The organism is Citrobacter sp. MNAZ 1397 (assembly GCF_023613995.1).
Lineage (GTDB): Bacteria > Pseudomonadota > Gammaproteobacteria > Enterobacterales > Enterobacteriaceae > Phytobacter > Phytobacter ursingii.
Genome location: NZ_JAKIVH010000001.1, coordinates 2,589,501 through 3,050,873, shown reverse-complemented (window position 1 = coordinate 3,050,873; position 461,373 = coordinate 2,589,501). Strand labels below are relative to the sequence as shown.

425 protein-coding genes, 1 tRNA gene, 1 other RNA gene, 2 pseudogenes and 1 other annotated feature (2 of these 430 running past the window's edge) are annotated in these 461,373 nt (G+C 53.7%); of the genes and pseudogenes, 188 read left to right on the top strand and 241 right to left on the bottom strand.

Features of this window, described 5'->3' with window-relative positions:
* Both L2097_RS14290 and L2097_RS14285 read left to right on the top strand, forming a co-directional pair.
* Window positions 1–720: the 3' portion of an MFS transporter gene (locus L2097_RS14290; protein ID WP_502799300.1), read on the top strand. It extends 636 nt beyond the left edge of the window; the window shows 720 of its 1,356 coding nt (coding positions 637–1,356); the start codon falls outside the window, past its left edge; its stop codon occupies window positions 718–720.
* A 77-nt stretch (window positions 721–797) separates the two neighbouring features.
* The gene (locus L2097_RS14285; RefSeq protein WP_250353073.1) at window positions 798–4,514 is read left to right on the top strand and encodes a tetratricopeptide repeat protein; all 3,717 of its coding nucleotides are present in this window, start codon (window positions 798–800) and stop codon (window positions 4,512–4,514) included.
* A 6-nt stretch (window positions 4,515–4,520) separates the two neighbouring features.
* On the opposite strand, the gene L2097_RS14280 is transcribed toward L2097_RS14285, so the two are convergent.
* The 7 genes from L2097_RS14280 to L2097_RS14250 form a co-directional block, all read right to left on the bottom strand.
* Window positions 4,521–7,358 carry a DUF4062 domain-containing protein gene (locus tag L2097_RS14280; RefSeq protein ID WP_250353072.1) on the bottom strand — a complete coding sequence of 946 codons (2,838 nt, stop codon included), beginning with the start codon at window positions 7,356–7,358 and terminating at the stop codon, window positions 4,521–4,523.
* A 28-nt stretch (window positions 7,359–7,386) separates the two neighbouring features.
* Window positions 7,387–9,078, bottom strand: a complete 1,692-nt coding sequence (locus L2097_RS14275) for a hypothetical protein (protein ID WP_250353071.1) — start codon at window positions 9,076–9,078, stop codon at window positions 7,387–7,389.
* A gap of 269 nt (window positions 9,079–9,347) precedes the next feature.
* On the bottom strand, window positions 9,348–10,043 hold the full coding sequence (locus L2097_RS14270) for an ABC transporter ATP-binding protein (RefSeq protein WP_047371673.1): 696 nt from the start codon (window positions 10,041–10,043) through the stop codon (window positions 9,348–9,350).
* On the bottom strand, window positions 10,036–10,818 hold the full coding sequence (locus L2097_RS14265; protein ID WP_047371672.1) for an ABC transporter ATP-binding protein: 783 nt from the start codon (window positions 10,816–10,818) through the stop codon (window positions 10,036–10,038). The genes L2097_RS14270 and L2097_RS14265 overlap by 8 nt, the downstream gene beginning before the upstream one ends.
* Complete coding sequence (locus L2097_RS14260) at window positions 10,805–11,854, bottom strand: branched-chain amino acid ABC transporter permease (RefSeq protein ID WP_085006173.1); 1,050 nt, start codon at window positions 11,852–11,854, stop codon at window positions 10,805–10,807. Before L2097_RS14260 ends, L2097_RS14265 begins: the two co-directional genes overlap by 14 nt.
* Window positions 11,854–12,753 (bottom strand): branched-chain amino acid ABC transporter permease, encoded by a 900-nt coding sequence (locus L2097_RS14255; RefSeq protein ID WP_047371670.1) that lies wholly within the window; start codon window positions 12,751–12,753, stop codon window positions 11,854–11,856. The genes L2097_RS14260 and L2097_RS14255 overlap by 1 nt, the downstream gene beginning before the upstream one ends.
* 26 nt (window positions 12,754–12,779) lie before the next feature.
* The gene (locus L2097_RS14250; protein ID WP_047371669.1) at window positions 12,780–13,916 is read right to left on the bottom strand and encodes an ABC transporter substrate-binding protein; all 1,137 of its coding nucleotides are present in this window, start codon (window positions 13,914–13,916) and stop codon (window positions 12,780–12,782) included.
* 651 nt (window positions 13,917–14,567) lie between these two features.
* Here L2097_RS14250 and dgcN point away from each other — a divergent pair.
* Genes dgcN through L2097_RS14235 form a run of 3 tightly spaced genes read left to right on the top strand, consistent with a single transcriptional unit; the run spans window position 14,568 to window position 17,421 of the window.
* Window positions 14,568–15,569, top strand: a complete 1,002-nt coding sequence (gene dgcN / locus L2097_RS14245) for an N-acetyltransferase DgcN (RefSeq protein ID WP_103280340.1) — start codon at window positions 14,568–14,570, stop codon at window positions 15,567–15,569.
* Window positions 15,569–16,546, top strand: coding sequence for an N-acetyl-D-Glu racemase DgcA (gene dgcA, locus L2097_RS14240; protein ID WP_250353070.1), 978 nt, complete (start codon window positions 15,569–15,571; stop codon window positions 16,544–16,546). The genes dgcN and dgcA overlap by 1 nt, the downstream gene beginning before the upstream one ends.
* A 26-nt stretch (window positions 16,547–16,572) precedes the next feature.
* Window positions 16,573–17,421, top strand: coding sequence for a D-amino-acid transaminase (locus tag L2097_RS14235; protein WP_142516470.1), 849 nt, complete (start codon window positions 16,573–16,575; stop codon window positions 17,419–17,421).
* Between the two features lie 385 nt (window positions 17,422–17,806).
* Here L2097_RS14235 and L2097_RS14230 read toward each other — a convergent pair whose 3' ends face one another.
* Window positions 17,807–18,640: a glycosyltransferase family 8 protein gene (locus L2097_RS14230; RefSeq protein ID WP_047371665.1), complete on the bottom strand. Its 834-nt coding sequence runs from the start codon at window positions 18,638–18,640 to the stop codon at window positions 17,807–17,809.
* Window positions 18,637–20,019 (bottom strand): D-arabinono-1,4-lactone oxidase, encoded by a 1,383-nt coding sequence (locus L2097_RS14225; RefSeq protein WP_047371664.1) that lies wholly within the window; start codon window positions 20,017–20,019, stop codon window positions 18,637–18,639. Before L2097_RS14225 ends, L2097_RS14230 begins: the two co-directional genes overlap by 4 nt.
* Before the next feature lie 431 nt (window positions 20,020–20,450).
* Here L2097_RS14225 and L2097_RS14220 point away from each other — a divergent pair, with 431 nt between their 5' ends.
* Window positions 20,451–21,479, top strand: a complete 1,029-nt coding sequence (locus L2097_RS14220) for a LacI family DNA-binding transcriptional regulator (RefSeq protein WP_250353069.1) — start codon at window positions 20,451–20,453, stop codon at window positions 21,477–21,479.
* A gap of 74 nt (window positions 21,480–21,553) precedes the next feature.
* Here the strand turns inward: L2097_RS14220 and L2097_RS14215 are convergent, their stop codons facing one another.
* From L2097_RS14215 to hemB, 19 genes are all read right to left on the bottom strand, one after another.
* Window positions 21,554–22,318 carry an HpcH/HpaI aldolase family protein gene (locus tag L2097_RS14215; RefSeq protein ID WP_142516466.1) on the bottom strand — a complete coding sequence of 255 codons (765 nt, stop codon included), beginning with the start codon at window positions 22,316–22,318 and terminating at the stop codon, window positions 21,554–21,556.
* A 30-nt stretch (window positions 22,319–22,348) separates the two neighbouring features.
* Window positions 22,349–23,131 (bottom strand): 2-keto-4-pentenoate hydratase, encoded by a 783-nt coding sequence (locus L2097_RS14210; protein WP_250353068.1) that lies wholly within the window; start codon window positions 23,129–23,131, stop codon window positions 22,349–22,351.
* A 40-nt stretch (window positions 23,132–23,171) separates the two neighbouring features.
* A complete protein-coding gene (locus L2097_RS14205) occupies window positions 23,172–24,131 on the bottom strand; it encodes a D-2-hydroxyacid dehydrogenase (RefSeq protein ID WP_085006166.1) in 960 nt (319 codons plus the stop codon).
* 69 nt (window positions 24,132–24,200) lie between these two features.
* Window positions 24,201–25,511 carry a tricarballylate/proton symporter TcuC gene (gene tcuC, locus L2097_RS14200; RefSeq protein ID WP_085006165.1) on the bottom strand — a complete coding sequence of 437 codons (1,311 nt, stop codon included), beginning with the start codon at window positions 25,509–25,511 and terminating at the stop codon, window positions 24,201–24,203.
* A gap of 131 nt (window positions 25,512–25,642) precedes the next feature.
* A complete protein-coding gene (gene eno, locus L2097_RS14195; RefSeq protein ID WP_229221541.1) occupies window positions 25,643–26,914 on the bottom strand; it encodes a phosphopyruvate hydratase in 1,272 nt (423 codons plus the stop codon).
* On the bottom strand, window positions 26,911–27,939 hold the full coding sequence (locus tag L2097_RS14190; protein WP_250353067.1) for a phosphotransferase family protein: 1,029 nt from the start codon (window positions 27,937–27,939) through the stop codon (window positions 26,911–26,913). Before L2097_RS14190 ends, eno begins: the two co-directional genes overlap by 4 nt.
* Before the next feature lie 540 nt (window positions 27,940–28,479).
* On the bottom strand, window positions 28,480–28,920 hold the full coding sequence (locus L2097_RS14185) for a DUF421 domain-containing protein (protein ID WP_047371657.1): 441 nt from the start codon (window positions 28,918–28,920) through the stop codon (window positions 28,480–28,482).
* A gap of 10 nt (window positions 28,921–28,930) precedes the next feature.
* On the bottom strand, window positions 28,931–29,440 hold the full coding sequence (locus L2097_RS14180; protein WP_047371656.1) for a hypothetical protein: 510 nt from the start codon (window positions 29,438–29,440) through the stop codon (window positions 28,931–28,933).
* Window positions 29,441–29,549: 109 nt separating this feature from the next.
* The gene (gene eutC, locus L2097_RS14175) at window positions 29,550–30,320 is read right to left on the bottom strand and encodes an ethanolamine ammonia-lyase subunit EutC (protein ID WP_085006162.1); all 771 of its coding nucleotides are present in this window, start codon (window positions 30,318–30,320) and stop codon (window positions 29,550–29,552) included.
* On the bottom strand, window positions 30,317–31,705 hold the full coding sequence (locus L2097_RS14170; protein WP_047371654.1) for an ethanolamine ammonia-lyase subunit EutB: 1,389 nt from the start codon (window positions 31,703–31,705) through the stop codon (window positions 30,317–30,319). The genes eutC and L2097_RS14170 overlap by 4 nt, the downstream gene beginning before the upstream one ends.
* A gap of 9 nt (window positions 31,706–31,714) precedes the next feature.
* Window positions 31,715–33,094: an ethanolamine permease gene (eat, locus tag L2097_RS14165; protein WP_142516864.1), complete on the bottom strand. Its 1,380-nt coding sequence runs from the start codon at window positions 33,092–33,094 to the stop codon at window positions 31,715–31,717.
* Window positions 33,095–34,356: 1,262 nt separating this feature from the next.
* Window positions 34,357–35,403, bottom strand: coding sequence for a ferric ABC transporter ATP-binding protein (gene fbpC / locus L2097_RS14160; protein WP_250353066.1), 1,047 nt, complete (start codon window positions 35,401–35,403; stop codon window positions 34,357–34,359).
* 12 nt (window positions 35,404–35,415) lie between these two features.
* The gene (locus L2097_RS14155; protein WP_250353065.1) at window positions 35,416–37,494 is read right to left on the bottom strand and encodes an ABC transporter permease; all 2,079 of its coding nucleotides are present in this window, start codon (window positions 37,492–37,494) and stop codon (window positions 35,416–35,418) included.
* 100 nt (window positions 37,495–37,594) lie between these two features.
* Window positions 37,595–38,626 carry an ABC transporter substrate-binding protein gene (locus L2097_RS14150; protein ID WP_142516456.1) on the bottom strand — a complete coding sequence of 344 codons (1,032 nt, stop codon included), beginning with the start codon at window positions 38,624–38,626 and terminating at the stop codon, window positions 37,595–37,597.
* Window positions 38,627–38,630: 4 nt separating this feature from the next.
* On the bottom strand, window positions 38,631–39,941 hold the full coding sequence (uhpC, locus tag L2097_RS14145; protein WP_085006155.1) for an MFS transporter family glucose-6-phosphate receptor UhpC: 1,311 nt from the start codon (window positions 39,939–39,941) through the stop codon (window positions 38,631–38,633).
* Between the two features lie 86 nt (window positions 39,942–40,027).
* Window positions 40,028–41,569, bottom strand: coding sequence for an MASE1 domain-containing sensor histidine kinase (locus tag L2097_RS14140; RefSeq protein ID WP_250353064.1), 1,542 nt, complete (start codon window positions 41,567–41,569; stop codon window positions 40,028–40,030).
* Entirely contained in the window at window positions 41,569–42,198 is a 630-nt protein-coding gene (locus tag L2097_RS14135) for a response regulator transcription factor (RefSeq protein ID WP_085006153.1), read from the bottom strand. Before L2097_RS14135 ends, L2097_RS14140 begins: the two co-directional genes overlap by 1 nt.
* A 173-nt stretch (window positions 42,199–42,371) precedes the next feature.
* A complete protein-coding gene (gene olsF / locus L2097_RS14130) occupies window positions 42,372–44,090 on the bottom strand; it encodes a bifunctional ornithine lipid synthase OlsF (RefSeq protein ID WP_250353063.1) in 1,719 nt (572 codons plus the stop codon).
* A gap of 132 nt (window positions 44,091–44,222) precedes the next feature.
* Complete coding sequence (gene hemB, locus L2097_RS14125; RefSeq protein WP_047371643.1) at window positions 44,223–45,194, bottom strand: porphobilinogen synthase; 972 nt, start codon at window positions 45,192–45,194, stop codon at window positions 44,223–44,225.
* Window positions 45,195–45,661: 467 nt separating this feature from the next.
* On the opposite strand from hemB, the gene L2097_RS14120 reads away from it, so the two are divergent.
* Together L2097_RS14120 and L2097_RS14115 are read left to right on the top strand one after the other, a co-directional pair.
* On the top strand, window positions 45,662–48,502 hold the full coding sequence (locus L2097_RS14120) for an autotransporter YaiT-related protein (protein ID WP_250353062.1): 2,841 nt from the start codon (window positions 45,662–45,664) through the stop codon (window positions 48,500–48,502).
* Between the two features lie 94 nt (window positions 48,503–48,596).
* Window positions 48,597–49,223, top strand: a complete 627-nt coding sequence (locus tag L2097_RS14115) for a helix-turn-helix domain-containing protein (RefSeq protein WP_250353061.1) — start codon at window positions 48,597–48,599, stop codon at window positions 49,221–49,223.
* A gap of 17 nt (window positions 49,224–49,240) precedes the next feature.
* Here L2097_RS14115 and ampH read toward each other — a convergent pair whose 3' ends face one another.
* Window positions 49,241–50,398: a D-alanyl-D-alanine-carboxypeptidase/endopeptidase AmpH gene (gene ampH / locus L2097_RS14110; protein WP_250353060.1), complete on the bottom strand. Its 1,158-nt coding sequence runs from the start codon at window positions 50,396–50,398 to the stop codon at window positions 49,241–49,243.
* A gap of 196 nt (window positions 50,399–50,594) precedes the next feature.
* On the opposite strand from ampH, the gene L2097_RS14105 reads away from it, so the two are divergent.
* The 3 genes from L2097_RS14105 (at window position 50,595) to L2097_RS14095 (ending at window position 53,618) form a co-directional block, all read left to right on the top strand.
* Window positions 50,595–51,128 (top strand): isochorismatase family protein, encoded by a 534-nt coding sequence (locus L2097_RS14105; RefSeq protein ID WP_250353059.1) that lies wholly within the window; start codon window positions 50,595–50,597, stop codon window positions 51,126–51,128.
* 128 nt (window positions 51,129–51,256) lie between these two features.
* Window positions 51,257–52,477 carry a peptide antibiotic transporter SbmA gene (gene sbmA, locus L2097_RS14100; protein WP_047371638.1) on the top strand — a complete coding sequence of 407 codons (1,221 nt, stop codon included), beginning with the start codon at window positions 51,257–51,259 and terminating at the stop codon, window positions 52,475–52,477.
* 13 nt (window positions 52,478–52,490) lie between these two features.
* Window positions 52,491–53,618 (top strand): DUF1615 domain-containing protein, encoded by a 1,128-nt coding sequence (locus L2097_RS14095; RefSeq protein ID WP_250353058.1) that lies wholly within the window; start codon window positions 52,491–52,493, stop codon window positions 53,616–53,618.
* Here L2097_RS14095 and L2097_RS14090 read toward each other — a convergent pair.
* On the bottom strand, window positions 53,615–53,917 hold the full coding sequence (locus L2097_RS14090) for a DUF2755 family protein (protein ID WP_250353057.1): 303 nt from the start codon (window positions 53,915–53,917) through the stop codon (window positions 53,615–53,617). The genes L2097_RS14095 and L2097_RS14090 overlap by 4 nt on opposite strands.
* Before the next feature lie 275 nt (window positions 53,918–54,192).
* Between L2097_RS14090 and L2097_RS14085 the strand changes: the two genes are divergently transcribed.
* On the top strand, window positions 54,193–54,429 hold the full coding sequence (locus L2097_RS14085) for a DUF2754 family protein (protein WP_047371635.1): 237 nt from the start codon (window positions 54,193–54,195) through the stop codon (window positions 54,427–54,429).
* On the opposite strand, the gene ddlA is transcribed toward L2097_RS14085, so the two are convergent.
* Window positions 54,426–55,526 carry a D-alanine--D-alanine ligase gene (gene ddlA, locus L2097_RS14080; protein WP_250353056.1) on the bottom strand — a complete coding sequence of 367 codons (1,101 nt, stop codon included), beginning with the start codon at window positions 55,524–55,526 and terminating at the stop codon, window positions 54,426–54,428. The two genes, L2097_RS14085 and ddlA, sit on opposite strands and share 4 nt — an antisense overlap.
* Window positions 55,527–55,610: 84 nt before the next feature.
* On the opposite strand from ddlA, the gene L2097_RS14075 reads away from it, so the two are divergent.
* From L2097_RS14075 to L2097_RS14045, 7 genes are all read left to right on the top strand, one after another.
* Window positions 55,611–56,294, top strand: a complete 684-nt coding sequence (locus tag L2097_RS14075; protein ID WP_250353055.1) for an extensin-like domain-containing protein — start codon at window positions 55,611–55,613, stop codon at window positions 56,292–56,294.
* 170 nt (window positions 56,295–56,464) lie between these two features.
* Entirely contained in the window at window positions 56,465–57,655 is a 1,191-nt protein-coding gene (locus L2097_RS14070; RefSeq protein WP_047373381.1) for a multidrug efflux MFS transporter, read from the top strand.
* Window positions 57,656–57,912: 257 nt separating this feature from the next.
* Window positions 57,913–58,173 (top strand): anti-adapter protein IraP, encoded by a 261-nt coding sequence (gene iraP, locus L2097_RS14065; protein WP_085006147.1) that lies wholly within the window; start codon window positions 57,913–57,915, stop codon window positions 58,171–58,173.
* 100 nt (window positions 58,174–58,273) lie between these two features.
* Entirely contained in the window at window positions 58,274–59,692 is a 1,419-nt protein-coding gene (gene phoA, locus L2097_RS14060; RefSeq protein WP_350028997.1) for an alkaline phosphatase, read from the top strand.
* 92 nt (window positions 59,693–59,784) lie between these two features.
* Window positions 59,785–60,105 (top strand): phosphate starvation-inducible protein PsiF, encoded by a 321-nt coding sequence (gene psiF / locus L2097_RS14055; RefSeq protein WP_103280303.1) that lies wholly within the window; start codon window positions 59,785–59,787, stop codon window positions 60,103–60,105.
* A gap of 90 nt (window positions 60,106–60,195) precedes the next feature.
* Window positions 60,196–61,308: a diguanylate cyclase AdrA gene (adrA, locus tag L2097_RS14050; protein ID WP_250353054.1), complete on the top strand. Its 1,113-nt coding sequence runs from the start codon at window positions 60,196–60,198 to the stop codon at window positions 61,306–61,308.
* Window positions 61,309–61,448: 140 nt separating this feature from the next.
* On the top strand, window positions 61,449–62,972 hold the full coding sequence (locus L2097_RS14045) for an FAD-dependent oxidoreductase (protein WP_047371628.1): 1,524 nt from the start codon (window positions 61,449–61,451) through the stop codon (window positions 62,970–62,972).
* A 42-nt stretch (window positions 62,973–63,014) separates the two neighbouring features.
* On the opposite strand, the gene proC is transcribed toward L2097_RS14045, so the two are convergent.
* Complete coding sequence (gene proC, locus L2097_RS14040) at window positions 63,015–63,821, bottom strand: pyrroline-5-carboxylate reductase (RefSeq protein WP_250353053.1); 807 nt, start codon at window positions 63,819–63,821, stop codon at window positions 63,015–63,017.
* A gap of 138 nt (window positions 63,822–63,959) precedes the next feature.
* Between proC and L2097_RS14035 the strand changes: the two genes are divergently transcribed.
* The 5 genes from L2097_RS14035 (at window position 63,960) to ppnP (ending at window position 66,708) form a co-directional block, all read left to right on the top strand.
* The gene (locus L2097_RS14035; protein WP_085007326.1) at window positions 63,960–64,424 is read left to right on the top strand and encodes a YaiI/YqxD family protein; all 465 of its coding nucleotides are present in this window, start codon (window positions 63,960–63,962) and stop codon (window positions 64,422–64,424) included.
* 269 nt (window positions 64,425–64,693) lie between these two features.
* Window positions 64,694–65,218: a shikimate kinase AroL gene (aroL, locus tag L2097_RS14030; RefSeq protein ID WP_047371625.1), complete on the top strand. Its 525-nt coding sequence runs from the start codon at window positions 64,694–64,696 to the stop codon at window positions 65,216–65,218.
* Between the two features lie 50 nt (window positions 65,219–65,268).
* Window positions 65,269–65,460, top strand: coding sequence for a protein YaiA (gene yaiA, locus L2097_RS14025; RefSeq protein WP_041852552.1), 192 nt, complete (start codon window positions 65,269–65,271; stop codon window positions 65,458–65,460).
* A 196-nt stretch (window positions 65,461–65,656) separates the two neighbouring features.
* Window positions 65,657–66,334 (top strand): AroM family protein, encoded by a 678-nt coding sequence (locus L2097_RS14020; protein WP_085007327.1) that lies wholly within the window; start codon window positions 65,657–65,659, stop codon window positions 66,332–66,334.
* A gap of 89 nt (window positions 66,335–66,423) precedes the next feature.
* Window positions 66,424–66,708, top strand: coding sequence for a pyrimidine/purine nucleoside phosphorylase (ppnP, locus tag L2097_RS14015; protein WP_047371623.1), 285 nt, complete (start codon window positions 66,424–66,426; stop codon window positions 66,706–66,708).
* Between the two features lie 54 nt (window positions 66,709–66,762).
* On the opposite strand, the gene rdgC is transcribed toward ppnP, so the two are convergent.
* Window positions 66,763–67,674 (bottom strand): recombination-associated protein RdgC, encoded by a 912-nt coding sequence (gene rdgC / locus L2097_RS14010; RefSeq protein ID WP_250353052.1) that lies wholly within the window; start codon window positions 67,672–67,674, stop codon window positions 66,763–66,765.
* A gap of 99 nt (window positions 67,675–67,773) precedes the next feature.
* On the opposite strand from rdgC, the gene mak reads away from it, so the two are divergent.
* Complete coding sequence (gene mak, locus L2097_RS14005; RefSeq protein ID WP_047371621.1) at window positions 67,774–68,679, top strand: fructokinase; 906 nt, start codon at window positions 67,774–67,776, stop codon at window positions 68,677–68,679.
* The gene (locus L2097_RS14000; RefSeq protein ID WP_250353051.1) at window positions 68,658–69,062 is read left to right on the top strand and encodes a hypothetical protein; all 405 of its coding nucleotides are present in this window, start codon (window positions 68,658–68,660) and stop codon (window positions 69,060–69,062) included. Before mak ends, L2097_RS14000 begins: the two co-directional genes overlap by 22 nt.
* A 140-nt stretch (window positions 69,063–69,202) precedes the next feature.
* On the opposite strand, the gene sbcC is transcribed toward L2097_RS14000, so the two are convergent.
* Window positions 69,203–72,349 (bottom strand): exonuclease subunit SbcC, encoded by a 3,147-nt coding sequence (gene sbcC, locus L2097_RS13995; protein WP_250353050.1) that lies wholly within the window; start codon window positions 72,347–72,349, stop codon window positions 69,203–69,205.
* Window positions 72,346–73,548, bottom strand: a complete 1,203-nt coding sequence (gene sbcD, locus L2097_RS13990; protein ID WP_250353049.1) for an exonuclease subunit SbcD — start codon at window positions 73,546–73,548, stop codon at window positions 72,346–72,348. Before sbcD ends, sbcC begins: the two co-directional genes overlap by 4 nt.
* Window positions 73,549–73,743: 195 nt before the next feature.
* Between sbcD and phoB the strand changes: the two genes are divergently transcribed.
* From phoB to L2097_RS13950, 8 genes are all read left to right on the top strand, one after another.
* Complete coding sequence (gene phoB, locus L2097_RS13985) at window positions 73,744–74,433, top strand: phosphate response regulator transcription factor PhoB (RefSeq protein ID WP_041852545.1); 690 nt, start codon at window positions 73,744–73,746, stop codon at window positions 74,431–74,433.
* Between the two features lie 21 nt (window positions 74,434–74,454).
* Window positions 74,455–75,750, top strand: coding sequence for a phosphate regulon sensor histidine kinase PhoR (gene phoR, locus L2097_RS13980; RefSeq protein WP_047371616.1), 1,296 nt, complete (start codon window positions 74,455–74,457; stop codon window positions 75,748–75,750).
* A gap of 408 nt (window positions 75,751–76,158) precedes the next feature.
* A complete protein-coding gene (gene brnQ / locus L2097_RS13975) occupies window positions 76,159–77,478 on the top strand; it encodes a branched-chain amino acid transporter carrier protein BrnQ (protein ID WP_047371615.1) in 1,320 nt (439 codons plus the stop codon).
* Between the two features lie 79 nt (window positions 77,479–77,557).
* Complete coding sequence (gene proY, locus L2097_RS13970; RefSeq protein WP_085007330.1) at window positions 77,558–78,910, top strand: proline-specific permease ProY; 1,353 nt, start codon at window positions 77,558–77,560, stop codon at window positions 78,908–78,910.
* 252 nt (window positions 78,911–79,162) lie between these two features.
* Window positions 79,163–80,980 carry a maltodextrin glucosidase gene (malZ, locus tag L2097_RS13965; protein WP_250353048.1) on the top strand — a complete coding sequence of 606 codons (1,818 nt, stop codon included), beginning with the start codon at window positions 79,163–79,165 and terminating at the stop codon, window positions 80,978–80,980.
* Window positions 80,981–81,266: 286 nt separating this feature from the next.
* Window positions 81,267–82,463, top strand: a complete 1,197-nt coding sequence (locus L2097_RS13960; protein ID WP_250353047.1) for a fimbrial protein — start codon at window positions 81,267–81,269, stop codon at window positions 82,461–82,463.
* A 154-nt stretch (window positions 82,464–82,617) separates the two neighbouring features.
* Window positions 82,618–85,320 (top strand): DUF2339 domain-containing protein, encoded by a 2,703-nt coding sequence (locus L2097_RS13955; protein WP_250353046.1) that lies wholly within the window; start codon window positions 82,618–82,620, stop codon window positions 85,318–85,320.
* Window positions 85,317–86,693 carry a DUF3999 family protein gene (locus tag L2097_RS13950; RefSeq protein WP_250353045.1) on the top strand — a complete coding sequence of 459 codons (1,377 nt, stop codon included), beginning with the start codon at window positions 85,317–85,319 and terminating at the stop codon, window positions 86,691–86,693. Before L2097_RS13955 ends, L2097_RS13950 begins: the two co-directional genes overlap by 4 nt.
* Here the strand turns inward: L2097_RS13950 and acpH are convergent, their stop codons facing one another.
* Entirely contained in the window at window positions 86,694–87,275 is a 582-nt protein-coding gene (gene acpH / locus L2097_RS13945) for an ACP phosphodiesterase (RefSeq protein ID WP_047371610.1), read from the bottom strand. It lies immediately after the preceding gene.
* A gap of 326 nt (window positions 87,276–87,601) precedes the next feature.
* On the opposite strand from acpH, the gene queA reads away from it, so the two are divergent.
* The 8 genes from queA (at window position 87,602) to yajD (ending at window position 94,853) form a co-directional block, all read left to right on the top strand.
* Window positions 87,602–88,672 (top strand): tRNA preQ1(34) S-adenosylmethionine ribosyltransferase-isomerase QueA, encoded by a 1,071-nt coding sequence (gene queA, locus L2097_RS13940; protein WP_250353044.1) that lies wholly within the window; start codon window positions 87,602–87,604, stop codon window positions 88,670–88,672.
* Between the two features lie 123 nt (window positions 88,673–88,795).
* On the top strand, window positions 88,796–89,923 hold the full coding sequence (gene tgt, locus L2097_RS13935) for a tRNA guanosine(34) transglycosylase Tgt (RefSeq protein WP_250353043.1): 1,128 nt from the start codon (window positions 88,796–88,798) through the stop codon (window positions 89,921–89,923).
* A gap of 22 nt (window positions 89,924–89,945) precedes the next feature.
* A complete protein-coding gene (gene yajC, locus L2097_RS13930) occupies window positions 89,946–90,284 on the top strand; it encodes a preprotein translocase subunit YajC (RefSeq protein ID WP_041852533.1) in 339 nt (112 codons plus the stop codon).
* A gap of 27 nt (window positions 90,285–90,311) precedes the next feature.
* Window positions 90,312–92,159 (top strand): protein translocase subunit SecD, encoded by a 1,848-nt coding sequence (secD, locus tag L2097_RS13925; RefSeq protein ID WP_071845920.1) that lies wholly within the window; start codon window positions 90,312–90,314, stop codon window positions 92,157–92,159.
* A gap of 10 nt (window positions 92,160–92,169) precedes the next feature.
* Window positions 92,170–93,141 carry a protein translocase subunit SecF gene (secF, locus tag L2097_RS13920; RefSeq protein ID WP_047371606.1) on the top strand — a complete coding sequence of 324 codons (972 nt, stop codon included), beginning with the start codon at window positions 92,170–92,172 and terminating at the stop codon, window positions 93,139–93,141.
* Window positions 93,142–93,276: 135 nt separating this feature from the next.
* The gene (locus tag L2097_RS13915) at window positions 93,277–93,642 is read left to right on the top strand and encodes a VOC family protein (RefSeq protein ID WP_085007339.1); all 366 of its coding nucleotides are present in this window, start codon (window positions 93,277–93,279) and stop codon (window positions 93,640–93,642) included.
* 33 nt (window positions 93,643–93,675) lie between these two features.
* On the top strand, window positions 93,676–94,389 hold the full coding sequence (locus L2097_RS13910; RefSeq protein WP_250353042.1) for a helix-turn-helix transcriptional regulator: 714 nt from the start codon (window positions 93,676–93,678) through the stop codon (window positions 94,387–94,389).
* 116 nt (window positions 94,390–94,505) lie between these two features.
* On the top strand, window positions 94,506–94,853 hold the full coding sequence (gene yajD, locus L2097_RS13905; RefSeq protein WP_041852530.1) for an HNH nuclease YajD: 348 nt from the start codon (window positions 94,506–94,508) through the stop codon (window positions 94,851–94,853).
* Window positions 94,854–94,964: 111 nt separating this feature from the next.
* On the opposite strand, the gene L2097_RS13900 is transcribed toward yajD, so the two are convergent.
* Window positions 94,965–95,843 (bottom strand): nucleoside-specific channel-forming protein Tsx, encoded by an 879-nt coding sequence (locus L2097_RS13900; RefSeq protein ID WP_047371602.1) that lies wholly within the window; start codon window positions 95,841–95,843, stop codon window positions 94,965–94,967.
* 296 nt (window positions 95,844–96,139) lie between these two features.
* Window positions 96,140–96,682: a SadB/YajI family lipoprotein gene (locus L2097_RS13895; RefSeq protein WP_047371601.1), complete on the bottom strand. Its 543-nt coding sequence runs from the start codon at window positions 96,680–96,682 to the stop codon at window positions 96,140–96,142.
* A gap of 153 nt (window positions 96,683–96,835) precedes the next feature.
* Between L2097_RS13895 and nrdR the strand changes: the two genes are divergently transcribed.
* From nrdR to pgpA, 6 genes are all read left to right on the top strand, one after another.
* The gene (gene nrdR / locus L2097_RS13890) at window positions 96,836–97,285 is read left to right on the top strand and encodes a transcriptional regulator NrdR (protein ID WP_047371600.1); all 450 of its coding nucleotides are present in this window, start codon (window positions 96,836–96,838) and stop codon (window positions 97,283–97,285) included.
* 2 nt (window positions 97,286–97,287) lie between these two features.
* Entirely contained in the window at window positions 97,288–98,391 is a 1,104-nt protein-coding gene (ribD, locus tag L2097_RS13885) for a bifunctional diaminohydroxyphosphoribosylaminopyrimidine deaminase/5-amino-6-(5-phosphoribosylamino)uracil reductase RibD (protein ID WP_085007791.1), read from the top strand.
* Window positions 98,392–98,480: 89 nt separating this feature from the next.
* Complete coding sequence (ribH, locus tag L2097_RS13880; protein WP_041852524.1) at window positions 98,481–98,951, top strand: 6,7-dimethyl-8-ribityllumazine synthase; 471 nt, start codon at window positions 98,481–98,483, stop codon at window positions 98,949–98,951.
* A 19-nt stretch (window positions 98,952–98,970) separates the two neighbouring features.
* Window positions 98,971–99,390 (top strand): transcription antitermination factor NusB, encoded by a 420-nt coding sequence (gene nusB, locus L2097_RS13875; protein WP_047371598.1) that lies wholly within the window; start codon window positions 98,971–98,973, stop codon window positions 99,388–99,390.
* A 74-nt stretch (window positions 99,391–99,464) separates the two neighbouring features.
* A complete protein-coding gene (thiL, locus tag L2097_RS13870) occupies window positions 99,465–100,442 on the top strand; it encodes a thiamine-phosphate kinase (protein ID WP_250353041.1) in 978 nt (325 codons plus the stop codon).
* Window positions 100,420–100,935 (top strand): phosphatidylglycerophosphatase A, encoded by a 516-nt coding sequence (pgpA, locus tag L2097_RS13865; RefSeq protein WP_047371596.1) that lies wholly within the window; start codon window positions 100,420–100,422, stop codon window positions 100,933–100,935. The genes thiL and pgpA overlap by 23 nt, the downstream gene beginning before the upstream one ends.
* Before the next feature lie 212 nt (window positions 100,936–101,147).
* On the opposite strand, the gene L2097_RS13860 is transcribed toward pgpA, so the two are convergent.
* The 5 genes from L2097_RS13860 to xseB all read right to left on the bottom strand — a co-directional run bounded on the left by L2097_RS13860 (window position 101,148) and on the right by xseB (window position 105,622).
* A complete protein-coding gene (locus tag L2097_RS13860) occupies window positions 101,148–101,330 on the bottom strand; it encodes a hypothetical protein (RefSeq protein WP_250353040.1) in 183 nt (60 codons plus the stop codon).
* A gap of 45 nt (window positions 101,331–101,375) precedes the next feature.
* Entirely contained in the window at window positions 101,376–102,350 is a 975-nt protein-coding gene (locus tag L2097_RS13855) for an aldo/keto reductase (protein WP_047371595.1), read from the bottom strand.
* A 186-nt stretch (window positions 102,351–102,536) separates the two neighbouring features.
* Window positions 102,537–104,399, bottom strand: a complete 1,863-nt coding sequence (dxs, locus tag L2097_RS13850) for a 1-deoxy-D-xylulose-5-phosphate synthase (RefSeq protein ID WP_085006856.1) — start codon at window positions 104,397–104,399, stop codon at window positions 102,537–102,539.
* 80 nt (window positions 104,400–104,479) lie between these two features.
* Entirely contained in the window at window positions 104,480–105,379 is a 900-nt protein-coding gene (ispA, locus tag L2097_RS13845; RefSeq protein ID WP_047371594.1) for a (2E,6E)-farnesyl diphosphate synthase, read from the bottom strand.
* Window positions 105,380–105,622, bottom strand: a complete 243-nt coding sequence (xseB, locus tag L2097_RS13840) for an exodeoxyribonuclease VII small subunit (RefSeq protein WP_047371593.1) — start codon at window positions 105,620–105,622, stop codon at window positions 105,380–105,382.
* A gap of 329 nt (window positions 105,623–105,951) precedes the next feature.
* Here xseB and thiI point away from each other — a divergent pair, with 329 nt between their 5' ends.
* On the top strand, window positions 105,952–107,400 hold the full coding sequence (thiI, locus tag L2097_RS13835) for a tRNA uracil 4-sulfurtransferase ThiI (RefSeq protein WP_250353039.1): 1,449 nt from the start codon (window positions 105,952–105,954) through the stop codon (window positions 107,398–107,400).
* Window positions 107,401–107,476: 76 nt separating this feature from the next.
* Here thiI and yajL read toward each other — a convergent pair whose 3' ends face one another.
* Entirely contained in the window at window positions 107,477–108,070 is a 594-nt protein-coding gene (gene yajL, locus L2097_RS13830; RefSeq protein WP_250353038.1) for a protein deglycase YajL, read from the bottom strand.
* Window positions 108,033–108,944, bottom strand: a complete 912-nt coding sequence (gene panE / locus L2097_RS13825) for a 2-dehydropantoate 2-reductase (RefSeq protein WP_047371590.1) — start codon at window positions 108,942–108,944, stop codon at window positions 108,033–108,035. The genes yajL and panE overlap by 38 nt, the downstream gene beginning before the upstream one ends.
* 140 nt (window positions 108,945–109,084) lie before the next feature.
* Between panE and L2097_RS13820 the strand changes: the two genes are divergently transcribed.
* Window positions 109,085–109,576 carry a YajQ family cyclic di-GMP-binding protein gene (locus L2097_RS13820; RefSeq protein ID WP_041852513.1) on the top strand — a complete coding sequence of 164 codons (492 nt, stop codon included), beginning with the start codon at window positions 109,085–109,087 and terminating at the stop codon, window positions 109,574–109,576.
* A gap of 27 nt (window positions 109,577–109,603) precedes the next feature.
* Here L2097_RS13820 and L2097_RS13815 read toward each other — a convergent pair whose 3' ends face one another.
* The 6 genes from L2097_RS13815 to cyoA form a co-directional block, all read right to left on the bottom strand.
* On the bottom strand, window positions 109,604–110,968 hold the full coding sequence (locus L2097_RS13815; RefSeq protein WP_250353037.1) for an MFS transporter: 1,365 nt from the start codon (window positions 110,966–110,968) through the stop codon (window positions 109,604–109,606).
* Between the two features lie 344 nt (window positions 110,969–111,312).
* On the bottom strand, window positions 111,313–112,200 hold the full coding sequence (gene cyoE, locus L2097_RS13810) for a heme o synthase (protein WP_071195839.1): 888 nt from the start codon (window positions 112,198–112,200) through the stop codon (window positions 111,313–111,315).
* 11 nt (window positions 112,201–112,211) lie between these two features.
* A complete protein-coding gene (locus tag L2097_RS13805) occupies window positions 112,212–112,538 on the bottom strand; it encodes a cytochrome o ubiquinol oxidase subunit IV (RefSeq protein WP_047371587.1) in 327 nt (108 codons plus the stop codon).
* Entirely contained in the window at window positions 112,538–113,152 is a 615-nt protein-coding gene (locus L2097_RS13800) for a cytochrome o ubiquinol oxidase subunit III (RefSeq protein ID WP_047371586.1), read from the bottom strand. Before L2097_RS13800 ends, L2097_RS13805 begins: the two co-directional genes overlap by 1 nt.
* On the bottom strand, window positions 113,142–115,133 hold the full coding sequence (gene cyoB / locus L2097_RS13795; RefSeq protein ID WP_047371585.1) for a cytochrome o ubiquinol oxidase subunit I: 1,992 nt from the start codon (window positions 115,131–115,133) through the stop codon (window positions 113,142–113,144). The genes L2097_RS13800 and cyoB overlap by 11 nt, the downstream gene beginning before the upstream one ends.
* Window positions 115,134–115,153: 20 nt before the next feature.
* Window positions 115,154–116,101: a cytochrome o ubiquinol oxidase subunit II gene (gene cyoA, locus L2097_RS13790; protein ID WP_047371584.1), complete on the bottom strand. Its 948-nt coding sequence runs from the start codon at window positions 116,099–116,101 to the stop codon at window positions 115,154–115,156.
* A 535-nt stretch (window positions 116,102–116,636) separates the two neighbouring features.
* On the opposite strand from cyoA, the gene L2097_RS13785 reads away from it, so the two are divergent.
* The gene (locus L2097_RS13785; protein ID WP_250353036.1) at window positions 116,637–118,343 is read left to right on the top strand and encodes an Hsp70 family protein; all 1,707 of its coding nucleotides are present in this window, start codon (window positions 116,637–116,639) and stop codon (window positions 118,341–118,343) included.
* Between the two features lie 3 nt (window positions 118,344–118,346).
* The gene (locus L2097_RS13780) at window positions 118,347–119,678 is read left to right on the top strand and encodes a J domain-containing protein (protein ID WP_250353035.1); all 1,332 of its coding nucleotides are present in this window, start codon (window positions 118,347–118,349) and stop codon (window positions 119,676–119,678) included.
* A gap of 32 nt (window positions 119,679–119,710) precedes the next feature.
* Here L2097_RS13780 and ampG read toward each other — a convergent pair whose 3' ends face one another.
* On the bottom strand, window positions 119,711–121,186 hold the full coding sequence (gene ampG / locus L2097_RS13775; RefSeq protein ID WP_250353034.1) for a muropeptide MFS transporter AmpG: 1,476 nt from the start codon (window positions 121,184–121,186) through the stop codon (window positions 119,711–119,713).
* A 41-nt stretch (window positions 121,187–121,227) separates the two neighbouring features.
* Complete coding sequence (locus L2097_RS13770) at window positions 121,228–121,806, bottom strand: lipoprotein (RefSeq protein WP_041852504.1); 579 nt, start codon at window positions 121,804–121,806, stop codon at window positions 121,228–121,230.
* 303 nt (window positions 121,807–122,109) lie between these two features.
* Between L2097_RS13770 and bolA the strand changes: the two genes are divergently transcribed.
* The 9 genes from bolA (at window position 122,110) to L2097_RS13725 (ending at window position 132,518) form a co-directional block, all read left to right on the top strand.
* A complete protein-coding gene (bolA, locus tag L2097_RS13765; protein ID WP_047371580.1) occupies window positions 122,110–122,427 on the top strand; it encodes a transcriptional regulator BolA in 318 nt (105 codons plus the stop codon).
* A 346-nt stretch (window positions 122,428–122,773) separates the two neighbouring features.
* Window positions 122,774–124,072, top strand: a complete 1,299-nt coding sequence (gene tig / locus L2097_RS13760) for a trigger factor (RefSeq protein WP_047371579.1) — start codon at window positions 122,774–122,776, stop codon at window positions 124,070–124,072.
* 286 nt (window positions 124,073–124,358) lie between these two features.
* Window positions 124,359–124,982, top strand: coding sequence for an ATP-dependent Clp endopeptidase proteolytic subunit ClpP (gene clpP, locus L2097_RS13755; protein ID WP_041852501.1), 624 nt, complete (start codon window positions 124,359–124,361; stop codon window positions 124,980–124,982).
* A gap of 126 nt (window positions 124,983–125,108) precedes the next feature.
* On the top strand, window positions 125,109–126,383 hold the full coding sequence (clpX, locus tag L2097_RS13750; protein WP_041852500.1) for an ATP-dependent protease ATP-binding subunit ClpX: 1,275 nt from the start codon (window positions 125,109–125,111) through the stop codon (window positions 126,381–126,383).
* Between the two features lie 183 nt (window positions 126,384–126,566).
* Window positions 126,567–128,921: an endopeptidase La gene (gene lon, locus L2097_RS13745; RefSeq protein WP_047371578.1), complete on the top strand. Its 2,355-nt coding sequence runs from the start codon at window positions 126,567–126,569 to the stop codon at window positions 128,919–128,921.
* A gap of 210 nt (window positions 128,922–129,131) precedes the next feature.
* Complete coding sequence (hupB, locus tag L2097_RS13740; RefSeq protein ID WP_041852498.1) at window positions 129,132–129,404, top strand: nucleoid-associated protein HU-beta; 273 nt, start codon at window positions 129,132–129,134, stop codon at window positions 129,402–129,404.
* Between the two features lie 209 nt (window positions 129,405–129,613).
* Entirely contained in the window at window positions 129,614–131,488 is a 1,875-nt protein-coding gene (gene ppiD, locus L2097_RS13735) for a peptidylprolyl isomerase (RefSeq protein ID WP_250353033.1), read from the top strand.
* A 144-nt stretch (window positions 131,489–131,632) separates the two neighbouring features.
* Window positions 131,633–132,013, top strand: coding sequence for a helix-hairpin-helix domain-containing protein (locus L2097_RS13730; protein ID WP_047371576.1), 381 nt, complete (start codon window positions 131,633–131,635; stop codon window positions 132,011–132,013).
* 97 nt (window positions 132,014–132,110) lie between these two features.
* The gene (locus L2097_RS13725) at window positions 132,111–132,518 is read left to right on the top strand and encodes a YbgC/FadM family acyl-CoA thioesterase (RefSeq protein WP_041852495.1); all 408 of its coding nucleotides are present in this window, start codon (window positions 132,111–132,113) and stop codon (window positions 132,516–132,518) included.
* Between the two features lie 246 nt (window positions 132,519–132,764).
* Here L2097_RS13725 and queC read toward each other — a convergent pair whose 3' ends face one another.
* Both queC and L2097_RS13715 read right to left on the bottom strand, forming a co-directional pair.
* The gene (queC, locus tag L2097_RS13720) at window positions 132,765–133,460 is read right to left on the bottom strand and encodes a 7-cyano-7-deazaguanine synthase QueC (RefSeq protein WP_085006838.1); all 696 of its coding nucleotides are present in this window, start codon (window positions 133,458–133,460) and stop codon (window positions 132,765–132,767) included.
* Window positions 133,461–133,527: 67 nt separating this feature from the next.
* Window positions 133,528–135,228, bottom strand: a complete 1,701-nt coding sequence (locus L2097_RS13715; RefSeq protein WP_250353032.1) for an SgrR family transcriptional regulator — start codon at window positions 135,226–135,228, stop codon at window positions 133,528–133,530.
* Window positions 135,229–135,325: 97 nt separating this feature from the next.
* Between L2097_RS13715 and cof the strand changes: the two genes are divergently transcribed.
* Window positions 135,326–136,144, top strand: coding sequence for an HMP-PP phosphatase (gene cof, locus L2097_RS13710; RefSeq protein WP_250353031.1), 819 nt, complete (start codon window positions 135,326–135,328; stop codon window positions 136,142–136,144).
* Between the two features lie 39 nt (window positions 136,145–136,183).
* Here the strand turns inward: cof and L2097_RS13705 are convergent, their stop codons facing one another.
* A complete protein-coding gene (locus L2097_RS13705) occupies window positions 136,184–137,230 on the bottom strand; it encodes a PLP-dependent cysteine synthase family protein (protein WP_250353030.1) in 1,047 nt (348 codons plus the stop codon).
* 115 nt (window positions 137,231–137,345) lie between these two features.
* Between L2097_RS13705 and L2097_RS13700 the strand changes: the two genes are divergently transcribed.
* From L2097_RS13700 to amtB, 5 genes are all read left to right on the top strand, one after another.
* The gene (locus tag L2097_RS13700) at window positions 137,346–137,804 is read left to right on the top strand and encodes an Lrp/AsnC family transcriptional regulator (protein ID WP_041852490.1); all 459 of its coding nucleotides are present in this window, start codon (window positions 137,346–137,348) and stop codon (window positions 137,802–137,804) included.
* A 45-nt stretch (window positions 137,805–137,849) separates the two neighbouring features.
* The gene (locus L2097_RS13695) at window positions 137,850–139,613 is read left to right on the top strand and encodes a SmdA family multidrug ABC transporter permease/ATP-binding protein (protein WP_250353029.1); all 1,764 of its coding nucleotides are present in this window, start codon (window positions 137,850–137,852) and stop codon (window positions 139,611–139,613) included.
* Complete coding sequence (locus L2097_RS13690; RefSeq protein WP_250353028.1) at window positions 139,606–141,384, top strand: SmdB family multidrug efflux ABC transporter permease/ATP-binding protein; 1,779 nt, start codon at window positions 139,606–139,608, stop codon at window positions 141,382–141,384. Before L2097_RS13695 ends, L2097_RS13690 begins: the two co-directional genes overlap by 8 nt.
* Window positions 141,385–141,639: 255 nt before the next feature.
* A complete protein-coding gene (glnK, locus tag L2097_RS13685; protein ID WP_002891893.1) occupies window positions 141,640–141,978 on the top strand; it encodes a P-II family nitrogen regulator in 339 nt (112 codons plus the stop codon).
* Window positions 141,979–142,007: 29 nt separating this feature from the next.
* Window positions 142,008–143,297 carry an ammonium transporter AmtB gene (amtB, locus tag L2097_RS13680; RefSeq protein WP_047371569.1) on the top strand — a complete coding sequence of 430 codons (1,290 nt, stop codon included), beginning with the start codon at window positions 142,008–142,010 and terminating at the stop codon, window positions 143,295–143,297.
* A gap of 67 nt (window positions 143,298–143,364) precedes the next feature.
* Here amtB and tesB read toward each other — a convergent pair whose 3' ends face one another.
* Complete coding sequence (tesB, locus tag L2097_RS13675; RefSeq protein WP_142516413.1) at window positions 143,365–144,234, bottom strand: acyl-CoA thioesterase II; 870 nt, start codon at window positions 144,232–144,234, stop codon at window positions 143,365–143,367.
* Window positions 144,235–144,448: 214 nt separating this feature from the next.
* Here tesB and L2097_RS13670 point away from each other — a divergent pair, with 214 nt between their 5' ends.
* Window positions 144,449–145,015, top strand: coding sequence for a YbaY family lipoprotein (locus L2097_RS13670; protein WP_047371567.1), 567 nt, complete (start codon window positions 144,449–144,451; stop codon window positions 145,013–145,015).
* Window positions 145,016–145,049: 34 nt separating this feature from the next.
* Here L2097_RS13670 and L2097_RS13665 read toward each other — a convergent pair whose 3' ends face one another.
* Window positions 145,050–145,361 (bottom strand): MGMT family protein, encoded by a 312-nt coding sequence (locus tag L2097_RS13665; RefSeq protein ID WP_047371566.1) that lies wholly within the window; start codon window positions 145,359–145,361, stop codon window positions 145,050–145,052.
* Between the two features lie 165 nt (window positions 145,362–145,526).
* On the opposite strand from L2097_RS13665, the gene ffs reads away from it, so the two are divergent.
* From ffs to L2097_RS13640, 5 genes are all read left to right on the top strand, one after another.
* Window positions 145,527–145,623: signal recognition particle sRNA small type (ffs, locus tag L2097_RS13660), an RNA gene on the top strand.
* Window positions 145,624–145,956: 333 nt separating this feature from the next.
* Window positions 145,957–146,214 (top strand): hypothetical protein, encoded by a 258-nt coding sequence (locus L2097_RS13655; RefSeq protein ID WP_250353027.1) that lies wholly within the window; start codon window positions 145,957–145,959, stop codon window positions 146,212–146,214.
* A 130-nt stretch (window positions 146,215–146,344) separates the two neighbouring features.
* Complete coding sequence (locus tag L2097_RS13650; protein WP_142516412.1) at window positions 146,345–146,896, top strand: type IV secretion protein Rhs; 552 nt, start codon at window positions 146,345–146,347, stop codon at window positions 146,894–146,896.
* Window positions 146,893–147,252, top strand: coding sequence for a putative T6SS immunity periplasmic lipoprotein (locus tag L2097_RS13645; RefSeq protein ID WP_142516411.1), 360 nt, complete (start codon window positions 146,893–146,895; stop codon window positions 147,250–147,252). Before L2097_RS13650 ends, L2097_RS13645 begins: the two co-directional genes overlap by 4 nt.
* Window positions 147,253–147,691: 439 nt before the next feature.
* A complete protein-coding gene (locus L2097_RS13640) occupies window positions 147,692–148,237 on the top strand; it encodes a GNAT family N-acetyltransferase (RefSeq protein WP_250353026.1) in 546 nt (181 codons plus the stop codon).
* Between the two features lie 18 nt (window positions 148,238–148,255).
* Here the strand turns inward: L2097_RS13640 and L2097_RS13635 are convergent, their stop codons facing one another.
* Window positions 148,256–148,765 carry an HI_1492 family protein gene (locus tag L2097_RS13635; RefSeq protein WP_250353025.1) on the bottom strand — a complete coding sequence of 170 codons (510 nt, stop codon included), beginning with the start codon at window positions 148,763–148,765 and terminating at the stop codon, window positions 148,256–148,258.
* Between the two features lie 368 nt (window positions 148,766–149,133).
* On the opposite strand from L2097_RS13635, the gene L2097_RS13630 reads away from it, so the two are divergent.
* The 5 genes from L2097_RS13630 to L2097_RS13610 all read left to right on the top strand — a co-directional run bounded on the left by L2097_RS13630 (window position 149,134) and on the right by L2097_RS13610 (window position 154,532).
* Window positions 149,134–149,385, top strand: coding sequence for a hypothetical protein (locus L2097_RS13630; RefSeq protein WP_047371563.1), 252 nt, complete (start codon window positions 149,134–149,136; stop codon window positions 149,383–149,385).
* Window positions 149,382–149,600, top strand: a complete 219-nt coding sequence (locus L2097_RS13625; protein ID WP_041852481.1) for a hypothetical protein — start codon at window positions 149,382–149,384, stop codon at window positions 149,598–149,600. Before L2097_RS13630 ends, L2097_RS13625 begins: the two co-directional genes overlap by 4 nt.
* A gap of 253 nt (window positions 149,601–149,853) precedes the next feature.
* Window positions 149,854–150,936 carry a LacI family DNA-binding transcriptional regulator gene (locus tag L2097_RS13620; RefSeq protein WP_229220301.1) on the top strand — a complete coding sequence of 361 codons (1,083 nt, stop codon included), beginning with the start codon at window positions 149,854–149,856 and terminating at the stop codon, window positions 150,934–150,936.
* Window positions 150,937–151,041: 105 nt separating this feature from the next.
* Complete coding sequence (locus L2097_RS13615) at window positions 151,042–154,116, top strand: beta-galactosidase (RefSeq protein WP_250353024.1); 3,075 nt, start codon at window positions 151,042–151,044, stop codon at window positions 154,114–154,116.
* 62 nt (window positions 154,117–154,178) lie between these two features.
* Complete coding sequence (locus tag L2097_RS13610) at window positions 154,179–154,532, top strand: DUF1428 domain-containing protein (RefSeq protein ID WP_250353170.1); 354 nt, start codon at window positions 154,179–154,181, stop codon at window positions 154,530–154,532.
* A gap of 192 nt (window positions 154,533–154,724) precedes the next feature.
* Here L2097_RS13610 and pdeB read toward each other — a convergent pair whose 3' ends face one another.
* Window positions 154,725–156,284 (bottom strand): cyclic di-3',5'-guanosine monophosphate phosphodiesterase PdeB, encoded by a 1,560-nt coding sequence (gene pdeB, locus L2097_RS13605; protein WP_085006848.1) that lies wholly within the window; start codon window positions 156,282–156,284, stop codon window positions 154,725–154,727.
* Between the two features lie 99 nt (window positions 156,285–156,383).
* On the opposite strand from pdeB, the gene L2097_RS13600 reads away from it, so the two are divergent.
* Entirely contained in the window at window positions 156,384–157,100 is a 717-nt protein-coding gene (locus L2097_RS13600) for a GntR family transcriptional regulator (protein WP_047371558.1), read from the top strand.
* A 1-nt stretch (window position 157,101) separates the two neighbouring features.
* On the opposite strand, the gene L2097_RS13595 is transcribed toward L2097_RS13600, so the two are convergent.
* Window positions 157,102–158,301, bottom strand: coding sequence for an enolase C-terminal domain-like protein (locus L2097_RS13595; RefSeq protein ID WP_250353023.1), 1,200 nt, complete (start codon window positions 158,299–158,301; stop codon window positions 157,102–157,104).
* 277 nt (window positions 158,302–158,578) lie between these two features.
* Between L2097_RS13595 and L2097_RS13590 the strand changes: the two genes are divergently transcribed.
* Window positions 158,579–159,946 carry a PTS transporter subunit EIIC gene (locus tag L2097_RS13590; protein ID WP_250353022.1) on the top strand — a complete coding sequence of 456 codons (1,368 nt, stop codon included), beginning with the start codon at window positions 158,579–158,581 and terminating at the stop codon, window positions 159,944–159,946.
* 1 nt (window position 159,947) lies between these two features.
* On the opposite strand, the gene L2097_RS13585 is transcribed toward L2097_RS13590, so the two are convergent.
* Genes L2097_RS13585 through L2097_RS13570 form a run of 4 tightly spaced genes read right to left on the bottom strand, consistent with a single transcriptional unit; the run spans window position 159,948 to window position 163,254 of the window.
* Complete coding sequence (locus tag L2097_RS13585) at window positions 159,948–160,607, bottom strand: methionine ABC transporter permease (protein ID WP_167337918.1); 660 nt, start codon at window positions 160,605–160,607, stop codon at window positions 159,948–159,950.
* Window positions 160,604–161,395, bottom strand: coding sequence for a methionine ABC transporter ATP-binding protein (locus tag L2097_RS13580; RefSeq protein ID WP_142516400.1), 792 nt, complete (start codon window positions 161,393–161,395; stop codon window positions 160,604–160,606). The genes L2097_RS13585 and L2097_RS13580 overlap by 4 nt, the downstream gene beginning before the upstream one ends.
* Window positions 161,392–162,198, bottom strand: coding sequence for a MetQ/NlpA family ABC transporter substrate-binding protein (locus L2097_RS13575; RefSeq protein ID WP_041852472.1), 807 nt, complete (start codon window positions 162,196–162,198; stop codon window positions 161,392–161,394). Before L2097_RS13575 ends, L2097_RS13580 begins: the two co-directional genes overlap by 4 nt.
* A 27-nt stretch (window positions 162,199–162,225) precedes the next feature.
* A complete protein-coding gene (locus L2097_RS13570; RefSeq protein ID WP_250353021.1) occupies window positions 162,226–163,254 on the bottom strand; it encodes an isopenicillin N synthase family dioxygenase in 1,029 nt (342 codons plus the stop codon).
* Between the two features lie 265 nt (window positions 163,255–163,519).
* Between L2097_RS13570 and L2097_RS13565 the strand changes: the two genes are divergently transcribed.
* Together L2097_RS13565 and ykgO are read left to right on the top strand one after the other, a co-directional pair.
* Complete coding sequence (locus tag L2097_RS13565; RefSeq protein ID WP_041852470.1) at window positions 163,520–163,780, top strand: type B 50S ribosomal protein L31; 261 nt, start codon at window positions 163,520–163,522, stop codon at window positions 163,778–163,780.
* A 3-nt stretch (window positions 163,781–163,783) separates the two neighbouring features.
* On the top strand, window positions 163,784–163,924 hold the full coding sequence (gene ykgO, locus L2097_RS13560) for a type B 50S ribosomal protein L36 (RefSeq protein ID WP_006818844.1): 141 nt from the start codon (window positions 163,784–163,786) through the stop codon (window positions 163,922–163,924).
* Here ykgO and L2097_RS13555 read toward each other — a convergent pair.
* A complete protein-coding gene (locus tag L2097_RS13555; RefSeq protein WP_250353020.1) occupies window positions 163,921–164,622 on the bottom strand; it encodes a GNAT family N-acetyltransferase in 702 nt (233 codons plus the stop codon). The genes ykgO and L2097_RS13555 overlap by 4 nt on opposite strands.
* Window positions 164,623–164,721: 99 nt before the next feature.
* Here L2097_RS13555 and pdxR (L2097_RS13550) point away from each other — a divergent pair.
* Window positions 164,722–166,152, top strand: a pseudogene (pdxR, locus tag L2097_RS13550) (MocR-like pyridoxine biosynthesis transcription factor PdxR); the annotation flags it as partial.
* Window positions 166,153–166,198: 46 nt separating this feature from the next.
* On the opposite strand, the gene L2097_RS13545 reads toward pdxR (L2097_RS13550), so the two are convergent.
* The 7 genes from L2097_RS13545 to acrA form a co-directional block, all read right to left on the bottom strand.
* Window positions 166,199–167,407: a fimbrial protein gene (locus tag L2097_RS13545; RefSeq protein ID WP_250353018.1), complete on the bottom strand. Its 1,209-nt coding sequence runs from the start codon at window positions 167,405–167,407 to the stop codon at window positions 166,199–166,201.
* 549 nt (window positions 167,408–167,956) lie between these two features.
* Window positions 167,957–168,424 carry a YlaC family protein gene (locus L2097_RS13540; RefSeq protein ID WP_047371550.1) on the bottom strand — a complete coding sequence of 156 codons (468 nt, stop codon included), beginning with the start codon at window positions 168,422–168,424 and terminating at the stop codon, window positions 167,957–167,959.
* Window positions 168,425–168,523: 99 nt separating this feature from the next.
* Entirely contained in the window at window positions 168,524–169,090 is a 567-nt protein-coding gene (gene maa / locus L2097_RS13535) for a maltose O-acetyltransferase (protein ID WP_047371549.1), read from the bottom strand.
* Window positions 169,091–169,159: 69 nt separating this feature from the next.
* The gene (hha, locus tag L2097_RS13530; protein ID WP_041852465.1) at window positions 169,160–169,378 is read right to left on the bottom strand and encodes a hemolysin expression-modulating protein Hha; all 219 of its coding nucleotides are present in this window, start codon (window positions 169,376–169,378) and stop codon (window positions 169,160–169,162) included.
* 26 nt (window positions 169,379–169,404) lie between these two features.
* On the bottom strand, window positions 169,405–169,779 hold the full coding sequence (gene tomB / locus L2097_RS13525; RefSeq protein ID WP_250353017.1) for an Hha toxicity modulator TomB: 375 nt from the start codon (window positions 169,777–169,779) through the stop codon (window positions 169,405–169,407).
* 517 nt (window positions 169,780–170,296) lie between these two features.
* Window positions 170,297–173,446 (bottom strand): multidrug efflux RND transporter permease subunit AcrB, encoded by a 3,150-nt coding sequence (gene acrB, locus L2097_RS13520; RefSeq protein ID WP_250353016.1) that lies wholly within the window; start codon window positions 173,444–173,446, stop codon window positions 170,297–170,299.
* Between the two features lie 22 nt (window positions 173,447–173,468).
* The gene (acrA, locus tag L2097_RS13515) at window positions 173,469–174,668 is read right to left on the bottom strand and encodes a multidrug efflux RND transporter periplasmic adaptor subunit AcrA (protein WP_047371547.1); all 1,200 of its coding nucleotides are present in this window, start codon (window positions 174,666–174,668) and stop codon (window positions 173,469–173,471) included.
* A 141-nt stretch (window positions 174,669–174,809) separates the two neighbouring features.
* Between acrA and acrR the strand changes: the two genes are divergently transcribed.
* Together acrR and mscK are read left to right on the top strand one after the other, a co-directional pair.
* Window positions 174,810–175,457 (top strand): multidrug efflux transporter transcriptional repressor AcrR, encoded by a 648-nt coding sequence (gene acrR, locus L2097_RS13510; protein WP_250353015.1) that lies wholly within the window; start codon window positions 174,810–174,812, stop codon window positions 175,455–175,457.
* Between the two features lie 130 nt (window positions 175,458–175,587).
* Window positions 175,588–178,941: a mechanosensitive channel MscK gene (gene mscK, locus L2097_RS13505; protein WP_250353169.1), complete on the top strand. Its 3,354-nt coding sequence runs from the start codon at window positions 175,588–175,590 to the stop codon at window positions 178,939–178,941.
* 191 nt (window positions 178,942–179,132) lie between these two features.
* Here the strand turns inward: mscK and rsmS are convergent, their stop codons facing one another.
* A complete protein-coding gene (gene rsmS, locus L2097_RS13500; protein WP_071845917.1) occupies window positions 179,133–179,285 on the bottom strand; it encodes a pleiotropic regulatory protein RsmS in 153 nt (50 codons plus the stop codon).
* Between the two features lie 14 nt (window positions 179,286–179,299).
* Entirely contained in the window at window positions 179,300–179,827 is a 528-nt protein-coding gene (gene priC, locus L2097_RS13495; RefSeq protein WP_250353014.1) for a primosomal replication protein N'', read from the bottom strand.
* Between the two features lie 69 nt (window positions 179,828–179,896).
* Between priC and L2097_RS13490 the strand changes: the two genes are divergently transcribed.
* The 8 genes from L2097_RS13490 to hemH all read left to right on the top strand — a co-directional run bounded on the left by L2097_RS13490 (window position 179,897) and on the right by hemH (window position 188,103).
* Window positions 179,897–180,274, top strand: a complete 378-nt coding sequence (locus L2097_RS13490; RefSeq protein WP_085006959.1) for a DUF454 family protein — start codon at window positions 179,897–179,899, stop codon at window positions 180,272–180,274.
* Between the two features lie 151 nt (window positions 180,275–180,425).
* Window positions 180,426–180,977: an adenine phosphoribosyltransferase gene (apt, locus tag L2097_RS13485; protein ID WP_047371543.1), complete on the top strand. Its 552-nt coding sequence runs from the start codon at window positions 180,426–180,428 to the stop codon at window positions 180,975–180,977.
* A gap of 215 nt (window positions 180,978–181,192) precedes the next feature.
* Window positions 181,193–183,133: a DNA polymerase III subunit gamma/tau gene (gene dnaX / locus L2097_RS13480; protein WP_250353013.1), complete on the top strand. Its 1,941-nt coding sequence runs from the start codon at window positions 181,193–181,195 to the stop codon at window positions 183,131–183,133.
* Window positions 182,466–182,530, top strand: a sequence feature (DnaX frameshifting element). Its footprint overlaps the gene before it by 65 nt.
* A 51-nt stretch (window positions 183,134–183,184) precedes the next feature.
* Entirely contained in the window at window positions 183,185–183,517 is a 333-nt protein-coding gene (locus tag L2097_RS13475; protein ID WP_041852682.1) for a YbaB/EbfC family nucleoid-associated protein, read from the top strand.
* Complete coding sequence (recR, locus tag L2097_RS13470) at window positions 183,517–184,122, top strand: recombination mediator RecR (RefSeq protein ID WP_047371541.1); 606 nt, start codon at window positions 183,517–183,519, stop codon at window positions 184,120–184,122. The genes L2097_RS13475 and recR overlap by 1 nt, the downstream gene beginning before the upstream one ends.
* Window positions 184,123–184,269: 147 nt before the next feature.
* Window positions 184,270–186,144, top strand: a complete 1,875-nt coding sequence (gene htpG / locus L2097_RS13465; protein ID WP_047371540.1) for a molecular chaperone HtpG — start codon at window positions 184,270–184,272, stop codon at window positions 186,142–186,144.
* A gap of 239 nt (window positions 186,145–186,383) precedes the next feature.
* Window positions 186,384–187,028 (top strand): adenylate kinase, encoded by a 645-nt coding sequence (gene adk / locus L2097_RS13460; RefSeq protein ID WP_041852454.1) that lies wholly within the window; start codon window positions 186,384–186,386, stop codon window positions 187,026–187,028.
* A 112-nt stretch (window positions 187,029–187,140) separates the two neighbouring features.
* Window positions 187,141–188,103 (top strand): ferrochelatase, encoded by a 963-nt coding sequence (hemH, locus tag L2097_RS13455; RefSeq protein ID WP_250353012.1) that lies wholly within the window; start codon window positions 187,141–187,143, stop codon window positions 188,101–188,103.
* Here the strand turns inward: hemH and aes are convergent.
* Window positions 188,100–189,065, bottom strand: coding sequence for an acetyl esterase (gene aes, locus L2097_RS13450; RefSeq protein WP_250353011.1), 966 nt, complete (start codon window positions 189,063–189,065; stop codon window positions 188,100–188,102). The two genes, hemH and aes, sit on opposite strands and share 4 nt — an antisense overlap.
* Window positions 189,066–189,222: 157 nt before the next feature.
* Here aes and L2097_RS13445 point away from each other — a divergent pair, with 157 nt between their 5' ends.
* The gene (locus L2097_RS13445; RefSeq protein WP_085006968.1) at window positions 189,223–190,527 is read left to right on the top strand and encodes an inosine/guanosine kinase; all 1,305 of its coding nucleotides are present in this window, start codon (window positions 189,223–189,225) and stop codon (window positions 190,525–190,527) included.
* Window positions 190,528–190,698: 171 nt separating this feature from the next.
* Here the strand turns inward: L2097_RS13445 and ybaL are convergent, their stop codons facing one another.
* Window positions 190,699–192,375 (bottom strand): YbaL family putative K(+) efflux transporter, encoded by a 1,677-nt coding sequence (gene ybaL / locus L2097_RS13440; protein ID WP_047371538.1) that lies wholly within the window; start codon window positions 192,373–192,375, stop codon window positions 190,699–190,701.
* 232 nt (window positions 192,376–192,607) lie between these two features.
* Window positions 192,608–193,828 (bottom strand): MFS transporter, encoded by a 1,221-nt coding sequence (locus tag L2097_RS13435; RefSeq protein ID WP_047371537.1) that lies wholly within the window; start codon window positions 193,826–193,828, stop codon window positions 192,608–192,610.
* Between the two features lie 168 nt (window positions 193,829–193,996).
* On the opposite strand from L2097_RS13435, the gene ushA reads away from it, so the two are divergent.
* Complete coding sequence (gene ushA / locus L2097_RS13430) at window positions 193,997–195,649, top strand: bifunctional UDP-sugar hydrolase/5'-nucleotidase UshA (RefSeq protein WP_085006956.1); 1,653 nt, start codon at window positions 193,997–193,999, stop codon at window positions 195,647–195,649.
* Between the two features lie 447 nt (window positions 195,650–196,096).
* Here the strand turns inward: ushA and ybaK are convergent, their stop codons facing one another.
* The 3 genes from ybaK to copA all read right to left on the bottom strand — a co-directional run bounded on the left by ybaK (window position 196,097) and on the right by copA (window position 200,149).
* Window positions 196,097–196,576 carry a Cys-tRNA(Pro)/Cys-tRNA(Cys) deacylase YbaK gene (gene ybaK / locus L2097_RS13425; protein ID WP_085006955.1) on the bottom strand — a complete coding sequence of 160 codons (480 nt, stop codon included), beginning with the start codon at window positions 196,574–196,576 and terminating at the stop codon, window positions 196,097–196,099.
* A gap of 186 nt (window positions 196,577–196,762) precedes the next feature.
* Window positions 196,763–197,563, bottom strand: coding sequence for a TraB/GumN family protein (locus tag L2097_RS13420; RefSeq protein ID WP_085006954.1), 801 nt, complete (start codon window positions 197,561–197,563; stop codon window positions 196,763–196,765).
* 84 nt (window positions 197,564–197,647) lie between these two features.
* Window positions 197,648–200,149 (bottom strand): copper-exporting P-type ATPase CopA, encoded by a 2,502-nt coding sequence (gene copA, locus L2097_RS13415; protein ID WP_250353010.1) that lies wholly within the window; start codon window positions 200,147–200,149, stop codon window positions 197,648–197,650.
* A gap of 108 nt (window positions 200,150–200,257) precedes the next feature.
* Between copA and cueR the strand changes: the two genes are divergently transcribed.
* Window positions 200,258–200,680, top strand: coding sequence for a Cu(I)-responsive transcriptional regulator (gene cueR, locus L2097_RS13410; protein WP_250353009.1), 423 nt, complete (start codon window positions 200,258–200,260; stop codon window positions 200,678–200,680).
* On the opposite strand, the gene L2097_RS13405 is transcribed toward cueR, so the two are convergent.
* From L2097_RS13405 to tesA, 7 genes are all read right to left on the bottom strand, one after another.
* Window positions 200,664–201,365, bottom strand: a complete 702-nt coding sequence (locus tag L2097_RS13405; RefSeq protein WP_250353008.1) for a DUF3142 domain-containing protein — start codon at window positions 201,363–201,365, stop codon at window positions 200,664–200,666. The genes cueR and L2097_RS13405 overlap by 17 nt on opposite strands.
* The gene (locus L2097_RS13400; RefSeq protein WP_250353007.1) at window positions 201,335–203,491 is read right to left on the bottom strand and encodes a PA5441 family protein; all 2,157 of its coding nucleotides are present in this window, start codon (window positions 203,489–203,491) and stop codon (window positions 201,335–201,337) included. The genes L2097_RS13405 and L2097_RS13400 overlap by 31 nt, the downstream gene beginning before the upstream one ends.
* 22 nt (window positions 203,492–203,513) lie before the next feature.
* Entirely contained in the window at window positions 203,514–203,972 is a 459-nt protein-coding gene (locus L2097_RS13395) for an NfeD family protein (protein ID WP_250353006.1), read from the bottom strand.
* Window positions 203,969–204,886, bottom strand: a complete 918-nt coding sequence (locus L2097_RS13390; RefSeq protein WP_047371528.1) for an SPFH domain-containing protein — start codon at window positions 204,884–204,886, stop codon at window positions 203,969–203,971. The genes L2097_RS13395 and L2097_RS13390 overlap by 4 nt, the downstream gene beginning before the upstream one ends.
* Before the next feature lie 85 nt (window positions 204,887–204,971).
* Window positions 204,972–205,826: a co-chaperone YbbN gene (locus tag L2097_RS13385; RefSeq protein WP_047371527.1), complete on the bottom strand. Its 855-nt coding sequence runs from the start codon at window positions 205,824–205,826 to the stop codon at window positions 204,972–204,974.
* Between the two features lie 58 nt (window positions 205,827–205,884).
* Entirely contained in the window at window positions 205,885–206,655 is a 771-nt protein-coding gene (locus tag L2097_RS13380) for an SDR family oxidoreductase (RefSeq protein ID WP_250353005.1), read from the bottom strand.
* Between the two features lie 28 nt (window positions 206,656–206,683).
* Window positions 206,684–207,307 carry a multifunctional acyl-CoA thioesterase I/protease I/lysophospholipase L1 gene (gene tesA / locus L2097_RS13375; RefSeq protein WP_047373375.1) on the bottom strand — a complete coding sequence of 208 codons (624 nt, stop codon included), beginning with the start codon at window positions 207,305–207,307 and terminating at the stop codon, window positions 206,684–206,686.
* Here tesA and ybbA point away from each other — a divergent pair.
* From ybbA to L2097_RS13345, 6 genes are all read left to right on the top strand, one after another.
* The gene (gene ybbA / locus L2097_RS13370) at window positions 207,278–207,964 is read left to right on the top strand and encodes a putative ABC transporter ATP-binding protein YbbA (RefSeq protein ID WP_047371525.1); all 687 of its coding nucleotides are present in this window, start codon (window positions 207,278–207,280) and stop codon (window positions 207,962–207,964) included. The two genes, tesA and ybbA, sit on opposite strands and share 30 nt — an antisense overlap.
* Complete coding sequence (gene ybbP, locus L2097_RS13365; RefSeq protein WP_250353004.1) at window positions 207,961–210,375, top strand: putative ABC transporter permease subunit YbbP; 2,415 nt, start codon at window positions 207,961–207,963, stop codon at window positions 210,373–210,375. The genes ybbA and ybbP overlap by 4 nt, the downstream gene beginning before the upstream one ends.
* 182 nt (window positions 210,376–210,557) lie before the next feature.
* Complete coding sequence (locus L2097_RS13360) at window positions 210,558–211,703, top strand: porin (protein WP_250353003.1); 1,146 nt, start codon at window positions 210,558–210,560, stop codon at window positions 211,701–211,703.
* Window positions 211,704–212,114: 411 nt separating this feature from the next.
* Window positions 212,115–212,951: a MetQ/NlpA family ABC transporter substrate-binding protein gene (locus L2097_RS13355; protein WP_085006947.1), complete on the top strand. Its 837-nt coding sequence runs from the start codon at window positions 212,115–212,117 to the stop codon at window positions 212,949–212,951.
* A gap of 57 nt (window positions 212,952–213,008) precedes the next feature.
* Window positions 213,009–214,025 (top strand): virulence-associated ABC transporter ATP-binding protein SfbB, encoded by a 1,017-nt coding sequence (gene sfbB, locus L2097_RS13350; RefSeq protein ID WP_250353002.1) that lies wholly within the window; start codon window positions 213,009–213,011, stop codon window positions 214,023–214,025.
* Window positions 214,018–214,677, top strand: coding sequence for a methionine ABC transporter permease (locus L2097_RS13345; protein WP_250353001.1), 660 nt, complete (start codon window positions 214,018–214,020; stop codon window positions 214,675–214,677). Before sfbB ends, L2097_RS13345 begins: the two co-directional genes overlap by 8 nt.
* Window positions 214,678–214,789: 112 nt before the next feature.
* Here the strand turns inward: L2097_RS13345 and L2097_RS13340 are convergent, their stop codons facing one another.
* The 5 genes from L2097_RS13340 to ppiB form a co-directional block, all read right to left on the bottom strand.
* On the bottom strand, window positions 214,790–215,143 hold the full coding sequence (locus tag L2097_RS13340) for a hypothetical protein (protein ID WP_250353000.1): 354 nt from the start codon (window positions 215,141–215,143) through the stop codon (window positions 214,790–214,792).
* Window positions 215,136–216,203: a 5-(carboxyamino)imidazole ribonucleotide synthase gene (gene purK / locus L2097_RS13335; RefSeq protein WP_250352999.1), complete on the bottom strand. Its 1,068-nt coding sequence runs from the start codon at window positions 216,201–216,203 to the stop codon at window positions 215,136–215,138. The genes L2097_RS13340 and purK overlap by 8 nt, the downstream gene beginning before the upstream one ends.
* Window positions 216,200–216,709, bottom strand: a complete 510-nt coding sequence (gene purE, locus L2097_RS13330) for a 5-(carboxyamino)imidazole ribonucleotide mutase (RefSeq protein WP_047371517.1) — start codon at window positions 216,707–216,709, stop codon at window positions 216,200–216,202. The genes purK and purE overlap by 4 nt, the downstream gene beginning before the upstream one ends.
* A gap of 144 nt (window positions 216,710–216,853) precedes the next feature.
* Window positions 216,854–217,579: a UDP-2,3-diacylglucosamine diphosphatase gene (gene lpxH, locus L2097_RS13325; RefSeq protein WP_047371516.1), complete on the bottom strand. Its 726-nt coding sequence runs from the start codon at window positions 217,577–217,579 to the stop codon at window positions 216,854–216,856.
* Between the two features lie 2 nt (window positions 217,580–217,581).
* Window positions 217,582–218,076: a peptidylprolyl isomerase B gene (gene ppiB, locus L2097_RS13320; protein ID WP_041852430.1), complete on the bottom strand. Its 495-nt coding sequence runs from the start codon at window positions 218,074–218,076 to the stop codon at window positions 217,582–217,584.
* 174 nt (window positions 218,077–218,250) lie between these two features.
* Here ppiB and cysS point away from each other — a divergent pair, with 174 nt between their 5' ends.
* Window positions 218,251–219,636 carry a cysteine--tRNA ligase gene (cysS, locus tag L2097_RS13315; RefSeq protein WP_085006942.1) on the top strand — a complete coding sequence of 462 codons (1,386 nt, stop codon included), beginning with the start codon at window positions 218,251–218,253 and terminating at the stop codon, window positions 219,634–219,636.
* Between the two features lie 133 nt (window positions 219,637–219,769).
* Here the strand turns inward: cysS and L2097_RS13310 are convergent, their stop codons facing one another.
* The 5 genes from L2097_RS13310 to folD all read right to left on the bottom strand — a co-directional run bounded on the left by L2097_RS13310 (window position 219,770) and on the right by folD (window position 224,424).
* On the bottom strand, window positions 219,770–220,294 hold the full coding sequence (locus L2097_RS13310) for a metal-dependent hydrolase (RefSeq protein ID WP_047371514.1): 525 nt from the start codon (window positions 220,292–220,294) through the stop codon (window positions 219,770–219,772).
* Between the two features lie 200 nt (window positions 220,295–220,494).
* Window positions 220,495–221,511 carry a Mal regulon transcriptional regulator MalI gene (gene malI, locus L2097_RS13305; RefSeq protein WP_250352998.1) on the bottom strand — a complete coding sequence of 339 codons (1,017 nt, stop codon included), beginning with the start codon at window positions 221,509–221,511 and terminating at the stop codon, window positions 220,495–220,497.
* A 92-nt stretch (window positions 221,512–221,603) separates the two neighbouring features.
* Window positions 221,604–223,103, bottom strand: coding sequence for a PTS transporter subunit EIIC (locus L2097_RS13300; protein WP_085006939.1), 1,500 nt, complete (start codon window positions 223,101–223,103; stop codon window positions 221,604–221,606).
* A gap of 240 nt (window positions 223,104–223,343) precedes the next feature.
* Window positions 223,344–223,556, bottom strand: a complete 213-nt coding sequence (gene ybcJ / locus L2097_RS13295; RefSeq protein ID WP_041852425.1) for a ribosome-associated protein YbcJ — start codon at window positions 223,554–223,556, stop codon at window positions 223,344–223,346.
* A 1-nt stretch (window position 223,557) separates the two neighbouring features.
* A complete protein-coding gene (folD, locus tag L2097_RS13290) occupies window positions 223,558–224,424 on the bottom strand; it encodes a bifunctional methylenetetrahydrofolate dehydrogenase/methenyltetrahydrofolate cyclohydrolase FolD (protein ID WP_047371511.1) in 867 nt (288 codons plus the stop codon).
* A gap of 222 nt (window positions 224,425–224,646) precedes the next feature.
* Here folD and L2097_RS13285 point away from each other — a divergent pair.
* Window positions 224,647–224,723, top strand: a tRNA-Arg gene (locus L2097_RS13285).
* A gap of 15 nt (window positions 224,724–224,738) precedes the next feature.
* Here the strand turns inward: L2097_RS13285 and L2097_RS13280 are convergent.
* The 4 genes and pseudogenes from L2097_RS13280 to L2097_RS13265 form a co-directional block, all read right to left on the bottom strand.
* Window positions 224,739–224,875 (bottom strand): annotated as a pseudogene (locus L2097_RS13280) (integrase); the annotation flags it as partial.
* A 285-nt stretch (window positions 224,876–225,160) separates the two neighbouring features.
* Window positions 225,161–225,364, bottom strand: coding sequence for a hypothetical protein (locus tag L2097_RS13275; RefSeq protein ID WP_085005722.1), 204 nt, complete (start codon window positions 225,362–225,364; stop codon window positions 225,161–225,163).
* Between the two features lie 359 nt (window positions 225,365–225,723).
* Window positions 225,724–228,759 (bottom strand): autotransporter outer membrane beta-barrel domain-containing protein, encoded by a 3,036-nt coding sequence (locus L2097_RS13270; RefSeq protein ID WP_250352997.1) that lies wholly within the window; start codon window positions 228,757–228,759, stop codon window positions 225,724–225,726.
* 201 nt (window positions 228,760–228,960) lie between these two features.
* Entirely contained in the window at window positions 228,961–229,275 is a 315-nt protein-coding gene (locus L2097_RS13265) for a lipoprotein (RefSeq protein ID WP_047371458.1), read from the bottom strand.
* Between the two features lie 178 nt (window positions 229,276–229,453).
* On the opposite strand from L2097_RS13265, the gene L2097_RS13260 reads away from it, so the two are divergent.
* Window positions 229,454–230,086 (top strand): LuxR C-terminal-related transcriptional regulator, encoded by a 633-nt coding sequence (locus L2097_RS13260; protein ID WP_250352996.1) that lies wholly within the window; start codon window positions 229,454–229,456, stop codon window positions 230,084–230,086.
* Window positions 230,083–231,867: a hybrid sensor histidine kinase/response regulator gene (locus L2097_RS13255; protein WP_250352995.1), complete on the top strand. Its 1,785-nt coding sequence runs from the start codon at window positions 230,083–230,085 to the stop codon at window positions 231,865–231,867. The genes L2097_RS13260 and L2097_RS13255 overlap by 4 nt, the downstream gene beginning before the upstream one ends.
* Before the next feature lie 28 nt (window positions 231,868–231,895).
* Here L2097_RS13255 and L2097_RS13250 read toward each other — a convergent pair whose 3' ends face one another.
* The 20 genes from L2097_RS13250 to L2097_RS13160 all read right to left on the bottom strand — a co-directional run bounded on the left by L2097_RS13250 (window position 231,896) and on the right by L2097_RS13160 (window position 253,115).
* On the bottom strand, window positions 231,896–232,195 hold the full coding sequence (locus tag L2097_RS13250; protein WP_250352994.1) for a hypothetical protein: 300 nt from the start codon (window positions 232,193–232,195) through the stop codon (window positions 231,896–231,898).
* Window position 232,196: 1 nt separating this feature from the next.
* Window positions 232,197–232,868 (bottom strand): hypothetical protein, encoded by a 672-nt coding sequence (locus L2097_RS13245; protein ID WP_250352993.1) that lies wholly within the window; start codon window positions 232,866–232,868, stop codon window positions 232,197–232,199.
* Window positions 232,869–233,110: 242 nt separating this feature from the next.
* Window positions 233,111–234,655 carry a methyl-accepting chemotaxis protein gene (locus L2097_RS13240; protein ID WP_250352992.1) on the bottom strand — a complete coding sequence of 515 codons (1,545 nt, stop codon included), beginning with the start codon at window positions 234,653–234,655 and terminating at the stop codon, window positions 233,111–233,113.
* 378 nt (window positions 234,656–235,033) lie between these two features.
* The gene (locus L2097_RS13235; protein WP_041852336.1) at window positions 235,034–235,252 is read right to left on the bottom strand and encodes an acyl carrier protein; all 219 of its coding nucleotides are present in this window, start codon (window positions 235,250–235,252) and stop codon (window positions 235,034–235,036) included.
* Between the two features lie 17 nt (window positions 235,253–235,269).
* Window positions 235,270–236,703, bottom strand: a complete 1,434-nt coding sequence (locus tag L2097_RS13230) for an AMP-binding protein (RefSeq protein ID WP_047371452.1) — start codon at window positions 236,701–236,703, stop codon at window positions 235,270–235,272.
* The gene (locus tag L2097_RS13225; RefSeq protein ID WP_085005715.1) at window positions 236,700–237,818 is read right to left on the bottom strand and encodes an MBOAT family O-acyltransferase; all 1,119 of its coding nucleotides are present in this window, start codon (window positions 237,816–237,818) and stop codon (window positions 236,700–236,702) included. The genes L2097_RS13230 and L2097_RS13225 overlap by 4 nt, the downstream gene beginning before the upstream one ends.
* A 9-nt stretch (window positions 237,819–237,827) precedes the next feature.
* A complete protein-coding gene (locus L2097_RS25710) occupies window positions 237,828–237,950 on the bottom strand; it encodes a hypothetical protein (protein ID WP_261802776.1) in 123 nt (40 codons plus the stop codon).
* Window positions 237,947–239,086 (bottom strand): D-alanyl-lipoteichoic acid biosynthesis protein DltD, encoded by a 1,140-nt coding sequence (locus L2097_RS13220; RefSeq protein WP_047371450.1) that lies wholly within the window; start codon window positions 239,084–239,086, stop codon window positions 237,947–237,949. Before L2097_RS13220 ends, L2097_RS25710 begins: the two co-directional genes overlap by 4 nt.
* A gap of 578 nt (window positions 239,087–239,664) precedes the next feature.
* Window positions 239,665–241,095: an anion permease gene (locus tag L2097_RS13215; RefSeq protein WP_250352991.1), complete on the bottom strand. Its 1,431-nt coding sequence runs from the start codon at window positions 241,093–241,095 to the stop codon at window positions 239,665–239,667.
* A gap of 142 nt (window positions 241,096–241,237) precedes the next feature.
* Window positions 241,238–243,832, bottom strand: coding sequence for a bifunctional aconitate hydratase 2/2-methylisocitrate dehydratase (acnB, locus tag L2097_RS13210; protein WP_250352990.1), 2,595 nt, complete (start codon window positions 243,830–243,832; stop codon window positions 241,238–241,240).
* A 63-nt stretch (window positions 243,833–243,895) separates the two neighbouring features.
* On the bottom strand, window positions 243,896–244,459 hold the full coding sequence (locus tag L2097_RS13205) for an RBBP9/YdeN family alpha/beta hydrolase (protein WP_502799309.1): 564 nt from the start codon (window positions 244,457–244,459) through the stop codon (window positions 243,896–243,898).
* A 32-nt stretch (window positions 244,460–244,491) separates the two neighbouring features.
* Window positions 244,492–245,364 carry a triphosphoribosyl-dephospho-CoA synthase CitG gene (gene citG, locus L2097_RS13200; protein WP_250352988.1) on the bottom strand — a complete coding sequence of 291 codons (873 nt, stop codon included), beginning with the start codon at window positions 245,362–245,364 and terminating at the stop codon, window positions 244,492–244,494.
* Window positions 245,339–245,884 carry a citrate lyase holo-[acyl-carrier protein] synthase gene (citX, locus tag L2097_RS13195; RefSeq protein ID WP_250352987.1) on the bottom strand — a complete coding sequence of 182 codons (546 nt, stop codon included), beginning with the start codon at window positions 245,882–245,884 and terminating at the stop codon, window positions 245,339–245,341. The genes citG and citX overlap by 26 nt, the downstream gene beginning before the upstream one ends.
* Window positions 245,884–247,404, bottom strand: a complete 1,521-nt coding sequence (citF, locus tag L2097_RS13190; RefSeq protein ID WP_250352986.1) for a citrate lyase subunit alpha — start codon at window positions 247,402–247,404, stop codon at window positions 245,884–245,886. The genes citX and citF overlap by 1 nt, the downstream gene beginning before the upstream one ends.
* A 17-nt stretch (window positions 247,405–247,421) precedes the next feature.
* Window positions 247,422–248,297, bottom strand: a complete 876-nt coding sequence (citE, locus tag L2097_RS13185) for a citrate (pro-3S)-lyase subunit beta (protein WP_085005708.1) — start codon at window positions 248,295–248,297, stop codon at window positions 247,422–247,424.
* Window positions 248,294–248,587: a citrate lyase acyl carrier protein gene (gene citD / locus L2097_RS13180; RefSeq protein WP_041852327.1), complete on the bottom strand. Its 294-nt coding sequence runs from the start codon at window positions 248,585–248,587 to the stop codon at window positions 248,294–248,296. Before citD ends, citE begins: the two co-directional genes overlap by 4 nt.
* A gap of 1 nt (window position 248,588) precedes the next feature.
* Window positions 248,589–249,686, bottom strand: a complete 1,098-nt coding sequence (citC, locus tag L2097_RS13175) for a [citrate (pro-3S)-lyase] ligase (protein WP_250352985.1) — start codon at window positions 249,684–249,686, stop codon at window positions 248,589–248,591.
* Between the two features lie 62 nt (window positions 249,687–249,748).
* Entirely contained in the window at window positions 249,749–250,612 is an 864-nt protein-coding gene (locus tag L2097_RS13170) for a fumarylacetoacetate hydrolase family protein (RefSeq protein ID WP_085005706.1), read from the bottom strand.
* A 75-nt stretch (window positions 250,613–250,687) separates the two neighbouring features.
* On the bottom strand, window positions 250,688–251,932 hold the full coding sequence (locus tag L2097_RS13165) for an MFS transporter (protein ID WP_142519363.1): 1,245 nt from the start codon (window positions 251,930–251,932) through the stop codon (window positions 250,688–250,690).
* Window positions 251,933–252,026: 94 nt separating this feature from the next.
* Window positions 252,027–253,115, bottom strand: a complete 1,089-nt coding sequence (locus tag L2097_RS13160) for a 4-oxalomesaconate tautomerase (protein ID WP_085005704.1) — start codon at window positions 253,113–253,115, stop codon at window positions 252,027–252,029.
* Between the two features lie 155 nt (window positions 253,116–253,270).
* On the opposite strand from L2097_RS13160, the gene L2097_RS13155 reads away from it, so the two are divergent.
* The gene (locus L2097_RS13155) at window positions 253,271–254,197 is read left to right on the top strand and encodes a LysR family transcriptional regulator (RefSeq protein WP_052249353.1); all 927 of its coding nucleotides are present in this window, start codon (window positions 253,271–253,273) and stop codon (window positions 254,195–254,197) included.
* Between the two features lie 155 nt (window positions 254,198–254,352).
* Here L2097_RS13155 and L2097_RS13150 read toward each other — a convergent pair whose 3' ends face one another.
* From L2097_RS13150 to L2097_RS13125, 6 genes are all read right to left on the bottom strand, one after another.
* On the bottom strand, window positions 254,353–255,777 hold the full coding sequence (locus tag L2097_RS13150; RefSeq protein WP_250352984.1) for a methyl-accepting chemotaxis protein: 1,425 nt from the start codon (window positions 255,775–255,777) through the stop codon (window positions 254,353–254,355).
* 336 nt (window positions 255,778–256,113) lie between these two features.
* Window positions 256,114–257,133 carry an NAD(P)H-quinone oxidoreductase gene (locus L2097_RS13145; RefSeq protein ID WP_250352983.1) on the bottom strand — a complete coding sequence of 340 codons (1,020 nt, stop codon included), beginning with the start codon at window positions 257,131–257,133 and terminating at the stop codon, window positions 256,114–256,116.
* 24 nt (window positions 257,134–257,157) lie between these two features.
* The gene (locus tag L2097_RS13140; RefSeq protein WP_250352982.1) at window positions 257,158–258,351 is read right to left on the bottom strand and encodes an MFS transporter; all 1,194 of its coding nucleotides are present in this window, start codon (window positions 258,349–258,351) and stop codon (window positions 257,158–257,160) included.
* Between the two features lie 108 nt (window positions 258,352–258,459).
* Window positions 258,460–259,380, bottom strand: a complete 921-nt coding sequence (locus tag L2097_RS13135) for a LysR family transcriptional regulator (protein WP_250352981.1) — start codon at window positions 259,378–259,380, stop codon at window positions 258,460–258,462.
* A gap of 71 nt (window positions 259,381–259,451) precedes the next feature.
* A complete protein-coding gene (locus L2097_RS13130) occupies window positions 259,452–260,633 on the bottom strand; it encodes an MFS transporter (RefSeq protein ID WP_250352980.1) in 1,182 nt (393 codons plus the stop codon).
* Entirely contained in the window at window positions 260,630–261,775 is a 1,146-nt protein-coding gene (locus L2097_RS13125; protein ID WP_250352979.1) for a serine hydrolase domain-containing protein, read from the bottom strand. The genes L2097_RS13130 and L2097_RS13125 overlap by 4 nt, the downstream gene beginning before the upstream one ends.
* A 112-nt stretch (window positions 261,776–261,887) precedes the next feature.
* On the opposite strand from L2097_RS13125, the gene L2097_RS13120 reads away from it, so the two are divergent.
* Window positions 261,888–262,781 carry a LysR family transcriptional regulator gene (locus L2097_RS13120; protein ID WP_085005698.1) on the top strand — a complete coding sequence of 298 codons (894 nt, stop codon included), beginning with the start codon at window positions 261,888–261,890 and terminating at the stop codon, window positions 262,779–262,781.
* Between the two features lie 135 nt (window positions 262,782–262,916).
* Here L2097_RS13120 and L2097_RS13115 read toward each other — a convergent pair whose 3' ends face one another.
* The 5 genes from L2097_RS13115 to L2097_RS13095 form a co-directional block, all read right to left on the bottom strand.
* The gene (locus tag L2097_RS13115; RefSeq protein WP_250352978.1) at window positions 262,917–263,054 is read right to left on the bottom strand and encodes a hypothetical protein; all 138 of its coding nucleotides are present in this window, start codon (window positions 263,052–263,054) and stop codon (window positions 262,917–262,919) included.
* A 103-nt stretch (window positions 263,055–263,157) separates the two neighbouring features.
* Window positions 263,158–264,135: a hypothetical protein gene (locus tag L2097_RS13110; protein ID WP_250352977.1), complete on the bottom strand. Its 978-nt coding sequence runs from the start codon at window positions 264,133–264,135 to the stop codon at window positions 263,158–263,160.
* Entirely contained in the window at window positions 264,126–264,935 is an 810-nt protein-coding gene (locus L2097_RS13105; protein WP_250352976.1) for a hypothetical protein, read from the bottom strand. Before L2097_RS13105 ends, L2097_RS13110 begins: the two co-directional genes overlap by 10 nt.
* A 91-nt stretch (window positions 264,936–265,026) precedes the next feature.
* On the bottom strand, window positions 265,027–266,238 hold the full coding sequence (locus tag L2097_RS13100) for a hypothetical protein (protein WP_250352975.1): 1,212 nt from the start codon (window positions 266,236–266,238) through the stop codon (window positions 265,027–265,029).
* 561 nt (window positions 266,239–266,799) lie between these two features.
* Window positions 266,800–267,705 (bottom strand): LysR family transcriptional regulator, encoded by a 906-nt coding sequence (locus L2097_RS13095; protein WP_047371444.1) that lies wholly within the window; start codon window positions 267,703–267,705, stop codon window positions 266,800–266,802.
* A gap of 110 nt (window positions 267,706–267,815) precedes the next feature.
* On the opposite strand from L2097_RS13095, the gene eamB reads away from it, so the two are divergent.
* The 6 genes from eamB to L2097_RS13065 all read left to right on the top strand — a co-directional run bounded on the left by eamB (window position 267,816) and on the right by L2097_RS13065 (window position 271,996).
* The gene (gene eamB, locus L2097_RS13090) at window positions 267,816–268,403 is read left to right on the top strand and encodes a cysteine/O-acetylserine transporter (RefSeq protein WP_250352974.1); all 588 of its coding nucleotides are present in this window, start codon (window positions 267,816–267,818) and stop codon (window positions 268,401–268,403) included.
* A gap of 114 nt (window positions 268,404–268,517) precedes the next feature.
* A complete protein-coding gene (locus L2097_RS13085; RefSeq protein WP_250352973.1) occupies window positions 268,518–269,492 on the top strand; it encodes a fatty acid desaturase in 975 nt (324 codons plus the stop codon).
* Window positions 269,482–270,273, top strand: a complete 792-nt coding sequence (locus L2097_RS13080) for a phosphate/phosphite/phosphonate ABC transporter substrate-binding protein (protein WP_250352972.1) — start codon at window positions 269,482–269,484, stop codon at window positions 270,271–270,273. Before L2097_RS13085 ends, L2097_RS13080 begins: the two co-directional genes overlap by 11 nt.
* Before the next feature lie 83 nt (window positions 270,274–270,356).
* Complete coding sequence (locus tag L2097_RS13075; protein ID WP_047371441.1) at window positions 270,357–270,980, top strand: LysE family translocator; 624 nt, start codon at window positions 270,357–270,359, stop codon at window positions 270,978–270,980.
* A gap of 128 nt (window positions 270,981–271,108) precedes the next feature.
* Window positions 271,109–271,420: a hypothetical protein gene (locus L2097_RS13070; RefSeq protein ID WP_047371440.1), complete on the top strand. Its 312-nt coding sequence runs from the start codon at window positions 271,109–271,111 to the stop codon at window positions 271,418–271,420.
* Window positions 271,421–271,747: 327 nt separating this feature from the next.
* Window positions 271,748–271,996 (top strand): biofilm development regulator YmgB/AriR family protein, encoded by a 249-nt coding sequence (locus L2097_RS13065; protein WP_047371439.1) that lies wholly within the window; start codon window positions 271,748–271,750, stop codon window positions 271,994–271,996.
* A 107-nt stretch (window positions 271,997–272,103) separates the two neighbouring features.
* On the opposite strand, the gene L2097_RS13060 is transcribed toward L2097_RS13065, so the two are convergent.
* The 5 genes from L2097_RS13060 to L2097_RS13040 form a co-directional block, all read right to left on the bottom strand.
* The gene (locus L2097_RS13060; RefSeq protein WP_047371438.1) at window positions 272,104–272,316 is read right to left on the bottom strand and encodes a hypothetical protein; all 213 of its coding nucleotides are present in this window, start codon (window positions 272,314–272,316) and stop codon (window positions 272,104–272,106) included.
* A 161-nt stretch (window positions 272,317–272,477) separates the two neighbouring features.
* Window positions 272,478–272,780 (bottom strand): hypothetical protein, encoded by a 303-nt coding sequence (locus L2097_RS13055; RefSeq protein ID WP_047371437.1) that lies wholly within the window; start codon window positions 272,778–272,780, stop codon window positions 272,478–272,480.
* Between the two features lie 108 nt (window positions 272,781–272,888).
* Window positions 272,889–273,125, bottom strand: coding sequence for a biofilm development regulator YmgB/AriR family protein (locus L2097_RS13050; RefSeq protein WP_103280122.1), 237 nt, complete (start codon window positions 273,123–273,125; stop codon window positions 272,889–272,891).
* Window positions 273,126–273,321: 196 nt separating this feature from the next.
* Window positions 273,322–273,732 (bottom strand): GFA family protein, encoded by a 411-nt coding sequence (locus L2097_RS13045; protein WP_250352971.1) that lies wholly within the window; start codon window positions 273,730–273,732, stop codon window positions 273,322–273,324.
* Window positions 273,733–273,818: 86 nt separating this feature from the next.
* Window positions 273,819–274,037 (bottom strand): hypothetical protein, encoded by a 219-nt coding sequence (locus tag L2097_RS13040; protein ID WP_047371434.1) that lies wholly within the window; start codon window positions 274,035–274,037, stop codon window positions 273,819–273,821.
* 336 nt (window positions 274,038–274,373) lie between these two features.
* Between L2097_RS13040 and L2097_RS13035 the strand changes: the two genes are divergently transcribed.
* The 4 genes from L2097_RS13035 (at window position 274,374) to L2097_RS13020 (ending at window position 278,539) form a co-directional block, all read left to right on the top strand.
* Window positions 274,374–275,390 (top strand): iron ABC transporter substrate-binding protein, encoded by a 1,017-nt coding sequence (locus tag L2097_RS13035; protein ID WP_085005689.1) that lies wholly within the window; start codon window positions 274,374–274,376, stop codon window positions 275,388–275,390.
* Window positions 275,391–275,411: 21 nt separating this feature from the next.
* Window positions 275,412–276,986 (top strand): ABC transporter permease, encoded by a 1,575-nt coding sequence (locus tag L2097_RS13030; RefSeq protein WP_250352970.1) that lies wholly within the window; start codon window positions 275,412–275,414, stop codon window positions 276,984–276,986.
* A gap of 1 nt (window position 276,987) precedes the next feature.
* The gene (locus L2097_RS13025; protein ID WP_250352969.1) at window positions 276,988–278,022 is read left to right on the top strand and encodes an ABC transporter ATP-binding protein; all 1,035 of its coding nucleotides are present in this window, start codon (window positions 276,988–276,990) and stop codon (window positions 278,020–278,022) included.
* An 82-nt stretch (window positions 278,023–278,104) separates the two neighbouring features.
* Window positions 278,105–278,539 (top strand): EamA family transporter, encoded by a 435-nt coding sequence (locus L2097_RS13020; RefSeq protein WP_041852297.1) that lies wholly within the window; start codon window positions 278,105–278,107, stop codon window positions 278,537–278,539.
* Here L2097_RS13020 and arnF read toward each other — a convergent pair whose 3' ends face one another.
* The 7 genes from arnF to arnB are packed head-to-tail and all read right to left on the bottom strand — an operon-like array spanning window position 278,540 to window position 285,916.
* Window positions 278,540–278,929 carry a 4-amino-4-deoxy-L-arabinose-phosphoundecaprenol flippase subunit ArnF gene (gene arnF, locus L2097_RS13015; RefSeq protein ID WP_047371430.1) on the bottom strand — a complete coding sequence of 130 codons (390 nt, stop codon included), beginning with the start codon at window positions 278,927–278,929 and terminating at the stop codon, window positions 278,540–278,542.
* Complete coding sequence (gene arnE / locus L2097_RS13010; protein ID WP_047371429.1) at window positions 278,926–279,261, bottom strand: 4-amino-4-deoxy-L-arabinose-phosphoundecaprenol flippase subunit ArnE; 336 nt, start codon at window positions 279,259–279,261, stop codon at window positions 278,926–278,928. The genes arnF and arnE overlap by 4 nt, the downstream gene beginning before the upstream one ends.
* Window positions 279,258–280,919: a lipid IV(A) 4-amino-4-deoxy-L-arabinosyltransferase gene (arnT, locus tag L2097_RS13005; protein WP_250352968.1), complete on the bottom strand. Its 1,662-nt coding sequence runs from the start codon at window positions 280,917–280,919 to the stop codon at window positions 279,258–279,260. The genes arnE and arnT overlap by 4 nt, the downstream gene beginning before the upstream one ends.
* Window positions 280,916–281,815, bottom strand: a complete 900-nt coding sequence (gene arnD, locus L2097_RS13000; RefSeq protein WP_085005685.1) for a 4-deoxy-4-formamido-L-arabinose-phosphoundecaprenol deformylase — start codon at window positions 281,813–281,815, stop codon at window positions 280,916–280,918. Before arnD ends, arnT begins: the two co-directional genes overlap by 4 nt.
* Window positions 281,812–283,794, bottom strand: coding sequence for a bifunctional UDP-4-amino-4-deoxy-L-arabinose formyltransferase/UDP-glucuronic acid oxidase ArnA (gene arnA / locus L2097_RS12995; RefSeq protein WP_250352967.1), 1,983 nt, complete (start codon window positions 283,792–283,794; stop codon window positions 281,812–281,814). Before arnA ends, arnD begins: the two co-directional genes overlap by 4 nt.
* The gene (arnC, locus tag L2097_RS12990; RefSeq protein WP_047371425.1) at window positions 283,791–284,774 is read right to left on the bottom strand and encodes an undecaprenyl-phosphate 4-deoxy-4-formamido-L-arabinose transferase; all 984 of its coding nucleotides are present in this window, start codon (window positions 284,772–284,774) and stop codon (window positions 283,791–283,793) included. Before arnC ends, arnA begins: the two co-directional genes overlap by 4 nt.
* Window positions 284,775–284,776: 2 nt before the next feature.
* Window positions 284,777–285,916, bottom strand: coding sequence for a UDP-4-amino-4-deoxy-L-arabinose aminotransferase (gene arnB, locus L2097_RS12985; RefSeq protein WP_047371424.1), 1,140 nt, complete (start codon window positions 285,914–285,916; stop codon window positions 284,777–284,779).
* 659 nt (window positions 285,917–286,575) lie between these two features.
* Here arnB and L2097_RS12980 point away from each other — a divergent pair.
* Both L2097_RS12980 and L2097_RS12975 read left to right on the top strand, forming a co-directional pair.
* Window positions 286,576–286,962 (top strand): hypothetical protein, encoded by a 387-nt coding sequence (locus L2097_RS12980; RefSeq protein ID WP_250352966.1) that lies wholly within the window; start codon window positions 286,576–286,578, stop codon window positions 286,960–286,962.
* A gap of 5 nt (window positions 286,963–286,967) precedes the next feature.
* Window positions 286,968–287,510: an RNA polymerase sigma factor gene (locus tag L2097_RS12975; protein WP_047371422.1), complete on the top strand. Its 543-nt coding sequence runs from the start codon at window positions 286,968–286,970 to the stop codon at window positions 287,508–287,510.
* A 68-nt stretch (window positions 287,511–287,578) separates the two neighbouring features.
* Here L2097_RS12975 and L2097_RS12970 read toward each other — a convergent pair whose 3' ends face one another.
* From L2097_RS12970 to L2097_RS12955, 4 genes are all read right to left on the bottom strand, one after another.
* The gene (locus L2097_RS12970) at window positions 287,579–288,283 is read right to left on the bottom strand and encodes a DUF2076 domain-containing protein (RefSeq protein ID WP_250352965.1); all 705 of its coding nucleotides are present in this window, start codon (window positions 288,281–288,283) and stop codon (window positions 287,579–287,581) included.
* Window positions 288,284–288,496: 213 nt separating this feature from the next.
* Entirely contained in the window at window positions 288,497–290,146 is a 1,650-nt protein-coding gene (locus L2097_RS12965) for a methyl-accepting chemotaxis protein (RefSeq protein ID WP_250352964.1), read from the bottom strand.
* A 276-nt stretch (window positions 290,147–290,422) separates the two neighbouring features.
* The gene (locus tag L2097_RS12960) at window positions 290,423–292,963 is read right to left on the bottom strand and encodes a bifunctional diguanylate cyclase/phosphodiesterase (protein WP_250352963.1); all 2,541 of its coding nucleotides are present in this window, start codon (window positions 292,961–292,963) and stop codon (window positions 290,423–290,425) included.
* Between the two features lie 854 nt (window positions 292,964–293,817).
* Window positions 293,818–294,888, bottom strand: a complete 1,071-nt coding sequence (locus L2097_RS12955; protein WP_047371419.1) for an SDR family oxidoreductase — start codon at window positions 294,886–294,888, stop codon at window positions 293,818–293,820.
* Between the two features lie 102 nt (window positions 294,889–294,990).
* Here L2097_RS12955 and L2097_RS12950 point away from each other — a divergent pair, with 102 nt between their 5' ends.
* The gene (locus tag L2097_RS12950) at window positions 294,991–295,896 is read left to right on the top strand and encodes a LysR family transcriptional regulator (protein WP_250352962.1); all 906 of its coding nucleotides are present in this window, start codon (window positions 294,991–294,993) and stop codon (window positions 295,894–295,896) included.
* A gap of 107 nt (window positions 295,897–296,003) precedes the next feature.
* On the opposite strand, the gene L2097_RS12945 is transcribed toward L2097_RS12950, so the two are convergent.
* A complete protein-coding gene (locus L2097_RS12945) occupies window positions 296,004–296,264 on the bottom strand; it encodes a DUF2534 family protein (RefSeq protein WP_090082281.1) in 261 nt (86 codons plus the stop codon).
* Window positions 296,265–296,647: 383 nt separating this feature from the next.
* Here L2097_RS12945 and L2097_RS12940 point away from each other — a divergent pair, with 383 nt between their 5' ends.
* A complete protein-coding gene (locus L2097_RS12940; RefSeq protein ID WP_047371417.1) occupies window positions 296,648–296,962 on the top strand; it encodes a PTS sugar transporter subunit IIB in 315 nt (104 codons plus the stop codon).
* 365 nt (window positions 296,963–297,327) lie between these two features.
* A complete protein-coding gene (locus L2097_RS12935; RefSeq protein WP_250352961.1) occupies window positions 297,328–298,944 on the top strand; it encodes a methyl-accepting chemotaxis protein in 1,617 nt (538 codons plus the stop codon).
* Window positions 298,945–299,267: 323 nt separating this feature from the next.
* Here L2097_RS12935 and L2097_RS12930 read toward each other — a convergent pair whose 3' ends face one another.
* Window positions 299,268–299,609, bottom strand: coding sequence for a helix-turn-helix domain-containing protein (locus L2097_RS12930; RefSeq protein WP_047371415.1), 342 nt, complete (start codon window positions 299,607–299,609; stop codon window positions 299,268–299,270).
* Window positions 299,610–300,032: 423 nt separating this feature from the next.
* Here L2097_RS12930 and L2097_RS12925 point away from each other — a divergent pair, with 423 nt between their 5' ends.
* Complete coding sequence (locus L2097_RS12925) at window positions 300,033–300,287, top strand: YdgH/BhsA/McbA family protein (RefSeq protein WP_250352960.1); 255 nt, start codon at window positions 300,033–300,035, stop codon at window positions 300,285–300,287.
* 41 nt (window positions 300,288–300,328) lie between these two features.
* On the opposite strand, the gene L2097_RS12920 is transcribed toward L2097_RS12925, so the two are convergent.
* Together L2097_RS12920 and L2097_RS12915 are read right to left on the bottom strand one after the other, a co-directional pair.
* Window positions 300,329–301,774 (bottom strand): heavy metal sensor histidine kinase, encoded by a 1,446-nt coding sequence (locus tag L2097_RS12920; protein WP_250352959.1) that lies wholly within the window; start codon window positions 301,772–301,774, stop codon window positions 300,329–300,331.
* A gap of 9 nt (window positions 301,775–301,783) precedes the next feature.
* Window positions 301,784–302,476: a heavy metal response regulator transcription factor gene (locus L2097_RS12915; protein WP_047371412.1), complete on the bottom strand. Its 693-nt coding sequence runs from the start codon at window positions 302,474–302,476 to the stop codon at window positions 301,784–301,786.
* On the opposite strand from L2097_RS12915, the gene L2097_RS12910 reads away from it, so the two are divergent.
* Window positions 302,475–302,690 (top strand): hypothetical protein, encoded by a 216-nt coding sequence (locus tag L2097_RS12910; RefSeq protein WP_250352958.1) that lies wholly within the window; start codon window positions 302,475–302,477, stop codon window positions 302,688–302,690. The genes L2097_RS12915 and L2097_RS12910 overlap by 2 nt on opposite strands.
* A 112-nt stretch (window positions 302,691–302,802) precedes the next feature.
* Window positions 302,803–304,230 (top strand): MFS transporter, encoded by a 1,428-nt coding sequence (locus L2097_RS12905; protein WP_250352957.1) that lies wholly within the window; start codon window positions 302,803–302,805, stop codon window positions 304,228–304,230.
* 97 nt (window positions 304,231–304,327) lie between these two features.
* Here L2097_RS12905 and L2097_RS12900 read toward each other — a convergent pair whose 3' ends face one another.
* A complete protein-coding gene (locus L2097_RS12900) occupies window positions 304,328–305,635 on the bottom strand; it encodes an McrC family protein (RefSeq protein ID WP_250352956.1) in 1,308 nt (435 codons plus the stop codon).
* Window positions 305,632–307,308 carry an McrB family protein gene (locus tag L2097_RS12895; RefSeq protein ID WP_250352955.1) on the bottom strand — a complete coding sequence of 559 codons (1,677 nt, stop codon included), beginning with the start codon at window positions 307,306–307,308 and terminating at the stop codon, window positions 305,632–305,634. The genes L2097_RS12900 and L2097_RS12895 overlap by 4 nt, the downstream gene beginning before the upstream one ends.
* Window positions 307,309–307,610: 302 nt before the next feature.
* Here L2097_RS12895 and L2097_RS12890 point away from each other — a divergent pair, with 302 nt between their 5' ends.
* Window positions 307,611–308,930 (top strand): sensor domain-containing diguanylate cyclase, encoded by a 1,320-nt coding sequence (locus L2097_RS12890; RefSeq protein WP_052958873.1) that lies wholly within the window; start codon window positions 307,611–307,613, stop codon window positions 308,928–308,930.
* Between the two features lie 275 nt (window positions 308,931–309,205).
* On the opposite strand, the gene L2097_RS12885 is transcribed toward L2097_RS12890, so the two are convergent.
* The gene (locus L2097_RS12885) at window positions 309,206–309,448 is read right to left on the bottom strand and encodes a biofilm development regulator YmgB/AriR family protein (protein WP_082137073.1); all 243 of its coding nucleotides are present in this window, start codon (window positions 309,446–309,448) and stop codon (window positions 309,206–309,208) included.
* Between the two features lie 199 nt (window positions 309,449–309,647).
* Window positions 309,648–310,094: a winged helix-turn-helix domain-containing protein gene (locus L2097_RS12880; protein ID WP_052958871.1), complete on the bottom strand. Its 447-nt coding sequence runs from the start codon at window positions 310,092–310,094 to the stop codon at window positions 309,648–309,650.
* Window positions 310,095–310,738: 644 nt separating this feature from the next.
* Between L2097_RS12880 and L2097_RS12875 the strand changes: the two genes are divergently transcribed.
* The 4 genes from L2097_RS12875 (at window position 310,739) to L2097_RS12860 (ending at window position 316,672) form a co-directional block, all read left to right on the top strand.
* Window positions 310,739–311,557, top strand: coding sequence for a fimbrial protein (locus tag L2097_RS12875; RefSeq protein WP_250352954.1), 819 nt, complete (start codon window positions 310,739–310,741; stop codon window positions 311,555–311,557).
* A 48-nt stretch (window positions 311,558–311,605) separates the two neighbouring features.
* On the top strand, window positions 311,606–312,328 hold the full coding sequence (locus tag L2097_RS12870) for a fimbria/pilus periplasmic chaperone (RefSeq protein WP_250352953.1): 723 nt from the start codon (window positions 311,606–311,608) through the stop codon (window positions 312,326–312,328).
* A gap of 117 nt (window positions 312,329–312,445) precedes the next feature.
* On the top strand, window positions 312,446–315,064 hold the full coding sequence (locus L2097_RS12865) for a fimbria/pilus outer membrane usher protein (RefSeq protein ID WP_250352952.1): 2,619 nt from the start codon (window positions 312,446–312,448) through the stop codon (window positions 315,062–315,064).
* A 429-nt stretch (window positions 315,065–315,493) separates the two neighbouring features.
* Window positions 315,494–316,672 (top strand): hypothetical protein, encoded by a 1,179-nt coding sequence (locus L2097_RS12860; RefSeq protein ID WP_085005665.1) that lies wholly within the window; start codon window positions 315,494–315,496, stop codon window positions 316,670–316,672.
* A 22-nt stretch (window positions 316,673–316,694) separates the two neighbouring features.
* Here L2097_RS12860 and L2097_RS12855 read toward each other — a convergent pair whose 3' ends face one another.
* The 12 genes from L2097_RS12855 to L2097_RS12800 form a co-directional block, all read right to left on the bottom strand.
* Window positions 316,695–317,933: an EAL and HDOD domain-containing protein gene (locus tag L2097_RS12855; protein WP_250352951.1), complete on the bottom strand. Its 1,239-nt coding sequence runs from the start codon at window positions 317,931–317,933 to the stop codon at window positions 316,695–316,697.
* 290 nt (window positions 317,934–318,223) lie between these two features.
* Window positions 318,224–319,510: a Zn-dependent hydrolase gene (locus L2097_RS12850; RefSeq protein ID WP_250352950.1), complete on the bottom strand. Its 1,287-nt coding sequence runs from the start codon at window positions 319,508–319,510 to the stop codon at window positions 318,224–318,226.
* A gap of 24 nt (window positions 319,511–319,534) precedes the next feature.
* Complete coding sequence (hydA, locus tag L2097_RS12845; protein WP_250352949.1) at window positions 319,535–320,983, bottom strand: dihydropyrimidinase; 1,449 nt, start codon at window positions 320,981–320,983, stop codon at window positions 319,535–319,537.
* 384 nt (window positions 320,984–321,367) lie between these two features.
* Window positions 321,368–322,672 (bottom strand): NAD-dependent dihydropyrimidine dehydrogenase subunit PreA, encoded by a 1,305-nt coding sequence (preA, locus tag L2097_RS12840; protein WP_085005662.1) that lies wholly within the window; start codon window positions 322,670–322,672, stop codon window positions 321,368–321,370.
* Window positions 322,665–324,053 carry an NAD(P)-dependent oxidoreductase gene (locus L2097_RS12835; RefSeq protein ID WP_250352948.1) on the bottom strand — a complete coding sequence of 463 codons (1,389 nt, stop codon included), beginning with the start codon at window positions 324,051–324,053 and terminating at the stop codon, window positions 322,665–322,667. The genes preA and L2097_RS12835 overlap by 8 nt, the downstream gene beginning before the upstream one ends.
* Window positions 324,054–324,289: 236 nt before the next feature.
* Window positions 324,290–324,937: a TetR family transcriptional regulator C-terminal domain-containing protein gene (locus L2097_RS12830; protein WP_047371399.1), complete on the bottom strand. Its 648-nt coding sequence runs from the start codon at window positions 324,935–324,937 to the stop codon at window positions 324,290–324,292.
* 41 nt (window positions 324,938–324,978) lie between these two features.
* Complete coding sequence (locus L2097_RS12825) at window positions 324,979–325,995, bottom strand: ABC transporter substrate-binding protein (RefSeq protein WP_047371398.1); 1,017 nt, start codon at window positions 325,993–325,995, stop codon at window positions 324,979–324,981.
* 47 nt (window positions 325,996–326,042) lie between these two features.
* Window positions 326,043–327,113: an ABC transporter permease gene (locus tag L2097_RS12820; protein ID WP_250352947.1), complete on the bottom strand. Its 1,071-nt coding sequence runs from the start codon at window positions 327,111–327,113 to the stop codon at window positions 326,043–326,045.
* Window positions 327,113–327,994: an ABC transporter permease gene (locus L2097_RS12815; RefSeq protein ID WP_047371396.1), complete on the bottom strand. Its 882-nt coding sequence runs from the start codon at window positions 327,992–327,994 to the stop codon at window positions 327,113–327,115. The genes L2097_RS12820 and L2097_RS12815 overlap by 1 nt, the downstream gene beginning before the upstream one ends.
* Entirely contained in the window at window positions 327,984–328,823 is an 840-nt protein-coding gene (locus tag L2097_RS12810; protein WP_250352946.1) for an ABC transporter ATP-binding protein, read from the bottom strand. Before L2097_RS12810 ends, L2097_RS12815 begins: the two co-directional genes overlap by 11 nt.
* Before the next feature lie 283 nt (window positions 328,824–329,106).
* Complete coding sequence (locus L2097_RS12805) at window positions 329,107–329,640, bottom strand: chromate transporter (RefSeq protein WP_139800459.1); 534 nt, start codon at window positions 329,638–329,640, stop codon at window positions 329,107–329,109.
* Window positions 329,634–330,185 (bottom strand): chromate transporter, encoded by a 552-nt coding sequence (locus L2097_RS12800; protein WP_250352945.1) that lies wholly within the window; start codon window positions 330,183–330,185, stop codon window positions 329,634–329,636. Before L2097_RS12800 ends, L2097_RS12805 begins: the two co-directional genes overlap by 7 nt.
* Before the next feature lie 208 nt (window positions 330,186–330,393).
* Between L2097_RS12800 and L2097_RS12795 the strand changes: the two genes are divergently transcribed.
* Complete coding sequence (locus tag L2097_RS12795; RefSeq protein ID WP_250352944.1) at window positions 330,394–330,996, top strand: cupin domain-containing protein; 603 nt, start codon at window positions 330,394–330,396, stop codon at window positions 330,994–330,996.
* 586 nt (window positions 330,997–331,582) lie between these two features.
* Window positions 331,583–332,044, top strand: coding sequence for an acetyl-CoA carboxylase biotin carboxyl carrier protein (gene accB / locus L2097_RS12790; protein ID WP_047371392.1), 462 nt, complete (start codon window positions 331,583–331,585; stop codon window positions 332,042–332,044).
* Between the two features lie 20 nt (window positions 332,045–332,064).
* Here accB and L2097_RS12785 read toward each other — a convergent pair whose 3' ends face one another.
* The 5 genes from L2097_RS12785 to L2097_RS12765 form a co-directional block, all read right to left on the bottom strand.
* Window positions 332,065–332,847: a GGDEF domain-containing protein gene (locus L2097_RS12785; protein ID WP_250352943.1), complete on the bottom strand. Its 783-nt coding sequence runs from the start codon at window positions 332,845–332,847 to the stop codon at window positions 332,065–332,067.
* Window positions 332,841–333,257 carry a DUF1987 domain-containing protein gene (locus L2097_RS12780; RefSeq protein ID WP_047371390.1) on the bottom strand — a complete coding sequence of 139 codons (417 nt, stop codon included), beginning with the start codon at window positions 333,255–333,257 and terminating at the stop codon, window positions 332,841–332,843. Before L2097_RS12780 ends, L2097_RS12785 begins: the two co-directional genes overlap by 7 nt.
* Window positions 333,250–333,831, bottom strand: coding sequence for a SiaB family protein kinase (locus L2097_RS12775; protein WP_052958864.1), 582 nt, complete (start codon window positions 333,829–333,831; stop codon window positions 333,250–333,252). Before L2097_RS12775 ends, L2097_RS12780 begins: the two co-directional genes overlap by 8 nt.
* Window positions 333,832–333,839: 8 nt before the next feature.
* A complete protein-coding gene (locus L2097_RS12770; RefSeq protein WP_250352942.1) occupies window positions 333,840–335,048 on the bottom strand; it encodes a SpoIIE family protein phosphatase in 1,209 nt (402 codons plus the stop codon).
* Window positions 335,049–335,909: 861 nt separating this feature from the next.
* A complete protein-coding gene (locus tag L2097_RS12765) occupies window positions 335,910–336,923 on the bottom strand; it encodes a malate/lactate/ureidoglycolate dehydrogenase (RefSeq protein WP_250352941.1) in 1,014 nt (337 codons plus the stop codon).
* 243 nt (window positions 336,924–337,166) lie between these two features.
* On the opposite strand from L2097_RS12765, the gene L2097_RS12760 reads away from it, so the two are divergent.
* From L2097_RS12760 to L2097_RS12745, 4 genes are all read left to right on the top strand, one after another.
* Window positions 337,167–338,171 (top strand): ABC transporter substrate-binding protein, encoded by a 1,005-nt coding sequence (locus tag L2097_RS12760; protein WP_047371387.1) that lies wholly within the window; start codon window positions 337,167–337,169, stop codon window positions 338,169–338,171.
* Between the two features lie 20 nt (window positions 338,172–338,191).
* Window positions 338,192–339,034: an ABC transporter ATP-binding protein gene (locus L2097_RS12755; RefSeq protein WP_250352940.1), complete on the top strand. Its 843-nt coding sequence runs from the start codon at window positions 338,192–338,194 to the stop codon at window positions 339,032–339,034.
* Window positions 339,006–339,872: an ABC transporter permease gene (locus L2097_RS12750; protein WP_250352939.1), complete on the top strand. Its 867-nt coding sequence runs from the start codon at window positions 339,006–339,008 to the stop codon at window positions 339,870–339,872. Before L2097_RS12755 ends, L2097_RS12750 begins: the two co-directional genes overlap by 29 nt.
* Before the next feature lie 160 nt (window positions 339,873–340,032).
* Window positions 340,033–340,482, top strand: a complete 450-nt coding sequence (locus L2097_RS12745) for a GNAT family N-acetyltransferase (protein ID WP_250352938.1) — start codon at window positions 340,033–340,035, stop codon at window positions 340,480–340,482.
* A gap of 42 nt (window positions 340,483–340,524) precedes the next feature.
* Here the strand turns inward: L2097_RS12745 and L2097_RS12740 are convergent, their stop codons facing one another.
* Window positions 340,525–340,995, bottom strand: a complete 471-nt coding sequence (locus tag L2097_RS12740; RefSeq protein ID WP_047371383.1) for a 2TM domain-containing protein — start codon at window positions 340,993–340,995, stop codon at window positions 340,525–340,527.
* 371 nt (window positions 340,996–341,366) lie between these two features.
* On the opposite strand from L2097_RS12740, the gene pheP reads away from it, so the two are divergent.
* The 6 genes from pheP to L2097_RS12710 all read left to right on the top strand — a co-directional run bounded on the left by pheP (window position 341,367) and on the right by L2097_RS12710 (window position 348,727).
* Window positions 341,367–342,764: a phenylalanine transporter gene (gene pheP, locus L2097_RS12735; RefSeq protein ID WP_250352937.1), complete on the top strand. Its 1,398-nt coding sequence runs from the start codon at window positions 341,367–341,369 to the stop codon at window positions 342,762–342,764.
* A gap of 163 nt (window positions 342,765–342,927) precedes the next feature.
* On the top strand, window positions 342,928–344,166 hold the full coding sequence (locus L2097_RS12730) for an MFS transporter (RefSeq protein ID WP_047371381.1): 1,239 nt from the start codon (window positions 342,928–342,930) through the stop codon (window positions 344,164–344,166).
* Window positions 344,167–344,181: 15 nt separating this feature from the next.
* A complete protein-coding gene (locus L2097_RS12725; RefSeq protein ID WP_250352936.1) occupies window positions 344,182–345,246 on the top strand; it encodes a sugar phosphate isomerase/epimerase family protein in 1,065 nt (354 codons plus the stop codon).
* Window positions 345,243–346,391 carry a Gfo/Idh/MocA family protein gene (locus L2097_RS12720; RefSeq protein ID WP_250352935.1) on the top strand — a complete coding sequence of 383 codons (1,149 nt, stop codon included), beginning with the start codon at window positions 345,243–345,245 and terminating at the stop codon, window positions 346,389–346,391. The genes L2097_RS12725 and L2097_RS12720 overlap by 4 nt, the downstream gene beginning before the upstream one ends.
* A gap of 421 nt (window positions 346,392–346,812) precedes the next feature.
* Window positions 346,813–347,793, top strand: coding sequence for a LacI family DNA-binding transcriptional regulator (locus L2097_RS12715; protein WP_250352934.1), 981 nt, complete (start codon window positions 346,813–346,815; stop codon window positions 347,791–347,793).
* Window positions 347,794–347,857: 64 nt separating this feature from the next.
* Window positions 347,858–348,727 (top strand): DMT family transporter, encoded by an 870-nt coding sequence (locus tag L2097_RS12710; RefSeq protein WP_047371377.1) that lies wholly within the window; start codon window positions 347,858–347,860, stop codon window positions 348,725–348,727.
* 5 nt (window positions 348,728–348,732) lie between these two features.
* On the opposite strand, the gene L2097_RS12705 is transcribed toward L2097_RS12710, so the two are convergent.
* Window positions 348,733–350,154 (bottom strand): MFS transporter, encoded by a 1,422-nt coding sequence (locus tag L2097_RS12705; RefSeq protein ID WP_047371376.1) that lies wholly within the window; start codon window positions 350,152–350,154, stop codon window positions 348,733–348,735.
* A 107-nt stretch (window positions 350,155–350,261) separates the two neighbouring features.
* Here L2097_RS12705 and L2097_RS12700 point away from each other — a divergent pair, with 107 nt between their 5' ends.
* Window positions 350,262–351,134, top strand: a complete 873-nt coding sequence (locus L2097_RS12700) for a helix-turn-helix transcriptional regulator (protein WP_085005647.1) — start codon at window positions 350,262–350,264, stop codon at window positions 351,132–351,134.
* Between the two features lie 7 nt (window positions 351,135–351,141).
* Here the strand turns inward: L2097_RS12700 and L2097_RS12695 are convergent, their stop codons facing one another.
* The 3 genes from L2097_RS12695 to L2097_RS12685 form a co-directional block, all read right to left on the bottom strand.
* Window positions 351,142–351,939: a PhzF family phenazine biosynthesis protein gene (locus L2097_RS12695; protein WP_250352933.1), complete on the bottom strand. Its 798-nt coding sequence runs from the start codon at window positions 351,937–351,939 to the stop codon at window positions 351,142–351,144.
* A 62-nt stretch (window positions 351,940–352,001) separates the two neighbouring features.
* Window positions 352,002–352,370, bottom strand: a complete 369-nt coding sequence (locus L2097_RS12690; protein ID WP_047371374.1) for an MmcQ/YjbR family DNA-binding protein — start codon at window positions 352,368–352,370, stop codon at window positions 352,002–352,004.
* Window positions 352,360–352,950 (bottom strand): TetR/AcrR family transcriptional regulator, encoded by a 591-nt coding sequence (locus L2097_RS12685; protein ID WP_142519292.1) that lies wholly within the window; start codon window positions 352,948–352,950, stop codon window positions 352,360–352,362. The genes L2097_RS12690 and L2097_RS12685 overlap by 11 nt, the downstream gene beginning before the upstream one ends.
* Window positions 352,951–353,145: 195 nt before the next feature.
* Between L2097_RS12685 and L2097_RS12680 the strand changes: the two genes are divergently transcribed.
* Both L2097_RS12680 and L2097_RS12675 read left to right on the top strand, forming a co-directional pair.
* Window positions 353,146–354,246 carry an MBL fold metallo-hydrolase gene (locus L2097_RS12680; protein ID WP_085005644.1) on the top strand — a complete coding sequence of 367 codons (1,101 nt, stop codon included), beginning with the start codon at window positions 353,146–353,148 and terminating at the stop codon, window positions 354,244–354,246.
* Window positions 354,247–354,282: 36 nt separating this feature from the next.
* Window positions 354,283–354,624, top strand: coding sequence for a RamA family antibiotic efflux transcriptional regulator (locus tag L2097_RS12675; RefSeq protein WP_047371371.1), 342 nt, complete (start codon window positions 354,283–354,285; stop codon window positions 354,622–354,624).
* A 690-nt stretch (window positions 354,625–355,314) separates the two neighbouring features.
* Here the strand turns inward: L2097_RS12675 and L2097_RS12670 are convergent.
* From L2097_RS12670 to pdxR (L2097_RS12660), 3 genes are all read right to left on the bottom strand, one after another.
* Window positions 355,315–355,560, bottom strand: coding sequence for a DUF1158 domain-containing protein (locus L2097_RS12670; RefSeq protein WP_250352932.1), 246 nt, complete (start codon window positions 355,558–355,560; stop codon window positions 355,315–355,317).
* Between the two features lie 71 nt (window positions 355,561–355,631).
* Entirely contained in the window at window positions 355,632–356,750 is a 1,119-nt protein-coding gene (locus tag L2097_RS12665) for a YbdK family carboxylate-amine ligase (protein ID WP_250352931.1), read from the bottom strand.
* A 66-nt stretch (window positions 356,751–356,816) separates the two neighbouring features.
* Window positions 356,817–358,280: a MocR-like pyridoxine biosynthesis transcription factor PdxR gene (gene pdxR, locus L2097_RS12660; protein WP_085005643.1), complete on the bottom strand. Its 1,464-nt coding sequence runs from the start codon at window positions 358,278–358,280 to the stop codon at window positions 356,817–356,819.
* 234 nt (window positions 358,281–358,514) lie between these two features.
* Here pdxR (L2097_RS12660) and L2097_RS12655 point away from each other — a divergent pair, with 234 nt between their 5' ends.
* Genes L2097_RS12655 through L2097_RS12640 form a run of 4 tightly spaced genes read left to right on the top strand, consistent with a single transcriptional unit; the run spans window position 358,515 to window position 361,485 of the window.
* Window positions 358,515–359,363: a transporter substrate-binding domain-containing protein gene (locus L2097_RS12655; RefSeq protein ID WP_041852217.1), complete on the top strand. Its 849-nt coding sequence runs from the start codon at window positions 358,515–358,517 to the stop codon at window positions 359,361–359,363.
* 46 nt (window positions 359,364–359,409) lie between these two features.
* Window positions 359,410–360,051 carry an amino acid ABC transporter permease gene (locus L2097_RS12650; RefSeq protein WP_047371366.1) on the top strand — a complete coding sequence of 214 codons (642 nt, stop codon included), beginning with the start codon at window positions 359,410–359,412 and terminating at the stop codon, window positions 360,049–360,051.
* Between the two features lie 14 nt (window positions 360,052–360,065).
* The gene (locus tag L2097_RS12645; RefSeq protein ID WP_047371365.1) at window positions 360,066–360,731 is read left to right on the top strand and encodes an amino acid ABC transporter permease; all 666 of its coding nucleotides are present in this window, start codon (window positions 360,066–360,068) and stop codon (window positions 360,729–360,731) included.
* Window positions 360,724–361,485, top strand: a complete 762-nt coding sequence (locus L2097_RS12640; protein WP_047371364.1) for an amino acid ABC transporter ATP-binding protein — start codon at window positions 360,724–360,726, stop codon at window positions 361,483–361,485. The genes L2097_RS12645 and L2097_RS12640 overlap by 8 nt, the downstream gene beginning before the upstream one ends.
* A gap of 180 nt (window positions 361,486–361,665) precedes the next feature.
* Here L2097_RS12640 and L2097_RS12635 read toward each other — a convergent pair whose 3' ends face one another.
* The gene (locus L2097_RS12635; protein ID WP_103280048.1) at window positions 361,666–362,433 is read right to left on the bottom strand and encodes an SDR family NAD(P)-dependent oxidoreductase; all 768 of its coding nucleotides are present in this window, start codon (window positions 362,431–362,433) and stop codon (window positions 361,666–361,668) included.
* A 183-nt stretch (window positions 362,434–362,616) separates the two neighbouring features.
* On the opposite strand from L2097_RS12635, the gene L2097_RS12630 reads away from it, so the two are divergent.
* On the top strand, window positions 362,617–363,954 hold the full coding sequence (locus L2097_RS12630) for an aspartate aminotransferase family protein (protein ID WP_047371362.1): 1,338 nt from the start codon (window positions 362,617–362,619) through the stop codon (window positions 363,952–363,954).
* A 332-nt stretch (window positions 363,955–364,286) separates the two neighbouring features.
* Here the strand turns inward: L2097_RS12630 and L2097_RS12625 are convergent, their stop codons facing one another.
* From L2097_RS12625 to L2097_RS12605, 5 genes are all read right to left on the bottom strand, one after another.
* Entirely contained in the window at window positions 364,287–364,991 is a 705-nt protein-coding gene (locus tag L2097_RS12625) for an ABC transporter ATP-binding protein (RefSeq protein WP_250352930.1), read from the bottom strand.
* On the bottom strand, window positions 364,978–365,814 hold the full coding sequence (locus tag L2097_RS12620; RefSeq protein WP_250352929.1) for an ABC transporter ATP-binding protein: 837 nt from the start codon (window positions 365,812–365,814) through the stop codon (window positions 364,978–364,980). The genes L2097_RS12625 and L2097_RS12620 overlap by 14 nt, the downstream gene beginning before the upstream one ends.
* Complete coding sequence (locus tag L2097_RS12615; protein WP_047371359.1) at window positions 365,807–366,640, bottom strand: ABC transporter permease; 834 nt, start codon at window positions 366,638–366,640, stop codon at window positions 365,807–365,809. Before L2097_RS12615 ends, L2097_RS12620 begins: the two co-directional genes overlap by 8 nt.
* On the bottom strand, window positions 366,640–367,662 hold the full coding sequence (locus L2097_RS12610) for an ABC transporter permease (RefSeq protein WP_047371358.1): 1,023 nt from the start codon (window positions 367,660–367,662) through the stop codon (window positions 366,640–366,642). Before L2097_RS12610 ends, L2097_RS12615 begins: the two co-directional genes overlap by 1 nt.
* A gap of 77 nt (window positions 367,663–367,739) precedes the next feature.
* Window positions 367,740–369,308, bottom strand: a complete 1,569-nt coding sequence (locus L2097_RS12605) for an ABC transporter substrate-binding protein (RefSeq protein ID WP_250352928.1) — start codon at window positions 369,306–369,308, stop codon at window positions 367,740–367,742.
* 386 nt (window positions 369,309–369,694) lie between these two features.
* On the opposite strand from L2097_RS12605, the gene L2097_RS12600 reads away from it, so the two are divergent.
* The 3 genes from L2097_RS12600 to L2097_RS12590 all read left to right on the top strand — a co-directional run bounded on the left by L2097_RS12600 (window position 369,695) and on the right by L2097_RS12590 (window position 371,490).
* Window positions 369,695–370,030: a hypothetical protein gene (locus L2097_RS12600; protein ID WP_250352927.1), complete on the top strand. Its 336-nt coding sequence runs from the start codon at window positions 369,695–369,697 to the stop codon at window positions 370,028–370,030.
* A 143-nt stretch (window positions 370,031–370,173) separates the two neighbouring features.
* Complete coding sequence (locus tag L2097_RS12595; RefSeq protein ID WP_250353168.1) at window positions 370,174–370,626, top strand: GNAT family N-acetyltransferase; 453 nt, start codon at window positions 370,174–370,176, stop codon at window positions 370,624–370,626.
* Between the two features lie 300 nt (window positions 370,627–370,926).
* Window positions 370,927–371,490, top strand: coding sequence for a histidine phosphatase family protein (locus L2097_RS12590; protein WP_071845905.1), 564 nt, complete (start codon window positions 370,927–370,929; stop codon window positions 371,488–371,490).
* A 325-nt stretch (window positions 371,491–371,815) separates the two neighbouring features.
* Here L2097_RS12590 and L2097_RS12585 read toward each other — a convergent pair whose 3' ends face one another.
* From L2097_RS12585 to L2097_RS12570, 4 genes are read right to left on the bottom strand one after another with little or no spacing between them, the layout of a single operon-like run.
* Window positions 371,816–373,327, bottom strand: a complete 1,512-nt coding sequence (locus L2097_RS12585) for an FGGY family carbohydrate kinase (protein ID WP_250352926.1) — start codon at window positions 373,325–373,327, stop codon at window positions 371,816–371,818.
* A gap of 32 nt (window positions 373,328–373,359) precedes the next feature.
* Entirely contained in the window at window positions 373,360–374,778 is a 1,419-nt protein-coding gene (locus L2097_RS12580; RefSeq protein WP_085005633.1) for an L-fucose/L-arabinose isomerase family protein, read from the bottom strand.
* 34 nt (window positions 374,779–374,812) lie between these two features.
* Window positions 374,813–375,757, bottom strand: a complete 945-nt coding sequence (locus tag L2097_RS12575) for a transketolase family protein (protein WP_229221372.1) — start codon at window positions 375,755–375,757, stop codon at window positions 374,813–374,815.
* Window positions 375,750–376,580 (bottom strand): transketolase, encoded by an 831-nt coding sequence (locus L2097_RS12570; protein WP_047371350.1) that lies wholly within the window; start codon window positions 376,578–376,580, stop codon window positions 375,750–375,752. The genes L2097_RS12575 and L2097_RS12570 overlap by 8 nt, the downstream gene beginning before the upstream one ends.
* Before the next feature lie 316 nt (window positions 376,581–376,896).
* Here L2097_RS12570 and L2097_RS12565 point away from each other — a divergent pair, with 316 nt between their 5' ends.
* The 5 genes from L2097_RS12565 (at window position 376,897) to L2097_RS12545 (ending at window position 382,050) form a co-directional block, all read left to right on the top strand.
* Entirely contained in the window at window positions 376,897–377,850 is a 954-nt protein-coding gene (locus L2097_RS12565) for a sugar-binding transcriptional regulator (RefSeq protein WP_047371349.1), read from the top strand.
* A 384-nt stretch (window positions 377,851–378,234) separates the two neighbouring features.
* Window positions 378,235–378,936: a fimbrial biogenesis chaperone gene (locus L2097_RS12560; RefSeq protein ID WP_250352925.1), complete on the top strand. Its 702-nt coding sequence runs from the start codon at window positions 378,235–378,237 to the stop codon at window positions 378,934–378,936.
* 35 nt (window positions 378,937–378,971) lie between these two features.
* The gene (locus L2097_RS12555) at window positions 378,972–379,976 is read left to right on the top strand and encodes a fimbrial protein (protein WP_250352924.1); all 1,005 of its coding nucleotides are present in this window, start codon (window positions 378,972–378,974) and stop codon (window positions 379,974–379,976) included.
* 333 nt (window positions 379,977–380,309) lie between these two features.
* On the top strand, window positions 380,310–381,017 hold the full coding sequence (locus L2097_RS12550; protein WP_250352923.1) for a fimbrial biogenesis chaperone: 708 nt from the start codon (window positions 380,310–380,312) through the stop codon (window positions 381,015–381,017).
* A gap of 109 nt (window positions 381,018–381,126) precedes the next feature.
* Window positions 381,127–382,050 carry a fimbrial protein gene (locus L2097_RS12545; RefSeq protein WP_250352922.1) on the top strand — a complete coding sequence of 308 codons (924 nt, stop codon included), beginning with the start codon at window positions 381,127–381,129 and terminating at the stop codon, window positions 382,048–382,050.
* A 65-nt stretch (window positions 382,051–382,115) separates the two neighbouring features.
* Here L2097_RS12545 and L2097_RS12540 read toward each other — a convergent pair whose 3' ends face one another.
* The 6 genes from L2097_RS12540 to L2097_RS12515 form a co-directional block, all read right to left on the bottom strand.
* On the bottom strand, window positions 382,116–383,204 hold the full coding sequence (locus L2097_RS12540; RefSeq protein ID WP_250352921.1) for an ABC transporter permease: 1,089 nt from the start codon (window positions 383,202–383,204) through the stop codon (window positions 382,116–382,118).
* Window position 383,205: 1 nt separating this feature from the next.
* Window positions 383,206–384,732: a sugar ABC transporter ATP-binding protein gene (locus L2097_RS12535; protein ID WP_250352920.1), complete on the bottom strand. Its 1,527-nt coding sequence runs from the start codon at window positions 384,730–384,732 to the stop codon at window positions 383,206–383,208.
* Entirely contained in the window at window positions 384,732–385,340 is a 609-nt protein-coding gene (locus L2097_RS12530; protein WP_250352919.1) for a DUF2291 family protein, read from the bottom strand. The genes L2097_RS12535 and L2097_RS12530 overlap by 1 nt, the downstream gene beginning before the upstream one ends.
* A gap of 13 nt (window positions 385,341–385,353) precedes the next feature.
* Window positions 385,354–386,295: a D-ribose ABC transporter substrate-binding protein gene (locus L2097_RS12525; RefSeq protein WP_047371344.1), complete on the bottom strand. Its 942-nt coding sequence runs from the start codon at window positions 386,293–386,295 to the stop codon at window positions 385,354–385,356.
* A gap of 117 nt (window positions 386,296–386,412) precedes the next feature.
* A complete protein-coding gene (gene entD, locus L2097_RS12520; protein WP_250352918.1) occupies window positions 386,413–387,075 on the bottom strand; it encodes an enterobactin synthase subunit EntD in 663 nt (220 codons plus the stop codon).
* Between the two features lie 50 nt (window positions 387,076–387,125).
* Window positions 387,126–389,381, bottom strand: a complete 2,256-nt coding sequence (locus L2097_RS12515; protein ID WP_250352917.1) for a TonB-dependent siderophore receptor — start codon at window positions 389,379–389,381, stop codon at window positions 387,126–387,128.
* A gap of 249 nt (window positions 389,382–389,630) precedes the next feature.
* Between L2097_RS12515 and fes the strand changes: the two genes are divergently transcribed.
* The 3 genes from fes to entF are packed head-to-tail and all read left to right on the top strand — an operon-like array spanning window position 389,631 to window position 394,966.
* A complete protein-coding gene (gene fes, locus L2097_RS12510) occupies window positions 389,631–390,851 on the top strand; it encodes an enterochelin esterase (RefSeq protein ID WP_250352916.1) in 1,221 nt (406 codons plus the stop codon).
* 25 nt (window positions 390,852–390,876) lie between these two features.
* Entirely contained in the window at window positions 390,877–391,080 is a 204-nt protein-coding gene (locus L2097_RS12505; RefSeq protein WP_047371340.1) for an MbtH family protein, read from the top strand.
* A gap of 10 nt (window positions 391,081–391,090) precedes the next feature.
* Window positions 391,091–394,966 carry an enterobactin non-ribosomal peptide synthetase EntF gene (gene entF, locus L2097_RS12500; RefSeq protein ID WP_250352915.1) on the top strand — a complete coding sequence of 1,292 codons (3,876 nt, stop codon included), beginning with the start codon at window positions 391,091–391,093 and terminating at the stop codon, window positions 394,964–394,966.
* Between the two features lie 37 nt (window positions 394,967–395,003).
* Here the strand turns inward: entF and L2097_RS12495 are convergent, their stop codons facing one another.
* From L2097_RS12495 to fepD, 5 genes are all read right to left on the bottom strand, one after another.
* The gene (locus L2097_RS12495) at window positions 395,004–395,576 is read right to left on the bottom strand and encodes a peptidoglycan recognition protein family protein (RefSeq protein WP_047371338.1); all 573 of its coding nucleotides are present in this window, start codon (window positions 395,574–395,576) and stop codon (window positions 395,004–395,006) included.
* Window positions 395,573–396,559, bottom strand: coding sequence for a hypothetical protein (locus tag L2097_RS12490; RefSeq protein ID WP_250352914.1), 987 nt, complete (start codon window positions 396,557–396,559; stop codon window positions 395,573–395,575). Before L2097_RS12490 ends, L2097_RS12495 begins: the two co-directional genes overlap by 4 nt.
* A 466-nt stretch (window positions 396,560–397,025) precedes the next feature.
* Window positions 397,026–397,826 (bottom strand): iron-enterobactin ABC transporter ATP-binding protein, encoded by an 801-nt coding sequence (fepC, locus tag L2097_RS12485; protein ID WP_250352913.1) that lies wholly within the window; start codon window positions 397,824–397,826, stop codon window positions 397,026–397,028.
* The gene (gene fepG / locus L2097_RS12480) at window positions 397,823–398,773 is read right to left on the bottom strand and encodes an iron-enterobactin ABC transporter permease (protein ID WP_284454014.1); all 951 of its coding nucleotides are present in this window, start codon (window positions 398,771–398,773) and stop codon (window positions 397,823–397,825) included. Before fepG ends, fepC begins: the two co-directional genes overlap by 4 nt.
* A gap of 38 nt (window positions 398,774–398,811) precedes the next feature.
* On the bottom strand, window positions 398,812–399,816 hold the full coding sequence (gene fepD / locus L2097_RS12475; RefSeq protein ID WP_250352912.1) for a Fe(3+)-siderophore ABC transporter permease: 1,005 nt from the start codon (window positions 399,814–399,816) through the stop codon (window positions 398,812–398,814).
* 110 nt (window positions 399,817–399,926) lie between these two features.
* On the opposite strand from fepD, the gene entS reads away from it, so the two are divergent.
* Window positions 399,927–401,183: an enterobactin transporter EntS gene (gene entS / locus L2097_RS12470; RefSeq protein WP_250352911.1), complete on the top strand. Its 1,257-nt coding sequence runs from the start codon at window positions 399,927–399,929 to the stop codon at window positions 401,181–401,183.
* A gap of 267 nt (window positions 401,184–401,450) precedes the next feature.
* Here the strand turns inward: entS and fepB are convergent, their stop codons facing one another.
* Window positions 401,451–402,377 carry a Fe2+-enterobactin ABC transporter substrate-binding protein gene (fepB, locus tag L2097_RS12465; RefSeq protein WP_250353166.1) on the bottom strand — a complete coding sequence of 309 codons (927 nt, stop codon included), beginning with the start codon at window positions 402,375–402,377 and terminating at the stop codon, window positions 401,451–401,453.
* Between the two features lie 220 nt (window positions 402,378–402,597).
* On the opposite strand from fepB, the gene entC reads away from it, so the two are divergent.
* Genes entC through entH form a run of 5 tightly spaced genes read left to right on the top strand, consistent with a single transcriptional unit; the run spans window position 402,598 to window position 407,417 of the window.
* Window positions 402,598–403,773 carry an isochorismate synthase EntC gene (gene entC, locus L2097_RS12460; protein WP_047371331.1) on the top strand — a complete coding sequence of 392 codons (1,176 nt, stop codon included), beginning with the start codon at window positions 402,598–402,600 and terminating at the stop codon, window positions 403,771–403,773.
* Between the two features lie 9 nt (window positions 403,774–403,782).
* Window positions 403,783–405,393 (top strand): (2,3-dihydroxybenzoyl)adenylate synthase, encoded by a 1,611-nt coding sequence (locus L2097_RS12455; protein ID WP_250353165.1) that lies wholly within the window; start codon window positions 403,783–403,785, stop codon window positions 405,391–405,393.
* 12 nt (window positions 405,394–405,405) lie between these two features.
* Complete coding sequence (locus L2097_RS12450; protein WP_250352910.1) at window positions 405,406–406,257, top strand: isochorismatase; 852 nt, start codon at window positions 405,406–405,408, stop codon at window positions 406,255–406,257.
* Entirely contained in the window at window positions 406,257–407,003 is a 747-nt protein-coding gene (gene entA / locus L2097_RS12445; RefSeq protein ID WP_250352909.1) for a 2,3-dihydro-2,3-dihydroxybenzoate dehydrogenase EntA, read from the top strand. Before L2097_RS12450 ends, entA begins: the two co-directional genes overlap by 1 nt.
* The gene (gene entH, locus L2097_RS12440; protein ID WP_250352908.1) at window positions 407,004–407,417 is read left to right on the top strand and encodes a proofreading thioesterase EntH; all 414 of its coding nucleotides are present in this window, start codon (window positions 407,004–407,006) and stop codon (window positions 407,415–407,417) included. It begins immediately after the preceding gene.
* Window positions 407,418–407,458: 41 nt separating this feature from the next.
* Here entH and L2097_RS12435 read toward each other — a convergent pair whose 3' ends face one another.
* Genes L2097_RS12435 through L2097_RS12425 form a run of 3 tightly spaced genes read right to left on the bottom strand, consistent with a single transcriptional unit; the run spans window position 407,459 to window position 409,765 of the window.
* Window positions 407,459–408,571 carry a M20 family metallopeptidase gene (locus L2097_RS12435; RefSeq protein ID WP_250352907.1) on the bottom strand — a complete coding sequence of 371 codons (1,113 nt, stop codon included), beginning with the start codon at window positions 408,569–408,571 and terminating at the stop codon, window positions 407,459–407,461.
* A 13-nt stretch (window positions 408,572–408,584) separates the two neighbouring features.
* The gene (locus L2097_RS12430) at window positions 408,585–409,049 is read right to left on the bottom strand and encodes a YjiG family protein (RefSeq protein ID WP_047371325.1); all 465 of its coding nucleotides are present in this window, start codon (window positions 409,047–409,049) and stop codon (window positions 408,585–408,587) included.
* Window positions 409,049–409,765 carry a nucleoside recognition domain-containing protein gene (locus L2097_RS12425; protein ID WP_047371324.1) on the bottom strand — a complete coding sequence of 239 codons (717 nt, stop codon included), beginning with the start codon at window positions 409,763–409,765 and terminating at the stop codon, window positions 409,049–409,051. Before L2097_RS12425 ends, L2097_RS12430 begins: the two co-directional genes overlap by 1 nt.
* Before the next feature lie 289 nt (window positions 409,766–410,054).
* Between L2097_RS12425 and cstA the strand changes: the two genes are divergently transcribed.
* Window positions 410,055–412,160 carry a pyruvate/proton symporter CstA gene (gene cstA / locus L2097_RS12420; RefSeq protein ID WP_047371323.1) on the top strand — a complete coding sequence of 702 codons (2,106 nt, stop codon included), beginning with the start codon at window positions 410,055–410,057 and terminating at the stop codon, window positions 412,158–412,160.
* A gap of 99 nt (window positions 412,161–412,259) precedes the next feature.
* Window positions 412,260–412,457 carry a YbdD/YjiX family protein gene (locus L2097_RS12415; protein WP_041852181.1) on the top strand — a complete coding sequence of 66 codons (198 nt, stop codon included), beginning with the start codon at window positions 412,260–412,262 and terminating at the stop codon, window positions 412,455–412,457.
* A 115-nt stretch (window positions 412,458–412,572) separates the two neighbouring features.
* On the opposite strand, the gene L2097_RS12410 is transcribed toward L2097_RS12415, so the two are convergent.
* Window positions 412,573–413,316 (bottom strand): SDR family NAD(P)-dependent oxidoreductase, encoded by a 744-nt coding sequence (locus tag L2097_RS12410; protein WP_250352906.1) that lies wholly within the window; start codon window positions 413,314–413,316, stop codon window positions 412,573–412,575.
* 113 nt (window positions 413,317–413,429) lie between these two features.
* Between L2097_RS12410 and L2097_RS12405 the strand changes: the two genes are divergently transcribed.
* The gene (locus L2097_RS12405) at window positions 413,430–414,017 is read left to right on the top strand and encodes a TetR/AcrR family transcriptional regulator (protein WP_052958963.1); all 588 of its coding nucleotides are present in this window, start codon (window positions 413,430–413,432) and stop codon (window positions 414,015–414,017) included.
* Window position 414,018: 1 nt separating this feature from the next.
* Here L2097_RS12405 and L2097_RS12400 read toward each other — a convergent pair whose 3' ends face one another.
* A complete protein-coding gene (locus L2097_RS12400; RefSeq protein ID WP_250352905.1) occupies window positions 414,019–415,107 on the bottom strand; it encodes an oxidoreductase in 1,089 nt (362 codons plus the stop codon).
* A gap of 160 nt (window positions 415,108–415,267) precedes the next feature.
* Here L2097_RS12400 and L2097_RS12395 point away from each other — a divergent pair, with 160 nt between their 5' ends.
* The 4 genes from L2097_RS12395 (at window position 415,268) to L2097_RS12380 (ending at window position 420,275) form a co-directional block, all read left to right on the top strand.
* Window positions 415,268–416,770, top strand: coding sequence for a sugar ABC transporter ATP-binding protein (locus L2097_RS12395; RefSeq protein ID WP_250352904.1), 1,503 nt, complete (start codon window positions 415,268–415,270; stop codon window positions 416,768–416,770).
* The gene (locus L2097_RS12390) at window positions 416,767–417,762 is read left to right on the top strand and encodes an ABC transporter permease (RefSeq protein ID WP_047371318.1); all 996 of its coding nucleotides are present in this window, start codon (window positions 416,767–416,769) and stop codon (window positions 417,760–417,762) included. Before L2097_RS12395 ends, L2097_RS12390 begins: the two co-directional genes overlap by 4 nt.
* An 18-nt stretch (window positions 417,763–417,780) precedes the next feature.
* Complete coding sequence (locus L2097_RS12385) at window positions 417,781–418,845, top strand: sugar ABC transporter substrate-binding protein (RefSeq protein ID WP_047371317.1); 1,065 nt, start codon at window positions 417,781–417,783, stop codon at window positions 418,843–418,845.
* Between the two features lie 185 nt (window positions 418,846–419,030).
* Entirely contained in the window at window positions 419,031–420,275 is a 1,245-nt protein-coding gene (locus L2097_RS12380) for an LVIVD repeat-containing protein (RefSeq protein ID WP_142519251.1), read from the top strand.
* Between the two features lie 767 nt (window positions 420,276–421,042).
* Here the strand turns inward: L2097_RS12380 and mtnK are convergent.
* Entirely contained in the window at window positions 421,043–422,242 is a 1,200-nt protein-coding gene (gene mtnK, locus L2097_RS12375; RefSeq protein ID WP_250352903.1) for an S-methyl-5-thioribose kinase, read from the bottom strand.
* 106 nt (window positions 422,243–422,348) lie between these two features.
* Between mtnK and mtnA the strand changes: the two genes are divergently transcribed.
* The gene (gene mtnA / locus L2097_RS12370) at window positions 422,349–423,368 is read left to right on the top strand and encodes an S-methyl-5-thioribose-1-phosphate isomerase (protein ID WP_047371314.1); all 1,020 of its coding nucleotides are present in this window, start codon (window positions 422,349–422,351) and stop codon (window positions 423,366–423,368) included.
* A 136-nt stretch (window positions 423,369–423,504) separates the two neighbouring features.
* Here mtnA and L2097_RS12365 read toward each other — a convergent pair whose 3' ends face one another.
* A complete protein-coding gene (locus tag L2097_RS12365) occupies window positions 423,505–424,356 on the bottom strand; it encodes a Vmh family MBL fold metallo-hydrolase (RefSeq protein WP_085007601.1) in 852 nt (283 codons plus the stop codon).
* Window positions 424,357–424,364: 8 nt separating this feature from the next.
* On the bottom strand, window positions 424,365–425,015 hold the full coding sequence (locus L2097_RS12360) for a DsbA family protein (RefSeq protein ID WP_250352902.1): 651 nt from the start codon (window positions 425,013–425,015) through the stop codon (window positions 424,365–424,367).
* Between the two features lie 110 nt (window positions 425,016–425,125).
* Between L2097_RS12360 and L2097_RS12355 the strand changes: the two genes are divergently transcribed.
* A complete protein-coding gene (locus L2097_RS12355) occupies window positions 425,126–426,004 on the top strand; it encodes a LysR family transcriptional regulator (RefSeq protein ID WP_047371311.1) in 879 nt (292 codons plus the stop codon).
* Here L2097_RS12355 and L2097_RS12350 read toward each other — a convergent pair.
* On the bottom strand, window positions 426,001–426,930 hold the full coding sequence (locus tag L2097_RS12350; RefSeq protein ID WP_250352901.1) for a LysR family transcriptional regulator: 930 nt from the start codon (window positions 426,928–426,930) through the stop codon (window positions 426,001–426,003). The genes L2097_RS12355 and L2097_RS12350 overlap by 4 nt on opposite strands.
* A gap of 221 nt (window positions 426,931–427,151) precedes the next feature.
* Here L2097_RS12350 and L2097_RS12345 point away from each other — a divergent pair, with 221 nt between their 5' ends.
* The gene (locus tag L2097_RS12345; RefSeq protein ID WP_250352900.1) at window positions 427,152–428,576 is read left to right on the top strand and encodes a M20 family metallopeptidase; all 1,425 of its coding nucleotides are present in this window, start codon (window positions 427,152–427,154) and stop codon (window positions 428,574–428,576) included.
* Entirely contained in the window at window positions 428,573–429,847 is a 1,275-nt protein-coding gene (locus L2097_RS12340) for an MFS transporter (RefSeq protein WP_085007605.1), read from the top strand. The genes L2097_RS12345 and L2097_RS12340 overlap by 4 nt, the downstream gene beginning before the upstream one ends.
* Window positions 429,848–429,880: 33 nt before the next feature.
* Here the strand turns inward: L2097_RS12340 and L2097_RS12335 are convergent, their stop codons facing one another.
* Window positions 429,881–430,333 (bottom strand): hypothetical protein, encoded by a 453-nt coding sequence (locus L2097_RS12335; protein WP_047371307.1) that lies wholly within the window; start codon window positions 430,331–430,333, stop codon window positions 429,881–429,883.
* 206 nt (window positions 430,334–430,539) lie between these two features.
* Between L2097_RS12335 and L2097_RS12330 the strand changes: the two genes are divergently transcribed.
* Window positions 430,540–430,872 carry an SdpI family protein gene (locus L2097_RS12330; RefSeq protein ID WP_250352899.1) on the top strand — a complete coding sequence of 111 codons (333 nt, stop codon included), beginning with the start codon at window positions 430,540–430,542 and terminating at the stop codon, window positions 430,870–430,872.
* Window positions 430,873–431,495: 623 nt separating this feature from the next.
* Here the strand turns inward: L2097_RS12330 and L2097_RS12325 are convergent.
* The 4 genes from L2097_RS12325 to L2097_RS12310 all read right to left on the bottom strand — a co-directional run bounded on the left by L2097_RS12325 (window position 431,496) and on the right by L2097_RS12310 (window position 434,038).
* Entirely contained in the window at window positions 431,496–432,059 is a 564-nt protein-coding gene (locus L2097_RS12325) for a hypothetical protein (RefSeq protein ID WP_250352898.1), read from the bottom strand.
* A 139-nt stretch (window positions 432,060–432,198) separates the two neighbouring features.
* Window positions 432,199–432,741 carry a 1,2-dihydroxy-3-keto-5-methylthiopentene dioxygenase gene (locus L2097_RS12320; RefSeq protein WP_047371304.1) on the bottom strand — a complete coding sequence of 181 codons (543 nt, stop codon included), beginning with the start codon at window positions 432,739–432,741 and terminating at the stop codon, window positions 432,199–432,201.
* Complete coding sequence (gene mtnC / locus L2097_RS12315) at window positions 432,738–433,427, bottom strand: acireductone synthase (RefSeq protein WP_085006248.1); 690 nt, start codon at window positions 433,425–433,427, stop codon at window positions 432,738–432,740. The genes L2097_RS12320 and mtnC overlap by 4 nt, the downstream gene beginning before the upstream one ends.
* A complete protein-coding gene (locus L2097_RS12310; RefSeq protein ID WP_250352897.1) occupies window positions 433,427–434,038 on the bottom strand; it encodes a methylthioribulose 1-phosphate dehydratase in 612 nt (203 codons plus the stop codon). The genes mtnC and L2097_RS12310 overlap by 1 nt, the downstream gene beginning before the upstream one ends.
* A gap of 126 nt (window positions 434,039–434,164) precedes the next feature.
* On the opposite strand from L2097_RS12310, the gene L2097_RS12305 reads away from it, so the two are divergent.
* Entirely contained in the window at window positions 434,165–435,325 is a 1,161-nt protein-coding gene (locus L2097_RS12305) for a pyridoxal phosphate-dependent aminotransferase (RefSeq protein WP_085006246.1), read from the top strand.
* A 6-nt stretch (window positions 435,326–435,331) separates the two neighbouring features.
* Here the strand turns inward: L2097_RS12305 and L2097_RS12300 are convergent, their stop codons facing one another.
* The 3 genes from L2097_RS12300 to dsbG all read right to left on the bottom strand — a co-directional run bounded on the left by L2097_RS12300 (window position 435,332) and on the right by dsbG (window position 438,190).
* Complete coding sequence (locus L2097_RS12300) at window positions 435,332–435,958, bottom strand: IbrB-like domain-containing protein (protein WP_250352896.1); 627 nt, start codon at window positions 435,956–435,958, stop codon at window positions 435,332–435,334.
* Window positions 435,943–437,118, bottom strand: a complete 1,176-nt coding sequence (locus tag L2097_RS12295) for a phosphoadenosine phosphosulfate reductase (protein WP_139800489.1) — start codon at window positions 437,116–437,118, stop codon at window positions 435,943–435,945. The genes L2097_RS12300 and L2097_RS12295 overlap by 16 nt, the downstream gene beginning before the upstream one ends.
* Window positions 437,119–437,446: 328 nt before the next feature.
* Window positions 437,447–438,190 (bottom strand): thiol:disulfide interchange protein DsbG, encoded by a 744-nt coding sequence (gene dsbG / locus L2097_RS12290; RefSeq protein ID WP_047373344.1) that lies wholly within the window; start codon window positions 438,188–438,190, stop codon window positions 437,447–437,449.
* Window positions 438,191–438,587: 397 nt separating this feature from the next.
* On the opposite strand from dsbG, the gene ahpC reads away from it, so the two are divergent.
* Window positions 438,588–439,151 (top strand): alkyl hydroperoxide reductase subunit C, encoded by a 564-nt coding sequence (gene ahpC, locus L2097_RS12285; RefSeq protein WP_041852156.1) that lies wholly within the window; start codon window positions 438,588–438,590, stop codon window positions 439,149–439,151.
* 245 nt (window positions 439,152–439,396) lie between these two features.
* A complete protein-coding gene (gene ahpF, locus L2097_RS12280; protein ID WP_047371299.1) occupies window positions 439,397–440,962 on the top strand; it encodes an alkyl hydroperoxide reductase subunit F in 1,566 nt (521 codons plus the stop codon).
* 126 nt (window positions 440,963–441,088) lie between these two features.
* Here the strand turns inward: ahpF and uspG are convergent, their stop codons facing one another.
* The 5 genes from uspG to dcuC all read right to left on the bottom strand — a co-directional run bounded on the left by uspG (window position 441,089) and on the right by dcuC (window position 444,736).
* Window positions 441,089–441,517, bottom strand: coding sequence for a universal stress protein UspG (gene uspG, locus L2097_RS12275; protein ID WP_047371298.1), 429 nt, complete (start codon window positions 441,515–441,517; stop codon window positions 441,089–441,091).
* Between the two features lie 134 nt (window positions 441,518–441,651).
* Window positions 441,652–441,741: a small membrane protein YldA gene (yldA, locus tag L2097_RS25705; RefSeq protein ID WP_277922267.1), complete on the bottom strand. Its 90-nt coding sequence runs from the start codon at window positions 441,739–441,741 to the stop codon at window positions 441,652–441,654.
* A 134-nt stretch (window positions 441,742–441,875) separates the two neighbouring features.
* Entirely contained in the window at window positions 441,876–442,286 is a 411-nt protein-coding gene (gene rnk / locus L2097_RS12270) for a nucleoside diphosphate kinase regulator (protein ID WP_047371297.1), read from the bottom strand.
* A gap of 169 nt (window positions 442,287–442,455) precedes the next feature.
* The gene (gene rna / locus L2097_RS12265) at window positions 442,456–443,226 is read right to left on the bottom strand and encodes a ribonuclease I (protein ID WP_431520372.1); all 771 of its coding nucleotides are present in this window, start codon (window positions 443,224–443,226) and stop codon (window positions 442,456–442,458) included.
* Window positions 443,227–443,362: 136 nt separating this feature from the next.
* The gene (gene dcuC, locus L2097_RS12260; protein WP_250352895.1) at window positions 443,363–444,736 is read right to left on the bottom strand and encodes an anaerobic C4-dicarboxylate transporter DcuC; all 1,374 of its coding nucleotides are present in this window, start codon (window positions 444,734–444,736) and stop codon (window positions 443,363–443,365) included.
* A gap of 88 nt (window positions 444,737–444,824) precedes the next feature.
* On the opposite strand from dcuC, the gene L2097_RS12255 reads away from it, so the two are divergent.
* Together L2097_RS12255 and cspE are read left to right on the top strand one after the other, a co-directional pair.
* Window positions 444,825–444,986 carry a hypothetical protein gene (locus L2097_RS12255; protein WP_167337891.1) on the top strand — a complete coding sequence of 54 codons (162 nt, stop codon included), beginning with the start codon at window positions 444,825–444,827 and terminating at the stop codon, window positions 444,984–444,986.
* A 353-nt stretch (window positions 444,987–445,339) separates the two neighbouring features.
* Window positions 445,340–445,549, top strand: coding sequence for a transcription antiterminator/RNA stability regulator CspE (cspE, locus tag L2097_RS12250; RefSeq protein WP_012542460.1), 210 nt, complete (start codon window positions 445,340–445,342; stop codon window positions 445,547–445,549).
* 55 nt (window positions 445,550–445,604) lie between these two features.
* Here the strand turns inward: cspE and crcB are convergent, their stop codons facing one another.
* Window positions 445,605–445,988 (bottom strand): fluoride efflux transporter CrcB, encoded by a 384-nt coding sequence (crcB, locus tag L2097_RS12245; RefSeq protein ID WP_041852145.1) that lies wholly within the window; start codon window positions 445,986–445,988, stop codon window positions 445,605–445,607.
* 88 nt (window positions 445,989–446,076) lie between these two features.
* Between crcB and L2097_RS12240 the strand changes: the two genes are divergently transcribed.
* The gene (locus L2097_RS12240) at window positions 446,077–446,865 is read left to right on the top strand and encodes a deaminated glutathione amidase (RefSeq protein WP_250352894.1); all 789 of its coding nucleotides are present in this window, start codon (window positions 446,077–446,079) and stop codon (window positions 446,863–446,865) included.
* 127 nt (window positions 446,866–446,992) lie between these two features.
* Window positions 446,993–447,196 (top strand): twin-arginine translocase subunit TatE, encoded by a 204-nt coding sequence (gene tatE / locus L2097_RS12235; protein WP_047371293.1) that lies wholly within the window; start codon window positions 446,993–446,995, stop codon window positions 447,194–447,196.
* A 74-nt stretch (window positions 447,197–447,270) separates the two neighbouring features.
* On the opposite strand, the gene lipA is transcribed toward tatE, so the two are convergent.
* The 11 genes from lipA to L2097_RS12180 form a co-directional block, all read right to left on the bottom strand.
* Complete coding sequence (gene lipA, locus L2097_RS12230; RefSeq protein ID WP_047371292.1) at window positions 447,271–448,236, bottom strand: lipoyl synthase; 966 nt, start codon at window positions 448,234–448,236, stop codon at window positions 447,271–447,273.
* Window positions 448,237–448,445: 209 nt separating this feature from the next.
* Window positions 448,446–449,399 carry a YbeF family transcriptional regulator gene (locus tag L2097_RS12225; protein WP_047371291.1) on the bottom strand — a complete coding sequence of 318 codons (954 nt, stop codon included), beginning with the start codon at window positions 449,397–449,399 and terminating at the stop codon, window positions 448,446–448,448.
* A 307-nt stretch (window positions 449,400–449,706) separates the two neighbouring features.
* The gene (gene lipB / locus L2097_RS12220; RefSeq protein WP_250352893.1) at window positions 449,707–450,348 is read right to left on the bottom strand and encodes a lipoyl(octanoyl) transferase LipB; all 642 of its coding nucleotides are present in this window, start codon (window positions 450,346–450,348) and stop codon (window positions 449,707–449,709) included.
* Window positions 450,349–450,435: 87 nt separating this feature from the next.
* The gene (gene ybeD / locus L2097_RS12215; RefSeq protein WP_007373847.1) at window positions 450,436–450,699 is read right to left on the bottom strand and encodes a DUF493 family protein YbeD; all 264 of its coding nucleotides are present in this window, start codon (window positions 450,697–450,699) and stop codon (window positions 450,436–450,438) included.
* 101 nt (window positions 450,700–450,800) lie between these two features.
* Window positions 450,801–452,012 (bottom strand): D-alanyl-D-alanine carboxypeptidase DacA, encoded by a 1,212-nt coding sequence (gene dacA, locus L2097_RS12210; RefSeq protein WP_047371289.1) that lies wholly within the window; start codon window positions 452,010–452,012, stop codon window positions 450,801–450,803.
* Window positions 452,013–452,150: 138 nt separating this feature from the next.
* Entirely contained in the window at window positions 452,151–453,299 is a 1,149-nt protein-coding gene (rlpA, locus tag L2097_RS12205) for an endolytic peptidoglycan transglycosylase RlpA (RefSeq protein ID WP_250352892.1), read from the bottom strand.
* Between the two features lie 10 nt (window positions 453,300–453,309).
* Window positions 453,310–454,422: a peptidoglycan glycosyltransferase MrdB gene (gene mrdB / locus L2097_RS12200; RefSeq protein WP_047371287.1), complete on the bottom strand. Its 1,113-nt coding sequence runs from the start codon at window positions 454,420–454,422 to the stop codon at window positions 453,310–453,312.
* Between the two features lie 2 nt (window positions 454,423–454,424).
* Window positions 454,425–456,326: a peptidoglycan DD-transpeptidase MrdA gene (gene mrdA / locus L2097_RS12195; protein ID WP_047371286.1), complete on the bottom strand. Its 1,902-nt coding sequence runs from the start codon at window positions 456,324–456,326 to the stop codon at window positions 454,425–454,427.
* 26 nt (window positions 456,327–456,352) lie between these two features.
* The gene (gene rlmH / locus L2097_RS12190) at window positions 456,353–456,820 is read right to left on the bottom strand and encodes a 23S rRNA (pseudouridine(1915)-N(3))-methyltransferase RlmH (RefSeq protein WP_041852135.1); all 468 of its coding nucleotides are present in this window, start codon (window positions 456,818–456,820) and stop codon (window positions 456,353–456,355) included.
* Window positions 456,821–456,823: 3 nt separating this feature from the next.
* Window positions 456,824–457,141, bottom strand: coding sequence for a ribosome silencing factor (gene rsfS / locus L2097_RS12185; RefSeq protein WP_047371285.1), 318 nt, complete (start codon window positions 457,139–457,141; stop codon window positions 456,824–456,826).
* 262 nt (window positions 457,142–457,403) lie between these two features.
* Window positions 457,404–458,015, bottom strand: coding sequence for an adenosylcobalamin/alpha-ribazole phosphatase (locus L2097_RS12180; RefSeq protein ID WP_047371284.1), 612 nt, complete (start codon window positions 458,013–458,015; stop codon window positions 457,404–457,406).
* A 96-nt stretch (window positions 458,016–458,111) separates the two neighbouring features.
* Here L2097_RS12180 and cobD point away from each other — a divergent pair, with 96 nt between their 5' ends.
* Complete coding sequence (cobD, locus tag L2097_RS12175) at window positions 458,112–459,203, top strand: threonine-phosphate decarboxylase CobD (protein ID WP_250352891.1); 1,092 nt, start codon at window positions 458,112–458,114, stop codon at window positions 459,201–459,203.
* Here cobD and nadD read toward each other — a convergent pair.
* The 3 genes in view from nadD to lptE are tightly spaced (at most 1 nt apart) and all read right to left on the bottom strand, a layout consistent with a single transcriptional unit that may run on beyond the window.
* The gene (nadD, locus tag L2097_RS12170) at window positions 459,178–459,819 is read right to left on the bottom strand and encodes a nicotinate-nucleotide adenylyltransferase (RefSeq protein ID WP_250353164.1); all 642 of its coding nucleotides are present in this window, start codon (window positions 459,817–459,819) and stop codon (window positions 459,178–459,180) included. The two genes, cobD and nadD, sit on opposite strands and share 26 nt — an antisense overlap.
* A 1-nt stretch (window position 459,820) precedes the next feature.
* Complete coding sequence (gene holA / locus L2097_RS12165; protein WP_047371281.1) at window positions 459,821–460,852, bottom strand: DNA polymerase III subunit delta; 1,032 nt, start codon at window positions 460,850–460,852, stop codon at window positions 459,821–459,823.
* Window positions 460,852–461,373, bottom strand: the 3' portion of a protein-coding gene (gene lptE / locus L2097_RS12160) for an LPS assembly lipoprotein LptE (protein WP_085006238.1). The gene runs 27 nt beyond the window's last position; only the last 522 of its 549 coding nucleotides appear in the window; its start codon lies beyond the right edge, outside the window; the stop codon is at window positions 460,852–460,854. Before lptE ends, holA begins: the two co-directional genes overlap by 1 nt.

The window sequence follows — 461,373 nt, the reverse complement described above, 5'->3', positions numbered from 1 at the left end:
TATATGCGCCGCCGTCTGGATGAAACGCCCGTTTTCCAGCATGTGCAACGTAAGCAAGAACTGGAAAAGAAAAACAAGCCGGTGCAAAAACAGGAAAGCCCGGTTATACACGTTGTCCGCCAGGCGTGGCGCAGCATTTTGCTGATTATGATGTTGCGTTTTGCGGAAAGTGTTCCGTTCTTTATGTGTACGGTGTTTGCTGTCTCTTATGCGACGGGAACGCTGGGCGTGGATAAACAAACCATGCTCAGCGTCGTAATGGCAACCTGCATGCTGGCTTTCCCGATGCATGTGATTTTCGGCGCTATTTCTGACAAGGTTGGCCGCCGTCCGGTCTATATTTTCGGCGCGTTATCTGCAGCGGCCATGGCGTTTCCGTTCTTTTGGTTACTGGAAAGCGGCTCTTTCGCGCTGATGGTTACGGGGTATGTGCTGCTGATTAACATCGCCCATAATGCGATAAACGCCGTGCAGCCCTCTTTTTTTACGGAACTGTTCGGGCCAAAAGTGCGTTACAGCGGGGCTTCCATTGGCGCGCAATTGGGCGCCATTGTGGCGGGCGGCTTTACGCCGTTTATCGCCAGGGGACTCACGGCGCTGGATAACAACAACTGGACGTTGGTTGCCTGTTATGTGGTCATAGCGGCGCTGGTGGCCGCCTGGGCCGCCTGGCGTGCGCCAGAAACGTCAACGCGTGATTTAACCAAAGATACGCTGTAAAACCTGAACGCCGGAGCGCCAGTCGCTCCGGTTTTGTATGCATTACCGCAACCGACCAACCACATGGAACATCGCTAATGCCAACGTCAGCCAGTCAGCCTCGCCAGATTCGCCTGTTTTTGTCTTCCACCTTTCGGGATATGGAAAACGAGCGTCATGAATTACTGACCCGCGTTTTCCCCCTGTTTCGGCAACAGTGCCTGGAACGTCAGGTGGTATTTAGCGAGATTGACCTGCGCTGGGGGATTACCGAAGAAGATGCGCATAACGGACAGACGGTGCAAATCTGCCTCGAAGAGATTGCCCGCTGCCGCGCGCTGGGCATTTCGCCGTTCTTTATTGGTTTTATCGGTGAACGTTACGGTTGGGTACCACAGCGCCACGAACTGGAAAATTACTGGTGCCAGGTCGCGCAGTCTGAAAACCCCTATGCCAGACGTATCGAAGCGGCGCTGGCAGAAGGTATCAGCGTTACCGAACTGGAGATGCGCTTTGGGTTTATGGACGATGGAGAAGGTGTCAGCAGGCAGCGGGTCCAGCTCTATTTTCGCCACCCGGATTTAACGGCCTCTCTTGCCGGGAAAGAAACGGCCACCTTCTATGAAAGTACAGCAGACGCCCGCGACAAACTTGCGGCACTGAAAAGCGCAATCAGAGAGACGCGCGCGGAGTGTATCGGTGTCGATGGTTACCAGGCGATCAGCGAGTTTGGTCAGCAGATCCTCGATTTTTTATCTGCCGAACTGGATGCCCACTTCCCTCGCGATGATGTGCCGGATGAGCGGCAGCTCAGATTACATGCGCAACAATGTTATGCGCTTTCCCGGCGTGAGAATTATGTCCCGTTGGTCGCCTTTAAACATCAGGTTGAGACGTGGGTGCAGGAGACGCTGAGTGCTTTGCCTCCGGACGAGGAACAGGCGCGCGATCCCCGGAACCGTCTGGCGCTGATTGGCGATTCCGGGCGGGGGAAAAGTGCGTTTATGGCCGATCTGATGACCTCAGAGGCCTTCAGCAAGGCGTGGGTGATAGCCCATTTTGTTGGCGCGGACGGCGATAACACGCCGGAAAGCTGGCGTGAGCGGGTACTACAGGCGCTCACACCTTATCTACCCGCTACACTTGATGTTCCCACCGAAGACGACGCGCGCTGGGCGGCGTTCGCGGAACGGGTGAGCACCGCCCAGGTACAGATGGGCAAGCCCCTCATTCTGCTGCTGGATGCCATTAACCAGTTTTCGCCTCAGGACGCGGGGATGCGTCGCCTCAACAACCTGCGCTTCTTACCGGGCACATTGCTGGTGGTGACCTCAACAGAACCGCTACCGGAAGCATGGTCGACGCTGCCCTTCCCGGAATTGACCGAAGATCATCGCCGCGAAGCCATTACTCTGTTTTTGCGTCAGTACAGCAAGAAGTTGCCGGAGACATTAATCGGGCAACTGGTTACCGCCCCCGCCTGCGGTAACGCGCTCTTTTTGCGTCTGGTGATGGAAGAGTTACGCCTGCATGCGGATCATGACTCACTGGCGGAACGGGTGAGCGCATTACTCACTTATGACGATGCGGGGCAACTGTTCCTCGCACTGTTAAATGAAACCGACCGGGATTTTCGCAGTGAAGGCTACTCCCTGGCCAGCCATGCAACGACGCTGATTGCCGCTTCCCGCGCCGGGGTCTCGCACAGTGATTTGGCCGTTCTGCTGGCGCCGCATCTGCACCAGTCAGCCCTGAAAATGGCCGACCAGACCTTGCTGCGTTTACTGGCGCGTATCGCACCGTTTTGCCTGAACGAAGACGGCAGGTTGCGTATCACACATACCATCTTCACCCAAACGCTGACCGCGCTGTCGCCGTTGATGTCCCCGTCCCGGCGGGCGCTGGTGGCCCGGTTTAATCAACGGGATGCGTTTTCGGTGGCCGAACGCACATACCAGTGGATGGCGCTGGAAAATTATGAGCAACTGGTGGAGACCCTCGGGCATGTCGACGCCTTTTGCGCATTACAGCAAAGCTATCCGGAGCTGGCCTCGCAGGCGATGCTGGTCCTTGGCGCAGGACGAAGTTCCCTTTCGCTGTTATTACATGCGCTGGTGGAAAACTGGAGTGCCTGGCGCGCTGAGGTGGCGTTTATGCCGGCAATGAACGCGGTAAGCGCCTGGTTTCTGCAACGTGGGTTCTGGCTGGTGGGCGCGCGCTGGAGTGAACTGGCTGTCGTCATGGTACGTAAAGCCACGCCCGTTAATCTGATCAACACCATGGGGACGGTTAATAGCCTGGCGCTTTTTTATCGTCTGCTTGGACAGTATGACAAAGCGGAACCGCTGCTTCAGGATGCGCTGGCATTGATGCGCAAAATGTTGCCAGCAGGACATCCGGATATCGGCGTCGTACTCAATAACCTGGCCGGCATTTACGGTGCACTGGGCCAGCCGGCGAAAGCAGAGCCGCTGTTGCGGGAAGCGCTGCAAATGGTGAGCAACGAAAACAGTATCGATTTTGCCAACCTCGCCCAGAGCCTGGGGGAGTGCTATCAACATCTGGAAGAATATGAACAGGCGGAGTCCTTACTGCATAAATCGCTGGCGGTAAGAACGCGTCTGCAGGCTCGCGACAATCCCGATTTGATTGGTTTAACGCGCAGCCTTGGCGGCCTTTATATGGAGCTTGGGCGTTACGACGAAGCCGAACCTGTTTTGCTTGACGTCCTGGCCTTGCGCCAGAGGGTTCTGCCGCCGGAACATCCCGATATCGCCACAAGCCTCAACGATTTGGGAGAGCTCTATTATCGTCAGGGCGAGGCCGGGAAAGCCGAACCGTTGTTTACGCAGATGATGGACATCCGGCGTAAATCGTTATCGCCGGGCCATCCTGACTTCATTGCAGGGCTGTTCTATATGGCGGAGTTATATCATTCCATGGGACGTCTTGAGGACGCTGCCGCTCAACTGCGGGAAGCCGTCTCTTTGCTTGCGCATCTCCCTGATAGCCAGGCAGAACTGTTGTTCGCCCGGCAATCGCTGGCAAACCTCTATATGGAGGGTGATTGCCATGAAAAGGCGATCCCGCTGTATGAAGCGATGTTGACTACCCAGTCTGAACTGAGTCGGCCTGATAGCCCGGTGATGTTACGGCTAATTGATGACCTGGGCATGTTGTATCTGGGGCAAGATCGTCTGGATGAGGCGGCAGCCTCCTGGGAGAAATGGCTCTCTTTACAGGACGGCAAGCTCTCGCTGGACAATGCCGACAGGCTCAAGGTTATGCGTAATCTGGCGTGCACGTACAAAGCGTTGCAGAAATATCAGGAAGCGAAAGCGTTGCTGCTGCACATTATGTCGGTTCGCGTAGAGCATGACCATGACGACGTTGAGCTTAAGGTACAGTCCGTGGCAGAGGCAGCAGAAATGCACTATTTTCTGGCTGAGTATCCGGTTGCGGAAACCTTGTACCGCACGCTCTTTACCCTGGTGGAGCCACAGTGGTCTGATGGATCTGCGGAAAAAAATGAGCTGTTTCAATGGCTGGTGGCAAGAGGCGTGCTGGACAACACCGGGCGTAAGAAACAAGGGGGGCAAACGCCGGTCAGTATGGCGTCACCGTCCTGGCAGACATCCATTAAGGTCGATGTCTCCGCATGGCCCGTCGCGCCCCAATCCGGGACGCCAGCGCAGCCGGTATCTCGTACACAGGAATCGGCGGCAGAACCGCTGGCGCCTGTGGGCGCGCAGAATGAGGCAAAGCGTAGCGTGGGAGAAAAGCTACGCAGTGCCTGGAATAAGCTTGTTCACTAAGTGGGGTTACTCCGCCTGGCCGTGCTCGCAGGCCAGGCGGTAAAACAGATTGCGACTTTCCTCAAGCTTACGTATTTCGCTCGCGTCGCTGCGGTAGATCGTTTGTACTGCTGCAATGGCGCGGTCATAGAGTTCGACGGCGCGGGCAAAATCTTTTTCCATCAGCCAGACGGTGGCGAGCTCCTGATACATCGATGACAGCATGATTTGCCGCTGCGGCGTCGGCGGCATCTGTTCGATGAGGGCAACCGCTTCCTGCAGATGCTGTTCCGTTTCGGCGCTGTTGCCGCTTTGAGCCTTAATCTGTGCGATTTGCATGATAACGTTGGCCAGAACGGCAGGATCCCGCGGGGGCTGCAGGGCTGCTACTTTTGCCTTTTGATAAAGCTCCAGCGCCTGTTCACGCTTGCCCGCCGCATTGAGTTGTTGCGCCATGTTAGACATGGTTACTGCCAGCATTTTCATTCCGTCCTCGCCCGGATTAAACAGATTTTCCAGTACCTGCTCCATGGCCTCTTTTGCCAGGGCGGGGTTAGCGGTTTTTTGCGCCAGAACGGAGAGCGTATTGTAAAAATGCGCTTTGAGGCCGGGGGGTGTAGTGTCATCATCCACGCAAGGTTTAATCATCCCGGCCCACTGCGTTGCCGCCTTTTCCGCCCGACTCTGTCGTAACCAGGTGAAGATGGCGAGTGCCGCGGGCAGGTGGCTTTGCATCGCCATCGGGTCCGGGGCGCGCCACTCAAACGCCTGTTCAAACCGGGGGGCAAGGCGACGCCCATCGTAGATGCCGCTCAATTGCCAGACCGTGCGTAACAGTGCTGGATCAATCTCGTGCAAACGGATCACCGCCATGACCTCAGAGAGTTCGCGTATGACCGGATCGATCTCGCCGAGCGACAGCCACTGCCAGGTTCGTTCTGCCAGCGCAAAATCGCTGCTGTCCTGGAACTCTCTGAGAATACCTTCCCGGCAGCTTTCCATTTCATCATTGCTCTGTAGTGCCTGATAGAGCGTGTTATGTAATAACCGCAGACGACCATTGCTGTTCTGACAATACGGAGCAAGTCGCGCGAGCAGCGGCACTAACTCGCCATCCGGGACTTTCAGCGAAGGGTAAACCGCCAGAATGCGGGACAGTTCGCTATGGGTCAGCCCGCGACGAGAGGCCGCAATGGCGCAGGCGGCCCGGGTCGCCAGTTTTGGCAAACTGAAATCGCGGTCTGACGCCTGTAACACCGAGGTAAACAAGGCGCCAGGTTCTGTACAGGCCAATAGCGCGGCGAGTCTTTCCGGCAACGCTTCGTGGCGGCCATGCAGGCAGAGTTCTTCTAACACCAGATGCATAAACAGCGGATTGTCGCAGGCGGGCGCGGCCATAAGCTGTCCGGTCAGATCCCCGGATAAAGACTTACTGACCTGGCTCAGGCTTGCCTGACAAAGCAACCCGCGCTCTTCTTGCGTCAGCGCCGGGAGCGGGTGGCATTTCCATGCGATCTTTTGCTGCTCAAGGAATGACTGCACCTCTGGCGTGGCGGTTAATACCAGCAGCACGCGTGACGGCCACTCAAGTTGCTGCAGGCGATGAATCGCAAGCTCAGGCTTATCAAACTGGTTGATGGCATCCAGAATCAGGACCAGTGTCGCCTTTTCGTTCTGGCGGAAGCGTTGCAGCCTGTCCATCACCTGCTGCCAGGCGTGATGCTCCTCGGAGGCGGGTTCTGTGCCGTCTCCCGCTTCGGCAAAAAACCAGAACAGCCGGTTACGCCAGTTGTCCAGCGTCGTGTCGCCATCCGCGCCAATATAGTGGCTGAACACGCGATAGTTATCGTCCTGGCTCAGTAGTTCGCTCATTTCAAGCGGCACATAATCGTCGTCCCACGGCATCGGTGCCTGGCGGTTTTTCTCCCGCAGCGTGCTTTCTAAGTCGGCTAAAAAGGCGCTTTTGCCCATCCCCGAAGGGGCGGTTATCAGCCAGGGCGCCGGGGAGATAGCCATCCAGCCCTGGTTGAGTTCGCTGATTATCTGCTGGCGAAACGCCGTGAGCGGCACATAGGCGCGGCGACGAGCGGCGGCAAACTGCGCATGTTCGTGGGTGCGCTGCTGCCAGCGATCGGGCATCTGTTGCGCTGGATAAAGCGTATCGATGGCATTGAGCAGGTAAGCCCTTACCGCCTCGCCGAATTGCTCCACGCTGTCATAGCCGTCGATAGCGATCGTCTGCGCAAAATGCTGACGCAGCCGCTGTTTCAGCAAAGCCAGTTGTGCTGTGCGCGTACTGTCCGGCGTGCCATCAGCCAGGCGATCAAACCAGACATCCTGCGGTGTGTCAGCGTTGGCCATAGCGGCGGTGACGGCTGGATCGCGCAAAAACATCTGTACGCGCGGCGTGCTGGCGGAAGAGAGGGGGACGACATCCGGCGGTGGCGCCAGAAACGCAAAGCGAATTTCCAGCTCCGTGACGCTGATATTTTCTTTCAGTGCATCGCGAATCAGCCCGGCGTAGCGCTGGTCCGGAGATTGCTGCCAGTAGGCGGCAAGATCGTCAGCCTGGGGCACCCAGCCATAACGCTCGCCAAGGAAACCGATAAAGAAGGGGGGAATGCCAAGCGACCTGCAGCGTTCAATCTCCTCAAGACAGATTTGCACCGTGCGGCCATTATGAGCCGCCTCTTCGGTTATTCCCCAGCGGAGATCGATTTCGCTGAAATTGATCATCCGCTGATAGCAGATCTGGCGGATCTCCGGGAAGACGCGGGTCACCAGGTAGTGGCGTTCGGCGTCCATATCCCGAAACGTGGAGGAGAGAAATACGCGGATTTCGCGCTGCAACGTCGCCTGGGTCATAGTGCTGTTCCTTCACGAAAGCGGGGGGTTAGCCGCCAATAATTTCCACATCACGTCCGGTAGTACGCGCCACCCAACGTGCATTTTCCTGTAAGGTTTCAATACCGAGCGCATACAACGTTTCCTGCAAGTCTTCGGTATCCGGCGTCGGCGAATGGGATTCCATTTTCGCCAGCGCCGTAGAGAACAGCACCGCAGAACGTTCGTAGTCCGCAATGTCCTCTTCATAGCCAAGAAATTTCGCGTAAGCGGCGCAAAGTGCGGCGCAGGCGATCAAAAATTCCGCCAGGTGCTCGCCCGCCATATTCCAGAAATGGAGCGTATGCGCCAGGTGCTCATCGGTAAGCCCCCACAGGCTGGAGGCCAGCACCCCAGACGTGATGGCGATACCGCAGATAAACAGTCCGAAGGCCATGCGTTTTGCCAGGCGATGCTTGCGCTCTTTTTTATGCACGTTTTTTTCGAAGTAATTTTTCTGATCGCGCACCCAGCTCTCTTTCACTCCGTCAATCGCGGTTTTCAGCGTACTGGCGTCGCTTTGTGGGTAAATACTCGCAGCCAGCATGGCCCGGCGTACCCAGGCGATATTGTCATGGCTGCGGCGCAGGTAGTGCAGCGAAACGGCGCGCGCGATCCCGGCCTGACGCCAGACATTCTGTACACGTAGCCCCTCCGACAGCGCACGTAGCTCGGTGGCATTACGGTTGGCGCGTGAACTGTGGACGCGGCTGAGCGCGACGGACAGCAGAACCAGCAGAAGCAGAGACAGGCTGAGTGAGGTAATAACCCAGTGCTCACCATCGCCCGGCACACGGTTACCCACCAGAGCCATGACGGCGGCCAGTCCAAAGATAAGGTTGTACACCTTGCGCATATCTTTCATCTCTTTATTTGCCAGCCTGTCGATATGGGCAAAGGCGGCATGACAGAGATGCGATGTACCGAGGCTGGCGTTCGCGTCATCTTCTTTAGCGACACGCGCATTAAGCTTATCGAGCCGCTCAAGGCTGCGGTACCAGGACTCTTCGCCGTGGATCGATGGCGTCTCCGGCTGACCTTTGACCGGCAGCGGCGGATACCAGGATACCGAAGGGGAGGTGGCGCCGTCAGCGTAGGTTCCCGCTTTGCGGCGCACGTGGATGTGGCACACCAGGCCCGTGTCCGGTACATCCAGCAGGTTAGATTGCCCCAGATAGCGCTTGATGCCGGGCAATTTGGCATTCAACGCGGCCAGGTCATTATCCTGAATGCGTCCTTCGCGGCGGAAGTTAACCACCTGCGCGGTGCCCCCTAAGCCCCTGGCTTTTTCGCCATCCCACAGCGCGAAAAGGATGTGACAACGTTGTGCCAGATACATGCCGGCTTTGGCATATTGCAGGTCGCGGTAGAGGGAGCCCTGCGGGTTTTGGTCCAGGGAAATCATGGGTTCAGAGCCGGGGATGACTGTGTCGATACAGTAGATACCGCCGGTTTTGTGGGCGTAATCGTAGAGCTCGCGAAATTCCGCCACCGTGGCGGCGAAGTCACGCTCGTACTCGTCTTTGGCAAAAGGCAGCACGACGTGCAGCGGTAATCTTTTTTCCATGATCACGCGGGCAAACAGGCGGTCAGCCCCTTCGGCCAGCGAAGAGAGGGCCATGACCGGTGAATGGGGGTAGCGTGCCTGAATCGCGCTGATTTCACTCTCCAGCAGGGTGAGAAGTTGCTCTGTATCCTGCACATCGCGGTGCCCCGTGACGCCTAAGGTTACGGGTAAAGTTGAAAATTGAACGGGCATAGTATCGACAACAAGATGGGTGAATTTGCGTCAATATACGTTCTATTTCCCGGAGGGAAAACTACCAATATTTCGACTCATCATGCGGAAAACAGAAGGTTTTTTGCGCCGAAGGGCCGCAGCCATCGCCGCTGAAAAGAGATGCCATGCTAACCAACGCCACCCACGATGCAACCCGGACACGGCATGGCGCCGTCATCCGGGAACCTGGTTTATCCCCCCAGATACATCTTCTTCACTTCCGGGTTGGCGAGCACATCCTTTGCCTCGCCGGAGAGCACTATCTTGCCGTTTTCCAGCACATAGGCCCGGTCGGCAATCCGCAGCGCCGCCGTGGCGTTTTGCTCAACCAACAAGATGGTGATGTTCTCCTCACGCAACTGGCGGATGGTGGCAAATAACTCGCCCACCACTTTTGGCGCAAGACCCAGACTCGGCTCGTCGAGCATCAATAACACCGGCTCGCTCATCAACGCGCGGGCGATGGCGAGCATCTGCTGTTCACCGCCGCTCATTGTTCCCGCCATCTGTTTACGCCGCTCTTTCAGCCGCGGAAAGAGGCTGTACATCCTGTCACGCAGATGGGGGAAATTCGCCAGATTGTTATAGGCTCCCATCCGCAGGTTCTCTTCGATGGTCAGGTTGGTGAAAATTTTTCGCCCTTCCGGAACCAGCGCCAGCCCTTTGCGTACGATGTGGTGCGTCTGACTGCGGGAGATATCCTCATTCAGAAAATTGACCGTTCCGGTGGAGCGCACCAGGTTGACGATACCATTCAGTGTCGAGGTTTTCCCCGCGCCGTTGCTGCCAATCAACGTCACAATTTCCCGGTCGTTGATCTCGATATCTACGCCTTTCAGCCCCTGAATCACGCCATAAAACACTTTTAGCTCACGGGCGCTAAGCATAATCTACGTCCCCCAGGTAGGCGGAGATCACCTCCGGATGTTGAATCGCGTCGGACATCAGTCCGCTAAATAACGGTTTGCCATATTCCAGTACCATGACGCGTTCACACAGGGCGTTCACGAACGGCATATCATGCTCAATTAACAACACGCTTAGCTGATAATCCTTACGCATGCGGAAAATCAGGCTGGCCAGATCCTCCGTCTCTTTGGGGTTCATCCCTGCGGCGGGCTCATCCAGCAAGAGCAGTTTTGGCCCCGTCGCCAGCGCGCGGGCAATCTCTACTTTGCGCTGGTTGCCATAGCTCAGATTGGTGGCCTGCATATTGGCGTACTCGGCGATGCCGATATAATCCAGTAGCGCCATCGCCTTCGCCCGTGCGGCACGTTCGGCAGGGAAATAGCGACCAATATGCAGCGCCGCCTCCAGCAGAGAATAGTGGCTGCTGTGATCCAGCCCGACCATTACGTTTTCCAGTACGGTCATTGAGTTAAACAGGCGGATGTTCTGAAACGTACGGGCAATCCCCGCGTTCACCACCTTGTTCGGCTTCAACCCTTTGATTGATTTGCCATCCAGCAGCACGTTGCCATTGGTTGGTTTGTAGTTGGCGGTGATAACGTTAAACAGGGTGGTTTTCCCGGCGCCGTTTGGACCAATCAGCCCGAAGATTTCGGCTTCATCAACGTGAAAACTGACGTTATCAATCGCGCGCAGGCCGCCGAACTGCATGACGACTTCCTGCACCTCAAGGATGGCTTTATTTGACGTCATGGCGGCGCCTCCCGAAGCGGACTTGCCACACTTCTTTCTTGCCCAGCAGACCTTCGCGGGCGAATAACATTATGATCAGCAACAGCAGTGAGAACACCACCATACGCAGCCCCGGATAAGAGCCCAGATCGTGGCCGAATAATGTCAGCGGCTGGTCAAGGAAACGCAGCCATTCGCCGCTTCCCACGACCACGATAGTCCCGAGCAGGGCGCCCGTGGTACTACCCAGACCGCCCAGCACGATAATGATCAGCAACTGAAAGGTGAGCATAAAGTCGAACAATCCCGGCGCGATGGTGGTCAGCAGCGAGGCCAGCAACCCGCCACCGATGCCTTCGAAAAAGGCGCTGGTGGCAAACGCACAGGTTTTGATGCGAAAGGTGTTCACCCCCATGGCGATGGCGGCGTCTTCATCATCGCGAATCGCCTTCATCATGCGGCCATACTTTGACCAGACCAGTTGCAGGATCATCCCCGATGCCGCCAGGGCGAACAGCCCGCACCAGAACAGCAGATGGGGCTGCTGTGGAATATCATTTAGCCCAATTGCGCCGTTGGTGATTTGCGGATTATTGATAGCGAGGATCTTGATAATAAAACCAAAACCCAGGGTCACAATCGCCAGATAGTCGCCGCGTACGCGGAACACGGGGAACGCGAGGCAGACCGCCAGGAAAGCGGCGCACACCCCGCTTATCAACAGCGCCGGTAAGAAACTGGTATGCAACATCAGGATAAACGGGCTTGGCGCGGCCATCTCGAACATCTCGACTTTGCTGTCGCCAGAGAGAATAAACAGCGCGGTGACATAGGCGCCCACGGCAACAAAACCGTTGGGTTCCAGTGACAGTTGGCCCGTCACGCCGTTAATCAGGTTGTAGCTCACCGCCAGGATCATAAAGACAAATACGGTGCTGATAACCCGAATAATGTAATCGTTGAAAACCAGATTCATTCCGGCCAGTAGCGCGATGGCGAGCACAATAATGACCAGGTTTCGCCCCTGAGCGCCGAGAGTGGTTGAAGCGTTAAACATTAGAAGCGGCTCCTTTCCAGACGTTCGTCACCCATAATGCCCACCGGGCGGAACAACAAGACCAGAATCAAAAACATAAAGGCGAAGGCGTCTTTGTAACCCCCCAGTTCGGGGTACAGCGCGACAGCGACCACTTCGGTAAAGCCGAGAATGAACCCGCCCAGCACCGCGCCGGTGACGCTGCCAATACCACCGAGCACGGCGGCGGCAAACGCTTTCAGGCCAATCAGCACGCCCATCAAGGGATCGATAGTCGGGTAGCTGATGGAGTAAAAGACACCGCCCAGTGCGGCGAGGCTGCTGCCAAGGGCGAACACCAGCGAGATAATGCGGTTCGCATCGATGCCCATCAGGCGCACGGTATTGACGTCAAATGCCACCGCGCGGATCGCCATCCCATAACGGGTACGGTAGAGCAGCCAGAGGATCGCCAGTAGCAGGAGCACGGTGATCAGCGGCACGACCCACGCCACGTTAGTGATGATGATGTGACCAAAGGTCAGGGTGTTGTTGAACCAGTCCGGAGCAGAAAAGAAACGCGAGCTGCCGCCGAAGAGGACGTTAAACAAGTTTTCCAGGAAGAAGCTGACGCCAATGGCGGTGATCAACATGGAGATTTTTGATGCCTGACGCAGTGGACGATAGGCCACCCGGTCGATAAACATCCCCAACAAGCCGCAAAATCCGAGCGTCAGTAAAATGGCTACCCCGAAGGGCAGCCCAATAGAAGAAAAAAGAAACAGGGTTGCAAACGCACCGACCATCATGACATCCGCATGCGCGAAGTTAATCAGGCGCAGAACCCCATACACCATGGTATAGCCAATGGCGATCAGGGCGTACATGCCGCCCAGACTCATGCCATTGACGACCTGCTGGAGAAATATGGTGCCATCCATCTAGTTTAATAACCTCTTATTACTGCTTACGGATTCACCACAGTTTTGAATGCCAGCTGACCATCTTTCACTTCGTTAATCACGGCGCTGCGAATGGCGTCGCCGTCTTTCAGGGTTAACGTACCGGTTACGCCCTGGAAGTCTTTGGTCGCGCGGATTTTCTCGTTAACGCAGACGCGATCGTGTGGATCGCTACACTGATTCATCGCATTGACGATCACGTTGTAGGCATCAGCCGCCATTGCGCCCCAGGTATGGGTGGGCGATTTGAATTTATCTTCCCAGCCTTTAATAAAGGTTTCGCCTGCCGGGGTCTGCTCTTTGGCGTTCGGTGAGTAGTAGTCGGTGGTCATGTAGCCGTTCACCGCATCTTTACCCACATCAAAGAACACCGGATCCGCTGCCAGACCATCGCCGCCGACGACCGGTTTGTTTAAGCCCAACTGTTTTGCCTGCACGGCAATCAGCGCGCCTTCGGTGTAGTAAATCGGCATGTAGATCATGTCGACGTTTTTGGCTTTCACGCTGGAGAGTTGCGCTTTAAAGTCTTTGCTGCCCGCAGGCGCCTGGACTTCGATAGGAATGGTGCCGCCGTTTTTCAGGAACTGGGCGCGGAAGGCTTTGGCCAGGCCAACAGAGTAGTCGTTGCTGCTGTCAAAGACGATGGCTGCCGTTTTCGCATTCAGATCGCGTGAGGCCAGATTGGCGCCTACCACGCCCTGGAAACTGTCGGAGAAACAGACGCGGCTGACATAAGGGTGGTTACGGGTGACGCGGTCGTTGGTTGCGGTAGAGGAGACCAGCGGCGTTTTGCTGTCATCCGCAATTTTGACCATCGCCAGGGTGTTACCGGAGGTGACTTCACCGATCACCGCGTCCACTTTGTCGCTGGAGACCAGGCGCTGCATGGCGTTTGCGGCTTCGACTTTGTCACTTTTATCGTCAATCACGATAAGCTTGACGGTGTCGCCGTTTTTCAGCGTTGGGGTGATGCTCTGAATCAGTTCCAGGCCTTTCTGTGAAGGCTGACCATATCCGCTGAGCGGTCCGCTCAGGGGCAGCACCACACCGATTTTAATCTCTGCCGCCAGTGCGCTGTGCGCGCCAGCCAGGCCGGAAATCAGTACTGCCATTAAAGAGACTTTCCCACAAAAACTCTTCATTGTTACCTCACCGTCCGTCAGTTAATTGTGAATGTTGAATCATCAAACACCGCGTAACACTGGATACTGATGCGCCTGGCACCACGCGGCCGCGTCGTCTGGAATGCGCTGCATGTCGTACTGACTTCTTCCGTAAACGCGAGCCTGATATTTCCATCAGAAACGAAAGTCGGAAGAAAGAAATATTAATTAATGGCCAGGCCTTTTGATTTTCCAGAGATATTTCTGGCGGCAATTTCCATCAATAACGGATTCACCTTACATCCATTAATTGGATTTTTCTCATCCATTCTTCTTATAGATTTATCGTGTGTAATAGCACTGTTTTGGATCGCTAAAATAGTGCATTGCGCCTTATTGGTGCATGAATAGTGATGAGATCACATTGTGATAAATATTTTTATTGTCTGAGTTCAGGAAGGGGGTGGATTTAAAGATTAATATTTTCACAAGGGTTTTCTGGGTTTCCTTTATCAGAATAAAACACTGCCTAATCGCAATGAACATGGTAAATAAAGCCTGTGATAGCGACAGTTGACAATAATAAAACCCTTGTTATTCTGCATAAACAGTCAGCCTTTATTTAATATTTTTCAGAAATGTTATTTCTGCGTTAATTTATTTTTAGCCTTATCCTGAGGGGGATAAATAATGAATATCCAAAAGCCCTATCTGCTTTTTCTTGGTGATGCGCATGACCAACTGGCAGCAAAAGTTGCCGATGGGATTAAACAGTGGCACCCGGAATATTGCGTGGGTCAGTACCGTATGGCGAATTGCCATGCCGATTGTCAATTAACGGATATGGATATTGATGCTGCGGTTAAAGCGGGCGCAAAAACACTGGTGGTGGGTGTTGCTAACCGTGGCGGTATTATTTCAAAAGAGTGGATTTCAGTACTGAGTGCAGCGCTGGAAAAGGGAATGGATTTAGCGGCTGGCCTGCATAATAAACTGGCCGATGTCCCCGAGTTGAAAGCGCTGGCCGACCGTTTGGGCCGCAATCTGTTTGATGTTCGCCATCCGACGCAGCAATACCCGGTTGCCAGCGGGCGCAAACGTAGTGGTAAACGCGTGCTGCCAGTGGGAACTGACTGCTCGTGCGGCAAAATGTATACCGCGCTGGCCATTGAAAAAGAGATTCTGGCGCGCGGCGGCAAAGCCACCTTTCGCGCCACCGGGCAAACCGGCATCCTGATTAGCGGTGCGGGTGTCAGCGTTGACGCAGTGGTTTCCGACTTTGTCTCTGGCGCAGTGGAAACGCTCGCCCCGGCGAACGAGGCCGATCACTGGGATGTTATTGAAGGACAGGGATCGCTGTTTCATCCCTCTTTCGCGGGCGTGACGACTGGCCTGATTCACGGCGCGCAGCCGGATGCGCTGGTGCTGTGCCATGAGCCGACCCGTACCCATATGCGTGGCGTGGACTATCCGATTCCTGACATCGCCGACTGTATGGCGCTGAACCTGAAGATGGCGCAACTGACCAACCCGGACGCCCGTTTCGTGGGGATCTCTTTGAATACCTCCGCCCTGAGCGATGCTGATGCCCTGGCGCTGATGGCCGAACTGGAAGTACGTCACGGCCTGCCGGTGGTGGATCCGTTCCGCCAGGGCGTGGGCGCGATTGTTGATAAGCTGGCGGCACTGTAATGGAGCTTGCCATCGCCCATGAACGCTGGCCATTACGCCATGCGTTCACTATCGCCAGAGGGAGTCGCACTGTAGCCGATGTGGTGAGCGTCACCCTCCAGTTGCAGGGATTTACCGGACGTGGCGAATGCCTGCCCTATGCGCGTTATGGCGAATCGGTTGCGAGCGTTATCGCGCAAATCGAGCGCCTGCGCCCCGCGTTGGCGGCTGGCATGACGCGTATGCAGTTGCAAAGCGCACTGCCTGCGGGGGCGGCGCGTAATGCGCTGGATTGCGCGTTCTGGGATCTGGAATGTAAGTCGTCCGGGCAGAGCATCTGGCAGCAGGCCGCATTGCCCGCGCCACACAGTTTACATACCGCGTACACGCTGTCCCTTGATACGCCAGCGCGTATGCAGCAGATGGCGCAGGAAAACGCCTGGCGTCCGCTACTTAAACTCAAGCTTGCCGATGACGAGGACATTGCCCGTGTGAGCGCCGTGCGGGAAGGTGCGCCGCAGGCCAGACTGATTGTGGATGCTAACGAAGGCTGGGATGAGGCGATCTATCTGCGCCAGGCTCCCGAGCTGGCACGTCTTGGCGTCACGCTTATTGAACAGCCGCTCCCGGCAGGCAAAGACGCCGTGTTGGCTCAGTTGCCGCACCCGGTGCCGCTGTGTGCCGATGAATCCTGCCATGATCTTGACTCGCTTGGCGCTATCGCCGGGTGCTACGAGATGGTGAATATTAAGCTGGATAAAACCGGCGGATTAACCGAGGCGCTGCGCGTGCGGGAAGAGGCCACGCGGCTTGGCTTGCAGATCATGGTGGGTTGTATGGTCAGCACATCGTTATCGATGGCGCCCGCCGTGGTGGTGGCGCAGCAGGCGAGTGTGGTCGATCTCGACGGGCCACTGTTGCTGGCCGAAGATCGTGAATATGGGTTGCGTTACGACGGCAGCGAACTTTTTCCTCCGACCCCGGCGTTATGGGGTTAGTGGCGTAATGATGTAAGGAGATGGACATGTCACGCACGGTTTACCTCAACGGGGAGTATGTGCCGGAAGAAGAGGCCAAAATTTCCGTTTTTGATCGTGGTTTTTTATTTGCCGACGCGGTGTATGAAGTCACAGCAGTGGTGAACGGCAAGCTGGTGGACTTCGCTGGCCATTTTGCGCGGCTCGCGCGATCCTGCCGTGAACTGGGCTTACCTCTGACGCTGGCGGAAGACGATCTGCGCGAGATCCACCAGCGCCTGATCGTGGAGAACAGGCTTACGGAAGGGGGGATCTATTTGCAACTGACGCGCGGTAACAGTGGCGATCGTGATTTTCACTTTCCGTCGTCGCAGACCCCCACCACACTGGTGTTGTTTACCCAGTCGCGTGCGGTTGTCGACCATCCTGCTGCCAGTAAGGGTATTCGCGTGGTGACCTGCCCGGATATTCGCTGGCAACGGCGGGATATTAAAACCGTGCAGTTGCTGGCGCCGTGTCTGGCAAAAGCCTGGGCCGAGGCCAACGGCGCGGATGATGCGTTTCTGGTGGAAGATGGCTTTATTACCGAAGGCAGCTCCTGCAACTGTTACATCGTGACGGCGGATAAAACTATCGTCACCCGACCGCTGAGCAATAACATTTTGCACGGTATTACCCGCAAGGCATTGTTCCGTCTGGGCGAAGAGCACGGCATTACGTTTGAAGAGCGGTTATTTACGCCAGAAGAAGCGCGCCGGGCGAGCGAAGTGTTTATCAGTTCAGCCACCACCTTTGTCTGGCCGGTGGTAAGCGTAGACGGTCAGCAAATCGGCGACGGCAAGCCGGGAGAGATTACGAAGTTGTTGCGCCGAATTTACCTTGAGATGGTGGGGTAACGCTTTCTCCCATACCCTGAGAGAAGGCGAAAACCATAGCGACATCTTTGTAACCCGTTGGCGTAGCGCGTGCAGCGAGGGGGTTGAGTCCCCGCTGAAATCGGTGAGACGAAGACCCGATGACAAGGTCAGGCCGCCAGGGATGGCGGACTGAGGTTTGTCGAGACAGGACGTCGAGTCAAACCGACCGAAGGCAGCGGGGCGGGAGGCGAACGCAGTGCGAAGCACCGATTTCTTTGCGGGGCCGCGGGGATTGTAAAGGGGAACGCGGTGTTCCCCTTTACCCGTTCACGTGTTCGGAGGGGCCATTTCGCCATGAACATACGGTGAACGGAACCCACTTACTGAGCCGCATATTCCCATCACCCCACACAGATCTTACCCCTCAGCGAGGGTAATACTCCCACCACAGGCGATGCAATGCGTACCACTTATCGCCTGGCTCGGGAACCTTCTCCCACGGCTTATCAATAATGTAATGCACATTTTTTACCCGGCTGAAATCCCACATTTTCGGGTGCTGCAAACCCAGCGTCTTTAGCGCGTTATACCCATAATGCAGCGGCACCCAACGATCGCGGAAAACGTCGTTGAGAAAATCCTGCTCGGCAAACACATAATCGGAGATATCCGCCATGGCGGCCAGTTGCGTCACCATCCTGTCGTACACATCCTTATCAGGCGTCAACAACAGAAACCCGCCGTTAAGATAGTTATCCAGCGTGGCCGGCGGGTGTGCTGTCATCTGCGGGTCTTCACACCAGGTGTAATAGCAGTTTTCAGGCTGCCAGCTTTCCGGGTAGCTGGCGATACGGTTGGGATTACACCGACAGGCGTGGCAGGCGGCAATAAAACCTGTCGGAAGCGGTAACTCAAACAATTCATCCATGTTCTGCACCACCAGCATATCGGCGTCGAGAAATGCCACGCGCTGATATTCCTCAAGCGTCCATACCGCCAGTTTGCTCCACACCTCAGCAAAACGGGCATTGGCGTAGCGGTGCGCCAGCGCGGGATCGGGACCAAGAATCGGCACCTCCCGAATCACGCATCCGGCGTCGCTCAACGACCTGCGTGTTCCGGCGTCAATGGCAGGCGTCACCATCACCACCAGCGGCCACGGTGAACCACTTTTTTGCAGCGAGTGGCGCAGTGCCTCCACGCCCGGTACGTAGCCGGGCTGGGTGAGCAGCGTCACCCAGGCGAACGCGGCGCTCATGACAGCAGCTCCGCCATAAAATCATTGAGGAATTTCCCCTCAGGATCGAGCGTCCGGCGCACCTCCCTGAAAGCGGGTAACTGCGGGTAGAGCGTCGGCCAGTCGTACAAACTGGCGTCGAAATATTTCCCCCAGTGCGGCTTCCCGCCCTCGCTTGCCAGAAGTGTTTCGACCCCGCGCAAAAAGGAGAGCCCCTCTTCGGACAGTGAGCCATCCTCGGCGTAATAGACCACAAAACCGAAAAAACAGGTGGGTTGCTGCCAGGATGGACTCAGCCAGGCATCTGATGGCCCGGTACAGCGCAAAATGATCGGGTAATGCATATGGGGCTGTTCGCGGGCGTGCCACTCCCGGATCCGCGTAATCAGGGCGGGGGCGCGGTCCATCGGTACGCCGATCTCGATATTGATCTGCGGCGTGGCGATCCCACGACAGAACACCTGATAGATATCGCCAATCACGTCGGAGAAATCTTTAAAGCGCGTCACAGTCCGAAACGGCTTGCCGTTCTCATCCACGATACGGGTGTCGTTGCGCATATGATGCAGGGTATTTTCCACTGCGGAATTCATCTGATCGCTGGTCTCTTCCAGCGTCAGCAGATCACCATGGTTATCCCGCCAGGCCTGACGCTCATGGTCATGCGCTTCCCGGGCATTCCATGCGTGGACTTTGTTTTCCTCCACAAACCACCAGGCTTTACTGAATGTCCATTGCTGATTCCAGGCAATCAAATCCTGTTCTAGCGTATCGGCGCTGTGCGCGCTTTTAAAACAGGTAAATTGGGTGTAAGGGCGGGTGCGGAGTGTGACGGCGCTGATAGCGCCCAGCGTTCCCAGCCCCAGTTGCGCCGCGGCAAACCAGGGATGCTGATTATCCAGCGTATGAATCTGGCCCGCCGCATCAATCAGCCGGATAGCAAGCGCTTCATCCGCCAGCGAACTTTGCTGCATACCCTGGCCATGCGTGCCGGTCGAGATCGCGCCGGCGAGCGTCTGGGAAGCAATCACTCCCGGCGACGCGTTGAGCATACGGTTCATGGAGGTCAGGATTTCATACACCTCATGCAGCGGGGTACCACCGGCAAAGGTGACGCTGTCGTCACTCACCGCCAGCAGACCCCGCAGACGGGAGAGATCGATCAGGCTATCCTGCGGCTGAGTTATCGCGAGCATTCTGCCCGGAGACATACGACTGCCCATGATGCGTACCCGTCCCTGACAACGGGCGATAGCCTGTTGCAACTGCGCTTCATTTTCTGGCGTGATAACCGCGCTTTCCTGTGCCAGCGTGGCGTTTTGTGCCCAGTTCAAAACAGCGTGCTCATCTGCAACGGGATGCGTCTGGCGGCGTGGGAAAAGCGGTTGCCGGGTGGTCATTGGCGTCTCCTTAGAATGAAATTTATCCTACCTAACAGCATAGCCTGTTGTGTAAAAGTGTGAGGAATGTCTCGCTTGCTCTGGTAAAGGAGCGGTACTACGGGCAGGCGAAAAGCACAGAGAAGGGGGTGTTTCGAGGATTAAGGATTATTTTTCATTATTAATATTAATAACCCTTATTTTTCGCTTAATAAGAAAACGATTCTTAAGGCAAGTTAAAATATTTATAAGTTTGCACTATGTCTAATTAATTCAGACAGATGTTAATATCGTAAAACGATAGTGCCAGATATAAGAACCTGTTATTATGGCCTATGCACAATATCATTGGTGCATTTTCACAGCGAAAAACTGTAGGGATTATAATTTAATCCCCGGCTTTCTGAATTGATGACGGGAAACCCGAGCCAGGACGACATTAAGGTGACGCAGTGACAATAAAAAAATTGGCTGCAATATTAGGCTTATCTCATACCACGGTATCACGGGCATTAAACGATCATCCCGCCATTAGCCAGGCCACAAAAGAGAGCGTGTTACGGGCTGCGCGAGAATATGGTTATATTCCCAATAGCGCCGCGCGCGCGTTGCGTAATGCCAGTACTGGCGCATTTGGTCTGGTGATCCCGGATATTCAGAACGATTTTTTTATTACCGTCACGAATGCCATTGCGCACGTGGCCGCTGAACGCTCCTGGCAGATGATGCTGGGCATTACCAGCGACAAGCCGGAGATGGAGCATACCGCGCTGTTGCGTTTGATGACTGCCCGCGTGGACGGCATTATTTTCGCGCCGACAGCCAATCCGCTCCCGGAAACGCAAGAGCTGATTACCCGCACGAATGCCGTCCAGTTGCTGCGTAAACACCGCAGCCTGCAGGCGCCGGTTATCGCGATTGACGATCGCCACGGCATTTCGCTGGCGGTAAAACACTTGCGTGAGCTTGGCCACCAGCGTATCGGCTATATTGGCTCCTCCGAAGAGCTGAGCACCGGCTACGAGCGTTTACAGGGTTTTTTGCAATGCTTCACGCCGACAGAACAAGCTGCGCTGCAGGCGCTTATTCATATCGGCCCACCGCAGGCCGGGTTTGGCGGTGACGCTTTCAGGCGCATCATGGCCGCTGACATGCCGCCCACCGCCCTGGTGCTCGGCAGTCCACGTTACGCCATGAGCATCTTGCTGGCCGCGAAAGAGAAAAATATCCGCATTCCCGACGATCTTTCGCTGGTGACTTATGGCGATGTCTCCTGGAGCAGTTTACTGGAGATGAAACTGACTTATATTTCGCTGCCGGAAAAACAGATTGCTGATGCCTGTGTTGCCATTATTGAGCGCCTGATGAACCAGGATCAGACGCTCACCCCGGAGGCCTTTTATGCCTCTACCGAGAGCCAGATTTTTACCCCATTGCTGGTGGCTGGCGACTCCACAAAAGCGTTGATCGCCCGTCGCTAAAAGAAAAAACCGGATGGGGCTGTTGCGCGCATCCGGAAAAGAAAAACCCAGGTTACTACAAGTGCTTCGGGAAACTATCTGAATGTCGCCAGCAACTGCTCCGCGCCTTTGGTCAATAGCCCCTGGTCAGAACCAATGGCGATCATCTGAAAGCCAAGCTCGATATAACGGCGGGTTTGTGCTTCATCCGTACACAGAATGCCGACGGCTTTCCCGGCCGCTTTGATGCGCCTGCCGGTATCTTCAATCACGTTAATGACGTCCGGGTGCATCGGCTGACCAATATAACCAAGGCTGGCAGCAAGATCGCCGGGGCCGATAAAGAAGGCGTCAACGCCGTCAATCGCCGCCATTGCCTCAATATTTTCCAGCGCCAGGGTGGTTTCCGGCATCACGATAAGACAAATTTCTTCCTCGCAGGTAGTGGCGTAGTTTTTAATCCGACCAAAGCCGGACGCGCGCGGCGCGCCACAGTAGCCGCGCACGCCGTGAGGCGGATAGCGCACTGCGGAGACCAGCGCTTTTGCCTGCTCGACGGTATCTACCTGAGGCACCATCAGGGTATTTACCCCCGCATCCAGATAACGCTTAATCAACGAAATATCGTGGTTGGGAATGCGCACGATGGGTTGAGTGGGTCCGCCAGCCGCGCAGGCCTGCAACTGCGCGTAAATTTCGATGTATTCACTCGGGCCATGTTCCGCATCGAGTCCGATAAAGTCATAACCACAGCCGGAGAGGATCTCAGCGGCGATATAGCTGCCCAACTGGGTCCAGAGGCCCAACTGTACGGTGTTATTTTTAATGGCATGCTTGAAATGATTTTTCTGCAATTCCATCACGGCCTCCTTTAAGCCTGCGGGGATCCCTTATTCGGCAAAGCGGGTGCTGATAAGGCCCACTCCGGTAATTTCCGCATCAAAGGCATCACCCGGTTTGGCGGACACCGCCGGACCAATAGCGCCAGTGATAACAAACTCGCCGGCGCGCAGCGGCTTACCCATGCGCACCAGGTCATCAGCCAGCCATTTCAGCGCATGCAGGGGGTGGCCGAGAATGGCCGTCGCTTTGCCTTGTGAGACCACTTCTCCTGCACGTTTAGTGACCATTTCGCTGCGTGTGATATCGCAGTCGGAGAGGTACACCGGTTTGGTGCCAAGAACTACCAGGCACGCGGCGGCGTTATCTGCGACGAAGTCACAGGACTTCACGTTCCAGCCGGTGACACGGCTGTCGCAGATCTCAAACGCTGGCAGGACGTAATCCACGGCGTTGATGATGTCGAGAATGGTATGCTCGGTTTGCGTCAGGTCTTTTTTCAGGACGACGGCAATCTCGGTTTCTACGCGCAGATCGCTGACGACCGGTTTAGTGATTTCCGCGCCGTCGATAAGCACCATGTCGGCGTAAATGTTGCCGTAACACGGGTCTGAAATGCCGAACTGCTTCTGCACGGCTTTGTTGGTTAAGCCCAGTTTACGTCCGACCCGACGGCGACCCTGCGCCTGCCAGATTTTGTCGTTGTAGTCCTGAATCATGTAGGCTGTCGTCAGATTTTCACTGTCGACAAGGTCGCGAATAGGGTCGCCCGCTTCGTTGTTATCCCAGGCCTGGCGCAGCAAATCCGCTGCCTTGATAATGTTATTTTCCATTGTTCTTTCTCTAATTATCGCTTTGGTTTATGTGGGGTTATCAGTCACCCACGCGGTTCTGCGGTTGTCCGGCCAGAAAGGCTTTTACGTTATCAACGGTGGTCGCCAGAATACGCCCGCGCGCTTCCACTGAGGCCCAGGCAATGTGTGGGGTAATAATGCAATTCTTCGCGGTCAGCATTGGGTTCTCCGGCACTGGCGGTTCTTTGGAGAGAACGTCGACGGCGGCACCGGCAATCACGCCGTTATTGAGCGCGTCGGCAAGGTCCGCTTCGTTAACCAGATCGCCGCGTGAGGCGTTAAGCAGCAGGGCGGATTTCTTCATTTTGCGCAGGGATTCTGCGTTGATCATGCCCTGTGTTTTGGGCGTCAGTAAGCAGTGCAGGCTGATAACATCGGCTTCGGCGTAAAGGGTATCGAGGTCGACATAGCGGACGCGGTCGTTTTCCAGCGCTGTGTTCCGGTATTCGTCATAAGCCAGTACATTCATACCCAACGCCTGTGCCACGGCGCCGAACGCCTGACCAATGCGGCCATAGCCGATAATGCCCACGTTTTTGCCCGTCACTTCGAGCATCGGTTTCAGCCAGTAGCAGAAGTCTGGTTTTTTACCCCAGCCGCCGGCGTGGACATCATTGTTGTGCAGACCAACCTGGTTGCAGAGTTCCAGCATTAACGCGGTCGTAAATTGCGCGACGGTAGAGGTTCCGTACGTCGGGACATTGGATACCGTCACGCCGTGGGTTTTTGCCGCTGCGAGGTCAATAACGTTATAACCGGTCGCCGTAACGCCGATAAATTTCAGGTTCGGACACTGGCTGAATTCCTTTTCGCCTAAAACAACTTTGTTGATAATTGCAATTTCCGCATCGCCGATTCGTTTAACCACTTCTTCCGGAGCCGAATTGTCATAAACGGATATTTCACCCAGTTGCGAAAGCGCATCCCACGACAAATCGCCAGGATTAAGTACGCCACCATCTAAAATAACAATTTTCATACATTACCTTTTCCAGTTTATTTTCAGCAGTACACCAACTTAATCGATGTACTGCTGTTTGGTCAGCAATTAATGTAATTCTTTGGTCTGATTAATGGCTGTTTGTTTATGGTCGAGGGTTAATACCGCCAACAAACTTAATACAGCGTTAAATCCAAGCCAGACGCCTACCATCGCATTACTGTTAAAGGTGTGGTTAAGCCAGGTACAAATTGCCGGCGTCAGGCCACCCAGTACGGCGGCGGCCACCGCCTGAGCAAAAGAGTAACCCGCCGTACGCGCATGTGCCGGTACCAGTTCAACCATCGCGGCAACCTGTACGGAGCTGTAGCAGGCATACATGAACGAGAACCAGAGCTCAAAGACGACGAATTTCAACACCGTCGGGTCAGCCGCCAGCCACGAGAGCATCGGCCATGCGGTGAGCGCACCGGTCAGCGTCACCACAATCAGCATGGTTTTTCTGTTGACCCGGTCAGCGATCATCGCCGTGATCGGCAGCCAGAACAGGATTGACAGGCCCACAAAGAACAGCGTGATAAAGCCAACGTTTTCACCCAGATTCAGGCTCTTAATAAAGGTGGGAGCATAGGTGGTGACCGTTTGTGCGGTGACGGTTGCCATCGCTACCATTCCCATGCAGACCACAATGGTTCGCCATCCGGTGACCAGACTGGCGCAAATCTCTTTAACGGTCGGTGTGGTTTTCTTCTTCGCGAAGACTTCAGTTTCTTGCAGGTTAGAACGCAGCCAGAACATCAGCGGGATTACCGCGCAGCCAATCAACAACGGAACGCGCCAGCCCCAGTCGTGGAGATCTTCGGTGGACATATTGTACAGCAGTACCAGGCCGATAATAGACGCAGCCATGACCGCAAACTGCTGCGAACCCACCTGCCAGCAGGTATAGAATGCCCGGCGATTCGGTGGCGATATTTCTGCCAGATAGACAACAACGCCACCCAGTTCCGCCCCGGCCGAGAAACCTTGTAGCAAGCGACCGAGAATGACGATGATCGGTGCGGCGATGCCGATTGAGGCATAGGTCGGCGTCATGGCGACGCACAAAATACCGATCGACATCAGGGTCAGGGCCATAATTAACCCTTTCCGACGACCATGACGATCGGTGTAAGCCCCGAGAATAATGGCTCCAAACGGACGGGCGAAGAAACCTAACGCGAATGTCATCAGCGTGAGCATTAATGACACATATTCATTATCTGACGGAAAGTAAGCCTGCGAAATATAACGCGCATAATAGCCGTAGACCATAAAATCGTATATTTCGAGAGCGTTCCCGGCACCCACCTGAACAATGGGTTTGATCTGCATTTTCTTTCTGGCTGCAGGCAAAGCCTCGCCGCTGTAATCGGTCATTTGAATCTCCTGAAATTATATATCGACAATTTGGAAAAACTCATACAACCAGAACAGACATCGAAAATTCAGGTCAATGCGTAGGGCCCGGAGATAACGCCTGTTCAGCTAATCGGAATAAAATTAAAAAATTATTTATGATCTAATGCGGCTATGCCGAAAAATCCCAGAGCATGCGTGTCTTCCAGTCGAATAGCTTCATTCCATTTTGAGGTTCGCTCTGAGCGGGTCATTGAGCCCACTTTTAATTGCCCCGCATTCAACCCTAATGCGAGGTGGACAATAATATTGTCTTCAGTTTCACCTGAGCGCGCGGAGACAATTGATCCATATCCTGCTTTTTGTGCTTCGGCAAAAGCATTACGCAATTGGGTAATAGTGCCAGCCTGGTTGGCTTTTAATAACACGGCGTTACAGGCACCCATTTCTGCTGCCGCTTTTACGCGCTCGCCATTTGTCACGAAATAATCATCGCCGACAATTTGTACGCGAGAACCTGCGGCTTTCGTAAAGGCGATAAGCCCTTTTTCATCATCTTCTGCCAGCGGATCTTCAATAGAGCGGATCGGATAACGATCCAGCCAGCCGAGCAATAATTCGCACATGCCATCGGAGTCATATTCCGAAGATTCCAGCGCCAGTCGGTAGCGACCCTGTTTACCAAATTCAGACGAGGCGATATCCAGCGCGATAGAAACATCCTGACCCGGTATATAGCCCGCGCCTTCAATCGCTTTCACCAGAGTGTCCAACGCCTGCTCATTGCTGTTGAACTCTGGCCACCAGCCGCCTTCATCCGCCACGCCGCTTAAATGACCCCGTTGTTTCATGATACGGCCCGCGCTGTGATACACCTCAGCGGTCATCACCAGCGCTTCTTCAAAGGATTTCGCCCCGTTGGCGATAACCATCAAATCCTGGATATCAATACGACGCCCGGCGTGGGCGCCGCCGCCGAAAATCTGAATTTGCGGCAGCGGCATCGCCACTTTCTGATCGCCTGCCAGATATTTCCACAGCGGTAGATGGGCATTGTTCGCGGCGGCATAGATTGCCGCCATGGAACAGGCGACCGAGGCGTTTCCCCCCAGGCGGGAGAAGGTGCCCGTGCCGTCCAGTTCAATCAGAATGCTGTCGATCAGTTTCTGATCGTTGATATCCGTACCGATAAGCGCCGGGGCAATTTCATGTTGAATGTTATGCAGCGCTTTCTGCACATCTTTGCCGGAAAGGACGCTGCCGCCATCGCGCAGTTCCACCGCTTCGTGCATCCCGCAAGAGGCCCCCGCGGGAGCCATACCGCGACCGAACAGACCATTTTCCAGATGAACTTCAACCTCAACTGTCGGCCAGCCGCGGGAATCCCATACACGACGACCTATCACATTTTTAATGCGACTCATAACCCGTTCTCCTTCCTCCAGAATGAGGTAATGTCTTTTAATTGCCTGAATTGACGTTCCAGTAATGCGCAACTTATGCGACGTACGTTATGCGCGTTCTGATCCTGTATATATTCCGCCGGTGATTTGCCGTCGACGCGGGCCAGAATTAAACAGGGCAGTAGCGCTGCGACACGGGTTTCATATTCCCCGACAGGTTCCCAGGTGATGTGGTCAAAATAACGTTGGTACATTGCATCAAAGGTGAGCATGAGTTTTTGCTGCGCCTCCTGAGACCCGGCAATAACGGTTTTCAGCAAGAAGTGATTTAAGCAAAAAGCTAAATCAAATGCCGGGTCGCCATACCATGCGCATTCCGCATCAAGAATGACCGGGCCTGCGGGACCGCGTAAGATATTTTTCGGGCTGATGTCACCGTGAACCAAAGCCAGTCGGGTGGATTGTGTTCTGTGTAATACCGTCAAAATAACGTCAGCATATTTCGGGTGAACGCGAGCTATTTCCCCAAGATAGGGATCCAGACGCAGTGAAAAGAAGTTATCGTCATAGGCGAATGTTTTTGCCAGTGTTTCGTTTTTCGCGGTTTTCTGATGAATTTCGCCTAATACATTGCCCAGCTGCGCGGCAAAACCGATATCTATTTCCCCGTTTAATAACTGTGATTTCCAGTTATGAAATTGTTCAGCAGGCAGATAATCCATCGCAAAACAGAGCGTGTTACGGTCGATGCCTGTTATATGTGGAACGGAGTGCGGCGCAATACCCGCGACGGTTTGCATCCAGTCTATTTCGGCAAATACGCGTTCAAGCGGTGCATGCCATTCTTTGGCCACTTTCAATTTCGGCAACGCCTGTTTCAGGCAAAACTGCCGTTCCCCGGCGTTAATTTTCAAAATATTAGATGAAACGCCGCCCGTGAGTGGGCTGACGCGCAGGGCATCCTCAGCATTGAGAAGCCCCATTGTTTGCAACACATCGCGTATTGCATCCTGATTGATAGAAAGATCTTTGAAACACGTGTCCATGCATCACCCGTGATTGATGTGTTTACGTAACTGTTTCTGACGCGTAAAAAACAGGAAAACATTCTTTTTGGCGAAAGTAACCGTAACGCGTCTGGCGCTGCTTCTTTACCGCTAAAGGCTACCTGTCATGGCGAATAAAATATGCCTGGATAAATGCAGGTCGTCCTGAATTTAGCATTTTCAATCATAATGCATTTATTTATGCACACGTGTGCATAAGAGTCAATCAACCGACGAGGTAATTATGTTGATGCGTCTCTCATTTATTTTTTAACGAATGCAACTTACTGTTTTTTTTGTCTTTTTGTGAGTGTGATCTTGATCGTAATTATCAGAAATAAGGTTTTTACGCCGTTTCGCATCCTGAATATCGGTACCTGAGCGGGAGCATGTGGACAGGGTTTTAACAGTCTCAGCTATATAAGGAATTACTTTTATTTTTTTAAAAGCTATGTTTGTGGGGGAGATAATGAAAGGGACCGTCAGGAAACTGACTGCGGCATAAAGGCGGAGAGCCGCAGTGTAGAGCAGGTTGTAGAGCTACTTCGCAATAATCGAGATATGGCCATTACGTTCAAGAATGGCGTATTTAATATCATCAAGCTTATCAATGCCCTGATTATTGCGTGCGGAGACCATGATGTCATCATAGGTAATATCAGCCTCCTTCATTTTACCGTGTAACATCTGACCATGTTCCACCAGAATAACCGGGGCACCGTCGATCAGGTCTTCGGCGTTATTGATATATTTTTTGATATAGCCGAACAGGATGTCTACCGTCACCAGGGTGATGATAGTGAGCGCAGCGCCAGTGACGGAAAAATCATTTCCCAGCAGCGCCTGTTGTGTGGCCTCGCTGATGATCAGCAGCAGGATAAGATCAAAAGAGGTCATTTGTAATAGCGCCCGGCGTCCGGCGATTTTAAAGACCACCATTAACACCAGATAGATGGCGATTGCCCGCAATACCATTTCCATTGTCTCGCCCTCAGGGATAGATAAATTGCCAGATGCCGGTGCTGGATACGCCTTCCACGCCAATTTGCGACGTTGCGCGGCCCGGAAGCTGCGGGGTCAGCCCCAGCCAGAGATCGAAGTCTTCTCCCGGATGCGCGTGGGAATATTCCAGACGCAGTATCCCGTTTCGGCTGGAGACCTGGTCAGGCTGCGGCTGTAGGGTACGTATCTCATACTGCTGCATAAAATCGCCACCCAGCGTAATGACGAGCTGCTCATGCTTTGGCGCTCTGACGGTAATGGCCAGCGCCATATCGCTTTGTAAACGTCCGAATCGCTCGTAATGAATCAGCAGTTGTTTATCGCCGGTTTCCTGCGTCCTGTCGCTTAAAAAACCATGGGAAAACAGGCCCGCAAGGGCGCTGATGACAATCAAAAAAAGCAAATAAGCGCCATATTGCTGTATCCGGGATTCGAATCTCAGCCAGCGCGGGTTCTCTCTCACAGGATGATGACGGGGATCAGGTGCGGTCTCTTTCACCTTGGAGTCTCCACAAACGCAGAATGCACACAGGGTTAAGAGAGTATGGAACAAAATTTTCGTTACGCTTCGCGCTTTATCCAGGGCGATAAAGCGCGCAGAAGGCGGGCTAGCGAATGCGTGGTGTTACGCGTCCATGCAGGGCAGGGTTATCGCTTTCATCTTTTAACTTCACACCTGTAAGTCGGCGCAGGAACGCCTGTTCCAGCAGCCAGGCGAGCTTAAAGGCGGCGGCGTCGTAATTCAGCCCCTCGGGGCGGATGTTTGAAATGCAGTTGCGCTCCGACTCCAGCCGCTTGCGCTCGGGTTTCCATGTTAAATAGACGCCAAGGCTGTCCGGGGAGGAGAGACCAGGACGTTCGCCAATCAGGATCGCGACCGCTTTGCTGTTGAGCGTTTCGCCAATGTCATCCCCCAGCGCAACCCGTGACTGATGCGCCAGCACCACCGGGGCGAGTGAAATACCCAATGTTTCCAGATACGGCAGCAGCGCTTTAATCAACCCGACAGACTGACGCTGCACCGCATGCGAAGAGAGTCCATCGCCAATCACCAGCAGCAGGTCGTGTGCGGGTGTCCGGCTCGCTTTTAACGCATCACGGCTCTCTTCGCTGAGCATGCGCCCTAAATCAGGTCGATTCAGATAGATGTGTCTGTCTGTCGCCGCACTGTGTGCCTTGAGCGTTTGCAGCCCCAGTGCGTGTAATTGTGCTGCCAGACTTTCACTGTCGAACGGCTGGTGAATGGCATCGCGGGCCTGCGCATGGGCCAGGCCAAAGTTCAGCACTTCGCGCGTGGGCAGACTGGCACCGCTGCGCCCCAGCGCGATGCGGGCATCGGTAAATTCGCGCAGTAATGTCCAGGCATCCGGTGGATTCATGCGCTCACTCCTTGTGGTAATGCGGTCAGCAGCGGGTGGTTCGCCCCGGTTAAACGCAACTGTCCGTGGGTATCGATAATCTGCATACGGGTGAGCCAGTCGGCGAATTCTGGCGCATGTTTCAGCCCCAGCAGACGGCGGGCGTAAAGGGCGTCGTGGAATGAGGTGCTCTGATAATTCAGCATAATGTCATCCGCGCCCGGTACGCCAATCAGGAAGGTCAGCCCGGCGTTACACAGCAGTGTCAGCAAGGTGTCCATGTCATCCTGGTCGGCTTCGGCGTGGTTGGTGTAGCAGACGTCGCAGCCAATGGGCAGCCCCATCAACTTGCCGCAGAAGTGATCTTCTAAACCGGCACGAATGATCTGCTTGCCGTCATAGAGATACTCCGGCCCGATAAATCCGACCACAGTATTGACCAATAACGGGTTGAAGTGGCGCGCCACGGCATAGGCCCGTGCTTCACAAGTTTGCTGGTCAACGCCGTGATGCGCATTCGCCGACAGGCAGCTCCCCTGGCCCGTTTCAAAATACATCACGTTGTTGCCGAGCGTGCCGCGCTTGAGGCTCAGGGCCGCGTCCTGCGCCTCTTTGAGCATCGACAAATTGATACCAAAACCGCTGTTGGCGGCTTCGGTTCCCGCCACCGACTGAAAAACCAGGTCCACCGGCGCGCCACGTTCAATCAGTTGCAATGTGTTAGTGACGTGAGTCAGCACACAGGATTGGGTGGGGATGGCAAAACGGCTGATGATGTCATCCATCATATGATTGAGCCGTTCAAGAACCGGCAGACTGTCGCTGGCCGGGTTAATGCCGACTACCGCATCACCTGCACCATAGAGCAGGCCATCGAGCATGCTGGCGGCAATCCCTTTTAAATCATCAGTAGGATGATTCGGTTGCAGGCGTACGCTCAGATGACCGGGCAGGCCGATAGTGTTACGAAAACGGGTAATCACGCTGCATTTGCTGGCCACCAGAATCAAATCCTGGTTACGCATCAGCTTGCTTACTGCGGCCGCCATTTCCGGCGTGATGGCAGGAGCAATATGCGTCAGCGTGGCGGCATCGGTGGTATCAGCCAGCAACCAGTCACGAAAGTCACCGACGGTCAGGTGGCGAATCAGCGAAAAGGCATCGGCATTGTGGGTATCAATGATCAGACGGGTGACTTCATCGCTTTCGTAAGGAATGAGCGGATTGTCCAGAAGGTCACTCAGCGGGACGTCGGCAAGGGCCATTTTCGCCGCCATACGCTCTTCCGCTGAATCTGCCGCGACGCCCGCCAGCACATCCCCGGAGCGGGCCGGGGATGCTTTTGCCATGAGTTCTTTTAGACTGGCGAACCGGTATGTCCGGTGCGCCAGGGTCGTTTTATACATTTCGCCTCCTCAGGAGAGCGCACGCAGTTGCGGATCCATCGCCGCACGCTGACGGGCTGGCGCTGTTTTACGGAACCACATGTAACCCCCCAGCATCATCAGCGCGAAAATGAGCGCCAGCAGGGTGTTGTACCAGACCATCGCGACCAGGCAGAGTACCGCCATGCCCAGTGCAAACGCGGGTGCAATCGGGAACAGGGGCGCTTTAAACGGACGCACCAGGTTCGGCTCGCTGCGGCGCAGTTTGAACAGCGCGGCCATTGAGATGATATACATAACAATAGCGCCGAAAACTGACATCGTCACAATGCAGGCGGTCAGCGGCATACCGCTAATGGTGACCAGCGAATCGGAGAAAATGGCCGCGATACCCACCACGCCACCAGCCAGAATCGCCAGATGCGGGGTGCGCGTTTTGCGATTCAGGTTTGCCAGGCTTGCTGGCAGATAGCCCGCACGCGCTAGTGAGTAAATCTGACGGGAGTAACCCATGATAATGCCGTGGAAGGAAGCCACCAGGCCAAACAGCCCCAGCCAGACCAGCATGTGCAGCCAGCCGCTACTGTTACCCACCACGGCTTTCATCGCCTGCGGTAAGGGGTCATTAATGTTCGACAGGGTACGCCAGTCACCCACGCCGCCGGCAAATATCATCACGCCAACGGCCAGGACCGTCAGCGTCAGGATGCCGCCGCCCAGCGCGCGAGGAATGGTGCGTTGCGGATCTTTGGCTTCTTCGGCCGCCATAGATGCGCCTTCAATCGCCAGGAAGAACCAGATAGCAAACGGGATGGCGGCAAACATACCCGACAATGCCGGGGCACTAAAGCTTTCTGCGCCTGCCCAGCCGTTAGCTGTGAAGTTGTCCCAGGAGAAGCCCGGTGCAACGACTCCCATAAAGACCAGCAGTTCAAATATCGCCAGCAGTGTGACGATCAATTCAAACGTAGCGGCAATACCGACACCGAGAATATTCAACGCCATAAAAATGATATAGGCGCCGCAGGCGATCCATTTTGGATCGAGCGATGGAAATTGCACGTTGAGGTAAGCACCGATGGCCATTGCAATAGCCGGTGGGGCAAACACAAATTCTATGAGCGTTGCAAAACCGGCAATAAATCCGCCTGTGGGGCCGAAGGCACGATAAGCATAAGCAAAGGGCCCGCCTGCATGTGGAATCGCCGTTGTCAGCTCAGTAAAACTGAATATGAACGCGCAATACATTGCGGCAATCGCCAGCGCGACAATCAAAAATCCCATCGTTCCGGCCTGGGACCAGCCATAACTCCAGCCAAAATATTCGCCTGATATGACCAGGCCGACGGCGATGCCCCATAAGCGGAAGCTGCCGAGTGTTCTTTTTAATGTGGTTGATTCTGTGGTCATCATTTACTGCCTCGCCATTAAACACAGTACATGGGCAGTAGCAAAGGCAGTGCCAAACTTAAAAAATCAATTAATTCAGTTGGTTATTTATGTTTTGTGGCGTGATGTGAAAAAATTGCGGCACAGATGTCGCGCCTGACGGGTAATTCTGGTGCATGCTGCCCCGCAATGGTGAAATTTAGCGGACAGTAAACGCTTTCTTTGTGTATCGCGGGGCGAACTCGCTGAAAGTGAAGCGTAAAAATAATGCCTTGAGTAAAATTTCCGCAGGCAGAAGGGGGTGAATTTTTTATATGTCAGGAAAAAACAAAATATTATAGGGAACCGCTGATTAATAAATCCGAAAATTCTTACACCCTTTTTATCGCTGGAGCGCTTTACTATTATTTATTAATGGCGATATTTACTGTTTTTATTTCACATACTTTTTACATTTTAGATTTTATTGCCTTATGACATTGTTTTGTCGGCTGCATCACAATGTTTTCAGGCAATTACCTGATGTTAAATTTAATCATTGAGAATGAGTTGACCTGAATTGTTTCGCACTTTAGTTTGAGAGAAAAAATTTCAGGCAAATCCAGGATTATATTTAACTAAGGAGGGGCATATGGCCTGGCGACCGATTCTCTATGTTATTTTTACGACTAACCCACGGCTGAGCAGCAGACGAGCGCGGTTGCGTGTGGTCGCCAATCATCCGTAGTGAGATTCCTGGTCAGGAAGGTAAGGTGTTCCGGTGATGCTGACGCATCAGGGAGCATCCCCCCGGTGGCGCTAACACTTACCGGGGCTACGAATTGACCCTTTCCCTATGGGGTGAGGGGCAAAATGCGTCTCGGGAGTTGGGTTCCGTTCACCTTATGTTCATGGTGAAATGGCCCCTCCGAACACGTGAACGGGTAAAGGGGAACACCGCGTTCCCCTTTACAATCCCCGCGGCCCCGCAAAGAAATCGGTGCTTCGCACTGCGTTCGCCTCCCGCCCCGCTGCCTGCGGTCGGTTTGACTCGACGTCCTGTCTCGACAAACCTCAGCCCGCCATCCCTGGCGGCCTGACCTTGTCATCGGGTCTTCGTCTCACCGATTTCAGCGGGGACTCAACCCCCTCGCTGCACGCGCTGCGCCAACGGGTTACAAAGATGTCGCTGTGGTTGTCATGCGGGAAAACGAGTCAACCATGGCTAAAAAGGTTGAAGACGTTCAAAGTATCTACGGTGGCGGCGGTAGCCCGGATAAGGCGCAGCCGCATGCGGGAGAAACTCACGCCGTTTCGGCCAGTTCGAACATACCGTAGGGGTGGATTTGCAGGTAATACTGCTCACCAACATCCGGTTGCAGGCGGGTGGCGTTAACCTGCAACAAAATGCGCTGGCCGTGCCATTCCACAATCACCTCGTACTGCGGGCCCATATAAGCCACATGCACGATCACGCAACGCTGGCTGTCATCACCCTGTTCGCCCAGCGTGATGGCTTCCGGACGGACGCCCACCGTACCGCTGCCCTGGGCCGAGAAATGCGTCGGAACAGGCAGGTGATATCCATAGATATCAACATATTGCGAATGGAATGTGGCCGGGAACAGGTTAGCATCGCCCATAAAACTTGCCATAAAGCGTGACGCAGGCTGGCGATACAGATTCTGCGGCGAGCCCATCTGCATGATGTGACCTTTGTTCATTACCAGCACCGTATCGGAGACGGCAAACGCTTCGCTCTGATCGTGCGTGACATACAGCGACGTGATGTTGAACTGTTTTTGCAGTTCGCGAATCTTATCGCGCATGCTGCGCCTAAGGTTGGCATCAAGGTTACTCAACGGCTCATCAAACAACAGCACCTTCGGTTTGAGGATCAGCGCACGCGCCAGTGCCACACGTTGTTGCTGCCCACCGGAAATCTGATCCACATAGCGGTCTTCGAAACCTTCCAGATCCACCATCGCCAGCGCTTCTTTCACCCGGTTTTTTACCTCTGAGCGTGAGACTCCCAGCATCTTGAGACCGTAGCCCACGTTGTCACCGAGCGACATATGGGGGAAGAGGGCGTAGGACTGGAACACCATGCAAATATCACGCTGCTGAATGGAACGGTGCGTGACATCCTCGCCATCAATAAAAATTTGCCCCTCAGACGGTTTTTCCAGCCCCGCCACCAGACGCAGCACCGTGGTTTTGCCACAGCCTGACGGCCCGAGTAACGTCACCATCTCACCCTGCGGGATAGCAAGATTAATGTTGTCGATAACCGTGTTGTTACCAAATCGCTTGGTGACATTGCGCAGTTCAACGAAATGTTTTTGTGTCATGGTCGCGCTCCGTTACGCCTGGTTTTTAGCTTTGGAACGGGAGATACGCGCCTCACCGATCAGCCAGTCGAAAATAAAGATGATGGCGAGCATCACCACAATAAGGATTGAGCCATAGGCAATGGCTACGCCGTATTCCCCGTCTTCCACGCGGTTCAGAATGTAGGCTGTCGCTACACGCGTGTCCGGCGTCACCAAAAAGACAATGGCGCTGACGGTGGTGATGGCACGGACAAAACTGTAAATCAGCGCGGATAAAATCGCCGGGCGCAGCAGGGGCAGCAAAATCTGCGTAATGGTACGCAGCGACCCGGCGCGCAAGCTCAACGAGGCTTCATCCAGCGATTTATCAATCTGGCCTAAGCCGGCGATCCCGGCGCGAATACCCACCGGCACATTACGCATCACCATTGAAATAATGACGATGGCGGCGGTGCCGGTGATGTACACTGGGACGCTGTTAAAGGCGAGAATATACGAAACGCCCGCCACGGTGCCGGGAACCGCAAAGCACAGCATGGTGGTGAACTCGATGGTTTTTTTCCCTTTGAATTGCTGGCGAACCACAATCCAGGCAATCAGCAGGCCGAAAATGGCGGTAATCGGGGCGGCAATCCCGGCGTACAGCAGCGTGTCGAGCAGGGAAGGCCACGCGCCGTCGCTCATGCCCTGACCAAACAGCTTGATAAAGTTATCCAGCGTCAGGGTGTAATCCACGCCCCAGTTCACCGTGAAGCTGCCGTAGAAAATGCTGCCATAGAGTAGGGCGTTGAACGCCACCCATACTGCCAGCAGTGCCACTACGCTCCACACCAGTGTGACCGGCAGGGGCTGTACATCGCCGCGATAGGATTTGCCGGAAACGGTGACGTAAGAGCGTTTGCCGATCCACATGTACTGCACGCAGAACACCAGCAGCGAGAAGAGCAGCAGGAAGGCGCCGAGCGTACTGGCGGCCTGATAATCGAGCTGTGAACCGGTAATGTAGAAGTAGATTTGGGTGGCCAGCACGTCAAAGTTGCCGCCCAGCACCAGTGGGTTACTGAAGTCGGCAAGCGACTGCACGACCACAATCAGAAACGCGTTAGCCAGCGCTGGTTTCAGCAACGGAATGAACACCCCGTTAAAGGTCTGCCAGCGGCTGGCGCGCAGGGTGTACGAGGCCTCTTCCAGCGACGGATGGATGGTCTTAATTGCCCCGTCGAGGATCATAAAGGCCATAGGCGTAAAGGCCAGTACTTGTGCCAGCCAGATACCGGTAAACCCGTACAGCCAGTTGGTGTTAGTGAGCCCGAACCAGTCGACCATTAATTCGGTGATATAGCCGGAACGCCCCATCATCAGGGTGACGCCAAGTCCTACCACGAACGGCGGGGTGACGATCGGCAAAATGGAGAATACGCGGCCGATGATGGCACTGCGTTTGGCAATACGCGTGGTGTAAATCGCCAGCACCAGGCCGAAGAAGGTACAGCCGACGCCCACAGCAATGGAAAGCCAAATGGAGTTCAGGATCACCTGAATGATGTGCGCCTGTGCGAGCACATTCATAAACGCCAGCGGGGCAAACTCGCCACTGTCGGTGGTGAACATCGGAATAAAGATGGCGATACTCGGCCAGACAATGAAGACCCCGATCAGTGCCACGATGACAATCAGCGAGCCGATAACAAAGCGGTCACCGCCGAGCCACTCCAGGCGGGTGAGGGCCAGCGTCATGATGGCGGCAAGGGCGACAAACAGCACAATGACCGCGTAACCGAGGCCACGTCCTTCAACGGTGGCGCTGACGGCCACAAACGCCATGCACAGCAATGCCCAGCCCGCGTCAAAATAGTGGCGGCCGCGCTGCTCGCGCCGGGTTTCGCTCAGGGGGCGAACCAGCAACACGCTGGGCAGCAGATACCACAACCAACTGACGTTAACGTGCGACCAGCCGTAGGCGTCGATAATTTCATCGCGCGTGGACTCCAGCAGGCCGTAATCCAGGCTCCAGCCTGGCAGCAGCGCGAAGGCCAGCCAGCTGAGCAGAACCCAAAGGAATATCGCATCCCGCTTTGGCGCGGGATGGAGTGTGAGTGTGTGTGACATAAGCATTCCGTTAAAGCCAGAGAGATAAGCTATTTGCCCTCACCCCAACCCCCTCCCACAGGGAGAGGGGGAAGGCGGGCCTGTAGATCCGGTCGTGGGTTTATTGGCCCATCTTCACGTCGCTAACCCATTTGTTGATGAGTGCTTTACGAACGTCCGTGGAACCGTATTTATCCATGTCGTAATTGATCAGTTTCAGATCGTCGAGCTTGAGCGAGTTTGGCGAGGTTTCGGCGGTGGTATTGGTCAGAATCTGATAAGACTTGCCCTTTTTCCATGCCAGCTCCTGTGCCTCTTTTGACAGCGCCCAGTCAACGAACAGCTTCGCGTTATCCAGGTTACGTGCCCCTTTCAGGATACTGATACCGCCAATTTCGTAGCCGGTGCCTTCACAGGGCGAAATCAGTTCAAGCGGCGCGCCTTGTTCTTTCTCCAGCGAGTAGTCATGCAGGAAGCCAATGCCAATGGCGGTTTCGCCACGCGCGGCGTTACGTGCCGGGGCGATACCGGATTTGGTGTATTGAGAGATATTGCCGTTGAGCTGTTTTAAGTAATCGAAAGCCTGGTCTTCTCCCCACAACTGAACAAAGGTTGCCAGCGCGGTATAGGCGGTGCCGGAACTCTGCGGATCGGCGATTTGAATTTCGCTCTTGTATTCTGGTTTCGTCAGATCTTTCCAGCACTTCGGTATCGGCAGATTTTTCTCTTTCAGACGCTGGGTGTTAACGCCAAAACCGAGAATGCCCACATAAACGGCGGAAGAGAGATTGCCTTTCACTTTGGCCGGATCGCGGAATTTCTCCATGATCTGCTCCAGGTTGGGGGATTTATAGGGCTGCAGGAGACCCATTTCCCCGGCCTGGGACTGAGGATCCAGCGTGCCGCCGTACCAGACATCCGCCTGCGGGTTTTTCTTCTCTGCATCCACTTTTGCCAGCGTGCTGCCAGAACCGTTGCGGATGAAGGACGTCTTCACATTATATTTTTCGCCAAAGGCCTGCGTTTCCGATTCACACATTTCGTTGGTCGCGCTGCAGTAGACCACCAGACGACCTTCTGCTTTTGCCACGCCGCTGAGCGCTGCCAGCGCCAGACCGGATGCCACCAGGGTAGAGAGCAGGGTAACTTTCATTGTTTTATCCTTCCTGTGAGGTTGTAGGACTGCGAGACGACGTAATGCCCACCATCAGCAAGGGCATCAGAAGTAAACCCATCAACACGGCGGCAACGGAGAGCAAACTAAACATCCCCGACCAACCGTAACGTTCAATCACCTGCGACAGCGGCCAGCCCGCAAGCGCGGCGCCGATATAGGCAAAGACCCCGAGAAAACCGGTAATCGACCCTGCCGCTGCCTTATGTCCACACTCCACGGCGGCCAGACCGATCAGCATTTGCGGACCAAATACAAAAAATCCTACGGTAAAAAAGCACATCGCCAGCAACGCGTAGTGATGTACCGGCGCCAGCCAAAGCGCGGCGACGGAGACAATCAGCCCCAGCGTGAAGAGCAAAATCATCGGTGCGCGTTGTCCGCTGAACAGGAGGTCGGACCCCCAACCGGCGAACAGCGCGCCGAGCAGGCCGCCGACCTCAAACAGCATCACCGTGGCATTGGCGCTCAATAAGTTGACGCCGTGGCTTTCCGCCAGCCAGATATTGCCCCAGTCATTGAGCGCAATGCGGATCAGGTAGACCAGCACATACGACACGCCCAGCAGCCAGATCATCGGGTTACGTAGCATGGTGATGCGTAACATCTGCCATAAGCCCATCGGGGGGCTTTGTTGTTCCTGGCGCAGCTCCAGCGGGTCATGCCGCCATTCGCCTACGCTTGGTAATCCTTCTTCCTGCGGTGTGCCCCGCAGTTGCATTGTCAGCCAGACGCCGAGCGCCATGCTGATTATCCCTGGTGTCAGCATCGCGGCCTGCCAGCCCCACCAGTGGGCGGCAAAGGCACATATCAACGGAATAACGGCCCCGCCAATATTGATGGACATGTTCCAGCATCCCCACCAGAAGCCGCGCTCGTTGCGGGAGTACCAGTGGGTCAGCAGGCGAGCGCAGGGCGGCCAGCCCCAGCCCTGAAAAAAACCGTTTAACGTCCAGACCACTAACAACAGCGGCAATGCGTCACCGAAAGCGAACAGCACGTTCAGCAAGCCGGTGGCAAACAGCCCGCAGCCCATAAAGGCGCGTTGCCCGTGGCTGTCGTGCCATAGCCCGGCGGCAAATTTCGACAGGCCATAGCTGAGGTAAAACAGTGAGCCCATCAGTCCGATGTCGCCTTTGTCTAACCCCAGATCGCTTTGCAGCGCCGGGAGCACGTAATTGACACTTTTGCGCGTCAGGTAAAACGCTGCATAGCCCACCACCATGCACAGCAGTAACCGTGGGCGACAGGCCCGGTAACGGTGTTCAATGTCGGCGGATGAAATGGCATGCATAACGGTCTCCAGTTGCGCTGACTATAGGTAAGCGCAAACGAAAGCGGATGAGAGAAACTCCCCAGGCGGCTAAGACTTTTTCCTGGTCAGAGCGGGTTTTGTTGCAAAGTTGTGGGCAAGTTAACAGTTACATGGGTTCCCTGACGCGACTCGAGCATTAATTCGCCACCCAGGGCGTGGACACGCTCGCGCATTCCCTGGATACCAAAGCCCGGCATTTTCTCTGCGGCGATACCGAGGCCGTTATCATGCACTTCAAGACGCAGGAGGCCGTTTTGCTCACTCAGGGTGATGCGTACGTCACTGGCGCAGGCGTGTTTGCAGACGTTATTGAGCAATTCTTGCAGCAGACGATAGAGGGTAAACACCAGCGTTTCGCTGGCAGGGGGCGAACTGAGTCGATAATCGAAATGGCAGACAATCCCGCGCTCGGCGAAGGCAAATTCGTTAACCAGGTGGTGCAGCGCCTCTTGCAGGGAAAGCTCATCCAGCACCGGCGGGCGAAGCTGACGCAGCAGTTGCCGGGTGGAGTGGTGAATGCGTCTGGACAGTTCGTTTATCTGATTGGCCGCCTCCAGCGCCTGCGGCGTTTCTCCTGCCCGTTTCACTAACTGTGACTGGATTTGAATGGCGGTAATGTTCTGGCCAATTTCGTCATGTAGCTCGCGGGCTAGGTTTTTGCGGGTGTCCTCTTCCGTATGGATCAATTTTTCGGTTAAGGCCCGGCGAGCCTGTAATTCGGCCTCCAGCCGCTTGCGATAATGGTGCAGGTTTTGCGCCAGATGCTGTTGGCGGCTGATGGCGATCCCCAGGCCAATACCCAGCAGCGCCTGCGTGGCGAGGAAAATTTCCAGTTCCAGCAGGTCGCTAAAGCCCACGCCAATCTGACGGGCGATGGTGATCAGCATACTGCCGAGCAGGCCTGACAGCACGCCGCCCTGCCAGCCAAACTTCCACGCCATCACCACATTGGGTAAAAAGACCACGATCAACAGCAGACGTTCTATCTGCGGCGACAGCACCATTTGCGTGCCGATACCGATAATAAAAAAGAGGCTACACCAGATGATGAGCGAGGTACGTAACGGCGGCGCGATCGTATCGAGACCAAGCAGGTGATGGCGGTGTTGCTGACGCAAGAACTCAAACATGAGATAGACAAAGGGCGTCAGCAGCACGCCGCCGGTGAAGGAGGCCAGGCCCAATAGCAGCAAGGGGCTTTGCAAAAAAGGGCCAAGTAGCAGGGTATGTAATAATGCGCTGCAGGTTACGGCCGTCAACAACAGGGAAAGGCGCTGCCAGTAAAGGGGAAAACGGTGCCAGAAATGTTGCGTCATGAGTGCCGGAAGCAGGCCGAACAGGGGCGCAGCCAGCATCGTGTAGCCACTAAGGAGTTGCTCGCTGTGAAGCCAGAAAATGAGTGCTAATTGCGGGAGCAATAAGGCTGGCCAGAAGCGACGCGAGAGCAGAATCAGCAGCGCCAGATACACGCCATGCGGCAGAAAGAGCACCGCTTGTTGGCCGTTATGGGTGAGATAGAAGCTGAGCGTCCACAGCATCAACCAGCCCGGTCCCCAGGCCAGAACAATAAATAATGAGATGATCCAGTGGCGCAGTGAACGCGACATCAGTGATTCGCCAGCAGGTTATGATTAAGCGCAAAATGGACCAGCTCAATGGTGGTGGCGCAGTTCAGTTTTCCCAGCACGTTGGCGCGGTGAACATGTACGGTTTTATGGCTGAGGTCGAGCTTGAAAGCGACCTCTTTGACACTGTCGCCTTTCACCAGCAAATCAAACACTTCCCGCTCACGCGGTGTCAGAGATGCCAGAACTTTGACTGGCTCGATCCCGCCGCGCAGCGCTTTTAGCGCATCAGCGCAAAGGTAATGGCCGCCAAGACCGACGGAGCGCACCGCTCGCACCAGTTCTTCCGGGCCGCAGCGTTTGGTCAGATAACCACTGGCACCGGCATCCAGCGCGCTTTGCACGAAGGCGGGGGTGTCATAAATACTCAGGATAATGGCGCGAAAATCGGGCCGCTGGACCCGCAGACGTTTTAGCAGACTCAGGCCATTTTCATCCGGCATGGCAACATCCAGTACGGCGACATCCACATCGTTTTTTAATAGCGCAGGCCAGGCTTCAGCGGCGGTGCTGTATTGCCCACTGACGCTGAGATCCTCTTCAAGGCCGAGCAATTGGGCGAAGCCCGAACGCACCACCACATGATCATCCACCAGAACCACACGAATCATAACGCACTCTCACCGGGTAAAACGTCATGATGCCGTCTGGTTCGGGCGTGGCAATGCTCTGGTCTGCGATATGTAACCGATGTAACAAAATTGCAATATTTAGCGTGCCACAGAAAAGAAGAGGGGTGCGTCTGCTGAGGCCGTCCCTGGCCTGCAAGGGTCCGTCCGGGGTGTCAGGCCGCCGTGTTGTTAAGATGGGTGGCGATGTAACGTTCGTAGCGGTTCGCTTTCAGGTACGTTAAATCGACCAGCACAAGCCCATCCACGCAGTTATTGAAGTCCGGGTCGCAGCCAAAATCGATAAACTGCACGCCGCCGGGTTCGCACAACTCAGAATACTGTTTGTACAGCGGCGGAATGCCGCAGCCCAGGTTGCCCAGCAGCGATTTCAGGCGCGTCAAATCTTCGGTGTAATCTTCGCCCGTAAACTGGGCAAGGACGTCCGGAAGCGTGGCAGGCCATGGGCGACGGGATTCAGCCAGCGGCCAGTTTGCCGGAAACCACAGGCGATAAAAGGCGACCAGTAAATCCCGTGCGGCAGGAGGGAAGCCGCCGGAAATCGAGACCGGGCCGAATAGATAACGGTACTGCGGATAACGCGCTAAGTATGCGCCAATGCCCGACCACAGATAATCAAGACCGCGGCGCCCCCAGTAACGCGGTTGAATAAAGCTGCGCCCCAGTTCGATACCGTGCTGTAACACCTCAGACATCCGCTCGTCGTAATGGAACAGGCTATAGCTGTACAGCCCTTGCGGACCATGAGCTTCCACCTGACGGGCCGTGGGCATAAAGCGGTACGCGCCGACAATCTCCAGATCGCTGTCATCCCATAAGATCAGATGCAGGTAATCGTCGTCATAACGATCCGTGTCACGACGTTTGCCACTCCCTTCACCCACCGCGCGGAACGCGATTTCGCGCAGGCGGCCCAGCTCACGCAGCAACGGCGCATCTTCTTGCCCCTGACGCTGCCAGAGGTAAATGATTTTGCCATCAGCGGTGCGACCCAGACACTCCGCCCGGCTGAGTTCCCGGCGCAGCGTGGCTCTGTCTTCCGGGCGGGCGATCGCACACTCGGTTCTAAATACGCCCGGCGCTTTTTTACCCAGGCGCCGCACGTGTTTGCGGCATTTATCCGCCAGATCGCGTGGGGATAGCGAGGGTGAATGCCAACTGTCCCACGCAATGCGCTGACCGATGGTGATGGGCAGTGGGGTACCACGGCGACGGAACATCTGCTGCATCAGAAGTAGCATTGGCAGCGTATCAGACAGTAAGGCGCTGGCGTAAAAGAGGGGACTGTTGCGGGCGTTGATCCATACCGGCAATAACGGTGCGCGGAATTTGGCCGCCAGTTTGATAAAGCCTGGGTGCCATTTACCGTCGCGGATGCCTTTACGGGTCAAACGTGACACCTCACCTGCCGGGAAGAAGATCAGCGCGCCGCCGTTCTGCAACTGGGCTTCCATCTGTTGCAACGAGGCTTTGCGGGTGCGACCTCCACCCATATTGTCCACCGGAATAAACAGCGAACTGAGGGGTTCCAGATGGCTCAGCATGCGGTTGGTGACGACTTTTACATCGCGACGCACGCGGGAAACCGCATACATCAGTGCCAGACCGTCCAGCGTGCCTGTCGGATGGTTGGCGATAATCACCAGGGGGCCTTGTTCGGGGATTTGTTCAAGATCGTAGGCGGGGATAGTGCAGCGAATTTGTAGATGCTCCAGAACCTGTTCCACCATATCCAGCCCTTTCAGATGGGGATGGTTTGCAGCGAACTGCTGGAACTCTTGTTCGTATAACAAACGCCTGAGCAGGTTCTTTTGCCAGGGCGCGGGTTTGGCCTGTGGCCAGAGGTCGTCGAGTACATTGTCGAGACTAAACATGGTGGCTCCTCCTGCCGTCTTGCGATGACAGTAGAAGTGCCGGATGACAGTTGCATTTCAGCTTTATGAATAAATGATAATACGGGGGAAACGAGGGAGAGCAGGCCCGGCAGCCGCGCCGGGCCTGAGGGCTTACAAAATCTTACGTTCCGCGAGGTCGAGAGCGAAGTAGCTGAAGATCAAATCGGCACCGGCGCGTTTAATGGCGCCCAGGCTTTCCAGTACGACTTTATCTTCGTCAATGGCGCCGGCTTGCGCGGCGAATTTGATCATTGCGTACTCACCACTCACTTGATAAGCACCCAGCGGTAACGTGGTGCGCTCACGGATATCGCGCAGGATATCAAGGTAAGCGCCAGCCGGTTTGACCATCAGGCAGTCAGCCCCCTCGGCTTCATCAATCAGCGACTCGCGGATCGCTTCACGACGGTTCATCGGGCTCATCTGGTAGGTTTTACGATCGCCTTTCAGCGCAGTACCGGCGGCTTCACGGAATGGGCCGTAGAATGACGATGCGAATTTAGTGGAATAGGACATGATGGCGGTGTCGGTAAAGCCTGCAGCATCAAGCGCCTGGCGAATCGCCTGCACCTGACCGTCCATTGCGGCGGAGGGGGCAATAAAATCAGCGCCGGCAGCGGCAGCAACCACCGCCTGTTTTCCGAGATTAATCAGCGTTGCGTCGTTGTCGACGCCGTGGTCGCAAAGTACGCCGCAATGACCATGCGAGGTGTACTCACAGAAACAGGTATCCGACATGACGATCATCTCCGGCACCGCGTCTTTGGCGATGCGCGACATGCGCGCCACCAGGCCGTTTTCCTGCCAGGCATCGCTACCCGTGGCATCCGTATGATGAGAAATACCAAACGTCATCACGGAACGAATGCCTGCTTTAGCAATGCGCTCGATTTCGCGGGCAAGGTATTTTTCCGGAATACGCAGCACGCCGGGCATGGCATTGATGGCTTTGTAATCGTCGATCTCTTCTTCAACAAAGATAGGCAACACCAGATCGTTCAGAGTGAGTGTTGTCTCTTCGAACATAGCGCGGAGCGAGGCAGATTTGCGCAGGCGGCGCGGGCGGGTGATTAAGTCGGTCATGATTTGCCTGATGTCTTAGGAACAGAGGGGACATTGTATCCGAAAAGTGACCAGTATGTTTCACCAAAATCGGCGTTAAGGTGACGGGATATTGCGGGGGAAGCAAGGATATTGCTGAGGTTTAAGTCATTCATCCGTTCAATTTTAATTGGCGGTGTTTATTTTTTGTTGTGATGTTATATGTCTTATTGTCGGTGGTTCTATTTCCTATAAAATGTATAAATGAATTTTTAATTGGTGATTAGATAGTGGCTTTTTTCTATCTTGTTGATTTGAATATGTTTGCTATCTTGTTATATTCTGATTTTTTAATTTCTTACTTAATAAGTCTGAATTCGGACTTTACGTGAACTTTAATTGAACCATTTTCTTTTTCTACGGCATAATTTCCCCGCAAATAATTTTATTGCATTTGATGCATTAATAATTGATGGACCAACGATAATGTCCCTGAGGAGGGATGACAAATGCACTCGTGGAAAAAGAAACTTGTAGTATCTCAATTAGCATTAGCCTGCACGTTGGCAATCGCTTCTCAGGCTCAGGCGACGACGTATAATACCTTCGGGTATCATGACGACACTACCACTGCGTTTAGCTGGGATGACTGGACTAACGCCGATAAGCTTAATTACATCTCTTATTATGGTTATATCTATAATAACGCGGCTGATGGTGCTTATGACCAAACCTTTAGCGGCGATGTGGTAAACGGTATTCTCTCCACGTATTACTTGAATCATGATTATACCGATGGTACTGCAAATACGCTGACCGTTAAGAATTCAACAATTCACGGTATGATTACGTCCCAAAAAGTTTATGATCATGATGGTTATGGTTGGACGAATGGAACTGACGTTGATTATAAATGGCATGACGGCGATGTATTCACTCTGAATATTGAAAACTCAACCATTGATGACGATTACGAATACTTCTATTTCACCGACACCTACCTTGATGGCGACAGCAAAACGGTATCAAAAGATTATCGTACCGCCGATTATGCTTATTTAGGTACTGCGGTAACGCTGGATGTTGAAAGTAATATCAATATTACCAAAAACTCTCGCGTTGCAGGTATTGCGCTGTCTCAGGGCGACACCTCTAATACGGGTTACACCACCGAATCCCATACCTGGGACAATAACATTGTTGTTGTAGATTCCACGGTGACGTCGGGTTCGTATGATCCGCTGGAAAACAACGGTTTTTATGGCAACTCTGCCGAGCCGAGCGATTATACTGGTAGTGGCGGTTCTAACGATGTTGCGCTTTCTTTCGCTGATAATTCCGCATCCAACTATGCAATGAAAAACAATGTGTCGCTCAGCAACTCAACGCTGAGAGGCGATGTTGTTTTCAATAGCAGATGGAATGCCAACTTCTACGCGAATGGTCATGATTCAAACAATGATGGTGTGCTCGATACCAACGGCGGCTGGATTGACGATGGTCTGAATGTTGACGAACTGAACATCACGCTGGACAACGGCAGTAAATGGACCGGTGCGGCAATCTTTAGCTATGATGCGATTGGTCCGGCAACTATGTATGACGTTGCAGTTAACAGCCTGGAGCCGGATTCGACCTATGACAAATGGGGCAACGTTGTTGATAACAAAACCTTCCAGAGCGGCCTGTTCAATGTTGCGCTGAATAATGGTTCCCACTGGAATACCGTTAATCGTTCAAATATCGATACCCTGACCGTGAATAACGGTTCTCATGTTGACGTAGCAAACGGTTCTACTCTGTTGGCTGACAGCATTAAATTGACCAATGGTTCAGCGATGAACCTGAGCTCTGGCGGTCAGGTCTCAACCGACCATTTGACTGTTGACAGCTACAGTACCGTCGATCTGAATAACGAAACTACCTGGCTGTATGCGAATACCATCACCGTGTCTAACGGCGGTGAGTTCAGTATTGGTGCTGGTGCGTATGAAGCTCGTGCGTTTGGTACGAATACCATGGAACTGACACATGGTGGTGTATTTGACATCAATAGCAGTGACTACGTATTAGATGCCGACCTGGTCAACGCCCATACCAATACGAAACACAAGTCTGACCCAACGTATGGTTACGGTATTATCGCTATGAATTCTGATGGTCACCTGACCGTCAACGGTAATGGCAATCTCAATAATGCCGACCAGGAATTCAGCGTTTACGATGCAAATGACAATGTAGTTGCAGCAAGCGGTAATTACAAAGTCCGTATCGACAACTCTACCGGCGCGGGCCGTATCGCTGACTACAAAGGTAAAGAACTTATCTACGTCAACGATGCAAATACCAAAGCTACCTTCAGCGCAGCAAACAAAGCTGACCTCGGTGCATATACCTATCAGGCTGAACAAAAGGGTAATACCGTTGTTCTGCGCCAGATGGAGCTGACCGACTACGCGAACATGGCGCTGAGCATTCCTTCTGCAAATACCAACATCTGGAATCTGCAACAGGATACTCTGTCTACCCGTCTGACCAATGGTCGTCACGGTCTGGTTGATAACGGCGGCGCATGGGTTAGCTACTTCGGTGGCAGCCTGAATGGCGACAACGGTGTGATCAACTACGATCAGGACGTTAGCGGCATCATGGTGGGTGTGGATAGCCTGGTTGACGGCAATAACGCGAAATGGACCGTCGGTGCAGCGGCTGGCTTTGCAAAAGGTGATGTGAATCATCGCACTGGCAAAGTCGATCAGGACAGCCAGTCGGCCTACATCTACTCTTCTGCGCGTTTTGCTAACGATGTCTTCCTGGATGGTAACCTGAGCTACAGCCGTTTCTCTAACGATCTGACTGCAACCATGAGTAATGGTCAGCATGTGACTGGCGACTCCTCTACGTCAGCATGGGGCTTCGGTCTGAAACTCGGTTATGACTGGAAAGTGAACGACAAAGGTTACGTAACTCCGTATGCAGGAATCTCCGGTCTGTTCCAGTCTGGTGATAACTATCGTCTGAGCAACGGCATGAAAGCAGGCGATCAGGATTACGACAGCCTGCGTTATGAACTGGGCGTGAACACGGGTTATACCTTCACCTATGGCAACGACCAGGCCCTGACGCCGTACTTCAACCTGGCTTATGTTTACGATGATTCCAACAACAAAGCTAAAGTGAATGGCGATTCCATCGACAACGGTGTTGAAGGTTCCGCAGTTCGCGTTGGTCTGGGTACGCAGTTCAGCTTCACCAAAAACTTCAGCGCTTACACTGATGTGAACTACCTGGGCGGCGGCGACGTTGAGCAGGATTGGGGTGCAAAAGTTGGCGTGAAATACACCTGGTAATAAATGTAGCAGGGAATATGATTTCCCTGCTATTTTATCAGTATCCAAATTCCCGCCACGGATTGGCGGGAATTTTATTTTACAAGGGATATGAATGATTGCATTAGACAAGCCGCTGGCGGAATTGTATTTATTGGATGAATGTTTTTCCCCCTATGGTATGCCTTTCGAATTGCCTAATGAGACTGTTTTAACGTTCGAAAATATTGACCCCAATAACGTGACCCTTATTCTTCATCAGGGTGAAATTGCCATTAGCCGCAAATTTAACAATGTATTATTGGGCATTGCCAAAGCGCCGTTTATCAAAGGGCTCAGTACTGGCCTTATTCAGCGGCCGTCCGAATACATCTATACCGCGCAAAATAAATGCTCAGGGTATTATTTGCCTTCAGATTTAGCCATGACACTTGTAGAGAAACACCAGCGCTGGCGGGAAGCTTTCACCTGGTTGACCTGGTGGCACCGTATTGCCGAAACACGGGATTGTCAGCTCATTGGCAGCAGTACTTACGATCAGATTCGGGCATCACTTTTAACGATGTCGGACTGGGACGAACCACTGCGGGCGCAGGTGGGCGTTTTGCAGTATATACAACGACGAACGGGCATTTCCCGCTCTGTCATTGCCGAAGTGCTGTCGGCACTCCGTAGAGGAAATTATATCGAAATGTATAAAGGCAAGCTGTCAAAGATTAACCGCTTGCCTTATGAGTATTGAGTGACGGTCTTGATAAATCAGGACGATGGTGTCATCACTGGCTTATTGTTGCTTAACTCGCTGACCAGGTCGTTTACGCCATCGCTCATATTAACGAAACGCGTCAACGGGGAACGTGTGATCACCACGAACACGCCGACATTACTTTGTGGGATCATCGCCATATAAGTAATGAAACCACCACCGCCACCCGTTTTCTGAATAATTCCCGGATGTCCATCTTTCGGCGCTATATAGACCCAGCCCAGGCCTAACGCATCGGCTTTACCCGGCACATCCATCCCGACAACCCGTGTGAGCTGATTGCGCTGATAGATCAACGTCTGCATCCGATCCGCCTGGCTATTACGGCTGTAAAAATCGGAGGAGAGGAATTGTTGCATCCAGCGCATCATATCACCTGGCGTTGAATAGACACCGCCGCTGCCAATGGCTGCCAGGGTGTTATCACACGGACTCGCGCCTTTTTCTGCCACCATCAGACGACGGCACTGGTCAGGCGATGGCGTAAACGTTGTGTCTTTCATCCCCAGGGGGCGCGTAATCTGCTCTTCGAAAAGCTGAGGGTACGGTTTACCCGCTGCATTTGCCAGGGCGTCGGCCAACAGATCAAACGCCAGGTTAGAATACGCAGCCTGGGTTCCTGGTGCAGATTTTAATGTCGCTGTAGAGAGCCAGTTCCAGCGCTCTGTACGGGTCGGCCAGGTAAACACGGTACGCTTCGCCGCACCGCCCGGTTGTTCACGCGGCAGTGCGCTGGTATGTGTCGCCAGGTTAACCAGCGTAATCGGCGCTCCCTGATAAGTTGGCACGCGCGCACCCGGAGGCGCATATTTGCTTAACGGATCGTTGAGTTTCACTACGCCCTGATCGAGGAGCTTCACCAGCATTTCGCTGGTCATAAGCTTGGAGAGCGAGGCAATGCGGATAACCGAGTCCAGTTGCGGACGAACGTTCGAACCGGGACGCGTTTCACCAAAGCTTCTGAATACTCGCTGATTACCATCAATCGCTACCATCGCCATCCCTGTTGCGCCACTGCCATAAAAAATATGGTTGGCGTAACGATCAACAATATCAGACGCGAAGACAGCATCGGGCGACTGTTGTGCTGCATGAGCGGAAGTCAGTGTTAACGCGCACAGCGTCGCAGAGAAAAACAAACAACGTTTCAACGAAAGCATCCGTAAATGAAAGAAGTGAATAATGCGTATTTATACTACCAGGCGGCCTATTTCAAAGCACCGAAAAGCGCATTAATTCGCTAAATAACGTAACGAGGGGTAAACATGAACTTTTTTCCGCATCGCAAAATAGCCGCTTCGTTGTGATACCCTTTTTCTTTCCGCAGCGAATTTCTGGAGGCGAACAATGTCAGGTAAGCGAGTGGTGATGGTCGTGGATATGCAAAACGGGGTTTTTGCGACGCCACGTCTACGACAAGAAGAGTGTGTAACACAGATTAATAAGCTTACACATGCCGCAGATACGGTGATCTTCATCCAGCACATCGAAAACGGTGGTCTGGAAGAGGGGAGCGAGGGATTCCAGTTGCTGCCCGATCTTTACCAGCCTGATAACGCATTGCATGTCACCAAAACCGCCTGTGACGGCTTTTACCGGACCCGTCTGGCGGATGTTTTATCTGAGCATGATATATCGGCATTCGTCATATGCGGCTGCGCGACGGATTATTGTCTTGATACCACATTAAAAAACGGAGCCAGCCGGGGATATGCTATCACCGTGGCCGGAGATGCCCATACGACAGCCGACCGACCAGCGGCCCCGGCTGAAACGTTAATCGCCCATTATAATGAAGTCTGGCGCACACTTACGGTGCCGGATAACCCCGTTTTTGTGAAACCCGTCGAAACAATTCTTCACGAGTGGCAAACGAACTAAGGCGTTACGCTCAGGTCTGATTCTACAGTTCTCACAACGCACGCTTCCGCAGGCATCTCCTGCGGTGGGGAAGCGTTGTGTGCCGTATGAGCTACGCACAAAAAATAAGAAGTGAGCAGGAGAGTATTATGTTTAAGTCTTTTTTCCCAAAGCCGAAGCTGTTCTTTCTCTCGGCCTTTATTTGGGCACTGATCGCAGTCGTTTTCTGGCAGGCCGGTGGGCAAGCCTGGATAATGCGGCTGGTTGGCGCTTCTGAGGATGTTCCCATCAGCGCTGCGCGCTTCTGGTCCCTGAACTTCCTGCTGTTTTATGCCTACTACGCATTTAGCGTCGGCCTCTTTGCGCTCTTCTGGTTTTTCTACGCCCCGCATCGCTGGCAGCGCTGGTCAATTCTTGGAACGGCTTTAATCATTTTTGTGACCTGGTTTCTGGTGGAAATCAACGTCGCGATTAACGCCTGGTACGCGCCATTTTACGATCTTATTCAAAAGGCACTCAGCGCGCCGAATAAAGTCAGTATTGGTCAGCTTTACAGTGAAATTGGCGTCTTTTTATGGATCGCACTGATTGCGGTAACCGTCGCGGTGCTCAACAACTTCTTTGTGAGCCACTATGTCTTTCGCTGGCGTACAGCTATGAACGAATTTTATATGGAGCACTGGGATCAGTTGCGCCATATCGAAGGGGCGGCGCAGCGTGTTCAGGAAGACACCATGCGTTTTGCGTCTACGCTTGAAGACATGGGGGTTAGCTTTATCAATGCCGTCATGACGCTGATTGCTTTTTTGCCGGTTCTGGTGGCGCTGTCGCCACACGTAGAGGAATTGCCACTGATAGGGCATCTGCCATATGGCCTGGTGATTGCGTCTATTGCCTGGGCTCTCTCAGGAACCTTTTTACTGGCATTTGTCGGGATTAAACTGCCGGGGCTGGAGTTCAAAAATCAGCGCGTGGAAGCTGCATATCGTAAAGAGCTGGTGTATGGCGAAGATGATGTCAACCGCGCCAAACCGCATACGGTGAAAGAGCTCTTTTCTGCCGTTCGCCGTAACTATTTCCGTCTTTATTTCCACTATACGTATTTCAACATCGCCCGTATTTTGTACCTGCAGGTGGATGTGGTGTTCGGCCTGGTCGTACTTTTCCCGACCATCGCCGCCGGGGCCATTACTTTTGGTCTGATGCGCCAAATCACAAACGTGTTTGAACAGGTGCGCAGCTCATTCCAGTATCTGATCTCCTCCTGGACCACACTGGTGGAACTGATGTCCATCTATAAACGTTTGCGTAGCTTTGAAAGCGAGTTGAATGCACCGCCAGCATCGCAAATGACCAACACTTTCAGTTAATGCAAGGAACGATATGTCTGTTTGCGCGCCGCGTCTTATCGCGACCACAATGACACTGCTGGCGGGAATGATTCTCGCCGGTTGTACAACACCAAAAAACACGACCAGTGCGGGGAAAGAGGCGAAGGAGGGCGAAGCGGAAAAACCCCGTGATGTGGCGAGCGTGGTCAGAGAAAAAATGCCCGCAAGTGTGAAAGACCGGGAGGCATGGGCGCAAGATATTGCCACCACCTTTTCCAGTCAGTCGATTGCGCCGACGCTGGAAAATATCTGTTCGGTACTGGCGGTCGCGCAGCAGGAATCTAACTATCAGGCCGATCCGGTGGTGCCCGGGTTGAATAAAATTGCCTGGAAAGAGATTGACCGTCGCGCGGCACGTTTACATATCCCACTTGCCCTGGTGCACACCGCGCTGAAAATTGAATCGCCCAATGGCAAAAGCTATAGCGAGCGGCTGGACAAGGTCAAAACCGAAAAACAGCTGAGTGAAATTTTCGATGATTTTATCAGCGTCGTCCCGATGGGGCAGACGCTCTTTGGTTCTTATAACCCGGTGCATACCGGTGGGCCTATGCAAGTCAGCGTTGCGTTTGCCGAGAAGCACACCAACGGCTACCCGTGGAAAATGGAAGGCTCGGTGCGACAAGAGGTTTTTACCCGTCGCGGCGGCCTGTGGTTTGGCACATACCACTTACTCAATTATCCGGCCAATTACACAGCCCCCCTTTACCGCTTTGCTGATTTTAATGCCGGACATTACGCCAGCCGTAATGCGGCGTTTCAGAATGCGCTAAGCAAAGCCACCGGCGTTAAACTGGCGCTGGATGGCGATCTGATTCAGTACGGCAGTAGCGATGCAGGAGCAACAGAACTGGCGGCCAGAAAACTGGAGGCAAAACTCGGGATGAGCGACAGAGATATCCGCCGCCAGTTACAAACCGGCGACAGCATTGCCTTAGAAAAAACGGCGTTATACCAGAATGTTTACCGTCTGGCCGAACAGAAGGCCGGGAAGACGTTACCGCGCGAAATGCTACCGGGGATCCAACTGGAGAGCCCGAAGATCACACGCAACCTGACAACCGCCTGGTTTGCGAAGCGTGTCGATGACCGCCGGGCGCAATGTATGTTGAAAAATTAATGATGGCGTCGCCAGCGCAATATCAGGGCAATCACGCCCAGAAAAGCGCTGCCAATCAGGAAAGGCACCAGACCAAAAATGGTGCCGACGCCAAACCCCATCTCGACATGTGGTCGGCTGGTGTCCTGTATCTGCATCAAATGTTCAAAAACCCCGGGCGCATGCACCAACAGGTTAAGCAGCTGCGCGCCCGCCCAGAAGCAGAGCAGCACAAACACGGCATAAGCGATATTACCGGGCGTAGAGGCGTCGCGAGTTTTTTTACCCGAAAAGGGTTTCGACAGGGTAAAGTCAGCCATATAGACCTCCGCTACGTTTAATTACGTTGGCTCAGTGCCAGTGAATCGATGGCTCAGTGCCAGTGAATCGATGTAATTTTGACAGGTCGGTTAAATTGTCAACATCGGAATGGTGATAATTTCGCACCGGGAATGATTCCCGATGTGTAAATTTTGTACGTGCTCACATTTCCGTAACATTTTGATTACTGAATTAACATTTCAGAATTTCCGCATATGCCACAGACGGGCCATGACAAATATGCGAGGATGGCGTTTTTATTGCCGGAGTTGTCATGAAGCTGCCTTCAAAAATACGCCGTGACTGGCATTACTATGCGTTTGCGATTGGTTTGATCTTTATTCTGAATGGCGTTGTGGGTTTGCTGGGTTTTGAAACGAAAGGCTGGCAAAACTATGCCGTCGGGCTTGTAACCTGGGTTATCAGTTTCTGGCTTGCCGGATTTATTATTCGCCGCCGCCCCGAAGAAAACGAAGAAGCGGCGAATGAGGAAGAAAAAACGCAGGATTAACCGTTCATCGAGCTTTTCAGCGCGCTATCAGCTTGATGGCGCGCCAGGGCCAGTTCAATCAGGCGCGTGATCAGATCGGTATAGCCGAGACCACTCGCCTGCCACAGTTTCGGATACATGCTGATATTGGTGAAACCGGGCAATGTGTTGATCTCATTGATGATCACTTCGTTGTCAGGCGTCAGGAATACGTCGACCCGCGCCATTCCGGCGCAGCCCAGCGTCTGATAAGCCTGGATAGCGATGGCACGTATATGATCGTTCACTTCGGGCGCGATTGCCGCTGGGACAACCACCTGAGCACCATTATCGTCAATGTATTTGGTGTCGTAGGCGTAAAACTCGCTGTTAAGCACGATTTCGCCACAGGTGCTGGCCTGCGGATCGTCATTGCCCAGCACCGCACATTCGATCTCGCGACCAATGATGCCTGTTTCGACAACCACTTTATGGTCAAATTCGAATGCCAGGCTGACGGCGGCATGGTATTGCGCTTCGTTGGTGACCTTACTGACGCCGACGGAGGAGCCCTGGTTGGCGGGTTTCACAAACAGAGGCAGCCCAAGCTTCGTCTGTATCTCAGCAAAAGGAATACGATCGCGATTGCTGCGGGTTAAGGTGACAAACGGCGCGATGGCGAGACCTGCATCACGCAGAAGGCGTTTGGTCACGTCTTTGTCCATACAGGCGGCGGAACCCAGAACATCGGAACCAACAAAAGGCAGATTTGCCATGCGCAGCAGGCCCTGTAGCGTGCCGTCTTCACCCTGCGTACCATGAACGATCGGGAAAATCACATCCACTTGCGCAAAGGGCTTAGCATCACTGGCATTCATCAGTTGCTGTGACGGTTGTCCTGGTACCAGCGCAACGCTGCTTTCAGAGGGATTAAGTGCAATTCGCGCCGGATCGCTGGCATTTTGCAGATAATTATTCGCGTCGTTGATATGCCACTGACCCTGTTTATCGATCCCCAGCAGTACCACATCGAAACGCGATTTATCCATTGCATCGACAATATTTTTTGCCGATTGCAGCGACACTTCATGTTCAGCCGACTTGCCGCCGAACACGACCCCTACCCGCAGTTTTGCCATCTCAACTTTCACTCACTTGAATCAGAAAGCACATACCATATCACTTCTGCCATACTGTTTTGCAGTGATTAATGGAGGGGATGCGTGAAAGGGAAAGGCTTCATCATTTTGTTTATTTTGTTGGGCGGACTGGCGGTAGGCTGGCGCTATTTGCCCGCGTACTATAACCCTTTCGCACCCTTACAACTTACTGATCCTCCAGGTCGAATTACTCAGTTTAAGTTACGTCGGCTCAATTCGGGGCAGTGTATCGATTTGCTGCAACAGGCGAACCAGCAACAACTCATCTCCTCAACCTCTGTCGCTGATACTCAGGGGGACTGTCCGCTGAAAGAGGTGGTACGGGTGCGCGATTTTGGCCCGGTCAAACTCAGCAGTAGTTTTCTTGCCAGTTGCCCGCTGGCGCTCAGTTCGGCACTCTTTGTTGAACAACAGGCCCGGCCGCTAACGCAGCAATTTATGCGTAGTCCGCTCACGCGCATCGACCATCTGGGAAGTTACGCCTGCCGTAATATCTATAATCGACCCGGTGCCCGGCTCAGTGAACATGCCACTGCTGAAGCGCTGGATATTAGCGGTTTTCGGCTGGCAAACGGCCAGCAAGTGACGATACTGCGTGGTTGGCCGCGCGATGACACGCAACCCTGGCTACAGGCGATGTTAAGCGCAAGTTGTGAGTATTACGGCAATAGCCTCGGGCCGGAATATAACGCGGCGCACGCCAACCATTTTCATCTCGGGATGCGTGGGTTTGGGCTCTGTCGCTAAAGCATAAACTACCGAAATAAGTGTGGTTTATATTCTGGGCTGTGGTCTGTGGTGGAATAGGGAAGATAAAAAACCAAAAAAAAACGAATCGCACCTCTGGCGCGTATTCTTATTCCCATTCTTGTTAACCTGTGCGTAATTTGTCAAAAACTGAAAAATAATTGCTGTTTATGGAATCCTGGAGAATTAACCTTATTTCCGTATGGTTCGGCTGTTTTTTCACCGGTCTTGCCATCAGTCAAATCTTACCGTTCCTGCCCTTATATGTCTCCCAGTTAGGGGTCTCTTCTCACGAAGCTTTGTCAATGTGGTCCGGGTTGACCTTCAGCGTCACTTTTATGGTTTCCGCGATAGTGTCACCACTCTGGGGCAGCCTTGCTGACAGAAAAGGGCGCAAATTAATGCTGTTGCGCGCCTCGCTGGGTATGGCAATCGCCATTTTACTGCAGGCTTTTGCGACAAATGTCTGGCAATTGCTTATTTTACGCGGCGTCATGGGACTCACGTCCGGTTATATTCCCAATGCAATGGCGCTGGTAGCCTCTCAGGCTCCTCGTGAACGGAGCGGTTGGGCACTGAGTACACTCTCAACAGCGCAAATCAGCGGGGTCATTGGCGGGCCGTTAATGGGGGGCTTTCTGGCTGACCATTTTGGTTTACGAACCGTTTTTTTAATCACCGCGACGCTGCTGATTGTCAGTTTTCTGGTCACTCTGTTTTTGATTAAAGAGGGTGCGCGTCCTAAGGTCAGCAAGGCACAGAGGTTGAGCGGCAAGGCCGTTTTTTCCTCGCTACCTTACCCAGGCCTGGTCATAAGTCTCTTTCTGACCACGCTGGTTATCCAGTTATGTAATGGTTCTATCGGGCCTATTCTGGCGCTGTTTATCCAGTCTATGACTCCTGACAGCAACAATATTGCCTTCCTTAGTGGGATGATTGCCGCCGTACCGGGTGTTTCCGCGCTTATCTCGGCGCCGCGTCTGGGGAAGCTTGGCGATCGAATTGGCACGGCGCGTATTTTGATGGCAACGTTAGTCTGCGCCGTGGTGCTATTTTTCGCCATGTCCTTTGTCACCTCGCCGCTGCAACTGGGCATTCTACGTTTTATGCTTGGCTTCGCCGATGGCGCGATGCTGCCTGCCGTACAAACGCTGCTGCTTAAATATTCCAGCGACCAGGTGACAGGCCGTATTTTTGGTTATAACCAATCGTTTATGTATTTAGGCAATGTGGTCGGGCCGCTAATGGGGGCATCCGTTTCGGCGATGGCCGGATTCCGCTGGGTATTTGTCGCCACGGCGCTTGTAGTCTTATGCAATATCTGGCAGCTCGCGCTGGCATTACGTAAAACGCGACGCTGAGCGAATATCCAGATCGGAAACTTCTGGCTCCGGTCTGGATATAATTTTCCTTTATAGAAAAATAAATCCATTTATCTCCCGCTTCGCTTTTATAGGCTATATATTTGCTTTTACGTCATAGAAACGTTTCGTTACTCGATTTCCCGGTTTACGTCTCTACATAGCGCAAAATTTAGCGAAAAATAATAGATGCATCCACTTTGCAACTACAGAACAGAGTGCTAACGTCATCGCATATCACATAAGGAAATAGCGCTATGAAAAATCTCATTGCAGAGCTGTTGGTAAAACTCGCGGAAAAGGAAGAGGAATCCAAAGAACTGGTTGCGCAGGTGGAAGCGCTGGAGATCGTTGTGACTGCACTTTTACGTCAGATGGCGCTGCCTGAGCAACAGGCGCTTATCCAGAGTATCGAAGGTGCGATGGACGATGTTCATCCAGGAACGGACGTTTCCGATCATGACACGGAGTTGCTGCAACAGTATATAAAAAAGCTTTTAAGGCACCCGCGCACCTGAGATTTTGAGATAAATCACGCTGTCATCTCACTGTCATGCGCGGTGCCTATAGTCGCTCTGTTTTATTTCTTTTTAAGTATTTATACACGGAGAAAATAAAGTGAAACAGAGCGCATTATTCGTCGCCTTATTCCCTATGTTGTTTACCCCTGCTATTTATGCGGATACCACTTCCGCTACCACCGTTCTTGAGAATCGTGCCGCTAAGGGCGATATTACGACGCAAGGCGGTGCCCGTCGTTTAAGTGCCGATCAAACTGACGCAATACGTTCCTCGCTCAATGATAAACCGGCTAAAAATATTATTCTGCTGATCGGCGATGGCATGGGCGACTCCGAAATTACCGCTGCGCGAAATTATGCCGAAGGGGCTGGCGGTTATTTTAAAGGCATCGATGCGTTACCGCTGACGGGCCAGTACACCCACTACGCTCTGGATAAGAAAACGGGCAAACCCGACTACGTGACCGACTCCGCGGCATCCGCAACGGCGTGGTCTACCGGCGTAAAAACGTATAACGGCGCATTGGGTGTCGATATTCACGAAAAAGATCATATGACGATACTGGAGATGGCAAAGGCAGCCGGCCTTGCCACCGGTAACGTCTCGACAGCTGAACTGCAGGACGCGACGCCTGCCGCGCTAATTTCCCATGTGACATCGCGTAAATGTTACGGCCCGAGCGTTACCACTGAAAAATGTGCCAGCAATGCGCTGGAAAAAGGCGGCAAAGGCTCCATTACCGAGCAGTTATTGAATGCGCGTGCCGATGTCACCTTAGGCGGCGGGGCGAAGACATTCAGTGAAACGGCAACTGCGGGTGACTGGAAAGGTAAAACGTTGCGTGAGCAGGCGCAGGCGCGTGGTTATCAGTTAGTCGGGGATGCCACGACGCTGGCCGCCATTACCGAAGCAAATCAGGATAAACCCCTGCTGGGTCTGTTCTCTGATGGCAATATGCCGGTTCGCTGGGAAGGCCCGAAAGCCTCATTGCACGGTAATATCGATAAACCCGCGGTGACCTGCACGCCGAATGCGAAACGTACCGACAGCATACCGACGCTGGCGCAGATGACCGAAAAAGCGATCGATCTGCTGAGCAAAAATGAAAAAGGTTTCTTCCTGCAGGTAGAAGGCGCATCGATCGATAAACAAGATCATGCTGCCAATCCGTGCGGCCAGATTGGTGAAACCGTAGACCTTGACGAAGCCGTGCAAAAAGCGCTGGCCTTCGCCAAAAAAGATGGCAACACGCTGGTCATCGTTACCGCTGACCATGCTCACGCCAGTCAGATTATCCCGGCTGATACCAAAGCGCCTGGTCTGAGTCAGTTGTTGAATACCAAAGACGGTGCGGTGATGGCGATCACATACGGTAACTCTGAGGAAGAGTCGATGGAGCATACCGGTACGCAGGTTCGTCTGGCAGCCTATGGCCCACATGCGGCTAACGTCGTAGGCCTGACCGATCAGACCGATCTGTTCTTCACCATGAAGGACGCGCTTGGACTGAAATAAGCGCCAGCCCGGCAGGAAATCTCTCTTGCCGGGTGGTTTTTTCGCCATGACAGACCATCCTTAAGGGGCAAGGCTTACAGAAGGATGGTGCTATGAAAATAACGTTACTTGTTACGCTCCTGTTCGGCCTGGTGTTTGTTACTGCACTCAGTGCCGCTGAGAAGACCCTTACCCCTCAACAACAACGTATGACCCTCTGCAATCAACAGGCTACTGCGCAGACCCTTTCCGGCGATGCCCGCAAGCGGTATATGAGCGATTGCCTGAAAAACACCAAAACCGAGCCCGGACAAAAAAGTCTGAGTCCCCAGCAGCAAAAAATGCGCGAATGCAACGCACAGGCGACGCAGCAGTCGCTTAAAGGCGAAGATCGCAGCAAATTTATGCGTGGCTGCCTAAAAAAAACGGGCTAATCCAAACGGGTGAGTTCGCCACGCGACTCACCCGAAATTTCATACTTTCCCCGCATGACCCCTCTCTATAATTTGGGAAAATGTTTCAGAATGTTCCCAAAAATGATGAATGATAATAACTTTTATACATCAGAGAGTGGCAAGGAAAGACGTAGCACACTGCACGACGACGATCCCCATGCGATGGGGCTCCAGTTTGCGCAGCGGGAAAGGCTGCCTCGGACGGCAGGGCTGGCCTGCTTGTTTATGCCGCTGGCGGGCGTACTGGTATCACAGCCTGTTGCGGGTGGATGGTGGATATTGTTGGCCTTATGGAGCTTCGTCTGGCCGCATCTGGCCTGGCAACTGGCGGCCCGCTCAAGCGATCCTCACGCCAGCGAAACCCACAATTTAAAGGCTGATGCCGTGCTGTCCGGCGTATGGATTGCGCTAATCGGTGTGAATATGCTCCCGTCAATCGCGCTGGCAATGATGGTTTTTATCACCACCATGGGCGCGGGCGGGCCACGGCTGTGCCTTGCCGGGGTGGTTCTGATGGCGGTTTCCTGTCTGGTGACTCTCCAGCTCACCGGCATCACTATTGCGCCTGACAGCTCGCCTCTGATTATCTGTCTGACGGTGCCGGTACTTCTGCTGTATCCCCTCCTTTTTTCCTGGGTGAGCTTCCGTAATGTCGCGAGGCTGGAGGAGCACAAACGTCGCCTGCAGGTGATGAGCATCCGTGACGGCATGACGGGCGTTTACAATCGTCGCCACTGGGAAAGTCTTTTGCGAGATGAATTCGATAATTGTCGGCGTCATCAACGGGTTGCGACACTACTGCTGATCGATGTCGATCATTTCAAAACCATTAACGATACCTGGGGACATGATGTGGGTGATGAGGCGATCATTGCCATTACCCGCCACCTGCAACTGACTTTGCGCGGTAGCGATCTGATTGGGCGTTTTGGCGGTGATGAATTCGCCGTCATTATGTGTGGCACGCCGCCTGAAAATGCCATTGCGGCCATGGAGCGTGTCCATGATCGCCTGACCGGTTTCCGCCTGCCTTCGGCTCCCCAACTGGCGCTGCAAATCAGCGTTGGCGTTGCCCCATTGACCGATGAAATGACCCATTACCGGGAGTGGTTAAAATCTGCCGATCTTGCGTTATACAAAGCGAAAAAAGCCGGGCGCAATCGCACCGAGGTTGCCGCCTGACTCCCCGGCTGGTTGCTATAGGCCCATTCTCTGCCAGGCTTAACAGGTCATCATTACACATTGAGTACTTCTTCTTTCCTCGTGGTGTGCGCTGTCTGGCGTTACGTCCGTATCACCAACACTGACACGAGAGCAATGTTATGAGCTACCAATACGTCTTAGATATCAATTCACTACCGGAGAATACGCCGGTTAAAGTCGAAGTGGCGGGTACCGCCATGATCCTCATCCGCACCTTAACCCAGGTGCGTGCATTTCAGAGTAAATGCCCCCATGCGGGCGCCCCCCTGGAAAAAGGGGCTGTCTGTGAAGGGCGCCTGGTGTGCCCATGGCACAAAGCTGAATTCGACATTAAAAATGGACAATGGCTTGAGCCGCTTGCGTTGACCAGCCTTAAGCAGTATCCGGTGCTGCTGGAGCAAAACCGCGTCCTGGTCAATCCACGGCCAATGTCCCCTGCCAGCAGGCCGCTGATCCGTGGTGAACAGGAGCAGACCACGGTTATTCTGGGAACCGGGGCCGCCGGGAGTTCCGCCGCCATCACACTGCGTGACTCGGGCTACGCCGGGCGTTTGATCCTTATCGATAAAGAACAAGATGCCCCCTATGACCGTACGGCACTGAGCAAATTTGTCCCTGCGGGCAAAATGAAAATCAGTGATGTGCCGCATGTGCTGGATGACGCGTTTTACCAGCAGCCGGGCGTTGAAAGCCTGCGTGAAGAGGTGGCTGACCTCAACAGCCGCGAGCGCTTTCTCACCCTGAGTAACGGACAAACGCTCCATTTTGACAAACTGTTGCTGGCGACAGGCGGGCAGCCATTATGTCCGGATATTGAAGGAAATCATCTGAGTGGCGTCCACGTTTTGCGGGATCTCCATCAGGCGCGGCAGTTGCTCAGCGATGTGGAGCAGGAACATCAACTGGTGATCATCGGCAATAGCTTTATTGCCATGGAGCTGGCCGCAGCCTTACGCAATCAGGATATCGATGTGACGGTAGTGTCGCGTCATGAATTGCCTTTTGTTCCGCAGTTTGGTGAAGAGATGGGCCAGCACTTTCTCAATATGCATAAGCAGAATGGCGTGAAATTTGTGACCGGGGAACCTGCGGCTCTGGAGGGCAACGGGCATGTACAGGGGGTACGCCTGAAAAATGGCCTTACGCTGCCTGCACATGTGGTGGTGTTTGCCACCGGGGTTCGTCCATTTACCGATCTGGCCCATGATCTTCATCATGAAGAAGACGGCAGCCTGACGGTGGATGAAACCTTATGCGCCGCACCAGGTGTATGGGCGGTAGGCGATATCGCCAGCTATCCTGCGCCGGAAGGCAGACGCCGGATTGAACACTGGCGCGTGGCGCAACAGCAGGGGCGGCTGGCGGCAAAAAATATGCTGGGTGAACATCACGCGTTTGATCGGGTGCCGTTTTTCTGGACTACCCATTTCGGTACGCGCTTTGAATATCTGGGCTATGCGCGGGAGTGGGACAGTGTGAAAATGCTCGGCTCGTTTGAGAGTAAACGCTTTGCGGTGCTCTATGGCGAAGAGGGCATGCTGAAAGCGGTGCTGAGCTGTGGTGAAAATACGGCAACGGCAGAACTGCTGGTGAAAATGCAGCAGCCGATGCCTCTGCGTCAGGCCAGTGAGATGCTGGCGTAGCGCTGATTGCGCCGCTGGCAGACCGGCGGCGCAATCAGGGATTTATTTGCTCATCTGTTCGGATTTCGCCATACAGGCCTGAATAGCGTCGATAACAGCCGCGCGGAAGCCTTTCTCTTCAAGCACTTTGACCGCTTCGATGGTCGTACCGCCAGGTGAGCAGACCATGTCTTTCAACTCTCCCGGATGCTTGCCGGTTTCGAGTACCATTTTTGCCGATCCCATCACTGCCTGCGCGGCAAATTTATAAGCCTGCGCACGTGCCATCCCGCCCAGTACGGCGGCATCGGCCATGGCTTCGATAAACATAAAGACATACGCCGGGGCGGAACCACTGACACCGACCACCGGATGGATCATCGGTTCGGCAATCACTTCGGCAGCGCCAAAGCAGCGGAAGATAGTAAGCACGTCGGCAATATCTTCCGGCGTCACCAGGGCGTTGGGCGTAATGGAGGTCATACCGGCATTCACCAGCGACGGTGTATTAGGCATGGTGCGTACGATTTTCCGATCGTGGCCCAGCGCACGTGCCAGTTGATCAAGCGTGACGCCTGCGGCAATCGATACGACCAGAGACTCTTTGTTCAGGCTGGATGCGACGTCGCTCAGCACCTTGACCATAATATTCGGTTTTACCGCACCAAAGACGATGTCGGCTATCTGGGCCACTTCCTGCGCGCTCTGCGCGGCGTTAATGCCGTACTGATCATGCAGTGCGGCGACTTTATCCGGCGATGGGGTATAGACCCAAATCTGCCCGGGCTGTACCTGGCCGCTGGCGATCAGACCGCCGAGAATGGCTTTGCCCATGTTGCCGCAGCCGATAAAACCGATTTTTTTATCCATTACGTCTGTCTCTCTGCTGTTAAGTGTTCTGAGTTATAGCTTAACGTGGAAAGGCTTACAGGGCTAAAGCTTAACGTCATCCTTTGCGAAGCGGGGCATTTAACGCGACAATGCCCGAAACGAGAGTGAGGAGCGATAATGGCGATTTGGGTTGATGCGGACGCGTGTCCGAATGTGATTAAAGAGATTCTGTTTCGTGCAGCCGATCGCACGCAAACGCCGTTGACGCTAGTGGCGAATCAAAATATCCGCGTACCGCCATCGCGCTTTATCCGTTCCGTACGCGTTGCGGCGGGGTTTGATGTCGCAGATAACGAAATTGTACGGCTGTGTGAGGCGGGCGATCTGGTGATCACGGCAGATATCCCGCTGGCGGCGGAAGTCTTAGCCAAAGGCGCGGCAGCCATTAACCCACGCGGAGAGCGCTACACCGAAGCGACGATTCGCGAACGGCTGACGATGAGAGACTTTATGGATACGCTGCGCGCCAGCGGGATCCAGACAGGCGGTCCGGACAGCTTGTCCCAGCGTGACCGCCAGCAATTTGCCGCCCAACTGGACAAATGGCTGCTTGAGCGTCAGCGCCGCCAGGCTGATGAGTAGTATCATCAACTGTTATATGAATATGTTACGCTAAACGGGCCTGTGGGCTTGTCAACATACAATCTTTTAAAGTAAGGTTATCGCTACATAGGTTGCATTAAAATCTTTACACTCAAATGTGGCGTCGTCTCTGGGTTTTTATGAGGAAGGATGCAAGTTGTTTTTGATGCGTAACGATTTGTTTACGATCGCTCAACGCCCGGCAGGGTGATTTACCGTTATCTTATTTTTCTTTTTTCACCTTGCGATATCAGAGGGAACATCCGTTCATGACGCTACCCATTTTTTTAATTGGCGCACGTGGTTGCGGTAAGACTACCGTTGGTCATGCGTTATCACAGTTACATGTTTGTCAGTTTGTCGATACAGACCACTGGTTGCAGGAGCAGGCGCAGATGACCGTCGCCCAGCTCGTAAGCAAAGAAGGCTGGCATGGTTTCCGCGCGCGTGAAACCGAAGCGCTGGAGGCTGTCACCGCCCCTGCGCGTGTTGTCGCCACAGGCGGCGGCATCATTCTGAGTGAATACAATCGCAAATTTATGCGCGAACAGGGCGTGGTGATTTACCTGTCTGCGCCTGTTTCTGTGCTGGTCGAGCGTCTGGAAGCGTATCCAAAAGAGAGTCAGCGTCCGACATTGACCGGTAAACCTGTCCGCGAAGAAGTGGGTGAAATTCTGGCCGGTCGTGAAGCCCTTTACCGCGAAGCCGCACATCATGTGGTGAATGCGGCGCAAGATCTTGACCTGGTGATCGCTGAAATTCAGACAGCTCTGCGTCTGGCGCGCGCCAGCTAGCGAAACGATTGTCTATACTTAAGGCCTGACACTGTAATTGAGGTAACGTCATGCCTGGTAAACCACCTTATCCTCGTGAAGCCCGTGTTGTTGCTGTAGAAAAAGGCACAGCCGGGCAGACCGTCACCTGGTACGAATTACGTGCCGATCATCCCAAACCTGACTCATTAATCAGCGAACATCCCACTGAGCAGGAAGCACTGGATGCTAAAAAGCGCTATGAGGATCCAGATAAAAACTGACTGCTTTAAAAAAGTTCTGAAACATGAAATAAGTGGCGCCTCATCACATTTTTCCCCCTGGCAAGATGGATGAGGACCATCAATAATCAGACATTACTGGCGTATTTGGGAATTTTTAAGAACCAGACATTGTCTGTCGGTTCAGACTGCGTCAAGGCATTAACAAAAAAGCAGTGTTGCAAGGTGGATAAACAAAATGAGCGCAACGATGGCGATCCTCACCATAGGTGTGGTGCCTGTAGAAACGATATTACCGTTGCTGATCGAGCATATTTCTGAGCAGCAGATAACCCATTTCAGCCTGCTTGGTAAAATGGACCCTCAGGACGCCCTGACAGAGTACAGGGTTGATCGGGGTGAGACGCCGCTCCCCACGCGCTTGTCTGATGGCAGTATTGCTATGGTCTCGCGTCAAAAAGTGGAGCGTGATCTGCAAAGCGTTATCGAAGTGATGGATAACCAGGGCTACGACGTTATTTTGCTGATGAGTACCGCGGATATTTGTGGGCTTAATGCGCGAAACGCCATTCTGATCGAGCCACAGCGCATCATTCCACCGCTTGTAGCCTCCATTGTTGACGGTCATCAGGTTGGGGTGATCGTGCCGATTCCTGAGCTGATGCAACAGCAGCAGCGAAAATGGAGCGTGCTGGAAAAGACACCGTTATATACCCTGGCGCATCCGTACAAGGCGACTGAGTACGAACTGGTAACCGCGGGAAAAGAACTTATTGAACAAGGTGCGGACGTATTAATGCTTGATTGCCTCGGTTTTCATCAATGGCATAGAGATTTGCTCCAGAAATCATTGGATGTGCCCGTTCTACTCTCTAATGTTCTGGTGGCGCGTCTCGCCTCGGAACTGCTGGTATAAGCCGTCTTTTCCTGCAATTTCGCGTGACAGGAGCGAAGTCTGGCCTCTATAGTGTTTTTCCACACATTTTCTTTTTTAAGGGCCAGTTCATGCTTCAAAGTAACGAATACTTTTCCGGTAAAGTGAAATCGATTGGTTTTACCAGCAGTAGTACTGGCCGTGCCAGTGTGGGCGTGATGGCGGAAGGCGAATACACCTTCGGTACCGCGCAACCGGAAGAGATGACGGTTATTAGCGGTGCTCTGCACGTTCTTCTGCCTGGTGAAACGGAATGGAAGACTTACTCTGCGGGTGAAGTGTTCAATGTTGCCGGACAAAGTGAATTCCATCTGCAGGTAGCCGAGCCGACGTCTTATCTGTGCCGTTATCTGTAAAAAAACGCCCGGTTTAACCGGGCGTTCTGCTTTTAGCGTCTGCTGTTTTTCGTCTTAGCGCTGGGCTTCGCCGCCCAGTCCTTCTACCAGACTGTGGATCAGCGTCGCCAGTTCACCGGTCATCAGAATAAAATCGGCATCAAAGCGCTGGGCGACATCATCGCGGTCGATATCTTCGTTCTGATCGCGTAACTCATCCCCAAATTTCAGGCGCTTAATCGAACCATCATCACACACAACAAACTGAACGCGTTGCTGCCAGTCGAGCGCCAGTTTGGTCACCACTTTGCCTGCTTCGATATGCACGGCGATCTCATCGCTGACCAGTTCTTGTTTTTTACAGCGAATGACGCCGCCATCTTCCAGGATGGCTTTCAGCTCGGCTTCATCGAGAAGCTGGAAGCCCTGCGCCACCGTACCGGAACGTACCCATTCCGTCAGCGTCAGTTCAATAGGCGTTTCCAGCGTCAGGGGGACAACCGGCAGAGAACCCAGGCTTTTACGCAGCAGCGCCAGCGTATCTTCCGCTTTTTTCGCGCTGGCGCAGTCCACCATAATGAGACCATTAACGGTATCAATCCACATCATAGTCTGGCTAAAACGGCTGAAAGCACGCGGCAGCAACGAGTGCAGAACTTCGTCTTTCAGGGAATCTTTTTCGGTTTTTTTCAGCTTGCGGCCCTGGTCGGCCTCAAGACGGGAAATTTTGGCTTCCAGCGCCTGTTTAATCACCGGAGCAGGCAGAATTTTCTCTTCTTTGCGCGCGCAGATAATAATCTGACCGTTCGCAGTGTGGGTCAGCGCGTCACTGTGTGAACCCATCGGTGGAACCCACCCGGTTTTCGCCATATCCTGACTACCGCACGGGGTAAACGATAGTGGGGCAAGCTGTTTTTCCATCTCATCCGCCCGCAGCGCTACATCGCGGCTGAGACGGTAAACCATTAAATTTTTGAACCACAGCATGATATTTTCCACGGTCTAGTCGTTAATTGCAGCGGGCATGATAACCAATTGTCGCCGCGCTTGCATGTGAATGCGTTGTCCAACTATGAGGAGCATTATGTGCGTATTGGTATCGATTTAGGCGGAACAAAGACGGAAATCATTGCGCTCAGCGATAGCGGCGACGAGCTGTTTCGCCATCGTCAGCCGACGCCGCGTGATTACCATCAAACCCTTGATCTGCTGGCCTCGCTGGTGGCGTTGACTGAGAAAGAAACCGGGCAAACCGGCACCGTCGGTATGGGGATCCCCGGCTCTATTTCCCCTTATACGGGCGTGGTAAAAAATGCCAACTCAACCTGGCTCAACGGCAAGCCGTTCGATAAAGATTTAAGCCAACGTTTAAACCGGGAAGTTCGTCTGGCGAATGACGCTAACTGCCTGGCCGTTTCTGAGGCAGTGGATGGTGCAGCGGCTGGCGCGCAGACCGTGTTTGCGGTAATTATCGGTACGGGCTGCGGAGCGGGACTGGCGTTCAATGGTCGCTCGCATATCGGCGGCAACGGGACGGCGGGCGAGTGGGGGCATAATCCGCTACCGTGGATGGATGAGGATGAGCTGCGCTATCGTGAAGAAGTGCCATGTTACTGCGGCAAACAAGGGTGCATCGAAACCTTTATCTCCGGCACCGGCTTTGGCACCGATTATCAGCGCTTGAGTGGACATACGCTTAAAGGCAATGAAATCATTCGCCTGGTGGAAGAGCAGGATCCACTGGCCGAGCTGGCGTTAAGCCGCTACGAGCTACGTCTGGCGAAGTCGCTGGCCCATGTGGTGAACATTCTCGACCCGGATGTGATTGTACTCGGCGGCGGGATGAGCAATGTGGAACGGTTGTATAAAACCGTACCGAATCTGGTGAAAAACTGGGTTTTCGGCGGCGAGTGTGAAACCCCGATCCGCAAAGCGCTGCACGGGGATTCCAGCGGCGTACGCGGCGCGGCATGGCTGTGGCCGCAGGTGTAATCCCCGCGATATGTGACACGTTGTCGAAGGCGTTTGCGCCGCATCCGGGAACGACCCCTGGTGGCGCTGCGCTTACCGGGGCTACGATATGTGGCTCATTGTTGAAAGGTAGCCCGGATAAGGCGTTTGCGCCGCATCCGGGAACGACCCCCGGTGGCGCTGCGCTTACCGGGGCTACGATATGTGGCCCATTGTTGAAAGGTAGCCCGGATAAGGCGTTTGCGCCGCATCCGGGAACGACCCCCGGTGGTGCTGCGCTTACCGGGGCTACGATATGTGGCACGTTGTTGATCGGTAGCCCGGATAAGGCGTTTGCGCCGCATCCGGGAACGACCCCGGTGGCGCTGCGCTTACCGGGGCTACGATATGTGGCCCATTGTTGAAAGGTAGCCCGGATAAGGCGTTTGCGCCGCATCCGGGAACGACCCCGGTGGCGCTGTGCTTACCGGGGCTACGATATGTGGCACGTTGTTGATCGGTAGCCCGGATAAGGCGTTTGCGCCGCATCCGGGGTATTTACCGATTAGGTGTGCGGCACCGAAAACACGCTATCCAGCTTGCTGTAACCCAGGCCGTTAATTTTCCTGACTTTAATCTGCACCGGAATACGCTCCTTCATCGCTTCCACATGGCTGATGACGCCAATGGTTTTGCCGCTGGCATTCAGCGCATCGAGGGCATCGAGCGCGGTATCCAGTGTTTCGCTGTCCAGGGTGCCGAACCCTTCATCCAGGAAGAGTGAGTCGATACGGGTCTTATGGCTCACCAAATCCGACAGCGCCAGCGCCAGCGCCAGGCTCACCAGGAAGCTCTCACCGCCGGAAAGCGTGCGAGTATCACGTATCGCATCGGCCTGCCAGGTATCGACGACTTCCAGCTCTAGCGCCTCGCTGACTTTGCGTTTGAGCAGATAGCGCCCGTGCAGGCGGTTCAACTGATTGTTGGCCAGCCATACCAGATTATCGAGCGTTAACCCCTGGGCGAACTTACGGAATTTATCCCCTTCTTTCGAGCCAATCAGCGCATTGAGATGCCCCCAGTCGTCGCAGCGCAGCGCCGCACTTTCAATGTCCAGCATCAGCGCCTGCAGGCGCTGGCGGTTGTCCGCATCTTGTTTAAGTTGCTGACGGCATTCCCCCTGGCGGGTGGTATTTTCACGTAGCTGGCGCGCCAGCAATGCCAGCGCTTCACGGGATTTTTCAGTATCAGTATCGTCACTCAGAGGGGCGGGAAGCTGTGCGTTGTGTGCTGCGAGAGCCTGTTCAGCGCTGGCGACCAGTACCTTTGCCTGTTGCTCATCGCTATCGAGACGCTGGCGAAGCTGTTCCAGGCGCGTGCGCTCGTCGTCGCTCAACAGCGCATCGAGAAAATCCTGCTGATCGGCAAACTCACTGTTTGCCAGCGCATCGACAAACTGTTTTTCCAGCTCTGCCAGACGCTCCGTCTCATGCCTCAGTTGCTGCTGCAGCGTTTGCCACTGGCTGTGCAGTGACACGCAATCGTTATGTACCTGCCGCCAGTTGTCTAAGGCAACGGTTTTTATCTCTGCCGGGATAGCGTCTTCCGGCAGGGTATCGAGAAGCGGTGTCAGCAGCGCAATCTGCTCGTGCAATGTGCTAAATGCACTCTGTTTTTCCTGCCAAAGTTCGGCTTCTGCTGTGCGCGCTGCCAGCCATTGTGCCTCTTCACCTTCTGGCGGCAGCGTTAGCCCCAGCGGCTCCAGCATGGCAGCCAGACTTGCCCGGCGCGCCTCTGCCGCCAGCTGGTATTGCTGAACCTGCTGGCGTAACTCATTGATCTGGCTTTGTAATGTCAAGCGCTGACTCAGCTGATAAAGCTGATGTTCGTAGGCATCCTGCGCGCCCAACCAACTGGAGATGTCATGGTGCGGCCGCAGGGTGATGTTCAACGCCAGGCACAGTTCCTGCCACTCGTTTGTGAGCGTTTGCTCCTGTTCCCGAAGTGATTTCGCTTCGCGGTCATCTTTTTCAATACGCTCGCTTATCCCTTTCAGACGTTCGCCGAGCGCCACGCCATCTTCTTTTATCTGGCGTACTTCGAGATCCAGGGCATCGCGGCGGGCATGGTTCACGCCAGGGACAATGGCCTGATACTCAGCAATCGCAGGGTGCGTCGTCGAACCACAAAGCGGGCAGGCATGACCCGGTTGCAGGCGGGCACGTTCGGATTCCAGACTATGGATGCGGTCTTCCAGCTCGCAAAGGGTGCGGATATCCGTCAGCAACTGGTTTTTTTCTTTATATTGCTCACGCTTAAGCGCCAGTTCGGCCGTCAGTTTTTCCTGCTCCGCTTTGAGTTCGCTCAGGCTTTGCTGACGCTGGGCGAGATGTTTTTGTAGCGGGGCAAAACGTGCATGTAGGGCGGTTAGTCGCTGACGTAACGGGCGATTCTGCGCACAGAGCGTCATCGCTGCAGTAACCTCGTCGGTGGTCATCTCCAGCGAAACAGTCATCAGGTTACGTAATTTGTGTTCATTTTGTTGAATGCGTTCCTGCAGCGCATGCCACGGCTTTTTGTCATCTTCCTGCTGGCTTAGCATCGCCCGCCAGCCGGTTAACTCGGTCTGCCAGCGCTGGAAGCGTTTGTTGTCTTCAAGCCACTGTGAGAGCGTTTTTTGCGACGCCATCAATTCCTGATGCTGGCGTGCGGCGCTGGCGCGAATCTGTGCCCGTAACGCCAGGCTCGCCTGTAAGCGAGTATTCACTTCTTCATTCTGGCGAAGACGGCTGTCCTGTGCTTTGCGTTGCTCCTGCAACCGTTCCCAGACAGGCCGCAGTAGCAGGGCGGGTTGCACCCGTGCAAGCCGCGCCAGTTGTGGTTCGGCGTCGGTACGTGCCTGCTGTGCCCGCTGCCAGGTTTTTTGTGCCTGGTCGCAGGTGGTTTGCAGTTCACCGCTGCGAATCAGCCAGTTCAGTTGCTCCTGCACCCTGCGCTGCCCGTCTGACAGGCGCTGTTCTTCGTCAGTGAGCGCCTGCACACTTGCATTCAGGGATTCCCGCTGCGCATCGGTAAGTAGCACGACGCCTTCGGCCTGCGCCTGCAGTTTCTCCAGCTCGACTTTGGCAACTTTATGTTTTTCAAACACATCGGCGGAAATCTGCCCATAGATTTCGGTGCCGGTCAGCTCTTCGAGCAGTTCTGCGCGTTCTTTCGGTTTGGCATTGAGGAACGCAGCGAATTGCCCCTGGGAGAGCAACATGGAACGGGTGAAACGGCCATAATCGAGCCCGGTTAAGGCAGCGGTGAGTTCCAGTTTATCTTTCACTTTGTCGGCGAGGATCTTGCCGTCCGCACAGCGGGCCAGCTCGACACGAGGGACCTGTAAATTGCCGTCCGGCTGATTACGCGCACGGCTCTGGCTCCAGAATGCGCGATAAGCGACCTCTTTAACTTCAAATTCGACTTCTGCCAGGCAATCGGCGGTGTCGCGGGTCATCAGATCATTCTGCGACTGCGAAACGGTATTCAGGCGTGGTGTCTCGTGGTAGAGCGCCAGACAGATGGCATCCAGCAGGGTCGTTTTGCCGGCGCCGGTGGGACCGGTGATGGCGAACAGGCCGTTACTGGCAAAAGGTTCAGCGGTGAAATCAATCTTCCACTCGCCTTTTAATGAGTTAAGGTTTTTCAGGCGTAGGCTGAGGATTTTCATGCGTCATGCTCCTGATTGAGCGAGTGGAGCGTTTCGGAAAAGAGCGACTGCAGGCGGGCAGTCTGGACGTCATCAAGCTCCTCCTGTGCCAGGCGACGCGCGAAAACCTCTTCCACTTTTAACTCGCTCAGGGTTTCGCGACGCTCCCCCGCGAGGATGCGCTCCCGCTGTTCGCGACTGCGGCGAACCAATAACACCTCGACCGGCAGATCGGCGGTGAGTGCCTGAATTTTTCGCTGCATGTCACTCAGATAATCCTCGGTCGCGATCTCAATATCCAGCCAGACGGGGGCATCCGTTGGACCGCCTCGCCACTGCTCAAGCTGCTGACGAATCGACGCAAGATCGCCCTTTATAACCGCCAGTTGCTGCGTAACAGGGACTTCCAGCGCTGTCACATCCGCCAGTTTCCCTGCTGAAAATGTCACCAGATTGACATATTTGCTGTTACCGGTTTCGTCGAAGCTCAGTGCGATCGGTGAGCCGCAGTAGCGGATATGCTCTTGTCCGCCAGGCTTTTGCGGACGGTGAATATGCCCAAGCGCGATGTAATCCGCAGGCGGAAAGTTTTGCGCAGGGAAGGCATCAAGCGTACCGATATAGATGTCACGTACGGCATCACTCTTACTGGCGCCGACGGTGGTCAGATGCCCGCTGGCGATGATTGGCAGCACGCTGTCACCGCGTAATTCGCAGGCGGCCTTATACTGTTGCTGATAGTAATGGGTGATGGCTTCGAGCAAATGTTGCTGTTTTTCTTGCCCGGAGCGTCCCGCCTGGCTGGTCACGATGTCGCGCGGACGTAAAAAAGGCACCGGGCAGAAAATCGCGCCGGGCGAGCCATCACGCAACGGTAAATAAAAAGGCGCGTGGCCTGCGCTGGCGACAACGGTGGTCTTTAGCCAGGCGAGGATATCTTTCGATTCATTCAGCGTGGCGACGGAATCATGGTTCCCCGCCAGCACCACCAGATGACACCCCGTTTGCTGTAATTTCACTACAAAGCGGTTATACAGCTCGCGCGCATAGCTGGGCGGGGAGCCGGTATCAAAGATGTCGCCAGCAACAATAATGGCATCGACCTGGTGTTCTTCTGCGGTTTCCAGTAGCCAGGTGAGAAAGGCGTCGTGTTCAGCGGCGCGGCTTTTACTGTAGAAGTTCTGACCCAGGTGCCAGTCCGAAGTATGGAGAATGCGCATAGCGGTTCCGTGGCAAAAAAGCGTAAACGCGATTATAACATTCAGGGGCACACGAGCCGCCAGTGAAACAATTCCCCACTGTCATAAAACAAAGGCTTGAGTCACCTGTTGGTCATTTGTTTCATAAATCTGTCACAAAAGTGACGCATAATGGCGCCGCACTTAGCTGATGACTCAAATTAAACAGGGCAAATTATGGCAAGACGCATTCTGGTCGTAGAAGACGAAGCGCCAATCCGTGAGATGGTGTGCTTCGTGCTCGAACAAAACGGCTTTCAACCTGTCGAAGCGGAAGATTATGACAGCGCGGTGAACCAACTTAATGAACCCTGGCCTGACCTGATTTTGCTCGACTGGATGCTGCCAGGTGGCTCAGGTATTCAGTTCATTAAACATCTCAAGCGTGAAGCGATGACCCGGGATATCCCGGTGATGATGTTGACCGCTCGTGGCGAAGAAGAAGATCGCGTGCGCGGGCTTGAGACAGGCGCGGACGATTATATTACGAAGCCGTTTTCGCCCAAGGAGCTGGTGGCACGCATTAAAGCCGTCATGCGCCGTATCTCCCCGATGGCGGTAGAAGAAGTCATTGAAATGCAGGGCCTGAGCCTTGACCCAAGCTCTCACCGTGTGATGACCGGGGAAAATCCTCTGGACATGGGGCCGACTGAGTTTAAGCTATTGCATTTCTTTATGACCCATCCTGAGCGTGTGTACAGCCGCGAACAGCTGCTGAATCATGTCTGGGGAACGAATGTGTATGTTGAAGACCGCACGGTGGATGTTCATATTCGCCGTCTGCGTAAAGCGCTGGAACACAGCGGCCACGATCGTATGGTTCAAACCGTTCGCGGCACGGGTTATCGTTTCTCGACCCGTTTCTAAAATCTGAAAGGAGTGTGACGCGTGCTGGAACGGCTGTCATGGAAAAGGCTGGTACTCGAACTCATCCTTTGTTGTCTACCTGCTGCGCTGCTCGGCGCTTTTTTTGGTTATCTGCCCTGGTTTTTACTGGCGGCAGTCACCGGGTTACTGGCCTGGCATTTCTGGAATTTAATGCGTCTTTCCTGGTGGTTGTGGGTCGATAAAAGTATGACTCCACCCCCGGGGACGGGAAGCTGGGAACCGCTACTTTATGGTCTGCATCAGATGCAGATGCGTAACAAAAAACGTCGTCGCGAGCTGGGCAATCTGATCAAACGTTTTCGTAGCGGCGCGGAGTCGTTACCTGATGCGTTAGTGATGACCACCGAAGAGGGCGCTATTTTCTGGTGTAATGGCCTGGCGCAGCAATTATTGAATCTACGCTGGCCGGACGATAACGGACAAAACATTCTCAACCTGCTGCGTTATCCGGAATTTACCCGCTACCTTAAAACGAAAGATTTCGCCCGCCCGCTTAATCTGGTGCTTAACAGTGGTCGCCACCTGGAGATCCGCGTAATGCCCTACAGCGAGCAGCAGTTATTGATGGTGGCGCGTGATGTGACGCAAATGCATCAGCTTGAAGGGGCGCGGCGTAACTTTTTTGCTAACGTCAGCCACGAGCTACGCACACCGCTGACGGTATTGCAGGGCTACCTGGAAATGATGCAGGAGCAGACGCTGGAAGGGCCACCGCGTGATAAGGCGCTGCACACCATGCGTGAGCAGACATCGCGAATGGAAGGCCTGGTCAAACAGTTACTGACACTCTCCAAAATAGAAGCGGCGCCGACCTTACCGCCGAATGAGATTATTGATGTGCCGATGATGTTGCGTGTCGTCGAGCGCGAGGCGCAGACGTTAAGCCAAAAGAAGCATGAGCTTGAATTCATCGTCGACAATGGCTTGAAAGTGCTGGGTAATGAGGATCAGCTACGCAGCGCGATTTCGAATCTGGTCTATAACGCCGTCAACCATACGCCAGCGGGTACACACATTACCGTGCGCTGGCAGCGTGCGGCCTCTGGCGCGCAGTTTATCGTTGACGATAATGGGCCGGGCATTGGACCTGAACATATTCCTCGCCTGACAGAGCGCTTTTACCGGGTTGATAAAGCGCGTTCGCGGCAAACCGGCGGCAGTGGTCTGGGGTTGGCTATCGTAAAACACGCGCTTAACCATCACGAAAGTAAGCTTGAGATCGACAGTACGCCGGGCAAAGGCACCCGTTTCAGCTTTACCTTACCTGCACGTCTCGTCGCGAAGAACGCAAGCTGACACCTCAGGTGTCAGCTTTTCTTTCCACTTCTGTCATTGACCCGCTTTTCTCTCTTCGTTTTCCCCGAATCTTCAAACAAATTATGTCTCTGGCTATTTTTTGTTCGCATGATTAGCCATCCGTTTTTCTTATATACAGTATCTTCATCTGGCATTTATTGTAGAGTTGGTATAACCATCTGGTTTTGCGATCCCTTATTGCCTTTAAACGTTATAAGCGTTTAAATTGCGCCCCGTATGTCGTCAGACCGACTGTATTTGCGTGGTAAATCGAAAAACTATTCTCCGTCACGCAATGTGGGAAGTGTTTCCCGCTACGTTTTAAGGTTATTTCCGCCCTAATGTTCCGCTGAAATAAGGCGAAAATTTCAACATTTACAACATCACATCCACAGGCAGTAAACGTTTATGACCCATCATTTAAAACCACGAGACATTGTTGCTCTGGGCTTTATGACTTTCGCGTTGTTCGTCGGCGCCGGAAATATCATTTTCCCCCCGATGGTTGGTTTGCAGGCGGGCGAGCACGTCTGGACCGCCTCAATTGGCTTTCTGATTACCGCTGTGGGGCTGCCGGTTCTGACCGTCGTCGCGCTGGCGAAAGTGGGCGGTGGGGTTGATAGCCTCAGTACTCCGATTGGTAAAGTCGCGGGTGTACTGCTGGCCACCGTTTGCTATCTGGCGGTGGGGCCGCTATTTGCCACGCCGCGTACCGCGACGGTATCGTTTGAGGTGGGGATTGCGCCGCTGACCGGTGAAGGCTCACTGCCATTGCTGATTTATAGCATTATCTACTTTGCGCTGGTTATTCTGGTGTCGCTCTACCCTGGCAAGTTGCTGGATACCGTCGGGAATTTTCTCGCGCCGCTGAAAATTATCGCGCTGATCATTCTTTCCGTTGCTGCCATCATCTGGCCAGCCGGTCCGATTAGCCATGCCATGGATGCTTATCAGCATGCAGCATTCTCGAACGGTTTTGTGAATGGCTATCTCACCATGGACACGCTGGGCGCGATGGTGTTTGGTATCGTTATCGTTAATGCGGCGCGTTCACGCGGCGTAACGGAAGCCCGCTTACTGACCCGCTATACCGTCTGGGCTGGCCTGATGGCCGGCGTTGGCCTGACGCTGTTGTATCTGGCGCTGTTCCGTCTGGGTTCCGATAGCTCGACGCTGGTGGATCAGTCAGCCAATGGCGCGGCGATTTTGCATGCCTATGTTGCCCATACCTTTGGTGGTGCAGGCAGCCTCCTGCTGGCTGCGCTGATTTTTATCGCCTGCCTGGTAACGGCAGTGGGCCTGACCTGCGCCTGTGCAGAGTTCTTCTCGCAGTATCTGCCGCTCTCTTATCGCGCGCTGGTGTTTATCCTGGGCATCTTCTCCATGGCGGTGTCGAATCTGGGGCTGAGCCATCTGATTCAAATTTCTATTCCAGTGCTGACAATGATTTATCCGCCGTGTATCGCACTTGTGGTGTTAAGCTTCACGCGCTCCTGGTGGCACAATTCGACCCGCGTGATTGCGCCAGCGATGTTTATCAGTTTGGCCTTTGGCGTGCTGGACGGTATCAAAGCGTCTGCGTTTAGCGATATGCTCCCGGCCTGGACTCAGCGTCTGCCGCTGGCGGAGCAGGGGCTGGCCTGGTTGATGCCGACAGTGGTGATGGTGGTTCTGGCAGTGTGCTGGGATCGTGCCGCCGGGCGTCAGGTGACATCCAGCGCCCATTGATTGCATAATAAGGTTTACTAACCACGGGACGTTAAATCCCGTGGTTTTTTGTTTTTTTTACATCCTGGAACAGGAAACCATGGAAAGTACGAACAAGCTAAAGCGAGGTCTTAGTACCCGGCACATTCGCTTTATGGCCCTGGGGTCGGCGATTGGCACCGGGTTGTTTTACGGTTCCGCCGATGCCATCAAAATGGCCGGGCCAAGCGTATTGCTGGCCTATATCATCGGTGGGGTGGCGGCGTATATCATCATGCGCGCGCTGGGCGAGATGTCAGTGCACAACCCGTCCGCCAGTTCATTTTCCCGTTACGCGCAGGAAAACCTCGGGCCATTGGCCGGTTATATCACCGGCTGGACCTATTGTTTCGAAATCCTGATTGTGGCGATTGCCGATGTGACGGCCTTTGGCATTTATATGGGCGTCTGGTTTCCCGCCGTACCGCACTGGATCTGGGTGCTCAGCGTGGTGCTGATCATCTGTGCCATCAATCTGATGAGCGTGAAGGTCTTTGGCGAACTGGAATTCTGGTTCTCCTTCTTCAAAGTCGCCACCATCATCATCATGATTGTCGCGGGTTTTGGCATTATCATCTGGGGGATTGGCAACGGCGGTCAGCCTACGGGTATCAGTAACCTGTGGAGCAACGGCGGTTTCTTTAGTAACGGTTGGCTGGGAATGGTGATGTCGCTGCAAATGGTGATGTTCGCCTATGGCGGTATTGAAATCATCGGCATCACCGCCGGGGAAGCGAAAGACCCGGAGAAGTCCATTCCACGCGCAATCAACTCGGTGCCGATGCGCATTCTGGTGTTCTACGTAGGGACGCTGTTTGTCATTATGTCTATCTACCCGTGGAACCAGGTGGGGACCGACGGCAGCCCGTTCGTGCTGACTTTCCAGCATATGGGGATTACCTTCGCGGCCAGTATTCTTAACTTTGTCGTCCTGACGGCCTCACTGTCGGCGATTAACTCCGATGTGTTTGGCGTGGGGCGTATGTTGCACGGTATGGCGGAGCAGGGCAGTGCACCCAAAGTGTTTGCCAAAACGTCCCGTCGCGGCATTCCGTGGGTCACCGTCATGGTGATGACGATCGCGCTGCTGTTTGCGGTTTACCTCAATTACATCATGCCGGAAAACGTCTTCCTGGTGATTGCCTCGCTGGCGACGTTCGCCACCGTATGGGTGTGGATCATGATCCTGCTGTCGCAAATCGCTTTCCGCCGCCGTTTGTCGCCGCAGGAAGTGAATGCCCTGAAATTCAAAGTGCCGGGCGGTGTCGCCACTACCGTGGTCGGCCTGGTTTTCCTGGTCTTTATTATTGCGCTGATTGGCTGGCACCCGGACACGCGTATTTCGCTGTATGTGGGCTTTGCATGGATTGTACTGCTGCTCATTGGCTGGATGTTTAAGCGCCAGAAGGCGTAGATCCGGTTACGCCCGCTAGCGTCTTGCTGGCGGGCAACGACTTCCCCCTTTTCTGTACCTTTCACCGCCCCGTTCCCGGTCCGCGTCCCGACACGCTATTTATCATCCTCACGACAGCGCTGGTCGCCACCTGTTGCACGCTGACATTTCATCTGCGCCCCGGCTCTCAACCCCCTAAAAAAGCAGAAAAGATGAGCTGATAAGACTAGATTTGTGCAAGAGTGAGGTCATTTTTGACATAGGGGAAAGTCGATGTTGCAAGCCTGGCATCTGCCTGTCGCGCCGTTTGTAAAACAGAACAAAGATCAACTGGTCATTACACTCTGGCTAACCGGAAGTAAGCCCCCATCTCGTGTCACGTTACGGACCGAGATAGACAATGAAGAGACGGCGATACCGATGCGGCAGGTCCGCCTGGCGCCAAAACCTGGGGTGACGGCGTGGCGTGCGGCCGTCTCGCTGGAAAGCGGGCAGCCGCGGCGACGTTATAGCTTTAAGCTGCTGTGGGATGACCGCCAGCTGTGGTTTACGCCGCAAGGGTTTAGTCAGTTTCCCCCTGCACGGCTGGAGCAATTCGCCGTCGATTACCCTGACAATGGACCGCAGTGGGTGGCGGAACAGGTGTTCTATCAGATCTTCCCCGATCGTTTTGCCCGCAGCGAACAACATGCCGATCAGCAGGACAACGTTTACTATCACCACGCCGCAGGCCAGGAGATCGTGCTGCGCGACTGGGATGAACCCTTAAGCGCAGAAGCCGGCGGTTCGACTTTTTACGGCGGTACGCTGGACGGTATCAGCGAAAAGCTGCCTTATCTGCGTGAACTGGGCGTGACTGCACTCTATCTTAACCCGGTCTTTGTCGCCCCCAGCGTGCATAAATACGATACGGAAGATTATCGTCACGTTGACGCGCGTTTTGGCGGCGATCAGGCGCTGTTTCGTCTACGTCGTAATACCCACCACATGGGGATGCGTCTGGTGCTGGACGGGGTTTTTAATCACAGCGGTGATTCACATGCCTGGTTTGACCGGCACAACCGCGGCACCACAGGTGCCTGCCATAACCCCGCTTCCGAATGGCGCGAATGGTACAGTTTTGATGAGAATGGCCGCGCACGCGACTGGCTGGGCTACCCAAGCCTGCCAAAGCTGGACTACCAGGCACATACGCTGGTGGAAGAGATGTACGAAGGTGAAGACAGTGTGGTTCGTCACTGGCTGAAAGCGCCCTGGAATATGGATGGCTGGCGGCTGGATGTGGTGCATATGTTGGGTGAAGGGGGCGGTGCGCGCAATAACCTGCAACATGTCGCCGGGATAACCAAAGCCGCCAAAGAGACGCTGCCTGAGGCCTATATCGTCGGTGAGCATTTCGGCGATGCGCGCCAGTGGTTACAGGCGGACGTGGAAGACGCGGCCATGAACTACCGTGGTTTTACCTTCCCGGTATGGGCATTTCTGGCGAATACCGATATTTCAATGGATCCGCAGCGGATTGATGCGCAAACCTGCATGGCGTGGATGGATAATTACCGCGCCGGGCTTTCGCATCAACAGCAGTTGCGCATGTTCAACCAACTGGATAGCCACGACACGCCGCGTTTTAAAACGGTGTTGGGGAAAGATGTGGTCAGGTTGCCGCTGGCGGTGATTTGGCTGTTTACCTGGCCCGGCGTGCCCTGCATTTATTATGGTGACGAAGTTGGGCTGGACGGCGCCAACGATCCCTTCTGTCGCAAACCTTTCCCATGGGACAAAGCAAAACAGGACACGGAACTGCTGGCGCTCTATCAGCGGATGTCCCGTTTGCGCAAACGTAGCCGGGCGCTCTGTTATGGTGGATGCCACGTTATCTACGCCGAAGAGAATGTGGTGATCTTCTTGCGTCTGTATCAGCAAGAACGGGTGCTGGTGGCCGTTAACCGTGGTGAACCCTGCGAAGTTGTCCTGCCGGCGTCGCCGCTACTGGATGTTAAAGTCTGGCATAGCAAAGAGGGCAAGGGCACATTACAGGACGGGGTGCTATCGTTACCGGCAATCTCTGCATCAGTGTGGCAGGGGAACTAATTTTACCTTTATTAAAACGGGCGTAAGTAATTACGTCCGTGTTTTAATAGATTATATTTTATTTGTGGTTTACGGTTTTTCTTATTAATTTGGTAGTATTTGATTTATAAATATATTTTGTTTGTTTTTGCCAGGATATTCACAGAGTGAATTTTTCGTCCTTAATTATATCTATTTTACATGTTTAAGTAAGTTGATTTTTATTCATGTCTTCAGTATTTTTACTGTCTGGATTTGCTGTTCATTATTTTATTATGTGGTTGAGAATAATATCATAAGGATGTGAATGTTGTTTAAGCTTATTTTGTTGTCACTATTGTTAGCTGCAAATGTCGCACTGGCGAATACAGTTTCGTGCACACCAAATAGTGGGCTGGCCGAACGGTCAATTACTGTACCTCTGGGGGTAATTAAGACCACGCCATCTGAAGGTTCTTACAATCAGCCATTATATACTTTTAGCGCCTATTTTATGGGCAATATCAAGCTTGATTGTAATTCATCAGATGGCTTCGCAACGCCAGCATCAAGAACTGCATTTATTACCTCCAGCAGTGGCGGTCTTCCCGCATTGGAAATGAGTGCTTTATACCCTCAATATATTTATTCTACATCGGCAGCAGGAATCGGTGTCTCATTTTCCTATCATGCAGGAAATACTGGACTGTCAACTAAAAATAACCCTGCAATATTGAATGCCTCTTTTGACAGTAATGGTGATTATTCATGGGCAGATAGGCTTGATATTACTGTTTGGAAATTAGGTTCATTCCCTGTTAATGCGCGTTCTGATAATAGCTACATGATCAATGATACTTTTCAGTTTGTTCATGCTATGACTCTTTTAAATTCAAATAGTACCTTTTCTACGGTTCCTTTTCCCGAAGTTGGTATTTTCAATAGTTGGGTAATCAACAGGGTAAATATTACTTTTAGTGGTGCGATGGAAATAGTACGAGGAACGTGTAATATCCAGAATAAGACGGTGTGGATGGGGCACCACTCGCTTAATGCTGTGAGTCAATCATCTCCCTGGAAAGATGCGAGTTTCACTGTTAACTGCAATACAGCATGGGGGTTGGATCAGATAGATAACTACTCAGACTCTCACACCTATATAAATACAGTATCGAGGGTAAATAATTGGGGGTATATAGTCACTGTTCTGCCAAGGACAAATGTTATTGATAATACCAATGGCATCATTGCACTAAAGAGTGGTGGGGCTCAAGGTTATGGCCTTCAGTTGGCCTGGGGGAAACCTGCTTCTCAAACATCCGCTGGTCAACCTGCGAATCCAGTGTTATTCAACAGCCAAATTTTTGGGGCTTTTATACCCGACATCGGATTCCCTGAATTTGAACACGGTGCCACGCCTCAGCAAGAATTTAATATGTCCGCCCGCTATGTCCGCTTGCCTGGCGAGGCTGTGCAGCCAGGTGATGCGAACGCAAGTGTGGAAGTGGTAGTAACATATCTTTGAAGTGGAAAACGTAAAAATGCACTAGCAATGCATCAAGGAGTCCTTCCTTTACACCATCACTTTCATTCTTTATCTTCACATTCATCGTTTTTGACCCCGCTTCGGTAAATTTTTGTGCCAAAGTATATGCACGCTCCGGAATGAAGGTGAAATCATGGATGGACTGGTACTGATAGCCTGTACTGTGTTGTTTATATTGCTGGTGGTTATCCCGGTAATGTCGATTCTGGCTTACCGGCGTAGTAATGCGGCCAGAGAGGAGTTGTCGCGCCTGCGCCAGCGTGTGGACTTGCTTGAACAGCAGCTTAGCGGGCGAGTGGTGAGTGAGGCGCCGATCGCGCAAGAGGCTGCTTTACCTGTTGATTCGCCTGAGGAGGTTATCTCACCTGAGGCTGCTGTACCTCAGCCGGAACCCGAGCCAGTAGCGCCCGAACCCGTTCCGGCGGTGCCTGAACCCGTTCCGGTGAATGTCTGGGCACGAGGAACGCCGGCGGTTGCCATTTCGGCCAGAGGGGCCGTTCCCATACCGGAACGCGATGATCCCGCACCCATTGGCCAGGCTGGCGGGATGGTTACCTCGCTGGTGCGCTGGTTTATGCAGGGGAACCCGCTGGCAAAGCTGGGTATTATTCTGCTGTTCCTCGGGCTGGCCTTTCTCTTTCGTTATAGCGTCGAACGCTCGCTTTTCCCGCTGGAGCTGCGTCTGGTCGTTGCCGCGCTGGGCGCGATGGCACTTTTATTCCTCGGCTGGCGTTTACGCCACAAACAGCCTGTCTTTGCCTTAATTTTACAAGGTGGCGCAACAGGCGCGCTCTATTTAACGGTCTTTGGCGCGTTTCGACTGTGGCAGATGCTCCCCATGTCGCTTTCGTTTGCGCTGTTATTGCTGATTTGTGCGGCCAGCGTCGGGCTGGCGGTGCTACAGCGCGCGTTAAGCCTGGCCATGCTGGCGAGCCTTGGTGGTTATGCCGCGCCGCTGTTGTTATCCTCGGGCGGCGGCAGTCATGTCACGTTATTCTCTTTCTACTTATTACTGTCTGTCGGCATCCTGGCAATCAGCGTCTGGCAGCACTGGCGTGAACTCAACCTGCTGGGGATGTTCTTCACCTTCGGCGTGGGTGGCCTGTGGGGCATCGCCGACTACCGACCTCAGTACTATCTGAGCTGCCAGCTCTTCCTGATTGCTAATCTGGTGATTTTTGGCGTATTAAGCGTGGCGTTGTCGCTGCGGGCGCAAAAGAAAGGCCGACGAATTATTGATGGCGTGCTGCTCTTTGCTCCGCCGCTGGTCGGGTTTGGCATGCAATATGCCATCACACAGCACCTGACATATGGCCCGGCACTCAGTGCGCTGGGCTACGGCGCGTTTTATATGTTATTGGCCTGGGGGGCCTTAAAACGCTTCCCTGGCGCGGGTAAACCGCTGGTTCTGGCGGCGCTGGCGCTTGGCGGCGCGTTCACCACGCTGGCTATACCGCTGGCGCTTTCGACCCGCTGGACGGCGATGGCCTGGGCGCTGGAAGGGTTGGGTGTGCTGTGGCTTGGCGTGATGCAAGGGCAGCGTCGCATGAGCTATAGCGGTACTGGCTTGCTGGTACTGGCGCTCGGCAGTGCACTGTGGGCGATGACCGACGGTACAACGGCGCTCTCGGTGATGGTGATTTTTGCGGTATTGAGCGCGACCTGGCTGGTTGCCGCCAGACTGTGGCGTCGCCTGCCTGCGCCGGGAAGTCTGGTACTGCTGGCGGGCGGCATCGCCTTCTGGCTGGTGGCGCTCTGGGGGGCGTCTGACGGGTTGCTCAATAAAGGCATTCCGGCGGGGGTACTGGGTCTGCTGGCGCTCTCTGTCTGGGGCTGGCGCTATATGGCGCGGCGGCTTCACTGGCGGGCATTACACTATGCTGTATGGCTGCTCTGGCCCGTGATGCTGGCGGTTTTACTCTGGCAACTGACTATCGAGCGGCAATTGCTGGGGGCGGGCTGGCAAAACCTCGCCTGGTGCGTGGCGCTGCCTTCGGCGTATTTGTTGTTACATCGGGAGCGCAGAGTCCCGGCCCGGTTGTCGCAGGGGCTGCATATTTCGCTGCTGTGGATGATTTTACTGGCGGCGGGAACCGAGCTTTTCTGGTTTGTTGACGCGCTCCCCTGGGGAATGGATGCCTGGCGTATCGGCCTGCCAATGGCGGCTGGCGGCATAGTTATCCTGCTGCTTCATGGCGGCATTCGTCGCGGCATCTGGCCGCTACGCGTCTGGCCTGCGCTCTATGGTCAATGGGGACCACTGCCGCTTATCCCGCTGTTAATTGCTCTGCTGGTGGCAGGTAATATGCACGACGGGCGCGTTATTCACTCCCTTTATTTGCCGTTGGTTAACCCGCTGGAAGAGGGGGCAGCCTTCGCGCTGCTCGGCGTGTGGTTCTGGTGTCGTTATGTGCGACCGCGCCTGCCTGTGACCGTGACGCCGTTGGTTTCGCCAGCGCTGCTGGCGCTGGCCTTCTGGTGGATTAACGGGCTATTGCTGCGCCTGCTGGCGCATTATGGTGGTGTGGACTGGGATAGCGAAAGCTTGTGGAACTCCCGTCTGATACAGACCAGTTTTGCGCTGTTCTGGATGCTGGCGGCGCTGGTCATCATGCTGCTGGCTACCCGGCGTGGGTCGCGGCGCCAGTGGCTCGGCGGCGCGGCGCTGCTGGGGATTGTCATCGTGAAATTAATGCTGGTAGACAGCGCGGGCGGCGGCGGGCTGGCGCGGGCTATCGCCTTTATTGGCGTGGCGGTGCTGGTGTTAATCATAGGGTATTTCTCTCCCTTACCGCCTAAAGGGGCGAAGGTGTTCAGCGAGGAAGAAAAACCATGAAATGGAAGATAGCGATTTTTACCGGCGCGTTATGGTGCGCCGCCTTACCAGGGCTTGCCCAGGAAACCGCCCCGGAGTCGCCGCAGGATTACGCCTGGGGCAGGTCGCTTACGACAACGGCCTCATCGCCCTGGTATCGGGTCGCACTACCCGACGACGTCTACCAGCAAAGCGTCTGGCCCGATCTGCGCGATGTCCGGGTATTTAACCATCAGGGTGAGCGTGTGCCCTTTACGCTCCAGGTGCAGCAGGAGGTGCAGCCCGCACCGAAGGAGCAGGCCTTACGCCTTTTCCCGCTTGCCGCTTCACCTGTTGAAAAGCAGTCAGATGCCGGAGAACGGGTCTGGCTGCGTTCCCCGGAAGGTTACGAAATCAAGCTTGAAGGGGAACGCATTAACGCGCCGGGAGAGAGCTACCTGCTGGTGCTGCCGGATAACGTGCAAAGGAAGGACGTAACACAGCTGCAGCTTGGCTGGGATAAGCCGGCAGTGAACTGGCAGGGGAAAGCGTCGCTTTACTACAGCAGTGATATGAAAGAGTGGGATTTAATGCAGGAAGATGCGCCGCTAATGGACGTTGCAAGCGGCAACGATCGTCTGACGCTGAATACCATCAATATCAGTTTGTCGATGGTTATCAACCCCCCGCGCTATTTACTGCTGGTGTTTGATAAGCCGCAGTTGCCTGTCACTCTGACCCGCGCAGTGGTGATAGAAAACCCGCAGTCGACGGAGATAACCAACGTGGCTCTGTTGGCCGCCGGGCGTGCGACTTCCCAGGATCAGGCGATTTACCATTGGGACAGCCCACAGCCTATAACCTCCATTTCCCTTAGTCTGGAAGAACGGGGGACATTGCCGGTGGAGATCGCCTGGCGCGCCTCCGCCGCCGAGGCGTGGCGGCCGCTTACTAAAACAGTGCTGTGGAATTTAGACAGCCAGATATCAGCGCCGATCCCCGTCGCGGTGGGTAACGTGCAGGAGATTCAGGTGACAACGGTTAACGCTCACCTGCCGAAAATTGTGCCGCAACTGACAGGGTTACGCCCGAGCCAGACGCTTATTTTTAATGCTCAGGGCAGTGGTCCGTACATTCTGGCGTGGGGGAATAAAGCGGCGCAAACCGCGGCAACGGATCTTGATGCGTTGATTCCTGCGGCTTTACGCCAGAAGCATGCGCCGGAAAGCCTGCCGGAAGCGTGGGTTGGTGACGAGGTAAAACTGGGCGGTGAAACGCGTCTGAAAGCCACTTCACCGATTGAGCAGCGCAGCCAGTGGCTCACAGGCCTGGTCTGGGCCGCGTTGGTGCTGGGCGTACTGGCGCTGGCATGGATGGCGCTGCGTATATGGCGCGAGGTGAAAGAGAAGGCGTGATTACAGCGTTCTGGCTTCTGCCTGCGCCATCATGCGCGGGTAGAATTGCCAGAACTTCTCTTCAAGCCGCGAGTAGTGATCATCCAGGTCCTGCCACGAGTCACGCAGGGCATCGAGTCGCGGCCGGCGGCTGGCCATGCCGTTCAGCACGCGCTGAATAAAATCCATCTCCCGGTAGCGTTCCAGCCAGCGCTCCGACCATAAATAATCATTTAAATTAACGAAACGTGGCGGGGCCTCCGGCAGGATCACACTGACTTGTGCATGCGCGTAGCCGACAAATTCGCTCAGCGGCATTGAAGGGGAGATCTGCTCCCAGTGGCGCGAGACGAAATGATCCCACATCACATCAAGTGTTATCGGTGCAACACGCCGTGTTTCAGGACGGAACCAGCCGCGCGCCTCTTTGACTTCCGGCAGGTTGTCGGTCAGTACGTCGATACGACGGTGCATATGGATGCCGGAAACTACCTCCGGCGCATAGTGTTCATCCGGATTGCCGCGAACAAAATCGGCCAGCAAATTACCGGAAAGCGAACTGTTGGCGAGGTGTGCGAGGTGCAGGTGCGCGAGAAAATTCATTTATCTACTTTATCCTTCACGTTGCTTCTTTGTTGGCTGCGCGTGCTCACCCCAGTCACAACGTTTTCTCTGCTCGTGGGGATTCTCTCGCTTGCCGCCGCGATGCACCTTGAATGATTGTGTGTCTATATTTTTCATGCGATTCAAGCTGCAATTACCCGGTGGCGCGTGCTATTCCCGTCAGGATTGCCGGGGATTTTCGCTGCTGCCGCCATTTGTAATGCGAATTATTTAGAGTATATGAACTCTCCGGAGGGGTAAAGGTTGCAGGGAGAACGCCCCGGCACTAGACTACCCGCCTCTTATTTATGTCTCGAGTTAGTGTCATGCGCGTTGCCGATTTTTCCTTTGAATTACCTGAATCCCTGATTGCCCATTATCCGCAGCCTGAGCGCAGCAGTTGCCGCTTGCTGTCGCTGGACGGGCCGACAGGCGCGCTTGCGCACGGTACGTTCACGGATTTACTCGACAAACTCAATCCTGGCGACCTGTTGGTCTTCAACAATACGCGCGTGATCCCGGCGCGCCTGTTCGGGCGCAAAGCCAGCGGCGGTAAAATTGAAGTGCTGGTTGAGCGTATGCTCGACGATAAGCGCATTCTGGCCCATATCCGCGCCTCAAAAGCACCGAAACCGGGCGCCGAACTGTTGCTCGGTGATGACGAGAGCATCCATGCCACCATGGTGGCCCGTCATGATGCGCTGTTCGAAGTGGAATTTAATGACGAACGGCCGGTACTCGATATTCTTAACGCCATTGGCCATATGCCATTGCCGCCTTATATCGACCGTCCTGACGAAGAGGCTGACCGCGAGCTTTACCAGACGGTCTATAGCCAGAAGCCGGGGGCAGTTGCGGCGCCGACCGCAGGTCTGCATTTCGATGAACCGCTGCTGGCTCGTTTGCGCGAGAAGGGTATCGAGATGGCATTTGTCACGCTGCATGTTGGGGCGGGAACCTTCCAGCCGGTACGCGTGGACAGCATCGAAGACCATATCATGCACTCTGAATACGCCGAAGTGCCGCAAGAGGTTGTCGACGCGGTGCTGGCGGCCAAAGCGCGCGGCAATCGTGTTATCGCCGTGGGAACCACCTCCGTGCGTTCGCTGGAGAGTGCGGCGCAAGCGGCGAAAGAGGCGCTGATCGAACCGTTCTTTGGCGACACGCAAATCTTTATTTTCCCGGGCTACCAGTATCAGGTTATCGATGCGCTGGTGACCAATTTCCACCTGCCGGAATCCACCCTGATTATGCTTGTTTCCGCTTTCGCCGGTTATAAGCACACCATGCGCGCCTACCAGGAAGCGGTTGCGCACAAATATCGCTTTTTTAGTTACGGTGATGCGATGTTTATCACGTACAATCCGCAGGCTATTAATGAACGTCCAGGTGAGTGATCTCCCCTGACCGTCGTAGCCCGGCTAAGCGATAGCGCCAGCCGGGGCACTATTAGCACCCTGGCGTGATGCCTGGGTGAATTTTTAACCATCAGACTGTCTCTCTGATGCAGGAGAAATGAAGTGAAATTTGAACTGGATACCACCGACGGGCGCGCACGCCGCGGCCGTCTGGTGTTTGATCGTGGCGTAGTGGAAACGCCAGCATTTATGCCCGTCGGCACCTACGGCACCGTCAAGGGGATGACGCCGGAAGAAGTGGAAGCCACTGGCGCCCAGATTATCCTCGGTAATACCTTTCACCTCTGGCTGCGTCCAGGTCAGGAAATCATGAAATTGCACGGCGACCTGCATGATTTTATGCAGTGGAAAGGGCCGATCCTGACTGATTCCGGCGGCTTCCAGGTCTTTAGTCTGGGTGACATTCGTAAGATCACTGAGAAAGGCGTGCACTTCCGTAACCCCATCAACGGCGATCCGATCTTCCTCGATCCTGAGAAATCCATGGAAATTCAGGACGATCTCGGTTCCGATATCGTGATGATTTTTGATGAGTGTACGCCGTACCCGGCCGACTGGGACTACGCCAAACGCTCCATGGAAATGTCACTACGCTGGGCAAAACGCAGCCGCGACCGTTTTGACTCACTGGAAAACCCGAATGCGCTGTTTGGCATTATTCAGGGGAGCGTTTACGAAGATTTACGCGATATCTCGGTGAAAGGTCTGGTAGAGATTGGCTTTGATGGCTACGCTGTCGGCGGTCTCGCTGTGGGCGAACCAAAAGAGGATATGCACCGTATTCTGGAACATGTTTGCCCGCAAATTCCGGCGGATAAACCACGATACCTGATGGGCGTGGGTAAACCAGAAGATTTGGTAGAAGGCGTTCGTCGTGGCATCGATATGTTTGACTGTGTTATGCCAACACGTAATGCCCGCAATGGTCATCTGTTTGTGACCAACGGCGTGGTGAAAATCCGTAACGCGAAATACAAGAGCGATACGGGTTCACTCGACCCTGAGTGTGATTGCTACACCTGTCGCAATTATTCGCTCGCTTACTTGCATCATCTCGATCGTTGCAACGAAATATTGGGCGCGCGACTCAATACCATTCATAACCTGCGTTACTACCAGCGCTTGATGGCGGGTTTACGTAAGGCTATCGAAGAGGGTAAATTAGAGAGCTTCGTGACCGATTTTTACCAACGTCAGGGGCGAGATGTTCCGCCTTTGAATGTTGCTTAATTTTAATAATGAGGGAATTTGAATGAGCTTTTTTATTTCTGATGCGGTAGCAGCAACAGGCGGCGCGGCAGGTGGCAGCCAGAGCCCGATGTCTCTGATCCTGATGTTGGCGGTGTTTGGTCTGATTTTTTACTTCATGATCCTTCGCCCACAGCAGAAACGCACTAAAGAACATAAAAATCTGATGAACTCCATCGCGAAAGGTGATGAAGTGCTGACCAACGGTGGTCTGGTTGGTCGCGTAACCAAAGTAGCGGAAACTGGCTACATTGCTATCGCGCTGAACGACACCACTGAAGTGGTTATCAAACGTGACTTCGTAGCTGCCGTTCTGCCGAAAGGCACCATGAAGGCGCTGTAATTTCTTGTTTTCCCAAAGGGAACTGCCGTGTTAAACCGTTATCCTTTGTGGAAGTACATTATGCTGGTCGTCGTCATTGCCGTCGGCCTGCTCTACGCACTTCCCAACCTGTATGGTGAGGATCCGGCTGTTCAGATCACTGGTGCGCGCGGTGTCGCCGCCAGTGAGCAAACGCTGATCCAGGTCCAGAAAACTCTACAAGAAGAAAAAATCGACGCGAAGTCTGTGGCACTGGAAAACGGCGCTATTCTCGCTCGCTTTGACAGCACTGACGTTCAGTTACGCGCCCGTGAAGCGCTGGTGGCTCAACTGGGTGACCAGTTTGTCGTGGCGCTTAACCTTGCTCCGGCCACACCGCGTTGGCTGAGCGCAGTTAACGCCGAACCCATGAAACTGGGTCTCGACCTGCGTGGCGGCGTGCACTTCCTGATGGAAGTGGACATGGACACCGCGCTTGGCAAACTCCAGGAACAGAATATCGACAGCCTGCGTAGCGATCTGCGCGATAAAGGCATTCCTTACACCACCGTGCGTAAGGAAGATAATTATGGCCTGAGCATTCTCTTTCGCGATGCCAGCGCACGTGACCAGGCGGTCACTTATCTGACCCAACGTCACCGTGACCTTGTTATCACCAGCCAGGGCGACAATGCTCTGCGTGCGGTGATGTCCGATGCGCGTTTGAGCGAAGCTCGCGAATACGCGGTACAGCAAAACATCAATATCCTGCGTAACCGTGTGAACCAACTCGGCGTGGCTGAGCCGCTGGTACAGCGTCAGGGCTCGGACCGTATCGTGGTTGAACTGCCGGGTATTCAGGATACGGCGCGTGCAAAAGAAATTCTGGGTGCGACTGCGACGCTGGAATTCCGTCTGGTAAACAGCAATGTCGATCAGGCTGCTGCTGCTGCGGGCCGTGTGCCGGGCGATTCCGAAGTGAAACAGACCCGCGAAGGGCAGCCGGTTGTGCTGTACAAACGCGTGATTCTGACCGGTGACCATATCACTGACTCCACGTCCAGCCAGGATGAGTACAACCAGCCGCAGGTGAACATTTCACTGGATAGCGCTGGCGGTAACATCATGTCTAACTTCACCAAGGACAACATCGGCAAACCGATGGCGACCCTGTTTGTGGAGTACAAAGACAGCGGTAAGAAAGACGCGAATGGCCGCGCTATTCTGGTGAAAGAGGAAGAGGTGATTAACATCGCCAATATCCAGTCTCGTCTGGGTAACAGCTTCCGTATCACCGGTATCAACAACCCGAACGAAGCCCGTCAGCTTTCTTTGCTGCTGCGTGCGGGTGCATTGATTGCGCCGATTCAGATTGTTGAAGAACGTACCATTGGCCCAACGCTGGGGATGCAGAACATCACTCAGGGTCTGGAAGCCTGTCTGGCAGGTTTGGTCGTCTCCATCATCTTCATGATCTTCTTCTATAAGAAGTTTGGTCTGATTGCGACGAGCGCGCTGATTGCTAACCTGGTACTGATTGTCGGCATTATGTCCCTGCTGCCTGGGGCGACGCTCACCATGCCGGGTATTGCGGGTATCGTGTTAACCCTTGCGGTTGCGGTCGATGCGAACGTACTGATAAACGAACGTATCAAAGAAGAATTGAGCAACGGTCGTTCGGTGCAGCAAGCCATTGATGAAGGTTATAAAGGCGCGTTCAGTTCCATCTTCGATGCGAACGTCACCACGCTGATTAAAGTCCTGATCCTGTATGCAGTGGGTACGGGCGCCATCAAAGGCTTTGCCATTACGACCGGTATCGGTGTGGCAACGTCGATGTTTACTGCCATTGTCGGCACCCGTGCCATCGTGAACCTGCTGTACGGCGGCAAGCGCGTTAAAAAGCTGTCTATCTGAGGAGTGCGTTGTGGCACAGGAATACACTGTTGAACAATTGAACTACGGCCGTAAAGTCTGGGACTTTATGCGCTGGGATTACTGGGCGTTCGGCATCTCTGGTCTGCTGTTAATCATCTCTATCGCCATTATTGGCGTACGTGGGTTTAACTGGGGGCTGGATTTTACCGGCGGTACAGTTATCGAAATCACGCTGGAAAAACCGGTCGACATGGACCAGATGCGCGACGCGCTGCAGAAGTCGGGCTTTGAAGAGCCGCTGCTGCAAAACTTTGGTAGCAGCCGCGACATCATGGTGCGTATGCCGCCTGTACACGGGGAAACCGGTGGTCAGGAGCTGGGCAGTAAAGTCGTTAAAGTGATTAACGAAACCAGCAGCCAGAACGCGACGGTAAAACGTATTGAGTTTGTGGGGCCGAGCGTCGGTGCTGACCTTGCGCAAACCGGTGCAATGGCGCTGATGGTGGCGCTGATTTGTATCCTCGTTTATGTCGGCTTCCGCTTTGAGTGGCGTCTGGCAGCAGGGGTTGTTATTGCACTGGCGCACGACGTGATCATCACCATGGGTGTGCTGTCGCTGTTCCATATCGAGGTTGACCTGACTATCGTGGCATCGCTGATGTCCGTTATCGGCTACTCGCTTAACGACAGTATCGTGGTGTCCGACCGTATTCGTGAAAACTTCCGCAAGATCCGCCGCGGAACTTCTTACGAAATCTTTAACGTGTCGCTGACCCAGACGCTGCATCGTACGTTGATCACCTCCGGGACCACCTTAGTCGTGATCCTGATGCTGTATCTGTTTGGCGGTCCGATTCTGGCAGGCTTCTCACTGACCATGCTTATTGGTGTCACCATCGGTACGGCGTCCTCGATTTACGTGGCCTCTGCGCTGGCGCTGAAACTGGGCATGAAACGTGAGCACCTGATTCAGCAGAAAGTGGAAAAAGAAGGGGCGGATCAGCCGTCAATTCTGCCGTAATCTGGCACACCGCTTTACAAAACCGCAGCCTCAGCGCTGCGGTTTTTTTTCGCCTGACAATCTCTCCTGACAGTATGCTGTCAGGAGGGGAGTGTCAGACTCTCTTTGTCGAAAACACAACGAGGAAGAGAGAATATGCGTAAGGTTATCAATTGGTTTGAAATCCCGACTCTGGATCTGGATCGTGCAATGGCATTTTACGGCTACTGCCTGGGAGCTGAATTCAGACTTGAGAGCGCGGCCGGTATGACAATGGCCGTCTTTCATTACGAGGAGCCTGCTACCGGTGGAGCGCTGGTATATTCTGAGGCGCTGAAACCGTCTGTGGACGGCGTGGTGATCTATCTCTTCACGCCTGACATCAACGCTTCCCTGGAAAAAGTGGCAGAGAAAGGCGGTTCCTGCTGTTTTGGACCGTTAACATTGCCGGATGATATTGGCACGATTGCCCTTTTCATTGATAGTGAAGGGAACAAAGTCGGGTTACATCAACCTGCCTGATAAATCATAACCAGCCTTGATGGGAAAACCACGATGAGTCGCCGCGCCGATCGCTTGTTTCAGATAGTGCAAATCCTTCGCACCCGTCGGCGCGTCACGGCGGCGCTCCTGGCGGAGCGGCTGGAGGTTTCAGAACGTACGGTGTATCGGGATATCCGTGATTTATCGCTGTCGGGCGTGCCGATTCAGGGCGAAGCCGGGAGTGGGTATCGTTTGATGCCCGGCTTTGATATTCCACCGCTCATGTTTACGGGACTGGAAGTGGAAGCGCTGATCGCGGCCATCGGCATGTTGCAAACCTGGAGCGGCGATGTTTTAGCGCAGGCGGCGGGTTCGGCTCAGGAGAAGTTACTTGGGGTACTGCCTGCTGACAGGCGTCTGCTGGCTGAACGTAACCGGATAATCACCCCGAACATGGGGAAATATCCTCAGACCCGGCGCTGGTTTGATGTTCTGCATCAGGCCATGCGTCAGCGTGAGGAAGTGTACATTCGTTACGAAAATGACAAAGGGGAAGCTTCCGAGCGTGCCATTCACCCGCTCGGTCTCTCTTTCTGGGGAGAAGTATGGGTGTTAGTCGCCTGGTGTTTACTGCGGGATGATTATCGCAGCTTCCGGCTGGATCGCTGCCAGGCTGTCGCGATTACGGGGAAAGTATTTACCGAACGCCCCGATCGCTCTTTTGAAGACTTCATTCGCCGACAGAAAATGCGCAACAAAGACGTCGATGATGTGGTTTCATCGTAACTGCAGGCGGTGAGCGGAATGTCCCTGGCGGCAGGCTCCGTATCGGATCATTGCTAAAAACGTGGTGGCACGCGAAACTAGCCGCATCCACCATTGACCCAGGTACTGACTGACTTATGGCGATTATCCCGAAAAACTATACGCGGCTGGAAAGCGGCTACCGTGAAAAGGCATTAAAACTGTTCCCGTGGGTGTGCGGTCGCTGCTCGCGTGAATTTGTCTATTCAAATCTGCGAGAACTCACCGTTCACCATATCGATCACGATCATACGAACAACCCGGAAGATGGCAGCAACTGGGAGCTTCTTTGCCTGTTCTGCCACGATCATGAGCATTCAAAATATACCGAAGCGGATCAGTACGGTTCTACGGTTGTTGCGGGCGAGGATGCGCAGAAGGATATTGGCGAGGCGACGTATAATCCCTTTGCCGATCTGAAAGCGATGTTAAATAAGAAAAAGTAAAAGGTCTTACTGCGTAAACGGATCGGAATGGATAAAAAAAAGCACCGATGAGCGTCTCGTTCGGTGCTTTTTCTATTCAGGTCATCCGGGCAGGATGAAGGATAACTTCATTTAGAAATTGTAACCCACAACCAGGTAGCCACCCCAACCGGTAGAGCGGACGTTCTCTTTCATCCAGACCAGGTCGGCATCGTTATTCCACTGACCACCATTGTGCCAGTAACGCGCAACAGCGGAGTAGTGCCAGTGATCGTAGCTCAGAGACAGGATGTGGCTGGACGCGATGGAGTTGTTGGTGCGCTGTTTGATGCCGTTTTCAGCGTATGCGCTCTTATCGCCCAGGTCTGAACCCCAGTCAAAGTTGGTGAAACCGATATAGCTCAGGTTGCCGCCCCACAGGGAGGTGATCGGCACAAAGTATTTCACTTTGAAACGGTAACCGTCCCAGTCGTTCTGGTTTTCTGCACCGTAGTTCTGCCATTGGTATTTCGCGTACACGTTCAGAGACAGGCTCATCGGCAGACCGGTATTGATATCGGTACCCAGACCCATGTACCAGGTGCTCTGGCGGCCGGATGCATTGCGACCCATGTCATAGATGTAGTTGTTCGCGAAATACCACTCTTTGAACGGACCGAAGCTCAGGTCGGTACCGGTCAGTTTATCAATAGAGAAACGCGGTTCGATTTCCATGAACAACGGAGAACCGTGGTTCCAGATACCTTTTGCTTCGGTGTTACCGCCGAAGAAGACCGGGGCATCGGCATAACCATAAAAATCGAACCAGTCTTTTTTCGCAAATGCTTCATATTCCAGGTAGGTATCGTTACGAATTTGCGGTCCGAAGCGGGTGTGATAGCTGCCTACCACGTTAACGCTCTGGTGCCACCAGTCAGACACGTATTCCGGTTTGCTGTTATCCGCTGCATTCACGGAGAAAGAGGTCGAAAAAGCCAGTGCAGCGCCGGCTGCGAGTAATGTTTTCTTCATAATTATGCCACTGATAAGAGATCCCTTACGGGAATGAAAGAATGCACGCATTGCGTTTCTAAATATTTCATGTTTCTGCGGGCTTATTATAAGTATCCTTGCTCACAAAAATATGTGTTGTTTCACATTACTGAAACACACGTAATCGATTGCGTTCACGTTTACGTGCATTCAGCAGCAGGGATTGTACTGATGATCATCATTGTTGCCAATAAATGACACCCACCAGATTTTCATCCGGAGGGTGTGCAGGCGTAACAAAGTGTGAATAAGCGCGACAGTGTCGCCGGGAAAAATTACTGCGGACTGGCGGGTTGAATATCGTGGATACGAACAAAACCTAACTGCTCTGGCGTAATACCATTGAGCTGTAGCGCGACATCCACATCGCTTGGTGCCAGCGTGCTGGCCGGTGCGCTAATTAGCTGGTTTTGCACGTTAACTTCCTGATAGTTCTGAGTAGTGCCCTGAATTTCTCCCCACTCTACTGTGCCGCTGAATGCCGGGAGCGGGTCGTTAGACTCTCCCTGAATACGCAGCGTGGCCCGCGTGCCGTTCGCATTTGGCGTGATGTCTTTCAGGGTCATACGCAACATACCGATCTGACTGTTCAGTCGGGCAGGGGTGTTGGAACCCGGCAGTAGATAGACGCCGTTGCTGGATTTTGCATTCAGCGCGTTTTGCTGGGTGATTTTCACCGTTTCTTTGTTCAGTTTGGTCATTTCCTTGTTCAGGGTACTGACATCCTGATGCAATTGGCGGACCTCGCTTTGCTGCGCACAGGCGCTAAGGGCGAAAACGCTTCCCAGCAACAGGGATCTTAGGTAACGTCTTGTCATTCTGTCTGTTTCCTTGAAGATGAGGATGTTCTTAATGGTAGATCGCAACGGCTGGGTTGCCATCTATCCATTGTCTCAAAATCGGCTCGTCTTTGTTGTCATGCCAGTTCAGGGTAAAATAGATTTCAGTTAACTCACTCGCCAGGACGTCGTATGCATTGCCCATTCTGTTTCGCCGTGGATACCAAAGTAATTGATTCTCGCCTTGTCGGTGAAGGTTCGTCTGTCCGTCGCCGTCGCCAGTGTCTGGTATGCAATGAACGTTTCACCACTTTTGAAGTGGCAGAGCTTGTCATGCCGCGCGTTGTTAAAAGTAATGAGGTTCGAGAACCGTTCAACGAAGATAAGCTACGCAGCGGCATGTTAAAAGCGTTGGAAAAGCGTCCGGTGAGCTCCGATGACGTTGAAATGGCGTTAAATCACATCAAGTCACAATTACGTGCGACCGGCGAGCGTGAAGTCCCCAGCAAAATGATCGGTAATCTGGTCATGGAACAGCTGAAAAAGCTCGATAAAGTTGCTTATATCCGCTTTGCGTCGGTGTATCGCAGCTTCGAGGACATTAAAGAGTTCGGCGAAGAGATCGCCCGTTTACAGGACTGATCATGCAGGACGAAATGTACATGGCCCGCGCGCTAAAACTGGCGCAACGCGGACGTTTTACCACCCATCCGAACCCCAATGTCGGATGCGTGATCGTGAATAACGGCGAAATTGTCGGCGAAGGCTTCCACTATCGTGCGGGTGAGCCGCACGCTGAGGTACATGCATTGCGAATGGCGGGTGAGCGCGCGCGCGGTGCGACCGCGTATGTGACGCTCGAACCGTGCAGCCATCATGGTCGTACACCGCCATGTTGCGAAGCGCTCATTGCCGCAGGCGTTGCCCGCGTCGTGGCGGCCATGCAGGATCCAAATCCGCAGGTTGCGGGGCGTGGTTTGTACCGCCTGCAGCAGGAGGGCATCGAGGTCAGTCATGGCCTGATGATGTCAGAAGCCGAAGCGCTGAATAAAGGCTTTTTAAAGCGCATGCGTACCGGTTTCCCCTGGATCCAGCTTAAACTAGGCGCATCCCTTGATGGCCGCACGGCGATGGCCAGCGGCGAGAGCCAGTGGATCACATCGCCGCAGGCGCGACGCGACGTCCAGCGTTTACGCGCCCAAAGCCACGCGATTTTAACCAGTAGCGCGACGGTACTGGCAGATGACCCCAAACTGACCGTACGCTGGGAGGAACTCAGCCCGGAGATCCAGGGATTGTATCCCCAGGAAAACCTGCGCCAGCCGGTGCGCATTGTGGTGGATAGCCAGCATCGCGTGACACCTGAACATGCTTTAGTGCAGCAGCCGGGGGAGACCTGGTTTGCGCGTACGCGTCATGATAGCCGCGCCTGGCCTGAATCCGTTCGTGAGATCCTTGTTCCGGAGCACCGTGGTCATGCGGACCTGGTCACGCTGATGATGATGCTGGGCAAACAGCAGATTAACAGCATCTGGGTGGAAGCGGGGGCTCATCTTGCAGGCGCATTGCTGCAGGCGGGGCTGGTGGATGAACTGATCGTCTATCTTGCGCCGAAACTGCTGGGCGCGGATGCGCGGGGGCTGTGCGTGCTGCCAGGCCTGGAAGCGCTGGCCGATGCACCCGCTTTTAAATTCAATGAGATACGTCAGGTTGGGCCAGACGTCTGCCTGCATCTTACCCACGCGTAGCCTCTGCTGTAAAAGGGAGGCAGCGCGTGAAATATTATGATAAAATCCGCCCCCCTGCGGGGTCTGAAATGAACCTGTAAAGGAAGAGTATGAACATTATTGAAGCTAACGTTGCTACCCCGGACGCTCGCGTCGCCATCACCATTGCGCGTTTCAACAACTTTATCAATGACAGCCTGCTTGAAGGTGCGATTGACGCCCTGAAACGCATTGGTCAGGTCAAAGATGACAACATTACCGTTGTTTGGGTTCCAGGCGCGTATGAGCTGCCACTGGCGGCTGACGCACTGGCGAAAACCGGTAAATATGACGCGGTGATTGCGCTGGGTACCGTTATCCGTGGCGGCACCGCGCACTTTGAATATGTGGCTGGCGGTGCAAGCAATGGCCTGGCGCATGTCGCTCAGGACAGTGGAATCCCGGTAGCCTTCGGTGTTCTGACCACTGAAAGTATTGAACAAGCCATCGAACGCGCTGGCACCAAAGCCGGTAACAAAGGTGCAGAAGCTGCACTGACCGCGCTGGAAATGATTAACGTATTGAAAGCCATCAAGGCCTGAATTTTGTAAGGGGAATTCCGTGAAACCTGCTGCTCGTCGCCGCGCCCGTGAGTGTGCCGTCCAGGCGCTCTACTCCTGGCAGTTGTCCCATAACGACATCGCTGATGTTGAATACCAGTTCCTGGCGGAACAGGACGTGAAAGATGTGGACGTTCTGTACTTCCGTGAACTGTTGACCGGAGTGGCGACTAACAGCGCGTATCTCGATGGCCTGATGAAGCCGTACCTGTCCCGTCTGCTCGAAGAGCTGGGCCAGGTTGAAAAAGCGGTGCTGCGCATTGCACTGTTCGAATTGTCTAAACGCGATGATGTCCCGTACAAAGTTGCGATTAATGAAGCTATCGAACTGGCGAAAACCTTCGGTGCAGAAGACAGCCACAAATTTGTAAATGGCGTGCTCGACAAAGCAGCCCCCGCGATCCGTCCCCACAAAAAATGATCCGTAAGCCGGAGCCGGGCGTTGTTTTGACACGCCCGATCCGGCTTTTTCTTTTCTTTGCTGAGGCATAACGTATGGCATGCGGCGAATTCTCCCTGATTGCCCGTTATTTTGACCGTGTAACAAGCTCGCGCCGTGACGTTGATACCGGCATTGGCGACGACTGCGCACTGCTCAACGTACCTGAAAAGCAGACGCTGGCAATCAGCACTGACACGCTGGTGTCAGGCATCCATTTTCTTCCTGATATCGAACCGGCTGATTTGGCATATAAAGCACTGGCAGTGAACATTAGCGATCTGGCGGCTATGGGGGCCGATCCGGCATGGCTCACGCTGGCGCTGACATTGCCGAGTGTCGATGAAGCGTGGCTTAAAGCGTTTAGCGACAGCCTGTTCGAACAGCTCAATTACTACGATATGCAACTCATTGGCGGCGATACGACTCGTGGTCCGCTGTCGATGACGTTGGGTATTCATGGCTATGTCCCCGTTGGACGCGCCTTAAAACGCAGCGGCGCCAAACCAGGTGACTGGATTTATGTCACCGGCACACCGGGGGATAGCGCCGCCGGGCTGGCTATTTTGCAGAAGCAGTTGCAGGTGGCCGACGCACAAGATGCAAAATATCTGTTGCAGCGACACTTGCGTCCTGTGCCCCGTGTCTTACACGGGCAAGCGATGCGCAATCTGGCAAGCTCGGCTATCGATCTTTCCGATGGGTTGATTTCCGATCTTGGACATATTCTCAAGGCCAGCGGTTGCGGTGCACGGGTCGATCTCAATGCATTGCCTTATTCGCAGGCTATTCTGCGTCATGTGGATGCGGAACAGGCTCTGCGCTGGGCGTTATCAGGCGGCGAAGATTACGAGCTGTGCTTTACCGTACCGGAAATCAATCGGGGCGCGCTGGAGGTAGCCGTTGGCCATCTGGGTGTGCCTGTGACCTGTATTGGGCAGATGAGCGCTGATGTGGAAGGCCTGAATTTTACCCGCGAAGGTAAAACAGTGACGCTTGACTGGAAAGGATATGACCATTTTGCCGCGCTTTAAAGACATTGCCAAAAGCCGTTTGAAAATGAGCAACCCGTGGCATTTACTGGCCACGGGGTTTGGTAGCGGATTAAGCCCTGTCGTGCCAGGTACAATGGGCTCTTTAGCTTCCATTCCGTTCTGGTATCTGATGACCTTTCTCCCGTTGCAGCTCTATTCGCTGCTGGTGATGCTGGGGATTAGCGTGGGCGTTTATCTCTGCCATCGTACGGCGAAAGATATGGGCGTGCACGATCATGGCAGCATCGTCTGGGATGAGTTTATCGGGATGTGGATCACCCTGATGGCGCTACCGACTAATGACTGGCAGTGGGTTGCCGCCGGTTTTGTGATCTTCCGTATTCTCGACATGTGGAAACCGTGGCCGATCCGCTGGTTTGACCGCAATGTGCACGGAGGCATGGGGATCATGGTTGACGATATTGTGGCCGGCATTATCTCTGCTGGAATTTTGTATGCGCTGGGACACTACTGGCCGATCGGCATTCTCTAGTGGTATTTCTGATCTGATGTTGTCCGGGCAGGCGTATCCGCATCGGGGGAAACCCCGGTGGCGCTGACGCTTACCGGGGCTACGGAAGGTAGCCCGGATAAGGCGTATCCGCATCGGGGGAAACCCCGGTGGCGCTGACACTTACCGGGGCGACGGAAGGTAGCCCGGATAAGGCGTATCCGCATCGGGGGAAACCCCGGTGGCGCTGACGCTTACCGGGGCGACGGAAGGTAGCCCGGATAAGGCGTATCCGCATCCGGGGAAACCCCGGTGGCGCTGACACTTACCGGGGCTACGGAAGGTAGCCCGGATAAGGCGTATCCGCATCGAGGGAAACCCCGGTGGCGCTGACGCTTACCGGGGCGACGGAAGGTAGCCCGGATAAGGCGTTTCACGCCGCATCCGGGACATTCCAGACCGTTCAAAAACCCACTAACGCATTATTTAAACCCGACCACCGGATGCTGTTTGTAAGGGGTTTCCATTTCGGCGATCTGCTCTGGTTTCAGCGTTAAATCTACGGCCTGTAACAGCTCTTCCAGTTGCTCTTCGCGCGATGCGCCGATAATCGGTGCGGCAACACCGGGTTTGCTCAGCAGCCACGCCAGGGCGACCTGCGCGCGCGTAGCGCCGGTTTCTTCGGCTATGGAACCAAGACGTTCAGCAATTTGTGCGTCGTTTTCATCACTTTCGTCGTAGAGTTTTTTCCCCACTTCGTCCGATACGATTCGTGCGGTGGTTTCGCCCCAGGGACGCGTCAGGCGACCACGCGCCAGCGGACTCCATGGAATCACCGCAACCCCCTCTTTATAGCAGAGCGGCAACATTTCACGCTCTTCTTCACGATAGATGAGGTTGTAGTGATCCTGCATGGTCACAAACGGCGCCCAGCCGTGCTGTTTTTGCAATTCCAGCGCCTGCGCGAACTGGTGAGCGTGCATGGAAGATGCGCCGATGTAACGGGCTTTGCCGGATTTTACGACATCATTGAGCGCTTCCAGCGTCTCTTCAATCGGGGTGTTGTAGTCCCAGCGATGGATTTGCAGTAAATCGACATAGTCCATCCCCAGGCGTTGTAGGCTGTCATCAATGGAGCGCAGAATTTGCGCACGGGAGAGACCTTCTGTGAGCGTGCCGGACGCATGGTAGACCTTGGTGGCCACCACCACGTCTTCACGGCGGGCGAAGTCACGTAGCGCACGGCCCACGATCTCTTCGCTGCTGCCATCAGAATAGCTGTTTGCGGTATCGAAGAAGTTAATTCCGCCATTCAGGGCGTGCTGGATAATAAGACGGCTGCTCTCTTCTGGCAGGGTCCAGGCGTGGTTACCACGGTCTGGCTCGCCAAAAGTCATGCAGCCAAGGCAAAGGCGGGAAACTTTTAGATCTGTTTTTCCTAATGTGTTGTATTGCATGGTTCCACTCCTGCTTATGCTCGTCATATTTCGAGTTACAGGTGCGTTGCCTGCGTCAGTGCACCCCAGTCACAGAGTTGTCTATGCTCCCGGGGACTTACTGACTTGCCGCCTTCCTGTAACCCGAACTATTTAGAGTAGGGTTAAAAACGTTACCGTTAAGCATAGCAGGAGCGTCAGCGGGGGTTATGCGAGCCAGCGCGTGATACGGTTTTGAATCCCCGCCGCATCCAGCCCCAGTTCAGCACGTGCTTCGTCCTGGGTTCCCTGCGGAATGAAAAAGTCCGGCAGGCCAATATTCAGCACAGGAATCGGTTTACGCTGCGACATTAATAGCTCGTTCACGCCGCTGCCCGCGCCACCGATGATGGCGTTTTCTTCCAGCGTAACCAGCGCGTCGTGCCGTGCTGCCAGCGCAAGAATCAGTGCATCATCAAGCGGTTTAACGAAACGCATATCCACCAGCGTGGCGTTAAGTTCTTCTGCGGCTTTTGCGGCTTCCGGCAATAAGGTACCGAAATTAAGGATGGCGATTTTCTCACCTTCACGCTTCACTACGCCTTTACCTAATGGCAGTGTTTCCAACGGTTCAAGCGTCACGCCAACCGCGTTGCCACGCGGGTAGCGCACGGCGCTCGGGCCTGCGTTGTGGTGGTATCCGGTAAACAGCATCTGGCGGCATTCGTTCTCGTCGCTTGGCGTCATGATAACCATGTCAGGGATACAGCGCAGGTAAGAAATATCAAACGCTCCCTGATGGGTCTGACCATCCGCGCCGACAATCCCTGCACGATCGATAGCGAACAACACCGGCAGTTTCTGAATAGCGACGTCGTGGATAACCTGATCATAGGCGCGCTGCAGGAAGGTAGAGTAGATGGCGACCACTGGCTTATAACCGCCAATCGCCAGCCCGGCGGCAAAGGTCACCGCATGCTGTTCAGCGATCGCAACATCGAAATAGCGATCCGGGAATTTGCGGGAAAACTCCACCATGCCTGAACCTTCACGCATCGCGGGGGTAATCGCCATCAACTTGCTGTCTTTTGCCGCCATTTCGCACAGCCAGTCGCCGAAAATCTTCGAATAGCTCGGCATACCGCCGCTGCTTTTTGGCAGGGTACCGCTGGTCGGGTCGAATTTTGGCACCGCATGGAAGGTGATGGGGTCTTTCTCAGCGGGCTCATAACCCCGGCCTTTCTTGGTCATGATATGCAGGAACTGTGGGCCTTTCAGACCGCGCATATTCTTAAGCGTATTGATAAGCCCCAGAACATCGTGACCATCGACCGGGCCAATGTAGTTAAAACCCAGCTCTTCAAACAGGGTGCCGGGCACCACCATGCCTTTGATATGTTCTTCGGTACGCTTGATAAGCTCTTTGATCGGCGGCACGCCGGAAAGCACCTTTTTGCCGCCTTCGCGTAGCGTGGAATAGAGTTTACCGGAGAGTAACTGCGCCAGATGGTTATTCAGCGCGCCGACATTTTCAGAAATCGACATCTCATTGTCGTTCAGCACAACCAGCATATCCGGGCGGATATCGCCTGCATGGTTCATGGCTTCAAATGCCATTCCGGCGGTAATCGCGCCATCGCCAATCACGCAGACGGTGCGGCGCTGCTTGCCTTCTTTCGCTGCGGCAACGGCAACGCCAATGCCCGCGCTGATGGATGTGGAGGAGTGACCGACGCTTAATACATCGTATTCACTTTCACCACGCCACGGAAAAGGATGCAGGCCGTTTTTCTGCCGGATAGTACCAATACGATCGCGCCGACCTGTAAGAATTTTGTGCGGATAAGCCTGGTGGCCAACATCCCAGATTAACTGATCAAATGGCGTGTTATAGACATAATGCAGTGCCACGGTCAGTTCAACCGTGCCAAGCCCGGAGGCGAAGTGTCCGCTGGAGCGGCTCACGCTGTCGAGCAGGTAGCGACGCAGTTCGTCGCACAGCTTTGGCAGGCTCTCTTTTGGCAGCGAACGTAATTCCGCGGTGGAATCAACAAGTGCCAGGGTCGGGTATTTGGCTATATCAAAACTCATCAGAGACTCATCGTGTTGCTCGTCATCCATTGGGCGATGTTTTTGCCTTTCGGCAACCCGGACGATTCAAAGCGTATTGTTTATTTATCACGCTGGATTATGTAATTCGCCAGTGCTTCCAGTGCCGTTGTATCCAGTGATTGCGCCGCCAGAAGATCCAGAGACTGGCGAGCATCGGCAATCAGATCGCGGGCTTTCATCCGGGCTTGCTCAAGGCCCAGTAACGCAGGATAGGTGCTTTTGCCGAGCTGCTGATCGGCGCCCTGGCGTTTACCAAGTGTCGCAGTATCGCCGACAACATCCAGGATGTCATCCTGAACCTGGAAGGCCAGACCGATGCTTTCGGCGTACTTATCCAGCACCGGCAGCCATTGATGGCCTGTATTGCCCGCGCTCAGCGCACCCATTCTTACCGCCGCGCGAATTAACGCGCCTGTCTTATGGCGATGAATACGCTCCAGCGCGGCTAAATCGACCTGTTGACCTTCTGCGGCGAGATCCAGAGCCTGACCCCCGCACATACCCGCTGCACCGCTGGCGATAGCCAGTTCACGAACCATGGCAAGGCGATCTTGCGTTGCCACTTCTGGCATGGGCGCATCGCTGAGTATAGTGAACGCCAGCGTTTGCAGCGCATCTCCGGCCAGTATCGCATTCGCTTCGCCGAATTTGATGTGGCAGGTGGGCAGGCCGCGACGTAAATCATCGTCGTCCATGGCAGGCAGGTCATCGTGAATCAACGAATAGGCGTGAATACACTCAACCGCCGCGGCTGGGGCATCCAGGGTTTCCCGGCTGACGCCGAACATACTGCCGGTCGCATAGACCAGGAACGGACGCAGGCGTTTACCGCCTAATAGTGCGCCATACTGCATTGCCTCAACCAGAGGAGTGTTCTGAAAGGGAAGGGGGGCAATAAACCGCCGCAATGCATCATTGGCATGTTCGACACAGGCCTGTAATTGTTGGCTAAAGTCCATTTACTCGTTATCCGGTGTGAACGGCGTGAGAGGCGCGTCTTCATTGTCGGACAGCAAAATCTGTACGCGCTGTTCCGCCTGCTGGAGTTTCACTTGACCCTGACGGGCAAGCTGTACGCCACGTTCGAATTCATTAAGGGCCTCTTCCAGCGGAAGATCGCCGCTTTCAAGACGAGTAACAATCTGTTCCAGCTCGCTTAACGCCGTTTCAAATGTGGCGGGTGCGTCGTTTTTCTTTGGCATAGTGAATGTTTGACTCTTATTGATACCGACTACGATATGGTAGCGAAGTCGTGAGGCTTAGCAAATAACGCGCAATGGTCATGCAAAATGCCCAGGAGCTTCGCGATGGTGGTATACTTCCGCGCCTGGATGGCAGCCGCGTTATACACTTCATCCTTCAAACTGCTTCTTTGTTGGCTGCCTTTGTTCATCCCAGTGACTTACGTAGGTAAGCTCCTGGGTTCACTCAGTTGCCGCCGCGAAGCATTTTGAATGATTTTGTGTATAAGGGCTGCTGTACTATTTTCCATTACACGCCCCGTCGGGCTTACCAACGAACCATTGCCGCCATGAAGTTTATCATTAAATTGTTCCCGGAAATCACCATCAAAAGCCAATCTGTGCGTTTGCGCTTTATTAAAATTCTTACCGGGAACATTCGTAACGTTCTTAAGCAGTATGATGAGACCCTCGCTGTGGTCCGTCACTGGGATAATATCGAAGTGCGCGCCAAAGATGAAAACCAACGTCTGGTGATTCGCGACGCGCTGACCCGTATCCCGGGTATTCACCATATTCTGGAGGTGGAAGATGTACCGTTCACCTCTCTGCACGATATTTTCGAAAAAGCGCTGGTGCAATATCGCGAGAAGATTGAAGGCAAAACTTTCTGCGTGCGGGTTAAACGTCGCGGCAAGCACGAGTTCAGTTCGATTGAAGTGGAACGCTACGTCGGCGGCGGTTTGAATCAGCACGTTGAGACCGCCCGCGTGAAACTGACGCACCCGGATGTCACCGTGAATCTGGAGATCGAAGATGATCGCCTGCTGCTGGTGAAAGGCCGTTACGAAGGTATTGGTGGTTTCCCGATTGGTACGCAGGAAGATGTGCTGTCACTGATTTCCGGTGGTTTTGACTCTGGCGTATCAAGCTATATGCTGATGCGTCGCGGCTGTCGCGTGCATTACTGTTTCTTTAACCTGGGTGGCGCCGCGCATGAGATTGGCGTGCGCCAGGTTGCGCATTACCTGTGGAACCGCTTTGGCAGCTCCCACCGCGTGCGGTTCGTCGCGATCAATTTTGAGCCCGTGGTCGGCGAGATCCTCGAAAAAGTCGACGACGGTCAGATGGGTGTCGTACTCAAACGTATGATGGTCCGTGCGGCCTCTAAAGTTGCCGAGCGCTATGGTGTGCAGGCTCTGGTGACCGGTGAAGCGCTTGGTCAGGTCTCCAGCCAGACGCTGACCAACCTGCGCCTGATTGATAATGTCTCCGATACCCTGGTCCTGCGCCCGCTGATCTCTTACGATAAAGAGCACATCATCGATCTGGCGCGTGAGATCGGTACCGAAGATTTCGCCCGTACCATGCCGGAATATTGCGGTGTCATTTCGAAAAGCCCGACGGTGAAAGCCGTGAAGGCCAAAATCGAAGCGGAAGAGGAGAACTTCGATTTCGCCATTCTCGACCGGGTGGTGGAAGAGGCCTCGAATATCGATATTCGCGAAATCGCTGCGCAGACCAGCGAAACGGTTGTGGAGGTTGAAACGGTCAGCGGATTTGGTCCGAACGATGTCATTCTCGATATCCGTTCCATTGACGAGCAGGACGATAAGCCGCTGGCGGTGGAAGGCATCGACGTGGTGTCGCTGCCGTTCTATAAGCTGAGTACCAAATTTGGCGACCTTGATCAGAGCAAAAACTGGCTGCTGTGGTGTGAGCGTGGGGTGATGAGCCGCCTGCAGGCGCTTTATCTGCGCGAGAAGGGTTTTAACAACGTGAAGGTCTATCGTCCGTAAGCGTTGCTGTGTCTATGGGCCGGGCGACATGTTGCCCGGCCTGTCTGACGCCCCCAGGGAAATCTAAGCAGGTACATTACGCGCCGTAATAATTATAAATTCCGGCTGGAATGACCAACTGCGACGCCACTTCATGGGCTTTTTCCCCGCCGACCAGCAGATCAATAATTTTCAGTGCAAAGTCGATTGCGGTTCCCGGCCCCTGGCTGGTGAGCAATTTCACGCGTGGATCCCAGACGACGCGTTTGTCCTGCCACTGCTCCGGCGGAATTTTCTCTTTCAGTGCCGGAAAGCCGGTCATGTTGCCAAGCGGGAAAAGGTTATGTGGCACCAACACGGTGGCGGCCGCTGCGCAAATGGTCGCGACGATACGCCCGGAAGCATGGAACTGCCGTACGGTCTCAACCAGCAGCGGGCTGTCACGAAAACATTCGGCCCCTCTGATTCCACCCGGTAAGACAATAACGTCGTAATCACCGTCCGCCACAGAGACCAGGGGGGCATCTGCCAGCAGCCTGACCCCACGCGAACAGGTGATAGCAAGATTTCCGTCGCTGGCGACACTGGCCGTCGTCACGCTAATACCGCCACGTACCAGCAGGTCGATAGTGGTGACCGCTTCGGTCTCTTCACTACCAGGGGCGAGACATACCAGAGCTGATGCGCTCATACTCACTCTCCTTACGTTTCACTAAGTCATACAGCCGCGCGTTTTCCGGCACCGCGATACCGTGGGCACGGGCGCGTTTCAGCAGGTAGCCTGTGATGTAATCGCACTCGGTATGACGCATGGCGCGAATATCCTGCAACATGGAGGAAATATTATCCGCCGTGTTATCAATCACCTGATAGACATAGCTGAGTAACTCATCCGCCGAGATGTGGTGACCTTCACGCTCAATGACGGCTGCGACCTCATGGGTGATTTTCTTGATTTCATCGGGAAAGTTACGTAAATCGCCGTTTCGGCAATTTTCCAGCGCGCTTAGCGGATTTACCACACAGTTGACCGCCAGTTTACGCCAGAGGGCCGGGCGGATGTTGTTGTGCCAGGCCACATCCGGAAGCACCTCCTGCAAACTATCCGCCAGATAGCTAAAGTCACCGTCCTGTTGTCTCGCCGGGCCAATATGCGTCGTGCCGCTGGCTACATGCACAATGACATTACCGTCGCGCCGCGCCGCGTGCGTCGTGGTGCCAATCAGTAAAGGCTGCGACAGTGATTTCAACTCTTCTACCGTTCCCATGCCGTTATGAATAAGCAAAATGGGTGTGGTGGCAGGCAAAATCGCCGCTAAACTTCTCACCGCGTCGGAAACTTGCCAGGCTTTAAGCGTGACGAGCAATAAATCGCTGCTCGCCAGAAATTCTGGATCGTTCGCGGTCAGGGATTCGTTAAAAATGGAGCCATCTTCATCAACCAGGTTCACACTGCAAAAGGGTTGCGGTACGCGCAACCAACCCTGTACTTCGTGTCCATGCTTGCACAGAGCAGTTAACCACAATTGCCCTAAAGCACCGCATCCGAGTACGGTAATTTTCATTGTTCCTCCTCACCTGCAACTGCGCCAGGTGTCACTGCTTACAGTATAGCGCCGTCAGCACTGCATTCGGCTATTACAAGTTGAGTTATGCTTCGTTGCGGGTATTATGCATCGCAATAAACACTGAGGGAGAAGAAAAGATGCCATCTTTCGATATTGTTTCTGAGGTTGATCTTCAGGAAGTCCGCAACGCTGTTGAAAATGCGACCCGTGAAGTCGAAACACGCTTCGATTTTCGTAACGTTGAAGCCACTTTTGAGCTGAATGAACAGAATAAGACGATCAAAGTTCTCAGTGAGTCCGATTTTCAGGTCAATCAATTGCTGGATATCCTGCGCGCGAAGCTGTTAAAACGCGGCATTGAAGGTACATCAATTGATGTTCCGGAGGAGTTTGTCCACAGTGGCAAAACCTGGTTCGTTGAAACCAAACTCAAACAGGGCATTGAGAGCGCCGTTGCCAAAAAAATCGTTAAGCTGATTAAAGACAGCAAACTGAAAGTGCAGACGCAAATTCAGGGCGAAGAGATTCGCGTTACCGGAAAATCCCGTGACGATCTGCAGTCGACAATGGCACTGGTGCGCGGCGGAAACCTGGGGCAGCCTTTCCAGTTCAAAAACTTCCGCGATTAATAAAAAAGCGGGGTTCCCCCGCTTTTTTTATGCCCTGCTAATGGCTTGCTCGACCTCGAAGCGATTGGTGACTTTGCTGTCGATTTTGACGTAGGCGCTACGTTCCTCAGCAACCACCAGTACTTCGCTCACCCCTTCTGTTGCCAGCAGCCGCGCCTGCAATGAGGCATCTGGCGTGACGCCCTCCGGTATCGCAATGCGCAGGCTGCTCACATAGGCGGGTTCCTGCATGCTTCCGGCTACCAGCAGCCAGATCATGGCCAACAACGCGCCCGCCAGAAAGACCGTCTGTGAGTCAAACAGGCCATCGACCCAGCCCCCCAGCGCGCCGCCAATCGCCACGCCAAGAAACTGGCTGGTGGAGTAAATCCCCATTGCTGTGCCTTTGTATCCGGCAGGGGCTTCTTTACTGATAAGCGACGGTAGCAGGGCTTCCATCAGGTTAAAGGCGAGGAAGAAAATCTGTACTCCCAGCACCAGTTCCCAGAAATGGGGACCCGCGCCCCAAAGCACGATCTCCGCAATAAGCAGTAGCACGACGCAAAATACAAACACGCGTTTCATGCGGCGCTTCACTTCCGCATAAATGATAAAAGGCACAACGGAAACAAACGACACCAGCATGGTGACGAGGTAGATTTTCCAGTGATCGCGGGCGGCAAATCCGGCGGCTTCGAGCATGCCCGGCAGGGCGACAAAGGTGGACATCAGCAGAATATGCAGACACATGATGCCGAAATTGAGTTTCAGCAGTTTTGGCTCCATCAGCACCTTGCTAAAGCAGCCTTTTACCATGCCTGACTCTCGGTTCAGGACATGATTTTTGCTGTCCGGCACCACCCACAATGTTAATACGATACCCAGGGTCGCCAGCCCGGCAATCATCCAGAACAGCGCGTGCAGGCCCAGTTTATGGGTGATAATCGGGCCAAGCACCATGGCAATGGCAAACGTCACACCAAAGCTGACGCCAATAAAGGCCATGGCTTTGGTTCGATTTTGTTCACGGGTTAAATCAGAGAGCAGGGCCATCACCGCAGCCGCAATGGCGCCGGAGCCCTGTAATGCTCGCCCAAGAATAATGCCCCAGATGGAGTCTGAGAGAGCAGCAATGATACTGCCGATGACAAAGATGGCGAGACCACCGACGATCAACGGCTTGCGGCCAACGCGATCAGAAAGCAGACCGAAAGGAATTTGAAACACCGCCTGGGCCAGACCGTAAATGCCAATCGCCAGACCAATCAGCGCCTCACTGGCACCCTGTAATGCCATGCCATATGTGGTCAGAACGGGCAGGACCATAAACATGCCAAGCATGCGCAGGGAAAAAACAGTCCCTAAACCCCAGGTTGCGCGCAACTCGCCTGGCGTCATTTTATAATCGTTCATCACCACCTCAATCTAAAAACAGGCCATAGTTTAGGCGTGGTGTCAGGCGCGGTAAATAGGTGATTGTTTAATTGATATTACGAGGCTGTGAACGGTATTTTTTCCTTCGCCAACCTGCGTTTATTAAAAAACCGAAACGGACAGTTTCCAGGGCCTTCGCAAATTGAGTCTGCGTATGTGATCACCTGCTGTTGCAGCGCTTTAAGATAACCGTTCTGATGGTCACATCAAGGCCGTGCCGGTGAGAGGCGGTAAGGGGGAGGGGGGAGAAATCAGAGCGCGGTAGCCCACTCGCAGACATAAAAAAACCGGGGGGATCCCCGGTTTTTAACAGGCGCTACCCGTTACCAGACAGCAGCGAGCAGATTGTGAGAGTCAGGAACCATAAAATCCACTGACATCATCACGCTTAACGCAGTAATCGCGATGATGGAAAAGCCGAACAGCTTACGCGCCCAGACTTTGTCGTCTTCCACTTTGTAGCCACGCAGCGCCATACCCAGCCACCATACGCTTACGGCCGCAGCAACCACCAGATATTTATACCCGGCGTAACCGCCAAGGGAGAGCATCAGTGTTGCGACAGCAAAAGCGATGATATAGAGCGTGATATGGTTCTTCGCGACAGAAATGCCTTTCACCACCGGCAGTACCGGGATGTTTGCCGCCTGGTAATCTTTAAAGCGGAAAATGGCAATGGCGTACGAATGGGGCATCTGCCAGAGGCTGAAAATCGCCAGCAGAATAGCCGCACCGCTGTCAAACCCGCCAGTGACGGCACAGTAGCCAATCACCGGAGGCGCTGCGCCGGAAAGCGAGCCGATGAGCGTGCCGTAGACCGAGTGGCGTTTCATATACAGGCTGTAGACGCCTACATAAACCACAAAGCCCATCACCCCCAGCCAGCAGGCCAGAGGATTCGCGCCAAACCACAGCAGCATGAAGCCAGCAATACCCAACAAGGCAGCGTAAACCAGCGAGACTTTCGGCGAAATCAGGCCCCGGACCAGCACGCGGTTTTTCGTCCGCTCCATCTTCTTGTCGATGTCACGGTCAATGTAGTTGTTAAATACACAACCGGAGGCGACAACCAGCGACACGCCAACCAGCGTGTAGACGAACAGCGGGTAGTCAATATGGCCTTTAGAGGCCAGCAGGAACCCACCGATCACCGAGATCAGGTTGCCAAAAATAATGCCAGGTTTCGTTACTTGCAGGTATTGCTTCAACATACTCGCCGCTCTTAGTGAACCATCATGTTGTAGTTGAGGTTCCACATGATCCAGATGGAGCCGACTACCAGGATTGCGATGATAATCACGGTAAAGACGAAAGCCGTCATATTCCAGCCTTCATCGGACTTGGTGTTCATGTGCAGGAAGCAAACCAGATGCACCAGAATCTGCACAATCGCGGTAACCAGTACGGTGCCCAGAATCGCAGCATGAGAAGCCGTGCCGCTCATCACCATCCAGAACGGAATGACCGTCAGGATGATCGACAGGATAAAACCTGTCATGTAGGTTTTTACGCTACCGTGGGAAGCGCCGTGTTCCGTTGAATGACTCATTACATCGCCCCCATCAGATAAACTACAGAGAACACACAGATCCACACCACGTCCAGGAAGTGCCAGAACAAACTCAGGCACATGATACGGGTACGGTTGGTGCTGGTCAGGCCGCGACGGGATACCTGGAACATCAGTACAGCCATCCAGATAAGACCCGAGGTGACGTGCAGACCGTGGGTACCTACCAGCGCGAAGAACGCGGAGAGGAAACCACTGCGGTCCGGACCCATGCCTTCTGCGATCAGGTGATGGAATTCATAAATCTCCATACCTACGAACCCGGCACCGAAGAGGAAAGTCAGCGCCAGCCAGGAAATCACCTGGCTTTTGTTGTTTTTGTACATGGCGATCGCCGCCATGCCGTAGGTGATGGAGCTGAATAACAGCAGTGCGGTTTCTACCAGGACGAACGGCAGCTCGAAAATGTCCTTGCCAGCCGGGCCGCCCGCAGTGCCGTTCACCAGAACGGCATAGGTAGCAAACAGGCATGAGAACAAAATGCAGTCGCTCATCAGGTAGATCCAGAACCCAAATACCTTAGTCGGGCCTGCATCGTGGTGCCCATGATCGTGCGCGTGGGCATTCGCGTGCGTTAAAGTATCAGTTGCCATTTTTCAGCCCTGCCTTTGAAACCTCAGCGAAATGCTGGTTTTCCAGTTTTTCGATTTCTGCAACCGGTACGTAGTAATCCACGTCCTCGTCGAAGCTTTTCACAATCCAGGTAATGATCATGCCGGCGAAGCCAACAATCGCCATCCACCAGATGTGCCAGATCATCGCGAAACCAAACACCGTTGCGAAGGCGGCAATAACAACGCCTGCACCGCTGTTTTTCGGCATATGAATCTCTTCATAATGTGCCGGTTGTTTGTACGCTTCGCCTTTTTCTTTCATTTCCCAGAAGGAATCACGTTCGTGAATCTCAGGAACGACTGCGAAGTTATAGAACGGCGGCGGAGAAGAGGTCGCCCATTCCAGCGTACGGCCACCCCACGGGTCGCCGGTCAGGTCACGGTTCTGGTCGCGGTCGCGAATAGAGACGTAAATCTGGATCAGCAGGCAGAGAATACCGATAGCAATCAGCGCCGCACCACAGGCTGCAATCACCAGCATGGAGTGGAACTGCGGGTCAATCTGCTGGCTCAGGCGACGGGTCATCCCCATAAAGCCCAGCACATACAGCGGCATAAATGCAACGAAGAAGCCGATGATCCAGAACCAGAATGCGCGTTTACCCCAGGTTTCATTCAGCGTGAAGCCAAATGCCTTCGGCCACCAGTAAGTCAGACCTGCAAAGCAACCGAACACCACACCACCGATAATAACGTTATGGAAGTGGGCAATCAGGAACAGACTGTTGTGCAGGACGAAATCCGCACCTGGAACCGCCAGCAGAACGCCGGTCATACCGCCCACGGAGAAAGTGACGATAAAGCCGATGGTCCACAGCATCGCAGAGTGGAATACGATGCGACCCTGGTACATGGTGAACAGCCAGTTGAAGATCTTCACCCCGGTCGGGATGGCGATGATCATCGTAGTAATACCGAAGAAGGCGTTTACGTTCGCGCCAGCACCCATGGTGAAGAAGTGGTGCAGCCAGACGATGAACGACAGGATGGTAATACAGATGGTCGCCCATACCAGCGACGTGTAACCAAACAGACGTTTACGCGAGAAGGTTGCTGCAATTTCGGAGAACACTCCGAACACTGGCAGAACCAGGATGTACACTTCCGGATGGCCCCAGGCCCAAATCAGGTTGATGTACATCATCATGTTGCCGCCCATATCGTTGGTAAAGAAATGGGTACCGATATAACGGTCGAGGGTCAACAGCGCGATGGTTACGGTCAGAATGGGGAATGAGACAATAATCAGTACGTTGGCGCACAGAGATGCCCAGGTAAATACCGGCATCTTGAACATGCCCATGCCCGGTGCACGCATCTTCAGAATCGTCACGAAGAAGTTGATACCGGTCAGCGTCGTACCGATACCGGAGAGCTGGAGCGCCCAGATCCAGTAATCGACCCCGACTCCAGGGCTGTATTCAATTCCCGACAGCGGCGGATAAGCCAGCCACCCCGTCTGCGCGAACTCACCGACGCCCAGAGAGATGTTAACCAGAATCACACCGACAACCGTGAACCAGAAGCTCAGGTTGTTCAGGAACGGGAACGCCACGTCACGCGCACCGATCTGCAGAGGAACCACCAGGTTCATCAGACCGATAACGAATGGCATCGCCACGAAGAAGATCATGATCACACCGTGAGCGGTGAAAATCTGATCGTAGTGGTGAGGCGGCAGGAAGCCTGCTTCCCCGGCTGAAGCCAGCGCCTGCTGGCTACGCATCATCACGGCATCAGCAAAGCCACGCAGCAGCATAACGACTGCAACCGCAACATACATAATGCCAAGACGTTTGTGGTCTACAGAGGTAAACCATTCATTCCATAGCCATGCCCACTTCTTAAAGTAAGTGAGCAGACCGACTACCGCCAGTCCCCCGACGATAATCGCAGCAACCGTGACCATAATAATGGGTTCATGGTACGGCACTGCATCCAGTGTAAGTTTTCCGAACATCGTATTCTTCCTCGACCCCTTTAGTGAGAGGCTTCCGCGTGGCTCATGTCCATGCCTTCCATACCTTCATGCGAGGCGTGCTCACCTTCTGGCTGGGTCATGTCCATGCTCTTGCCGTGGCCCATAAATTTGTTGATAACGTCTTTAAACAAATCGGGTTTCACGCTGGAGAAGTATTCAACCTTGTTGTATTCGCTTGGTGCGGCAACTTTCTCGTACGCATCCATGTCAGCCATGGTGTTCTGAGATTGTTTCACTTTAGCGACCCATTGGTCGAACGCTGCGCGGTCCGGCGTGGCAATAGCTTTGAACTTCATACCGGAGAAGCCTGGCCCGCTATAGCTGGCGGAGATACCGTCATAGGTACCGGCTTCATTGGCGATAAGATGCAGTTTGGTCTGCATACCCGCCATCGCGTAAATCTGGCTGCCCAGACGCGGGATAAAGAACGAGTTCATCACGGAGTTGGACGTCACCTTGAATTCCACCGGAGTGTTCGCCGGGAAGGCGATTTCATTCACGGTAGCAATGCCTTGTTCCGGGTAGATGAAGAACCATTTCCAGTCCATGGCGACAACTTCAATCGTGACAGGTGCTTCGTCATGCGCCAGCGGTTTGCTTGGTTCGAGCGAGTGGGTAGTTTTCCAGGTGAGTACTGCGAGGAACAGGATGATCAGAATCGGCACCGTCCAGACCACAGCTTCAACTTTGTTGGAGTGTGACCAGTTAGGGCTATACTTCGCATCTTTATTGCTCGCACGATACTTCCAGGCGAAACCAACGGCCATCAAGATGGCGGGAATAACGACAATCAACATCAGGCCAAATGCCGTCAGTATCAGCGAACGTTGCTCCAGTCCAATCTGTCCTTTGGGGTCAAGTAGTGCAGAATCACAGCCACTGAGTAAAACCGTGCCTGCAAATAATGACAACCATCCCAAACTTTTATTGTATTTCCTGAGTCTCATTTACCGACCTCAATTCCACGGGGATCTGGTGGCGTTTAAAGTGTGCGGGCATTTTACGGGAAGGTTACATTACTGTAAACATGAATGGCGTAGTGTCAGTATGGTGTTACTGGGTTCTGCCGATTATGTCACACGAAATGCAACAACCTGTAAAATCGGGTGTTCGCACAGCCTGTTATTAAGGTTATAACGAAAATCCAGGATTACAATAAGGGTGAGGGTAAATTGGTATAACCAATCAAAATGATAAACAATTGGTTAACAATATTTCAGCATTTATTGAACATTACCGGAAACATTAAATTAATAACTATGCTGAATCGTTCAAGAGTAACGCTTAATTAATACCGCACAAAATAATTAAAGAAATTTTCTTCATCTCTCGATAAATATTCTCATGTTGAATATTTTATGCTTGCTTGTTTATTGAGCGAAATAATAACTGAAAGTGAATATCTTAAACGAATCCGCATAACGTGCCGATTATTAGATTGTGATTCGTTTTTGCTTTGTGATCAGTGACTAAGGGATAGAAATGACCATAACAGGAAACGACTCGCCAATTATTGGGATTGATCTGGGAACATCTAATAGTGCTGTCGCATGGTTTGATGGCGCGAACCCGCAGTTGCTCATGGGTGCGCTGGGCGAAAGATTAACGCCCTCCGTGGTGGGGCTGGACGACGCCGGTAATCTGCTGGTTGGCGAAGCGGCGAAAGCGCGGCTGGTCAGCCATCCGCACCTGACGGTCGCCAGTTTCAAACGCTACATGGGAACAGATAAAACGTGGAAACTGGGTTCACGCCGGTTCCGGGCGGAAGAGCTGTCGGCGTTAGTACTACGTAAACTTAAGACCGATGCGGAAGTCGCGCTGGGTGGCGCTATTTCTCGCGCAGTCATTACTGTACCTGCTTATTTCAATGATGTTCAGCGTAAGGCGGTCAAAGCGGCAGGAAGGCTGGCCGGACTTGACGTTGAGCGCTTGTTAAATGAACCCACCGCGGCATCCCTGGCATATGGGCTTGCAGATAATCGCGAGCAAAAATTCCTGATTTTCGATCTCGGCGGCGGCACCTTCGATGTCTCTATCGTCGATATGTTTGAAGGGGTGATTGAAGTTCACGCCAGCAGCGGCGATGCCTGGCTTGGCGGCGATGATTTTACTCAGGTCATTCGTCAATGGATGCAAGCGCGTTACCCAGCGTTAGCCGATCCGAATGCAGCGTGTGCGGCGGAGTTAAACCGGATTGCCGAGACGTTCAAATGCACGCTGAGCCAGCAGGATGAAACCAGTGCGGCGCTGAACTGTAACGGTGAGGAGTATCGCTGGACCTTAACGGCAGAGACCTTTGCCGAGTGTGCCGCCTCTCTTCTCACGCGGTTAAAAAAGCCGGTTGTGCAGGCATTGCAGGACGCACATTTCGACCCTGAGCACCTCGATCATGTCATTCTGGTAGGAGGCGCGACCCGTATGCCGATTGTTCGTCAGATGGCGACCCGGATGTTTGGACGTTTCCCGCGTAGCGAATTAAACCCCGATGAAGTGGTGGCCCTTGGCGCCGGTGTCCAGGCCGGGCTGATTGCCAAGGCATGCGCGCTGGATGATATTGTCCTGACGGATGTCATGCCGTACTCCCTGGGGATCGAGGTTTCAAGACGAAATGGCGACAAAATCGATACCGGCTATTTCCTGCCGATCATTGAACGTAACGCCTTTGTGCCTGTTAGCGTGATGAAGACCGTAAGTACGCTGTTTGATAATCAACAGTATCTGGAAATTGAGGTTTACCAGGGGGAAGCCCGTCGGGTAAGCGACAATCTGTTGCTGGACAAAATGAAGATCTCCGTCCCGCGCCGCAAAGCCGGCGACGTGAGCGCTGACATCCGCTTTACCTATACGCTGGACGGCATTCTGGAAGTTGAGTGTAAGGTTCAGGGTGAAGAGACCGCATCAACCCTGGTTATTGAAAAAGTACCCGGTCAGCTCAGCGAAGAAGAGATTCGTGAACGTCTTCAGCAACTCGATGACCTGAAAATGCACCCCCGGGATGTGCCAGAAAATCGTCATTTACTGGCAGAGGCTTCGCGTTGTTACGAACAGCATCTGGGGGAGCGGCGACAAATTATCGATCACTACGCCAGCCAGTTTGAGCAGTCACTCGATCGCCAGGATGTGCGTATGATTGCCACTGCACGGGATGAATTGCGTCAGGTGCTGAATCAATTTGATGACGGGATGTGAGTGATGGCGACAATTTGGGAAACCCTGGGAATCGAACCGACAACCGATGAAGCGGTCATTCGTAGGGCATACGCACGGGAGCTTAAGCAACATCGTCCCGATCAGGATCCGCAAGGCTACCAGCAACTGCGTGAAGCATTCGATGCGGCGAAAGAATATGCCAAAGGCGAGATGATTTGGCTTGATGACGGCAACGTGCAAGCCGCGGTCAACCTCGATTCCGTACTGGCCGGATTAACGCAAGCTGAAACACACGTGGTTCCGCAACGGGTTGCCCCTGCCCCCTTGCAGCCTGACTGGCAACGAGAAACCCTTGAGGAAGATGCGGAGCGCTTTTCCGTTCAGTTACTGATGGATGAAAGTGACGCGCTTAACGCGCTGCGCCACTACCTGGATCACAACCTGCCGGATGCGCTGGAAGCCCGACGCGTATTCAGCCTTGAGCTGGCGCAGGCCCTGAGTCAACGACAGGGGATTTCCCGTAGCCTGGTCAATAATGTGTCAGACATTATGGGATGGGATCTGGGGGGATATCGCGATTCACCCCTGCCTTACTGGGTCATTCACGCCCTGGACACGCAAATTGATGCGACTGCGGCGGATAATCACTGGGACTATTTACGCCGACAGGCTAGCCTGGATCGGCAGCGCCGTCTGGCCTGGCGCATTTTGAGCGGCGAAGTACAGCATTTACCCTGGTGGGCACGGCTCATACCGGATTTCGTTCAGGGGTTATTGAATCAGGTAACGGAGATCAGAAATGCTTATCCGCAATTACTGGAACGGGTTAACCCTGAGTTGCTCCGTCTTTCTACTCCCACGCTGGCCGTCTCCTGGGGCGCGCTGATCGCTATCTGGTTTTGGGGTTTTGCTCTGTATATTCAGGTCAAGGCTGATGCGCATTTAGTCTGGCAGGCGGTAACCATGGTGGGGATCGTGATCCTTTATTTGTGGGGGGCGCCTGTGCTGCTGTCGCACTACTTACGTGAGAAACCGCTCGCCCGCATAAGCCATATTTTCTTCTGGCTACTTTCATGGGGCATTATGGCCGTTCCCCTGTTCAACATCTACGTGCTGCTTTATCACTATCCGCCAGCAAGTAACGGGGTTGCACGGACCTGCATGTTCACTGCTGTGATTGCTTACCCTGTCTGGTGGCTGGTGCGCAGTAATTTACATCAGTGGTACGCCATGCCCTTTAATGGTGTCGTAAAACTGATCATGCTGCCTATCCTGTTCCTCAGGCAGTTGCCCCCCATGGTCAATGTCGTCGGACTTATCGTCCTGCCACCGTTATATAGCTACGTGATTAAGTGGATCTATTTTTTCAATTAATCCCTGTGCGAGCGCCAGTAATGCTGGCGCTTTCAGACAACACGCGTTTTGCGTAGCGACAGAAAATCCAGTAGCCCGCCATAGATAATGCCGACAAGCGCCAGGATTGCGCCGAATTCCAGAAACGTACTGCCAATGGCGATATGGGCCCATCCGCTGGCGTTCACTATCAGAATGAACAGCCAGATACCCAATAACAGACAACCAGTAGCAAGCAGGCGTAATGCCAGACGGTAGGCTTTGGCATACTCAGTGCGAGGCATAAAACGTTCGGTGCGTTGCGTGAATTCAAGCGTCTCTTTACAGAGAAGCAGCATCAGAAGACCTGGCAGGGCAGCCACGATAGAAAACAGATAAAACATTGACCAGCCATGCGCTTCGACAAACCAACCTGCCAGCGGCCCAACGTAAACCCGACCAACGGCAGAGAGCGCAGAAAGCAGGGCGAACTGCGTGGCAGAAAAGGACTTGTTGCACAGTGTCATCAGCAACGCGACGAAGGCCGACGTGCCCATACCGCCGCAGAGGTTTTCCAGAAAAACCGCTGACGCCATGCTGATGAGATCTTTCGGCGTAACAGCCAGCAGCCAGTACCCGGTATTTGAAATGCCCTGCAGCAGACCGAAAATCAGCAACGCGCGAAACAGTGACAAGCGTTGCATTAATACGCCGCCCCAGAGTGCGCCAATAATGGTGGCAATAAGCCCAAGGGTTTTGTTAACCACGCCCACTTCACCGGCGTCAAACCCGACGCCGCGAATCAGAAAGGTGGTTGTCAGGCTCATCGCGAACGCATCGCCGAGCTTATAAAGGACAATCAACAGCAAGATAAGCCAGGCATTGTTGCGACCAAAGAAATCGCGCAGTGGTTCGACAACGGCTTGTTCCAGCGTGCGCGGTGCCGGGATCGCATCGTTCGGTTCAGGAGCCAGTAACGTTGCAATAATACAGGGAATCAGCAGCCCGGCCATCAGCCAGTACATGCCTTGCCAGCCCAGCCAGCGGTCAGCCAGCCACAGCGCCAGGCCGCCAGAGACTAACATGCCTAAGCGATAACCCAGGACGCTAATTGCTGCCCCGGCTCCCCGCTCCTCTGCGGGTAGCACATCCGTTTTCCACGCATCGAAAACAATGTCCTGCGACGCAGAACAAAAAGCGATAACGACCGCCAGTCCCGCCATCCAGCGCAGATGACTGCCTGGCTCAAGAAAGCCCATCGCCGCGATCGAAGCAAGTAAACCCAGTTGCGTAAGGAGGAGCCAGCCCCGGCGTCGGCCAAGGAATGATGGGGTGTAGCGGTCCATCATCGGCGACCAGAGAAATTTAAATACGTAGGCCTGGCCGACAAGCGAGAAGAAACCGATGGTTTTCAGATCGACATTCGCCACTGTCATCCACGCCTGGAGCGTACCGGATGTCAGCGCCAGCGGTAAACCTGAGGCAAAACCAAGCATCAGCAGAATGGCTGATTTGGGTTGCTGAAAGATGCGAAGGTAATGACTGGACATGATTCAGTACTGGCCCGGCGAACCGGGCCAGCGTGCGGAACTTAACGCGTGTTCTGCTTGATGAACTGATGAATGGTGGTGTCCTGAGACATATCCGCGATAGTGTCGGTCAACACGCTGTTAACGGCATTCGTTATCTTGTCGTTAGTCGCCTGGAGTGCGCCTTCAACGTTATAGCTGGCACGATAATTTTTCGTCATTTTATTGCCGTTAGCGGCGGTTGCGATGATCGCAATATCTGCTTTCGTCGCAATGCTGTAACGCAGGTTGCCCTGAGAAACATCGGCATACAGCTGGTTAACAATGATTTGCAGGTTAGCCGCACCGCTTGGGCCGATCATATAACCGCGTGCAGTCATTTGTTTTTCGAGCACTTCTTGTAGTAAGAAGCGCAGGTCGCGGGACGCCGTTAAGGTAACCAGTTGGTTATCGCGGGTGACTTTTGCCAGTGCCTGGTCAGGACGCTGGTCGGCACCAGTAATGCTCACTGTAACGCCCATCAGGCTAGGATCCTGCTGTGGCAGCGTAATCTTCGGTGACACTTCAAGCGTGGTTGGCGGGGTGGCACACCCGGCCAGCATAAATAAAGCGACCAATGGGAAGAGAAGTTTTTTTAACATGTTCAGGCTCTCAGTGGATCTTAAGCTTAGATAGGGAAAATTCTTGCCATCATAACATCGCCGTCAGCAAGGGGAAGTCCTCAACGCATGTAAATTCATCGCCTTGTGCTTTTTTTAACCGTACGGGATAGTTGCCTTGCCGGGTATGACGTAATTTTTGACCTTTTTAGTACAGTTCATACCTTTGAATGAGAAAATAGGACGAAAGCTAAATTTTTGTTGTTTTCTTGTTATGAACAAGATAAAAGCGGCTAACATTTAAAGGGATGGGTCGCATCTCAGCGTTGTCGGAGGAGTCCTTTCATGATGATACGTGAGCAAATAGAAGATAAATTAAGGGCAGCGTTTGAACCCGTGTTCCTCGAAGTTGTTGATGAAAGCTATCGTCACAATGTACCGGCCGGTTCCGAAAGCCATTTCAAAGTTGTGTTGGTCAGTGACCGCTTTTCCGGGGAGCGTTTCCTTAACCGCCACCGTATGATTTACGGCACCCTGGCGGCGGAACTCGCGTCCACTGTCCATGCACTGGCTCTGCACACTTACACGATTAAGGAGTGGGAAGGTCTGCAGGATACCGTTTTCGCCTCGCCGCCATGCAGGGGAGCAGGCAGCATCGCGTAAAACGCATTTGCAACTGCCTGAGCTTTTCCAGTATGTTGCGTACAGTTTAAGTAAAAACGGCCTGCGGGCCGTTTTGTTTTGTCTGAGTTTTGAGCGAGAAGCGCAATTTTTAGGTCAAAATTACCTCGGAATTGTGAAAAATGGCGCAACAATGCGGCATTCCCGTTCTCGACTCACTAAAGTGATGCCGCTATAATGCCGCGTCTTTATATATGAACGTCTTCGGGATGATTCTGGTGACAGGGAATGTATATCTGATTTGAGAGAGCATCCCGGTTCTGCGAAGCCCTATGACAGCTTCCAGATATAGAGTTGACCGAGCACTGTGATTTTTTGAGGTAACAAGATGCAAGTTTCAGTTGAAACCACTCAGGGCCTTGGGCGCCGTGTAACGATTACTATCGCTGCTGACAGCATCGAGACCGCTGTGAAGAGCGAGCTGGTCAACGTAGCGAAGAAAGTACGTATTGACGGCTTCCGTAAAGGCAAAGTACCGATGAATGTCGTTGCTCAGCGTTATGGCGCTTCCGTACGTCAGGACGTACTGGGCGAACTGATGAGCCGCAACTTTATTGACGCGATCATTCAGGAAAAAATCAACCCGGCTGGCGCACCGAACTACGTTCCGGGCGAATACAAACTGGGCGAAGACTTTACCTACTCCGTAGAATTCGAAGTTTATCCGGAAGTTGAGCTGAAAGGCCTGGAAACTATCGAAGTTGAAAAACCGGTTGTAGAAGTGACCGACGCTGACGTCGACACTATGCTGGACACCCTGCGTAAACAACAAGCAACCTGGAAAGATAAAGACGGTGCTGTTGACGCTGAAGACCGCGTGACTGTTGATTTCACTGGCTCTGTAGACGGTGAAGAGTTCGAAGGCGGCAAAGCCACTGATTTCGTGCTGGCAATGGGCCAGGGTCGTATGATCCCAGGCTTTGAAGACGGCATCAAAGGCCACAAAGCGGGTGACGAATTCACTATCGATGTGACCTTCCCGGAAGACTACCACGCTGAAAACCTGAAAGGTAAAGCAGCGAAATTCGTTATCAACCTGAAAAAAGTTGAAGAACGTGAGCTGCCGGAACTGACCGAAGAGTTTATCAAACGTTTCGGCGTTGAAGATGGTTCTGTAGCGGGTCTGCGTGCAGAAGTGCGTAAAAATATGGACCGTGAGCTGAAAGGCGCTGTGCGTAACCGCATCAAGTCTCAGGCAATCGAAGGTCTGGTGAAAGCGAACGAGATCGAAATCCCGTCTGCCCTGATTGACAGCGAAATCGACGTTCTGCGTCGTCAGGCTGCTCAGCGTTTCGGTGGTAACGAGAAACAAGCGCTGGAACTGCCGCGTGAGCTGTTCGAAGAGCAGGCTAAACGCCGCGTAATCGTAGGCCTGCTGCTGGGCGAAGTGATTCGTACCCATGAGCTGAAAGCAGACGAAGAGCGTGTTAAAGGTCTGATCGAAGAGATGGCTTCTGCTTACGAAGATCCGACCGAAGTTATCGAGTTCTACAGCAAAAACAAAGAGCTGACCGATAACATGCGCAATGTCGCTCTGGAAGAACAGGCTGTCGAAGCTGTACTGGCAAAAGCAAAAGTGACTGAGAAAGCAACCAGCTTCCAGGAACTGATGAACCAGCAGGCTTAATTTACTCATCCGGTATAAAGAGTAAACAATAAGCCCGTCACCTCCTGGTGACGGGCTTTTTTTATCGCATTGATGTTATCAGAAGTGTGCTAAAAGGGCGTTTCAGTGTTAGCGTAACAGCAAAAGGTTGTTATGCTTGAAATAAGGTGTGGTCATCCCCATTAAGGGACTATCGACTGTGAACACTCTGGCTGATAATCCGTCCGTGAGGGGTCGTAGTCAGACCTGGCTCACTCAAGTACAATCAGTACAGCAGGTTATTTATTTTTAGATCCAGGAGACGGACATGTCATACAGCGGCGAACGAGATACCTTTGCACCCCATATGGCCCTGGTGCCAATGGTTATTGAACAGACCTCACGCGGTGAGCGCTCCTTCGATATCTACTCCCGTCTTCTTAAGGAACGTGTCATTTTCATGACGGGTCAGGTTGAAGACCACATGGCAAACCTGATCGTGGCGCAGATGTTGTTCCTGGAAGCGGAAAATCCGGAAAAAGATATTTACCTGTATATTAACTCTCCGGGTGGCGTTATCACCGCTGGAATGTCAATTTACGACACCATGCAATTTATTAAGCCTGACGTCAGCACCATTTGTATGGGCCAGGCCGCGTCCATGGGCGCATTCCTGTTGACGGCGGGGGCAAAAGGCAAGCGTTTCTGCCTGCCGAACTCACGTGTGATGATCCACCAACCGTTGGGGGGTTACCAGGGGCAGGCGACGGATATTGAGATCCACGCCCGTGAAATCCTGAAAGTGAAAGGGCGTATGAACGAACTCATGGCGCATCATACGGGTCAATCTTTAGAGCAAATTGAACGAGATACCGAACGTGACCGTTTCCTCTCTGCGAACGAAGCCGTCGAATACGGTCTGGTTGATTCAATTTTGACCCATCGTAATTAATGCTCAGGCCGGAGTAGTGCCGCTATAATGAATATCGAGCGGCACTACGCTAGCCAGCGTTTTGCGCCTGGAATGGCATTTGCGTCGTCATGTGCGGCACAAAGAACAGAAAAGAGGTTTTGACTCATGACAGATAAACGCAAAGATGGTTCGGGCAAACTGTTGTACTGCTCTTTTTGCGGCAAAAGCCAGCACGAAGTGCGCAAGCTCATTGCCGGGCCGTCCGTGTATATCTGCGACGAATGTGTTGATCTGTGTAACGACATTATTCGCGAAGAGATTAAAGAAGTTGCGCCCCATCGCGAGCGCAGTGCACTGCCGACCCCGCACGAGATTCGCCATCACCTGGACGATTATGTAATCGGTCAGGAACAGGCGAAAAAAGTGCTGGCCGTCGCGGTATACAACCACTACAAACGTCTGCGTAACGGCGACACCAGCAATGGTGTTGAGCTGGGCAAAAGTAACATTCTGCTGATCGGGCCGACCGGTTCCGGTAAAACATTGCTGGCTGAAACGCTGGCGCGCCTGTTGGATGTTCCGTTTACCATGGCGGATGCCACCACCCTGACCGAAGCGGGTTATGTGGGTGAAGACGTTGAAAACATCATCCAGAAGCTGTTGCAGAAGTGCGATTATGACGTACAAAAAGCGCAGCGCGGCATCGTCTATATCGATGAGATCGATAAGATCTCGCGTAAATCTGACAATCCGTCCATCACCCGAGATGTATCCGGTGAAGGCGTACAGCAGGCGTTGCTGAAACTAATCGAAGGTACCGTGGCAGCCGTACCGCCGCAGGGTGGACGTAAACACCCACAGCAGGAATTCTTACAGGTTGATACCTCCAAGATCCTGTTCATTTGCGGCGGCGCATTTGCTGGTCTGGATAAAGTGATTTCCCATCGTGTTGAAACCGGTTCTGGCATCGGCTTTGGCGCGACGGTGAAAGCGAAATCCGAAAAAGCGAATGAAGGCGAACTGCTGGCGCAGGTCGAGCCTGAGGATCTGATCAAATTTGGTTTGATCCCGGAGTTTATTGGTCGTCTGCCGGTGGTGGCAACCCTCAACGAGCTGAGCGAAGAAGCGCTGATTCAGATCCTCAAAGAGCCGAAAAATGCCCTGACCAAACAGTATCAGGCGCTGTTCAATCTTGAGGGTGTAGATCTGGAATTCCGCGACGAAGCGTTGACGGCTATCGCTAAGAAAGCCATGGTGCGTAAAACCGGTGCACGTGGTCTGCGTTCCATCGTCGAAGCGGCGTTGCTGGACACCATGTATGATCTGCCATCTCTGGAAGAGGTCGATAAAGTGGTGATCGATGAGTCCGTGATTGCCGGACAAAGCAAACCACTACTGATCTACGGTAAGCACGAAGCGCAACAGGCATCTGGTGAATAATTCACCAATCCATACATACAGTTAATGAAAAAGGGGGGATTTTATCTCCCCTTTTATTTTTCCTGATTCTCGCCGTTGAATGTGTGGGAAACATCCCCATATACTGCTTTACATGTTAATGGTGCGTGTTGCACAGTCACGTCACCGGATTACCTGGCGGACATTAAACTAAGAGAGAGCTCTATGAATCCTGAGCGTTCTGAACGCATTGAAATCCCCGTATTGCCGTTGCGCGATGTGGTGGTTTATCCGCACATGGTCATACCCCTGTTTGTTGGGCGGGAAAAATCTATCCGTTGTCTTGAAGCGGCCATGGACCATGATAAAAAAATCATGCTGGTTGCGCAGAAAGAAGCGTCAACGGATGAGCCGGGTGTAAACGATCTTTTCACCGTCGGGACCGTGGCCTCTATTCTGCAGATGCTGAAACTGCCTGACGGCACGGTTAAAGTGCTGGTGGAAGGTCTGCAGCGCGCGCGCATTACCACGCTGTCGGATAATGGCGAACATTTCACGGCTAAAGCGGAATACCTCGATTCCCCGGCCATTGATGAGCGCGAGCAGGAAGTGCTGGTACGCACTGCCATCAGCCAGTTTGAAGGCTATATCAAGCTCAATAAAAAAATTCCACCGGAAGTACTGACTTCGCTCAACAGCATTGACGACCCTGCGCGCCTGGCCGATACCATTGCCGCGCATATGCCATTGAAGCTGGCTGACAAACAGTCCGTACTGGAGATGTCCGACGTTAACGAACGTCTGGAATATCTGATGGCGATGATGGAATCGGAAATCGATCTCCTGCAGGTCGAGAAACGTATCCGCAATCGCGTCAAAAAACAGATGGAAAAATCCCAGCGCGAGTACTATCTGAATGAGCAGATGAAGGCCATTCAGAAAGAACTCGGCGAGATGGATGACGCGCCGGATGAAAACGAAGCGCTGAAACGTAAAATCGACGCGGCCAAAATGCCAAAAGAGGCGAAAGAAAAGGCCGAAGCCGAGCTGCAGAAACTGAAAATGATGTCTCCGATGTCTGCGGAAGCCACCGTGGTCCGTGGTTATATCGAGTGGATGATTCAGGTTCCGTGGTATGCGCGCAGCAAAGTGAAAAAAGATCTGCGTCAGGCGCAGGAAGTGCTCGATACCGACCACTATGGCCTTGAGCGCGTCAAAGACCGCATTCTTGAGTATCTCGCGGTGCAGAGCCGCATGAACAAACTCAAAGGCCCAATCCTGTGTCTGGTTGGACCGCCAGGGGTAGGTAAAACCTCTCTGGGGCAGTCTATCGCCAAAGCGACCGGGCGTAAGTATATTCGTATGGCGCTGGGCGGCGTGCGTGACGAAGCGGAAATTCGCGGTCACCGTCGTACCTATATCGGTTCTATGCCGGGCAAACTGATCCAGAAGATGGCGAAAGTGGGCGTTAAAAACCCCTTATTCCTGCTTGATGAGATCGACAAAATGTCCTCGGACATGCGTGGCGATCCGGCATCTGCACTGTTAGAAGTGCTTGATCCGGAACAGAACGTTGCATTTAGCGACCACTATCTGGAAGTGGATTACGATCTCAGCGATGTTATGTTTGTCGCGACGTCTAACTCCATGAACATTCCGGCACCGCTGCTTGATCGTATGGAAGTGATCCGTCTTTCCGGTTACACGGAAGATGAGAAACTGAATATCGCGAAACAGCATCTGCTGACGAAACAGATCGAACGCAATGCGCTGAAACCGACAGAACTGACCGTGGATGACAGCGCCATCGTCGGCATCATCCGTTATTACACCCGTGAAGCGGGCGTGCGTAGCCTTGAGCGCGAAATCTCTAAATTGTGCCGTAAAGCCGTGAAACAGCTGCTGCTGGATCCCTCGTTGAAACATATCGAGATTAACGGTGACAACCTGCACGATTACCTGGGTGTTCAGCGCTATGACTATGGTCGTGCGGATGATGAAAACCGTGTGGGCCAGGTAACCGGACTGGCGTGGACCGAAGTCGGCGGTGACCTGCTGACCATCGAAACCGCGTGTGTACCAGGTAAAGGCAAGCTGACCTATACCGGTTCGTTGGGTGAAGTCATGCAGGAATCCATCCAGGCAGCACTGACCGTGGTGCGTGCTCGTGCTGAAAAACTCGGCATTAACGGGGATTTCTACGAAAAACGCGATATCCATGTTCACGTACCGGAAGGGGCTACGCCGAAAGATGGTCCGAGCGCCGGTATCGCGATGTGTACTGCGCTGGTTTCTTGCCTGACGGGCAACCCGGTACGTGCTGATGTGGCGATGACAGGGGAAATTACCCTGCGTGGTCAGGTACTACCGATTGGTGGTCTGAAAGAAAAACTGCTGGCGGCACACCGTGGCGGGATCAAAACCGTGCTGATTCCTTATGAGAACAAGCGCGATCTTGAGGAAATTCCGGAAAACGTCATCGCTGATCTGGACATCCATCCGGTTAAGCGCATTGATGAGGTTCTGGCGCTGGCACTACAAAACGAACCCTTTGGTATGCAGGTCGCGACCGCAAAATAGTGACCTCGCGCAAAGAGCGTTGATAAAAACAAGGCTGGTAAGGCATTTCGGACTTGCCAGCCTTTTTTTGTATAGCTAATTTAGATTGCTGGTTGGGTGTGTCATCAACAACTGGTGTTGTAAGGGCATGACAGGCCTGATATAACTGCTGCGCGGTCGCGCTGTGAAGGACTCAGGCGCGATATAAATTATAAAGAGAGGAAGAGAAGAGTGAATAAATCTCAACTGATAGACAAGATTGCCGCGGGAGCTGACATCTCTAAAGCGGCTGCTGGACGTGCGTTAGATGCTTTAATTGCTTCTGTTACTGAATCTCTGAAAGAAGGGGACGATGTAGCGCTGGTAGGTTTTGGTACTTTTGCCGTTAAAGAGCGTGCTGCGCGTACAGGCCGTAACCCTCAGACCGGTAAAGAAATCACTATCGCCGCAGCTAAGGTTCCAGGCTTCCGCGCAGGCAAGGCACTGAAAGACGCGGTTAACTGATCGCTTTCCCGGTGGGAAGGTGAAAAGTACAAGGGCGCATCGAGAGATGTGCCTTTTTTATTTATTCAGTCACTCTTATCTGAGTTTCTGCGAGTTGTGGGCTGACAATTGCCCCCTTTTCTTGTCAAAATACGACCCTATACGCAGCGTCGGGAAACTGAGTGACTGCGCGAGGTCTACAGTCACCTACAGCGGAGTGTTGTTACACCATGATGGACAATTTACGCACGGCAGCAAACAGCATCGTGCTCAAGATCATTTTCGGCGTCATTATCGTGTCGTTCATTTTGACCGGCGTCAGTAGCTACCTTATTGGCGGTAACAATAATTATGCCGCAAAGGTTAATGACCAGGAGATTGGTCGCGCGCAATTCGAAAATGCGGTTGCCAGTGAACGTAATCGTATGCAGCAGCAACTGGGTGACCAGTTCTCAGAGCTGGCCGCGAATGAAAACTACATCAAATCTATGCGTCAGCAGGTGCTGAACCGTCTTATTGACGAAGCATTGCTGGATCAGTACGCGCATAACCTGCACCTGGGCATCAGCGATGAGCAGGTTAAGAAAGCGATTTTCTCCACTCAGGCTTTCCAGACCAACGGTAAATTCGATAACGACCGTTTCAACGGTATCGTCAACCAGATGGGTATGAGTGCGGACCAGTATGCGCAAGCGCTGCGCAATCAGTTGACATCTCAGCAACTGATCAACGCAGTTGCCGGCACTGATTTTATGCTGAAAGGTGAGACGGACGAGCTGGCGGCGCTGGTTTCCCAACAGCGCGTTGTGCGCCAGGCGCTGATCGACGTAAATGCGCTGGCGGCAAAACAGAGCGTAAGCGACCAGGAGATTGCCGGTTTCTATGAGCAGAACAAAACCCGCTTTGTCTCCCCTGAGCAGTTCCGCGTCAGCTATATCAAGCTGGATGCGGCCAATATGCAGCAGAACGTCAGCGACGCGGATATTCAATCTTACTATGATCAGCATATGGATCAGTTCACGCAGCCGCAGCGTAATCGCTATAGCGTGATTCAGACCAAAACGGAAGATGATGCGAAAGCCGTACTGGACGCGCTGAGCAAAGGGGCTGATTTTGCCGCACTGGCGAAAGAAAAATCTACCGACATCATCTCTGCCCGTAACGGCGGTGATATGGGGTGGCTGGAGCCGGCCACCACACCTGACGAACTGAAAAATTCGGGCCTGAAAGACAAAGGCCAACTGTCAGGTGTGATCAAATCTTCCGTTGGCTTCCTGGTGGTGCGCCTTGACGACATTCAGCCTGCAAAAGCGAAACCGCTGAGCGAAGTGCACGATGAGATCGCCGCAAAAGTGAAGCAGGATAAGGCGCTCGATGCCTGGTACGCTTTGCAGCAGAAGGTGAGCGAAGCTGCAAGCAACGATAATGAGTCTCTGGCGGGCGCTGAGCAAGTCGCCGGGACAAAAGCCGTTGAAACCGGCTGGTTTAGCCGTGACAGCCTGCCGCAAGAACTCAATTTTAAACCGGTTGCCAATGCTATCTTTGATGGTGGTCTGGTCGGGGTGAACGGTGCGCCAGGCAGTAACTCTGACATTATTACTGTCGATGGTGACCGTGCCTTTGTGCTGCGTGTGAGCGAGCATAAAGCAGAAGCGATCAAGCCACTGGAAGAGGTTAAAGCTCAGGTCAGTGATATCGTTAAGCACAACAAAGCGGAGCAGCAGGCCAAACTGGATGCTGACAAGCTGATCGCTGAACTGAAAGCGGGTAAAGGCGACGATGCGCTGAAAGCCGCAGGGTTAAGCTTTGGTGCAGCCAAAACATTGACCCGTACCGGTCAGGATCCGATTAGCCAGGCCGCATTTAGCCTGCCGCTGCCGGAGAAAGACAAACCGGGTTATGGCATAGCGAACGATGCTCAGGGCAATGTCGCGATTCTGGCGTTGGATGAAGTAAAAGCCGGTACTATGCCGGACGATCAGAAGAAAGCGATGGTTCAGGGAATTACCCAGAACAATGCCCAGATTGCTTTCGAGGCACTGATGACCAACCTGCGTAAAGAGGCCAAAATTAAACTTGGCGCCATTATGGAACAGCAGGAATAACGAGACGCCTCCCACAAATATTGCAATGCTTTGCAATTCAAAAGGCCGCTTTCGCGGCCTTTTCCACATTTGTCATCCGCCATTTGTACCGTTTTCCCCGCTTGTTTATCGTAGCGTCGTTGTTAAACACCAAGGAGAAACAGCATGAAACATGGAATCAAAGCACTTCTACTGACCCTGTCTTTTGCCTGCGCTGGCATTAGCCATAATACGCTGGCGGCCCCTGCCGATACTGGCGCCAAAGCCCCTGCAGTACAAACTAAAGCCGATAATGGCGCGACGCCGGTGGCCAAAACACCTGACGCGGTAAAAAGTGCCGACGAGGATGGCACCAGAGTCAGCATTAACACGGCCAGCGCCGAGGATCTGGCGCGGGTGATGAATGGCGTGGGAATGAAAAAAGCCCAGGCGATAGTCAGCTACCGGCAAGAATACGGGCCGTTTAAAACCCTGGACGATCTCAAGCAGGTGCCTGGTATGGGGAGCGCGCTTGTTGAACGCAACCTCGGAAACCTGACGCTGTAAAAGATGGGGCTTGCGTAGTCGCGAAATTTTGCCAGACTAAAGAGGTCATACCAGTTATGGCCTCTGTTCCTATAACAAAAGTGAAGGTTAAAGCGCTATGCAGACTCAGATCAAAGTTCGTGGTTATCACCTCGATGTCTATCAGCATGTGAACAATGCCCGTTATCTGGAATTCCTGGAAGAAGCGCGTTGGGATGGGCTGGAAAACAATGAAAACTTTAAGTGGATGACGACGAACAACATCGCGTTCGTGGTCGTCAACATCAATATCAACTACCGTCGTCCTGCCGTGCTGGGCGATCGTCTGACCGTGACCAGTCACGTTAAACAGATTAATGGACGAAGCGGCGTGCTTAGTCAGGTCGTGACGCTGGAGCCTGGAGGCGAAGTGGTAGCCGACGCACTGGTGACCTTTGTGTGTATCGATCTGAAAACGCAAAAGGCGCTGGCGCTGGAAGGGGAGTTACGTGAAAGGCTGGAGGAGATGATCCGCGAAGAGGCGTGACACTACAGCAAACTCACCCGGATGCGGCACAAATGCCTTATCCGGGCGACGCGATTATCACAGTGGATACACAATGTAGCCAGGGTAAGCGGACCCGGGAATGTCGACCGAGACGTTAGCCCAGATCAGTAAAAGCAAAACGGCAATATTTTTAGTGTTTGCTCCCTCTCTCCGTGGAGAGGACACCTGGCCGCACAGCAGGTAGCCCGGGTAAGCGCAGCGCACCCGGGAAACCAGAAGGGTGCGTTACTTCAACCCGGTTTTCTTTTTCATGGCAGCCATCACCCCGGCCTTATCGGCCAGGTAGTGGCGCAGACCATTCGCCCGCAGGTTACAGGCGGCACAGTGTCCACAGCCATCGCCTTTGATGCCGTTATAGCAGGTCAGCGTCTCATTGCGCACCAGTTCCAGCTTGCCCCAGTAATCGGCCAGCGCCCAGGTTTCGGCTTTGTCTATCCACATCAGTGGCGTTTCAAAGCGAATGTCTTTCGCCATGCCCAGATTCACCGCATGGTTCAGGGCTTTGACAAATTCGTCACGGCAGTCCGGATAACCCGAAAAGTCGGTTTCGCAAACGCCGGTAATCACTGCCTCGGCCTGCACCTGATACGCATAAATCGCCGTCAGGGTTAAAAACAGAATATTGCGCCCGGGCACGAACGTATTCGGGATACCACTGGCATCAGGCTGATAATCCGGCACCGGGATGCTGTCGCGTGTCAGGCTACTGACCGCCAGTTCATTCAGTAACGTCACATCAAGGACTTTATGCGCTCGGGCGCCTGACTGTAACGCCAGTTCGCGCGCCACATCGATTTCCGCACGATGACGCTGACCATAATCGAAGGTGACACAATGCACTTCATCGTATTGTTGCAACGCCTGAATCAGACAGGTTGTAGAGTCTTGCCCGCCACTGAACACGACTACGGCACGTTTCATAAGGAATCCCGGTATTCATTCATAAAGGCGCTATGGTAGCGCGTGCGGATTGCCTCGACCAGCTTCTTCACCGCGCCGGGGCCGGTAGCCAGGCCTGAGTAAAATCAAACCAGCCACGAGTGTTCAGTCGAATGCCTTCGACGCCAGGGGGGGCGCTAATGCGATACTGATAATTAAACAGCGGTGTCAGTATGGCCTGATCCATCAGATGGCTGAATACCGCCTGCAACGCCTCGCTACGTGCAGTTTCATCCGGCACGCTTTGCACGGCATCGAGCGTCGCCTGCATATGAGAAAATTGCGCGCGGCTGAGTACATTGGGCCAGACCGGATCGCAGCGCAGCCACTGTTCCAGGGCATACTCCGGGGCTTCGCCAATCAGCCTGTCCCCCATCATTAAATCCGCCTGTGCCAGTGCACTGCACCCATCCCAGGTCTTCGCATCATGAAAGATCAGCGTAACTTCGCAACCGAGCACGGCCAGATAATGTTTGAACTGTTGCGCCATGGTGTGTAACTCCACTGGCAGATGGTAAAGCAGGGTTAACCTGGACGGTAGCTCAACACTCTCATCCGGCGGCCACCGTGGAATCGTCCAGCCAGGGAGTAGCTCTTTACTGGGCGTAATGAGATTTTCATCCAGTGGCAGCGTGTCCAGCAACGACGTCTGATGGATGATCTGCACAAGCCGCCGTGATTGTGCCGGAGTGAGATTTGCGCCAATACGCTGTGTCAGATAACAAAACCCCAGGCTGACACTGTTACTCACGGGCTGCAGGTGCACGAGCTCATCGGGTTCGCCAATCGCAATCTGCACAGGATGACGACAACTGGTCCCGAGATTCTGCTCAAAAAGCTGCGGTGTAATCCAGAACTCCACAGCTTTCAATAAGGGATGGGTGAGGTGGTACTGCTCATGACTTTCCAGCCTGACCAGGTCATTACTGAATGAGGTAAGACGGAACGGCCCGGTACCGATAAGCGGCATTTGCGGATGCGCCAGTGTGGTGGCATAGCTGGCAAGCCGGTGCGCCAGCCAGAAATCCGGATGATGTAGCGTAAACGTCAGGCAGTGTGAGTGGGTGGCCTCCACGCTTTTGACGCTGGCAAAAAGTGTCCGTAAAGCGGGCAGCTCAAGGAGAAGCATAAAGCGCGTTTGTAACTGGCGAATATCCACAACATCGCCGTTGTGCCAGTGCAGCGTCGTGCGAATATGAAACCGCCAACGCAGCTTGTCCTCGCTAATATCCCAGTGATGCGCTAAATCGCCCTGCGGTAAAAAGCTATCGTCAACGAAGCGCGTCAGGCCAGAGAAGATTTGCCCGGCAAGATGCTGTTCCGCCCGGCCGGGTAAGAACCCCTGGCGTAGCGGCTCCAGGGGACGGTAGTAAGGAATGCGCAACGTCGGGGTGTCGTTTTGCCAGAGCCCGCCGAGGAAGGGGTTCAGTAAGATGCGCAAATCTTCCGGTGCGAGCTGCGCCAGCGCCAGCGCATTTTGTTGCTGACCCTCATTAAGCGCCTGCTCCATCATCTCCTGGCGCAAGGATTCCGGCGTGCGCAAAAACTGTAACGCCGCACGTTTACCCCGGCCGGAACGGGAGTCCCAGTGCAGCCAGCCTGCTTGCTGCATTTGACGTAACAGCGTACGCATATGGCGTTCGCTGCAAAAACAGCGTGTGGCAAGTTCTGCCACGCTGACCTGTTGCGCTTCGCCTGATGAGACCTTCCAGAGGCGCTGGTATTGATTGAGTCGGTTAAGAAGTCGCATAAACCCGGAACAATTATCTCTATCTGCTCACTATTACTTCCGTATATATCAGGCAATACTTCTGCGCAATACACGGCATCACATCTGGAGATGAAATATGGCCCGGCTGGCTGCTTTTGATATGGACGGTACTTTGCTCATGCCCGATCACCGCCTTGGTGAGCAAACGGTGGCAACGTTACGCCGTTTGCGTGAACGCGACATTACTCTCACTTTTGCGACCGGCAGGCATGCGCTGGAGATGCGCAAACTTATCGACATTCTCGCGCTGGACGCTTTTTTGATAACCGGTAACGGCACACGCGTCCATTCTCTGGATGGGGAGCTTTTACATCGCCAGGATCTTGATCCCGAAGTGGCTGAACTGATACTTCACAGCAAATGGGATACGCAAGCCAGCATCCATGTGTTTAACGATGACGGCTGGATGACGGATAAACCTGTCCCGGAGGCGTTGGACGAACATATCTACAGCGGGTTCACTTACCAGTTGATGGATCTAAAGCGGCTGCCTGCCCATGACGTGACCAAAGTCTGTTTTGTGGGAGAACATGACGACCTGTGCCGCCTGCGCATCCAGCTTAATGAGGCGTCAGGCGGACGCGCTAATTTATGCTTTTCCGCGTCTTATTGTCTGGAGGTATTACCGCTCGGTTGCAACAAAGGGTCGGCGTTGGCCATGCTCAGCTCGCGGTTGGGCGTGCCGATGCAGGATTGTATGGCGTTTGGTGACGCCATGAATGACAGAGAGATGCTGGCAAGTGTAGGGCGCGGCATGATCATGGGAAATGCCATGCCACAGTTGCGTGCCGCGCTTCCACACTTACCGGTTATCGGACACTGCCGCGATCAGGCCGTATCGCACTTCTTAACGCATTGGCTGGATACACCTAATCTTCCTTATTCCCCCGAATGATGAGATCTTTCCAGCAGCCAGGTTGAATACCTGGCTTTTTTATTTCACCAGCGCGTTAATTTCTTCCTGCCATGGGCGAACATCGCCGATGTTGGCTTCAACCCACAGCGGGTTGTAGTAGGTATCAAGATAACGATCGCCACTGTCACACAGCAGGGTCACGATAGATCCGCTCCGCCCCTCGTCGCGCATACGCGACGCCAGTTGTAATGCTCCCCACATATTAGTGCCGGTCGATGCGCCAACCCGACGGCCCAATTGTGTTTCCAGCCATTGGGCCGTCGCCACGCTGGCAGCATCGGGTACCCTCAGCATCTCGTCCACGACATCAGGAATAAATGACGGTTCAACGCGTGGTCGGCCAATCCCTTCAATTTTACTCCCCACCGCAGAGCGTAGCCCTGCCTCGCGGGTTTGCCAGAAATCGAGAAACACCGAGTTTTCTGGATCTACCACCATCAGTTCAGTGCTGTAGCCCTGGCAACGAATATAACGCCCGATAGTTGCCGATGTGCCGCCCGTCCCGGCACTCATGACGATATAGTCCGGCACCGGATGTGGCTCGTTTTTCATCTGGCGAAAAATGCTGTCTGCAATGTTGTTATTACCCCGCCAGTCGGTGGCGCGCTCGGCATAGGTAAACTGATCCATATAATGGCCATTCAGCTCGCGAGCCAGCATTTCTGAGGCCGCATAAATCTCGCAGGCGCTCTCCACGAAGTGACAGCGACCCCCGTAAAATTCAATCTGCTCGACTTTTCGTTTGGCTGTGCAATAGGGCATAACAGCAATAAACGGTAACCCCAGCAGACGGGCAAAATAAGCTTCTGAGACTGCCGTTGAGCCGGATGACGCTTCAATAATGGTGGTGCCTTCTTTAATCCAGCCGTTGCAAAGACCATAGAGAAAGAGCGAACGCGCCAGACGATGTTTGAGACTCCCGGTTGGATGTGTACTCTCATCTTTCAAATAGAGCCGAATGCCGGGAAAAGCAGGCAGTGCGAGACGGATCAGGTGCGTGTCCGCAGAGCGCTGATAATCGGCATTGATTTCGTTAATAGCATGCTTAACCCAGTCACTGTTCATACATCATTTCCATTTATCATTTTGTGCCCAGATTAGCGGAAAATGCAGGAAAAATTGTTGCCATTTAAACTTTGAAATAGACTGTTAAGAGAAAAATTTTCTCCCGGAAGACGTAATGCTAGATAAAATAGATCGTAAGTTGCTTTCTTTGCTCCAGCAGGACTGCACACTCTCTTTGCAGGCGCTGGCAGATGCCGTTAATCTGACCAGCACGCCATGCTGGAAACGTCTAAAGCGGCTGGAGGAGGAGGGCATCCTTCTCGGGCGCGTGGCCGTGCTGGATGCGGAGAAACTTGGCCTGAGTCTGACCGCATTTGTGCTGATCAAAACCCAGCATCACAGCAGCGACTGGTATTGTCGTTTCACCGCTGTAGTCTCGGAAATGCCGGAAGTCCTGGGATTCTGGCGTATGGCGGGGGAGTATGATTACCTGTTACGCGTTCAGGTTGCGGACATGAAGCGTTATGACGACTTCTACAAAAAACTGGTTAATAGTGTGCCTGGCTTGTCCGATGTGACATCCAGTTTTGCGATGGAACAGATTAAATACACCACGGCTTTGCCCATTGAATAACCCTCCCGGCGGTAGCCGGAAAAATCACGTTCAGGATGTAACCGCGTGCGATTATTTGCTCAGTTAAGCTGGTACTTTCGCCGGGAGTGGCGACGTTATCTCGGTGCTGTAGGCCTGCTTATCATTATTGCGATTTTACAACTCGTCCCGCCTAAGGTGGTGGGGATCATTGTTGACGGCGTTACCCGCCAGCACTTTACCTCGTCGCAGGTCATGATGTGGGTAGGTGCGCTGGTGCTGATTGCTATCGTCATCTACCTGCTGCGTTATGTCTGGCGCGTCTGGTTGTTTGGCGCGTCGTATCAACTTGCTGTCGAGCTACGCGAAGATTTTTACCGCCAGCTCAGTCGCCAGCATCCGGAATTTTATCTGCGCCACCGTACCGGTGATTTAATGGCGCGCGCCACGAATGACGTTGACCGGGTGGTGTTCGCCGCCGGGGAAGGTGTGCTTACGCTGGTGGATTCACTGGTGATGGGCTGTGTGGTGCTGGTGGTGATGTCCACGCAGATTAGCTGGCAATTGACGCTGCTTTCCCTGTTACCCATGCCGATTATGGCCATTTTTATTAAGCATTACGGTGACCAGTTGCATCAGCGCTTCAAGCTGGCGCAGGCGGCGTTCTCCTCGCTTAATGATCGTACCCAGGAAAGCATGACCAGCATTCGCATGATCAAGGCGTTTGGTCTGGAAGACAGGCAATCGGCGCTGTTTGCCGCCGAAGCGGCTGATACCGGGGCGAAAAACATGCGTGTAGCCCGCGTCGACGCCCGTTTTGATCCGACCATTTATATTGCTATCGGTATGGCAAATTTGCTGGCGATTGGAGGCGGGAGTTGGATGGTGATTCAGGGCTCGCTCACACTGGGGCAGCTCACCAGCTTCACCATGTATCTTGGATTAATGATTTGGCCGATGCTGGCGCTGGCCTGGATGTTTAACATCGTTGAGCGCGGTAGCGCCGCTTATAGCCGTATCCGCGATATGCTGGCGGAAGCGCCGGTTGTCACCGACGGCACTGAACCGGTTCCGGAAGGGCGCGGTAGCCTGCAGATTGCGATTCGTGAGTTTACTTATCCGCAAACGACACATCCGATTTTGTCGAATGTGAACGTCTCTCTGTTACCTGGCCAGATGTTAGGGATTTGCGGACCAACGGGGGCGGGTAAATCCACCTTGCTGTCGCTGATTCAACGCCATTTTGATGTTGAGCAAGGGGACATTCGTTTCCATGGGGTGCCGCTGACGCAACTGAAACTTGATGACTGGCGCAGCCGCCTGGCGGTGGTGAATCAGACGCCGTTCCTGTTTTCCGATACTGTCGCCAGTAATATTGCGCTGGGCAAACCTGGCGCGACGCAGGAAGAGATTGAACATGTGGCACGACTGGCCAGCGTACATGAGGATATTTTGCGACTGCCGCAGGGCTACGATACCGAAGTTGGCGAGCGTGGCGTGATGCTCTCCGGCGGGCAAAAGCAGCGTATCTCTATTGCGCGAGCGCTGTTGCTTAATGCAGAGATTTTGCTCTTGGATGATGCGCTCTCTGCCGTGGATGGCCGCACCGAGCATCAGATTTTGCACAACCTGCGTCAATGGGGGGAGGGGCGTACGGTGATTATCAGCGCCCATCGCCTGTCGGCGCTCACGGAAGCCAGTGAGATTTTAGTGATGCAGCATGGACATATCGGGCAGCGCGGACAGCATGAACAGCTTGCGCGTCAGCCCGGCTGGTATCGCGATATGTATCGCTATCAGCAACTGGAAGCGGCGCTGGATGACGCCCCTGAGGAGGCGGTTGATGCGTAAGTTTGTGCAGCAGTGGCCCACCCTGAAACGTCTGCTGGTTTACGGTTCCCCGTGGCGTAAACCACTGACAAAAGCCGTCGTGATGCTGTGGGTTGCGGCGGCGGCGGAAGTCTCCGGTCCGGCGCTAATCAGCTACTTTATCGATAATATGGTGGCCAGGAGCTACCTGCCTGTTGGTCTGGTGGCGGGAATGGTCGTGGCCTATATTGGCCTGCAGATGCTGGCGGCCGGGCTGCATTATGCCCAGGCGTTACTGTTTAACCAGGCCGCCGTCGGCGTGGTGCAGCGGTTGCGTACCGACGTGATGGATGCCGCGTTGCGACAGCCGCTGAGCGCGTTCGATACCCAGCCTGTCGGGCAGATCATTTCACGAGTGACCAACGATACCGAAGTGATCCGCGATCTCTATGTGACGGTGGTGGCGACGGTATTGCGCAGTGCGGCACTGATTGGCGCAATGCTGGTGGCGATGTTCAGCCTCGACTGGCGCATGGCGCTTGTCGCGATTTGCATCTTCCCGGCAGTGATCATCGTGATGTTGATTTATCAGCGTTACAGCACGCCGATTGTACGCCGCATGCGGGCCTACCTGGCCGATATCAACGATGGTTTCAACGAAATCATCAATGGGATGAGCGTAATTCAGCAGTTTCGCCAGCAGGCGCGATTTGGTGAGCGCATGGGGTCGGCAAGCCGTTCCCATTATCTGGCGCGAATGCAGACGCTACGCCTCGACGGCTTCCTGTTGCGTCCCTTACTGAGCCTGTTTTCCGCGCTGGTGCTGTGTGGCCTGTTAATGCTGTTTGGTTTTAGCTCGGCTGGCACGATGGAAGTGGGGGTGTTGTATGCCTTTATTAGCTACCTTGGCCGCCTGAATGAACCGTTAATTGAGCTGACGACCCAGCAGTCGATGCTCCAGCAGGCGGTAGTAGCCGGGGAGCGTGTCTTTGAGTTGATGGACTGTCCACGCCAGACTTATGGTTATGACGATGAGCCGTTAAAAAGCGGAGCGATTGAGATTAACGATGTCTCGTTTGCTTATCGCGATGACAGTCTGGTACTGCAGGATATAAGCCTGAATGTCCCTCCCCGCAGCTTTGTGGCCCTCGTGGGGCATACCGGCAGCGGTAAAAGCACGCTCGCAAGCCTGCTCATGGGGTATTATCCGCTGACCAAAGGGGAAATTCGTCTGGATGGCCGACCGCTGTCCGCGCTGAGCCACAGCACATTGCGTAAAGGGGTGGCGATGGTGCAGCAAGACCCGGTGGTGATGGCGGATACCTTCTTCGCCAACGTTACGCTGGGGCGCGATATTTCAGAGGAGCAGGTCTGGCATGCGCTGGAGGTTGTACAACTGGCCGGGCTGGCGCGTGACATGCCGGAAGGGATTTATACCCGCCTGGGCGAGCAGGGGAATAATCTCTCCGTCGGGCAGAAGCAATTGCTGGCGCTGGCCCGTGTTCTGGTTGATACGCCGCAAATCCTGATTCTGGATGAAGCCACGGCAAACATCGACTCAGGCACCGAAAAAGCCATTCAGCAGGCGCTGGTGGCGGTCAGGCAGCGCACGACACTGGTCGTGATTGCACACCGACTTTCAACGATTGTCGAGGCGGAAACTATCCTTGTTCTCAATCGCGGCCAGGCCGTTGAACGGGGTACGCATCAGCAACTGCTTGAGGCAAAAGGGCGCTACTGGCAGATGTACCAATTGCAACTGGCAGGAGAAGAGCTCGCCGCCAGCGTCCGAGAAGAATCGCTAATCGCCTGATGCACCAAAATTAAGCATGCTACTAACAGGATTCGCTGTTGGTGCAAAAAAGTAACGCACCACGCACTGTCGTGGTGCGTTTTTCTTTTCCAGGAACAATCTGAACCATTCCCATTTTCATCGCTGCGCTATGACAACCTTCTTCTACGGCTTAACAACCTGAAATTTTCCCGTTTTTCAATTTTGGCACACCGCTTGCAATATCTCTGGCGTGTTAGCTGCGGCCATTATCGATTTTCGACTGGAGGGGGATCTATGAAGCTGGTTACCGTGGTAATTAAGCCATTCAAACTGGAAGACGTTCGTGAAGCGCTGTCTTCAATTGGTATTCAAGGGTTAACCGTGACCGAAGTGAAAGGTTTCGGACGTCAGAAAGGGCACGCTGAGTTGTACCGCGGTGCGGAGTACAGCGTTAACTTCCTGCCAAAAGTGAAGATTGATGTGGCGATTGCTGACGATCAGCTTGATGAAGTAATTGATGTCATTAGCAAAGCGGCCTACACCGGAAAAATTGGCGACGGCAAAATTTTCGTTGCTGAGCTGCAACGCGTCATTCGTATTCGTACCGGCGAAGCCGACGAAGCGGCACTGTAATACCTGGCACACAGTGAGGGGATGGGTAAATGAAGAAAGCAATATTAAAAGCGGGTCTGGCCTCGCTGGCTCTACTGCCATGTCTGGCCATGGCAGCCGATCCGGTTGTCGTCGATAAAGCCGACAATGCCTTTATGATGATTTGCACCGCGCTGGTGCTGTTTATGTCAATTCCGGGCATCGCCCTGTTCTATGGTGGTTTAATCCGCGGTAAAAACGTTCTTTCTATGCTGACGCAGGTTGCGGTTACCTTCGCGCTGGTATGCGTACTGTGGGTGGTTTACGGCTACTCTCTGGCCTTTGGCACTGGCGGCAGTTTCTTCGGTAGCTTCGACTGGGTGATGCTGAAAAACATTGAGCTGAAAGCGCTGATGGGCACCATCTATCAGTATATTCACGTCGCGTTCCAGGGGTCGTTTGCCTGCATTACCGTCGGACTGATTGTCGGCGCGCTGGCAGAACGTATCCGTTTCTCTGCGGTACTCATTTTCGTCGTGGTATGGCTGACACTCTCCTACGTGCCGATTGCACACATGGTATGGGGCGGCGGTCTGCTGGCAACGCATGGCGCAATGGACTTTGCAGGTGGTACTGTTGTTCACATTAACGCCGCCGTTGCCGGTCTGGTGGGGGCTTACCTGATTGGTAAACGTGTCGGTTTCGGTAAAGAAGCCTTTAAACCGCACAACCTGCCGATGGTGTTTACCGGTACAGCGATCCTCTACTTTGGCTGGTTTGGCTTCAACGCGGGTTCTGCGAGCGCGGCGAACGAGATTGCCGGTCTGGCTTTCGTGAACACCGTGGTGGCAACAGCGGGCGCGATTCTCTCCTGGGTCTTCGGTGAGTGGGCTCTGCGCGGCAAACCGTCTCTGTTGGGCGCCTGTTCTGGTGCGATTGCCGGCCTCGTGGGTATCACCCCGGCTTGTGGTTACGTTGGTGTGGGTGGCGCGCTGATCGTGGGTATCGTTGCAGGTCTGGCGGGGCTGTGGGGTGTGACTGCTCTGAAACGCTGGCTGCGTGTTGACGACCCTTGCGATGTGTTCGGTGTCCATGGCGTGTGCGGTATCGTGGGTTGTATCATGACGGGTATCTTCGCAGCCACATCTCTGGGCGGCGTGGGTTATGCCGAAGGCGTGACCATGGGTCATCAGGTTCTGGTACAGTTGGAAAGTATCGCCATCACTATCGTATGGTCTGGTATCGTTGCCTTTATCGGTTACAAACTGGCTGATATGACCGTAGGGCTGCGTGTTCCGGAAGATCAAGAACGCGAAGGGCTGGACGTCAACAGCCACGGCGAGAACGCCTACAACGCCTGATCGAACTGAGTTATCTCCTGAGCAACAAAAGCCTCCCATCGGGAGGCTTTTGTTATTGTGTGGAAGGTCAGACCGATGTACCGCGGTTACGCATCACCCCTTCCTGTACCGTGGAGGCGACCAGTACGCCATCCCGGTTATAAAACTCCCCACGAACAAAACCGCGTGCGCTGGATGCCGAGGTGCTTTCTACACTGTAAAGCAGCCAGTCGTTCAGATCGAACGGGCGATGGAACCACATTGAGTGGTCGATGGTGGCGACCTGCATGCCTTTTTCAAGGAAACCAACGCCGTGTGGCTGGAGCGCAACCAGCAGGAAGTGGAAGTCAGAGGCGTAGCCGAGCAGATATTGCTGGACACGTAAGTCCTGCGGTAACGTGCCATTGGCGCGCATCCAGACCTGGCGGGTCGGCTCTGCGACATGTCCTTTTAGCGGGTTGTGAAATTCCACAGGACGGATTTCAATCGGTTTATCGCCGAGAAATTTCTCTTTCACCAGCGGCGGTAAAAACGCGGACAGCTCGCGGGCAATTTCTGTTTCGGATTTCAGCGACTCCGGCGCGGGCGCATAAGGCATCGCCTTCTGATGCTCATATCCCGGCTCCGGCGCCTGGAAGGACGCCGTCATATAAAAAATCGGTTTTCCGTTTTGAATAGCCGCCACGCGACGGGCGCTAAAGCTGTTACCGTCACGTAATACTTCAACGTCATAGATGATGGGTTTCTGGCTGTCGCCGGGGCGCAGAAAATAGCTGTGAAAAGAGTGCACCAGCCTGTCTGCCGGTACCGTTTCTTTTGCCGCATATAACGCCTGACCAACCACCTGACCGCCGAACACCTGGCGCAGACCTAAATCTTCGCTCTGCCCTCGAAACAGACCTTCCTCTATTTTTTCCAGATTCAACAATGACAACAGATTTGTAAGCGCCTGACTCATAGGTGTCCTCAATAAAAATAAAACCGACGCAGCGGATTCCTTATTCAGTATAACCTGGAAATAAAAGTGGTCCGATGGGTGCAATAATCTGAATAGATGGGGGTTTGCAGGCAAATATCAGTGACCTGTGCCACACTTGTACTCGTTACGATGGTCCAACCACACATTCTGGCAGAAAACATTCTTGCTGGTGCATAGAAGATAAGGAGAACTCATGAAACTCGTGCACATGTTAAGTGGTTTAGCAGTCGCTGTAGCGCTGACTGCCTGCGCAAAGAAAGCCGCAGACATTCCAACGCCTGCACCAAACCCGCAGGCACCTGCGGCGAGTACGGCGGCGATAACCCAACCTAACGTCTCTGGTACGGTATGGATCCGCCAGAAAGTGGCGTTGCCGCCGAATGCGGTCCTGACCGTCACTGTCTCTGACGCCTCCATGGCCGATGCGCCGTCTAAAGTGATTGCCCAAAAAGCAGTACGTACCGAAGGTAAACAGGCACCGTTTAGCTTTGTTTTGCCGTTTAATCCGGCAGACATCCAGCCTAATGCACGCCTGCTGCTGAGTGCGGCTATCACCATTGATGACAAAATGGTCTTTGTCACCGAGACGGTTAAACCGATCATTAACCAGGGCGGTACGAAAGCTGACCTGACACTGGTTCCGGTACAGCAGACAGCTATTCCGTTGCAACCAGGTGGCGGTTCAGCAACAACCGTGCCATCAACATCCCCTACCCAGGTTAGCCCTTCTACAGCTACGCCTGCACCGACGCAGATGTAATGTGCATGCCTCCTCTCCTGCGGGAGAGGAGGTTTCAGTAAATCCAGCGATAACGTTGCAAATCAATCTGTCCGCTACCGGATACCACCACGCCTTCTTCCATTAATGCTTGTCGCTGACGTTGTAAATCCGGTCCACTTAATGAAATAGAGCCGTGGCGATTAACCACCCGATGCCAGGGTAAGGTACTGCCCTCCGGTAAACGCTTTAATACGCCACCGACCTGCCTTGCTGCCCGCGGTGAACCTGCCAGCCTGGCGACATCGCCGTAGGTGGTGACATATCCCTGCGGAATCGAGGCGACGATTTGCCATACGCGCTGTGGAAAAGAATCGTGATTATCCATACTGCTTTCCTGACTGACGACACCTCAGCATAAACAGCCCGCTTGTAGCTGTGAAGGGGAGATTGCGCAAGAAATCGGCATCCGTCAGGGTGCGGCTTGCAATTGGGTCATGGGACATGGATAATGCGCCAGCGCGTTGGTTAACAACGCTCTCAATGGGGGCTCTGTTGGTTCTCCCGCAACGCTACTTTGTTTACCAGGTCAGGTCCGGAAGGAAGCAGCCAAGGCAAAGGACGTGTGTGCCGGGATGTAGCTGGCAGGGCCCCCACCCATTTCTGGGTAAGTACTTGATAGCTATACGCTAAAGTACTGAAATCTCTCCCCCATAGCCTTAGTGGTACAAAAACTGTGTATCACCAGTAAGCTGCACTATGTCTCTTATGCTCTCCCGTCATGGGATCTGGTACTACCGGAAAGTTAACGTCTTACCCTGTGGTAAACGCCGTGAGTTTCGTCGTTCGTTAGGTACTCGTTCAAAGACTGAAGCGACAAAGCGATCTTTACGCTTTGCAGATCGCCCTTGGCTGATTATTGAAACAGTCAGTCCTACAATCAGTATGAGCCAAACCCCTCAATCAGAATTGTCATTCCAAGAGTGAAATTACTGGCTGTACAGTATGTTGAATTTAAAAGCCTTGAAGTTTGGGAGAAGGTCACTGGCCGCGATCTCAAAAAATGCATGGAACTAAAACAGGTCTACTTACAATACAAGGACACGATTGGGCTACGTTTACAAATCAATCGTATTGATTCAGGGCTAAATATGCGTGTAGCCGATCTTGATTACGACTGGTTACAGGAACGGGGCAGCATGTGTCAGCCAACATATATGGAACTTGATCGTTCTCAATAACTGCCTGTATTGGTATAAGGTCGCGAGAGCGACCTTTTGGTTTTTAAGACTTTCCCGCACAATTTATTTCCCAATGAATGCAATAGTTAGTACAATAATCATACAAATAAAAAAGTTGAGAGATTATCCTATGGATGGTATTGAATGGCCTAAAACAAACGAAGGCGGCCTTAGGCTGTTGAGACTTGGGGAGATCAATCTTGCCAAGTCACTGTTCGGTTATAGTCTCTATTACAATAAAATATGGGTACACCTTGAGAGTTATTTACCATTCAATATACAGAACCCTCAACAGGCTATGAGTCCTAATGGTGAAATGTGGTTCAGGTCTGAAAAGTATGAAAATGATTTCTCTATACCAACTAAACAAAGAACACCCGACGCACAACATTTATTCCTTCATGAAATGATGCATGTATGGCAACATCAGAAGGGAATGTGGGTAAGAACAAGAGGGATTATGTCTTGGGCAGCTGATTATACATATAGTTTAGATAAGAATAATATTCTTAGTTATAATCTTGAACAACAAGCATCAATTGTAAGTGATTATTGGTTGTTAAAATATTATGGTTTTTATGGTCACAGCAATCTTTATACCTTGAGGGGGTATGACCCATCAGAACCTGCAAGGAATTTATTATCCAAATATGAGAAAGTATTAGGAGGATTTCCGAGATGATGAAATATTTTTTTATTCTACCTATAGTTATGCTGCTAACTGGATGTCCAGGAAAAGGTCGAGAAGGGGCGGAAACAGGTGAACGGCAATCAATCTATATTGATAATGGACGGGTTTGTTTCACCGTAAATAAAAAAGATATACTTAGCCGTTATGTTCTCTCTACAAACGGAAGTAATTATAAAGAATTACTGGTTGGTGATGGGGTTCATCTTTCATATCCAGATAGTTGTTTTTCAGTAAGCTTAGAGAAAGGTATTGTATACGGGGTAAGCTACACCCTGAATGGAAAAAATTATTACTACACATTCATTCTTGATAAAGATGGAAAGGTCCTTGATCTAAGAGGGGAGTAAATGTTACCTCCTGAATATATTTTTCTACAATAAAGCCCTCTACAATTGAGGGTCTTACATCTAAATCATTATTAATAACTTTCCCATACCATAGAAATGAGAACTTTTAAGATTACTTGCTTGCAAGTCACAAAATAATCGAAACCCAGCCTATCCATTTTTTTGATAAAAAATATAAGTAATTTTTTACTCAGGGAAAAGTACAGTCATTTTTTCTGCACTGACCTGCCCCCAGTATTAGATACAACCGTCAGTCCAGAAACAGTGCAATACTGTCCAGAATACGCGTGGCCTGAACGCCTGAAATCCCGAATGCGGTGATAATTGTCAGACACTTCTGGCAGGGCCCCCACCCATTTCTGGTACTCGCTTTTACTTGCCCTCCGTACGCTTTCTGCCTTATGGTCAATTTACCGCCGTTTATGCAGAAAGGATGCCTGTGAACACACCGCAACTTGTCACCGAACGATTACTTCTTCAGCCGTTGGTTTCTGCCGACGCAGAACAAATTCAACGGGTTTTCCCTCGCTGGGAGATTGTGCGTTATCTGATTGGCACGATTCCCTGGCCCTATCCGCAAGATGGCGCTGCTCAGTATGTTAATCATGTCGCCTTACCCGCATCCGGGGCGGGGAAGGGCTGGTTCTGGACTATCCGGCGCAAAGCAGAGCCAGAGCAGTTGATTGGCACGATATGTCTGATGGACTTGCCCGATAACAATCGTGGGTTCTGGCTGGTGCCGGAGTGGCAGGGGCAAGGTCTGATGTCAGAAGCCAGTGATGCGGTGACGCGTTTCTGGTTTGAGGAATTAGATAAAGAGGTGTTACGTGCGCCAAAAGCGGCGGCGAATAGCCGTTCTGTCAATTTTTCGCAGCGCAGCGGCATGCGCATGATCCGTCGCGAAAAAGCGCATTATGTAGCGGGTGAACTGGATTCCGAACTTTGGGAAATCACCCGCGAGGAGTGGCGGCGCTTATCGCGTTAACTCAGAGATCGTCACCGGTCACGGTGCGGCGTGACTTGGGATCTCCTCGATGTTTTCTGCCGAGTAAATCAGCGTCGCGCTGCTCTGCGCATCTTCATTGCTGGTCCTGAGCAGCGAGATATGATTGTTATCGAAATTAATGAACGCCGTTTTATTGGGATACAGATCCACGTCCTGCATCTCTTTTTGCGAAGAGTGCGCGGCTACGCCATATTTTTGCTTCAATGTTTCAAGCGTCTTCGCGACATCTTCGTCGGGAATCGCAATGGCGATGCGAATAAATTTGTCGTTAACGAAAAACAGGGTTGCTTCGGTTTTATTGCTGGCAAACATAAAGTCTTCACAACTGTACATTTTACCGACAGGCGCTTCTTCAGGTTCTTCCATCGTGCAATTCGCCTGAGCGAGTACGGTGGCAGTCGATGCGCCGAATTTCATGTCCCGGTAGCCATCCGTTGCGCAGGCAGAGGCAGAAAAGGCCGCCATACCCAGTAGTAACGACAACGGCAGTGTGTTTTTAAAACGCATGTAAATCTGCCTTAATAGAATGATTGCTGTAAGTGATAATTAGCGATTAAGGTTCTTCTTAGTCTCATCAGCGCGTTATACTAATCCGGGTAAAGAGCAAGTAAAGCAATTTGCTGACTCGTTACACCTTCTTCGGCCCGAGAAACGTCCCCCGTGCTACCCTCTCCAGGCGCTGCCGTTATCCATTCCGGACTATCAATAATGCGTTGTCATATATTTGAAATATTACTTTCACCCAAATGTCATAAATCGTGGGTAAAATATTTGTGGGTAATTTTAATTTGTCATAAGCTTTTAATATAACTGTGGATCGGTATGTTAACTTCGTGTATTAATACTTTGCTAACTTCACACGGGAAGGGATAATCATGACCAGTGCAGTATTGAACGTCAAAATTGATCAGGCGTTGAAAGAGAAGCTGCGTCATTACGCAGAAGAAAATAATGAGAACCTCAGTACGGCGACTGAAAAACTGCTGCTGCTGGCGTTTCAGTCAGTTGAACAGGATGGTGTGTCGGAAGGGGATATTGATAACCAACACCTTGAAGAAGAAAGTACTGCTCCATTAAATCCAAAAGAAATCAAAGCATTACGTAAACTTCTGAAGAAGAAAAAATGAACCAACAACTGCTCTCGACGGCCAGCAATTATTGTGAGGCCTGTGATCTGTTACGATCAGGTTTTGTAAAACATGTCCGCCTGAACTGGAATATTGGTAGTGATGAGTTCTTTCGCATCGCAACCGACTGGTGTGATGCGGGCGCAAAAATAAAAAAAGAAGGCGATAGTTTCGTTATTTCTATAAAAGGGTTTCCTATTCCGCGCCAACAGTAATTGTATTGTCATGAAACTGTCATTTAAATTGCACTCAGTTTTGTGATGATGATTGAAAATATAAATATGTTGTAACCATCTCATCATCACGGACGGTGTTTACGACGGGCCACTCTGGCTCGTCGCTATTTCTTTTTCCCCACCTTGCCTCCCGGATGCGTTTTGACGGCTTTGCTGGCATTTCGTTCGCCTGCATAACAGTTGCTGGCGTAATCGGGTACACTGACGCGAAATCCGTCGCCAGATGAGTGCCATGAAAACCATTACGCTCTATGATGTCGCCCGCCTTGCCGGGGTCTCTTACCAAACCGTTTCGCGCGTTATCAATCAGGGCGAGCATGTGTCGACGCGCACGCGGGACAAAGTGCTGGCGGCGATGGCGGAGCTGCACTACATCCCTAATCGCGGTGCGCAGCAACTGGCGGGGAAACGGACCAAAACGCTGGGGCTGCTGACTTCCGACCTGGCCCTGCATGCCCCCTCTCAAATTGCCTCGGCGGTGAAATCCCGTGCCACCCAATCCGGCGTGAATGTGATCATTTCGATGCCGGAAGAGCTGGACGCACGCGGATGTACCGCCGCATTGCAGGATCTCCTGGCTCAACGGGTTGATGGGCTGCTGGTTAACGTCCCGCTGGATGATGAACAGGCTGAGGCCTTATCGGCGCTTGCAGGCCCGGTTCCTGTTCTCTTTCTTGATGTTAGTGAAACGGCGGCCGTCAACAGTCTTATTTTTGATGCTGACCAGGGGGCAAGGCTTGGTGCCGCGCATTTGCTTGGACAGGGGCATCTGCGCATTGCGTTATTGGGAGGGCCGCAAACATCGGTCTCTGCAAGGGCAAGAATGTCAGGATGGCTGGCGGCGCTGGAAGAGTCGGGATTATCGCCCTGTGGCTGTGAATACGGCGACTGGAGTGCGGCGTCCGGCTATGAAAAAGGGCATCTGCTTCTGGCGGCAGATACGCCACCGCAGGCTATCCTTGTTGCGAACGATCAAATGGCCCTTGGCGTGATTCGTGTCTGTGCGGAGCGGGGCTTAACTGTACCGGGCCAGATTTCAGTGGTCGGTTATGATGATACGGCTGACAGCGCCTGGTATTCACCGCCGCTCACGACCATTCATCAGGCGTTCAAAATTGCGGGCGAGCGTAGCGTGGAGTGGGTTCTTGCACGCCTTTCCGGTGAAGATACGGCGATGAGCCAGACGTTGTTGCCAGTGACACTGGTGGAGCGGGCCTCGACCTCGCCGGTTTCATCAATAAATGTCAGCGGCGAAACGCTGGCCAGACGACTGAAAGAGCTGGCACAACTCGCCGCACTGCTCGATCGTCGTTAAATCTTTTGTGATCCTTTTCGCTTTGACGCACGTAAATCCTTTACGCCAGTATCGATTAGGTGCATTGTGCATAAAATTGTGAGCGCTTCGCAAAATGAGGTCAATATGTCTGTTTCCGCGTTAAGTTCGTTATTCTCTCGTCGGGACTGGGAAAACCCCGTCATCACGCACTGGCACCGTTTACCGGCGCATGCGCCAATGTTTAGCTGGAGGGATGTGGGCGAAGCGCTTCATGGCGAGGTGCCGACAACCCGTCGTTTACTCAACGGCGACTGGCAGTTTAACTTTTTCTCGTCGCCCGAGTCCGTACCGGAAAGCTGGATCGCTGCCGATCTTGCCGATGCCGTGCGCATACCCGTGCCGTCAAACTGGCAGATGCAGGGTTTTGATACACCCATTTACACCAACGTCACCTATCCGATAGCGGTATATCCGCCGTTTGTACCACAGGAAAATCCGACCGGTTGTTACTCGCTCACATTCCATATTGATGAACAGTGGCTGGCGAACGGGCAGACGCGGATTGTCTTTGACGGGGTTAACTCCGCGTTTTATCTCTGGTGTAACGGTCAGTGGGTCGGTTATTCCCAGGATAGTCGCCTGCCCGCGGAATTTGATCTGAGCAACGTGCTGGTGGCCGGAGAAAACCGCCTGGCGGTTATGGTACTACGCTGGTGCGATGGCAGTTACCTTGAAGACCAGGATATGTGGCGAATGAGCGGCATTTTCCGTGACGTCTCCCTACAACATAAACCCCATACCCGTATCGCCAATTATCACTACACCACCCACCTCAATGCGTCATTTACCCACGCGCAATTGCATACGGAGGTAGCGCTCGCCGGGGAGTATGCTGATTGCCAGGTGGTCGTCGCCCTGTGGCGTGGGGAAGAAAAAATCGCTGAGGCCAGCCAGAAGCCGGGGGGTGCCGTGGTTGATGAGCGCGGAGCCTGGGCCGAACGCGTAAGCGTGACGATGCCCGTTGAGCGGCCGTTACTGTGGAGCGCGGAAACCCCTGAATTGTATCGGTTGACGATGGCGCTGTATGACGGTGAGAACCATCTTCTGGAAGTGGAAGCGTGCGATGTGGGCTTCCGCCATGTTGAGATCAGCGAGGGGTTGTTGAAACTGAACGGGCAGCCGCTGCTGATCCGTGGGGTCAACCGCCATGAACATCATCCGGAAAAAGGGCAGGCGATTGATGAAGCCACGATGCGCCGTGATATCGAGCTGATGAAGCAGCATAATTTCAATGCTGTACGCTGTTCGCACTACCCGAACCATCCGCTGTGGTATCGCCTGTGCGATCAATACGGGCTGTATGTGGTGGATGAAGCGAACATTGAAACGCACGGCATGGTGCCGATGAGCCGTCTGGCGGATGATCCGCAATGGCTGCCGGCAATGAGCGAGCGTGTGACCCGCATGGTGCAGCGCGATCGCAACCATCCGTCGGTCATCATCTGGTCACTGGGGAATGAATCCGGCCATGGCGCGACGCATGACGCGCTCTACCGTTGGGTGAAAACCACCGATCCAACGCGTCCGGTGCAATATGAAGGTGGCGGCGCCAATACTGCGGCAACGGACATTGTCTGTCCGATGTACGCCCGCGTCGATCAGGATCAACCGTTCCCGGCAGTACCGAAATGGTCAATCAAAAAGTGGGTCGGCATGCCGGATGAAAACCGTCCGCTGATCCTTTGCGAATATGCCCATGCCATGGGCAACAGCTTTGGCGGGTTTGCGAAATACTGGCAGGCTTTTCGCGCTTATCCTCGCCTGCAGGGTGGTTTTGTCTGGGACTGGGTTGACCAGGCACTGACCAAAATCGGTGAACAAGGTGAGCCATTCTGGGCCTATGGCGGCGATTTCGGCGATACGCCGAATGACAGGCAGTTCTGCATGAATGGGCTGGTCTTCCCGGACAGAACGCCGCACCCGGCGCTTTATGAAGCGCAACGCGCCCAGCAATTTTTCCAGTTTCAGCTGGTCGGTACTTCACCGCTGGCGATCGATGTCACGAGTGAGTATTTATTCCGTCCGACGGATAACGAAGTTCTGCGATGGTCTGTCACCCGTGATGGGGAAGAGCTGGCTCAAGGGGAAATAGCGCTGGCGATTGCCCCGCAGGGAACCCAACGTATTGAACTCAACTGCCCGCCTTTGCCCGCCCGGACCGGCGCAGTCTGGCTGAATGTGGATATCTTTCAGCGCGAAGCGACAAGCTGGTCACCCGCACAGCATCGCTGTGCCTGGGATCAGTGGCAACTGCCGACGGCACTCGCATTACCCGCAGAAAGAGCCATACACCCGCGGCCCACGTTGCAGATTGACGATACACATTTCGTGGTTGAGCAGGGGAGCCATCGCTGGCAATTCTGCCGGACGAGTGGCCATCTGTCGCAATGGTGGCGTGATGGGCAGCCCACACTCCTTGCCCCGGTACTTGATAACTTTACCCGCGCTCCGCTGGATAATGATATCGGCGTCAGCGAGGCCACGCGCATCGATCCCAACGCGTGGGTAGAGCGCTGGAAAGCGGCGGGAATGTATGACCTGACGCCCGTACTGTTGCAGTGCGACGCGCTGGAAAATGCCCAGGATGTGGTCATCGCCACGCGCCATGCCTGGCAGCATGACGGACGGACGCTGTTTATCAGCGAGAAAATCTGGCGAGTGGCTGGCGATGGCGTTCTGCATGGCGACATTCAGGTGCAACGCAATCTGGACGCGCCGCCGCCCGCGCGTATCGGCTTGCAATGTCAGTTTGCTGAGGTTGCAGAGCAGGTCAGTTGGCTGGGACTTGGGCCGCACGAAAACTACCCGGATCGCAAACTGGCCGCGCGTCAGGGGCGCTGGACATTGCCGCTATCTCAATTACATACGGACTATATTTTCCCGACCGAAAACGGCCTGCGTTGTGACACGCGGGAGGTAAATTATGGCGCTCATCGTCTGAACGGTAAGTTCCACTTTTCCCTGAGTCGCTACAGTCAGGAGCAATTAAGGGAAACCTCCCACTGCCATTTACTGCGCGAAGAGGACGGCTGCTGGTTACAGCTTGATGCGTTTCATATGGGGCTGGGGGGCGACGACTCCTGGAGCCCGAGTGTTTCCCCGGAATTTATCCTCAGTGACGATATTGTGCGTTATACCTTCTCTTGGTCTCAGGGCTAAACTTAATGAGCCAGACGCAGCGGGAATCGTCCCGCTGCGCGGTTCACTTCGGAGACTCACTCATGAAGTATGTCGACGGGTTCGTGGTGGCGGTTCCAGCAGATAAAAAGGAGGCTTATTTGCAACTCGCGGCCAGGGCCGCCCCGCTGTTTAAAGCGTTTGGCGCAACGCGGATTGTCGAGTGCTGGGCGGACGATGTTCCGGCCGGAAATTTCACCGACTTTCGCCGTGCGGTAAAAGCAGAAGATCAAGAAGAGGTGGTGTTTAGCTGGATTGAATATCCGTCTAAAGAAGTTCGGGATGCCGCTAATCAAAAAATGATGGCTGATCCCCGGATGCGCGAGCTGGGAGATGAAATGCCTTTTGATAGCAAGCGCATGATTTATGGTGGCTTTGCCCCGTTGCTGGACGAATAATCCTCAGGCACCGGGATAAATAATGCCTCGCGGCAGATAACATCGCCAGCAATACGAAACACTCCCCCTCCGGCGCACGGGATGTGCAGCCATGTCGGCAGGGGGCCAGTCAGTGGCGCACATCATGCAGCGGCGAGAATGGCTTTTGCATTGCGCTATGCCATGCGTAACCCCGTTTAAAAAGTAACAAACTCAGGAAATACTCCGGTTGCTTTCTGCCCAGCACAGAAACGCGTCTTTGGGCAGCGCTTTGCTGTATAGCCAGCCTTGACCGTACTGCACGCCATGTTCGCTAAGCCATTTGAGTTGCCCTTCGGTCTCGATACCCTCGGCAACCATCGCCAGCTTTAACGCTTTGGCCATTTCGATGATATGCGTAGTCATGTTTTTGTATTCCAGCGCATCCACAAAGGATTTATCGATTTTAATAATGTCGACATCCAGATTTTGCAGATAGCTGAGGCTGGAGTAACCCGTACCAAAATCGTCGATATAGATGGCATGTCCGGCCGCACGTAATGCTGTGATGGTGGGCATACAGGTCGTGGGATCGGCAAAACCATGTTCGGTCACTTCCAGCGCGATTTGTGACGGCGAAATGTGCCAGTCATTGCTCAGTTGCTGTAATTGCGCCGGAAGCGTCAGGGTTAAAAGATCGGAAGGCTCAAGGTTAATAGAAACATGCAGATCCGGGTTTTTCTGTAGCCAGGGGCCCATATCCTCAAAGACTTTTTCGATGATCACTTTGGTCAGTTGTGGCATCAGCCCCGTTTGTTCTGCCAGGGGAATGAAAGTGTCCGGCGCGAGGAAGCTGCCATCTGCTTGTCGCCAGCGGGCCAGCGCTTCCGCACCGACAATTTTCCCGTCAGCCAGCGTCACGATCGGTTGGTAGAACATCTCAATTTCTCGTGCGCGAATGGCGTCCTGCATACGGTGTTGCGGTGATTCCAGGCGACGCAGCATGCGCAATAAAAAGAAGGCCAGCACCAGACTCAGCAGCAAACCAACAGGCACCCAGATGATCAATAATCGGTGCCAGCTCTCCCTAAGCGGTGTCAGCGACGCCCAGGTAATAATAGTTACCCCCAGTTCGGGCTCCTGCAACGTATTCCACGCTTCGCCGCCGATAAGCTTTTGGGTGGGAGTATGGAGGTCAATCTGCTTTAGCATATCCGGATCCAGCGTGCGACTGCTGGCAATCACCCGTCCGCTGTTCGTCCCGACCAGCGCAATATTAATAGGCCATGGGCCATAGGAGAGCACATCGATAAAAGAGAGTGGGTCGGTAATCACGATATAGCGACGCGTACCAAGACCGACCATTGCACGCGTCAGACCCAAATCGTTATGGCTGGTTAGCCAGGCGCGAAAACCATCTTTAGTGACCCTCTGCGGCGCGGGAAAGGGCGCGCTGCTGCTGTTTCTCTCCAGGGACGAGCAAAGCGGAACCGTTCCTTCGAGGTAAATGACCTCCTGGACATAACGGAATGTGTAAGAGATACGTCGCATTGCCAGCAGGTGATCCTGGCTACACGAAATACCATCGTAAGTTTCCAGCTGGCGCAAGGCTGTTTTCCCCTGGCTCACCACGCGGTCAGCACGCATTTTTACTAATGCGGAGAAAGTATTGAGTTCGTTCATAAACGACTCTTCAGCCTGGCGATGCGCCAGCCAGACGCTTAAAGCCACCGGCAAGAGAACGGCGAACAGCAGTATACCTGTAATAAGGCTAACTAATCGTCGGTTTGTCATGACCAAAAATCCCTGTTTGATACTGAGAAACAAGCGTATTTGAGACCAGCAAGTGTTATAACACGCGTCAATGTTTGATTTCTTTCAGGAATTGCAGGGATGAAGAAAAAAGAATTTGTGACGCAGGATCTCTTAAGTAAAATTTATCAAAATAACGAATCCGGGCCGCGCAAACTTCCCCCTGAAAGGCAGTTAGCCGAAGAGTATGGCGTCTCCCGTTTTACCATCCGCCAGGCGGTCGAAAAGCTGGCGAGTATCGGCATCGTGCGGATCGTACAAGGTTCCGGGATCTGGATTAACGAGCAGGCGCGCAACAACCCGCTGGTCTACAACTCCATCACTGAAAAGCGCTTCGATCAGATCCGTTTTCGCCTGATCAGCCTGCATAAGAAACGTCCCGATCGCGATGAACAGCAGATCTTTGGGCTGACGGAAGAGAGCTTTATCTGGCAATTTTGTCGACTACGTTTTGTGGATGAAGAGGCCGTACAAATTGAAATCTCGCGTATGCCTGCTGCTGATTTTGCCGATCTGAACCAACAGATCATTGAGAGCTCACTGCAACAGTATGTCTTAGGCAAGGGGTATCAGATCTCACATATGCTGACGACCTACCGTGCCGTGAATGTTAGTCGTGAACAGGCGGCGCTGCTGGGCTGTAAAAAAGGCAGCCCGGCTATGCACATCAGTAATCGCGGGATCCTGGAAGGCGGCAGGGTGTACGAAATCAGCGATATCATCGACATTAACTACACCTGCACCTATGTCATCCCGCATAACCGGGAAAACCTTGCCTTTCGCAAAGGCGACGGCTGATTTACGGTGTGTGGATTGCGCCATCCGGCAGGCGGCTTTGCGTCCATTCGTGTGGGCGGTAAACCACCGGGTAGCGTCTGCCTTCCTCTTCGTTAAAGGTCACGCCGATGCCTGATGTTTGCGGCGCATAGACAAACCCCTCTTTTACCACCGGCGCGCCGGGAAAGACCTTGTCGGTTTCTGCGGAGCGCGGAATATACTCCTGAATGGCTGCGTTATGCAGATGAATATTAAGATGTGTATTCACCGCGACCCCAATAGGGGACATATCGCCCGGGCCATGCCAGGCAAGGCGCACGCCAAAAGCCTGACACAGCACAGCCAGTTTTAATGCCGGGGTAATGCCGCCGATTTGCGATATATGGCAACGAATAAAATCGATGCGCCGGTTCACTATTACATCATGCCATTCGGCCGGATTATTAAAGAGTTCCCCCATCGCCAGCGGAACGCAGCTATGCTGGCGTACCTGTTCAAGCCAGGCACTCTGCTGCGGCGGTAAAATATCTTCAATGAAATAGGGCTGATACGGCTCTAATTGCTTCGCCAGTTGTATTGCCTGCTGGGGAAAAAGACGTTCATGTACGTCATGCAGAATATGCAGCCCGAAGCCGTATTTTTCTCGTAGCGCCCTGAACATGGCAACGGTGTTGTCCATGTACTCTTGCTGATCGAACCAGGCGCCGGGGGTGGGGTTTTCCGGCGTATGTAATTGCGCAGGCGTACCGCCGTAAAAACCCAGCTGGCAGCGAATATGGCGATAGCCCTGTTCGCGCAGGCGGTCTACGCTGGCGAAGAGCTCCTCCAGCGTTTCGCCGCTGGCATGGCTGTAGGCGGCGATGGCATCCCGGGATTGCCCGCCCAGCAGTTGATACAGCGGCATATCGGCTAACTGGCCTTTAATATCCCACAGTGCCATATCGACGCCGGAGATGGCGTTATTCATCACCGGGCCGTTTCGCCAGTAGGCATTGACGTTCATCATCTGCCAGAGGTCTTCGATATGGTTGGCATCACGCCCGATCAGCAACGGTTTCAGGTACTCATCGACCATGGTTTTGACCGCCAGCGGGCGCTGCTGAAAGGTAGCACAGCCGTGGCCGGTGATGCCTTTATCGGTGGTCACCCGTACGGTAATCAGATTATGTCTGTCGGGGCGAGTGATAAAACATTCGATATTTTTAATGAGGGTTGGCGTCACCAGGAGACTCCTTTACAGCGAAGTGATATGCCGGAATGGGTATTATCATCCCCTTAATTTTGTACCGAGGTAAACCGTTTTTTTTATAAATTTTTTGGTCAGTTATTCTTTTTAAATTTAATTAAAAACCATACCAATTTTACGTTTTATGTCATTTTCGTTGCTTAGTATTGGCGGTTTGTGATGTGTATCATGTTTTATTGGTTTGTTTAGTTTTCTCTCTTTCTCTACCCTTTGTTACAGATATTAAAACGACAATATTCCTGCAGGAGCATTTATGGGGACGCAAGAAGCCATCACCAATATTATTCGTCTGGTGGGTGGACAGGATAATATCAATAATGTCTGGCACTGCATGACGCGCTTACGTTTTGATCTTGTTGATGATAATAAAGTCGATCAGAGCGCCATTAAGGCACTGCCAGGCGTTCTGGGAGCGCAACTGCAAAGCGACCAGTTTCAGATTGTTATCGGGCCGAAGGTCAATAGCTGGTATGAGCACATGCTGACGGTGCTGGGAAAAGCCCCGCAAGGCGAGACGCATACCAAAGGGCGTAAAAGCCTGGTCTCGATGTTTATGGATACTGTATCCGGCGTGTTTGGCCCTATCGTGCCTGCGATTGCCGGTGCCGGGATGATTAAAGGTCTGCTGGCCGGGCTGATAGCACTGAAAGTAGTTTCGGCAAAAAGCGACACCGTGGTGGTGATTGATTTGATCGCCAGCGGTGTCTTTTATTTCCTGCCGTTTTTCCTGGCCGTCTCGGCGGCAAAAATTTTCAAGACCAATGAATATCTGGCGGCGGCAGTTGCAGCCTGTCTGATGTATCCCTCACTGATCGATGCCGCAAAAGCGTTGGCGGCGCATCAGGAAGGGGCGGTGAGCGCCTTCTGGCTACTCAACGCGCTACCGGTTTCGGTGTTTAACTATGCCTCGAGCGTGATTCCGGTCATCTTCTCTATTCTGGCGCTGAGCTATATCCACCGCTGGGTGGACAGGATAATGCCTGACGTATTAAAGACGGTCTTCACGCCTACGTTGACCTTATTCCTCGGGGCGCTGGCGGCGCTGGTGATTATCGGGCCGATTGGGATCTGGTTGGGGAAAGCGCTGGCCTTCTTTATTCAGGGACTTTTTGGTATTTCAGCCAGTTTTGCCGGGCTGGTGGTGGGGGCCATTCGTCCGGTTGCCATTCTGACCGGTATGCATCACGCTATGACGCCCATCGCTCTGCAAAACTTCAGTGAACATGGCTACGACATGCTGATGCCAATGATGTTTATGGCGAATATGGCGATTGCCGGCTCGACATTCGCCATCTGGCGGATAAGTAAAAACCGCCAGGACAGAACGGTGACCCTGTCGGCGGCGATTTCCGCGCTGTTGGGCATTACGGAACCCGCTCTGTTTGGCGTCCTGACGCGTTACAAAAAGGCATTTATTGCCGCCACGGTGGCCAGTTCCCTGGCCTCTGCGTTTATTGCCTTCTTTGGCGTGCGGTTGTATGGCTACATTTTGTCGAGCATCTTTAGCCTGCCTGCGTACATTGGCCCGTACTTCGTCTTTGCGCTCTCAGGCGTGGCGATGGCGCTGGTGCTCTCCTTCCTGCTGACCTCCGTGCTGGTCGGCAAAGACGCAGCGAAATAAGCTACCGTCGGTGCGCCAGTCGGCGCACCAGGCGATCGCCAGCCATCTGCACCCCTTGCACCATGGCCAGTAAAATCACCACGGTACCCACCATTACTTGATCGTTAAAACGCTGATAGCCATAGCGAATAGCGAGATCGCCCAGTCCGCCGCCGCCAATAACCCCCGCCATGGATGAGAAGCCAATTAGCATCACTACCGTAAGTGTGATCCCCGCGAGTAGCGTTGGCAGCGCTTCGGGCAGCAGGGCTTTCGCAATCACATGCCAGACGTTACCGCCCATCGACAAAATGGCTTCGATGCGTCCGTAATCCACCTCGTCCAGCGCGCTTTCCGTCAGTCGTGCAAAGAAAGGGAACGCGCCAAGGGTGATAGGCACGATTGCGGCAGTGCTGCCAAGGGTGGTGCCGATCAGCAGTCGGGTGAAGGGAATGAGCGCTATCAGCAGTACGATGAAGGGTAACGAACGGCCAAAATTGACGATAGCCCCCAGCAGCGCATTAACGCGTGGCAGGGGAAACAGGCCGTTACGGCGAGAAAGAAACAGAATGACGCCCAGTGGCAGGCCGATCAGCACGGTAAACAGCGACGCCAGGGCCACCATGTATACTGTCTCCAGCGTGCCGTTGAGCAGCAGCGGCCAGAGATCTTCCCAACTCATGCTACCCCGCATAAAGGCCTCCCGTTAAAACCGTGGCGGGCAAGGAAATCCTGCTCAGCCTGCGGATCGTGTAATAGCGCATGGCGCAGTTTTGACCACGGCGCAGTCAGCAGATCGGCGATTTTCCCGCTCTCCCGTACTTCGCCGTTTTCCAGCAACGCAGCGTGATCGCAGAGGGTTTTTACAACGTCCAGCTCGTGGGTAATCAGGACAATGGTTAAATTCAGCTTCTGGTTAATGTCAGCCAGCAGTGCCAGGACAGACGCGGTGGTTTCCGGATCCAGCGCGCTGGTGGCTTCATCGCACAACAGCACGTCCGGCCTTGCCGCCAGCGCCCGCGCGATACCGACACGCTGCTTCTGCCCACCAGAAAGCTGCGAAGGAAAAGCATCGGCTTTATCGCTCAGACCCACCAGATGCAATAGCTCTTCCACGCGCGCATGGCGCAGCGGTTTCGGCACGCCGGCGATTTCCAGCGGAACGGCGACGTTATCCGCCACCGTGCGCGCGTGCAACAAGTTGAAATGCTGGAATATCATGCCTGTGCGCAGTCGATGCTCACGCAGACCGGCTTTATCCAGTTGTGTAATGTCGCTACCGTTGACGATGATGCGGCCCGTAGTGGGCCGCTCCAGCAGATTCAGACAACGGATTAAGGTGCTTTTCCCCGCGCCGCTGCGGCCCAGGATGCCATAAATAGCCCCCTTAGGGACATGCAGCGACACGTTGTTCAGCGCCGGTCGGCCTGTTCCGGCATAGGTTTTACTCAGCCCGTCAATCTCAATCATGACTGAGGAGCAACCGGGATCACCGAGCCGTTGTAGGTTTTACGAATAAACTCTGCCACCTGGGGGGAGGTGAGGTCTTTGGCCAGTTCTTTGATGCGTGGGTCATTAGCCAGAGACGGATTGGTCACCAGGATATTGGCATACGGGTTATGTTCCGCGCTCTCCAGCCCCAGCGCATCTTTGGCCGGTGATAAACCCGCTTCCAGCGCATAGTTACCGTTGATCACCGCCAGGGCGACATCATCCAGCGAACGTGGGATCTGCGGGGATTCCACTTCGAGGATCTTCAAGTGTTTCGGGTTCTCAACGATATCTTTCGGCGTCGCCAGCGTGCTGGCCGGATCGGTAAATTTCGCATCCAGTTTGATTAACCCCTGGCTTTGCAGCAGGAACAGCGCGCGGCTCAGGTTGGTGACGTTGTTCGGGACCGCGACCGTGGCGCCATCGGGGACCGATTTAAAATCTTTGTATTTATGCGAATAGATGCCCAGCGGTTCGATGTGTACCGTGGCGGCGACGGCAAAGGTTTTACCCAGCGCTTTTTCCTGGCTTTTCAGGTAAGGCACATGCTGGAAATAGTTGGCATCCACATCGCCACTCGCCAGCAATTCATTGGCATTTGCGCCGCTGGTCAGCTCAACGATTTTGATATCCAGTTTCGGATCCAGTTTTTTGACGTAATTAAGGATTTCCGCATGCGGAACCGGGTCCGCTGCGATGCGCAGTGCTTCTGCCTGTGCAGTACCCCAGGCCAGAGAAAGAGACAACGCTACCCCTGCCAGTTTAAAAGCGGCATATTTCATGATGTATTTTCCTGTGTTGTTATGATGTCAAACGATCAATTGTTCACTGCGCTCACGCAGTACATCGCGGTAATAACGCTCGGCGACATCCGGGTGCGAACGTAAGCGACCTTTCAGGTAGTTCCAGCCAACATCGCGTAAGAGAGGATTGTGCGGATCGCTCTCCGGCCCGTGCGCTTCACGCGCCAGCGCCTCCGGCAGGGCGTAAACGGGGACCACGGCATCCAGCTGTGCGCCAAGGAAAAAAGCGATCGACAGGCGATCTTGCCCCGCGGGTGGCGAGACCACGCGGTGTACCGTGGCGCGCAGATAGCCATTGGTGGCCAGCTCCAGCAACTCGCCAATGTTGACGACAAAACTGCCTGGCAGCGGTGCGGCGTCGATCCAGCGATCGGGGGAGACTTCAACCTGCAGCCCTTTTTGCTCGTCCTGGAGCAGGAAGCTCAGAAACCCCGAATCCTTATGCGCGCCCACGCCCTGGTCGCCTTGCGTGCTCTCCTGGCCGGGATAGCGAATCAGCTTGATATGTTCATTAGGTTTGTCGCCATACAGTGCGTCGAAGGCGTTAGCCGGCAGGTGCAGGGCTTCGGCAAAGGCACGCAGCAGCACAATGGCCATCTCGGTCATCGATTTTTGCCAGTCGAGTAACGTGGTTTTCAGTTCTGGCTGCTCCTCTGGCCATAAATTTGGGCCCTGCAAGCGCCGCCAGCGTGGGTCGCTGTCGCTCAACAGCAGTTCCGGCCTTTCTGCACCGATATCGAACTGTTCACGCCAGTCCGGTTTGCCACGGGTGATTTCCGATGCCGCACGGTTGTAGCCGCGAAAATGGGGGGAGTGAATCATCGCCACCTGCTGTTTTTGCGTGTCGCTGAGGGCAAAAAAGCGGCGGGCTTCGCGCTGAACGGCACGCTGCAGGTCGTCATTCACGCCATGGTTAATGAGGTAAAAAAAACCGATATCACGTGCGCTTGTGCGCAGTTGCTCAAGGAAAGCATCCCGTTCAGCGGGATTGAAGTAGTGGGCCAGATTGAGGATGGGTAAGGTTGTCGCGTTCATTGTGTTCTCCGAATAGGCGTTCGCAGGTGATAATTTTTAGAGTCCGGGGTTGGGCACAACAGCAGCGCATCATGATGCTTTCCTCACAAGTGATTTAGGTCCAGCTTGCCTTACGGCAAAGAATTCAACCAATAACGTTCTTTTCTAATTTATGACCGTCCGGGGTTCGTTGCTTTTGCGAAAAATGCATTTGGCGCAGGCGTTGCTTAGGGAAAAGAATTTCGCTACACTTTTGTTATGTTATAACAATACATGTGAGAGCAAAATGAAACCTGATATCCATCCGCACTACCGCACGGTGGTGTTTCACGACACCAGCGCAAACGAATATTTCAAAGTTGGCTCGACCATCAAAACCGATCGCGAGATTGAGCTGGAAGGCGTGACATACCCTTACGTGACCATTGACGTCTCGTCTGTTTCTCACCCGTATTACACCGGTAAACAGAAAGTGGTGGGCAATGAGGGAAGCGCGGCGCGTTTCCAGCAGCGTTACGGGCGTTTTATTGGCACGAAAAGAGGTTAATTCATGCAAGTACTGAACTCGTTACGCAGTGCGAAACAACGCCACCCTGACTGCCAGATAGTGAAGCGCAAGGGGCGTTTGTACGTGATTTGCAAATCTAATCCGCGTTTTAAAGCGGTGCAGGGAAGAAAGAAAAAACGTTAACTGCGCAGGCTCTCAAGGGATTGCAACTGTTTGCCGTCGGCAATGAAATTTCCGGCGGCAAGCCACTGTCGAAACGCGTTATCCAGGCGCGGCCATTCGCTATCAATCACGGAAAACCAGTCGGTATCGCGATTGCGTCCTTTCAGAACCTGCGCCTGACGAAATCGCCCTTCATACTGAAAGCCCAGACGAAGTGCCGCACGACGGGATGGTTCATTCAGGCTATTACATTTCCATTCGTAGCGGCGATACCCCAGCGTCTCCAGAGCATAACGCATCAATAGCCACTGCGCTTCGGTAGAGGCGCGGGTGCGCATAAGCAGGGGAGAAAAATGCACACTGCCTACCTCGACGACGCCATGGGCAGCATCAATACGCATGAGCGCAAGTGTCCCAACCGGCGACTGAGTCCGGTTATCTATGACCGTGAAATGAAGAGGGTCCTTTAATTCACAGACGCTTGTTACCCATGCGGCGAATGCTTCGGCGTCATTTTCCGGTTCACGCAGCAGCCATGTCCAGCTACTGCCATCTCCGGCCAGACGATGGGCGGCAAACAGTGCCGGTGCGTGTTCGACCCTCAGGGGTTCCAGGCGACAATATTGCCCCTCAAGCGTCACACGTTCAGGAAAAGGGCGGGGCTGCCAGTCTGGGAGGGCATCGCCCACGGGTTGTCCGTATTGATTCAGTTGACTCATAGTGGCTCCTCTTTGCAATTCACCGAGCGTAAAATTTCACTGGTTCCATAAGAAGTACCATCAGGCTATATTTTTATGGGACCACGAAGGAGCGATGCGATGAATATTCCCGAGGACGCTTTACAGGCGTTGCTGCGCCCGGCGCTGGCACAACGCGACGGATTGACGCGTCAGCGGGCGTTATACGTGGCACTGCGGGATGCCATCCTCAATGGAACGTTAAAAGCACATTCGCTGCTTCCAGGCTCACGCGTGCTGGCAAAAACACTCGCCGTTTCCCGAAATACCGTTAACGCCGCGCTGGAACAACTCGCTATTGAAGGCTTTGTGCAGCGGGAACGGCAGGGCACGCGGGTATCGACATTGGCCAGTGCGCCTGTTGTAGGTAACACGTCAGTCGTTTCCCTTGCACAGCGGGTGCGGACCCTGCCGCAGGGGGTGACGCGAAACTCTCCGGCACTTGCCTTTACCCCGGGTCTACCTGCAGTGAACTACTTTCCCATGACCACCTGGCGTAGGCTGAATGAGCGCGTCTGGCGCAATGAGGGGAGTGCGCTGCTGGGGTATGGCGAGTCAGGCGGAGAGCGACGATTGCGTGCGGCTATCGCCCGACATCTCGCGCTGGCCAGAGGCATTCATTGTGAAGCCGAACAAATTGTTATTACCGAAGGGGCGCAGGATGCACTGATGTTATGCATTCATCTTCTCTGCGATCCGGGAAGCCGTGCCTGGGTAGAGGAGCCGGGCTACAATGGTGCGAAAAGCGCTTTTCTTGCCGCAGGATTGCACGTGAAGGGGATCCCGGTTGATGAAGAGGGAATGACGTTGGCTGCATTGGAAACGCCGCCGCGCATTATTTATACCTCGCCTTCGCATCAATATCCGCTGGGTTATGTAATGAGTGCTGCCCGACGTTTGCAGATTCTGGACGCGGCTATACGCGCCGGAAGTTGGATCATCGAAGATGACTATGACAGCGAGTTTCGCTATCTCGGCGATCCGGTGCCTGCCATGCTGGGTATGACTCCTGACCCACCGGTGGTTTACCTGGGAACATTTAGCAAGACGCTCTTTCCGTCGTTACGTATTGGTTTTATGGTGATGCCTCCTGCGCTGGCGCACGCGGCGGCACCGGTTATTAATAGTCTGCTGCGTGGCGGGCATCGTAGCGAACAACTGACTCTGGCGCATTTTATTGAGGATGGTCACTATGCGCGCCATCTCGCAGCGATGCGTCGGTTGTACCGGAAGCGACAGGTGCAATTACGTGAGGCGTTACAGACGGCGCTGAGCATCGAACATCGGGTATTGGGTGGCGACGGTGGGCTGCATTTGACGCTTTCGGTGCCGGGAATCAACGACCTGGACGTTGTGCGTGAGGCGCGCGCGTTTGGTCTTGCGCCTCATGCATTAAGCCGTTTTTACTTACAGCCAACAGCGGCATCGAGTGGCCTGGTTCTCGGCTATGGCAATACTTCTGCAAGCCTGTTTCCCGGTAGTGTGCGAACGCTGGCGCGACTGATTACACAGTGTAAGGTCGGGCGTGTTGATTCTCCCGCTCCCTTGAGTTCGGGTTTTACTCGTAACTGGCGATCACTTCCACCGAGGCGTTAGCAGGACCGCCGGAAATAGCTCGGCCAGGAATACGCACGTAGCGCGCTGCCATTTTGAGGGTGCCATCGCCGGTAATGGCCGCACCGTTAATGGGATAGGCCGTGGATCGGTATGCTGCCGGGTTGAGCGTGTTGGCGCGTATCCAGGTGTCAAACATCACTGGACTGGCTGGCGTTCCTGCCCCAAGTGTTGAATTGTCACCCCAGGCCAACTGGATGCCGTAGCCTGTTGCCCCTGTTCCATCCAGTTCAATCGTGCCTGCGGGGGTGCCGACGTCAGAGACAATGCCTGTACGGGGATGAATCTGTATGCGGATCGGACCATTTTGTCGATTGTTTGCCACGGGAGCGGGGACGTTAGAAAAGTATGCTAAAGTTGTGCTTGAGCCGCCGCCATAACCCGCCGCATTCGGGCAGTCCAGTTTAAAACTGGAATCCACCCAAGCCGATTTTCCCCCCAAACCATCATAGGTTCCCATCTGAACGATTTTACTTCCGCCGACAATATTGCACGTACCACGGATTAAATTTGCAGACCCTTTTGTCGCCATACTCGCCCAGACGAGGTTGGTGCCTTTTGCCTCCATTGATGAGGAAGAGAGTACATCACCACTATTCGGAGAGACTAAAAATTCTACCGTTGGTCCGGTAAAGGCGAGCGATCCGGCGGGAAGGGTACCGGGTATCTTCCACAAATAAAGACTGAACCAGTTGCCATATGCAGTTTGCGAACTTACAGCACTCGTATAGGAATACGCAAAATCAGGCCATGCGGGTACCGGTACATACTGCACACCCGGTGATGTTTCGTCGGTAATAACAGAAATACCCAATCCCGGAATATCCGTCGGGTAGATTTTATGCGTGAAACCATCATAGCTCGGCTCGTTCGGTAATTTATACGCTGAGGAGGTGCCGTTTAGCGTCAATGCTAATCTGATCTGCCGGGTACCTGGAGTGCAGCGAAGGTCAGCAAGCTCATTATAAGATCGTCGAATGGCATACAGCGGCGTGTAGTCCGGGATGTTGCTTCCCAGCACCACATTGACTGGGGGAAGGGTTAATGTACTATTCTTCTCCGGGCCAGTGCAGGTTACCGTCATCGCGTAGATCGCAGGCGAGATGCCATAAAAGATAATAACCGTCAGTAAAAGATAAAAATAGCGTCGCATAATATCATCCCTGTTGCCAAACCATTCCCGTCAATCACCGTACAATAGTTCCGCAAGAAAAGATATTAAATATCCCCTCTAAAATTACTTACTGATTGTTATTCATTCTACAGATTATTATTCTGTATGTGTGCGTTTGTTTTATAAATTTAAATAATATAAATATTTAATGATGAATACTAATTCATCACCTCGGTGAGTTTATAAGAGCCGGAATTATGCGCCTGAATAAAGGGTCTCTGCCAGCGTGTGGGCCAGATTCTCAGAAAGAACACGCGGTCTGGCACCCGTTTCGCCTAAGCTAACACGACTCAACCAGCTTATCAATAAAATTCAATTAATTCATTATGATACAAAATAATATAGTTTTTTATAGTGCGCTGTGCCAGAGGGAGCAATACATAACGAGACGTTAAGGTCATGTGTGCTTAGACAATGCTTTCGTGCGGCATTGATGGAGAATCCGGCACCCGGCAGGCCCACCACCAATTCACTGTTACTACAACGCCAGCCTGTTCCCCGGAGGGATACGCACGCTGGCGCGGCTGATTACGCGGTCTCAGAACGGGTAAGGGTAAATACGTCATAGAAAGAGAGTTCTCCCTTGCGGGATAGCATCTGCTGGAGCTGTGTCTTACGCGCAGTATCGACCGCAGGAGAGGTAAGGATGGCGCTGATAAGCTCCTGGGGGACAAAGCGTGTGTTGTACCATTCGCCGTTATAACAGACGCGAAAATCGAGGACATCGATATCTTCGTAGTGATAGCGTGGATAGACATCGAAGAAAAAGAAGCCGTTCAACAAGACGAACAGCACCACCAGCAGCCACACGGAGTCTACCAGCGTTTCTGATTGCAGCATGACAGCAAGCGTGGCGAGCCAGGCAATATACATGCCGACAAACAGGCCAGGATGTTTGCGAATAAAACTAATGCTAAAGCGCGGACGGTTGTCTCGCTTTTCACGCTGATTAATGTCGTCGATTGTTTCGCTGAGCAGCCGCTGGATCTCTGTCATCTCACGCCTTCGTCTTTGGGGATATGCCGATTAGAGCGTATTTTAAGTTGCCATTTTGTATGAAAAAAGTAACAGTTTATCGACAAAAAAAGATAACAGTTAAATTGCTTCACCCGGAATGGCTTTGATAACTCGGGCGGGGTTGCCGCCGACGACCACATTCGGCGGAACGTCTTTTACGACCACCGCGCCGGAGGCAATAACCGCATTATCGCCAATAGTCACGCCTGGATTGATTACCGCACGTCCACCAATCCAGACGTTATTACCAATGCGAACCGGTTTACCGTATTCGAGACCGCTATTGCGCGCGTTGGCTTCCAGCGGATGTGTTGCCGTATAGATATGTACACCTGGCGCTAACATACAATTGTCGCCAATATGGATGGGGCAAACATCCAGCATGACGCAATCGAAATTGGCGTAAAATTCCTTACCCAGAAAAATATTGTAGCCATAGTCACAGCGAAAGTTTGGTTCAATATATGCGCCGGAACTTTGGCCAAGTAATGTAGCAAGAATCGCAGCGCGTTCTGCTTTTTCGTCAGGGGCGGAATGGTTATACCGATGAATCAGCTCTCTGGCATGCATGCGGTCAGCTCGTAGCGTATCGTCCGCAGGTCGATACGGTAAGCCGGAAATCATTTTACGTTTTTCTTCGCTCATGAAGATAACATGCGCCTGCTAATGCCGCTGGATAGAAAAATGAAAACCATAAATAAACATCGGGAAGACTTAACGTACAAATTTCCACACAGAAGGAGGGATTTTGTCATACAGTTTATTCATGGTTAGTTCAGCCAGACGATGATCGGCTGCTGAATAAAACACCGTAAGCTCATGGTCGGGCAGTTCATATTTATTTTTTTCAATGACGCGTTCGAGTGTGTCAATTGTCTGACAACGTCGTAATCGCATCAAATAATCAATTTTGGTTAATGGCTTATCAGACATGATTTTACCTTTACTGGTTGAAATATTTAACAGGAGTGGCTAACAGGGTTAGCCTTGCTCACATTGACGAAACAACGGAACAATCGGTTTCCCGATTTACGCCATTTCTGCAAGTCTAGTGTGTTGATACCGTAACTACTGAACAGCATAAACGTATCATCAAGGTATTCGTCTATCTGCTCAATCAGTTTATTATCTTCATTATACTTAATTTTATAATTAAGTGCGAAGGTTGCTATATGTTCAATCAACTCATTTAACTGCAAATTGATTGCCGAAGTAGGATCGTTAACCCATCCATGATGGCTTTCTTCAAGATTCAGGAGGCAATCATGGTACAACGTTTCGCAGAGAAATTTAAGCTGCGCGATATCATGCCTTTTTGGCGAGTATTCGTCCATAACACATCCCCTTCTGAGTCGCTTTTTTTACTCACTGAACACTGCTCCGGGGTGGAAACGTCTGATCTGACCAGCAGCATATGCTGCTTTTCCTCATTGATTTAACTATAAGCCAGTCTTAAAAAGATTTCATTGGCCTATTACGAAAAATTACAATTATCGCGTTTTGCTCGTCAAAAATGGAGAAATCACCCCCGTTTATTTCCCTCTTTTATGCGAGAATTTTTGTGCGAAAACAGTAAGTTCCCTTATTCTTCATTGAGTTAGGGGCATTGTTGTATATTTAAGGTTATTAAATATTCCAAAAACGCTAATTACCAGGAATATTCTTACTTAAACTGATTGTACCAGATAATTAAGAATTTTACCTAAGTATATAAGATGCGCACTTAATGGCGTATTAATTCTGTGCGTTATTACGGCTGCACAAAATAAACAAAGTGACAATACGGAGTTTTAATGATCAGAGAAGGGAATATGAAAAAGGCCGCTTTCGCGGCCTTTTCATTCATCACTATCAGTGTTGCTCAACCTTATGAGCGTGCTCAACATCCTCACTTCTGCGGCTAAAGCGGCGGCGTACCACCACAAAGAACACAGGAACGAAGAATATCGCCAGTACCGTTGCGGTAATCATACCGCCCATTACACCGGTACCTACGGCGTTTTGCGCACCGGAGCCTGCGCCCGTACTGATAACCAGCGGCAGAACCCCAAGGATAAACGCCAGTGACGTCATCAGGATTGGACGCAGACGCATACGTACCGCTTCCAGGGTGGCTTCAATAAGACCTTTGCCTTCTTTATCCATCAGATCTTTGGCGAATTCGACGATAAGTATCGCGTTCTTCGCCGACAAGCCAATGGTTGTCAGCAGGCCTACCTGGAAGTAAACGTCGTTGGTCAGACCGCGTAAGGTCGCGGCCAGCAGCGCACCGACCACCCCGAGCGGGACCACCAGCATAACGGAGAACGGAATCGACCAGCTCTCGTACAGCGCTGCCAGGCACAGGAACACCACAATCAGAGAGATGGCGTACAGTGCAGGCGCCTGGTTACCTGACAGACGTTCCTGGTAAGACATGCCCGTCCAGTCATAGCCAATACCCGTCGGCAGTTTACTGGCCAGTTGTTCCATCATCGCCATGGCTTCACCGGTACTTTTACCCGGAGCAGCCTGGCCGAGGATTTCCATGGATGGCAAGCCGTTATAGCGTTCCAGACGCGGAGAGCCATACTCCCAGTGCGATGTCGCAAACGCGGAGAAAGGCACCATCGAGCCGCTTGAACCACGGACATACCAGTTACCAATATCGCTCGGTAACATACGGTATTTCGCGTCGGACATGACGTACACTTTCTTCACACGGCCACGGTCGATGAAGTCGTTAACGTAGCTACCGCCCCATGCCGCGCCAAGCGTGGTATTGATGTCACTTAACGAGACGCCCAACGCCTGTGCTTTTTCCTGGTCGATATTGATTTTGAACTGTGGCGTATCTTCCAGACCGTTCGGGCGCACGCCGACCAGCAGATCCGGATGCTGTGCAATTTCTCCGAACAACTGGTTACGTGCCTGCATCAGCTTGTCATGGCCCAGGTTCGCCTGGTCAATCAGCTGGAAGTCAAAGCCCGTCGCTGTACCCAGTTCAACGATTGCTGGCAGGTTAAAGGCGAACACCATCGCATCTTTAATTTGCGAGAAGTGCGCGCTTGCACGACCTGCGATCGCCGGCACTTTGTTTTTCTCGCCCGGACGTTCATCCCAGTTTTTCAGCGACACGAATGCCAGACCGGTGTTCTGACCACGCCCGGAGAAGCCGAAGCCGTTAACGGTAAACACAGAGTTCACGTTATCTTTTTCGGTTTCCAGATAGTATTTGGTCACCTCATCCAGCACTTTCTGCGTACGCTCTTGCGTCGCACCCGCCGGAAGTTGCGCCATGGTCAGGAACACACCCTGGTCTTCATCGGGCAGGAACGAACTGGGCAGACGAACGAACAGGATGGCCATGCCAATCACGATAAGAATGTAGAGCAGCAGGTAACGACCCGTACTGCGCAGAATATTGCCTACGCTGTCGGTGTAGTGGTGCGTGCTCTTATCAAATACGCGGTTAAACCAGCCAAAGAAGCCCTTCTTGCCTTCACCATGATCGCCTTTGGCAATCGGTTTAAGCATGGTCGCACAGAGCGCTGGCGTCAGGATTAATGCTACCAGTACCGAGAGCGCCATTGCCGAAACAATGGTAATAGAGAACTGACGGTAAATCGCGCCGGTCGAACCACCGAAGAAGGCCATCGGAATAAATACCGCCGACAGAACCATCGCGATACCGACCAACGCGCCCTGAATCTGGCCCATGGACTTACGCGTGGCTTCTTTTGGCGGCAAGCCCTCTTCGGACATGACACGCTCAACGTTCTCTACCACGACGATGGCGTCATCCACCAACAGGCCTATCGCCAGCACCATACCAAACATGGTGAGGGTGTTTATCGAATAACCAAATGCTGAGAGTATGGCGAAGGTGCCCAACAGTACGACGGGTACCGCGATGGTCGGAATCAACGTTGCGCGGAAGTTCTGCAGGAACAGATACATTACCAGGAATACCAGCACGATCGCTTCAACCAGCGTTTTCACCACTTCGTTAATGGAGATCTTAACGAATGGGGTGGTATCGTACGGATAAACCACTTTCAGCCCGTGCGGGAAGAACGGTTCCAGTTTGGCGATAGTGGCACGCACTGCGTTCGCAGTATCCAGCGCATTCGCACCGGTTGCCAGCTTGATACCAAGACCAGATGCGGGTTGACCGTTGTAGCGGGCGATAACGTCGTAGTTTTCGCCGCCCAGCTCAATTTTCGCCACGTCACGCAGACGAACCTGCGACCCATCCTGGTTAACTTTCAGCAGTATCTTACCGAACTCTTCCGTTGAGGTCAGACGTGTCTGTGCGATGATAGAGGCGTTCAACTGCTGGCCTTTCACCGGCGGCGTCCCACCTAACTGGCCTGCCGCGACCTGGGCGTTCTGCGCTTTAATGGCCGTAATAACATCGACAGGAGTCAACTGGAAATTATTCAGTTTATTCGGGTCCATCCAGATACGCATTGCATACTGCGCACCGAACAACTGTACGTCACCCACACCCTTCGTACGGCTAACCGGGTCTTTTATGGTAGCACCCACATAGTCGGCAATATCTTCCTGCGTCATGGAACCATCGGTACTGATCATACCGAGAACCATCAGGAAGCTACTGGACGACTTCTCAACGCTCACACCCTGCTGCTGAACTTCCTGCGGCAGTAATGGCATTGCCAGCTGCAGTTTGTTCTGCACCTGTACCTGGGCGATATCCGCATCGGTACCAGAATCAAAGGTGATAGTGATCTGTACCGTACCTGAGGAGTCACTGGTGGAGGACATATACAGCAGGCCATCGATACCGTTCATGTTCTGTTCGATAACCTGCGTAACGGTATCCTGCACCGTTTTTGCATCAGCACCGGGATAGGACGCACTGATCTGAATTGCCGGCGGCGCAATCGTCGGATATTGCGCAACTGGCAGCGTCAGGATCGCCAGTCCCCCCGCAAGCATGATGATTATGGCGATCACCCAGGCAAATATGGGGCGATCAATAAAGAAATTTGGCATGTCTTAACGGCTCCTGTTTAAGTTAAGACTTAGACTGCTGTGACTGCGCGCCGGCCGGGGCTTGCTCTTTATTCTCAGCGGTCACTTCCTGTGCTTTTACCTGCGCACCGGGTCTTACTTTTTGAAGGCCTGTCACAATCACGCGATCGCCTGCTTTCAGGCCATCTGTCACCAGCCATTTATCGCCAATGGCCTGTGTTGCGGTGAGTTTACGGATTTCGACTTTATCGCCTTCACCCACGACCATCGCGGTAGCGTCACCACGTGGGGTACGGGTCACACCCTGTTGCGGAACCAGCAGTGCATTCGGATTGGTCCCTTCTTCGAGTTTCGCGCGCACGAACAGACCTGGCAGCAGCGTCATATCCGGGTTCGGGAAAATCGCGCGCAATGTGATAGAACCGGTAGTTTGATCAACGGTGACGTCAGAAAACTCCAGTGTGCCGGTCTGCGGGTATTTCACGCCGTCGTTGGTCACCAGCTCAACTTTCGCTTTACCGTTTTCCTGTTTCAGCGTGCCGTTCGCCAGCTCCTGTTTCAGTCGCAGGTAGTCGTTGCTGGACTGAGTCACATCGACGTAGATGGGGTCAAGCTGCTGAACGGTAGCCAGAGCGGTTGCTTGCCCGGTTTGCACCAGTGCACCTTCAGTCACGGACGATTTACCGATACGTCCGCTGATTGGAGAGGTGACTTTGGTATAGGCAAGGTTGATACGCGCGGTTTCAACCGCAGCTTTTGCCGCAACGACAGCGGCATCTGCCTGCTGTGCGTCAGCCTGAGCTGTATCATAATCCTGTTGGCTGATGTACTTAGTGCCCAACAATTTCTGATAACGAGACGCGGTCATGCGCGCGATGTTTGCCGCAGCCTGTGCTTTTGCCAGATCGCCTTTCGCGCTTTCATAAGACGCCTGATAGGTGGCCGGATCAATCTGATAAAGCGAGACACCCGCTTCTATATCACTACCTTCTGTGAAGTTGCGTTTTAAAATAATGCCACTGACCTGAGGACGGACTTCCGCAACGCGAAACGCGCTGGTTCTGCCTGGAAGTTCGGTTGTGATCTGCAGAGGTTCTGTTTTTAGCGTGACGACGCCAACTTCTGGCGCCTGGCCCGCAGCGCCGCCCTGTTGAGCGGGTTTTTCATCACATCCTGTAAGCGCTAAGCTGCCTGAAAGCATCAGAACGACCGCCAGAGGCGTTAACCCTCTGTTTTTGTTCATATGTAAACCTCGAGTGTCCGATTTCAAATTGATCAATGGATCAAATGTCCCAAACCCATTGCTGCGTTTATATTATCGTCATGCTATGGTACAAACATTCATAAATGTATGTAAATCTGACTCCTGTCAATTCACCAACATATGGCACGAAAAACCAAACAGCAGGCACAAGAGACACGCCAGCACATCCTTGATGTGGCCTTGCGTTTGTTCTCCCGGCAGGGCGTATCAGCAACCTCACTGGCAGATATTGCACAGGCAGCGGGGGTGACCCGCGGTGCGATTTACTGGCACTTCAAAAATAAGTCGGATTTATTCAGTGAGATCTGGGAGCTATCAGAAGCCAGCATCAGCGATCTCGAAACTGAGTATCGGGCAAAATTCCCCGACGATCCACTGTCAGTTTTAAGGGAAATCCTGGTCTATATCCTCGAAGCAACCGTGGTCGAAGAGCGTCGCCGACTCATGATGGAAATCATTTTTCACAAATGTGAGTTTGTTGGCGAAATGGCGGTCTTGCAAGAGGCGCAGCGTAATTTGTGCCTGGAGAGCTACGATCGCATTGAGCATACACTTAATGAGTGTATTAAAGCTAAATTACTCCCTGAGAGCTTACTCACCCGCCGGACGGCAGTTTTGATGCGTGCCTATATTTCCGGCGTGATGGAGAACTGGCTTTTCTCCCCCCAATCGTTTGATTTAAAGAAAGAAGCCCGCGATTATGTAGCGATATTACTGGAGATGTGCCAGTTTTGTCCAACGCTGCATAATCAAACGTCAGGGGTGTAAGCCCGGTCAGATTTTGCGGAAAAAGTGACTGCTAACATTACGTTACTAGGTTGTAACTTGTCGGCGTGATATCCTTCGCGTGTGGCTAGCTTCGGCCATCTTTCCTGTTCACAGATTAATCACGCAAATGATGCTGCAATCCACACGTTCAAGAAGTGCGCTCCCGGTTTTGGCTGCCGCGCTGTTTTTTGTCTTTGCCTTCATTACGGGCAGCGCTTTCGCGGCCCCGGCAAACAACGAATTACCCGCTCGCTCCGATGTCCAGAGTCAACTCGACGCTCTGAATAAGCAAAAAGATCCCACCGCTACGGATAAACTGGTTATTCAGGATTTAACAGAAACCCTGGATGTTCTGGACAAAATCGAACGGGTTAAGCAGGAAACTGCGCTCTTAAAACAGAAAATCACCCAGGCGCCGGACAAACTGCGCCAGGCGACTGATGCCCTCAATGCGCTCAGCGATAAAGATAACGACGATGAAACGCGTAAAACGCTGGCAACGCTATCTCTGCGCCAGCTTGAGTCGCGCGTGGCACAATTGCTGGACGATTTACAAACGGCTCAGAACGATTTATCTAATTATAACAGTCAGTTAGTTTCATTGCAGACGCAGCCGGAACGTGTGCAGAGTTCCATGTACACCGCTTCGCAGCAGTTACAGCAAATCCGCAATCGTCTTAATGGCACGGCGGCAGGTGAGGGGGCGCTGCGTCCGACACAGCAGACGCTTTTACTTGCTCAACAGGCATTGCTGAATGCGCAAATCGAACAGTTGCGTAAGAGTCTCGAAGGGAATACCACATTGCAGGACACGCTGCAGAAACAGCGCGATTACACCACTGCGAACAGCAATCGTCTTGAACATCAACTGCAACTGTTGCAAGAAGCTGTCAATAATAAGCGATTGACGCTGACAGAAAAAACCGCCCAGGAAGCCGTAACGCCGGATGAAACCGCGCGAATCCAGGCGATGCCGTTAGTGAAGCAGGAACTGGACGTTAACCACCAGCTTAGCCAGAAGCTCATTACCGCGACGGAAAACGGTAACTCGCTGGTGCAGCAAAACATTAAAGTGAAAAACTGGCTTGACCGTGCGCTGCAGTCTGAGCGCAATGTGAAGGAGCAGATTTCGGTGCTTAAAGGCAGCTTGCTGCTGTCGCGCATCCTTTATCAGCAACAACAAACGCTCCCTTCCGCTGATGAGCTTGAAGACATGACCAACCGCATTGCGGACCTGCGTCTGGAACAGTTTGAGGTCAATCAGCAGCGTGATGCCCTTTTCCAGAGCGATGCGTTCGTGGCAAAACTGGAAGAGGGGCATTCGAGTGAGGTCAACGACGAAGTGCATGACGCCCTGTTACAGGTCGTGGACATGCGTCGTGAATTGCTCGATCAACTGAATAAGCAGTTGGGTAATCAGTTGATGATGGCGATAAACCTGCAGGTTAACCAGCAGCAACTGATGAGCGTCTCGAAAAGTCTTCAGGAGATCCTCACACAGCAAATTTTCTGGGTAAACAGCAATAAGCCTATGGACTGGGACTGGGTGAAATCTTTCCCACAGGCGCTGAAAGACCAGATAAGTAAAATGAAAATCACCGGGAACTGGGAAAAAGCCTGGCCTGCTGTGGCGATTGCGTTCCTCACCGGTTTGCCGCTGTTACTGATTGCCGGCTTGATTCGCTGGCGTCTGAGCTGGTTGCGCAGCTATCAGGCGCGTCTTGCGGCTCAGGTTGGTCAGCTACGTAATGACAGCCAGTTACATACGCCGAAAGCGATTCTCATCGACCTGATTCGTGCGCTACCGGTGTGCCTGATTATTCTGGCGGTCGGTCTCATTTTGCTCACCATGCAGCTTAATATCAGTGAGCTTTTGTGGGCGTTCAGTAAAAAACTGACCCTCTTCTGGCTGGTCTTCGGGCTGTGCTGGAAAGTGCTGGAAAAAGATGGCGTGGCGGTGAACCACTTTAATATGCCGGCGCAACTCACCAGCCACTGGCGTCGCCAGATCGTCCGTATCAGTCTTGCGCTGCTGCCGCTGCATTTCTGGTCTGTGGTCTCCGAACTTTCGCCGTTGCATTTGATGGACGATGTTCTGGGGCAAACGGTTATTCTGCTTAACCTGCTGCTCATTACGGGCCTGGTCTGGCCGATGTTCCGCGAAAGCTGGCGAGACAAAGAGTCTCATGGCATACGACTTATCACCATAACTGTGCTGGCCATCGTTCCGGTGGCGTTGATGGTTCTGACCGCCACGGGGTATTTCTACACGACGTTGCGTCTGGCCGGACGCTGGATTGAAACCGTCTATCTGGTGATCATCTGGAATCTCCTGTACCAGACCGTGCTGCGCGGCCTCAGCGTTGCGGCGCGCCGTATTGCTTACCGCCGTGCACTTGCCCGTCGCCAGAACCTGATAAAAGAAGGGGCCGAAGGGGCCGAGCCGCAGGAAGAGCCCGGGATTGCCCTGGAGCAGGTTAACCAGCAAACACTGCGTATTACCATGTTGGTGATGATCGCCCTCTTTGGCGTGGCGTTTTGGGCGATTTGGTCAGATTTAATTACCGTTTTCGCCTATCTGGACAGCGTTGTTCTGTGGCACTACAACGGTATGGAAGCCGGCGTCGCCGCAGTAAAAAGCGTGACCATGGGGAGCATGCTGTTTGCATTGATTGCCACGGTGGTGGCCTGGGCGTTGATTCGTAACTTGCCTGGTTTGCTTGAGGTTATCGTTCTCTCGCGGTTGAACATGCGCCAGGGGGCGTCCTACGCCATTACCACTATTCTGAACTATGTCATCATTGCCGTTGGCGCGATGACAGTGTTTGGGTCGTTGGGTGTCTCATGGGACAAACTACAATGGCTGGCGGCCGCTCTGTCGGTTGGTTTAGGTTTCGGCTTACAGGAAATCTTCGGTAACTTTGTCTCCGGCTTAATCATTCTATTCGAACGTCCGGTACGCATCGGCGATACCGTTACCATCGGCACCTTCTCCGGGTCGGTAAGTAAGATTCGTATTCGCGCCACCACGATCACCGATTTTGACCGCAAAGAGGTCATTATTCCCAACAAAGCGTTCGTGACCGAGCGTCTGATCAACTGGTCGCTTTCCGACACCATCACTCGCGTGGTGATCCGTCTGGGTGTCGCGTACGGTTCCGATCTGGACAAGGTGAAAGAGGTGCTGTTGAAGGCGGCGATGGAACATCCGAAAGTGATGCATGACCCTGAACCGTCGGTGTTCTTTACCACCTTTGGCCCGAGCACGCTGGATCATGAACTGCGTCTGTATGTACGTGAACTGCGCGATCGTAGCTACACGGTGGATGAACTGAACCGCACGATCGACAGACTGTGTCGCGAAAATAACATCGATATCGCCTTCAACCAGCTGGAAGTGCATTTGCGCAATGCCAGCGGTGACGAGCACACAGAAGTGATGCGCGAACTGAAAGGCGACGATCCGACGCCGGCACAGAATTAATTCAGAGCTCCCCGAATGACGGGCAGTACGCCTCTCTTGCTGTCGCCCCGGTAAGCGTTAGCGCCGCCGGGGATTATTCCCGGATGCGGCGTGAACGCTTTATCCGGGCTATGTTTCCCTGCGAGCAGGGAGCGGTTTTCTCCTTCTCCCGTGGGAGAGGAGCGGGGTGAGGGCATCAGGCCATACCCATCTCAGCCCTCGCTCTCCCTGACTTTGCGCGCAAAATCCCGTTGCACAATTTCCAGCGCTTTTAGCACGGTTTCGGGCGCAATATCATGTTCTTCCAACAACATAATCAAATCGACTGCCAGCTTGACCTCATCCGGTGCATCTTCCAGGGACATACATTCTCCTCGGGTTAACGTGTCAGGCGCGCCAGCACCCGTTCAATATTCTCCAGCGCCTCGCGACAGCGGCCCAGTCTGCCTTCCAGTGCAGTGATTTCTTTGTGTAATTGCTGCTGTTCGACGAAGGTGTCGACATTTGCCAGACGCACTTCCCGCTCATGTTTCATCGCTATCAGACGCTGTTCGAATTGCTGATGCTGCAACCGCTTACGCTGCCATTTTTGAATACCGGGCGCGGGGCTATCCCACTCGCGCAGCGACCATGAGGCCGCTTCGCGACTGAGGGCGGCAATTTGCGCCTCCAGATGCTCTGCAAGCCAGGCTACCTGCTCGATTTGCCGTGCGTCAACGGCATGGCGAAGCGCGCTCAGACTGCGCTGAGCTTCCTGCAGGCAGGCGTCCAGGGTGGTGCGACGTGTATGAAAGAGGTGACGGTCGAAACGTGGACTCACCGTAGCGTGCTTTACCTGAGGGGCGATGTGTCGCGCCAGCTCGTCCAGCTTTTGTTCCAGAGCCTGTAAAAGCAACGCGCTTCTCACGATTCTCTCCCCTGTAAATGGCGGCGACTATGCTACATTAGCCGCTCATCAATGATAATGATTCGCACTATGAAACGGACTATTTTAATCATCATTGGCTGGCTGGCGGTAGTGCTGGGTACTCTCGGCGTCGTTTTGCCTTTACTGCCGACCACGCCGTTTATCCTGCTGGCCGCCTGGTGCTTTGCGCGCTCATCGCCCCGGTTTCACCAGTGGTTATTGTACCGTTCCTGGTTTGGCGGCTATTTGCGTCACTGGCAAACCTATAAGGCGATGCCACCAGGCGCTAAACCCCGGGCCATCGCCGTAATACTGATAACGTTCGCGATTTCTCTGTGGCTGGTGAAGATTATATGGGTGCGATGGCTACTGCTGGTCATTTTGTCTTGCTTGCTGATTTTTATGTGGCGCCTGCCCGTGATTGACGCAAAGCAACAAAAACCATAAAGCCCACCGATGGAAGTTGCAATTGTCGCGTTCTGCCAGTAAATTCGAGCGTTTTCGAGCACAGGCGCGACTGGTTAAATGTTAACCGCAGGTTACATGCGAAACCTCAGTATGCGCCGTGAGTAACACCGTTTCTATCAGGCAAAAATCCATGACAGCGACTGCGCAGCAGCTTGAATTTCTCAAAAACAGCATCAAAAGCATTCAGGATTATCCGAAACCGGGCATCCTGTTCCGTGATGTCACCAGTTTGCTGGAAGACCCGAAAGCGTACGCTCTCAGCATTGAACTGCTGGTTGAACGCTACAAAGACGCCGGGATCACGAAAGTAGTAGGTACAGAAGCACGTGGCTTCCTGTTCGGCGCACCGGTTGCGTTGGGGCTGGGCGTTGGCTTTGTACCGGTACGTAAGCCGCGTAAACTGCCGCGTGAAACGATCGCGGAAAGCTATGAACTGGAATACGGTACCGATCAGCTTGAGATCCACATTGATGCGATCCAGGCTGGCGATAAAGTCCTGGTGGTCGATGATCTGCTGGCCACAGGCGGCACCATCGAAGCGACGGTAAAACTGATCCGCCGTTTAGGCGGCGAAGTGACCGATGCAGCATTCATCATTAACCTGTTCGATCTGGGCGGTGAACAACGTCTGGAAAAACAGGGTCTGACTTGCTTTAGTCTGGTGCCATTCCCGGGGCATTAATTATCAGACTGCCTTATTTGTCATTTTAGCACTGGGCAGTGCGCGTAATCCTCACGTACCCTGCGTACGTTCCGGTTACAGTGCGCTGTCCGTCACTAAACTGTCTGCAACGGCGACGTCCGAATTATTGCCAAAAGAGACAGCCTCGCTGATTAAGTGAGGTTGTGATAGCATTCCCCCCTATTAATCCACCTCCAGCGTTTCAGAGCCTGCCAATGAGTTATCAGGTCTTAGCCCGTAAATGGCGACCCCAAACTTTTGCTGACGTCGTCGGCCAGGAGCATGTGCTCACCGCACTGGCGAACGGCTTATCCTCAGGACGCATCCATCATGCCTACCTCTTTTCCGGTACGCGCGGCGTCGGTAAAACCTCTATTGCCCGCCTGCTGGCAAAAGGGCTGAATTGTGAGACGGGTGTCACCGCAACACCCTGCGGCGTGTGCGATAGCTGTCGGGAAATCGAACAGGGGCGCTTTGTTGACTTAATCGAAATTGATGCGGCATCCCGTACCAAGGTCGAAGATACCCGTGACCTGCTGGACAACGTGCAGTACGCCCCCGCGCGCGGTCGTTTCAAGGTCTACCTTATTGACGAAGTGCACATGCTCTCGCGCCACAGCTTTAACGCGCTGTTGAAAACGCTTGAAGAGCCGCCTGAGCACGTCAAATTCCTGCTGGCGACCACCGATCCGCAAAAATTGCCGGTGACGATTCTGTCGCGTTGTCTGCAGTTTCATCTTAAAGCGCTGGACGTTGATCAAATCCGCCAGCAGCTTGAACACATTCTTGACGCCGAAAACATTCCTCACGAATTGCGTGCGCTCCAGTTGCTGGCCCGCGCCGCAGACGGCAGCCTGCGTGATGCGCTGAGCCTTACCGACCAGGCGATTGCCAGCGGCGATGGTCAACTGACCGCGCACGTAGTGAGCACCATGCTCGGGACGCTCAATGACGATCAGGCACTGGCGCTGATTGAAGCGGTCGTGGCGGCCGACGGCGAACGGACGATGGCGCTGGTAAATGAGGCTGCCTCCCGTGGTGTCGAATGGGACGCTTTACTGGTGGAGATGCAAACGCTGATGCACCGCATCGCCATGATTCAGCTCAGCCCTGCGGCGTTGGGCAGCGATATGGCCCCCATTGAGCAACGCATGCGGGAACTGGCGCGTATAGTGCCGCCTGGTGATGTGCAGCTCTATTACCAGACGCTGCTCATTGGCCGAAAAGAGTTGCCGTATGCGCCGGACAGACGCATGGGTATGGAGATGACCCTGCTGCGCGCGCTGGCGTTTCATCCGCGCGAGCCATTAACAGTGCCGGATGCGCCCCAGCTTTCTTTCGCGCCAGCTGCGCCTGTGGCGGTGCTGAATCCGGTGCAGGTCCCGGTGCAGGCGGCGCCATCGCAGCCGCAACAGCAACCGCAGCATGATGTTGCCCTGCCTGATGCCACCAGCCAGGTGCTGGCGGCCCGTCGCCAACTGCAGCGCGCTCAGGGAGCGGACAAAACAAAAAAGAGTGAACCGGCAGCCGCAGCCCGCGTGCGGCCGGTGAACAATAGCGCGCTGGAGAGACTGGCGTCGGTTACCGAGCGCGTGCAATCGCGTCAGGCACCTTCTGCGCATGAAGAGGCTGCGGTAAAAAAAGAGGCCTACCGCTGGAAAGCGACAACCGTCACCGAAGAGGTGAAAGAGACGGTGGCCACGCCGAAGGCGCTAAAAAAAGCGCTGGAGCACGAAAAGACACCCGAGTTGTCGAAGAAACTGGCGGAGGAATCGCTCGCGCGTGATGCCTGGGCGGCAGAAATCAGCCGGCTGACCCTGCCAAAACTGGTTGAGCAGGTGGCGCTTAATGCCTGGAAAGAGCAGGATGAGAACCGGGTTTGCCTGCATTTACGTTCTGCTCAGCGCCACCTGAATTCGCCATCGGCGCAAAAAACGCTGGCGGATGCGCTTTCGGCATTACATGGCAACACGGTTGAATTGACTATCATTGAAGATGATAATCCTGCGGTGCGAACGCCGCTGGAATGGCGTCAGGCCATATATGAAGAGAAACTCGCGCAGGCGCGCGAGGCGATTATCACGGATAACAACATTCAGACCCTGCAACGTTTCTTCGATGCGGATCTGGATGAAGAGAGTATTCGTCCCATTTGATGGTAAGCTGGCTTGCTGTCAACTAACTATGACTTACTGAGAGAAGAGCCTATGTTTGGTGGAAAAGGCGGTCTGGGTAACCTGATGAAACAGGCCCAGCAGATGCAAGAAAAAATGCAGCAGATGCAGGAAGAAATCGCAAAGCTGGAAGTGACTGGTGAGTCTGGGGCAGGCCTGGTGAAAGTGACCATCAACGGTGCGCATAACTGCCGCCGTGTTGAGATCGATCCGAGTCTGCTGGAAGACGATAAAGACATGCTGGAAGATCTGGTGGCTGCGGCGTTCAACGATGCTGCGCGTCGCATTGAAGAAACCCAGAAAGAGAAAATGGCGTCTGTCTCTTCCGGTATGCAATTGCCGCCGGGCTTCAAGATGCCGTTCTGATGCAGACCAGTCCGCTGTTAACGCAGCTTATGGAAGCGTTGCGCTGTCTGCCGGGCGTCGGCCCGAAATCGGCGCAGCGCATGGCGTTTACGCTATTGCAACGTGACCGCAGCGGTGGAATGCGCCTGGCGCAGTCATTGACTCGCGCCATGTCGGAAATTGGCCACTGCGCCGATTGCCGCACCTTTACCGAGCAGGAGGTCTGCAATATTTGCAGCAATCCGCGCCGTCAGGAAAATGGCCAAATCTGTGTGGTGGAGAGTCCTGCGGACATTTACGCCATTGAACAGACCGGGCAATTTTCCGGACGCTATTTCGTGTTGATGGGCCACCTGTCGCCGCTCGATGGTATCGGGCCGGACGATATCGGTCTTGATCGGCTGGAGCAGCGTCTGCAGGCGGAATCGCTGCAAGAGGTGATTCTCGCCACTAACCCGACGGTGGAAGGTGAGGCAACCGCCAACTATATTGCCGAGCTTTGCGCGCAATATGGTGTGGAAGCCAGCCGTATTGCTCATGGCGTTCCCGTTGGCGGTGAGCTGGAAATGGTTGACGGTACCACGCTGTCCCATTCACTTGCGGGTCGCCACAAGATTAAATTCTGACCAAACGGAGGCTGCGACACGTGGCTTCCGCTTGAAAAAATCCCTCTGAATCCCCATTTCACCCTCATCATTTCAATAGCCTGTACATTCGCGGCGCGAAGCGTGGTGGCTATTACTTTTTTAATGGCATTGTTGAGGTCGACTTACATGAAAGGACAAGAAACCCGTGGTTTCCAGTCAGAAGTAAAACAGCTTCTGCACCTGATGATCCATTCCCTGTATTCCAATAAAGAAATCTTCCTGCGTGAGCTTATCTCCAACGCCTCGGATGCGGCGGACAAACTGCGTTTTCGTGCGCTGTCCAAACCGGATCTGTACGAAGGTGATGGTGAACTGCGTGTGCGCGTCTCGTTTAATAAAGACAACCGCACGCTGACCATTGCCGATAACGGTATCGGGATGAGCCGCGACGAGGTTATTGAGAACCTTGGGACGATTGCCAAGTCTGGCACCAAAGCGTTTCTGGAATCGATGGGCTCCGATCAGGCGAAAGACAGCCAGTTGATTGGTCAGTTCGGGGTGGGCTTCTACTCTGCGTTTATCGTCGCGGATAAAGTTACCGTGCGCACGCGTGCGGCTGGCGAAAGCGCTGATAATGGCGTGTTCTGGGAATCTGCGGGCGAAGGTGAATACACCGTTGCCGACATCAACAAAGCCGAGCGTGGTACCGAAATCACGCTGCATCTGCGCGAAGGCGAGGATGACTTCCTGAATGACTGGCGCGTGCGCTCGATCATCAGTAAATATTCTGACCATATTGCGCTGCCGGTTGAAATTGAAAAGCAGGAAGACGTCGACGGCGAAACCGTGGTCTCCTGGGAAAAAATCAATAAAGCGCAGGCACTGTGGACCCGCAGCAAGTCGGAAATCAGCGACGACGAATATAAAGAGTTCTACAAACATATCGCCCACGACTTTACCGACCCGCTGGCCTGGAGCCATAACCGCGTGGAAGGCAAGCAAGAGTATACCAGCCTGTTGTTTATCCCTTCGCAGGCGCCGTGGGATATGTGGAACCGCGATCATAAGCATGGCCTGAAACTGTACGTACAGCGTGTCTTTATCATGGATGACGCCGAACAGTTTATGCCGAACTACCTGCGCTTCGTGCGTGGCCTGATAGATTCCAATGATCTGCCGCTGAACGTTTCCCGTGAAATTCTGCAGGACAGCACCGTCACCCGCAATCTGCGTAACGCACTGACCAAACGCGCCCTGCAGATGCTCGATAAGCTGGCGAAAGATGACGCTGAAAAATACCAGAGCTTCTGGAAACAGTTCGGTCTGGCGCTGAAAGAAGGTCCGGCTGAAGACAACGCCAACCAGGAAGCGATCGCCAAACTGTTGCGTTTTGCCTCTACCCACACGGACTCTTCCGAGCAGACTGTTTCACTGGAAGACTATATCTCTCGTATGAAAGAAGGGCAGGAGAAAATCTACTTTATTACCGCTGACAGCTACGCCGCTGCGAAGAGCAGCCCGCATCTGGAATTGCTGCGTAAGAAAGGCATCGAAGTTCTGTTGCTCTCCGATCGTATCGACGAGTGGATGATGAGCTACCTGACCGAGTTCAGCGGCAAGCCGTTCCAGTCGGTATCTAAAGCCGACGAGTCGCTGGATAAACTGGCTGATGAAGTGGATGAAACCACCAAAGAAGCGGAAAAAGCGCTGGAGCCGTTCGTTGATCGCGTTAAAACCCTGCTGGGCGAACGTGTAAAAGAGGTGCGCCTGACCCATCGCCTGACCGATACCCCGGCGATCGTCACCACCGATAACGACGAAATGAGCACGCAGATGGCGAAACTGTTTGCCGCTGCGGGCCAGAGCGTACCGGAAGTGAAGTACATCTTTGAACTGAACCCGGATCATCCGCTGGTGAAACGTACCGCCGATACCCAGGACGAGACGAAGTTTGGCGAATGGGTTGAACTGCTGTTGGATCAGGCGCTGTTTGCGGAACGCGGTACGCTGGAAGATCCAAACCTGTTTATTAAACGTTTGAATACATTGTTAATGTCGTAATTTCACATCCCTCTCACGTTCTCCCTCTCCCCGGTGGGGAGAGGGAATGACGTTGTGCTTTTTTTTCTCCCTTCTCCCACCGGGGAGAGGGGCGGAGTGAGAGGGCTTGCCGCACTTTTCAAACATTCTTTCTCACTAACCGTTTCAGCCCCGCCGCCTTCCTTGAGCCATATTGATTCTGGTGGTATCGTTTAGCGCTTTTTTGAAAAATTGAATCGACATTTGAGGGGATTTCCGCAATGCGTATTATTCTGCTTGGCGCTCCGGGCGCGGGTAAAGGAACTCAGGCACAGTTCATTATGGAGAAATACGGTATTCCGCAAATCTCCACGGGCGATATGCTCCGCGCCGCTGTGAAATCTGGCAGCGAACTGGGCAAGCAAGCAAAAGACATCATGGATGCCGGTAAACTGGTGACTGACGAACTGGTTATCGCCCTGGTGAAAGAGCGTATTGCCCAGGAAGACTGCCGCAACGGCTTCCTGCTCGATGGCTTCCCACGCACTATCCCGCAGGCTGATGCGATGAAAGAAGCGGGTATCAAGGTCGATTACGTCCTGGAATTTGATGTACCGGATGAGCTGATCGTTGACCGTATCGTGGGGCGCCGCGTGCATGCCGCGTCGGGTCGTGTCTACCACGTTAAATTCAACCCACCGAAAGTGGAAGGCAAAGACGATGTGACCGGCGAAGAGCTGACCACCCGTAAAGATGACCAGGAAGAAACTGTCCGTAAGCGTCTGGTGGAATATCATCAGATGACGGCGCCGTTGATCGGTTACTACTCCAAAGAAGCGCAGGCAGGTAACACCAAATACGCAAAAGTTGACGGCACCAAAGCCGTGGCTGACGTGCGTGCAGAGCTGGAAAAAATCCTCGGCTAATCGCCTTTATCCCCGGTGTTCGCCGGGGATAATCTTCCAATTGCTGTGATTGGTTTCGTTTACGCGCTTTTCAGTTACAATCATTAACCAGTTCAATGGTTAAGAGGCGCGAATGAGTCAGACGAAAGCAGGTATTCTGCTGGCCAATCTTGGTACCCCCGATGCTCCCACTCCCGAGGCCGTTAAGCGCTATTTGCGGCAATTCTTAAGCGACCAGCGCGTCGTCGATACCTCCCGTTTACTGTGGTGGCCGTTGCTACGCGGTGTCATTCTGCCTGTGCGCTCTCCGCGCGTCGCAAAGCTTTATCAGTCCGTGTGGATGGAAGAGGGCTCGCCGCTGATGGTCTACAGTCGCAGACAGCAAGCCGCGCTGGCCGCCCGTCTCCCTGACGTTCCCGTTGCGCTGGGTATGAGTTACGGCTCGCCATCGCTGGCGAGCGCGGTGGAAGAGCTACAGTCACAGGGTGTTGAACATATCGTCGTGCTGCCACTCTACCCGCAATACTCCTGTTCAACGGTGGCGGCAGTATGGGACGAACTGGCGCGTATCCTCGCCCCGAAACGCCATATTCCCGGCATCTCGTTTATTCGCGACTATGCGGATGACCCTGCTTATATCAACGCGCTGGCAAATAGCGTGCGTGCCTCCTTTGCTCGCCATGGCGAACCCGACTTGCTGCTGCTCTCTTATCACGGCATTCCACAACGCTATGCGGATGAGGGTGACGATTACCCGCAGCGCTGCCGGGACACCACGCGTGAGCTGGTCTCAGCTCTGGAACTGCCGCCAGAGAAAGTGATGATGACTTTCCAGTCTCGTTTTGGCCGGGAGCCCTGGCTGACGCCCTACACCGATGAGACCATGAAAATGCTCGGTGAGAAGGGGGTAAAACATATTCAGGTCATGTCTCCTGGGTTTGCCGCCGATTGCCTTGAGACTCTGGAAGAGATCGCCGTGCAGAACCGCGAGTTTTTCCTTGAAGCGGGCGGCGAGAAATATGAATACATTCCAGCACTTAATGATTCCCCCGATCATATCGAAATGATGGTTCAGCTCACCCGGCCCTACCGTTAACGGTTGTTTTCGCAGAAAAATCGTGCGCCGTCACGTAGCGCACGATCTGCGGTCTCCATCATGCGTGAGTAATGCAGAAACGCGTGCAGTGTTCCCGGATACATTTGATAATGACAATGCGCGTTATGCTCCTGAAGGATTGCGTAGAGGGTTTCGCTGTCATCTATCAAGGGATCATATTCGGCGCTGGCGATAAAACAGGGCGGGATAGCCCGCGTCAGGTCGTTGTTAAACACGCAGTAATAAGGCGATTCGCGATCCTGTTCATCGCGCAGATAAGCCCGATCGTAATCGTGTAAATCTTTCCGGGTTAAGCCATCCCATGTGCCGCCATAGAGCCGGCGGCTACGCGAATCCTGTAAACCATACAGACCATAGTAGAGCAGTAGCGCTGTCATTTGCCCGCAGTCAATATTGTGATCGCGTATCCACAATGCGGTCGCTATCGCCAGCATTGCGCCAGCAGAGTCTCCTGCGAACCCGAAACGCTGCATATTCAGGTTCAGGGTGTCAGCCTGCTGTGCATAAAACTGGCATACTGCCACGGCTTCCTCAATGGCTTGTGGAAAGCGCGCCTCAGGTGAAAGCGTGTAATCGATCCCGACCACCGTACATTGTGTGTAATGAGCCAGCAGTCGCATGATGCGATCGTGCGTATCAAGATTTCCCAGCACAAAGCCCCCACCGTGAAGATAAAAAAGCGTGGCCGGACACTCTTTTTCTCCCGAAGCGTAGATGCGCGTGCGAACAGAGCCATAGCACGTGGCGACATCGACGTCTTTGGTCGGCATTTCGGGGCCCCCGGCGTTCCAGTAGCGCCGTTCTTCGTTATAGGCCCGACGCAGAGCGGGATAATCATTGCCATCCGGTAACGGTGGCGGATTTTCCTGTTGAAAACGTAATATTTGCTGCATTTCAGCAGAGATACGCTCAAGAACGCGTATTTTATTCCCTTTATCCATGATGTCCTCCGGTAAACAGTCTTCATTGTAAGGAGCATCACGAGCTGAACCGGGATCTGCGTAGCCGATATTGAACATGTCTGCGGTGTAATGCCGATCGCGAGAGGCAGGGAATGTGCTACCATTCCTGGCCCAATCCTCACCCGTAACGATGACCATGAAATTTCCCGGTAAACGTAAATCTAAACACTATTTTCCTGTTAACGCCCGCGATCCGTTATTGCAGCAAATTCAGCCAGAGAATGAAGCAAGTGCCTCCTGGGTGGTTGGCATTGACCAGACGCTGGTGGATATCGAAGCGAAAGTGGATGATGCGTTTATCGCCCGTTACGGTCTGAGCGCCGGCCACTCTCTGGTGATTGCAGACGATGTGGCCGAGGCGTTGTATCAGGAACTGGTGCGTGAAAACTTAATTACCCACCAGTTTGCGGGCGGCACCATTGGCAATACCATGCACAACTACTCGGTGCTGGCGGATGACCGCTCGGTGTTACTGGGGGTGATGTGCAGCAATATTCAGATTGGTAGCTATGCCTATCGCTACCTGTGCAATACCTCAAGTCGTACCGACCTGAACTATCTGCAAGGCGTAGACGGCGCAATTGGCCGCTGCTTTACGCTTATCAGCGAGTCGGGTGAGCGTACGTTCGCCATTAGTCCCGGTCATATGAATCAATTGCGTCCGGAAAGTATTCCTGAATCGGTTATCGCTGGTGCCTCCGCCCTGGTGCTGACCTCTTACCTGGTGCGTTGTAATCCGGGTGAGCCGATGCCGGAAGCCACCATGCAGGCCGTGGCTTACGCTAAAAAGCACAACGTTCCGGTCGTGCTGACGCTCGGCACGAAATATGTGATAGCGGATAACCCGCAGTGGTGGCAAAACTTCCTGAAAGAGCACGTCTCCATTCTGGCGATGAATGAAGAAGAGGCGCAGGCGTTAACCGGAGAAAGCGATCCGCTGTTGGCCTCGGATAAGGCGCTGGATTGGGTTGATCTGGTGCTGTGTACCGCAGGTCCGGTGGGGCTGTATATGGCCGGGTTTACCGAAGATGAAGCAAAACGCAAGACGCAGCATCCTTTATTGCCAGGGGCTATCGCCGAATTTAATCAGTATGAATTCAGCCGCGCGATGCGCCATAAAGATTGCCAGCAGCCGTTGCGCATTTATTCGCATATTGCCCCGTACATGGGCGGCCCGGAAAAAATCATGAATACCAACGGGGCGGGAGATGGCGCGCTGGCGGCCTTGTTGCATGATATCACTGCCAACAATTACCACCGTATCAATGTGCCAAACTCCAGTAAGCATCAGTTTACCTGGCTGACTTACTCGTCGCTGGCGCAGGTCTGTAAATATGCCAACCGTGTGAGCTATCAGGTGTTGAACCAGCATGCGCCTCGTTTGTCCCGCGGGCTGCCGGAGCGTGAAGACAGTCTGGAAGAGTCGTACTGGTCGCGGTAACGTTGAGTTAAATTGTTGCATGGTTTCCCGGATGGCGCTGGCGCTTATCCGGGCTACGGGTTCGGTGCCCGATCGTAGAGGGGAGAGGGAGCCTCACAAAAATGCGAGCTCGATCGTTTCCCTCCCCCCGTGGGAGAGGGCCTGGGTGAGGGCATCAGGCCGCACGGACCTTTACCCGGTCATTGACTCAACGACTGGCGGCTTCTCAAGCAATGTCAGCATGGTATTCGCAATTTCCCGCTCACCCATCACCACCTGGTTTGCCCCACGTTCGACAATGTATTCCACTTCGTCGTCATAATGGGCGCGGGCGATAATCTCGATGTTCGGACACTTTTCTCGCGCCGTTGCGACAATCTCACCCGCTTCATAGCCGTTCGGAATCGTCAGCAGCAGCCAGCGGGCGCAATCCAGATGCGCGAGATTCATGATCTCCTCGTTGGCTGCATTCCCCAGCACGGCGCGAATGCCACGCTCGCGCAGTTCATCCACACGGGTACGCGATGTCTCAATCACCACCAGCGGAATCCCCTGGGCCATCAACTTCTCGCCTAACAGGCTGCCGACACGACCAAAGCCAACCAGCAGCGCGTGATTGCAAATATCCACCGGGATCTGCTTCTCTTCCTCGATAGCCTCCTCCAGGGTTTGCTCTTCCAGCGTTTCGGTTTTATCGAGGTATTTTTCCAGCAGCGTGAACAGTACCGGGTTCAGCATAATGGAGAGGATTGCCCCTGCGAGCACCAGGTTTTGCCCTGCCTGGGGCAGTAAATCCAGCGCCATACCCAGCCCGGCGAGGATAAAAGCAAATTCGCCAATCTGCGCCAGACTGGCGGCGATAGTCAGGGCCGTACGCGGCGAGTGACCGAACAGGCGTACCAGGAAAAACGCAGCAACCGATTTACCGAAAATGATAATTGCCAGCGTGGCCAGCACCGCCAGTGGCTGATTAAACAGCACCATGGGGTCAAAGAGCATGCCGACGGAGACAAAGAAGAGCACCGCGAAGGCATCGCGCAGCGGCAAGGTATCGTGTGCGGCGCGGTGGCTCAGCTCTGACTCGTTCAATACCATCCCGGCAAAGAAGGCGCCCAGCGCGAAGGAGACATCAAAAAGTTCGACCGCCCCGAAAGCGATACCGAGAGCCAGTGCCAGAACCGAAAGAGTAAAGAGTTCGCGCGATCCCGTTGCCGCGCTACGCGCCATGATCCAGGGGACCAGACGCCGGCCCACCAGCATCATAATGGCGATAAAGGCGACCACTTTGCCGATGGTGATGCCCATATCGAGGGCCAGCGTCGCCAGCCCCACGTTGCCTTTTTCCATCATTCCGGCAACGGCGGGCAACAGAACCAGCGTCAGAACCATCACCAGGTCTTCGACAATCAGCCAGCCGATGGCGATTTGTCCGCGCTGGCTGTCAATGAGTTGCCGCTCCTCAAGCGCGCGCAGCAGCACCACGGTACTGGCAGTCGAGAGACACAGCCCAAACACAATGCCGGTCATCAGCGACCAGCCTAATGTTGCGGAGAGCGCCATACCCAGAAGCGTGGCGACGGCGATTTGCGCTATCGCTCCGGGAATGGCGATGGACTTTACCGCCATCAAGTCCTTTAAAGAGAAATGCAGCCCCACGCCAAACATCAGCAGGATCACACCCAGCTCCGCCAGTTCCGGCGCCAGCTTAGTATCGGCAACGAAACCAGGGGTAAAAGGTCCGGCCAGCACACCCGCTAACAGATAACCCACCAGAGGAGAAATTCGAAGTTTATTGGCAAGCATGCCGAGGATAAAAGCGAGAACAAGCCCGCCGACAATGGTGGTGATAAGCGGTGTGGCGTGATGCATTCCGTCTCCTTTCGTTAATGCGTGGATCCATTTTGGTTGATTAACCAAAACCCAGGTTACAGTTTATGACAATTTTAACCATTGTGTTTATGAATAATCGTTGAATTCTGAAGAAAATGGCACGTTGGGCGAAATTAAACGGCAACCCGGCCATAGAGAGCAGAGATCCCGTTGTAAGTGCATATTTGACTGAGAAGAAGGGGGCCAAAGCCAGGCTTTGGCCAGAGAGAAATCATGCTTTATGGCGATTATCGGGCAGGAATATGGTCAATATCCCCAGTAATGGCAGGTAAGCACAGATTTTATAGACCAGATCGATACTGGTATGGTCGGCAACGACCCCAAGTACTGCCGCGCCAAGGCCTCCCATCCCGAAGGCAAAACCAAAAAACAGCCCGGAAACCATGCCGATACGCCCAGGAAGCAGCTCCTGCGCGTACACCAGAATGGCGGAAAACGCGGAGGCCAGCACAAAGCCAATGATCACCGTCAGTACCCCCGTCCAGAACAACGTTGCATAGGGTAAAAGGAGGGTAAAAGGCGCAACACCGAGGATAGAGCCCCAAATGACATATTTTCGCCCGATCTTATCGCCGACAGGCCCGCCAATCACGGTGCCGGCTGCGACGGCAAACAAGAAGATAAACAGGTGAATCTGCGCATTCTGGATGGATAAATCGAACTTATGCATCAGATAGAAGGTGAAATAGCTACTGATGCTCGCCATATAGAAATATTTCGAGAAAATCAGCACTAACAGAATGCAAACCGCCAGAATCACCTTATTGCGCGGCAGCGGATTAATTATCGTCGCTGCTTTTTTCCCCTTGTTCACCCGGTGCTGCGCGGCATACCAGCGGCTCACCTGCGCCAGTACCACGATAGCCAGCAGCGCCGCGAGCACGAACCAGGCAACATTACCTTTGCCGTAAGGGGCTATGATAATGGCCGCCAGCAGAGGACCCAGCGAGCTGCCGAAATTCCCGCCGACCTGGAAGATAGACTGCGCCAGCCCGTGACGCCCGCCGGAAGCCATACGCGCCACGCGTGAGGATTCCGGATGAAACACCGACGACCCCGTCCCGACAAGTGCGGCGGCGATCAGCACCGTTTCAAAGCTTCCCGACAGCGCCAGCAGGACCAGACCGCTGAGAGTAAAGCACATGCCGATGGGAAGCGACCAGGGCATCGGATGCTTATCCGTCCAGTAACCGACGATCGGCTGTAGCAATGATGACGACAACTGAAAGGTCAGGGTTATCATCCCAATCTGTAAAAATGAGAGGGAAAATTCATTTTGCAACAAGGGATAAATCGCCAGAATCAGCGACTGGATCATATCGTTAAGCAGATGGGAAACGCTAATCGCACCAAGGATGCCAAAGGCGGTGCGAGCCTTAGGGACTGCCCCGGAAGACGGGGTCAGTGGCTGAGGAGTTTCACTGATTGCCATAAATACTCTGTCAGGTTTAGCGATGTAAGAATTGTCAGAACTGAAATAGTTATCTGGCTAACATACCTGCGGATAAGGTTTGAAGGAAGTCGCAATTCTGAAAACTTATTTGTCTATTCTTTCCGGGCACAGTACTTTTGCGTTTGTTAATGAATCAGGGAGAGAAGCATGAAATTGTTAAAAAAGAGCATGGTGCTGGCGCTGCTGGCCGCCTTTACGCTGGCAAGTGGTTCGGCTCAGGCCTATGAGCAGGACAAAACGTATAAGATAACCATCCTTCATACCAACGATCATCACGGCCACTTCTGGCGCAACGACTATGGCGAATATGGCCTATCTGCACAAAAAACGCTGGTGGACGGTATTCGCAAAGAGGTAGCGGCAGAAGGCGGCAGCGTCCTGCTGCTTTCCGGCGGCGACATCAATACCGGTGTACCGGAATCCGACCTGCAGGACGCGGAACCTGACTTTCGCGGCATGAACCTGATTGGCTATGACGCCATGGCCGTGGGCAATCACGAATTTGATAACCCGATGAGCGTGCTGCGCCAGCAGGAAAAGTGGGCCAAATTCCCGTTCCTTTCCGCCAACATCTACCAGAAAAGTACCGGTGAGCGTCTTTTTAAACCGTGGATGATTTTTGACAGGCAAGGGCTGAAAATTGCCGTGATCGGTTTAACCACCGATGACACGGCAAAAATCGGTAATCCCGAGTATTTCACGGATATCGAGTTTCGCAAACCGGCCGACGAAGCAAAGCTGGTGATTGAAGAGCTGCAACAAACCCAGAAACCGGACGTCATTCTTGCCACCACCCATATGGGGCACTATGACAATGGTGAGCATGGTTCCAATGCGCCGGGCGATGTAGAAATGGCGCGAAGTCTCCCGGCCGGATCGCTGGCGATGATTGTGGGTGGTCACTCACAGGACCCGGTGTGTATGGCTTCGGAGAATAAAAAGCAGGTGAATTACGTTCCGGGTACGCCCTGTGCGCCGGATCAGCAGAATGGTATCTGGATTGTTCAGGCCCACGAATGGGGCAAGTACGTGGGGCGTGCAGACTTTGAGTTTCGCAATGGCGAAATGAAGCTGGTGCGTTATCAACTGATTCCGGTGAACCTCAAGAAGAAGATCACTTACGATAACGGCAAGAGTGAGCGCGTACTCTATACCCCGGAAATTCAGGAAAACCAGCAAATGCTCTCCCTGCTGACGCCTTTCCAGAATAAAGGAAAAGCGCAGCTGGAGGTCAAAATCGGCAATACCAACGGCCACCTCGAAGGCGACCGCAGTAAAGTCCGCTTTGTCCAGACCAACCTGGCGCGTCTGATTCTGGCCGGGCAGATGGCGCGTACCAATGCTGACCTGGCGGTGATGAGCGGCGGCGGTGTGCGTGATTCCATCGAAGAGGGTGACATTACCTATAAAGATGTGCTGAAAGTTCAGCCATTTGGCAACACCCTGGTCTATGCGGATATGAGCGGTAAAGAGCTGGCGGACTATCTCACTGCGGTAGCGAAAATGAAGCCGGACTCAGGGGCTTATCCGCAGTTTGCCAATGTCGGGTTTGTGGCGAAGAACGGCGTACTGAGCGACCTGAAAATCAAAGGTGAGGCTATCGATCCGGGTAAAACCTACCGTCTGGCAACGTTAAGCTTTAACGCCACCGGTGGCGATGGCTATCCGCGCATTGATAATAAACCGGGATACGTGAATACCGGCTTTATTGATGCCGAGGTGCTCAAGCAATTTATTGAGCAGAACTCGCCGCTGGATGCGGGGGCTTACGAGCCGAAGGGTGAGGTGAGCTGGCAGTAATGTTGCCCTCACCCAGGCCTTCTCCCTGAGGAAGAGGCCAGGGTGAGTGGGAAAATGCGGCTCTGGTGGTCATTCCGTTCACCGTATGTTCCTTGCTTTTCTATCGCGACAGAACCCGTGAACGTGCCAGGGTGGCTCACCGCCACCACCCTGGCGACCCGGGCTCCCGGCCAGGAAAATCGCCGCTGGCGCGGTCCATTCGTCTTATGCCGTCTGACTTTCGGGTCGGGGACCAGCCTGCGTCCTTGCAGGCTATCCCCTCCGCCCGCGTCCCTGCGGGCGGCCCCGGTCAGCCGTCAACGCCTCATCGATTTTCAGCCGGACCCTGTCATCGCTGTAACGGTTTTATTCTCATTATGCGGTGTTACCGCTGTAAAACGTAATATTACCGGGATTCCTCAGCCCTCAGGGCGAGGGCGGGGTGAGGGAAACACCTGCGCTGCATCGTTAATCCCGGCGGGCGATATCGGCAAACTTCGCGTCCAGCATTTTTGCCAGATCGCTCGCCGCCAGTTCAATATCCAGCCCGCGTTTGCCGCCCGAGACAAAGATCGTGGCGAATTCCTGTGAAGGGGCGTCAATCAATGTGGGCAAACGTTTCTTCTGCCCCAGTGGGCTGATACCGCCTACCAGATAACCGGTTGTACGCTGCGCCACCATCGGGTCGGCCATGTCTACCTTCTTCGCGCCCAATGCTTTCGCGACTTTTTTCAGATCCAGTTGACCGGCAACCGGCGTCACCGCAACGGCCAGATGCTTCATATCGCCATTGACCGCAACCAGCAGCGTTTTGTATACCTGATCGGCGTTCAGACCAAGTTTTCGCACCACTTCGTCTCCAAAATTTGTCTCGTTTGGATCGTGGTCATAGGTATGTATCTGGAAAGGAACCTTGTTTTTTTCTAACAACTTAACGGCGGGAGTCATAGCAATCCTTCAAACCACAGTGATTTCACGCGCCCAGCTTACGCCCGATTTATCACGCAAAAATAGTACTATCTTGCGCAATAGTATTGGCAGTGACGAAAAGTTTGAGCGACAATCCGCTAGTCCGAAGCACGAGCTTCGGTATAACTATAAAAACTGAAATTCCTCTTTGACGGGCCAATAATCTTATTGGCCATTTTTTTGCGCTAACAGCGACGGCAAATTCCCTTCACCGTACAAATGCAGTGCGCCTGCGGCGACCACATAACGCCCTGGTGGCAGTGCCAGCAGTCGTTCACACCAGGCGCGGTTACGCTGATGCATCAGCACATCATGCAGCGACTGACTGAACGTTGACGGTAGCGACAGCGGCTCACGGGTGGGTGGCGATTCCAGCCACCAGCTCATCATGACCTGAAGCAGGCGCGCATTTTCACGCCAGTGGGTCAGCGTATCCTGTAACAGTTCAAGACCGCCATCCGCCAGCTGGCGCAAAATAGCGACCTGATTCTCCGTACCTTCCAGTTCAATCACTGGTGTTGAGAACTGACGTGCGGCCTGTAGCAACTGGTAATCGATGCCGTAGTCGGGGCGAAGGCCCAGCCGCTGTGCCTGCACTGCCTGTAACACCAGGGCGATATGCCAGGCGGGACGCGTCTCGAATTCATCCTGCGACAGATCAAGACCTTCGATAGTCTCTCTTAACTGGATGAGGAGCTCAGGGCTAAGGCGTTCTGACAGCGGCGGGCTATCGGGGATATCGACAAAGGGTGAACCGCCGCTGGCGACATCGGCTTCGACAATCAGCGCATCGGCTTTGCGCAGTTTTTGCAGCAGTCGGGCGGGCAGGGGAGACATTCCCTGGGTACCCATATGGATGCTGCCAATCAGATGCAGATGACGATTGCCCGACAACGTAATATCGACAGCGGGCCATGGATAACGGCGCGTGCGAAAAAAGCTTTTTAACCAGTCAAACAGGCCCATGCGCGCTTCCTGAAATGAAAACGCCATGCTAGCGCGTAGGGGAGAAAGGTGCAATTGCCCCGCCGGATGGCGGGGCGGCAGCGGTTAGTCTTTTGGCGTAAAGCGCAGCAGGCGGTTGGCATTGCTCACCACGGTAATGGAGGAGAGCGCCATGGCGGCACCCGCCACCACCGGGTTAAGCAGGGTTCCCGTCAGTGGCCATAAGATCCCGGCGGCAATGGGAATGCCTAGCGAGTTGTAGACAAAGGCACCAAGCAGGTTTTGCTTCATGTTGCGCAGTGTCGCTTTCGAAATCGCCAGCGCGTCCGCAACGCCCGTCAGGCTGTGGCGCATCAGGGTGATGGCGGCGGTTTCAATCGCGACATCACTCCCGCCGCCCATGGCGATACCAACATCCGCCTGAGCAAGCGCCGGAGCATCGTTAATGCCGTCGCCGACCATCGCCACCCGGCGGCCTTCGCGCTGCAATTTCGCAATGGCGTCAGCCTTACCATCCGGTAAAACGCCGGCAATCACCTCATCAATCCCGGCTTCTTTTGCGATGGCTTTCGCCGTTGTGGGGTTATCTCCGGTGAGCATCACCAGGCGATACCCGGCACGATGCAGGCGTTGAAGGGCGCTGACACTGTCCTCTCGCAGCGGATCGCGAATGGCAAGCAGCGCGGCAACTTTCCCATCAACAGCCAGCAGGACGGGGGTTGCCCCTTGTGCGGCCTGTGATGCCATCTCGTCTTCCAGTTCGCGTACGGTGACCTGCTGTTGTGACAGCAGCGCCTGATTGCCAAGCAGTAAGCTACTGCCTTCTGCTTCGCCGCTCACGCCAAGGCCGCGCAATGTGCGGAAGTTCTGCACGCTCGGCAGTCTCTCCTCGCCTGTTTTTTCGAGGATAGCATGCGCCAGCGGGTGGCTTGAGCCTTGTTCCAGCGCGGCGGCAAAGCGCAGAGCCTGATGTTCGGTAAAGCCATTCGCCGTTTTGATGGCCACCACTTGCGGTTTGCCGCGTGTCAGGGTGCCGGTTTTATCAAACACCAGCGTATCGAGAGCGCTGGCCCGTTGCAGCGCGTCGGCATCACGCACCAGTACGCCAAACTCCGCCGCACGACCCACGCCCGAAATAATCGACATCGGCGTTGCCAGCCCTAACGCACAGGGGCAGGCGATAATCAGCACCGTGGTGGTGATCACCAGCGTATAGACGATTTGCGGCGCCGGACCGAAGAAATACCAGATAGCGCCGCTCAGCAGGGCTATCGCCACCACGACGGGCACAAACACCGCCGAAATTTTATCCGCCAGTTGGCCGATTTCCGGTTTGCTGCTTTGTGCCTGACGCACCATGCGAATAATGCGCGATAGCGTTGTCTGACTGCCCACCGCGCTGGCGGTAAACAGCACACTACCGTCCTGCACCACCGTTCCGGCGTGCACGGCATCGCCAATGCTTTTTTCCTGCGGAATGGGTTCGCCCGTCAGCATGGCTTCATCAAACCAGGCCTCACCCTGGCTGATTTGCCCATCGACAGGCACCCGATCGCCGGTGGTTAAGCGCAGCGTCATGCCGGGGTGAACTTCGGCGAGGGGCAGGGTTTTCTCGCCCTCGTCGGTCACTACACGGGCGGTGGGGGGCGTCAGATCGAGTAATTTTTCCAGCGCTTTTGAGGAGCGCTGACGCGCGCGCGCTTCCAGCATATGGCCGAGGTTGATCAGACCGATGATCATCGCACTGGCTTCATAATAGAGATGGCGCGCTTCCATCGGGAACCACTGCGGCCAGATATTTACGCTCATCGAGTAAAGCCAGGCCGCACCGGTACCGAGCGCCACCAGCGTATCCATGGTGGCCGTGCCGTTGGTCAGGCTTTTCCATGCGCTACGGTAAAAGTGGCCGCCCGCGACAATCATTACGCCCAGCGTCAGCACGCCAATAAACAGCCATAGCGCGCGGTTAGCGTCGGTGACCATCATGTTGTCACCCACCATCCCCCAGACCATCACCGGTACGCCGACCAGCAGGGCGACGATGGCCTGCCAGCGAAAACGTTTCATGGTGGCAATGGCCGTTTCCTGCTGACGTTCGCGACGTTTTATATCGTCTTCAATGGCTTCCGCGCCGTAACCGGCGCCTTCGACGGCGCTCACCAGGGCCTGTGCGGAGGCGCTACCCATCACCAGCGCAGTGCGCTCCGCCAGATTAACCCGTGCCTGTGTGACGCCCGGAACCGCCTGTAGCGCTTTCTGTACGCGGGAGACACAGCTGGCGCAACTCATGCCATTGATTAACAGCTGCTGGCTGTCATCAAGGTCATCCGTTGCCGGAAGCTCAGAGGTGGCCGCTGTCAGTGCTTCCGACGGGGTTGATGACTCTGCCAGCGGTTTAGCCTTTGGGTGGCTAATGCTCGCTCCGTACCCGGCTTGTTTAATGGTATCGATAAGCGCAGCGGCATCGGCGCTGCCGGTGATTTGCGCATGGGTGAGGGTAACGTCTGCCTGCTCAACATCAGCACGTTGTTCCAGGCTCTCTTTAACGCGTTTAACGCAGTGGCCGCAGGACAGCCCGTCCAGCTCCAGCTCTGTAATGTGAGACATAATTAATTTCCTGTATGATAGGTCGTATAAAGATTGACCTGATTAATCACATGTACTAACTGTGTTACAGGTTAAACCTTCCATCAAGGGGAAGGTCAAGGGGGGAATGTGAATATCAGTATTGTGGCGAAAAAGACCGGATTAACCAGCAAAGCGATTCGCTTTTATGAAGATAAAGGGCTGGTGACGCCGCCGCTGCGCGGGGAAAACGGCTACCGCAGCTACACGCAGCAACACATCAATGAATTGACACTGCTACGCCAGGCACGCCAGGTGGGATTCAACCTCGAAGAGTGTGGCGAACTGGTGAATCTGTTTAACGATCCGGCCCGTCACAGCGCGGATGTCAAAGCCCGTACGCTGCAAAAAGTGGCGGAAATTGAGCGTCATATTGTCGAACTGGAAGCGATGCGTAAGCAGCTCATATCGTTGGCGGAATCCTGCCCTGGGGATGACAGCGCCGATTGCCCGATTATTGATAATCTCTCCGGCTGCTGCCACCACCGGGCACATGCTAAGGGTTCAGCATAAAGATCACCGTGCCGCGATACCATGGCGAGGCGGCAAGGCGCTGTTCCTCATGCGGATCCCAGACGCCGTTTTGCACGCGTCCGATTTTAAACGGGATGCGTAATCCGGCCAGCGCCGGAAGGTAGGCTGTGTAATCTTCTACGGTATTGCGACCCTGATAGCTTTGTACCACCAGTTCATCCACCGGCAGGGCGTTCAGCGTTTTCACACTGCCGGTTTTCGCCCAGTCCAGCAGGCCCGTGACCCCCAGCGCAAACTGCGGCGAGAGGATTTCCCGCAGCCGGTGCAGAAACTGCGCGTAATGATCGAGGCGGTGCGTTGCGGCATCAAAATCAATCTGCAGACCTGCCACATTGTTTCCGGCGGCCTGCCAGCGCAGCAACAGACGGTTCAGGCGCGCCAGCATCTCATCGGAAACATCGAGCGTCGTCAGGCGCACGGTCAGCCAGATTTGGGGAAACGTCAGGCGGCTAACCGGCAATCCTTTGCGCTCAAATACGGCGGTGCCTGAGAGGGTAATCACATCGCCCTGGTGCAGATAGACGGTGCGGGCGTCGCGCAGCGCAGCGCCTGTTTTGACACCCGACCATAACCAGAAATCCTGCCCGTCTGCGGCATTTGCCACAGACATAAACAGGGAACTGATAAACGCGATCACCAGTAATACTTGAGGCTTTTCGCCCATACACTTCCCGGATAATCGCGCTTGAGTTGCTGGAACCAGGCTTTACGCACGGCTTTATCAACATCCTCGCCGCCGCAATCGTTGTAGCCCGATGGCGCATAGCACATCACCGCGCGGTAAAGCGCATAGCTTTTGTCTTCCGGTTCTGCTTTCGCGTCGTTAATCACCTGTTGGTACCATGCCAGACGATGTGGTTTCCCGGAAAAATCATCCTGCCGGGTGGCGACATCAAGCGCATCGTTGCCGCCACGGTCTTTCGCCAGGCTGATTTCGGTTTGTGTGGTACGAAAAAACTCGCCCAGGCAGTTAAGGGCATGGCTATCCTGAGGATTTTTACTCAGCACACCAACGGTCTCGTTTAGTGAGGCGCAGGCATAGGCTTTTTCCGGGTCTGTGCCTGTCCATCGAAAGACGCTGACATCCACATCGTCAAACGCTTCGCCGGGAATGGCGGCTGTAATGGCCGTGAGCAGGGATTTATCCTGCAACCAGTCAGCATAGTGGCCCTGTGCCAGATCCTGTGTCAGCAAGGTATGCAGGGCAATGGTGCGTTCTTCGTTGTTCGGCCCCTTACTCGCCTGCTGACGTAGCAGGTCAGGCGAGGCTTTGGTTTTCAGCACCAGTGAACGATAGCGCAGGTTGGTTATCCGGCTATCCGGCGCGAAAATTTTATCCAGCGCATTGCTGTTGACCAGCGTAGCCGCCAGCTTTGCCTGGAGCAGTTGCTGCTGCTCCGCATCTTTGCTGAGATCCAGCAGATGCAACCAGTGATCGCGTGCGGCATCCCATTGCTTCTGGCCCATCAGCGCATCGCCGTACAGCGCCTGTTCGCTAAACGCGAGAATATTGTGCTCGGGCAGGTTTTGTGCCGGGGTAATGTCTTTTACCACCGTCGCGTAATCCTGTTTGTCGTAAGCCAGCATCAGGCGCAAATAGTTCCACAGGTCGGCACGCTTGTTTTTCTCGAAATCGGCTTTGAGGCCGTCGAGATACGCCTGATCGACACAATGATTGTGATTTTCGCACTGCGTATCGCGCATCAGCCTTAGCGTCTGGATGAAGGTCAGCAGCGACGCATCGGGCGCACTCAGAAAATAGCCGTCTCCCCAGGTGAGGTCTTTACTGAGCAGCTTGTTATCGCTTTCGTTAATCAGGGCGCTCAGCGCATCGCTGTCGCCAACCTGCGGCAGTATGTGTTCATAGAGTGTTGCCAGGGTGTTCCAGTCCTGCAAATACCAGTTGATACGACGCAGCAGCCCCTGCGTCGAGTCGGCGTATTTTCCCTGCGGCCATTTTTTGAGGTAGTTATTCGCGCCGTCCCGCGCCTGTTGCGCCAGGGTCTTATCCACTTTAGTGACGTCGAAATCACCGTATTCGCCGTTGGCATTCTCACTGCTGGCGTTGAGCGCATTACGCATCAGCATGTAGCTGGCGGTTTCGGCGATCCACGGCTGCGGGTTCGTGCTAAGGGCGGCAAAGCGCTGTCCCGCGTCGGTGTAATTCCCGGCGTAAAATTGATTGGCGGCCTGCAAATAGTCGCGAAACGCGGCGGCGGAGCCTTCCGGTACGCTGAGCTTGTTAAGTTCATCCTGGGCATTGCTGCTGCCATCGACAAGCAGACGCGTCTTCGCCAGCGTCTGGCGCAGCTCGGGGGTAAGAGACGTATCGGCAATCAGCGCGGCGAAGAAGTCAGACAGCGTATCAGTGTTCAGCGATACAAAGCGGTTTTCGTTTTCGTCCTGTAGCGCCGTCAGATGCGTGATGGCTTCGGCATCAAGGCCCAGGGTTGCGATTTGCTGGCTGAGGGGATCCTCGCCGGATGTCGTATCTGTGTCGTCATCCACCGGGGGATCGTAATCCAGCATATGCATGCCGAAATAGAAATCCCGGCTGCGGGTGATATCCGTCGGGACAGGCTGGCGCAGGGACGAAAAGCCTTTTTGCTCATCCAGCAGTCGCAGCAGGTTATCGCGGGTGTCGTTTGCCACGCCAAGAACTGGCGGGCTGATCAGAAAACAGCCCGGGCTTGCCCAGGCACAAGAATCCATATCCATAGATGCCAGCGCAGCGCTGCTGGCGGCAAATGAGAGGCACAGGCCCAGCGTGAGGTGGCTTTTTTTCACCATCGTTCCTTGCGTATTATGACGATTATTCGACCGCAGCTTTGACGCGCAGCGTAATGCCTTCGACGGCAATAACTTCCACTTTACTTCCTGCCGGTAAATCAGACTCGGCGCTCACCGGCCATGAGCTGTCCCCCACCCGCATATGACCGCGTCCGTTGACCAGCGCATTATCCAGGATAAAACGACGGCCAATCAGTTGCTGCCCGCGCTGATTAAGCGACGCATCCGCCGGTTTTTGTTCGCGCACCCGTCTGGAAAGCCACAGCCACCACAGCCAGGCGGCGATAAGCGTGAGGACCGCGAAGATGACCCCTTGTAATTCCCAGCCAAAGGGAACCAGCCAGACCAGCAGGCCGGTGACTACCGCCGCCACGCCGCTCCACAGCAAATAGCCGTTGCCGCCGAGCATCTCAGCGGCCAGAAGCAGGCCGCCGAGACTTAACCAGAAAATGTACGCATGTTCAAAGAGCAGGGCGATCATGGTTTTTTCCGTTCGCTGGCGCTGTCTTTAACCAGTTCGGCGACCCCTGCGATGGAGCCCATCAGGCTGCTGGCATCCAGCGGCATCATCACCACCTTACTGTTATTGGCCGAGCCAATTTGCTGCAGCGCTTCGGTGTATTTCTGCGCCACAAAGTAGTTAATAGCCTGAATATCTCCGGCGGCAATCGCCTCGGAAACCATTTTGGTCGCACGCGCTTCTGCTTCCGCCGAACGTTCACGGGCCTCCGCTTCAAGGAAGGCCGACTGCCGTTCACCTTCGGCTTTGAGGATTTTGGCCTGCTTCTCACCTTCCGCTTTGACGATTTCCGCCTGGCGAATCCCTTCTGCTTCCAGAATATAAGCACGTTTGGTTCGTTCGGCTTTCATTTGGGCGTTCATGGAAGAGACCAGTTCTGCCGGTGGGCGAACATCGCGAATTTCGATACGGGTGACCTTAATGCCCCACGGATTGGTGGCTTCGTCCACGATATGCAACAGGCGAGTGTTGATGCTGTCGCGCTGAGAGAGCATTTCGTCGAGCTCCATCGAGCCGAGCACGGTACGGATGTTGGTCATGGTGAGGTTAATGATCGCCAGTTCCAGATTGCTCACCTCATAGGCGGCTTTCGGGGCGTCGATAACCTGGATAAAGCACACCGCATCGATGGTGACATTGGCGTTATCTTTGGAGATGACTTCCTGGGACGGGATATCGAGAACTTGCTCCATCATATTGATCTTACGACCAATGCGGTCCATAAACGGTACCACGAGACTCAGACCCGGCTGGAGCGAACGGGTATAACGACCGAAGCGTTCCACCGTCCACTGATATCCTTGCGGCACGATTTTGACACCCGCGCCTACAATGACCAGCGCGACGAAGATAAGAACGGGGATGACGATGAGCATCAAATAAACCTCCTGTTTAATTTGATGTCATTCTAACCAAATTTGGGGATCTTAACAGCGCGACCCCCAAATTTAGCGGGCGGGACTAGTAGAGCAGGGAGTAGAGCTGGCGACGGTATTTGGAGGCCAGCGCATCGCCAGTACCCAGCGCAGCAAGGATCTCCTGCAACATTTTGCGCGCTTCGCCGTCTGCTGCGCCTAAATCTTTACGCAGATGGCTGAATAGCAGCTCCAGCGCCTCTTCATTGCGGCCAACCTGATGCAGTTGTAGCGCCAGTTGCGTTGCCAGTTGGGCATCCGCCGGGTTCTTCTCGACCTGCTCTTGCAGATGCTGAATCTCCGGGGTGTCAGCCGCTTTTTTCAGTAGCTCGATTTGCGCCACCAGCCCTTGATAGCGAGTATCCTGATCCTGCAGCGGAATGGTCTTTAACACAGCTTCGGCATCATCAGATCGGTTAAGCGCAATTTGCGTCTCTGCCAGCAGCAGGCCGATTTCACTGTTCTGCTTCGATAACTGCCAGGCTTCTTTCAACAGCGGCAGCGCTTCAGCATGTTTACCTTCTTCCATCAGCTGCATTGCCTGCTGTGCTTTTAACTCTTCTTCACGCGGCAGGACTTTATCCAGCAGGGCACGTATAGCCTCTTCCGGCTGCGGCCCCTGGAAACCGTCGACCGGCTGGCCGTTCTGGAACAGGTAGACCGTCGGGATCGCACGTAAACCAAACTGCGACGCAAGCATCTGCTCAGCATCGCAGTCAACCTTCGCCAGAATAAACTGTCCGTTATACTGCGCCGCCAGGCTTTCCAATACCGGGGTCAACTGCTGGCAGTGCTGGCTACGCTCGGACCAGAAATAGAACAGCACTGGCGTGGTCATTGACTGTTCAAGCGTCGGATGAAGGTTTGCTTCGTTAATGTTGACGATGTTCTGTACAGACATGAGTCATTCTCTGTTTAAGTGTTTATTCATACATGGGGACAGGCGCCGAGCCTTCAACTCACCCGTGTAAAATTTTATCCATTGCTCGTCCCGGCAGTATGCGTTTCAACAGGCTTACCACCCAGGTGACGACCGTGACCGGATAGCGCAGTTTAGGGTTCGGGCTTTCAAAAGCATGGCGCACTTTGGCGACGACCGCCTCCGGGCCGAGGGTAAAACGTGCGGCAATACCGGGGTTTTCAACCGGTTTGTCACGTTGTGTCTGGTTGACGTTGTCCGTAAAGCGGGTGCGGATAGGGCCCGGCTCAATCAGGCTGACCTTGATGCCACTATGACGCAGTTCCATACGCAGCGCGTCGGACCAGGCTTCCAGGGCGTACTTACTGGCCGCGTAAGCGCCACGACCCGGGGTCGAAATCAGCCCCATTACCGAGGAGGTCATCACAATGCGGCCTTCACCATGCGGGAGCATGGCGGGCAGCAGGCGCATAGTGAGCTGGTGCGCGCCAAAAAAGTTGGCAGAAAACTGCTGTTCCATCTGCTCACGGCTGATGGTGGACAGCGGGCCATACAGGCCAAAGCCCGCATTATTAAAAATGCCGTACAGGCGGTTTTCCGTCAGAGCAATGACCTCGTCCGCGGCACGTTCTACGCTTTCGGGGACGTCGAGATCCAGCAGTACGCCGGTAAATCCGGCCTGATTCATCCGCGCGACATCGTCGCTTTTGCGGCAGGCCGCCAGAACGCGAAAGCCCTGACGCTTGAGTTCATGGGCGCTTTCCAGACCAATACCACTGGAACATCCTGTTATTAAGATCGTTTTTTGCATAACTTTACCTGAAAGCGTCCCTGATAAATCAGGAGTCGTGATTAACTAAAGGCGCCAACCGGGTCGCCATCCAGTCGGCAATAAAAGGTTGAGCGTCGCGGTTCGGGTGAATCCCGTCATCCTGCATCCACTGGGGTTTGAGATAGACCTCTTCCATGAAAAACGGCAACAGAGGAACATCAAACTCTTTGGCGAGCTTAGGATAGATGGCGCTGAATGACTCAGTATAACGGCGTCCATAGTTGGCGGGCAGCCGTATTTGCATCAGCAAGGGTTCGGCGTTTGCGGCTTTCACCGTCTGCAAAATGGTACGCAGCGTTTGTTCAGTTTGTTGCGGCGCAAAGCCGCGCAGACCATCGTTACCTCCCAGCTCTACCAGTACCCAGCGAGGCTGATGTTCTTTGAGCAACGCGGGTAAGCGTGCCAGACCTTGTTGCGAGGTATCGCCGCTGATACTGGCGTTGATGACAGGCGGTTTTTGTTGCCACTTTTCATTGAGCAACGCAGGCCAGGCGGTATTAGCCGCCATGCGATAGCCCGCGCTCAGGCTGTCTCCCAGAACCAGTAACGTGTCCGCCGCGGCGGCACGCAGGCTAAACAGAAGCAGAAACAGGAAGGCCAAATGCCAGCGGAAAACATTGTTGAAGTTCATCATCTTAAGAAGTCCGTCGGTCAGGGGGAGCATGAACTTTCCATCCTCACCGGAGTTGAGCTTGTTGTCAAACGGGCGCAGACCATCGCCCTGATTGGTGAATCCGGTTCGGGTAAGTCAACATTGCTGGCGATTCTTGCCGGGCTTGATGATGGCAGTAGCGGTGAAGTGAACCTGCTGGGCCAGCCGCTCCACGCGATGGATGAAGAGGCGCGGGCAAAGCTACGTGCAGATCATGTCGGTTTTGTTTTTCAATCCTTTATGCTCATCCCCACGCTGAATGCGCTGGAAAACGTCGAGCTTCCGGCCCTGCTGCGTGGCGAAAACAGCGCGCAGAGTCGAGCCAGCGCCAAAGGGCTGCTGGAAGAACTGGGGCTGGGTAAACGTCTTGATCACCTTCCCGCGCAGCTTTCCGGCGGCGAGCAACAGCGTGTAGCGCTGGCCCGTGCGTTTAATGGCCGTCCGGCGCTGCTGTTTGCCGACGAACCCACTGGCAACCTGGACAGGCAGACCGGCGATAAGATTGCCGATTTGCTCTTCTCAATGAATCAGCAATATGGCACCACGCTGATTCTGGTCACGCACGATCCACAACTGGCGGCGCGTTGCGACAGACGCTTACGTCTGGTAAATGGCGAACTGCGGGAGGAAGTATGATTGCCCGCTGGTTCTGGCGCGAATGGCGCTCTCCTTCGCTGTTGATTGTCTGGCTGGCGCTCAGTCTGGCGGTGGCCTGCGTGCTGGCGTTGGGCAATATCAGCGATCGGATGGAAAAAGGATTAAGCCAGCAGAGCCGCGAATTTATGGCGGGCGACAGGGCGCTACGTAGCTCACGTGAAATTCCCCATGCCTGGCTGGAAGAGGCGCGAAAAGAGGGGCTTAAGGTTAACGAGCAACTCTCATTTGCCACCATGACCTTCGCCGGCGACACGCCACAACTGGCAAACGTGAAAGCGGTGGATGACAGCTATCCGCTTTACGGTGAACTACAAACTACGCCGCCAGCGGTCAAACCGCAGGCCGGGACGGTGCTGCTGGCCCCACGACTGATGGCGCTTTTAAAACTGAAAACCGGGGATTCAATTGATGTGGGAGATGCCACGCTGCGTATCGCCGGGGAGGTGGTACAGGAGCCGGATTCCGGCTTTAACCCATTCGAAATGGCGCCGCGGTTATTAATGAACACGGCCGATGTGGCGAAAACCGGAGCAGTACAGCCGGGAAGCCGCGTTACCTGGCGGGTAAAATTTGCCGGGACGCCCGCGCAACTGGACGCGTACGAAAAATGGTTATTGCCGCAGCTTAAGCCGGAACACCGCTGGTATGGTCTTGAGCAGGATGACGGGGCACTCGGGAAGTCATTGCAACGTTCCCAGCAGTTCTTATTGCTGTCGGCGCTATTAACCCTGCTGCTGTCGGTCGCGGCGGTGGCAGTCGCGATGGGACATTATTGCCGCAGTCGCTACGATCTGGTGGCAATCCTGAAAACGCTGGGGGCGGGCAGAGCGCAACTGCGCAAACTGATCGTCGGCCAGTGGCTTATGGTGATCGTGCTGGCGTCTGTCACCGGTGGGGTGATGGGATTGCTGTTTGAAAAAATACTGCTGATCTTGCTTAAGCCGGTTCTGCCGGTGGCATTGCCTGCCGCCAGCGGCTGGCCGTGGCTCTGGTCGATTGGCGCCATGCTGGTGATTTCTCTGCTGGTGGGGTTACGGCCCTGGCGCTTATTGCTGGCAACGCAGCCTGTGCGTGTGTTACGCCGTGATGCTGTCGCCGATGTCTGGCCGCTGAAATTTTACCTTCCCGTTATTAGCCTTGTGTCTGTCTTGTTGCTGGCCTGGCTGATGGGGGCCAGCATGCTGCTGTGGTCAGTGCTGGCGGGGACGGTGGTGCTGGCGTTGTTATGCGGTATTGTTGGCTGGCTGCTGCTGCGGGGGATGAAAAAACTTACCCTCAAAACATTGCCGCTGCGTCTGGCGGTCAATCGCCTGTTACGCCAGCCATGGTCAACGCTGAGTCAGTTGTCGGCGTTCTCGCTCTCTTTCATGCTGCTGGCGATGTTGCTGGTGCTACGAGGCGATCTGCTCGACAGATGGCAGCAACAGCTTCCCCCGGAAAGCCCGAATTATTTCCTCATTAATATTGCCCCGGAGCAGGTTGAGCCGGTGAAAGCGTTTCTCGCCGCGCATCATGTGGCGCCACAGGCGTTCTGGCCTATTGTGCGTGCCCGGCTGACGCAGATTAACGGCCACAGCACGGAGGGGAATTCGGATGAGGCGCTGAACCGCGAATTGAATCTGACCTGGCAGCGGGATGAGGCAAACCACAACCCGATTACCGCAGGCACCTGGCCGCCTAAAGCCGGTGAGGTCTCGGTCGAAGAAGCGCTGGCAAAACGCCTCGGGATCAAACCCGGCGATAGCGTGACTTTTGTGGGCGATACCCAGGATTTCACCGCTAAAGTAACCAGCCTGCGTAAAGTGGACTGGGAAAGCCTGCGTCCCAACTTCTTCTTTATCTTCCCGCAGGGGGCGCTGGATGGTCAGCCGCAAAGCTGGCTAACCAGTTTCCGCTGGCAGAATGGCAGCGGTATGTTGACCCAGCTTAACCGCGAGTTTCCCACCATCAGCCTGCTGGATATTGGCGCTATCTTAAAACAGGTTGGCCAGGTGCTGGAACAGGTGAGCCGGGCGCTGGAAGTGATGGTCGTGCTGGTCACTCTCTGCGGCGTGCTGCTGTTGTTGGCTCAGGTGCAGGTGGGGATGCGCCTGCGTCATCAGGAACTGGTGGTGTATCGCACGCTCGGCGCTGGCAAGCGTTTGTTACGCGCCACGCTGTGGTGTGAATTTGCGCTGCTCGGACTCGTCTCCGGGCTGGTGGCGGCAATCGGTGCGGAAACGGCGCTGGCGGTGCTGCAAACTAAAGTCTTTGACTTCCCCTGGGAGCCAGACTGGCGGTTGTGGGTCACGTTACCTCTGTGCGGCGCCATCTTACTGTCCGCATGCGGCGGCTGGCTGGGGACGCGTCTACTGAAAGGGAAAGCGTTGTTCCGCCAGTTTGACCAGTAAAAGTATGTCATTTTGATTGCACGTCGGTTAAATAATCGGCGTGTATTTTTTTAAGTGCACAAATTGCTAACTAGCTGATTTTTAAGCGCACAAAGTACGAAAAACTCGACAACATAGCGTGCTTAATCGGCGTTAATATTCAGCTGGCAACTATTTGGCTGCTTATTAACCAAGGAAACAGCATGGCACATAAAATAAAAGCGCTGGCGATAACGATCGGCGCGGCACTGGCAATGGCCTCCTTTGCGTCTCAGGCCGAGATCACGCTGCTGAAACAAGATCCACAGGCAGGCGATCCGTTAAGTCGTCTCAATTTCACCGTGGGCGGGAGTATTCGTCCGCAATTCAATATGATGACGGGTGACGGTGATAAAGGCTCTTACAAACGTAACGGTTTTGACGGCGGTACGCGTTTCCGTTTCGCCAGTGATTACTACCTGTTTGATGACATCAGTTGGATTAACTACTACGAACTGGGCGTCAATATTCCGGCGGTCTTCGACTGGGATAACCACTATGCGAAAGGTGCCCACGACACCACGCGCCGTATGCTCTATACCGGTCTGAAAAGCAAAACCTGGGGGACATTAACCTACGGTCAGCAAAACAGCATTTACTATGATGTGGTAGGGGCGAAAACCGATATCTGGGATTACGACATGATCGCTCAGGCGCCGGGCAACGGTATTAACGGCGACTATGACGGATCTTATCGTTCACGCAATATGCTGAAATATAAGAATACATTCGGGAGCGCGGATCTTTACGCCTCTTATCTGTTCGATGATAACGAATATCTGCCGGGCAACGGTCTGCGTTACAAACGTAAAGGCGGCGGCTCGCTGGGCCTGGATTACCATCTGACTAACACCCTGACCTGGGGGGCCGCATGGAACTATACCCGTGCTGAAATGCGCAATCCGGGCAATGATGACAGCAAAACGTATGACCAGAATATTCTTGGTACAGCGCTGAGCTGGACGCCGGACAACTGGACCTTCTCCGCTGGCGGCGGCTGGTATCAGAACTTCCTGCTGAGCAAGAAAAACACGGTTCACAATTATTTCGCGGGTGATGCGTGGGGCGTTGAATATTTCGCCGGTTATAAGATCCCTGTTAATCAGTATGCTGTGAAATCTATTCAGCCGTACTTTATGGGCGATCGCATCGAATACGTGAATGGACGCAACTACCAGCGTATCGATAACGGCGTAGGTATCAGCTTCCAGCTGGATTATGGCTTCCGCGTGGATTACGAACACGTGTTTACCTCCAGCAGCGATGATCTGGGCGATATGAACCTGGTGCGTCTGCGCTACGACTTCTAACATTCCAGGGCATCTGGCTATCTGACTTGCCAGTTTGAACCCGGGCAGTGCTCGAAATCCTCACGTACTCCGCGTACGTTGCAGCTTCTGCGCGCTGTTCGGGTTCAACCTGCCTGTGCCGAGAACGCCTACTGACCCGGAAGTAGAGTCCCGTCATTCTGCTTAGCAAAGATCTGAGTTTGCTTATCTAAAAAGTGCATAAAGGAAGGCGGGTGATTTTCGCTTTTCTTTATGCTTCATCGCCTTACCTTTGCAAAATCTCCCATCATTCAGTGACATACTTCACAACAACATGAATTTTTTTCAATTACCGCTGCGTTATCTTTATGCCATCTTATCCCTGTAATGAATATGGAGCGCGCCGCGTCGACGGTGCGCCACACAGCAGACACACTTCGTTAGGGAGAATGTATGGGACGTCGTCTCGGTTTACGCGCCACCTTTGGGGCACTACTTCTGGCATGCGGCTTATCTTCTGCGCAGGCCAACAGCGATCCGCACACCATCGTTTTCGGCGTTGCGCCGGGGCCTTATGGCGACATGGTAAAACAGGCTATTGAGCCGTCACTGAAAGAAAAAGGCTACAAAGTCGTGGTGCGCGAATTCAGCGACTACGTGCAGCCGAATATGGCGCTGTCGAACGGCAGTATTGATGCCAACCTGTTTCAGCATTCGCTCTATTTCGATAAATTCACTGCGGATAAAGGGTTGAAACTGACCAAACTGATCACCGTACCGACGGCGGGTATGGGATTCTACTCCCACAAAATTAAGAGCCTCGATGAGCTGAAAAAAGGCGACATCGTCACGCTGTCCAACGATCCTACCAACCTGGCTCGCGGCCTGCGTTTCCTGAAATCGCTGGATCTGATTACCCTGAAAGACAACATTGATCCGACCAAAGCTTCTGAGCGCGATATTGCCGGTAACCCGAAAGGGCTGGTGTTTAAACCGCTGGAAGCCGCGCAGTTGCCGCGTACGCTGGATAGCGCCACCGCCGCGCTGGTCAACGGTAACTTTGCTATTGCCGCAGGCCTCGATCTGTCTACCGCGATCAAGCAAGAACATCTGGATGAGAATCTCAAAAATATCATCGCCGTACGTAGTGAAGATGCGGATAAGCCTTTCGCCAAAGATATTGTTGAGGTTGTGAAATCCCCGGCTTACCGCGCGGTGATTGATGACCCGAAAAATGTTTACGGCGCTTTCCAGAAACCGGAGTGGATGACCGCCGCGGATAACAAATAAGGGCGAATCCAGGTTAACAGGCAGGCTGCGGCCTGCCTTTTGCTATTTGAGGGACACATGATTGAGATAGATAAGGTGTGCGTGGATTTTCCCGCCGTGCGGGGAGCAAAACCCATGCGTGCTGTGGACAGTGTCAGCTTGCGTATCGCACCCGGTGAAATTTTTGGCATTGTCGGCACCAGCGGCGCGGGGAAAAGCACCCTCCTGCGTACATTGAATGCCCTGCAACGCCCGAGTGAAGGCTGCGTCAAAGTGAACGGCGTGGCGATTTCACAAATGGAAGGCCTGACGCTGCGTAAAGCGCGCCAGCGAATCGGCATGATCTTCCAGCACTTCAATCTGATGCACACGCGCACCGTGGCACAAAACGTGGCATTCAGCCTGAAAGCGGCGGGGTGGGAGCGCGAGAAAATCGCCCCACGGGTCGCAGAAATTCTTGAACTGGTCGGGCTGAGTGACAAAGCCAACCGCTACCCGGTACAACTGAGCGGTGGGCAGAAGCAGCGCGTCGGCATCGCCCGTGCTATCGCCAACCACCCGGATGTGCTGTTGTGTGACGAGCCGACCTCCGCGCTGGATCTGGAAACCTCGGCCACCATTCTGGAACTGCTCAAACAGATCAACACGCAGCTGGGCATCACGATCGTGCTGATCACCCATGAGATGAACGTGATCAAATCCATCTGCGATCGCGTGGCGGTGATGTCCGGCGGCAAGGTTGTTGAAAGTGGCGATGTGTTTGATATTTTTGCCCATCCACAGCATGCCTTCACGCAACAACTGGTTTCACGCACGCTGAATCTGACGCTGCCGGACCGTTTGCGCGAGCACCTGCCGGGACAATTATTGAAAATCCTGTTTATTGGCGATTCTGCCGAGCAACCGGTGCTGTCCGACGCGGCCATTAACTTTGGCGTGGCGGTGAATATTCTGCACGGCAAAATCGAGTATATCGGTGAGCGTGCGCTGGGCATTTTGGTGGTGCAACTCACTGCACAAGACCCGGCTGTGGTAGAACAGGCGGTGGACTACATTCGTAACCGTACCGCTCAGGTGGAGGTGATCCGTGGATGATTTAGTGGCCGATTTGAGCCTCGCGTTTGGCGAAACTTTCCAGATGCTGAGCATCTCAACGGTACTGGCGATTATTGGCGGTCTGCCGCTGGGTTTTCTGATCTTCGTGACTGACCGTAACCTGTTCTGGCAAAACCGCGCGGTCTATCTCATCAGCTCCGTGCTGGTGAACATCATTCGCTCTGTGCCTTTTGTTATCCTGCTGGTGCTGTTGCTGCCGTTAACCCAGTTTTTGCTCGGCAACACCATTGGGCCGATTGCCGCATCGGTGCCGCTGTCCGTGGCGGCGATTGCTTTCTATGCCCGTCTGGTGGATGGCGCGCTGCGTGAAGTGGATAAGGGCATTATTGAAGCGGCGGAAGCATTTGGCGCCAGTCCTATGCGTATCATCTGCACGGTGCTGCTGCCAGAAGCCAGCGCGGGCCTGTTGCGCGGTTTGACGATTACGCTGGTGAGCCTTATTGGTTATTCGGCAATGGCAGGGATTGTCGGTGGCGGCGGCGTCGGTGACCTGGCCATCCGCTACGGCTACTATCGCTACGAAACGCAGGTGATGGTGGTAACGGTTATCGCGCTGATTGTGCTGGTGCAGGTCGTGCAGATGCTGGGCGACTGGCTGGCAGTGCGCGCCGATAAGCGCGACAGGCACTGAGGCTATCCCGGATGCGGCGTGACTGCCTTATCCGGTCTACGATTTTGTAGCCCCGGCAGGCGCAGCACCGCCGGGGAGAGTTCCCGGATGCGGCGTGACCGTCTTATCCAGGCTACAGTTCTCTAGCCCCGGCAAGCGCAGCACCGCCGGGGAGATTTCCCGGATGCGGCGTGACCGCCTTATCCGGGCTACGATTTTGTAGCCCCGGCAAGCGCAGCACCGCCGGGGACATTCCCGGATGCGGCGTGACCGCTTTATCCAGGCTACGGTTCTGTAGCCCCGGCAGGCGCAGCGCCGCCGGGGAGAGTTCCCGGATGCGGCGAAAACGTCTTATCCGGGCTACGGTTCTGTAGCCCTGGCAAGCGCAGCGCCGGGGACATTCCCGGATGCGGCGTAACCGCCTTATCCGGGCTACGATTTTGTAGCCCCGGCAAGCGTAGCGCCGCCGGGGACAGTTATCAGGCAAGCTTCGCCTGCGCCCAGGCAATACCGCTGGCATACTCCGGCGGCAGCAGGGGCACCAGCGCTTCCAGCGTCGCGCTCAGGCGGCCAGTGTCGCTGTCGTTCAGGTTAAGATGCCCCACCTTACGGCCTGGGCGCACCTCTTTGTCGTACCAGTGCAGATGCACCAGCGGCAGTTTCAGCCAGTCATAATTCAAATCGCTACCAATGAGGTTAATCATCACCGACGGGCTGTTGACTACCGGCGGCGGCAGCGGTAAATCCACCACCGCACGCAGATGCAATTCAAACTGGCTGATCGAGGCGCCGTTCTGCGTCCAATGGCCGCTATTGTGTACGCGCGGCGCCAGTTCGTTAATCAGCAAGCCTGCCGGCGTCACGAAGCACTCCATCGCCATCACGCCCACATAATTCAGGTCGTGCATAATGGCAGAGAGCATGCTTTCTGCCTGCTGTTGCTGGCGCATGTCGGCCTGCGGAAATACCACGCTGGTGCGCAGAATACCGTCCTGATGCAGGTTGTGAGTCAGCGGATAGAACACTGTGCTGCCGTCATGGCTGCGGGCGCCCACCAGCGATACCTCACCGGAAAAATTGATGCCCTGCTCAACGATGCATTCGCCGTAGCAGTCATCCGGCAATTGTTCCGTTTCACCTGCACGCAGGCGCCACTGACCGCGACCGTCGTACCCGCCTACGCGGCGTTTGACAATCGCCAGTTCACCCAGCGTATTGAAAACCGCAGGCCATTCGCTTTTGTCGGCCAGCAACTGCCACGGTGCGGTGGCAAGGCCGAGTCTGTCGAACAGCTGTTTCTGTGTCAGACGGTCAGCAATAATCGGGAACACATCGCGGTTTACAAATGCCGGGTGACGCGCCAGTTCGCGGGTCAGGGCGGTTTCCGGCCAGCGTTCGATCTCAGCGGTAATCACGCTCCGGGCGAACGGCACGGCTTCCGGGTCCGCATCCAGCCCCACGGGCCACACGGCGATGCTCAGTGGTTCGCCTGCCTGGCGCAGCATACGCCCAAGCTGACCGTTACCTAAAATGCAAACCTGTTTCATGCCGCCCCCCGTGGATCCGGGTTTTCCAGCACTTCGTCGGTCTGAGCGCGACGGAACTCGGCCAGGCGCTGATGCAGTTCGGCGTCGTGCTGCGCCAGGATTTGCGCGGCCAGCAAGGCGGCATTAGCGGCCCCTGCTTTGCCGATGGCCAGCGTACCGACCGGAATACCGCGCGGCATCTGGACGATAGAGTAGAGGCTATCCACACCGCTCAGCGCGGCGCTCTGTACCGGCACACCCAGCACAGGCACTAAGGTTTTCGCTGCAATCATCCCCGGCAGATGCGCCGCGCCGCCAGCACCCGCAATGATCACCTGAAAACCGTTCTCTTCGGCGCTTTCGGCAAAGCTGAACAGTTTATCGGGCGTGCGGTGAGCGGAGACGACTTCAACATGGTGCGGGACATTCAGGATATCGAGAATTTCGGTGGCGAACTGCATGGTCGCCCAATCGCTTTTCGATCCCATGACAATGGCGATACGCGCCGGTTGGTTAGCAGAAGACATGCGTTAAGAAAACTCCTGTGGGTGCGACTACGGACAGCTTTTGAGGGCACAAAGAATAGCACGGAAAATGGGCAAGGAAAACGGTTGCGTAGCGATGAATGCTGCAATCCGCTGTGTCGATGCATGATCATCCAGCGGCTCAAATTATCCGAACGGAAAAGGGATTAACTCGACGTTGTCTGCGGTCACTTTCACCATCGAGCCCTGGGTATGCCAGGCGCCGAGGACCACGCGCATGGCGGGTTTGCTGTTTGCGATAAGCTCGTGTACGTCCGGGCGGTGGGTGTGACCGTGGATCAGGCACTGAACCTGATGTCTTTCCAGCGCGGCAACGACTGCCTGCGGGTTCACGTCCATAATGGCCAGCGATTTGCTGCTGTTGGCAGCTTTGCTACTTGCCCGCATTTTTGCGGCGATACGCTGGCGAACAAACAGCGGCAGGGCCAGAAACAGCGTCTGGAGCCAGGGCTTGTGAACTTTGGCGCGAAACGCCTGATAGCCTGCATCATCGGTGCAGAGCGTATCGCCGTGCATAATCAGCACCTTGCGACCATAAAGATCGAGCACTTTTTCTTCTGGCAGGAGCTGCATGCCGCTTTCGCGTGCAAAGCGCTTGCCAAGCAGGAAATCGCGATTGCCATGGATGAAGTAGCAGGGAACGCCACTGTCGACCAGCGCCTTGATGGCGGCGGCGATCTCGCGATGAAGGGGAGTGGGGTCGTCGTCGCCAATCCAGGCTTCGAACAGGTCGCCCAAAATATAGAGCGCGTCAGCCTGGCGGGCTGTGCCTGTCAAAAAACGCAGAAAACCGGCGGTGATCGCCGGTTCTTCTGTTTGCAGATGAAGGTCTGCGATAAAAAGTGTCGCCACGATTACTCGCTAACGGTCACGCTTTCAATCACGACATCTTCTTTCGGCACGTCCTGATGCATACCGCTGCGGCCGGTAGGAACGGCTTTGATTTTATCTACCACGTCCATGCCTTCAACCACTTCGGCAAACACACAGTAGCCCCAACCCTGCAGGCTTTCGCCAGAGAAGTTCAGGAAGTCGTTATCTACGACGTTGATAAAGAACTGTGCGGTTGCAGAGTGCGGAGCCTGAGTACGCGCCATGGCCAGCGTGCCACGGGTGTTTTTCAGGCCGTTGTTGGCTTCGTTTTTGATCTGGTCTTTGGTTGCTTTCTGATGCATGCCCGGCTCGAAGCCGCCGCCCTGGATCATAAAGCCATTAATGACACGGTGGAAAATGGTGTTGTTGTAAAAACCTTCACGGCAGTAGTCCAGGAAGTTTTTAACTGTTTCAGGCGCTTTATCATCAAAAGTTTTGATTACGATGTCGCCGTGATTAGTGTGGAAAGTAACCATTTTTGCATCCTGTTCCGGTAGAGTGGTGCGCAGACCCGACTATGGGTCAGTGATAGTCGCCTGTTATAGCATAACCTGCTGCCGCGATCACCTTGCAATCAGTGCTGCTTCGGGATTGAATTACGGGTAATATATGCGTTTTTCCGGTCCACACACGTCTACATGGAATCTTCGATGTTAAAAATCTTCAATACACTGACGCGCCAAAAAGAGGAATTCAAACCTATCCATGCCGGGGAAGTCGGCATGTACGTGTGTGGTATCACTGTTTACGATCTCTGTCATATCGGTCATGGCCGTACTTTCGTCGCGTTTGATGTGGTCGCCCGCTACCTGCGTTTTCTCGGCTATACGCTGAAATACGTGCGTAATATCACCGATATCGACGATAAAATCATCAAACGCGCCAATGAGAACGGCGAAAGCTTTGTGGCGCTGGTCGACAGAATGATCGCGGAAATGCACAAAGATTTTGATGCGCTCAATATTCTGCGCCCGGACATGGAGCCGCGTGCGACGCACCATATCCATGAGATCATCGAAATCACTGAACAGTTAATCGCCCGTGGTCATGCCTATGTAGCGGATAACGGCGATGTGATGTTCTCTGTGCCGACGGATCCGAATTATGGTCAACTGTCGCGCCAGGATCTCGATCAACTGCAGGCGGGCGCCCGTGTGGACGTCGTGGATGTGAAGCGTAATCCGATGGACTTCGTTCTGTGGAAGATGTCAAAGCCTGGCGAGCCGAGCTGGACTTCTCCGTGGGGTGAAGGGCGTCCGGGCTGGCACATTGAATGTTCCGCGATGAACTGCAAACAGTTGGGTAATCATTTCGATATTCACGGCGGCGGTTCGGACCTGATGTTCCCGCACCATGAAAACGAAATTGCCCAGTCTACCTGCGCCCATGACGGCGAATATGTGAATTACTGGATGCACTCCGGCATGGTGATGGTGGATCGTGAGAAGATGTCCAAATCATTGGGCAACTTCTTTACCGTGCGTGATGTGCTCAAATATTACGACGCCGAGACCATTCGCTACTTCCTGATGTCAGGCCACTATCGCAGCCAGTTGAACTACAGCGAAGAGAACCTCAAGCAGGCTCGTTCAGCGCTGGAGCGTCTGTATACCGCGCTGCGTGGCACCGATAAGTCTGTCGCGGCGGCTGGCGGCGAGGCGTTTGAAGCGCGCTTTGTTGAGGTGATGAATGATGACTTCAACACGCCGGAAGCGTATTCCGTGCTGTTCGATATGGCCCGTGAAGTGAACCGCCTGAAATCAGAAGATATGCAGGCGGCGAATGCGCTGGCCTCTCATCTGCGTAAGCTCGCTTCGGTGCTGGGGCTGCTGGAGCAGGAACCTGATGCGTTCCTGCAAAGCGGTGCGCAGGCCGATGATGGCGAAGTGGCTGAGATTGAAGCGTTGATTCAACAGCGTCTGGATGCGCGTAAAGCGAAGGACTGGGCGGCGGCCGATGCGGCGCGTGATCGTCTCAACGAGATGGGTATCGTGCTGGAAGATGGCCCGCAGGGTACCACCTGGCGTCGTAAGTAGTTTTTCCTCGTTACCCAGAGGGAGACGTAGCCCGGATAAGGCGCTTACGCCGCCATCCGGGATATTCCCCGGCGGCGCTGTCGCTGGCCGGGGCTACGGGTTTGCACAACGCTGGGGCGAACGATGCTTAACATCAACGTCTGCGCCAGTGCCACAACACGCCCATCACAACGATCCCCGGCAACCACACCCACAGCAGTTCCGAAATAATCACTTGATGCCCGTACGGGGTCATATATCGCGACAGGGCAAACGGCGCGGCTTTAATCACCTGCCAGGGAGCCAGAAAACGCTCATCTGACCATGGCCAAAGCCAGCCAACCCCTTTCCCACCACTGGTTATAGAATCCAGCAAACTGTGCGACAACAATGTGACGGTTAAAAAGACCCAGCAGCGCATCAGGCTGGCGTTAAGCCAGCGTCGCCCCAGCCATGTCACCAGAATTGGCACCACAAAGGCGAACAGCAGCGAATGGGTGAAGCCGCGATGTCCAAAAATATTGCCGTACGCCACGCCAAATTTGAATGCCAGCACATCGGCATCCGGCAACATCGCCAGGGCGACGCCGGCCAGTAACAGGCGTGGGGGAATGGTTTTGCTGCCAAGACCTAAGCCAAGACACAGTGGAACGGCGGCGTGGGTGATAATCGTGGGCATGATAAGTTTCTGTTTCTTTGCGTAAAACGGGAAGTATAAAACGCGACGCAGACATCATTATCTACCTGTTATCTGAAATTCGCGGGGAAAAGTACAAGTTCGCCTGTTGAGCGCGACAACCCGCTTTTCTGATCAGATCCTGGCATAGCGACCAGCACCGTGCGATAACGTCACGGTACATTCCGGTAAGACCCACTTTCCTATGCGGACTCTCTCACCACCAGTTGCCCGGAAAGGGTAATGGTCTGCGTCAGCAAATCTGGTTCTTTCAGCTTACGTATTATCAGCCCCGCAGCCTGTCGGCCCGCTTCTTCGCTGGCAGACGAGACATAAGTGAAAGAGGGGGAGGTGAGATTCACGTGGAGCATATCCTCGAAGCCAACCAGCGCCACCTGCTGTGTCAGGAAGACATCTTTACCGATGGTGCGGCCCACCTGATGAATGCCGCTGATGGAGCCAATCACTGCATTGGGCGAATGGCACAGCAGGGCGGTGATGGTATTATTTTTTTCCAGCAGATGGCGAGTCGCCAGGCTCGCTGATTCGGTCGATTCGCTGCAGGCAGGCGTGTATTCATCGCGCAGCGCCATACCGTATTGTTTGAGCGCGCTGTGTACGCCCAACAAACGCTGATGGCGTACCAGGTCTTTTTCCAGACCGCCGATATAGGCAATGTTTCGGTGTCCGCGTTCAATCAGATAGCGCGTCGCCAGGCTGGCGGCCTGGCGGCTGTCGCGCATCACCAGATTGCAACTTTCCGCAGGTTGCGACTGCGACACCACCACCATCGGCAGCGGGCACTGGCTGATCTTTTCCGGTAAGTGCGGGTTGAGGGTATCCGAGGAGAGATAAATAACTCCCGCCACGCCCTGTTGCTTGAAAGAGAGCAGGCAGCGTTCAAGGTGTTCGTTGTCATCCAGTGGCTGGCCCAGGAAGACCATGTAGCCTTGACGTTCAAGCTCCTGAACAATGCTCGCCATCACTTTGATGGAAAAGCTGTCGCTGAAATCGCGCAGGATCAGGCCGATCAGATTAGAGGTATTGGCGCGCAGGTTCGCGGCTGCAATATTGTGCACATATCCCAGCTCATTGATAGCCGACTGCACTCTTTCGATGGTGGCGTCGGAGATTTTCCCTTTCTGGCGCAGCACCAGAGAGACGGTTGAAACCGAAACGCCCGCCAGTTTAGCGACATCAATGATGCTGACCTTTTTCAATCGTGCTCCCTGAAAGTACAGAATAATCAGTCAGAAATAGTAAAGCCTCCTGGGTAAAACCAGGAGACTTATTTCACCTTACCCGCACAAGGTTATTTGCCGAGTGATGTTGCCATAGCCTGGGCAATAAACTGTGCTCTGGCGCCGAATATCACCTGCACACCTTTATCACCGACAAAGACCACCCCGCGAGCGCCGACGCCGTTTAGCCCCTCTTTATCGACCTGGCTGCCGTCCAGCACTTCAATACGCAGACGGGTGATACAGGACCCGACAGAATCGATGTTTTTGGCCCCGCCCAACAGGTCAACAATTTCGGTGACCAGTTCTTCATCGGTTTTGTCTTTCGCATCCGCAGACACTTCGGTACGACCCGGCGTTTTAACATCAAAGCGACGGATGACAAAGCGGAAGGTGAAGTAGTAAATCAAAGCCATCGGTATGCCAATGATGACGGCATTCAGATAGTTTGTCTCATAGCCGTTAAACGACGGCAGAATGCCAAACGAAATGTAGTCGATGAGACCGGCGGAGAACGACTTCGCGATATGTGCATGCATCAGGTACATGGACATATAGGCCAGACCCGCCATGATCGCATTGAACACATACAGAATCGGCGCGACGAAAATAAAGGTAAATTCGACGGGCTCAGTGATACCGGTTAAAAAACAGGTCAGCGCGGCGGAGAAGAGAATACCGGCGGCGATTTTTTTATTTTTGGTATGCGCTTCATGGTACATCGCAAGACAGGCGGCAGGCAGCGCGAATAGCATCAGCGGGAACTCGCCTTGCATGAACTTACCGGCGTTCTGATAGGTATCGCTGCTGAATGACTTGGTACCTTCTTCCAGCATTTTGAACCAGATTGTCTGGTCACCGTGGATCACCTGGCCTGCCTGGGTGGTGTAGTCACCGAAGGAGTACCAGAATGACGGATACCAAATGTGATGCAGGCCGAGTGGGATCAACGCACGTTCCGTCAGGCCAAAGATAAAGGTCGAGGCTGCCTGATTATCGCCGTTGACGATAACGGACAGCGCGTCGATACCTGCCTGGATATGCTGCCAGACGTAGGGCAGGATCAGGCCGAGGATAAACGACATAAACGCGGTAGCGATGGCGACAAAGCGCTTGCCGGAGAAGAAGCCCAAAAATTCGGGCAACTGCATGGTATGGAAGCGGTTGTAGCACCAGGCCGCGAGGATACCGCAGATTAAGCCGCCGAAGACGCCCATCTGCAAGGATGGAATACCGACCACCATCGCATATTTCCCGCCCTGTGATGCCATTTCAGGCGTAATCGTCAGTACGGTGCTGATGGTAATGTTGGTGACAAACACCGACACGGCCGCAGAAAGGGCGGCAATCCCGGATTCAGATGCCAGACCAACCGCAGAGCCGATGGCGAACAGCAGAGGCAGGTTATCGAAAATAACCCCACCGGCGTTCATCATCAGCGGTAAATGAAACTTATCGCCAAACGCCAGCAGCAGACCGGCGGCAGGCAGCAACGAAATAGGCAGCATTAACGCGCGCCCAATCATTGACAATTTTGATAGTGACTTAATAAATCCCGATAACACATTCATGCTGTGATTCCCCCGAATCCGAACCATTATGTGTGCGAAATAGGCACATTTATTGTAGGTAGAACGTTCTAGTAAAACGTTCTACCTATCGTGGTGTAAGCATTCTGGCTCCGCAACAGAAATTTGAATTTCGGTCATAGCAAAATGTGATTATTTGAAGGCGATCAATTATTGACCGTATCAGGGGTAAGGATAATCTGAGAGGTGGCAGGCCCGGCGAGCGGGCCTGCAGAGGGGATATCAGGCGACGACCGTGACGCTTTGTCCCTGAAAGACTACCGTTTGTCCGGCGACGATTTTACAACGTTTACGCGTTTCGACCTTACCGTCGACCTTGACCAGGCCGTCGTCAATGGCGATCTTCGCCTGCGCGCCGCTTTCGCTCCAGCCTTCCAGTTTCAGCAGATCGCAGAGCTCGACATGCGGATGCTTGCCCAGTGAGAATGTTGCCATCTTATGCTTTCTCCACGTCGTGGTACTCTTCGCACGCCTGCAGCGTGTTCTGAATCAGGGTTGCGACCGTCATCGGGCCAACGCCGCCCGGAACCGGAGTAATGTACGAGGCACGCGCCGCAGCGTCTTCGTAAACCACATCGCCCACCACTTTGCCATTTTCCAGACGGTTGATGCCGACATCAATCACAATGGCGCCTTCTTTGATCCATTCGCCTGGAATAAAGCCCGGTTTGCCTACCGCAACGACCAGCAGATCGGCGTTTTCTACGTGGTGGCGCAGGTTTTTGGTGAAACGGTGGGTCACCGTAGTGGTGCAACCGGCCAACAGCAGTTCCATGCTCATCGGACGCCCTACGATATTGGACGCGCCAATCACCACCGCATTCAAACCGTAGGTATCGATGTTGTAACGCTCAAGCAGCGTCACGATACCGCGTGGCGTGCACGGACGCAGACGCGGCGCGCGCTGGCATAGTCGACCAACGTTATACGGATGGAAACCGTCAACGTCTTTATCCGGCGAAATGTGCTCCAGCACTTTGACATAATCAATACCGGCAGGCAGCGGTAACTGCACCAGGATACCATCGATTTCGGCATCGGCATTAAGCTTGTCGATAAGCGTCAGCAATTCGGCTTCGGTGGTGGTTTCCGGCAAATCGTAAGAGCGGGAGATGAAACCCACCTCTTCACACGCTTTGCGCTTGCTGCCGACATAAATCTGCGACGCAGGGTTGCTACCAACGAGGATAACGGCCAGACCAGGGGCACGTTTCCCGGCTGCCAGGCGAGCTTTCACCTTTTCAGCAACCTCAGAGCGCACCTGCTGCGCAATCGTTTTACCATCTATAATCTTTGCTGCCATCAGAGAGAGGATTCCATCTGTAACTAAAAAGAAGTGGGGATGTGTATATTTTGTCAGAAGTGGGCGGCGCTGTCAGTTACCGTTTATGTTTCGTGCATAAAGGCAGGGCGGAGAAAGTGCGGAATGGTGCTCACTTCGCGAGCATCTGAGAGCAAAGCCATTGACTCAACTGGTGTTGACCGTATAATCCCGATCCGCAACTCTCCCGTAAGGGACATCAGTGCGCCCTTAGCTCAGCTGGATAGAGCAACGGCCTTCTAAGCCGTAGGTCACAGGTTCGAACCCTGTAGGGCGTACCATTTTACTTCAAGAAGTTACTCCAACTCTAAGCCAGCCTGATTTCCTCCCTGTGTCGTATTTGTGTCGTTATTGCCAAAATGTCATCTATTTTCCGTGCATGCCCGGTCAGGTGGTTTGGCGCCAGGTGCGCATATCGGCGCACCACTCTCACTTGTCACCCCCCTTCGAGGTTATCCTGTTCAAAGTCGCTGAGTATCCTCTTTTTGCGGTCAGTCATTCTCACTGCGGGGAGATTCCTTATTGTGGGATAGAGGTATTGTACAATAAGAATGAGGATACAAAGATTAAGGTAATAAACCGGGGAGGTTAATGTAGTTCAACGCACCACCCAAAAATTTTTTGGGTATGTTGCAAATTGATTGTTCTTTCTTGTTTGAATACAAACATTTAGTTTTATATGGAACTCTGTAGGGACCTTTTCAGGTTAACCTACTTTTTATCCACACAACGACTCGTTAAACCTGATTTGGTATGGTTTTTTCGCTGCCATTTCTGCAAATGCCTTTCCACACTCTTTGCGTAATTCCAGCCGCGCATTAATGGCTTCTGCTGTGATAGCGCATCCGGTATTTTCTAACTCCATCACTATATAGCCGATAGCTTTCGCCATCTCTTCTTCACTCTGTTCTGTCGCTCGCATAAAACCACCTCAACGATAAGGGAATTCAGTGTCTCTGACTATTACACCTTCACACGCAGGGTTACCAGATGGTTCCATTCGCTCAGAGTGTCCCACGGGTGTTTTTGGTGATTAACGCAATGTATTTACTAAAGTATATGATTTACATATGGAATGGTGTTCGGGACAGATTGCCCGGTTATGGAACCATTAAACTGAGGGAAGTGGCCTGAATCGCCATCTGCGTGGGCGCGCGTTATGCCATTTACCCATTACCTTTGCATAATGCGGTTACCGAAGCGTAAAACGCTATATTGTCATTTCCCCTGTTAACAAAAAAGCCGCCCGTTGCGGGGCGGCCTGGTAACACGCTACATCCCTTAGAATGACCAGCGGAGGTTGGCGTTCAACGCGTTGACGCGGGTGTCGGAGCCGATTTGTCCTTTGTAACCGACATTCAGTGTCGCTGAGTGCGGCAGCGTAAAACTGACGCCCACATCACCCACCAACATATCCTCATCAACCGGGGTACCTTCGCTCGTGAAGCCATCGCTGCCGGCAAACGCCATGCGCGAAGAGGCTTTCTTATCGCCATAAGCGTGTTGCCAGCCTAACGAGCCATAAAGGCTGACGTTTTTCGGCAGTTCCGCTACGCCGCGCGCGCCAAGTGTCGAGAAAAAGGTATCAGCGGTGTCGTTACGCACGCTCAGCGCTGCGGCACCGCCGTTCTCTTTGAAGTCATCCGTATTCAGACGGACATAGCTCAGGTTGACGAATGGCTCGATATTCTGCTCTGGCTGGCCGAAACGGTAACCGGCTTCGGTAAAGGCCAGCAGCGAGTTAGCGTCATAATTCGCACTCAGGCGATCCGAGTAGCCGCTGAAATCAACCTTACGCTCGGCATCAATTTTATGCCAGGTGTAACCCAGCGAGCCACGCAAGGAGAATGCATCCTGACGCGCCGCCGCATACAGACCGAGATGGTAGTTATCGATATCCATTGAGGAGCGACGACTGTCGACATCGTAATTTCCACGGCTGTAACCGAAGAAACCACCCACTCTGACGTTATGGTTGTCCAGCTTACGATCGGCACCCAACAGGAAACCTGCGGTGTTACCGTCCAGCTTACCGGTATTGCTGTCGCCGTCGGTTCTCACCCATGAGCCGAATGTCTGGCCCCATACGCCGTTGTTCTGTACCGGAACAGGTTGGGCAAATGACATGGCCAGCGGTGGAATTGGCAGCGAGTCATTGTCGAATGACCCCGCCATGCGCTGATTCAACACATTAAACACCTGGCTGCTGCTTGCGATAAGCGTGGACTGGACGGAAGGGTAAGCCTCGCCCGATAGTTGATTGAACGCCTCGCGCGCTTCCGGCGCGCTTAGCATCAGCAGCGAGTTATATAGCGCCAGTGATGGGCCGCTTTGTGTGAGGGTAGAGAGCGCGCCTGCAGTATTCCACTGGTTGCTCGTCAGCGCCACTGTCTGGAAGATACCCGGTGTGCCCGTGCCTGGATTACCGGGATTCTCGCTGCCCGGATTCCCCGGATTTTCACCGCCGGGATTGCCGGGATTCTCACCGCCCGGATTCCCTGGGTTTTCACCGCCGGGATTACCAGGATTCTCACCACCCGGGTTGCCCGGATTCTCGCCGCTCTCTTTCTGTGCGATGCTCAGATCCACAGCGTTAGCGCTGTAGTTTAGCGCAACGTCCAGGAAGGCCGATTTAGAGATCGCAGAGGCAAACTGACCGTCGATGCCGCCTGCCGAGTTGATAATGCGGTAGACCTGGCCGGTCTGGTAGCTGGTTTGAGGATCGAGGGCAGTGACCTGCACAGTGGCCTGATTGCTGATGGTGGTTTTACCCTCCACGTTCAGCAGATCGCTACGGCCATCGCCGGATATATCGACGTCATAGAACGACTCGCCGATAAAGTTCAGGTAGCGTTTCAGCGTCAGGGTACCGATATCACCGTCGCCGGGGGAAATATGGCCGCCGGAGAGGATTTCTGTCTGCCCGAGGGTGCCGTTGCCGCCAAGAGTGCCGCCGGCCTTAATCGACGCGGCGCTGCTGTAACCGAGACCGTTGCTGACGTCGCTCCCGGCGTTAGCGTTAAGGATCAGTGTCCCGCCGTTTTCCGCGCTCAGTGTCTGGATATCAAAAAGATCGGTTTCAGGCTGCGTGTTGATATCACTGGCAATAATGATTTTGCCGCCACGGGCGAGGACGTTCGCTTTAAGCCCGCTCAGGTCGCCGCTGAGCGTCGTTTTCCCCGACGTGTTGATGACATCACCTTCGCCACTCAGGGTATTGGCGAACAGGTAATTATCATCGGTGTGATTGAAATAGACATAGCTGCCGAACAGTCCGCCGCGCAAAACAATCGATGTCTGCGCATCAATGGCGCCCGCGCCACCCGCTTCGCCCAGCGTTGGCTCGGTAAGACCGGTACCGGTATCCATATTGCCGCGGCTACCAATAACCAGCGCCCCGCGGTTAGAACCCGATCCGGTATCGCCAAGCACGATCGCGTTAGTGCCTGCGGAGATCACGCCGCCATCCACCGCAGATACCACGCCGTTGCCGTAATCGCCTACGAGGATATTGCCAGCGCTGGTGAAGCGGGCATTATTGCCTGCGACATACAGCTCGGCGGTTTTGCGTGTACCCGAAACGCCCGCGACCTCCATGCTGCCGACGTTAACGGCACCGCCGTTGAGCACGTCCAGATCGCCGTTAAGCGTCAGCAACTGGGTGACGTTCCAGCGCGAATTTTCACCCGTCACCGTGGCTTTCGGGTTCAGCTTATCGGTCTCATCCGGATCGTAGCCATCACCGATCCGTGCCTGGAGGCTGGTAGTAAGAACCGCGCCATCCGCGATGGAGACGGTAGAACGCGAGCCTGCCGCAGTGCCGACGCTCAGATAATTACTGGTAACGCGGGAATTCGCGCCAGTGGCGATAAGGTGGCTGTCGTAGCCCCGGGTGGTGCCCACCACAATCTCTTTCGCGCTGGCCAGCGCGCCATTTTCGACTCGCAGCGTGCCAAGGCCAAGGTCCAGGCTACCGTGCAGCACGAACTGATCGTACAGGGCGTTCAGTTCCGCATCCGGCCCGCTGACCGTCACCGTGCTTTCGAAAATCTGACCGTTATAGAGTCTGCCGATATTAATGTTGTAAGCCGTGATTTTCCCGTTATCGATGAGCAAGTTGCTGCCCTGTGTGCGACCCACATAGACATCGTCGGTATAGACTAACGACTGCGTGACCCGGGTATCGCCATCAAAGATCACATCAGCAGCCCGGGAGTCATCGGGTGTTAATAACATCAGCGGGGCAGAGAACAGAGCGAGGTAAAGTTTAGAGAGTGAGGTTTTCACTTTTAATTGGTGCGAGAAATTGTCATTCACGTGCTATCTCCAGATTGATTAACGTGATGTCGCGAAGGTCATTGTTTTATAGAGATTAAATTGACTGACCGGTTTAAAGCTTTATTTCGCGAATTCAGGCGTGCAGGTAAATTATCCGGCGAAGCGAAAACCTGTGATTCCCTGGCTATTACGCTTCGGCGGGTGAAAATAGAGAACGGTAGTAACGTTCACTGCGCCAGATTATTTATGAGTGACGACAGGTGTGCAGGTTGGCGCGCTAAGCGTTGGCGCGGAACCTAAAATTCCTGGCATCATCATGGAAGAGCAATCAAAAATACGGCCCTTTTCCGTGGTCGCGCGGTAAGTCAGTTTTTGCCCTCCCAGAGCATCAGGCTGAGCGCCATTAACCTGCGTAACGGTAATTTCATCGGATGATCCCAGCCCCAGCATTTTTGCTGTTTCCGCCTGCAGCAGCGGAATAGCCTGATCGGTTTTCAATGTTGAACAACCCGCTACCATTATTGTAATGACAAGCGCGATGAGTGGTTTTTTCATAAATTATCCTTGTAATCAGTCCGTAGCGATTGCGACATGGCAATACGTTTCTCTTTTTTAAAAACTGAAATAAGATATTTCTCTTTTCTGGAATAAAGAACCCTCCTAAAGTAGGGAGTGTTGTTGATTTGGAAATTGGCAGAATATCGCTTTTTCCGGTCACGAAAAGGAGACACCTTTGGGAAAATATTATGCACTGGTTATTGATGACCACCCTTTGGTCGGCAGCGGAATTGCCAATTTTCTGACGTCCCACTTAGGGTTCAGGTCAGTCATGGTGGTGGCGGATGAGGAGAGTTGTTATCGGCTTATTCGCGACAATGGTCCCCCGGACTTACTGATCATTGACTTCTGGCTCTCATCTTCTACCGCGCTGAAATTACTCAAAGAAATTAAGAACAGTTTTCCAAAAATGCGTTTGCTGGTGGTAAGCGGCGACGAAAATAATGATATCTGGATAAAGGTACAAAATGCCGGTGGTCATGGTTTTGTACTGAAAAACGAGACGCCGGAATTATTTGGTGAAGCAGTTCAAGCGCTTATGAATAACCAAACATGGTTTCCGGAGACTCATGCTGATTTGAATGTAAAAAATAGCGCAATATTGCAAAAATTTAACTTAACGCCGCGTCAGGGAGAGGTTTTACAGATGATGATGCGTGGATTACCAAATAAAAGAATCGCTTCACAACTCTCCATATCAGAACCCACGGTTAAAGAGCACATCAGCAATATTTTAAAAAAACTGGGTGTTAATACCCGAGTGGAAGTCATTACACTCCTTCACGGCCAGCGGGAAGAGACATCATGAAATGGATAGCCGATGTGGATAATAGTGCCATTTCCTCGCGAGCCCAGATTCGACTGCTCAATAATACCTTTATTCGCTTAGTGTTCAGCTTTACCGCAGTGCCTTTTGTCGGTATTCCATTTGCAATCTGGATTTATTGGCTGGGGGAGAACACCGGGCCAACCCTTGTCTGGATCGTTATTTACCTGCTTTGCGCAGGGTTAATCAGAATATGGCACCGACGCTATCAGCGAGACGTTAAAGAGAATAATGAAGAGGAGGTCCTGCGCCGCTGGCTGCCGAATCTTAATAAAGTCGCCCTGGCCCACGGGATGGGTATTTCATCGCTTTATCTGATTACCCCACAGAGCCAAAATTTTGATTTTTTCCTGCTGCTGAATATCAGTATCGCCGCCATTGTCGCCGCCAACGCGACACATTTAACGCCGGTCATCAGTACCTTTAAACGGTTTTTTTTCTCTTCCTGGGGATTCTTAAATCTCGGCATCATCTGGCGTATGGACGATGTGATGTTGATCGTGCTGATGCTGAACTTACTATACGGTTTTGCGATCTATCGTCACGCGTTAACCTCACACGCTTTTTTCATTCAGCAGGCCAGGCTTGAAGAAGAGAGTGTGCGTTTGGCAGAACAATTTCGCCAGGCGAAAGAGGAAGCTGAGCAGGCGCTGAGGGATAAAAATCAATTTCTGACCACCGCCAGCCACGATCTGCGCCAGCCCGTACACGCCATGGGGTTTCTTATTGAGGCGATTATCCATAAAAACAACAATGACGCGCTGATGCCGCAATTGCTGGATTTGCAACAAAGCGTCCGCTCCGTCCAGTTGATGTTCAATTCGCTGCTTGATCTGAGCAAGATCGAATCGGGCAATATGATGACCGCCACCACCCATGTGGATATCGGTGCGCTGCTGGATTCAGTCATCACGCTGTTTCGCGAGGAGGCGAAAAGCCGGGGACTGAAGCTCCGTACATGGCGGCCCGGGCGGCGCATCCACGTGATGGGCGACCCCTTGCTGGTGCGCCAGTCGCTGATCAATCTGATCCAGAATGCCCTGCGCTACACGCCACACGGGGGTGTGCTGGTGGCCATTCGCCCGCGCGGCGAAGAGTGCCTCTTTGAGGTGTGGGACACCGGGGTGGGCATCGCCGATGACGAAAAAAACAAAATCTTCTCCCCTTATTATCGCCCCGAACTGGCGTGGAAAATAGACAGTGCCGGGCACGGCCTCGGGCTTGCGGTGGTGGCGCGCTGTGCGAAGCTGATGAATGTAACCTACGGCATGTATTCTGTTGAGGACAAAGGTTCCCGCTTCTGGATGCGCTTTAAACAGCACACTGGAGACACGAAAACGAGTGATTCCGCGCCAGCCGGCGACGCCGTCGCGCCGATCAGTCGCCGCGCATCGCTAAGGGGAAGCTGCCTCGTGGTTGATGACGACCCGCTGGTCACCTCTGCATGGGAAAGTCTGATGAGCAGTTGGGGGATCGTCGTACGCTGTGCGGCTTCTGCTGAAGAGGCTTTTGCCATTGTCGATGGGGGATTTACCCCAGGCGTCGTGCTGTGCGATCAGCGATTGCGCTCGGGCGAAAGCGGTTTTGAGATCCTCAAGGCGCTGCTTGAACGCCTGCCAAAGGTCAGCGGAGCGATGGTCAGCGGAGAGTTTAACTCTCCGGTACTTCGCGACGCGGAAGAAGAGGGGTATCTGGTGCTGCGCAAACCACTGGAGCCTGCAACGCTGCATGCCCTGTTAACGCAGTGGTCGACCAGCCAGTAGCGGCAAAATGGGGGGAACTCTCCTGCGCCTATAAATAATGCGTTCTGGCGATAAAAACGCCTGCGGCGATAAGTGCCAGGACAACCGCAAGGAGCTTCATTTTACGGCTTTTCTCGAAAATGACGCTGATAAACTGAATAACGATGATGCCGATAAAGATGAGCAGTGATGTCAGGTCACTGTTACTGGTGTCAGCGGTGACCGAACCCGCAGGCACTGAGGCATCCATTTCACTCATCCATGAATATTTATCGACGGAGACCAGGCATAAGAGGATAAGGCCCAGGCAATACATCAACAGTAACGCAATCCTTAAAATGTTATTCATGTTATCCCCAAATGAGTCTGCTGAATCGCTGCCAGTGATTGACAATAAAGTCACCATACGAGGTATTTCTCTTAATTTCTTCCAGTGTCGGGATAAGCCCCCTGTTGTAACGGGCGCCGATAATCCTGACATCTTCCATGCTTAAAGCCGAGGGCAGTTTGTCATAATCAGCCAGTTGTCTCAGATGCTGAGCAACCAGGTTGATGTTATAGACATCTTTTTCCAGGCAATTCGCCAGCGTTCGCAACTGGTTCATATCCATCTTTGACACATCCAGGCCCAGCGTCCTGGCCGCCGTGCGTAACTGCATGCTGACAAAACCAAAAGAGGTCTTTTCCGGCGGGTTAGTGATAGTCAAATGGCGATCGACAAAAGCAGGGCCGCTCCAGTCAAATGCCCTGACTTCAAACGCGACCCTGTCGATGAAATTCGGATCGCCACCCACTTCGATCCAGCATACCCCGGCCAAAAGTTCTACCGGCAAACTGTAACGTTCGGCCGCGGTTCTGATGGCGTTTTTATTATGAATAACCCAGGCATCTTTAAATTTCTGAATATAACCGATACCCCCGCCAAACTTATCAGAAACAACTTTCCAGATGAATACATCTATCAAGCCCCAGGACGGGGACGATTCCATCGGTTTACAGACTGAAAAATCGTTATCGCTCATAAAAATTCCAGCTCAGAAATTTAAAGAATAACGTGACGGGATCTCATCATACTGAGAGGGGATATCCGTCGGAACAGCAGAAAATTCTGATACTGTAATTTCTCTTGCGCGTTATCTGACAGGGAATGGCTTTCTCTACCGGCAGAAGGCACCAGCTATAACGATGGGGGACATTTGTGGTCGCCAGGGGGATGTTATCACCGGGAACCTGATGCACGGGTTCCCGGTGCGTTACGGAGGGATTAACGGCCCGTATTAAAGAAGGCCACGGTCTGTGTCAGTCGTCGGGTCTGCGCTTCCAGGGCGCTGGCGGCGGCGACCGCATGCTGTACTAACTGAGCGTTCTGATGTGTCACTGAGTCGATTTGTACCATCGATTCATTCACCTGGCTTATTCCGATACTCTGCTCATCCGTCGCAACCGAAATTTGTGACATGATGTCTGAAACGCGCTGCACGGCTTCAATCATCTCGTCGATGTGGCTTCCGGCGATTTTGATCTGCGAAGAACCGCTGTTGACTCGCGCGACCGACTCTTCTACCAGGACTTTTATCTCCTGTGCAGCCTGAGAGCTGCGCAATGACAGATTTCGGACTTCGCTGGCCACCACGGCAAATCCTTTCCCTTGCTCACCGGCGCGTGCAGCCTCGACGGCTGCGTTCAGAGCGAGAATGTTGGTCTGAAAGGCGATGCTATTTACCACTTCAATAATATTGGCGATTTTTCCGGCGCTTTCAGAAATGTCACCCATGGTGCCGTTCACATTCTGCATCACCATACCGCTGCGCGAAGCGATATCCACCGCACCGCGCGCCAGTTCGCGCGCCTGCCCGGCATTTTCTGCGTTTTGTTTTACGGCGGCGGTAATCTCTTCCATGCTGGAAGACGTTTTTTCCAGCGAGACTGCCTGCTGCTCGGAATGTTCAGCAATCTCCTGATTGCCGGCGACGATATCATGCGTGCTGGTGTTAATAACCTCCGCTACTCCACGGATTTCGGCGATCACTGAGGTTAACTGTTCGCGCATCACGCCCATTTCATGTACCAGACTTTCATTATCACCGGCTTTTTTACTCACCGTCTGCGACAGATCCCCTGAGGCGATGCGGGAAACCACTTCTGCGGCATAACGCGGTTCACCGCCGAGTGTTTTCAACGTGCTGCGATTGATGAAATAGACAAGAATCGAAAGCAGGATGCTGATAGCAACGAACTCAATAATGCTCTGGTAAAGCGAGCTCAAAAAAGCTTGCTGAATATCATCGACATACAATCCGGTCGTGATTATCCAGCCCCACGGTGTCCACGGAATGCTGTAGGCGACTTTAGGTTGCGGCTCTGTTTCGCCAGGTCGCGGGAAAATATACTTTGTGAAACCCGCATGGTCGTCTTTGGTGACAGCGACCATATCCCGAAAAATATACACCCCATTCGCATCGGAAATATCCGGTCCTTTGCCAATGAGCGCAGCGTTTATCGGGTGCATGATGACCTGGGCCTGGTTATTAAGAACGGTAAAATAACCGGTTTCCCCATAACGCAAATCTTTAATGGTCTGAAGAGCGCGTTGTTGTGCCTCCTCTTGTGTAATCAATCCCTTGTCGGCGAGCGCGGCCTGCGTTTTAACAACATTGAGGGCCAGCTGCGATACATGCATTAACTCTCGTTCTCGCAGTGTTAGCTGGTTTTCTTTAATTTTGACTGAGCCGAAAAATAACGTTCCGGCGAGACTTAACAGCGCGACGATGAGTGGAATCCACAGTTTTTGGGCAAAGGATAATTTCATAGCATGCTAACCTGTTGTTGTTTTATATGGCTGGTTTAGCGTCGGCAACCCTGGTGTATCAAACCGCGCTATATCTTTTATCGGAAATTAAAAAAAAGAAATTAATCGATAAAAACGATATATATATTTCATATGTTCTTTTTTTGTTATAAAGAAATTAAGTAATTGGAAAGTAAAGAGTTGTTTTTAGCGTTTACGTTGAGGGCTTTAATGCTATAAGCATAAATATGAGCGCGATCACAATAATATTTTCAGTACGACTAAAGTTGCGAAATAAAAAGCGAAATGGAGGAGGTCTGGTGGGGGAGATAGTGCGGTAAGAAAAACCCTGAATGAAACCATTCAGGGTTTTCACAACACCATTAACGCCGAAGACGATTAACGGTTTTCTTCAATGTAACGCGCCAAATCCGCAGGGGTTTTCAGCACGGTGGCGACTTCGGTCGGCGGGATCATGCAGCCGTAAACGTCCTGCACTTCCAGCACCAGATCGACCGCCAGAATTGAATCGAGAATGTCTGATTCAATCAGTTCATCGTGAAAGCCCACTTTGCGGGATAACACTTTTTCAAACAGGGCGAGAATTTCTTGTTCCATAATAATTTCCTGGCTAATTAATTCGTGCGGGCATGGGTGTCCAGCAATTTACGATCGATTTTGCCGTTCGGATTAAGCGGCAATGCATCTTTAATAATAATTTGTGACGGCACCATGTAATGGGGAATTACTTTCGACAAGGAAGTTTTGATCACTTCCGGTGCCAGATCCGTCACGCAGAACGCTGCAATACGCAGCACGCTTCCGCATGATTTCATCAGCGGCAGCACAACCGCTTCACTGATGCCGGACATCGCCAGCAGGCGGTTTTCAATCTCGTTGATTTCAATACGGTAACCATTCAGTTTGATCTGGCTATCGTTGCGGCCCTGACAATAAATAAGACCGTCTTCGTAGCCCAGATCGCCGGTTCTGTAACCGCGATATTCTTCACCTTCGCGTCGCAGCAGTTTTGCCGCGTTTTCCTGCGGCAGGCCGAGATAGCCGCGCATCACGTTTTTCCCCCAGATAATCAGCTCGCCATCGGCGGTAATTTCCATGCGGGTTTCCGGCATCATCACGCCAACGGGCAGCAGCGGGTTGTCGTTATTGAGAATGTCATCGGTAATTTCGACCACCGTAGTGGCGATAGTCGCTTCAGTCGGGCCATAGGAATTAAGAATTTTGGCCTGCGGGAAACGGCGGCGTAACTGTTTTACCAGCGCTTTATTTAATACTTCACCGATGAAGATAAAGACATTCAGTTCAGGCAGATACTCGCTATTAAACTGCGGCGACAGCAGGCGCTGATAGGCGAAAGAGGGGGTAGAAACCCAGACGGAAACCTCGTTCGCTTTCAGGCGATCCAGCCAGTTTTCCGCCGCGATATCTTCTTTCGCGTTCAGCACAATGTGACCGCCTGTAGCCAGATTTGCCAGCAGAGGGATCAGCGAGAGATCGAAGCTGAACACGGCGTGGTTCATCAGCACCGGTTTTTCCGGCAAGGAAAAGTCCTGACTTACCCACTTCATGAAATGCCATACGCTTTCCCGTCCGATCTGCACCCCTTTCGGTTTTCCGGTGCTGCCGGACGTGAACATGATGTAAGCGAGGTCCTGCTCGGCAAGTACCTGGCCCGTCACACCGGTCGCGATGAATTGTTTCGCGGCCACATCATAATAGAAGGGGGCATTGGCGAGCTGGCAAATCTCTTTGAGACGCTCCTGCGGATAGATGCAGTCCACCGGAATGTACGGAATGTTATGCAACAGGCAGCTATACAGCGCGACGGCAAATTCTGCCTGTTGGTGTCCGTAGAGCACCACCGGCGTACCGGCAGGCTGGTTGCATTGTTGATAACGTTGCGCCCAGTCAGTGACCGCGACGGACAGCTGTTGCCAGGTAATGGCTTCATCGCTACCGCTGATCGCCAGTTGCTGAGGGGACGCGGGATCGCGTAATGCCGCACGCAAGAAGTCTTGCAGTTCCAGAAGCTCGGAGTCATTTTTCATAAGGGTGACATTCCACTAAAGATGTAAAGGGAGGCCGCGGCGCTTCCCAGCGTCAAGATTCGTCCCATAAACACAGAAACCGGATGTTGAAGCCCGTTGCTCAAAGCCGGATGGCGTTTGGCAAACCATTGCAGCATGTTGTGAACAACGGAAATGGCGCCAAACAGCGCGCCGCTAATGACATAATGTCGTTCGAGTCCATTCCATGCCCCCATACAAAACAGGGTGCAGAAGATGCCAATATTTTGCGCCAGCGTTTTGTTCTGACGGAAAAAATTGTGCTTCATCAAATTCATATAAATCGGCATAAAAACCACATCCCTCAGCCATTCAGAGAGGCTGATATGGAAACGGCGCCAGAAGTCCTGCGGGGTTTTCGCCAGAATCGGCATATTAAAGTTTGCCGGAATGTTCAGGCCAAATAAGCGGCCAGCCCCGATAGCCATGTTGCTGTAGCCAGCAAAATCAAAGTAGAGGTAGGCGCTATAGGCAATCGACATCACTACGCCTACTTTCAACGTAAACGCCTCATGGCTCCACGGTTGAACGACCAGGGTATCGACCAACATAGCGAATAAAAATTTCTGGATGATCCCGGTAATAATTTGCTCTAAGGCCCCTAAAAACTGCTCACGCGTCAGCGTGAAGACCGGCTTATTGATATCCGTCATCCAGGTACGCCAGCGGTACATCGGGCCAGCCAGGATAATAAACGGCATAAACAGGTAGCAGAAATAGTGCAGGAAATTCTGGCCATCTTTCTTACTGCGATAAAGCAGCACATCGATGGCGCGGAAGGTCATAAAAGAGAGCCCGATCATACCCCAGTGGTTGTTCAGGTGTAATTTCACCAGAAACAGCGGCAGCAACGTTAATGTGACCGCCTGCCAGGTTTTTAACCAACCTTTCTCTTTTAATGTGACAAGAATATAAAAACTGAAAAATACTGCCGCCGGGACAATATAGTCGCCTTCGAAGATATAGCCCCAGCCTAATGCCGCCAGCACGGAAAAAGCGGATATATAGGTCAGTCGGTGATGCAATACGCGATTAACCAGCGCAAACACCAGCGCTGATGAGAACAAATAGAAGAAAAACATGCCTGAGCTGTACATTATTCGTCCTCAGAACTTTTGATATTCAAAATGCAATTGCAAACTCATGCTGTCATCCACGGAGGTCCACGCGACAATCGTTATCGCCAGCAGGAGATAAAGGACAAACAGGCGAATGGCGGTTTTCATCATTTAAAGTTCTCCGCGATAAAGCGAACCATAGGTACCCATGCAATTTCTGATGGGTGCAGACGATCCCAGTTCCAGCCGTTTTGATACGGCATCGCATACATATCTAAATAAGGCACCTGGTTTTCGGTCAGGATCGCCTGAATTTGCTTGTCAACCGGCTGAAAGGTATTGGTATTCGTTAGCGCCCACGGGTTAATCGGGTCAACAATCGCAATCACCTGGACATGACGCTCTTTCAAAAGCTTGATGGTCGCGCGGAAAACGTCGATTTGATTCGGTACAACAGGTGTGTCATCCCACTGCTCGGGGGTATCCCCGGCCTCATAGACCGTCTTATCCATCCACATTGTGGCTGCACTTTGTTTGCGCGCTTTGTTCAGCTCGCGGGCATTAGCCAGCTCTTGATCCCAGTCGGGCATCGTTATGCTGGCAGGCTGTGCGGGCCAGGGTTGTGCGGCAGGCTGTGGCTCAATATTGAGCAGGTCCAGCCAGTCGTTTTTTATCATTGTGCAGAAGTTGGCAAACTGATAGCTCACCTCTTCCCAGATCAGGTCAGGATGCCAGCCATAAATGGCCATTTCGCCAAAACTCAAATGGCTGATATCGTCCGCTTCAATATGCTTTAAGTAATTGACCAGCAAAGGACGAGCCTGCTTATCTTTCATTAATGGATCGAAAATTGAAGCCGGGAAATTATCCGCAAAGATTGCTGGCGGAAGCCCGTTTGAATAAAAGCTATCCGGGGCAAGGAGCAACACCACTTTACTGTTTGCGTTAAGGCTGTCTTTAAAACGGGAGAACAGTAAAAATTGTGTGACGTCGTCGACATAACTATCGCCATATGCCACTAAAGGTCTGTGCAATTGCTTATTGAAGTAATTATAGGCAGCGTAATGTTCATTTTCGGAAGTAGAAACTTCTGACGCTCCGATAAAGAAAATCGCATTCCCTTGTAATGCATGGGAAATGGTGGCTATTTTTTCTGCTTGCTCTTTTGGTGTGCCTTCCATCGATTTAATCATCGGCTGGAATTTAAGCGGCGGATCAAAGCTCGTCACCACCGGGTGAACGCTCAGGACCAGGATGGCGAGGAGAGCCATCAGGATATGTAGGCAGAGAGTATTTTTGATTTTCATTATCATTATAAAAAAGTAAGACTACATGACATTAACTTGTTTAAAATTTGTTGATTCTTAGCGTTACAACAAATAGACAACAATTGACACAATGGGTATTTGGACTTTATTCCAATCTATCATCTTTGACATTCTATACCAGGTGCATCTGAAAAGATGAGCATTGCTGTGTAACGGTATGTACAGCGTTAGCGTGTTAATAATAAGCGCGGCATTGATGAAGAAAGAGGGTTGCTGGCACTGACTTCTCCAGGCTTACTGCGAGTGGTAATCAACCACGATAAAGGGCCGGCAAACTGAACCGGCCCGTCTGTGATGCGGTTTTAAATGATGCGACAAACCACCCTGTCCGCGCCGGGAGAAGAGCGGACAGGGTGGCGCGGCAGGGGCTCACGAGTACAGGACGGCGATCCAGATAAAAACGTGGCCTTTATGAGCCGCAGGACGACCCGAGCGCATCCAGTGTGCGGTCAGCAACCCGCCGATAGCAGACGTGACAGAGAAGACCCTGTGCCATCCGATACACCAGAACGATAAAACATCAACAACACAAAAGCAGAGGTATTACTCGCTTCTCATTAGAGCAATCCATTCGCTTTTAAGTATTCCCACCAGGGGAACCCAACGACAATATGAGTAATAAACGTGAATAGCGCGACAATCGTACCGGTTAGCCACCAGGATTTTATATCGTTATAGCCGGCGGCAAAAATAATGGGGCCTGCCGCGCCGCCATAATGGGTAATACAGCCACCGTATGAGTTAGAAAATAAAATGGCTAATGAAAGGATTATCGGATCGGCGCCCGTAACCAGACCTAGTGTTGCAAATACAGGAACCATGGCAGCAACATAAGCCCCGCCAGAGGCAAATAAATAACGAATTACAATACTGAGGAACACAATAAAAATAATAACGTTGCTTCCGAAATGCATATGCGAAATATTTTCAGAGAGGAACTTCGCCAGCCAGCTAAAAAAGCCAGCTTTGCTAAGCACGCCACTCAACCCGATTATTCCACCATACCAGATGAGCGTATTCCATCCTCCCTTACTTTTTAACACATCGTCCCAACAAATCACATTAAACAGCAGTGCTGATGCCATGGCAATGATAGCCACAGAGCATTCATTGAGTCCCAGTTGCCGTGAGAAAATCCATCCCAGCAGAGCCAGGATGAATATGGCTATCAGCCCTTTTTCACGACGATTCATAGCGCCTATTTCGTTTAAACCTTTTAACGCAATCTCTTTATTATTGATTTTCTTTAACTCTGGCTTCGTTACTTTGTACGTTATATAAGGAATGACCGAAAGCATGATTAAGCCAAGCGGCGCGCCGGCAAGTGCCCATCCTGTCCAGCTGATATGGATATGGAAGACATCTGAAATTAACTGTAGTGCCAGCGCATTACCGGTAAATGCCGTTAAAAACATATAGCTGGTGGTTTTTGTAACCATATAGATATTCACCATGAGATAGCGACCTGCTTTGCAGGGGCTTTCTTTTGGTGTTGAATTTAACGCCAGGGCAATGCTGTTGATAATCGGAAAGACGATACCGCCGCCGCGCGCTGTGTTAGAGGGAGTGGCAGGGGAAAGGATCAAATCCAGCAATACGGTGACATAACCCAGCCCAAGCGTGGTACCGCCAAACTGATAGATAAACCAGTACGCCAGGCGCTTCCCTAACCCCGTTGATACAAAAGCGGCACTGAGTGTGAATGCACTGAATACCAGCCAGGTTGTCCCGGAAGAATAACCATTTAAAACGTCGAGTGGCTTAATTGTTGAACCGCTAAAGTGAGTGATGGCAATACAAGAAGCGGCAAGTGCTGCGATGATAATAACAGGCTCAGGGTAAGGTTTACTCACCAGGCCGATGATAGCCGCAAGATAAATACTGGCCAGTATCCAGGCCTCTTTGTAAAGACCATCAGGAGGCGGTGTCATTAATGAAAGGCATATAATTAAAATCAGGAATACTATTTTTGATAACCTTGTGTTCATTTTAATTAATCCGTGTTCCATTCCTTTGATAATATCAGAGGCCTCATTTGGAAATGAGACCTCTGCCGATTCAAAAAAATAAACAGTTAATTAGAGGTGAGAGACATACCCAGGGATATAATCAGGCATGTTGTTGCGACGATTAAATCGTTATAACGTCAATTCGATGCTTTTCCGGTAACTGATACTCACTCAGCGCATCGAAATTTAAGTAACGATACGTCTCTTCACGTGCGGCATTGATTTTGTCCATATGCCAGTGGTATTGCTCAACCGTCGGCATTTTCCCCAGCATGGCCGCAATCGCACTGAGTTCAGCCGACGCCAGGAAGACGTTTGCATCGGTACCAAGACGGTGCGGGAAATTGCGGGTTGACGTTGAGACAACGCTGCTGCCTTCTTTGACCCGGGCCTGGTTACCCATACAAAGTGAGCAGCCAGCCGGTTCAATCCGTGCGCCGGATCGGATGAATTTATTAAAATAGCCCTCGTTTGAGAGCTGTTGGGCATCCATTTTGGTGGGTGGCGCAATCCACAGGCGGGCAGGGATCTCTTTTGCCTCCGCCAGCAATTTTCCGGCGGCCCGGAAGTGACCAATGTTTGTCATGCAGGAACCAATGAACACTTCTTGTACCGGCGTCCGCGCGACTTCGGACAGTAAACGGGCGTCGTCCGGGTCATTGGGCGCGCAAACAATCGGCTCGGTAATTTCAGCCAGATCGATGTCAATAATGGCGGCGTACTCGGCATTTTCATCAGCGCTGAGTAATGATGGATTCGCCAGCCATGCTTCGATCTCTGCAATGCGTTTTTCAAGGGTTGGTGCGTGCTGATAGCCCTGGCTAATCATCCAGCGTAGCAATGTGGCATTGGAACGCAGATATTCGGCAACGTTCTCTTCTTCGAGTCGCAGGACACAGGCCGCCGCTGAGCGCTCTGCGGACGCATCCGCCAGTTCAAAGGCCTGCTCAGCCTTCAACATCTGTAAACCTTCGATTTCCAGAATGCGACCAGAAAAAATATTGCGTTTGTTTTTCTTCTCGGTGGTCAGTAACCCTTGTTTAATGGCGTAGTACGGGATCGCGTGCACCAAATCGCGAAGAGTGATGCCTTTTTGCATTTCACCCTTAAAGCGGACCAGCACAGATTCTGGCATATCAAGCGGCATGATCCCCGTTGCGGCGGCAAACGCAACCAGCCCGGAGCCGCCCGGAAATGAGATCCCTAAGGGAAAGCGCGTATGTGAATCCGCACCGGTACCCACCGTGTCAGGAACCAGCATGCGGTTAAGCCATGAGTGGATAATTCCGTCGCCGGGTTTCAGCGCCACGCCTTTTCTGCTGGTGATGAACTGAGGCAGCGTTTCATGCAAATTCACGTCGACAGGTTTTGGATAGGCTGACGTGTGGCAAAACGACTGCATGACCAGGTCGGCAGAAAACCCTAAGCATGCAAGGTCCGTCAGTTCATCGCGTGTCATCCCGCCGGTTGTATCCTGCGACCCGACGGTGGTGATTTTAGGTTCACAATATTGCCCAGGACGAATACCTTCAACGCCGCATGCCCTGCCCACCATCTTTTGCGCCAGCGTAAACCCGGCAGAAGATGGCGCAGGCGCTTTAGCTTTCCTGAAAATGGACGTTGCCGGCAGGCCTAAAGACGCCCGGGCTCTTGCCGTTAAACTGCGGCCAATGATCAATGGAATGCGCCCCCCCGCCTGGACTTCATCGAGCAAGACTTCTGTTTTCAGGCGGAATGAGGTAATAAGCGTCTGATCGTGATGGTTGCGAATTTCTCCCTTGTACGGATAAAGATCAATCAGCATCCCGGTGGACAAACCGGAGACATCCACTTCAACAGGTAATGCGCCGGAGTCCTCCAGCGTATTGAAAAAGATAGGCGCAATTTTTCCACCCAAGACAACGCCCCCACTGCGTTTATTGGGTACGAAGGGAATATCCTTTCCGATATGCCAGAGGATGGAGTTTGTCGCAGATTTTCGGGAAGAGCCGGTACCCACCACATCGCCGACGTAAGCAAGCGGATACTGCCGGGCTTTTAATTCTTGTATCCGGGAGAGCGGACCGTATTGCCCGGGTTGGTCAGGGTTCACGCCTTCTCTCGGAGAACTCAACATCGAGAGCGCATGCAGGGGAATATCCGGGCGCGACCACGCCTCAGGGGCCGGTGAAAGGTCATCAGTGTTGGTCTCACCGGGTACTTTGAAAACCGTCAACGTCATTTTTTCATCAAGCGTAGCGCGTTCGGTAAACCACTCGGCATTCGCCCATGACGCAATAACCGCTTTTGCATGCACATTCCCGTTACGGGCTTTTTGCTCGATATCGTTAAACTTTTCAAAGATAAGAATAGTATGACTCAGTTGATTAGCCGCTAACTGAGCCAGTTCAGTATCTTCCAATGAATCAATGAGAGGCTGAATATTATAGCCACCCTGCATGGTACCCAGAGTGGTGATAGCGTCCTCTGGCGTAATGCCGAATTCACTTGTTTTTGTTTTGATAATTCGGTCAAGGAATTCTGCTTTCACTTTCGCCGCAGCATCAACGCCGGGAGAAACCTGGTTAATTAACAGATTGATTAAAACTTCGCGCTCCTCGCACTGTTTATTTTCGAGGAGGGTAATTAATTCGCTGACCTGTTGAGCGGTTAATGGTTTTGCCGGGATTCCATTTTTTGCGCGCTCAGCGACATGCTTCTTATATTCTTCAAACATAAAATATCCTGACCTTATGATAGGAAATTAAAAATGTGCTATGGTGTTTTTTACATCAAATAATCATGTTGCTATTTTTAATAGCCTTTCTTCAAATTCAGCTATTCTCTCAAGGCCATAATTCCATTCACCAAACCCTGATTCCGAATTAATATGACCAGCATCACCCATGTCGATAAGCTCACATCCCCAGCAGTCAGACCAGAATACCGCACGGTTGAATGACATCAGCGGGTCATTACGACTGGCAAAGACGATGCCCGGGACGTTCAGTTTTGACGCGGTGACGATTTCTTCAAGTTCAAAACAGGAAGGTTCAGCCGGTGCGACCATAACAATTCCGACAATATTTGAAGCCTGGCGTTGAACCTGATACCAGGACGCAAGGGCACCAAAGCTATGACCAATTAAAATAACGGGTAACGTGCAAGTGGTTAATTCCCTGCGGATAGCGGCGCACCAGTTTTCAATATCCGGCTGGATCCAGTTTCGTTGGCTTATTCTTTTCCAGTGAGGCAAATGGCGTGCCCAGCAGGTTTGCCAGTGGTACTCGTCACTATCCCTCAATCCCGGAACCAGAATCGTGGTGAAAGAATTATCCAGTGCTAACAGGCGCGATATTGTCATGGTAAATTCCATCTATCTTTCGTTTTCCGCCCTCAGGCTGGAAAACGGGAAAGAAGCCAGGTTACGGCCAGAAGATCCGCGCTTCCTCCCGGGCTTAAATTACGGGCGATAAACGCATTGTCCATATTAAAAAGAGCCTGCCTGAATCTGTTGCCGGTAAGATTTTTAATACCCATGAGTCTGGACGCATATCGTCTGGCATAGCGCAACCCCGTGAGGCCGCCTCGCGAGAGGATATTGGTGTCAGGATTATGCGCAATGAATGAAAGCAAAACCCGCAGTAACGCCTCTTCTGGCGAATAACCCGACGCTATGGCTTTTTCCCATACGGGTAATCCGTAGCGTCTTACCGTCATAAATCCGCTTTCAGCTTCACCACGGGCCCCCGTGAAGCCATGATCCCGAAACAATTGCTCACCTTTGGTCTTCGCATCGCCATGTTGTTTCAACTCACGGCTCACCATACCGGCGCAGATGGCACTGATTTCAAGGCAGAGCGCGCTGCGGTTGAGCTCCTCCCCCTTGCCTTGCAGACGCCCGGCGGCAGAACAAAGCAGGCCAAGCGAAAATATTCCCCCCTTGTGGGTGTTGATCCCCCCCGTCGCGCGGAACATCGCCTGCTCGCACGCAAGACCGATAGGGCGGATAGCCCGCAGTGTCTGTTCGGGCTCTTGCCTGGCTGTCTGCATCCCTTTGGAGACAAACAACGCAAACCACGGGGCAATAGCCGCAATACTGGACATAAAAAGCTTCATATTCATGTCCGTATGCGAGCCATTATTGTGACGGTCTACCAGCCCCGGTTTGGGGGTCAAAATCACTTCGCGGTACATCGCTTCCGCGGCAAGCTCAGCAACATTGAGCCCCTCAACCCACGGTTCATTCCTGATGGCAGAAATAGTCATTAATCCTCGCCTCCATGACAGTTTGCAGCGAAAGAAGCGAATGGCGCCGCATACGTGAACAGACATGTGCGGGTTCATCACAGATGAAGCAACGTCTTTTATTTTCACCGACGGCGTTGCGGCTCAATAAACCGCTATCCGGGCAAAACACATCGATATCCCACAACCGGCCCAGAGGATGATGCTCCTCAAGGAGAACGGTGGCCTTTTTGACCAGCAACGCGGGCGCGTTTACGGACCAGAATGACTCTGGTCCGGTGACAAGCTGGCGAGCATCGTGCCGGATGATTTCCCAGCCATTAGCGAGAATGAGCCCGGAGAGGGCCTCATTCGCGACCCCCATTACGGCCCTGGAAACAGGCGTGTCTTTTACGTCGCCGGGCCAGACCAGGGTCGTTGAGATGAGCGTCTGCCCCCAGCACGTTAACCAATGCTGTTGTTGCGCTGCACGGGTTTCTCTGGACGCTAATAGTTGCGCTAATGAAACGGGTGAGCACGATGCGTCTGCCATCGCGTTCATTACTCTTTTACCTGCCGGACGACATCAATGACGCTTCCATCGCGGTAACGAACAATGCCCACGATTTTGGCGGTAAATTCGATGGCTTTTGGATGGCCGCAGATTTCCAGCGCTCGCTGATGTAAATCCTCAATACTCACTACCGGTAACCCGGCAGCCACTAACCGCTGATGAATTTCAGGGCGTGAAGGATTTACGGCAATACCGTGATCGGTAACCAGAACATCAATACTTTCACCCGGCGTCACGCAGGTTGTTACTTGCTTCACCACCGTTGGAATTCGGCTACGGATAAGCGGTGCCACCACCACCGTCAGGTTTGCAGCCGCCGCAACATCACAGTGACCGCCGGAAGCGCCGCGCATCACGCCATCTGAGCCTGTCAGCACGTTAACGTTGAAAGCGGTATCGATTTCAAGGGCGCTTAAAATAACAATATCGACCTGGTCACAGCATGCCGCTTTGGATGACGGATTCGCGTAGACGTTCGTTGAGATTTCAACATGATCGGGGTTTCTGGCCAGAGAGGCCGCGGCAGCGCCGTCAAAACTCTGGGTATCGAGCAGTTTGGCGATCAACCCTTTTTCATGAAGATCCACAATACTGCCGGTGATGCCGCCTAAGGCAAAACTCGCCGTAATGTTTTTCTTTTTCATGCGCGATTCTAAAAAGCGCGTACAGGCCGTTGATGCAGCGCCAGAACCGGTCTGAATGGAAAAACCCTGTTCGAAGTAACCAGAGTGCTCGACCACATCCGCAGCGGAGCGGGCGATCATCAACTCACGAGGGTTGCTGGTTACGCGGGCTGCGCCGACGCTGATTTTTGCCGGGTCGCCAACGCTGTCAATTTTTACGATGTAATCGACCTGGTCCTGAACAATGCTTGCGGGCATATAAGGGAAGGGCTCGATAGATTCAGTCAGCAGTACCACGCGTTTAGCGTACTGCGCGTCCACCATCGCATATCCGAGCGAGCCACAGAGTGATTTACCGCCGCTACCACTTGCATTGCCATATTCATCGGCACATGAGACGGCCAGGAAGGCGACATCAATATTAATTTCACCTTTCTGGATAAGATTAACGCGACCGCCGTGTGAATGAATTTCTACTGGTTGCGCCATCAGACCATGCGAAATTGCATCGGCTAATTCCCCGCGCATGCCGGAGGTATAAATCTTCGTAATGACACCGTTACGGATATGCTGAATTAAGGGGGCGTTGCAGGTCATTAATGAACTGGACGCCAGGGTGATATTTTTCAGTCCCAATGACGCGAGTTTATCGACGACAAGATTGATAACTTTATCGCCTTCACGAAAGGCATGATGAAATGAAATCGTCATCCCATCACGTAATTCGCAGCGGTCGACAATCTCATCCAGACTGTCGCAAAGTTTACGCTGGTGCTTTTGTCTGACATCTGCCAGGTAGGGGGTTGTTGCATTGGCATGGGTAAACGCTACATATTCTTTTGCCTGCCCGACCTGTTCTTGTAAAGCTTCGATTAATTTGCTCATCTTTATTATCCCGACGGTTAGTGGCGAATGCCTGATGCATTTCTTCTCTCAAGAACGACCCTGGCGTGATTGATGATTGGCGCATCGATCATTTTGCCATTCAGAGAAATGACACCCAGCCCACTGCGTTCACCCTCTTCGGCAGCAGCAATAACGCGTTCTGCATAATCAACCTCTTCCTGGGTTGGCGCATAGGCGTTATGAAGCAATTCAATTTGCCGTGGATTAATCAAAGATTTACCGTTGAAGCCCATGCGACGAATTAAATCCACCTCTTTCAGGAAGCCTTCTTCATCGTTCACATCGCCATAGACAACGTCAAACGCATCAATACCTGCAGCACGCGCCGCATGGAGAACGGCACAACGCGCGTAAAACAGCTCTGTACCGTCTCCGCGTTCTGTTTGCATATCCATCACATAGTCGAATGCGGCTAATGCAATACCCATCAGGCGCTCTGAAGAGCGGGCAATGGCCACAGCATTGATGACGCCAATCGCAGACTCAATCGCTGCCATCACCTGTGTGGAGCCAACCTCACGGCCACAGCTTTCCTCAATACGCACAATTTCACGTTCAAGCTGGTGAATATCTTCTGGCGTATCTGTTTTCGGCAAGCGAATAACATCTACCCCGGCGCGTACCGCCGCCTCAAGGTCTTTTAATCCAAAGGGGGTGTTCAGCGGGTTAATGCGCACCACCGTTTCGATATCTTTATACATAGGGTGCTGGAGGGCATTGAAAACCAATATGCGTGCGCTGTCTTTCTCCCTTAAAGACACGGCGTCTTCAAGGTCAAACATGATCGAATCTGGTTTATAAATAAAAGCGGTCGATAACATAGAAGCGCTTGAGCCCGGTAAGAAAAGCATACTGCGGCGTAATTTTTTCATTGTAATTTCTCCCAGTTAATCTCATCGCTACAGGTTCCTCGCATGATCGCGACTTGCATCCGGGAGCGAATAACACAATCCAGCGCACCTTTATCATCAACGATGATTTGCCCGTGCGTGACATTGAATGCGGCTAACGTTTCTTTGACGACCTGAGTAATTTGCTCGCCAAATTGCTTCATCACTTCACTATTAATAACAATATCCAGCCCGCTATCAGAAGGGCTAACTTTCACCATTAGGTCGCTCGATTCCAGCGTGCCCGCCAGAGCTGCCTGTATAATTTTCATGTCAGAGTCCTACGCTAATACTTATAAGATTCCCTGCCAGATGTTGTTCCGGCAAGTCAGGGTGATTTACTTTCAGCCAGTTGTATAAGTAAGGCATGGTACTGTCGGGCACCATATTTCTTGCAACTGACAGTTTGTTTTTGTTCAAAAGGGCGCGAACAGCTGATGCTGATATTGGATAATTATTCTCATCAGTTTTTCTGTCGATTTCATGCACTTTAATGGCCGGAGAGGGAATAACTAATTCGTCTTCAAGCCAGTGGTGCATCGCCTGGTTATACTGGGCTGTAACTTTACAATATGGCTCAGTACCAACGAAACGATGGGTAATTCCCAGTGAGGGCGCAATATAACGTCGAAATATAATCAAATCGATTGCGGAATAGACATCATTCACCACCTGTTTCTCTTTTAAGAAATAGCTGGGAAAAGTGCCGCGTGAAATAATGTATCTGGAACCCGGATGTACCGTTACATTAGAGAGATGTTTTACCCCGTCACGTACCATTGCAAGGCGATCATGAAAGGAGAACTGAGAGACGTTTTCCTCCACAACGAACACATGCAGCCAGTCACACGCACAGGCGGCCTGCTCGATAAGGAACTGGTGCCCTGACGTGAACGGGTTCGCATTCATGACGATACCGCCAATATTGGCCGCCGGGATGAAAAAATCTGCGCGAAGTTTCTTACAGTAACGGTGGATCCCCACCGGAGTGTTTTCCATTAACGCGGCTTTGCCATCAAGGGTGGCTAAAGGAAAAAAGCCACAGCCCCGGAAAGATTTAACATTATCAGGGCAGGTTAAAAGGAACAGATGATGATCGCCATTTTGGTTTGCCAGGTTTTCCGCTTCACGAATCAACTGTAATCCCAGCGATGTGCCGCGCCATTCAATATGCACGGCAATACATTTTAATGTATTGCCCGCAAGTCCAGCACAGGCAATTAATTCTTTGCCTGAACGTGCAATAACGAATTGCCCGACATCATCATCTATTCCTAATCCATTACTTTGCAGAAAACGGATAATCTCGTCTTTGAGAACACCGTTGCTAGTTTCAACAGTGTCGAATTCTAGCTTTTCTTCGGCATACATCTAAATTTCTCCTGACCTGGTGTTCATCAATACTGAATTATGTCTGTGTTATGACGAGCTAATTAAATAGAAAATGAGTTGGCTGGCGACGTTGACTCGACAATGGTATTGGTCAGTCTGCCTAATTTTTCGATGGCGACTTCGACACAATCACCTTCGTGCATGAACAAAGGAGGATTGCGTTTTTTACCGACACCACCAGGTGAACCTGTAATAATGACATCGCCAGGGCTAAGCATCGTGAATGTGCTGATATAAGAAATGAGATCGGCGACTTTGTGAATCATGCTGGCCGTGGAATCATTTTGCACCAGCATGCCATTCAGCCATGTCTGAATAGATAATGCGTGCGGATCCGGGATTTCATCAACGGTGGTCATGTAGGGACCGAAAGCGCCGGTCTGACGCCAGTTCTTACCCGCAGTAAACCATGCGTGCTGCCAGTCGCGAACCGAACCGTCCATGTAACAGCTATAGCCTGCGACATGGTTTAAAGCATCCTGGCGATGAATGTTCTCGCCCGCTTTTCCGATGATCACGGCCAGTTCGCCTTCGTAATCAAATTCCTCAGTCAGATTCGGTTTGATTACCGGTCGTGCATGACCCGTCTGTGAATCCGGGAAGCGAATAAATAATGTTGGTGCATTGTTGGTTTCGGCGAACTCCTTTCTTTTTTCTGCATAGTTCATTCCCACGCAAAAAATTTTCCCGGGTTCCTCAATAACCGGTAAGAACGTAATATCTTTATCTGTAATGTCCGCCGGGTAATCAACATATTGCTGTGCGACATCGAGAGCATCCCATTGCAGGAGATCTTTCAATGTTGGATATTGCTGACCAATTTTTTGACCAAGATCGATAATGCCTGCTTCGGTATAAATACCGTAACTTTTGCGACCGTGATGAATGTAACTTGCAAGTTTCATAATGACACCTAATTCTGGCTTTTAAACTTTATTTACTCACGCCAGGTAATGGCGTGAGTGGTAGATCGATGGCGGTTATTTTGATGTTTCTGCAGGCACCAGATTTGCTTTCGCGCCTGAGGCAAGATGTGTTGCGACAATCATGCCCAGTACCAGCAACGCAATAATGAATGCGGTCATGCCTGCCCAGCCGGTTGAGTGGAAGACGAAACCGTTCAGGAATCCAATCACTGAGCCGCCCATGTAGTAGAAGAACAAATAGAGGGCGACGGCCTGTCCGCGGGCATGGGTGGCGTTTTTACTTACCCAGCTCAGACCGATGGAATGGCAACCGAAGAAGCATGCGGTGAAGATGACAGCACCCATGATGAAGGTGATGACGTTCGAGGTTAATGTCAGCAACATCCCCAGAGACATGATGGCGAACAACACGCGAAGCACATTCATGCTGCCATATTTAGCGGAGAACCGACCGGCCTGCGGCGCCGTGAAAAAGCTTAATGCAAAGCTAAATGAGAGCAGCCCGGCGTTGGCAGGGGAAATATGGAACGGCTCGCCTTTAAGGAAAAATGCCAGGTAATTGTAGAGCGAGGTGAAGGTACCAAAAATGATAAAGCTAATAACGAATGCCAGTGCGATTTTTTTATTTTGAAAATGCGAAGCTGCACCCTTCACGACACGAAATACATTCAGCGTTTCCGTCGGCTTGAAGTTTTTAGAGGCAGGCAGAATAAAGTAAACCAGTACGGCAACAACAATCAGACTTGCCGCAAAACCATAGAAAATAGTGTTTATAGAGATGTGTTCAATCAACTGACTGGCCACGATACGGCCCGACATTCCGCCCATTGAGTTGCCAAACACAAAATAGCCGGTGACGACGCCTGCAACGACAGGGGCCACTTCTTCGCTAATGTACGCGGTTGCCGCAGCGGCAATACCGCTCAGGGCCAGCCCAATAACGGCACGTAACGCCACCAGCATCGCCCATGACTGGACCAACGGACAAAGAATGGTGAGTAATCCGCCCAGTAATAAGGAGACAATAATCAGGCGCTTACGACCATAATGATCGGAAAGCGTACCCGTGAACAACAAACCAATCGCAAGCAGGGCAGTTTCTGCGGAAAGAATAATACTGACCTGGCTGACGGGAACATCATATTCAACCGCGAGTACAGGTAACAAAGGCTGGATGAAAAATAAAGATGCTAGTTCAGCCAAACCTGACAGTGCTAAAGCAAATATTACACGGATGTATTGACTCGCTGTTACATCGCCGGAACCACCTGAAATATTTTTAACGTTCGTTGTAGCCATAATATCCTCGACATTATCTTTCTGGTACAGAGCTTCTTAGCCATGAGAGACTAAAGGTATTAATCGGTAAAGATTTTAAAAGGCTGGCCGATGTTCAGATAACTTCCGCTAAAGCGACTTGCGGAACATAAACACTGCCCTCAAACAATTTACGTGTTGTTCTGATTACAGCAGCACGGGTGTTTTCTATTTTATTTCCGTCTTTTAATAATGAGACTGTAATTTTACCACTTGGGTGTTCGATATTTACAATATTGGTAAACGTATCTTTCGGTTGATCGCTAATGATTTTCTGGGCAACAGATCCTTCAATGATCGTGGCTGTTGAAATCCCAATAGAGCCGGTAATAGCCAGTGACTTATGGCAGTTATGCGGCATGAAATAGCGAACCTTAATTGTGCCACCCGCCGTGGGTTTGCTGAGAAGCACAGGTTTAGGAATAACTTTGTCGGTCACATCGCCAAAACCCATAGCCTCGCCAGCCTTAAGACGGATTTTTTCCAGGCGTTGCATAAACGCCAGGTCGGCTTCCAGTTCTGCCGGAGATTCACCACCGGTTTTATCCATCTGATGGGCATCGATTAAGATCATCGGCATCGCCATATCAATGCAGGTGACTTCCACACCCTCAAAGCGATCCGTTGTGTTACCGGTCGGGAGTAATTTACCGGTTTTACAGCCAGCAGAGTTGAGGAACGTTAAACCGACCGGAGCCGCAGCCCCTGGCACACCATCGATTTGCGTATCGCCTTCATAGCACACCTTGAAATCCGGCGTTTGCACTTCGGCGTCAACAAAGGTTCCCGTGTTGAGATTGCGGATGCGGACGGTGGTCACAGGGTTTTTTGCCGCAACCAGTCCTTTTTCGATGGCGAAGGGGCCGACTGCACATAACATATTTCCGCAGTTTGGCGTGGTATCAACACGGCGCTCTTTCACCATAACCTGGGCAAACAGATAGTCAATATCCGCATCCGGGCTTTCTGACCGGCTCACAATCGCCACTTTACTGGTTTGCGGGCTACCGCCACCGATACCATCAATTTCCAGCTCATGGCCTGCCCCCATCAGAGACAGCAGAACAGCGTCACGTTCCTGAACGTCAGCGGGCAGATCGCTTGCCAGAATAACGGGTCCCTTTGAGGTACCGCCGCGCATCAGTACGCAAGGTATGTTGAACATAGGTTTTCTCTTTCCACATGTTAAATGATGCAGTAAGCGTCCCACATGCTGATAAATAACTCTAATGTCAAAAAACGAAGGATTAATGCGTTTTACACATTAATAAGCTGTCGGTTACGATGGTCTGCTATCGGGGTAAACGTGGGGGAATAAACATGCAGCATGAATTACAGGGTATTCAAGCTTTTGTTAAGATTGCGGAAATTGGCTGTTTCACAAGGGCGTCACAATTTTTACACATCTCCCAGCCCGCCTTAACAAGGAGAATAAAAAAGCTGGAAGAGAGCCTGGGTACAACGTTATTTGAACGGTCGACCCGGCGAGTAAAACTGACTGCCGTGGGGCGAGATTTCCTGCCTAAGGCAAAGAATCTCATCGATTTTTATGAAAGCTCGATTCTCAGCATCAAAGAGATGGCAACGCATCAAACAGGGGTCATTACGCTCTCCTGTTTACCTACCGCCGCGTTCTATTTCTTGCCCTCTGTTATCCGTGATTACAATGAACATTACCCGAATATTCGCATCCGCATTCTTGAGCATAGTGCCAGCGACTGCCTCGAAGCTGTGCTTAATGGCGACGCAGATTTCGGCATAAATATGATAAACATCACACATCCAAATATCGAGTTTACCCCACTGGTGAATGAGCCTTTTGTCCTTGCCTGCAAACGCGATCATGAACTCGCCAAAAAATCGCTGGTGATGTGGGAAGACCTGGCCGGACTGCGGCTCATCGGGGTGCGTAAATCGAGCGGCAACCGACTCCTGATTGACCAGGCCCTCGAAGGATTCGACTGGCAGCCGAACTGGTTTTACGAAGTGAGACATCTCTCAACCTCGCTCGGGATGGTGGAAGCGGGCCTGGGGGTTGCGGTTGTCCCCAGCCTGGCAATGCCTACCGATGAGCATCATGTACTGGTCAGCCGCCCTCTTATCGAACCCGTTATCAGAAGAACACTCGGCCTGGTTTTAAGAAGGGGAGATTCGTTGAGCCCCGCGGCTGAGAAATTTCGCGAGATGTTGATGAAACTGTGGTCGCAGGATAAAACCAGCCCCTGGATTGGCAAATTCAGTCATTAAGCTCAAGGAGACTGACTATCGGGCATGAGGAGATCTGGAAAGTGGGTCTGTCAGGCGCTTACGCGTAACGGACACCTCAGTGTTATGCAACATGTACTGAGGTGTCCGTTATGCTATTGACGATTAAGATCGTTCTTCTGCGTGGGTATCGCTCATTATGCCCTGGCGGGTATGAGCTTCCTTGTAAAATCAGCGCTGGCGCTTTCTCGCCGAACGACGGTGCCAGGGAGCGTGAAGTGGCTGACCACCTCATTCAGGATTTCGGTTCTGGCGTTGAGGTTATTGGCTGAAGTCGTAACCTGTTGAACAAGCCCGGCATTCTGCTGTGTCGCCCGGTCCAGTTCCGCCACCGCATGGTTGAGCTGTGAAATCCCCTTACTTTGTTCATCGGAGGCCAGCGCTATCTCACCGATAAGCGTATTCACGCTGGTGACATTCACTTTCACCTCTGACATGGCAGTGCCTGCAGCCTCAGTAATCTCTTTGCCCTCATGCACCGAAACGATGGCTGATTTTATCAGGGACTCGATTTCACGTGCGGCCGTTGCGCTACGCTGGGCGAGGGAACGCACTTCCGTTGCCACGACAGCAAAGCCACGCCCCTGTTCACCGGCTCGCGCCGCTTCTACCGCAGCGTTAAGCGCAAGGATATTGGTCTGGAAAGCAATGCTATTGATGGTTGAGGTGAACTGGCGAATCTGTTCAGACCCGTCCGCGATACGGCTCATGGTGCTGGCGAGATTCTCGACCAGTTCGCTGGCTTTTTCCGTCGTGTGTGCGGTTGTGACTGACAGATCGCGAACCTGGCGGGCGTTATCGGCGTTATGGCTTACCGTCGAGGTTAACTCTTCCATACTCGTTGCCGCCTGCTCCAGAGATGCCGCCTGCCGCGTGGTCCGATCTGCAAGCTCGCTGTTCCCTGCGGCAATCTCACTCGCTTCGCGATGCAGCGCGTCGCTGTTTTCGCTGATCGCGGTGACCGTCTTGAGCAGGCTATGCTGCATTTCACGCACCAGAGGAATCATCTGTCCGACACAGTTTCGCCCAATATCTTTTGGCTCACGGGTCAGATCACCCTGCGCAATGGTATGGAAGTAAGAGCGAATATCGCCAACCGGTTTTACCAGGTGGATGACCAGATAACAGTCGCAGAACAGTACCAGCCCGCCGATGGCAAACAGCGCGATGAGCAGCACCACATTCAGTCGCTTATCGTCAGACGAATTCAGGGCACTGTCGAAAACGGAATGCTGTGTCAGGTCTTTAATTCGCGCCGTGGCTTCCGTTTCCCAGTTAGCGGAGGTACCCGACAACGCCTGGGACAGAGATGCCCACTCCTGGCCTGCGGGGATTTCATTTTTGAGCGCCTGTTTCTCAGCGTCTGAGCCATGTTGTAAAACCAGGGTGGCGTGAGCGAGGAAAAGGGCCTGTTGTGTTTGCGCCGCACTCTGTTCGGCGTAGTTGTTCATGTTGTGAGCTGTGTAAGCGGCATAACCGCCGGTCGCGGTGATAAGTGCAAATGCCGTGAGGAGAATGCATAGCACAACGCGGCGGATGGTGAAGTTTTTTAAAGAGTTCATAGTCGCACTCTGTTTTAGAGAGGTGGCTTAAAGCGTAAACGGCACGCAATGTAAATCGCTCGATATTTTATAGTGTGCGATTTAATTGGAGTCTAACAGGAGCGTTGATAAATAAATACAGGGGGGGAATAAATAATTTTGCAAAGAAACTATATACATTTTGCTTCCAAAGCCCAGGACGCAAAATGTCCTTTGTTTTTTATAAGAATATGCGAAACGTACAAACTTTAATCGTTTATTCCTTGCTCAACGATAGCCTTTACCGTGGTGACGAGGGCGGCTTCCGGCGAAAGGTGCAGGCGATGTCTGCCTCATGGCCAGACACCGCCGCTGCGTTTACTGCTCCGTCACGAGCACCACTTTCCCGATATGCGCACTGGCATCGAGCATCCGGTGTGCTTCGCTCGCCTGTGTCAGAGGAAAGGTTTTAAAGACTTGCGGTTTCACCGACCCGGTTTCAATTAACGGCAACACATTTTTGCTGAGGGCATCAATTAATTCTGCTTTTTCCTCTGGCGTACGTGAACGCAGTGTGGAGCCCAGATGGGTGAGCCGTTTGCTGAGCATAGGGAACAAATTGACCTCTTTAGCCACGCCACCAATCACGCCAATCTGCACGATGCGACCGTTCATCGCGGCAGCGGCATAATTGCGGGCAACGTAATCCCCGGCCACGATGTCGAGAATAATATCCGCGCCATGCCCGTCGGTTTCACGATGAACAGCATCCACGAAGTCTTCCTCTTTATACAAGATGGCGACATCCGCCCCCAGTTTCAGGCTGGCCTGACGATGCGCTTCTGAACCGACCGTGGTGATGATTTTTGCGGCGCAAAAGGCTTTTGCCAGCATGGTTGCTGTCGTGCCAATACCGGATGCGCCCCCATGAATCAGGATAATATCGCCAGCTTTAAACTGACCGCGCTGGAACATATTGAGCCAGACCGTCATAAACGTTTCAGGTAAGGCAGCGGCTTCGGTCAGGCTAAGCTCGCACGGCAATGGCAGAACATTGATTTCATCCGCTACGCAGTATTGCGCATAACCACCGCCCGGGATCAGCGCGGCCACATGATCGCCTGGTTTGACGCGTTGTACTTTGCTACCGACTGCCACGATCACGCCGGAGACTTCCAGACCGGGTATATCCGAGGCGCCCGGCGGCGGTGCATATTGCCCTTTGCGTTGCATGACATCAGGTCCGTTAACACCTGCTGCGGCAATCTGAATCAACACTTCATTCTCTTTGGGGCGCGGTACCGGGCGTGTTGTTGCTTGTAGAACCTCCGGGCCGCCGGGTTCGGTAATCTCGATGGCAGTCATTGTTTCGGGGATGACGTTCGTTTGTTCAGACATATTTTCTCCTCTGTCGGCGCGTTTTTAGCGATGCGACGGCGTTGATGTACTGATTAAAAGATGGGCGCACAGCGCCGTAAGTGCAAAGAGTGCCCCGGTCAGCGCCAGCCCGTGCCAGCCGAGTGACGCCGATGTGGTGGCCGCAACCGCCGTTCCCGTTGCACCGCCAAGAAAATAGCTGGTCATAAACAGGGTATTAAGGCGGCTGCGCGCGGTGGCCGAAAGCGCGGTAATGCGACTCTGATTCGCCACCAGACCCGCACGGTTACCGATATCGATCATCGCCATCGCCACGATAAGTAACCACAGATGTGAAGCACTGACGCCCACCAGCGCAAAAGCCGCTGCCAACAGCAATGCGCCGGCGAAAAGCATCTTACCGGAGCCCACACGGTCGACCATCCGGCCAATCGCCGGGGAGGCCAGCAAACCGGCAATGCCGACGAAGCCAAATGCGCCCACGGCGCCGGGGCCAAAGTCATAGGGCGGACGCGCCATCAACATAGCGAGCGTAGACCATAATGCGGAGAAGGCGGCAAACATCAGAAATCCGGTAACGCAAGCGGCACGAACGGTGGGTTCACCTTTAAATAGCGTCCACAGTGAACACAGTAAGGCGGTATAGGGGAGCGATGTGGCCTGCCCGGTAGACGGGAAGCGAAGAATAATCACCGCCATAACCAGTACATCAATGGCGACGGCAATGAAAAACATCATACGCCAGCCCTCGCTGGCACCGACAAAACCACTTAAGGTGCGGGCAAACAGTAAACCTGCCGAGAGGCCGCTCAACAGCGTTCCCACGACTCGCCCACGCAGGCTGGGATCGGCCAGGCCCGACATCGTAGGGATAATAATTTGCGCGCTCACGGCACTGGCGCCGACGGCGAAGCTGGCAAGTTTTAACAGATTAAAATTGGGGGCGATGGCCACCGCAAGCAGGCTGACCATATTGCATGCCAGCAGCGCGATGATGAGTCGTTTACGGTCGACGCGATCGCCGAGCGGGACCAGCAGGAACAGGCCGCTGGCGTAACCGAGTTGCGTCAACATGGCAATCTGGCCCGCCTGCGCATCGGATCGCCCGAAGCTTGCTCCCATGCTGGCGAGTAGCGGCTGATTGTAATAAAGCGTTGAGACAGCAAAAGCGCAGGCCAGAGCCATCAGAAAAACAGTGGCGGCAGAAAGCGGCGTTGACGATGAAGAAGAGGTAACCATGGTGACATCAATCCCGTATCAAGAGTTGTCACCACTCTATCTGGCACGATGCAGGATGATAACGCCGTTTCAGACGCAACATCTTTGCGTATTATGCAAAGATGAAGGTCAGGGCTCCCAGACAGGCGGTGTACCGATGGCCTGGCAAAGCGCCGCATTAAAAGCGCGCACTTTGGCGCCGGGCTGCGGCAGCGCGCGCAGTAGGTGAATGCGCGACGGGGTGGCATTCCAGGGTTCCGCGTCCAGCGAAAGACGCGTGAGTGTGCCCGCTTTCACATCCTGGCCGACAATCCAGGTGGGCAGGAAGGCGATGCCCATGCCCGCCAGTGCCGCGCTGCGTAAGGCTTCAAAATCATCGCAGCGAAAAACCCCCCCTGAACGTTGCGCATCGCTGTGCGAAAAATCGGGTATCTCTTTCCATCCCAGCAGGTCGCTGCCGTGCAGTTTATCGAGCAGGCGGTGCGTGACCAGTTCGCGGGTACTGACCGGCTGGCCTGCACGCGCAAGGTAGGCGGGGCTTGCCACCAGCAGGCGCGTCAGCGGCGCGAGCGTCGTGGCGATAAGCGTGCTGTCCGGCAGATCGCCCATACGAATCATCACGTCCAGCCGCTCTGTGACCGGATTATAAAGCCTTTCAGTGAGATCGAGTTCAACACGCAGCGCCGGGTGTTCGGCTTCCAGCGCAGCGATGACCGGCAGAACGTACCGCTTGCCGAAAGAGGGCAGGCACGCGATGCGCAGGGTGCCGGACACGGAAATATCAAATGCCGACACCTCCGCGTGAACATCTGCCAGTTCATCCAGCAGGCGCAACGCCCGCTGGTACAGCTTTTGCCCCGAATCTGTCAGCGTCAGTGAGCGCGTTGAGCGAATGAATAACGCAACGCCCAGCTCATGTTCCAGAGCATCAATTTGCCGCACCACGGCAGACGGGGTCTGCGCACGTTTACGCGCGGCAGCGGAAAAGCTGCCGCTGCGCACGACATCGGCGAAGACAGAGAGATACTCGGCAAAATTGGGCGTTATCATCTTTGCGCGTTTCGCAAAATTATTCACAATGCGCACAACATAACACGCTGTGTGCCGATCTGCTCGTTGCGTTACCGTTCCGGGGAGTGTTGCTGTGCACAAACTTCTGCGTTTTTGCCCGCAGACCACGCCATCCACATGGCTATGGCCAGTAACAACAGCAGTAACGGCGTGAAACCCTGCGTGCCGACCCGTTCTAATACAATGCCGCCCAGTATGCCGCCGCCTGCGATCGCCAGGTTCCACACTGTTACCAGCATCGACTGTGCGATATCCGTTGCCTCTTTCGCGCGGATCACCATCGCGGTCTGAAACAGCGTAGCGGCGCCGCCAAAGGCCAGTCCCCAAAAGATCACCGCCGCCCAGACCGTTGACGCACGGGTGGCATTCAGTTGCAGCAGCAGGGCGGCCAGTATAAACAGGCCAACGCTCAGCACGGTGAGTCCGTACAGATAGCGGTCAATCAGCATCCCTGTTACCGCGATACTTGCCAGCGAGCAAAGCCCAAACAGCAGCAGGGCGGCATCTGTTCTTGCCGCTAACCCTGCCGGGGCCAGGAACGGCGAAATATAGGTATAGAGCAGGTTATGCGCCAGCACGAAACTGAGCACCAACAGCAGTACGCGACCGACGCCGGGTAGCTGAGCGACGCGGCGCAGCGACAAGCGTTGCGGTACCGGTGGCGCGGCATGATCCGGGGCGCTCAGGCGTAAAATGATCATCAACAACAGCGACATTACGCTTAGCATCGCAAAGCAGAGCCGCCAGCCAATCAGGTTGCCAACGAAGGTCCCGATGGGCACACCGATGGAGAGGGCCAGCGGCGTGCCCGCCATGGCAATCGCGATCGCTTGTCCCTTTTTATGGGCGGGGGCCATCGAGGCGGCGAAACCGGCCAGCAGCGCCCACAGAATGCCGGCCGCGATACCCGCGATACCGCGTGCGGCGAGCAGCAACCCATAATTGCTGGCAAAGGCGGTGACGGTATTCGCCAGCGTAAATCCCGCAAGCGTTAACAACAGCAGTCGGCGGCGGCGCCATCCCTGCAGTAACGACATAAGCGGAATAGCGGCAATAAACGAGCCGACGGCATAAACCGTCACGCTTTGCCCGGCCGCCGCTGGCGTGATAGCAAGATCGTGGGCCATTCGCGTCAGTAACCCGGCGGGTAGCGTTTCGGTGACAATAGTGACAAATGCCGCCATCCCCAGCGCCAGCAGCGGCAAGAGGGGCAGACGTTGCGCGCGTGTCATAACGTCCCCCGCAAGCCGTGGTAGACCGCATCGCGCAGATCATTGACAAACTGTCCCGACATGCCTTCGTACAGTGTATTGCTAAAGGCCACCACGCTGAGTTCGCGCTCGCGATCAACAAACCACGCATGACCGTAGGCCCCCCCCCAGCGCCAGGTACCCGGGGATTCCGGCGAGGCAGCCAGTTGGGGATCGCGAAGAACGGAAAAGCCCAGGCCAAAACCTGTGCCGGGGGCATCCGCAAGCGCATGTGGCGTAATCTGAACGCGGCCCATTTCCGCCACCCATTCGGGGGACAGAAGAGAACCGCCCCCGCTACGCAACGTTTCAAGCAGGCGCATCACATCACTCACCGTGCCAACCATTCCCGCGCCGCCCGACGGGTACGCCTCGCTGTTATAGACTCGTGACGGGCTATAGCAGATACCCACGGTGTTCTCAAAGGGGGCAACGAATTCGCCCTCCTGCAGAAGGTGGGGCTCCGGCTGGTCATTGACGTAGGCGGTGGCCACCACCTGGCCCGGTGAGACCGCGAAGCCTGTGTTGTGCATTGCCAGCGGTCCGGTGACCAGCGTTTTTACCGCAGCATCCAGCGGTTGCCCCTGTACCTGCTCAATGACCGCGCCGAGCACATCTATCGCCAGCGAATAGCACCAGGCGGTTCCCGGCGCATATAACAGGGGAACCGTGGCGATACGGCGGACGTTTTCCTTGAGCGTTACCCCGGAAGCATCCATCCCATCGGAAACCCCCGCGCGGGCGTAGGGACCGTTCGCATCCTCTTCGAGAAAGCGGTAACCGAGACCGGCGCTGTGGCTCATTAACTGGCGCAGCGTGATGGTGGCCTGGCCGCCATCCGGCAATGACGGGGTGAACTCAGGCAGGTAGCGGGTAACGACATCATCAAGATGCAATTTCCCCTGCTGCACCAGCACCATGGCGGCGGTGGTGACAATGGGTTTACTGACCGACGCAAGACGAAAACGGGTATTCAGCGTCATCAGGCGCTGCGTTTCCCGATCGGCATAGCCCGCCGCCTGGTGAAAAATGGTTTGCCCATGGTGTGTGACCATGACTTCCACGCCCACCAGACGGCGCTCATGCAGTGCCTGACGGACAACGCGTTGAATGAAATCTTGCATTTGCTCTCTCCTCTGTTTTCAACGTATTCACAGTAGAAGTTTCGCGATTGCGGAAAAAGAGGGGTATATTTCATGACACTACGGAAATAAATGTCCGTAATGGCGAGGGCATATGGACAGTCTCAACGGGTTTGTCGTGTTTGTGCAGGTGGCGGAAATGCGCAGCTTTGTGGCCGCCGGGCGTCATCTTGGCGTATCGGCTTCGGCGGTGGGGAAGAGTATTGCCCGGCTGGAAGATAAGCTCGGCGTGCGGCTGTTTCACCGAAGCACGCGCAGCATCACGCTGACCGCAGAAGGGCATTTACTGCTGGAGCGCAGCCGACGCATCCTCGCTGAAATCGAGGCCGCACAGCAGGAACTCACCCAGGCGGCGGAGCGCCCGGTTGGACGTTTGCGGCTGAGCTTGCCGCTGGTGGGCTCGCTGGTGTTACCTGTGCTGGGCGATTTTATGCGCCAGTACCCGCAGATCCAGCTGGATCTGGAATTTACCGATCGCATGGTGGATGTGATTGCCGAGGGCTATGACGCCGTTCTGCGCATCGGACCGCCTGCTGACTCGCGCCTCTCGGCCCGCAAACTGGGGCAGTTTCGCACGGTTGTCGTCGCATCGCCGGATTATCTGGCTCGCTGCGGCGAACCGCAAAGCCCTGCGGATCTCGCTCATCATGCCTGTCTGCAATACCGTTTTCCCTCCAGTGGCAAACTGGAACGTTGGGTGATGCGTGGTAATGAGGCGGAAAACGAGCTCACGCTTCCGGCGACTATGGTGTGCAATAACATTGAAACCCGCGTCTGCTTCGCGCTGCGCGGGCTGGGGATTGCCTGGCTGCCTGATTTTGCCATTCGCGAGGCGCTGGAGCAGGGTGCGCTGCAAGAGATCTTATCCGATTACGCCAGCCACACCGGGGTGGTGCACCTGCTGTGGCCTGCCAGTAAACATCCCTCGCCTAAGCTGCGCGCATTAATCGATTTTCTTAGCGCGCGGCTTTTTCCGCCGGCGGGCTAAACTGCGTTATCAGCCAGTCAACAAAGACCCGCAGGCGCGCGCTCTGGTGGCGGTTTGGGGTAGGCCGCATGGAACGGCGTTGGCATTCTGGACCACTCAGGCAAGACCTGCATCCGTTCCTTGTGTTGAGCCAGGCTACCCAGGTTTCAGCCCCGCCAGCATCATGTTCGTCAGCCTGTTGTCCTTCTTGATGCAGAATTTGCCGTTATCTATCGCAATGTGTTCGCCCTGCCCAATGATGTCACGCTGATTGCCGACGTAGTGGTTTAGCATCGCCGGACATCTGCCAGGGATGCCATTAATCTGCAACAGATGCTGACGCAACGGCCACTTATCGACACGCCGCGTTCAATTTGCGCCAGTCTGTCTGCTGGTATCAGGCTGCCAGCACTAAAATCTCGTCATTACTGGCGTTGATGAATTCCAGAATTTCCGGTTTCTCAATAGCCAGACGTAACAGGTTGCTCTGATATTCAATCGCCTCAATGCGCGTTTTACGGTAGTTGAGGAAAGAGAGCAGGTTGTCTCCATCCTGTCGCGACAGGTGTTGCAGGGTGGCTGGAGAGTGGCTTATCCCGTCGACAATCGTTGTATTTATCTCCAGCCAGTCAGCGTTAAGCTGCTCCAGCGATTCCAGCGCATAGCGGGGGGCGCCGATTTTTTGTTGAATAAAGCTACGAAATAACCCCAGATACATAAAACGTTCCTGCAAAATGTTCAGCTCATGCAGTGAGGGATAAAATTCGGGGGAATTTACTGCGTTAGCCGTATTCTTCAGCGCCAGACTGGTAAATTCATACTGGGCGTTAAGGTTATGAACCAGCGATTTCAACTGCGCGGTATCGCCCATTTCCGCAAATTGTCGTGCGGTATTGAGCGCGGCATTAAAACTGGCAATATCCCGGAATGACTCGCGCTGACGCGCATCCAGTGCTAAATGCAGCAGTGTATCCAGCTTTTGCGATTGGGTGTGGAGCAGAGATTCAATGCGGTTGAGTTTGTGGCAGACAATCGCAAACCCGGCGACAGAAACGGCCAGATTGAGCCCGGAAAGTGCCAGATTAGCGGACTGGAGCATCTGCAGTGTATTGACCGAGCCTTGTAACGTCTCAATGCCGCTCTGTATCGTCCCCATTTGTGATGACAACACATTTTTCAGGCTCTCGATACTTTCTTGCGCTTTTTCTGCATCGCTGGGGAACATCAAATGGGCGACGATGCTGCCCGCCTTTTCGTGCCCCTTCGCCACACGTATCACACCGCCGTAAATTTTATACATCCCCGTTTTTAGCCCTTCGATGATATCCGGAGACTGTTTAATCGTGCGATACAAAACATCTGCGTCTATAGACATTGTTTAAGCTCCATACAGAATGTGTCCGCTTGCTGCTGGATGTCGGCCTGGCGAATGCAGGCAATGCGAATCACCGCGGGTATTGTTACCCGCCAGGCGGGGCCGGCAAGATCGTAGGTCATCCAGGCGGCAGAAAGTACAGCAGCGATCGGATTGAGCAAGGCCGGGGCGCGGCCCGCAATGACTTTGCCAAGAGCAGGTAAACCTGCTTTCAACGTCAGATTGAGTGCCGGAAGCATGGCGGCATTCACCATCCTTGAGACAGCATACGGTCCGCATGAGGCGATCAGCAGTCTGAGCACGTCATCGGCTTTTCCCTCATTAAGTAGTTGGCTAATTTGCGCATGATCTACAGTCAGTTTCTGCTCTTTAAATAACGCTTTCATTTCCTCTTTTTTGCCGCCTTTTAGCGCCTTGAGCAGCGTTTTTTCGATGATGGCGCGTTCAATTTCCACGACAGTGGCATGCTTATTGACCTTAGCGCCAATTTTTTTGGCCACATCAAGGGCCACGACGGCGTACGCTGGCGACTTTTTTTCGCGGAAAGCATTAGCGACCGTATTCCCGCCAAAAGCGCAGATTTCTGTTGCCAGAATTGGCGCTATTGTGTGCAGGGTTTGTTGTCGCTTGTGCAACAGGATGCTTTTTTTCGTTTCCTCTTTAAGCGAAACCCGACCTCGTCCGTGGTCGGTAAGTGTATCTGCCAGCGCCGAGAGGTCAGCCGCCATTGCTTTGCGTAGCAGCACATCTAACGGTTGCGCCTGATCGATTAGCGACGGCGAAGTATTTTGCCTGTCCATAACGTCTCCAGTGGTTGTTATCGACCTTTCTGAGGTGTCAGGGAGACCTCAGAAAGCCTTGCCGATTGCCCCAATAAACTCGACTATTGCCTTATCGCGAAAATTTATCGAGCACAATATCAACGCTGCGTTGAGCAAGGCGACCGATTTCTCTGTCTCGGGATATATCACCCAACTCTTCAATCGATTGATATAGAATATCACCAAGAATATTGTTGATAACCTCTCCATGGGATGAGGCATCTGCTAAATGAGTGTCATTATGGAATTTATCAAGCAAGTTTTCTAATTCAAAATCGGCGCCGACAGTTTTTCCATGCATGTTGCTGCTCAGCAGTCTTATGTATAATGATGTCGTCGCATCATCAAAGCTGTCACCTGATTCGTATGACAACCTGACCATATAGTTTATGATGTTTTTGTCTCTGGATGCAGAGCCCGCAGACATGAATTCTTTCATCCCCTCCACCAGTACGAATTCAATGGCGTTTTCATTTACGTATCTTTCTGCCATTTCAAGACGTAAGAGTGCAAGGGAATATATCAAAAGCTCCATTGTTGCGTTGTTGTTTTTCAATCCTACAATATTGTTTTTATCTATATAATTATTTCTGATGTGAACGATGTTTTTCTGCAGGAAACCGCTGATTTCTTTTCTGACGAATTCACTTGAGCTTCTGTTATCCCCATTTGAAAAGAAATCAAAAAAAGAGTCTACGCCTTTATCGATTTTTATTTTCTGCATTAATCCATCATCAGGCAAAATCTGGTATATAGATTTATGATCTGCATTAAAATCTGGAGCAGGAGCAGGAGCAGGAGCAGGAGCAGGAGCAGGAGCAGGTTCTGTCACTGCTGCTGGTGCTGGCTCTGTGGAGGGCACAGCAGCCTGGGGAGTGGTGTGAGAGGTAAAACTATTTTTTATAAAATCATTCAGTTTGTTAAACAGATAATCAATGTGTTTATATGATGGCTGAGTTGTGTTTATCAATTCAATATTGTTAAGGTACACTGAAACTGACATCATTTTTTTCTCAACAAAAAACAGAGTGTTTTCGCTAAACGAAAAAGATGCAGGTTTTTCTAACTGACCTTTGCAATATATTTTGTCTTTTGTTATGACTAATCCATTCTTACTGCTGCCGAAAACAGTATCATCGACAAGAACAAGAATATCATCGTGAGAGATATCATAACAATATGCTGATATTGCATTGGATGTTTTAGATCTGGGGATTAGTGGGTGAATATATACTTTGTCAGCCTTGCTAAGACCATTTCCTATGAAATCCAAAATGCTCATTATTTTTATTCCTTTTCAGTGACTAGTTCTGTCTGTATACAAGTGATGGTACTGTTTTCATCATAAGTGACATCTGATGCTACCTTTTAATCTACCCTGATCGGTATGACACCGTTGTAGTTGTAATAGTGCTGCCAATACAATTCCGGTGCATAACATTACCTTTTCCTTAATGCCATATCGTCTTCGCCGTTGAGGGTAATAACGGCATTCTTACCGAAAACTTAAGTACAATTCGTCACTGCCACTGAAAGTTGTAAGGCATGCTGGTGACAGGTGATGTCAATTAACAAAATTTCCTCGTAAATAATATTTCATTTTGGAATGGTTTCTTGTGTTTATTATTCTGGAGGTGAAGATATCCCGTTTGGATATGTGAGGTTGCCGATTTTTATGACAGGCCATTCCGCTCCTGCGGTAATAAACGCCACTGCCGAACCGGCCTGAGGGGATGATTTCAATTACTGTGACCCTGACCTCAGTCGACGGCGAGGCGCTCCCGAAAACGGCAGAATGTTAGCTGGCGCGCTAAAGAGTAATACCTGGCCGCTGCGCTGATAGTCACTCGATGAGTGCGGCGTTAGTCTCAGGCGCAGTCAGCGTCTCCCGCATACATTCCATAAACACCCGCATCGCCGGGCTGACGACTTTTCCTGCGTGGTAAGCGCACAATGCCTCGATCGAAAGTGCTGTGGGGGAAAAGGGCAGTTCAACCAGAGTACCGGTTGCCAGTTCATTTTCTACGGTAAAGCGCGGTAAAAATGAAACCCCAAGATTACCCGCCACACACTGTTTAATGCTCTCAATGCTCCATAACTCAATGGTGTTATCGAGAGTGATCTGCCGCTGACGTAATGTGCTTTCAAAAATCTGGCGAAAGATACATTGCGGTTCGTTGATGATAAAGCTGACGGGAATATGCTGGCCTGACCGGGTGAAATCGACGTCGGTGAGTTGCGGTGAAGCGACCAGAACTAAAGGCTGTTCGCCATAGCTTTGCAGGGTCAGGGCTGAATCGTTGCCCACACGGTAAAAGATGCCAAGGTCCACCTCATCTGCCAGCAGAGCATCACGGATAGCGTAGCAGTTGAGTGACTGCAATGAGAGGCGAACGCCGGGCGCGCGTTGTTTAAACCGCTGGAGTACAGCGGGAATTTTATACGACAGCAGCGTTTCCCCGGTAGCGACCCGCAGTTCGCCGGCCGGTTCGTCTTTGTCCAGCGCGGCCTGGCGTAGCCCGTCCATCACCCGCATCAGTTCATAGACATGCGGCAAAATATTACGCCCGGACTCGGTCAGAATCATCCGGCGACCAATTTTTTCAAACAACTTGAGCGACAGTTCTTGTTCCAGTTGCTGGATCTGAAACGTAATGGTGGATTGTGTGCAGCAGAGTTTATTGGCTGCGCGGGCAAAGGATCCCTCTTCGACCACGGTTTTCAGTGTCATCAGGCGGCGCAGATCCATTCCTTCTCCCTTAAATCTATCGAAAATATCGAAGTCAGAATAACAAATATTTCGATTTTTTTAAGTATTTGCGCAGGGTAGTTTAAGCAAAAATTCTCTGAGGGATCCCTGTGAATACTGCCGTTATCAGTGCTTTTCTGACCTATACCGTTATCTCTGCTATCACTCCCGGTCCTAATAACATCCTGGCGCTCAGTTCAGTAAGTACTCATGGGCTCAGGCGCAGCGTGCGCGTGCTGGCGGGGATGACCTGCGGCTTCCTGGTGATTATGCTGTTATGTGCCGTTTTCACCGTTATGCTCACCCATGTATTGCCCGCCGTCACCGGCTGGCTCAACATTCCTGGCGCACTCTATATTGTATGGCTGGCGCTGAAAATTGTGCGCAGCGATCCGGCGACAGCGCAGGGAACACCACTGTTACTGAGCTTCTGGGCCAGCTTTGCCCTGCAGTTTGCCAATGTCAAAATCATCCTTTATGGCATTACGGCGCTCTCTGCTTTTGTTTTGCCCTATACCCACGATATCGCCGTTGTTGCGGCGGTGAGCGTGAGTCTGGCCCTTATCGGGGCGGCGGGAAATTTTTGCTGGGCGGTAGCGGGTCACCTGTTTCAGGTATTGCTACGTCGCCATGCTCGCCCGGTGAATGCGTTGCTGGCCTGCCTGTTGATTTACAGCGCCATTCGACTGTTTATTTGATGGCTGCATATAGCGCTTTTTCGCAATTGCTCATCCATTTAAATACTTTGTTATTTCCGGCTTTTTCTCCCATCGTCGGCACAGAGAAAAGGTCGAATAAAGGGTGTTGAGTGGATGGCAAAAAGTAAGGCGGTTTACCTGCACGAGCAGCAGCGTGCGCTTATCGGGCGGCTGTCCCGGTCCTGGCTATGGCGCAGTGAATTTCCAACATGGGTACTTATCATCGTTATCTACGGCGGCTGGTTTGCTACGCTGGCCTTCCATGAAACGCTGGGTTTGTTGCCTGCCACATTACTGCTTATCTGGTTTACCGCCTGGTATATGTCGTTACAACATGAACTGATTCACGGTCATCCCACGCGCTACCCAAGGGTTAACCAATTACTGGGACTCATGCCGCTGGCGGTCTGGTATCCGTATGGCTTGTACCGCGATTCTCACCTTGCGCATCATCGCGCACACTTGCTGACGTTGCCGGATGACGACCCGGAGTCTTACTATTTTTCCGTCCATCGCTGGCAGCGTTTACCTCACTGGTATCGTCGCCTTATTCAGTTGCGTAATACTTTTCCGGGGCGTCTGTTGCTGGGGCCGTTGCTCGATATTATGCAAATGCTTGCCGCAATGATCGCGGCGTTTCGAGCCCGCCAGCGCGATGCTATTGTGATGTGGATGGTTCACGGGCTGTTAGTCGGGGTGACCTTTGCATGGATTGCCCACTGTGGTTTTTCGCTGGTCTGGTTCCTGCTGGCGGTCAGCTATCCGGCGCTGGCGCTCACCAAAGTGCGCTCGTTCCTGGAGCATCGGGCAGAAGAAGACCCGCTGGCTCGCTCGGTGATTAACGAAGCCGCCTGGCCCTGGCGCGTGTTATTCCTTAACCTGAACTATCATTCTGTGCATCACGACTTACCGGGCGTGCCCTGGTATGGATTGCGCGCGATCTATTTAAACGATCGCGACGATTATCAGACGCGAAACGGTGGGTTTGTGGTGCGCGGTTATAGCGTATGGCTGCGGCGTTTCCTGTTCCGCGCTGTCGATGTAAACGCGCATCCGGGGTTTAACGCGAGCAACAGCAATGAGCCATGATATCGCGCTTCCAATGTACGATTTACACCGCCCGGACACCGCGGCGCTGCTGCGCGTGCTGACGGAACTGCTGGCGGCGCGGGGGATTGTCGTTAAGGCGCTCTGCCCGCAAGAGGCACTGCTTGCCCACTGGCGAAGTGACACCCTGTTGCTGAGCCAGACCTGCGGTTTTCCGCTGGTTACGCAGTTGCCCGATGTGCAAACGGTCGGCTGCTTTCACTATACTGCCCCCGGTTGTGACGGCTTTCACTACCGTAGCTTGCTGGTGGTACGTGAGGAAAACGCGCGACAAACGCTGGCGGATTTCCGCGGTCGCGTGGTGGCCTGTAATGCTGAGGATTCGCAATCGGGTTATAACGCCTTACGCAAAATGATCGCTCCGTTGGCGCAGGGCGGGGCCTTTTTCTCGGCCGTGATATTGAGCGGCAGCCACCGGCAATCGCTGGCGGCGATTGGGCAGCGAAGGGCGGATATCGCGGCCATTGACTGCGTAAGTTGGGCGCTGTTAGCGCGCCATGAACCTGAATTGCTGGCCGGGCTGAAGGTGATGGGTTCCACGCCTCTGGCTCCGGGACTGCCACTCATCACCGCAAAACAGACATCGGCATCTACCCTTGCAAAACTCCAGGACGCATTACATGAACTGGTCAGCCATCCGCGCTATCAGGCGGTATGCGACGCGCTGTTAATTTCCGGGTTTAGCCCGATTGCGCGGGAAGCGTATTCCCCCTTGCTGGCCTGGCGTGATGAGGCGGCGGCGCTCGGGGTAACGCATTTATAACGTGCCGGATAATACAGGACGTTTTACGACCAGAAATTCAGTGTTAACCTCGTTTTATTCCTTACTCTGCAAAGGTTTCCCCTGTGTCCATTGATACTGTTTTTGCTTTCCTGGCCGCCGCGCTGTTTCTGGCGTTTGTGCCCGGCCCCGATAACCTGTTTGTCATGACCCAGGCTGCGTTACGCGGACGCCGCGCCGGGTTAACCATCACCCTTGGCCTGTGTACGGGGCTGATTGTCCATACCACCGCTGTGGCGCTGGGGGTGGCGGTGATTTTTCAGCAATCCGAGCTGGCGTTTAGCCTGTTGAAATATGCCGGAGCCGCGTATCTGGCCTGGCTTGCCTGGCTGGCGTTTCGCGCGAAGCCAACGGCTGCCGATAGCCGTGCCGGTTCGGTGCGTGAGGGAACCCGGCTTTATTTGCGCGGCATTTTGATGAATATTACCAATCCGAAGGTGTCTATTTTCTTCCTCGCCTTCCTGCCGCAGTTTGTTGATAAACACGCCGGGCATGTCACTTTGCAGATGTTTGCGCTGGGGGGGCTGTTTATTGTCGCCACGCTGTTTGCCTTTAGCCTGATGGCGCTCTTTGCCGCCAGCGCCGGGGCGCGGTTTGGTCAGTCGGCGGCGGCGCAAAAGGTGATGAATAAAATTGCCGGCGTGGTCTTTTTAGGGTTGGCGCTCAAACTGGCGACGACGCAGCGCTGATGGGCCCATATGGAGAACCAGGACGGGATAGCACCGCCCCTGGATTTTAGGGGAAATGAGGATAAAGGCTTCCGGTAAAGTGCCTGTTTGGGTAGGTTATCAGGCTCTGATATGACAGGAGCCGAATAATGATTGTAAGAACATGGCATGGCTGTGTCCCCCTGGCGCACGCGGAAGGCTTTGCAACACACCTCCAGTTGACGGGCGTGACGCATTCACAAGGGGTTAAGGGTAATCTGGGCGCGTTTGTTAAACGTGTGACGCAGGGGGAGTGGGAACATTTCTTCCTGGCAACGTACTGGGCAGATATCGCCGCCGTTAAGGCGTTCGCCGGCGAGGATTACCACGTGGCGGTAACGTATCCGGAGGATGAGAAATTTTGCCTGCTTTCCGATCCTTACGTTTTTCAGCACGACGTCCCGTCAACGCAGCCGCTGTAAACGCAGAGATCTGCCGTTCCCGGCTGCCTGTTGTACCGCTATTTTTCCCGCCTTTTTGAACGCAGTTGGTATTCACTGTTAGTGGAAAAACGGGTGAAATCAAAACGGTAAAGGGACGCTAAAGTGTTCGGTGCCGTGTTATCGGCGTTCGCTTATAACAATGTTGTCCAGAGACTCAGAATGGCGACTTTTCTCGCCCGGACCAGACGGTCAAAAAATTTCATCAAGGACATTGCAGGCCTTGAGATTGCTGTCTAATTTTATTCTTGGTTTGGTTCTTCTGACATCTTGCAGAGAGCCGTAGTTTACTTTTTTACAGGAATGAATATGCAGAGCACGACAACTGAGGAACAATTAAACGCCTTTTTTGGCCGCGATCCTCATGCTTTCGAGGCGGAAGAACAGCTTATCGCAGAAATTACCCAGAGCCTCAGTGCTCGCAAAGCGGAAGTGAGCAATAAGGATCTTATCTTTGCACTCATTCAACTGCTTGAAATTGAAAAAGATGTTGTCAAACTGGATATCTATCGCAACGCCCTTGAAATGGTTGTTCAAAAAACACCCGACGACGTTTAATTGAAATTTTCTGATTCCCTTCCTGATGACATGCTGCCTTCACCTGTGCGTGAAGGCAGCTTTAATCATACTTGTCTGTGTCACGCCACCATAATGCCGGGTGACCATTACAGCGGTTTTTTGCGCCGTTGTATCAGATATTGCCGGGTGGCTTCCAGAACGCTTCTCTGGCGGGAACATGTTGCCATGACTTCCTGCGCGCGAAGCACCATGACGAGGTTATCTGCCTTGATGGGCAGGCGCGAATTCATAAGATAAGTGGCGGCCAGGCCAATCGCCTCATGGATTTCCTCTGGTTGAACTTGCTCATTTTCGTTCAATTACACTCCCGTTGCTGAGATGATGAACGTCTTCTAAGGCCATCAGGCCAGTCAAATTCACGATGAGCATTATGTAAGAACATGCTTAGGCAAGTCTGATTAGAAGGGGTCAGTGGGATAGCAAACCTGTTAACCATACAGGTTAAACAGGGTGCTGATTCTTAGTGCTTGATTGCTTTACTGATATTTAAAAGAGTGTCATCGCGGAGTCGATTTTTGCGCTGGGTCGTTTGCAGAGACCAGGCGCTTTTTTTACTGTTTTCAGGCTGCGTACGGAAATGGTGCACGCCACTGATTGCGCTTCGCCAGGCTTCCTGCCTTTCACTGTCGGTTTCCGTTCTTAGATTTTCCTGCAACTGCACAATTAAGGCATCGAAGGAAATATCCTCCGCTGATTCCAGAAGCGTCAAAATCGCTTCTCCCATGACAGTATCTACAAGTTTGTCCTTATCATTTTTACTCATTTCGCCTCTCAATATTTACGACACTGTTTTACACAAGCCTTAACCATTATGCACACGCAGGCCAAATCTGCCTTTTTTTGCTGAACGTATTTAAAATGTCCGGAGCTTTCACTTCTGACCTTTGGCAAAGATAAGCGTCATTAAGGCGCTGAGCTGCGCTTCTGTTACCGGGTTCGTCTCTGTTGCGATGCGGGCAGCAATTTTAAGGCAGATTGTGCGTTTGCTAACGGTTTGTTTCGCGTTCAACATCTCTATCACCAGCGCGCCCAACATCTCTTCGCACGAGAGCATCTGTGCTAAAGGGCACTCAATGGCGCCATTATCACTATCACGCGTACCCTTCACGACAGCCTCATTCAGTCAGGATCTCTAGCCAAAGATTTGGTGAACGCCATGCGGCAGGCAAGTAGATCCATAAGCGTAATCGATTTTCAAAAAAAAGCAAAAAAGCCAACATATTGATTTATTGAATAATCAGCAGGGAGCGCTGCCATGGAGAATATTTTAACGATACCCTGGCCAACGTAAGCCAGGGCGGGGGTTATTTCACATTGAATGTCAGATAGCCCATGATACCGTCGCTTGGGCCATCTTTGGGGTGATGCACACCATCCATGACGGGAACGACCGGAAAATCGAAGGGCGAAACGCCGTCAATGCAAGCGACGTTTACACCAAATTGCTCTGGATTGGAGCGGCGCTGGTGAAAGGTATAAATCCCGCAGACAGAGCAAAAATAGTGGGCCGCGGCCTGGGTATTAAAGCGGTACTCGGTGAGTTTCTCTTTTCCCCGCGTCACCTCCAGTCCGGATAACTGGGCGGAAACGGCTACCGCACCGCGCATCCGGCAAAAGGAGCAGTTACAGCGGCGTAGGGTATTAAACCCATCGGTGAGTTCAACGGTAAACGCGACGGCACCGCAGTGGCATTGAGCGTGAAGCTTCTCTGACATAACAATCTCCGTGGTTACAAAAGAGGATGTAATGAGTGTAGCTGTCTGGCGGCTGAGTTGACGGGGGCAAAACGGGGTCTGGGGAGTTAGCTTTGCTTTTTCTTTTTATATTCCGCAATCGCCTGATTGATATTGTTAGTTTCGATGGAGTCGACCTTTTCGTTATCAGAGAAGACATCATAACGGCCTTCATTGTAGCGAAAAAGAACAGTGACGCCCTGAAAGCGAACCCTTTTTTCCTTGACCGTAATGCCACGACTGCGCATGGCAATTTTTGCGATGGTATCTATTTTTTTACTGTTCATGATGAGTCAGCTTGCCTTTTATTATTAATTATAGTGTCCCTGCTGGCATCAGGGATGGAATGATATTAAGTTTATAAACCCCGAAAAGAAAGGACGATACCCGAAATGGAAGCGGAAAAAAGAGGATAAGTTTCAGGTGTGTTAAGGTTTTCTTAATCTTATGATGTTCTAAAAAATTTAAACGATATGTTTATTAAAATATTTAAAGTTTTTCAGTATTAAATAGCGAACTCAAATATTGAGAATTATTTCGATTCTCATTCCGGCGTCTGTGCGTTTAAACTCCAGCCAGCTTGCTAACGCTTCGTTTATACACACATTTTATAAGGAATGATTATGAAAAATCGCTTTTCGGCCCTGTGTTCGATAGCTTTGGTCATCTCTTCTGTTTTTGCAGGTTCTTCTGCTTTTGCGGCCGATAACGAAGAGGGCATTGTCATTTATAATGCTCAGCATGAAAATCTGGTTCAGTCGTGGGTAGATGGCTTTACGAAAGAGACCGGGATTAAAGTGACCCTGCGCAATGGCGGCGATACCGAACTGGGGAATCAGCTTGTCCAGGAAGGCAATGTTTCGCCTGCCGATGTTTTCCTGACGGAAAACTCCCCTGCAATGACGCTGGTTGACAACGCAAACCTGTTTGCCCCGCTGGATGCCGATACACTGAAACAGGTGCCTGCCGCTTATCGTCCGGCGCATGGCCGCTGGATTGGTATTGCTGCACGCAGCACCGTATTCGTTTATAACCCGAGCAAAATCAGCCCGGCACAGCTGCCGACATCTCTTATGGATTTAGCGAAACCGGAATGGAAAGGGCGCTGGGCCGCCTCTCCGTCGGGTGCCGATTTCCAGGCGATTGTCAGCGCCATGCTGTCATTAAAAGGTGAGCCTGCGACCCTTGACTGGCTGAAAGCGATGAAAACCAACTTTGTGGCTTACAAAGGTAACAGTACTGTCTTAAAAGCGGTCAATGCCGGGCAGATTGATAGTGGCGTGATTTACCACTATTACTATTTTGTCGATCAGGCAAAAACCGGCGAGAACAGCAAAAATACGCAACTTCACTATTTCAAACATCAGGACCCAGGTGCCTTTGTCAGTATTTCCGGTGGCGGTGTGTTAGCGTCCAGCAAACATAAAGCGCAGGCCCAGGCCTTTATTAAATGGATCACTGGTAAGGCCGGGCAGGATATTCTGCGCACGAACAACGCGTTTGAATATGCGGTGGGCGTGAATGCGGCTTCAAATGAAAAGCTGGTACCACTGAATAAACTGGAGGCCCCGAAAGTTGAGCCCTCTACGCTAAACAGCAAGAAAGTCACCGAGCTGATGACTCAGGCGGGTATTCTTTAAAATAATAACAGTGAGCGCCTTATGTCTGGTTTGAGCATTCCGTTGGCTGGAAAACAGCAACGCCAAACGCATCAGCATCGCCCCGCGCGCCTGTTGGTGATATTAGCCATGCTGGTTTCCCTGTTGGCATTACTGCCCGTTGGGTTTGTGATTGCAACAGGTATTGATACGGGATGGGAGAGCGTTAAGGCGCTCGTTTTTCGCCCGCGTGTCGCCGAGTTACTGACTAACACGCTGCTGCTGATCCTTTTCTCCCTTCCCGTTTGCGTTTGCCTTGGCGTGGCGCTTGCGTGGCTTACGGAGAGAACTGCACTGCGGGGACGTCGTTTCTGGTCGTTGTTGGTGGTTGCGCCGCTGGCGATCCCGGCCTTTGTGCAAAGTTACGCGTGGATAAGCGTTATCCCCTCTTTACATGGGTTGTCGGCCGCCGTGTTTATCTCCGTGCTGGCTTATTATCCGTTTATTTATATGCCGGTTGCTGCGGTCCTGCGGCGACTGGATCCGAACCTTGAAGATGTTGCTGCATCCTTGGGTTTTGCCCCGTGGCGGGTTTTCTTTCGCGTGGTATTACCGCAACTGAAACTGGCCATCTGGGGAGGCGCGCTCCTGGTAGGGCTGCACCTGCTGGCGGAGTATGGCCTGTATGTGATGATCCGCTTTGATACCTTCACGACGGCCATTTACGATCAGTTCCAGTCTACTTTTAGCGGCCCGGCGGCCAATATGCTGGCGGGGGTGCTTGCGTTGTGCTGTCTGGGACTACTGTTGCTGGAAGGGGGAACCCGCGGTAAGGCTCGGTATGCCCGTGTGGGGGGCGGATCCGCCCGTCGCCAGAATATCCATGTACCCGCAATGGCAGGCCAATTTCTGGGACAACTTCTGCTGGTCTGCGTGGTGATGCTGGCGCTGGGAACGCCCATCGGGGTGCTGTGCCGCTGGCTATGGGCGGGCGGAATCGCGGTCTGGCAGAACGGCGATTTATGGCTATCCCTGCATCAAACGGTGGTCCTGGCGTCGGCCGGGGCGATCATTACCACCGGATTTGCTATCCCGTGTGCGTGGCTGGCGGTGCGCCATCCACATCGCCTTTTTCGGCTGCTGGAAAGCATGAATTATGTGGCCAGCTCACTGCCGGGTATCGTGACGGCGCTGGCACTGGTGACGGTCACCATTCATTACGCCCGGCCCATTTATCAGACCGAAGTGACGCTCTTTCTGGCATATATGCTGATGTTTATTCCCCGGGCGCTGATTAACTTACGCGCCGGTATCGCCCAGGCGCCGGTCGAACTTGAACATGTCGCGCAAAGTCTGGGCGTATCGCCGGGATGGGCGCTGTGTCGCGTGACGATGCGTCTGGCGGCACCCGGTGCGGGTGCGGCTGCGGCACTGGTCTTTCTGGGCGTGAGCAACGAGCTGACAGCGACACTGTTGCTCTCTCCGCTGGGAACACGCACGCTTGCCACCGGTTTCTGGGCGCTGACCAGCGAGATTGATTATGTTGCTGCGGCCCCTTACGCCCTGTGCATGATCCTGATTTCTCTTCCCCTGACGGGCCTCCTTTATAAGCAATCACAAAAACTATCGGGTCGTTAAGATGTTCGAGCTTATTAATGTGTCGAAAAAATTTGGCCACACGCAGGTGCTGGATAACATCACGCTTTCGCTGTCACCCGGCAGTCGCACCGCGATAGTGGGGCCGTCAGGCTCCGGTAAAACCACCCTGTTACGCCTGATTGCCGGGTTTGAGATGCCCGACAGCGGACAGATAACGATGCGTGGTACACCGCTGTTTAGCCCGACAGTATCGGTTCCTGCGCATCAGCGAAAAATTGGCTTTGTCCCGCAGGAAGGGGCGCTTTTCCCGCATCTGACGGTTGAAGAGAACATTGGCTGGGGGATCCGCGCCTCGCGCCAGGAACGGCGCAAGCAGGTTGAAGCCTTGATGGACCGGGTGTCTTTGGACAGGCAACTGGCGCGTCACTGGCCGCATGAAATCTCCGGCGGACAGCAGCAGCGCGTGGCCCTGGCGCGTGCTCTGGCGCAGCAACCGGCGCTCATGTTGTTGGATGAGCCCTTCTCGGCGCTGGATACCGGGCTGCGTGCCACAACGCGTAAAGCCACCGCCGAGCTGTTGTCACAGGCCGGAGTCGCGACCGTACTGGTCACGCACGATCAGAACGAAGCGCTCTCCTTTGCCGAGCAGATTGCCGTTATTCGCCACGGGCGATTTGCCCAGGTGGGGACGCCACAGGCCGTCTATTCGCAGCCCGTCGATGAAGATACGGCGCTGTTCTTAGGCGACGCGCTGATCCTGACGGCGCAGGTCACCAACGGTAAAGCGCGATGTCTGGTGGGCGATGTGCCGGTGGATGACAGCGCCGCAGAAGGCGTGCGGCGCATTATGCTGCGCCCGGAACAATTGATGATCACCCCGGTATCGGCAGGTGAAACCGCGTTGCAGGCGACGGTCTTGGATATTGATTTTGCCGGTTATTTATCGACGCTGACACTGGGATTTACGGATCGGGCGCAAACGCTGACCATCAATACCGTCACACCACAATTATTATTGCCAGGTACTACGGTTGCGCTCAAAATTACAGGCCATGCGCGGGTATTTGCGGCATAAAAATAGCCTGCTGATTGACGGCATATCCTGTTTTTATCCACGCATGTCTGAATATTGACGGTAATAATGAATGGGAGAGAGCATGTTTTCACTCAGCAACTGGTTTATCTGGGCGCTGCTGTCCGCCTTTTTTGCTGCGCTGACCGCCATTTTCGCTAAAGTCGGGATCCAAAATGTGGATTCCGATTTTGCCACGTTAATCCGTACCGGGATAATTATCGTTATTCTGGCTGCCTTTATTTATTTTACCGGTAAGTGGCAGAATCCATTGCTGATTGGCAAACGCACCTGGCTTTTCCTGATCTTATCTGGCCTGGCGACGGGGGCGTCCTGGGTATGCTATTTCCGGGCGTTAAAAATCGGCGAAGCCTTTAAAGTGGTACCGGTAGATAAAATGAGCGTGGTGATGGTGGCGATTTTTGCTTTTATTTTTCTCGGCGAACGACCAGGGTTGCGGGAGGCGGGGGGACTGCTCTTGATTACCGCAGGCGTATTGTTACTGGCACTGCGGAGATAATCAGCCGTGACGTTGATGTGCGGGCAGAAAAATAACCAGTACGCCCGCAATAATAACCAACACACCAATCAGTGACCGAACAGAAAAAATACCGTGCATGCCGGGCACAATAAGCGATGCCGACCATACCAGAATATAACTGAGGCTCAGCAGGGCATAGGCTTTGCTCAATGCCAGATGGTGTAAAGCCAGATACCAGAAAAACATCGAGGCCAGATAACCCGCCAGCCCGGCCAGCAGCAGCGTTGTTTCCAGATGAACAGGCCACAGCGCGCCGATAAACGCATAAAACTGCGACACCGGCGGAAGGGCCGTCATGGCATAACCCATCGCAAGCTGTGCCGCGCTGGTTAACAGCACGCTGACCAACGTCAGAAGAACCCCTTTCATGCCGCACCGCCCAGAATCACAATTCCCACAATAATTAACCCCACGCCAAGCCAGTGGCGCAGGTTAACCGGTTCACGCCAGATCCCCCAGGCGGCCAGCGTCACCCAGACAAAGTTGAGACTTAACATCGGATAGGCGATGCCAACGGGGATGCTCTGTAATACCAGCAGCCAGAAAAGCATACCCAGGCCAAGGCAGGCAAGCGCCAGCCCGAGCCAGGTTAAAATATGGCGACGGCGGCCCACCCTAAGGGCAGGCCGCGTCGCTTGCTTTTGGCACAATTGACCGGCAAAGCTCAGCAGGCTTGCCAGCATAAGCAGAAACCAGCTCATCGTAGCGCTGCATACTCAATAAGTGCGATTCGCCCCTGAACAAATACATTTGATGGCGGAGGAATCGGCAGGCTATTGACACTTTCACCGCGTGAGAGCAGAACCACCAGCGTGACTTTGCCTTCCTGACGATGCTGCTCCAGCCAGTCGTTGAAATCTTTCTCAGCGATAAATTTGTCTTTCGCATCCGGATAGCTGAGGCCGTATTGCAGCTCACCGGTCTGGCCAAACATAATAATATCGCTACGTTTCAGTTCCCACGCCAGGCCTGCGGCGATGCCGACATTATCACTCAGAATATAGCGGCTGGATGCCAGTGACTCTTTGGCCATGCCGATCGCGAATTGCGGCTGTTTTGATTCCATCACCCGGTTAGGGATGGCAAAACCGACCAGCAGCGCGAGCCCGGCCGGACACAATGCCGAGAGCATCCAGCTTTTTTCGGTATTGCGCAGGGTATACCAGCCCACCAGCGCCCAGACGAAAAAGGCCATGGCGGCACAAAACACTTTATAGCTTTCGAGTGTGGTCCATACCGGGTTTTTCAAAGGCCCCCAGGGAGAGGCAATAAACGCGGCAATCAGGCCAAACAGACCAAAGCCAATGTTGAGCCAGGCATTGACGCGCAAAGCACGGTAGCCTTTTTCTGCGGCCTGCACCGAATAGCCAGCCATCAGGATCGCCAGCGGTGCGAAGCAGGGCAGGATATAGGTCAACAGTTTGCCTTTCGCGATACTGAAAAACAGAAATGGCATCACTACCCAGCACAGCAGGTAGAGCGTCGCGCGGTTGTTCTCACGGGTGAACCACGCCAGGCGAAGCGAGCCGGGCAGCAATCCCAGCCAGGGCAGACTTCCCAATAAGATGACCGGCAGGTAGTACCAGAACGGGGCTTTATGCTGCGCATCTGCCATGGCAAAACGCTGAATATGCTCCACCCAGAAGAAGTAGTGCCAGAAATCTGGCTCATGCTGGGCAATCGCCAGCCCCCACGGCAGGACAACCAGCACGCAACTGGCGATGGAAAGCCAGCCCCAAATCAGCGCCTCTTTCCATTTTTTCTGCACGATTATCCAGGGTAAAACGCTCAGTACCGGCACGGCCAGCGCCAGAAATCCTTTGGTCATCACCCCCATGCCGCAGGTCAGACCGAGCAGCACATAGCCCGCCGCTTTCACGGAGGGGGTCTTTGCCTGAGCGGCAATCCAGAACGTGCACATCCCGGCAACCAGCCACAGGGCGATCATCGGGTCGAGCACCGCATAGGTGCCGATGCCGTAAACTTCAAGCATGGTGATGAAAATGATGGCAGCCATCATCGCCACGCGTTTATCGCGCCAAATCTGCCAGGCAAACCATGACACCATTCCGGCAACCAGCGCGGTTGAAAAGATAACCCCGGCGCGTACCGCAAAGTTGGTGCCGCCGAACAGCCACTGGAATATGGAGTTCATCCAGTAACCGGCGATCGGTTTTTCGAAATAACGCAGGCCGAGGAAATGCGGCACGGTCCAGTTTCCGCTGCTGAGCATTTCACGGCTGATCTCTGCATAACGCGTTTCATCAGGCTGCCAGAGCAAACGCCATTCGACAGGGATCAGGTAGTAGAGGACAAACAGGGCAAGTACAACCAGACCGTAGCGTGACGACTTCGTCATTCCGTTCTCTCCATTTGCTGACAACCCAGCCATCCTTCACGGCCAGCAATTTCACCACGTACAACCTTACCCGTGGGCAAGGTGCGTAAATTGGCAGGTAACAGTTCACCCAGCGGGCAGAATTGAATATTCGCTTCGGCGGCGCGCTGGAGTAAATCTTCAAACTCAAGGCGATGGGCGATCCCTTCGACCTCAGCGTGAATGGTATAGACCGGCACGCCGGGGTCATCCAGCATGCGGGCCAGAATGAAATCGTTGAACCCGCTGGCACTGACTTCACCCCCGACAACCTCATCCCAGGTTGGCAGCGTTACCGGAATCTGCACCGTACCCGTCTGGCCGACGCCGGTTACGGGTAAAAAGGGGGTGCTGCCCCGACAGTCGCTGTTATAGCGAAAATCGAAGGCTTCTTTCGCCTTAATGACCCGCTGGTCGGCACGCCAGCCGGCTACGGCTGAACAGGTAATATCTGTACCGATTATCGATTCCAGTTCTTCTTTACCCAGCGCGATGTGATGGAGCAACTCATCGCTGTCCCATACGCCGCACCAGGTTTGCCAGGCGTGGTGATCCCACGCATGCAGCCCCACTTCATGGCTGGCGGCGGCACTGCGGATAATATCCGCGTTAGCGCGCCCGATATTCCTGCCGGGCCACGCGGTGCCCGCCAGTAAAATATCCCAGCCATACAGGGAGGCCGCTTTTGAGCGCAGCATCTTTAGTAAGAACTTCGGCTTAATTAGCCGCCAAAGATGCCGTCCCATATTGTCCGGCCCCACACTAAAGAAGAAGCTTGCGCGTACGCCGTAGCGGTTGAGCATGTCCAGCAGCGACGGCACCCCTTTACGGGTGCCGCGGAAGGTATCGACGTCTATGCGCAGGCCGACTTTTCTCATGGCTTCTGTTCCGTGACCTCAACGGTGCGTAAAAAGAAGTCCAGCGTCTCTTCGACCGTCTGGTGCATTTCTACCGTCGGCTGCCAGTCCAGGCAACGTTTAGCGTTGCGAATGCTCGGTTTGCGGTGTTCAACGTCCTGGTAGCCTTTCCCGTAGTAGTCGCTGCTTTCCACTTCGCGGAAGCCGGCAAACGGCGGGAAGCGGTCACGCAGCGGGTGACGTTCGAAGCAGTCGAGCAGCATTTCCGCCAGCTCTTTGATGCTCGCTTCGTTATCCGGGTTACCGATGTTGATGATCTGCCCATCACAGCGGCCATCTTTGTTTTCGATGATGCGGAACAGCGCTTCAATACCATCGCTGATATCGGTAAAGCAGCGTTTCTGTTTACCGCCTTCAATCAGCTTAATCGGCGAACCTTCGACCAGGTTGAGGATCAACTGAGTGATGGCGCGGGAGCTGCCGATACGGGCGGCATTCAGGTTATCCAGACGCGGCCCCATCCAGTTAAACGGACGGAAGAGGGTGAATTTAAGGCCGGTTTTGTCGCCGTAGGCCCAAATCACACGGTCCAGCAACTGTTTGGACACTGAGTAGATCCAGCGCTGTTTATTAATCGGACCCACCACCAGATTGGAGGTATCTTCGTCGAAGTTCGCGTCGGTGCACATGCCGTACACTTCCGACGTCGACGGGAAGATGATGCGTTTATTGTACTTCACGCAGTCACGAATAATTTTCAGGTTCTCTTCGAAGTCCAGCTCGAATACGCGCAGCGGGTTACGGGTGTACTCGATTGGCGTCGCAATGGCCACCAGCGGCAATACGACATCACATTTCTTAATGTGGTATTCAATCCACTCGGAGTGAATGCTGATATCACCTTCCACAAAGTGGAAACGCGGGGAGTCCAGGAAACGGCTAATAGCATCAGAACCAATATCCAGACCGTAAATCTCGTAATTATCATCCTGCAACAGACGTTCGGTCAGGTGGTTACCGATAAAACCGTTTACCCCGAGGATGAGCACGCGAGTACGGCGCTTAATGGCAGCAAACGGACGGCTGGAGAGCAGGGCTCCCGGCACCAGACCCATCGCGGGCGCAAGCTGGGTACCCTGCATGTAAACGCCGTTTGCGCTCTGGCCGGTCACGATTTCCAGCGCACCTTCACCACAGGCGACCACCAGCGGAGCGACAGACAGCACGGTGCCCGGCTTCGCTGCGGCGAGGTCGGTGCGTACGCGGGATTTCCAGACGATAAATTTGTTGGTGCCCACATAGCCAAATGCGCCCGGCCACGGATCGCTGACGGCACGTACCAGGTTATGCAGCTCCTGCGCCGATTTTTCCCAGGTCAGACGACCATCTTCCGGGGTACGACGGCCAACATAGGTAGCCTGAGCCTCATCCTGTGCGCGTTCCTGAGTTTGACCACTGCGGATTTTCGGCAGCACGTCGCTCAGCAGGCTTTGTGAGGCCGCACAGAGTTTTTGATGCAGAGAAAGCGCCACGTCGGTGTCGCTGATCGCCACACTCTGTTGCGCCACAATATCGCCTGCATCGGCGCGTTGGGTCATACGGTGCAGGGTGACGCCGGTCTCTTTTTCACCGTTGACCAGTACCCAGTTCAGCGGCGCGCGGCCACGGTATTTCGGCAGCAGCGAACCGTGCAGGTTAAACGCGCCTTTTGTCGGCAGGCTCAGAATATCGTTGCACAGCAGGTTGCGGTAATAGAAGGAGAAGATCACTTCTGGCGCGAGTGCGCGAATGCGATCAACCCACAGAGGATGGTTTACATCATCCGGGGCATAAACCGGAATCTCCTGTTCAGCCGCCAGGCGCGCCACGGATTTAAAAAAGTGGTTTTCACCCGCATTGTCGGCGTGAGTAAAGATGGCGGCAATCTCAAAGCCTGCTTCCAGCAGTGCTTGTATGCCCGTGCACCCCATATCGTGATATGCAAAGACGACAGTTTTCATGACTCAATTTCCTCAATAGAATTTGGGGTTTCCTGACGGATAACGCGCTGAATAAAGTAACGGGGGCGGGCACGGACATCGTTATAGATGCGGCCAACGTACTCGCCGAGTAAGCCCATGCCAACGAACTGCGCACCAATGAAGGTGAACAGGACGGCGAAGAGGGTGAACACACCTTCGGCAGCCCACTGTGGTCCAAGCGCAAGACGCATGACGACTAAAACGACCGAGAGCGCAAAACCCACCAGCGCGATAACGCTGCCAAACACGCTCAGCATGCGCAGCGGCGTGGTGGTCAGGCAGGTCACCAGGTCATACATCAGGTTAATCAAACGCATAAAGCTGTATTTCGAATCGCCGTACTCGCGTTCCGCGTGATGCACGGGTATTTCCGTGGCCCGGCGGGCGAACATATTGGCGAGGATCGGGATAAAAGTGCTGCGCTCGTGGCAGTGCAACATCGCATCGACAATATGGCGACGGTAAGCGCGCAGCATGCAGCCGTAATCGCCCATCGCTTTACCGGTGGTGCGCTGAATCAGGTGGTTGATCATGCGTGATGCTGTTTTACGAAACAGACTGTCCTGACGGTTCTGACGAACCGTACCGACCACGTCATAACCTTCTTCGGCGCTTGCCACCAGGCGTGGAATCTCTTCGGGCGGGTTCTGCAAATCGGCATCCAGAGTGATGATCAGATCGCCGGTGACATGGCTAAAACCGGCCATGATCGCGGAGTGCTGACCATAGTTGCGGTTAAGCAGTACTGCCACAATATGGCTGCCGTCGGCTTGTGCGGCATCCACCAGCATTTTGGCGGAGTCATCGCTACTGCCGTCATCAACCAGCAGAACTTCATAATCCTTACCCAACAGATCGCAGGCGGCGGTAGTACGACGAATCAGTTCCGGCAGGCTGTCCTGTTCGTTAAATACAGGGATCACAACGGACACTTTGTTGATTGGGCTTGTTTCAAACATCGTTATTGCCCTGCCAGCTGATGAAGTGCGGCGATAACGCGGCTGGTGTCGTCATCGGTCATATCCGGGAACAGCGGCAGCGAACAGATACGCGCGCTATTCCACTCCGTATTGGGTAGTGAAAGATCAGGGAAATTCTCGCGGTAGTATTTCTGCGTGTGGGCGGCGCGGAAATGCAGGCCCGTGCCAATGCCCTGTGCTTTCAGCGCTTCCATCAGCGCATCGCGGGTCAGGCCACAGCGTGTTTCATCAACACGAATAATAAACAGATGCCAGGCGTGAACGTGTGGCCATGCCGGAACCGTCAGCGGCTGGAAGGGAGTGTCAGCCAGCTCGCGTAAATAGCGCTGGGCAATCTCGGTTCGACGCTTATTGGCTTCATGAAGCTTGCCGAGTTGCACCAGCGCCAGCGCGGCATTGATATCCGCCAGGTTGTATTTGTAGCCAGGAGAGATCACTTCCGCCTGCGGCGCGCGACCGTGTGTCTGGCGATCGTAGGCATCGACGCCAAGACCGTGGAATTTCAGGCTGCGGATACGCTGGGCCAGTTTCTCATCATCGGTTACCACCAGACCGCCTTCGGCACAGGTCATATTTTTGATGGCATGGAAGGAGAAAATCGCGGTTCCGCAACAGCCGACATGATGACCTTTGTAATAGGTTCCGGCGGCATGTGCCGCATCTTCAATGACGGGAATAGCGTATTTTTCACCCAATGCGCGAATCGCATCGATATCGGCAGGCGCGCCAGCGTAGTGAACAGGAATAATGGCCTTCGTTTTTGGTGTAATCGCGGCCTCAATGCTCTGTGCAGTGACCATCAACGTGTCGCGGTCAACATCGATCATGACCGGTGTCGCGCCGAGTAGCACTATCATATTGAGGGTGGAAACCCAGGTCATGGAGGGGGTAATCACCTCATCGCCAGCGCCGATACCCAGCGCCATTAAGGTGACATGCATACCGGCTGTTGCCGAACTCAAGGCAATGGCATGCTGATTGCCCGTCAACTGGCAAAATGCCTCTTCTAACTGTTGGTTTTTGGGACCTGTTGTAATCCAACCTGAACGCAGAACGTCCTGAATCGCCGTTAATTCCTCGTCGCCCATAGAAGGACGTGAGAAGGGTAAAAATTCACGCATTACTTTTCCTTACCGTTGCTGGCAATGAATTCGCACTATAGCCAGGGAAGCAGCAGACTCATTTCGCTGAAAGTACTTACCCAGGATAGGGCTTATTTATTAACTCAACCTTAAGAGATTGTGTATTTTGATTAACGTTCACTTAAGATCGTTTTCGTTTAGCTGGCGTTGAGGGAATAATTATTAGCAGGCGATGTTTTTTGAGTTTTTTTATGGAAATCAAAGCGTTGCCTTTGTTTTTTTTGCAGGAGAATAAAATGCCGTAACGGCGACATACGCAACCGTAAAGGTTTTTTTTCACTATCTTAATTTTGTTTAATTTATATTTATAGTCATCCTTTTGTCATTATGCTGTCACTAAATTTGGGAGGGGAAATAATAATGAACAGATGCACCTGCCTGAAAAACGAGAATAGCCAGATTTGGCTTTTAGTGCTGTAGCAGATCGTCATTTAAGTGACGCGGATCACAAAAACTGGCTGTTTTTCGTGCGATCACGGTGGCAATACGAATATTTCGGCAGAAAATCATTTCAAATCATTTAATTACAAATGTTATTGCATTTTATTTTTTCCGTGACGGCAAAAATTATTCTTTTTTAGCAATATTTTTCTCGCTCATTCGTCTACCCGGATACAACGATATGAAGGAGAAACAACATGAGAAGATTTGCTAATCACAGACGCCATCCCGGTAAGTTTGGTGTGATGTTCCTTGTTTTTGCCGTCGTCATGGCGCTGGTGGTGATGACTCTGTGGAATGCCATCATTCCGGGACTGTTTGACCTTAAAGCGATCGGTTTTTGGACCGCGCTTGGGCTGCTGGTACTGTGCCGGGTGCTGTTTGGCGGTATGGGGATGGGGCCGATGATGTTCAGAATGGCGCGCGATCATCGTCAATTGCATGAACGGTGGATGAATATGAGCGAAGAAGAGAGGCAGGCCTTTTTCCAGAAACGCCAGCGCTGGGGGGGACGTGATGGCTGGCGTTGCGGTCCTGGCGCGCCAACAGAGAACGAACCGCCAAAGCCGTCGGATAATGCGTGAGCATAATGGATAACGCCGACAACGCCCGGACGGCGCGGATCCTTGAAGCGCTCTCTGCATGCCGGACAACGCTGAGAGCCTTTATCCGCCGTCGCATTCCGCAGCGAGAAGACGTGGATGATATTTTGCAGGATGTGACGCTGCAATTGATCAACGTCGAACAACCGGTTGAAAACGTCTCCGCCTGGCTGTTTCGTGCAGCGCGCAATGAAATGATTGATCGCGGACGGAAAAAGCGGGAGTGGTTGTTAGGGGACGACGATGAGGCTGATGATCAGCTATATGATGTGCTGTTTGGCGAGGTTCAGACGCCGGAAGAGGCGCGATTAAAGGATATTTTCTGGGAGGAACTGGAAAGCGCGCTGGCGGCACTTCCTGCGGCTCAGCGTGAGGTATTCGAAAAAACCGAACTGGAAAATTATAGTTTCAAAGCCCTTTCCGCTGAGACGGGGCTGCCCGTTCAGACCTTGCTGTCGCGCAAGCACAAAGCGGTACGCTATCTGCGAGAGCGCCTTTCCGCACTTTATCACGACATTATGCTGCCTTAGGCTGATACCGAAAAATCCCCGCCACACCGGGCTGGCGTGGCGGGGATTATCACTATGCTTGCGATAAATCAGATAAAGCTGTCGTCGTCGTTATTGCCGCCGAAATCGTAGTCATCATCCTGATCGAGGAAACGGCTAGTGTCGTCGTTGCTCTGGTCAAAGAAGCTGCGGTCAGAAGCATTCGTGAAGCCGTCCTGATCCTGAAAATCGTTAGAGAAATTCTGTCCGCCCGTCACATCAGAGACCTGTTCGATAGGTTGCTCAATAATGTTCACGATCTCCTGTGGCTGCGAGCGGTGGAACATACTGGTCAGCATATCGGCGAGAACGACACCACCGGCAACCCCGGCTGCGGTTTGCAGCGCCCCGGCCATAAAGCCGCCAGAACGAGGGGCCGGTTGCGCATACGTGGGCGCTGCCTGCTGCTGTGGCGGCTGTTGCTGCGGCGCGCTGTTCCAGTTGTTGGCAGGCTGCTGCGGCTGGCTTTTTCCCCCGCCAAACAGGCTGCTCAGGAAGCTGCCGTTACCACTTTGCTGGCTGTTTTTCAGTGAGGCCACTTCATTCTGGAGATCCTGAATCTGTGCATGAAGGCGTTTCAGCGCAGCTTCCTGAATCAGCATCGACTGGGCCATATAGTAAGGCGCAGAGGGTTGCTGGCGCACAAACTCAGCGATCAGGCGATCGGCCTGTCCATCCCGTGTGCCGCTTTGCTGTTCCGCCTGTTTCAGACGCTGGAAAAGCCCCTCAATAAGCCGTTGTTCTTCATTTTGCATAGCAAAAACCTCAGGAGTGCATGGAGTTGTGCAATGGCGTGCGGACCTGTGCAGGTATCGGTTACGCACGCGTGGTAAGAGTCATTTTAGCCGATCAAAGTTATACGAAATGACAAGCAAATGAAGAATGATCGGAAAAGAAGACGCGAAGAGGGGGTAAAAATAAAAATGGCCGGTGTGTTCCCGGCCATTTTCTCTGCGTGTTGCCCGTGATCAGAAGGTCTGCCAGTTATCGTTGCTGGTGCTGGATAGCGGCACACGTGCTGACGTAGCGCTGGTTTTTTTCGTGCTGCGAGCGGTGGAGACCGCACCGTTGCCCAGATCAAAGCGATCGACGGTCTTGTTCAGCCGTTCCGCCTCGGATTCGAGAGAGACCGCATTGGCGGTGGCCTCTTGTACCAGAGTGGCGTTTTGTTGCGTCACGCCATCCATCTCGGTCATCGCCAGACCAATTTGTTCAATACCACGGCTTTGTTCATCCGAGGCCACAGAGATCTCACCCATCAGGCTATTTACCTGGGCGACAGACTGGATGATCACCGACATGGCGTCACCGGCTTCCTGTACCTGTTCGGCACCGGTTTTGACCCTGTGGACCGACTCACTGATCAGGGCTTCGATCTCTTTTGCTGCCTGCGCACTGCGCTGCGCCAGCAGGCGTACTTCGCTGGCGACCACCGCAAAGCCGCGGCCTTGTTCACCGGCGCGAGCGGCTTCCACGGCTGCGTTCAACGCCAGCAGGTTGGTCTGGAATGAAATGCTGTTAATGACGCTGGTGATATCGGATATTTTTTGCGAACTGTCGGTGATGCCGTGCATGGTTTGCACCACCGTTGAGGTGATATCACCGCCTCGTTTCGCCGTTCTTTGCGCTTCCTCGGTCAGTTTGAGGGCTTCGCGCACGTTCTGGGCGTTGTTTCTGACGGTAGAGGTCAGTTCTTCCATACTGGCTGCCGTTTGCTGTAGGGCGGCGGCCTGCTGTTCGGTGCGGCTCGACAGTTCTTCATTACCGCCCCGAATCTCACTGGTGTTGGCGAAGATACTGGCGGAGCTGTCCTGGATAGTTTTTACCGTTGTCTGCAGGCTCTCCTGCATCTTTTGGACATAGGGAATCAGTTGCCCGGCGCAGTTACGACCAAAACTATCAAGCTGGCTACTCAGTTTGCCTGCGGTCAGCAACTCCAGGTGAGTTTTTAACATACCAAGCGGCTTAACCAGATAATTTACTAAATAACGATCGGTCAATAAGAGCGTCACCAGGCCTGCCAGTAACGCGCTGATTAACACTATTTTGTTATAGGAAATCTGAGCATTGGTTTGCATCAGAATGGCATCTGATTGAATCGCCTGAGTATACTTTTCAGCGGTGGCGCCAAATTGCACGCTTAACGGCGGATAGGTTTTACGAAATAACTCGCGGAACTTATCCGTCTGGTTATTTTTCGCTGCGTCGTACATTGGTGCAATGGCGTTAGTCAGCAAGCCGTCCCAGTCATTGATCATCGATCTGATGACGTCATCGCTCACGCCTGGATGGCGGGCGTCACGAAATTGCGCAAGCATATTCTGGCTGATTGCCAGTGCTTTGCCGGCAGACTCCATTGTTTTTGCTGCATTTTCCTCATCACCGGTCTGGCGATAATCCATTGCCCGTAGCATGCGCGTCATGGTACGGAAATATTGATCATTGCCTTTTACCAGCATGGCATAGGCATTTTTCTGTGACGAGTTTTGTGTGAGTAATTGCTCAAGAGTAGAAAAGTTATAAAAAGTAAGCAGGGTAGCCATTCCCCAAATAATACTGAAAACAACCAGTATCAGTAATACCATTTTCCTGATGGTAATATCGCGTAATATTTGCATAGCTACCCCCGGTAACTCAATATAAAATATATTTTAAGATGAGCAGCCCAGTTGAACAGGCCTGGTGTTAAAGTTTTTATGCAATAATGCATAAATGAAATGTTGCAAACTAATTGTTATCCTGATAACTATTTATGGTGACACGGTAAACCATCATTAAAGGTGTTCAGTTGCGTGCTGGTAAATAATGTTTTGATAACGTTAAGGATGGTAACATAAAATTTATATACGCTAAAGTTGTTATTACATCCTGGCGTAGGATCACAAATCTATGATTTAAAATTCTTCTTCCGGAATATTTATTTTTTTCTTTTTAAAATTTGGGTTAAGTTCGATTTTATCCAGCGTGGTCGGATGACTTATAAAATACCCCTGCGCAATATCGCACTCAAATTCTTCAAGCTGCTGTAACTGAGAGAATGTCTCTACCCCCTCAGCGGTGACCTCAAGGTTAAAGTCTTTACCCAGTCCGATAATCTTCTCGACGATATTTTTGGCACTTTCTGAGTCGCCCATTGCCATAATAAAGGACTTATCAAGCTTGATGCCATCAAAAGGGAAACTTCGCAGATAATTCAGTGACGCATAGCCAGTCCCAAAATCATCCATCAACAGTTTGACACCGAATGATTTTAATTGTTGCATGATTTTTAACGTAGTTTCTGGTTTGCTGAGCGTGGCGTTTTCAGTGACCTCCAGTTCGAGACGTGAAGGATCAAACCCCGTTTTTGCGAGAATTGATTTTACGCGACAAACAATGTCGCTGGCCTTAAATTCCACGGGCGATATATTAACCGAAAGGGACAGGTCTGCGGATTTAGCCCTTACCTCGCGGCATGCTGTTGTTAAAACCCAGTCTGTTAGTGCGATAATTATTCCGGTCTCTTCCGCCAGGGGAATAAATTGGTCAGGCATAAAAAGTCCGTGAGTCGGGTGCTGCCAGCGTACCAGTGCTTCGAGTGATGTTATCTTCTGCAGGGTTATATCGTAGCGAGGCTGGTACAGAAGAAATAATTGATTATGTTTTATTGCCTCGCGGAGTTCCTGTTCGAGTTCGCGACGTTGAACAATTTGTTCAGCCATATCAGGTTTATAAAAAACCCAATGCGCATCAGGATCATTTTTGGCTTTGTAGAGTGCGATATCAGAATAGCGCAGAAGATCGCTAGCGTTGAGTGCATCTTGTGGTGCCAGGGCAATACCCATACTGACGCCAATTACAATCTCATTGCCACAAATATCAAAAGGATGATTCAATTCTTCCACAATACGTGAACAAAAACGCTCGATATCTTCACGTCGGCTAAGATCGCTGGCAATGATGATAAATTCATCTCCGCCATGGCGTGTTACCAAATCTATGCTTCGCATGCAGCGGCGCAGGCGGTTGGAGGCTTCACTGAGTACCTGGTCGCCCACCGTATGGCCGTAGACATCGTTAATGGTTTTGAAATCATTGAGATCGACACTGATCATTGCCAGTGCATTTTCCGCTCCATTATCTGATTGCAGTCGACCCTCAAGGAATTCTTTCATCCTGACGCGGTTAGGCAGGCCGGTTAATTCATCATGGTGCGACAGATACTGAATACGTTCACTTGCCTCCACTTCCAGGGTGACATCTGTTGCGGTACCCCGAAACCCCAGTGAACCATCAATCAGGGTGACGCGTTTAAGGGTTAAATTACAGTAGCGCTGGTTGCCCTGGGCGGAAAAATAACTGCAATGATTAAGGGTGAGGAAATTACCTGCATAAGGAAGATCCAGCCATTTGGTCAGTGCCGGGTTTTCTTGTGCCAGGAATGCCCGCAGCGAACGTCCGATCCAGTCATCAATGCGGTGACCGGTAATCGCCGGAAAGCGCACCGATATCCAGGTAAGTTGTAAGAGCTCATCGGCTTCCCAGATCCAGTCCGTTGTGGTTTCAACCACATCACGAAAACGGCGCTCGCTAATGGCGAACGCCCGGCGGCTTTGCTCCAGCAGGAATGTTTTTTCATCATTCAGCCTTGCTTTTAAAAGCCCTTTTCGCACCAGTGAAAGCGCCAGAAGGACCGATGTGAGCATCAGCAGGACGAGCAAAGGGAGAACCCAGGTTAGCAGCGTGTCGCCTGGATTTTTATTATTCCATTCGAAATAGACATCGCCCTCGGATACAGGCCATGACATACCCGCTGTATGTGGTTGACGGCGCGTGGGTTTTGACGCCAGGCTGTGTAAATCTGCAATGGCATACTCTTCACCCATCGCCGCGAGTTTTTTAGGCGTCAGCTTATCCACAAAGATCATTATCGAATGATCCTGAGGCGCTTTCGCAAGCTCAATCTTATCTTCGGTAGTAATCCAGGCCGCTGAAATCAGGACTAATTCATTATTGGTGAAAATAACGCGCGAAATGGCTGTACCGTTGCTTACTTTCAATGCCGTGCTGAGTTCGGTATTAAGGTTTTTTCCCAGCCATTCCTCGAAAGGGACCAGGTGAAGGTTACCGTCGATGACGCTATAGCGCGTTTCTTCTTTTGGCGAGAGAACAAACACGCCTTCATAACCGAATTTTGCAAACAGCGATTTGCCAAGGTTTTGTTCGTCCCAGGCCCAGCTTATGTCGACCTTGCGGTGAAGGTTATCCCAGGCTTCGTTCCATGCGGCGTTATCGGCAAGGTGTAAACGAAGATTTTCCTGGCGATTGTCGAGCGCTTTCACGAGCAACTGGCGGGTTTGGTGGCGAGTGTTTCGCGCCAGATCGTTTTCTGTCTGAATGAGAGCAAATATTGTGGTGAGAAAAATGAAGCTCATCAGCATCAGCACCAGCGTCACCGTCTGCTTCATGATGCGATGCGTATCAGATGCAGGTGCAGGCGCGTACTGGTCATCGAAAATGTTCATACTTCACCTTTTCTTCGCGTTTTAATAAGCAAAATATGTTTTTTTAGTCATCAGTATTAACGGCAAGAGATAATTAAACTTTAAATAAAAAACGTTATTTTCATAAAAACAGTTAAGTTTGTGATGCGCATCATTTTTTTATGCAAAAGAAAGAATTCGCCTTTATTTATATTAAGATAACCTTAAGGTTAATAAATTTAATGCATTTATCTCGTGGTAATTGCCGTACGGTATTATTTTGTTATTAACATTTTGATTTTTATCTTTTTTTTCATTTTTTGGTGATGTCGGGATATGTTAGCTATGGCACTGAGTAAAGTGCCATCAAATTAAGAACAGTAAATTAAGTGAATTGGGATTGAGTCTTAATCAGTAAGCGACAAATTTATCGCTTCCCAGTCATATGTACTGGAGGCGAAAAAAGAGCATTTATTTTCTTCTTTAAGAACACGTTACGATAGTATCGAAGAATAATACACGTTTAACAATAATGTTCGGTGAGATAAACATGATGCCCCGCCAAAACAGGAGGTTAAGCGAATAAGTTAAATATCACGAGTAATGTTGATTTAAAAGAAAAAATACCGGGAAATGCATTGCGTACAGTTCCACTAAAAGCTATGTGCACAAGCATTCATACCCTCATTGTGAATGTTGAAGAGGGTATTTGCCGGGTAGGGGGCTGTTATCGGGAGATAAATATCCTTCAATGCACTGTGCAACACGACAAACAGATGATAAAAACCGGGGACGACGTGATCGTCCCTGGGGTTTTCAACATGGAATTAGCGATCCGGAATGATTTTCTCCGCTTTTAACCTGTCAAACAGCCCGGTAAAAGAATCCAGTGTGGCCCGATAGCCAGTGAACCCGGCCTTGCGGCTTTTGCTCATGTCGGTGAAGGCCTCCATCGGGCGGCCAAGGTCTGCATCGGTGTGCCACCAGGAGGCCAGTCGGTTGATATCAGGCTCAACGAGCGAATAGCGGGCTGCAATCTCCCGCCAGGCGGCGGCAGCCTCCTGCATCCGTCCTTCCAGCGGCATCATCGTCTGAGGATTGCCGCCAGATTCGATACCAAAATAGGCAGCCAGGCGCGGCCATAGCCAGTTCCAGCGGAATACGTCGCCGTTGACCGCGTTAAAGTCTTCGTTTGCCGCATTCGGGCTTTGCGCCGCCCAGACGAGCTGTTCAGCCAGCAGGTTTGCGTCGGTGACGTCACAGACACCATGCCACTGCTCCGGCGAGCCCGGGAAAATAAACGGCCAGCCTTTTTCACGGCACAGGGTAGCGTAGACCGCCAGCGTCAGCCCCATATTCATTGCGTTACCGACCGCGTAACCGATGATGGTGTGCGGACGGTGTACACTCCATCGATAACCGTATTTTTCCGCGCCGGCGAAGATCTCGTCTTCCTGGGCATAATAGAAATTATCCACGGGCTGGCGACCCTGCTCTTCACGGAAAGGCGTAACCGGCACGGCACCTTTACCATAGGCCTCGAACGGACCGAGATAGTGTTTTAACCCGGTAACCAGGGCGACATGCGCGCCGCGCAGGCGGTCACCCAGTGCCTCAATGACATTTTTGACCATCGCACCGTTGACGCGGATATTCTCTTTTTCGTTTGCCTGACGCGACCAGACGCTGAAAAACAGCGCGTCTGGTTTCACACCAGCGAGTGCCCTATTGACTGCCTGCGAATCCGTCAAATCGGCAGTCAGGCGGGTGCAACCTTCCGGCACTGCGCCGCGCCCGCGCGACAGACCGGAGACTTTCCAGCCCTCCTGCATCAACTTTTGCGCCAGCGCGCGGCCAATCACCCCGCTGATGCCGACAATGAGTGCCTCTTTTTGCATTTTACTCTCCTCATGCATAAACCTTATGAGTAGACTAATCGAGAATTACATTCTCATTTATGGCATTAATTCACATCATTCGTAACTCAGGTTCATGAATCAATGCACGATCAACGACTAAAAGACATTGTGCCCTTTGTCGCCAGTGTAGAAGGGGGGAGCTTCGCCGCCGCTGCGGAGCGTTTGCATGTGACGGGCTCCGCCATCAGTAAAAGTGTGAGTCGGCTTGAGGCGCGGCTGGGCTCAACGTTGCTGGAGCGGACGACCCGACGCCTGAAATTGACCGACGCCGGACATGCGTATTACCAGACCTGCATTCGCATTATGGAAGAGCTGGCGGAGGCGGAATCGGTACTGGCGGCGCAACGCAGTATTCCGTCCGGGCGGCTGCGGCTGGCTGTGCCGAACACCTATGGCAGGCTGTGCGTCATGCCGCGACTCATAACCTTTTGCCAGCACCATCCGGAGATTGATATCAGCATGACCTTCTCTGACCGTTTCATTGATCTGTTTGATGAAGGGATTGATGTTGCGGTACGGATTGGCAAAACGGCGGAGATGCCTGCGTCGTTGGGCTATCGGCAACTGGGGCGAGAGAAAATGGTGTTCTGCGCTTCGCCCGCCTATCTGGCGCGCGAGGGGCGCCCGGAAAGTGTCGAGGCGTTGTTGCAGCATCGAGCCATTGTCTACGAGCGTGTCGATGGCAGCAGTAAGCCGTGGCAGTTTGTCACCGAGGATGGATATCCGGACTGGCGTACCGTGCCCTATCATATGGCGCTGGGAGATGCGGATGCTCAGTTACAGGCTGTTCTTGGTGGGTTAGGGGTTGCCCAGATGCCGACATGGCTGATTCGTGATGCGCTTGCGCGCGGTGAGCTGGAGAGGGTATTGCCGCATATGCAGCCGGACGGGCTGGCGTTAACGCTGGTCTGGCCACGACGTAAACAGCTATTGCCCAAGGTGGATGCGCTGCTCTGCGCGTTGAGCGAGGTGGATATTGGCACATGAGCGCTTATCCCGGCTGGCGCTGCGCCGGGCGACGTATTCTCTGCGCGCACCGAATCGGTAGCCCGGACAAGGCGCTTACACCGCATCCGGGAAACCCCCTGCCCAACTTACCCGCGATCATCCTTCGGTCCCAGGAACCAAAACGCAAAGGGCAGCGACCCTATGATGGTAAACATCAGGCTATAGATAAACACCCACGCGCCCTGAATCACAAACATTGATACTGACCACTCGTCCATCGGCAAATCATATTGATCCACCACGCCCTGGAACGCGGCTTCTGAGATAATCGACACGGCGGCCACAAAAATGATGGCGACGGCGATAAGGAATTTTTTACCCTCACGGGTACGTAGTTTTTCCAGCATGTAAACCTCCTTCTTTTTATCCGCAGTCTGCAGGTGATGGTTGATAGCCACCGGAAGCGGGCCGCTACCCGGATGCGATAATCCGCTGCTGCTTCGGCCGCCTTTTCCACGCCAGATCGCGGCGGCGCAAGCCATACGCCTGACCGCTGAATGACGCTGGTCCGTATAAAAACCACCCGTCATACGGGTTATAAAGCGTAAGTGTATCTTATTCTCATCTCAGTTGTTATCGCAGATTGGCTCGAAGTAAAGGGGGGCTGTTGGGGAGGTGTCCGTGTGGATTGGTGAAATATTAATCGCATATATCCGCAAATATGATGCAGTGCGCATTTTTTGAGCCAGGGCAGGAATAGCGTATCGGTAACATCCAGGAGGGCACTATCATGAAAAGGTTATTAATTTGTTGTCTGTTTGGTAACACGGCGATAACGCTGGCGAAAAAAATGCAGGGTGTGGCTGACGCACATCGCTATCAGATTCAAATTAGTGGGACAGGAGCAGACTCATTTGCCAGTCTGGCGCCTGCCTTTGATTGTTTTCTGGTCGCACCGCATATTCAGTATAAAAAAGAAGAACTGAAAAAAGCGATTAAAGAAGGCCAGCATATTGAGGTTATTGCCGGCTATCCTTATGCCGCTATTGATGCAGAAAAAATATTAAAATTTGCCATTGATCGTATGGAGGAGTTGGTTGAGTAATTTTTTATTAGGACACCTCCCGAGCGTCCGTACAAAGAAATGGCTCAGGGATGAGCTGGCAATGACGTCATTATTTTGGTGATGTTATCGTTCGGTTGAATTATTGTATCTTTATGAAAAATAAGTTTTTAGTATGTAGAGTGCCTTCCTTGTTATTCACAACGCTGCGTCATTATGTCTGCTCTGGTGCAAGCTGTCCGTTTAGTCAAACCATCGCTATTTCGTATTTTCCCCGGTTTTTTACGCTACGTATATTAACTCTGTCCGCGATTACGCATTCTTGCGCCTGCAGTTGCTTTCTGCGGGGCTAATGCGCGGGGATATTCACCGGTAAGGGGCTTCGGGATTCATTTAACGAGGGATATATGCGAGTAAAAAGACATTTCTCTCTGGGTGCGCTGTTGGGCACGGGCTTTGCCGCGATTATCGCTATTGGGTTGTTGGTGGCGATTTTTGGTCGGGCTGAATTGAATAACACCAGTAAACATATTGAGTTCTACGAAAAGTACCATCTGACAAATTTGCTGTCGATGCAGGCATTAAAGGACAACCTGAATAATGCCACTAAGGCCACGTTCATCATGGTGTTTCAGGATGATGAAAAGAGCCAAATGGAAGAGGAAAAGCTCACCGAACTGTCGATTAAACGTAATGACGAACTGGTGGCGCAGTTACAGGCGAATGTCCATGACGCTGACCTGCAAAACATGCTGAACAGTTTTAAAACCACCCAGGTGGAGTACGTCAATGTTGTACGCCAGACCGTGGGGCTGGCAAAGAATGGTCAGATGCTGGACGCCCAGTCGCTGGCGGTCGAGAAGATGCAGCCGTTACAGATTCGCCTGTTTGAAGAGATTTCCGTCATGATCCAGACCCAGCAGGCCAGCACAACCTCGGCGGCAGCGGCCTCGACCGCCAGCGCCCGTGCCTCTGGCGACGCTCTGCTGATGATTGCCGGGGTGGCCGCATTACTGGGGATGGCCATTGCCTGGCTTTTTACGCGCTACATCAAGCGACAACTAGGGGGAGAACCCGCCTATGCGCTACAGGTGGTCCATGAAATTGCTAAGGGGAATCTGGCCACACGGATTACGCTTGCTCCCGATGACAGCACCAGTTTGCTGGCGGGGATGGATGAGATGCGACAAAGCCTGAGCGGTATCGTCAATCAGGTGCGGGAAAGCAGTGAGTCCATCTCAGCAGGGGCAAATGGGGTGGCGGAGGGAAGCACCAACCTGAGTCAGCGCACCGAGCAGCAGGCTGCCAGTTTGCAGCAGACGGCCGCCTCCATGGAACAAATCGGCCAGGCGATTCGCCAGAATGCAGATACGGTACGGGTCACCAATCAACAGGCGGCAACGGCCAGCGAAATTGCCGCGAAAGGGGGCGAAGCGATTGAGAACATCGTGCGTACGATGGATGAGATCAGCCAAAGTTCACGCAAAATCAGTGAGATCATTGCAGTAATCGATGGTATCACCTTCCAGACCAATATCCTGGCGCTGAACGCAGCGGTAGAGGCAGCACGGGCAGGGGAGCAGGGCCGGGGCTTCGCGGTGGTGGCAGGCGAAGTACGTTCGCTGGCCCAGCGTTCTGCGTCTGCGGCAAAAGAGATTAAGGCGCTGATTATGGACAGCATTGAGCGTGTGGATAACGGCACGGCGCTGGTGAATCATGCGGGCGCGACCATTGGCGAACTGGTGCGGCAGTCGCACCATGTCGCCGGGATGATCGACGAAATTGGCGTGACGACGCGTGAGCAGGAGTCGGGCGTCGGGCAGGTGAATGAAGCCATTAACCAACTGGATAAAGTGACTCAGCAAAATGCGGCACTGGTCGGGGCGTCGAGCACTGCGGCGGAAGATCTGCGCGATCAGGCGCAGCATCTGGTAACGCTGATGAGCGTGTTCCGCACCGAGAGTTCGCGCTATCGCGCAAGTGAAATGAATACGGTGTCTGACGCGGTGTTAAGGACGGCGTGATCGCTTTTCTCCCTCTCCCCGTGGGAGAGGGCCGGGGTGAGGGCATCAGATCGCAGAGCCGCGATTTCCCCTCACCCTAACCCTCTCCCTTAAGGGAGAGGGGACCGATCGAGCACGATGTTAAATCCGATTCACCTTTCTCCCAGCCAGCGGACTGCTCGCTTTTTCCTCTCTCTCTGTTGATCTGAACCCCATAACCTGGAACAGGTTCAAATCAGCGAGAGAGAGGGGGGAAAGACGCTGCCGTGCTGGCAAACCGCATTGAACGGTCCCCTCGCCCCTTTGGGGTGAGGGGCTTTGGCGATAACGTGGCCGAGGGAAAACTACCCCTCATTCGTTTGGTGGTGTCGACGCCATGCGCCCGGCGGCATACTGTATTTTCGGGTAAAAACACGGGTGAAGGTTTGCTGGGAATCGAAGCCGTAGCGTGTGGAGATGGTGATAATCGACTCATTTGTCGCACTCAGATCGTGGGCGGCGCCTTCCAGCTTTTTGTTGCGAATATAAACGCCTAACGGAATATCAATAATCTGATGAAAGAGGCGCTGTAAATGCCATTTGGAATAACCTGCCCGGTGGGCAACATCATTAATCCGTAAAGGTTTGTCAATATTATTATCAATCCATGTCTGAATATCGAGGATAACCGATTTTTGCATGGCCATAATATATGCCCTCTTTGCTAAATATGAATGCGCTGAATCGTATTGGGTACAGGAAAGTGCGCAACATAATTGCCAGTTTATTACCTTGTGAGCGGAGTTTATGTCAGCGTGGCTGTCGTTAGCGTGACGTGAAAATGACATTCCTGACAGGTTTGTAAACAATGCGGCGCGGGTGGCGGGTCCAGACGGGCTATTGACGAAAAAAAAACTGAAATAGTGGCTTAATCTTGTTGTTTATTTCGTATTTGTAAGTATACGAACGAAGCAGGCTAATAAGAATATTTAAAGGACAAATTAAAATAAATGTATATTTTTGTTATCTGACACGTCTGTTATTTATGCGTCAGTGTACTGACAGCCAGCCTTTCTAAAATCATTAATGTCAGCGGATATTCCTGACTTTTCTCTTAGCGAGGTGGAAATATGAAGATGACGAAAGGCATTATGACCGCAATGATAGTTGGCCTGTTTTCTGCCAGCGCGCTGGCGGCGGTGCCCGTAGAGTCCGGTAGCGGCCTGCAAAAAATGGGGACGGTTTCGGCATCGGGCGCGACCACGCTGTCAGACTTGCATCAGGAACTGGCACAAAAAGCGGATGAGGCGGGGGCGGGTGCTTACCGCATCGTCGCGGCCGGTGGCGAAAACCAGATGCACGGCGTGGCGGTTATCTACAAATAAACCGAAAAGCAGGAGGCTTAGCCTCCTGTTTTCCTTTCTGTTCAGGCATTTTTGAATTGTGTTTGCTCATCAGGCACTGATTTATCACCCACAGTATGCTCATCGGCATCGGTCTTGCCGATCGCCAGCGACAGACCAAACGTATTGATGCCGTTTTCACTACGAGCAAACACATCGCCACGGTGCATCAGCGCGACCGCGCGAACAATGGATAACCCTAACCCATGGTGCGTGTCACTACGTGTGCGAGACGAATCGATACGGTAAAACCGCTCAAACAGGCGATCCAGATGCTCTGCGGCGATCGGCTCACCCACGTTGGCAACGGCAATGATCGCATGCTCATGCCGCTGGCGAATGGAAACGGTTATGGTGGTGTTCGGCTTTGCATGTCGGGCCCCGTTTTCCAGAAGGTTTGCCAGCGAACGGTGGAATAGCCGACGGTCAATACAGGCGACGATATCCCCTTCCACATGGATGGCGAGGTTTTTCTCGGCAAATGAGGGTTCGACATACTCGGCGGTTTTCCATGCCTCTTCGCGCAATGACACTTCGGTAAGCTCGGTGGCATGTTCCCCGGCCTGGGCGTGCGAGAGAAACAGCATGTCATTGACAATCGATGTCATTCGCGCCAGTTCTTCCAGATTGGATTCCAGCAAATCCTCCAGCTCTTCAACCGAACGTTCGCGGGATAAACCCAACTGCGTCTGCCCTATCAGGTTGGTTAGCGGCGTGCGAAGCTCATGGGCCACATCGGCGTTAAAGCTTTCCAGTTGCCGCCAGGCCACTTCTTGTCGCTCAAGTACGCCATTAAAGGCTTCCGCCAGCGTTTGCAGTTCATCCGGTAAGGTGGCGGTATCAAGCCGCTGACCATGATCGCCGGGGGCGAGCTTGTGGGCCTGCTCGCTCATGGTATTGACAGGGCGCATGCCGAAACGCGCGATCATAAAACCCAGCAGGGCCACCAGCATCACCCCAAGGGCAGTGATCAGTAGCAGAGTGCGCGTGAACTCCTCCAGCGTGCCCATATACGGGGTGGAATCAATGGCAATCACATAGCGAATCGTTGGCCGCTCGCCGCGCGCGGGTATCTGCTTGACCAGAATATAAAGGGAGCAAGACTCTTTTGTCGCCCCAGGCGCTTCGCTAAATCCATCGGGCAGCGTTGCCCAGTTAACGCCTTCCGGCGGTTCGCCGCCGACCTGAAAGTGCGGATCGTCGCTCAATACCCAATACTTGACCCGTCCGCCTTCGGCTGTCGCCATATCGGCAAGTTTGGTGGGCAGCATTTGCCAGCTGTGCAGGGTGGTCCGCGAAAGCAGCCAGGGTTCCATCAGCGACTCCCTGAACAGCAGTTCGTTGTACATCTGTTTTTGCAACGATTCATGCAGAGTGCTGCGCAACAAAAAGCCGATCGCCGAGACGATCAGCACTGAGGCGAGGGCAAACATTAATGCAAGGCGTCCTGAAATCGAACGTTTCAGCATAGACTGGCTCTATTTCGTGGGGCTCTCCGGCCGTGTTTCAAGGACATATCCCATGCCCCGAACGGTATGCAGCAGTTTAACGGGGTAGGGGGCATCTACTTTGGCCCGCAGACGTTTAATCGCCACCTCCACGACATTGGCATCGCTGTCAAAATTCATATCCCACACCTGTTCTGCGATCATCATCTTGGAGAGGATTTCACCTTTATGGCGGGCGAGCAGGCTGAGCAGCGCAAACTCTTTCGCCGTAAGTTCCAGACGGTCCCCGGCCCGTGAGACCCGGCGGGCCAACAGATCGAGGTGCAAATCATGGATCTGCAGTTGAGTGGTGTCCGTGCCGTCGCTGGAGCGTCGGCGCAGCAACGCCTGAATGCGGGCGACCAGTTCTATCAGGGAAAACGGCTTGGGCAGATAATCATCCGCCCCCTGGCGCAGCCCTTTAACCCGCTCATCAACCGAGCCACGCGCAGAAAGCATCAGAACCGGCGTGTTTTTACTGGCGCGCAGGCCTTTTAACACGCTGTAACCGTCAAGGCCCGGCAACATCACGTCCAGAATGATGGCCTCATAGTCAAATTCCACCGCCAGATGTAAACCTTCTGTGCCGTTGGCGGCGACATCCACGGTAAAACCCAGTTCGCTGAGGGCGCGATAAATATAGGACGAGGTTTTTTCCTCATCTTCGACCAGCAGAAGTCGCATGGATGCTCTTCCTTTGTCGCCACGGACAGATGTGATGATGACGGTGATTTTATCGCGTTATTGCCAACAGCGAGCTGACATTTTGCTGACATTTTTGTCAGCCTCTGTTACCGGCGCCAAAGAAAGCGTAGACACCGCCTCGCCGCAAAGGCGAAAGGAGCGGGATACATTGCAAAAAATCAACCTGAGGACAATCAAGGGAAAATTGGCTTAACCGTGGGTATGTATTTTTGGTATAACAACTTTTCCGTGCCTGTCAGACCATTGTGAAAAATGGACGTTATCTATGCTGAGAACATGTTATGGCCTCGTCTGAGACACCCCAGATGCAAACACCCAAAAGCAAAGTGACCGGTAGCGGGCGTATTTCTGGGGTGGCGTTGCTGGTTGCCAGCGCATTTTTTATGGAGTTTCTGGATGGCACGGTGATCGCGACGGCCTTGCCGGATATGGCGAACGCTTTTGGCGTTTCCGCGATTGATTTGAATATCGGCATCAGCGCCTATTTACTGACGCTGGCGATGCTGATTCCGGCCAGCGGTTGGGTGGCGGAGCGTTTTGGCGCGCGAACGGTATTTAGCCTCGCCCTGCTGATTTTTACCGTCGCGTCGCTGTGTTGCGGGCTAACGCAAAATGTCACCGGATTTGTGCTGATGCGCGTTTTACAGGGAGTGGGCGGCGCAATGATGGTGCCGGTCGGACGGCTGGTGGTGTTGCGAACGACGCCAAAAGATCAACTGATTAAAGCTATCGCCACGTTGACCTGGCCTGCGCTGGTGGCCCCCATTATTGGCCCTCCGCTGGGGGGCTTTATTACCACCTACGCAAGCTGGCACTGGATCTTTTTCCTGAATGTGCCGCTGGGGCTGGTGGCTATTGTTCTGGCACTGAAACTGATGCCTGGGTTGTCCGCGGATGAAAAGCGTCCCTTCGATGTGATCGGTTTTATCGCCACGGGGTTAACCATGCTGTGCCTGGTGGCGGGGCTGGAAATGTTCAGTCAGCAGCCTGTGAGTGTGGTGAGTGCCGGGGCGACGCTAACCGTTGGCGTACTGGCGCTGGTATGGAGTATTCGCCATTTGCGGCGTGCGCCTGCACCGTTAATCGGCCTGAGCTCGCTGTCGGTACATTCCTTTCGCGTCACCATGCGCGGTGGCTTTATTTTCCGCGCCACCATCAGTTCCGCGCCGTTTATGCTGCCCCTGATGTTCCAGGTCGGCTTTGGGATGAGCGCGTTTGAGGCCGGGTCGCTGGTGCTGGCGGTGTTTGCCGGTAACCTGGCGATGAAGCCTGCTACGACGCCGCTGATTCGCCGCTTTGGCTTTAAAAAGCTGCTGATTGGTAACGGGGTAGTCTGCGTGCTGTCGCTGTTTTTCTGCGCTTTTTTAGCGCCAGACTCGCCGCAACTGCTGACCCTTGCGCTGCTGTTTATCGGCGGTCTGAGCCGTTCAATGCAGTTTACCGGCATTAGCTCGCTGGCGTTTGCTGAGGTGCCGACGACGGAGATGAGTTCGGCGAATACGCTCTTTAGTACGTCGTTACAACTAGCGAATGGTCTGGGGGTCACACTGGGCGCGCTGAGTATTCGCGCAGGCGCGCTAATTACCGACGCGCTGGATATCGGCGATATTCAGGGGATGGCCTTTAAGCTGGGGTTTGTGATTATCGCGCTTATCACGGCGGTTGGTTTGTACGATATCACCCGCCTTGATTCGGGTGCGGGGCGCAATGTTTCGCAAAAGCCGAAGCAATAAATAGAGGGGCGAATCACCCCTTTTCAGCGCATCTGATTATTTTATCTCGTCTCAAGGAGGACGTTTTTAATCCATCCTCCTGAACAAAGCCGCCTTTTCAGGCGGCATCGGTATGAACATGTGTATGGGGACTTCCTGCGAGCGGCAGCGAATGAACCTCAGATGCCATGAGGATGTCGTTCTCCAGATCATAGGGCCAGACATGGAGTATCAGCTCAGGCGAGAAGAAAAAGGGTTTTAATGGCGCCGGGAACTCCCGTGTTTTAGGGTAAATCAACACCATCTCTCCTTTGCTCTCCAGGTATTTATGACCGTAGGCCAGCATCTGATAGAAATCTTGCTGCGCAAGGTCATATTTATTGTCGCGGGCCCCGGCATCCAGGCGTTTCCATTTGGTATCCAGCAGCCATTTCTGCCTTCCGAGCGCCATTAACAAATCCGGTTTTAACCTGAACATATCTTTATCGTCATGACGGCAGAGGTATTCACTCGCCGCCTGGGGACGAAGATGTACTGTCGGGGGAAGCTGTTGTTTGAGCGTCCGCGCGACGTGTTGTTCGAACAGGCGCTCCATCGGAAAGAGCAGGCTGATTCCTTTCGACTGCCCCTGAACCGCGAGCGGAATCTGTTCCCCGAGGATCAGCTCACACCACGGACGGATGGGCTGGTAGTGGGCTAGCAAACGGTCGTTTCGCCAGTGGGCGAAATCGAGTTTTACCTGTCGGCTGGCGGGGATCGCTTGCATGATGGCATGCAGCTCATGGGCCAGTCGCCAGTTGTCAGCCTCCCTGGCCTGTTGGCACACCGTATTCAGCGCCAGACGCAACAGACGGTTTTCCGGCCTGTCGGGCAAAAACACCGCGTGACGCTGGTGAAAACGGTGCTCACGCCCCGGCGGTTGCCGCATCTGTCTGGCCATATCCAGTTGTCCGCGTAAATACGGCTGCTCTTCCTCAACCTGCTGATAATCAAAACGTAGCCCGCGTTTGAGTAATCGGTCCAGCGCGTGTAAAAACTGGCGCATGATCCACTCGGTGAGCGGGAAGCGAAACAGTTGCAGGTCCGCCGTGCCGGTTTCCCGGTACGGCAAATTAAGCGCGGAAGCAATCAGTTTGCACAGCAGGGCCCGGCTGTTCTCCGGCGAGTCATCCTCGGCAACATGCTTGGGCAGAATTTCGATGTCCGTACCGCATGGGGTATGGATGATGCCGACATAGCTGTCCAGCCGGAGCCAGCGGCGGTCTTCCACCTCCACCAGTCTGGCACCTTGCTTACTGAATCCGGCCTGCAATTGGCACAGCCAGTCGAAGGCGCTGGCACCGATTTGCGCGCGATCAAGGGTGTCTGTTACGTCCGAGGTGGTCAGGCGCGCGTGTTCGCGAACCGTTATCCACGTTGTTTTCACTCGGCCTCCCGCAGAATCAGACGATAACTCTCCAGGCACAGAAAGGCCGCCTCGTTACACTGCCAGCGTCTGTCGCTGAGTTCTGCGGCTACCTCTTTACCAAACAGCTTTTCCAGCGATGGGCCGCCGGCGGGAGGACTGATAAAACGCGGCGTAATCCTGTCGGGGTGATGGCCATTCAGCACCCAGTTAATGCGCTGCCAGTCTTCAAAGAAGTACTCTTGCAACAGCGGAATGACCTGGTTTTTGAAGATAGAGGCCAGCGTTGGCAGGGTGGGCGTTGCATGCAGCGGCATAAACCAGGCGTGCCCCAGACAGTGGTCGCGATCCAGCAAGACTTCAATACGCTGGTTGATGACGCGCAGCAGATTGCCGACCTGAATATCCCCCTCTTCATGGCGAATGACCACATCGTCCAGCAATTCCGGTTGTGGAAGCATTTCAATGAAGGTGAAGCGGCGGCGCAGGGCAATGTCCAGTCCGGACAGCGAGCGGTCTGCGGTATTCATCGTGCCGATGATATACAGGTTGCCGGGGACGCTAAAACGTTTCTTCGAGTAGGGCAGGATGGCGTCCAGCGCCTCGCTTTGCCCCTGACGTTTTGATGGCTCAATCAGGGTAATGAGTTCGCCAAAAATGCGCGAAATATTCCCGCGGTTGATTTCATCAATGATCAGAACGTGAGGCTGTGCAGGGAGCGTTTGCGCCCGGAGACAGACCTTTTTGAAAATGCCATCCTCGATACGGTACTGCAATCCTGCGCCGCTATCTGTAATGTCCGCGCGAATACCTTCGACAAAATCTTCGTAGCTAAAGCTTTGATGGAAGGTGACAAAATCAATGTGCCCCTCATTAGTCAATGCATCAAAACGCGCTTTGAGCAGATGTCGCTCGTCGCGATGAGCATCAAGAAACGCAGGATCGAGGATGGCCAGGGCATGATTCACCGTATTCCAGGTCTTACCGGTTCCCGGCGGGCCATAGAGGATTTGGTTTAATGCCACGACGGGTTGCTCAACATGAGGCTCGCTCTCATCATCGGTAATATCGTCCAGGCTCCGGGCTGGCGAATCGTCTTTTTCCGCTTCACTCTCTTTCCAGAGATCCAGACCGTATTGAATCAGGGGGTTATTACCACGTTTAGCCAGCAATATGCGGTAGGCGTCGGCGTGCGTAAGGTTCCTGTTATCAGGCAGCAAGGTTTGCAGCGCCTGCAGTTTGTATATGGGCAACACACATGGCTGATCATGATCCTGATAAAGGAAGGCGAGCTTCCACTTTAGGGCAATTTCAAAATCCAGCGCCTCGATAGTCTCGGTATCACCTGCCTGAGCCGCTCTGACGAGGGTCAGAATATCTGCTTTGATGGTGGCGAAGGCTTCCGCAGCCGTGTGTCCGTACTTATTTTTCCAGGAATAGCGGTCATCGGATGAGATAAATCCACGCTCGCCTTTGGCCTGGTTTTTACGCTCATAGATGCCAAATTTCGACGCATCGCCGCCTTTAATCGACCCCAGAAAACGACCTTCGCCAAACTCCAGCCAGTAAGCGAGCGTACTCTTATCGCCCAGGCAAATGTACTGTTCCAGCGTCAGGTTCTGCAGCGCGGAAAGGGGCCATTTACGGTGAAAATCCGCCAGTATTTGTTCTCGTTGTTCTGCCGTTACGGTCATCGCGCACTCCGTCCAATGGGTAATGATGTTCTGGAATCCAGCCATTATGCACAGGACGTTGACAGGCTGTGTCACTTCGTTGGCGACTGAACTGGGTGATGCAAAACAGGGTTACCGGCGCCATAAACGGGGCGGGCGCGTTTCAGCCTTTCTAAATTGTTATCGTTACAGCATATTAGTAAAACGTTAACATTTACTGTATCAATAATAGATAATTCAGCTATCGCTACAGCGTATAGTCAGGCGTCAACACCATTTTGCCCTTGCTGTCCGGGCGGTTTTGGGACATGCGGATAACATTCATGAGTGATAAAGAAAAATCGTTGCCCCTGCATGATGTTGATGTGCAGCATCTGTATGATTTACTGAATCAAAATTCAGATTGGGTGTGGGAAGTGGATGCGCAAGGACGTTATACCTGGGCTTCAGATGTGGTCACCAGTTTGCTTGGCTATCCGCCATCAGAGGTGATTGGCAAGACGCCGTTCGATTTTATGCCGCCAGGGGAAGCCGAGCGTGTGGGACGCGCCTTTATGGAGATTGTGCAGGAAAAAAGGGCGTTTTCCGGGTTGGTGAATCGTAACCAGCGCGCGGATGGGCGGATTGTCGTGCTGGAAACCAGTGGTATCCCTCTCTTCGATAAACAGGGTGAACTCTGTGGCTACCGTGGTGTTGACCGCAACATTTCCACCCTTGGCGAGCGTGTCCTGCAACTGGAGACCATCTACGATACGACCCCTGTTGCGCTGTGTATGATTGATCGTCAGGGGCGTCTGGTGATGTCCAACAAGGCAATGCATCGTCTGTTACACAATGACGGACACGAACTGGCGGAGAGTTTCCTGTCCCAGCATATGCCGGAGTTCTGGCATCTCTTCGAAGAAGATTTTGCGCTGGCGGACATGGGTGAAGAGATCCCTGGACGTGAAATGATCTGGCATGATCGCTGTTATGACGCACAGTCTATTGCGGTGACCGATGCGAGCAGTAATGTGGTGGGGTTATCGATAACCTGGGTGGATATCACCGCGCGTCGCCAGGCAGAACAAAAGCTGGCGGGGGCGAACCAGGTACTGCAACGGCATGCCCAGCACGATCATCTAACCGGTTTGTTTAACCGCCGCTTTATGGACGAGTGCTTGCTGTCGGAAGTCACGCGGTCTTATCATGGTCACTTCCCGTTATCTATCTGTCTGATAGATATTGATTTTTTTAAGTTGTATAACGACAATCAGGGCCATCAGGCCGGTGACGAGTGCCTGCAAATTGTGGCCAGGGCGCTGGTGGCCTCGCTGGTACATCCGGATGATAATGTCAGCCGGTATGGTGGCGAAGAGTTTCTGGTGATATTACCGGATACCAATAAAGCGGCTGCATTGTCCGTTGCCGAGCGTCTGCGCGAGCATATTAACGCCCTTAAATTGCCGCACGCCGCAAGCCCGATGGGCTATTTAACCATCAGCATTGGTGTGGCGACGCTCGATTGCGAGAGTATGCGCATGGAAGACAAGCCTCAGCATATGATTGCCAGCGCGCTCATCGGTAAAGCTGATACCGCCTTGTACGCGGCGAAGAAGCAAGGACGTAACCGTGTGGTGGTTGCCGGTGTCAAAAACGAGTGATTCCGCCTTCCTTATGCCAAAAAATACCCCTTCTGAAGATAAATCCATGGCTTCAGAAGGGGAGACCATATGGCCATTCGTTACAAAAGCCTCTCCAAAATAGTTAGCTGACTAGCAAAAGTCATTTGTATAAATAATTTTCATGAATATTACGAATAAGCACATATTGCTTATTAACAGTAAGGTTTTTGAGAGGTCTGGCAGCCAGAAAGTGGGGTGGAATGGGCATTGAGGGAAAAAACCCCCACCCGCAGGTGGGGGAAACGAGACACAAATCAGATATCGTCAGGCGTTGCGTGTACCACGCGTTCCAGTGTACTTCGATAGACGTCCAGTTTTGCTATTTCCTGTTCCGTCTCCAGCCTTAGCAGCAGTTCCAGAATGATGTCCTTATTAGTGGCCATGGATTTTCTGGCCAGTAACGTCGCTTTGATATCGGTAATAATCTGTTGCTCAATATCTTTCTCATGGGGATGCAGAGCAAATGGGAATTCACTCTCCGTCTCGTTAACGCTCATCGACAAATGTACCTGTGAAAAAGAGGCTGATGGCTCTCCCGAAAGGGCGAGAGCGTTTTGTTTCGCCAGATAAAACTAGACAGCGATGCCCATCTTTACAAATCGAAAAGTTATGAAATTTCATCTTTCATAACTATCTTTTATATAACCTGTGGCTATATAAAACAGATGTTCATAACGGAGCACAACGGCGTGTGAGTCAGAGAGAGGGGTGAAGTTCCTTGCTTTCGTCTACTGGGACCAGGTCTTCTATCGGCAGGTTTTGCAGACGGCTTTCGCAATACAGGGCGGTGACGATAGCGCTGTTGACCTGATAACCTTTATTATCCACGCGGCTGATAAAATCATCGTCAATGCCCATCATGCTCAATGTCAGTTTCAGATCCTGCATCACCTGCCATAAACGCGGTGCGGAAGAGCGCAGGCCATATTTATCCCAGACATTGATCATCAATCGCTGTGTTGTAATCACGCCTTTACCGCCATGCGCCAGTAAATACATCAGCAAACGTAGTTTGGTGTCGCGCAATGGAATGCGTTCGCGTTTGCCGGGTTTAAGCCGCCCACTGGTATTAATCAGATGCTTATGGATGATATCCAGCTGGATATCTGGACCGATATAGTAGCCGAATAATACTTTGTTCATTATTTTCGTCCTTGATATATGATGTCAGAACTGTTCAGCGATTATACAATTTAAATTCATCAGAGAAACCCGCAAAGTATTACCTTACGTAACGTAGTGGATAATATATTTATCTGGGTTATGTTTTTTGTATTTTATGATGGTAAATATAACCAGCGATAATGTTTTCTTGTTTTTGATAAATTTTGCAATACAAAATACATTCTCTTTACGTTCAGTACATAGTGAACACATAAAAATTTGTGCAATTTAATTACCTGTTTTTAAAGGTGATGTTTTTTGGTTCGTTTTTTGGTGCGCTAAAAATAAGAAAAAATTTCACGAAAAAAACGAGTTGATAATTTGATTTGGCGCAATTTATACAAATTAAGCCAACACAAAATATCCTGGTAATTGTCTTTTGTGGTGGAAGTATCTATTTAACTGCGGGAGGTTAGTGATTCAGTTTTAGTGTTGTGATGATTATGTATATCACCCGTTTAAAGATAAATTTGCTCTCGAAAAGATGGTGAAGCGATAAGAAATATCTTCAGTGGCTTGCCTGTCGCCGTAAGTGTTCGTATCTAAGCCGCCATCTTTATCTGCTTAATCATTAAGCGAAATGGACGTTTGCAAATTTTTATCTCAATTATGGGACATCAAATATGAAAAAGCTTCTTATCGCATCATCTGTGTTGGCAGCACTGACAATGAACGCGGCATACGCGGCACCGGTAACCGAAAATGGCGGTACCATTGAGTTTATCGGTGAAATCACCGACACCACCTGCTATGTAGATGTTCAGGGCACTGTGGATGGCACCGGTGGCACTGCTGCCGCGGATACCTCGAACACCGTACTGCTGCGTCCTGTTCCTAAATCTGAATTTGCAGCAAATGGAGCCGCCGGACGTACGCCGTTCTTCTTACAGGTACACAGCCAGGCATCCGCATTACCTTCTCCATGCGTTATCGGTAAAGTTGCAGTCAGGGACAGTTCCGGTATCCCAACCGGCACTTCCGCTACTGTCACCAAAGTGAAAGCGATTTTCGGTGGTAATCTGGCGACCGGTGACGTTGAGCGCTATGAAAGCCGCAAAGGTGCCGTTGCTGGTGCCGCGATGGCAGCGGAAATGCTGGGCAACGTTGACATGGTGACCGGTTATTTAAATAACATCGCTGTGCAAAACACCTCGCGTGCTTTTGCGGATGATTTGACGGCGACCCCGAGTGATAACGGTGCTGCAACCGGCGTGAAACTGCGCCTGCTGGACAGCGACTACCGTGTTATTAAAGTGGGTGACACTAACGACCAGATCGCCAATAACAAGGCAAGATTACTGGGCGGTGATACTTACAAAGGCGATGCTGATACCACGTCTTTACCGTACTTCGTGGAATACGTTTCTGACAGCGGTAGCGCGGCGGGTGTGACTGCCGGTATGGTTCGTAGCTTTGTCGTATATGACCTGATGTACGAATAATGTCTCTAAGGGGCAGCCTCTGCCCCTTTCTTTTTTACAGGAGTGTATATGGGATTGCGTCATTCATTTAAATGCGCAGCAGTAGCCCTGACCGCCGTAATGCTCTGCGGGATGCAACTGGCGCAGGCAAGTATTGTCATTAATGGTACTCGTGTTATTTATCAGGGCAAGAAGAAAGAGGTAACGGTTACTGTTACTAATAATAATAAAGTGCCTGTCTTAATTCAGAACTGGATGGATGCTGGTATGGAAAAAGCGGTACCGGCTAACATTGCCGTTCCGTTTGTGTTAACGCCGCCGATTAACCGTGTGGATGCGGGTAAATCACAGTCGCTACGTATCACGTATTTAGGATCGCCGCCGTTACCGCAAGATAAAGAATCTGTTTTCTGGGTAAATGTCCTGGAAGTGCCAGCCAAATCGAAAGGGATTAAAGAAGACCAAAGTCGCCTGAATATTGCGTTTCGTTCACGCATTAAATTGTTCTATCGTCCGGCTGGGCTGAAAGGCAATTCGTTGCAGGCTATTAAAGAACTTCAGTGGCAGCCTGCCGGTGATGGCGTCAATGTGACTAACCCGACGCCGTATTATGTCTCTCTACAGCTTCTACAGTATGGTGGCAAAGATACGGAGGGTAAAATGATCGCGCCTGGGGAAACTCAGCATTATAAATTCTCAGGAATTAATAAAGTCACTGATATTAAAAAATTGTATTACCACGCAATAAATGATTATGGCGCATTGGTTTCTGCGCAGGCGCAAAACAAATAAATAAATCAATACCTCTGTGTTTTGCGGTTAATGGATTAACGAAGTTTACCGGGGTTTCTTATGGAATTGTCTAACGCCAGATGTAAAACATTGCCATTTCGAGGCCGGTTGTCACCTGTGGCGTTATCGTTGCTGATGGCTTTTCCTGTCTGGGGTGAAGAACTCGCGAAAAGCGAAGAGAATATCGAAACAACAGCAGTAGAAGAAATTGCAGCGAACGATCCCGATGATTATGCACGCAATGTGGTTGAGTTTGAAGATGACCTGTTGCGTATGATGGGACACAACAAAGTCGACCTTGAGCGTTTTACTTTTGGCTCCAGCGCCACACCGGGCAAATACCGCGTCAGCATTTTTGTCAATGACGTACAAATGGCAAATGATGAGGTGGAGTTCAAGGAGGCGAGCAATAAGCGCGTTTACCCTTGCTTAACACCTAAACTGGTTCGTCTGATCAATTTAAAAGAAGACCGCCTGTCCACAGAGGCCAGGGAGACCATCGAAGCGGCCCACCCTTGTACCGATATTGAAAAACTGATTCCTCAGGCAAAGGTAGAGTTCGACAGTAGCGAGCAGCGTCTGAATATCACCGTGCCTCAGGCAATGGTTAACCGTACCATGCGTGGTGCAGTGAGTCCCGAATTGTGGGAGAGTGGTATTCCGGCTCTGACGTTGGGTTATTACCTCAGCGGCTATGATTCCAGTTATAGCGGTTATGATTCTCGTTCATTATTTGCCTCGCTGAATGCAGGGTTAAATATTGGCGCATGGCAGCTACGCCATAATGGATCCTATAACTGGGATAAAAATCAGGGTGGCAAATATAACGTCACTAATACTTACATTCAGCGTGATATTGCCGCCCTGCGCAGCCAGTTTGTTGCCGGGGAAAGCAATACCACCGGTCAGATCTTTAGTTCCGTGCCTTTCATCGGTGCGCGTATCAACAGTGATTCGCGGATGTTGCCGGATGTGCAACGCGGCTATGCGCCAGAAATTCGTGGTGTAGCAAAAACCAATGCCAAAGTGACCGTGCGTCAGTTAGGCAATGTTATCTATGAAACCACGGTAACGCCGGGCGCGTTTATTATTGATGATCTCTATCCTGCCGGCTACGGCGGCGATCTGGAGATTACTATCAAAGAGGCCGATGGCAGCGTTCAGCAATACACCATGGCCTATGCATCAGTAGCCCAGCTATTGCGCCCGGGCGTTCAGGAGTACAGTTTCACCGCAGGTAAATTACGCGAAACCAATCTTTCCACCGAACCCGTATTCTATGAAGCAACGTATCAACGCGGGTTGAGTAATTACCTGACGGGCTACGGTGGCGTGCAGTTCAGTAAGCACTATCAGTCAGCGCAGTTGGGAACGGCAGTGGGCAGTGTTATCGGGGCATTGAGTGCCGACGTAACCTGGTCTAACAGCGATGTCGGCAAAAAAGGCGGCGGTAAACTGCAGGGACAAAGTTATCGCATTAGCTACAGTAAGCTTATTAACGAAACCGACAGTAATATCACGCTGGCCGCGTACCGTTTCTCCAGTAAAAACTATATGGAGTTTTTGACAGCGCTGCAGGCGCGGGATTATGTCAAAGAAGGCTACAGCGTTGACAGTATCTGGCGTTCGAAAAACCGCTTTAATATCAGCCTGAATCAGGGATTACCTGATGGCTGGGGCAGTGTGTATGCCAGCGCTACCATGGAAAACTACTGGAACAGTAAGCAGGGTTATAACAAATATTACCAGATAGGCTATTCCAATAATTTCTGGCGCTTTAACTACAGCATCAGCGCTGGGCGCAGCAAAACGGCCTCTGGTCGGGAGCAAACGAACTTCTACCTTGGGCTTTCCATGCCACTGTGGGACAGCTTTGAAACCCGCGCGCCTTATCTGAGCCTGCGTTATAACCAGAACAGCGACGGCGGCAAAGGTGAGCAGGCGATGGTCTCTGGTACCTTTGGTGAAAACAACAAATACAATTACAACATGGCTGCCAGCCATGACAATTACAGTGGCACTTCGACCACCATGGGGCTGGGCTGGCAGGGGAGCGCTGCGACAATGAACGGCAGTTATAGCCAGGGAAGAAATTATAAGAGCACCTCCCTGAGCATGAATGGCGCAGCCGTAGTGCATTCTGGCGGAGTGACGCTTTCGCCAATTAATAACGATACTTTTGCGCTTATAGAAGCCAAGGGCGCTGAAGGCGCCAGAGTGGCAGGGTATGCCAGTTCGAAAGTTGATATGTTCGGCTATGCGTTATATCCGGGATTAGTGCCTTACAGTATGAACTCGGTCGCCATCGATCCGGAAGGTTCTTCGCTGGACGTGGAATTTGAAAGTACCTCACAAACTGTCGTACCCCGCGCAGGTGCGGTGGTGAAAGTGAAATTTGATACTCACCGCGGAACGGCAGTACTTATTCGTTCCACATTTGGCGGCGAGCCGGTACCTTTTGGTGCCGAGGTCTTTAATGATAAAAATGCCAACGTCGGTACGGTCACGCAGGGCGGTCTGATTTATGCCCGCGTAGAAGAAGAGAAAGGCACGCTGGTGGTGAAATGGGGTGAAGAAATGCATAACCGCTGTCAGGTGAGTTATGTCCTTGCGCCTGAACCTAAAGACAAAGAAATGCAGGGACTGCCTCAGCAGTTCACCATGCCATGTCAGACATACCAGGCACCAGGACGTTCAGGTCATAGCGGCGGTACTCTGGCAGCCGTTACGCCGTAGTTTTCTTTCCCATAAAGCCTGTCTCGCTTTCGGCGGTAATTTCGATTACCGCCTTTTTTATGTGCCCTTCGTCCCTTTTTTATCGAATAATCACATGCCTGGAATTTTTCGAGCTGGATTCCGGAATAGCGTTTATCACAAATGAAAATTCAGAATAAGAGAGTTTACCAGCTCAAAAAATAGTTTTGTTTTGAAATATTATTCTGCGCGTTGGAATGTGATTAAATATTTCAAAATTAATATCTGTTTTTTATTTTATTGCGAATTAATGTTTTTACGTTTTATGGAAATTGAAGATTAACGATTGAAACGCTACTCTTTTTTGATAAAAAATAAAGTGCCTAATATTAACGGGTGAATATCAATACAATGGGGCGATCATCAAAATGTAGTATCTGTCTGTTGCAGTTTCGAGCATGGCTAACAAAGATGATGTTTATAATATCTCTTTCTTTGAGCTATGGCGAAAAAATAAGTGCGGCAGAACTAACCTGTTTATCCGGAGGAAACCCTGCGCCGGTTAACGTAGAAATTGCGCCTGTAAATATTACTGTCAGTTCACATATCACAGACTATAGCGAGCTTTATCGTCTGAATATGCAAATCGTTGACAATGTTACCGCACGCTGTACCTCCAGCCCGTCTGGTGGGCTGGTTTCAAGGGCGGCGACCTTAACATATGTCTCCGGTAGCGGAGATACCTCACAAGCTGGCTATATTATCTATCCCACTAATGTTAGCGGTATTGGTATATCCGTTAATAGCCTTGATGTATCGGGGTTTCCCGCTATCCCTGCCTGGCCCGCAATGCTGACGATAAGCAGCGAAACCGCGAATGGTACCAATTACTGGCGCCATCAGGGTGTTACCATTCGTCTGTGGAAAATTCCTGGCGATATTCCCTCTACTGTGTCGCCTTTTGGAATTATCGGGCCAACGGTTGTGCAGGGGTTTATTCCCGGTTCAGGGGGGGAACATCTTAACCCGGCAACATTAACCAGCAACCGGGCTTTAAGTGAGTCATTCTGGATAATCAGCGCACGCGCATTGCTTGGCAGCGCGAAACTGTATGTGGGTACCTGTAATCTGAGAACGCCCAATCAAACCGTGCAACTGGGCAAACACCTCAATTTTTATCGCTTTTCAGAATGGCGCGATGCCAGCTTTATCGTTGATTGCCCGGTGAAGGCTTACGGCTATGGCGGAATTGTGAATGGCTCCATAAGCAACAAAACCGCTAATAACAAAAATAAAGCGCCATCCCTGAAAATCATTCCCTACTCGTCGGTTATCGTAAACGATCATTTGGGTAACCCGCTTGGCGGAACAATCGCGCTGGATGCCGGCGGGGCACAGGGTTATGGCGTTCAACTTGCCTGGGGCGATTACAGCACGCAGGTTACGGGTATTAACCCTGTTAAACCGGTGGCGTTTAACATGCCCATCTCGGTCAGTTCGCTGGTCAGCGGTTATGCCCCCACGATCACCTTAGGGGCTAATGCGCCTTCTGCCACCGTCAAAATGGCGGCACGTTTTATTCAAACCGAAGCGATACCACAGCCAGGCAGAGCCAGAGCAGCAATAGAAGTGATTGCTAACTACGAATAAGCGATCGGTGCCCGGACATGGCTTAACCGGTGGTGCCGCCAGGGATTTCATCGGCCCACTGGGCCGCTGTCTTCATCAATTCCGCCACCACGCTGCGGTTAAACCCCAGTCTGTGGCCGAGCGCGCTAACATCTTCCCATTTATGATTTTCGTAAAGCTGCGCCAGATGCAGGTAAGGGTATAGCGGGCCGCGTTTTTCCCGCAGCGCCATCATGACGTTCGCTGAGACGTCGATCTGGCCGATCAGGTCTGCCATCGGCATCTCAAAGATATCATCCAGCTGTGAAAACAGCCCCACGATAAAGGCATCATCAGACGAGTGGCGGCTGATGGAGCGTGCGGCGGCGAGCTCGCAGAATTTTCCACGGATCAGGCAACGATGGTATATCTCGTCCGTCTTGCCGACATTCACCGAGGTTAAACAGGCCACCAGCACAAAACGGCGCAGTTCATTAGTGCCGAGATAGAAAATGATGTCTTTAAGCGACTGGCTGCGCACGTTTTTGATGCCGCGCGCGTTAAAAACGATATTCTGCGCATAGCGCATGAGTTTGAAAGAGAGCGCCAGATCTTGTTTCAGCAAGGCTTCAATGCGCACGAAGTCAGGTGAATCCGCATTGACTTCTTTCATCAATTTCAGCGTGATGGACTGATTTTGAATGAGTTTGTTATTAGCATGGATAACAGGCTTACTGAAATAGTGGCCCTGAAATAACGTGCAGCCGAGTTTTTTATAACAGGCGTATTCTTCCTCTGTTTCCACTTTTTCGGCGAGAAACACAGTCCCTTCCAACAGGTCAGCTTTATTTTTTATGTACGCTTTAATCGCTTCTGGCGTGCTCATCCGCACATCAAATTTGATGATGCTGACATACGGCAGGAAGTCATTCCACGTATCGCCAAGTTCAAAATCATCCAGGGCGATTCGAAAGCCATGTTTATAAAGCTGTTTTACAGTCTGAAGCAGGCGGGGAGTCGGTTCAGCCGTTTCGAGTATTTCCACAATCACACGATCTTTTGGCAATGTCTCGGCCATGCCCTGGACCAGCAGTTCATACGGGAAATTGACAAAAATCGCGCTGTACTCCTTGAGGCGACCCAGCGGCGCGCCAAGAAATTGTTCGACGATGATTTGGGCAGTGGCATATTCCGGGGTAACGTCGGGAAACCGGTTCGTCATGCTGTCTCTGAACAACAGCTCATAACCGACTGTGTTCATATTTTCGTCGAAAATCGCCTGGCGGGCGACAAAAGAAAACATTGGATACTCCATACAGATGCCTGCAAAAAACAAAAACCGGTCAATAAGGTATGTAACCGGTTAATCCCCCATCATTTTCCTTTACCGATGAAATGGAAGCCTGGACGAAAATGGCAAAGACGTGTGTGGGTCTTACAGAAGATCGTATCTTTTGTAAACTTCTGAGGGACTTAAGTCAAATCCCATCTTCATTTACAGGGCATTATCGAGCAAGTTTTCTGTAAAAATGGACTGTCTGCTGAAAAAATAAACCCGATTGCCTGCAACCGGGTTTGGTATGACGTATCTGATTACGATCGAGACACAACCCCGGCTTTTTCCAGCATAGCGTGTAACAGCACATTTGCCCCGGACGTTACCTGTTCCGGTGATGAATATTCTATCTCATTGTGACTGATGCCATCCTTACAGGGAATAAAAATCATTCCAGCAGGTGCGAGCATGCTCATATAAACCGCATCATGTCCTGCCCCGGAAACAATATCCATGGAAGAATAGCCGAGTTTTTGCGCCGCCCGCCGTACGGCCTCTTTGCAATCCGGGTGGAAAGGGGCCGCAGGATATTGCGAGACCTGTTTCAGCTCCACCTGCAGCCCGGTTTTTTGCGCCGTCTGCGCAATAAACGCTTTTAACTCCGCGTCCATTTCATCAACGTCGGCATCGGTCATATTGCGAAAATCGATAGAAAATTTGACGCTGCCGGGCACGACGTTGCGGCTGTTTGGATATACCTGGACCATACCTACGGTTCCGCGACCATGAGGCGCGAATTGCCCGGCAATGTTAACCACTTCCTGCATGATTTGGGTGGCAACCTGCAAGGCATCTTTACGCATAGCCATTGGTGTTGGGCCCGCATGCGACTCCATTCCCGTCACAATACAATCATACCAGCGAATGCCGAGCACCGCCTGAACCACACCGATGGTGATATCCTTGTCTTCCAGAATCGGGCCTTGCTCAATATGCGCCTCAAAGTAGGCGCCGATAGGGTGGGTGCCTGGCACCACGTCACCCGCATAGCCAATTTTGTGCAGTTCATCTTTCACCGTTTTCCCGTCGGTATCAGTGGCCGCATAAGCTGTCTCCAGGGGGAAAATCCCCGCGAACACACCTGACCCCATCATAACGGGCACGAACCGCGACCCCTCTTCGTTGGTCCAGAAAACCATCTCTACTGGCGCTTCGGTTTCAATGCCACGGTCATTCAATGTGCGGATAACTTCGAGCGCAGCCAGAACGCCAAAATTACCATCGAATTTCCCCCCGGTAGGTTGGGTGTCAATATGGCTTCCCGCGACAATCGGCAGCAGGGCATTATTGCGGCCTGGTCTGCGCATAAAAACATTGCCAATTTGGTCAATTTCGACCGACAACCCAGCGGCTTTACCCCAGCCAACGACCAAATCCCGACCCTGACGATCAAGGTCGGTCAGCGTTAACCGGCAAACCCCGCCTTTGGGGGTGGCGCCGATGTGCGCGAGATCCATTAATGATTGCCACAACCGTGCGCCATCCACACGAAGGTCGCTGATATCAATGCGGTTTGTCTCGGGTGATTCAACTTCGCTGCTCATGCTTGTTTCCTCTGTGTCAGATGATTAACGGGCGACGGCCTGTGGTGCGCGCTGGCGCTCCCACGCGGCGGCGGCACTGAAATCCGGCCCAAATGCCGGACGTTTGATATAGCGCCCCGCCCCTTCGCGAACGCGCAGTTCGCCGTCTGCCCATACCAGTTGGCCCTGGCTCACGGTATAGGCTGGTACACCGGTAACCGTGCGGCCTTCGAAAATATTGAAGTCATTGCGCGAGTGGTGGGTGCTGGCGGAGAGGGTTTTGCTACCTGTCGGATCCCAGAGCACCAGGTCGGCATCCGCCCCCGGCGCTACACAGCCTTTACGGGGATAAATATTGAAAAGGCGCGCGGTATTCGCGGAGGTTATCGCAACAAACTCACTCGGCGTCAGACGCCCACTGTTCACCCCGGCATCCCAGATCACTGCCATGCGCTCTTCTACACCGCCGCAGCCGTTAGGGATCTTCGTGAAATTGTCGCGGCCTGCTGCTTTCTGACTGGCGCAAAACGTACAGTGGTCGGTGGCGGTGGTGTGAAGCTGGCCGGATTGCAGGCCATGCCACAATGCTGACTGGTGGGATTTATCGCGAAACGGCGGGCTCATCACATGCGCGGCGGCGAAGCCAAAATCCGGATGGCGATAGACGCTGTCATCAATCACCAGATGCCCCGCCAGCACCTCACCATAGACACGCTGTCCGCGTCCACGCGCCCGTGCGATAGCGTCGGCAGATTCGCGGCACGAGACATGTACCACGTAAATCGGCACACCCATAATGCTGGCCACCGTAATCGCCCGGTTGGCCGCTTCACCTTCCACTTCCGGCGGACGGGAAAGCGGATGGGCTTCCGGCCCGCTGATGCCTTGCTTAAGCATCTCTTGTTGCAACAGCCAGACCATCTCGCCGTTTTCCGCGTGTACGGTGGGCATCGCCCCCAGTTCCAGGCAGCGGCGGAAACTGTTCATGAGCGTTTCGTCATCGCACATGATGGCGTTTTTATAGGCCATGAAATGTTTGAAGCTGTTGATGCCTTCCTGTTGCACCAGCGTGCCCATGTCCTGACGTACGCTTTCGTCCCACCAGGTGATGGCGACATGAAAACTGTAATCTGCCGCCGCTTTTTCTGCCCAGCCGCGCCACTGGCGGTAAGCGTCCATCAGCGGTTGTTGTGGGTTGGGGATGACGAAATCGATAATGGTGGTTGTCCCGCCCGCCAGCGCCGCGGCGGTGCCGCTGTAAAAATCATCGACCGTGGTGGTGCCCATAAACGGGAAATTCATGTGGGTGTGCGGGTCGATGCCGCCAGGCATGACGTATAACCCGCCCGCGTCCACGGTTTCGGTACCGATGGGAAGATCCCACTGGGATGCATCGCCGACGGCTGCGATGATGCCGTCGACACAGAGCACATCGGCACGACACTGATGGTCCGCGTTGACGACCGTGCCGCCATTAATCAACAGGTTACGCATTCGTTTTCTCCTGTAGTGCATTGGTTTGGTGAGTGATGTTCATTGTCCCTCACCCTAACCCTCTCCCTGGGGGAGAGGGGATTGGACCGAGCTGGCTTTGCCTTTCTCCCTTTCCCTGAGAGCGAGGGGGCTGGACCGAGCTGTCTTTGTCTTTCTCCCTCTCCCTGAGGGCGAGGGACTGGGCCGAGCTGGTTTTGTTTTTCCCCCTATCCCTTGAGGGAGAGGGCCCGGGTGAGGGGGAGCAGGCCGCACTGCCGCCAATAAATCCCCTCACCCTAACCCTCTCCCGGGGGGCGAGGGGGCTGGACCGAGCTGTCTTTGTCTTTCTCCCTCTCCCTGAGGGCGAGGGCCGGGGTGAGGGGGAGCAGGCCGCACCGCTCTCAGCTACGCCGATTGCGCCATCGGGTTATTCGGGTGCGTTGTCCAGTTGGCGTACTGGTCCGTCACTACTTTGCCGGTACGCTTATCCACTTCGCCGGGTTGCAGACTACGCAGTGAAATACAGTTCTCCACCGGGCAAATCGAGGCGCACAGATTGCAGCCGACACAATCCTCTTCACGTACCTCGAAACGGCGTTCATCCCCGGTGGTGGCGGCAATCGCCTGGTGCGACGTGTCTTCACAGACCAGATGACAGCGCCCGCACTTAATGCACGACGCCTGGTCGATTACCGCTTTATCCACGTGATTAAGGTTGAGATAACGCCAGTCGGTGACGCTGGGTAGCGCCATGCCGCGGAAGTCTTCGATGGTCCGAAACCCTTTCTGGTCCATATAGTTTTCCAGGCCGCTTATCATGTCGCGCACAATCTGGAAGCCATAGACCATCGCGGCGGTACAAACCTGCACCGTGCCGCAACCCAGCGCGATAAACTCTGCCGCATCGCGCCAGGTGCCGATGCCGCCAATCCCGGAAATCGGCAACCCACGGGTCTGGGCATCGCGGCCAATTTCCGAGACCATATTCAGCGCAATCGGCTTCACCGCCGGGCCGCAATAGCCGCCGTGTGAACCCTGGCTGCCGGTATGAGGCGACATCAACATCTGGTCGAGATCCACGCCTATTACCGAATTAATGGTGTTGATCAGCGACACGGCATCTGCGCCGCCCGCTTTCGCGGCCCTGGCCGGATAACGAATATCGGTGATATTCGGCGTCAGTTTGACGATCACCGGCAGGCTGCAATATTGCTTGCACCAGCGGGTAACCATTTCGATATATTCCGGCACCTGGCCGACTGCCGCGCCCATTCCGCGTTCGCTCATCCCATGCGGGCAGCCGAAGTTAAGCTCAATACCGTCAGCCCCGGTGGCTTCTACCTGCGGCAGAATGGTTTTCCAGGCCTCTTCTTCGCAGGGCACCATGATCGACACCACCACCGCCCGGTCAGGCCACCGCTGTTTGACGCGGGTTATCTCTTCAAGGTTGATGGCCAGCGTCCGGTCAGTAATCAGCTCAATATTATTGAGCCCAAGAATGCGGCGGTCAGGCCCGAGCAGGGTGCCGTAGCGCGGCCCGCTCACGTTGACCACGTGCGGATCCAGCCCGAGCGTTTTCCACACCACGCCACCCCAGCCTGCCTGAAAGGCGCGCTCTACGTTGTACTCTTTGTCCGTCGGCGGCGCGGAGGCCAGCCAGAACGGATTGGGGCTTTTGATGCCAAGAAAATCGGTATGCAGACTAGCCATGGGAGTGCTCCTGAAATGAGGTGGCGTTAGCGGCGTCGGTAATGGACAGAGCCAGTGCGATGGAACGGGCGGCGAGCTTGCCCTGGCGTACAGCATCGACCGTCAGGTCAAGGCCGCCCACACAGCAGTCTCCCCCGGCCCAGACGCCCGCCAGCGAGGTGCGACCGCACTCGTCGGTGACAATACGTCCGTGTTTGAGCGAAATGGCTTGTCCAACGGGAGCGCTGTCGAAGGTCTGCCCGATGGCTTTGAGCACCATGTCGGCTTCCAGCGTGAAGGTTTCATCACTGACTTCACCCTCACGCACCACGCTGAACACTACGCCCGTCAGCCGGTTGTTGTGCTGCTCGAAGCGCAAAGGGGCGGCCCACAGGCGTATCGTGACGCCATTAAGCTGCGCCCATTGCCGCTCTTTTTCCGAGGCTTTCATCTGTGCTTCGCCACGGCGATACACCAGCGTCACCTCCTGCGCGCCAAGTTTTTTCGCCTGCACGGCGGCGTCAACGGCGGTCATCCCACCGCCAATGACTACGACTTTACGACCAACGGGGAACTGGCTCAGATCCGCGCACTGGCGCAAATCAGCGATAAAATCCACCGCTTCACAGACCCCTTCGGGTTCTGTATCTCCGGTTTCCAGTTGATTCACCCCCGCTAACCCGGTGCCGAGAAATACCGCGTCGTAGCGGGCTCGTAACTGAGCGAGGCTAAAATCGTTGCCCAATGTTTTATCCGTATGCAGCGTGATGCCGCCTGTTGAAAGCAGCCAGGCCACTTCCCGCGCGGCGAAATCGTCGGTCACTTTGTAGCGGGCAAGACCGTATTCATTAAGACCGCCAGCTTTGCTGCGGGCATCAAAGAGATCCACGCTGTGGCCTGCTATTGCCAGGTGGTGGGCGACAGTAAGCCCGGCGGGACCGGCGCCGACCACGGCAATGCGCCTGCCGGTTTCAGGCCCACGGACGAACAGGGGTTCCCCGGGGTTAGCAAAGAAATGGTCGGTGGCGTGGCGCTGGAGCAGGCCGATATTGAGCGGGCGGCCATCCTGCGCGTTACGCACGCAGGCTTGTTCGCACAAGGTTTCGGTCGGGCAGACGCGGCTACAGATCCCGCCCAACACATTGGCGCGTAAAATGATCTCTGCCGCGCCGCGATCATTGCTCTGGGCGATGCGCTGAATAAAGCTCGGCACATCGATATCCGCCGGGCAGGCGCGGGAGCAGGGGGCATCAAAGCAGTAATAACAGCGTTCTGCTTCAATCACCGCCTGGGCAGCGGTTAACGGGGGGGCGCAGTCCGCAAACTCGCGGGCATACGCGTCGGGAGTTAGCCGTGCGGCCTGGATCCCCCGGGCGTGGATACCTGAATCGTTGCTCATCATGCTTCTCCTGAATTGTCAGCAGGGTTATCTCTCCCCTGCGTTAAAAATCCTGACCAGATGGTTAAGTTTTCGCGTATTAACCATGCTAATTACGTGCCATTTGCGACAGGTTTGCTGCATAACGCGTAAATTCAGGGGAGCAGAGAAACATGAATAAAATAACCGGACTGTTAGTGCTGTTTTTTGGTGCATTTCGCACCTTATTTGACGCTGATTGCTGCATTTTGCAGCAAGGTTCATTCAAGGCCGCAGATCCGCCAGACACAGCGCAATACATGGTCTGTCGCCCGTTGCTGCGCTGTTTCGCTGTGCGAGTCATCTCCCAGTACGGCGGCAATCTGGATATCAAAATCCGCATAGGTTTGGGTCATGGACCAGACGGTAAAAAAGAAGTGGGTGGTGTCCATCGCAGAGAGCTTGCCGAGCGCAATCCAGCCATCAAGGATGCGGGCCTTTTCCGCCACCAGTTGTCGGAGCTGCGTCTTTAATAGTGGGTGAACCACCTGCGCCCCTTGCAGGATCTCATTGGCAAACAGGCGGGAGGCTTCCGGGCGGGCAAAACTAAAGCCGATCTTTTTACGGACATACTCTTCCAGCGCGGTTTTGGGATCGGCACTGGCGGAAATGCCTTCCAGCGGCGCCAGCCAGTCGTGCAGAATGCATTCCAGCACGCGCAAATAAAGGGTTTGTTTATTGCCGAAATAGTAATGCAGATTGGCTTTGGGCAGGTCAGCGGCATCGGCAATCTGCTGCATGGTGGCGCCGCGAAATCCGTACCGGGCGAAGATCCGTTCAGCGGCGGGCATTATGATCGCCTCGTTATCCTGGCGAATACGCCCTTTTTCCAGCGCGACCTCAATGCCGCTCAGCAGGCTTTCATTCATGACTGGCTCCAGTGAAACCCGCCGTCCCTGGCGGGGAGGGGTTATTTCAGTTTTGCCGCAGCATCCCAGACGGTATGGGTCATGGCGCTGTCACCCGGATCTTTTTTGATAACCGGTGTATCGCCACCGCTGTGCAATAAGACATCAATCGTGCGACGGTAGGCGGCCGGATCGAGATAGCCGATTTTCGGCGTGTTGGCGTTAGTGATAAGCTTCGCCACGTTCTCCATCTGGCGAGTCTGCACCTCTTCGGTGGCGGCACCGGAAGCATCTTCCGCAACCACGATTTTCGCCGCCTCTTGCGGGTGTTTCACCGCATAATCCCAGCCTTTAAACGAGGCTTTGAGGAACTTCGCCATTTTGGCGACGAACGCCGGATCTTTCAGGCTGGAATCCAGCACGTACAGGCCATCTTCGAGGGTGGAAACGCCCTGATCCTCATACGGGAAGGTGATCAGATCCGCCTCTTTTAAACCGGCGTCGATCAGCTGCCAGTATTCGTTGTAGTTCATGGTGGAGATACAGGCTGCCTGATCCTGCAACAGTGGATCGACGTTAAAGCCTTGTTTGAGGATGGTAATGTCTTTGCCCGGTTTCAGCCCCAGTTTGTTCATCCAGTTGAAGAAGGGGTATTCATTGCCGCCGTACCAGACGCCCAGCGTTTTACCTTTGAAATCGGCAGGCGTTTTAATGCCGCTCGATTTTTTACAGGTCAGCATCATCCCGGAACGATCATAAACCTGAGCGATGTTAACCAGCGGAACGCCTGCCTCGCGTGACGCCAGGGCATCCGGCAGCCAGTTGACGATGACATCGGCGGATTTTCCGGCAATCACCTGCACCGGGGAGATATCCGTACCGCCGGGTTTGATCGTGACGTCCAGTCCTTCCTCTTTATAGAACCCTTTTTCCTGTGCCACGTAGTAGCCAGCGAATTGCGCCTGCGGCACCCATTTCAACTGCAGCGTCACTTTCTCTGCTGCGTGTGCTGAAAAGGTAAAAGCCACAGACATTGCCGCCAGCAACAACCCCCGGCGAAAAGCGGAACGTTTCATCATGGGATAACTCCTCGGGTTAGTGTGCATCATCATGTTTTTATGTTGTTTTACTTTTCCGTTGCCATCCCGCGAATCGAGGGATGCCAGAAATTCACGCGGCGATCGAGCCGAACCAGCAAGGTGTAAATCAGCGATCCCGCCAGCGATGACACGACAATCGCTGACCACACTATGGGCATATGCATCCGCGCCGATTCTGTGGAGATACGAAAGCCAAGCCCGGCGGTCGGTGAGCCAAAATACTCGGCGACAATGGCGGTGATGAGCGCCAGAGTGGCGTTGACTTTCAGCGCGCTGAAAATAAACGGCATCGCGGCGGGCAGGCGCAGCATGCGCAACTGTTGGTGGGGCGTTGCGGCGTAGCAATACATCAGCTCTTGTTCGAGCTTGCCGCTCGCTTTTAACCCGGCCAGCGTGCTGACCAGCGCCGGGAAAAAGGTCACCAGAATGACCACGGCGGCTTTTGACGGCCAGTCGAAACCAAACCACATCACGGCGATAGGCGCGACGCCGACCAGCGGGACGGTACTGGTCAGGCTCGCGACAGGCAGCAGCCCGCGTTGCAGAAAGGGAAGTCTGTCGATAAGCAGCGCCACGCCAATGCCTGCGCCGCAGCCGAGCAGATACCCCGCCAGCACCGATTTGAGGACCGTCTGCACCAGGTCACCCGCCAGCAGCGAGACGCCGTCGACCAGCGCAGTGAGAATGTCCAGTGGCGCAGGCAGGATGACCTGCGGAACGGCAAAGCCGGTGACCAGAATCTGCCAGAACCACAGCAGCCAGATGCCGAGCAGCGCGGCGACGGCAGCCGGAGGAACCGGAGCGCTCGCCAGACGCTGTACGCTGACGGCGGCAAGCAGCGCCAGCGCGAGGGTGCTCATGCCATTAAACGGCAGCATTGCCAGCCAGAGTGCGCTGACAGCGAGTGCCACAGCGAACAACACGTGACGCAACGCCGTTTGTGAACAGGCCAGCAGCGAACTGACAATAAGCAACAGCGCATGAGAACGAAGTGCATAAGAGGCAGCGCTGTCTCCGCTTAACTGAATGAGCGACAGAACGGCCACGATGAAGGCGCCGACTAACAGCAGCGTGCCGGGAAGGGGATTTTTTTTCATCATGCTCCCTTACGCTGGCGCATCACCAGACGTTCGGTCAGGGTTACCAGCCCGGTTAAGGCCAGGCCTAATAATGAGGCCATCACCAGCGCAGACCAGATCTGGATGGTATTGCCGTAATAGGAGCCGGTGAGAAGCCTGGCCCCCAACCCGGCCTGTGCGCCGGTGGGCAGCTCCGCCACCATCGTGCCGACCAGCCCACTGGCAATGGCGACGCGAAATGCCGGAAAGAGATACGGCAGAGAAGAGGGCAGACGCACCATCCAGAAGATATCGACGCGTCGTGCGGCATAGGTATGCACCAGTTCCATCTCCATTTTTTGCGGCGAACGCAGCCCCTGAACGGTGGCGATGGTGACCGGGAAAAAGCACAGGTACATGGCAATGGTCGCTTTGGGGAGCATGCCTGTTACCCCCAGACTGCCAAGAATAATGAGCACGATAGGCGCGATCGCCAGTACGGGAATGGTTTGCGAGGCGACAATCCACGGCATCAGTGCTTTATCGAGCGTCCGTGAATGGACAATACACACCGCCAGCAGTACGCCCAGCACCACGCCCATGGCGAAACCGGTCAGCGCGGCGCTGGCAGTCACCCAGGTATGCAGTAATAGGTTGCGCGGCGAGGTGAGCGGCCACTGGGTGATGCTGTTCCAGATATCAATAATCAGCTGATGTGGCGCAGGCAGCAGCGGGCGGGTGGCATTCAGTGACGCGGCAATCAGGTCGCTACTGGTCCAGGGGCCGCGCGGGGTCAGTACGCGATCAATCACCCCGGAAGCATTCAGGGCGAAGGCCAGCGCATACCAGAGGATCAACGCCACCAGCAATACGCTGCCGACGGGCAGAACATGCAGATGCAGACGTTGACTAATGGTCATGGTGTCCCTCCACCAGCGCTTCGCGCACGTCAGCGGCGAGCTGTAAAAAGGCCGGGGTGTCGCGAATAGCCAGCGAGCGTTCGGCGGGCAGCGGAGAGTCAATCACGTTCACAATCCGTCCCGGACGTGGCGACATCACCACAATTTTGGTCGACAGGTAGACGGCCTCGGAAATGGAATGGGTCACGAAGACCATCGTGCGCTGTTCGTTAAACCACAGTTGCTGTAATTGCTGGTTGAGGTTGTCGCGCGTCAGTTCATCCAGCGCGCCAAAGGGCTCATCCATCATCAGAATTTTGGGTTCAAAACCCAGGGCTCGGGCAATGGAGACGCGCTGCTGCATGCCGCCGGAAAGCTGCCACGGATATTTTTTCTCGAAGCCTTTCAGCCCGACGCGTGCAAGCTGCTCGCGGGCGATTTCATCGCAGCGCTCCGGCGGCACGCCCTGGATTTGCAGCGGCAGCTTGACGTTGGCCAGCACGGTACGCCATGGCAACAGGACCGGGGCCTGGAAGACATAGCCGTATGCCCCCGCCTGGCGTGCTTCCGAAGGGGACATATCGTTCACCAACACTTCGCCAGAGGTAATAGGTTCGAGGTCTGCAATAGCGCGCAATAGTGTGGTTTTGCCGCAGCCGGAAGGGCCGATAAACGAGACAAACTCCCCCTGGCGAATAGTCAGGTTAATGTCTTTGAGGGCATGCACCGGCTGGTCGGCTGCCGGATAAATCACGTTGGCCTGGTTTACCCTGATGGCCGGCCGTGCGGTGGCGGTTGCCGGTTTTAACGGTACGACCGCAGATTCCTCTGCATAGATCAACTGGCTCATTCCAGGCCTCCCCTGTTTTTTTGACTAACTGGTTAAGTTTGTTTCTCTATGCCATTTTTGTGCCAGGCGTTAAAAGGCGCTATTTCGCGGTTTTTGGCTGCAAGATAAGCTTTTTTGATGGCTAAATTGGTGCAAATGTCGGCAATGGTGCGTGGTCGTGGGGCAAGGCAGAGGCGGTGGGACAGGGCAATTTCGCTGAAAAAAGAAGCGGGAGTTTGCAGGCTACACGCCCCCTGCGCAAAGGGGGAGTGACAGTCTGGGTGCGGTGGTGTGGCAGATGGAGTTACACCCCGTATAAGGCTGCGACCAGTCCGACTATTCCGCCTGCGGCCAGTAAAATCAGTGGCGAAAGGCGGGTTTTCAAAAACAGGACAATACACACCGCGATGGTGGCGAATTGCAGAGCATTGTGGACAACCGCACCGGCGACCAGCGCCCCGCCGGAGATAACCAGGCCGACTGTCAGGGGGACTAACGCATGGTTTAACACGCGTTTCATTTTCTCGTCGGTGTTCTTATTCCATAACGTCACGCATGCCACCACGATCAGTGACGAGGGGATAAACTGGCAAACGGTTGATACCAGCAGCCCGGCGATACCCGCAACACGCCAGCCGACCAGTGAGGTAATCATCATATTGGGGCCGGGCGCGGCCTGGGCCAGGGCGAACAGTTCGCTGAATTCCCGTGAGGTCATCCAGTGATGCACGTCGACCACCTGGCGCTGCAACTCAGGGATAATGGCGTTACCGCCGCCGAGGGCTAAAAACGAGAGCTGTAAAAAGATAAAGGCAAGGGAAAACAGCGTTGTCATGATGTGTGTTTCCGGTAGCTCAGCATAATACTCAGCGGCACGGCGACCAGTAAGACCGGCAGCAATGGCAGGCGGAAAAAGGCAATCGCAATAATGATCCCGCCAAGGATAAACCACGATGTCAGCGCACGCGGCATCGAGCGCAAAATTTTCAGGCCGGTGGCAATGATAAGCCCCGCCGCCGCCGCGGAAATACCGGCGAAGACCGAGGCGACCAGCGGATTGTCATGCCAGAGTAGCCAGATATTGCCGAGACAAACGATAACCAGTAAGGGAGCGGTCAGTAACCCCACCAGCGCGACAAACCCTCCTTTTATGCCATGAAATTCCACCCCGGTGGCGACGCACAAATTCACGGCATTTCCGCCCGGCAGAAACTGGCACAGCCCCAGCAGTTCGGCAAAGCGTTGTTCTGATAGCCAGCGCTTTTTTTCCACCAGCGCCCGGTGCATTAGCGGCAGCACTCCGCCAAATCCGGTCACTCCTAACATAAAGCAGGCCTGCCAGAGCTGCCACAATGTTGGTTTAGCGTCAGACGACGCGAACATCTTCTTATTTTCTTGCACAACGACCTACCTGTGATGACCGGATCCCTGGCGCGCGATAACCCATTTGTAATCGTGATGAAATTACAGGAATTTTATCAGCAGAAAAATGATCGCCGCCGGGATCTGCGGTGACAGAGACGGGAAGAAGGCAAAGGATAAGCGGAATTTCATCTACGCTAAGGAGACGACTCAACATTCAGGAGGTGCTATGGCTGATGTGAATCGTCGCTGTTTTATGAAGATGCTCTCTGGCGCCGCGCTGACGACTCCCTGGCTGCTTCAGGCAGCGGAAAAAGGGCAGTCTGCGGCTGCTTCGGCTCCCGCGACCGAGGCTTTTTTGCTTTCGCCAAAAGCGTGGGTGCCCAACAACCCTGCGTTGCCCGTCTTGCTATACCGTCAGGTTATTCCCGGACGGGCAACCGCTCAGGACGCGCAACAACTGTTTGCGAAAAATGGCTGGCCACCGCAATGGGTAAACGGAGTGTTTGATTACCACCACTACCACAGCACGGCGCATGAAGTGTTGGGGTTTGTCGGCGGTGAAGCCCGGTTGATGCTGGGCGGCCCGGGCGGTAAGGAATTGACCGTACGGGCGGGCGATGTGGTGGTATTACCCGCCGGAACGGGGCACTGTAACCTTGGCAGTAGCGCTGATTTTTCCGTCGTCGGCGCGTATCCGCCAGGGCAGGAGTTCGATCTCTGTCGTGATGCCCCCACTGCGCAAAGGCTGGCAGCGATTGCCAGCGCGACCTTCCCCCATAGCGACCCGGTTTTTGGCGCGCAGGGGTTGCTTTTGGAGCAGTGGTTATAATCCCATTGCCAGGAATTTTCTTGTTTTATGGCGGGGCGTTTTTTGCGGTCTACGCTTAAAGCGCATTAGGAATGCGAAGCTCTCTGTGTATGTAATGATGGTCTTCTCTATTGAAAGACACTGTTGAATAAAAGGTTTTGGACATTTTCGGCCAGCTCATGCGAGCTGGCTTTTTTTTTGGTGTCATTTAATGGATTTTTTGGAGCTTTTAGGAAATTATGATCGCCGTCATAATTCTGAAAACCTGGTATGATCTGCTTATTGCCAGGAATTTTCCGATAGACTACTATGGCCTCACCCCCAGACAGAGCTAACGCCACAATAAAGAGTGAGTGCCGGAGATAAGCGCCGGGAGGGTAAGTAAAATTGAAACATTTGCTCGATTTAAAACACCAGGCCCTGGCATCTGCCAGGGCTTAATCGTTTTTAGCACCGCGGTTTTTCTCCCTTCTTCCCGTTTTGTTATTTCCCTTCGATCGCCGAAGATCCTGTTTCGCGTTGCGCTTTGCAATAACCTCTTCTATACACTGCATATTCACGTCGTTGCACCTGCGCGACATTCGGCACAGAACCACTGAGAACCTTTATGGATATTGAAAAAATCAAGCAACTGATCAAACTGGTCGAAGCCTCAGGCATCTCCGAACTGGAAATTTCTGAGGGCGAAGGGTCGGTCCGTATCAGCCGCGCCGTCGCTACCCCTGTAACACAGCAAACCTACACGCTCCCCGTCATGGCGCAGCCAGCGCTGTCTAACGCGGCTGCACCAGCCGTAACGGCTGTGACAGCAGAGCCTGCGGCTGGCAAAATCAGTGGTCATTTTGTCCGTTCCCCGATGGTCGGGACCTTCTATCGCACGCCGAGTCCGGATGCCAGAGCGTTCTGTGAAGTCGGGCAGAAAGTGAATGTGGGCGATACCCTGTGTATCGTTGAAGCGATGAAAATGATGAACCAGATCGAAGCTGACAAAGCGGGGGTAGTGAAAGCGATTCTGGTGGAAAGTGGTCAGCCGGTTGAGTTTGACGAGCCGCTGGTCGTCATCGAATAACGCGACTGACGACCGGCCTGTTACGACGTGCTGCTACCCTGGCGGGCGAGTGCGATGCCCGCCTGCGCCGGGGGCATCCGGCGGAAAAAATCCTCATGCAGCGCAACCTGGTTACGCCCGCGCTTTTTCGCGGTATAGAGCGCGGCGTCGGCAGCGCTGTACAGATTTTCAAAATCGCTGTTTTTCAGGCCAAGGCTGACACCGAAACTAGCGGTTACCCGTTGTTGCGGTAAGACATCCAGCGGCGAAGCATTAAGAGAAGAGTGAATGTAGCTGGCGATGATCATCGCATCTTCAACACGGGCTTCCGGCAGTAAAATCGTAAACTCCTCACCGCCGACACGACCAATGGCGGCGCTTTCCGGCAGCGCGCGGCGAATGCGTGAGACCAGCGCGCAAATCACCCGGTCGCCCGTAGGGTGACCATATTCGTCATTGATACGTTTGAAGTGATCAATATCCAGCAGGATCAGGGCGACATTCGCCTTTGTCAGGGATTTATTGATGTGGTTGATGATAGCGCTGCGGTTATATACGGCGGTCAGTGGATCGTGCGTCGCTTCATATTCCAGCTGCGCTGCCAGTTTTTGCAGTTGCTCGTTCATGCGGTTCAGTTCGCGTTCCGCACGGTCGCTGCGGCTGATCACGCGGTAGGATTCGCGGATCAGGCGTTGATAGTGCTTCGCCACGCTCCACAGCTTTTCACGACAGGCATCGGCGGGCAGCGCGGCGTCTGCCGCCGCCAGGCGAGCGTCTTCGAGTACGGAATATTCCTCCTTGAATAGCTCATTGATATCTAGCATGCGTCAAGATCCGGGATAAGAAAGACAGCCAGGGAAGGGAAGTCGATACGTAACTCCTGACCGAACTCTTCGGAAATATCGTCTTCCTCGTCATAGTACCAGTGCAGCTCGCAGGCGATACCACCTTTCGCAAAGCCATTCAGACACTCGAACAGTTCGAACAACAGCTTGGTGCTGGAACTATTGAAATAGCTCAGCGCAACATGCAGACGAACAGGCTCATCGGTGGTCGGTTTGTCCTGTAACCAGTTCTCAATGGCCTGCAACAGCGGGCGAAAGAACGCCGCGGCATTTTCAGGATAGGCTTCACCTTTAAGCACCAGACGATGTGCTGAAAAATCAAAATTCACTTCCGGTGTGGCCTGAGTTGCGGGCTGCTCGATGGAAGAGGTTAATGTTATATCAGTCATGGCAGAAGGTTGCCTTTAGGTGAAAGGCGGACAACGAACTGGCCGCCAGTGGATGAATGCGATACTCCAGTGGCTCACTGGTATCCCGCGCCATGGTCAACAAACCTATATTCGCACCTTTGCTCGTGGCAGGCGCTTCACTGCGTAATCCCTGTTTCCAGGCATTGCGGATTTCTGCCTGGGTCATCGTGCGCAGGACTTCGAGGTTTGTCTTTAGCAAAGAGGATTCTTCCGGGCCGACAAGATTTGCGGTTTCAAGGTAATAATTCACCTGGTCGGTGTGAAAGCAGAGTGAACCATAGCGCAGTTCATCCTGGCCCGTGCACAGAAAGCGTTCATCCGATGAATAGCGAACGATGTTTTGCCCCATCTCGATAAAGACGGAGAATAATTTGCGACGCGTCGCCGAGGAGGCTTCATGTTTATCCAGCCACGTGCGCATCACGTCACCCATCGACACAATGTGCTGTTGGGAAAAATAGCCCGTATAAAAAAGCTCGACAGCGCTTTGCCGCTGAAGAGTGAAAAGGGGGAGCAAAACAGCTTCTTTGACCTGCAGGTCGCTTATTTTCATTTAATTTATCACCAACGAAACCCAAACCACGTCATGTCATCGCGCGCAGATTGCTTGCCCTGCCAGCCCGTCAGCGCGGAGAGTAGCGCTTCGGAAACAGACGACATCGGCAGCGCACGTTGCTGCAATAACAATGACTGAATACGCTTCTTACCAAACATGATTTCCCGCGGGCCGCCAATCTGATCCGTTACGCCATCGGTAACGATCAACAACGTATCGCCACGGCGCAACGGACGTTGATGACGTTGCCACTGGTAATCTGTGGCCGTATCTGAATAGCCAATCCCTTTGCGGTCGCCGTCAAGATTAATGACATCTGCGTCGTCGGTACCGAGCATAAAGGCATGCATGCGAGCGTTAGACCAAATAAGCTGCTCATTTTGCGTATCGACAAACACGGCAATGGCGTCACAACCATCGTTGGACTGGCCCATATCTGCGGTGGGATGGCTCTGGCTCAACGTCTGTTTTATATAATGGTTAATTGACGCGAGCAGGCGCTCTGGCTCGTGGGGCTGAGCCTGAGTTAGTGCTTTTTCGAGCGCCGAGGAAAAAATAAAGGTCATAAAGGCGCCGGGAACGCCGTGCCCGGTACAGTCGGCCAGCACCAGCAGCCAGCCGTTTTCGCAGCGCTGAAAGGCGTAAATATCGCCGCCTACGCAGTCACGCGGGTGCCAGTACAGACACCAGTCATCCAGCGTTTGCTCTATGTTTTGCCGTGAGCGGCTGAGCATAGACTCCTGAATGATCCGCGCATATTCAATGCTTTGCATGATTTGCATATGCTGTTTAGCCTGCAAATCCGAGACCGTGCGAATCAGATCAAGACCCAGACCAATACCGATATATTGGTTGTCTTCGGTGAGGATAAACCCTTCGGTAATCGCTTTATCGCCTGTTTCGATGACGCGCTCGGCCAGATAATCCAGACCTGCATCAGCTTCGACAATCAGCGGCGTTTTATCCATAAACGCGATACAGCTTTTCTGATCATAGAGTTCATGGAAAAACGGGCGGCTCATCTGCGACAGAAAAATATGGCGGTTAATCATGCCAATAGGACGATTTTGCTCAAGAACGGGTAAGCCAATCAGTGACTTATGTTCAGAGAACATCGACATGACCTGCACATTATTTGCTTCGGGGGTTACGTGCGGAACGGCAATACGTAGCACGCCCGCAGTAAGCTGCCGCGATGAAAGAGGTATATCCATGATCCTGCTGTTTTCCTTAATAAGAATAATCTGAGGATAAAGTCTGATTGTGACGATTTCATTGCAGCGGATTACAGCGGGTTATTACGATAGATTATTGTTCCCAAAGCCAAATCTCAGCCGTTTTGCCAGAGGCAAAAAAAAGCCCGCACTTGACGCGCGGGCAAATAATGCTGGAAGCAATGTGAGCAATGTCGTACTGAATACCTGAGCGATTCACTCAACTATTCAGTAATGAGAAAGATAATCTTTATCATCTTGGTAATCAACCCCAAATTTTGTGCAGTATTCAAAAAAGTGGCGGGGAGGGTTGTGCGGCTGCTCCCCCTCACCTCGACCTTTTCCCTCCAGGGGTGAGGGATCCCCGGTAATATTACGTTTTACAGCGATAACAGTGCTCAATGAGAATAAAACCGTCACCGCGATGACAGGGTCCGGCTGAAAATCGATGAGGCGTTGACGGCTGACCGGGGCCGCCCGCAGGGAAGCGGGCGGAGGGGATAGCCTACAAGGATGTAGGCTGGTCCCCGACCCGAAAGTCAGACGGCATAAGACGAGTGGACCGCGAAGCGGCGATTTTCCTGGCCGGGAGCCCGGGTCGCCAGGGTGGTGGCGGTGAGCCACCCTGGCACGTTCACGGGTTCTGTTGCTATAGAAGAGCAAGGAACATACGGTGAACGGAATGACCACCAGAGCCGCATTTTCCCCTCACCCTGGCCCTCTCCCTCAGGGAGAGGGGACCGATCGTGCTCGCATTTTTTGTAGGGATCCCTCCCCCCTCAATGGAGAGGGGGAAAAGCGGTGCCCTCGCCCCTGGGGAAACGTTTAGGGAGAGGGGAAAAGGCCACCAGAAGGGAAAACCTACAGCCCCAGTGCCTCAAATTGTTTCCAGCTCACCTCGTCAACGTAGATCCCGCTCTCCAGCCGTTGTTGCCAGGCACGGGCTTCCGGTTCACCAGGGAGCAGGACATCGTGCCCCTGCTGGTCGTGCTGCATCCAGTCGAGTTGGGCAATCACTTCCTGCGCATAGTTCTCGCCCGCGCCCAGCCGGGCAGGATCAAAAATAATAGACAGCATATTATTGATGATGCCCTGGCGTGGCGGGATCTGGTGGCTTTCAGTCTCGCCGCCGGTCAGTGCGGCGCCCAGCAGGCTGCAAATCAGCGACAGCCCTGCGCCTTTATGCCCGCCGAAGGCCAGCAGCGCGCCGCGCGGTTCCTCCATCAGCCAGCGCGGATCGGTGGTGGGATTACCCTGCGCATCCACCGCACAGCCAGGCGGAATGGCCCGCCCTTCATTCCAGGCGATACGCGCTTTGTTCCCGGCAATCGCGCTGGTGGCGAAATCCAGAATCACCGGCGCACGATCGCTAACCGGCACCCCCACGCAGAAGGGATTGGTACCAAGGCGCGGGTGGCGCCCCTCAAACGGTAATACCGCAGACGGCGCGGCGACATTGGCAAAATGGATCGATACCAGCCCTGCCGCGGCGACCTGCTCGGCCCAGGCGCCGATACGTCCCAGATGGTGTGAATCTGCCAGACTTACCAGCGCGACGCCGTATTGACGCGCGCGTTCAATACCCGCCGACATCGCCTGCCTGCCGAGGACCTGGCCAAAACCGCGTCCGCCATTAAAAGAGAGGAGTGGACCTGCATCGCGAATCAGCCGCAACTGCGCCGCAGGTTGCAAATCGCCGGCCAGAATGGCGCTGATATAGCGTGGGAGCAGGGTCACGCCGTGTGAGTCGTGACCTTTTAGCGATGCTTCGACGAGGTTATCGGCGACCTGGCGGGCAATCTCCTGCGGGGTATTTACACGTACAAGATGTTGTTCCAGCAGCGTGCGCAATTGCTGGTGGGTTAATACAGGCATAATTAATCTTACCGCAAACAGGGTTATTGAGCGTATTTTGACTATAACGAGGATGTTTTTTTTACATAACCATCAAAATTAACTTTGCTTTGCCAGTTTTTGGCTATTCATTGGCAATAGAGACGACCCATAACGCTATTGTGATTTTTTAGATAAGCATTGCGAATAAAATCATTTCCTTTTTAATGCCCCGCCAGCCAATCATTTTCCGGATATGACATAAGAAACCTCCGGGGAAAGGATATGAATAAAATGACAATGATCGCCAGTGCAATGTTGACCGTTGCGTTGAGCGGTATTAGCGCATCGGCGCTGGCAGAAGGAAAAATCAGCATTGCCCAGCAGTTTGGTATTGGTTATTTGATTCTCGATGTGGTGCGTGACCAGCAGCTTATCGAAAAAGAAGGGAAAAAAGAGGGGCTTGATATTGAGGTTGACTGGCGCACCATTTCCGGGGCGACAGGGATGAATGAAGCTCTGCTTTCCGGTGCGCTGGATGTGGCCTCTGCTGGTGTTCCGCCGCTTCTGACCCTTTGGGATCGCACCAAAGACAAACAGAATGTGAAAGCGATTGCCTCATTAGGGTCGATGCCTAATTACCTGCTGAGCAATAACCCGGCGGTAAAAACGATTAAAGATCTCAGCGATAAAGACCGTATTGCAGTACCGGCGGCAGGGGTGGGTTTCCAGTCGCGGACCTTGCAGATTGAAACCGCCAAATTATATGGCAACGCAGATTTCAAACGCTTCGATAATATTAGCGTCAGCTTGCCACATCCGGATGCCAGTGCGGCGTTAATTGCCGGTGGTTCGGAAATTACGACCCATTTCTCCAGCCCGCCATTCCAGTATCAGGCGCTGGAACACAGCAATGTCCATAAAATTCTCAGTTCTTATGATGTACTCGGCGGACAGGCAACCTTTAATGTGTTGTACACCACGCAAAAATTTCATGATGAGAACCCAAAAACGTATAAAGCGTTTTATCGCGCGCTGAGTGAAGCGGCAAACATTATTAATGCCGATAAAAATGCCGCCGCAGAAACCTATATTCGGGTTGAGAAATCTCGTCTGCCATTAGCGCTGGTACAAAAAATTGTTAATGACCCGGAAATCAGTTTTACCGTTTCGCCTGAACGTACGGGCGTATACGCCGAAAAACTCTACGAGCTGGGCGTGTTGAAAAACAAAGCCGACTCCTGGAAAGACTATTTCTTCAATGAAGCGTGGGAAAACCCAGGCAGTTAAGCCGCATGGCGGAGGCAACAATGGCACAGACAACATCCGACGGACCGCTGCTACAGGTCAGAAATGTGGATATTGAATACCGCACCCGCGAACGTCAGGTGCGGGCCACCCACGATGTCAGCTTTGATGTCTGGCCAGGCGATCGCTTTATTTTGCTCGGGCCATCCGGGTGCGGGAAATCGAGCCTGCTGAAAGCGGCAGGGGGCTTTCTTGCGCCGCGCGGCGGTGAGATGTTGCTGGAAGGGCAACGCATCCGCGCGCCCGGGCCGGAGCGGATGATGGTGTTCCAGGAGTTTGACCAGTTACCGCCCTGGAAGACGGTTCTGGAGAACGTGATGTTCCCGTTGCTGGCAAGTCGCAAGGCGACCCGCGTGCAAGCCCGCGACACAGCGCTGCATTTTCTGAATAAAGTGGGGCTGGCGGACTTTGCCGATGTGATGCCGCACATGCTCTCGGGGGGGATGAAGCAGCGTGTGGCGATAGCCCGCGCGCTGGCGATGAAGCCGCGTATTCTACTGATGGATGAGCCCTTTGCTGCACTGGATGCCCTGACGCGTCGCACCATGCAAGAAGAGTTACTTGCCCTGTGGGAGGAAGAACGCTTTACGTTGCTGTTTGTGACCCACTCCATTGAGGAGGCGCTGGTGGTGGGAAGCCGTATTCTGGTGTTATCGCCGCATCCTGGCCGGGTGCGCGCTGAGCTGAATTGCCATCAATATTCCCTGAATGACTATGGCAGCGAGGCGTTTCAACATGCCGCCAGCCATATTCACGATTTGTTATTTCCGACCACGGCTAACGACCCGCGGCCCGAACAGAAACAGGAGCGCGCGTATGTCGCAGCCACCTTACATTCGTCCTGAATTTGAGCGCGAGCTTGCGCCGTTACGCGATCTTCCTGTCGAGACGCCGCTGCCGCTGGGCCAGCGGTTATGGCATCAGACATGGCTACGCAAGTCGCTTATTCTGCTGTTGGTGCTGGCATTATGGGAGCTGGCGGCGCGGGTGACACAAAATGATTTGATGCTGCCCGGCGTGGCGCAAACTCTGCAGGCACTGGCAGAGGATATGCGTAACGGCGAGTTACCGGAGAAGATCGTCAACTCTTTTAGTACGTTGTTAAAGGGCTATTTGATTGGCAGCGTGCTGGCGCTGCTGGCGAGCGCGCTGGCGGTGACCACCCAGTTTGGTCGCGACCTGCTGAGCACGCTTACGGCGATGCTCAATCCATTGCCCGCCATTGCGTTGTTGCCGCTGGCGCTGTTGTGGTTCGGGCTGGGGAATGTCAGCCTGGTGTTTGTGCTGGTGCATTCGGTGATGTGGCCGATTGCGCTCAATACCTGGTCCGGGTTCAGTAGTGTGCCGGAAACGCTGCGCATGACCGGGCGTAATTACGGGCTGAGCGGCCCCCGCTATGTGCTGACTATTTTGATCCCGGCCTCGCTACCCTCGATCCTCTCCGGGTTAAAGATCGGCTGGGCGTTTGCCTGGCGTACGTTGATTGCCGCCGAACTGGTGTTTGGCGCTTCAAGCGGTCAGGGGGGGTTGGGGTGGTATATCTTCCAGAACCGCAATGAGCTGTTTACTGACAGAGTATTCGCCGGGCTGGTGACGGTGATTGTGATTGGTTTATTGGTGGAAGGCGTGGTCTTTGCCAGCCTGGAGAAGGTGACGATTAAGCGCTGGGGTATGCAGCGTTAGCTTTTTTCCCCTCGTACTGCCCCTCGCCCCCGGGCGAGGGCGCTCATCTTCGCCATGACCTTTAGAGTAAAAATACGCTGGACTTTATCTTCAACGGCTTTTAACTGTTATAGCGCTTCATGCGTGACGACAGGGCAACAATAAACTGTAAGAGGAAGAGATGATCCAGATAGAAAAAGCCGATCCGTTATCGACAGACTCGCAGGCGCTTATTGAAAAACTTTCCTCCGTGCTCGCACAGATAACCGGCAGCAGCGGCAAACGTTCTTTTAATATTGCCGATCTGCAATCCGCGCGGGCAGTATGGGCGCTGGCCCGAAACGCGCAGGGTGTTGCGATAGGCTGCGGCGCCATTCGCCCGTTAACACAGGAAACGGCGGAACTGAAAAGAATGTATTCCACCGGTCGCGAAGCGGGGGTCGGCAGCGCACTTTTGCGCTTTCTGGAAGAGGCCGCAAGCGCGCTTGGCTATCGTGAAATCGCCCTCGAAACGCGGCGCATCAACCACAAGGCCGTGGCGTTTTATAAAAAGCACGGCTACACCGTTACCGACAATTATGGCGCCTATATCGGCAGGGATGACGCAGTGTGTTTTATCAAGACCCTGTAAGATCCGGGCAAGCGCTATGCGGTGGCAGTCGCGCTTATGGGATTATTTGCGCAGCAGCTTTTGCAGCCGTTTTTTCTGCCAGCCGGCAATCAAATTGCCAAAGACAAAAACACGCAGTCCACGCACTACCAGTAACGCGCCCCAGATAGCGGCTACCCATAGTGACCAGACGCTCTCTGGCGATGTCGTGCGATTGAGGATATAGAGTAAAACGCAGACCACCACTGCGGTTAATACCGAGCGGTAAAAGCGGCTTTCTTGTTCCAGCTGCTTTCTGGCTTCCGTGATGCGCTGATCAAGCGCTTCATCGCCTTCGCTTTGCGTGCTGCCGGAAAGTTCGCTGACGCTCACCTCAAAAACGGCCGCCAGAGCGCTGAGCGTTTCCAGGCTTGGTTGTTCCTGGTTTTCAATGCGCTGTATGGTACGCACGCTTAATGCCGCCATTTCCGCGAGCTGTTCCTGAGACCAGGCACGGGCAAGGCGAAACTCTTTCACTCGATTGGTACTCATCATAATGTCTCCGTGGTAAGCAGGATTACAGCGTTGCCCAAAAGCGAAAATGGCGACACGACATGCACCCGACAGCAACCTGACAGCGGCATGACACGCCGCGTGCCGAGCCACTTTGCTCTTTGGCGTTGCGATATTCAAGCACAATGCGTGATGCGGTTTTTCGGTTTTATTCTGCTGCAAATGCGCCGGGTTTTGCCTTTTCACCCTGGAATCCATCGGTGCCGATCGGATTATTATCCCGCGTGTCTAAAGGACGGGAGATATCACATACCTGCTCAGGAGGCCCTTTTCCGCAGCCCTGACTTTCTTGCTACACCGTGCCGTAAATGTTAAAAGGTGCGGCTTTATGAAAACACGAAAAGGGGAAAGACGTGAAAAACGCGTCAAAGGTATCTGAGCACTCAGCAGATACCGCGTCGGATTCGGGGCCGACGCTGCAACGGGGATTGAAAAACCGCCATATTCAATTAATCGCCCTGGGGGGCGCTATCGGTACCGGCCTATTTTTAGGTATCGGTCCGGCAATCCAGATGGCGGGTCCGGCGGTGCTGCTGGGCTATGGTGTCGCAGGCATTATTGCCTTCTTAATTATGCGCCAGCTCGGTGAAATGGTGGTTGAAGAACCAGTTTCCGGTTCATTTGCCCATTTTGCCTTTAAATACTGGGGGCCGTTTGCGGGCTTCCTGTCCGGCTGGAACTACTGGGCGATGTTTGTGCTGGTAGGAATGGCGGAACTGACCGCCGCCGGCATCTATATGCAGTACTGGTTTCCCGATGTCCCAACCTGGATCTGGGCTGCCGCCTTCTTCATCATTATTAATGCTGTCAATCTGGTGAATGTGCGTCTGTATGGCGAAACCGAGTTCTGGTTTGCCCTTATCAAAGTGCTGGCGATCATCGGCATGATCGGTTTTGGTCTGTGGATGCTGTTCGGTGGTCATGGCGGAGAGAAGGCCAGCTTCGACAATCTCTGGTCTCACGGCGGTTTCTTCGCCACCGGCTGGAACGGCCTGATCCTCTCCCTTGCGGTGATTATGTTTTCCTTCGGCGGCCTTGAACTGATTGGTATCACGGCGGCTGAGGCCAGCGAGCCGCACACCACCATCCCGAAAGCAGTCAACCAGGTGGTCTACCGTATCCTGCTGTTTTATATCGGTTCTCTGGTGGTTTTACTGGCGCTGTATCCGTGGGTCGATATCAAAGCCGACAGCAGTCCCTTTGTGATGATTTTCCACAACCTGAACAGCAATCTCGTGGCATCGGCTCTGAATTTTGTCATCCTGGTGGCCTCGCTGTCGGTCTACAACAGTGGTGTCTATTCCAATAGCCGTATGTTGTTTGGTCTGTCAGTACAGGGTAACGCGCCCGCCTTCCTGACCCGCGTCAGCCGTCGCGGCGTGCCGGTTAACTCGTTGTTCCTCTCCGGCGCGATCACCTCGCTGGTGGTACTGGTTAACTATATCCTGCCAAAAGAGGCGTTTGGGCTGTTGATGGCGCTGGTGGTGGCGACGCTGCTGCTGAACTGGATCATGATTTCGCTGGCGCACCTGAAATTCCGCGCCGCGATGCGTCGCAAAGGGCGCGATCCCCAGTTTAAGGCGCTGCTCTATCCTTTCGGCAACTACCTGTGCATCGCCTTTATGCTGATGATCCTCGTGCTGATGTGCACCATGGACGGGATGCGGCTGTCGGCCATTCTGCTGCCGGTGTGGATCGTCTTCCTGTTTGTTGCTTTCCGCGCATTACGTCGTCCTCAGAAACGCGCATAACACGCTGCCTCGCCAGATCCGGCGGGGCAATTTCTCCCCAGTAAATTTATCGTGATAGATCTCCCACAATGGCGTCATTCTGCAAGTCAAATAATTTGTAATCGATTACTTTTGTTCTTGATATGTTTTGTAATCGATTACTTTTAATGGGTGAGGCAAAAAAATGGTGTCAACAACCGAAAGTAGTGGAAATCTCGTTCAGCATCGACTGCTGGTGCCCCGGCTGTCACTGATGATGTTTTTACAGTTTTTTATCTGGGGGAGCTGGTCCGTTACGCTCGGTCTGGTGATGACGCAGCACAACATGTCGCTGCTGATTGGTGATGCGTTTTCCGCCGGGCCTATCGCGTCCATTCTGTCGCCGTTTGTGCTCGGTATGCTGGTGGATCGCTTCTTCGCCTCGCAGAAAGTGATGGCGGTGATGCATCTGGCCGGGGCCGCGATTTTGATGTTTGTGCCGCAGGCGCTGGTGGCGGAAAACGGCGCCATGCTGATTGCGCTGCTGTTTGGCTATACGCTGTGCTACATGCCCACTTTGGCGCTGACCAACAACATCGCCTTCCACAGCCTGAGCAATATCGACAAAACCTTCCCGGTGGTACGCGTGTTCGGCACCATTGGCTGGATTGTGGCGGGGATCTTTATCGGCGTGACGGGCATTTCGTCGAGCGTGACCATTTTCCAGGTGGCGGCAATCTGCTCCGTGGCGCTGGCGCTCTATAGCCTGACGCTGCCGCATACGCCGGCGCCTGCTAAAGGGCTGCCGGTCGCCATGCGTGACCTGTTTTGCGCCGATGCGTTTGCCCTGTTGAAAACCCGTCACTTCTTTGTCTTCTCGCTCTGCGCGATGCTGATTTCCGTCCCGCTCGGCACGTATTACGCCTACACCGCTTCCTATCTGGCAGATGCGGGCGTGGGGGACGTCAGTACCGCGATGTCCTTCGGCCAGATGTCTGAAATTTTCTTTATGCTGGTGATCCCGCTGCTGTTTCGCCGCCTCGGTGTGAAGTACATGCTGCTGATCGGCATGTGCGCCTGGTTTGTACGTTATGCTTTCTTTGCGCTCGGTGTGAGTGAGGAAGGGCGGTTCCTGCTCTATCTCGGCATTTTGTTACACGGTGTCTGTTACGACTTCTTCTTTGTGGTTGGCTTTATCTACACCGACCGCGTGGCGGGCGAGAAGGTAAAAGGTCAGGCGCAAAGCATGATTGTGATGTTCACCTACGGCATTGGCATGCTGCTGGGCTCGCAAATTTCCGGTGCGCTGTATAACCGCCTTGTCGCCGGGCAGACGTTGCCACAGGCGTGGGTGACCTTCTGGTGGATCCCGGCGATTGCCGCAGCCGTTATCGCGCTGATTTTCCTTCTTTCTTTTAAATACAACGATCAAGAGCACGCATAAGCTGTGGGAGGTGCTATGAAAACCATTCAGGGGCCGGCGATTTTTCTGGCGCAATTCATTGGGGAGCGGCCGCCATTTAATACGCTGGAAGGGCTGGCCGATTGGGCGGCAGGGCTGGGCTACAAGGCGCTGCAAATCCCCTGTAACCACCCGGCGATTTTTGATGTCGAACAGGCGGCGCAAAGCCAGAGTTATTGTGACGATGTGCGCGGCGTGCTGGCGGAGCGCGGGCTGGCGATTAGCGAGCTTTCCACGCATCTTGAAGGGCAACTCATAGCGGTACACCCGGCCTATGATGCCGCGTTTGATAGCTTTGCTCCTGCGTCGCGGCGTGGAAATCCATCGGCGCGTCAGGCCTGGGCGACAGAAAAACTGTGCCAGGCGGCGCGTGCTTCGCGAAATCTCGGGTTACGCGCGCATGCGACCTTTTCCGGCGCGCTGGCCTGGCCTTATCTCTACCCGTGGCCTCCCCATAACGCCCTGTTGTTTAAAGAGGCATTTGCTGAACTGGCCCGCCGCTGGCGGCCAGTGCTCGACAGCTTTGATGAGCAGGGTGTGGATCTGTGCTACGAAATCCACCCCGGTGAAGATCTGCATGATGGCGTCACCTTTGAGCGTTTTCTTGACGGCGTAGACAACCACCCGCGCTGCAATATCCTGTATGACCCGAGCCATCTTCACCTGCAACAGCTGGATTACCTGGCATTTATCGATATCTACCATGAACGCATCAAAGCCTTCCATGTGAAGGATGCGGAGTACCGGAAAACGGGGCGTAGCGGTGTTTATGGCGGCTATCAGAGCTGGGTCGACAGACCGGGACGTTTTCGCTCGCCGGGGGACGGGCAAATCGATTTTGGCGCGGTGTTCAGCAAACTCACCCAGTACGGGTATGACGGCTGGGCCGTGCTGGAGTGGGAGTGCTGCCTGAAAGCCGGAGAGACCGGCGCGCGGGAAGGCAGTGAGTTCATTCGCCGTCACATTATTCCTGTGTCGGAACATGCGTTTGATGATTTTGCCGCCGGGCAAGAAGACCGGAATAGCGTGCGCAACATGTTAGGGCTGGGGAGTGTGGAATGATTCAGGTCGGAATTATTGGCACCGGGTTTATTGGCCCGGCGCATATTGAAGCCATTCGGCGGCTGGGTTTTGTTGAGGTGGTGGCACTGTGCGATGCAAATCTGGCGGACGCACAGCAAAAGGCAAGGCAGCTCGGCGTACCGAATGCGTATGCCAGCGTGGAGGCGCTACTGGCGCATCCGGGGTTACAGGTGGTGCATAACTGCACGCCCAATCATTTGCATGCGGACATCAACCGTCAAATCCTGCGGGCCGGAAAGCACGTGTTTTCGGAAAAGCCGCTGTGTATGACGGTCGAAGAGGCGCGTGAGCTGGTGGCGCTTGCCGAACAAGCGAACGTGGTGCACGGCGTCAGTTTCGTCTATCGCCAGTTTGCAATGGTTCAGCAGGCGGCGAGTTTGCGTCAGTCCGGGCAACTGGGGCGGTTGTTTTCTGTCTATGGCAGCTATCTGCAGGACTGGATGCTGCTGGAAACGGACTATAACTGGCGCGTGGATGCGGCATCCGGCGGTCCGTCGCGGGCGGTAGCGGATATCGGTTCGCACTGGTGCGATACGCTGCAGTTTGTCACCGGGCGGCGTATTACCCAGGTGATGGCGGATTTATCCATCGTCTGGGCGACTCGCAAAGCCCGCCGTGGAGCCGGGACTTTCACCCATACGCAGCAGGCGGCAGAGGTGGAAGACAAAACCGTGACCACCGAGGATGCCGGGTCGGTGCTGGTGCGTTTTGACGATGGCAGTAAAGGGTGCTTTAGCGTGTCGCAGGTGAGTGCGGGGCGGAAAAATCGCCTGAGTTTTGAAATAAACGGTAGTGAGTGCTCACTGGGTTGGGATCAGGAAGTGCCGCAACAACTGTGGATTGGCCATCGCCAGCAGCCTAACCAGATCCTGACTGATGACCCCGGGCTGATGTCACCGGATGTCGCCGCCAGCGCGCATTTCCCGGGAGGACATATCGAAGGCTGGCCGGATGCGTTTAAAAACATGATGCTGAACTTCTATCGTGCGGTAAAGGACGGGAAAATGCCTGCTCGTGACGAGGCCCGATTTGCCTCGTTTTACGATGGGGCCAACGTGATGTTTATTATCGACGCCATCCTGCAAAGTCACGCGCAGCAAAAGTGGGTGACGGTGGCGTATTGATATTGGTTGACCTGGCGGGTGGCGAACGCAGTGCGAAGCATCGATTTCTTTGCGGTGCCGCGGGGATGGTAAAGGGGAACGCGGTGTTTCCCTTTACCCGTTCACGTGTTCGGGGGTGACATTTCGCCATAAACATAAGGTGAACGGAACCCACCTCCCAAGCCGCGTTTTCCCCCTCACCCTGGCCCTCTCCCTCAGGGAGAGGGAACCGATCGTGCTCACATTTTGTGTGGGGATTCCTCCCCCCTCTACGATCGGGCACCGAACCCGTCGCCCAGATAAGGCGTAACCGCATCCGGGACAACCCTGGCGGTTACGCCTGCCATGCTATCCGGATGCTGCACCGGGTGTGCGTCGTGCATGCCATCTGACGTTGTGGTAGCCTGCTAGCCAGACGCTAACCGCAGGAAATATCGACGTTATGTCCATTCAAAAAATCGCCAGGCTGGCTGGCGTTTCCGTCGCGACCGTTTCGCGCGTGCTCAATAACAGTGAATCCGTTAAAGCCAAAAACCGCGAGCGCGTACTCAAAGCCATTGCTGAAAGCAATTACCAGCCGAACCTGCTGGCGCGCCAGTTGCGTACCGCCCGCAGCTCAATGATTCTGGTGCTGGTTTCCAACATCGCCAACCCGTTCTGCGCCGAAGTAGTGAAAGGGATTGAAGAAGAAGCGGAAAAAAACGGTTTTCGTATCCTGCTGTGCAATACCGGTTCAGATATGGAGCGCTCGCGCTCGGCACTCAACCTGCTTTCCGGGAAAATCGTCGACGGCATCATCACCATGGACGCCTCCTCGCGCTTGCCGGAACTGGCGACGCTTATCGGCAGCGCCCCCTGGGTGCAGTGCGCGGAATATGCCGATGACGGTGATGTCTCCTGTGTAGGCATTAACGATGTCGACGCAGCGCAATGTGTGATTGATCAGTTGCTGGCGCGCGGCTGTCAACGTATCGCGCTGATTAACCACGATCTCAGCTATAAATATGCCCGCTCACGCGAAGAGGGTTACCGCGCCGGACTTAAGGCGCATCAGCGTGATTATACGGTCGTTAAGTATGCGAGCGACCTGAGTTTTAGCGCCGGGAAAGCCGCCATGCAGGCTTTGCTGCGCAATACTGAACGTCCTGATGCGGTATTTGCCGTGTCGGATACTCTCGCAGCGGGGGCCGTACTGGCTATTCATGAAGCCGGGCTGAAAATGCCCCAGGATATTGCGGTGGTCGGGTTTGATGGTACAGAACTGGCGGAAATGGTTACGCCGCCGCTGACGACGGTCTATCAGCCGTCAAAAGAGATTGGCCGCCAGGCCGTTGGGCTACTGCTCAATAAAATAGATAATCCCGAGGCCCCGGCGCAGAGGATCATGATGGACTGGCAATACGTTTCCCGCGCCAGCGCCTGAGAATATTGATGTTATTTTTTTGCCCGCCTTTTCGCTGGCGGGTTATACGTTAGGGGCTTTGCCAATGAACCGGCAACGACAAGCAGAACTGTTCCTGGTCATCACCACTATGATTGCCGCCTGCGGCTGGATCTTTTCCCGCGAGGCCATATCCGGTATGCCCGTCTTCGCCTTTCTGGGGCTGCGTTTTTTAGGTGCGGCGCTGGTGTTGCTGCCATTTTGTCGCGGGCAGCCTATTGCGCTGGCGAAACTCCGTCAGGTCTTGATTAGCGGCCTGTGGATGGCGCTCACCCTGTGCCTGTGGATTTGGTCGGTATCGACCACGCCGTCGCTGGGTGAAGGGGCGTTTATCATGAGCCTGTCGATGCTGTTTGTGCCGCTGGTCGCGTGGGGCATGATGGGAGTGCGTCCGGCTCGTGCGTACTGGGAATGCCTTCCGCTTGCCTTTATTGGCCTTGCGCTGTTAAGCCTGCATACGCCGATTGTCTTTCATCCCAGCCAGGGCTGGTTCCTGTTGACCGCTTTTGTGCAATCCATTTCGTTTTGCTACACCAGCCGTATTGCCCGCGATGTCCCGCTACTTCCGCTCACGGCGGTTCAACTGGCGCTAACGGGGCTGGCGGGGGTATTGATCTCGCTTTTCTTTGAACACTGGACGCAGCCATTTACTACCACCACGGCACTGTGGCTGGTTGCCAGTATTCTGATTGCCACCAGCCTGCGTTTTGGCCTGCAACTGCAGGGGCAGAAATATGCCGCCGTTGCCAGCGCCGCCATCATCATGGTGCTCGAACCGCTGCTGACGGTGATCGTTGCCGCTCTCTGGTACAGCGAACGCCTGCCGCTGCAAAAAATCATCGGCGGCGTGCTGATTCTGGTCGCACAGCTCTGGTTTCGCTGGCGGCTGGTGGCACGCCTGCCGTCAAAAAGATGATGTCCTCAGTTTGCCGGGCAACGGGGCGCAAGTTGCTGGCGTGCGCCAATCGCGGCGACGGCAAGCAGCAGCATCATCACGATCTCTGCGATTAAAAACCCGCCCAGCGCCTCGTTGTAATTGCCCTGGCTGAGGTTGAGCAGATGCAAAAACAGCCCGCCGAGCACTGCCGGACCCAGGCCCAACGTTGCCTGTTGCAGCGTACTGAGAATCGCACTGCCTGACCCCGCGTCCTGGCTTGCGATGTCACGCATCCCGATACGGTAAAAACTGTTCACGATCAACGCCTGTCCGTAACCAATTAGCGCGGTGGACGGCGCAAGATTCAGGGCGTTGAGATGGCCGTGGGTCAACCAGATCGTAGCGAACAGAGCCGCCAGGCCGCTTATTTGAATCGCAATACCACTTAGCAGAATGGTACGCAGGCTGTGACGGGCGATCAGTGTCGGCGCATAACAGGCCGAGGCGAAATAGAACAATCCCAATACCACGAAACTGTTGCCGGATTGCCACGGCGCCATGCCGACACCGGCCTGTAATGTGAGCGCCATGCAGAACATAAAGCCGGACCAGGCGCAGAAAAACAGCAGCGCAATTAAGAGGCCGAAACGAATGCTGGCTAATTTGAGCAGGCGCGGAGGCATCAGCGGATGCAACCCGTTTCGCTCCTGACGCAGTGCGCCCGCGCGCATCCACAGTGCCAGCGGGATGATTGCCAGTAAGGCCACCTGGCTTTGCCACGGCCAGCCTAAATCCGGGCTAAGGGAGAGCGGGAAGAGCAGGCAGCACAAGATGAGCGCCAGCGCGAAAGTACCCTGCCAGTCAATGCGCGTTGGGGCTTCATTGCGGGTTTCCGGGACATAGCGATGGCTTAATGCCAGTACCAGCAGGCTGATGGGCACGTTAATAAAAAAGGCGTTGCGCCAGCCGAGTCCGGCGATATCCGCCGACACCAGCCAGCCGCCCCCCATCTGTCCGATAATAAATGCCACACCGCCGATACCGCCATACAGGCTGATTGCGCGGGCGTGGGCCGGGCCTTTGAGGGTCACGTGCAGCGTTGCGAGAATTTGCGGCATGATCAGCGCCGCGCTCATGCCTTGCAGGGTGCGTGCCGCGAGGAGGGCGGTGATGGAATTTGCAAGACCGCACAGCAGGGAGGCGATACCGAACAGCGCGACTCCCCATAAGAATATTTTGCGCCGGCCAAGGTTATCGCCCAGTTTGCTGCCCATCGCCAGGCAGACGGCAAACGCGACGCCATACAGCGCCACAATCAGGGAGAGTTGCGTCGTATTGGTATGCAGCGATAACGTGATGGAATCGAGGGCGACGTTGGTGATCGAGGTATCGATCATGGGCAGCATTTGCCCGGTCAACAGTAACAACAAGCCCGCACGACCGGGTGAAACAACTGACGTATTCATGGTAACTCCATTGCGTCATTCATCGGATAGACGTAGCATCGCTGATACTGAAAACGGGTACCAGTTCTTGCTTATACTGGTATTGGTACTACCATGCTGGAGGTTTTATGAGCCTGATGTCGGAACGAGCCCCTCTGTTGAGCGTACAGGACGAAAATCGAAAACAGCTCGGCGCTTTTTTACGTTCCCGCCGTGAAAGCCTCGACCCGCAGCGTCTCGGTCTGCCGCGCAGCGGTCGGCGTCGCACACCAGGCTTAAGGCGTGAAGAGGTGGCGTTACTCGCAGACGTCGGTGTGACCTGGTATACCTGGCTGGAGCAGGGAAGGGATGTCAACCCCTCTGCCAGCGTGATGCAGGCGATCGCCAACGCGCTGGAGTGTTCGGCAACCGAAACCCGCCATCTGTTTTTGCTCGCAGGGCTGACGCCTGCGGAGACGCCCGCCGTGCCGCAGTGTGAAGGTATCAGCATCGGGGCGCGTAAAATGCTCGATAGCCTGTTGCCACAACCGGCCAGTATCCAAAAGCCCAATTTTGATATTGTGGCGTGGAATGAGGCATTTTCGCGGATGATGGGCGTAGATTTTCATCAAATAGCGGAAGATGAGCGTAATTGTATCTATCTCTACCTGACGAATCCGACGTGGCGTAGCCGAATCGGGCGCAAAGAGAGTGTCCTGCCGACATTTGTTGCCTATTTCCGTGCGGCGATGGCGGAGCACCGGGGCGACCCGCTGTGGGAAGCGAAGCTGGCGCGCTTTTGCGCCGTATCGGAAGAGTTTGCCTCGCTATGGCATAAGCACTATGACGTGCGAGGCGTGGAGAACCAGTTGAAAACCTTTACTCACCCCGAGTTAGGCGAATTTTCTTTGCAGCAAATGTACTGGTTTTCAGCGCCGCGCAACGGTTCGCGGCTGCTGGTCTATTTACCGATAGATGAGCAGGGTGAGCGGGCGCTGGCATGGCTGGCGGAGCATGGCTAGGGGCTTCTCAAAGATAGAGCGTTCCGGCCAGAACCGTATGCGACTGGCCTGCCAGCGCTACCCGACCTGCTGAGGTCAGCGCAATGTGCAATTCCCCGCCGCGCGGTGATGCCTGCCAGGCACAGAGGGTACGCTTATCCAGACGCGCCGCCCAGTATGCCGCCAGCGCGCAGTGCGCAGAACCGGTCACCGGATCTTCATTTACCCCCACCCATGGCGCGAAGTAGCGAGAGATAAAATCGTATTTGCCATGACCGGGGGCGGTAATCGCCACACCCCGTCCTGGCAGTGCGCTAAGCGCCTGGAAGCGCGGTTTGAGCGCATCAATTATCTGTGCGTCTTCCACCACCATCATCACTTTGGGGCCAAACTTCCCGCAGGCAGAGACGTCACTGGCGTCGAGACCCAGCGCATCCAGCAAAGCGTCATCCGGCACATACTGCATATCCGGCACCAGAAGCGGGAAATCCAGTTCGATGGTATCAGGACCGGCGGTCGCTTTAAGCGGCCCGGAGAGGGTAGTGAAGACAACGCTTTCACCCACGGCAAGCAGTCCGGTCTGGCGCAAAATATGGGCCGTGGCGAGCGTGCCATGACCGCATAAATCGACCTCTGCCTCGGGTGTAAACCAGCGCAGACGGTACTCATCGAGCGCCAGAAATGCGGTCTCGGAGACGGCCATCTCCGCCGCTATCTGCTGCATGGTCGTTGTTTCAAGACCCTGAGGGGTAATACACACGCCCGCCGGGTTGCCGGAAAAAGGGCGTGTGCTAAAAGCATCAACCTGATAGATCTCAAGTTCCACTGCGCGTGCTCCTGTCAGAAAAACGAAACGCTACGGTAACGCGTTTTAGGTTTTCCGAACAGTCAGCGCGGACGCAGACGTTGCTGATCTTTTTTGGTCAGCGTATCGACCACGAGGTCCCGCGAGTCATTGATCAGATCGGCGAGCAGATTTTCGCTGATATCATCGCCAGCAAAAATGGAGATCCAGTGCTTTTTATTCATGTGATAACCCGGCTCAATACTGCGATAAATCTGTTGATTAAGCAGGGATTTTTGCGGGTCTGATTTCAGGGTCACCATGGGCCGACCATGAGCGGTGGTGGTCATCATAAAAATCTTACCGCCGACTTTGAAAATGTCGTGTTCCGGGCCAAACGGCCAGCACAGGTCAGTAAACGGCAGCTCCAGTGCAATGCGACGAGCGGTCTCCTGCAGGGTTTTACTGTCCATCGCTGTTATCCACGGTGAGCGCGCGCCACATGGCTTCAAAGCCCAGCCGTTTGGTCTCTTTTGCTTTTTGCGGGTCGCGACTGGCGAAATCCATCGTGGTTTCCGCCAGCGTCAGAAAAATGGCGTCGCCAAAGGGCGAGAGCGCTTCGGAAAGAAATTCCGGCCTCACCGAGCGGTGGCAGATTTCATGCAGCTCCGGGAACATATCCATAACCTGCTGGCGCGTTTCCGGGGTGATTTTTTCGCTCACCGCAATCTGGCGAATCGCGTTATGTGCAGACGGATGACGGATACCCCAGTCGATATAGCTGTTCCAGATGGACTGGGTGTGTATTTTAGGATCGCTGAGCGAACGATCGAGGCTGTCGATCATGGTCTGGCAAAGGTCAGATTTCAAATGCAGGTAGAGCGCATTAAGCAGATCGTCTTTGGTGGCAAAATAACGAAACAGGGTGCCCTCCGCCACGCCCGCGTTACGGGCAATCACCGCGGTCGAGGCGGCAATGCCGGTTTTCGCGATAGCGACAGCTGCCGCATCCAGTAATGCCATTTTCTTATCTTCACTCTTCGGACGAGCCACTACACTTTCCCTCTCACATTTAGAAAAACCACGATTGAACCATGCCCTCTGTGACGCTGCAACGCTGAACATCAAAGATCGAAAATCATCTTGACGACTTTCTATTCATTTCTATAATGAGTGCTTACTCACTCATAATCAAGTCCAGTCTATTTTTAATGTTCCAGCGGAAGGGACATTTTCTCGGATCAGGGTATGCATCGTCTCTTACTTAGCGTGGTTCTTATTATGCTCGTTGTATCTGCTGCCAGTTTGCCTTTTGTTTTAAACGCCGGATTTGGTCAGCGCCCACAGGGCGAGCAACTGACCAGGGTGGAGCAGTCCCCGCAGTACCGGGACGGTGAATTTCATAATCAGTTACCTACGCCCAGTTATACGGGGCAGAAAAGTATGCTGGCGGCAATGTGGGAGTTTTTAACCACCCGCCGGGAAAATGCACGCCCACAGCGGCCATTGCCGATGGTAAAGACCGATCTGGCAAGTCTGCCGCTGGAGCAGGACACGGCGGTATGGCTGGGTCACTCTTCCTGGTATCTGCAACTGGCCGGGAAGCGCATTCTTATCGATCCGGTGCTGAGCAATTACGCCGCGCCGTTCTCGTTTCTGAATAAAGCCTTCGACGGCGACTATCCGTGGACAGCGCAGGCCATGCCGGAAATCGATCTGCTGATCATTTCCCATGACCACTACGACCACCTGGATTACGCCACCATCAGGGGACTGATGCCAAAAATCAAACGGGTGATCACCCCGCTCGGCGTGGGATCGCATCTGCGTTACTGGGGCATGAACCCGGACATCATCGAGGAAGCGGACTGGCAGCAGAAAATCACTGTTAGCGGCAACCTGGATGTGTATGTGCTGCCTGCGCGCCATTTTTCCGGGCGCGGTCTGAAACGCAACCAGACGTTGTGGGCGAGCTTTATGTTTGTCACCCCGGACCGCAAGCTCTATTACAGCGGTGATACCGGCTATGGGCCGCACTTTAAGGCCATCGGTGAGCAATTTGGTTCGGTGGATCTGGCGATCCTTGAAAACGGTCAGTACGACCAGGACTGGAAGTACATCCACATGATGCCGGAGGAAACGGCGCAAGCAGCGGAGGAGTTAAATGCGCGGGCGGTACTGCCGGGCCACGCCGGACGATTCGTGCTGGCAAAACATACCTGGGACGATCCTTATAAACGTCTGGCGGCGGCAAGCCTCGGCAAAGGGTATCGATTGTTAACGCCCACTCTCGGCGAGGCGGTTCATGCGGCGGATAGCGCCCAGAGCTTCCACGCCTGGTGGGAATAACGGTTTATTTCGAAGAGCAGAGAGGAGGAGCGCTGTATGACTATTTCCGCTCAGGTTATCGACACTATCGTCGAGTGGATCGACGACAATTTACATCAACCATTGCGTATTGATGATATCGCGCGCCATGCCGGGTATTCAAAATGGCATCTGCAACGGCTGTTTTTGCATTACAAAGGCGAGAGTCTGGGGCGCTATATTCGCGAACGCAAACTGTCACTGGCGGCGCGGGATTTACTCAATACCAATGATAAGGTCTACGATATTTGCCTGAAATATGGCTTTGATTCGCAACAGACCTTTACGCGGATCTTTACCCGCACCTTCAATCAGCCGCCGGGTGTCTGGCGCAAAGAGAATCATCCACGCGCGCATTGACGCCTAATCCCGGTGGCCTAAGGTCAACCGGGATTTTTTTGCCCTGAATTTTTCCCGGATGGCGGCGCAGGCGCCTGATCCGGGCTTGTATGATTACCTCATCAGAAAGAACCGGCCAGTTCTACAGGTTTGGTGCCCGATCGTAGAGGGGAGAGGGATCCCGACAAAAATGCGAGCTCGATCGGTTCCCTCTCCCTGAGGGAGAGGGCCAGGGTGAGGGGGAAAATGCGGCTCGGGAGGTGGGTTCCGTTCACCGTATGTTCATGGCGAAATGTCACCCTCGAACACGTGAACGGGTAAAGGGGAACACCGCGTTCCCCTTTACAATCCCCGCGGCCCCGCAAAGAAATCGGTGCTTCGCACTGCGTTCGCCTCCCGCCCCGCTTCCTGCGGTCGGTTTGACTCGACGTCGTGTCTCGACAAACCTCAGTCCGCCATCCCTGGCGGCCTGTCCTTGTCATCGGGTCTTCGTCTCACCGATTTCAGCGGGGACTCAACCTCCTCGCTGCACGCTCTGCGACTGGGGGTACAAAGATGTCGCTATGGTTATCATGCGGGAAAACGAGTAAGCCAAGACTAAAAAGGGTTGAAGATGTTCACAGTATCTACGCATTGGTAGGTCGGGTAAGCGAAGCGCCACCCGACGGGTTTTCCCGGATGGCGGCGCAGGTGCTTTATCCGGGGCAGACCTTAAGCCAGTGAAAACCAACGGCGCCAGATAAAGCGCAAAACAAAGAACTCGATAATGCCAAGTAGCAGAAACCACAGACAAAACAGCATGGTATAGAGCTGATTCAGGTCCTGAAAATGGAAGGTATCCATCAGCTTTTGCGCCAGCACCAACCCCAGGGAAGGGGCGGGTAGCAGCAATACCGAGATGAAGGCCATCAGCAGAATACCTGCCGCGGTGGTTAATGTTTCCAGTGGGTGCTTCATAACAGTTAATCGGTTGTTAAAAACGATATTGTCCGGGAAAGTGCGCGGAGGTGCAATCTCCCGGGACTGTGCTAGCCCGCCGCCCAAATTTCGGTGTGTTTTTGCACCAGTCCAATCAGCGAGCCGCCGTCGGCAACAAAGTCGCGCATCATTTGCGATTCGCTTTTCCCGCGTTTGACGAAATTCATCAGTTCGGCGATGGCACTGCCCGCATTGAGTTTATCCGCCCACGGCGCAACTTTATCCAGCATCCGTTCAATATCGTCGGCTATCTTACGCTGCTCGCCGGTATGAACGTCGGTGATGAGCCCCTCCAGACCAAAACGACAGGCCTGAAAACGGTTGAATTTATACAGCAGATAATCGCGCTCCTGATGTTTGAACGGGCGTTCTGCCAGCAGCCAGTGGGCGATAGCCTGAATAAATCCGGTGACATTAATCGCATGTGACAAGGTCAATGGCGTATCCATTACCCGCACCTCGACGGTACCAAAATGGGGGCTGGGGCGAATATCCCAGTGCAAATCCTTAATGCTCTCAATCATGCTGGTATAGCTGAGGCGACGAAATAATCCTTCAAACTCCTGCCAGTTACTGACCCAGGGCATGGGACCATTGTCCGGAAAAGAGGAAAAAATGTTCAGTCGCGATGAGGCGAAACGGGTATCCGTTCGCTGCACATAGGGGGACGCGGCGCCAAGCGCGATAAAATGCGGCACAAAGCGTGATAACCCATGAAGAAGATAGATGGCATCATCGCCACTCGGACAGCCCACGTGCACATGCTGGCCGAAAACGGTCGCTTGCTGCATCAGGTAGCCGAACATTTCCAGCGTCCGGTGATAACGTTCATCGTTGCTGATCTCCTGACGCTGCCATTTTTGAAAAGGGTGCGTGCCGCCGCCGCAAATCTGTACATGATGCTCGTTTGCCGCCTGCAAAATGATCTGTTGCATGGCGGAAAACTGGTGTGCCGCCTGGTTGATGTCGCGGCAGACTCCTGTCGCAATTTCCAGCATGCTTTGCGTGATGTCGTGTTTGACCTCTCCGGCTTTAACTTGCGCTTTTACCGCGTCGATCAGACGCGAAGAGTCCTGGCTGAGATCGTAGCCGGGTGGATTAACGACCTGGAGTTCAAGTTCAATCCCGAGGGTGAAAGGCTCTGATACATGAAAATCGGGTAGGGGCATGCTCGCTTATCCTTGTGAGGTTTTCGATAAGTATAGGCATGCCCTGGAGACCTGCATGGGCCGAATTTATCCGATTTGCTCCAGCTGTCCCCTGAGTACTTCAACACCGGGCACGATGGCATTTGGATTAATGGCATGGAATCCCATGCGGAAATAGTTATCCGGGGGCGCGCTATCAAGAAAATGACGCGCCCCCGGCTCAATCAATACCCCCGCATGGGCCGCGCGCCAGGTGAGTTGCTGAGTGCTGATATGTTTTGGCGTACTCAGCCAGAACGCGTTGGCATGTTCGCTGCCACCGAACGTTTTGCACTCGGGCAAAAAGGTTTGCAGCGCGTTATGCAAGGTATCCCAACGGCGTGCAGAGTCTTCGTGGTAGCGGCGCAGGTGTGTCTCGTAATGGCCCTGTGCCAGGAAATGGGCCATCTGATACTGAATGTTGGTTGGCGGATGGCGATACACCAGGCGACGTAGCGCGCGGGCTTCGTCAATGATTTCCGGCGCGGCTACCATAAAGCCCAGCCGCAGTCCGGGTGAGAGCGCTTTTGACAGGCTACTGACATAGATAACGCGCCCGCTACGATCGCTGGCTTTCAACGCCGGTAAGGGGTTTTGCGTAAAGTTACTTTCCGAGTCGTAGTCATCTTCAATGATCACCGCGTCATGCCGGGTGGCGTATTCGAGCAACTGGACCCGGCGCGCTTTACTCATGGTGACACCCGTTGGCACCTGATGTCCCGGCGTCACGTAGTAGTAATCGCAGGGCGTTTCGCTCAGTACAATGCCTTCTTCATCAACCGGATGCGGAACGATATGGGTGTCGTTAAGCAGAAATGTATTGATCGCTTCGCGAAACCCCGGGTTTTCGACCGCCACACGCGTTTGCCGTGACATCAACAGGCGGGTCAGTAAATACAGGGCGTTCTGTGAGCCCAGCGTGATGAGGATTTCATCCGGGGCGGCAACGATACCGCGTTTCGGCAGCACCCGGGTGCGGATCTGCTCAACCAGCATGGGCACATCCTGATCGATATGATCGATAACCCAGGACGGGTCACGTACGCCGCCGTGCAGCCAGTTTGCCGCAGCACGCCAGAAGGCGAGGGGAAATTGTTGCGTGTCCGGCTGGCCGTAAATAAACGGGTAGCGATAGTGCATCCAGCCAGCGGGTTTGAGAATTGACTCCTGCTGGCTGGGCGTGATTTGCAGGCGGTTGCCCCATCGTGGTGCAGCGCTTTCGCATTCAGGTGCAGATTGCGACACGTTTTGACCGGCATGGTAGTAATCCGGGTGCAGGTAATACCCGCTGCGTGGGCGGCTGACCAGATACCCTTCATTGACCAGACTTTCAAATACCAGCGCCGTGGTATTGCGAGAAACATTAAGCTGACCAGCGAGTTGGCGACATGAGGGAAGAGGGGTGTCTGCCTGAAAAATGCCGCTCAGGATGGCGTTTATCAGCGATTCACGCACCTGTTCCTGTAAACCACGCTGACCATCAAAATTGACATGCAAAAGGTGACGAATCATGACGCACTCCGCTGGAAAAGACATGGATATATTTGGAGCAAATTCCATACCAGCTTCCCGTTATCTGACACATTCATTTGCCGAAACTGGCTCTATTCAGAAAGCAAAAAGGCTCCCTATTGTAAAAACGCAGTCACAAAAGAGCGGTCAAGAAACGCAGTCGGCATATTTATTGCAATAGTTCCAGCATGTCTGGGATGAACCTTTCTGGCATATTTAATTAAGGGTAGAGAAATGAAAAAAGTATTCGGCAAATATTGTCTTGCAGCCATGTTCACTTTGGCTTTTTCTTTACACGCAGTCGCAGCAGATTTACCCGAAATCGAAAAGTCTGGCACTTTGAAAGTGGCGACTGAAGATGACTATGCACCGTTTAACTTTATGAAAGATGGTAAATCGGAAGGGTTTAACAAGGATATGCTCGACGAATTGCGTAAATACGCAAAATTCAATATCAACCAAAGTATTTTACCCTGGACGGGCCTGCTCGCTGCTGTATCTACCGGGCAATATGATATGGCGTTAACCGGCGCGGTGATTACCGATGAACGTCTTAATGTATTTAATTTCACACCGCCATGGGCGTCTGCGCAACATTATTTTGTGAAACGCGCAGATGACAAAACATTAAATACCATCGCAGATTTGAGCGGTAAAAAAGTAGGCGTTCAGGCAGGCAGCGCATTGCTGGCACGTCTGCCAGAACTGAAAGCGATGCTGGAGAAAGTCGGCGGTAAGCTTGGCCCGGTTGTGGAATATCAATCTTACCCGGAAGCCTATGCCGACCTGGCTAACAAACGCGTCGATTACGTGATTAACGTGGTTATCTCCGTCAATGACCTGGTGAAAGCGAAGCCGAAAGTCTTTGCCAAGGGACTGCCGGTCTCTGGCCCGGGTTATATGGCATGGCCCATCTCCAAAAGCTCCCCGGAATTGCTGGCGTTCATGACCAAATTTATGAATCACATGACCGAAACCGGCAAGCTGGCTGAGTTGCAGAAAAAATGGTTTGGCGAAACCTACGATTTGCCGAAAGAGCCGATCACCAGTGCCGATCAGTTCCACAAGTTAGCCGGTTTATAAGTTCATTGCGGCGGGCAACCGCCGCCAGTCAGAAAAGGAGGGGACCATGGATTCAATGGCATGGCAGTTATTAATTGAAGGCGCATGGACGACCCTCTGGATTTCGGGCGTGGCTATCGCGTTCGGGGTGGTTATCGGTCTGGTAATCGCCTTTATTCGTATGATGAAAATCCCGGTCGTCGATCAGGCGCTGGTGGTCTATATCAGTCTGGCGCGCGCTACACCGCTGGTGACGCTGGTTCTGTTCCTGTTCCTGTCGCTGCCGACGCTGGGCATAAACCTGGATAAAACGGCGGCGGCGATTGTGGCATTAACGCTGAATACATCCGCGTTTAATGCCGAAATCTGGCGTAACGCCTTTCGTAATTTTCCTCGTGAACAACGTGAGGCCGCCGAATCTGTTGGTATGCGGCGCTGGACCTATTTTCGCTACATTATGTTGCCGCAAATGTGGATTGAAAGCCTGCCTGCGCTGGTGAACGAGATGTCTTTTCTCATTAAAGGCAGCCCGGCGATTGCGATAATCGGCGTGGTTGACCTGACCCGCGTCACCAACCGCATTTCCTCGGTGACCTATGAACCCCTGTCTCCCATTCTGGCGGCGGGATTGCTCTACGTCATCATTATCGGCTTGTTGCTGAAATTGCAGGGCATGGCGGAACGTAAAGCGAAGCGCCTGGCGCGATAAAAGCAGGAGGGTATATGAGTCAGTGGAGTATTGTCTGGTCAGCACGCGAGAGTTTTTTCAATGGCCTGCTTTCAACGCTTGAATTGTTTATTATTGCAGCGGTTGTCGGTTTATTTATCGGCATTCTCCTGTGCTACATTATGGAATACCAAAATCGCGTAATTGACAGAATAATTATTGCTTTTGTCAGCCTGATGCGTGCTGTTCCCTTTCTGATTCTGGCCTACTTACTTTATTATGGCCTGCCACAGTTGGGTATTAGTATGGAAGCCTGGACGGCCGGTCTGCTGGCGCTGGTGATTTATCATGGTGCCTATTTCTTCGAAATATTACGTAGCCAGCGCCGTATATTTTCTGCAGGTTATATTGAAGCCGCTGTGTCGCAGGGGTTTTCTCGTTATAAAATCTTTCAGCGTATCATCCTGCCTAATATTTTCTCTTCTGCGCTGCCGCTGATGGGCAACCAGTTAATTATCTGCCTGAAAGACACGGCCTTCCTGTGCATTATTACTGTACAGGAGATCACCGCCGCCGCGAATAGCGTGCAGTCAACGTACTTTATTCCGTTTAACGCCTTTATCGTCGCCATTGCGCTGTACTGGGGCATCAGTATTTTACTTGAACTGCTGATTAAACGACTAAGCCAATATGGAAACAAGAGAGGAATGACCCATGCCTGAACAAAGTGCGGTTAGCGTTAAGAATCTGTCCAAGCAGTTTGATAACGTTGAAGTGTTACGTGATATCAACCTGACGGTGGAGAAGGGCACGGTGGTCAGTATTCTCGGTTCTTCCGGTTCAGGGAAATCGACCTTGTTGCGCTGCATGAACTGGCTGGAGCAGCCCGATCGCGGCGAAGTGCGCATCAGTGGTCAGCGCCTTGGCGTGGATGACGCCTCGGGCAAGGCCATGTCGCACAAAGATTTGTCGAAAATCCGCGAACGCGTGGGCATGGTGTTTCAGAGCTTTAATTTGTGGCCACATCTGACGGTGCTGCAAAATGTCACCGAAGCGCTGATTCATGTGAAAGGCATGAAGCGGGAGATGGCAGACGAGATTGGTCGTCGCCAGTTAGAGAAGGTCGGGATGAGCCATAAAACGGATGTGTATCCGATTACCCTTTCCGGTGGGCAGAAACAGCGCGTGGCGATTGCCCGTTCGCTGGCGATGTCTCCGGAGGTGATTTTGTTCGATGAACCGACGTCGGCGCTGGATCCTGAACTGGTGAATGAAGTGCTGGGGGTGATGAAAAACCTCGCTGCCGAAGGCTATACGATGGTGGTGGTGACGCACGAGATGGATTTTGCCCGCCAGGTGTCAGATGAAGTGGTGTTTTTAGAGAAAGGATTGCTGATCGAGAAGGCCTCGCCAGAGAAGTTCTTTACTAACCCGGACTCAGACCGCGTGCGTAAGTTTTTGCAATCCAGCCGCTAATTTCCCTTCTCACTGTAGCCCCGGTAAGCGTCAGCGCCACCGGGGGAAAACATATCCCGGATGCGGCGTAAACGCCTTATCCGGGCTACGCGACGGTAGCCCCGGTAAGCGTCAGCGCCACCGGGGGAAAACATGTCCCGCATGCAGCGTGACCGCCTTATTCGGGCTACCGCAGACATATTAATCCCGGTCAATAGCAAACGGCTGCCAGGCCTGGCGCACTGGCATCACTTCCACCCGGTTGATATTCATATGGTCCGGCAGCGTGGCGATGTAGAACATCTGTTCGGCAATATCCTGTGCGCTGAGCGGCGTGGTGCCACGGTACAAGTTATCGGATGCCGCCTGATCCCCTTTGGTGCGAACCAGCGTGAATTCCGTTTCCGCAATACCCGGCGCGAGATCGGTCACCCGTACGCCCGTACCCAGCAAATCGCAGCGCAGGTTATAGCTAAACTGCTTCACAAACGCTTTGGTTGCGCCATAAACGTGGCTACCGGGATAAGGCCACTGCCCGGCAATTGAACCAATATTAATGATACTCGCCCCTGCGCCATGCTGAATCAGCGTCGGCAGCAGCGCGTGGGTGACGTTGACCAGTCCGGTGACGTTGGTATCAATCATGGTCTGCCAGTCTTGCAAATCAACGTTTTGTGCGGGCTGTGGTGAAAGTGCCAGCCCGGCGTTATTGATAAGCGTGGTGATATCGGCGAACGCGGGGGGAAGTGCGGCAACGGCCTGTTTCACGGCGTCTTTATCGCGAACGTCCAGCTCAATAATGTGAACGGGGACATCTGCCGAAAGCGAATCCTGTAACGCCTCAAGACGTGCCAGACGGCGCCCGCTCAGCACCAGCGACCAACCTGCTTTGGCAAAGACCCGTGCGGCGGCTTCGCCGAATCCGGATGTCGCGCCGGTAATAAAGACCACTTTCTTTGCTGTTGTCATTTCTCTCTCCTGTGCTGGTTTCTTCCGCCACTATAGAAAACGCGCGCGCGGGAGAGACAGAGCCAGTTGGTGAGTAAATATGTGACACGTGTGTCACATGCCGCTAACAAGACTGGCTCTACCTGACTGCGGGTGGCGCGCCGCATGATGGAATCAACAACAACGGTATGAAAGGAGCAGGGTATGAAACTGGCACTTCAGAGCGAGATGGCGATAACCAACGATGATGTACGTCAGCTGGACCGTTCGTATGTGTTCCATTCATGGTCGATGCAAGGCAGCCTCAATCCGCTGGTGATCGCCGGAGCCAAAGGGTGCGAATTGTGGGATTACGATGGCAACACGTATCTGGATTTCAGCAGCCAACTGGTAAACGTCAATATCGGTTATCAACATCCGCGCGTTCTGGCGGCGATGAAGGCTCAACTGGAAGAGCTGACCACAATCGCGCCGGCGACGGCAAATCTCGCGCGTGGTGAAGCGGCAAAACGCATCGTTGATTTGGCCCCCGAAGGCTTTAGCAAAGTGTTCTTTACTAACGCCGGTGCTGACGCCAACGAGAACGCCATGCGTATGGCGCGTATGTACACCGGACGCGACAAGATTTTTTCTGCCTACCGTTCCTACCACGGGAATACCGGTAGTGCGATTGTGGCTACAGGCGATTCCCGTCGTATCCCGAATGAATATGCCCGTGGGCACGTTCACTTCTTTAACCCGTACCTGTATCGCAGCGAATTTAACGCCACGACCGAGGAAGAAGAGTGCCAGCGCGCACTGGCGCATCTGCGTCGGATGATTGAGTGCGAAGGGCCGAATTCTGTTGCCGCTATTCTGCTGGAGTCCGTACCAGGCACGGCCGGGATTCTGGTGCCGCCAAAAGGTTATATGCAGGGCGTACGTGCGCTGGCAGATGAATTCGGCATTGTGCTGATTGTCGATGAAGTGATGGCCGGTTTTGGCCGCACCGGGAGCTGGTTTGCGTTCGAGCAGGATGGCATTGTTCCCGATCTCATCACCTTTGCAAAAGGCGTCAATGCGGGTTACGTACCGGCAGGCGGCGTCATTATTTCTGAGAAAATCTCGCACTACTTTGACGACCACTTCTTTGCAGGCGGCCTGACCTATTCCGGTCATCCGCTGGCGATGTCGGCGATTGTCGCCACGCTGGATGCAATGAAAGATGAAAAAGTGGTAGAAAACGCGGCAACGGTGGGGGATGGAGTGCTGCGTGCAGGCCTGGCGTCACTGGCGCAGAAACATGCGTTGATTGGCGATGTACGTGGGCGTGGCATGTTCCAGGCGCTGGAACTGGTTACCGACCGCGTGACGAAAACGCCAGTGGCCGCGGCCGATATGGCGGCGATCAAAGGTGCGTTGCTCCAGGCAGGCATTTTGCCTTTTGTCGCCGAAAACCGTATTCACGTGGTACCGCCGTGCACGATGAGTGCTGCCGAAGTGCAAAAAGGGCTGGCAATTTTTGATGCAGTACTCGGTGAGTTTGGTAGCCTGGCGAAGTAATTTTCAACCGAAGTACGCCCTGGTGGCGATCGTGGTGCAGAGCCCTCTGATAGAGGGTGCTGGCCATTTTTTGAAAGTTCGAAATCGGAACATCAGGCGTTTTCGCTGCAGCCAGTTTTGACACGGACAGCGCGGAACAACCGGAGCGTACACGAAGTACGTGAGGATTGTGAGCACTGCCCTGGGCAAAAATGGCAAAGAAGATAGCCTGATGTTTTGATTTAAAGCTCGTCTCGCGAACAAGCGAAGAAGTAGCTAACCTGAATTGCGGGGAGTAATCCCCGCAAATCACCTTGTCAGGACGGATCCTCACGCACCCAAACCTTTTTCACTTAGCTCATGCGGTGTTCACCACGTATCAGCGCATCCCGGTCAAAAAAGCGCTCGATTTTGCCATTTTCCATAAAAGCGGCCCGGTCTGACATATGCGCGATGACATCCGCATCATGGCTAACCAACAAATAGCTCATATTGTGCTGGGCTTTCAGGCGGTTCAGTAAGTTGAGGATCTCTGCCTGGATTGACATATCCAGCGCCGATGTCGGTTCATCAAGCAGAAGAATTTGCGGTCGCAACAGCAGCGCCCGGGCGATCGCCACACGCTGACGCTGTCCACCCGAGAGTTGATGCGGGTAGCGCCTGGCCGAATCCGCAGGCAGCCCCACCTCTTCCAGCGCTGTGCTGACCCGCTGTTCTACCGCTTTCTCGCGGTGAATCTGTAACGGTTCTGCGAGAGTACGATACAGCGTGTGGTTGGGATGCAGTGAAGCATAAGGATCCTGAAAAACCATTTGTACGTTTCGTCGCAATGCTCCCTGGTAACGCACGCCTGCTTTTATCTTAGAACCGAACAATGACATTTCGCCGCGCCATTCACGCTGCAGCCCAGCCAGTACCCGCATCAGCGTTGATTTGCCACAGCCTGATGCGCCAATCAGGCTAAACGTCTCGCCCTGTTCGAGGGTAAAACTGGCATCGCGGACGACGGTTTTTTCCCCGAAGCTTACCTCCAGATGGCGAATTTCAGCGATGGCCATGGTCTGACTCCGTAAAAATGCGGCTGCGGTCAAGCGTCGGGAGCATTTGACCATAGGTCTGCGCCTGTGGACGGCAGTTCCACAGCGTGCGCGTGTAAGGATGTGCGGCATTGGGGAGTTCGCTGGCAGGCATTTCATCCACCTTCTGTCCCTGGTACATCACCAGCACGCGATGGCAATGCTGTGCGACCAGCGGCAAATCATGGCTGATAAGCAGCATGGCCATTTGCCGTTGTTCACACTGCGCCACCAGCAGTTCAAGGATTTGATTGCGCAGGCGAGCGTCCAGGGCTGAGGTGGGTTCATCCGCAATCAGCACCTGGGGATCGTTAACCAGCGCGATAGCGATCATGACGCGCTGGCCCATACCACCGGAAAGCTCACCGGGGTAACGCTGCAATACCGCAGGCTCCAGCTCCACGGCGCGCAATGCTTCGTTTATTTTTTCCAGCCGCTGTTTGCGGTTCAGACGCTGGTGGAGGGTGAGTGCTTCATCCAGTTGCGCAAACACGGTTTGTACAGGGTTCAACGCATAACGCGGGTCCTGTAGCACCATCGCAATGCCATTGCCGCGCAGGGCGCGCCACGCTTTATTCTCCAGAGTCAGTAAATCATGCCCGGATACGCTCAGTTCACTGGCGCTAACTTTGCCGGGTTTACGTACCAGTCCCATCAGTGCGCGGGCGGTCATCGATTTGCCGGAGCCTGATTCCCCCACCAGCGCAAGACGCTCATTGCCCAGCGTGAAGCTCAGGTCGTTGACCACGCGGGCGCCGGGATAATCGACATTCAGCCCCGATACGACAATCCGTTTTTCAGTCATGGTGTGGCTCCAGTACATCGCGCAGGCCATCGCCCAACAGGTTAAATGCAAGACTTGCCAGTAAAATGACCGCACCGGGTGCGGCGGCAATCCACCACTGATCGAAGATAACCTGCATGCCATCGGCAATCATGGCGCCCCATTCCGCCATCGGTGGGCGGGCCCCAAGGCCTAAGAAACCCAGCCCTGCGGCGGCGAGGATAATGCCCGCCAGATCCAGCGCCAGACGTACAATCGCGGATGGCAAACAGAGCGGCAGGATATGCCCCAGCAACAGTCGCCAGCCGCGAATCCCCATCATCTCCGCCGCGGCCAGATAGTCACTGTGACGAAGACGCTGGATCTCGCTACGTGCCTGACGCGCATAGGCAGGCCAGGTAGTGAGCGCAAGCGCAAGCGCACCATTGACGAGGCCGGGGCCCAGCATGGCGACAAAGGCGAACGCGAGAATCAGGCGCGGCATTGACATCACCACGTCGGTAAAGCGCATTAATACCCGTTCCAGCCAGCCACCGTAATAACCAGACAAAATGCCCACCAGCAGGCCGGCAGGCAGCGTAATGATGGTGACCAGAGCAACCAGCCCCAGCGCCGGACGCGTGCCGTAAATGAGCCGTGACAGCAAGTCACGACCATAGCTGTCGGTTCCCAGCCAGTGGGCGGCCGAAGGGGGCTGTAAGCGTGATGCGGCATCCTGCCAGTTGGGGTCTTGCGGCGCCAGCCACGGGGCAAAAACAGCAATCAAAAGCAGGACAATCACAATCATCAGACCGCTAAAACCCGCAGGGGAGTGGCGCAGACGGCGTAAAAAAAGAGTCGTCGGCATTAGCGAATCCTCGGGTCTGTGAGCCGGACCAGCAGGTCGGCGAGATTGTTTATCAGAACAAAGCAGACGCCGATAACCAGCGTACCGCCCATGATCGCGGTAGTGTCACCGGCAAACAGCGCGGTCGTCAGATAGCGGCCAATCCCCGGCCAGGAAAAGACAGTCTCGGTCAGCACCGCGCCTTCCAGCATGCTGGTATACGACAGCGCGACCACGGTCAGGAGTGTGCCGCGAATATTCGGCAGGACATGGCGTAGCATGATCGTCATCTCGCCAGCCCCCTTTGCGCGCGCCAGCAAGATGTACTCTTTGTTCATTTCGCCCAGGCAGGCCGAGCGGGTCAGGCGGGTGATACTGGCCAGAGAATAATAGGCGAGCAGAGTCACCGGGAGCACCATGTGGCTAAGGGCATTTCTGAATGCCTGACTGTCACCGGAAAGCCAGGTATCCATCAGCACAAAGCCGGTCTGTGGGGTGACCGTGTATTGATAGATATCATCCAGCCTGCCGGGGCCCGCGCTCCATTGCAACTTCGCATAGAACAACGCCAGCATTAACAGACCGAGCCAGAAGATGGGAACAGAGTTACCGAGTAGGGTAAAGGTGCGTACTGCCAGGTCCAGTGGGGAACCGGCAAAACGCGCGCATAACACGCCAGCGAAAATACCCAGCGCCGTGCCGATAACCAATGCGAGCGTGGCCAGTTCCAGCGTGGCAGGAAACGCCGAGAGCAGATCCTGCAAGACCGGTTGTCCGGTGGCGCTGGCGGTGCCTAAATCGCCGTGAAAAAGGCTCAGTAAATAGTGCCAGAATTGCACAGGAAGCGGTTGGTCCAGCCCGAGTTGGTGGCGGACCTGGTCGTAGGTCGACTGGCTGGCATGGTCGCCTACAATTTGCAGCACCCGGTCAACGGGCGAAAGGGCCGAGAGAGAGAAGGTAACCAGTAACAGACCAAACAATGTCAGGGCGAGGGTTATCAGGGTCTGGGTAACCCGTAACAGCCTGGGTGAGATGTGGGACATGACTAACTCTTAATGGCATCATTCTTAAGTGAAAACCCTCCCCGAAATGAGAGAGGGTCACTGGCGCAATCGCTAACTTACTTCGTCACGCGGTCATACCACACCATATCCGCATTTAACCCTTGCTGGTAGCCTTTCACGTTATCACGCACCACGATCTGCGTTTTCCCTTGATCCACAAAAACATAAGGCGATTTATGCTGCAATTCTTGCTGCATTGTTTTGTACAGTTCCAGACGTTTGGCGGCATCCGGTTCGGCGACGGCCGCGAGCGTGGCTTTGTTCAGCTCAGGGATCTGCCAGCCATTTAACCCGGCAACGGTACTGGATTTACCGTCATTGTAGGCAAAGGCGCTGGCATTCGAGTGGGCGTCGAAGTAATCCGGGATCCACAGACGAATCGCCGCCTGATGCTGTTTGGCGCGTACGCGTGCATAGACCTGGCTACCCGCGGCGGGTAACAGATCCACCTTCACGCCGCCCTGGGCAAAACTGGCCTGCATGGACTGGGCGATGGTAATGAACGGCGGTTTGTTTTCCACATCCAGCGTGAAGTGCGCATCTTTAATCCCCGCTTTGGCGAGGATCTCTTTGGCTTTTGCCGGGTCGAATTTAAACGGGTTATCTTCCAGCGCGCCTGGCAGGCCGACCGGCAGGAAGCTCTGATGAACGAAATATTGCCCTTTCAGCAGGTTTTTGGTGATGCCGTCGTAATCCACAAGCCAACGCGCCGCTTCCCAGAAGGCCGGGTTATTGAGTAACGGATTGGCGCTGTTACCGGTGTTAAACACCAGGTAGTTCTGCTCGGCAGACGGAATACTCAGCACTTTGATGCCTTTCTTATCCGTCAGCGCGCTAATCTGATCGGCGCCGAGGTCGCGCGCCACATCGGCATCGCCCTGTTGAATTAACAGACGACGGGAAGCTGGATCCGGCACGTTTTTAATAATGATGTTTTTCACTTTCGGCGCACCGCCCGGAGAGGTCGGGTTAGCGTCCAGCACAATGGCCTGATGCGGCTGATAGACGCGCATTTTAAACGCGCCGCTGCCCGCAGAGTGCAGCTTGAGCCAGGCGTTGCCAAAGTCGTTATCTTTCACATTGGCGCTGACCAGCTTTTCGTCCACGATCGAGGCAATTGGCGTTGAAAGAATGTTGAGAGCCACCGCCGGGCTAACATCCGCCGTCCAGTGTAACTGAATCGTATGATCGTCGATTTTCTTTAACTGACTGGCGATATTATCCGGCTGCCAGCCCAGTACGTTCAGAATAAAGGCCGGGGATTTATTCATCGTCACCGCGCGGGTATATGAGAAAATCACATCCTCCGGGCGCAGCGGGTTGCCGGAAGCAAACTTCGCATCACTTTTCAGTTTAATGGTCAGGGTTTTGGCTGCCGCATCGGGCTGCCAGTTCTCTGCCAACACCGGGTTAATCTTTTCAGGGTTCTCACGATCCGGTTGCACCAGACGCTCATACAAGCTAGGTACGGTCTGGATACTGGAGAGCTCATTGGCCTCTGCCGGATCCAGGCTGACAATATCGTCCAGACCCTGTGCAACAACCAGCGTATCCGGAGGCGTCGCAGCATAGCTGGTGGCAGAGAGCAGTGTCATGATGACGAGGGGCAGTAGTTTTTTGGTCATATGAGATCCCTGTAAAGTTAATTTAGTGTAATTATTTTGTCTCGCTAAAGTAGGCTGCTTCTGATTTTTCTTAAAGTTTAAATTCATCTTTGTTTATGCGCTTACGGCATAAGCCAGATGATTTGGCTATGAAAATGACGCCGAAGAAAGATGCCACTCCGCTCTCCTGACCTGAACGCCGTTTGAAATGGAGGGGGTAGTCACGACCAGTTCCGATCATCATGATACTTGTCTGCTTGAGCCTGATATTTATTGACTGCTATACAGAACGCAATTGAAGGTGAAAGGGTAGTAAAAAGGATAACCCTCATCCGTTGCTTGTCATCCTGATGTAGCATGACAGCACTTTGCATTATATTGGTGCTCGTTGTCTTCAGAGGGATTTTATGGGATCGAATAAAGACGCAGCAGTGGATTATCTTATAAAACACGCTGGGCCGACTTCAAAGAGTCAGTGTGCGGTTTATACGCGCCTGGCTATTGCAGCCGGAGGAATAAATATTCTAAATACAGAATACGCAAAAGATTATGGTAATTCACTGCTCAAGGCCGGATTCACTGCTTTACCCTCTTCTTCAAGTCCTGAAAAGGGCGATGTTGTTGTTATTCAGCCATATCCTGGAAGCCGCCTTCAGGCTGGCCATATGGCTATGTTTGATGGGAAAACGTGGTATTCCGATTTTAAACAAAAGGATTTATATCCCGGTAATGGTTACCGGTGACCTGTTCCCCATAAATTAACATATCTCAATGTTATCATTGTCTGCTGTTGGCACACTGGGGATGTCCTGGCATGGCAGATTTGCCCCTGGATGCGCTGTCAATTCTGCCCAAGTTATGCAAACCGAAATCATTGGAACGGCTCATGAATATCCAATTCACAAACATCACCCCAGCCAGCTCGGGGTTTGCGGAGTTAAAATTAAAGAGCATGGCTGAAGGATTTAACATGCTACACCGACTGGAAGAAAATTGGCTAAACGGACAGAACCGCTTTGACAGGCCCGGAGAAAAACTGCTTGGGGCTTATGTTGATGATGTAATTGTTGGCGTATGCGGACTTAACATCGATCCCTTTACCAAAATAACTGGCACCGGACGTCTGCGACATCTCTATGTAGATACTGCATGGAGAAGAAATCATGTTGGCAGCGGTTTGCTCAGTGAAATACTTAAAGATGCTGACCTCTGGTTTAATTTTATCAACACAAACGCACCATCATCGGCATTCACATTTTATGAACGAGCCGGCTTTGTTGCTTTATGTGATATGGATAAAGTTACACACCACTTTTGCCTGAGAAAGCAGGCACGGTAGTACATTCTCGTTTTGGACACAGCGCCGATTGTGCCCTGTGTCAGACGGTTAGATCATCTTCTCATCTACAGCCCGGGTCAGAGTTTATGGTCTCTGTTCTGAAGCAACTGAACGGTTGCTGTGAGCGTGGAGCGGACGTTTTTGCTGTTTCGGTGATTTAATCTGCTTCTGTTAGCCTCATTCCTTTTCTGACAAGGTCTCTCAACCAGTTCGTGCAACCAAAAAATATGGTTGTAGTGCTCTCTGTCTTTATCGCGTTAATCTGACTGTATCTAAAAGACCACAAACAAGAAACTCTGTATGGAAATTATTTTAATGCGTCATGGAAAGCCTGCTTTAAGAGGCTATTCGAGAGTAACCAGCCGTGAAATGACCAACTGGATAGCAGAATATGATTTATCTGATACAGGAACCGATATTCCACCTGATTCCAGTAAATTATTAGCATCCAGCGCATTACAAATCATAAGTAGTCCGCTTCCGAGAGCGCTTTCTTCTCTGAAAGCATTGGGTTGCGAGCCGGACGTCATTGATGAGGTCTTCAGGGAAGCTGGCCTGCCTATATTTCACATACCCGGTTTAAGGTTATCCTCAACCCTCTGGGCTGCTTTTTTCCGCGTCATGTGGCTATGCGGCTTATCCCATAATGTGGAGCGCCTGGAAATAGCAAAACAACGTGCTGTTAAAGCTGCGAATATACTCGTAACCTTTGCAAAAATATCAAACGGCCCTGTGCTGCTTATGGGGCATGGGGTGATGAATCGACTAATTGCAAGGGAACTCAGGTCCTTAGGTTTGAAGGAGTATCGTTGTCAGGGGAATGGCTACTGGAACGCGAGGATCTACAGTCAAAATCTTAATTAGACATCTAATGTCTCCAGACACTTGAGATGAGTAGGTCCGCTCTGGCACTCAGCAGCCCGAAAAGGATGGGCATGTCCGCTTAAAGCGAAGAAGGGATGTTGGCAACCACGTCATGAATTACAGAACAGTGGTCTGGTGTGAATAACAGTCATTGATTCTCAACGCCAGGCCGCCAAAACTACGAGGCTCGCTTTTCGAGAAGAGCAACAAACATGCTGTTGAGTGTAAAGCCATTCTTGCTTACGAAACGAAGGCGTCGCTGACTTTTGCGGGGAACAATCCCCGCAAATCATCGTGTCAGGCTGGAGCCCCACGATCCCAACGTTTACCCTGCCTGGGTTTTTTGCGTGCGGGCAAGCTGTACAGCGCTTTGCCATTCATGCCAGCGTTTTTGCAATCTACCGTGGCGCTGATCGTCCGGTATGAAGGTCATATGCTCAGGAAGATACTGGCGAAGCTGTTCGGTATCGACCTGCACCAGCGCCTTACGTGCCAGTAGCGCCGCCCCCATTGCCGAGAGCTCCGGGACATCGCTGCGCATTACCGGGCAACCCAGCAAATCCGCCTGATACTGCATCAGCCAGTCGTTTTTGGTAGGGCCGCCATCGACCATCAGCGCTTTTAAGGCAAAATCACCGTGCTGGCGCATGGCAATCACTACATCGGCAATTTGATAAGTGATGGACTCCAGCGCTGCGCGAACCAGATGCGCGCGCTTGACGCCACGACTCAGACCATGAATCAGCCCGCGCGCATCTTCGTCCCACCAGGGCGCGCCAAGGCCCGTCAGCGCCGGAACAAAATAGACGCCAAGTGTCGATTCCACTGATGCAGGCAGCGTATTCAGCGCCTGAGCCAGCTCCGCTTCCGGCAGCGTGTTCAAGCCCGTGCTTTCCGCCATCCACGCTACCGCGTCGCCGGTATGGGGAATATTGCCCTCCAGCCCGTACACCAGCCGTTCGCCATCATGCCAGGCCACGGTGGTGGCCAGTGCTTTAACATCACACTGTGCGGATACCACCGGCGCCATCACCGATGAACCGGTACCGTAGGTTGCTTTCACACACCCGGCCGCGCCGAGTCCGTGGGCGAATAACGCCGCATGAGAATCCCCGATCATCGCCATCACCGGGATCCCATCCGGGATGGCATCCAGCCCTTTGGTGTAGCCAAACAATCCGCTGGAAGGGCGAATTTCCGCCAGCGCCTGACGCGGGATCTGGAAGAGGGCCAGCATCTCCGCGTCCCATTCAGCGGTATGGAGATTAAGTAATTGTGTTCGTGAGGCGTTAGAGTAGTCGCAGCAAAACGACTCGCCCGCGGTCAAATGCCAGAGCAGCCAGCTATCTATTGTGCCCAGGCAAATTTCACCTTGCTCCGCCAGCGCCTGGCCGTTGGGCACGGAACCTAACAGCCAGCGCATTTTGGACGCGGAAAACAGCGGGGCGACGGGTAATCCTGTCACCGCTTTAATCTTCGCTTCCTGACCTTGCTCGCGCAGGGCATGGCAAAAATCTGCCGTGCGCGAACATTGCCAGGTAATGGCCGGGCCTAACGGCAACCCGCTTGCACGGTACCAACCTATAGCCGTTTCCCGCTGATTACTGATCGCCAGGGCGGCAACGCGCTCAGGGCCAACCTGCGCAACCACCTCGCCTACCACCGCCAGCGAGGCCTGCAACAGTAATTCGCCGGACTGCTCCACCCAGCCCTCGCGAGGCGTCTGGATCGACAACGGACGCGAACTTTTCGCCACCACGTTACCCTGCTCATCCAGCGCGACGGCTTTGGCGTTGGTTGTCCCTTCATCAAGCGCAATGACAATATCTTTCGACACGGTAGTTCTCCATCAGGCCCATGCGCACGGCATCACTGGTGCAGGTAAGTATCAACGCCGAGATAGCGCGTGAAGGCTTCATGCAGGACGGCGCCGCTGGCCGCATGGTTCATCGCCACGTGGTGTTCAAAACCGTTACGGCAAATGTAGGTCAGCAACGCTTCCAGATGCGGAACCTGAATAACTGCGCGGCACCCGACGGTATCCAGCGGATCGTCGACGGATTTGCCTTCGCCCACATAGGCTTTGATCTCCCCGGTCAAATCATCGGTGCTCAGACGGAAGTAGGTGAGGGGGCCGGATTTCAGACGACCGTGTACCGCGCCGCAGGTGTTCTCTTTACCCACCGTGGTACCGATAATATCGGCGGTGCCCATATGCGGTGTTTCCAGGCTGGCGGCTGCAAAGTTGCCGCAGTGGAACAGCACGCATTTGTCGCGATCGTCGCCAAAGTTGTTATTCCAGTCGGCAATGGAGGCCGGGCTCATATTGGCGCTGGCCAGGGCGTACATGGACAGCGCGCCCATCACGTCGACTTCACAGGCAGACGGCATCAGTTGACCGGACATCACGCTCATAATAGAGCAGACGTTAATGCCCAGGTTTTCCTGTAGCGAAGTCCAGCACTGAATGGCGGTGGTGTCGATATCGTTAGCGACAACCCATTCGCTGATTACCACAAACAGTTTCGCCATGGTGACCAGTTTGTCGGCGGCGATACCGCTGGCGTCGGCGTTATCAATCAGCAGACGGCGTTTCTCATCAACGCGGATATCGTCATCACGCAGCAGTTTGATGCGGGTAAAGACTTCGGACAGATCCAGGGTTTCCACCGCAATGCCCAGGCGCTCGAGCAGTTTTTCGCTGTAGCGTACGGTGTTGAAGCCGGCCGGGCGTGCGCCGATCGCCCCCACGCGAACGCCACGCATGCTGCTCACCACGCGGCAGATTTGCTCAAAACGTTTCAGGTCCTGCTCGAAAACCTCACCGCCGAGGGCGCAAACGTGCTGGGTGGTCAGGGTGAACGGAATACCGTACTGGCGCAGGTTGTTGCACAGGGAGATCTTGCCGCAGAAGCTGTCGCGGCGCGTCGCCAGGCCCATTTTATCCAGATTGTCTTCTTCGGCCTGGACCAGCACCGGGACATTCAGACCCGACAGGCGCAGGGTTTCCGCCACCGCTTTTTCATCGCCGAAGTTCGGCAAAAGCACGACCACGCCATGAATCTCATCACGGTGCGCGCGGAACAGTTCAGCACAGATTTTGGCATCCTGGCGAGTTTCAACACCGCCGAGTTCGGTCTGGGTTTCATCAAGCATAATGGTTTTTATACCCAGACGGCCAAACAGGGCGACCGCCTGCTCACGGGCTTCTGCCACCAGGTAACTTGGGAAGAATCCACGGTTGCCAATAATAACCGCCATGGTCAGTTGTTGAGGAATGCGGGACATTGTTCTCTCTCCAGTAAGTTGTTCTTTCTTATTTTTATTGCCGTGTCAGCAGTGCACGGGCATTTTTCACCACGCCAGCGGCGTCAATTTCATGACGGGCGCGGGTGGAAGCGCGATCGGCGGCGATAGCATATTGACCATCAGGGATACCGAGGCGGCAAAGCGGGATACCACATCCGGCTTCTGCCAGCACTTCGGCGACCAGACTGCCCACGCCGCCATTGACGTTGTGCTCTTCAACGCTGACGACAGCTTTACAGGTTTTCAGTGCGGCCAGTAATTGCGAGGTATTGCATGGACGAATAGACGGTACACTGATAACACTGGCCTCAATACCGCCTTCTGCCAGTTGTGTGGCGGCGGCGACAATTTCATGCACTGTCGATCCCATTGCCACCAGCGCAATGTCTTTGCCTTCACGTAGCACATCAATTTCACCCGGTTTGAACTGATAACCTTCATTGTGCAGTTCCGGTAACGCTTTACCGTCCAGGCGGATGTAGACCGGGCCGACGTGTTCCAGCGCATAGTCGATTATCTGTCGGCATTCAACGGGGCAGGAGGGGGCGTAAATTTCGATGTTGCCAAAACCACGGAGCACGGAAATATCGTCGATGCTGTGGTGCGTACTGGCCAGCGGGCCATAGCTGGCGCCGGCGTTCAGGCCAAACAGCTTCACGTTGGTGTTGTTGTAGCAAATGTCCACTTTGATCTGTTCGTTGGCGCGCGAGATCAAAAACGGCGCGGCATTACAGGTCACCGCGACTTTACCACCGATGGCAAGCCCGGCGGCGGCGCCCACCAGTGTCTGCTCGGCGATACCGACATTCACCAGGCGACCCGGGAATTTCTTCATAAACGGGGAGATCTTGGCTGTGGAGGTGGAGTCTGCCACCACCGGTACCAGGTCTACGCCACGGTCAACGGCGTCGATAAACGCATTCACCATCACCGTGGCGAGATGTTCGCTATTACTCATCTTTTAGTTCCTCCAGCGCCAGTTCAACTTCTTCCCCTTTCGGCACACGGTGGTGCCATTCCGGACGTCCCTGAATAAAGGAGACGCCAGCGCCTTTGGTGGTGTAAGCAATCACAACATGCGGTTTCCCGGCAGGCTGCAATCCCTCCAGCGTCGCCACCACGTCGGCCATATTGTTACCGTTACACTCGGTAACCTGCATGCCGAAGGCGCGCCATTTTTCGTCCAGCGGATCGGTGTTCATGATCTCTTTGGTCGGGCCGGCCAGTTGCAGGCTGTTTTTGTCGTTAATAATGATCAGGTTGTCGAGCTGGTAATGGGCGGCGACCAGCGCGGCTTCCCAGTTACTGCCCTCAGCCAGTTCACCGTCGCCGGTCACGACAAAGACCCGGCGTTTGCTGTTGCTGCGCTTTGCCGCCAGTGCGATGCCGACGGCTACCGGCAGACCATGGCCGAGTGCGCCAGTATTGAGTTCAATACCCGGTGTCTTATGTTTCACCGGATGGCCCGGCAGATGGGAATCGGGATGTTGGTAGGTTGCCAGCCAGTCAACAGGAATGAAGCCAGCTTCCGCCAGGATGCAGTAATAACCACCCACCGCGTGACCTTTTGACTGGATGTAAATGTCGCGTTCATCGCTCTCTTTCAGTGCTGGCGAACAGTTAAGAATGCGGAAATAGAGCGCAGTTAGCAGCTCAACCTGGGATAAATCAGCCCCCGTGTGCCCGCCTGCCGGGCTTTCTGCATTCAGCACGATAATGCGACGGCGTACAGCGCGTGCTTTTTTTTCAAGCTCCTCAACCGAGAGCGAAAACGGATTCATAGTCCACCTCTTGAATGTATAGTCTGTATTGAATAAATATTCAATCAGGGTGAAAAAGCGCGCCTGAGCAGCATGTTGCAGTGATTTTGGCAAGGTTCAACGTCAGGTTGTTAACGCTTTGAATATATATTCACTACTGATTTATTATTCATGAGTAAAGATATGCCTTGTCCCTGGGTTTGTCTACGCCTTGTGCAGGCAAATTTGGAAGAAAGGAGAATATGATCACATTTGGATCATCGCGCCCGGCAATGCGCAGCTTGTTATCTATTCGGGTATGAATAAAAATGACAGGAGAGGATTTAAGGGGAAACCAATGTCAAAGCAGGATGAGCAGCGTTTGCTGGTGAAAATCGCCACGCTTTACTACAACGAGAATAAAAAGCAGTCAGAGATTGCCTCGCTGCTGAACTTATCACAATCATTTGTCTCACGCGCGCTGACGCGTTGTCAAAAAGAAGGGCTGGTGAAAATCACCGTCGTACAGCCCACCAATATTTTTGTGTCGCTGGAAAAAGCCATCGAGCAGCAGTATGGCATCCGTCAGGCAATTGTGGTGGATGTGGGGGAAAACGCCAGCAATGCGCAGATAAAACATGCTATCGGCAGTGCGGCGGCACACTATATGGAAACCCGTGTCCGCCCGGAAGACCTGGTGGGGATCTCCGCCTGGAGTAGCACCATTCGCTGTATGGTTGATGAAATGCATCCGCAGACTATCCGGGCTCAGGGCGTTATTCAGCTGCTGGGCGGGGTAGGGCCGAACGGCAACGTGCAGGCGACCATTCTGACTCAACAACTGGCGGAATATTTAGGCTGCCCGGCCTGGTTACTGCCTTCGCAAAGTATTGAGCACTCCGTTGAAGAGCGCGCGCGGCTGGTCAATAGTCCGGATGTGGCGGCGGTAGTGGCGAAATTTGCCGAGGTTGATGTGGCGATTGTCGGGATTGGTGAGCTGGAACCGTCACAGTTACTGAAAAACTCCGGTAACTATTACAACGAAAATATGCTCCATTTACTCTCTGAACGTGGTGCGGTGGGCGATATCTGCCTGCATTACTATGATGCGGCAGGCAAGCCGGTCCTCACTCACGAAGAAGACCCGGTGATTGGCATGGAGCTTGAGCAAATCCGCGCCTGTAAGCAGGTTATCGCGCTGGCGGGCGGTCCGGAAAAACACAATGCCGTTCGCGGTGCGTTGCAGGGGAATTACATCGACGTCCTGATCACGGATTACGCCACGGCGCGGAGTCTGGTGAAAGGCGAATAAAAACAGGTGCGACAACCTGTTAAAACGCGGTGATACCATGACGGGCGCTCACCCTGGCAATAACACTCACTGGCCGGATATGCGAAACGGTATCCGCAGAAACGTTTTTCAGCGCAGAAAAATATAAAGTGTAATTAAAAAAGACACAGGAATTTATGGCACTTCGCCTGATGCCTGCTGTGCGTTGATTTTATTGCTAAAAATTCTGTCTGTCGCGTAAACATTCCGATACCAAATCCTTGTTGCTACCGCTCAGGCCGCCTCAGCGCCCCGGCGGGCTTTTGTTACTATCCGGACATACAATTTATATTTCGGCGACACCTGCGCCTGTACGCTTTCCCGTCAGATTGACCTTATTTCTACGTCAGACCACAGGGAGAGGGGATGAAACGCGCATGGATATTTTTAGTTCTGTTGCTGGCAAACTACGCCCATGCCGGTATCCAGCTTGCCGCGACCCGGGTGATTTACCCGGCCGGGAAGCGCGAAGTTACCCTTGCAGTCACCAGCAAAGACCCCACCCCACGCCTGATCCAGACCTGGATTGAGAACGACAGCGCGGACACTGCGAAAGTGCCGTTTATCATCCTGCCCCCCATCTTCCGGCTTGACCCCGACAAAGGGCAGACGCTGCGCATTGTGTATACCGGCGGCGCCGTGCCCCAGGACCGGGAATCGGTGTTCTGGCTGAACGTGCTGGAAATCCCGCCGAAGCCGGCGGGCAAAGCCGACCATATCCAGCTCACCGTCCGCTCGCGCCTGAAACTGTTTTATCGCCCGGTGGGACTGGCGGGTTCGCCGAAAGCAGCCGTGGCGCAACTGCGCTGGCGCCTGGTACAGAACAATCAGGGTTATGCGCTGGAATGCGAGAATCCGTCGGCCTTTACCGTCTCGCTGAACCATGTCGGGCTGACAGACAAAGTGAAAAGCGAGGATGAACGGCAGAGCGGGATGTGCCCGGCCAGAGGGCATCAACGCTTTGCCATACAGGCAACACCCGCGCAGCTGGCTGGCGGGACGCTCTTTTTTACCACCATTGATGACTACGGCGGCCAGCATCACCATCAGGCGACCTGGCACCGCTGAGTCGCCGCGCTCTTTTTTCGTGAGGGAACAGGAAAATGAACAGCTTAAAACTTCTTTTCAACGCGTCGGCTGTCGTGGGGTTATGTGCCCTGAGCGGGCAGGGGTGGGCCGGGTGCAGCTTTAGGGAAACTGCCGCTACCGCCAGTGTGGTTAATATTGGCACTATCTCGGTTCCTCCGGGCGCCACAGTCGGGACGCTGCTGAAAACCGTCGATGCGCCACATGTGGGAAACAGCGTGATAACATGCACGAGCACAAGCTATATCAGGTTCCAGTATGGCTACGGTACAGGGCGCACAGCCATAACCGGGCCGGGTATTCCGGCGGGTGTGGTCAGTTCCGGGGTGGAGGGTATAGGAGTGAAAGTGACCTCCTTCTTTTATTCGTCTGCAACATTGCCTGATGTGGCGGGAACGTATCGTAATTCCTATTTGGGCGCAATTAGCTGGCCAGGTATGGCGGGGGTTAAGATAGAGTTTTACAAAACAGGAAACATCATGCCGGGTGAGCTGGCTTTCCCGCAGAATTTTGTTGAAGCCTGGGCATCAACCTCTCCAACGAGCACTGCCGCTGCACACGGTGTGCTCTACAGTACCCTGAACATATCCGGTACCCCGGAAGTGAAAGTCCCCGGTTGCGTCACCCCCAGCCTGACCGTGCCGCTGGGTAAACATTCGAAATCCGGTTTCAGCGGTGTGGGCTCCACCAGTGCGTCGACCCCCTTTACCTTTGCCATCAATAACTGCGATGCCGGGCTGAATGCGGTGAAATACACTTTTAAGCCCGCGACCGGCATTACCCTTGAAGACAGCGGGCTTGCCACCCAGCACCTGACCGTAAAAAGCGGTGCCGGCACCGCCAGCGGCATCGGGGTTCAGGTACTGTATAACAACGACACACTGGTGCCGTTCAACACCGCCATCAGCACCATGACGAGCAGCCACACTATTCCGATGAAAGCGCGCTATATCCAGACCGCGTCTGCCATCAGCGCTGGTGAAGCAAATTCCGCGCTCGAATTTACCATGACCTATCAGTAAGATATATGCCGGATAGGTGAAACCTTATTCGGCATGAATATGTCCTGTCGTCGGAATAAAAAAGTGTAATTAATGGCAACGGGCGTGTTCTGAACCATTGCCTTAATACCGCTTTTACTACAACATCCTGGTCATACACGCCACTGACCATTACCAGGGGCAGGGAAAACATTCTGATACCAAAAACGCATTTCACAACATTCCTGCCACATGTAACGCCCAACGGGGTTTTGCTAAAATCCCGGCTAATAATTTACATTCCATCGACACCCGCGCCTGTACGCTCTCCCGTCAGATTGACCTTATTTCTACGTCAGACTACAGGGAGAGGGGATGAAACGCGCATGGATATTTTTAGTTCTGTTGCTGGCAAACTACGCCCATGCCGGTATCCAGCTTGCCGCGACCCGGGTGATTTACCCGGCCGGGAAGCGCGAAGTTACCCTTGCAGTCACCAGCAAAGACCCCACCCCACGCCTGATCCAGACCTGGATTGAGAACGACGACGCGGACGCGCCTTCCGCCAGTGTGCCGTTTATCATTCTGCCCCCCATCTTCCGGCTGAACCCCGACAAAGGGCAGACGCTGCGCATTATTTACACCGGCGGCGCCGTGCCCCAGGACCGGGAATCGGTGTTCTGGCTGAACGTGCTGGAAATCCCGCCGAAGCCATCAGGCAAAGCCGACCATATCCAGCTCACCGTCCGCTCGCGCCTGAAGCTGTTTTACCGCCCGGCGGGGCTGGCGGGCTCGCCGAAAGCGGCCGTGGCGCAACTGCGCTGGCGCCTGGTCCGCGAGGGTCAGGATTATGCGCTGGCGTGCGAGAATCCGTCGGCCTTTACCGTCTCGCTGAATCATGTCGGGCTGACAGACACAGTGAAAAGTGAGGATGAACGGCAGAGCGGCATGTGCCCGGCCAGAGGGCAGCAACGCTTTGCCGTGCAGGCAACACCTGCGCAGCTGGCTGGCGGCAGGCTCTTTTTTACCACCATCGATGACTACGGCGGCCAGCATCACCATCAGGCGACCTGGCGTCGCTAAAACGCTTTCATGAGGGAATATGAAAATGAATACGTTAAAACTTCTTTGTAGCGTGTCGGCAGTCGTGGGGTTATGTGCCCTGAGCGGGCAGGGGTGGGCGGGGTGCAGTATGCTAACTGCTGCTATTAACAGTGAGGTTGCCATTGGCACACTCTCGGTTCCGTCTAATGCAACGGTCGGGACGCTGCTTAAAACTGTCAATGCGCATGGGATAAACACCGTCATACAATGTACGAGCGCAGGCTATGTCAGATTCCAGTACGGCGACGATACAGGGCGCACGGCCATCACCGGGCCGGGTATTCCGGCGGGTGTGGTCAGTACCGGGGTGCCGGGCATAGGAGTGAAAGTCATCTCTGCCTATTTGTTGCCTTACGCAACATTGCCGAATGTGTGGGGTACTTGGCGTACTTCTTCCTTGAGCACAATTAGCTGGCCTGGTTTAACGAATGTGGGCGTTAAGATCTTGTTTTACAAGACGGGAGATATCACTCCGGGCGAACTGTCATTTCCGCGTAATTTTGTTGAGATGTGGGCATCAACTTCACCGACGAGTACCTCAGCCGCAGACGCGGTGCTCTACAGTACCCTGAACATATCCGATAACCCGGAAGTGAAAGTCCCCGGTTGCGTCACCCCCAGCCTGACCGTACCGCTGGGCAAACATGCGAAATCCGGTTTCAGCGGTGTGGGCTCCACCAGCGCGTCGACCCCCTTTACCTTTGCCATCAACAACTGCGATGCCGGGCTGAATGCGGTGAAATACACTTTTAAGCCCGCGACCGGCATTACCCTTGAAGACAGCGGGCTTGCCACCCAGCACCTGACCGTAAAAAGCGGCCCCGGCACCGCCAGCGGCATCGGGGTTCAGGTACTGTATAACAACGACACCCTGGTACCGTTCAATACCGCCATCAGCACCATGACGAGCAGCCACACTATTCCGATGAAAGCGCGCTATATCCAGACCGCGTCTGCCATCAGCGCTGGTGAAGCAAATTCCGCGCTCGAATTTACCATGACCTATCAGTAGTGCCTGCTTGCACCCCTTTGCCGGATAAGTGACAGGCACTCCGGCAAGGGGTAGGGGCCGTAAACCTACTTGTTTTCTATCACTGCCTTTTGTGCCACCACCGCCGCCTTTTGCTGCATCCGGTTTTGCATCTGGTCGATGATGACCGCCACGATAATCACGATACCTTTAATCACCATCTGCCAGAATTCGCTCACGCCCATCATCACCAGACCGTCGGCGAGGAAGCCGATAACGAAGGCCCCTATCAGGGTACCCAGCACCGTACCGCGCCCGCCTGCCAGCGAGGTGCCGCCAAGCACCACGGCGGCGATGGCGTTCATTTCAAAGGCGGTGCCGTTAGCCGGGTGGCTTGCCAGCAACTGCGCGGATACCACGATCCCGGCCAGTGCGGCACAGAACCCGGAGATGGTGTAGACCCAGATTTTGACCTGTTTGACCTTCACGCCGGAGAGCTCTGCCGCACGCTCGTTATCGCCGATGGCGTAAACGTGGCGGCCAAAAGGCAGGCGACGAGCAACATAGGCAATCACCACCGCCAGCACAATCATCAGCCAGATAGCCCAAGGAATGCCTAACAGGGTGCCCGCGCCAATCTCATCAAAGCCGGTATTACCCAGTAACGGATTGCCGGAAAGCCCCGGGAAGGTCTGTCCGTCGGAGGTGAGCATGGCGGCGCCACGCAGCACGTACATGGTACCGAGTGTGCAGATAAAGGGCGCGACATTATAGCGGGTGATGATCCAGCCATTCACCGCGCCGATGAAGCCGCCAATCAATAACACCAGGGGCACAATCACCCACACGCTGGGGAAAATGGCGATGCCAAACATCGGCAGCACAATGCCTTTGGTGATCATCCAGCCGGCGATCATCCCGCACAGGCCGAGCGTTGCGCCGATGGACAGGTCGATCCCGGCAGTGATGATGACAAACGTAATGCCCAGCGCCAGGAAGGCGTTGATAGCAATATGTTTAATCATGATCACCAGGCTCCCCGTTGACAGGAAGCCGGGCACCGTGGCGGTAAAGAAGCCAACAATCAGGAACAGCGCAATAAAAGTTCGCAGCTTCAATAGCAGAAGCAGAATGCTTTCGCGTGACAGCGATGCGCTTGTGCGCGGGGCCACTGCCACAGATTGTGTTGTTTTCATATCAGAACCCCTGAGCACTTGCCGTTACCAGCGCCGATTCTTCGGCCCGATCGCGCACGATATCGGCGGTGAGTTTGCCGCCGGACATCACCAGAATGCGGTCAGATACCGCCATGATTTCTTTCAGATCGGAGGTGGAAAAGACCACTGCGATCCCCTGTTCGGAGAGCTGCACCATCATGCGGAAGACGTCGGCTTTCGCCCCCACGTCAATGCCGCGTGTCGGTTCATCCAGAAACAGAACTTTCGGGTTGGTCAACAGCGAGCGGCCAATCACCACCTTCTGCTGGTTACCGCCGCTTAGCGCCTGAATTTCAACGTCCGGCGTCGAGACTTTAATCGACAGGTTACCAATGGTGCTGGCTACCACCGCCTGCTCCTCTTTTTGCGAAATGGTGATCCCACGCTGTAACCGCCGCCACAGGCTGGCGATGGTCAGATTGGTCGCCACCGACGATATCGGGAAGATACCGGTACGTTTGCGGTCTTCCGGTACCAGGCTCATCCCCATGCGGATGCGATCCGCCGTGGCCAGCCGCTGTGGCACGGGTTTACTGTCGAGCCATAATTTGCCCAGATAGTTGCGTTCGGTACCGAGCATGCATTCGAACAGCTCCGTCCTTCCCGCGCCCATCAGACCGTAAATGCCGACAATTTCGCCGCTGTGCACCTTAAAACTCACATCGTCCACCACCGCATTGCCCGCGCTGTTCACGCAGGTGATGTGCTCTGCTTCCAGCACCGGTGCGCCAAAGGTGCGTCCCGGTTTCAGAAAATTACTGACCGGATCGCTGCCGAGCATTTCGCGGACGATCCACGGCACGTCGATGTCGCAGACTTTCGCTTCAGCCTGAAACTTGCCGTCGCGCAAAATGGTGATCACATCACCAATCGCCATTAACTCTTCCAGGCGATGCGAAATATAGATAATCGACACCCCCTGGCGGGTCAGTTCACGGATCACGCGAAAGAGGATTTCCACTTCCGTTTTACTCAGTGCCGACGTGGGTTCGTCGAGGATCAAAATGTCCGCGTCTTCTGCCAGCGCTTTGGCTATCTCCACCAGTTGCTGCTGGCCTACTTTCAGATTTCCCACCAGTTCTTTGGGAGAAATAGGCTGGTCGAGGCGCTTTAACAGCTCCGCCGTTCGTTTTTCCTGTTCGGCTTCGTCGATAGGGGCAATCCCTTTTTGTAGCTCGCGTCCCAGGAAAATGTTCTCGGCCACATTGAGGTTTTCAAACAGATTCAGCTCCTGGTGCACCATGCCGATACCTAAGGCGGCAGCGGCGCGGGTGCTGGAAATGTGTACCGGTTTACCGTTCAGTTCGATTTCACCCAGGCTCGGTTGCTGCACACCGGCAAGAATTTTCATCAGGGTGGATTTCCCTGCGCCATTCTCACCGATGATCACGTTCACTTTGCCGCGCCAGACGTTGTAATCCACATTGTCCAGCGCCACGGTGCCGGGAAAGAGCATCGACACCCCACGCGTGCGCAGGATAATGTCATCCACAGGTACATCGCTCATTACTGTGCCTCCTGTTTCAACTCCAGTGCTGCGGCCTGGGTTGCCTTACCGCCAGTCAATGTGACGGCCATCAGTACGGTGGCCTGTTTGCCCGCCCAACTGTCATCAATTTTGGGTAGGTGTTTTATCGCTTCACGGTTGTAAGCCCGCGATAACTGCGCAAACTGAACCTGGTTGGTAAAGTCTTCAAATTTAAAACCGGTGGCGTCGCGAATGGCGTTGCCCTGAATAACCGGCCCCGTCTGCACTTCCAGCGGCTGCCCGTTGAAGATTATGACCAGCTTTTGTTCGCGCTCATTGCTGAGATCAACACGTTCAACCCGGCTTGTCAGTTGCACAAAAACACTCTGGGGTTGGCTGCTTGATGCCTTCATTTGTGTGGTGAGTGTGGTGGCGTCCAACGCATGCTTGTGAGCGGCGTCAATGACGCGTTCTTGCCATGTTTGTTGCGCGATCTGCTGTGGGGTCATGTTGTCGAAGCTGGCTTTCGCATTCGGATCGGCAGGCATTATCGGCTTGCCGTTTTCATCAAGATCCACCACCGTGCAGGCCGTCAGCAACAGGGTGGTGCACCCTATGAATGCAGCACCCCATTGTTTTAACGACATAACATCTCCGCTGTTACTTGCTCAGGTTGAACATTTTCAGTTTGCTGGCGTTGCTTTCGTCGATCAGCATGCAGTCCATCAACTGTTTCTCTTCTTTCTGGGCTTTGCCGTTTTTCAGGTAGTAATCGGCTTGTTCGACCGCCATTTGCGCTTGTTGCCAGCCAGGCTGCAACACGGTGGCTTTGATGTTGCCTTTGTTAATGATGGAGTCACGCACGTAGTCACTGCCGTCAAAGCCCACCACAATGACATTCGTTTTTCCGGCGGCTTTCAGCGCGGCTTCAGCGCCCAGCGCCATGGTGTCATTCCCGGAGATAACGCCCACGATGTCCGGGTTGGTTTGCAAAATGGCTTCCATACGGGTGAAGGCTTCGGTCTGGCTCCAGTTCGCGGTCTGTTGCGCCACCATTTTCATATCCGGGAAATCATCCAGCACATCGTGGTAGCCCTGCGAGCGGACGCTGGCGTTGGTGTCAGACTGACGACCTAACAGTTCGACATACTTGCCTTTACCGTCCAGCAATTTGGCGAATTTTTGCGCGCCAAGCTGTGCGCCCTGGTAGTTGTTAGAGACGATTTGCGCCACAGCAATACCGGTTTTGTTGATTTCCCTGTCAATCAGGAATGTCGGTACCCCTGCGGCTTTGGCTTTTTCCAGTGGGCCAACCGTAGCGTCAGCCCCGGCGTTATCCAGGATGATCGCTTTGGCTTTGCGGGCGATGGCCGTTTCGATCAACTGGTTCTGTTTATTAACGTCATCATCATGGGAAGCCACGAGGGTGGTGTAGCCAAGTTCTTTAGCTTTTGCCGCCGCGCCGTCCGCTTCCGCTTTAAAAAAGGGGTTGTCGTGTGAGGGGGTAATAATGGCGATCAGGCCGTTATCGGCGGCAAACAGCGAGCCGGATGCGGCGATCAGGGAAGCCAGTACAGCAGATTTCAGTAGGGTCGTTTTCATCTTTTTCTCCACATTGAATATATATTCAATAATGATTTATTATTCAAGTTAACGATAAAACGGCAATCGCGAACTGTCTATCGTTTGTGCAGCAAATTTCTTAAAAGGAGAAAACGATCACGATCCTGAGGGGAGGCCGGATGCCAGAGTGATGACCTGATTTGCATGCATAATCCATGGGATATCGACGCACATGCCTGCATATTGTTGGTTAAATTGCTCAGTTATGCGCAGGGTGAGTGAGCGGTCATTGAGTGCGATAAGCTGCGCGCTGTGAAAGCCGGGAAAGGGGAGAGCGATGGCGGAAAACGCTTTGAAAAGACTCTCTTTTGCTGAAAAGGTAAGCGTTAACCCCTGTTCAAAAGGAAGCGAGGCACGCTGTAGTAATGCGTATTCTTCGGCATTGACGAGGCTTTCGGCGATCTCTTTACTCAGTTGAGAAGAGAATACGCTCTCAATATCCACGCCGACATAAGCAGATGAGACAACGGCGACAGCGGTCTGCCCGGTATGGCTGATGCTGCCGTGAAGCCTGGAGGGCCAGCGCGGTTCACCGCCAGGAGCGATACCGGGCACGGCCTGATGACCATACTCGCGCAGGGCATGCACGGCGGCAATTCGCCCAGCCAGATGTTCGCTTTTACGCTTACGTCCGGCGTGGGCAACCTCAGCATAGTGGGGCAGCCATAAAAGGTCGCGCTCTGCAAAGGTGGCGGGGTCGAAGGTGATGAGATGGACCGGGTGGGAATCGAGGGTTAGCGTGGAGTGAACGGTGTGCATATGTCGCCTTACGCCCGCCCTCTCCCCGCAGGGAGAGGGAAGGTTGGTGCTTAAAAGTGGGTATTGATACCCATATACCAGGTACGGCCCGATTCGTTATACGTATTGGCGCCTGCGCCATACATATAGCCGGTCGTTCCGCCGGTTGTCTGGGCATTCCCCATACGCCAGTGACGTTTATCAAACACGTTGTCGACGCCTGCGGTCAGGCTCACGTACTTGTTCACATCCCAGGTGCCGCTCAGGCCAACGATGCTGTACGGGCTGACTTCGTCCTTCGCAGAACCGGTAACCGGATTACCCTGGTAGTCATATTTCTTCGGCTGTTGTTTGCCGTACCAGGTGAAAGTGGACTGCACGGAAACATCCTGCACAACCTGCCAGCTCAGCGTTGAGTTGAGGGTATATTCAGGGATGATCGACAGGCGTTCACCGGTGGTTTTGTTCTTACTTTGCAGCATGTACGTGACATTGTTGCTCAGGGTCAACGCGTCGGTGACTGGAATGTTCAGCGTCCCTTCCAGACCTTCAACGACTGCCTTAGGTACGTTTTCCCACTGATAGATATCGGTTTTGGTGCTGCCGACTTTGGTCTGGCTTAACGGTGAATAGCCCGCTTCAATCTTGTTGCGGTAGTCGTTGCGGAACCAGGTCACGCCCGCCAGCCAGCCTTCATGTTTGAACTCCAGACCAATCTCTTTGTTGATGCTGGTTTCGGCTTTCAGGTCGTCGTTACCCATCATGTAGCAGCCCACGCCGGTCCCACTGGCGTAACAGCCCTGACCCTTACTGTAGAGAATGTAGTTCGGGTTCGTCTGGTAGAGGCTTGGTGCTTTATAGGCACGGGCGATCCCCATTTTCAGGGTAAAGTCATCGCCCAGGCCTTGTGACAGGTTCAGCGACGGGCTCCAGTTATTGCCGACTACCGTATGGTGATCGAAACGCAGACCCGGCGTCAGCATGGTGGTGTCGGTCACTTCCATATTGTCTTCGGCGAAGACAGAGAAGATTTCCGCGCTGGAGTAAGGGCTACGGCCCGTGCTGGCGAAACCGGCAATTGGGCCACCTTGCAACGCCTGGGTGTTGGACGCCATGTCCTTCATACGCTGCTGGTTCCATTCGGTGCCCACCGTCAGGTTCTGGTTGATAAGCCACTCAAACGGTACGCTGGCTTCGCTGTGCAGCATCACGTCTGCCAGATCGATATCAGCGAACTTATCGCTGTTGAACAGACCTTCCAGCCCGCCGGCCAGCCCTTCGCCAAGGCGCGAGTTGCGGGTATGTTCATACTGCGCCCAGTTATTGGTGGTGACGCCGTTATCCCAGGCACCCGTCCAGTTGATGGAATAGTTCTGGCGATAGAGACGGTTGGTCTCTTTGCCGTAGTTTTCCTTCACATAGTTGTTGGTACTGCTGTCATTGTTGGTGTTCTGGGTGTCGCCCGCGTACAGGTTCCCCTGGCGGCTGTAACCGGCCTGAAACTCCAGCGCTTGCTGCGGCGCGAAATCCCAACGCACCACGCCGTTAATATCTTTGTTCTCCACCCCTTCACGCCCTGCGGCCATAGTGTTGGCGTAGATACCGGTTCGCTGCGACTGGTGATCCTGGTTGATATCCCAGGCATCGGCCTGCGTTTTATTCAGGTTACCGTACAGACGGAAGCTGAAATCGCCGCCCAGCGGGCCGTTCAGGCTAAAGTCGGTACGTTTGGTCGCGCCTTCGTCTTTGTGTTCCGGCGCGTTGAAATAGCTGTTCCAGGAACCGTGCCAGGCCTGGTCAGTCGGTTTTTTGGTAATGATATTCACCACGCCGCCTGCGGCACCGTTGCCATAACGCGCGGCGGCCGGGCCACGAATAACCTCAATACGCTCGATCATCTCTGCCGGTACCCAACTGGTATCGCCACGGGTATCGCGCTCGCCGCGCCAGCCCTGACGCACGGAGTTGCGGCTGGTGACCGGTTTTCCGTCGACCAGGATCAGGGTATTTTCCGGCCCCATACCACGGATATCGATCTGGCGGTTGTTACCACGTTGACCACTGGTGGAGTTCCCCGTCAGGTTAACGCCGGGCATGGTGCGGATAATTTCGGAAACGTCACGGGCGGGTGGGTTTTTACGAATCTCATCAGCGGTGATGGTAGACACCCCCGGCGCCTGCAAATTCTGCTGCGCGGCGGTCACTACCATGGTGTCATCATGGCTGTCTGTGTCACTGGTCGTCGTCTCTGCCGCGAAAGCCGGCAAAGCAGCGCCGTAAATCCCCAGATTGACCAATAAGGTCAGGGAACGAATGTTATTTTTCATTGTTTTTCCTGCTTTTTTTGCCGCATTCCCGGTAGTTCCTTTTCCCAGCGGGTAAGGAATACGGCATGCCATTGCCATTCATTTGCAAAGGGGCTCATCCTGAGAAAACCGCAAACGAGGGCATTGTGATAATGAAAGACGCGCTCGCCAAAGCGCGACAATACGCTATTGCAAATGCAAATAGTTATCAATAATATTATCAATATTTCTTAATCTGCAAGCAAAAGTTTCCACAGATAAAATGAGGTTATGGCGTTGACGTCGATAGCGGGAAGCGAGGCCTGGTGGCAAACAAAAGAGGGACCAGAGTGGCGTCTGGAGAGCGAAGGCAAGTATGAGGTTACCTTCTGGTGGCGTGACCCGGCGGGTACAGAAACCACCTCGCGGATCCAACGTGTCTGGATTTATATCACGGGTGTTACCGACCATCATCAACAGGCGACGCCGCAATCACTGGCTCGCATACCCGGAACGGATGTCTGGTACTGGCAAACGCGACTGGAATCAGGCTGGCGCGGAAGCTATTGCCTGATCCCCTCCGACCATGCTGACGACTTCTCACCGCAGGTTCTTACCCAGACTCCTCCGGACCGCGCGGCGCTGCGCGAAGGCTGGCGCAAGCTGCTGCCACGCGCCATTGCCGATCCGCTTAATTCCCATTGCTGGCGTGGCGGGCGAGGCCATCCCGTGTCGCCGCTGGCGATGCCAGGCGCACCGCCTCAGCCAGGCTGGGATCTGCCCGCTACGCCATACACTCCGGCGACAGAGATGACATGGCACAGCCATCGCCTGAATAACCAGCGCCGCGTATGGGTGTATGCCACCGGTGATGACCACAGCGCTGAGCGTCCGCTGGCGATACTGCTTGATGGCCAGTTCTGGGCTGAAAGCATGCCTGTCTGGCCTGCGCTGGCGGCCCTGACTGCGCAGGGGTTGTTGCCGCCTGCGGTCTATGTGCTTATCGATGTGATTGATATGGCCCACCGCAGCCAGGAACTGCCCTGTAATCCTGATTTCTGGCTGGCGGTTCAGCAGGAGTTATTGCCGCACGTGCGTGCAATAACCCCTTTTAGTGATGATGCTGGTCGCACGGTGGTGGCCGGACAAAGTTTTGGCGGTTTGTCATCGTTGTATGCCGCCTTGAACTGGCCGCAGCGTTTTGGCTGCGTGTTGAGCCAGTCGGGCTCCTTCTGGTGGCCAACGCGCGACGGGCAGCAAGATGGTCTGATCATCGAACAACTCAAACGCGGCGAACTCACGGCGCAAGGGTTGCGCATTGTGCTGGAAGCTGGCGTGCGCGAGCCGCTCATTTTTCGGGCCAATCAGGCCCTGTATGCCCAATTACAACATCCACAGCAGACGGTTTTCTGGCGTCAGGTTGACGGCGGACATGATGCGCTTTGCTGGCGCGGCGGGCTGACCGAAGGGCTTATGACCCTCTGGCAACCGCTGACTCGCGCCGGGCGATAAGCGCAATTTACGACAGGAGCCAGGTATGGAATTCAGCAATCCCTTCGATAATCCGCAAGGGCAATTTTATATTCTGCAAAATGCGCAGCAGCAATTCAGCCTGTGGCCACAGCCGTGCGCATTACCGCAAGGCTGGCGCGTAGTTTGCCAGCCCGCCTCGCAGGAGGTATGTAACGAGTGGCTTAAAGCCCACTGGCAGACGTTAACCCCGGCGCACCACGCCAGCTAAGGAGATGTGAATGACCGCACGTTTACCCCTCGTGGCGGCGCAGCCTGGGATCTGGATGGCAGAAAAACTCTCCACCCTGCCCAACGCCTGGAGCGTGGCCCACTATGTTGAACTGGACGGCGAACTGGACGCGCCGTTGCTGGCTCAGGCCATCGTAGAAGGTCTGGCGCAGGCCGACACCCTGCGTATGCGCTTTACGGAAGACAACGGCGAGGTCTGGCAGCATGTGGATGATAAAGGCGTATTTGCCCTGCCGCAGTGCATTGATGTTCGCCATCACGCCGACCCGAACGCGAGCGCGCTGACGTTAATGCAGGCCGATCTGGCGCAGGAACTTCGCGTGGACAGCGGTAAGCCTCTGTTCTGTCACCAGTTGATTCAGGTTGCTGACCAGCGCTGGTACTGGTATCAGCGTTATCACCATTTGCTGGTAGATGGCTTTAGTTTCCCTGCCATTACCCGCCAGATAGCCGCTATTTACCGTGCGATGCGCGCAGGCAAGGCGATGCCTCCGACACCGTTTACTCCCTTTGCAGAGGTGGTGGAGGAGTATCAGCGCTATCAGCAGAGCGACGCCTGGCAGCGAGACAAAGCCTTCTGGGCGGAGCAAAAACGCTTACTACCCGCACCGGTTTCCCTGTCGCCTGCACCGCTACCGGGCCGCGCGGCGACGATCGATATCCTGCGCCTGAAAATGTCTCTGGACAGCGCTGCATTCCGTCGCCTGACCCAGGCCGCGAGCGCGTGCCAGCCCTCCGACCTGGCCTTAGCGCTGGTGGCATTGTGGTTAGGGCGGCTCTGCGGGCGGCTCGATTATGCCGCCGGGTTTATTTTTATGCGCCGTATGGGCTCAGCGGCACTGACCGCGACCGGGCCGGTGCTCAATGTGCTGCCGCTTGGTGTACACATCGACGAGACGCAAACCCTGGCTGAACTGGCCAACGCGCTTGCCGGGCAACTGAAAAAGATGCGCCGCCATCAGCGCTATGACGCTGAGCAAATCCTGCGTGATGCGGGACGTGCGACCGGAGATGAGCCGCTCTTTGGCCCGGTCTTTAACGTTAAAATGTTTGATTACCTGTTGGACGTTGACGGGATTGCCGGGCAAACCCACACCCTGGCGACGGGGCCGGTCAACGATCTGGAGATTGCGCTCTTCCCGGATGAAGAGGGCGGCCTGACGCTGGACGTGCTGGCTAACCGCAGCCGCTACGATGAAAGTGTGCTCAATAACCATGTCGCCCGTTTGCACAGCCTGCTGAGCCAGTTTGCCGCAAATCCGACGCTGCGCTGCGGCGAGGCGCAATTGATCGCGCCGGCTGAGTGGCAGCGAATCGAAAATATCAACGATACCGGCATGATGTTGCCCGCGACCACTCTCAGCCAACTGGTGGCAGAGCAGGCGGCGCGAACGCCGGATGCCCCTGCGCTCGCCGATGCGCACTGGCAGTTTAGTTACCGGGAGATGCGCGAGCAGGTGGTGGCGCTGGCGCAGCTTCTGCGTGAGCGTGGCGTGAAGCCCGGTGACAGCGTTGCTGTCGCGCTACCGCGCTCCGTGTTCCTGACGCTGGCGCTGCATGGCATTGTTGAGGCCGGAGCTGCCTGGCTGCCGCTGGATACCGGCTATCCGGACGAACGGCTGCGCATGATGCTGGAAGATTCCCGGCCGCGCCTGCTCATCACTTCGGATGACCAGCTTGCGCGTTTTAGCGATCTGCCTGACCTGACTCACCTTTGCTACACCGCGCCGCTTACGGTGACAGACGGTGAACCTCTGGCGCTGTCCCGCCCGCACCACACTGCCTATATCATCTTTACCTCCGGGTCTACCGGGCGTCCGAAAGGGGTGATGGTCGGGCAGACGGCTATCGTTAACCGTCTGCTGTGGATGCAAAACCACTATCCGCTGGACGCACAGGATGTGGTGGCGCAAAAGACACCGTGCAGTTTTGATGTCTCCGTGTGGGAGTTCTGGTGGCCGTTTATTGCGGGTGCGCAACTGGTGATGGCGGAGCCGGATGCACACCGTGATCCGCAGGCATTGCAGCGCTTTTTCGCCCACTTTGGCGTGACCACCACGCACTTTGTCCCGTCCATGCTGGCGGCGTTTGTTTCATCCCTGACGCCAGAAACGGCGCAGGAAAGTTGTCGCACGTTAAACAAGGTGTTTTGCAGCGGCGAAGCGCTTCCGGCGGCTTTATGTCGCGAATGGGAACAACTGACCGGTGCGCCTTTGCATAACCTTTACGGACCTACCGAGGCTGCCGTCGATGTGAGCTGGTATCCGGCCTTCGGCGAAGAACTGGCGGCGGTGAAGGGCAACAGCGTGCCGATTGGTTACCCTGTGTGGAATACCGGGTTGCGCATTCTGGACGGCATGATGCAGCCGGTACCGCCGGGGGTGGCGGGGGATCTGTATCTGACCGGTATTCAACTGGCGCAAGGCTATTTGGGACGGCCGGATCTGACCGCCAGCCGCTTTATTGCCGACCCGTTTGCGCCCGGCGAACGGATGTACCGCACTGGCGATGTGGCGCAGTGGCTGGAGAACGGCGCGGTGGAATATCTGGGACGCAGCGACGACCAGCTCAAGATTCGTGGCCAACGTATTGAACTGGGCGAGATAGACAAAGCGCTGCAGACGCTGACGGATGTCGCGCAGGGCGTCGCCCATGCCTGTGTATTGAATCAGGCGGCAGCAGGCAATGGCGATGCGCGCCAGTTGGTGGGCTATGTGGTCTCAGAGAGCGGCCTGCCGCTGGATCTCACCGCGCTACGCGAGCAACTGAGTACGCAGCTACCGCCGCATATGGTACCGGTGGTGCTCCTGCAATTAAGCGAACTTCCGCTGAGCGCCAACGGCAAGCTCGACAGAAAAGCGCTACCGCTGCCTGAGCCCGCGCGTAAGCAGGCCGGACGGGCGCTGAATCCTGGTGCTGAAACACAGATCGCACAGGCTTTTTCCGCGCTGCTTGGCTGCGAGATTCAGCACGCGCAGGCCGATTTCTTTGCCCTTGGCGGCCACTCTTTGCTGGCGATGCGCCTGGCTGCACAACTGAGCCAGACGTTTGAGCGCCCGGTGACGCCCGGGCAGGTTATGGTGGCTTCAACCGTTGAGAAACTGGCGGCCCTGCTGACGCAGGCGCAGGCCGACAGCCAGCTTGGTCTTGAAACCCTTTTGCCGTTGCGTGACGGCGACGGCCCCGTTTTGTTCTGTTTCCATCCGGCTTCCGGCTTCGCCTGGCAGTTCAGCGTACTGGCGCGCTATCTCTCGCCGCGCTGGGGGATTATTGGCATCCAGTCACCGCGCCCTGAGGGGCCGATGCAGCAGGCCGCCACTCTGGATGAGGTATGCGAGCATCACCTTGCGACCCTGCTGGCGCGGCAGCCGCACGGCCCTTATCACTTGTTGGGTTATTCGCTGGGGGGAACGCTGGCGCAGGGGATTGCTGCCCGCTTACAGGCGCGTGGGGAAACGGTGGCATTTTTAGGGCTGCTCGATACCTGGCCGCCGGAGACACAGAACTGGGCGGAGAAAGAGGCTAACGGGCTGGATCCGGCCGTGCTGGCGGAAATTGAGCGCGAGCGGCAGGCCTTCCTGGCGGCGCAAAAGGGGCAGGCGTCGACGGAACTCTTCGCCGCTATTGAAGGCAACTATGGCGATGCGGTACGTCTGCTGACCACGGCGCATAGCGTGAAGTTTGACGGTAAAGCAACGCTGTTTGTCGCTGAACGCACGCTGGCATCGGGGATGGATCCACAAAAAGCCTGGGCGCCATGGGTAGGGGAGCTGGAGGTTTATCGCCAGGATTGCGCCCACGTGGATATCATTTCACCTCAGGCGTTTGAGGCGATTGGTCCGGTTATCAGAGAGATTCTGGCATAGTGAAGTTGCCCCCGGACTTTGTCGTCCAGGGGGCCTTTCAGGGACGAAGATGATCGCCCTGGTGGCGCTGCTGCATAAGCGCAATGACCGCGCTAATCACCTGATCTTTGATTACCTTTCCCCCTGGGCAGTCTTTATGGGTTGTTTCGGGATCTTCCTTATGAAGTTTCATTGTGTGCGGATCAATGCCTAATACTGCAGATAAGGTCGCAATGGCAGCGACCGTATTTTGTTGCACCAGAAGCCCGCGGCCAGAATGAAAGTCATCCTGATTATAGTCACCCAGCATCTCAATCCCGATAGCCAGTTTATTGTAGGAGGGCGAATGAACGCCGGATAAAGTTAGTGGACAAAAAACCCAAATCTGTTTGTCATCGATAAAAAGATGAGGGCCAGCGGACCAGTGCATCGTGTTTTTATAATAGTCTTCGAGATTTTCAATATGCGTATGTGTAAAACCTTCTGAGCGCTGTGCCAGCGTGGGGTTGGCGGTATTGTGTAATACAATGAATGAAGGACGCCATTGTGTCCAGTGCAGTGAGTGGCAATAATTATCAAAGCCGTCTTTGTCGAAATTTAATCCGACAATACCTTTCCAGTTGTTCATCATTGACTCGCTTGTTTATTGTCATGGTTTTTGAATTGGTTGTTGAGTTCATTGGATATTCGATCAAGAACATCAGGCACTAATCGCTCGGAAAAACCACTGAGTATTGATATAAATAATATTTTAGCGATATCCTTTGCATCTCTTAAGTTTGGGGTTAAATATAAATCACCAATGTTAGGCTGTGTGAGAATTACAGGTTCTTTAAATACAGGTAGAAAGCTAATGCCAAAAATGACTATGCCTTTGTCTGCGGGAATAAATCGTAATAATAAATAGATTATGAAGGGAGCGAAAGTTCCTAATAAAATTGATAGATAGATACCTCGCTTTCCCTGGTAAATCTTCAATAATATCGCCTCTCGATCGGCTCCATCAATCGGTGCTTCCGCCATCGACTGTATTCGATTGACTGTGCTTATAATTGCACCAAGATAGCCAGCGCATGCCATGCCCACGAGTAATGATAGTTGCAAATCCCCTTGATAATTGAGGCAGTAATAACTGGATAATAAAGTGATAAATGCCAGGAAAAATAACATGATAATAAAGTTGGTTTTCATTTCGTGAACAAAATATTCTCTATCATTAATAAAGAAATAATATTTTTGCAGATAGTTGTAAAGCGTTCTTAATCTATTTCTTTGTTCTTCTGCTTCATTTTTTATCGAAGTATCCTCATCTAGTATTTTAATCTTATCTTGAGATTCATTAGGTAATGCTTTAATGTATCTGTCTTTTGTTTCCATATAAAGTGAGGGAAGCAATCTGTCAGGATATAATTGAATGAGCTCCTGCTCGATAGAAAATATTTCATTAATGGTTAAGTTTTTTGCGTTTAAACGAGCTTTAATTAAGCTAAAACGATCTGGAGGATTGTTTGAAACAGGTGTGGATTGTGTGGATTCAATAATGTTTGTGAGTTGTTCTATGTGAAATTTAAGATAATTTATAAGCTGGCTTTCAGATGATAGACGATATATCATAATATTCTCCAGGCAAATGGATATGCTGAGTGTGAGTGAAAATATATTAATCAGAAAGTATTGCTTTAATTGTGTCAGGGCTTAATTACGTTTTTTTATATAAATATCATTCCATGAAATGAATGCAAAGGAAATACCAGAAAGACACGAGAATGCGCCTTAGATGTTAATGCAGCAAACTGCTGTTGAATGAATTATAATCAGTCTCGCTTCGCTAGTGAGATTCGCAGAGTGATCTCCATCACACTATTAATTTTTGTCCCTATAAAAAGTGTCTATATTCTCAGCGCTGCTGAAAAACAGTTTTCTATTCTTTATATGTCACTTAAAACTGGCATTACCTACTGCGGAATCATGTTTTTAACCCGGAAGGGTCGTTAACTGGTGTAAGCGTGGTTAACGGCCCTCACACATACAGAGAAGGATAATGGCTTCCCTGTACAGGCAATGGGCGATCAACATTCGGTTATTTTCCGCGTCCCCCCAGCGGCACCACCAGCGGCGTACCGGCGACCGGGTCTTCAATGATCATACAGCGCAAACCGTATACCGCTTCGATTAGCTCCGCTGTAACGATCTCTTTCGGTGCGCCTTGCGCCACAATCTTGCCGTCTCGCAGGGCAATCAAATACGTCGCATAGCGACAGGCCTGATTCAAATCATGCAGCACCGCCGCCAGCGTATACCCCTGCTCGCGGTTTAATTCACTGAGCAACTCCAGCAGGTCTATCTGGTAGCTGATATCAAGCCAGGTGGTCGGCTCATCAAGCAGCATTATGGATGTCTCTTGCGCCAGCACCATCGCTATCCACGCGCGCTGACGCTGCCCGCCTGACAGCGTGTCCACGCTCTGCAAGGCCAGCGTATCGACGCCCGTCGCACGCATCGCGCGGGTGACCGCCTGTTCATCTTCCTGACGCCAGCGGGTAAACAGCGGCTGGTGCGGATAACGGCCACGGGCAACCAGCTCCTGCACGGTGATATCGCCTGGCGTGGTGGCATTCTGCGCCAGCAGCCCGACACGACGCGCCACCTCTTTGCTGGCAAAACGCTGGATCTGCTCGCCGTCCAGATACACGTGACCTTTCTCCGGCGTCATCAGCCGGCTCAGGGTGCGCAGCAGTGTCGATTTGCCGCAGCCGTTTGGCCCAATAATCGCCGTGAAGTGTCCATCGGGAATGGAGACATTCAGATCTCTGGCGATAATTTTTTTACCGTAGCCCAGGGTCAACTGCTCGCCTCGCAAACGGGCTTGAGTATCGATCATTTCTTGCGGGACTCCTGAATTAACAAGGCGATAAGGTAGATACCGCCGATGCTGACGGTGACAACGCCCACCGGCAGCTGATAAGGGATAAATGCCCGCTGTGCGCAAATGTCTGCTGCCAGCAGGATCAGGGCGCCGCAGAGCGCTGATTGTGTCAGACCCCAGCGCGCGGTGGCGCTGATGCGCCGGGCAATGTGCGGCGCGACGAGCGCGATAAACGAAATAGGCCCGGCAAGCGCGGTGGCAGAGGCGGTCAGCACGACAGCCACCAGCATCAGCAACAGGCGCGAACGCTCAACGCTCACCCCAAGAGCACAAGCGCTGTCATCCCCCATCTCCAGCAGTCGCATACGGCGGGAAAGCAATGCCGCGCCAATAAACATCAGCAAAATAAAGGGGACTGACGGGAAAGTTTTTGCCCAGGTCAGGCCGTTGAGCGACCCTGCATTCCACAGCCCGGCGCTGAGGGATGTCTCCAGGGAGGCCTGTAATATCAACCAGGTATTAAAGGCCATCAGCATCGCCCGCACGCCAATGCCGACGATAATCAAGCGGAAGGTTTCAATGCCGTTACGCCATGCCAGCGCCCAGACGATGAACGAGGTCAAAATGCCGCCCGTCATGGCGGCGAGTGTAATCGCCGTCAGATGCTGACCAAAAAGCACCATCGCCACCAGTACGCCGCTCCATGCCCCCGTGTTAAAGCCCATCACATCCGGGCTGCCTAACGGGTTACGCATAAGCGACTGGAAAATCGCGCCGCTGACGCCCAGCGCGGCACCGATCAGCAGCGCCATCAGTACGCGGGGCAGTCGCCATTCGATGACCACAAGCTGCAGGGCGTGCGGGGCACTTCCGGTAAGCGCATTGATAACCTGGCGGCTATCGAGCATAACCGCGCCGCTACGCAGACCCCAGAGGGCAAAGGCCAGGCTTGCCAGCAACATCAACAGACAACTGATGATCAGGCGACGGGACGGGGCAATCACAGGCTACCTCCGCGCGCGCGGCGAACCAGAATAATCAGAACCGGCGCGCCAATAAACGCGCTGACCACCGAGACGCGCAGTTCTCCGGGCACCAGAATGCGGCCAAGGATATCGGCGAACAGAAGCAGGACAGGGGTGGCGATAAGCGTAACCGGCAGCGACCAGCGATGATCGGCCCCCACCAGCCAGCGCGAAAGGTGGGGCATCATCAGGCCGATAAAGGCGATGGGGCCGACCACCGCCGTCGCACTTGCGCAAAGTAGGGTAATCGCAAGCAGTCCTGAAAGCTGCGTCCGCGCCACTTTGCTGCCAAGGGCGGTAGCGGTATCGCTGCCAAGACTCAGGCTATTGAGCGCCCGACTGGACATCAGCGCCACGCCCGCCGCCAACAGTACCGGCAGCAGGACAATTTTCAGCGTTTGCAGGGTGCGAATATCCAGCGACCCGGCCTGCCAGAAACGCAACTGATCGTAAACGTCGGCATTGAGTAAAGAAATACCGCTGGAAAGGCCTTCCAGCACGGCGGCCAGCGCCACGCCTGCCAGCGTCAGTCGCACCGGGCTAAGTTGCCCGCCGCCCTGGCTGCCGGTGAAGGCCACAATGAGTGAGGCAACCAGCGCACCACAAAAGGCCAGCGTCAGTTGTTCGACGGGGGAGGCGGCGCCAAAAAGGGCGGCTCCCAACACAATGGCAAAGCTGGCACCGGCATTGACGCCCAGCAGGCCCGGGTCCGCCAGCGGGTTGCGGGTGAGGGTTTGCATCAACGCCCCCGCCAGACCCAGCGCGCCGCCTGCGAGTAACCCGGCAAGGGTGCGTGGCAGGCGTGCGTCGCGAATAATGGTGCAGTCTGCGCTCTGGCAGGCACCTGTCAGTGCATCAACGATCACGCTGGCGGGCATCGCTTTTGCACCGATCAACATACTCAGCGTCATTGCCAGCATGAGCAGTATCACGAGCCCGACGAGCGTGAGTATTCGCCGCGGGAAATGAGGAGACGACATAATCCATTCCTGACTTGATAATGATAGTAATTATCGTTATCGATATTGTTTGACTATGTTACCATGCACGCCCCGCAATGGATAAAAAAAGATTGCCCCAAGGCGTTGTAATGAAAAAACAATCCCGGCTGCTCAATGTCAGCCTCCTGAAAACGCATCCGGCCTTTCGCGCCGTGTTTTTGGCCCGTTTTATCTCCATCTTGTCGCTGGGTTTGCTGGGCGTTGCCGTACCGGTACAGATTCAGGCGATGACCGGTTCAAGCTGGCAGGTGGGGCTCTCCGTTACCCTGACCGGCGGTGCGATGTTCGTGGGTCTGATGACCGGCGGCGTGCTGGCCGACCGTTACGAACGCAAGAAATTGATTCTGCTGGCGCGCGGTACCTGCGGCATTGGTTTTATCGGCCTGTGGATTAATGCGCTGCTGCCGGAACCGTCTCTGCTGGCGATTTATTTACTCGGCTTGTGGGATGGCTTCTTCGCGTCACTGGGCGTGACCGCGTTACTGGCGGCGACCCCGGCGCTGGTGGGGCGTGAAAATTTGATGCAGGCCGGGGCGATCACCATGCTGACGGTGCGTCTGGGCTCGGTGATTTCCCCGATGTGCGGTGGTCTGTTGCTGGCAACGGGCGGGGTGGCCTGGAACTACGGGCTGGCGGCTGCAGGAACGTTTATCACCCTGTTGCCGTTGTTGAGTTTGCCTGCGTTACCACCGCCGCCACAACCGCGTGAACACCCGTTCTCTTCGCTGGTGGCGGGGATTCGCTTTTTGTTTAACAGCCCGCTGATTGGCGGTATTGCGCTGTTGGGAGCCTTGTTGACCATGGCCAGCGCCGTGCGCGTGCTCTATCCCGCACTGGCCGTTGAGTGGCGCATCTCGGCGGCGCAAATTGGCGTGCTGTATGCGGCCATCCCGCTTGGCGCAGCGATCGGGGCGTTAACCAGCGGACGGCTGGCGCAACATCCGCGTCCGGGTCTGTTGATGTTGTGCTGTAGCGTGGGGGCGTTTGTCGCTATTGGCTTATTCAGCCTGATGCCGTACTGGGTATTAGGCGCGGCGTTTCTGGCCCTGTTTGGCTGGCTGAGTGCGATCAGTTCACTGCTGCAGTACACGCTGATTCAGACGCAAACGCCGGAAGCGATGCTGGGGCGTATTAACGGTCTGTGGACGGCGCAAAACGTTACCGGTGATGCGACTGGCGCGGCGGTGCTGGGTGGGCTTGGGGCCGTGATGACGCCAGCGACGTCGGCGAGCAGCAGTGGTTTTGTGCTGGCGCTGGTGGGGGTGGCGCTGGTACTGATGCTGAGCGAGCTGCGCAGATTTCGTCAGACGCCGATGGTGGTCCCGGATGGCGGCGCAAGCGCCTGATCCGGGCTACGTAAGGTAGCCCGGCTAAGCGAAGCGCCAGCCGGGAATGTTTATGCCAAATCGTTCGAAGCATAGTGGTTTCCCCGGATGGCGGCGCAAGCGCCTGATCCGGGCCACGTAAGGTAGCCCGGCTACGCGAAGCGCCAGCCGGGAATGTTTATGCCAAATCGTTAGAGGTATTGTGGTTTCCCCGGATGGCGGCGCAAGCGCCTGATCCGGGCTACGTAAGGTAGCCCGGCTAAGCGAAGCGCCAGCCGGGAATGTGTATCAGCCAAACAGTGCTGACAGTCGCGCTAACACTCGCGTCGCACTGTAGTAATCGAGACGGAACGTTTCGGCGCCCAGCGCATAAACCCTCTTGTTTTGCACCGCGCTCAGATGGGCAAGCAGCGGATTGGCATTCAGCGCGTCAGCATCCTTCTGATCGCTGGCGAACAGGAAGAGCGCTTCGCCGTTCAGACCGGCTGCCAGATTTTCACCGCCAAGTTGCACGATGTCGTGGCGTTTACCCTGACTTTGCAGCGTCTGCAGCCCTTCCGGCAGCGTGGCGAGGGTGAACCCCAGCTCCTGCATCAGCTTGCCCTGGGCAGAATCGGTGGTCCACAGGTTCGCACTGTGCGCCGCAGGGGTATAAACCAGCGCGTTAACCGGCTGCGGCGGCAGTGTTATGTGCGCTTTAACCTCGGCCATCTGCTTATCAAACTCAGCAATACGGGCTGCGGCCTGTTTTTCCTGGCCGGTGATTTCACCCAGCTGGGTCAGCAGAGCCTGCCAGCTTTTATCGTCGTAATTGATGACCAGGGTCGGCGCAATCGTCGAAAGCTGATCGTAAAGAGATAACGCTGAGTCACCCCCGGTCGCGCTGATGAGAATCAGATCTGGCATTTGGGCGGCAACGGCTTCGGCGTTAGGTTCGCCAATATAAATACGTGCGACGTTGCGCGATTTGGCTACCTCGCCCCACTGGCGCAAAAAGCCCTGATCGTCGGCGAATCGGTTGTTCGGCGTTGTGGCGCCGCTGGCGATAACCGGGGCATCGATAGCCAGCAGTGAACCCGTCAGCGTCACGCTGGTGGAGACAATACGCAGCGGTTTGTGGTCAAGCGTGTGGCTGCCTTTGCTGTCAGCCACCTGACGCGGCCAGTCGGCGGCGTTTACTGCGGAAAGTCCGAAAATAAAAATACCCAATATCATAAAGGCCTGATGGCAAAGGGAAGGGAGTCTCACGAAGTCACATCCTGTATTTGTTGAAGTTAATGCTTCTCATTTTCATCATTGCGCGCAATGGATGCAAGCGTTAGTCGCAAGGGAGGTGAGTACGCCAGTTGACATGCCAGGGCTTTACCTTTAGGTTACTGAACCAAAATTCAAATGATAATCATTCGTAATATTTTTATCATTTTTGGAGGATGATATGGATACGTCACTGGCTGAGGAAGTCCAACAGGTTGCGAAAACGCTGGCATCTGACCAGTTCTTTTTTATGTCGCCATTCCGTAGCTTCACCACATCGGGTTGTTTTGCCCGTATCAGTGAACCGGCTGTGGATGGAGAAAGCCCGGATAGCGCGTTCCAGCAGAAACTGGCGCAGGCTTTTGCCGATGCTAAAGCACAGGGCATCGCCAGTCCGGTTGTTGTAGGGGCCATCCCTTTTGATACCACCCAACCGTCTGAACTCTTTATTCCCGTTTCGTGGCAGACCTTTTCGCGCCCGTCTAAGCAGCGCTCCTCCCGTTATTTCTCCGGGCACGATACCCCCGGTGTCGCAAGGCGTACGGAGATTCCGCCGCAGGATGTTTTTATGGATATGGTTTCCCGGGGAGCCGCGCTGACCGCCACGCCAGAGGTGGACAAAATTGTTCTTTCGCGCCTGATTGATATCGCCACCGATGGGCCACTCGACAGCGGCGTGCTGCTGGAACGCCTGATTGCCCAGAACCCGGCAAGTTTTAACTTCCATGTTCCGCTGGCGGAGGGGGCGGTTCTGCTGGGGGCAAGCCCGGAACTGTTGCTGCGTAAAGAGGGCGAACAATTTAGCTCCCTGCCGCTTGCCGGGTCGGCGCGACGTCAGCCGGATGACATGCTGGATCGCGAAGCGGGCATCAGACTGCTGGCCTCGGAAAAAGACCGTCATGAACATGAACTGGTCGCCCAGGCGATGAAAGCCGTGCTGGCGTCGCGCAGCCGTGCGCTGAGTATGCCGGACTCCCCACAACTGGTGACCACCCCAACGCTGTGGCATCTGGCGACGCCGATTGAAGGACGCGCGCGAGCGGATGAGAACGCCCTGACGCTGGCCTGTCTGTTACATCCCACGCCAGCGCTGAGCGGTTTCCCTCATCAGGCGGCGAAAAAACTGATTGCCGGGCTTGAGCCGTTCGATCGCGAGTTATTTGGCGGCATTGTCGGCTGGTGCGACGCCGAAGGTAACGGCGAGTGGGTCGTGACTATCCGCTGCGCGCGTATTCAGGAAAACCGTGTTCGATTATTTGCCGGTGCGGGTATTGTGCCGGCATCGTCTCCTGCAGCGGAGTGGCGGGAAACCGGCGTCAAGCTGTCCACCATGCTTAACGTTTTTGGCCTGCATTAAGGAGTGATGATGAGCCTTCCCTTTACCCGCTGGCCGGATGAGTTAGCCACGCGCTACCGCGAAAAAGGTTACTGGCTGGATGTGCCGATGACCGACATACTGAACCGCCATGCGCAAAGTGAAGCGGTGGCAGTGATTGATGACCACCGCACGTTTACCTATCAGCAACTGCACCAGGCTTCTGACAATCTGGCAAACAGGTTGCAGGCGCAGGGCATTCAGCGTGGCGAAACCGCGCTGGTACAACTCGGCAATGTGGCGGAGTTTTACATTACCTTCTTTGCGTTGCTCAAAATCGGCGTCGCGCCGGTAAATGCGCTGTTCAGCCACCAGCGCAGTGAGCTCAATGCCTATGCCATGCAGATCAAACCGGCATTGCTGATTGTTGACCGGGCGCATGCACTCTTTGCTACCGATGTGTTCTGGCAGGATTTCATCACGGCGCATGCATCGGTGCGCGTATCGCTATTTCTCAACGACAGCGGTGATAAGTCGTTGGCGGCGGCGATCCAGAGCCCGGCAGATAATTTTATCGCCACGCCGACACCTGCCGATGAAGTGGCTTTCTTTCAGCTTTCTGGCGGCAGTACCGGCACGCCGAAGCTCATTCCACGAACCCACAATGACTATTACTACAGTATTCGTCGCAGCAATGAAATCTGCGGGATTACGCACGAAACCCGTTACCTCAACGCGCTGCCCGCCGCCCACAACTATGCAATGAGTTCCCCGGGATCGCTGGGGGTGCTGCTGGCGGGCGGTCGCGTGGTGCTGGCAAATGATCCCAGCGCTACGCTCTGTTTCCCGCTGATTGCACAGCATCGCATCAATGTCACATCGCTGGTGCCGCCCGCGGTCAGCCTGTGGCTACAGGCGATTGCCGACGGGGCAGACAAGCGGCAATTGTCCTCGCTTACGCTGTTGCAGGTGGGTGGGGCGCGCTTGTCTGCTACCCTGGCGGCACGTATTCCCGAGGAAATTGGCTGCCAGTTACAGCAGGTCTTTGGCATGGCGGAGGGGCTGGTGAACTACACAGCCCTGGATGATACGCCGGAGCGTATTTTCAATACCCAGGGCCGCCCGATGTGTCCGGATGATGAAGTCTGGGTGGCGGATGAAAACGGTTATCCGCTGCCGTGTGGCCAGGTGGGGCGCCTGATGACGCGCGGGCCGTATACCTTTCGGGGCTACTTCAACAGCCCTGAACATAATGCCAGCGCCTTTGATAGCAATGGCTTCTACTGCTCCGGCGATCTGATTTCCATTGATGAAGCGGGTTACATCACCGTGCAGGGGCGAGAAAAAGATCAGATCAACCGGGGGGGCGAGAAGATCGCCGCCGAAGAGATAGAAAATTTACTGCTCCGCCATGACGCCGTGATCCAGGCCGCCCTCGTGAGCATGGAAGACAGTCTGTTGGGGGAAAAGAGCTGCGCATTTCTGGTGGTGAAAAAAACGGTACGGGCGGTGGAGATCCGCCGTTTCCTGCGCGAACAGGGCGTGGCGGATTTTAAATTGCCGGACCGCGTCGAATGCCTGGAGGCGCTGCCGCTCACCCCGGTTGGCAAAGTGGATAAGAAACAATTACGCCAGTGGCTGGCAGAGCGCGCCCCGGCGTAACGAGGAGAAAAGATGGCAATTCCCAAACTGACCGGCTACGCACTGCCGAGTGCAAATGATATCCCGGATAACAAAGTACAATGGGCATTTGAACCCGATCGCGCCGCCCTGCTGATCCACGATATGCAGGAGTATTTCCTCCATTTCTGGGGCGAAAACTGCCCGATGATGGAAAAGGTGGTGGCCAATATTGCCGCGCTGCGCCAGTTCTGTAAGCAGCACCATATTCCGGTTTATTACACGGCACAGCCAAAAGATCAGAGCGATGACGATCGCGCCCTGCTCAACGACATGTGGGGACCCGGTCTGACCCGCTCGCCTGAACAGCAGCAAATTGTAGCGGCATTGGCCCCGGATGAAGCGGATACGGTGCTGGTGAAGTGGCGTTACAGCGCCTTCCACCGTTCGCCGCTGGAACAGATGCTCAAAGAGACGGGCCGCAACCAGCTTATCATCACGGGCGTGTACGCCCATATCGGTTGCATGACGACCGCTACTGATGCCTTTATGCGCGATATCAAGCCTTTTATGGTGGCCGATGCGCTGGCGGATTTCAGCCGGGAAGAGCATCTGATGTCACTGAAATACGTGGCGGGTCGTTCGGGGCGTGTGGTGATGACCGAAGCGCTGTTGCCGGTGCCCGCCAGCAAAGCGGCGCTGCGCGCACTGATTTTGCCGCTGCTGGATGAGTCCGACGAGCCTTACGATGATGAAAACCTGATTGATTATGGGCTGGATTCCGTTCGCATGATGGCGCTGGCAGCGCGCTGGCGTAAAGTGCATGGCGATATCGATTTTGTCATGCTGGCAAAGAATCCGACCATCGATGCCTGGTGGACGCTGCTGTCCCGCGAGGCCAACTGATGGACTTTTCAGGAAAGACTGTCTGGGTAACCGGCGCCGGAAAGGGTATCGGATATGCCACCGCGCTGGCGTTTGCTGACGCGGGTGCACAGGTAACGGGGTTTGACCAGGCTTTTGACGGTGAACACTACCCTTTTACCACCGAGATTCTGGACATTGCCGATGCAGAGCAGGTCTCACGGGTCTGCTCTCGTGTGCTGGCGCAGAATACGCGACTGGATGTGCTGGTCAACGCGGCGGGTATTTTGCGCATGGGGGCAACGGATGCGCTTTCGCAGGAAGACTGGCAGCAGACGTTTGCCGTCAACGTCGGCGGGGCGTTTAATCTGTTTCAGGCCACCATGGCCCAGTTTCGCCAGCAGCAGGGCGGGGCGATTGTCACCGTCGCTTCTGATGCGGCGCATACCCCACGCATCGGCATGAGTGCCTACGGTGCGTCGAAAGCGGCGCTGAAAAGTCTGGCGCTGACGGTAGGGCTGGAACTGGCCGCCAGCGGCGTGCGGGCGAATCTGGTGTCGCCTGGCTCCACCGATACCGATATGCAGCGGACTCTGTGGACCAGCAGCGATGCGGAACAAAAGCGCATTGCCGGCTTTGGCGAGCAGTTCAAGCTTGGCATTCCGCTGGGAAAGATTGCCCGCCCGGAAGAGGTAGCCAGTACCATTCTGTTCCTGGCGTCTGACTATGCCAGCCACATCACATTGCAGGATATCGTGGTGGATGGCGGCTCGACCCTGGGGGCATAAATGATCTGGAAGCGCCGTTTAACGCTTGATGAACTCAATGCCACCAGCGCCCGTACGCTGGTCGACCATTTAGGGATTATCTACACCCGCCTGAGTGATGATGTGCTGGAAGCTGAAATGCCGGTTGATATCCGCACGCATCAACCCTTTGGCCTGCTGCACGGCGGTGCGTCAGCCGCGCTGGCGGAAACGCTTGGCTCAATGGCGGGCTATATGATGACGGTAGATGGCCAGTGCGTGGTGGGAACGGAACTCAACGCCACGCACCACCGGGCGGTGTCGCAGGGCAAGGTGCGCGCCGTTTGCCAGCCGCTACACCTGGGCAGGCAGAACCAGAGCTGGGAAATTGTGGTGTTCGATGAGCAGGGGCGGCGCTGCTGCACCTGTCGGCTGAGTACCATGGTGTTGGGATAACAGGATGTATCCCTCCCCCGGCAAAGGGGAGGGATACAGGATTACAGCATGGAAACGATCCGCTTGAGTAGACGGATCCTCGGTTCAATCGAAGCTTTATCCAGCCACTCCGCCGGGCTGTGGAAGCCCGCGCCAATCGGCCCTAAACCATCAAGCGTCGGGATACCAAGCGCCGCCGTGTGGTTGGCATCGCTGCCGCCGCCGACGGCCTGCCAGGTAATGGCAATCCCTTCCGCTTTCCCTGCGGCTTCAACCTGCTGCATTAAGTGTTGTGTCGCCTCGCTTGCCGCCATTGCCGGTTTATGGGTGACGGGGATTAAGGTGGTGGTAACGCCGTCGGCAAAGCCCTGCTTGCACATGACTTCCAGCGCACGATTAATCCGGTCATATTCATCGTTTTCCCAGAAACGTACGTCCAGTTCAGCTACGGCGCAGTCGGCAACCACGTTGGCCGCGCTGCCACCATTCACCACGCCGACATTCAGCGTGGTGCCGCGATCCCGGTCGGTCAACGCATTGATGGCGATAATACTTTGTGCCAGCGCGGTAATCGCCGAACGCCCTTTTTCCGGATCGTTGCCCGCATGAGCGGCCACGCCGCTGAAGGTAAGGTGGTAACCCGCCATCCCTTTACGCGCTTTGACCAGTGAGCCGTCCGCGCGCGCTGCTTCGCACACCAGCACGCAGCGCGAACGTTTTGCCAGCTCGCCAATCCATTCATGGGACCAGACCGAGCCGGTCTCTTCGTCCGGATTCATCGCCACTGCAATGGAAAGACGTGCCTTATCGGCGGCTTCAAGTTGGCGCATGGCCCACAAAATATTCAGAAGACCGCTCTTCATATCGGAGACGCCGGGGCCGTAAAAACGGGTTTCGTCTTCCGAGAGCGGGCGCTTCGCGACGGTGCCGGGTGGGAAAACCGTATCCAGATGGCCAACGAGCAGGACGTCGAACTGTTCGGCTTCGGGTTTGTTACAGACAAACAGGCCGGGGCCGACTTTATCGCCCAGATCGACCTGTGCGGTATGCCCCCCCTCGTTTTGCCACAGGGTTTGCATTATTCCCGCCACGGTGGCGACCCCTTCCAGCGTCTGGGTGCCGCAGTCGACGTTTACCAGTGATTTCAGTTCTTCGGTGTAATGGTCAAGATTCATGGTCACATCCTGTTCAGAGAATAATGCGCATCAGCAGCATGGCTAAAAAGGCGTTCACAACGGAGAGGGCGATCATCAGGGGAATGCGTTTAGCGCGTGTGCCAATAACGCCAAGGATGCGCCCAAGATATTGCACCTGTGAACCCATCAGATAGATGGCAGGGGCGAGGATGGCCAGATGCTCGCCGGTGAGGAGGCCTTTATCAAACAGACCAATGGCCACGCCGATACCGCCGCCCATCGACATCCAGCCGCCAATCAGCACCGCAGCCGCCTCACCCGGCAGACCAAACAGCCCCATCAGCGGGGCGAAAATCATGCCCAGCCCTTTCAGGGCGCCGGTTATCTCCAGCGCTTTAATAATAATAAAGGCCATCACCACATTCGGCAGCGTGCTGCTGGTGGCAATCGCCCAGCCTTTACGGGCACCTTCAACAAAAACGTCGGTGATAACGGGGTTAGATTGTGGGGCGCTCATCAGGCATCTCCTTTTGCCGACAGGGTTACAGGGGTGTTTTTCGCGGTGAATCTCAGTATCAGGCGCAGTATGTTCGCGCCGACGATTTTCATGATGAACATGACGGCGATGCAGGCGCCGATGGAGGTGGGTACGGCTGCGGTGCCATCCACCGCCAGAAGGGTGAAAAGAATGGCGCCAGAGGAGAAGAAGTTAGTGATCATCGCCCCGGCGGAGAACTGAAACATGGCGAAGACATCTTTTTCCGTCTCGTTGATTAACCCTTCGTCAGAGAGATTGCGCGTAAGCGATGCACCAACGTCGGTACTTTGCAGGCTGCCAATCATCGCCAGTCCGGTCGTGCCGGGAAGGCCCAGCAGGGGGCGCAGTAACGGCGTCAGAAGTTGGCGCGCGGCGCGAAGCGCGCCGTAATGTTCCAGCACATTAATCATGCCCAGCGCAAACATCACCGCCGGAATCAATCCCAGCGCGAAGAGGAAGCCATCCATCGCGCCGCTGCCACCTTTGCCGCGAAAGGCGCTGCTGGCGGTGGTCAGCGTACCGTTATCAAGACTGGCGCTACTGACCACTTTGCCGAAGGCACCGTTGAGCGTGGTGAAATCAAACACCCCATACCACTCTTTCCCACCCAACAGGCCTGAGAAGAAAACAGCAGCAAATGCCAGCGCAAACCAGGCGGCTGGCCCGACCTTATTTTCCTTTAATGGTGAACTCATTTCCTTTTCCTTGTTAAAACGCGAATACGCAAGGGTATTCTGGCGGGGCGATCGGCAAAAAAAATGATGCACATCATTCCTGACGGGAGACGCAGGACGAAAAAGGCAAAACTGTGATGCAAAAAGGATGAGGCGCATGGGTTGTTACATGACGAAAGTGATCGGCTTAACACTGTGGAGTAAATGTCTGGTTTGACCACACATTTTTGTGTTTCTAAGTTGTTAAAATCGAGGTGATGTTATAGAAACAAAATGTAACATCTCCCTCTTTCGCACACGGATAATCGCTATGAATAACTCAGGGAAATACCTTATTTGGGCATTACTCTCCGTTGTCGGTGCGTTTGCTCTGGGCTACATCGCGCTTAACCGCGGTGAGCAGATCAACGCGCTATGGATTGTGGTCGCGGCAGTGTGTATCTATCTCATTGCCTACCGTTTTTATGGTTTATACATTGCTAAAAACGTGCTGGCCGTCGATCCTGGCCGTATAACGCCCGCCGTGAAATACAACGACGGACTGGATTACGTGCCGACGGATAAAAAAGTGCTGTTCGGTCACCATTTTGCGGCGATTGCCGGAGCAGGGCCGCTGGTGGGGCCGGTGCTGGCGGCACAGATGGGCTATCTGCCGGGTATGATCTGGATCCTCGCTGGGGTCGTTCTCGCCGGGGCGGTACAGGACTTTATGGTGCTGTTCGTCTCTACCCGTCGTGATGGGCGTTCACTGGGTGAACTGGTCAAAGAGGAGATGGGGCCAACGGCTGGAGTTATCGCGCTGGTGGCGACCTTTATGATCATGGTGATCATTCTGGCGGTACTGGCGATGATCGTGGTGAAAGCGTTGACCCACAGCCCGTGGGGAACTTACACCGTTGCCTTTACTATCCCGCTGGCGATTTTCATGGGGATTTATATTCGCTACCTGCGTCCGGGGCGCATTGGCGAAGTCTCCGTTATCGGCCTGTTTTTCCTGATTTTCGCGATTATCTCCGGCGGATGGGTGGCGGAAAGCCCGACCTGGGCGCCATTCTTTGATTTCACCGGCGTACAGTTAACCTGGATGCTGGTGGGCTATGGCTTTGTGGCGGCGGTGTTGCCGGTCTGGCTGCTGCTGGCCCCGCGCGACTACCTCTCTACCTTCCTGAAAATCGGCACCATCATTGGTCTGGCGATCGGCATTCTGATTATGCGCCCGACGCTGACGATGCCTGCGCTGACCAAGTTTGTGGATGGCACCGGGCCGGTCTGGACGGGTAACCTGTTCCCGTTCCTGTTTATCACTATCGCCTGTGGCGCGGTGTCGGGTTTCCATGCGCTTATCTCTTCCGGTACCACGCCGAAGATGCTGGCAAATGAAGGCCAGGCCTGCTTTATCGGTTACGGCGGCATGCTGATGGAGTCGTTCGTGGCCATTATGGCGCTGGTGTCGGCCTGTATCATCGATCCGGGCGTTTATTTTGCGATGAACAGCCCGATGGCGGTGCTGGCGCCTGCCGGCACCACCGATGTGGTTGCGTCCGCAGCTCAGGTTGTCAGCGGCTGGGGCTTTAGCATCACCCCGGACACGTTAAAACAGATCGCTACAGAAGTGGGTGAGCAGTCGATTATCTCCCGAGCGGGCGGTGCACCAACGCTGGCGGTGGGGATGGCGTATATCCTGCACGGCGCGCTGGGCGGCATGATGGATGTGTCGTTCTGGTATCACTTCGCCATTTTGTTTGAAGCACTGTTTATTCTGACAGCGGTGGATGCAGGTACGCGTGCGGCGCGCTTTATGTTGCAGGACCTGCTGGGGGTCATTTCCCCGAACCTGAAACGTACCGACTCGTTACCTGCAAACCTGATGGCTACAGCGCTTTGCGTACTCGCCTGGGGCTATTTCCTCCATCAGGGGGTGGTCGATCCGTTGGGCGGTATCAACACCCTGTGGCCGCTGTTCGGTATTGCTAACCAGATGCTGGCGGGAATGGCGCTGATGCTCTGCGCGGTCGTACTCTTCAAGATGAAGCGTCAGCGCTACGCATGGGTGGCTCTGTTACCCACGGCATGGCTGCTGATTTGTACCCTGACCGCAGGCTGGCAGAAAGCGTTCAGCCCGGACAACAAAGTCGGTTTCCTGGCGATTGCCAATAAGTTCCAGGCGATGATCGACAGTGGTAAGATCCCGGCACAGTACACCCAGTCCCAGCTTTCCCAACTGGTGTTTAACAACCGTCTGGATGCCGGGCTGACCATTTTCTTTATGGTCGTGGTGGTGGTGCTAGCGTTTTACTCGGTGAAAACGGCGATGGCATCACTGAAAATCGACAAGCCAACGTCACAAGAGCGTCCGTATGAGCCCATGCCATCAAACCTTGATGAGATTGTGACTCAGGCAAAAAGCGCACATTAACCTTTGCCCTCACTCCGGCCCTCTCCCACAGGGAGAGGGTGTCAATGTTCCCTCTCCCTGTGGGAGAGGGTTAGGGTGAGGGGTAACGAGAGATGAAATATGTTCGACACCCTTTCTAAAGCAGGCAAATACTTAGGCCAGGCCGCCAAAATGATGATTGGCGTGCCGGACTATGACAACTACGTTGAGCATATGCGTATCACTCATCCTGATCAGACGCCGATGACCTATGAAGAGTTTTTCCGCGAACGTCAGGAGGCGCGCTACGGCGGTAAAGGCGGGGCGAAGTGCTGTTAGCCCTCGCCGGGCAGACCGTGCTTATTTGTTCCTGCTTACTGTCATAACGGCCCGTTCGGCAAGAGGCGCTTTATATCGCGCAACCTCTGCCGGGTGGCAGAGGTATACCTGATCCTCAGGCGTTAAGGCCACCATCAACATCAATTCCGGTTCCGGTGATGTGTTTTGCCGCCGGACTTGCCAGGAAAGTCACCGCATCGGCGATATCTTCTGCCTTACCGTAATGTCCAAGCGCAATCAACTGACGCTGGGTTTCCGCGCCTTCACCATCTGCCGGGTTCATGTCGCTGTCGGTGGGACCAGGATGCACCAGATTGACGGTAATACCGCGTGGGCCAAGATCGCGCGCCAGCCCGCGGGTTAAGGAGTTAAGGGCAGATTTGGTCATTGCATAGACCGCAATCCCTTGCAACGGGACATGGTTGGCAAGGCAACTGCCAATGTTGATAATGCGCCCGCCGTCCGGCAGATAGGCAAGCGCCGCCTGGGTTGCGATGACCACGCCGCGAACATTCACATTGATTAACGCATCAATGTCTTCATCGGACATCGCTTCCAGCGGCCCACCCCGGGCGATACCCGCATTATTGACCAGAATATCCAGACCGCCCAGTTGTTCGACCGAGGATGCGACTGCGGCACGAATGGCCTGCGGGCTGGCGCTGTCGGCCTGAATAGCCACGCCGTTACGGCCCAGGGCGCGGATTTCATCGGCCACGGCCTGCGCTTTTTCGACTGACTTTTCAAAGGTTATCGCCACGTCGGCCCCTGCGCGGGCTAATGACAGGGCGATAGCTTTACCTAAACCACGACTTGCGCCCGTAACCAGCGCGCGTTTACCAGCAAGTGAAGATGACATGGTGACTCCTGAATTAATTATGTGTCGATTGATACATAATTAAAGTAAACGCACTTCCCACGAGTCGTCAATGATATTAATATACCGATCAGCACAAAATGTTGGAGGCCACCATGAGCCGGGGAAGACCACGCGAGTTTGACCGTACCGAAGCATTGAACCAGGCGATGAAAATCTTCTGGCAGAAGGGCTATACCGCCACGTCAATGAATGATTTGTACGAGGCGATGGGCATAAAATCCCCCAGCCTGTATGCGGCGTTCGGCAGCAAAGAAGATTTATACGAAGAGGTGCTGCTGCACTACGAGCAGTCCGTCGCACCCAGGATTTGGGGACATATGACCAGCGAGCCGTCTCCACGCGAGGCGGTGTGGCTGTGGCTGGAGCGTTCTGCGGATATGCTGACGCAAACGGATATGCCGCACGGCTGTATGGTCACACTTTCAGCGGTAGGCAGTGAAGGCAACGACCGGCTCGGACAACTGGTTCGCCGCATGCGCGCCGCAGGTTTCTCGCTGTTAAAAACGCGGCTTGAGCAGGCGCAAAAACAGGGCGACCTGCCCGGTTCAGTGGATGTCGAAGCACTGACGCGGCTCTATGTCAGTATTCAGCAAGGGATGTCAATTCAGGCCCGCGATGGCGCGAGCCGTGAAATTTTGCTGAGTATTGCCCGCTCAGCCATGGCTTTATGGCCTGCCTGACTTAGCGGGTAAAATGCTCGACCTTTTCGAACGCTGCGCGCAGCGTGGTCGGGCTTAGTTCGCCTGGGAGATAGTGAATGGACTCCACCGGGCGCAAGGTGTGGGCAATCACACGGTCCAGCTCGGCATGGTTGTTGATGTCCACATCAAGCGCCGCCAGCGTGGTGGGCAGATTAAAGCGCTGGTACGCATTGACCAGTTGCGCCAGCACGTCATCCTGACCGAGCAGGGCGCTTTGCACCAGAATGCCGTAGGCCACTTTCGTCCCATGGAGGAATTTCTCCGTTTGCGGCAACACCGTCAGACCGTTATGCACCGCGTGTGCTGCGGCAACGCGGGTATAGCGCTCGCCGAGACCGCCCACCATGCCGCCACCGGCGATAATCGCATCCACCACGTCACGAAACGTCTGCGTGACTTCGCCACGCGCCTGATCCGCCAGCGCCTCTTCGCTGCTGGCGAGCAGGACATCGCGAATCGCCTGCGCGTTGTTAATTCCCAGACGTACCGTCAGCGGCAGGTTTTCCGGTTCGGGCGCCAGTACGACCGCTTCATACCATTTCGCCAGCGTATCGCCGATCCCCGCCAGCAGGTATTGCGCAGGAGCATTAAGAATGATCTGCGGCTCGACCAGCACCAGGAAATTGGCATCGTCAAAAATTTCAAAATGCAGCGCCTGACCAGCGTCGTTGTACCAGACGGAGAGCGGTGTCCAGGCCGCGCAGGTCGCTGCAATGGTCGGAATGGCAACGACAGGCAAAGCTAAACGACGCGCCACCGCTTTGGCTGTATCCAGAAGGGCGCCGCCGCCCACGCCAATCACCACCGCACGATCATCGCCCGCCAGTTCGGCCAGCTCTGCCACGTCGCGCTCGCTGCAATGGCCTTTGAACAACAGATGCTTCGCGCCAGGTGCGTTAAAGCCCTCCGGCAGGAACGGGCGAGCCCCTTCAATGGCGCGTTCGCCGTAAATCCACACCGCACGGGAAAGTTGCTCTGCCGTATAAAAATCATGGAGATGCGTAAGGCTTCCTGCGTGAGAGAAATAGTTAGCCGGGCCAGTGACGACGCGAATATTAGTGTTGCTCATGGGTTGTGTCCTTGTGTGCTATCGCTAACCCGATGTTATGTCTGGACATCCGGATGGCTAATATTATTTTGCTTTATCTTATGCCTTTTCTGTCGTTGCCAGTCAAGGCGGCCTGTGAAAAATTCGTCAAATAAACTTATTTATCAGGAACTCGCGTCGGATGAGTACTCACCACCTCGAAATGCGCACTATCAGCCTCGCGTTTGGCGGATTTAGCGCATTGTCGCATGTCGATTTCACTCTGCGTGGCGGTTCCGTGCATGCGCTTACGGGCGCTAACGGTGCAGGAAAATCGACCCTGATGGCGGTATTGTGCGGCACTCATGATCATTACGAGGGCGAAATTGTCATTAATCGTCAGCCCGTTGCCATCCGCACCCCGCGTGACGCCAAACAGCTAGGCATTCACCTGGTACAGCAGGAAGTGGACGTGGCGCTGATCCCCGGCTTATCGATTGCGGAAAATATCATGCTCGACAGACTGGCGGAAACGGGGCACGCCTGGCGCTGGGGTGAAATGCGCAAGCTCGCCCAGGACGCGCTGGCACAACTGGACGTGTCGCTGGATGTGCGCCGTTCTATCGATACCTGTACGCTGGCGGAGAAACAGCAAATTCTGCTGGCGCGCGCGTTGTCGCATCACTGCCGCTTTTTGATCCTCGATGAACCCACCGCTCCCCTCGATCAACACGAGAGCGAACGCCTGTTTACCGTGGTGCGACGCCTGCAACAACAGGGTATCGGCGTGGTGTTTATCTCTCACCGTATTCATGAGCTGAAAGCGATATGTGACACCCTGACCGTGTTGCGTGACGGTAAGTTAATTGAGTCTGGCCCGATGGCGGAACTCAGCGGCGAGCAAATCGTCGAGAAGATGCTCGGCCATGAACTGAGCGACATCTACCCGCCTAAGCGCCCGCCGCACAGCGATGAGGTTCTGTTGAGCATCGATGGCCTGCATGACGAGCAATTGCTAAAAGACATCTCTCTGCGCCTGCGCAAAGGGGAAATTCTGGGCATCGCCGGTCTTGCCGGGGCGGGAAAAACCGAACTGTGCAAGGCGCTGTTTGGCGCGAGCAAAAGTAAAGCGACACGCGGCGAACTTAACAACCAGCCGTGGCGACCCCGTGATCCGGCGGATTCCGTGATTCGCGGGCTGGCGCTGGTGCCGGAAGAGCGGCGCAAAGAGGGCATCTTCATTGAAGAGCCTATCGCCATGAATCTGTCGGTCAGCGCGGACAACTCGTTCTCTCGCTGGAGCCTGTTCGGTCATCGCAAGGCCTGGCGCTGGGCGCAGGAGGTGATTGCCCGCGTCGGCGTGCGCACAACCGGGCCGGGGCAAACCTTGCGTCGTCTTTCCGGCGGTAACCAGCAGAAAGTGGCGATTGGCAAATGGCTGCGCGGTAACGCCAACGTGGTGATTTTTGACGAGCCGACCAAAGGGGTCGACGTGAAAGCCAAAACCGATCTGTTCCAGTTGATTGACGGGCTGGCGCGGGAAGGGAAAGGCGTGATTTATGCCTCCGGGGAGTTTTCCGAACTGGTAGGCCTGTGCGACCGCATTTGTGTGCTCTGGGACGGGCGCATTGTCGCAGAAGTGAAGGGCGAGGAGGCCCGCGAAGAGACGTTACTTTATTTTTCCACCGGAGGAACGGCAGCGTGAGCAAAGCCCTTTCAGTTAAGGCTGCGGTGTCATCCCGTCAGCAGTTTTTCGATTTTCTTTATAAATGGGGCATGCTGCTGACGGTCGTCGCGCTGGTGGTCATCTTTGGTCTGGCATCGGATAACTTCCTCGACCCGTTCAACATCATCAACATTTTACGTTCCATCGCCATCGTTACGGTGATTGGGGTTGGCGTATCCATTTCGCTGACCATTGGCGGTTTTGATCTCTCCGTCGGGTCAACCGCTTCACTGGCGAACGCGCTGGTCATTTCACTGTTTGTCTGGCATGGCTTTGGCACCACCGAAGCGATTCTGGTGACACTGGCGCTGTGTACGCTGGTGGGACTGTTTAACGCTTTCCTGATTGTGGTGTTGCGTATTCCGGACATGCTGGCGACCCTCGGCAGCCTGTTTGTGATTCAGGGGGTGGCGATGACCTACAGCTACGGCGGCTCGATCACCGAAAACATGGTGTTGCCGAGCGGTGATATGGCCGAAGGAACCATCCCTGCCGCCTTCAGCCTGCTGGGCCAGGTGCCGACCATCGTCATCATCATGCTGGTGGTCACGGTCGTGGCACAGCTTGGTTTGTCGCTGACTACCCATGGTCGCCGTATGTACGCCATTGGCGGTAACCCGGAAGCGGCGCGCTTATCCGGTATTCGTACCACTCGCTACAAAGTGGCGGCCTATGTCATTGCTTCTTTGTTGGCAGGGTTAGGTGGCATTTTGCTGGCCTCGCGCATCGGCTCTTCGCAGGTGAACGCGGGCGGCGGCTACCTCATGGATGCGGTCGCGGCGGCGTGGATTGGTTTCTCGCTGGCGGGTTCCGGTAAGCCGAATGCGCTCGGTACGCTGGTGGGGGCAGTGATTCTCGGCGTGCTCTCCAACGGACTGGTGATGCTCTCCGTTCCGTATTACGCCATGGACATTATTAAGGGGCTGGTGCTGGCCGGTGCCCTTGCGTTGACTTACTTCCAGCGTCGTTAATTATTCAGGGGATAACAGATGAAAAAGATAGCACTCTCTTTACTGACGCTGGGATTACTGAGCGCGCTGCCGGGTTATGCGGCTACGCCTGCACCGGTTCCGGACGCCATTGCTAATCACAGTGGTCCGATTCGCATCGCGCTAATTCGTAACCTCGGATCTGATGACAACACCACCCAGTTTGTTTCCGGCGCGTTGCAGGAAGGCAAAAAACTCGGGTTTAAAATCAGTACCTTCCTGAGTAATGGCGATGACGCTAAGTTTCAGGATTTTGTGAACCAGGCTATTACCCAAAAATATGATGGCATTATCCTTTCTCAGGGGCGTGACCCGTACTCGACTGCGCTGATTAAAAAAGCGGTCGATGCCGGGATCAAAGTGTCGGTGTTCGATACCGCCGTGAACGGTGAAATTCCGGGCGTAACCGTTACCCAGCAGGATGACGCCTCCCTGACCAAACTCTCCTTTGGCGCACTGGCAAAAGATTTCAACGGCAAAGCCAACATTATCAAACTGTGGGTTGCCGGTTTCCCGCCGATGGAGCGTCGCCAGGCGGCTTATACTGAGCTGCTGAAAGAGTATCCGGGCATTAAAGAGCTGGAGTCCATCGGTGCGGTCTCTTCCGACGTGCAGGGCGATACCGCCAACAAAGTGGGCGCAGTGCTGGCGAAATACCCGAAAGGGCAGATTGATGCTATCTGGGGCACCTGGGATGCCTTTAGCCAGGGGGCTTACAAAGCGCTGAAAGAGAACGGTCGTACGGAGATCAAACTCTATAGCATCGACGTGTCTAACCAGGATTTGCAACTGATGCGCGAGTCCAACAGCCCATGGAAAGTGAGCGTGGCGGTGGATCCGAAGCTGATTGGCGCGACTAACGTGCGTCTGGTTGCCAACAAGATTGCTGGCGAACAGACACCTGCGACCTACGACTTTAAAGCAGCTGCCATTCCGCAGGCGTTGCTGGCGGCCCAGCCGGGTGCGGTGAACGTGGCGTCACTGGCGAAAATCATCCCAGGCTGGGGCCAGACCGAAGATTTTATCGCCCCGTGGTTCGCGACGCTGGAAGCTAAAAATAAGTAACGGATGCTTTTCTCACTCTCCCCAGGTGGGAGGGCGGCTCGCTTTTTTCCCTCTCCTCTGGGGAGGTGCGAACACGTTTTTCTCCCTCTCCTTTGGGAAGGTGCAAACACGTTTTCTCCCTCTCCCTGTGGGAGAGGGTCGGGGTGAGGGCAACACACCGCACCCCTGCTTAAAAAGGAACATCCATGGCAACTGAACTTCCACGCCCGGAATACAGTCGCAATATGCGGCTGATTGGTCATAGCGACCAGGGCGGACGCCCGGACGGCGTCCAACTGATGGTGCACCGTGGCTTTGCGTACATCGGCCATATGGTCTCCCAGGGCTTCTCCATCGTCGACGTGCGTGACCCCAAAAACCCTAAACCCGCAGGTTATGTTCCGGCGCCTCCCGGTACCTGGAACGTGCATTTGCAGGCGCATGACGACCTCCTGCTGGTGATCAACGCCCGCGACCTCTTCGCTGATGCCCGCTTTGCTGATGAAAAAGTCTATTACACCCGCCCGGTGGGTGAGACGGTCAGTGACGTGCTGGATAAAGGCTGGAGCGCCGGGCTGCGCATTTTTGATATCTCCGTACCGGACAAACCGCGTGAAATCAGCTTCCTGTCACTGAGCGGCATCGGCATTCACCGCATCTGGTATGTCGGTGGCCGCTGGGCCTATGTCTCCGCGCTGATTGACGGTTTTACCGATTACATTTTCCTGACTATCGATCTGGCCGATCCCCGTAATCCTGAAGTGGCGGGGCGCTGGTGGCTGCCGGGGATGAACCAGGCGGCTGGCGAAACGCCGGACTGGGAAGCGGGGAAACGGTATGCGCTGCACCACGCGATTATTGCGGGCGATACCGCCTATGGCAGCTGGCGCGATGGTGGTTTAACTCTGCTGGATGTGAAAGACCGCACCCAACCGAAGCTGATTAGCCACCGTAACTGGAGCCCGCCGTTTGGCGGCGGCACCCATACCGCACTGCCGTTGCCGGATCGTGACCTGCTGGTGGTGCTGGATGAAGCGGTGCTGGATAACCAGGAAGACGGTGAGAAGCTGATTTGGCTGTTTGATATTCGCGAGCCGTCAAACCCGGTCAGTATTGCCACTTTCCCGCAGCCGGATGAGATTGACTACGTGGCGAAAGGGGCGCACTTCGGGCCGCATAACCTGCACGAAAACCGTCCGGGGAGCTTTATCAGCTCGACGCTGATTTTTGCCACTTATCAGAACGCCGGTGTGCGTGCCTATGATATTTCCAATCCGTATCGTCCGGTGGAAACCGGCGCGCTGGTGCCTGCCGCACCGGCGAAAATGATGGATACGCGCCCGGGCCGCCCCCAGGTGATTCAGTCCTGCGATGTGTTTGTGGATGCGCAGGGGATTATTTACAGCACGGATTACAACGGCGGGTTGTCGGTGATTGAGTATCTGGGGTGAAGCCACCCTCGCCCTGGCTCTCTCCCAGAGGGTGGAGGAATCCCCGGTCATATTACGTTTTACAGCGATAACACTGCGTAATGAGAATGAAACAGTGACAGCGATGACAGGGTCCGGCTGAAAATCGATGAGGCGTTGACGGCTGACCGGGGCCGCCCGCACGGACGCGGGCGGAGGGGATAGCCTGCAAGGACGCAGGCTAGTCCCCGACCAGAAAGTCAGACGACATAAGACGACAAAAGTGCCGGGAGCAATTTTGAATAGCGCTTGCGCTAGCCCCGTAGGGGTGAGCCCCAGGGATGGGGCGAATAATGGCGCGCCAGCGGCGATTTTCGTGGCCGGGAGCCCGGATCGCCAGGGGGGTGCGATGAGCCCCCCTGTCACGTTCACCGGTTCTGTCGCGAGAGAAAAGCACAGAACATACGGTGAACGGAATGACCACCAGAGCCGCATTTTCCCCCTCACCCTGGCCCTCTCCCTCAGGGAGAGGGGATCGATCGGTGGGGATTCTTCACCCCTGAGGGAGAGGGAACACTCCCGGTGCCCGCTTTACCGCTTTTCTCCTTCTCACGGTGGGAGAGGGAACACTCCTGGTGCCCGCTTTACCGCTTTTCTCCTTCTCCCGGTGGGAGAGGGAACACTCCCGGTGCCCGCTTTACCGCTTTTCTCCTTCTCCCGGTGGGAGAGGGAACACTCCTGGTGTCCGCTTTACTGCTTTTCCCCCTCTCCCCGTGGGAGAGGGCCGGGGTGAGGGCACCAGACCGCACTTAACTATACTGACGCACCCGGGCAATCAGCTCATCGACGCTGTCAATGCGCGGAGCGATCACAATCAGCACCTTGCCGAGCGCAATGGCATGACGCAGGCATTCATGGCGCATCTCTTCATCGGCGATGGTGTCGATATCCGCGACATGCGACAAGCCTACGCTGCGGCGAATCAACTCAGTACCGCAGAAGCCGACTGCATCCGTCCATACTTTTTTGAGAAACTCAGACGCATAGCCCGGTACGCTCAGGGCGGCATCGCGGGTCTTTTCACGGGCCAGAGTCTGGAAACGTTCGGCGAACGTTGACCATAGCTCCTGAATATCAATCAGACGCTGCTCACGCGCCGCCGCCGCGTCGCGAATGCCAAGATGGCCCGGCAGGCCGCAGTAGTTAAGCAGCAAGTTACCCATGGCTGTACCGATATCAAAGCCCATCGGGCCAAAGTAGCCGAACTCGGCGTCAATGGCTTTCAGGCTGCCTTCGGCGACGAAAATCGACCCGCTGTGAATATCGCCGTGCAGTAGCGCTTCGGCATGAGAGAAGAAGCTGTGCTTGAGAGAGGCGACCGCAAGCTTTAATTGGGTGTCCTGACGCAGGGCATCAACGTCGGCTTCCAGCGCCGCCGGGTAGTTATTACGTTCATGAATCTGATAGGGATCGTTAAAGAACAAATCTTCGGTGATCTCGCACATTTCCGGATTAATAAACTGCGCGACCTGGGCTTTTTTCGCGTGCGGATGCAAATAAAAATCGCTGGTATGAAATAACGTTTGCGCCAGATACTCACCCAACTGGCGTGCTGCCTGCGGGTAGTAACGGTTTTTAATCAGCTCACTGCGCCAGATTCGGTGGTCAGAGAGATCCTCCATCACCATTACCGCCAGCTCCGGATCGTAATGCAGAATATTGACCGTGTGCTGCGGGGCATATTTATAGTGTTCCACCAGGGTTTGTGCTTCCAGACGTGCGCGATCGAGCGTCAGCGGCCAGGACTCCCCAACGCAACGCACGTAGGGCAGCGCCTGTTTAACGATAATACGGCTGATGCCCTGGGTATCAAAAATCTTAAACACCAGGTTCAGGTTACCGTCGCCGACCTCCTGCGCTTCAACCAGTTCGGACGGCGCGTCCAGACCACCAAATTGTTGTGCATACGCCACAGCATCCCGGGCGTTGAAGGTACGGTATTGCGACATTGCCAGTTCCTCATGTTCTTATGCTAATAAAGCCATTCAGACGTCTATACATCTGGATTTCATCCTGACACAATACGATACAACAACGCAACAGGGATTTAACGCTATGCAGACATTACAGACCACCAGCCTGCGGGTTATTGATAATCAACTCTTTATTCTTGACCAACAGGCGCTGCCACAGGAAAAGCGCTGGCTGCCAGCGGATTCGGTGCCTTTGCTGGTGGAACACATTCATGCGTTGCGCGTGCGGGGCGCGCCGTTGATTGGCCTGTCTGCCAGCCTGCTGCTGGCCTTGCTCGCTGAGAATGGCGAAGACCGCGACACGCTGGCGCGGTCGCTGGAGACGCTGCGCGCCTCGCGTCCGACGGCAGTCAACCTGATGAATAACCTCGACCGAATGAAGCTGGCGCTGGCGCAAGAAGATTACGTATCGGCGCTGCTGGCAGAGGCCCTGCGCCTGATCGAAGAAGACAAAGCGTTGTGCGACAGTATCGCGCAGGCAGGCAGCACGCTGGTCAAACCGGGCAGCCGCTTGTTAACGCACTGTAACACCGGTGGGCTGGCGACAGCCGGTGTCGGCACCGCGCTGGGTGTTATTGCGCTGGCTCACCAGCAGGGCAAGGTGACGAATGTCTGGGTGGATGAGACGCGTCCATTGTTGCAGGGCGGACGCTTGACGGCATGGGAGCTGGGCGAACTGGGCGTGCCTTATCAGCTGATTACCGATTCCATGGCCGCCAGCCTGATGGCCAAAGGGCAGGTAGATGCGATTTGGGTGGGCGCGGATCGTATTGCGGCGAATGGCGATGTGGCGAATAAAATCGGCACCTATTCTCTGGCCGTACTGGCGAAATTCCACGGCATTCCGTTTTATGTTGCAGCGCCGCAAACCACGCTTGACCCGAACTGCCCGAACGGGGAGGCGATTCCTATTGAACAGCGTGCGGCTGCGGAGGTGACGGGCGTAGCCGGGAGCTTTGGCGCGGTGCAGTGGGCGCCAGAAAATGCGCAGGTCTATAACCCGGCCTTTGACGTGACGCCGGCATCGCTTATTAGCGGCTGGGTACTGGATAGCGGCGTGGTGACACCGGAGCAGGTGAGTGGCGGGTTTTTTGCCCGCTGAGGCGGTCTTTGACCTTCATCCGCGTTCTCCCGGATGGCGGCGTAAACACCTGATGCGGGCTACCGTCCGAAAACGTAGCCCGGCTCAGCGCAGCGCCAGCCGGGATGTTTGTTGTTCACCGCGTCTGACTAAGCCGTTACCACTTCATCTCGCCGGTATTCACTTTCGCGCTCAACTCCAGTGAACTCTCATCCGCCAGTTTTGGATATGCCGCTTTCATGGCCTCAATCACTGCCGCAGAACCCTTTTTAGATGCCAGCGTCTGTTCAAAGGTATTGAGGTAATCATGGGTAAACGTAATCGCCCCATCGCCTGCCGGACGCTCGCCCAGGTAGTGGCCGGGAATTACCTGCTGCGGTTTCAGCGCCTGCATCTCGCTCAGAACCGCCATCCATTGTTTGCGAATAGCCGGGGTCTGCGTGTCTGCCGTCCAGACATGGATCCCTGAGGCAATGCCGGTGCCACCTAAAATGGCCTTGTTCGCCGGGATCCAGACATAGGCGGCATAATCGCCCGTGTGTTTCAGCTCCAGCGGCTCGCCGTCAACGGTAAAACGCGTGGCGGTGGTCACCTGGGGAACAATAAGTTTCGTTGGCGCGCCCTCTTTCATCTGCGGCCCCCAGAAGGCCAGTTTGGCCTCTTTTGTTGCGTTGATATGGTCAACCACCGCTTTAGACGCCACCACTTTTGCCTGTGGGAAGGCTTTCACCAGCGGTTCGAGACCAAAATAAAAATCCGGGTCGCCGGAGGTGATCACAATCTCTTTTAACGCTTTGCCACGCGCTTTGATGAGCTTCACCAGTTCTTCGCCATCTTTAACGCTGAACTGTGCGTCAAAGAGCACAGCCTCTTTCGGCCCGGAGACCAGCGTTGAAGAGACCGGGAAAATACCTTTCTCCTGCGGGTTGTAGACATCCAGTTGCAGCGGCGCGGCAAACGCGGGGACGGCAGCCAGCGACAGTAACAGAGTGACGGATTTTGCGTTCATGGCATTCCTTAACGGCTAAGTGAAGAGAGAAGGGGACTCACCAGCGTGAAAAATATCTCTGGTTGCCCGTAATAGCGCGAGACAGGCAAGAGCGTGTACTGCCCGCCTTTATTGATAAATACGGCGGTGGGAAAGCCCTGACCGCCTGTTTGTCCCATCAGCATTCGCCCATGCTGAATGGCATCCAGCGCTTCATTTTCCGGGATTTGCCCCAGCCTGATGCCCGGCTCAACGGATTTGCTGAGCACATCGTCGACCACATCGGCGCGGGTAATGTCCTGCCCATGTTCATACCAGGCGCGCTGGACCGCATTCAGAAACAGAAGATCGCTACCGGGAGCGGCAAAGCGTTGTGCAGCCAGAAGTCCGCGGCTGGCCGGGAGAGAGTCCAGCATAATCTCGCTATTGGTCAGTAACTGTGTGCGGTAATCGCTGCCGAAGGTCATGCCGGTTAGCGCGGCGATACGCGCATCATGCTCATGAACATGCGATAGCCAGTCGGCGTCGAGTTTTCTGCGCTGGGTGCCGATAAATAACCCACCGGGTAAAATATGCTGTTGCGTGAAATCCTGCGCCACGCGGTTGAGCAAAGGCAGTGCGCCATAGCTCCAGCCGCAAAGCGGATCGATTATCCAGTAAAGGCCGGGTTGAAATCCCATTATGTAGTCCTCCTGAGAGTCAGTGGTTTCCATTCTACGGATTACAGCTTCTGCTACTATTCCTGAAACAATTCATGCTGTGTTTCATAAAACGATCAGATGGAGAGGGAATGGACAGGATCATGGCGGCAGTATCCTTCAACCGGATTTGCGAACTGGGCAGTCTGAGCGCGGCGGCACGTTCGCTGGGTATCTCACGACCAATGGTCAGCCGTTATCTGGATGAAATGGAAAAATGGGCCGGAGCGCGCTTAATTCACCGCTCGACACGGCGACTCACATTGACCCCCGCCGGGGAGAAAATCCTCGAGAAAACGCGTCAACTGGCTTTGCTGTCGCAAGACATTGAAGGTGACGCCACGCGCCTGACGCCGTCGGGCACGCTGCGTATTGCCTGCGCCCACTTTACGGCAACCCACCTGTTGGGGCCGGTTATCCCGTCCTTTCTGGCACGCTATCCGGCGCTGCGTATTGAAGTGGACATCAACAATCAGCCAGTCAGCCTGGTGGGCGAGCGTATTGATCTGGCGATACGGATTACCAATGCTCCCGAACCTGGGGTGATTGCCCGCGCGCTGGGGGAATGCCGTTCGGTATTGTGTGCCTCGCCAGGCTACCTTGCGAAGGCCGGGCAGCCTGAAACCCCTGACGATCTCGCCCGGCACAATTGTCTGCATTACAGCCGTTTTTCAGGGCAATCATGGTCGTTTCGCGATCCGCAGAAGGGCACTGTCGCCATCGCGGTCAATGGTAATTTCAGCGCCGGGATATCGTCTCTGCTTTGCGACATGGCGATGGCGGATGTGGGGCTGGCGCTGGTGCCGGAAATTGAGGCGCGCGCCGGGCTGGAGAGTGGACGGCTGGTCAGCGTATTGCCGCAACTGGAGCCGCAGCCACTGGGCATTTATGGGCTATATCAATCCCGCGATCATCAGCATGCGGCGCTCGGCCTGTTTCTCGATGCAGTTAAGCAGCATCTTGCCGCTTAAGCCTGGGTCAGTTCCGCCATCCACTGCTTATGTTCTTTGTCCAGCTCCCGGGCGGTGAGGTCGAGAAAGGTATTGACCGCCGCCGGGCGATGTTTGCTCCCCGGCACCTGAATCTGCAGAGTACGCTGGCTTAGCGAGGAGTTATTGATCGTTTTAAGCGTCATGCCATCCTGTTTTGCGCGCCACAGTACGCTGAAATGGCTGCACACAGTCAGGGCATCAGGCGTATGGCGGGTAAAACCGTACAGGGCAGCAAAATTATTGCTGCTGAACGCGGGTTCCAGAAAGGTGCCCGCCATGCGACAGGAGAGATCAAAAAGCTGGCGCAACGTGGTACCTGCCTCCGGAAGAACCAGCGGATAGTGGTGCAAATCCTCCATCGCCACACCCGGCTGCGTTACCAGGGGATGCTCGTTCGCCAGCAGCAACAGCACTGGGGCGGTCCAGGCGGCGATAATTTCCACGTCCCGTTCAGGCGCGAGGCTGAACTGGAACGCAACATCACAATCATTGCGCCGGATCCACTCCGCCACCTGCATCGCCGTGCCGACCTGTAAATCAAAACTCACCGCCGGGTGTTGCTGGCGAAAACGCGCCAGTACGCCCGGCAACAGATCAAACGCCATCCCCTCGGTACAGGCTATACGCACCAGGGCTTTGCGCACGGCTTTTAGACCCTGAATTTCGGCCATCGCAAATTCCATATCGCGCATGTTTTTGCGTACATGGTTAGCCAGAATCTGCCCGGCATCGGTTAAAACCATACCGCGCGAATGCCGTTCAAAGAGCGTCACGCCCAGCCGGGTTTCCAGCTTATGAATTTGCCGACTGATGGCGGAACCTGCCACGTAAAGCTGCTCGCTGGCGGTGCTAAGCGAGCCGGTGGTGGCTACCGCAAAAAAGTAGCGTAGTTCGTTACTCAACATAGATGAATCCTCTGCGACGCCCTGTGATTGTGCAGTGTACCCTTATCAAAAAGGCAACACCAAATTGCAATTATTATTATTGTGGCAATGCTCGGTTCTGGTTTAGAACAAAAAGACAACATCTCTTTGCGCCATCGGCAGCAAATGCACCCTGAATAATTCGCGTCGCAGCCACGCAACTGCGGCTCGATATTGGACAGGATCAGGACAGGGCACACAACATGACAACACAACAGGTAGTCGACCAGGCGCTGGCGTGGTTCGACAGCGGCCATTTTAAAACCATCCTTGCCAGCCGGGTGGCTATCCCCAGCGAAAGCCAGCGTAACGACAGGGATGACGCGCTCACGCGCTATTACAACGACGTATTCATTCCCGCTTTTCAGGAAATGGGCTTTAAGACCGAGGTGATTGTTAACCCGGTCAATGCCGCCCGACCGTTTTTACTCGCCAGCCGGGAAGAAGACCCAAATCTGCCCACTGTGATGTGCTACGGGCATGGCGATGTCGTCTTCGGCGATGATGCGCGCTGGGGCGAAGGGCTGTCGCCGTGGACGCTGGTCGAACGTGACGGCAACTGGTACGGACGCGGTGCGGCCGATAACAAAGGGCAGCACTCGGTTAACCTTGCCGCTCTGGAGCAGGTCTATCATGCGCGCAATGGTCGGCTGGGGTTTAACTGCGTCTGGCTGTGCGAAATGGGCGAAGAGATCAGTTCGCCGGGGCTTGCCGCCGTGTGCGAACAGCTTAAAGCGCGCATCAATGCGGATCTGTTTATCGCTTCTGATGGGCCGCGCCTGAGCGCGGAACGCCCGACGTTGTTCCTCGGTTCACGCGGCTGTGCCAACTTTCGCCTGACCATCAACGCCCGCGCCAAAGATTATCATTCCGGCAACTGGGGCGGGCTGCTGAGCAACCCCGGTACGCAACTGGCGAATGCCATTGCGAGCCTGGTGGACGAAAAAGGTGAAATCCAGATTGCGGCGCTGAAACCGCCAGCGTTAACGCCCGAACTGAAAGCCATTCTCGCGGATATCACCCCGGCCGGAGGCGAAAACGACCCCACAACCGACCCGAACTGGGGCGAACCGGGTTTGTCGGCGGCAGAAAAACTGTTTGGCTGGAATACGCTGGAAGTACTCTCTTACCTGACGGGTAATCCGGCGCAGCCCATGAACGCGATTCCGGGGCAGGCGACGGCGGTCTGCCAGTTGCGTTTCGTGGTCGGTACCGACTGGGAGCATCTGGAGCAGGCGGTTCGCGCGCATCTGGACGCGCACGGCTTTTCCATGGTGACTCTCAGTGAGGTGCGCGGCACCCCTGCGACGCGCTTTGACCCGACCGATCCGCTGGTAAACTGGACGCTTAAGGCAATGGCGGAGACGACCGGCAAGAAACCGGCTCTGTTGCCAAACCTCGGCGGCTCGCTACCTAATGATGTATTTGCCGGCATTTTGGGTCTGCCAACGCTGTGGGTGCCACATTCGTACCCGGCCTGCGGTCAGCATGCGCCGGATGAGCACCTGCCCATTGCCATTGCCCGCGAAGGGCTGGCGATTATGACTCGCCTGTTCTGGGATTTGGGCGAGCGGGGGGCTGCACTGCTTGCAAGCCATCTGGCGCATCAGAACGGAGGTGCAAAATGACCACTCTCGCCCGTGAAACAGAGCAGGGCAGCGTACGCCCGAGCCTGGCAAAAACGCTTTTTGCCACCTGTATTGGTAATGCCCTGGAGTGGTTTGATATCGCGGTATATGGCTTCTTTGCCAGCTATATCGCCCAGGTTTTTTTCCCGACCTCCAACCCAACGGTCTCGCTGCTGCTCGCGTTCGGCAGCTTTGGTATCGCCTTTTTGATTCGCCCGCTGGGGGCGGTGGTGCTTGGCGCTTATGCCGATAAACGCGGTCGTAAGGCTTCGTTGCTGCTGTCTATCAACCTGATGATGCTGGGCGGGGCGATGATTACTTTTATGCCCGGTTATGCCACCCTCGGTCTGGCGGCGCCGTTGCTGATTTTGTTGGCGCGCCTGATTCAGGGCTTCTCCGCCGGCGGTGAGTTTGGTAGTTCGACGGCATTTCTGGTGGAACATTTCCCGGAGCGCAAGACCTTTATCGCCAGCTGGCAGTTTGCCACGCAAGGGGCCAGCACGCTGATGGCATCGGCATTTGGTCTGGGTCTGGCGCACTGGCTGACGCCGGCGGAGTTGCTGGACTGGGGATGGCGCGTGCCGTTCGCTTTCGGACTGCTGATTGGCCCGGTTGGTCTGTGGATCCGTCGCCATGTGCACGAGCCTGAGGTTTATGTTGAGATCGAGAAACCACGTCATCCGGTGAAGCAACTGTTGGGTTCGCAAAAACGTCTGCTGGCGATGGCGATTGGTCTGATGGTGGTCTCCACGGCGATCAACTACATGCTCAACTATGTGCCGACCTGGGCGACCAAAAGTCTTGGTCTGCCTGCGTCATCGGCCTATAGCGCGACGTTGTTAGCCGGGGTGATTCTTACCGTGGTGACGCCGATAGGTGGCCTCCTGGCAGAGCGTGTCGGGCGCGAGCGTCTGTTGTGGACCGCGTTGGGTCTGCTGGCGTTTACGCTGTTACCTGCCTTCTGGCTCACTAGCCTGAACGTGACGCCTTTGTCGCTGTCACTGCTGGTGGGGTGGATGGCGCTGCTGAAATCCCTCTACTTCTCAACCATCCCTTCGGTGATGGCGGATATCTTCCCGGTATCGACCCGGGCCAGTGGGATGTCCATCAGTTACAACATCGCAGTGACGATTTTTGGCGGGTTTGCGCCGTTCATCTGTACGTTGCTTATTAGCGCGACCGGCAGCCACTTCGCACCGGGTTTCTACCTGATGGTTACCGTGTTCCTGAGCGTTGCCGCGCTGTGGCATACGCAAAAACAACTTCGTTAATCAACACGTTTCCCCTCTCTGTCCGGAGAGGGGTTATCCCTGTGCGCCGGGTCCGGGCAAAATCACCTGAGAATTATCGATGTCACTGTCTGGTGTCTGTGGCACGCTTTTTTTGCTGCTGACAATATTGTTTTCATAGCGTGGCGGGGTGATGACCGGATAGACGTAGCTTTCCTGTTCCGAACATTGCACAGGATCACTCGAACCCGCATAAAACAGATAGTACTGGTGGGAGTTGGGGAAATAGGCCAGATCGTCGCCGTTGCCAAAGGTGGTGGTCCAGAACGGGACCCCGGCTTTGGTGTGGCTTTGCAATTTTCCTGAAGCGACCTGGAAATGATCGCCCCATTTCATGGTGATGAGATAGTAATTAAAAAAGGAGACGGTAATAGCGCCACGCGGCGGGCAGTTAAGTTTAACGGCATCATCCGCACGCGCGGCCAGTGCAGGTAAGGTCAGTAAAAATAAAAACAGGGAATATTTCACGCGTCCGTTCTCGAGGCCGTAAGGTCAGGAGCGGAATCCTACGGTGTCGGGCCGTGGCATGACCAGCAGCAAGCTGTTACATCATCACATAAAGTTAATCAAAATATGACGTTACTCTTATTCGCTCGTTAGTTTTCCACTACCATCCATCATGACAGTGAATATCCTTTTTCGGGGACAATATGCGTTTAAAGGGAGAGTCGCTGATGGACATGAATTTTATCTGGCTGAGTATCACCAGTCTGATATTAATGGCTATTGCCATTCCGCTGCTTTTGCAGAAGGTGAAACCGAACCGTTGGTATGGGGTGCGAACGGCACGGACAATGAATGATGAGGGGCTGTGGTATCGGGCTAATCGTCTGTACGGCAAAGCAATGCTGATTGCAGGCGTGGCGTTTTTTGTACTCTCGGCCATCCTGGGAAACTGGCGTCCGGGTGAGGATAACCAAAAGATAAGCCTGGTGCTGTTTATGCTCGAAGTGCTGGTGCCCGTGTTCTTTACACAGATGCGTGCGCGGATACTGGCGCGAAAGTAGTGCCTGTATTGTCCCGGCTGGCGCTGCGCTTAGCCGGGCTACGAACCCCCGGTCCCGCGAGCGGTAGCCCGGATAAGGCGTTTACGCCGCCATCCGGGAGGCTGGCACGGAAATGGTGCCCCTGGTGTTTTCCCGGCTGGCGCTGCGCTTAGCCGGGCTACGAACACCCCCCGGTCCCGCGAGCGGTAGCCCGGATAAGGCGTTTACGACGCCATCCGGGAGGCAGGCCCGCAAATGATGCTTCTGGTGTTTTCCCGGCTGGCGCTGCGCTTAGTCGGGCTACGAACACCCCCCGGTCCCGCGAGCGGTAGCCCGGATAAGGCGTTTACGCCGCCATCCGGGAGGCAGGCCCGGAAATGGTGCCCCTGGCGTTTTCCCGGCTGGCGCTGCGCTTAGCCGGGCTACGAACACCCCCCGGTCCCGCGAGCGGTAGCCCGGATAAGGCGTTTTACGCCGCATCCGGGAGGCAGGCCCGCAAATGATGCCCCTGGTGTTTTCCCGGCTGGCGCTGCGCTTAGCCGGGCTACGAACCCCCCCGGTCCCGCGAGCGGTAGCCCGGATAAGGCGTTTACGCCGCCATCCGGGAGGCGGCGTATCGCGGTATTACAGGTGAGGACTAAGACTCAAACACAAGGTCCCTTTGCGCAACCGTACATCATCACCAGCGGGAAAATGGGGATCAACAACGGGGCCGTGTAACTGATGTTTTGTTCCGTTTTATCGGTGATGGTTACGGTGATCGGCGTTGTTAACTTCGTCGCTTCTGAGGTCCGAAAATGCAGTGCGCCATAGATGTGCCCCTGCGCTTTGAAAACCGCCACGAGTGTTTTCCCGGACTCCATCACATGGGCGTTGTAGTGATATTTCAGCCTGTCCGTCTGTGCGGGCGTTAACTGGGTGGCGTCAACAATCGCCCGATACTCCGCTGTGACATCCTTATCTTTGACCACAAAGAACACCGCGACGCCGGGGCTTTTGTCGCCGAACTCGTCATAAAAAGCTTTGTAGTCGTTATAGACGTCGTGAGTCTTATCGCGCTGGAATACATAGCCGTACTTGTCTGACAGGACCGTAATATTGTTATCCATCACCCGCAGGTAATTGAGGGTATCCTCTTTCGGCATCGGCACCGTGGTGGCACAACCGCTCAGCACCATCATCAAGAGCATCACTATGACTTTCTTCATTTTTCCTTCCCTGTGCATCGCTTTCGCAAAAAGAGCAAGTATAGGCCGGGTTTAACAGGAGAAAAGCCAGGCTACAGGAATGGGTAGGGGTGAAAAAAGGCCCCGTACAAACGCAGGGCCAGAACAGAAGGAGAGGTAATTACGCCAGTCGCGGATAGTTTTCCGCAATCGCATCACCGGTGAACTGGGCAATCCAGCCTTCCGGGTTGTCGAAAATACGGATGGCGGTGAAGTTCGGCTCGGAGCCCATATCAAACCAATGAGGTGTGCCAGCGGGCACGGAGATCAGGTCGTTTTTTTCGCACAGCACCTGATAGACCTCATCACCAATATGCAGGCAGAACAGCCCGGCGCCTTCAACGAAGAAGCGTACTTCATCTTCGCCGTGCGTGTGCTCGTTGAGGAATTTGGCGCGCAGTGCTTCTTTTTGCGGGTTATCGGCGCGCAGGCTGATCACATCCCAGCTCTGGTAGCCTTTCTCCGCAACCAGTTTGTCGATCGCATGCTGGTAGGCGACGATTACCGTTTCCGGCGACGGGTCTGCACCCAGATCGCGGTCAGCTTCCCAGCGCTCAAAGCGGACGCCTTTGGCGTTCAGCTTTTGTTGAATCTCAGCGGCGTCGGTGCCTTGCCAGACAGGCTTGCTGGCGTCTTTGTCAGAATAAATCGTCAGTGCGCTCATGAGGGGATCTGCTCCGGCTTAATGTGGTCGAAAGAGGAAACCTGGTGATGATGGCTGGCGGCGTCATTGTCGCCACGAATCAGCTGTACGGTACGCAAACCGGCCGCTTCGGCGGCGTCCAACTCCTGGTGGATATCAGAGAGGAACAGGATCTGCGCCGCAGGAATGCCCAATTGTTCAGCAATATTGCGATACGACTGCTCCTCGCGCTTCGCCCCCACCAGGGTATCGAAATAGCCGCTGAACAGATGAGTAATATCACCTTCGTCGCTGTAGCCAAATAACAGTTTTTGCGCCGCCACCGAGCCAGAGGAATAAACATAAAGATCAATGCCCTGGGCTTTCCATTTTTCCAGCGCTGGCAATACGTCCGGGTAGAGATGACCGGTAAAGTCGCCGTTGACGTAGCCATCGCGCCAGATAATGCCCTGTAGCGCTTTTAGCGGCGTGGATTTGCGATCCTCATCGATAAACTGCAGCAATGTGTCGAGCAGATCGGCGGTGGTGGCATCAGGTTGTGCTATTTCTTCACGCAGATTATCGAGGATGGTTTTTACCGGCTCGATATACTGCTGTGCGTTGAGAAAAGCCGGCAGGCGTTCGCGGGCATAGGGAAATAACACATTGTGCACAAAGCGAATATCGCTGGTGGTACCTTCTATGTCGGTAACTATCGCGCGGATCATTATTTCTCCAGCAGACGGCGCTGCATTTCGCATTCAAATAAAAATTCAAGCCCTTCCAGATGGCGACGCGCTTCTGCCACGTCGCGGCCCCAGCAGGTCAGACCGTGACCACGCAGCAAAAAGCCATAGTTCAGGGGGCGTTCTTGCGCGTAATGTTCAATATGGCGGGCGAGGGCATCAATATCCTGAGCGTTATCGAAAATGGCAATCGATACGGTATCAAGATGCGTGGTTTGTCCGCGCAGAGATTTTTGCATTTCGAAGCCGCTGAAAAGCAACTCAGGTGCACGCTCAACGCGTGACAGTACGGTGGCATTGACGGTGTGCACATGTAGCACCGCATTCGCTTCCGGGAACAGGCGATAAATCAGCGTGTGCAGGCCCGTTTCCGCTGACGGCTTACGCCCGGAGGGCGCATGATTATCGGCGATGGAGACTTGCAGGAAATCTGCTGTCGTCAGGCTGCCTTTGTCTTTGCCGGATTCGCTCAGCCAGCACCATTGCGCATCTTCACGCAGCGACATATTGCCGCCGGTAGCCGGTGACCAGCCTTTCTGGCCTATCCAGTGGCAAGCGTTAACGAGTTCATGGAGTTGCAGGTTGTTTGTCATAGTCTTCCTGGGTTGCGCGTCGGCAGGAATATTCTTATGGTTTAGACGTCTAAGCGTCTTGATTGCCAAATACTAACATCGTGTTATAGTGGCAGCAACATCAGTATTACAAGCAGGCATGCAACTATGAGCGATAACACGCTGATTCCCCAAAGTAAACTTCCCGCTTTAGGCACCACAATTTTCACGCAAATGAGTGCGCTGGCGCAGCAGTATAAAGCCATCAACCTGTCTCAGGGATTCCCGGATTTTGATGGCCCACGCTATTTACAAGAGCGCCTGGCTTATCACGTGGCGCAAGGGGCGAATCAGTATGCGCCGATGACCGGGGTGCAGGCGTTACGTGAGGCGATTGCCGATAAAACCGACGCGCTGTATGGCTATAAACCGGACGCGGGCAGCGATATCACCGTGACGGCGGGAGCAACCGAGGCATTGTATGCCGCGATCACGGCGCTGGTGCGTAAGGGCGATGAAGTTATCTGCTTCGATCCAAGCTATGACAGCTATGCCCCGGCGGTGGAGTTGTCAGGCGGCATATTGAAACGTATCGCCCTGCAACCTCCCCATTTCCGTGTCGACTGGCAGGCATTCGCTGCCCTACTGAGCGATAAAACCCGGCTGGTTATCCTGAATACGCCACATAACCCCTCCGCAACCGTGTGGCGCAAAGAGGATTTTGCGGCTTTATGGCAGGCGATCAACGAGAAAGAAATCTATGTGCTGAGTGATGAAGTGTATGAGCACATCAGCTTTGTCGAGGAGGGGCATGCCAGCGTGCTGGCGCACCCGCAATTGCGTCAGCGGGCAATTGCCGTTTCCTCATTTGGCAAGACCTTTCATATGACCGGCTGGAAAGTGGGTTACTGCGTGGCGCCGGCTGCCATCAGCGCTGAACTGCGCAAAGTGCATCAGTACCTGACCTTCTCGGTCAATACGCCCGCGCAACTGGCACTGGCGGATATGTTGCGGACCGCGCCGGAACATTACCGTGACTTACCTGCGTTTTATCAGGCTCGTCGCGATGTGCTGGTCAATGCACTCAGCAGCAGTCGGCTGGAGATCCTGCCGTGTGAGGGGACTTACTTCCTGCTGGCAGATTACAGTGCCATTTCCGATCTTGATGATGTGAGCTTTTGCCAGTGGCTGACTAAAGAGGTTGGCGTTGCGGCTATTCCGCTATCGGTTTTTTGCGCCGATCCCTTTCCGCACAAACTGATTCGCTTATGTTTTGCAAAGCAGGAATCGACGCTACTGGCAGCTGCTGAACGGTTATGTAAGCTGTAGCTGGCGCTATTTAACCGTCCACGCGCGCGAGAATCGACGGCCTGCGAAAAGTTCTGTCAGGCCGTTAATCTGTTTCAGGCGCAAGACTTCATCACTGTCCATTCCCAGTTCCTGACCAATCTGTTCTTCTGTCCAGCCCAGCTGTGAGAGTTCACGAACAATTTCCGCCATCTCATTGATTTGATGACGGCCACGTGCCCGATTATGCCGAATGGTCGCCGCCATGCGATTCGATTTGCTGTTTCTGTCACTGTTAAGGCACGTAATCGGGAGATAGCCTTTAAGTTTACTTCTTAGGGTCGCCCGACTTTTGCCCAGCTCGTGGCGGTGAAAACCATCGACAATTTCGAAATGATGGGGTTTGTCTTCCTGCACCACTATGGGCTGGGTGAAACCGTCGGCTTCCAGCGATTTCAGTAACAGCCGTTTCTCCGGCGGCGCGACATTGTTGGGGTTATAGTCATTGGGAGAAATATGGTCGTTTTTTACCCACAAAACGCAATCGACAGGCTGATCGCGGAAGGGGCTGTACGCGTGGAGAGTGCGACGAAAGTCGTTGATGGCTGCAATCCGTTCTTCCTCAGGTAATGCGGCAAGAAAAGCCTCAATTTCATTGATTAATCGCTGTTGCATAGTATTCCCCACTCCTTGCGTTTATTTTTGATTCGTTCGTGATAGCGTTTGTAATTGCTTGTTTTGGTAGGGCTAAAAGAGAGCGCCCGGCACCAGTAATCGTTATTGAGCAGCACCTTGCAGATGCGGCGCCAGGAGGGGACGTCCTTTGCGCCAGCGTCGCCGGGTTGACTGTCTGGAATCTCCGTCACCCCCTGTTTTTCGAACCAGCGCAGGTAGACGGCAATTTTGTTGCGGTAATGTTCGGCGGACTGTTCCGGCATGCTATCAAGTAAAAACAGGACATACTCCCGCCATCGTAAGTGGGCCGGCTTTGTGAGCTTGCGATGGCCATAGAAGAGGTTATCTTGCCCGGCGTAAATTCCGCCGCTGCTCACACCGCTGACGCGTTCGCACATCACTGCCCAACGTGCAGGCTCGATAACGTGATAGAGCCACAGACCCTGACGTTGTTCCGGGCCGAAAGGTTCGCAGATACGCATATAGCGCGTAGGCACGCCTGCCTGATACATCAAATCGTATAGCGGGTTATAGGGGGTTTGGGTCTTACCGAACCAGGTCCAGATATCGGCAGTTTTCCAGTCATAAATTGGATAAATGTACCAGGCATGTCCACGCGGCGCCGCGGTAGTCCAGGGCTTATCATCGGCGAAACGCATTTTGCGGGCCGACGCAATAGCCATAAAGCGGTTGTAAGATTCGTCAGCACGAATACCAATCATCATCGCTGCCGGACGATGGTTGGCGAACCAGTCGGCAAATTCACTGACAAAGGCTTCAAATGTCATTCCGTGCTCATAAAAGGGAAATTCGGCAGGATTTGTAATGGCATGCTCAGGGGGTTGTCGTACCCATTCCACGCCGGGTTGCCAGCATTGCCAGGTGGGGGAAAATTGCGATAAGCCATTTTGTGTGGTCAGCGGCAGGGCAACCCAGTAAAAACGCTCTGTGATATCGCTATATTCAGTACGCATGAGTTCTACGTGGTTAATGGTATGGCTGAATTGCGCTTCCCAGTCGATAAATAAGATGCTGATTTTCTTTTTCATCCGACGAGCGAGTTGTACCGTCAGATTGAGCATGATACTGGAATCTTTTCCGCCAGAAAAAGAAACACATACTTTCTGGAAGTTTTCTAATGTCCATTTAATCCTTTCCATGCTGGCGTCCAGAACATCCTGTTCCAGAATTTGCTTGTCAATTTTCACCGTCAATTAACCCCAGGCGATTACCTAATCAGACTGGAAATGATAATGAAATTAAACAAAGAGTTAATCTTTAATTTGTTATAGATTTCAATGATATAATTATATTAAATGATTTGAATTGTTTGTATTCACTAGCATTGTGTTTTTGTTTTATTTCTCACTGTTTTGCAACGAGAATTTATGATTGGTAACGAAAAAACAATTCCGGAGAAATAATCATAATTCTCAGTGATGTATTTCTCCGGCTGAATTTTTAACACTTTTGTGGTTTTTTTTACCTTTATTCGCCCAAAATCAGCTTCATTTTTTCCTCGTCAGGGAGCCCAACCTCCTGCTGCAGCACATTATCTTTATTCATGTAGTAAATGGCTGGTGTGGCGTTGGCACCCAATTCGTCCATTAACGTTTGATTACCTTTCAATACATTCATGATCTTCGGAGGGACGGTTTTGGGTAAATCAAGCGTCATTTTTCCGAGGGATTGCTCGTAGTCATGCCACTTTTTGGCCGGGTCGCTATCGCTCAAAATGGCTGCCGCTGCCGCAGGACTTTCGGGTTTGATAACGCCAACCAATAACGTGCGGATTTGTACTTTACCGGATTCAACCCATGGACGTGACTGTTGCCAGAAGCGGCTGCAATAAGGACAGAACGGATCGGCAAAAACGTAGATCACCCGCGGCGCGTCTTTTTTACCATCAAGGATCCACGTTGATTTTTCCATCTGCTGCCAGAGCGCCCGACCTGCCGGAGAGTAGATCTCATCCTGAATCATTTTCTCACTCAGGTTGGTTCCGGCGGTATCGTACATGTAGCCAGAAATTGCCTGTTTGCCGTCCGGCGTGACATAAATGGTGACGCCCATATCCTGATATTTCCCGAGATAACCTTTCATACCACCTGGCGCATCGAAAGATTTAATGATTGTGATACCTTGTTTTTCAATGGCTTGTACAGGTGCAGGAAGCTCTTCTGCCTGAACGTAAAAAGAAAGAAGCGAAAGTGCGAGTAGACGTTTAAGCATAAAAACCTTATGTAACAATGAGATAATGTTGATGACGGTAAAACCTATCACAACCATAGACAGTATCTGCATCCCGTGCATTGTTATGTGGCAGCGAGAGTGTTGTAATCCTCACCGTCTGTGCGACAATTTTTTCCTTGCCGCACAACGTGATGCCAGTACGACTGGCGCTGAAGCACCCGCGGGTATTTCAGGTCTAAAGCCACCCGTGAGGTGGCTTTTTTGTTTTTTTACCGATGGGATCCCCGTCAACTTTACGCTCGTTCATGTACGGTACATTAAACAGTTTTGTGCGAGTTGTTAGCTAACGCTTATTGATTTGATAATGCAAACGCATTAGCCGAGTCGGAAAAAAATCGTTAACTTACACCTCAACGAAAACACGGAGGAAGTATAGATGTCTTTAATTAACACCAAAATCAAACCTTTCAAAAACCAGGCGTTCAAAAACGGTGAGTTCGTAGAAGTTACTGAGAAAGATACCGAAGGCCGCTGGAGCGTCTTCTTCTTCTACCCGGCTGACTTCACTTTCGTATGCCCGACTGAACTGGGTGACGTCGCTGACCATTATGAAGAGCTGCAGAAACTGGGCGTTGACGTTTACTCTGTTTCTACTGACACCCACTTTACGCATAAAGCATGGCACAGCAGCTCTGACACCATCGCTAAAATCAAATATGCGATGATCGGCGACCCGACTGGCGCCCTGACCCGTAACTTTGAAATCATGCGTGAAGACGAAGGTCTGGCTGACCGTGGCACCTTCATCGTTGACCCGCAGGGTATCATCCAGGCTATCGAAGTTACCGCTGAAGGTATCGGCCGCGACGCATCTGACCTGCTGCGTAAAATCAAAGCCGCACAGTATGTTGCTTCCCACCCAGGCGAAGTATGCCCGGCTAAGTGGAAAGAAGGCGACGCGACGCTGGCTCCGTCTCTGGACCTGGTTGGCAAAATCTAAAATTCGCGACGCCTTTCTTGCTACAGGTGCGTTGGCTGCGCTTAAGCACCCCGGTCACTTACATTAGTAAGCTCCCGGGGATTCATAAGCTTGCCGCCTTCCTGTAACACGAAATTCTTGCGAATTAGTCTGTTAATGGGCGCTTTTGCGCCCATTTTATTCCCGCGCACCATGATTCAAGTTGCATTGGGGCCGCCGTAATAAGGCAGCTTGCATGATGATGTTTTAAGCCCAGGAGATTAAAAATGCTCGACACAAACATGAAAACGCAGCTCAAGGCTTACCTTGAGAAACTGACTAAACCTGTTGAGCTGATTGCCACGCTGGATGACAGCGCCAGATCGGCAGAAATCAAGGAACTGTTGGCTGAAATTGCTGAACTGTCAGACAAAGTCTCTTTCAAAGAAGATAACACGCTGGCAGTGCGCAAGCCGTCCTTCCTGATTACCAACCCAGGTTCAAGCCAGGGGCCGCGTTTTGCGGGTTCGCCGCTGGGCCATGAATTCACCTCTCTGGTGCTGGCGCTGCTGTGGACCGGTGGACACCCGTCTAAAGAAGCGCAATCTTTGCTCGAGCAGATTCGTGATATTGACGGTGATTTTGAGTTTGAAACGTATTATTCGCTGACCTGCCATAACTGCCCGGATGTCGTACAGGCGCTTAACCTGATGGCGGTGCTGAACCCACGTATCAAACATACGGCTATTGATGGCGGCACGTACCAGAATGAAATCACTGACCGTAATGTGATGGGCGTTCCGGCAGTCTTCGTCAATGGTAAAGAGTTCGGTCAGGGGCGTATGACGCTGGCTGAAATCGTGGCAAAAATTGATACTGGCGCGGAAAAACGTGCAGCGGAAGAGCTGAACAAGCGGGATGCGTATGATGTGCTGATTGTCGGTTCCGGCCCGTCTGGTGCGGCAGCAGCGGTTTACTCCGCACGTAAAGGTATCCGTACCGGGTTGATGGGTGAGCGTTTTGGTGGCCAGGTGCTGGACACTGTAGACATCGAAAACTATATCTCAGTGCCGAAGACCGAAGGCCAAAAACTGGCGGGCGCGCTGAAAGCGCATGTTTCGGAATACGACGTTGATGTGATTGATTCGCAAAGTGCGACCAAACTGACGCCGGCTGCGGTGGAAGGGGGTCTGCATCAGATTGAAACTGCATCGGGTGCGGTGTTGAAGGCACGCAGCATCATCATTGCGACCGGGGCAAAGTGGCGCAACATGAACGTGCCGGGCGAAGAACAGTATCGCACCAAAGGGGTGACCTACTGCCCGCACTGTGATGGCCCGCTGTTTAAAGGTAAGCGTGTGGCGGTCATCGGCGGCGGTAACTCCGGCGTGGAAGCTGCCATCGACCTGGCAGGTATTGTTGAACATGTCACCCTGCTGGAGTTTGCGCCCGAGATGAAAGCAGACCAGGTGCTGCAGGATAAAGTGCGTAGCCTCGGTAATGTTGACATCATTTTGAATGCGCAAACCACCGAAGTTAAAGGCGATGGCAGCAAACTGACGGGTATTGAGTATCGCGATCGCGTGAGCGGTGATGTGCATCATATCGCGCTGGCCGGTATCTTCGTGCAGATTGGTTTACTGCCGAATACCACCTGGCTGGAAGGTGCTATTGAGCGCAACCGTATGGGCGAGATCATCATTGACGCGAAATGTGAAACCAGCGTCAAAGGCGTGTTCGCCGCGGGTGACTGCACGACGGTGCCATACAAGCAAATTATTATCGCTACCGGTGAAGGAGCGAAAGCCTCTCTGAGCGCATTCGACTACCTGATCCGTACAAAGCGTGCATAACATAAGAAGAAAGTAAGACAAGCCCGAAATCATTCGGGTTGCATGAAGCTAACGCACCGGCAACCCGAAGAATGAAGGGCCTAAACCTGCAATAACAAAGAGGCTGCCACTGGCAGCCTCTTTTTTTCACCGTACAACCAGCACCGGAATGTGCGCATGGCGCACAACGCTTGACGCGTTTGACCCCAGCAAATGGGTAGTGATAGAGGGGTTACGCGAACCAATCACCACCATGTCCGCATGTAACTCTTCTGCTAACTCATTGACCACATCGCGTACGCTTCCCAGACGAACATGGGTGCGGATACGCTCAGGGCTAATTGAAAAGTGACTTACCATCGTGGTCAGGCGGGTTTGCGCTTCATGCTGCAAATGTTCTTCAAAACGACGAATATCTGCAGCGAATCGGTGCAGGCTCAGGCTGGAAGAAGCTGGCAAAACGTGTAGTAAATGGATGACCCCAGTGTCCTGAGCAAGGAACTCGGCGTGGCGCACGGCTTTGTCGCTTAACTCCATTTCAAAAACATCTACCGGCATAATGATTGTCTGATACATAAACGTGTCTCCCTGTAGATTATGTCACGGGTATTTCAGCAGGTATGACCGCATGATTCTGCTACGTCGCTGGCAATTATTTATTTGACCTGGGGTTTAAGTGGAGAGAGATGACTTTCCGGAATGACCGGACGTTACCAGTGCCGTTCGAGATAGAGCACGGCTGCGACGATAATCGCCGCCACGATCAAATAAATAAGGGTGATGATCCATGTTTCGCTCATATGCGAACCCTGGGCAAAAACCTCTTACCACAATAGAAGCCTGGTCGGGACAAAGATATGCGACATTCGGGTGAGCTGACCCAGGAAGGGAAAAGAGGATGCGGTATGCATCCTCTTAACAGCGTATGGCGTGCTTAACGCAGATATTCGCCAGCGGCTTCTGGCTGGTAGATTAACTCCAGCACTTCGAGATCGGTGGTCGCACCGCCGGGGAGTTCCCAGTGGATGCTATCGCCGACCCGTAAGCCCAGTAACGCAGCACCGACTGGCGCCATCACGGACAGTTGCGTCGCGCTATCGGTCATTTGCGCCGGGTAGACGAGGGTTCGTGTGCGGATTTCACCGCTTTTCAACTCACGGAATTTTACCGTGCTGTTCATGGTTACCACGTTGGCTGGCATCGCTTCGGGCGCACACATCTGCGCGCGATCCAGTTCGTCATTCAGCACCTTCGCGACCGGCAGACTGGCATGAGCGGGTTGCTCCAGCAGACGGTCAATGCGCTCAGCGTCAAGTTCATTGATGATAATTGCAGGTCTGGACATCTATTACTCCATGTCATGAGGCGAAATCCCGCCAGATTAATCCAAAGAAAAACCCTCGCCGTCTGGCAGCGAGGGTTTAACTCTTCGGATGATACTGAGACTGCACACAACTTTGAAGTGACTTAGCTCACATTTGCCGGGTTTATGTCTTTAAGCCGAAGGGGCGGTATTAATAACCGACGCTGTCGATAACAAAGTCATTTCCGCAGTTTCCCGGATGGGGTTGCGCCAGCAAGGATTTTGCAGAAAGTGGCTCATTGATAGCCCGCGCGTCAATGGCGATTTGCATTTCAGTCAGATACGCTGGATTACCGCTACAGTTCAGTTTTACTGCTTTAACACTGTTAGCACCCCAGGCCTTCGCAACGGCGGCGTCAAAATCGCTACGGCTTACGTGTTTACCGTAGTTGTTTGCCAGAAAAAGCCCCGGCGCACTGCTTTTCACTTCCTGGTTCAGACGCACCATCGTCCCGAATAAGGCGTCCGGATCGAAACCGAAGCAAACGCCGTGTTTGGCATATTCGTAACGTTCCAGACAAGACGAGCCGCCAGCGCCGGGCATAACCGAGTTGAGCTTGTTCGCCACTTCCAGTGACATTCCGGTTTCAGCGGCAGAACATTTCTGGCTGATTTTCGCCTCAGGCATATTGGGAACAGGGCGCGTGGCGCAGCCATATCGCATCCAGCGCTTCTCATCCACACCGCGTGCCGCAATAGATTTCGGCAGGCCGGGCCACAGGCCGTGAACGGTCAGAAAATCAATTTTTTGCGGTAGTTCTTTTTGTAGTCGGCATTCTTCCGGCTCGCGCCCCCCATGGTCATGCTGACTTTGGCAAAAACCGGTTTGCCACGAAAGTGCAAGCACGTAGCGGTCAAAATCACCGTACTGTTTGGGCTCGAGTGGGGCAGCGTGAAGGGGGGAGAGCGACAGCATCGCCATGGCGACACCCAGACTGGCGACGAGTCCCTTTCTGAACATTTCTGATCCTGATGAATGTGTTTAGATAATTTCCGTAAGTTATTAAAGCACAAAAAGCGCCGGATGGGCGCTTTTTGCGTTATGTCTGAACAGACTGTTAATGCATGGCGGCGCCTGGAACCAGAATTTCTGTCGCCACGATCACCACAATCAGACCCACAATGACCGGCACTGATGTCCGTTTTACCACTTCAAACGGAGAAATATTGGCCATACCTGCAACGGCAACCACCACGCCGGACACCGGGGAAATGGTGCGACCAAGGTTAGAAGCCTGCAGCATCGGAATCGAAAGATAAGCCGGGTTGATACCTGACTCGTGTGCCAGTTTGGGGATCATTTCCACAAACGCGTAGAACGGTGCGTTACCGGAACCCGTCGTCATCGCCGCCAGCATGGTGAGAATGACCAGCACCAACATCAGAATGATACTGGCGGAACCAAACGAGGTGGCAATGGAGATCAGACTCTGGATAAAACCAATCGTGCTGAGCCCCTGTGCGAAGACGCCGGCGGCAACTAACAGCATTACCACGCCAGCAAACGCATCGGCCATGCCGCGATAAGCCACTTCCAGACCGGAAAAGACGTTCTGCGTATTGAAACCGCGCAAAAACTCCAGCACTGCGGCGAGCAGCATGCAGATCACCAGGATAGTGATGATATGCAATTCCGGCCCCCATTTTCCGTCGAAGATCAGCACGCCAATGATCGGTGTAAACGGCAGAATGGCGTAGAAAGACGGCGCAGTGGTGGTGATGTCTTTCACATCCAGCATCTCTGCGGTGATGTTCTCTTTTTTATCCAGATAGCGCTGCCAGAAATAGTGGGCGATGGCCATAAAAATAATGGCAGCGATGGAGATCGGCAGCGTAGTTTTGAACGCGAAGTCGATGAGCGGCATCTCTGCGGCTTTCGCGGCCAACACCACATCCCCGGAGGTGGGAGATAAAATAATCGCCGCCGGAGAGGCGCAAATAGCAGCGGCGGCCCCGCGGCTTATCCCTACGTTCACCATTACCGGGAAGAGCGTTGCCATTAATAATACGCCAAGCCCGGTAGCAGAGGAGACCGCCAGGGACATCAGGCAAGCGACAAAATAGGCGGCGATCATTAATAAATAAGGCGAGTTAATGAAACGCAGCGGTCGGGAAGCGAGCTTAACGACCATGTCGTTGGCACCGATATGGGTCATATAGGCGGCAAACCCACACAGCATCATGATCATCATGCCCAGGTCGCCACCGCGGCTCATCAGCAAGATTTTAATGTATTCAACGATGTCTGTTGCGGTGTAACCCGTGCTGGTAGCACTCCCCGGCAGGACTTTGTGTCCCATCAGCGCACTGACGATTAACAACGCCAGACCGCCGACAAACAGCACGCCGGTGGCAGAGTAACCTTTAATGATATAGCGTGCGACACCCACAATTACCACGACGCCAATCAGAAGTTCAATAAACGTTAACATAATGTTCTGGATCCAAGGGTAAAGAACAAGAAAAATGACTGCCGGAAAAGGAAGAAATGCAATGTGCCGAATAACCGCTAAAGAGTAGATGATTAAAATCAAAGAAGAATCGTTTTGCGAATATTATCGCGCATTTTTGCTTATTTCCCGCAAAATGGCAGAAATACAGTTGCGAGGTTCGCAAAAAATCATGGGCGTACTGGGCGCTGAAAAGTGGTCGATTGTTCGCAAAGGAAGGCGCAAACCCTGAGCGGGCAGCGAGACCATCGCGCGTTCCTCTATTCGTGTCTCTTTGCGTAACCGAATGCTGATCCTGCTTGCTGCACTGTGATTGTCGATGGTTGTCATCCCGGCGGGGTACACATTGCTTCATCGTTGTCACTAATTTATGAGCAAAATACCGCGTCTCGTTTGCGCGACGTAGCATTTTTGAGGTGGTTAATTCTTAACCATTGATGCGGATCCCAAATAAACAGTATCTTTGAAAAAACTTAGCGACATTTATCACTTTTTGATGAATAACGACTGGACAAAAGTCTTCACAATTGTTGTACTGTAACTCGACACAGCATTTGTGTCGTTTTTCATGTAAAGGTAATATTGATGTCTAAGATTAAAGGTAACGTTAAGTGGTTTAATGAATCCAAAGGATTCGGTTTCATTACTCCGGAAGATGGCAGCAAAGACGTGTTCGTACACTTCTCTGCAATCCAGAGCAATGGTTTCAAAACTCTGGCTGAAGGTCAGCGTGTAGAGTTCGAAATCACTAACGGTGCCAAAGGTCCTTCTGCTGCTAACGTAATGGCTATCTAAGTTAGCAATAAGACAGAATTATAAAACCCGCCTCTAAGGCGGGTTTTTTTTGCCCTTAATTCGCATTAACGCTGGAAAACAACCAGAAGGCGAGCGCCGTCATCGCAAATGATCCGAGCAGGTTAACGGCCACGTTAAGCAAAGCCCAGCTAAAACGTCCTTCCTGTAATAAAAAAACCACCTCCGCTGAAAACGTTGAAAACGTAGTCAGACCACCGCAAAAACCTGTGGTCAGTAACACTTTCCACATCGGGTCGATATGAGTCATGCGGTTAAACCAGGCCAGTCCCATCCCAATGATAAACGCCCCGGCTAAATTCGCTGTCAGTGTCCCCAACGGAATAGCATGATGGGCAGGGTTAAATTTCATGCTGAGCGCCCATCGCGCCACGCTACCCGTCCCGCCACCAATAAATACAGCTAAAAGAAGTTGTAACACGCGGAAATCCTGCTATTTGATTTGTTAGAGTGGTGAGTGTAGCGCCGAAGCGGAGGACTGGCTATGGCGACAGAAGCAGGAGAAAACGATGATTGTTGCGGCAGGGCAGTTTGTTGTTACCCCGGACTGGCAAATAAATGCTCATACGTGTGTCACATTGATGGCGCAAGCAGCACGTCAGCAGGCGTCGCTGTTGGTACTTCCTGAGGCGTTACTGGCGCGAGATGACAATGACCCTTATATGTCTGTGAAATCGGCCCAGACGCTTGATGGCGGCTTTTTAAGCCTGTTGCTTGAGGAGAGCCGCAAAAATACGCTGACAACCCTTCTGACCATTCATGTGCCTTCCTCGTCGGGAAGGGCGGTAAATACGCTGGTGGCGATGCGCGAAGGGCATATTCTTACCCGGTACGCCAAACTGCATCTTTACGATGCGTTTAACATGCAAGAGTCGGCGCGTGTGGATGCGGGGCATGAAATCGCACCGTTAATTGACGTAGACGGGATGAAGGTCGGGTTAATGACCTGCTATGATCTGCGCTTTCCTGAGCTGGCGTTGTCATTGGCGTTACAGGGAGCCGATATTCTGGCACTTCCTGCGGCATGGGTTCGGGGCCCGCTTAAAGAGCAGCACTGGGCGACGTTACTGGCGGCGCGAGCGCTGGACACGACCTGTTATATCGTGGCGTCAGGTGAATGTGGCAATAAGAATATTGGCCAGAGTCAGGTAGTCGACCCGCAGGGAGTGGTTATTGCCGCGGCGGGAGAGGTCCCGCAACTTATCATAGCGGAGGTTACGCAACAGCGTTTGTCGCAGACGCGGGAGAAATTACCCGTCCTGCGAAATCGCCGTTTCGCTCCACCGCAACTGATGTGATGTTTTTTTAAACAATGCTTGATTCATCTCGTTACAGATTGCTATTGTGTGCGCGCGTCGAATGACCGTTAATGACATCAGGTTATAATGGTGCTTTACGCAGTCCGTTTTATGAAAGAAGGTATCTATGGGTGAGATTAGTATTACCAAATTGCTGGTCGTGGCCGCACTGGTCGTTCTGCTGTTTGGTACCAAAAAACTTCGTACGCTGGGCGGAGATCTGGGCACAGCGATCAAGGGCTTTAAAAAAGCCATGAATGACGATGACACCACGGCGAAGAAAACTGCGGAAGACGACGTTCCGGCCGAAAAGCTTTCTCATAAAGAGTAAGTATGTTCGTGCAACATAAAAAAACCGGCATTACGCCGGTTTTTTTATTGCAAGTGTAATCAGATATTACTGCATTATTTTACTTCAATACCTTTAGCTTGCAGGTCGGCGTGGTAGGACGAACGCACGAACGGACCGCATGCAGCATGGGTGAAGCCCATCGCCAGCGCTTCCGCTTTCATTTCATCAAACTCTTCCGGGCTGACATAACGCTGTACAGGTAGATGGTGGCGGCTTGGCTGCAGATACTGGCCCAGCGTCAGCATGGTAACGCCGTGGCGGCGCAGGTCGCGCATGACGTCAATGATTTCAGCATTGGTTTCCCCAAGTCCCACCATCAGGCCAGATTTGGTGGGGATCTCCGGATGCGCTTCTTTAAAGCGTTCCAGCAGTTTTAGAGACCAGTTATAGTCTGCTCCCGGACGGACCTGGCGGTAAACGCGCGGTACGTTCTCCAGGTTGTGGTTAAACACATCCGGCGGGGTAGCCGTCAAAATATCCAGCGCGCGGTCCATACGACCTCGGAAGTCTGGTACCAACGTTTCAATCTTGATGGCGGGGTTTTTCTCGCGAATCGCACTGATACAGTCAGCGAAATGCTGAGCACCGCCATCACGCAGATCGTCACGGTCTACCGAGGTAATCACGACATAACGTAACGCCATGTCAGCGATAGTCTGAGCCAGTTTTTTCGGTTCGTTGGCATCCGGCGCAACCGGGCGACCGTGAGCCACATCGCAGAACGGGCAGCGGCGCGTACAGATCGCGCCAAGAATCATAAAGGTCGCCGTGCCGTGATTGAAACACTCTGCCAGGTTCGGGCAGGACGCTTCTTCGCAAACCGAGTGCAGCCCATTTTTGCGCATGGCCGCCTTGATGCCCTGAATACGGGACGAGTCAGCCGGAAGTTTGATCTTCATCCATTCCGGTTTTCTTAACAGGGCTTCGCGCTCTGTTGCCACGTTTTTAACCGGGATAAGGGCCATTTTATCGGCATCGCGGTACTTAACACCGCGTTCCATCACAATGGGTTTACTCATAGCGTGCGTGTTCCAGTTGCGGATAACGAAGTAAGTGTTTCAATTCAAGGGAATGTTGTATTTATCAACTATTTTTGAATTAATGACGTGCAGTATAGCATTGATAGGGGACAGAAAGCAGCCTGGCAACGGAGCAAAATGTAAAATAGTTGTTGTTTTGTACGCTTTGCCCAATGAGGATTAGCCGTTTTGCCAGGCTGATGCGGATTTCAGAAAGCCCGGCGAATAACGTTGATAACGTTTTCAAGTACCGGGTCACGCAGGCTTAACTTGTTGTAATACAGAGAAACGTCCAGTCTTTCGTTACTGACCGGCGGAAAATCAATTTCTACCAGAGGCCAGCACGCGCTAAACAGCTTGAACAGGCGAGTTGGCATCAGCCCTAACATATCACTGTTACCAATCAGTGCTGCGATAGTAAACATATTGTAACTGCTAAAGCTGACCTGACGTTCAGGGAACAGATCCTGAACACGCTGACGCAACGCACTCAGGTTTTGTCCCTCTAGCATCAATAAGGTGTGTTCATAGTGTTGCAGGACATCTTCATTGATGGTCGCGCGCAGGCAGGGGTGCCCTTCGCGACAAACCAGCATCAACCGATCAGTATACAGTGCATGATGGCTCAGGGTGCGGGCTGTCGGGATATTGGTGTCGATGATGAGATCGGTCTGGAACTGACTGAGTTGGTTTTCGGCATCATGGATAGGGATATTGCGCATCACCAGATGCGGTGCGCTCTCTTTGATAGCCTGCCAGATAACGGGAATGACAATCGCGCCCAGCGAAGGGGGGGTACCGATGGTGATAGTTCGTTGTTTATCATAACTACCGGTCAGATCCAGCGCACCGAGAATCGACTCCAGACCCTGGCTAATATACTCATGCAAATGCGAAGCATAGGCGGTTGGCGTCACGCCCTGGCCTTTGCGAATAAAAAGCGGATCGGGGAATATTGTTCGTAATTTTTGAATGGATTGACTAATTGCGGATGGCGTCAGGTTAAGCACTCGCGCGGCATTCACAATCCCTTTGTGTACATATACTGCCTCAAAGATGGTCAATAAATTGAGGTCAATATTGCGTAACGTTCTGAAGATTTGTGGTTTATCATCTTCGGGTCGCTCGGCTATTTTCTGTTCCGACAGGTTATTATAATCCACGCTTGTACTCCGTAATCATTCACAATATGAATGATAGTTGAATTTATTATTTATGGTGATGTGTAATTTAAGCTGATTTTTCTTCACATATCATCATTATGGATGGTTTTCAGCATGATGCAGGGCATTAAGCTTAAATTTAATCCGGCTATGCGCAATTCGACGTCGCAGCAAATGTGCCACGCGTTGCGAATTAACCGGATCAGGCAGGTATTTTGAAAATAGAGAAGAGAACTGCGGTTGTAAAGTATAACTGGGGGAAATAAATAACGACTTGCTTAAAAAGCAAGCCGTTATACATCATATATTAAGTAGCGGTATATATATGTGGCGGATTGTTTAGCTGTGCTAAAAGATGACTAATAAGCACAGGTCTTATTTTGTCCATATTGGCATCAGGCAAGAAATGTTTAACTTGCGTCATTTCCATTCCAGCATACCCACATGGATTGATGCGTAAAAAAGGGGTTAGATCCATCGCGATATTCAGCGCCAGGCCATGAAATGAGCAACCTTTACGAATGCGTAACCCCAGCGAACAGATCTTTTTATCCTGCACATAAACACCCGGAGCATCGGCGCGCGCACGAGCTTCAATACCCCATTCCGCCAGTGTATCGATGACAGTTTGTTCCATCACAGTGACAAGTTCACGGACGCCAAGTTTACGACGCTTGAGGTTTATTAATATGTACATGACCTGCTGACCAGGACCATGATAGGTGACCTGGCCGCCACGATCGCTTTGTATCACCGGAATATCACCGGGGGAGAGTACATGCTCAGCTTTACCTGCCTGTCCCTGAGTAAAGACCGGGTTATGTTCAACCAGCCAGATTTCGTCAGGCGTGCTCTCGGTGCGGGTTTCCGTGAATTCATGCATTGCCTCAGACACAGGGTCGTAGGGCTGCAGGCCAAGGTTACGGATTAGGATTGTATCCTGAGACAAAACAGCATCTCCGGGAGAAGAAAAGGTGAGGGGATTATATCACAGAGAGAGTGTTACCCGACCAGCGGCCCGGTAACACCTGCTTAATTACAGCACCATACGAACAATTTCAATGTTGCCCAGTTCTTCGTACAGGGTCTCAACTTGCTCAATATGCGTGGCGGTGATGGTGATGGATACCGAGTGGTAATTGCCTTTGCTGCTCGGTTTTACCTGCGGAGAGTAATCACCGGGCGCATGGCGCTGTACCACTTCAACCACCAGATCAACCAGCTCTGGTTTCGCCAGTCCCATCACTTTGTAAGTAAAGGGAGTCGGGAATTCAAGCAGTTCTTTGAGATTGGTTTTCATGTCAGCTCCGGCGTAAAAATAATAACTCCTGCCGAAAGGGCAGGAGTTTTTGAGATGCTTAGTATATGGGGACGGAAATCACACTTTCAAGTGTTCGTTTTTTAGCCGAACCAGTGATGGAACATCAGCTTGATATAGTCGATGATTTTACCGAAGAAATTCCCTTCCTGGATTTCCTGCAGCACGACCAGAGGACGTTGTTCGATAGTTTTGCCGTCCAGTTGGAAGTTAATGGTGCCGACCACCTGATTTTTCTGCAACGGCGCGTGCAGTTCACTGGTGGTTAACACATAACTCGCCTTCAGATCTTTCATACGGCCACGTGGGATAGTCAGATAGACGTCTTTATCAACACCCAGCGAAGCGCGATCGTTGTCACCGAACCAGGCTGGTTCTGAGGCGAATTCTTTGCCTGCTTTCAGCGGACTCACGGTTTCGAAGAAACGGAAACCCCATGTCAGCAGTTTTTTACTTTCGGCTTCACGCCCTTTGAACGTTCTGCCGCCCATAACTGCGGAGATCAGGCGCATCTGGCCTTCGGTTGCAGAGGCCACCAGGTTGTAACCCGCTTTGTCCGTATGACCGGTTTTAATACCGTCGACATTCAGACTGTTATCCCACAGCAGGCCGTTACGGTTGGTCTGGCGGATACCGTTAAAGGTGAACTCTTTCTCTTTGTAGATGGAGTATTCGTTTGGTACATCACGAATCAGCGCCTGGCCAATCAGGGCCATGTCACGTGCGGAGCTGTATTGCCCCTCAGCATCCAGACCATGAACAGTCTGGAAGTGGGAGTTCTGCAGGCCAAGCGCGTTAACGTAGTTATTCATCAGACCGACAAACGCGTCCTGGCTGCCAGCAACATAATCTGCCATCGCCACACAGGCGTCGTTACCAGACTGCAAGTTGATACCACGGATGAGTTGTGAAACCGGAACTTGCATACCCGGTTTCAGGAACATCAGAGAAGAGCCACGGAACACCGGGTTGCCGGTTGCCCACGCGTCATTGCCGATAGTGACCAGATCGCTATCTTTGAATTTCCCCGCTTTCATTGCCTGGCCGATGACGTAGCTGGTCATCATTTTCGTCAGGCTGGCCGGATCGCGACGCGAATCGGCGTTCTGTTCAGTCAACACCTTGCCGGAGTTGTAATCGATGAGGATCCAGGATTCGGCATCAATCTGTGGCGCGCCAGGAATCATGGTCTTTATATTGAGGTCATCAGCATGGGCTGTGCCGAGGGTGGCGGCAGTCAGTGCCGTGGTGAGCGCCAGGCGCTGTACGAAACGAACGGAGAGAGTGGTCTTCATGGTCTGAACAACGACATCCGTGATGGAGTTAAAAAAAGTGCCCTACTATAGCAAAAGCTATTCTGACAGGCATCCGACTTTCCGCATGACTTTGTTAATGCTGTTTACAGTGGTTGACAAAGTCAGATGCCAAATCTGTTATTGCGCGTTGGTTACAAAAGACTGTAACTGCGCTTCATTTTGCAGACGCTGTTGCAAGGCACTGGCGTCTGATTTATTGCTAAAAGGCCCGAGCTGGATACGCCACACCGCGCCGTTTTGCACCACCCGGCCCGGCACAGAAAATTGCTGGGCCAGGCGCTGCTGGTACTGCTGCGCGCGGGTTTGATCGCTGACTGCACCAACCTGCACCATATAACTTCCGCTTGCCGCAGCCGACGCCGCGGATGTCGCAACGTGGCCTTGTACGGAACCTGGCGCGGTGATCGGTGCCGTTACAGGAGCGGTGCGCGTTGCCGGTGCCGGGGTGGCCACGGGCGCAGCGATCACGGGTGGTGTGGTTTGCGTCGTCACAGCAGGCGCAGCAGGTTCGCTGCCCTCAAGTACGCCTGCATGCAGCGGCGTCGGCGCACCCAGGAAACCGCCGCTACTTACTGGCTTTGTGTTTTCGTCACCTTTCAGCGTCGAATTGCTGATCATGCGCACGTTATCAGGAGCAGGTTGCGGTTGTGACGCGCCATTGCCGTTCAAATCCGGGAGTGCCGGCAGGGCATAGGTTTGCTTCGCGATAGTGGTACAAACCGTTCCCGGACCGGACATGGAACCGTCCTGCGCCACAATGATCGGGTCGATGCGCACTTTGGTATTGTTCGACGTATTCAGGCGATCGGCCGCCGCACGCGACAATGAGATCACGCGATCGTTGCCATAAGGGCCACGATCGTTAATGCGAACCACCACCATGCGGCCATTGGCCAGGTTAGTGATACGAGCATAACTCGGAACAGGCAGCGTTGGGTGAGCGGCGGTCAGTTGTAACGGATCGAACGCTTCTCCCGTCGCGGTTAAATTACTCCCCGGTTCCGCATCATAAATAGCGGCAAATCCTGCCTGACTGAACTGCGAAGGATTCTGGACAATTTTGTAGCTTTTGCCGTCGCGCTCGTAATCCTGGTTTGCCGAAGGATTCGGCGTTTCAAAACGAGGCTCCGCACCGCTGATTTCAACGACCGGACCGTTGCACACCGGAGTAGGCGGCGCAACCATCGTCTTTTGCTGACCATCATCACTTGAACATGACGCCAGCAATACTGCTGCTATACAGACACCTGGCCATTGCTTACGCATTGCGCACCCCTTATACGCTTTTTGATAACATCTTCCTGTGGGTATGAATCGACATCACGATACCAAACCCCGCCATCAGTACAATCAGGGCAGAGCCCCCATAACTCACCAGTGGCAACGGTACGCCCACCACCGGCAGGATACCACTCACCATACCAATATTTACGAATACATAAACGAATAAAATCAACATCAAACCCCCCGCCATGACTCGGCCAAAGGTGGTTTGCGCGCGCGCGGCAATCCATAAGCCGCGCATGATCAGCAGTACATAAAGCCCGAGCAGGATCAAGATACCAATCAGCCCCAACTCTTCGGCAAGTACGGCAAAGATAAAGTCGGTGTGGCGTTCTGGCAAAAACTCCAGCTGCGACTGCGTGCCGTGCAACCAGCCTTTACCCTGCAACCCGCCGGAGCCGATGGCGATTTTTGACTGAATAATATGATAGCCCGCGCCGAGCGGATCGGTTTCCGGATCGAGCAACATCATGACGCGCTGGCGCTGATAATCGTGCATCAGGAAGAACCATAATATGGGAATAAACGCCGCTATCAGGAGCACGGCCACTAAGATGAGGCGCCAGCTCAGGCCGGATAAAAACAGCACGAAAAGACCGGACATGGCGATAAGAATAGCGGTACCGAGGTCGGGCTGAGCGGCTACCAGCAGCGTTGGCATAAATATCAGCACCAGCGCAATGGCGGTGTTTTTCAATGATGGCGGACATACATCACGGTTGATAAAACGCGCCACCATTAGCGGTACGGCGATTTTCGCAATTTCAGATGGCTGGAAACGCACTACCCCTAAATCAAGCCAGCGTTGGGCACCTTTGGAGATCGCCCCGAAAGCATCAACGGCGACCAGCAGGATGACGCAAAAAACATAAAGATAGGGTGCCCAGCCTTCATAGACGCGAGGGGGAACCTGCGCCAGCACAACCATGGCGATTAGGCCCATGGCTATCTGACCGACCTTACGCTCCGTCATGCCGATATCCTGGCCGCTGGCGCTCCAGATAACCATCGCGCTATAGAACAACAGCGCCAGCACAATCAGCAAGAAGGCGGGATCGATATGGATTTTATCCCAGAACGATTTTTTGTTCGGATTATCCGTCATGATTATTGGTCCTCTGCCGCTGTTGATGCCGGGTTTTCCGACGGCAAATCAGTATTGTTATCGCCAAGCATGATATGGTCGAGGATTTGGCGCATAATTGTACCCACCGCAGGGCCGGCACCGCCGTTTTCCAGAATCATTGCCACTGCAACCTGGGGATTATCGTAAGGTGCAAATGCCGTCATCAGCTTATGGTCACGCAGACGTTCGGCGATGCGATGCGCATTATAGGTTTCGTTAGCTTTCAGTCCGAAGACCTGGGCTGTACCGGATTTCGCCGCGACTTTGTAAGGTGAACCGGCGAAATATTTATGTCCGGTACCGTTGGGGCGGTTTGCCACGCCATACATCCCATCTTTGGCGATTTCCCAGAAGCCGGAGTGTACATCGCCAACCTGTTTTTGCGCCGGCTGTTGCCAGGGAACCTGTTTACCGTCTTCCATCGTGCTCATTAATAAGTGCGGCACTTTGACAACGCCGTCGTTAATCAGCGTCATCATTGCTTTATTCATTTGTACGGGCGTTGCGGTCCAGTAACCCTGGCCAATCCCGACGGGGATCGTGTCCCCCTGATACCACGGTTTCTTAAAGCGTTTAAGCTTCCATTCGCGCGTGGGCATATTACCCGAGCGCTCTTCAGCCAGGTCGATACCGGTATATTGACCGTAACCAAACTTGGTTAGCCACTCGGCAAGTCGGTCAATACCCATGTCGTAGGCGACCTGATAGAAGAAGGTATCTGCAGACTCTTCCAGCGATTTGGTGACATTCAGGCGGCCATGCCCCCATTTTTTCCAGTCACGATAACGTTTTTCTGAACCCGGCAGTTGCCACCAGCCTGGGTCGAAAAGGGTGGTGTTCCGGGTGATTACCCCGGCGCTCAGCGCTGAAACGGCAACATAGGGTTTCACCGTTGATGCAGGCGGGTAAACCCCTTGCGTGGCGCGGTTAACCAGCGGTGTGTTCGGATCATTGAGCAGCGCGGTATAATCCTTGCTGGAGATACCGTCGACAAACAGGTTCGGGTCATAGCTCGGCGTTGAGACCAGCGCGAGAATGGCGCCATTGCGCGGGTCGGTCACCACGACCGCCGCACGGCTCCCCTGCAGCAGAGTTTCAATATATTGCTGCAGTTTCAAATCCAGCGTCAGGTAGATGTCATGCCCGGCTTGCGGTGGGACTTCTTTTAACTGGCGAATAACGCGCCCGCGGTTGTTAACTTCAACCTCTTCGTAACCGGTTTGTCCATGCAACACATCTTCGTAATAGCGCTCGATGCCGAGTTTACCAATGTCATGCGTGGCCGCGTAGTTTGCCAGTTTGCCTTCTTTATCCAGTCGTTCGACGTCTTTATCGTTTATTTTAGATACGTAGCCGATCACGTGTGTCAGCGCCGAGCCGAACGGATAGTAACGGCGCTTATAGCCTTTTACTTCCACGCCAGGGAACCGATACTGATTGACCGCGAAGCGCGCCACCTGCACTTCATTCAGGTTGGCTTTGACCGGAATCGAGGTGAAGCGATGGGAGCGGGAGCGCTCCTTTTTGAAGTTGGCAATGTCCTCATCCGTCAGATCCACCACGTCACGCAACGCATTGAGTGTTTGCTCAACGTTATCGACTTTTTCCGGCATCATCTCAATCTGATAGATTGTGCGGTTCAGCGCCAGCGGCGTGCCGTTGCGATCATAGATAATGCCGCGACTTGGCGGAATAGGGACCAGTTTGATGCGGTTCTCGTTAGAACGCGTCTGGTAGTCAGCATGACGAACAATTTGCAGATTATAAAGGTTGGCGATGAGCACGCCGGTGAGCAGCAAAATCCCTGCAAAAGCGACAAGGGCCCGGCGCACAAACAGCGCAGACTCAGCCGAATAGTCGCGAAAAGAATTCTGTAATTTCATCCGCTGCTTAGTTTACCTGGTGGTCATTACTCACGATGATAAGGATGGTTGGTCGTGATACTCCATGCGCGATATAAACTTTCCGCAACCAGCACTCGCACTAGCGGGTGAGGAAGCGTCAGCGCAGAGAGTGACCAGCTTTGTTCTGCCGCAGCTTTACAGGCGGGGGATAACCCTTCCGGACCGCCGATGAGCAGGCTGACATCACGTCCATCCTGTTTCCAGCGTTCCAGCTCATTTGCCAGCTGCGGCGTATCCCAGGGTTTACCGGGGATATCAAGGGTGACGATCCGATTTTTACCTGCCGCAGCAAGCATCAGTTCACCCTCTTTGTCGAGAATACGCTTGATATCTGCGTTCTTTCCACGCTTGCCCGCCGGGATTTCTACCAGCTCAAAAGGCATATCCTTCGGGAAACGACGCAGATATTCAGTAAACCCGGTTTGTACCCAGTCCGGCATTTTTGTGCCGACGGCTACCAGTTGCAACTTCACGCATTAACCCCAGAGTTTTTCCAGTTCATACAGGCGGCGACTCTCTTCCTGCATTACGTGGACGATAACATCACCCAGGTCTACGACGATCCAGTCGGCAGCATTTTCACCTTCCACACCCAGTGGGAGCATACCTGCGGCACGGGATTCCTGAACCACATGATCCGCGATGGACGTGACGTGGCGAGTGGATGTGCCGGTGCAGATTATCATACAGTCGGTGATACTGGATTTGCCGTGAACGTCGAGTGCGACGATGTCCTGACCTTTCAGGTCATCAATTTTGTCGATTACAAAATCCTGGAGTGCTTTACCCTGCAAGTGTTCCCCCTGGGGTGTACGTGAAAATGGTGTAAATAAATGGCCTGACATTATACCTGAACTGCGACCTTTGTCGGGACAAATGTCCGACCCTGGCTTTTAAAAAGTGGGCTATCATCCCACCCCATGAGTGAGATTGCATCGCCATTTTTGTAAAACAATTTCTGCAAGGCCGTAGATAGCGGTGCGGAGGATAGCAGCCTGTCCGTGTGTGTCAATGACCAGACTCGCGGGAGAGGCGTGCCGGATGAAAAAACGGTCGTTAATCCTCTGCTTGCCACACCGCGCGGCTATTGAGGACACGCAACGTGGAAAAATCATCATGGATATCAATTACGCTCCAGGTACCTTGATCCACACGAAAATGCCATAACGATGCCGCCGGCATCTTAAGTAAACTGGCGATGAGCAGGCTCAATACGCCCTGATGGCTGACGATCAGTAAATTTTCCGCCGGTCCCCAGAGGGGAATCTGACGGATAAAGTCTTGTACACGCGCGGAAAACGCCTGAAAACCCTCGCCATTGGTAGGAACGGCATTTTGCCAGTCGGCGCACCACGCGGCATAGCTCTGCGGATCTTCTCGTGTCAGGTCCCGGTGGTGGCGCATCTCCCAGTCACCAAAAAACATCTCATTGAGCAACGGCGTTGAGTGTTGAACGATGTTGCGATCGTTCAGGACCAGTCTTGCCGTGTGCTGCGCACGTTCGAGTTCGCTACAGATCACCCGGTCGAAAGGCACTTCGCGTAGCAGGTGATGGAGCGTTTGCGCCTGTGCAATCCCCCTGGCGGTTAACGGAGTGGGTGAGTGACCACTGTAAAGCCCTGCAACATTTGCTTCGGTTTCGCCATGTCGAATCAACCAGAGTCGCATTGTTTTCTCCCGTGCGGTTTTCTGCCGAAGTTTATCATTACGCCCTTATTCCTGGTGGATTTTCGATTAAAATAGCGTTTTTGCCCGGAGCAGAAGATGGCTTTATTTCACAGCGCGCACGGCGGCAATATCCGTGAGGCCGCTGCTATGGTGGGGGTTTCAGCCGAGGATTTGTTGGATTTCAGTGCGAATATCAACCCGGCAGGAATGCCAGCGTCATTGAAACAGGTGCTACTGAATAACGTTGCAGTGGCTGAGCGTTACCCGGATCCCGATTACCAGCAATTACATCAGGCACTTGCCGCGCATCATCAGGTTCCCGCCGACTGGATCCTCGCGGGCAACGGTGAAACCGAATCGATATTTACACTGGTAAAAGGTCTTTTGCCGCGCCGGGTGATGCTCGTCACCCCCGGGTTTGCCGAATATCGTCGCGCCTTGCAGCTTTCAGGGTGCGATATTGTCGATTATGCGTTGCGTGAAGAAGATGGCTGGCAGATAACGGAGGCCATTCTTGATGCGCTTACGGGCGGTGTTGACTGCCTGTTCCTCTGTACGCCCAACAATCCCACGGGCCTGTTGCCGGATGCTTCACTGATGTATGACATTGCCGCGCGCTGCAGGCAGCTCGGTATTACTCTGGTGCTGGATGAAGCCTTTATGGATTTCCTGAGCGATCGCGAGGGATTTATCCCCCATCTCGCTGAAAACCGGCATATTTGGGTGCTGCGTTCCCTGACCAAATTTTATGCTATTCCGGGGTTGCGGCTGGGATATTTGCTCAGCAGTAACACCCATGCTGTCGCTCGTATGCGCGAGCAGCAGATGCCCTGGTCTATTAATGCCTTTGCGGCACTGGCGGGGGAGGTGGTCTTAAACGATAGCGCGTATCAAAAAGAAACCTGGGAATGGCTCAACAGGGAACGTCCGCGTTTGCGCCAGGCCCTGGAAAATATGCCAGGGCTGTCCGTCTGGCCGGGGGTGGCGAACTATCTGTTCCTGCGCTGTGATACGGGCATTGACCTGCAGCAGGCACTGCTCCAACAGCACATTTTGATTCGTAGTTGTGCAAATTATCCGGGGCTTGATGCGCGCTACTACCGTGTTGCGGTGCGTAGCGCGTCAGAAAACGATCGGTTGATTGCGGCGCTGGATGATGTGCTCAGCGATAGAGGCCGTGCTGATTAATATAATTGAGCACCGAGGCGGGAAGCAGGTCATCGCAATTCTCGCCTTTTTCCAGCCTTTCACGGATGAGCGTGGCGGAAATGTTGAACCACGGCGTTTCCGCTAAATAAATTTTCCCGGCAGGAAGAGTATGTAAATCATCTGCGTTATGTGTCAGATGGTCTTCCAGCCACTGCTGATCGGCCTCATTTTCCATGGCTAACGGGTAGCCAGGACGGCGGCAGACAATTAAATGGCTGTTGTTCAGAATGGTTTCATAGTGGTGCCATGTCGGAAATGTCAGCAGCGAATCCTGACCAATAATGAAGGCCAGCGAGCGCGTTGGCCCTTGCTCTTCTCGCCATGCATGCAAGGTTTGCGCCGTGTACGAAGGGCTTTCACGCCGCAGTTCGCGCTCATCAAGGGTAAAAAGCGGTTTGTCGTTGATAGCCAGTTCCACCATGGCTTTACGCTGTTCACTCGTCGCCTCAGGCTGTGGGCGATGGGGAGGCACGTTATTGGGCATGATAATGACGCGTGACAGCCCAATCTGGTTTGCCAGCGCTTCGACCGGCTTCAGGTGCCCGTAGTGAACAGGATCAAAAGTACCGCCAAAAAGTGCCTGCAACTGATTCATATCAACCATCAATAAAAACGTCTGCCAGTGCCTTATGACAGAGTAGCAGAGAAAGTCCTTCCAGCTCCGCCCACACCGACTGACCAAAATCCTGTTTCACGATTAATTCAATACGCGTAAGCAGATGTACAGCCTGGCGCAATTGCTCATTGCTCAGACGCTGTAGCGCTTCACCGATAATGCCGCGCCGATTTTGCCAGACCCGATGTTTATCAAACAGCGAACGCAGCGGCGTATGGGCAGACTGTCGTTTTAGCGTCACCAGTAACGTCAACTCACGCTGGAGGGTACGCAGCAGGATAACCGGTTCACTGGCTTCAAGTTTAAGTTGATGCAATATATGAAGCGCGCGCTTACTTTTTCCGGCAAGCAGGGCGTCTACCCAGTGAAAGGGCGTAAAGTGAGCGGCATCGTTAACGGCCTGCTCCACGCGCGGTAGCGTCAATTTACCGTCCGGGAACAGCAGCGCCAGTCTTTCCAGCGCCTGCGAGGCGGCCAGCAAGTTGCCTTCGTAGCAGTAGCAAAGCAGCTGACTGGCGGCGTCATCCAGTTGCAGATTGTTCTGCTTCGCGCGCGCGGCAATCCAGCGAGGTAGATTGGCCTGCTCCGGGGTTTGACAACTGACCGAAACGCTGCGATTAGCCAGAGCAGTATACCAGGCGGCGTTTTCCTGTGCCCGGGTCAGCTTATTTCCACGCACAATCAATATCAGATCGTCATGAAGCAGACTCACCAACAGGGCGAGGCGTTCATTAAGCGCGGCGTTAGGCCCATTTTCCGGCAGCTGTAATGACAGGATCTGACGGCTGGCAAACAGGCTCAGTGCCTGACAGATAGCGTAGATCGCATCCCAGTCCGTGCTGGCATCAATGATGAAAGCGTGATGTTCGGTGAAGTCTTGTGCGAAGGCAGCCTGACGTACGGCGTCATGGCTTTCCTGCAATAAAAGAGGGTCATTCCCCAGCAATAAATACGCCGCGCGCAGCCCTTCATTGAGCTGCGCGCGGAGTTGTTCCGGATACAGCTTGAGCATTAGCTACCCGGTTTCGCTGCGGGACGCGAGGACGACGGGTTTTTCTCGTTATCTGCCGCCTGTACGCTAGGCAGTTTACGGATCAACTGTTCCGCTGCTTTGTCGTACATTTCCTGGAGGATGATGTCCTGTTCGGCATCTTTCGCCAGCGCTGTCTGCGGGTTATCAAAGAACGAGCGATACACCCGGGTATTAATGGGGTAGATATCATGGCCCGGAATCAGCACGGTGGCGTCAACTGTCAGCACTAACTGATACTCAGCAGTACGCCCGTCCTGGAAAATAGACGCGGTATCACGTGCGAGAGACATAGTACCAAGGCGAAGGGAAGGCACATCCTTACGCAATGAGCCTTTCTCCACCAGTTGCACGCCGTTCAGACGCAACTGATTACGTACAGCACGACTAAGAGGACCGTTAGGATCTGCGGAGTCGAAGATCATTGTGTTCATATTGCCTGGCACCTGCGCCGTATTGCGCAAGTGCCAGCCGCATCCGGCGGTGAGAAGCACCGCCAGGGA

Coding starts and splice junctions, on each gene's coding strand:
- L2097_RS12505 (WP_047371340.1), top strand. CDS start 390,877: ATGGAATTCAGCAATCCCTTCGATAATCCGCAAGGGCAATTTTATATT.
- L2097_RS12920 (WP_250352959.1), bottom strand. CDS start 301,774: ATGCTGAAACGTTCGATTTCAGGACGCCTTGCATTAATGTTTGCCCTC.
- ampG (WP_250353034.1), bottom strand. CDS start 121,186: ATGTCCAGTCATTACCTTCGCATCTTTCAGCAACCCAAATCAGCCATT.
- L2097_RS13900 (WP_047371602.1), bottom strand. CDS start 95,843: ATGAAGAAAACATTACTCGCAGCCGGCGCTGCACTGGCTTTTTCGACC.
- L2097_RS12820 (WP_250352947.1), bottom strand. CDS start 327,113: ATGAAAAAAAATCCCCTTCCCGGCACGCTGCTGTTAGTCGGCGCCTTC.
- hydA (WP_250352949.1), bottom strand. CDS start 320,983: ATGCGTAACCTGTTGATTAATGGCGGCACGGTCGTCAACGCGGACCAT.
- preA (WP_085005662.1), bottom strand. CDS start 322,672: ATGGCTAGTCTGCATACCGATTTTCTTGGCATCAAAAGCCCCAATCCG.
- L2097_RS13385 (WP_047371527.1), bottom strand. CDS start 205,826: ATGTCTGTACAGAACATCGTCAACATTAACGAAGCAAACCTTCATCCG.
- acrA (WP_047371547.1), bottom strand. CDS start 174,668: ATGAACAAAAACAGAGGGTTAACGCCTCTGGCGGTCGTTCTGATGCTT.
- L2097_RS13170 (WP_085005706.1), bottom strand. CDS start 250,612: ATGAAACTTGCAAGTTACATTCATCACGGTCGCAAAAGTTACGGTATT.
- L2097_RS13545 (WP_250353018.1), bottom strand. CDS start 167,407: ATGCGACGCTATTTTTATCTTTTACTGACGGTTATTATCTTTTATGGC.
- L2097_RS12570 (WP_047371350.1), bottom strand. CDS start 376,580: ATGAATCCGTTTTCGCTCTCGGTTGAGGAGCTTGAAAAAAAAGCACGC.
- L2097_RS13240 (WP_250352992.1), bottom strand. CDS start 234,655: ATGAAATTATCCTTTGCCCAAAAACTGTGGATTCCACTCATCGTCGCG.
- eat (WP_142516864.1), bottom strand. CDS start 33,094: ATGACCACAGAATCAACCACATTAAAAAGAACACTCGGCAGCTTCCGC.
- fes (WP_250352916.1), top strand. CDS start 389,631: ATGGCGTTGACGTCGATAGCGGGAAGCGAGGCCTGGTGGCAAACAAAA.
- mrdA (WP_047371286.1), bottom strand. CDS start 456,326: ATGAAATTACAGAATTCTTTTCGCGACTATTCGGCTGAGTCTGCGCTG.
- L2097_RS12970 (WP_250352965.1), bottom strand. CDS start 288,283: ATGCAAAATGAAGAACAACGGCTTATTGAGGGGCTTTTCCAGCGTCTG.
- L2097_RS12720 (WP_250352935.1), top strand. CDS start 345,243: ATGATTCAGGTCGGAATTATTGGCACCGGGTTTATTGGCCCGGCGCAT.
- L2097_RS12555 (WP_250352924.1), top strand. CDS start 378,972: ATGAACAGCTTAAAACTTCTTTTCAACGCGTCGGCTGTCGTGGGGTTA.
- L2097_RS12675 (WP_047371371.1), top strand. CDS start 354,283: ATGACTATTTCCGCTCAGGTTATCGACACTATCGTCGAGTGGATCGAC.
- L2097_RS14270 (WP_047371673.1), bottom strand. CDS start 10,043: ATGCTTAGCGCCCGTGAGCTAAAAGTGTTTTATGGCGTGATTCAGGGG.
- L2097_RS13895 (WP_047371601.1), bottom strand. CDS start 96,682: ATGACAAGACGTTACCTAAGATCCCTGTTGCTGGGAAGCGTTTTCGCC.
- sfbB (WP_250353002.1), top strand. CDS start 213,009: ATGATTGAGATAGATAAGGTGTGCGTGGATTTTCCCGCCGTGCGGGGA.
- L2097_RS13395 (WP_250353006.1), bottom strand. CDS start 203,972: ATGATCGCCCTGCTCTTTGAACATGCGTACATTTTCTGGTTAAGTCTC.
- lon (WP_047371578.1), top strand. CDS start 126,567: ATGAATCCTGAGCGTTCTGAACGCATTGAAATCCCCGTATTGCCGTTG.
- L2097_RS13565 (WP_041852470.1), top strand. CDS start 163,520: ATGAAACCTGATATCCATCCGCACTACCGCACGGTGGTGTTTCACGAC.
- L2097_RS12385 (WP_047371317.1), top strand. CDS start 417,781: ATGAAAAAGATAGCACTCTCTTTACTGACGCTGGGATTACTGAGCGCG.
- acrB (WP_250353016.1), bottom strand. CDS start 173,446: ATGCCAAATTTCTTTATTGATCGCCCCATATTTGCCTGGGTGATCGCC.
- L2097_RS12620 (WP_250352929.1), bottom strand. CDS start 365,814: ATGACTGAAAAACGGATTGTCGTATCGGGGCTGAATGTCGATTATCCC.
- L2097_RS12610 (WP_047371358.1), bottom strand. CDS start 367,662: ATGTCCCACATCTCACCCAGGCTGTTACGGGTTACCCAGACCCTGATA.
- dgcA (WP_250353070.1), top strand. CDS start 15,569: ATGGAGCTTGCCATCGCCCATGAACGCTGGCCATTACGCCATGCGTTC.
- cyoA (WP_047371584.1), bottom strand. CDS start 116,101: ATGAGACTCAGGAAATACAATAAAAGTTTGGGATGGTTGTCATTATTT.
- L2097_RS12895 (WP_250352955.1), bottom strand. CDS start 307,308: ATGACCGTAACGGCAGAACAACGAGAACAAATACTGGCGGATTTTCAC.
- L2097_RS13205 (WP_502799309.1), bottom strand. CDS start 244,459: ATGACAATATCGCGCCTGTTAGCACTGGATAATTCTTTCACCACGATT.
- L2097_RS13955 (WP_250353046.1), top strand. CDS start 82,618: ATGGATGGACTGGTACTGATAGCCTGTACTGTGTTGTTTATATTGCTG.
- L2097_RS12930 (WP_047371415.1), bottom strand. CDS start 299,609: ATGGCCATGCAAAAATCGGTTATCCTCGATATTCAGACATGGATTGAT.
- L2097_RS13230 (WP_047371452.1), bottom strand. CDS start 236,703: ATGAAAAATGACTCCGAGCTTCTGGAACTGCAAGACTTCTTGCGTGCG.
- L2097_RS12540 (WP_250352921.1), bottom strand. CDS start 383,204: ATGAAAACAACACAATCTGTGGCAGTGGCCCCGCGCACAAGCGCATCG.
- L2097_RS12565 (WP_047371349.1), top strand. CDS start 376,897: ATGTCAAAGCAGGATGAGCAGCGTTTGCTGGTGAAAATCGCCACGCTT.
- pgpA (WP_047371596.1), top strand. CDS start 100,420: ATGACCATTTTGCCGCGCTTTAAAGACATTGCCAAAAGCCGTTTGAAA.
- L2097_RS13095 (WP_047371444.1), bottom strand. CDS start 267,705: ATGGATCTGCGCCGCCTGATGACACTGAAAACCGTGGTCGAAGAGGGA.
- L2097_RS13725 (WP_041852495.1), top strand. CDS start 132,111: ATGCAGACTCAGATCAAAGTTCGTGGTTATCACCTCGATGTCTATCAG.
- L2097_RS13380 (WP_250353005.1), bottom strand. CDS start 206,655: ATGCAAAAAACGATCTTAATAACAGGATGTTCCAGTGGTATTGGTCTG.
- L2097_RS13065 (WP_047371439.1), top strand. CDS start 271,748: ATGCAGAGCACGACAACTGAGGAACAATTAAACGCCTTTTTTGGCCGC.
- arnA (WP_250352967.1), bottom strand. CDS start 283,794: ATGAAAACTGTCGTCTTTGCATATCACGATATGGGGTGCACGGGCATA.
- amtB (WP_047371569.1), top strand. CDS start 142,008: ATGAAGAAAGCAATATTAAAAGCGGGTCTGGCCTCGCTGGCTCTACTG.
- L2097_RS12655 (WP_041852217.1), top strand. CDS start 358,515: ATGAAAAAAGTATTCGGCAAATATTGTCTTGCAGCCATGTTCACTTTG.
- recR (WP_047371541.1), top strand. CDS start 183,517: ATGCAGACCAGTCCGCTGTTAACGCAGCTTATGGAAGCGTTGCGCTGT.
- arnF (WP_047371430.1), bottom strand. CDS start 278,929: ATGAAAGGGGTTCTTCTGACGTTGGTCAGCGTGCTGTTAACCAGCGCG.
- pdeB (WP_085006848.1), bottom strand. CDS start 156,284: ATGACAAACCGACGATTAGTTAGCCTTATTACAGGTATACTGCTGTTC.
- L2097_RS12455 (WP_250353165.1), top strand. CDS start 403,783: ATGAGCCTTCCCTTTACCCGCTGGCCGGATGAGTTAGCCACGCGCTAC.
- fepG (WP_284454014.1), bottom strand. CDS start 398,773: ATGTTGCTGGCAAGCCTGGCCTTTGCCCTCTGGGGTCTGCGTAGCGGC.
- L2097_RS12860 (WP_085005665.1), top strand. CDS start 315,494: ATGATGTTTATAATATCTCTTTCTTTGAGCTATGGCGAAAAAATAAGT.
- L2097_RS13570 (WP_250353021.1), bottom strand. CDS start 163,254: ATGAACGCGACAACCTTACCCATCCTCAATCTGGCCCACTACTTCAAT.
- yaiA (WP_041852552.1), top strand. CDS start 65,269: ATGCCTGGTAAACCACCTTATCCTCGTGAAGCCCGTGTTGTTGCTGTA.
- ddlA (WP_250353056.1), bottom strand. CDS start 55,526: ATGGCAAAACTGCGGGTAGGGGTCGTGTTCGGCGGCAAGTCGGCTGAA.
- L2097_RS14090 (WP_250353057.1), bottom strand. CDS start 53,917: ATGGCTGACTTTACCCTGTCGAAACCCTTTTCGGGTAAAAAAACTCGC.
- L2097_RS13250 (WP_250352994.1), bottom strand. CDS start 232,195: ATGAATAACATTTTAAGGATTGCGTTACTGTTGATGTATTGCCTGGGC.
- accB (WP_047371392.1), top strand. CDS start 331,583: ATGGATATTGAAAAAATCAAGCAACTGATCAAACTGGTCGAAGCCTCA.
- L2097_RS14210 (WP_250353068.1), bottom strand. CDS start 23,131: ATGGAAAATAACATTATCAAGGCAGCGGATTTGCTGCGCCAGGCCTGG.
- L2097_RS12180 (WP_047371284.1), bottom strand. CDS start 458,015: ATGCGACTCTGGTTGATTCGACATGGCGAAACCGAAGCAAATGTTGCA.
- L2097_RS12595 (WP_250353168.1), top strand. CDS start 370,174: ATGAATATCCAATTCACAAACATCACCCCAGCCAGCTCGGGGTTTGCG.
- L2097_RS12770 (WP_250352942.1), bottom strand. CDS start 335,048: ATGGATATACCTCTTTCATCGCGGCAGCTTACTGCGGGCGTGCTACGT.
- L2097_RS12490 (WP_250352914.1), bottom strand. CDS start 396,559: ATGATATATCGTCTATCATCTGAAAGCCAGCTTATAAATTATCTTAAA.
- L2097_RS12380 (WP_142519251.1), top strand. CDS start 419,031: ATGGCAACTGAACTTCCACGCCCGGAATACAGTCGCAATATGCGGCTG.
- uspG (WP_047371298.1), bottom strand. CDS start 441,517: ATGTATCAGACAATCATTATGCCGGTAGATGTTTTTGAAATGGAGTTA.
- ahpC (WP_041852156.1), top strand. CDS start 438,588: ATGTCTTTAATTAACACCAAAATCAAACCTTTCAAAAACCAGGCGTTC.
- citE (WP_085005708.1), bottom strand. CDS start 248,297: ATGAAAAAATTACGCCGCAGTATGCTTTTCTTACCGGGCTCAAGCGCT.
- fepB (WP_250353166.1), bottom strand. CDS start 402,377: ATGATATTGGGTATTTTTATTTTCGGACTTTCCGCAGTAAACGCCGCC.
- L2097_RS13105 (WP_250352976.1), bottom strand. CDS start 264,935: ATGGACAGGCAAAATACTTCGCCGTCGCTAATCGATCAGGCGCAACCG.
- rnk (WP_047371297.1), bottom strand. CDS start 442,286: ATGTCCAGACCTGCAATTATCATCAATGAACTTGACGCTGAGCGCATT.
- proC (WP_250353053.1), bottom strand. CDS start 63,821: ATGGATAAAAAAATCGGTTTTATCGGCTGCGGCAACATGGGCAAAGCC.
- L2097_RS12885 (WP_082137073.1), bottom strand. CDS start 309,448: ATGAGCGTTAACGAGACGGAGAGTGAATTCCCATTTGCTCTGCATCCC.
- L2097_RS14190 (WP_250353067.1), bottom strand. CDS start 27,939: ATGGACACGTGTTTCAAAGATCTTTCTATCAATCAGGATGCAATACGC.
- L2097_RS12365 (WP_085007601.1), bottom strand. CDS start 424,356: ATGAACGCAAAATCCGTCACTCTGTTACTGTCGCTGGCTGCCGTCCCC.
- L2097_RS12575 (WP_229221372.1), bottom strand. CDS start 375,757: ATGAGTAATAGCGAACATCTCGCCACGGTGATGGTGAATGCGTTTATC.
- dsbG (WP_047373344.1), bottom strand. CDS start 438,190: ATGCTTAAACGTCTACTCGCACTTTCGCTTCTTTCTTTTTACGTTCAG.
- purK (WP_250352999.1), bottom strand. CDS start 216,203: ATGAAACAGGTTTGCATTTTAGGTAACGGTCAGCTTGGGCGTATGCTG.
- L2097_RS14155 (WP_250353065.1), bottom strand. CDS start 37,494: ATGTCACACACACTCACACTCCATCCCGCGCCAAAGCGGGATGCGATA.
- L2097_RS14020 (WP_085007327.1), top strand. CDS start 65,657: ATGAGCGCAACGATGGCGATCCTCACCATAGGTGTGGTGCCTGTAGAA.
- L2097_RS12640 (WP_047371364.1), top strand. CDS start 360,724: ATGCCTGAACAAAGTGCGGTTAGCGTTAAGAATCTGTCCAAGCAGTTT.
- L2097_RS12815 (WP_047371396.1), bottom strand. CDS start 327,994: ATGACCATTAGTCAACGTCTGCATCTGCATGTTCTGCCCGTCGGCAGC.
- L2097_RS13125 (WP_250352979.1), bottom strand. CDS start 261,775: ATGCAAGATTTCATTCAACGCGTTGTCCGTCAGGCACTGCATGAGCGC.
- L2097_RS13630 (WP_047371563.1), top strand. CDS start 149,134: ATGACCAGTGCAGTATTGAACGTCAAAATTGATCAGGCGTTGAAAGAG.
- L2097_RS14235 (WP_142516470.1), top strand. CDS start 16,573: ATGTCACGCACGGTTTACCTCAACGGGGAGTATGTGCCGGAAGAAGAG.
- yldA (WP_277922267.1), bottom strand. CDS start 441,741: ATGAGCGAAACATGGATCATCACCCTTATTTATTTGATCGTGGCGGCG.
- L2097_RS12795 (WP_250352944.1), top strand. CDS start 330,394: ATGGCTGATGTGAATCGTCGCTGTTTTATGAAGATGCTCTCTGGCGCC.
- L2097_RS12890 (WP_052958873.1), top strand. CDS start 307,611: ATGAGTGATAAAGAAAAATCGTTGCCCCTGCATGATGTTGATGTGCAG.
- L2097_RS12415 (WP_041852181.1), top strand. CDS start 412,260: ATGTTCGACACCCTTTCTAAAGCAGGCAAATACTTAGGCCAGGCCGCC.
- L2097_RS14140 (WP_250353064.1), bottom strand. CDS start 41,569: ATGTCGCGTTCACTGCGCCACTGGATCATCTCATTATTTATTGTTCTG.
- ybbA (WP_047371525.1), top strand. CDS start 207,278: ATGCCAGCGGAAAACATTGTTGAAGTTCATCATCTTAAGAAGTCCGTC.
- L2097_RS13620 (WP_229220301.1), top strand. CDS start 149,854: ATGAAAACCATTACGCTCTATGATGTCGCCCGCCTTGCCGGGGTCTCT.
- L2097_RS14230 (WP_047371665.1), bottom strand. CDS start 18,640: ATGAGCGCCGCGTTCGCCTGGGTGACGCTGCTCACCCAGCCCGGCTAC.
- L2097_RS12310 (WP_250352897.1), bottom strand. CDS start 434,038: ATGACAAACAACCTGCAACTCCATGAACTCGTTAACGCTTGCCACTGG.
- L2097_RS14095 (WP_250353058.1), top strand. CDS start 52,491: ATGTCTGTTTGCGCGCCGCGTCTTATCGCGACCACAATGACACTGCTG.
- clpX (WP_041852500.1), top strand. CDS start 125,109: ATGACAGATAAACGCAAAGATGGTTCGGGCAAACTGTTGTACTGCTCT.
- L2097_RS13400 (WP_250353007.1), bottom strand. CDS start 203,491: ATGGTGAAAAAAAGCCACCTCACGCTGGGCCTGTGCCTCTCATTTGCC.
- L2097_RS12410 (WP_250352906.1), bottom strand. CDS start 413,316: ATGTCATCTTCACTTGCTGGTAAACGCGCGCTGGTTACGGGCGCAAGT.
- acrR (WP_250353015.1), top strand. CDS start 174,810: ATGGCACGAAAAACCAAACAGCAGGCACAAGAGACACGCCAGCACATC.
- cyoE (WP_071195839.1), bottom strand. CDS start 112,200: ATGTTGAAGCAATACCTGCAAGTAACGAAACCTGGCATTATTTTTGGC.
- L2097_RS12835 (WP_250352948.1), bottom strand. CDS start 324,053: ATGATGAGCAACGATTCAGGTATCCACGCCCGGGGGATCCAGGCCGCA.
- L2097_RS13235 (WP_041852336.1), bottom strand. CDS start 235,252: ATGGAACAAGAAATTCTCGCCCTGTTTGAAAAAGTGTTATCCCGCAAA.
- cspE (WP_012542460.1), top strand. CDS start 445,340: ATGTCTAAGATTAAAGGTAACGTTAAGTGGTTTAATGAATCCAAAGGA.
- uhpC (WP_085006155.1), bottom strand. CDS start 39,941: ATGCATGCCATTTCATCCGCCGACATTGAACACCGTTACCGGGCCTGT.
- L2097_RS13310 (WP_047371514.1), bottom strand. CDS start 220,294: ATGCCCACGATTATCACCCACGCCGCCGTTCCACTGTGTCTTGGCTTA.
- entH (WP_250352908.1), top strand. CDS start 407,004: ATGATCTGGAAGCGCCGTTTAACGCTTGATGAACTCAATGCCACCAGC.
- hha (WP_041852465.1), bottom strand. CDS start 169,378: ATGTCTGATAAGCCATTAACCAAAATTGATTATTTGATGCGATTACGA.
- fepC (WP_250352913.1), bottom strand. CDS start 397,826: ATGATCGATACTCAAGCCCGTTTGCGAGGCGAGCAGTTGACCCTGGGC.
- ybaL (WP_047371538.1), bottom strand. CDS start 192,375: ATGCATCACGCCACACCGCTTATCACCACCATTGTCGGCGGGCTTGTT.
- L2097_RS12955 (WP_047371419.1), bottom strand. CDS start 294,888: ATGCAAAAAGAGGCACTCATTGTCGGCATCAGCGGGGTGATTGGCCGC.
- L2097_RS13360 (WP_250353003.1), top strand. CDS start 210,558: ATGGCACATAAAATAAAAGCGCTGGCGATAACGATCGGCGCGGCACTG.
- cof (WP_250353031.1), top strand. CDS start 135,326: ATGGCCCGGCTGGCTGCTTTTGATATGGACGGTACTTTGCTCATGCCC.
- hemB (WP_047371643.1), bottom strand. CDS start 45,194: ATGACCGACTTAATCACCCGCCCGCGCCGCCTGCGCAAATCTGCCTCG.
- entS (WP_250352911.1), top strand. CDS start 399,927: ATGAAAAAACAATCCCGGCTGCTCAATGTCAGCCTCCTGAAAACGCAT.
- acpH (WP_047371610.1), bottom strand. CDS start 87,275: ATGAATTTTCTCGCGCACCTGCACCTCGCACACCTCGCCAACAGTTCG.
- L2097_RS12800 (WP_250352945.1), bottom strand. CDS start 330,185: ATGTTCGCGTCGTCTGACGCTAAACCAACATTGTGGCAGCTCTGGCAG.
- dgcN (WP_103280340.1), top strand. CDS start 14,568: ATGAATATCCAAAAGCCCTATCTGCTTTTTCTTGGTGATGCGCATGAC.
- L2097_RS14215 (WP_142516466.1), bottom strand. CDS start 22,318: ATGGAATTGCAGAAAAATCATTTCAAGCATGCCATTAAAAATAACACC.
- tcuC (WP_085006165.1), bottom strand. CDS start 25,511: ATGACCGATTACAGCGGCGAGGCTTTGCCTGCAGCCAGAAAGAAAATG.
- L2097_RS12295 (WP_139800489.1), bottom strand. CDS start 437,118: ATGGAAAGGATTAAATGGACATTAGAAAACTTCCAGAAAGTATGTGTT.
- L2097_RS13650 (WP_142516412.1), top strand. CDS start 146,345: ATGGATGGTATTGAATGGCCTAAAACAAACGAAGGCGGCCTTAGGCTG.
- pdxR (WP_085005643.1), bottom strand. CDS start 358,280: ATGATTCGTCACCTTTTGCATGTCAATTTTGATGGTCAGCGTGGTTTA.
- L2097_RS12905 (WP_250352957.1), top strand. CDS start 302,803: ATGCAAACACCCAAAAGCAAAGTGACCGGTAGCGGGCGTATTTCTGGG.
- olsF (WP_250353063.1), bottom strand. CDS start 44,090: ATGTTTAGTCTCGACAATGTACTCGACGACCTCTGGCCACAGGCCAAA.
- L2097_RS13160 (WP_085005704.1), bottom strand. CDS start 253,115: ATGTTCAACATACCTTGCGTACTGATGCGCGGCGGTACCTCAAAGGGA.
- L2097_RS13540 (WP_047371550.1), bottom strand. CDS start 168,424: ATGACAGAGATCCAGCGGCTGCTCAGCGAAACAATCGACGACATTAAT.
- arnB (WP_047371424.1), bottom strand. CDS start 285,916: ATGCGTGAATTTTTACCCTTCTCACGTCCTTCTATGGGCGACGAGGAA.
- ushA (WP_085006956.1), top strand. CDS start 193,997: ATGAAATTGTTAAAAAAGAGCATGGTGCTGGCGCTGCTGGCCGCCTTT.
- L2097_RS12430 (WP_047371325.1), bottom strand. CDS start 409,049: ATGAGCGCCCCACAATCTAACCCCGTTATCACCGACGTTTTTGTTGAA.
- L2097_RS12725 (WP_250352936.1), top strand. CDS start 344,182: ATGAAAACCATTCAGGGGCCGGCGATTTTTCTGGCGCAATTCATTGGG.
- L2097_RS12765 (WP_250352941.1), bottom strand. CDS start 336,923: ATGCCTGTATTAACCCACCAGCAATTGCGCACGCTGCTGGAACAACAT.
- L2097_RS13245 (WP_250352993.1), bottom strand. CDS start 232,868: ATGAGCGATAACGATTTTTCAGTCTGTAAACCGATGGAATCGTCCCCG.
- mtnK (WP_250352903.1), bottom strand. CDS start 422,242: ATGTCGCAATACCGTACCTTCAACGCCCGGGATGCTGTGGCGTATGCA.
- rsmS (WP_071845917.1), bottom strand. CDS start 179,285: ATGTCCCTGGAAGATGCACCGGATGAGGTCAAGCTGGCAGTCGATTTG.
- dacA (WP_047371289.1), bottom strand. CDS start 452,012: ATGAAGACCACTCTCTCCGTTCGTTTCGTACAGCGCCTGGCGCTCACC.
- L2097_RS12670 (WP_250352932.1), bottom strand. CDS start 355,560: ATGAAGCACCCACTGGAAACATTAACCACCGCGGCAGGTATTCTGCTG.
- L2097_RS12300 (WP_250352896.1), bottom strand. CDS start 435,958: ATGCAACAGCGATTAATCAATGAAATTGAGGCTTTTCTTGCCGCATTA.
- L2097_RS12915 (WP_047371412.1), bottom strand. CDS start 302,476: ATGCGACTTCTGCTGGTCGAAGATGAGGAAAAAACCTCGTCCTATATT.
- dcuC (WP_250352895.1), bottom strand. CDS start 444,736: ATGTTAACGTTTATTGAACTTCTGATTGGCGTCGTGGTAATTGTGGGT.
- iraP (WP_085006147.1), top strand. CDS start 57,913: ATGAAAAATCTCATTGCAGAGCTGTTGGTAAAACTCGCGGAAAAGGAA.
- L2097_RS13165 (WP_142519363.1), bottom strand. CDS start 251,932: ATGGCTACAACGAACGTTAAAAATATTTCAGGTGGTTCCGGCGATGTA.
- yajC (WP_041852533.1), top strand. CDS start 89,946: ATGAGCTTTTTTATTTCTGATGCGGTAGCAGCAACAGGCGGCGCGGCA.
- L2097_RS13275 (WP_085005722.1), bottom strand. CDS start 225,364: ATGCGAGCGACAGAACAGAGTGAAGAAGAGATGGCGAAAGCTATCGGC.
- ahpF (WP_047371299.1), top strand. CDS start 439,397: ATGCTCGACACAAACATGAAAACGCAGCTCAAGGCTTACCTTGAGAAA.
- L2097_RS13960 (WP_250353047.1), top strand. CDS start 81,267: ATGTTGTTTAAGCTTATTTTGTTGTCACTATTGTTAGCTGCAAATGTC.
- L2097_RS12535 (WP_250352920.1), bottom strand. CDS start 384,732: ATGAGCGATGTACCTGTGGATGACATTATCCTGCGCACGCGTGGGGTG.
- L2097_RS13135 (WP_250352981.1), bottom strand. CDS start 259,380: ATGATAACGCCCAATTTTGCCGAGTATCTCTCTGTCTTCGCCGATGTC.
- L2097_RS12950 (WP_250352962.1), top strand. CDS start 294,991: ATGCACGATCAACGACTAAAAGACATTGTGCCCTTTGTCGCCAGTGTA.
- L2097_RS12965 (WP_250352964.1), bottom strand. CDS start 290,146: ATGCAAATATTACGCGATATTACCATCAGGAAAATGGTATTACTGATA.
- entF (WP_250352915.1), top strand. CDS start 391,091: ATGACCGCACGTTTACCCCTCGTGGCGGCGCAGCCTGGGATCTGGATG.
- L2097_RS12550 (WP_250352923.1), top strand. CDS start 380,310: ATGAAACGCGCATGGATATTTTTAGTTCTGTTGCTGGCAAACTACGCC.
- entC (WP_047371331.1), top strand. CDS start 402,598: ATGGATACGTCACTGGCTGAGGAAGTCCAACAGGTTGCGAAAACGCTG.
- L2097_RS12450 (WP_250352910.1), top strand. CDS start 405,406: ATGGCAATTCCCAAACTGACCGGCTACGCACTGCCGAGTGCAAATGAT.
- L2097_RS12975 (WP_047371422.1), top strand. CDS start 286,968: ATGGATAACGCCGACAACGCCCGGACGGCGCGGATCCTTGAAGCGCTC.
- queA (WP_250353044.1), top strand. CDS start 87,602: ATGCGCGTTGCCGATTTTTCCTTTGAATTACCTGAATCCCTGATTGCC.
- acnB (WP_250352990.1), bottom strand. CDS start 243,832: ATGTTTGAAGAATATAAGAAGCATGTCGCTGAGCGCGCAAAAAATGGA.
- citX (WP_250352987.1), bottom strand. CDS start 245,884: ATGAACGCGATGGCAGACGCATCGTGCTCACCCGTTTCATTAGCGCAA.
- L2097_RS12875 (WP_250352954.1), top strand. CDS start 310,739: ATGAAAAAGCTTCTTATCGCATCATCTGTGTTGGCAGCACTGACAATG.
- htpG (WP_047371540.1), top strand. CDS start 184,270: ATGAAAGGACAAGAAACCCGTGGTTTCCAGTCAGAAGTAAAACAGCTT.
- mtnA (WP_047371314.1), top strand. CDS start 422,349: ATGCAGACATTACAGACCACCAGCCTGCGGGTTATTGATAATCAACTC.
- malZ (WP_250353048.1), top strand. CDS start 79,163: ATGTTGCAAGCCTGGCATCTGCCTGTCGCGCCGTTTGTAAAACAGAAC.
- folD (WP_047371511.1), bottom strand. CDS start 224,424: ATGGCAGCAAAGATTATAGATGGTAAAACGATTGCGCAGCAGGTGCGC.
- sbcC (WP_250353050.1), bottom strand. CDS start 72,349: ATGAAAATCCTCAGCCTACGCCTGAAAAACCTTAACTCATTAAAAGGC.
- aes (WP_250353011.1), bottom strand. CDS start 189,065: ATGGATAAAGGGAATAAAATACGCGTTCTTGAGCGTATCTCTGCTGAA.
- L2097_RS12775 (WP_052958864.1), bottom strand. CDS start 333,831: ATGAAAATAAGCGACCTGCAGGTCAAAGAAGCTGTTTTGCTCCCCCTT.
- arnT (WP_250352968.1), bottom strand. CDS start 280,919: ATGACGAAGTCGTCACGCTACGGTCTGGTTGTACTTGCCCTGTTTGTC.
- cyoB (WP_047371585.1), bottom strand. CDS start 115,133: ATGTTCGGAAAACTTACACTGGATGCAGTGCCGTACCATGAACCCATT.
- L2097_RS12615 (WP_047371359.1), bottom strand. CDS start 366,640: ATGCCGACGACTCTTTTTTTACGCCGTCTGCGCCACTCCCCTGCGGGT.
- L2097_RS12870 (WP_250352953.1), top strand. CDS start 311,606: ATGGGATTGCGTCATTCATTTAAATGCGCAGCAGTAGCCCTGACCGCC.
- L2097_RS14255 (WP_047371670.1), bottom strand. CDS start 12,753: ATGGATGGCACCATATTTCTCCAGCAGGTCGTCAATGGCATGAGTCTG.
- ribH (WP_041852524.1), top strand. CDS start 98,481: ATGAACATTATTGAAGCTAACGTTGCTACCCCGGACGCTCGCGTCGCC.
- ppiB (WP_041852430.1), bottom strand. CDS start 218,076: ATGGTTACTTTCCACACTAATCACGGCGACATCGTAATCAAAACTTTT.
- psiF (WP_103280303.1), top strand. CDS start 59,785: ATGAAAATAACGTTACTTGTTACGCTCCTGTTCGGCCTGGTGTTTGTT.
- L2097_RS12325 (WP_250352898.1), bottom strand. CDS start 432,059: ATGAAGAAAGTCATAGTGATGCTCTTGATGATGGTGCTGAGCGGTTGT.
- panE (WP_047371590.1), bottom strand. CDS start 108,944: ATGAAAATTACCGTACTCGGATGCGGTGCTTTAGGGCAATTGTGGTTA.
- arnD (WP_085005685.1), bottom strand. CDS start 281,815: ATGAGAAAAGTCGGCCTGCGCATAGACGTCGATACCTTCCGCGGCACC.
- L2097_RS12330 (WP_250352899.1), top strand. CDS start 430,540: ATGGACATGAATTTTATCTGGCTGAGTATCACCAGTCTGATATTAATG.
- ybeD (WP_007373847.1), bottom strand. CDS start 450,699: ATGAAAACCAATCTCAAAGAACTGCTTGAATTCCCGACTCCCTTTACT.
- L2097_RS12705 (WP_047371376.1), bottom strand. CDS start 350,154: ATGAATACGTCAGTTGTTTCACCCGGTCGTGCGGGCTTGTTGTTACTG.
- L2097_RS13300 (WP_085006939.1), bottom strand. CDS start 223,103: ATGAATGTGTTATCGGGATTTATTAAGTCACTATCAAAATTGTCAATG.
- L2097_RS13145 (WP_250352983.1), bottom strand. CDS start 257,133: ATGTCTGAACAAACGAACGTCATCCCCGAAACAATGACTGCCATCGAG.
- L2097_RS14105 (WP_250353059.1), top strand. CDS start 50,595: ATGTCAGGTAAGCGAGTGGTGATGGTCGTGGATATGCAAAACGGGGTT.
- L2097_RS13590 (WP_250353022.1), top strand. CDS start 158,579: ATGGGGACGCAAGAAGCCATCACCAATATTATTCGTCTGGTGGGTGGA.
- yajD (WP_041852530.1), top strand. CDS start 94,506: ATGGCGATTATCCCGAAAAACTATACGCGGCTGGAAAGCGGCTACCGT.
- L2097_RS12980 (WP_250352966.1), top strand. CDS start 286,576: ATGAGAAGATTTGCTAATCACAGACGCCATCCCGGTAAGTTTGGTGTG.
- entD (WP_250352918.1), bottom strand. CDS start 387,075: ATGCACACCGTTCACTCCACGCTAACCCTCGATTCCCACCCGGTCCAT.
- entA (WP_250352909.1), top strand. CDS start 406,257: ATGGACTTTTCAGGAAAGACTGTCTGGGTAACCGGCGCCGGAAAGGGT.
- L2097_RS12305 (WP_085006246.1), top strand. CDS start 434,165: ATGAGCGATAACACGCTGATTCCCCAAAGTAAACTTCCCGCTTTAGGC.
- mrdB (WP_047371287.1), bottom strand. CDS start 454,422: ATGACGGATAATCCGAACAAAAAATCGTTCTGGGATAAAATCCATATC.
- L2097_RS13215 (WP_250352991.1), bottom strand. CDS start 241,095: ATGAACACAAGGTTATCAAAAATAGTATTCCTGATTTTAATTATATGC.
- L2097_RS12680 (WP_085005644.1), top strand. CDS start 353,146: ATGCATCGTCTCTTACTTAGCGTGGTTCTTATTATGCTCGTTGTATCT.
- eno (WP_229221541.1), bottom strand. CDS start 26,914: ATGAGTCGCATTAAAAATGTGATAGGTCGTCGTGTATGGGATTCCCGC.
- aroL (WP_047371625.1), top strand. CDS start 64,694: ATGACGCTACCCATTTTTTTAATTGGCGCACGTGGTTGCGGTAAGACT.
- citF (WP_250352986.1), bottom strand. CDS start 247,404: ATGAGCAAATTAATCGAAGCTTTACAAGAACAGGTCGGGCAGGCAAAA.
- L2097_RS13715 (WP_250353032.1), bottom strand. CDS start 135,228: ATGCGACTTCTTAACCGACTCAATCAATACCAGCGCCTCTGGAAGGTC.
- purE (WP_047371517.1), bottom strand. CDS start 216,709: ATGTCTTCTGCTAACCAACCGGCGCGTATCGCCATTGTCATGGGATCG.
- cstA (WP_047371323.1), top strand. CDS start 410,055: ATGAATAACTCAGGGAAATACCTTATTTGGGCATTACTCTCCGTTGTC.
- L2097_RS13265 (WP_047371458.1), bottom strand. CDS start 229,275: ATGAAAAAACCACTCATCGCGCTTGTCATTACAATAATGGTAGCGGGT.
- L2097_RS14085 (WP_047371635.1), top strand. CDS start 54,193: ATGAAGCTGCCTTCAAAAATACGCCGTGACTGGCATTACTATGCGTTT.
- L2097_RS12745 (WP_250352938.1), top strand. CDS start 340,033: ATGATCCAGATAGAAAAAGCCGATCCGTTATCGACAGACTCGCAGGCG.
- L2097_RS12650 (WP_047371366.1), top strand. CDS start 359,410: ATGGATTCAATGGCATGGCAGTTATTAATTGAAGGCGCATGGACGACC.
- L2097_RS13025 (WP_250352969.1), top strand. CDS start 276,988: ATGTTCGAGCTTATTAATGTGTCGAAAAAATTTGGCCACACGCAGGTG.
- L2097_RS25710 (WP_261802776.1), bottom strand. CDS start 237,950: ATGATGAAAACCGCCATTCGCCTGTTTGTCCTTTATCTCCTGCTGGCG.
- L2097_RS12405 (WP_052958963.1), top strand. CDS start 413,430: ATGAGCCGGGGAAGACCACGCGAGTTTGACCGTACCGAAGCATTGAAC.
- L2097_RS13770 (WP_041852504.1), bottom strand. CDS start 121,806: ATGTTAAAAAAACTTCTCTTCCCATTGGTCGCTTTATTTATGCTGGCC.
- proY (WP_085007330.1), top strand. CDS start 77,558: ATGGAAAGTACGAACAAGCTAAAGCGAGGTCTTAGTACCCGGCACATT.
- L2097_RS14170 (WP_047371654.1), bottom strand. CDS start 31,705: ATGTATAAAACGACCCTGGCGCACCGGACATACCGGTTCGCCAGTCTA.
- L2097_RS14045 (WP_047371628.1), top strand. CDS start 61,449: ATGAGCTACCAATACGTCTTAGATATCAATTCACTACCGGAGAATACG.
- L2097_RS13805 (WP_047371587.1), bottom strand. CDS start 112,538: ATGAGTCATTCAACGGAACACGGCGCTTCCCACGGTAGCGTAAAAACC.
- tig (WP_047371579.1), top strand. CDS start 122,774: ATGCAAGTTTCAGTTGAAACCACTCAGGGCCTTGGGCGCCGTGTAACG.
- L2097_RS13085 (WP_250352973.1), top strand. CDS start 268,518: ATGGCAAAAAGTAAGGCGGTTTACCTGCACGAGCAGCAGCGTGCGCTT.
- L2097_RS12740 (WP_047371383.1), bottom strand. CDS start 340,995: ATGATGAGTACCAATCGAGTGAAAGAGTTTCGCCTTGCCCGTGCCTGG.
- L2097_RS14070 (WP_047373381.1), top strand. CDS start 56,465: ATGGAATCCTGGAGAATTAACCTTATTTCCGTATGGTTCGGCTGTTTT.
- clpP (WP_041852501.1), top strand. CDS start 124,359: ATGTCATACAGCGGCGAACGAGATACCTTTGCACCCCATATGGCCCTG.
- apt (WP_047371543.1), top strand. CDS start 180,426: ATGACAGCGACTGCGCAGCAGCTTGAATTTCTCAAAAACAGCATCAAA.
- L2097_RS14115 (WP_250353061.1), top strand. CDS start 48,597: ATGATTGCATTAGACAAGCCGCTGGCGGAATTGTATTTATTGGATGAA.
- L2097_RS13575 (WP_041852472.1), bottom strand. CDS start 162,198: ATGAAATATGCCGCTTTTAAACTGGCAGGGGTAGCGTTGTCTCTTTCT.
- tatE (WP_047371293.1), top strand. CDS start 446,993: ATGGGTGAGATTAGTATTACCAAATTGCTGGTCGTGGCCGCACTGGTC.
- L2097_RS12730 (WP_047371381.1), top strand. CDS start 342,928: ATGGTGTCAACAACCGAAAGTAGTGGAAATCTCGTTCAGCATCGACTG.
- L2097_RS12710 (WP_047371377.1), top strand. CDS start 347,858: ATGAACCGGCAACGACAAGCAGAACTGTTCCTGGTCATCACCACTATG.
- L2097_RS12715 (WP_250352934.1), top strand. CDS start 346,813: ATGTCCATTCAAAAAATCGCCAGGCTGGCTGGCGTTTCCGTCGCGACC.
- L2097_RS12495 (WP_047371338.1), bottom strand. CDS start 395,576: ATGATGAACAACTGGAAAGGTATTGTCGGATTAAATTTCGACAAAGAC.
- L2097_RS12940 (WP_047371417.1), top strand. CDS start 296,648: ATGAAAAGGTTATTAATTTGTTGTCTGTTTGGTAACACGGCGATAACG.
- L2097_RS13120 (WP_085005698.1), top strand. CDS start 261,888: ATGGACAGTCTCAACGGGTTTGTCGTGTTTGTGCAGGTGGCGGAAATG.
- cysS (WP_085006942.1), top strand. CDS start 218,251: ATGTTAAAAATCTTCAATACACTGACGCGCCAAAAAGAGGAATTCAAA.
- arnE (WP_047371429.1), bottom strand. CDS start 279,261: ATGAGCTGGTTTCTGCTTATGCTGGCAAGCCTGCTGAGCTTTGCCGGT.
- dxs (WP_085006856.1), bottom strand. CDS start 104,399: ATGAGTTTTGATATAGCCAAATACCCGACCCTGGCACTTGTTGATTCC.
- queC (WP_085006838.1), bottom strand. CDS start 133,460: ATGAAACGTGCCGTAGTCGTGTTCAGTGGCGGGCAAGACTCTACAACC.
- L2097_RS12760 (WP_047371387.1), top strand. CDS start 337,167: ATGAATAAAATGACAATGATCGCCAGTGCAATGTTGACCGTTGCGTTG.
- L2097_RS13045 (WP_250352971.1), bottom strand. CDS start 273,732: ATGTCAGAGAAGCTTCACGCTCAATGCCACTGCGGTGCCGTCGCGTTT.
- L2097_RS13055 (WP_047371437.1), bottom strand. CDS start 272,780: ATGAGTAAAAATGATAAGGACAAACTTGTAGATACTGTCATGGGAGAA.
- citC (WP_250352985.1), bottom strand. CDS start 249,686: ATGTATGCCGAAGAAAAGCTAGAATTCGACACTGTTGAAACTAGCAAC.
- L2097_RS13490 (WP_085006959.1), top strand. CDS start 179,897: ATGAAACGGACTATTTTAATCATCATTGGCTGGCTGGCGGTAGTGCTG.
- thiI (WP_250353039.1), top strand. CDS start 105,952: ATGAAGTTTATCATTAAATTGTTCCCGGAAATCACCATCAAAAGCCAA.
- L2097_RS12645 (WP_047371365.1), top strand. CDS start 360,066: ATGAGTCAGTGGAGTATTGTCTGGTCAGCACGCGAGAGTTTTTTCAAT.
- sbcD (WP_250353049.1), bottom strand. CDS start 73,548: ATGCGCATTCTCCATACTTCGGACTGGCACCTGGGTCAGAACTTCTAC.
- L2097_RS13435 (WP_047371537.1), bottom strand. CDS start 193,828: ATGGCAATCAGTGAAACTCCTCAGCCACTGACCCCGTCTTCCGGGGCA.
- L2097_RS13700 (WP_041852490.1), top strand. CDS start 137,346: ATGCTAGATAAAATAGATCGTAAGTTGCTTTCTTTGCTCCAGCAGGAC.
- L2097_RS12690 (WP_047371374.1), bottom strand. CDS start 352,370: ATGGACAGTAAAACCCTGCAGGAGACCGCTCGTCGCATTGCACTGGAG.
- L2097_RS13420 (WP_085006954.1), bottom strand. CDS start 197,563: ATGGGCCTGTTTGACTGGTTAAAAAGCTTTTTTCGCACGCGCCGTTAT.
- L2097_RS13355 (WP_085006947.1), top strand. CDS start 212,115: ATGGGACGTCGTCTCGGTTTACGCGCCACCTTTGGGGCACTACTTCTG.
- L2097_RS13705 (WP_250353030.1), bottom strand. CDS start 137,230: ATGAACAGTGACTGGGTTAAGCATGCTATTAACGAAATCAATGCCGAT.
- L2097_RS12780 (WP_047371390.1), bottom strand. CDS start 333,257: ATGACTGATATAACATTAACCTCTTCCATCGAGCAGCCCGCAACTCAG.
- L2097_RS12425 (WP_047371324.1), bottom strand. CDS start 409,765: ATGAGTTCACCATTAAAGGAAAATAAGGTCGGGCCAGCCGCCTGGTTT.
- L2097_RS13625 (WP_041852481.1), top strand. CDS start 149,382: ATGAACCAACAACTGCTCTCGACGGCCAGCAATTATTGTGAGGCCTGT.
- L2097_RS13405 (WP_250353008.1), bottom strand. CDS start 201,365: ATGGGCGAAAAGCCTCAAGTATTACTGGTGATCGCGTTTATCAGTTCC.
- nrdR (WP_047371600.1), top strand. CDS start 96,836: ATGCATTGCCCATTCTGTTTCGCCGTGGATACCAAAGTAATTGATTCT.
- tesB (WP_142516413.1), bottom strand. CDS start 144,234: ATGAGTCAGGCGCTTACAAATCTGTTGTCATTGTTGAATCTGGAAAAA.
- adrA (WP_250353054.1), top strand. CDS start 60,196: ATGTTCCCAAAAATGATGAATGATAATAACTTTTATACATCAGAGAGT.
- L2097_RS13255 (WP_250352995.1), top strand. CDS start 230,083: ATGAAATGGATAGCCGATGTGGATAATAGTGCCATTTCCTCGCGAGCC.
- L2097_RS14185 (WP_047371657.1), bottom strand. CDS start 28,920: ATGGAAATGGTATTGCGGGCAATCGCCATCTATCTGGTGTTAATGGTG.
- L2097_RS12545 (WP_250352922.1), top strand. CDS start 381,127: ATGCTAACTGCTGCTATTAACAGTGAGGTTGCCATTGGCACACTCTCG.
- mtnC (WP_085006248.1), bottom strand. CDS start 433,427: ATGATCCGCGCGATAGTTACCGACATAGAAGGTACCACCAGCGATATT.
- L2097_RS12830 (WP_047371399.1), bottom strand. CDS start 324,937: ATGAATGAAAGCCTGCTGAGCGGCATTGAGGTCGCGCTGGAAAAAGGG.
- L2097_RS13445 (WP_085006968.1), top strand. CDS start 189,223: ATGAAATTTCCCGGTAAACGTAAATCTAAACACTATTTTCCTGTTAAC.
- L2097_RS14250 (WP_047371669.1), bottom strand. CDS start 13,916: ATGAAGAGTTTTTGTGGGAAAGTCTCTTTAATGGCAGTACTGATTTCC.
- L2097_RS13665 (WP_047371566.1), bottom strand. CDS start 145,361: ATGGATAATCACGATTCTTTTCCACAGCGCGTATGGCAAATCGTCGCC.
- L2097_RS13080 (WP_250352972.1), top strand. CDS start 269,482: ATGAGCCATGATATCGCGCTTCCAATGTACGATTTACACCGCCCGGAC.
- L2097_RS12560 (WP_250352925.1), top strand. CDS start 378,235: ATGAAACGCGCATGGATATTTTTAGTTCTGTTGCTGGCAAACTACGCC.
- tomB (WP_250353017.1), bottom strand. CDS start 169,779: ATGGACGAATACTCGCCAAAAAGGCATGATATCGCGCAGCTTAAATTT.
- L2097_RS13220 (WP_047371450.1), bottom strand. CDS start 239,086: ATGAAAATCAAAAATACTCTCTGCCTACATATCCTGATGGCTCTCCTC.
- L2097_RS13950 (WP_250353045.1), top strand. CDS start 85,317: ATGAAATGGAAGATAGCGATTTTTACCGGCGCGTTATGGTGCGCCGCC.
- xseB (WP_047371593.1), bottom strand. CDS start 105,622: ATGCCAAAGAAAAACGACGCACCCGCCACATTTGAAACGGCGTTAAGC.
- ybaK (WP_085006955.1), bottom strand. CDS start 196,576: ATGACTCCCGCCGTTAAGTTGTTAGAAAAAAACAAGGTTCCTTTCCAG.
- L2097_RS14150 (WP_142516456.1), bottom strand. CDS start 38,626: ATGAAAGTTACCCTGCTCTCTACCCTGGTGGCATCCGGTCTGGCGCTG.
- L2097_RS13110 (WP_250352977.1), bottom strand. CDS start 264,135: ATGTCTATAGACGCAGATGTTTTGTATCGCACGATTAAACAGTCTCCG.
- ppiD (WP_250353033.1), top strand. CDS start 129,614: ATGATGGACAATTTACGCACGGCAGCAAACAGCATCGTGCTCAAGATC.
- ybbP (WP_250353004.1), top strand. CDS start 207,961: ATGATTGCCCGCTGGTTCTGGCGCGAATGGCGCTCTCCTTCGCTGTTG.
- L2097_RS13780 (WP_250353035.1), top strand. CDS start 118,347: ATGGCGACAATTTGGGAAACCCTGGGAATCGAACCGACAACCGATGAA.
- L2097_RS13610 (WP_250353170.1), top strand. CDS start 154,179: ATGAAGTATGTCGACGGGTTCGTGGTGGCGGTTCCAGCAGATAAAAAG.
- L2097_RS12850 (WP_250352950.1), bottom strand. CDS start 319,510: ATGAGCAGCGAAGTTGAATCACCCGAGACAAACCGCATTGATATCAGC.
- L2097_RS14000 (WP_250353051.1), top strand. CDS start 68,658: ATGGCTGTGGCCGCAGGTGTAATCCCCGCGATATGTGACACGTTGTCG.
- phoB (WP_041852545.1), top strand. CDS start 73,744: ATGGCAAGACGCATTCTGGTCGTAGAAGACGAAGCGCCAATCCGTGAG.
- tesA (WP_047373375.1), bottom strand. CDS start 207,307: ATGAACTTCAACAATGTTTTCCGCTGGCATTTGGCCTTCCTGTTTCTG.
- L2097_RS13585 (WP_167337918.1), bottom strand. CDS start 160,607: ATGAGTTGGGAAGATCTCTGGCCGCTGCTGCTCAACGGCACGCTGGAG.
- L2097_RS12580 (WP_085005633.1), bottom strand. CDS start 374,778: ATGTCCCGCATTCCTCAACAACTGACCATGGCGGTTATTATTGGCAAC.
- nadD (WP_250353164.1), bottom strand. CDS start 459,819: ATGAATCAGTTGCAGGCACTTTTTGGCGGTACTTTTGATCCTGTTCAC.
- L2097_RS12240 (WP_250352894.1), top strand. CDS start 446,077: ATGATTGTTGCGGCAGGGCAGTTTGTTGTTACCCCGGACTGGCAAATA.
- L2097_RS13820 (WP_041852513.1), top strand. CDS start 109,085: ATGCCATCTTTCGATATTGTTTCTGAGGTTGATCTTCAGGAAGTCCGC.
- L2097_RS13040 (WP_047371434.1), bottom strand. CDS start 274,037: ATGAACAGTAAAAAAATAGATACCATCGCAAAAATTGCCATGCGCAGT.
- ykgO (WP_006818844.1), top strand. CDS start 163,784: ATGCAAGTACTGAACTCGTTACGCAGTGCGAAACAACGCCACCCTGAC.
- L2097_RS13150 (WP_250352984.1), bottom strand. CDS start 255,777: ATGAACTCTTTAAAAAACTTCACCATCCGCCGCGTTGTGCTATGCATT.
- L2097_RS12360 (WP_250352902.1), bottom strand. CDS start 425,015: ATGGGATTTCAACCCGGCCTTTACTGGATAATCGATCCGCTTTGCGGC.
- hemH (WP_250353012.1), top strand. CDS start 187,141: ATGAGTCAGACGAAAGCAGGTATTCTGCTGGCCAATCTTGGTACCCCC.
- L2097_RS14265 (WP_047371672.1), bottom strand. CDS start 10,818: ATGACGTCAAATAAAGCCATCCTTGAGGTGCAGGAAGTCGTCATGCAG.
- L2097_RS14285 (WP_250353073.1), top strand. CDS start 798: ATGCCAACGTCAGCCAGTCAGCCTCGCCAGATTCGCCTGTTTTTGTCT.
- L2097_RS12590 (WP_071845905.1), top strand. CDS start 370,927: ATGGAAATTATTTTAATGCGTCATGGAAAGCCTGCTTTAAGAGGCTAT.
- L2097_RS13645 (WP_142516411.1), top strand. CDS start 146,893: ATGATGAAATATTTTTTTATTCTACCTATAGTTATGCTGCTAACTGGA.
- lipA (WP_047371292.1), bottom strand. CDS start 448,236: ATGAGTAAACCCATTGTGATGGAACGCGGTGTTAAGTACCGCGATGCC.
- L2097_RS12630 (WP_047371362.1), top strand. CDS start 362,617: ATGAAACTGGCACTTCAGAGCGAGATGGCGATAACCAACGATGATGTA.
- ppnP (WP_047371623.1), top strand. CDS start 66,424: ATGCTTCAAAGTAACGAATACTTTTCCGGTAAAGTGAAATCGATTGGT.
- L2097_RS13140 (WP_250352982.1), bottom strand. CDS start 258,351: ATGGTTACCTCTTCTTCATCGTCAACGCCGCTTTCTGCCGCCACTGTT.
- copA (WP_250353010.1), bottom strand. CDS start 200,149: ATGTCTCACATTACAGAGCTGGAGCTGGACGGGCTGTCCTGCGGCCAC.
- fbpC (WP_250353066.1), bottom strand. CDS start 35,403: ATGACACAAAAACATTTCGTTGAACTGCGCAATGTCACCAAGCGATTT.
- eutC (WP_085006162.1), bottom strand. CDS start 30,320: ATGAATCCACCGGATGCCTGGACATTACTGCGCGAATTTACCGATGCC.
- L2097_RS12700 (WP_085005647.1), top strand. CDS start 350,262: ATGAGCCTGATGTCGGAACGAGCCCCTCTGTTGAGCGTACAGGACGAA.
- L2097_RS13815 (WP_250353037.1), bottom strand. CDS start 110,968: ATGAACGATTATAAAATGACGCCAGGCGAGTTGCGCGCAACCTGGGGT.
- adk (WP_041852454.1), top strand. CDS start 186,384: ATGCGTATTATTCTGCTTGGCGCTCCGGGCGCGGGTAAAGGAACTCAG.
- L2097_RS12355 (WP_047371311.1), top strand. CDS start 425,126: ATGGACAGGATCATGGCGGCAGTATCCTTCAACCGGATTTGCGAACTG.
- L2097_RS12435 (WP_250352907.1), bottom strand. CDS start 408,571: ATGAATCTTGACCATTACACCGAAGAACTGAAATCACTGGTAAACGTC.
- ispA (WP_047371594.1), bottom strand. CDS start 105,379: ATGGACTTTAGCCAACAATTACAGGCCTGTGTCGAACATGCCAATGAT.
- L2097_RS14120 (WP_250353062.1), top strand. CDS start 45,662: ATGCACTCGTGGAAAAAGAAACTTGTAGTATCTCAATTAGCATTAGCC.
- L2097_RS14135 (WP_085006153.1), bottom strand. CDS start 42,198: ATGATTCGTGTGGTTCTGGTGGATGATCATGTGGTGGTGCGTTCGGGC.
- L2097_RS12665 (WP_250352931.1), bottom strand. CDS start 356,750: ATGCCCCTACCCGATTTTCATGTATCAGAGCCTTTCACCCTCGGGATT.
- L2097_RS14035 (WP_085007326.1), top strand. CDS start 63,960: ATGGCGATTTGGGTTGATGCGGACGCGTGTCCGAATGTGATTAAAGAG.
- L2097_RS12340 (WP_085007605.1), top strand. CDS start 428,573: ATGACCACTCTCGCCCGTGAAACAGAGCAGGGCAGCGTACGCCCGAGC.
- L2097_RS12345 (WP_250352900.1), top strand. CDS start 427,152: ATGACAACACAACAGGTAGTCGACCAGGCGCTGGCGTGGTTCGACAGC.
- L2097_RS13020 (WP_041852297.1), top strand. CDS start 278,105: ATGTTTTCACTCAGCAACTGGTTTATCTGGGCGCTGCTGTCCGCCTTT.
- L2097_RS12785 (WP_250352943.1), bottom strand. CDS start 332,847: ATGCTAGATATCAATGAGCTATTCAAGGAGGAATATTCCGTACTCGAA.
- yajL (WP_250353038.1), bottom strand. CDS start 108,070: ATGAGCGCATCAGCTCTGGTATGTCTCGCCCCTGGTAGTGAAGAGACC.
- holA (WP_047371281.1), bottom strand. CDS start 460,852: ATGCTCAAGCTGTATCCGGAACAACTCCGCGCGCAGCTCAATGAAGGG.
- L2097_RS14205 (WP_085006166.1), bottom strand. CDS start 24,131: ATGAAAATTGTTATTTTAGATGGTGGCGTACTTAATCCTGGCGATTTG.
- citG (WP_250352988.1), bottom strand. CDS start 245,364: ATGACTATTTCTGCCATCAGGAATGAACCGTGGGTTGAGGGGCTCAAT.
- L2097_RS13100 (WP_250352975.1), bottom strand. CDS start 266,238: ATGAGCATTTTGGATTTCATAGGAAATGGTCTTAGCAAGGCTGACAAA.
- fepD (WP_250352912.1), bottom strand. CDS start 399,816: ATGTCGTCTCCTCATTTCCCGCGGCGAATACTCACGCTCGTCGGGCTC.
- L2097_RS13915 (WP_085007339.1), top strand. CDS start 93,277: ATGCGTAAGGTTATCAATTGGTTTGAAATCCCGACTCTGGATCTGGAT.
- L2097_RS13600 (WP_047371558.1), top strand. CDS start 156,384: ATGAAGAAAAAAGAATTTGTGACGCAGGATCTCTTAAGTAAAATTTAT.
- glnK (WP_002891893.1), top strand. CDS start 141,640: ATGAAGCTGGTTACCGTGGTAATTAAGCCATTCAAACTGGAAGACGTT.
- rdgC (WP_250353052.1), bottom strand. CDS start 67,674: ATGCTGTGGTTCAAAAATTTAATGGTTTACCGTCTCAGCCGCGATGTA.
- L2097_RS12320 (WP_047371304.1), bottom strand. CDS start 432,741: ATGAGCGCACTGACGATTTATTCTGACAAAGACGCCAGCAAGCCTGTC.
- dnaX (WP_250353013.1), top strand. CDS start 181,193: ATGAGTTATCAGGTCTTAGCCCGTAAATGGCGACCCCAAACTTTTGCT.
- L2097_RS13390 (WP_047371528.1), bottom strand. CDS start 204,886: ATGCTCATCGTCATCCCCGTTCTTATCTTCGTCGCGCTGGTCATTGTA.
- L2097_RS12605 (WP_250352928.1), bottom strand. CDS start 369,308: ATGACCAAAAAACTACTGCCCCTCGTCATCATGACACTGCTCTCTGCC.
- brnQ (WP_047371615.1), top strand. CDS start 76,159: ATGACCCATCATTTAAAACCACGAGACATTGTTGCTCTGGGCTTTATG.
- L2097_RS12635 (WP_103280048.1), bottom strand. CDS start 362,433: ATGACAACAGCAAAGAAAGTGGTCTTTATTACCGGCGCGACATCCGGA.
- L2097_RS14260 (WP_085006173.1), bottom strand. CDS start 11,854: ATGTTTAACGCTTCAACCACTCTCGGCGCTCAGGGGCGAAACCTGGTC.
- L2097_RS13225 (WP_085005715.1), bottom strand. CDS start 237,818: ATGTACAGCTCAGGCATGTTTTTCTTCTATTTGTTCTCATCAGCGCTG.
- L2097_RS12755 (WP_250352940.1), top strand. CDS start 338,192: ATGGCACAGACAACATCCGACGGACCGCTGCTACAGGTCAGAAATGTG.
- L2097_RS13615 (WP_250353024.1), top strand. CDS start 151,042: ATGTCTGTTTCCGCGTTAAGTTCGTTATTCTCTCGTCGGGACTGGGAA.
- L2097_RS12515 (WP_250352917.1), bottom strand. CDS start 389,381: ATGAAAAATAACATTCGTTCCCTGACCTTATTGGTCAATCTGGGGATT.
- citD (WP_041852327.1), bottom strand. CDS start 248,587: ATGAAAATTATACAGGCAGCTCTGGCGGGCACGCTGGAATCGAGCGAC.
- L2097_RS13580 (WP_142516400.1), bottom strand. CDS start 161,395: ATGATTGAGATTGACGGGCTGAGTAAAACCTATGCCGGAACAGGCCGA.
- L2097_RS12350 (WP_250352901.1), bottom strand. CDS start 426,930: ATGTTGAGTAACGAACTACGCTACTTTTTTGCGGTAGCCACCACCGGC.
- L2097_RS13130 (WP_250352980.1), bottom strand. CDS start 260,633: ATGACACGCGCGCAACGTCTGCCCCTCTTGCCGCTGCTGGCGCTGGGG.
- L2097_RS13800 (WP_047371586.1), bottom strand. CDS start 113,152: ATGGCAACTGATACTTTAACGCACGCGAATGCCCACGCGCACGATCAT.
- ribD (WP_085007791.1), top strand. CDS start 97,288: ATGCAGGACGAAATGTACATGGCCCGCGCGCTAAAACTGGCGCAACGC.
- maa (WP_047371549.1), bottom strand. CDS start 169,090: ATGAGCGAAGAAAAACGTAAAATGATTTCCGGCTTACCGTATCGACCT.
- arnC (WP_047371425.1), bottom strand. CDS start 284,774: ATGTTTGAAACAAGCCCAATCAACAAAGTGTCCGTTGTGATCCCTGTA.
- L2097_RS13730 (WP_047371576.1), top strand. CDS start 131,633: ATGAAACATGGAATCAAAGCACTTCTACTGACCCTGTCTTTTGCCTGC.
- L2097_RS12530 (WP_250352919.1), bottom strand. CDS start 385,340: ATGTCGTTAAAACAATGGGGTGCTGCATTCATAGGGTGCACCACCCTG.
- L2097_RS13690 (WP_250353028.1), top strand. CDS start 139,606: ATGCGTAAGTTTGTGCAGCAGTGGCCCACCCTGAAACGTCTGCTGGTT.
- ybcJ (WP_041852425.1), bottom strand. CDS start 223,556: ATGGCAACATTCTCACTGGGCAAGCATCCGCATGTCGAGCTCTGCGAT.
- L2097_RS12925 (WP_250352960.1), top strand. CDS start 300,033: ATGAAGATGACGAAAGGCATTATGACCGCAATGATAGTTGGCCTGTTT.
- L2097_RS13115 (WP_250352978.1), bottom strand. CDS start 263,054: ATGCTAAACCACTACGTCGGCAATCAGCGTGACATCATTGGGCAGGGC.
- L2097_RS14280 (WP_250353072.1), bottom strand. CDS start 7,358: ATGACCCAGGCGACGTTGCAGCGCGAAATCCGCGTATTTCTCTCCTCC.
- L2097_RS13475 (WP_041852682.1), top strand. CDS start 183,185: ATGTTTGGTGGAAAAGGCGGTCTGGGTAACCTGATGAAACAGGCCCAG.
- L2097_RS12810 (WP_250352946.1), bottom strand. CDS start 328,823: ATGAGCCAGTTGATCTATGCAGAGGAATCTGCGGTCGTACCGTTAAAA.
- L2097_RS13910 (WP_250353042.1), top strand. CDS start 93,676: ATGAGTCGCCGCGCCGATCGCTTGTTTCAGATAGTGCAAATCCTTCGC.
- L2097_RS12600 (WP_250352927.1), top strand. CDS start 369,695: ATGGGATCGAATAAAGACGCAGCAGTGGATTATCTTATAAAACACGCT.
- L2097_RS13855 (WP_047371595.1), bottom strand. CDS start 102,350: ATGCAATACAACACATTAGGAAAAACAGATCTAAAAGTTTCCCGCCTT.
- L2097_RS13785 (WP_250353036.1), top strand. CDS start 116,637: ATGACCATAACAGGAAACGACTCGCCAATTATTGGGATTGATCTGGGA.
- L2097_RS12625 (WP_250352930.1), bottom strand. CDS start 364,991: ATGGCCATCGCTGAAATTCGCCATCTGGAGGTAAGCTTCGGGGAAAAA.
- L2097_RS12750 (WP_250352939.1), top strand. CDS start 339,006: ATGTCGCAGCCACCTTACATTCGTCCTGAATTTGAGCGCGAGCTTGCG.
- L2097_RS13030 (WP_250352970.1), top strand. CDS start 275,412: ATGTCTGGTTTGAGCATTCCGTTGGCTGGAAAACAGCAACGCCAAACG.
- L2097_RS12825 (WP_047371398.1), bottom strand. CDS start 325,995: ATGATGAAACGTTCCGCTTTTCGCCGGGGGTTGTTGCTGGCGGCAATG.
- sbmA (WP_047371638.1), top strand. CDS start 51,257: ATGTTTAAGTCTTTTTTCCCAAAGCCGAAGCTGTTCTTTCTCTCGGCC.
- L2097_RS12400 (WP_250352905.1), bottom strand. CDS start 415,107: ATGAGCAACACTAATATTCGCGTCGTCACTGGCCCGGCTAACTATTTC.
- rlpA (WP_250352892.1), bottom strand. CDS start 453,299: ATGCGTAAGCAATGGCCAGGTGTCTGTATAGCAGCAGTATTGCTGGCG.
- L2097_RS12945 (WP_090082281.1), bottom strand. CDS start 296,264: ATGCTGGAAAAACTACGTACCCGTGAGGGTAAAAAATTCCTTATCGCC.
- cobD (WP_250352891.1), top strand. CDS start 458,112: ATGGCTTTATTTCACAGCGCGCACGGCGGCAATATCCGTGAGGCCGCT.
- L2097_RS14225 (WP_047371664.1), bottom strand. CDS start 20,019: ATGACCACCCGGCAACCGCTTTTCCCACGCCGCCAGACGCATCCCGTT.
- L2097_RS13635 (WP_250353025.1), bottom strand. CDS start 148,765: ATGCGTTTTAAAAACACACTGCCGTTGTCGTTACTACTGGGTATGGCG.
- L2097_RS13070 (WP_047371440.1), top strand. CDS start 271,109: ATGATTGTAAGAACATGGCATGGCTGTGTCCCCCTGGCGCACGCGGAA.
- L2097_RS12910 (WP_250352958.1), top strand. CDS start 302,475: ATGGATGCTCTTCCTTTGTCGCCACGGACAGATGTGATGATGACGGTG.
- L2097_RS12855 (WP_250352951.1), bottom strand. CDS start 317,933: ATGTTTTCTTTTGTCGCCCGCCAGGCGATTTTCGACGAAAATATGAAC.
- L2097_RS12935 (WP_250352961.1), top strand. CDS start 297,328: ATGCGAGTAAAAAGACATTTCTCTCTGGGTGCGCTGTTGGGCACGGGC.
- L2097_RS12525 (WP_047371344.1), bottom strand. CDS start 386,295: ATGAAAACGACCCTACTGAAATCTGCTGTACTGGCTTCCCTGATCGCC.
- mscK (WP_250353169.1), top strand. CDS start 175,588: ATGCTGCAATCCACACGTTCAAGAAGTGCGCTCCCGGTTTTGGCTGCC.
- L2097_RS12255 (WP_167337891.1), top strand. CDS start 444,825: ATGATTAAAATCAAAGAAGAATCGTTTTGCGAATATTATCGCGCATTT.
- L2097_RS13555 (WP_250353020.1), bottom strand. CDS start 164,622: ATGAGTCAACTGAATCAATACGGACAACCCGTGGGCGATGCCCTCCCA.
- L2097_RS13670 (WP_047371567.1), top strand. CDS start 144,449: ATGAAACTCGTGCACATGTTAAGTGGTTTAGCAGTCGCTGTAGCGCTG.
- thiL (WP_250353041.1), top strand. CDS start 99,465: ATGGCATGCGGCGAATTCTCCCTGATTGCCCGTTATTTTGACCGTGTA.
- L2097_RS13035 (WP_085005689.1), top strand. CDS start 274,374: ATGAAAAATCGCTTTTCGGCCCTGTGTTCGATAGCTTTGGTCATCTCT.
- L2097_RS12880 (WP_052958871.1), bottom strand. CDS start 310,094: ATGAACAAAGTATTATTCGGCTACTATATCGGTCCAGATATCCAGCTG.
- L2097_RS13155 (WP_052249353.1), top strand. CDS start 253,271: ATGCAGCATGAATTACAGGGTATTCAAGCTTTTGTTAAGATTGCGGAA.
- bolA (WP_047371580.1), top strand. CDS start 122,110: ATGATGATACGTGAGCAAATAGAAGATAAATTAAGGGCAGCGTTTGAA.
- rna (WP_431520372.1), bottom strand. CDS start 443,226: ATGGCGATGCTGTCGCTCTCCCCCCTTCACGCTGCCCCACTCGAGCCC.
- L2097_RS12395 (WP_250352904.1), top strand. CDS start 415,268: ATGAGTACTCACCACCTCGAAATGCGCACTATCAGCCTCGCGTTTGGC.